Here is a 461,373-nt window from a genome sequence, read left to right as displayed (position 1 = left end):
GATTTCGCGCAACCGCTCTGCATATCCGTCCAGATCTGACGTGGTGAATCCGAACCCGTAGGCCGATTCCACCGGCTCGGCCATAATGTCTTCTCCAGCTTCGATGCGGTCATATACCTGCTCGATAGCGCGACGGCTCGAGTAGATCGGAATTCCGGTGGCGACTGTCTCCGCGGCGAGCTTTCCGGCTCGCGGGTCTTCCTGGACCCCGAGCTCGTCCGCCGACCCTCGACCTGGCCGCCATGGCGCACCCGCGCGAATCTCCTCCGCGAGCAATACGACCGTCAATTCCGTTCCGGCGAGTCCCGCGGCCGTTTCCAGATACTGCATAAAGGTGTCCGACACATCCCACCCGAGAGATCCCGGCGAGCACGCATCGGGCAGGAGAACGACGACGCACACACGATCCAAATTCTGGCTCGACAATAATGTTGCTACCTGGGCCGCGTACTCCCCTGCCTCCTCCGCGTCCCGTTCGAGGACCTCCGGCAACGGGATGGTCGAGTCGTCGAGCCTGTCCTCCAGGTAGTCGCGTGCCGCGTACGAGCACACCTCGTCGACATCCCGCGCCTCGGGTTCATGCTGGTGTAGATGCGCGCCGTAGAGCACGTCGAGAGGGATATCGATCCTCATGACCGGGGTCCCGTCGACACCGCCGCGGATACTGCCCACAATCACCACGCTGGGCGCCTCGGGCGTGAATTGTATGATCCCCGGAATCTCGGAAATGAGGTTCCCAGGCCTGGATATCGTCAGTGTCGGCCGCTCGAACCGGGGTCGCGCCTTACTCGTGTTCCGCTTCGCCGATTTCTTTCGCTTGTGCATGGTGAGTCGCATCCCTTTTCTCGTCTAGCCGGTGATTCCACAGTGTTCGCACCCTCTACGACGGCTTCGGCGGGCGGTCCGGCTCCCGAAGGCTGCGGGAAATGTTTCCGCGTGGAGGTGGAATTATTCCTCCAGCTGCGTCGTTGGACTAGGTAGTCCGCTTTAGTCGCGTCGGGGTTCTTAGCCCGTCGCCGCGGAACCGCAGAAATTAGACAGTTAGGACATCAGCCCATGAGCTCTTCGGAGAAGCTTTACGAACTGGTCTTCCCCACCCCGTCGCTGTCCGATGTGGCAGGTCGGGGCCCGATCCTCGTGCACGGTTTGGAAGGTTTTTCTGACGCCGGACGCGCCGTGCGCCAGGTGACGGACCATATTCGCGAACACAACCATTCGGAATTGATCGCGAAGTTCAATCCGGACGAGCTCGTGGACTACCGCTCCCGTCGGCCGGCGATGACCTACTCGTACGACCATTTCGTCGGGTACGACGAGCCGCAGCTCTCGCTACACGCGATTACCACGCCGGAAGATCACACCTTCCTACTGCTGTCCGGGTTCGAACCGGACATGAAGTGGGAGGCATTCGCCGCCGCGGTCACGCACCTGTCCGCCGAATTCGGTGTCAAGCTTGCGATCGGTCTCGGCTCGATGCCCCTTAATGTGCCGCATACCCGCCCGATCCGCTCGAGCGCACATTCCCGGGAGATCGAGCTTCTCGAGGGCTTCTCGACGTGGCCGGGCGAATTCAAGATCCCCGGCAGCGCGGACGCGCTGCTCGAGGTCAAGCTCGCCGAGCAAGGCTTTTCGACGATGGGCTTCACCGCGCACGTACCGCATTACCTCTCTCAGTCCGAATACCCGGCGGCGGCGATCCGCCTCGTAGAGGATGTCAACCGAATCTCCGGTCTCGACATCGCCGTCGGCGAACTGGAAACCGAGCAACGGAAGTTCGATGCGGCGCTCCAGGTCCAGGTTTCCGGGAACGCCGAGATCGGCCAAATGGTCGAGGGCCTTGAAAAGAACTACGACGAAATCCTGTCGGCACGCGAATCCCAGAACTCCCTCGCGCCGGCCGAGGGTCCGCTTCCGACCGGCGACGAGTTGGGCGCCGAGCTGGAGCAGTTCCTCATGCAACATGGCGACGAGGGCATCGACGGCGACGGACCGTTTGGCGGAACCGCCTCCGGTAACTAGTCCATCCGCCAGGACCCCACGCTCCAGGCGAGTCCACCGCGCTCCGCGCACGCTTCGGCGTCGCGGAGCGCTCTGCATTTCGGCTACACCGATAACGGATAGACTTGCCGCCGTGTCCCTGAGCGAATACCTGTCCGATCTCGACGATGTCCCCGAGTCCCTTTTCGACGAAGCCCTATTGGACACCTTCACCCGGTGGGTGTCCGACAGTGGTCTATCCCTCTACCCGCATCAGGAAGAGGCGGCCTTCGAGTTGGTCGCGGACAATCATGTGGTGCTGTCCACACCTACGGGTTCGGGTAAGTCATTAGTTGCCGTGGCCGCGCATTTCTTCGCGATGGCGCGGGGACAGAAGTCTTTCTATACCGCGCCGATCAAGGCGCTGGTGAGTGAGAAGTTCTTCGCCTTATGTGAGGTATTCGGCGCGGAAAATGTCGGAATGATGACCGGCGACGCCGCCGTCAACACCTCTGCCCCTATCGTCTGCGCGACAGCCGAGATCGTCGCGAATATCGCGCTACGGGAAGGCGAAGACAGCGACATCGGCCAGGTAGTAATGGACGAATTCCATTACTTCTCCGAGCCCGACCGCGGATGGGCCTGGCAGGTTCCTCTGCTCACACTCACCGAGTGCCAGTTCCTACTCATGTCTGCAACACTCGGCAACGTCGATTGGCTCGTCGAGGGCGTCGAGGCGAAGACGTCACGTGCGATGTCGGTGGTTGCGGGCGCGGAACGCCCCGTGCCGTTGTCCTTCGACTACGTGCTCACTCCTGTCCCGGACACGGTCGAACTGCTCCTGCGGGATGGCAAGGCGCCGATCTATATTGTCCACTTCACCCAGTTGTCGGCGATCGAGCAGGCGCAGGCGCTGATCACGAAGAACCTCGTGTCGAAGGAAACCAAGGAGAAGATCGCGGCGGAGATCAAGGGCTTCCGATTCTCGACGTCATTCGGCAAGACGCTGTCGAAGCTGCTGCGCTCTGGTGTCGGCGTCCATCACGCGGGAATGCTGCCGAAGTATCGGCGACTGGTGGAAAAGCTCGCACAGGATGGTCTGCTGCCGGTGATCTGCGGCACCGACACCCTCGGTGTGGGTATCAACGTGCCCATTCACACTGTTTTGTTCACGGCGCTGACGAAGTTCGACGGACAACGCCAGCGCGTCCTCAAGTCGCGAGAGTTCCATCAGATCGCCGGTCGCGCCGGTCGCGCCGGCTTCGACACGGAGGGATTGGTCGTCGTCCAGGCCCCGGAGCACGAGATCGAGAACGCGAAGGCCGCCGCCAAGGCCCAAAACAACCCGAAGAAAAAGAACAAGCAGCAGAAAAAGAAGCCGCCGGAAGGGTTCATCAACTGGAATACTGCGACGTTCGACAAGCTGGTTTCCGCGCCGCCCGAACAACTGATCAGCCGTTTTCAGATCAACAACTCGATCCTGCTCAACATCATCGCGGGTCCGGGAAGCTGCTACGACAAGACCAAGTCCCTCATCCTCGACTCCTACGAGACGCGTGCCGCCAAGCGCAAGCATGCGCTGAGGGCATTCTCGCTCTTCCGTAGCCTCGAGGCGGATGCGCTCGTCCGCCGCATCGACTCCCCGGACGATTCGGGACGCCACGTAGAGCTAGTTCCTCAATTGCAGGCCGATTTCGCGCTCAACCAACCGCTGGCGCCCTTCGCGGTGGCGGCAATGGTTATCCCGGATCCGGAGTCGGACACCTACGCCGTCGACGTCATTTCGATTATCGAGGCGGTGCTCGAAGATCCGCGTCCACTTCTCATCGGTCAGCAGAAAAAGCTTCGCGGCGACGCCATCGCCGATCTCAAGGCCGACGGCCTCGACTACCACGAACGTATGGCGATCGTCGATGAAATCTCGTGGCACAAGCCTCTGAACGAAGAACTAGAAGCTGCCTTCGAAGCTTATGCCGAGTCCCACCCCTGGGCCAGGGGCACCGACGTCTCGCCCAAAGCCGTCGTCCGCGACATGGTCGAAAAGGGGATGAACTTTTCCGACCTCGTCTCGACTTACGGCGCCGCACGCGCCGAAGGCGTCGTCCTGCGCTACCTCACCGACGCCTACCGGACTATGCGCCAAACGATTCCGACGGCCAAGCGCACCGAGGAACTCGACGACATCATCAACTGGCTCGGAGAACTCATCCGGCAGGTCGACTCGAGTCTGCTGGACGAGTGGGAGGAATTGTCCGATCCTGATGCCGCCGATCGTCCGATTGATCACGAAAGGGCCTTCGGTGAGGATTCCAGCCGCCCCCTCACTGGCAACACCAGGGCATTCACACGGATGGTGCGCAGCGCGATGTTCCGCCGGGTCGAGCTTCTCGCGCGCGACGACATCAAGCGGCTCGAGGAGCTCGACGAAAACGTGAACGAACGCCCCGACTGGGACCGCGAGATCGATCCCTATTGGGACGAATACGACCAGATCGGCATCGGCCCAGACGCGCGCGGACCTCACTTGTTCACCGTCCGCACGTCACGAGACGACGTCGACGCGGACACGTGGCACGTGCGTCAGGTCCTCGATGATCCCGAAGGTGACCACGGCTGGGCCATCGAAGGTGTTGTTGATCTCATTGACTCCGACGCGGAGGGTGAAGTGAGGTTCGCGTCGCTTAGGCTGGTGGAAGGCTAGTTTCTAGCCGCGCTTCATTCTCACGTCTGGTTAGGGGTGCCCTCTTCACATGGGTCCGATTACATTGTTCCGGCGCTTTGCGCTCGCCGAGGTCGTCACGTGGACGCTGCTCATCGCAGGCATGATCCTCAAGTACGGTTTCGACCAACCATGGGCAACGTCGATCGGAGGCGGCATCCACGGCTTCGTGTTCCTCTGCTACGTGGTGGTCATCGTGTTCCTCGCGATCGATCAGAAGTGGAAGCCCGTCCACACCCTCGCCGGTCTCGTTTCGGCAGTCATCCCGTACGCGACGATCCCCTTCGAGCGGTGGGCTCTCAAGCAGCCGATCGTCACGGATCCGTGGCGCCTCCGCGAAGGCGGCGATACCCCGAAGTCCCCTCTGGAGAAGCTCGCTGCGGCGGTCATCGCCCGCCCGCTGACCGCCGCAGGCATCGCCCTCGTGGTCGTCATCATCGTGTTCATCCTGCTTCTCTTCGTCGGCCCGCCTGTCGGATAGCGATCTCGTCAGGCCGGTCGACCGGCCACCCTTTCAGGTAACGGAGACTAACCGTCTTCGCCGTTTCGTCGCCGGGCTCGTCGTTTCGGGGCACAATCGGCCTCATGGCACATCAGGGTCACGTCCATCCCGAGCAGATCGATCCTGCGTCCGTTCCCGTCACGGACGCCGCGACGATTCTCCTGCTTCGCGACTCGGAGCACGGGGTCGAGGTGTTCTCCATCCGGCGGGCGGCGTCAATGGTCTTCGCCGGCGGGGTCATCGCCTTTCCAGGCGGCGGGGTCGATCCTTCCGACTACGACCGGCTCCCCACGGCGGGCCCCGATGGCAGCGAATGGTCGAGCAAACTCGGGATCGAACCTGCCCGCGCGCAGGCTATCGTTTCCGCCGCGGTGCGCGAGTGTTTCGAAGAGACGGGAATGCTCCTCACGTCCCCCGCTCATTCCATCTCGTATGACGGCGGACCTGAGCGTTCCCCATGGGCCCCGTGGCGTTCCCGCGTCGATTCACACGAGATTTCGATGGGCGAGATGCTGCGCGCGAACGCGCTCCTCGCCGACACCGGCCGGCTCGTCGAGCTGTCCCGCTGGATCACGCCCGTCGGTCCGCCGCGCCGCTACGACACGTTTTTCTTCGGCATCGAGTTGTCGGCAGGCGATCCGCACGAGCCCGATGGCCACTGCGGCGAGTTCGACGATTCCGGCTGGTCACGCCCCAAGGACATGCTTGATGCGTTCGCGCGGTCGGAGGTCCACCTCCTCCCGCCGACGCTTGCGCATTTCGAGGAACTGGCTGCGGCCAAATCCGTTCGGGGTTATCTCTCCCGGGTCGCGACCATGGCGCTGGTAAATAACGACTTGCCAGGCCAAATACCTCGGACGCCGGGCCATTCGTAGCATTGTGGATTGGAAGCCACTTCGGTGATGGACGTAGAATTCGTTCGGATAAAGTGTGTTGAGCCAAATAGATCGTGAAGATTAGGGGACTTGCGTGCGTTCAAAGACGTCGACCGTGATGAAGATGGGTGTTGTCGCCCTCATCGTCCCCTTGGCCTCCGCGTGCGGCGGAAACGACGAGGAGCGGCTCGCCGCCCCGCCGGATGCAGTGATGCCTCAGTCCGCGAATTTCGCGGAACCGCATTCCGTTCCCGTCGGCAATGGCAGCCTGTCCCTGTTCGTTCAGCCGCTCCGGCTCGAGACTAACTCGGGCGGCAGCGAGCCGCAGGAAGTGCTCATCGCGGACGTCGGTGCCTCGGCAGAGTTTGGCCAGCCGTACCTCGATCCCGAGCAGTTCCACGCTTACGCCTCGGACGGCATGGAGTTCGAGCGCCTGGAGGATCCGGAGTCCTTCCTCGGTAATCCGCTTGAGCGCACCGACATCACCGAGCCGGGCGAAACCGTTGAAGGTTCCGTCGGCTTCATCGTGCCGCCCGGTTCTCGCATCGGCCGGCTCGACTTCTCCACCCCTGAATCGACGCTGTCGTACACGGTCGTCCTCCAGCCCGTGAACCCAGCCTCCGCCACAGCGGAAGCCACCGACGATTCAGCGTCGGGATAACCGCGAGTCTCTTGGTGCCCGAATCGCCACGAGAGTCCCCACCGGAGGCAATTCCCCTCGCGGCACATCCGTGCCGAAATCTCTGCAACTGGCATCCGACCCGAGGAACGAACGCCGGACTTGACGTCTACGCCTGTAGAGGATGCGGTTCCCAGTGGACGGTCGCTGAGCCCTGGACCCCAATCAACGCGGACGGTCGTATCCATCGGGACATCCTCGCTGCCCGCAAGGACGGCCACTGATCACGGCTAGCTCCGTACACCCCTTCGGTCTAGCGAACCCAACTCATGCCAGGACTTGACCAGCCACATCTCCACAAGCTCCGGCGCCGTTCTCGCCTCTTTCGCCCAATCGTGAATCGTTTCCTGGAATACGCTGAAATTGCGTGTCGTCAATGACTCACTCGCATCGAACTCGTGCCAACCGCAGCGGATAAGCATGTTGATCGCCGCAGGCTCGACAGGCACGACGCGTGGAGCTCTCCGTGCGACGGACAGCGCAGCGAGAAAGTGCGTGGACACTACGGGCCCAAGTCCCGGGACATTCTGGCCATCCTCAAGCCGCCCGAGCCACGTATCCGGATGCTGAAGTACCGCGAACGCGAGGTCGCGGTCCTCGATAAAGCTGGCCGACGCCGCGAGCGCGGACGGAACCTCGGCGCACAACCCCTCGCCGCTGTGCTCGCTATACCGATGGAAAACTCTCCGATTCCGGCGATGCGGGTGCCCGCTGGACCACGCCGCACATAGGTAGAGAAGCGTGAGGAGATGGCCGGCGTCATTCGACCGTTCTGCGTTACGTGCCCGTTCCATTGTCGCGGGCCCTTGCGCCCAGACGAACGGGCTATCGTCGACGTCGCCGTTGAATCGGGCATGGGTAAATATGTCGAGCCGACTGATCTCTGCGATCCCGGTATCGATGATCTCGCCGTCTGGCCCCCTACCCAATAACGTAACCGGGACCCCATGTTCCCAGAGTTTTAGGTTCCACCAATCGAGGTCGACCGTTGCGGCGTCTTCGTAGAGCGCCATGGGTAGTGGCTGCCGTCGGCACCATTCGACCATGGCGTACGGAGCGGGAATGGGCTCGAACCTACGGTGCGAACCTGTGCTGTGGCTGCTAAGAAATATCATGGCCCAAGCATTGCCCACGGGTCTGACATTTTGATTCGTCGCCGACGCGAAGGGGGCAGCCGACCGTCATGGTCGACTGCCCCCTTTGCTATTAGCGGACCAGCGAACGAGCTACTCGGCGAATGCCTCGATCGGAGGGCACGAGCACGAGAGGTTACGGTCGCCGTAGGCGCCGTCGATACGACGGGTGGCCGGCCACACCTTCGCTCGCCACGAGTGGCCGAGCGGGTAAGCGGCCTGCTTGCGGGTGTAAGGGTGGTCCCACTCGTCCTCGGTGACACATGCCGCGGTGTGCGGGGCGCCTCGAAGCGGGCTGGTCTCGGCCGTCCACTCTCCGCTGGAGATCTTGTCGATCTCCCCGCGGATCGATGCCAACGCCTCGATGAAGGCATCGAGCTCGGCGAGGTTCTCCGACTCGGTCGGCTCGACCATGAGGGTGTTGGGTACCGGGAAGCTCATCGTCGGCGCGTGGAAACCGTAGTCGGCGAGGCGCTTGGCGACGTCGTCGATGCTCACGCCCGTCTCCTTGATAAGCGGACGGAAGTCGAGGATGCACTCATGCGCGACCCATCCATTCTTTCCCGTGTAGAGGACGGGGAAGAACTCGGAGATGCGGCGCGCGAGATAGTTCGCATTGGCGATCGCGGTGAGCGTCGCCTGGCGCAGCCCGTCGGCGCCCATCATCCGAATGTAGGCCCACGTGATCGGGAGGATCGACGCGGAACCGAACGGCGCCGAGGAGACCGGCGCGCGGTCTTCCATCCCTTCCTCGTATGGGTGCCCCGGCAGGAACGGGGCAAGGTGCTCGGCGACCGCCACCGGCCCCACACCCGGTCCTCCTCCGCCGTGTGGAATGCAGAACGTCTTGTGCAGGTTGAGATGGGAGACGTCCCCGCCGAATCGGCCGGGCCGCGCGATTCCGACAAGTGCGTTGAGGTTCGCGCCGTCGATGTAGACCTGGCCTCCGGCGTCATGGACGGTTGCGCAGATCTCGTCGATCGCGTGCTCGTACACGCCGTGTGTCGACGGGTAGGTGATCATGATGCCGGCGATCTCTCCGGCGTGCTTGTCGATCTTGGCGCGCAGATCGTCGATGTCGATATCACCGGAGTCGAGACTGCCCACGACGACGACCTTGAGCCCGGCAAGAGCCGCAGATGCGGCGTTGGTGCCGTGAGCCGACGACGGGATGAGCATGATGCGGCGTTCGACTTCCCCGCGAGAACGGTGGTACTCGCGGATGGCCAGCAGGCCCGCGTATTCGCCCTGGGAGCCGGCGTTGGGCTGCAGGCTGACGGCGGAGTAACCGGTGATGTCGACGAGCCACTGTTCGACGTCGGAAATGAGCTCGCGGATGCCGACCGTCTGCTCCTTCGGGGCGAACGGGTGCAGGCGGCCGAACTCGGGCCAGGTGATCGCCTCCATCTCCGTGGCTGCGTTGAGCTTCATCGTGCACGAGCCCAGCGGGATCATCGTGCGGTCGAGCGCCATGTCCTTGTCCGAGAGCGCGCGCAAGTAGCGCATCATCGCGGTCTCGGTGTGGTAGTCGGTGAACGCCGGGTGGTCCATGTACCCGGTGGTGCGATCGCCGTACTCGGGATCGACATCGACGGTCGGCGTTGCGGAAGCACCGAAGGCTTCTACAACGGTAGCGAGGTGGGCGTCCGTCGTCGTCTCGTCGGTAGAGAGGACCACCTCGTCCTGTCCACGCTGCCAGAGGTTGATGCCGCGCTCACGCGCAGCGTTGACTACGGCCTCGGCGCGGCCCGGGACGCGTGCGAGAACTGTGTCGAAGAAGTCGTCGTGGACGACTTCGACTCCCCCATCCTTGAGCGCAGCGGCCAGCGACGCCGCACGTGCGTGCACGTCGCGGGCGATCCCGCGGAGCCCCTCGGGGCCGTGGTACGAGGCGTACATCGCGGCCATCACCGCGAGGAGCACCTGCGCGGTGCAGATGTTCGACGTCGCCTTGTCACGGCGGATGTGCTGCTCGCGCGTCTGCAGCGCCAGGCGGTACCCTACATGCCCGTCTGCGTCGTTCGACACGCCCACGAGGCGGCCGGGCAGTTGACGGGCGTCCTTTTCGCGGCAGGACATGAAGCCGGCGTGCGGGCCGCCGAAGCCCATCGGCACACCGAAACGCTGAGCGGAACCGAAGCACACGTCGGCGCCGAGATCGCCGGCCGGTGTGAGGACCGATGCTGCGAGAAGGTCCACCCCGGCGGCGACGAGTACTTCGCGCTCGTGGCAGGAGTCGATGAGCTTTTTCACGGCTTCCGGCGGGGCGACGCGGCCTGACGCGCCTGGCGTCTGGATCATCGCGCCGAAGAAGTCGCCCTCGGGCAGACCGTCGTCGATGAGATTCGCTTCGACGACCTCGAAATCGAGCGCCTCGGCGCGCGTGCGGATGATCGCCGCGGTCTGGCCGAAGAGATCGGAGTCGATGGCGACCCGATTGGATTTATTCTTCCGATTGATCCGACCGATCATCGTCATCGCCTCGGCTGCCGCGGTGCCCTCGTCGAGCATCGAGGAACCAGCCATTTCGAGGCCGGTGAGTTCGGCGACCATGGTCTGGAAATTGATGAGCGCTTCGAGGCGCCCCTGCGAAATTTCGGGCTGGTACGGGGTATATCCCGTGTACCAGGCGGGATTCTCGAGCACGTTGCGCAGGATCACCGACGGGGTGATCGTGTCGTAGTAGCCCTGTCCGATCATCGACACGGCGACGGTGTTCTTGTCGGCGAGGGCACGCAATTCGGCGATGGCCTCCGACTCGGACACCGGCTCGGGGAGAGCATCGATGCCTGCCGCAAGGCCTTCGCTATCGACCTCGTCGACGATCACCGCGGGGAACGCAGAATCTGCGAGCTCGGTAAGCGACTCGACGCCGATGGTCTTGAGAATGCGATCCATCTCGCTCGCGTCAGGGCCGATGTGGCGACGAAGGAAATCGCTGGAGTGGCTGTTTGGCGTCGACGTCAAAGGAAGCTCCTCGGGGAGTGTCGGGGTGGGCGCAGGGTGCACCCATTGGGCCGAACCGCTCGGCGCGGCGGGCTACTACTGCGTGGTCGTGCCCCTCTCCCTCTGTCCCTACCGGTGCGGAACGCACCGGCGCCTGAGAGATTCACCGGCCTTGCGCGGCTTTCCCCGTTGGCGGGCGACCGGGGCCGCCACTCTCCAGAGACGCATGCGACGCCGTTTCGGTCCGTGGTGCCTGAGAGTTTCCCGGAGAGGAGTTGCTCCTTCGGCGCCTGATCGCGAGCAGGATCAGATCTCTCCCGAACGGCTATGCGTGCACATGAGCTTACGTTGGTGGACGTGGGGCGATCAAACACCACCGGCCTACCCCTCGGACCGGAAGATAATCAAAACGCCCGCCCCTTAGCGCGATGGCCGGTGGGACGGGCGTAATAGAGTCTCGTCGAGTTCGGATCTAACCCGTACGGCGCTGACGGGCGCGGCGGCGCGAGGCGAGCTCGTCCTCGACTGCCGGGCTTTCCTCTTCGAGATCTTCGATGCGAACGGCGGGCAGCTCGGCGATCGTCCCGGTCAGGTCACGCATCGCACCTGCGATTCCGATACCGAACACGCCCTGGCCACCGTTCAGAATGTCGATAACCTCGGACTGGTCGGTGCACTCGAAGATCGTCTTGCCATCGGAAACGAGCATGATATTCGATAGATCTTCGACGCCGCGAGAGCGGATCTGGTCCACGGCGCGGCGGATATTCTGGAGAGAGATGCCCGTATCCAGCAGGCCTTTCACGATCTTGAGGACCAAAAGGTCTTTGAAGGAATAAAGGCGCTGCGAACCAGAGCCGTGGGCGTTTCGGATGGACGGCTTGACCAGATCGGTGCGCGCCCAGTAGTCGAGCTGGCGGTAGGTGATCCCTGCAACTTGGAGCGCCGTGGGAACGCGATAGCCCATGGTCTCGTCCGGGATAACATCGTCGGGAAAGAGGCCCGGCTCGACATCATTGAGACTGCCCTGCACGGGGCCGGCAGCGTTCGTCGCAGGAGCAACGGTCTCGAGGCTCAGTTCGGTCTGGGTGTCTCCCCCATGGGCAGCCGTACCCCGAGTTTTATCGACCACGTCGCTCCCTTTCTGCCTGACTATCGTCTACCCGAGTCCCCACACGGGATTCGGTGCAATTTCAGAAATACATCTGTGAAATTTCACAGGCGTTGTTTGCATTCAATACGCTATGACCGTTTGCCTGGACAATCAATAGGACACGCGGAATCCCTAAACCTAAAGTTGAGGTTTAGACCGCTGCCCGAACAGCGCATTGGTAATGGTGTGACGATAGTGACTTAACATCTGCGCAGGTCGAAAGACATTCGGGGCTAGCCGATCCCAAACTCGACCGCTGCAGGGTTATTCATCCTTGAAGTCTTCCGGGGAGACATGGTCGAGAAACTCGCGGAAAGCCTCGACATCGACTTCTCCCTCGTCGTCGAGGTTGATCGCAACATCGTCCACGACCGCCGGGGCCGCGAAAATCGGGGCGTCCGCGCGCAGCGCGATCGCGATTGCGTCCGACGGCCGCGCCGACACCCGCGCGTTCGAACCTATGACCAGGTCGGAATAGAAGGTGCCGCGGTCGACGCTGGTAATCTCCACTCGCTCGAGGGTATGGCCTAGCGCGGTGATGAGCTCAAGATGTAGATCGTGCGACATAGGCCGCTCGGGAACGACTCCCTGCTGGTGCATCGAAATGGCCGCCGCTTCGGATGCGCCGATCCAAATGGGAAGGACGCGGTTCCCGGTAACTTCGCGAAGAATGAGAACGGGTGCGTAATCAGGTTCTTCGAATCGAACGCCTACGACTCGGAGTTCGATCTGTTCTTCGGCCACCGCTGCCCCCTAGTTCTCGGTCTTTTCAATCTCGTGGTGTGCGACAAGCTCAGCGATCGAGCTCGCGGCGCACCTTCACCGTCACCAATGTTGATTGGAGCGTCACCGACAACGCTGCAATCTCCCGTGCAAGCTCGGCGGCACGGTCCCGTGCATCCGGATCTTTTCTGCCGGCGACCGGGCCCGCAAGCGAAGCGATAACGTCGGCCTGGCGCGTGGCCGCAGTACGGAATGCGCGCAAGTGCCGCAATTCCACACCGTGCTCGCCAAGCTCTTTGGCGGTCTTGGCAATAATTACCGATTCGGCTTCGAAGTAACCGCCTCGACCCGGTTCGATCAACCCAGCGGAGTGAAGCTCCTTGACGAGTTCGACGGACACGTCTGCCTGGGTTGCCACCATTTCCGTAGACAGGCGTGTGGCCTGCGACGGGCGGAAGTCCTTCGGTTCCGCTCCGGGGAGTCCTTCCGGCCTACGGCCGAGCGGCATCGCCGCAGCGGTGCCATCGGCAACCCCCGCATCAAGCTCTTCAAGCTCAGCACGGATCACCTTGAGCGGTAGATACCGGTCGCGCTGAGCCGCAAGAATGAAGCGAAGCCGATCGATGTCGGTTTCGGCGAAACGCCGGTAGCCGCTCGCTGTTCGTTCCGGTGTGACCAGACCCTCGTTCTCCAGGAAGCGAACTTTGGAGATGGTTACGTCTGGAAACTCGGGACGCAAAAGGTCGATGACCTGACCAATCGACGATGTCGTGGGCCGGCCATCGACCTGCTTTCGCTGTGCCTGAGGGGTCACTGACCGCCGACGCCGGTGAGGAACACCAGACGGAACTTACCGATCTGGACTTCGTCCCCATTGGACAGCGTCGCACTGTCCACCGGTTCCCGATTGACGTAGGTGCCGTTCAACGAACCGACATCCACCACGGTGAACGACTGACCTTCCTGACGGAACTCCGCATGCCGGCGAGAAACCGTGACGTCATCGAGGAAGATGTCGCTATCCGGGTGACGCCCCGCCGAAGTGGTCTCCTGATCAAGGAGAAAGCGGGAGCCGGCATTAGGGCCACGCTTTACTACCAGCAGGGCCTGTCCCTCGGGCAAGCCCTCGACACCGGTCAGCGAAGCTTCCTGGCCCTGGCTGTCCGACTCGTTGAGCAGCTCGGCGCGAAACACCGAGGTGGTCTCGGCCGTCGCCTCGGGGAAGTTCTTGTTTTCACTCACTACCGTCTTCTCCCTAACTCGAAAGGTAGGACCATGTGGTCTCTACGGTTTTCGACTATCCCTTGTCATTCTATCCGTAAAAAGTATCCGTAGTATGCTCCCCGGCTTCACTGGGGCATCAAATTCTTTTCTCGGATGCTTTCCGATCGATGCGATTCGCGAACGAACCGATTGGGGCTGCGCCTCGCCGCCCCGGCGACCTCGAAGTTCGGTGCCTATTCGGCGGTGACCTTCTTGTAGGCCTCTGCGTCGAGAGTCTCCTCGAGTTGCGCCTGCAGATCCTCTTCGTCGGCGATCTCGAGGACGACGATCCAACCTTCACCGAACGCATCGTTGTTGATCAGTTCCGGGCTCGATTCGAGTTCACTATTGACCTCGACGACGTTCCCTGTGAGCGGGGCAAAAAGATCCGACACACTCTTCGGGGACTCGACCTCGCCGAACGGCTCGCCCGACTGGGTCTCGGACCCAACCTCTGGTAGCTGGACATAGACGATATCGCCGAGCTTTTCCTGGGCGTACTCCGTAATTCCCACGCGTACGCGAGTGGACGAGATCTGCTCGATCCACTCGTGCTCCTCGGTATAGCGGAGCTGGTCAGGAACGTTCTGGTCACTCATTGTGCACCTTTCGCGTCAATCTCTTCCGCCCGCCCCGCGCAGCGCGGGTTGAGGCATGCCCAAAAGCCTACACACCCCCACATCGGCCGTCGCACCGCATTCGCCAATCGACAACGGCGGGAGATTATTTCAGCTGCTCATCAACTATTTTAAGGGGTACGGCAGGTGTGAGTCTCGCGATCTGCACCGCTCGTCCCAGATACACCAATCCCGACCACAGATACAGGCCCACTCCCCAATAGAGTGCCGCCTCCCCCAACAGACGGAACGGATCGTCAAACCACACATTTGCCGCTGCGGCAAGCAGAAGTGGAAACGACCACATCAATGCGAAAGACGCCGCTTTCCCGAGATAGATCACCTCGGGCACGATCCCTCTACGTCGGTACACCACGAGGGAAACCACAAGCGTCGCATCCCGCACAAGCAATACGAATACCACCCACCACGGAACATGCCCCGCGAAGGCGAACACGAGCGGGACGACGGTAATGAGAATCCGGTCCGCGATCGGATCGAGTTTCGCGCCGAGCTTCGAGCGCATATCGAACAATCGCGCTATCTTGCCATCGAGCCAGTCGGACGCGCCGAGTACCGCGAGCAGGATCAGCGCCAGCCCCGGCCTGTCCCACACGGCGACGCTCACCGCGAACACGGGGATCAGGGCGATGCGACCCATCGAGATGATGTTCGGTGGCGTCCAGATGCGGTCGCTGACCTGCCCAGGCCCGTGGGGTGGCTCCTCCGATGCGCCGGGCACCCCCGGCGGTACCGCCGCCGACAGGTGGCCGCCCCGTGGTTCCGGGATGTCGACGCCGAGCACACGCCCCGATCCCGAGCGCCAATCCTTGAGTTCCAGACGTTCGCCTTGGGCGAACCGGTCTCGGCCCCGGGGCGCGGACGAGTCCCGCGGCGGCTGTGGTGGCGTCGACGTCATCGGTCTTTTCGGCCTACTTAGCGGAAGGTTCCCATGATGCCGGAGAAAACATTGCCGCCGGCGGCCATCGGATTGTCATGAACCATGTACGTCCACGTTGACGTCGGCCGGGCCTTGCCCTCGGCCTCGAGGTCGGCTCCTTCTGGAGTGAACTCGACGCCGGCGAGGGTGATCCTGGCTTCGTCGACTGCGCGGTTGGCGATGTGCTTGAAGCCCGCAATCGCGATGCGGTGGAATTCGTCGAGAGGATTCTGGCGGCCAAGCGCGCGAAGGTGGATCGACTCGCGTACGTCGTTCATCTCCTCGAGGTGCTGCGCCCACTCTTGGTCGAGGTGCCACAGCATGACCTCTCGGCAGCCCTGCACCGTGGCCTCGTGGCCGACCTTCGCCTCGAGTTCCGCCACGCGCTCGTTCTCGTGCTCGGACATCTCCTCATAAGGGCGCTCGGTGAGTAGGAGTTCCTGACGGCGGTCGGCGATGATGTTGCGCTGCTCGGCGAGCAGGCGGGAATAGCGCCACGTGTTCGCGTGGATTTCCAGCATCTGTCCGTCGGTGACTCGCTGCGCATGGTCAACGAGGTGCCGTGCCTTGTCGCCGCGCATCTCGCCGGTGAGCTTGTCGTGCGCCGTGGGAATCTTGTGCGGTTCGATGGCCGAGGTGACGACGTCGTCATCCATTGATGCAAAGAACAGGCTCTTGCCCGGATCGCCCTGGCGTCCGGCGCGCCCGCGCAGCTGGTTATCGAGCCGCTCGGTCTTGTGGCGCCCCGTACCGATGACGAATAGGCCGCCGAGTTCGGCGACCTCGTCATGGCGGGATTCGTCCGAGCCGCCGAGCTTGATGTCCGTGCCGCGACCGGCCATCTGCGTCGACACGGTCACGTGCCCGACGTTGCCGGCCTCGGCGATGATCTCGGCTTCTTCGGCGTCATTCTTGGCGTTGAGCACCGTGGCTTCGAGACCGTGCTCGGCCAGGGACGCAGCGAGTTGTTCGGATTCGGCGACGTCCTGCGTGCCGATGAGGATCGGCTGGCCGGTCTCGTGGATTTCGCGGATTTTTTGTACGACGGCGGCGTTCTTGTGCTCCACGTCGATGAAGACCTCGTCCGGCTCGTCGATACGGATGTTCGGTCGGTTCTGCTCGATGACCGACACGCCGAGCGAGTAGAACTCCTTGAGTTGGTTCCCTGCGGCGAGAGCGGTGCCCGTCATCCCCGACACCCGTGAATAGCGACCGATGAGAGCTTGGACAGTCATCGAGTCGAGGATCTTGCCCGCTTCGGAGATCGCGACGCCTTCCTTCACCTCGACCGCCGCCTGGAGGCCGTCCGGCCAGCGCTGCAGCTCGGCGACGCGCCCGCGAGAGGCGTTGATGAGCTGCACCCTTCCATCGCGCACGATGTAGTCGACGTCCTTGCGCAACAGGAAGTTCGCGTGCAGCGCGACGTTGACCTGAACCAGCGTAGAACCGACGTGTTCGGTCGAGTAGATGTCGTCGATGTGGAGCTCGTTCTCGATCGCCCGGGCTCCGTCCTCGGTGAGGAAAATGTTGCGCCGTTCGGAGTCGGTCTCGTAGTGGCGGCCCGCACGCAGCCGCCGCACAGCCGCGAAAACCTCAGTGGTGGGAGCCTCGGCGGAGGTCGAACCGGCGAGCACGAGCGGAACGAGGGCCTCGTCGACGAGCACCGAGTCGGCCTCGTCGACGATGACGATGTCGGTGACCGGGCGCAGCAGATTGTCAGGATGGGTGACCATCTGCTCGCGCAGGATGTCGAAGCCGATCTCGGATACGGAACCGTATGTGATGTCGCACGCGTACGCGGTCTTGCGCTCCTCGCGTGTCGAGGTCTCGGTGACATATCCGACGGACAGCCCGAGAGCCTCGAGCAGCGGGCCCATCCACTCGGCGTCGCGGCGCGCAAGGTAGTCGTTGACCGACATCAGGTGCACGTGGTGCCCCTGAAGCGCGTAGCCGGCAGCGGCGATGGCGCCGGAAAGAGTCTTGCCTTCGCCAGTGGCCATCTCCACGACATCGCCCGCGAACATGCGCAGCGCGCCTTGCAGCTGGACGTCGAATGGGCGCAAGCCGACAGAGCGCTCCGCAGCCTCCCTGGCCAGGGCCAGGAACTTGGCGGCATCCGGAGCGGGATCGCCGTGGAGGTCGAGCGCGTGCGCGGCGTCGGCGAACTCGCTCGTGTCCAGCCCAGCAGCCCAAGAGTCGAATTCCGCGGAGGCGTCGATGGCCCCCTTGGCCTTCTTCGTGTCTCGCTCCTGCGAGGCGCCGAGAAGCTTCCAGAAGCCGCTAGTCAATCCCACGTTAAATAACTCCCGCTGTTGTTCGCATGTACTTCCCGGCCAGTCTATGCACCCGCGGCCGGTTCGCGGCGCTACCGGGCGGCGCCGGAACCTTGTTCGCCGTGATCGGCGTTCGGATCGGACCCGCCTGGACCGCCAGGACGACGCATCGCCTCCCGCAGTCGGCGCATCGTGTCGATGGAGACCTGGCGCTGACCGGCCGATCCCAGCAGCGAGTCCGCCGCCGAGTCGATGCGGTGTCGCGTGGCCATTCCCGGTCCGAGCCCGCCGGGAGCCACCGATTCCCCTCCACGAGGCGGATTAGCCGGGAAGCCGGGGATCTGGGTCGAACGCGGGACCGCGGCTCGGCGCTGTTCGAGTTCTTCCGACGCCAGCTTCTCGGCGAGCTCGACGAGTTCGCGGAACGCTGCGACGCGATCGACGATCTCCTCCCACACCTCGTCGAACGACGGGCCAAGCCCCGTCTCGGAGGAAAAGCCGTTGCCGTCGCTGCGTGCGGCGGGTGGGAGGGCGTTCGCTGCCCGGCGCAGCTGGATCACATCGCCTGCGATCTCGGAGAGCTCCTGTTCGGAATTGAACTGCAACCGCAATTCGTCCGTCGACAACCCTCCATGGTGGTACGCCAGTAGCAGGCGGTCATAGAGCATTCCGGCCTCGAGCAGAATGGCGGTGAACATCTCCGGCAGCGCCACCGTGCGCACCTTGTCCCCGACGGTCTCTCCCCCATGTCCGCCCTGCCGAGCCTCGCGGCGCGATTGGCCTGCACCGGTTGCGGAACCGTACCGACCCGGAGGATTCGTACCTCCGACGTCATACCCGGATCCCGTCCCCGGGCGGCGCGCACCCGCGCCCGCGTCGGGCACCGAACCATCGGGGCGGCGTGGACCGGTCAAGATGTTGTCGATCTGGTCGAGCCCGACATCGCGGAGCCAATTGCGCGCGCCCTGGATCGTGTTGGGCAACGGCGGCGTGGCGCGGACGGTGGGCGTCAGCGTGAGCGCGTCGAAGAGCTCGCCGCGCTGGTCCGGGTCCAGGTAGATGCCCTGGCGGCGGGCAGTGCGGATATCGCGGCCGCGGCTGGCGAAATATCCACCCCCGGCGACGAACGTATTGCGCTGCGACTGTAACCGGCGACGGTATTCGGAGGCCACGGCGCGCGAAGTCCACCGCACCATCGCGGGCTGGGGCCGCTCAGCGGCGTCTATGGCCGCCTGTGTCTGCACGGCGAGCGTGCGAAGCTGGTGGTAGCCGCCGTTCCCGGGGAAGCCGAGACCGTTGCGAATGCGCTGCACGGCAATGCGGCCCACGGGCGGCGAGACCTGACCGCTGGCGATGAGTACCGCGGCGGGGTCGGAGAGCTCGCGCACGCCATCCAGCTCGCGCCCGGCGCACAAGGCCTCTACGTCCGCGACGACCCGGTCGCGCGACGAGCGCGTATTTCCGTTCTCGGCCGTGCCCTCTGGCTCTTTCGCCACCGCTCGCTCACCCTCTTCCGTCCGGCGGCTCGCTACGTACTAGCTGCCGCTCACCAGGTTACGTGCTGACTGGTGTCGTTCGCCGCGCCGCACGTTCGAGGTGCGCCTCCTTCTCGGTCCGCCACGCGCGGCGAGGGTCGCTGCGAAGAGCAGCCCATAGAACACGGCCATGCCGGCGCTCGTGGGCGCGTCGACGACATAGGCAATGCCGAACCCGGCGACGGCACCGACGCCGGCCACGGCGAGGGCGATCGCGATCATCGCCGGGAGCCGGTCGGCCACGAGTCGCGCTGTCGCGGCGGGCACAACGACGAGCGCGACCACGAGGATCGCGCCTGCGGCGTTGAATGCGCCGGTCACCGTCACGGCGACACAGAACATCAGCGCCAGCCCGACACGCTGGGGCGCGAGACCCGCCACGCGAGCGAACTCCGGGTCGAACGTGGCCGCGACCAGCCGCCTGTACATCACGCCTATGACAACGGAGTTGAGCGCGAGAAGGGCGAGCATCACATACAGGTACTTGGGCCCGATCTCCAGGCCCGCGACCTCGAGTTGTTCGAAGGCGACGAGGTTGAGGTCTCCGACGAGCACGGCGTGGGTGTCGAGATGAATATCACCGAACGAGGCCGAGACCATGAGCACGCCTGCGGAAAATAGCGCCGGGAAGACAAGGCCCTGCGGGGCGTCCCCGGTGATGAGTCCCGTGCGTGCGATCGCCTCGGTGCCGAGCACAACGAGGAGGCCGGCCAGCGCGGCACCGACCACAAGCGCCGGGGACTGCATGTCCCCTGTGAGGGCGAAACCGACGACTATGCCCGGCAAGATCGCGTGCGAGATCGCGTCGACGAGCATCGCCTGGCCTCGCACGACCACGAACACCCCGGGCAAAGCGCACGCCATTGCAGTGACGACGGCGAGCAGGAGCACCCCGATGGCGAAGCTCATTTCTCGCCTCCCTCTGCTCCCGCGAGCACTTCGGCGCGAAGCTGCCGGCGCAGCCGCGCCCGGCGGGTGGCGAGGGCGAAGATGCTGCGTCCCGGCGCAAACGCCACGGAGAACACGAACGCGACGAAGAGCACGATCACCACCACCGGGCCTGTCGGCAGACCGCCGAGGGCGATGGACAGGTATGCCCCCAAAGCGCTCGCGCCCGCCCCGACCGCTCCGGCGAGCGCGACCATCGGGCCGAGCCGGTGCGTCCATTGGCGCGCGATCGCCGGAGGGGTGACGACGAACGCCACCATCAGCACGAGGCCGACAGCCTTGACGCCGTTGACCGTCGCGATCGCGACCGCACCGAACATCGCGGCGTCGATGAGCCGCGGCGGGATCCCTGCGACCTCGGCGGCGACCGGGTCGAACGTGCGGAGGGCGAATTGCTTCCAAAGCCCGGTCATGACGGCGAGCGCCACCGCGCCCGTGGCCGCGCTCATCCACACGTCCCCCGATGTGAGCACGGAGGCGTTGCCGAACAGGTAGTCCTGCACCCCGCCCTTTCCCGCATAGTCTCCGTCGGAGATCACCCTCATCAGGAGCATGCCGAAGCCGAAGAATGTGACCAGGACGACGGCCATCGCGGTGTCGTGGCCTATCGGAGCCTTGGCGGCAACCGCATTCGACAGCAACGAGGCCGCTACACCCGTAACGATCGCTCCGATGAGCAGTCCCAGCATCGACCGGCCGTCGGAGCCGAATACGGCTGAGGCGATGAGGAATGCCGCGAGCACTCCCGGCAGGGCCGAATGGGACACGACGTCGGAGATGAGCGCCTGCTTGCGCAGGTAGGCGAAACAGCCCAGCGCACCGGCCGTCATACCGATGAATACCGTCCCCAGGAGAACGGTGCGGTAGGTGTGATCGGCGAGGAACTCGGTGGGCGCCAGCGCAAGGGCGGACGTGTCCATCAGGCGGCCCCGAAGAGCGCGCGTTCATCGAGGCTCATCTCGAAGGTCTCTCCGATTGCGTCGGTGGTATAGGTGCTCTCCACCGGTCCGCTCGCGACTACCTTGCGATTGAGAAGGGTGACCTGATCGCAGTATTCGCGCACCGAACCTAGATCGTGGTGGACGAACACGATGGTTTCGCCCTGAGAGCGCAGGTCTGCGAAAACACGAGCGATGGCTGCCTGGCTCTTGGCGTCGATCCCCTGGAAGGGCTCGTCGAGAATGTAAAGATCCGGGGAGGACACCAGTGCCCGGGCGAGGAATACGCGCTGGCGCTGGCCGCCGGAGAGCTGCCCGAATTGGCGTCCCGCGAAGTCGGACATTCCCACCATTGCCAACGCGTCCATCGTGCTCTTCTTTTGTTGAGCGCCGGGGCGACGCAGCCAGCCCAGCTGGGCGTACGTTCCCATCTGCACCACGTCGAAAACGCTCGCCGGGAAATCCCAATCGACTCCGGAAGATTGGGGCATGTATCCGACGCGCGAACGCACGCGCGCGAGTTTGTGGCCAAAGAACTCGGTGCGACCGGTCAGCGGAGGCTGGAGTCCTAGCATCGCCTTGAGGAGGGTCGACTTTCCGGCGCCATTGGGACCGACGACGCCCATGACGACCCCGGCGGGGACGTCGAAGGTTGCCCGCTGGAGCACGGCGGTGTCCTTGTAGGCCACCGACAGGTTCTCCACCCGGCATGCCAACGCTTGCTTTGCGGACATCTACTCCCCTGCCGTCTTCTCTTCGTGTGTGTGTCTCATCGCCTCGGCCATGGCTTCGACGTTGTGCCTGTACGCGCCGGTATAGGTACTCATCTCGGCCTCTGTCCCGAGCGAATCGGCATACAGTGCCTCGGGTGAGATCGACACGGTTCGGCCTCGCGCCAGCACTGCTTCGCGGAGGCTGGAGATCGCCTGCGGATTGGACTGGTTGTCGAGGAAGATCGTGCGAATGCGTTCGTCCACGATCATGTCGGCGAGACCGCTGAGTTGATTCGCGCTCACCTGCGCATCTGCGGCGATAAAATCCGTGGCGTGGACATCGATATCGAGGTCGCGTCCCAGATATCCGAACGCGTCATGGCCGGTGACGACCACCCGGTCCTCCACGGGAATCCCGGAAACATCGTCCTGTGCCTGTCGCTCGACATCATCGATCTGCCGAATGTATTCGCGAGCGTTGGACTCGTACTCTTCCGCCTTCTCCGGGCGCAGCTCGGCCAATCTATCGGCGATCGGCTCAATGGCCTGTCGCCACAGAGACGGACTGTTCCAGATGTGCGGATCGTAGGTGGCAGTGGCGTTGTCCCGGTCGACCCCGCCCGCCCCGGACGCGGGATCTACCGTGTTGGCGATGAGTTCGTCCCGCCCGATCGCATCGGCCACGGCCATCTGCTTATCGCCCAGGCCCTGGAGCTGGTCAATCATCTGGGCCTCGAGGTAGAGGCCGTTCCACAGCACAACATCCGAACCGAGCATCTCCTGGATTTGCTTGGTCGACGGCTGGTAGTGGTGCGGATCGCCACCAGGCCCGACGAGTGTCGTTACGTCCGCGTCCGGGGCTATGTTGCGAACCGCATCGGCGATGAATCCCGTGGTCGCAAAAACCTCGGGCCCTCCTGCGGAGCCGGATTCGTCCGCCCGGGCGAAGCCGAACACGCTGACGAGAACGGACAACACAAGAAGGCCCGCAAGAGTGATCTGCGCCGGACCAGGCGGTCTCCGCTCTCCACTCCTACTTGTGACCATGCCCGAAACTCTAACTTAGAGTCCTCAAACATTTCAATGTGCCCATCGGTGGGTTGATGTTTGAGTCAGATAAATGACGAAAGGACCCCATGTCGGGGCCCTTTTCGTCGTGCGTTGCTCTTATGTCATACGAGCCGCCGGGCGGCATCGATAAATCGTCGATACGTGTCCGGCAGTGCTCGTGGCAGCGAATCCAGCGAGAAGAAACGGACGTCGTCGTGCTCGTGGCTTGGCGTCGTCTCCGCTGCGTTATCGATGCGGCATCCGAAGCACACCAAGGTGATCTGCTTGTCCGGTATCGGCCAGAAAAGTTCGGCATCAACGATGGTCGGAGGTTCGGTCAATGAAACGCCGGTTTCCTCTCTCACCTCGCGCAGGACCACGTCTACCAAAGTGCGGTCCTGCGGAGAGGGTCTTCCGCCGGGCAGTTCCCACTCTCCACGCGGGTTGTGGCAAAGCAATACCTGTCCCCGGGCAAGGATGACCACCTTGGCCGAGCTAGGTGCCTCGTAATAGCCGGAGTCCGGATCGATCAAGGGATCAGAACCAATTCCTAAATGACGCCGAACGCCAGCATCGCCTCGGCGACCTGGGTAAATCCGCCGATATTGGCACCGACGACGTAATTACCCGGAGATCCGTACTGGTCTGCGGTCTTGATGCACCGCTTGTGGATGTCCCGCATGATCTGCTGAAGACGCTCTTCGGTGTACTCGAACGACCAGGAATCTCGCGAGGCGTTCTGCTGCATTTCCAGTGCCGAGGTGGCGACGCCACCGGCGTTTACCGCCTTGCCGGGGCCGTAAAGAAGGTCAGCGTCCTGGAAAATTTTGATGGCCTCCGGAGTGCTGGGCATGTTGGCACCCTCGGCAACGAGGGAACAGCCGTTCTTTACGAGTGAGACGGCCTGATCTTCATCGATCTCGTTCTGGGTTGCACATGGGAGCGCGATGTCGCACTCGACGTCCCAGATGGATCCGCCCGACACATAGGACGCAGACTTGTGCGTTTGCAAGTAGTCCTTGATGCGGTCGCGGCGGACCTCTTTGATCTCCTTGACCAGATCAAGGTCGAGCCCATTTTCGTCGACGACGTAACCAGCGGAGTCCGAGCATGCGATCACCGTGCCGCCGAGTTCGTGGACCTTGTCGATCGCATAAATTGCGACGTTTCCGGAGCCGGAAACCACGACCTTCTTGCCTTCAAAGCTCTGGTTCTTCGTCTTGAGCATTTCGTCGGCGAAGAACACCGTGCCGTAGCCGGTCGCCTCGGTGCGCACCAGCGAGCCGCCCCAACCTAGTCCTTTACCAGTGAGGACACCGGACTCGTAACGGTTGGTCAGGCGCTTGTACTGACCAAAGAGGAAGCCCACCTCGCGGAGGCCCACGCCGATATCGCCTGCGGGCACATCGGTGTATTCGCCGATGTGCCGGTGAAGCTCGGACATGAACGATTGGCAAAAGCGCATGATTTCGCCATCCGAGCGGCCGCGCGGGTTGAAGTCGGAGCCGCCCTTGCCGCCGCCGATCGGGAGACCCGTCAGAGCGTTCTTGAAAATCTGCTCGAAGCCGAGAAACTTGACGATTCCCAGGTACACGGACGGATGGAAGCGAAGCCCGCCCTTATACGGTCCGAGCGCCGAGTTGAATTCGACTCGGAAGCCGCGATTGACGCGGACATTGCCGTCGTCGTCGACCCACGGGACACGAAAGATGATCTGCCGCTCTGGTTCACACATTCGCTCGATGATCGATGCTTCGGTGTATTCGGGATGCTTGGCCACTACCGGCGCCAGAGATTCGAGAACTTCGCGAACGGCCTGATGGAACTCGCGCTCCCCCGGGTTGCGACGAACGACCTCGTCATAGACATCGATCAAATGCGAATCAACCTTGGACATGAACCCTCTTTCATCCTTCGGCAAGCAGCGGGCACGTTCGCCCAAACCGCCAATAGGCCATTTATGCCGCGGCACGCCTTCACGTACTTCTTCTGCGCCGCGCCCGCGGGAATCAGACTCCTATTTTAGTGTTCTACGTAACAGGACCAGAGAACATCTTATAGAACAAGCATCCTTTTTGATATGACCCCCGCAATTGTTCGAGGCGGATTGGGCGAGCCAGCCCCTATCGGCTAAGGTTGTCTCGTCGCCAACGCGATGGACGGGCTGTGGCGCAGCTTGGTAGCGCACTTGACTGGGGGTCAAGGGGTCGTGGGTTCGAATCCCGCCAGCCCGACAACGAAATCATCATGAATCGAACGGCTCCGGATTCTCCGGGGCCGTTTTTCTTGTCGTAACCAGTGCAAACCCGGGGCTAAGGGACAAAATGTGTGTCTGGCTCGGGCGTGTCGTTAGTGGATCCATCCTTTTTGGATGCCTTGGGAGTTGGACCATTCGATAGCGTTGTCGTAGAGGGCTGGTCGTCCGGTTTCGTGGTCGGCGAGGTTCTCGTTGTGGGTGAGGGCTTGTGCTTTGGCGAGTGCGTTCTTGCCCCACTGTTGGCCTCTGGCGATCTGTAGCGGGTCGTCAGGGGCTTCGGTTTTGAGATAGAGCCACCATTCGCACATCAGGCGTTGGTGTTCGGCGGCTTGTCCGCGGTGGGCGAAGGCGTGGACTTTGATCCCGGCATTGATGCCGCCCTCGAGAGTGTTCGTGGTTGCTGTGATGAGTTCGGGGGCTATCGCGCCCGGTGGCGGGTCGAGATAGCGAAATAACAGTTTGTGTCTGTGCAGGTAGAGCAGGCTGTTATACGCTTTCCGGGTTCGGTCGTGGGTGAAGGTCCACGCGCCGGTCTTACCTGGAGGTGGCGGGGTCTTTTCGTTGAGCCAGTGTTTGTAGATCCGTCCGAAGTCGTTGAGGTGGACGATCCATTCGGTGGCCTGTTCCACGGTCGTGATGCGGGTCAGTTGCAGGGCAAGTTGGTAGATCGCTCGACCGGCGTCGGTTCGTGGCCTGCTGGTGGTGTGGCGGCGGACGTTGCGTTGGGCATGGACCAGGCAGCGTTGCACGATCGTGCGAGGCCATTGCTTGGCGATCGCGGTGGCAGCGCCTTGGCCGCCGTCGATGACGACCATCAGTGGTGGGGCCATATGTTCGAGCAAGGTGCGGTAGGCCTGGATATTTTCACGGCGGGCCCAGTGCCAGGCCACAACGTGTGTGCGGGTCGCGGCCACCAGCAGGCACCCGGCTGCGGTATAGGTTCCGTCGATAAATAGCTGGTCATAGACGCGGAAACGGTCGGCGGGGACCGGGACTTGGACGTACCAGAACGTGTGGAAATAGCGATTGAGGGTGCGCCTGGAAATTCCGTGGTCGGCCGCAACCTGGTCGAGAGAGCCGGTTCCGGTGAGGTAATCGATGAACCAGCGGAAACGAGCATCGAGCCGCCGATCGGGGCGGTGTTTGGTCGAAGAGGATCCACACGATCGGCATCGCCATCTGGTCGTGCCGGCGCCTGTTGTGCCGTTGCGTTTCATCGTGTGACCACATATCGGGCATGCGGGGTGATTTTGGGCCATTACGCCAGCACACGCCCCGGCACTCATAACCGGCTGCAGATGTCACGTAAGGTCGCGAAATAATGATCAGCGGATTATAAATATCGAATCCGCGCAGCTCATCCCTCACAAATCACCGATCTCAGACACACTTTTTGTCCCTTAGCCCCAAACCCGCTGAACACCACCGTTTCTACGGGTTTGACCGCGCGGCAAATTTTGCACAGTCGAACCCGCAGGAATGTTTTTCGGCCTCTACCTGTTGTTCCCGGGTGGCAGGGACGGCCGCAAAGCAATACGGAACCAGTGTGTTCCGCGACGCCGGCAACGTCCCAGAGTAATCAGCGCGAGCTCGGCTCACGCCGTGTCTACGTGGAGCTAGGAGTACAACCGGAATGCCGAAAACACAGTCGCAAGGTGAAGTACGCGCGCCGCGCGGCCTGAGACGTCTACCTTCTTGGTCGAAGGGATTCGGGGCGCAGGTCATTGCAGGCCTGATCGTTGGACTCATCCTTGGATTCATCGCTCGCGCCCAGGGCTCAGAAGGTGCACTGGCGGGACTTCTCAGCGGAGTGGGCGATACATACGTTCAGCTGCTCAAGGTCATGATCCCGCCGCTTGTCATCGCGGCGGTGATTACCTCCGTGGCAAATCTTCGTCAGGTGACCAATGCCGCCAAGCTGGCGGTGAGCACGATCTTCTGGTTCATGATCACGGCCGCGGCGTCGGTGCTCATCGGCATCGGAGTCGGGCTACTGGTTCGTCCCGGAGAGGGTACGAGCGTTGCCGCTTCGAGTGCAGCCGAACCGGAAAGCACCGGTAGCTGGCTCGCCTTTATCCAGGGGATCGTTCCCGAGAACATTCTCGGCCTCGGGGCATCGACGAGCGACGGCGAGACCACTCTCGCGTTCAACGTGCTTCAGCTCCTCGTCATCGCCGGCGTCATCGGCGCCGCCGCCGTCAAGGTGGGGCCCGCCGCAGAGCCGTTCCTCAAGTTCACCGAGTCGTTCCTCAGTGTGGTGCAGAAGGTCCTCTGGTGGATCATCCGTTTGGCGCCCATCGGTACCGCTGCCCTTATCGGCCACGCCGTTTCCGACTACGGATGGGACGCTCTCGGGTCGCTCGGCAAGTTTGCAATCGCAATCTACATCGGACTCGCACTCGTCATCGGTGTGCTCTATCCGATCGTTCTCGCAGCACATCGCATCCCGGTTCTCGGGTTCTTCCGCCGGGTCTGGCCAGTAACGAGCCTCGGATTCGTCAGCCGCTCGTCCATGGGCGTGATGCCCTTGACCCAGCGGGTCTCCGAGCAATCGATGGGCGTGCCGCGGGAGTATGCCTCGTTCGCGATTCCCCTCGGCGCGACCACGAAGATGGACGGTTGCGCGGCAATCTATCCGGCGATCGCGGCGATCTTCGTCGCCCAGTTCTACGGCCTTCCCCTCGGCTTCACCGATTACGTCCTCATCATGATCGTCTCGGTTCTGGGCTCGGCGGCGACCGCAGGTACGACTGGCGCGACCGTGATGCTCACCCTCACGTTGTCGACCCTCGGCCTTCCGCTTTCGGGTGTCGGCCTGCTCCTTGCAGTGGAGCCGATCCTGGATATGGGACGCACCGCCGTCAACGTCACTGGACAGGCGCTGGTGGCGACGGTCGTGTCCAAGCGCGCCGGTATCTGGAACAGAACTGCGTGGGACAACGCCCAGTCGGGAATGCCGTCCGGCGACCTGACGGAAGCCGAGTCCACCGTCGACGAAGATGGCGACTCTGCTGACGGCGAAGTCCCCGCCAGCACCGAATCGTCAGTACGAAGCAAGGCAACGGTGACGACCTCCTAGCACGGTCCACGCTGTCACCCAATCACGAGAGAAGAGCTCCCGGGAGCGCGAAGGATGCACATCCATCGCCCACCCGGAAGCTCTTTGCCATTCCTACGACGGAGAGCGTCTACGCCGTTTCCTCCTTGCGTCTGACCATTTCGTCGATCCAGATTGGCGCGAAGGGTGAGGTGCAATTGGGTGGTGTCGGGTAGTCCTTGAGAACTTCCAACCGCTCCCCGATCTGCCGAGCGCGTTCTCGATGCTCCGGGCTCTCGATACCGATGTAGGCCAGGCACATGTTCATTGCCCACTGCAGACGTTCCGGCGCCTCACGCATCGAGGTCTCGATCTCATCGAGAAGCGCCGACAAGTCGAGCCCTTCAGACTTCTTGTTGACTCTGTCACTCGTCAGCGCCCAACCCGCGCTCGAAACGTTGCTGTCCTCGTCGGCGAGCCACCGAATGCGCAGCTCTTCGGCGCTCTTGTTCTTCTTCACGACATAGTTGACAAGCCAGTCCTGTTCTTTCGGCGACTGGGACTGGCGAAGCATCTTGTCGAGCGAATCGCCGTCGAATTTCCTCGGGCTACAAATGAGCAACGCAAGCAGCCTGGCATTCGGATTCTCGGTCGCCCACAACTCCACCGAAAGCTCGTGCTGAGTCTTTACTCGCTTCGCAACGGCGCGCAGCTTGGTCAGATTGATGCCGTGAGCGTCGCCGTGTTTCTCGTTGACGGCTCGGACTTTCGCGTCCTCGAGATCGGCGAGCTCTTTCACCAGATCGGTGGCGTTCGGTGTCGATGTCGTATCAGCGGCCATTTTGTCCTCCCTAGTTGATCGGTTCACGTCCCGGTGAGCAGGAGCAGTGTCACCGTCGCGGGTCCGTTGGCGAACAGGCTGTGCACCTTGCCGGAATCGATGTGTAGAGCCGAACCCGGTCGAAGCGTCACGTCTCCGGCTTCGGGATCCCCCTCGTTACCGATCCGCACATCGACCTCGCCGGTTTGCCCGAGGATCACGATCGGCCCGGGCGCCTTATGGGACGCCATGACATCGCCGGCCCTGAATGCGATGCGAATGATGCGGACGCCTTCGCGCACGTCCAGTAGCTTGACCTCCGGCACGCCCTTGCTCGTGGATCCACCTGGGTGAGCGCTCCCGAGCGAGTCGATAAGCGCCCATTCGGCAGCCCCTTCATTATCCGATGAAGCGTTCTGTTCCACCAGGTCCTCCCCTATCGCTGTGCCTCGAGCGGTGTTGTGTTGGCGACCCCTCGGGCACACCGTGCCCCGGCGATCACGGCTCCGTCCTCTCGGGGTGTGCGTAGATATTCATCGTTTCACCCCGTACGAAGCCGGCGAGCGTCATTCCCGATTCCCTGGCGAGGTCGACGGCCAGCGAGGAGGGAGCCGAAACCGCGGCCATCGCGGGAATCCCCGCCATCACCGCCTTCTGGACCAACTCGAAAGAGGCGCGCCCCGAAACCATCAGAATCGTTCCCCGTAGCGGGATGTGGCCATTTTCCAGTGCCCAGCCGACGAGTTTATCCACGGCATTGTGGCGGCCCACGTCCTCTCGCAGACACAGCAGCTCGCCGTCATGGGTGAATAGCCCCGCAGCGTGAAGGCCGCCGGTAGACGAGAAGATCTTCTGCGCCTCGCGCAGCTTGCCGGGCAGGCCGAGAATGGTGTCTGTGGAAATCCGCACGGGGTCGCCCTCAGGGGAATGCTGGGTGCGCGTGCGGATCGCGTCGAGCGAGGCTTTGCCGCACACCCCACACGACGAGGTCGTATAGAAGTTGCGCTCGACATCCGTAGAGGGTTCGGGCACGCCGGGCGCCAGGGCGATGTCCAGCACGTTGTAGGTGTTGCGGCCAGAGTCGTCGACACTATTGCAGTAGCGCGCAATCGCGATATCCTCGCGCCCCGCGACCACTCCCTCGGTGAGGAGAAACCCCTGGGCGAGCTCCACGTCCGACCCCGGAGTACGCATGGTGACCGCCAGCGGCGTGCCGTTGACACGAATCTCCATCGGCTCTTCGACCACGAGGGTATCGGGGCGCGAGTCGGCGGAATGCGCGCCCTCCGCCCGCTCGCCTCCGGACTCCCTCGTGCCTCCCTGCGCGGCGGGACCGATGCGTAGCACCCGCATTCGAGTTGTCGCTCTTCCCACTACGCCGTCCTTTCGGCCGCCTATTTGCCCGGAACCGCCGTCATGTACCCGCGTTGGTCGCGTTTAGACAGTTCAGGACGCTGTTCCTTAGTGATCCATCGTACGCATCGGCAGCGGCACTACCGCGGCTCGAGCACCCGTCGCGTGGACAATTTAGGTTAGGCTGTACTGTCTCTTCCGACGACGTTGCCCACGACCAGCCCCGAGGAGAACTCCGAGAATGACGTCGAGCGTCGAAGTACCTCATAGCAATCTGGAGCTCCCCAAGGAGTTTTACCCCCACGAATTCGCGGAAAAGTACCGCGCTGCAGGGTACTGGACGGACGCCACCTTCGCTGAGTTCATCCCGGACGCGGCGAAGCGCTTCGGCGACTCCGAGGCGGTTGTCGGCCGAGACCACCGTGGACAGGACGTGCGCTACACGTACGCGGAGCTTGACGTCGAGACCGCCGTACTCGCTTCGGGACTCGCCGCGCACGATATCCGCCGAGGAGATCGAGTTCTGGTGCAGCTTCCGAACATCACCGACTACGCAGTCGTGGTGTTCGCTCTGTTCCGCCTCGGTGCCATCCCGGTGTTCTGCCTGCCGGCGCACCGCGAATCCGAGATCGAGCACTTCATCGCCACCGCGAAGGCGAGCGCGTTCATCACTGTCGGGGAATTCGGCGGGTTCGACCACCGCGCGCTTGCGCGCAAGGTCCTCAGCGGCCTCGCAGAGCGCGGAGAGGCTCCGCGTCCGCTGGTTATCGTCGCGGACGAGGGCGCCGGCGAGTTCGTCTCGCTCGGCGCGGTGCGCGACTCCGCCGTCATGGGCGAAAAAGAGCAGGCCGAGCCCGACCCCGAGGGGCTGGCGTTCCTGCAGTTGTCGGGAGGCACGACCGGCACGCCGAAGTTGATTCCGCGCACCCATGCCGACTACCTGTATTCGATCCGCGAGCAGTCTGCGGTCGCCGGGTGTTCGGGCGAGACGCGGATGCTCGTGGTGTTGCCGGCGGCGCACAATTTCACGATGAGCTCACCGGGAATCATCGGCGTGCTCATGCACGGCGGCACCGTCGTCTTCTGCACCGATCCCACCCCGACAGCGGCGTTCTCCGCGATCGAGGCCGAACGGTGCACCATGGTCTCGCTCGTCCCGCCGTTGGCGCTGACCTGGCTCGCCACGCGAGGAATGATCGACAAGGATCTGTCGTCTCTGCAGGTGATGCAAGTCGGCGGCGCGAAATTCCCCGAGGTCGCTGCGCGCCGGATCGGCCCCGAGCTCGGCGCCACCGTTCAGCAGGTGTTCGGGATGGCCGAGGGGTTGTGCAACTTCACCCGCCTCGACGACCCCGAAGACCTACGCGCTAGCACCCAGGGCCATCCGGTCTCCCCGGGCGACGAGATCGAGATCAGGAATGACGCCGGAGAACTGGTCTCCCCCGGAGAACGTGGCAATCTCTGGACCCGCGGTCCATATACGATCCGCGGATACCTCGGCGGCGTGGATGCCGAATCGTTCGACGACCGTGGCTTTTACTGTTCCGGAGACATCGTGCGGCGCCGGAGTAACGGCTACCTGGTGGTGGAGGGGCGCGCGAAGGACCAGATCAACCGTGGTGGAGAGAAGATCTCGGCCGAGGAGATCGAGAATCATCTGCTCGCGCACCCCGATGTCGCCGACGTGGCGCTCGTGGCCGTACCGGACAAGTTCCTGGGTGAGCGTTCGTGCGCGTACGTGATCTCCCCCGCCCCGCCGAGCGCCGAGCAGCTCAAGTCGTTCGTGCGTGAACGCGGTGTCGCCGAGTACAAGGTTCCCGACCGCTTCGAGTTCGCCGACGCCTTCCCCCCTACAGGTGTAGGAAAGACCAGTCGGCGCGAACTTCGCCGCTACCTCGCCGACCTCCTCGACTAGTCCACTCTCCCCTGGAGACCAGCAAAGACCGACGAAAGGACCCCTGATGGCCCTGTCCGAACAACGGATCATCGACGATGTCGCCCAGATTCTCGAGGTCGACGCCGACACGATTTCCCGTGAGACCGCGCTCGCCGACGCGGGGCTGGATTCCCTACGGATGGTCATGCTCGTGGAGAACTGGCGCTCCGAGGGAAACGAGGTCGATTTCCAGGAGCTGATCTCGCTGCCCACCCTCGGACAATGGATCGATGCGCTTGGGGCTGCGTGATGCGAACGAACATACTTCCGGGCGGATTCATCGATGAGGTGGATCTCGACACCGCCTTGTCCGGAGCCTCGGCTAGCGATGTGGAGTCGTTCTGGTCCGATGTGGCCGAGCTTGGCACGCCGCTCGTCGAGAACGATTCGAAGCGCGTGACGTTCCTGTGGCGGCGTACACCCGGCGACGACGTCGGTTCGGTGTATCTATTCCTCAACCGGGTCACCGACAAGGACAATATCCCGCTCGGGATGATGAACCGTGTAGAGGGCACAGATATCTGGGTGCGCACCCTGGAGCTGACCTATACCACTCGCGCGACCTATTGCTTCCGTGAGCTGGCCCCGGGCCAGGTGCAAGAAGTCGGACCTCCGCGCCTCGAGCGAGGCGGCATGCAGTTCGATCCGCTCAACGGGCTACCACCAACCGCGCAGATCGAGGGCCGCTACGGCATGTCGGTGTTCCGCGGTGGACTCTGCCCCGCGCAACCAGAATGGGAATCCGCACCGGCACTGCGCCACCGGATTCGCGGCGAGGTCGTCGAGTCCACAGCCCCATTTCCCGGCGCCGACGGCTTCACCGATAAGCCGTGCCATCTCTATCTTCCCCCCGCTGCCGCCGGAACCGCAGAGATGCCGCTTCTCACGATGTTCGATGCGGAGAAATGGTTCGGCGGGCTGGGACTTCCCCGCGCCCTCGACTTCGCGATCGCCGAGGGGATTCTTCCGCCGTTAGCTGTTGTGTCCGTCGCGAACACCTCGATGCGCGACCGCATGGAATCGCTGGGCACCGGATTCGACTTCCTTCGCCACGTCGCCGAACACCTCGTGCCCTGGGCCGAAGAACAGGCCACCGAAAGAGACATTGCGCTCGCTCCGCGCGGATCTCGGGAACGACTTGTCGCCGGCGAGAGCCTTGGCGGGCTGTCCGCTCTGTGCGCAGTACTCGAGCACCCCGATGCGTGGGGCTCTGCGATCGCGCAATCGCCCTCGCTGTGGCGCACACCTCAGCGGAGCGGCTCGCCCCTGGATATGCACTCCCGCGGCGGCGGGGAATGGATCATCGAGCAGTTCACCACGCCACCGAGCGTGGACCCGGCCCCACGAGTCCGTCTGTCCGTCGGCACGAGGGAGGGGCCGAGCCTGCCGCGCGTGCACCAGCTCGCGCTGACGATGAAGGAGTCGGGCTGGGACGGCGAGATCCACGTCTACGACGGCGGGCACGACGATTCCTGTTGGCGCGGCGAACTCTTTGCTCACCTCGCAGAACTTCTAAGGAATTAGGATGCCCCTGCCTCTCGAGCTCACCCCAGGCCAGGCGTCGGTGTGGTTTGGCCAGGCGGCCCGGCCCGGTTCCGGCGCGTACCAGTGCGCCGAACTACTGACCTTCGACACGCCTCCGGACATCGAGCTTCTGTCGGAGACGATCTCGACGTGCCTTGGACAGATCGAGGTGCTGCAATCGGTATTCACCACCGACGACTCCGGGACACCGGTGATGGCGCCGCGTCCGCACACCTACGAGGTCGATGAGACGTGGGTGCCGGAGGACGCCGACGTCATCGAGTGGTGTACACGCCAGATTTCGGTGCGCTGTTCCGGCGATCTATCCGGGGACCTGCTGTCCGGCCACTCCATCGTCCATCTTCCCGGCAGGCAAGTAGGTTGGCTTGCGCGCTTCCACCACATCGTCGGCGACGGGCTGTCCATTTCCGCGATCATCCGGTGGATTGCCGCAACCTACACAGCTGTAGTACGCGAAGAGGAACGGCCGGAGCCTCCATTCCAGGTATCGGCAAACGTCCTCGGAGCCGCCCGCCGCCACCAGTCGACGACGGGAGAATCCGACGCGCCGACGATCGGAGAAGCGGACCGTCAGTACTGGAGCTCCCAAGATATTCCGTTGGATCTCAGCCCGCTGGGTACGGCTCGCGATAACTCCGACGAGCCCTCGGTACTCGCCGTGCACGCGCAGATCACCAAGGACACCCGCACGCGGCTACGCGCTGCGGCAAAGACCGCCGGTTCCAACGAGGCGGTTCTGCTCGCAGCCGCCACGGGGCACTATTTCGCGGCGCTCAGCGGCGCAGGCGCGAGCGAGGGCGCAGAACCGGTGTCACTCGGCTTGCCACTGATGAACCGCCCCCTCGGCCAGCGGAAGACCGCCATCGACCCGGCAGTCAACGTACTCCCGCTCCTCATCCCGCCGCGGCACACGGTCGCCGAATCGATCGCCGCCGTCGGAGAGACCTTCGACGGCGCACGCCGGCACGGCGCATACCGCGCCGAGGACCTACGCCGCGACATCGGGCTCACCGACCCCGATCGGCAGCTCACGGGCCCGAGCTTCAATATGCGCCCCTTCACCACACGCTTCACGTTCGGCGAATCGGTCGCCGAGCTCACGACGATTTCCATCGGGCCCGTGCACGACCTGGAGTTTATTTTCCAATCCGAGAATGACGGCGGAATGGACTTACACGTCCTGGCCGACACGGCCCTCCACGATCACCGCTCGGCCACGGCGCACACCGAACGCCTGGCCGGCTTCATCTCGCGAATGGCGACGGCATTCGAACGAGATCCGCACGCGAAGTGGTCGGAGGTGGATCTGCTTGGAGCCGACGAAAGGACCCAGGTACTCGAGCGGTTCAACGACACCGCGCATCCGCTCCGCGTACCTGCGGACTCGACCGCCAAGTCGCTCCTCGACGGCCGCCGCGACGTAGACCTCGGAACGCCGGCAAGGTCGGGCGCCCCCGCGCTGTGGCACGACGGGCGCGAGCTGACGTGGGGCGAATTGTGGTCGGAAGTCGACGCGTTCGCCGACAACCTGGGAGCTGTGGGCATCGGCGCAGGCGATGTCGTCGCGATACACCTGCGCCGCGGCCCTGCGCTATGCATCGCCATCGCGGCCACAGTCGCGGCCGGAGCGGCGTGGACGCCGCTGTCCCCGGATCTACCACCGAACCGATTGGACGGCATGATCGCCCGGGCGAAACCGCGGCTGCTCGTCACGGGGCCGGGCTCCGATATCGATTTCTCCTCGACGATACGAGTCGACGAAAGTTCTCTACATCCGTCGAGCACCGTGCGGACGGAGGGGATCGGCGCGTCCGACGTCGTACCTGTTGAGACTCCCCGGCCGGCAGACACGGCCTACATACTGTTTACGTCCGGCTCGACCGGCGAGCCCAAGGCGGTGGCGGTCCCCCATGAGGGAATCGTCAACCGGCTGGAGTGGATGTGCTCCTACTACTCGCTTGGCGAGGCGGACACGCTCATGCAGAAGACCGCGTGCTCGTTCGACGTGTCGGTGTGGGAATTCTTGCTGCCCTTCACGCACGGCTTGCGACTTGCGATCGCGGGCGACGGTGCCCACCTCGAGCCGGCGCGGATGGCCGAAGAACTGCGCGCATCGCGGACGACCTTCTGCCACTTCGTTCCCAGTGCGCTCAAGGTGTTTCTCGACGCCGGCCCGGGCGGACTGCCTGATCTTTCGCAGGTCGTCGTCTCCGGAGAGGCACTCGACGCCGGTATCGCAGAGGCATGCGTCAAGGGGCTCGACGTCGCACTGCACAATCTCTACGGTCCCACCGAGGCTTCGATCGATGTCACCGCATTCACCTACCGAGGCGAGGCGACTATCCCGATCGGCGCCCCCGTGTGGAATACCCGCTGCTACGTGCTCGATGACGAGTTGCGCCCGCTGCCCGTGGGCGCCCCGGGGCAACTCTTCCTCGCCGGGGTGCAGCTTGCCCGCGGATACCTGGGGCAGCCCGAGCTCACCGACGAGCGATTCATTCCGGATCCGTTCGCCGGCAAGACCTCCGGTGGAACGCACCGCATGTATGCGACCGGCGATATCGCATCGTGGCGGCCAGACGGTCAACTCCTGTACCACGGGCGAAACGATTCTCAGGTGAAGTTGCGCGGGCAGCGTCTCGAGCTCGGCGAGATCGAGGCCGTTATCGGCGAGCACGAAAAAGTGGGTGTGTGCGCAGTCGTCGCCCGCACGCTCGGGGGGCAGCTGACGCTCGTTGCATACTTCGTTCCAGCGGGATCGCCTTCGGACGCTCCTGCCGCCGGAGAGGTGAAGGCGTACGCCGCGTCGAAGCTGCCCGACTACATGGTTCCGCTCGTGGTGAGCCTCGACGAACTGCCCATGACGATCAATGGCAAGCTCGACCAGCGCGCGTTGCCCGCGCCTGCGGAGTTCGGAGACCACGTGGGCCCCGCGGATTCGCGCGAAGAGCTCATCGCGCGGCATTTCGCCGACGAACTCGGGCTCGACGACGTCTCCGTCACCGCCAACTTCTTCGACCTCGGCGGCAATTCGCTCGTCGCGGTTCGGCTCGCCACGGCGCTCAGCGAAGCACTCACCGAATCGGTGAGCATAGCCGACATCTTCGGGGCGAAAACGGTACGGCGGCTGGCCGACGTCATTTCCGGGGACGGAGAGGAATCGCAGGCCCTTTCGCCGTGGTTCCCGCTGCGACACCACGAACACGGCATACCGGTGCTGTGCTTCCACCCCGCCGGCGGACTCGGCTGGTCCTACGCCGGGGTCGTCTCTCACCTCGAACCGGGACGCGGCGTATACGCAGTGCAGTCGCCGGGCATTGCCCGTAGCGCCGACGCGGTGGCCTCGATCGCCGACGGAGCCCGCCGTGCGAGCGAGGATTTCTTCGCCCTGCTCGATTCGCTTCCTGCCGATTCGCGCCCGACGCAGGTCGACCTCGTCGGCTGGTCGGTCGGCGGGGTGCTCGCGCAGGAAACCGCCGTAGCGTTACGTGCCCGCGCGGTCGATATCCGTAAGCTCGTCCTGCTCGACGCATACCCGGCAGAACTCTGGAAGGACCTGCCGAACCCTACAGAAGTAGAGCAACTGGAGGGCATGCTCACCATGGCAGGGGTGGACCGAAGCGATGTCACCACGGGCGCCGATGGCGAGCTCACCCGGGACATCGTGCTCGACGCAATCCGGGCACGGGGCGGAGCATTCGGCTCACTCCCGGAATCGGCGCTCTCCGCCGTCATCGATATGGTCGGCCACAACGCCCGAATAATGAAGGATCACGACACCAGGCAGTATGACGGCGAAGTGCGCTTCTTCAAGGCTGGGCTCAACCCGGAGGCGATGAACGAGGCCACCTGGGAGCCGTTTGTATCCGACATGGACGTGACCGAACTGCCGGTGACCCACCCGGGGCTCGTCGCGCCGGCTTCTCTCGAACGGCTCGCGAAGGTCCTCGCGGAGTAAAAGTGGCCGGCCACCGTAGGGCGGCCGGCCACTTGGGAGACGTGCGCATCTACTTTCGCTGGCGGCGTTCCTTCACGCGCACATTGATACGCACGGGCGAACCGTCGAAGCCGAAGGTTTCGCGGAGCTTGCGCTCGAGGAATCGCCGGTAGCCCGCCTCGATAAAGCCCGAGGAGAACAGCACGAACGTCGGCGGACGCGTTGTCGCCTGCGTCGCAAATCGGATTCGAGGCAGCCGCCCGCCCCGCATTGGCGGAGGGGTCGCCGCGATAACGTCCTTGAGCCATGAATTGAGCACACCCGTCGGGATGCGCTTGTCCCACGAATCGAGCGAGGTCTCCATCGCGGGCACGAGCTTCTGCACCGCGCGCCCGGTCTGCGCCGAGATGTTCACGCGATGCGCCCACGTGAGGATCTTGCTCATCTCACGGTCGATTTCCTTGTCGAGCATGTAGCGGCGGTCCTCGTCGACGAGGTCCCACTTATTGAACGCGATGACCACGGCCCGGCCGGCGTCAGCGGCCATGGAGATCACTCGCAGGTCCTGCTCGGTCACAGGTTCGGAAGCGTCGAGCATGAGGATCACGATTTCGGCCGCCTCAATCGCGCCCTTGGTACGCAGCGAGGCGTAGTACTCGTGCCCGAAGGCCTGGTTGACCTTTCGCCGCAGGCCGGCGGTATCGACGAAACGCCACACCTTGCCGCCCAGCTCGACAAGCGAGTCGACCGGATCGACGGTCGTGCCGGCGACGTTGTCGACCACAGACCGCTCCTCCCCGACCAGCTTGTTGAGCAGACTCGATTTACCGACGTTGGGCTTTCCCACAAGCGCCACGCGGCGCGGCGTGCCCTCTGCGGTATCGGCGGCCTTGGCGCGGTCCGGAAGCGTCGCGACGATCTTGTCGAGCAGATCACCCGTGCCGCGGCCGTGCGCGGCGGATAGCGCAAACGGCTCGTCGAGGCCAAGGCCCCAGAACTCCGCGGCCTCGAGTTCGGCCTTCTCCGAGTCGACCTTGTTCACCGCGAGAATCACCGGCGTCGCCGAGCGGCGCAGGGTCTTGGCGACCGTCTCGTCGCCGGAAGTGATCCCGACGGTTCCGTCACCCACGAGGACGATGACGTCGGCGGTATTCATCGCGATCTCGGCCTGCTGTGCGATGGAACGGTGAAGCCCCTTCGCGTCCTGCTCCCAGCCGCCTGTGTCCTGCACCATGAATCGGCGCCCATTCCACAGCCCCTCGTAGGAGATGCGGTCACGGGTCACGCCCGGCACGTCCTCGACCACTGCTTCGCGGCGCCCGATAATGCGGTTCACCAGAGTCGACTTACCCACGTTCGGGCGTCCGACTATCGCGACGGTCGGCAGCACCTCGGCCTCGTCGAACTCGTCGCCGAGGTCGTCGGCATATTCGGCCGCGACGGCGTCCCAGTCGGTGTCATCGGCCCAATCGTCGCCGTCCTCGTAGACGACATCGTCGCCCGAGTTCGCAACCGGGAAAATGTCCTCGGCGGAGACGTCGCCGCCTTCGTTGTCACTCATAGTCACTTCCCTTGTGCCTTCTTTACCAGGTCCGCCAGACGCTCGAGTACGTCGTCAATGCTCAGCTCCGAGGTATCGACCACCACCGCGCCATCGGCGGCGCGCAGCGGCGATTCGGCGCGGCTGGAGTCTTTTTCGTCGCGCGCGACGACCGCCGCGAGGATTTCGTCGTAGTCCGCGGGCCGACCGGCGGCGGTGTCCTGTTCGGTCCGGCGCCGTGCGCGCACCTCGGGGCTCGCGGTGAGAAACACCTTGACCTCTGCGTCCGGCAACACGACGGTGCCGATATCGCGCCCCTCGAGCACGACCGAACGGTCCCCGCTCCACGCGAGCCTCTGCTGCAGCGCGACAAGGTTCTCTCGCACCTCGCGGATAGCTGACACCGCGGAAACCGACGCCGTAACCCGAGAGGTCCGGATATCTTCGGACACGTCGTTTCCGTCGAGTATGACGACGGACGTGCTCGGATCCGAGCCGATCTCCAGATCCAGGTCCTTGGTTGCAGCCACCACGGCTGCGGTGTTCTCCGGGTCTACGCCACTTTCGAGCACCTTGAGTGTCGCGGCACGGTACATCGCGCCGGTGTCGAGATAGGCAGCGCCGATGCGGCCGGCGAGCTTCCTGGCGAGCGTCGACTTACCGGTGCCCGCGGGGCCGTCGATGGCGACCCGTACGTTCTGTGACTGCGTCGGCATCAGAGGTCCACCGCCGTGTACAGATCGGAGATTTCGTTGCGATTGAGCTTGCGCAGGCTGCGCGGGCGTTGGTCGCCGAGATGGACACCACCGAGCTTCGTGCGGACGAGCGCCTCCACCGGGTGCCCAACCTCCGCAAGGAGTCGGCGGACGATGTGTTTCCGGCCCTCGTGGATCACAACCTTGACCAGCGAGTGGCCGTCGTGAATGTCGAGCACGGAGAACGAGTCCACCGATGCAGGGCCGTCGTCGAGTTCGACGCCTGCGCGCAGCTTCTTTCCCAACCCCTTGCTCACGACGCCGTTGACGTGTGCGATGTAGGTCTTGTGGATCTCGTACGAGGGGTGCATGAGTCGATGCGCCAGCTCGCCGTCATTGGTTACGAGGATGAGCCCCTCGGTCTCGGCGTCGAGGCGCCCGACGTGGAACAGCCGCTGGCCCGAATCGACTCGGGAGGCAACCAGATCGCCGATGCAGGGACGACCGAACTCGTCGCTCATCGTCGAGTGCATGCCTTTGGGCTTGTTCAGCGCGAGGTATACGAGCGTGTCGTCGAGCACGATGCGTGTGCCGTCGACCCGGATCACCGAGGAAAGCGGGTCGACCCGTACGCCCTGCTCGGTGATGATCTTGCCGTCGACCTCCACACGCCCCTGCGCGATGAGCTCTTCGGAAGCACGACGGGAGGCGACTCCGGCCTGTGCGAGTACTTTCTGGAGACGGACGGGCTCACGCGAAGGAGCCTGCTTCTGCTCCTGTGGTGAATCTTCCGGTGTGCCGTCTCGGCTAGCGGGATCTGTCATCGTCTGTATCAGTCCTGTATCTGGTCGGAATTACGCATCTTCCGAGTCTACGGTGCCGCGCTGCTTACGAGAAAGCGGAGAGCGTGGGTCTTCGTCCGGATCGTCCGACATTTCGTCGACGACATCGATATCCGGGAGCAGTGGGGCGATGTCGGGAAGCTCTTCGATGCCCGACAGGCCCATTCGATCAAGAAACAATTCGGTGGTGCGGTAGAGGAGCCCACCGGTGTCGGGGTCGTTGCCTGCCTCCACGATAAGCCCTCTGGCCGCGAGTGTGCGCACGACGCCGTCAACGTTGACCCCACGGACGGCGGACACCCGCGCCCGCGTGACGGGTTGGCGGTAGGCGATCACCGCGAGTGTTTCCAACGCGGCGCGCGATAGCTTCGAACGCGTGCCATCGAGGAGCAGCCGCTCGACGTACGGAGCGAATTCGCGGCGGGTGTACAGCCTCCATCCCTCGGCCGTCGAGCGTAGATCCATTCCGGAGCCGGCGTCGTCGAGCTCGCTCTGCCACTCCCGCAGTACCTCCGAGACCTCGGGGGCCGCGACGTTCGCCGCCTGTGCGAGTTGCGATTCGGTGGCCGGGATGTCGACGACGAGCAACAGCGCCTCGAGTACCGCGCGAAGGTCCGGACGCTGCTCCTCGATGTCGTCCGGTTCGTCGTTCAGTTCCATTCGTCGCTCCCTTTGATCACGTCTTCTGCATCTTCACCGGTCCAGGTCACGATGAGATCGTCGTCAGGATCGTCCTGAAACAGGGCCACCGCCCTGGCGCGGTACAGTTCGAGCAATCCGAGGAACCTCGCGACGATCTCGAGCGATTCCCCGCAGTCGGCGACGAGCTCGGCGAAACCGAACGGCTCGTTCTTCCCGCGCAACCGGAACATCGCCAGCATCTTCCCCGCCTGCTCAGGAACCGATACCGCAGGCGCGTGGATGTGTCCGATCCCCACCTCGTCGACAGGGCGAGGTCTCATGGCCACCGCCGCAAGCTCGGCGAATCCTTCCGGGGTGAGCCCGATCTCGACCTCCGGGAGCAACCCGATAAACCTTTCCTCCGGTCCGACTGCGCGCGGGTAGCCGAGCATGGCCGCGCGTTCGAGCTCGGTGAACATGTCCGCCACGCGCGCGAACGCACGAAACTGCAGCAACCGAGCGAACAGCAGGTCGCGCGCCTGCAACAAGGCAAGGTCTTCCGGGTCCTCGACCTCCCCGTGCGGGATCAACCGCGCGGCCTTGAGATCCAGCAACGTCGCCGCGACGACGAGGAATTCCGTGACCTGCTCGAGGCCTGCTTCCGCCCCGAGGTCGCGGGTATAAGCCACGAATTCGTCGGTGACCTCGTGCAACGCGACCTCTGTCACGTCGAGGCGCTTGGAGTCAATTAGTTGGAGGAGCAGATCGAAGGGGCCGGTGAAATTTCTTAGGTGGACGCTGAAGGCGCCGTCATCCGCGGCGACGGACTCGGCATTCCCGACGTGCCCGTCCTCTGAGCCTTCTTGCGGCGCGGAGCCCGCTTCGACGCCGATGCCCGCGTGTTCGGCGAGCGTCTCGGCCGCTTCGGCCGCGAGCTCGGCGGCCTCAGCGTCCCCGGGCGATGATTTCACGGGCGAGCGCGCGGTAGGCCTGGGCGCCGGCGGATTTCGGCGCCCACGAGGTGATCGGCTCCCCGGCGACGGTCGTCTCGGGGAAGCGCACGGTCCGGGTGATCACGGTATCGAAGACTCGGTCACCGAAGACCTCGACAACGCGGGAAAGAACATCGCGCGCGTGGATCGTGCGGCGGTCGAACATCGTGATCAGGATTCCGCCGAGGTGTAGTCGTGGATTGAGCCGGTCGCGGACCTTGTCGATCGTGTCGGTGAGCAAAGCGAGGCCGCGGAGCGCGAAGTATTCGCATTCCATCGGGATGACCACGTTGTCCGAGCAGGTCAGCGCGTTGACGGTGAGGAGCCCGAGCGATGGCTGGCAGTCGATGAGGATGAAGTCATAGCGATCGGCGATGGGATAGAGCGCGCGATTGAGCGCCTGCTCGCGTCCCACCTCGTTAACCAACTGGATCTCGGCCGCCGACAGGTCGATGTTCGCCGGAATCAGGTCGACACCGTCGACCCGAGTGCGCACGAGGACCTCGTCCGTAGCCACCGACGAATCGATGAGCAGGTTGTATACCGTGAGGTCGAGCTCGTGGTGCGGCACCCCGAGCCCGGCGGACAGCGCACCCTGCGGGTCCAGGTCGACCACGAGCACCCGGCGGCCGTATTCGGCGAGCGCCGCGGCGAGGTTGATCGTGCTGGTCGTCTTGCCGACGCCGCCCTTCTGGTTACAGACGGCCACCGTCACGGCAGGACCATGGGAGCTCAGCGGCTGCGGTTCGGGAATAGCCTCGAATCCGTCCCCGGCTGCATCGCTTTCGCTGCCGAGTAGCTCTGCTCGCGAAAACAGAGCCGGGTCCATTGGCCGTGCCTCGCTCGCCATTCGCCGCTCCTCCTTTGGCAGTTCCAGTGCCCCTGGCACATTCTCAACAACCCTACCGCCTGACTACTTCGCGCGCGGATGGGATTCGGCCCAGACTTCCCTCAGCGTCTCGATCGTGACCTTCGTATAGATCTGTGTCGTGGACACGGACGCATGTCCGAGCAGCTCCTGCACCACGCGGATATCTGCGCCGCCTTCGAGGAGGTGCGTTGCGAACGAGTGTCTCAGCGTATGAGGCGATACCTCGGTCTCGATACCGGCCCGCCGTGCCGAGTCACCGACCAACTGCCACAGCGTCTGCCGACTCACTCGGTCACCGCGCTTATTGAGGAAGAGCGCGGGTTTTCCCGCCGTGTTGAGCGCCGGACGGGCACGCACGAGATAGGCGCCGAGCGCCTCGCGAGCCGGACCGCCAACCGGAACGAAGCGCTCCTTCGACCCCTTGCCGGTCACCCTCATCGCTGCGAACTCGCCGGGCTCGGCACGCACCACCGCCCCCACGTCGTCGAGATCGAGATCGATAAGCTCGCTCGCCCGCAGCCCGCTCGAATACAGCAACTCGACCATCGCCCGGTTACGGATGCGCCCGGGGTCGGTATCGACCTCGGTGTCCCCGGCCGCCTCGATCAGCGCGAACACCTCGGCGACCGACAGCGCCTTCGGCAGCCTCTGCCCCGAACTCGGCAGCGCGACCGCGGCGGCGACGTTGTCCGTCACCGTCCCGTCTTTCGCCGCGAACTTGTGCAGGCCGCGCACCGCCGACATCGTCCGCGAGACCGAGCTCGCTGCCAACGGCTTGGTCCCCGCTTCCCTATCGCCTCGGCCAAGCCTTCCGCGAAATTCCTCGACATGACCGCTGTCGACCGACCGAAGCTCCTCGACCCCCACCGAGTCCAAGTACTCCTGGTATCGGGCGAGATCGCGACGATACGCGGCGAGAGTATGCGTAGCCGCACCTTTTTCAACGGCGAGGTGGTTCAAATAGTCGGCAATGACGTCGGAGGTGCTCATTCGCCCGGCCTCCCTCCCCCGCGAGCGGCGCAGGCCATATCAGGACATGCCGAGCCGGTGTGACGCCGCCAGCACTCCGGCCACGGCTATCGCGTTGACGATCTGCCCGGACAGCACCCGTTCTACAGCTGTCGAGAGAGCTACCCAGTCGATCTCGATCTCCGATTCCTCGTGCTCTCGAGTCTGTTTCGGAGTGTCTGAGAGATCGGTCGCAAGAAACACGTGCACGACTTCTGTAGAGAAGCCGGGGCTCGTCGCGAGGGTGACGAGACGATCAAGGCGCCCCGCCCGCAGGCTCGCCTCTTCCTCGAGCTCGCGCGAGGCTGTCTCTTGCGGAGCCTCACCGGCGACGTCACGAAGACCCGCAGGTACCTCCCACAGCCGCTCACCCATGGGGTGTCGATACTGGCGGATGAGGCACACCTCGCCCGCTGCGTTCACGGCGACGATGCCCACGCCGCCCATATGCTCGACAACCTCGCGTGTGGCGGTCTCGCCGCCGGGCATCACCACGGTATCCATGCGCACGGAAGCGACGACTCCGTCGTAGGCACGCTCGGAATCGGTAACCTCGTAGGTCCGATCATCAGAACCATCCATGGGCAGCGATCCCCTGCCTACTCCTCGGCGGAGTCGGCGGTTGCGTCCTCCGCCTCGGCCGTGGCGGGCTTCGCCTGTCCCGAGTTCTCGCGCCACGGCTCGACGGGAAGGGCGAGTTCGTTGCCATAGGACAGCGCTGCCTCGACGAACGCCGCGAACAACGGATGCGGACGCGTCGGACGCGACTTGTACTCGGGGTGGGCCTGGGTGGCTACGAGGAACGGGTGCTGCGAGCGTGGGTACTCGACGAACTCGACGAGGTTGCCATCAGGAGAGGTACCCGAGAACTCGAGACCGGACTTTGCGATCGTGTCGCGGTACGAGTTGTTCACCTCGTAGCGATGGCGATGGCGCTCGCTAACCTCGGTCGTCCCGTAGGCGTCCGCGACGATCGAGCCGCGAGAGAGCGAGGCCGGATAGGAGCCAAGGCGCATCGTTCCACCGAGGTCGGCGTCTCCCGACACGGCCTCGAGCTGGTCGGCCATCGTGGAGATCACGGCGTCGGTGGTATCCGGGTCGAACTCTGTAGACGAGGCGCCTTCGAGCCCCGCCGAACGCGCAGCTTCGATCACGACGCACTGAAGACCCAGGCAAAGCCCGAGGAGCGGCAGCTTGTGCCGGCGCGCATAGCGGATCGCGCCGACCTTGCCCTCGATGCCGCGGATACCGAAGCCGCCGGGCACACAGATGCCGTCGACCCCGTCGAGCGCCTCTCGGGCGCCCTCTTCGGTCTCACAGCGGTCGGACTCGACCCAGCGGATCTCGACCTTCGCCTGATTGGCGAATCCGCCCGCGCGCAAGGCCTCGGTAACCGATAGGTACGCGTCGGGAAGATCTATGTATTTGCCGACCAGCGCGATCGTCGCCTCTTCGCGCGGATTGTGCACGCGGTCGAGCAGCCCGCCCCACACGGTCCAGTCGACGTCGCGGAAAGGCAGGTTGAGCTTGCGCACGACGTGCGTGTCGAGGTGCTCGCGGAAGAGCACCTTCGGGATGTCGTAGATGCTCGGTGCGTCCGGAGTGGAGACGACGCCTTCGATGTCGACGTCGCACATCAGCGCGATCTTGTTCTTGACCCCGTCCGGGACGTCGCGGTCGCAGCGCAGGATCAGGCCGTCGGGAACGATACCGATCGAGCGCAGCGCCGACACCGAGTGTTGCGTCGGCTTGGTCTTGAGCTCGCCCGAGGGCGCCAGGAAAGGCACGAGCGAGACGTGCAGGAAGAAAATGTTCTCGCGTCCGACGTCATGACGCACCTGTCGCGCCGCCTCGAGGAAAGGCTGCGACTCGATATCGCCGACGGTGCCGCCGATCTCGGTGATCACCACGTCCGGGGTCTGCCCCTCGGAGTCGGGCTGGTTCATCGCGAGAATACGGCTCTTGATCTCGTCCGTGATGTGCGGAATGACCTGAACGGTGTCGCCGAGGTACTCGCCTCGGCGCTCCTTGGCGATCACCGAGGAGTAGACCTGCCCGGTGGTCACATTCGCACCACCGGTGAGGTTCCGGTCGAGAAAGCGTTCGTAGTGCCCGAGGTCGAGATCGGTTTCCGCGCCGTCCTCGGTGACGAACACCTCGCCGTGCTGGAACGGATTCATCGTGCCCGGATCGACGTTGAGGTACGGATCGAGCTTCTGCATCGTCACGCGCAGACCGCGCGCGGTAAGAAGCGCCCCGAGGCTCGAGGCTGTCAGGCCCTTGCCCAAGGAGGACGCAACGCCGCCTGTAACGAAAATGTGCTTGGCGCTCTGCCGGGATCCGGCGCGATTTACAGACAATGTGACTCCCCGTGTCTAGGCATTCAGGCGGCCGGCCGAGCCGGCGTCTTCGGACGTGCTTCCCACGGGGCTTCAGAATATCACGCGCCGCCCGCCGCTTCTCAAACGAAGCAACGGGCGGCGCGTCGGATTCATCTCTCGCCGTAGGGGCTCCGCTTCGCTCCACCCGACTCTACGGACTTACTGGAACAGCCCTTGTACCCACATCGCGAAGGTGTTCCACTGCTCCACCAACCAGGAAATGACGGCGGTGGTCTGATCCTGGTAGATCAGTGCCGCGGCCACTACCGCGAGGACGACGAGCACCAGCATGGCGAGCACGAGCGCGCCCCCACGGCTGCGGTACAGACTCGAGCATGCATGCGCGGGAACGAGCTTGTCGCGCACGACCATGTTCACCACCGAGGTCGACGGGGACATCCCGTTCTCGGCGTACTGCTCGGCGAGCCCATCGGTCTCTCCTGCCGTCACAATCATCGCGGCATCGCCGTGGTGCGCGAGGAGCACCGCGAGATCGCGCGCGGGAGCCGCCGCGGGGAAGGTCATCGCACCAACTTCGAGCGAGGTGATGCGCTCGATGCTCGGGCACTGTCCGTCGCGGTCGGCGGCAAGCACGATCTCACCGGCATCGCGAAGCACATTGTCGTTCATCACGCGCGCGTCTCCGACGACGATATCGGCGCGAATGCCGGCCTCACGGAGCACGTTGGCGCCGGCGTCGACACCGATCATGATCGGGCGGTACTCGCGGATGAATGGCTTGAGGTCCGAGAGTTCCTTCGCCGAGCCGGGGCCGTCGGAGACGATGACCACATGCTGATCGGCGAAATCGACGCGCAGCTGGGGCATGCCCTCGCCGTCCAGCAGCAGCGAGTGCTCGACGTGAAGGAACTCGACGGCGTCGGCGTAGTGCGACAGCGCCGAGTCCACGAGCGCCGTTTCGGCGTCGGCGTTGGAGTCCATGAGCGCCGAGGCGTCGGAATCGAGGCCGGCGGCGAGTTCGTGCTCGCCGAGCCACAACGAGCCCTCGTCGATCCGGACCTTGTCGCCGTCCCCCAGACGAACGATTTCATCCGCGTTCACGCCGGAAAGCACGGGCACGCCGGCGCTCGCGAGAATGCGGTATGCGGCGCGTGGGGTGCGCGCGGCGGACTTGGCGACGTTGACGACGTAGGCGGGCGAAGCGTCCACGATTGCCGTCGCGTCGTCTGCGGAGAGCTCGTCGAGTGAGACGAAAACGATGTCCTTTTCGGACATGCGCCGCGGCAGCACGTCACCCTTGCGGGGAACACGCGCGGTACCTGCGACACCGGTGAGTTCTGGATTACGGCGAGAGAGGAGCCCTGACATCTTCATGCCAATGACTATGCCTGAAGTAAAGGTTTACACTTACGCGACTCGCCGTGTCGCATGAGGTTGTACGCTACAAAAATTACACACGTGTCATTCGAGGCGTCGATGTGCGCCAGTGATGAGCGGTGATCATTGTGACTCAGGTGATTTACGCCCGGCAGGGCTCACCGGCTGTCCGCCTGCGCCTTGTCCAGCAGGTCCTTCGCATGTGCCAGGCCCGAATCCGAATCGTCCATCCCGGCGAGCATGCGCGCGAGCTCGCGTACGCGCTCTTCCCCCTCGACAGCCTCGACTCCGGAAATGATCGACGACGCTCCCGAGCTCTTTCGCACCACGAGGTGGGTATCGGCGAATGCCGCGACCTGCGCCAAGTGCGTGACGGCGAGGACTTGGTGATTCTCGGCGAGCATCGCGAGTCGCTTCCCGATCGACAGCGCGGCCTTGCCGCCGACGCCCGCGTCGACCTCGTCGAATACGAGCGTGCCGCCGGAGGTGTTGCCCGCGAGCACCACCTCGAGCGCGAGCATCACGCGCGAGAGCTCACCGCCGGAGGCGCCCTTTTCCAGTGGGACGGCACCCGCGGCGCCGGAGAGCAGCATCCGCACCGAATCCAGTCCCATCTCGGTCGGCACGACTCCGCCGATCTCGGGTCCCGAGCTGGCGGGTTCCACCCGGACCTCGAGCTTCGCCCCGCCCATCGACAGCTCGGCAAGCTCTCCGCTCACGGCTTTCGCCAGTTTCGTCGCGGCCTTCTTCCGGGCAGCGGTCAGCTCGCGCCCGGCGGCGACGATCTCTTCCCGCAGCCTCTTCACCTCGCCCTTGAGCGCATTCATCGCCTCGTCGGAGGTGTCGAGTCCGTCGAGCTTGCTCCGCACCGAGTCCGCCCACGCCAACACGCCGTCGATGTCCTCGCCGTACTTGCGCGTCAACCCCTTCAAGGCATGACGTCGGGCCAGCGCATTCTCGAGCGAGTCCGCGTCCACGTCGAGCTGCGACAGGAATCCGCCGAGCTCGTTACCCACGTCCGAAAGTGTCACTACGGCCTCGGCCATCTGCTCGGACAACGAGATCAACTCGGGGTCCTCTGTCGCCCGCAGCGCCATCGACAACTGGTCGAGCTGGGAACCAATGGCAGGGACCGACGCGGCCTCGTCGCCCTCAGTGAGAGCGGTGTGCGCACTTGACGCGGCGAGACGCAATTCCTCGGAGTCGGTGAGTCTTCGTATCTGCGTATCGAGGTCGGCGTCCTCGCCGGGCTGCGGGTCGAGGTCCTCGATCTCCCCGAGACCCATGCGCAACATGTCGGCTTCCTGCGCCATTTCGCGCGCCGAGGCGTTGCGGCGCGCGAGGTCCTTTTCGGCGGCCTTCCACTCGGCGTACACCGAGCGGTACTTCTTCAGCGCCTTCTCGGTCCCCGTCCCGCCGTAGGTGTCCACGGCGTCGCGTTGTTTCTCCGGCTGCAGCAGCCGCAGCTGGTCATTTTGGCCGTGGACGGCGAGCAGCGGGCTGCAAAATCGACCGAGAGTTCCCACCGGCACCGAGCGTCCGGCCAAATATCCGCGGGATCGCCCGTCCTGCGACACGCGGCGCGAGGCGATCACCGAGCCATCATCGTCGGTCTCGCCGTCGATTTCGTCGACAACGGCCGCGGCCGCCTCGCGGTCTCCTCCGGCGACGTCAGCAAGCACGAAACGTCCCTCGACGAACGCGCGATCTGCCCCCTTACGCACCCTGGAGGCGTCCGCGCGGGAACCTGTGAGCAGCCGCAACCCGGTGACCACCATCGTTTTTCCTGCGCCGGTTTCGCCGGTGAGTACCGAAAGCCCCGGAGAGAATTCGGCAACGGCGCGGTCGATGACGCCTAGTCCGCTGATCGAAAGTTCTGTGAGCACGCGTTCCAGACTATTAGAGTCCCGGGGGACGCGGGGTATCCGTCCGCCCGCGCCAGCCGGTCACGGGCAACTGGAACTTGCTCACCAAGCGGTCGGTGAAGGGTTCGTCGTCGAGCCGCACCCACTTGACGTCGCGGGACCCCGCCGCAACTTCCACTCTCGCCCCCTCGGGCACCGACAGCGAGCGGCGTCCGTCGAACGAGGCGAGGCAGCGCTGGGATTTCGTGCCAATCTCGACGGCCACGTGGCTCGACGGGGACACGACCAGCGGCCGGGCGAACAGGGCGTGGGCGTTGTTGGGCACGACCATCATCGCGTCGAGTTCCGGCCAGACGATCGGACCACCTGCACTGAATGCGTATGCGGTCGATCCCGTGGGCGTGGAGACCATCACCCCGTCGCAGCCGTAGTCACTCACAGGCCGCCCATCAACCTCCACGGTCGCCTCGAGCACGCCCTGACGCTCGATTTTCTCGATGCTCACCTCGTTGAGCGCCCAATTGGTGCCGATCAGATCCGCCCCGAGATAGACGGTCGCCTCGACCGTCATCCGGTTGACCACGTGGTAGTCACGATCGACGATCTGGCGCACGACCGCCGGCAGCGAAGCGACCTCGGATTCGGCAAGGAAACCGACATGGCCGAGGTTGACGCCGAGCACCGGCACATTTGCCGCCCGCGCGTATTCCGACGCGCGAAGAAACGTGCCGTCGCCGCCGAGCACGAGCACCAACTCGCACCCCTCGGCCGCCGCAAGCGTCGACCCGACGATCTCGATTTCGTGTCCGTCGAGAATCGCGGACCCCGCATCCCCCACCGACACTCCCGGCGCCGGGCGCTGGGTGATCTTCGCCCCGTGCAAAGCCAGCACCGTCGCCTCGACCATTCTCACGACGACGTTCTGCCGCACGCACTCTTCGACTACGTGGTTGACGGCGGCCGCGCTAGCTTCTCTTGTGATGTTCGCCTCCACCAGGATCCGGCGCTGTTCTGACGGCGAGCTGTCCGTTTCGCTGTGCGTCGTCACGGCGTTCGTTCCATTGTCGTGCTCATCGTGGCTAGGGTCCTTCCGTCACGGCGCGGGAAATCAGTTCCCTCGGAGTAGGCAGGGGCGAGGGCATTTCGTGGGGCGCCGGTACCACAGTAATTGTTTCGAGTTCGACCGGCCGATGGAGCCAGAGAAAGTACTCGACATTTCCACTTGGACCGGGAAGCGGGCTCGCGGTGCATCCCTTCACGACCAGCCCAAGGGCTTCGCTGTACCGGGCGACATGTTCCACGGCGGCGGCCCGAAGCTCGTCCGATCGGACGACGCCGCCGCTCCCCAGTCGGTCCTTGCCCACTTCGAACTGTGGCTTGATCATGGGCAGAATGTCACCGCCGGGCCGCGTGCAATCCGCCAGGGCCGCCATGACGAGCGTCAAAGAAATGAACGAAAGGTCGGAAACGACGAGATCGACGGGGCCTCCTATGAGCTCCGGGCTCAACGTGCGCACGTTGGTCTTGTCGAACACCTCGACCCGTGGGTCGTTTTGGATACGCCACACGAGTTGGCCGTATCCCACATCGGCGGCGACGACCTGTTTTGCGCCACGCTTGAGCAGAACGTCGGTGAACCCGCCCGTAGACGCCCCCGCATCCAGGCACCGCGCGCCTTCTATTGGTACGAGGTTTTCGCTCACGTTCTTGCCGAATTCGTCTAGGGCGCCGAAGAGCTTGTGCGCCCCTCGCGAAGCCCACTGTTGGGTATTCTCGCGAATCGCGATCGACGCGTCGGGCGCTACCTGGGTAGCCGGCTTTTCCGCCCGGACCCCGGCCACGACGACTGCGCCCTCGGCGATGAGTTGCCTTGCGCGCTCTCGGGAGTCGACGATCTTCCTCCGAACAAGTTCGGAGTCGAGCCTCATTCTGCTGGGACGAGCCACGTGTCCGCCCTACTTCCGTCCCGAGTCGAGTGAGGCGAGCGCGTCCGCGAGGGCATCGTGCGCGGCGTTCAGTGCGTCGAGCTGATCTGCGGTAACTTCCACGAGTTCCTCTTCGTGGGACTCACCACTGGAGTCGGCCACGTCGGCATCTTCACGCTCTGTGGAGGCAGGCGATTCCACCGTGACAAGTACCCCGTCTGTCACGGCTTGATCGAGGAGATTCTCGACATGCTCACGCAACCTGGCTAGATCGATTCCCGATCCCGGCATTGCGCCCGGGTCGGGGCGGTTGGCATCCGCTGAATCGGTTTCGGACTTCACGTATGAACATCTCCCTCGGTTGTGGAGAGCGGAAGGGACAGGGCCTCAAGCCCGGGCGCGACGAAGGTCGGCCGGGAACCGGCGTCCGCGCGATGCGCCTCGGCTTCGGTGGAGACACCGGTCAGCACCAACAGTGAGTCCATTTGCGCCGCGCACGCTCCCGCGATATCTGTATCGAGGCGATCTCCGATCACGAGTGGACGTTTCGACCCGATCGCGCTTGCGGCTCGACGCAGGATCTCGGCGCCGGGCTTCCCTGCGACCTCTGGTTGCTGCCCCGTGGTCACTTCCATCGCCTTGACGAAGGCGCCATTCCCGGGAAGAAGGCCCCGCTCCGTGGGCAACGTGGTGTCGGTGTTGGACGCTATCCACCTGGCTCCTGCTCGGATCGCGAGTGCCCCTTCGGCGAGTTCAGCCCATGTCAGCTCCTTGCTCAGACCCTGGAATACAACTTCAGGCTCCTCGTCGGCATTGGAGACAACTTCGAAGCCGGCCTCACGAACAAGCTCTGCGAACGCAGGCGCACCGACCACTAGGGCCTTCGTGCCCTCCGCCAAAGATTCTTCAGCAATTGCCACAGCCGCTTGGGAGCTCGTCATGACCTGATCGGTCGCGGCGGAAAACCCCAGCGAGCAAAGCAATTGGGCGACGTCAGCGGGCGCCTTGCTCGCGTTATTGGTCACGAACGACACCGGCAGGTCGAGAGAGGCGAGAGCTTCAGGCGCGCCAGGAACCGCACTCGCTCCGCGAATGAGCGTGCCGTCGAGGTCGAACAGTAAACCGTCGTAAGACGAGTGAAGTGGACCGGAATCTGCCGATACAATCGCCTCGTCGACTGCTCGAGCGGCGTTCTGCGGTTGGGCATTCACCTGCACATACTTCCTTTCCCGATACGGGGAACCCCTAGGCGAGTTTGTCGAGCCGGAATTGAGCGTCCGTAGCCTCTTCATCGGCTGCCAACGAGGATTCGAACCATGCGCGTGCTTCACCGGTTCGCTCCGCTGCAGCCAGGACGTCGGCGTAGGCATACGCCAAGCGTGCGGCTTGTTCTCCCTTCCCGTTCTTGGAGAGTCCGGCATCCTCGAGGGTCACGAGAGCAGCGTCGATCTGCTCGAGATCCAGCCTTGCACCGGCCTCCACGATCTTGAGCTCGACGAGGTCCGAACTATCAAGTTGCTGTGATTCTTCGCTGCGTGCAAGTTCGATTGCGCGTTCCGGACGTCCTAGACCTCGCTCGGCATCGGCCATAAGCGACAGGAGGCCGGGGCCTCCCTGGAGACGGCGTGCAGCTCTCAGCTCCGAAAGAGTCTCCGCCCATTCGCCGCAACTATAGGCAATGACGCCTAACATTTCGCGCACGACGCCGATGCGACCGGCACGTGCCTTGGCCGCACGTCCGTGTCGCAGTGCCAGTTGCGGGTTTTCTTCAAGTGCCCACATCGCGGCCACGAGGTGACGTGCTACGGCGTCCGCGTTCTCCTTGTTCAGCGTGCGTAGATCGCGGCGAATCTCGGGCTCAAGGTCCTGCGGGGTGATGTCCTCCGGAATCTCTGGAGCGTCGACGCGATTCTGAGAGGGAGCCCGATCCGACTCTGCCGGGCGCCGGTCCCTTGGTCCGCCCTGTCGACGATCATCTGGACGCCCGCGGCGTTCTCCTCGGCGATCATTGCGTCCGCCGGTGTATGCACCTTTGGCGCGGCCTTGCCGGCGCTCGGTCGTCCAATTCCGATCGGAAGCATGTCGGCGGGGACCATCGTCCGAAGACGTGGTGGATCGGTAGTTCCTGCCGCGACTTTCGCCAAAAGAAGAGTTGTTTCGATTACGGTCGCCCCGCCTGGGCACGTCGCTGTCGCTTCGTGGCGCTCGGTGCGAGCCTTCATTTCCGGAATTATTCACTCGGGCTTCTCTCCCTTTTTCGCGATACGTGCGCGCGCCGAACTACGACCCCTATGAAGTTCAAAGCGACGGCTTGAGTCTATCTCTTAGTAGTGGGAACGAGGCGCATGGCGCTATAAAAAAGCATGAAAAAACCTGGTTCCCGAACCGCATAATAAGCGGTCGGGAACCAGGTAATCAATTTTAGTTCGGCGGTGTCCTACTCTCCCACAACCTCTCGGTTGCAGTACCATGGGCGCTGGCAGGCTTAGCTTCCGGGTTCGGAATGGGACCGGGCGTTTCCCTGCCGCTATAGCCACCGAAACACGGTGAAACAGGCAGCCACACACGCAAACCATGTGTGGTGTGGTGTTTCAGATACTGCACAGTGGACGCGTGTATCAATTACAAGTTACTTGTGTGTGTAAGTCCTCGGCCGATTAGTACCAGTCACCTCCACACATTGCTGCGCTTCCAGTTCTGGCCTATCAACCCCATGGTCTGTGGGGGGCCTTAACCCGTAAAAGGGTGAGAAACCTCATCTTGGAACAGGCTTCCCGCTTAGATGCTTTCAGCGGTTATCCCTTCCGAACGTAGCTAACCAGCGATGCTCCTGGCGGAACAACTGGCACACCAGAGGTTCGTCCGTCCCGGTCCTCTCGTACTAGGGACAGCCTTCCTCAAGTTTCTTACGCGCGCGGCGGATAGAGACCGAACTGTCTCACGACGTTCTAAACCCAGCTCGCGTGCCGCTTTAATGGGCGAACAGCCCAACCCTTGGGACCTACTCCAGCCCCAGGATGCGACGAGCCGACATCGAGGTGCCAAACCATCCCGTCGATATGGACTCTTGGGGAAGATCAGCCTGTTATCCCCGGGGTACCTTTTATCCGTTGAGCGACACCGCTTCCACTTGCCGGTGCCGGATCACTAGTCCCGACTTTCGTCCCTGCTTGACATGTACGTCTCGCAGTCAAGCTCCCTTGTGCACTTGCACTCAACACCTGATTGCCATCCAGGCTGAGGGAACCTTTGGGCGCCTCCGTTACTCTTTGGGAGGCAACCGCCCCAGTTAAACTACCCACCAGGCACTGTCCCTAACCCAGATGATGGGCCGAGGTTAGACATCCAATACGATCAGAGTGGTATTTCAACAACGACTCCACACACGCTGGCGCGCATGTTTCACAGTCTCCCACCTATCCTACACAAACCGAACCGAACGCCAATACCAAGCTATAGTAAAGGTCCCGGGGTCTTTTCGTCCTGCCGCGCGTAACGAGCATCTTTACTCGTAGTGCAATTTCGCCGAGTCTGTGGTTGAGACAGCAGAGAAGTCGTTACGCCATTCGTGCAGGTCGGAACTTACCCGACAAGGAATTTCGCTACCTTAGGATGGTTATAGTTACCACCGCCGTTTACTGGGGCTTAAATTCTCAGCTTCGCAGGTTACCCCGCTAACCGGTCCTCTTAACCTTCCAGCACCGGGCAGGCGTCAGTCCGTATACATCGACTTACGTCTTCGCACGGACCTGTGTTTTTAGTAAACAGTCGCTTCTCTCTGGTCTCTGCGACCACCACCAGCTCACTGCGTAAAGCAGGTCACCAGCCGTGGTCCCCCTTCTTCCGAAGTTACGGGGGCATTTTGCCGAGTTCCTTAACCACAGTTCTCTCGATCGCCTTGGTATTCTCTACCTGACCACCTGTGTTGGTTTGGGGTACGGGCCATGTGTGAACTCACTAGAGGCTTTTCTCGGCAGCATAGGATCACTGACTTCCCCACAACGGGTACGCATCACGTCTCACACATCAAGGCAGCGGATTTACCTACTACCAGTGCTACACGCTTACACCAGCACAACCATCGGCTGGCACAGCTACCTTCCTGCGTCACCCCATCGCTTGGCTACTACCAGTTCAGGTCCCGCGCATCCAGTCCACGACACCCCGAAGGGTGTTCTAGAACATTCAGGGCGGTTAGTATCACTGATTCACCATGGGCGCGCACACACGGGTACGGGAATATCAACCCGTTGTCCATCGACTACGCCTGTCGGCCTCGCCTTAGGTCCCGACTCACCCTGGGCAGATTAGCTTGACCCAGGAACCCTTGGTCATTCGGCGGACGAGTTTCTCACTCGTCATTCGCTACTCATGCCTGCATTCTCACTCGTGTGGGCTCCACACCTAGATCACTCCGGCGCTTCTATGCCCACACGACGCTCCCCTACCCAGCCGAACCCCTGCCCGCAGGAGGGTATATGTTCGACTGCCGCGGCTTCGGCGGTGTACTTGAGCCCCGCTACATTGTCGGCGCAGGACCACTTGACCAGTGAGCTATTACGCACTCTTTCAAGGGTGGCTGCTTCTAAGCCAACCTCCTGGCTGTCTCAGCGATCCCACATCCTTTTCCACTTAGTACACGCTTAGGGGCCTTAGCCGGCGATCTGGGCTGTTTCCCTCTCGACTATGAAGCTTATCCCCCACAGTCTCACTGCCGCGCTCTCACATACATGGCATTCGGAGTTTGGCTGACGTCAGTAACCCGGTAGGGCCCATCGGCCATCCAGTAGCTCTACCTCCACGATGAAACACGCGACGCTGCACCTAAATGCATTTCGGGGAGAACCAGCTATCACGGAGTTTGATTGGCCTTTCACCCCTACCCACAACTCATCCCCTCAGTTTTCAACCTAAGTGGGTTCGCGCCTCCACGACGTCTTACCGTCGCTTCACACTGGCCATGGGTAGATCACTCCGCTTCGGGTCTAGAGCATGCCACTGGGTCGCCCTATTCAGACTCGCTTTCGCTACGGCTTCCCCACAACGGGTTAACCTCGCGACATACCACTAACTCGCAGGCTCATTCTTCAAAAGGCACGCCATCACCCCAAAAGGCTCTGACGGATTGTAAGCACACGGTTTCAGGTACTATTTCACTCCCCTCCCGGGGTACTTTTCACCTTTCCCTCACGGTACTTATCCGCTATCGGTCATCGAGAAGTATTTAGGCTTACCGGGTGGTCCCGGCAGATTCACAGCAGATTTCACGGGCCCGCTGCTACTCGGGTGACAAGATCGCGTCACAGCAATGTTTTCAGTTACGGGACTCTCACCCTCTACGGCCGGCCATTCCAAGCCATTCACCTAACGCGCACGCATCCACGCCAGCATCAACAGCTACTGGACACTCGCTCCCACAACACCGCACGCGCAACCCCTGTCAGGTATCACACGCGCACGGTTTAGCCTGATCCGCGTTCGCTCGCCGCTACTAACAGAATCACTATTGTTTTCTCTTCCTGCGGGTACTGAGATGTTTCACTTCCCCGCGTTCCCTCCACACGCCCTATATATTCAGGCGCGGGTAACACCACATCACTGGTGCTGGGTTTCCCCATTCGGACATCCTCGGATCACAGCTCGGTTGGCAACTCCCCGAGGCTTATCGCAGCCTCCAACGTCCTTCATCGGCTCTCGATGCCAAGGCATCCACCGTGTGCCCTTACACACTTACAAAACACACAATAAAGAAAGATACTCGCGTCCACTGTACAGTTCTCAAACACCACAACACCACCAACCAACACCCACGCCACCAGCGCAGGCTGAATCAATGATGCCAACGAGACAAACCACACAAACACCCACAAAAGGGCCATTCATGCAGGTGGTGTCTCAGACACCCAACAGCGCATCCATGCACACAACCGATCACTGTGTACGCGTTCCTCAACGCGACACACGAAACGAACCGTGTTACGTGATAAGTGTTCCACCCAAGGCCACCACAAAGGGCCACGCGATGAGCACGCGTGAAACCACCACCAACACCACACGGCGTCAGATGGTATGGCCAATAAATTCAAGAACGATCTTGAAAAAGATCTCCTTAGAAAGGAGGTGATCCAGCCGCACCTTCCGGTACGGCTACCTTGTTACGACTTCGTCCCAATCGCCGATCCCACCTTCGACGGCTCCCCCCACAAGGGTTAGGCCACCGGCTTCGGGTGTTACCGACTCTCATGACGTGACGGGCGGTGTGTACAAGGCCCGGGAACGTATTCACCGCAGCATTGCTGATCTGCGATTACTAGCGACTCCGACTTCATGGGGTCGAGTTGCAGACCCCAATCCGAACTGAGACCGGCTTTAAGAGATTCGCTCCACTTTACAGTATCGCAGCCCTCTGTACCGGCCATTGTAGCATGTGTGAAGCCCTGGACATAAGGGGCATGATGATTTGACGTCATCCCCACCTTCCTCCGAGTTGACCCCGGCAGTCTCTCACGAGTCCCCAACCGAATTGCTGGCAACATGAGACAAGGGTTGCGCTCGTTGCGGGACTTAACCCAACATCTCACGACACGAGCTGACGACAACCATGCACCACCTGTATACAAGCCACAAGGGAAACGACATCTCTGCCGTCGTCCTGTATATGTCAAGCCCAGGTAAGGTTCTTCGCGTTGCATCGAATTAATCCACATGCTCCGCCGCTTGTGCGGGCCCCCGTCAATTCCTTTGAGTTTTAGCCTTGCGGCCGTACTCCCCAGGCGGGGCGCTTAATGCGTTAGCTGCGGCACGGATCCCGTGGAAGGAAACCCACACCTAGCGCCCACCGTTTACGGCATGGACTACCAGGGTATCTAATCCTGTTCGCTACCCATGCTTTCGCTCCTCAGCGTCAGTTACTACCCAGAGACCCGCCTTCGCCACCGGTGTTCCTCCTGATATCTGCGCATTTCACCGCTACACCAGGAATTCCAGTCTCCCCTGTAGTACTCAAGTCTGCCCGTATCGCCTGCACGCCCACAGTTAAGCTGTAGGATTTCACAGACGACGCGACAAACCGCCTACGAGCTCTTTACGCCCAGTAATTCCGGACAACGCTCGCACCCTACGTATTACCGCGGCTGCTGGCACGTAGTTGGCCGGTGCTTCTTCTGCAGGTACCGTCACTTGCGCTTCGTCCCTGCCGAAAGAGGTTTACAATCCGAAGACCGTCATCCCTCACGCGGCGTCGCTGCATCAGGCTTGCGCCCATTGTGCAATATTCCCCACTGCTGCCTCCCGTAGGAGTCTGGGCCGTGTCTCAGTCCCAATGTGGCCGATCACCCTCTCAGGCCGGCTACCCGTCGTCGCCTTGGTAGGCCATTACCCCACCAACAAGCTGATAGGCCGCGGGCACATCCTGCACCGAAAAACTTTCCAACAACCACCATGCGGCAGAAGCTGAATATCCGGTATTAGACCCAGTTTCCCAGGCTTATCCCGAAGTGCAGGGCAGATTACCCACGTGTTACTCACCCGTTCGCCACTCGTGTACCCCGAAGGGCCTTACCGTTCGACTTGCATGTGTTAAGCACGCCGCCAGCGTTCGTCCTGAGCCAGGATCAAACTCTCCATAAAAGCTCTAAACCATATAGAAAGAGCAAACCCTAACCAAAAAACAAACCAAAACTGGCCTGTATAAAAAACGTCACCCCCCGCTAAACGAGGAAAAACAGGAGATGACAACCAAAAAAAAATTTGGCACTATCACTACATAGACACACTGTTGAGTTCTCAAACACCACCCAGAAACACAATCAACCAACAAAACCGCTGGCCAACCCGCATTCCCGGCCGCCGCAACCTCCCGGAAGCAACTCCCCCAGCCTAGCAAGCTCGTCGCGACGAACCAAATCGTCGTTGTGAACTGTTAGAATCAGGGTTTGGACTCCCCGAGCTGGGAACGCTTACTTTAATCGCGTTCCCTGTTCTGGTCAAGTCCGAACTTCGCGGTTGAGAAGAACCTTTCCCTTTCGGGTCGGCCCCGCTCGCTTGCGGCCTCAACTAAGTTACACACCTTTGAAGTAGGAACCAAATCGGCAGGTAAACACGATTTTCGTCAATTTTGATGCCTCTTGAAAGACCGAGCGGCGGCCGGTGTCCCGACCGCCGCTTATTCGCGCACTTGATTGTGGATACCTACGTGTCGCCGATCCGATGTACTCCGGCAAAGGTCTTCTTTCCTCGACGAAGTACGAGCCAGTTGCCATGCAGCCAGTCCGAATCGCTCGGAGTCCACTCGGAGTCCGCAATCTTCTGGTTGTTTACCGCGACGCCGTTCTCCCCGATCGACCGACGTGCCGCTCCCTTACTTTCGCAAAGTCCACTGGCTACCAACATTTCGGTGATGTTGCCTGGCGACGACGCCTTCACCTCGGCAACTTCGGTCTCTCGCAGAGCTGCTTCGAGGGTCGATTGGTCAAGTGTGCCGAGATCGCCCTTGCCAAATAGTGCCTTGGCAGCGCTCTCGACCTTCTCCACCGCAGAGTGCCCATGAACCAGCTCGGTCATTTCTTGTGCAAGTTTCCGCTGAGCGGCCCTCATGTGCGGCTTTTCCGCAGTAGCTGTTTCGAGTTCGGAGATCTCCTCACGCCCGAGGAAGGTGAACCACTTGAGGAATTTCACTACGTCGGCGTCAGCAGTATTGAGGAAGTACTGGTACCAGGTGTAGGCGCTGGTCTTGGCGGGATCGAGCCACAGGCTGCCTCCACCTGTGGATTTACCGAATTTCTTGCCGTCGGCGGTGGTGACCAGCGGAACCGTGAGGGCATGAACGGATTCGTTATCGACCCTGCGATTCAGATCGACGCCCGAAACGATATTCCCCCACTGGTCCGAACCGCCAATTTGTAACGTGACGTTATCGGACCGGCGCAACTGCAGGTAGTCGTTTGCTTGTAGAAGCATATAGCTGAACTCGGTGTACGAGATTCCGTCGCCGTCCAATCGGCGTTTGACGGTATCCCTACTGATCATCGTGTTCAACGAAAAGTGCTTGCCCAGGTTTCGAAGGAACTCGATTACCGTCAAGTGACCGGTCCACTGCATGTTGTTGACCATGATCGCCCCGGAACTCGGGTCGTCAAAGTCAACGAAACGCTCCAACTGGCCGCCGATTTTCTCCGACCAGTCGGCTACGGTGTCGGCCGAGTTCATGACTCGTTCGCCTACATCCCGCGGATCGCCGATCATTCCGGTAGCTCCACCGGCAAGAAGGTACGGCTTATGCCCCGCCAGTTGGAATCGCCGCAGGGTCAAAAGTGGAACCAAGTGGCCTGCGTGCAAGCTGTCCGCGGTCGGATCGAAGCCCGCGTAAAGCGAGATCGATCCCCTGTTCAAGTGTTCCGACAACGCATCCAGATCCGTGGACTGGGCAATAAGGCCACGCCATTGGAGGTCGTCAATTATGTCGAAATTCGTCATGTCTAAGAATTGGTCTCTCGTGATCCGCTAGTTGCTGCTATCGCCGATTTCGGCCGCCAAGGACTTTTGCTCGTCCGACGTGGCTTCTTGAGCTTCGTCTCGCAGAAGCACAGGAATCCCATCATCGATGCGATAGATCAGATGAAGCCTCGGATTGTATAGGCGGTCGCCCGAGACCGGGGACAACGGCCCACGGTCCACTGGGCACGCAAGTATCTCGAGCAGGCGGGGATCAAGCGAAGTCATAGCCTCAAGGTTACGTCGTCGGATTTCCATCCGCTTACAGCCTCGCTCGGATTGGCGGTTTTTCCTGTTCAAAGGCGGCAATTTCGCCCGGCGTTTCTCGGAAAGCACGAGGCCTCCCCCTGCAGCGAACGCGTGGGAAGGCCTCGTTGTGATTCCGATTCAGGTGGAGCGTCTCGCTAGGCCTGGATCCAGTCTTTCGCTGCGGAAAGATTCTCGGCGACGCGTTCACGCTGTTTTGCGACGGCAGCTGCCGCCGTCCCACCACGGGAGTTACGCGAGTCGATCGAGCCACGCACGGTGAGGACCTCCCGCACCGCCGGCGTCAATGACTGATCGGCCGACTGAAGCTCTTTGTCTGTCAGCTCGTCGAGACCGACACCTCGCTTCTCCGCCAGACGCACGCATTCCCCCGCGGCCTCATGGGCAACGCGGAACGGCACGCCCTGCCGAACCATCCATTCGGCAATGTCCGTGGCGAGCGTGTAGCCGGCCGGTGCCAGCTCTTCCATACGCTCCGGATGGAATGTCAACGTACCCACCAGCCCCGCGATCGCAGGTAGCAAAAGATCGAGCTGGGCGACCGAATCGAAAACCGGCTCCTTGTCTTCCTGCAGGTCACGGTTGTACGCGAGAGGTTGTGCCTTGAGTGTGGCGAGTAGGCCGGCAAGATTTCCGATGAGTCGACCGGTCTTGCCACGGGCGAGTTCGGCGACGTCCGGGTTCTTCTTCTGCGGCATGATCGACGAACCGGTCGACCATTCGTCCGCCAGCGTGACATATCCGAATTCTGGCGTACACCATGCGATGACCTCTTCGGAAAGCCGAGACAGGTCAACCGCAATCTGTGCGAACACGTAGGCCGCTTCGGACGCGAAATCGCGCGACGACGTGGCGTCGATCGAGTTGTCCGCAGCAGAATCGAAGCCGAGTTCCGCGGCTATGGCGTCCGGGTCGAGTCCAAGAGACGAACCAGCGAGCGCGCCGCCGCCGTACGGCGACACGGCGAGGCGGCGATCCATGTCGCGGATACGGTCGAGATCGCGCAGCAGCGGGTGCACGTGAGCCAACAGCTGGTGCGCGAGCAGCACGGGCTGAGCGGCCTGGAAGTGCGTCTTTCCCGGCATCACGGTGTCCGGGTGCGCATCCACCTGGGCGAGCAACGCTTCAACGACGTCAACAAGCCCGGCGGACACACGGCGAGCGGCGACGCGGACCCACATGCGGAATTGCGTGGCGACCTGATCGTTGCGACTGCGGCCGGCGCGCAGCCTCCCGCCGACCTCGGGGCCGACTCGGTCGATGAGGCCGCGTTCGAGCGCGCCGTGCACGTCTTCGTCGCTCTCGGCCGCGACGAATGCCCCCGACTCGACGTCGGCGGCGAGTCGGTCGAGTCCGGAGAGCATCGTCGTGAGATCGGCATCGCTGAGAAGCTCGGCGCGATTGAGCACGCGGGCATGCGCCTTGGACGCCGCGATATCGAACGGGGCAAGCACCCAGTCGAAATGCGTGGACTTACTCAGCGCAGCCATCGCATCTGCGGGGCCACCGGCGAAACGGCCGCCCCACAGCGCTCCGGTGTTGGTGCCGTGCCGACCCTCGCCCGTGGTGGGTTCGGCGTCGCTCATAGTCCGAGGTCCCGCTTCGACGCGATCTTCGAGGACAGGCCGTGGATCTGGACAAAGCCCTTGGCGTAGGACTGGTCGAACGAGTCGCCCTCGTCGTAGGTCGCGAGGTTGAAGTCGTATAGCGACTCGTCGGAACGACGGCCGTTCACGGTGATGTGTCCACCGTGCATGACCATGCGAACATCCCCGGACACCCGCTGCTGAGTCTCTTCGACGAATGCGTCCAATGCACGCTTGAGCGGCGAGAACCACAGGCCGTCGTAAACCAGCTCGGTCCACCGCTCTTCGATGCGGCGCTTGTAGCGGCCGACCTCCCGCTCAAGGGTGACGTGCTCGAGCTCCTGGTGCGCGGTGATGAGCGCCATCGCGCCCGGAGCCTCGTAGATTTCGCGGCTCTTGATGCCGACGAGGCGGTCCTCGACCACGTCGAGCCGGCCAACGCCCTGGGCACCCGCGCGGCGGTTGAGCTCCTCGATGGCCTCGAGCACGGTGACCTTGCGGCCGTCGATGGCGACCGGCTTGCCCTTCTCGAAGGAGATGGTCACCTCATCGGGAGCGGAGAAGTTGACGGTCGGATCCTCGGTGTAGTCGTAGACGTCCTTGGTCGGGGCGTTCCACAAGTCCTCGAGGAACCCGGTTTCGACTGCGCGGCCCCACACGTTCTGATCGATGGAGAACGGCGACTTCTTGGTCACCGTGATCGGGATGTTGTTCTCCTCGGCGAAGTCGATCGCCTTCTCGCGCGTCCACGCGTAGTCGCGAACCGGGGCGATGACGTCGAGGTCCGGCGCGAGGTTCATGAAACCGACCTCGAATCGGACCTGGTCATTGCCCTTACCCGTGCAGCCGTGCGCCACGGCCGTCCCACCGTGGGCCTTCGCGGCCTCGGTGAGGTGCTTGACAATAAGCGGGCGCGAGATCGCGGACACTAGCGGGTAGCGATCCATGTAGAGGCCGTTGGCCTGGATCGTCGGAAGGCAGTACTGCTCGGCGAACTCGTCGCGGGCATCGACGACGATGGACTCGACCGCTCCGCAATCGAGTGCGCGCTGGCGCACGATGTCCATATCCTCGCCGCCCTGGCCGAGATCGATCGCGACCGCGACGACCTCGGCCCCGGTCTCCTTGGCGATCCAGCTGATCGCCACCGAGGTGTCGAGTCCGCCCGAGTAGGCCAGAACCACGCGGTTTGCCATTGAATTAGCTCCTTTGCGAAAGATATCTGTGTATCTGTATCAGTTCGTTACTTCGATTATGACGGCACCAGGAAAACCCCGTGCCGTTCGGTCTACTGTGCCAGCTGCGCGAGCAGTTCGGCGAGGCGCTCGCCGGTAACGGGTTCGCGGGCGAGCACGAAGATCGTGTCGTCCCCGGCGACGCATCCCACGACATCAGGAAGATTGGCTCTGTCGATGGCGCTCGCGAGGAAGTTCGCGGCGCCCGGCGGCGTGCGGAGGACCGCGGTGTTGCCACTGAAGTCCATGCTGGTCATCAGCTCGCCGAGGAGCTTGCCCAGGCGGTCGGTGCCGCCGTGCACGCCGTGGATCGGTCGCCCGTCCTCGGGAAGTACGTAGCGCCCGACGCCGCCGTCCGCGGCGCGCATCTTGATCGCGCCGAGCTCGTCGAGATCCCTGCTGAGGGTCGCGATCGTGACGGCGATCCCCGAGCGCTCCAGCGCCTCGGAGAGCTGGCTCTGGCTACGCACGTCCTGTCCGTCGAGAATCTGCGCAATGACGGCATGGCGTGCCGCCTTCGACGCCGGCTTCACTCTCACGGTGCTGTCGTTCACGTCCGTCGCCTCCGCCATGCCTACGAGCGCTCGACCAGCCAGGCGAGCAGCGCCTTCTGCGCATGCAGGCGGTTCTCGGCCTCGTCGAAGACGCGAGAGGCTGCGCCCTCGATCACGTCATCGGTGATCTCGTTGCCGCGGTAGGCAGGGAGGCAGTGGAGAACGATGGCGCCCTCGGACGCGGCATCGACGACGCGCTGGTCGAGCTGGTAGTCGCGCAGGTCGGCGAGCCGCTGCTTACCGCTCTCCTCCTGCCCCATCGAGATCCACGTGTCGGTGATGAGCACGTCCGCTCCTTCCGCGGCGGCGAGCGGATCGGTGGTCACCGTCGCCGAGCCGCCGGTCTCTGCCGCGACTTCCTTGGCCCGTTCGACGATCTCTGCCTCGGGCTTGTACCCATCCGGCGCGGCGATGGTGATGTGCATGCCGGCGAGCGCGAATCCGATGAGATACGAGTTCGCCATGTTGTTGGCGCCGTCTCCCACGTACACGGCCTTGAGGTCCGCCGTCTTCCCGCCGAAGTTTTCGCGCACCGTGAGCAGGTCGGCGAGAATCTGGCACGGGTGGAAATCGTCGCTGAGCGCATTGACGACCGGCACGCTCGCGTGGGCCGCCATCTCTTCGAGCCCGGACTGCGCGTAGGTGCGCCACACGATCGCCGAGACGTAGCGGTTGAGTACGCGCGCGGTGTCCGCGAAGGTTTCGCCCTTGCCGAGCTGGGAGCTCTGCGAGTCGACGACGATCGGGTTACCGCCGAGCTCAGCGATGCCCGCGTCGAAGGAGAAGCGCGTGCGGGTCGAGGTCTTGTCGAAGATGACGGCGACGGAGCGCGGTCCGGCGAGCGGTTTGTGCCCGTAGCGGTCTGCCTTGAGGGTTGCCGCGAGATCGAGGATCTCGGCTTGTTCGGCCGCGGTGACGGAGTCGTCGCGGAGGAAGTGGCGTGGAGTCACTGTGGTGTCCTTTTGGGAAGTTATTCGCCGCTGGTCACGGCGTCGAGGATCGACGGAAGCGCTGCGGTGAACGACGCGAGCTGGTCCTCGGTGATGATCAGGGGCGGGGCGAGGCGGACGACGTCGGCACCGGCGGTACCGACGATGAATCCGTGTTCGCGGGCTGCGGTGACGACCTTCGCGGCGACCGGTTTCTCCAGCACGATTCCGAGGAGCAGCCCGCGGCCACGGACGCCGGCAACCAACGAATGGGAGAGCATCTCCACCTCCGCCGTCACAAGCTTGCCCAGTCGATAGGCGTGATGGGCCAGCCCCTCGGATTCGATGACGTCGAGCACCGCGAGTCCAGCGGCCGAGGCTATCGGGTTACCGCCGAAGGTGCTTCCGTGTTGGCCGGGCTGAAGCAGCTCGCCGGCGCGGCCGATGCCGAGGACTGCACCGATCGGCAGTCCCCCACCGAGCCCCTTGGCGACGGTAATGATGTCGGGCACGATGCCGGCTCCGCGCGAGGCGAACATCTTGCCCGTGCGGCCGATGCCCGTCTGCACCTCGTCGCAGACCAGCAGGATGCCGTACTCGTCGCACAGGCGCCGAACATCGAGAAGGTAGCCCTCGGGCGGATCGAAGACTCCGGCCTCGCCCTGGATGGGCTCGACGAAGATCGCGGCTACGTCGTTGGGATCGCCTGATTCAACGACCGCACGGAGAGCGGCGATGTCCCCATAGGGGAAGAATTCGGCGCCCGGCGGCAACGGCTCGAACGGCTCGCGCTTATCCGGCTGCCCCGTGATCGACAGCGCGCCCATCGTCCGCCCGTGAAACCCGCGCTCGGCGGCCAGCGTGCGGGAACGGCCCGTGAGGCGAGCGATCTTGAACGCCGCCTCGTTCGCCTCGGTGCCGGAGTTGCAGAACATCGTGCGCACCGGCTTGTCCGTGTCGACCGCTTTCGCGAGCCGCTCGGCGAGCTCCACAGTGCGCGGGTGAATGTAGATGTTCGACACATGCCCGAGGGTGGAGACCTGTTCGGTGACGGCCTCGACGAGTTTCGGGTGCGCATGCCCGAGCGCGTTGACCGCGATGCCCGAGAACAAGTCGATGAACTCGTGCCCCTCGCTGTCGGTGACGACGACCCCCTTGCCCGAAACAAGCTCGACCTCGGGAGTGCCGTAGTTGTTCATCAGGGCCGCGGCCCACCGCTCCTTGAGCGAGTTGTTCAGCGCGAAAACGCTCATGCCCTTTTCCTTACGTCGTGATCTCCATTGGTGACCATCGTCCCGATCCCGCCCTCGGTGAGCAGCTCCAGCAGAACCGAATGCGGAATTCGCCCGTCGATGACCTGCGCGGCTTCCACCCCGTTCTCGACCGCATGCAGGCAGGACTCCATTTTCGGGATCATGCCCGAGGCGAGGCTCGGAAGAAGCTCACGAAGACGCTCGGACCCGAGGTATGACACCAACGAGGACCTGTCCGGCCAATCCGCGTAGAGACCCTCGATGTCGGTGAGCATGACCAGACGCACCGCGCCGAGCGCAGTCGCGAGCGGGGCCGCGGCGGTGTCCGCATTGATGTTGTAGACCTGCCCACCGGGGCCCGGCGCGATCGTGGAGACGACTGGGATCCTGCCGGAGTCGATGATGTCCATCACCGCGCCCGGGTTGACCTCGACGACGTTGCCCACGAGCCCGATGTCGACCTGCTCCCCGTCGACCGTCGCGTAACGCTTCTCGGCGGTGAACAAGCCGGCGTCCTCACCGGAAATTCCGACCGCGTACGGCCCGTGGGCGTTGATGAGCCCGACCAATTCTCGCCCGACCTGGCCGAACAGCACCATCCGCACGACCTCCATCACCTCCGGGGTCGTGACACGGAACCCGCCGCGGAACTCGCCCTCCATGCCCAGGTTGCTGAGCATCGCGTTGATCTGGGGTCCGCCGCCGTGCACGACGACTGGCTTCATCCCACACGTGCGCAGGAAAACCATGTCCTCGGCGAATGCCGCCTTGAGGCGCGCATCGACCATCGCATTACCGCCATATTTGATGACGATGATCTTGTCGCCGAACTTCTTCAACCACGGCAGCGCCTCGACGAGCACGTTTGCCCGAACATAAGGCGAGAGCCCCTCCAACACCTCTGCGATGCCGTCGTCCGCGCCGGCCGCCGCGCTTCGTCCCGGCGCGGAGTCGAGGACGTTCTCCCCCGTCGGCTCGCCCATGGCCGTGTCCTTTCCCTCGGAAATCATCTGTCCTCTACTCCTGTTGTGCGCGGTCCGCGCCCGGGATGATTCGTAACGTCGCACCGCCGAGACTGGGAAGCTCCCACGGACCATCGCTTCGCGCGATACTCTCCGCAGCTTCGCCAGGGTCGGCCACGCCGCAGATCGCCACATCGATGGCACCGACCTCTGTGCCGCCTGATTCGCCGACGATCTTCGCCGCCGATTCGACGATCCGGTGGACCACATCGAACCCGCGTTCCGGGATCGACGGGCACCCCGCGGTGACGACAATGGCGCGCAGCGATCTCGAGTGCGCCTTCTGCCTGGTCCATGCAAGTTCCGCCGTTCGATCGGGACCGGCGACGTCAATCCGCGCGGTGGTGCCGGGCCGCAGCGAAAGCAGCCGCACATCTACCGATTCCAGTTCGGTCACGTCTTCGAGCCGAGGCATCATCCGAATCCGGGCCCTACGGCGCGAGACCGACGAGGGGAAGACCTGCGGTCTCCTCGAGCCCGAGCGCGATGTTCATCGACTGGATCGCCCCACCGGCCGTGCCCTTGGCGAGGTTGTCGATTGCCGAGGTGACGATCGCCGTTCCGGCTGTCGCGTCCACCTCCACGCCGATCTGCACGCAATTCGAACCGAGTACGTTCGCCGTCATGGGCTGCTGGCCGGCAGGCAGCACATGGACGAACGGCTCGGTGGCATACGCCTCCGCATAGGCGGCGCGAATTTCTTCGGCCGAATGGCTGGTGGGGATGACGGCGGTCGTGAGGATCCCCCGGGCCATCGGCGCCAGTACCGGGGTGAACGAGACCTTGAGCTGAGCGTCGGTGAGTCCACCGAGGTTCTGGGTGATCTCCGGGATGTGGCGGTGCACGGCGACGCCGTAGGCCTTCGCCGAACCATGGACCTCCGCGTGGAGCATGGGCACCTTGGCGGCCTTGCCCGCTCCCGAGCTTCCCGTGACGGACACGACCGTGATCTGCTCGCTGAACAAGCCGCGCGCGACACCCGGCATGAGCGCGAGGGTCGCGCCCGTCGGGAAGCAGCCGGGAACCGCGATCTTTTTCGTGTTCGCGAGAATCTCGCGCTGGCCGGGAAGTTCGGGGAGCCCGTACGGCCAGGTGCCCGCATGCTCGGTGCCGTAGTACTTCTCCCAGTCCGCGGCATCGGCGAGGCGATGGTCGGCGCCAAGGTCCACAACGAGTGTGTCCTCCGACAGCTGCGCTGCGATCTCGCCCGAATGACCGTGCGGGAGACCGAGGAAGACGACATCGTGCTTCGCGAGAATTTCCGGAGTGGTCTCCTCCAGCACGCGGTCCGCGAGCGGGATGAGGTGGGGATGCGAATCGCCGAGGCGCTGGCCGGCGTTGGAGTTCGCAGTGAGGGCGCCGATCTCTATGCTGCCGTCACGGACCCCCGGGTGGTCGAGAAGGAGACGAAGGAGCTCTCCCCCGGCGTAACCCGACGCTCCGGCAACTGCAAGTGAAATCGTCATGCGCCCACTGTGCAATATTTTACGTTGATTTGCAACTACTTACGCACCACGTGTGGCACGCTCCGCCGTCATGCGTGGAGGTACCAGTTGTGGTCGAGGGGTCCGCTCCCCTGGCCGACGTCGAGATCCAGCCCGCCGAGGAGCGCGCCGTCCATCCACGGCCGTACGCGCGCGTAGGCCTGCTGCCAGTCTTCGCTGATGACCCGCGCGGTGGCGAGGGCAGAGGACATCGAGCAACCCGTGCCATGGGTGTGGGGCGTCTCTACACGTGTAAAGGGAAGTTCGACGACGTCGAGCGCGCCCCCGCGGGTGTTGACGAGAATGTCGGCGTGGCTGGCGTCCTCGAGGTCGCCGGTCGTGGCGAGCACGGCGACGCCGAGCTCCTCGTGCGCCTTCGTCGCCTGACGGATGACGTCGTCGATCCCCGGCGCGGTGTCCTCCCCTACGAGGACGCCGAGTTCGGGGACGTTCGGGGTGACGATCGAGACACTCCGCGCAAGTTCGACGAGAGCAAGTGTCGCGTCGTCCGTGGACAGCTTCCCGCCGGTCGTAGCGACCATGACGGGGTCCATGACGACGATCGGCGGGCGCTCGGACTCGAGCCACGCAGACACGGTGCGCACCGTCTCGGCCTCGCCGAGCATGCCGATCTTCACCGCGTCGATGGCGACGTCCGCGGAGATCGACTCGAGCTGTGCGCGCAGCACCTCCACGGGCTGCGGGAACACACCCTGCACGCCGGTGGTGTTCTGGGCGGTGATCGAGGTGATCGCGCCCATGCCGTATCCGCCCATCGCGGAGATCGCCTTGAGGTCCGCGAACAGTCCCGCTCCGCCGGTGGGGTCGGTGCCCGCGATGGACAACACCCTAGGTACGGGCGCGGCGTCGGCGACTTCGGCGTTCGCGGGCTCAGCCACGAAGGACCGCCCCCAACGTGTCGCCCGCCGCGCGCACTGCCGAGTCGCGCATCTCGCTGGCTTCGTCCTCGGTGAGCGTGCGATCAGCGGCGCGGAAGCTCAGCGCGTACGCGAGGGACTTCTTTCCCTCTCCCACCTGCTCACCGGTGAAGACATCGAAAAGCTCGACACTCTCGCACAGCTCTCCCGCACCTACCGCGAGAGCGTCGCGCACGGCCGAGGACGGCACGTCCGCGTCGACGACGACGGCGACGTCCTGCAGCACCGCGGGGTACGCGGAGATCTCCGGCGCCGGGAGCACCTCACCCACGCCGAGCTCGGTGAGGTTGATCTCCATCGCGCTCGTGCGCTTCGGCAGCTCCAGGCGCTCGAGCACCGCCGGGTGCAGCTCGCCGGCGTGTCCGACGATGCGCTCGCCGCGCTCGTCCCGCACAATGATTTCCGCGCAGCGCCCAGGATGCCACGGCGCGTATTGCGCCGCGCGGATCTCGATGTCGACGCCGGCGCCCCGAGCAACCTCGCGCGCGGCCTCGACCGCGTCGAGGGCGTCCGCGTCGCGTCCCGCACCCCAGTGTCCGGCGGGTGCGCGCTCGCCGGAGTACAGAGTTGCCACGTGTAGCGGCTGGTACGGCAGCGAGCCGTTCAGTTCCTCGATCTCGGCGTTCGACGGCCGCTTGGTCACGTCGAATACCTCGATCCTGCGCGTATCGGAAGTGCGCCGGGTGACCTGCGAAATGGAGAACATCGACAGCGAGCGGCGACCGCGCGCGAGATTGCGGCGTGCGACGTCAACAAGGGGTGGCAGGAGGGTCGTCGCGAGATGTGCCTGCTCGGCATCGAGGGGGTTGAGCAGTTCCATGGTGTTGCGGCGCGGGTCGTCGGCGTCGAGGCCGAACGCGTCGAACACCGAGGGGTTGAGGAACGGGAACGCGATAACCTCGACGTGGCCCGTGTACGCGAGGGCATGCCCGATCGCGCGGCGGGAGCGCTGGGAGGCGGTGAGTCCGCGGCCCGACGGCGCCTGCGGCAGGATCGACGGGATCGATTCGAGCCCCTCGAGGCGCAGTACCTCCTCGACGAGGTCGGCGTTCATCCTCAGGTCGGTGCGCCAGGACGGCGGGGTCACCGAGAGCACTCCGTCGCCACCCGCAGCGACCTCACATCCGATCTGGCGCAGGCGCCGCTCGGACGTTCCGGCCGGATAGTCGACCCCGGCGACCTCGTCGGGGCGCACGGCCGGGAATTCGATCGTCGGCATCTCGGGGACGCCGCCGATGTCGGTGAGCGTCGGTTCGACGGTGCCGCCGGCGATCTCGGCGAGGAGCGTCGCCGCGCGGTCGAGCGCGGCGATGGTGATGCCGGGGTCGACCGACCGCTCGTAGCGCTTGCCCGCCTCGCTGGGCAGCTTGTGCCGGCGAATGGTGCGGAAGATGTGCAGCGGCTCCCACACCGCGGCTTCGAGCAGCACGTTCGTGGTGTCGTCGGACACCTCGGTGTCGGCTCCGCCCATGACGCCGGCGAGCGAGATCGGCCCGCGGGCGTCGCAGATCACGACGTCGCCGGAATCGAGCGTTCGGGTCTGATCGTCGAGGGTGACGAGCTTCTCGCCCGTACCGGCGAAGCGCACGTGCAGCCCGCCCTGCAGGGCGTCGGCGTCGAAGGCGTGCATCGGGTGGCCGAGCTCGAGCATCACGTAGTTCGTGACGTCGACGGCCGGCGAGATCGGGCGGATGCCCGAGGTGAGCAGCCGCTTGACCATCCACCACGGAGTGCGGGCGCGCGCGTCGATTCCGGTGACCTTGCGCGCGGCGAACCGCACCGTGTCGACGTCGTCGTCGATGCGGACGGGCCAGGCCTCCTCGGAGTCGCCGAGACCGAGCTCGCCGGCGGGCTCGGCGAAGTCGAGATCGAAGCCGCAGGCGAGTTCGCGTGCAAGGCCGCGCGCAGAGAAGCAGTAACCGCGGTCCGGGGTGATGTTGAGCTCGATGACGGTGTCGTCCAAACCGAGCATGTCCGCGGCGGACTCGCCCGGCTCGGCGGTCCCCTCGCGGAGGGTGATGATGCCGCTGTGGTCGTTGCCGATGCCGAGTTCCTTCGCCGAGGCGATCATCCCTGCACTCGGCTTCCCGTAGGTCACGCGCTCGCCGATCTCGAAGTTCCCGGGCAGCACGGTGCCCGGCAACGCGACCACCACGAGGTCGCCCTCGGCGAAATTGCGCGCGCCGCACACGATCTCCTGCGGCGCGTCGTTACCCACGTCGACGTGGCAGAAGCGGATCGGCTTCTTGAATCCCTCGAGCTCCTCGATCGACTGCACGCGCCCGATGACCAGTGGGCCGGTAATCTCCGGCAGCGCCTCGGGTTCGCCCTCGACCTCGAGCCCGACGGAGACGAATCCGGCGTCGAGCTCCGCTGGGCTCACTGACCAACCTTCGTTGGCTCGCTGCAGGATTTCCGTCAGCCAGGACTGTGCGATCTGCACGGTGGGTGCCCGCCTTTCGCTTCGGTGGGTGGATAGGAATCGGGTATGACGCCGGAGGCGCTAGGCGCGCACGCCGAACGGGAGCGAGAAGCGGACGTCGCCTTCGATAATGTCGCGCATGTCCGAAATGCCGTTGCGGAATTGCAGCGTGCGCTCGAGCCCCATGCCGAATGCAAAGCCCGAGTAGATCTCGGGGTCCACACCGCACGCGGTGAGCACGTTGGGGTTGACCATGCCGCAGCCACCCCATTCGACCCAGCCGGCGCCGCCCTTCTTGTTCGGGAACCAGACGTCGACCTCGGCGCTCGGTTCGGTGAATGGGAAGTAATTCGGTCGCATCCGGGTGCGCGAATCGGGGCCGAACATGGCGCGGGCTAGGTGGTCGAGCGTGCCGCGCAGGTGCGCAAGCGTCAGCCCCTTGTCGACCGCTAGTCCTTCGACCTGATTGAACACCGGGGTATGGGTCGAGTCGATCTCGTCGGTCCTGAACACCCGCCCAGGACAGGCGACGTAGATCGGCGGCTCATGATGGAGCATCGTGCGGATCTGCACCGGCGAGGTGTGGGTGCGAAGCACCTGACGGCTGTCCTCCGGTGCCACGTGGAAGGTGTCCTGCAATGTGCGGGCTGGGTGATCGGGAAGGAAGTTGAGCGCGTCGAAGTTGTAGTACTCGCTTTCGACTTCCGGCCCTTCCGCTATCTCCCATCCCATCGCGACGAATACGTCGGCCACCTGCTCGGAGATGATCGTCACCGGGTGCTGCGCGCCGCGCGGCGCACGCGCGGACGGCACCGTGAGGTCGAGGGTCTCGGCGACGAGTACGGCCGCGTCGCGTTCGGCAAGGAGGGTTTCGTTGCGCTCGTCGAATGCCTGCTGTGCGCGCCCGCGCGCGGCGTTAACGGCCTTTCCGGCGGCTGCCTTCTCTTCCTTCGGAAGGGAACCGAGCGACCGGCGGCTGAGAGCGATGGGGCTCTTGTCGCCGAGATGGGCGGACTTGGCTGCGGCGAGCTCTTCAAGGTCCCCGGCCGCCGCGAACGCCGCCGCCGCGGCCTCCGCGTGCGCGTTCAACGAGTCCTCGGACACCTCGATGTTCTCGGGCGCTCGATCACCTGCCACGGTCGTCCACTCCCTTTCGACGTTCCCCGCCCTCGCGCTTTTCGCCATGCGAAGACCCTAGATAGTGTCCCAGAGTAATGGATGAGGGGCAGCTATCCAGCAGGTGGATGTGCGATGGCGCTGGAGTGGAGGCAGATTGCCGCAGCGGTGGCGATGTTGAGGCTCTCGGCGCGGCCTCGCAACGGAATCCGCACCCGCGCATCCGCTGCGTCGCGCAACTCGGCAGCGACCCCGTGTGCCTCGTTGCCGAACACCCACGCGGTGGGCGCCGACAGCAACATCCGCCCCTCTTGCGAAGTGATGTCGATGTTCCCGTCGCCGGTGGCCACGAGCAGCGAGAGCCCGGCATCGGAGGCGCGCACTGCCACGTCGGCGACCTGGATGCCGCGCACGACGGGCATGTTGAACACGCTACCTGCCGAGGCGCGCACCGCCTTGGGGCCTTCCGGGTCCGCGGAGTCCGCGGTGAGCCACACCTGGTCGGCGCCCAGCGCGTCGGCGGCTCGGATCAGGGTTCCGACGTTGCCCGGTTCGGCCAGGGCCTGGCCGATCGCGACGATCCGAGGACGGGCGCCGGCGTCGATCTCCTCGGCGGGCACGGACGCGTCGTGCACGATGGACCGGCAGAGGGCGACGATCCCCGGTGGGGTCACGGTCGCCGACAGTCCCGACATCGCCCGCTCTGTGACGGCGGACAGCGTGATCCCTGCATGAGTGACCGCGCCGACGAGTGGGCCGTAGCGATCGAGCGCGTCCGGCGTCATAAATACTTCTCTTGTTACTCCTGCGCCGAGTGCAGCCTCGACGGAGTTGGCGCCCTCGGCGAGGAACGCTCCAGCCTTGCGGCGGGCGGCGGCGCGGTGGAGTTTGGATGCAGAAACGACCCGCGGAGTCCGTTCGGTGAACGGGTCCGCGGGTCGTCCGCTGGAGTTCGATGCCATGGGCATTCGACCTTCGTTACGCGTGTGGGCGCGTTACGCAGCCGGCGCGTTGACGTCGGAGGGAAGCGCCTTCTTGGCGGTCTCGACGAGCGCGGTGAACGCGGCCGGGTCCGACACGGCGATCTCGGCGAGGATCTTGCGGTCGACCTCGACACCGGCGGCCTTGAGGCCCTGGATGAAACGGTTGTAGGTCATGTCGTTGGAGCGCGCAGCGGCGTTGATGCGCTGGATCCACAGCTTGCGGAAGTCGCCCTTGCGCTGACGACGGTCGCGGTAGCTGTAGGTCATCGAGTGGAGCATCTGCTCCTTGGCCTTGCGGTACAGGCGCGAACGCTGACCGCGGTAGCCCTTGGTCGACTCGAGAACTGTACGACGCTTCTTCTGGGCGTTGACCGCCCGCTTTACACGTGCCACGGGTAATTCCTTTTCTTACGGGGCCGGCGCCTTTCGAGGCTGCACAGCCGGAATGTTCTTGAAGCGGCCGGTTCTTACTGGCCGAGAAGCTTGTTGATGCGAGGAGCGTCGGCGTCTGCGACTGCCGTGCGTCCGTCCAGGCGACGGGTGCGCTTGGTCGGCTTCTTCTCCATGATGTGGCGACGGTTGGCCTGCTGGCGGACGAGCTTGCCCTTACCGGTCTTACGGAAGCGCTTTGCGGTGCCCTTGTGGGTCTTCATCTTCGGCATTGGAAATCCTTTGACACTCTTGCTGGGCGCCCGCCACTGGTGCGGGCGCTTTCGGTTTGGGCGCGCTACTGCGCGTCGGACTCGGCCGTCTTGTTTCCGCTGTTGCCGCGGGACTTCGCGTCCTGCGCCTTCGCACGGGTCTTCTGACCGCGGTGCGGAGCGACGACCATGGTCATATTGCGACCGTCCTGCTTGGCGTTCGTCTCGACAAAGCCGTAATCGACGATGTCGTCGGCGAGACGCTGCAGAAGGCGGAATCCGAGCTCCGGACGCGACTGCTCGCGTCCGCGGAACATGATCGTGACCTTGACCTTCGAGCCCTTTTCGAGGAAACGGACGACGTTGCCCTTCTTGGTCTCGTAGTCGTGGTCGTCGATCTTCGGGCGAAGCTTCTGCTCCTTGACCACGGTTTGCTGCTGGTTCTTACGAGCCTCGCGCGCCTTCTGCGCTGCCTCGTACTGGAACTTGCCGTGGTCCATGATCTTGGCCACCGGGGGGCGTGCATTCGGTGCAACCTCGACTAGGTCGAGGTCAGCTTCGTAAGCCAGACGCAGGGCGTCTTCTACGCGAACAATTCCGACCTGTTCGCCTCCCGGACCCACAAGACGGACCTCGGGGACGCGGATTCGTTCGTTAATGCGGGCTTCGTTGCTGATGGGGCCTCCTCAGTAGTGCCAATTCACTGGTCGACGTAGCAAATGGCCCCGCACCCGCAGACGCTGCGCGGGGGATCCCGCACACACAAATGCGAAAGGCCCATCTGCGTAAAGATGGGCCTGCGTGCACCGCTGGACCACGCCCGATGGATTCGAGCGAGGTTGCGATGGACCACCAAGCTTCCGAGTGTACGGTGCCGGATGGTGGGAGCAGGCTCCACTTGCGTGAGTTGCACCCCAGGACAGGACGCACTCTTCTAGTCGTGGTGCAACACTAGCAAACGGTCAGCCTACAACCCAAACCGTTGCGCGCGTTGCCGCCTGCGTTTTCCCTGCGCGCCCGCGCGCGTGGCACAGTTGAGGCATGAGCGAAGGACGCGATCCCAATATCAATCTCGATGATCTGCTTGCGCACGGCGAGCACTCCGATGGCGAGCACGATGTCGACGTGTTCGAGCTTGCCGACGTTCCCGCGCAGGAGGTCATCCTCCGCTCGATCATGGTGCTCATGAGTGCAGCGGCGGAGAAGCTCGGCCTGTCTTCAGATGATCCCGCCTCAAGCCCCAACCTCGACCTAGACGAGGCTCGCCGGCTTATCGACGCTCTCGCCGGTCTCGTCGCCGGTTCGGCCGAGTACCTTGGCCCGCAGGCGAACAATATCCGCAATGGGCTCCAGGGCTTGCAGCACGCTTTCCGCGAATCCTCCGCGATCCCTGACGAGCCAGGACAGGGACCAGGCGAGAAGTTCACGGGCAAGGTGTACTAGACCCCGGCTATCGCGGCGCCCGGTCTTGGACCGGCGCCGCCGACTCCTCAGCGCAGTTTGCGCGCCTTCGAGCGCGCAGACTGGGCCTTTTTCTCCGTGGCAGGGGCCGCCTTCTTCGCCGCCGCCTTCTTCGCGGGCGTCTTGGCGACGGTAGTCTTTGCCGCCGACTTCTTCGCCGCCGACTTCCGCGCACCGGCCTTCTTCGCCGGAGCCGCCGCCCGTGAGGCATCCTCCTCGTAGACCTCGACCGGCACCGGGTGTGCTCCGGCGAAGATCTCCTTGAGGAACTGTCCGGTGTAACTCTCCGACACCTTCGCCAGCTGCTCGGGAGTTCCCTCGGCGACCAACGTTCCGCCACCGCTGCCGCCTTCGGGCCCCATGTCGATGACCCAGTCCGCGCACTTGATGACATCGAGGTTGTGTTCGATGACGAGGACGGTGTTGCCTTTGTCTACGAGCCCCTGCAGCACGCGCAGGAGTTTATTGATGTCCTCGAAATGGAGCCCCGTGGTCGGCTCGTCGAGGATATAGACGGTCTTACCCGTGGACCGCTTCTGTAATTCGGCTGCGAGCTTAACTCGCTGTGCCTCACCCCCGGATAGCGTTGTGGCAGGTTGCCCCAGACGAACGTAGCCAAGGCCGACCTCCGTCAACGTCTTGAGGTACCGGTGGATCGAGGTGATCGGCTCGAAGAAGTCCGCCGCCTCCTCGATCGGCATCTCGAGAACTTCGGAGATCGACTTCCCCTTGTAGTGGACCTCGAGGGTTTCCCGGTTATACCTGGCGCCGCCACACACCTCGCAGGGGACGTAGACGTCTGGCAGGAAGTTCATCTCGATCTTCAAGGTTCCGTCGCCATGGCATGCCTCGCAACGACCGCCCTTGACGTTGAACGAGAACCTGCCCGGCCCGTAGCCGCGCACCTTCGCCTCGTTGGTCGCCGCGAACAGGCCGCGAATCTTATCGAAGACACCTGTGTAGGTAGCCGGGTTGGACCGCGGCGAGCGTCCGATCGGCGACTGGTCAACCTGGACCAACTTGTCGAAATCGTCGACGCCGTCGATGCGGCGGTGACGCCCCGGCACCTGGCGCGCTCCGTTGAGCTGGTTACTCAGCGTGGTCGCGAGGATGTCGTTGACGAGAGAGGACTTCCCGGAGCCGGACACGCCTGTCACCGCGCAGAGCACGCCGCCCGGGAACCGCACATCGATATCGCGAAGGTTGTTTTCCCGCGCACCACGCACGTATAACGACCGCGGCTGGTTCGAGGCCCGACGGCGCTCAGGCAGCGGAATCGACTTGCGCCCGGCGACGTAATCGCCCGTGAGCGACTCGGAGTTCTTCATCAACTCCTTGTAGGTACCCGAATGCACGACCTTGCCGCCGTGCTCGCCCGCGAGCGGCCCGATGTCGACGATCCAGTCCGAGGCGCGGATCGTGTCCTCGTCGTGCTCGACGACGATGAGGGTATTGCCGAGGTTCCGCAGACGCTGGAGCGTATCGAGGAGCTTGCGGTTATCGCGCTGGTGGAGACCGATCGACGGCTCGTCGAGGACGTACAGCACGCCCGCGAGTCCGGAGCCGATCTGCGTCGCGAGACGAATGCGCTGCGCCTCACCGCCCGATAGAGACCCTGCGACACGGTCGAGCGAAAGATAATTGAGCCCGACGTCGAGAAGGAAGGTCAACCGCGCCTGGATCTCGCGGAGCACCTGCCCCGCGATCATCTCCTCACGCTTACCGAGCGTGAGCTTGTTGAGAAACGCCGAGCAGTCGGCGATGGACATCCGAGTCACGTCGGAGATCGATTTGTCTTCCCCCTCGGCGCCGGCGAGGGTGATCGCGAGGATCTCCGGTCGAAGCCGCGTACCGCCACAAGACGAGCACGGGATATTGCGCATATATCCCTCGTACCGCTCCTTCTGCGATTCGGAATCGGTCTGGGACAAACGGCGCTTGAGGAACGGCATGACGCCTTCGAACTTGGCGTCGTAGGAGCGCGAACGGCCGAAGCGGTTCTTGAAACTCACCCGCACCTTGATCGGCGCGCCGCCGAGAACGGCCTTGCGCACCTTTTCCGGCAGCTCGTTCCAGGGCGTGTCCATGGACACATCCATATGGTCCGCAAGTCCCTTCAGCAGATGCTGAAAATACGACTGGGACATCCCACCGGTCCATGGCGCGATCGCGCCGCCCGCGAGAGAACGCTCTGGGTCCGGCACGACCAGATCCGGATCGACCTCGAGCTGGGAGCCGAGCCCATCACACGTCGGGCACGCGCCATAGGGGCTATTGAAGGAGAAGGTGCGGGGCTCGATCTCGTCGATACCGATCGGATGACCATTCGGGCACGCCATGTTCTCGGAGAAGCTACGCACCCTGTTCGGATCATCATCCGGTAGGTCGACGAAGTCGGCGACGACGATGCCTTCTGCCAGGCGCAGCGCGGTCTCGATCGAGTCGGTGATGCGCTGCTTCGAAGAGGCCTTTACCGAGATCCGGTCGACGATGACGTCGATATCGTGCTTTTCCTGTTTCTTGAGCTTTGGCGGTTCGCTGAGCTGGATCCGCTCCCCGTCCACCATCGCGCGGGCGTAACCCTGGGAGGCGAGATCCTCAAAGAGATCGACGAACTCGCCCTTACGAGTACGAACGACGGGCGCGAGCACCTGGAACCGCGCGCCTTCCTCCATTTCGAGGATCTGGTCCACGATCTGCTGCGGCGTCTGCCGCGCGATGACTTCGCCGCACGTCGGGCAATGCGGAGTGCCGGCGCGGGCGTACAGGAGGCGGAGGTAGTCGTAGACCTCGGTAATCGTGCCAACAGTCGACCGCGGGTTTCGGTTGGTCGACTTCTGGTCGATGGACACCGCCGGCGAAAGCCCCTCGATGAAGTCCACGTCCGGCTTGTCCATCTGGCCGAGGAACATGCGGGCATACGCCGACAACGATTCGACGTAGCGGCGCTGCCCCTCGGCGAAGATCGTATCGAAGGCGAGGGAAGACTTTCCGGAACCGGACAGGCCCGTGAACACCACGAGAGAGTCCCTCGGGATGTCGATATCCACGCCCTTGAGGTTGTGCTCGCGGGCGCCGCGGACTACCAGCCGATCGATCAACTTCCACTCCTAAGTAATACGGCCCGCGGGAAACCTTCCCCGCGGTATGGGCGCCGATTTCACGCCGGTGCCCGCCGCAACTCGGCGAGCCCTCAAGGCACCCGTATGCAATTTACCCGCCGGGTCCGACAATTACGCGCGACGTCATACTCGGGGGTTTTTCCCTAGCGCCAGCGCGGTGAGCGCGGCGAGCTCCGAAACACGTTCTGGCGCTCTAATTCTCTATTCGGTGTCTGATGACAGCCGGGCCGGTATCTTGGTTGTATGAGCACCGACGACATCACCTTGCTCGACGAATACACCGGTCATCTCCCCGAGCGACTCACTGCGGCGCAGTTTTCCACCCCGAACGCGCTGGTGACAAAAATTTCGCTCGGCGACATGAACAATAACGCCTACCTCGTCGAGTGCAAGGACTCCGACAAGGTCCTCCTCATCGATGCGGCCAACGATCCCACCGAGCTCATCCGCTTCCTGCGTGGCTACAGGTCGATGCGCGGGCTGGTCGTGTTCACGACACACTCGCATGCCGATCACTGGCTGGCGCTGCGCGAGATCGTCACCGAATTCGACGCGAAGACGATGGCCCCCGCAGGCGACGCCGCGGACATCCACGTCCCCACCGACGAGGTGGTCCGCCACGGCGACTCCATCGCATGCGGGCGCATATCGCTTGAGGTGATCACCCTCCACGGGCACACCACCGAGGGCGCGGCGCTCGTTCTGGACGACGGCGGCGAGACCCACATCTTCACCGGCGATTCGCTTTTCCCGGGAGGTCCGGGCAAGACACCGACGCCCGAGGCATTCACCTCGCTCATGGACGACCTCGAATCGCGTATTTTCGCCAGGTATGACGACGGAGTCGCTTTCCACCCCGGCCATGGCGACGATTCCACGCTCGGGAACGAGCGGCCACACCTTGGCGAGTGGCGCGAACGCGGCTGGTAACTTTCGCTGGTGCCGTGATCGATGCGCCCGAAAAGGGCTCCGATCGCCCACCGATCCGCCCATGTCCAGCCGTTTCTGCACGACGTACGGTGGTACCACTACCGTGGAGTAAGTTCCCTACTATAGGAGATAACGAATGATTCGCTTTATCGCCCGACCGATGCTTGCTTCGGTATTCATCCTCGACGGCGTCTCCGTGCTGCGCAGCCCCGGCGAGCGTGCTGCGGCCACCGCGCCGGCCGTCAACCGCATCGCGAAGAACACCGAGAAGGCTGCGCCGTCCACCCCGGCCGGCGAGGCCGCAGCGGACAAGGCCGCCAAGGTCCAGTCGCAGGCCGACTCCACTTCGAAGAACGCCGTCCGTGCCCTCGCCGCGGTAAAGATCGGCGCGGGCGCGCTGTTCGCCATCGGCAAGGCGCCGCGCCTGTCGGCGACCGTGCTCGCGGCCGCGCACGCGCCGACGATGGTCGCGCGCTTCTCGGACACCCCCGGTGGAGCGCTGTCGGGCTCGGACACGAAGTTCGTCGGCCTCGCTACCGATGCCGCGCTCCTTGGTGGCCTCTTCCTCGCGGCCGAGGACACCCAGGGCAAGCCGGGTCTGCGCTGGCGCGCGCAGGCTGCTCGCGGAGAGGTTTCCGCGGCGCTGCCCGCCATCAAGGGCGAGGCTCGCTCGCTTCGCAGCGCGCTCGAGTCGACGGCCCAGTCCATCGGCTCGGATGCCCGTAGCTTCGCCGGCACAGTCGGCGACCAGTCGCACAATGCCTCGCAGGCGTTGTCGAACGTGACCGAGAACGTCGGCGAAAATCTTCCCGATAACGCAAAGGTGTGGAGCGAGAAGGCCACGACTGCGGCCACCTCCCTCGCGCATAAGGCGTCCGATGCCGGGCAGAACCTGTCCGAGCGCGTGCAGAACGCCGACACCGGCGCGCTCCTCGACAACGCCCGCACGCGCCTTTCCGAGGTGGATGTCAAGGGCCAGTCGGAGAAGCTGCGCGCGAACGCGACCCCGCTGCTCGATTCGGCACGCAGCTCTGCGCTCAACCTCCGCTCGGAGGCCGAGACCCGCGGCAAGGCGCTTCGTGAAGAAGCCGCCAAGCGCGCGAAGGAGGCCGAGAAGTCGGGCAAGAAGTACCGCAAGCAGGCTCAGAAGCGTGCGGACAAGGCGAAGAAGCGCGCCCAGAAGGCCGCAAAGAAGGCCGGTAAGTAAGGCCCGAGCGCACCAGCGCTTCCGACCGTCCCATCCGGCCCGCCGGGTGGGACGGTCTTTTTTCGTCGGTGTGAGAACGATCTCCCCGTTCCCTGGACAGGACCGGGAATGTTTCTTCGCCGCGACGAGTTGAATTACCGGAAGGGCCACGATGTCCGCTGTCGAAGCGCGCGAACACGTAGGCTGGATCGTCACGTCCACGTCGGATGTCGAGGAGGCGCAACACACTTTGACTCACCCGGACCTGCCCAGCGAGCAGAACTATATGGAGCGCCTCTACGACCGCCTGGAGGACCTCAAGTCGACGGCGAGGCGCCGTCTCGACGAGGCACATTCCGCCGGCGGCGGGACGCCTCAGGCCCGCTCGGAGCGAGAGTCCTACATTCGCCTCTATACCCAGGAGCTCGCGACTTACCGCGCCGCGAATATGGGTTTGTGCTTCGGTCGGCTCGACGCGACCGATGGATCGACGAACTATGTGGGCCGCGTCGGCCTCCGGGATGACGATGCAGAGCTCACCCCGCTCTTGCTCGATTGGCGCTCGGATCTCTCGCGTCCGTTCTACCTCGCGACGGCGGCCCGCCCGGAGGGCATCGAGCGGCGGCGTCATATCCGATCCCACGGCCGCAAAGTCGTCGAAATCAACGACGAATACCTCGATGCCGACCTGGCCGCGCGCTCCGGAGCGAAGGAGCTCGACACGGCGGACGTAGCAGGGGAAGGGGCGCTGCTCGAGGCGCTGGACAGGGCACGCACCGGCCACATGACGGACGTCGTCGCCACGATCCAGCGCGAACAGGACGAGATCATTCGCAACCAGCACCGTGGCGTCATCGTGGTGCAGGGCGGTCCCGGAACGGGCAAGACCGCCGTCGCGCTCCACCGCGCCGCGTACCTGCTCTACACGTTCCGCGAAAAGCTCGACCGCAGCGGCGTGCTCATACTGGGGCCGAACTCGACGTTCCTCGACTACATCGCACGTGTCCTGCCGTCCCTCGGTGAGTCCGGAGTGGTCCTCCGCACCATCGGTGACCTGTATCCGGGTATCGAGGCCGTCGGCTCCGAGCACGAACACGCAGAGGAGGTCAAGGGGTCCGAGGACATGGTCGAGATCCTCAAACGTGCCGTCAAAAACCGGCAGTCCTCCCCCAGCCAGCGAACCAAGATCTCGGTCGACGGAGTCTCCCTCGAAATCACTCCCGCGATGGTCCGCAAGGCCCGTGGACGTGCACGGATGTCGCGTAAGCCGCACAACAGGGCTCGTCCGGCGTTTGTCGACGTTCTACTCGATCAGCTCACCGACGTGTACGCGGACGTCGTTGGACGGCCCCTTCACGTGACGGCGGGCGACGCGGAATCCGTGGCCCGCGAGGCCGCGCTGTTTTCCGACCCGGACTTCGACGCGGCAGTCGATTCCGGGCTCGTCGACGTTGTCGCCGAGGGCGGACAGGTCGCCCGGATCGACGAGGGCGGGCCCGAGGCGCTTGAACGCAATCTCCTCACCGCCGATGATCTCGCGAACGTCCGCAACGAACTGGAAGATCACGACGAACTTGCCGAATTGATCGATCAGTGGTGGCCGATTCTCGCACCCGAGGACGTCCTGGCGGACCTACTGTCCTCCCGCGAGTCGATCGCCTCGGCGGCCTCGGATTACGTCGAGGAGGATCAGCAGGCGCTGTTCCGCGCCGACGGGCATTCTTTTACTCCTGCCGATGTTCCCCTCATCGACGAACTGGCGGAGATCCTCGGTGTCGATTCCGAGGCTGAACGCGAGGAAGAGGAACGGGCCTGGCAGGAACAGTTGCGGCAGGCCGAGGAAGCGCTGGAGATCCTCCAGGGCTCGGCGAACATGGAGTTCGAGGACACCGATTCGGAGATTCTCGCCGCGTACGACATCGTCGACGCCGAGGCGCTGGCGCGACGAAATCGTGCCGATTCGGACCTCACGGTGGCAGAGCGCGCCGCGGCGGATCGGACCTGGGCATTCGGTCACGTCATCGTCGACGAAGCCCAGGAGTTGTCCCCGATGGCGTGGCGCATGGTCATGCGTCGCTCGCCGAACAGGTGGATGACTCTCGTCGGCGATATCGCGCAGACGTCCAATCCCGCCGGCGTCGACACGTGGGGGCAGGCGCTGTCACCATATGTAGAGGATCGTTGGCAGCTGTGTGAGCTCACGGTGAATTACCGCACCCCGGCGACGATCACCGCCGTCGCGGACAATCTGCTTCGGTCGATTAACGAAACGATCTCCTCGCCGCGCCCGGTCCGCGAGGGTCGGTATCCGGTGGGCTGGCACGATGTCGAGCTTGAAGATTCGGACGCGGTCGATGCGACGTTGATGTCCATTCTTTCGTCCTTGGAGCAGGGCCGAAGCACTGCGATCGTCGCGACGGCACAGCGATGCGCCCAGCTCTCACGGCTACCCGAGTTGAATTCCATACTTTCTGCCTCTACAGAAGAAGCAGGGCTGATTCAGGTCGAAGATGTCCGCAGGGTCAAGGGCTTGGAGTTCGACCACGTCGTCGTGGTGGGTCCCGACGAGATCACCGGTGGATCGATCCAAGGCATGCAGGATTTGTACGTCGCTCTTACGCGTGCCACGCAACAGCTGCACATCGTCTTTGACGGCGTGGTCCCTGTAGAGCTTGCCGCGAATGGCTAGCGGGTTTCTGCTCTCTCGGCGGCGGCCGTCTTATAGGCTCCCTGGTGTGGAATCTGTATCGGCAACCTTCGGCCCAGGTCGACGGCTCACCTCGATCCGGGCGCTCGCGAGTTTTGCACTACTGGCCGTGGGCGTCGCACTGTCGGGTTGTGGGGGCGACGAGAGCGCCCCTGCTCCCCCGTCGATTTCCGCGTCCGCCTCCTCGGGAAGTGCCGCTTCGCCATCGACGGAACGCGAACGTACTTCTCATCGCGAGGGATTCGATGATGCACTCGCGCAGGCGGGCTTGGGAGATCTCCCGGCGCCCGTTTCAGATACATTGGCGACCTTGGCATCAAATGTCTGCGCCGCCGGCGGCGGCGAGTCTCAAAAGTCGGATCGTATCGAGGAAATTTTGCCTGTCGCAGAGTCCGTGGCGTCGCTGGTTCCAGACACCGATGCCAGGCAGGTCGCGGACACAGTCTATGACGCCGGGCTGGAAAACTTCTGTTGAAATTGCAGTTCCCGTCGCCGGATCGGCGCGGGGTCCGCCTAAAACGAAACTGCTCCGCTTGCGGTCCCCTATGTCGTGTGGACGATGAGCACGTCGCAGTCGGCACGACGGGCAGTGTCGCCGGGGACGGACCCCCATATGCGGCTGGCGAAGGAGTTCATCCCCCGGTTTCCGACAATGAGTAGGTCGATACCTTGCGTCTTTGTCAGCTTGATGAGCGAGTCGACCGGACCGCCCTCGATAGTCTTGGTGGTGACCCGGTCGGCTGGGACGCCGGCGGCGACAGCCCGCTCCCGAGCTGCGCGAACAATGTCAACAGCGGGATTATCACCTTGGATCTGGTAGGCATCAGAGCCGAGTTCGTCGGCCGCCGCAGCACTGGCACGGGATTCGAGCGGGGTGTATGCGCAACCGATGAGAAGTTCGGCGTTATGCGCCTCGGCGACTTCGGCGGCCTTTGTCACAGCCTTGAGCGATGTCTCCGATCCATCGGTCCCGACAAGCACCTTGGAGTACGTGGCCATGGACGAACCCTTTCTTTCGGTCAATTCGCACCCATTGTAATAGCTCTATGGGCTAAACAAGCACAACAATTCAGCCAATTCTAGGGCAGTAAGGTCGGCTGCGTCGCGAAATGGCGAGCTCGGCGATTATTCGAGGCCCGCGTCCTTCATTCCGCGAAGTTCCTTCTTCAAATCGGCAATTTCGTCGCGCAACCGACCCGCGAGTTCGAACTTCAGCTCGCCGGCAGCGGATTTCATCTGCGCCGTGAGCTCGCCGATGAGCTTTTCGAGGTCCTTGGCAGGCATATCCTTGGGACGCTCGAATTCACCGATCATCGTCGCGTCGCCCGACACGCTCTCGCCTGTCGAGTCCTGCGAATCCGCTTCCTCGTACACAAGGTCGAGAATGTCGTTGATGCTCTTTCGAAGCGGCTGAGGGTCCAGGCCATGCTCCTCGTTGTAAGCGACCTGTTTCTCTCTACGTCGTTCCGTCTCCTCGATCGCCGACTGCATCGAATCGGTGATCCGATCCGCGTACATGTGCACCTCGCCCGAGACGTTTCGCGCCGCGCGCCCGATGGTCTGGATCAACGATGTAGTCGAACGAAGGAATCCTTCCTTGTCCGCGTCGAGGATCGCCACCAGCGACACTTCGGGCAGGTCGAGTCCCTCACGAAGGAGGTTGATGCCGACGAGCACATCGAAGTCTCCGCGCCGAAGCTGGCGGAGAAGTTCGACGCGTTGCAGCGTGTCGACCTCGGAATGCAGATACCTCACACGGATATCGAGTTCGACGAGATAGTCGGTGAGGTCCTCAGCCATCTTTTTCGTCAGCGTGGTGACGAGTACGCGCTCATCCTTTTCCGCGCGTTCCCGGATCGACGTGATGAGGTCATCGATCTGCCCATGTGTGGGTTTGACCACTACCTTCGGATCCACGAGACCTGTCGGGCGGATGACCTGCTCGACGAATTCGCCTCCGGCCTCCGCCAATTCGAAGGTTCCCGGAGTCGCCGATAGATACACGGTCTGGCCGACCCTCTCGCGGAATTCCTCGAACGTCAATGGCCGGTTATCGAGGGCCGACGGTAGCCGGAAACCGAAATCGACGAGGTTTCTCTTGCGCGACATGTCCCCCTCGAACATCGCGCCGATCTGAGGCACGGTCACGTGCGACTCGTCGATGATGGTGAGAAAGTCCTCCGGGAAATAATCGAGCAGCGAGGCCGGCGCACTTCCCGCCGGGCGTCCGTCGATATGGCGGGAATAGTTCTCGATTCCCGAGCAGAACCCGACTTGCTGAATCATTTCCAAATCGTAGGTGGTCCTCATACGCAGGCGCTGCGCCTCGAGGAGCTTCCCCTGCTTCTCGAGTTCGGCCAGGCGCGTCTCCAGCTCCGCTTCGATGTTGGCAACAGCCTTAGCCATACGTTCGGGACCTGCGACATAGTGAGTAGCCGGGAAGATGCGTAGGTCTTCGACCGAGCGAATCGTATTACCCGTGAGCGGGTGGATGTAATGGAGCGAATCGATTTCATCACCGAAAAACTCGATTCGGATAGCGAGTTCCTCGTATGTCGGGATGATGTCCACGGTGTCGCCCTTCACTCGGAAAGTTCCACGAGTCATGGCCATGTCATTGCGGGAATACTGGACATCGACAAGAAGCCTCAGGAAGTCGTCCCGATCGATTTCCTGGCCGACATGGAGCGGCACCGATCGGTCAAGATACGACTGCGGGGTGCCGAGACCGTAGATACAGGACACGGAAGAAACGACGACGACGTCGCGCCGAGACAGCAGTGAGGACGTTGCCGCATGCCGCAGGCGTTCGACGTCGTCATTGATCGACGAGTCCTTTTCGATATAGGTATCGGTCTGCGCTATGTACGCCTCTGGCTGGTAGTAGTCGTAATACGATACGAAGTACTCGACCGCGTTGTGCGGGAGCATCTCACGAAGTTCGTTGGCCAATTGCGCCGCAAGAGTCTTGTTGGGCGCCATTACGAGCGTCGGGCGTTGCAGCTTTTCGATCAGCCAAGCCGAAGTGGCGGACTTACCGGTACCTGTCGCACCCAACAGGACGACATCGCGTTGCCCTTCCCGTACGCGCCTTTCCAGATCTGCGATCGCCGTAGGCTGATCGCCCGACGGCGAGTACGGACTCTCCACCTCGAACGGCGCACTCGACCTTTCGATCTCTCCGATCGGGCGGAACTCTGACTGCACCGTGTAGGGGTCATTGTCGTCGGGGATCTCCGTTGCAAACGCCATGCGTCCATCGTACGAGGTAAGGCCGACAGAAACGCCTGTGGCGCATGGGACTCGACTGTGATGAATCGCTTGGGGTAATCGCGATCCTTCTCCAATTCTTCACTTAGAAGGTGCTGAAATTCCGGGATTGGACAACTAAGCTTGCCGAATGAATACCCACGCCCAGACGCGCTAGGAATGCACATGCCGGCCATGCCCCGCCTCGTCCGGAGGGTCTCTTCCCTCGCCCTCGCCGCAGTCACCGCTACCGCCGCTGTGACCATCCTGAGCATCTCCACCGACTCTGTACCGAACGCACAGGCAGACCCCTGCCAGGGACTCGGAGACGGCAGCGTCGGAACGATGGGAACTCCGGGCGAGCTCGTCATGGGAGGCGTCTACCGGGCGGCGAGCCAGGCTGGCATCCTCAATAACGTGGCCGACGCCATCGTCGGTAACTCTATTCCGTGGTTCAACACCCTCGGTGGGCACATGCCCAAACTCACCGGTCGCACCGACTCCGTCGAGCTAGTCACGGGTAGGACGAGTCCGAATAAGACCGCCGACCGATTCGGCATCACGGGCACCGACCTCGGGATCATGTGGGATAACGGCAACGGCGAAGTTCTCATGGCCGTCGGCGACACCATGGGCAATTGCATCGGCGACTCGCAGTGGCGTTCAAATGTCCTCTTCCGTTCCAAGGACGGAATTCTTGAGGACGGGATGAACCTCGACAATGCACCGATGGAGTCGCCAGGCCTGGCGAAGTCCATCATCCCGCGCTCCGGCATCCCCGGCGCGGAACGCACGGTCATCCCCACCGCAGGCATCTCCGTGGCGGGTAAGCAGTACCTGCGCTATATGTCGGTGATCGACTGGGGCCAACCCGGGCACTGGGAGACCAACTACTCCTCGCTCGCGATTTCCGGCGACAATGGCGAAAACTGGAATCAGCTGCCCTGGACATGGCGGGTCACAGGACAGAACCGACTCCCTGTGGGACCTGCAAACTTCTTCCAGCATGACGTCGAGGTGCCGCAGCCCGGCCAGGACGCCCCGCGCAAGGAGCGCCGCAATGACCCGCCGCCGCGCATGGACAACGGCCAGATGAGTGCCTTCGTCAAGGACGGCGACTTCGCTTACGAGTTCCTCACGCCGTCGGGTCGTCAGGGCGATGCCCGCGTCGGCCGGGTGCGTATCCGCAACGAACAGGGCCAGGAGTACTGGCAGGACTTCGAGAACCCCACGAAGTACGAGTACTGGGATGCAGGCAAGCGCGAGTGGACCGGCGACTTCAACCGCGCGTCGCCGGTCATCCCGGCTCCCGTGTCGGAGCTGTCCGTCGCCTACAACGAGTACCTCGGCCGCTACATCGCGCTTTACACCAACGGCGACAACAACATCGTCATGCGGCAGGCGGACAGTCCAGTGGGCCCTTGGTCGGGTGAGGACATTCTCCTGTCGTCTAAGAGCCTTCCCTCGATCTACGGCGCCTACGTTCATCCGTGGTCGCTCAACGGCCGCGACATGTACTTCACCGTTTCGACGTGGGATGCGTACAACGTTTTCCTCATGAAGACGAATCTCGACTTCGTGCGCCGCGGCGAGATCACGCCCGAGAATCGCCCCGATCCGGCGACGACGGGTGAGGTGCAGGAGCTCGGGCGCACCCCGATCCCCGGGTTCTAGCGGAGGCGACGGGAAAGCCTATCGGACGTCCTGGTTCGCGCACGCCGCCGCGACCTGCTGTCCATCCGATTCGGACATCCTGATTCTCACCGCCAGTGGCCTGACGGGATCGACCCAGCGGAGCACGTACTCTCCGCCGTCATCGGCGACATACCCCGCCTCTATGAGGCGCGCCCGGATGGTCTCGGCATCATCGACGCCAGCGGGCTCGATGTCTATTTCAATGAGATCAACCGCTGGCCCATCTGTAGCCGTGGGACCAACGTGGGTGATGTTTTCGCTCACATCGCCGATCCGATGCTGCAGGCGGGCGATCTCACGGCGAGCCTCATCGGCCCATTCAGGTCGGTAGTCGACGACGGTCTCACCGGGCAACACCGGGTGGCGATGTTCCAGATTGTTGGCCATGACAACCAGACGCCGGTCCCAGACCTTTCGGACCTGTTCTAGGAGCGCCAACTCCGAGCCCGAATTGTCGAGCAAGATATCGGCCGATGCGTGCCGTTGCTCGTCCGTCGCCTGCTTGGCGATCCTCCCACGCGCATCGGCCTCGGTGAGCCCCCGGAGCTCGACGAGGCGCTGCAGCCTGAGCTCCTCGGGGGTGTCGACGACGAGGACGAGGTGGTAGCCGGGTTCCATGCCACCTTCGATGAGGAGCGGAACATCGTGGACAACGATGGCGTCCTGAGGCGCCTGGGCGAATCGCTCGACAGTACGCTCGCCGATGAGCGGGTGCGTAATCGAGTTGAGCGCCGCCGTGCGCTCCTGGCTGACGAAAGCGCGTTCGGCCAACGCGGCGCGATCCAGCGTGCCGTCGGCACCGATGATCTCCTCGCCGAATTCGGCGGCGAGCATGTCCAGGCCGGGAGTTCCCGGGGCGACGACCTCGCGCGCAATCTTGTCGGCGTCGATGATTTCGGCGCCGAGTCGAGCGAGTTCCGCGGACACGGTCGACTTGCCCGCGCCGATTCCGCCGGTCAATCCAAGTATCAACACGTGGTTCAGCTTAGAAGATCGAGGGTGTCAGCGGGAGGGGGCCATGCCATTTCGCCCGGACGCGTGCAAATACACCGATTCCCGGGTTCGGAGTGAACCCGGGAATCGATTGTCGCGCTAGCGCATGCCAACACATGCGGCGAAAGCGCTACTTAGTTGTTGCCACCCGCGAGCTTCTCGCGAAGAGCAGCGAGCTGCTCGTTCGCGAGGGTGCCACCGGCCTCGGCGGACTCGGCAGCCGGAGCAGCGGCCTGCTCGGAAGCGGCAGCGTCGGACGAGTAGTTCGACGGGGCAGCCTCGGCCTGCTCCGCAGCAGCGGCGCGGCCCTTCTCGATCTGCACGGTGTGCAGCTTGTGGCGACGCTCCGCCTCGGCGTAGCGCTGCTCCCACTCTTCACGCTGCTTCTCGAAGCCCTCGAGCCACTCGTTGGTCTCGGGATCGAAGCCCTCGGGGAAGATGTAATTGCCGGCCTCGTCGTAGCTGTCGGCCATACCGTACTTGGACGGATCGAACTCTTCGGTGTAGTCCTCGTCGGCCTGCTTGAGCGACAGCGAGATACGACGACGATCGAGATCGATATCGATGACCTTGACCATCGCATCGTCGCCAACGCCGACGACCTGATCCGGAACCTCAACGTGGCGCTCTGCGAGCTCGGAGATGTGGACGAGACCCTCGATGCCCTCTTCGACGCGAACGAACGCACCGAACGGAACGAGCTTGGTGACCTTGCCCGGCACGATCTGGCCGATTGCGTGGGTGCGGGCGAAGTGGCGCCACGGGTCTTCCTGCGTCGCCTTGAGGGACAGCGAGACGCGCTCGCGGTCCAGCTCGACGGAGAGAACCTCGACCGTGACTTCCTGTCCGACCTCGACGACCTCGGACGGGTGGTCGATGTGCTTCCAGGACAGCTCGGAGACGTGGACGAGTCCATCGACACCGCCGAGATCCACGAACGCACCGAAGTTGACGATCGAGGAGACGACGCCCTTGCGGACCTGTCCCTTCTGCAGCTGGTGAAGGAACTCGGAGCGGACCTCGGACTGCGTCTGCTCAAGCCATGCGCGGCGCGAGAGGACAACGTTGTTGCGGTGCTTGTCGAGCTCGATGATCTTCGCTTCGAGCTCGCGGCCGACGTACGGCTGCAGGTCGCGGACGCGACGCATCTCGACCAGCGAGGCCGGGAGGAAGCCACGAAGGCCGATGTCGAGGATGAGACCACCCTTGACGACCTCGATGACGGTGCCCTTGACCGGCTCGTCCTTTTCCTTGAGCTCCTCGATGGTGCCCCAGGCGCGCTCGTACTGAGCACGCTTCTTGGACAGCATCAGCCGCCCTTCCTTGTCCTCCTTGGTGATGACAAGGGCCTCGACCGAATCGCCGACCTCGACGACCTCGCTCGGGTCGACGTCGTGCTTGATCGAGAGTTCGCGCGAGAGGATCACGCCTTCGGTCTTGTAACCGATATCAAGAAGGACCTCGTCACGATCGACCTTGACGACCTCGCCCTCGACGATGTCTCCATCGTTGAAGTACTTGATCGTGGCGTCGATTGCGGCAAGGAAGTCCTCGTCAGAGCCGATGTCGTTGACGGCTACCTGAGGCGAGGTGTTGTTGGTGGTCATATGTTGAGTTGCTCCGAACAAATGGAAAAGGTCGTAGATGGACAGTTAAGCTCCTGACGAGCCACTTCAAGCCACTTAACAACGATGAAAAGCGTTCGGGAGCCGCTCGCCAGAACAGGCACACGCACCGGGCGCGCACACACGGTGGTAAATACTACGCTGATAGAACTGTCAGATCAAACGCTGGCAGGTTCACTTCGAAACCTGGTCCCATCAGTCACATCGCCGTTTATTCCGAGGGGTTTTAGTGCCGCTATATCAGCGTCCGGAGGCAGGAAACGCCGAGTCCGTGAGAAGTTCACGAACGTGGTGGGACGCGGAAGCGTCGGACTACCACCGCGAACACGGGGCGTTTCTCGGCGCGGATTCGCCCACGGGGGAATTCATTTGGTGTCCCGAGGGGATGCACGAGGGAGATTGGGCGCTTCTCGGCGATACCCGCGGCAAGCGCGTACTCGAAATCGGGTGCGGCTCCGCGCCATGCAGCCGGTGGCTCGCCCACCAGGGTGCGCACCCGGTCGCCCTTGACTTATCTCGCAGCATGCTCGATGTGGGAGTTGCCGCGATGGACGCCGGAGACGGACGAATCCCCCTGGTGCAGGCGGACGCCACCGACCTGCCGTTTTCGGACGGATCGTTCGACATCGCGTTTTCCGCCTTCGGCGCGTTTCCCTTTGTCGCCGATTCCGCCCTCGCCATGCGCGAGGCCCATCGGGTACTTGCGCCCGGGGGCCTGTTCGTCTTTTCCATCAACCATCCGATGCGCTGGATCTTCCGCGACGATCCCGGTCCGCGTGGGCTCGAAGCCGTGCTTCCCTACTTCGACCGGTCGCCGTATACGGAAACCGATGACGACGGCGAGCTGCGTTACGTGGAACACCACCGCACTCTCGGCGATCGAATCAGGGAACTTCTCGCGGCCGGATTCGTGCTCGACGATCTCATCGAGCCGGAATGGCCAGAATGGCTCACGCAAACGTGGGGGCAGTGGTCCCCGCTACGCGGGGAGATCTTCCCCGGCACCGCGATCTTCGTCTCCCACCGTCCGGATTAGGCAGGGCCCTCAACGGTCTGGGCGGTGCCACGCTACGGGTTCACTCCCGGCATACGCCGAGCCACGATTCGGGATCCGATAGCGTTCTGTCTCCGCTCTTGTGTGGGGTGCCCACGAAAATGCGATTGCCGACGGGCCGATCGAATTCGTCGACCGCGATCTCGGTCGGTGTGAATTCGCGGTTCCCCGACGCGTCGGCGAGCTCGACGCTTACCGTGATCTCGTCATCGGCGCCGATACCGGTGTCCCCGACATCCGTGGCCTGCCAGGGTGCGGGCGCGCGACCTCCGAGGACGAACGAAAACGGTTCTTCGCTGGGCTCGCTCGCCTTGAGCTTTCCTACCGTGTCGCCGCCCGCCTCCACCGACACCTCGATAATCGCCTCACCGCAGGGATTGACGAATACCTCGTAGTCGCCGCCCGCCTCGCGGAGCACGCCCGCCTCCCCGACATATTCGGGAGACCCGAGGCTGCAACTCGCCATCATCAGAGCCCCGCCGGCGCATGCGGCGGCGAACTTCGTGCGCCCGCAGATGCGACACACCCGCTCCCCCATGGTCGCCGACGTCATAGGAGCTTCGACAGAAACTCTTGCGTACGCTCCTCCTTCGGGTGCTCGAGCACCTGCGCAGGCGTGCCGATTTCGACGACGCGACCTCCGTCCATGAAGGCCACCTTGTCGGCAACCTCGCGAGCGAATCCCATCTCGTGGGTCACCACGCACATGGTCATCCCGTCATTCGCGAGGTCACGCATCACCTGCAGCACCTCCCCGACGAGTTCCGGGTCGAGCGCGGAGGTGGGCTCGTCGAACAGCATGAGCTTGGGGTCCATGGCGAGAGCGCGTGCGATGGCGACGCGCTGTTGCTGCCCGCCGGACAGTTGCGCCGGATAAGCCTCGGCCTTCGCCGAGAGCCCTACGGTCTCGAGAAGTTCGGCGGCGCGGGCGCGCGCAGCGCCGGCCGGCTGCTTCTTCACCTGCACCGGCGCCTCGAAGATGTTCTCGATCGCCGTGCGGTGCGGGAACAGGTTGAAGTGCTGAAACACCATCCCCACGTCCGCGCGCTGGCGGGCGGCTTGCTTGGGGCTGAGCTCGTATAGCCGTTCGCCCTTCTGCCGGTATCCGATCAGGTCGCCGTCGACGTACAAACGACCGGCATTGACCTTCTCCAGGTGGTTGATGCAGCGCAGAAAGGTGGACTTACCCGAACCCGAAGGGCCGATCAGGCACAGCACTTCTCCCTTCGCTACCTCCAACGAAATCCCCTTGAGCACGCGGAGGGAACCGAAGTTCTTGTGGATCTCCTCGGCGCGGATCATCGGCTCGGTTCCTGTGGTGTCGCTCATCGCGCGCCTCCCTGCGGCTCGTCGGTGATCTCGATGTTGCGCGGGGGCACGCCTTCGGCGTCGGCCAGCGCGCGCAGCTGCTTCGCCGTCAGCTTTCGGGTGGCTCCGCGGGAGTAGTAGCGCTCAAGGTAGTACTGCCCGACCATGAGGATCGAGGTGACCGCCAGATACCACGTCGCGGCGACGATGAGCAGCGGGATCGGCTGGTAGTTCGCCGCCGAGATATCGCGGGCGCGGCCGGTCAGTTCGAGGGTGAACGGGATCGCCGTGACGAGAGAGGTGGTCTTGAGCATCGAGATCACCTCGTTGCCGGTCGGCGGAATGATCACGCGCATCGCTTGCGGAAGCACGGTGCGGATCGTGGTCTGACGCCAAGACATGCCCAGCGCCGTGGACGCCTCGCGCTGCCCCTCGGGCACCGAGTCGATGCCTGCCCGGACGATCTCGGCCATGTACGCCGACTCGTTGAGCGCGAGGCCGATGATCGCGAGGATCAGCGCGTTCGTCCAGTTCTGCGTGACGAACTCGACGAACGTGGGTCCCCACGGAATACCCAAGTGGACGACGGGGTAGATCGAGCCGACCATGCCCCACAGGAACAGCTGGAGGTACACCGGGGTTCCGCGGAAGATCCACAGGTACACCCATGCGACGTACCGCATCACCGGGTTATCGGACATCCGCATCACCGCAAACGTGACGCCGAGGACGATGGCGATCGCCATGGATGTCACAGTGAGCAGCAACGTGTACCCCGCGGCCAGCACGATGCGCTTGTCGAAAAGGTACCTGGCGTAGGTGTCCCAGCGGTACGCGTCGTTTGTCACCGCGCCCCAGACGAAGAGCCCGGCGAGCACGAGAATCACCGCCGCGGCGGTCCAGCGCCACGGGTGGCGTAGCGGCACGGCGCGGATCAGCTCCGGCTCCGAGCGCCCCTCGCCAGGCGCGGCGGGCGGTGTGTTCTGTTCGCCCCGATTGTCAGTCACTTCCCCTGGACCCTTTCGTTTCGTTCATGACGGCGGACCTGCTGTGTTCGCTAATGGTGCTACCCCAGCGACGGTTCTTCGGTGAGCAGGCCTTCCTGCACTCCCCAACGTTCCGCGATCTTGCCAAGCACTCCGGAGTCGGCGAGGTGCTGCAGCGCCGCGACGACTGCCTCGCCGAGCGGGCTGTCCTTGGCCATCGCAATGCCGTAGGGCTCGGCGTCGACGAGTTCCCCGACGAGTTCGACCTGGCCCTCGGCCTTCTCCACGACGAACGCGGACACCGGCGAATCCGCGCTCATGGCGTCCACCTGGCCCAGTGCGACGGCGCTGCCGACCTGGTCTTGCTCGTCGTACTGAACCTTTTCGATCGCGGGCTTACCTTCGGCTTCGCATTTCTTGCTGCGTGCGGGGATGTCGTCGGTGTCCTGCACGGTCGTGCGCTGCACCGCTACCCGCAGTCCGCAGGCGTTGTCGGGGTCGACGTCTCGATCCACTCGGGCTGCCCATTGCGTACCACCCATGAAGTAACGGGCCATGTCGACGACCTCTTCGCGCTCGGCCGTCACTGTCATCGAGGAGATGCCCGCGTCGAAGGTTCCCGTCTCGATCGAGGGGATGATCTTCTCGAAATCGGCCTCACGGATGTCGGCGCGCAGCCCCATGGTCTCGGCGACGACGTCGATGATCTCTATGTCGAAACCGATGATCTCGCCGGCATCGTTCTTGAACTCGTTCGGCGCGTACGGCGTGTTTGTTCCCACGACCAATGCCCCGGAGTTCGCTATGCCTTCCGGGACCATCGCGGCGATCTCCGGCACCGCGTCCACGCTCAGCGGCGGTTCCTCCGGGATTCCGACCTCCTCGGAGTTCGTGCACCCGGCCGCTGCCAGCGCGATCGCCGTCAGCGCGGCGATCCCGGCACTCAAGCTGCGCCGCCGCCGGTGCGGGCGTGACGGGGATGTGCTCATGGGCTTCGGGAAACCTTTCGCCGGGCGGACGGGTGGCGCGCGACGAACCGTTCGCCCGTTCGGTCCCGGCGATTCCCGCGCGCTCTTTTCGATGTCTGGAAGATTAAGTCAAACTAAACCCGGTTTCAAAGCGGTAAACGTCGGTTTTCGCCAGATTCACGCCCGGCGCTATTTGCCGTCTCCACGAATTCCCTGTGCAGCGAGCCGCAGCGCCCTGCGCGCCTCGGGAGTCCACCATCCTGCGACGTAGACGTGGAACCCCTCGGCCGCCTCCTCCAGGTGTACGCTGCCTCCGGCGTCACGCACCTTTCCCACCAGATCTATGACGTCGGGCGCAAGTACATCCCTACCGCCCTGCACCACGGTCATCGGGGGAAGATCGGCGAGGTCGGCGTTGGCAGGGCTGATGAGCGGGTCCGACGGGTCCCGGTCCCCCGCCCACCAGAGGCCGGCGGCGGCGAGGAGGTCGCAGTTGAGCGAGACGTCACGTTTCTGTACCTCGCGCGCGGCGGGGTTTTCCATCGTCACGTCGACCCACGGGGAGAACAGCACTAGGTGATCGGCGTTCCTGCCGGCCCGGTCGCGGCAGCGCTGCGCCTCGGCCAGCGCGATGCCGCCACCCGCCGAATCGCCGGCGAAGACGACTCGCCGCGATCCGGCCGCGAGGAGAACATCGTCGGTGACGGCGTCGAGGGACGGGTACGCCTCGTCCGCGGTGTGCTCGGGTGCGAGCAGGTAGCTCGGCACGTGGACGGTAGCGCCCGTCGCGGCGATGAGAGATCTGATGACCCACCAGTGCGGAGTAATCATCCCCGCGTTGTATGCGCCTCCATGGAAGTAGAGGATTTCGATATCCGCGCCGCCGCGTTTCGGGGTGAGCGTATACACGTCGATCCCCGCTACCGAGTCGGTCTCCACCGTGCACCGGCGCCGCAGGGACAGCGGCACTGGCGCATCACTCTTGACGTGCGAGTCGTCGCCAGGGGCGTACTTGTTCGAATGGGCCAGGAGGGTGTTGGTCAGCGCCATCGCCACGGACATGCGACCAGCCTATGCGCGCTGCGCCGCTAGTGCGCCGCCGCGTCCCAATTGTCTCCGACGCCCACGGAGACCTCGAGCGGCACCGAAAGCTCGATGGCCTCATCCATCTCCGTGACGACGATGTCGCGGACGGTGTCGAGCTCCCCTGCGACGATTTCGACGACGAGCTCGTCGTGCACCTGCAGAAGCATGCGACTTTCCAACTTCTCCTCGCGCAGGCGCCGGTCCACGCGGAGCATTGCCTCCTTGATGATATCCGCGGCGGTGCCCTGGATCGGAGCGTTGAGCGCTGCCCTCTCGGCGTTCTCGCGCTGCATCCGGTTGTTGGCGTTGAGCTCGGGAAGGTAGCGGCGGCGGCCGAACATCGTCTCTGTGTAACCCACCTTGCGGGCCTCCTCGACAACCTCGCCGAGGAAGTCGCGGACCCCACCGAAGCGGGCAAAGTACGCCTCCATCTGCTCCTTGGCCTCGCCCTGCGAGATACCCAGTTGCGCGGCTAGGCCGTAGGCCGACAGCCCATAGGCAAGGCCGTAGGACATTGCCTTCGTGCGGCGGCGCAGCTCGGGGGTGACCTCGTCGAGCTCGACCCCGAAGGCACGCGAGCCGACGAAAGAGTGGAGGTCCTCGCCGGAGCGAAATGCCTCGATGAGCCCCTCGTCCGCCGACAGGTGGGCCATCACACGCATTTCGATCTGGCTGTAGTCCGCCGTCAACAGGCATTCGTAGCCGGAGCCCACGCGGAACGCGGATCGGATCTTGCGACCGGTCTCGTTGCGCACGGGAATGTTCTGGAGGTTCGGTTCGATGGAGGACAGACGTCCGGTCGCGGCGATCGTTTGACGAAAGGTCGTGTGGATACGACCGTCGTCGGCGATGGACTTGATCAGCCCTTCGACGGTCTGCTTCATTTTCGTCGCGTCGCGGTATTCGAGCAGCGAACCGAGGAACGGGTGTGGTGTTGTCGCCTGGAGCTCCTCGAGGGCCTTGGCGTCCGTGGTGTAGCCGGTCTTCGTGCGCTTGGTCTTGGGCAGGCCGAGGTCCTCGAACAACACCTTTTGCAGCTGTTTCGGCGAGCCGAGGTTTACGGAGGAATCGCCGATCGACTCCCACGCCATGTTCTGCGCGGCGCTCGCCCGGTCGACGAACTCCTCCTGGAGCGTTTCGAGCGCCTTGCGGTCGACGTCGATGCCCGCGCGCTCGGATTCGAACAGGACCCGCGCGAGAGGAAGTTCCATGTCGTTGAACAGCTTCACGCCATGCACGGTCTCCAGCTCGACCTCGAGGCGGTCTGTAAGTTCTATCAGCGCGAACGCGCTCTCCGCGTTGTATTGGCCCAACTCGCGGTCGGAATCGGAGTCGTCGAGCAGGGACAGCTGCGATTCTGGCTCTCCGCCCGGGTGTAGTTCGCGCTGGAGGTGGCGCAGCATCAGATCGGCCAACGCATAGGTGCGCTGGCCCGGGCGGACGAGGTACGCGGCCAGCGAGGCGTCGAACGCGACACCCTCGATGTCCCAGTCCCGGGAGGCGGCCTGGTGTCTCGCGGCCTTCGAATCGTGGAAGAGCTTGGCCGACTCCGCGTCGGCAAGCCAGGCGCCGATCGCCTCCTCGTCCTCAGGCGCGGCAGAGGCGAGATCGAGGTACCCGGCGGTGCCGTCCGGGGCTGCGATGGCGATGGAGGTCAGGTCCGGCTCGGCGGGCGAGGCATTGCCGACGAAATGCACGCCGACCCGCTCGGCACCGGCGACCGACGTCAACCATTCGGACATCCCGCCGGTAGGGATCATCGTCAGGTCCAGCTCGACCTGCCCGGCTTCGTCGAGTTGGTCTGCGGTGTCGCCGACGGTCCCGAACGCGGCGAAGAGGCGGTCGCGGAAGTCCTTGCCGAACTGCAGGGCGTCGAGTTCTTTCGTCACAGCCACCGCGTCGACCTCGTGTCGGCGCAGGTCATCAACACCGACGTCGAGCTCCACGTCGCGTTCGAGTTCGGTGAGCTTGCGGTTCATCTGTACTTGCGGGATCGCTTCACGCAGGTATTCTCCGCGCTTGCCCCCGAATTCGTCGGCGTGGGCGATGATCTCGTCGAGGCTGCCGTACTTCTGCAGCCAGTCCGCTGCGGTCTTCTCCCCGACCTTGTAGACCCCAGGCAGGTTGTCGGAATTATCGCCGCGGATCGCCGCGAGATCCGGGTAGGTCTCCGGGCGGACGCCGTACTTAGCTTCGACCTCGTCCGGGGTATAGCGGATCGGCGTGCCGGTTCCCTGCTTCGGATATAGAACGGTTACCTCGTCGGTGACGAGCTGGAGGGCGTCGCGGTCGCCGGTGCAGATGTAGGTGTGGAAGCCCTTGCCCTTCGCCTCCTCGGCCAGCGTGGCGATGAGGTCGTCGGCCTCGTAGCCCTCGCGGCTTGCCATAACGATCCCGCACGCGGAAAGAACTTTCTGGATGAGCTCCACCTGCCCCGCCCATTCGGGCGGGGTCGCCGCTCGCTGCGCCTTGTACTCGGGGAACTCGGCGGTGCGCCGTAGCGACTTACGCGACACGTCGAACGCCACCGCGAAATGCGTGGGATTCTCCTCCTGCACGATCTTCATCACCTGCGTGAAGAAGCCGTACACGGCGTTGGTGTGCTGCCCGGACGAGGTGGAGAAATTCGCCGTCGGAATCGCGTAAAACGCCCGAAAGGCCAGCGAATGCCCGTCCACCAGGAGAAGCGTGTTCTCGCCGTCGTCTACCGTCTGCGCGCCATTGCTCTCGTCACTCACGCGTCCCACTCTATGTGTTTTATTCCTGACGCCGGACGTGCGGTAGAATTCCCGAAGGCACTTTGCCCCCGGCGCCGTCTGGCGCCGCGCCCCAGTAGCCCAATTGGCAGAGGCAACGGATTCAAAACCCGTCCAGTGTGAGTTCGAGTCTCACCTGGGGCACGCCGATTCGATACAAATCGCAAAGGACCCAGTCGCACTATGTGGCTGGGTCCTTTGCTTTCGGCGAACATACGAGGGGAAGAACTGCCGCCGGGCTATGCGATCATCCCGCTTTGCGGGGAATCTCGATCTCGTCCTGGCCGAGGGGTTCGATGGTGCCGTCTTCGTAGAAGAGCGCCTGGGAGGTTTCGCCGTCGGGCAGGAATGCGGTGACCAGCTTGGGCCAGGCCTGCGAGAAGTCGCCCTCGATGGGGACGATGTCGGCGATGATGTCGTTGTCGTGCATGATGTTCCTCCTTGAATCCGAGACTCCTGGCCCACCCGGGCGCCCTGTGCGTCAGCGGTGTGGGGTGAATATTCACCTCGAATGGACAGAACAGTAATGACGCTTCCTGTGTGGCTCATGGGACGACACTGGCTTATACCTTGGCGTCGGGAAATAACTTCGCATCGCCCACGTGGCACCCGCGAAAGCCGCCATCGACCTGGCCCGCGGCACGTAGAATCCGACGCATGAAAACGATCTCGCACTCTGCCCGCGTAGGCGCTTCGGCCGAAACCGTATGGGGCGTCATCACAGATATCGATAACTGCGCGGAGATCTTCACCGAGGTCGTGGCCACTGAGACCCTCTCGGAGGGCCCTTACGACGTGGGTTTCCAATGGTCGGAAACGCGCATGGTGTTCGGCAAGCCGCTCACGTCGACGATGGAGGTCATCGAGTGCGAGCTTGAAGGCCGCACACGTATTCGCTTCGACACCGAGGGAATCACCAACTACATCACGATCTCGCTCGGCCCGATCGATGAGGACACCACGTCGGTGACCTACGAGCATTACTCCGAGGTCGGCGACGTTTCCGGGGTCAAAAGGCTTGCCCTCCAGGCAGCTCGCATGCTCAGCGGCACCCTCATGTCCAAGGCGATGAACAAGATGGTGGCCACAGATCTCGACGAAATCGCCACCGAAAGCCGCCGCCGCAGCGCCGCGGCGGCCTCTTAACCACCGGTAGCCGAAGGCCGAGCGGCACTCCTCAGTTCGCCGCCCAACGGGCGTAGAGCTGCGCGTAGCGGCCGCCCTTGGCGACGAGTTCGTCGTGGGTGCCGTCCTCTAAGATCGCCCCTTCTGCCATGAGCACGACTCGGTCCGCGGCGATGGCCTGATCGAGGCGGTGCGCCACGACGAGCGACGTGCGTCCCGAGGCCGCCCGGATAGCCGCCTGCTCGAGCGCGCGAGCGTGATCGCTGCCTGCTTCTGCAGTCGCCTCGTCCATGATGAGCGCCGGTGGATCCTGCAGGATGATGCGCGCCAGCGAGATCTGCTGGACGACCTCCGGGCCCAGCTCGTCTGCCCCGGCGCCGACGCGGGTGTCCAGACCGAGGGGAAGCCACCGGCCCCATTGCAGCCCGCCCTCTACGAGCCCCGTTTCCGCCAGCGCGGCCTTGAGTACGTCGTCCCCGGCATCTGGGGCTGCCATGTGCAGATCCTCGCGCAGGGTGCCTGCAAACAAGTGCACTTCCTGACTGATGAGGGTGACGTTGCGCGCGGTCCACACGTCGGCGACCTCGGCGGTATCCACATCGCCGATGCGGATCCGGCCACCGGAGGGCCGTTGCAGCCCGGCGATGACGGCGGCGAGCGTCGATTTTCCCGCCCCCGAAGCACCTACGAGTGCCGTAGTCGTACCCGCGGCGAGCGTCAACGAGACGCCCTCCAACACATTCGCGCCGTCGGGGTAGGCGAAATCGAGCCCGTCGATCCGGATCTCGGGAGCGGAGTCCAGGTCGTCCGGTTCGGGTAGATCAGCCGTCCCGTCAGCAAGGGTGGCGAGCGCGACAGCACGGCCCAGGCCGGTGGCCGCCTTCTGGATCTCGCCGGCAAACATCAGCACGTTGAAAATGTGGACTTCCATGCGAGAGACGAGGACCGCGGCGGCTGCGGCCGCGCCGAGGGAAAGCTCTCCGGCGTCATACAACATGGCCGACACGACAAATGTAGCGATGAGCAGAAGCCCGTAGCCGAAGGTGGCCTGGCCGATGAGCCTCGTGATGACCGGCGCACGGTCGGCGTTGGCCTGCACGGCGTTCCATGAGCCCTTCTGCATCCGGCCGAGCGCCCACCTATCCAGCCGCATCGCCCGCAGTGTCGGGATGCCGCGGATGGTGTCGAGGAGGAGGTTGTTTCGTCGCGCCTCGGCCGAGGAGACGATGTTCGAGTACTCACGCATCGCGATAAGTGTCGAGCGCAGGATGGGTACCGTGAGCGTCGCGAGGATCGCGAAGATGATGAGGTAACGCCAGTCGATAAGGGCGAGCGAGACCATCGTGAACGGGAACATGAGGATGGTGACGACGAGGCGCACGCCGATCCCGCCGATGATGCGGACGGTCTGGTCGATGTCTTTGGTCAGACGCGTGATGACGTTGCCGGTACCGAGGGTGAGCACGTCCGAGATCGGCGCGCGCAGCACCGCCGACAGCGCGCCCCGGCGCAGGTCCACCGACATCTGCCTCGTCTTGGACACGATGAGCCACATACCGAAAGCGCGTCCGGCCGCCTCCACCAGTTGTGTGACGGCGATGGCAGCGAGCAGCAGGGCGAACCCGCGCGTCCCGGAGTCGAGGACGGGCACCGATTCGCCCGAGACGATTCCCGCCGCGTAGCCGAACAGGTTCGCCGAGAACATCATCGCGATCAGCGTGATCGTGAAGATGACGGCGAACGCCACGACCCAGCGCGCGCGGGGCCGCGAGGGCAGCGTGCCCAGGTAGCGCACGGAGTCGCCGAAGGGCGCCGGGGCGAGCGCGTCGGCAACCCGGTCGTCCGTGATCGTCGCGGGGGCTGCCGTGGTAGGTGTGCTCATCGCAGCTCCTCGACTGAGTCGGCTACAGCGATCCAGGCGCGCGAGGAGGTGATGATGACCGTCGAGGTGCCCTTCCGGTATGAGGCCACGGCACGTGCGACGTCATCCGCGGTGACGGCGTCCAGGCCTGTCGTCGGATCGTCGAGCACGAGTGTTTCGGCGCCCGTCGCCAGCGCGCGTGCGAGCGCCACTCGCTGCCGCTGGCCGCCTGAGAGGTTGAGTCCGGCCTCGCCGATCTCCCCGTCAGGCAAGGGTCCGGTGTCGCCGCCGCCGAGTCGGCGCACGATGTCGCCGCACGCGGCCACATCGAGAACTTCGCGGACCCGCGCCTCGCCGGCCGTGCCCAACGGATCGACGTTGTCGGCGAGCGTGCCTTCGAAAATGTTGACCGCATGTGGGAGCACGAGAATATCGTCGTGGGTGCTCAGCCGCTGCGCCCTCCGCGCCGCCTCGTGCTGGCCAGCCGAGGTGTGCGGCGACCAGATCGTCAAGCCCCGCGCGGGGCGCTCTACCGCGTCGTCGGCGTCGGCGATGCGCGGGCGGAGCGCGCCGACGAGCGTGCGGATGCGACCTGCAGATGTGGATCCGCGCGCCCAGAACTCGGTGAGAAAACCGAGCGAGTGCCCAGTCACGGTGAGGACAGGCGGAGCAAGCAGGGTGACCGAGATGAGCTCGCCCTCCCCTATCTCGTCATTCCACGCGAGCATCGCCGCGTAGGCGACGACCCCGACGGTGAACACCACCGGAACGAGCTGGCGCACGAAGGTGAGCGTTGCGGTGATGCGGGCGTCGGTGAGCATGAAGCCCAGCGCGGTGTCGGTGGCCTCGCGGAACCTCGACTCGGTCGCCGCGACCGCGCCGAGGCCCTTGACCACGCGGGAGCCCTGCGCGTAATCGGTGGCCATCGATACGGTGTCGGATTCTGCTGCGCGGCGTTTGGCGGAGATCTTCTAGATCGGTCGCGCGGTTAACACCGAGGCCAGCGCCGTACAGATCCCCCCGAGCACGAGCAGCAGCGAAATCACCGGCGACGACGGGGCGAGGAGCACGACCGCGCCGATGAGCATCCCGACCATCATCACCGGGAAGTTGATGACCTGCTTGAGCTCGCCGACCTGGTTCGAATCCTCGTCGACCGTATTGAGCACGTGCCCCGGCGCCAGCCCCGACTCGCGGGAGCGCAGCAGACGATCCGTGAGCGACAAACGTAGAGCGTGCACCGTTCGAGCCTGCGCGACGTCGGTCATCGCATCGCCGGTGGCCTCCAGCACCCACCCCACGAACAGAAGCACGGCGATGACGGCGCACGGGATGAGTACCCGAGTGGCCGAGCCTTCCCCGAACGCGAACTCCACGCCGCGGCCGATGACGATGGAGCTCATCGCGCCGATGAAGGCGTTGACGGCGAGAGTGGACACGATGACGAGGACGGCGATCGGGTGGGACCAGAGAAGCGCCCATGCGGCGCGACCATTGCTCGTCCACCGCGCATCATCAACGAGACCCGGTTCCTGCGGCGCTACCTCCGGCACGAACCAGGTCCACGTCGGCATCCTGCGATAGTTTCGGGGCACGAATTGCAGACTACCAACGCATCCCGACAGAGAAAGAAGCGAATCAGCCCTGCTGACGTGTGATTTCTTCGACAAGCGACCGAGTCAGCGGAGCGGGCACCGACGCCGAATCTGCCGCCCGAAGTACCGCACCTCCGATAGCTTCGAGTTCGAGCGGGAGGCCGGCGCCGGCATCCTTGTGCATCGACGACGTCCCATTTTCCGGGAATGCGTCGTAGAGGCTCATTTGCTCATCCTCGTCGCTGTCGACTCCATACGCTGCGGCGACCGTATTCGCCTCTTCCAGAACTCCGAGAAGCTCGCTCCGGTGATCCGTTCTGATTTGCCCGATGGGTTTGTCGAAACGAGTGGTCAACAACGCGAATGGTGCGAGGAAAGACAGCTTCGACCACATCACCTGCGCCTCGTTGTCATGAACGGTTGCCGCGATTCCTGCCGACTGTAGGAGCTCGACGAGTTCCACACGCCGGGAGTCTCCGCCCGACTCGTCGGCGAGGTCGACGCGAACGAACGAACTCTTCTGCTCTATCTCTCCTGGGGCCACGCGGGTGGACTCGACCCTGATGACGCCCGCGAGCACTCTTGAGGAAGGGAACACGCGGCGGAGATCGGAGACGTGCTCGATGCCGTTCAGGAACGGAATCAACGTCGCGCCCTCGACCAGTTCCGGATCGATCCGCTCGACCGCCTTTTCCAACTGTGTGGCCTTGACCGTGACGAGAACGATGTCCGCCTTGACCGTGAGGGAATCTTGCGCGTCGACGGAGACCTCGAAGTCGCCAAACTGTTCGCTGGCGACACGAATGCCATCGCGACGCAGAATCTCTGCCGTGTCGGGCTTGGCGATAAAGACCACCTCGTGCCCGGCGCGAACAAGTAGTGCGCCGACGAGTCCGCCGATCCCGCCGGCTCCGAGTATCGCGATCGTCTTTTTCTCTACCGATTCCATAGCGTGATCCCCGCAGGCCGTCAGTTGATTGTCGTGGACAACGATCCTACGTAACCAGAGATTCAACCGGTCCCCGGCGTTCCCGTCGCGCTGTGTCACACTGTGGCCATGCCGGACAACGAAACGACCGTGCCCGAACCAGCACCGGAAGATGTGCGGGGCGAAGCCCTCAATCCCGTCAGTCGCAAGCTGGTTCCAGCCCGTTATATATCGGTGCTGCCCTTTACCGCGGCGGTCGCTATCGCCGGTGTCGTTCTGGCGCTTATCTTCCATCCCGCGTGGTGGGCTCTCGCCGCCGCCGGAATCGCGTTGACCACGTTCAGCCTGTGGATCGTGCCCGTACAGGTGAAACGCATCGGCTGGCTGGAAACCGACGACGAGCTGCTCATCTCCAAGGGCCGGCTGTGGCACCAGTTCACCGTGGTTCCCTACGGGCGAATCCAGTACGTCGACGTCACGGCGGGTCCGATCGCGCAGACCTTCGGGCTTCAAACGGTCACGCTCAACACCGCGTCGAGCACATCGGATTCGTCCATTCCGGGCTTGCCTGCCGACGAAGCGACCGCGCTGCGCCGACGCCTGGCGGACAAGGCGCGCGAGAGGATGAGCGGGCTGTGAGCGTGTTTTCCCGGGAAACGTCCGACGGTTGGCGGCGGGTCCACCCGGCTACGAACCTGCTCGAGATGTGGGCAGTGCTCGTCGCGGCGATCGTGGCGTTCGCGTTCAACGCCTTCTCCCGCGTCCGCGATGCGGCAGAATTTCTCTCCGATCATCTCGGCTGGCTGCCTGTGGCCATCGCGGTCGCGGGAATCCCGCTCATCATCGTGTTGCTATGGGCCGCGACGATTCCGTGGTGGCGCGCCAAGGGCTTCCGCCTCACAGAGGATCAAGTAGTCCTCCGCCACGGCCTCATCACTCGGACGACACGGTCCGCACACTTCGAACGCGTGCAAGCTGTCGATATCGTCGAACCGCTCATCGCCCGGATCTTCGGACTCGCGGCCGTACGTGTGGAGACGGCAGGCGGGTCCGATTCGGTTGTCGCCATCGAATTCCTTCGCCGTGCGGAAGCGGCAGGCCTGCGCGAGGAGATCCTCGGCACCGTTCGCAAAACCACTGGCACCTCCGAGGCGCCCGCACACAACCCGGCGCAAGTGCGCGCAGCGACAGGGGCAGCCGAGGCGACCGAGGCACCTTTCACTACAGGCGCGGAAGCCGACGCGGACGGCGGACGCCTGCTCGTACCGACGATTCCCATCACGCGGTCCATCGCGGGAGCGGCGCTCGATTGGTCGGCGCTGGCCGTGCTCGTCGTCGCCGTCGTCGCCGTGGTGTTCCCGCCGGCCATCACGGGCCTCATCCCGTTCTTCATCGGCGCCGCCCCGTGGCTCTACGGAGTCCTCAACAAGAGTTGGAGGTTCACCGCGACTCTCGAATCCGGCGAGCTCAATCTTCAGTACGGTCTCGCCGAGCGGCGCCGGCAGACCGTTCCGCTCGACCGGATCCACGCGGTGCAGGTCCACCAGCCTGCGCTGTGGCGGCTCACCGGTTGGTGGAAGGTGCTCGTCGATGTTGCCGGCTACCGCGAGGACAAGACCTCGGGCACCACGGTCGTCTTTCCCGTCGGCACACTCGCGGACGCCGTGCGCGTGTTCGAGGCCGTCGGCCCCCTCTCCATCGAAGAGATCGCCGAGTACGCCCGGCCCGAGGGCAGGACCCGCGCCGATTTCACCAGCCCCGAGAATGCGCTCCTGGTGTCGCCCTTCGATCTCCGACGTCAAGGTGTGACCTTGGTTGGTGACGGGCACTCCGTGCCGCACGCGGTCGTGACGCACGCCGGGCGCCTGGGGCGCCGGGTCTCGGCCATCGACCCCGCTCACATCCAGGAGCTCAGTCTCTCGCGGGGGCCTATCCAGCAGGGCCTGGCCATCGCGACTGTACGTATGGACCTTGTCCCTGGGCCGGTGTCCATGGCCGGGGAGGACCTCAGCGTCGCCGAGGCGGACCGCCTTCTCGCAATCCTGCGCCAGCGACGCCTACCCGAAGTGGTGAGCGCGCATAGCGCTGTGGGGCCGCAACCGAAGTAGCGGCCCCACACGAGCCCGAAAAGTAATGCCGTATGACGGCGGAGATTCTTAGTTCGACGAGACGCGGGCGCGAAGCGCCTCGATCTGCTCCTGCTGGATCTTCTTGAGTCCACCGGGCGCGAACGTGCGCTCGAAGAACCCACCGATGCCGGTCGCACCGTCCCACTGGGTATCGACGATCAGCGTGCACGAGCTCGCTCCCTGTGCGCGCACCGTGTACGTGGTGACCATTGTGGAGTTCTTGTCGGCCTCCGACAGAGTCCACTCGGTGTTCTTGTCGCCGGTCTCGGTGACCACGGCCTCGACATCGCGGGAACGCTTCTTCGTAGCCTGGAGATTCCATGCGGCGATCGTGCCCTGACCCATGCCACCGGCGACGACGCGGAAGGCCGAGTAGTTCTCCGGCTGGAGCTCCGGGCGGATCTGGTAGTTCGCAAGAGTATCGGCGACGACATTCGCCGGCGCGGCGATAGTGGCTTCGTTTCGAGCTTGGACCTTACCCACGTGCATTTCTCCTTCGCGTGGACTCGTGGCGCGTCATCTGCGCGCCCTGCGCCAGTCTAGGTGCTTTGATCTCGGGGAACTCCCCGCGGGTGATTTGAGAACGCGGAAATACCCCGAAGCGGCGCCGGGATCGGTTCCCTGAGAGGTGAACCGTACCGACGCCGCTTTCGATAAGAGGGGTGGTGGCGCAAGAACCTTGCTACTGCGCTGGGTCGTGCATGTGAAGTTGTGGTGCGCGGATCTCCCGCGCGGCGCTGTGGCCGTCTTTAGACGATGACGCCGTTCTGGGCGAGCCACGGCACCGGATCGATCCACTGGCCGGCAGCGTTCTGCACGCCGAAGTGAAGGTGCGGGCCCGTGGAGTAGCCGCGGTTACCGGTGGTGCCGATGACCTGTCCGGCATTCACACGCTGTCCGACGGACACGTAGTTCTCGTTATTGTGGCCGTACTCGAGGAGCTCGCCATCATCGGTGCGGATGCGAATCCACAGGCCGTAGCCCGAGGCCGGTCCTGCAGCCTCGACGGTGCCGGACTTGGCGGCGTACATCGGGGTGCCGACCGGGGCGCCGAAGTCGGTGCCGTTGTGGAATGTGCCCCAGCGGGGGCCGAAGCCGGAGGTGAGCGCACCGACGGTAGGTGCGTGAGCGCCACCGGGGATGATGTCGCTGAGCGAACCGAGATCGATACCGGCAACGTCGGCATACTGCTGGGCCGTCGCCTGGTCGATGTGGCCGGCGAAGTGGTCGTTGTAGACCTGCGTCGCCATATCCTGAACCTGCTCAGGGGAAGGCATCTCTGCAGACTGCGCCTGGGCCATGGGGCCGGACACGAGTGCTGCGCCGCCTGCAATTGCTGCACCGGCAAAGACCTTGGCGGTCGTACGTCCTGCGGCGGAGTTGCGAGCCTGTGCGTGGCGGACCGTGGTTCCGGCCGCCGACTGTGCGCCGAGACGCTCCTGGAGCTGTGCGACGGAGACCGCGTTCGGGTTGTGCTTCATGTGCGTCCTCTTATCGAAGGTCTAGCTGGTGTGCTTCTGTCTGTCTCGCTTTGATCACAAGACGGTGACAAAAACGAATGTATTGGGGCCGTTTGAACGACCTCAAGCAATGTAACAGAACGGTCTCACAAATGTCACGTCATCGGACAAACAAATTACGACGACGCAGGTCAGAGGACTAAACCTGCGTCGTCGCGTTTGTTATCTTTGCGAGATCAGTGGTCTTGTTCGCCGATCCGGTGCGCGAGGATGAAGTTGGTCGACCCTTCGACTCCGGGGACACTGCCAGCTACGAGGATCACGAGATCTCCGGCCTTGAACCGGGCGTGGGATTCGAGGATTCCGTCGGTGGTGGACAACACCTGGGCGGTGTCGCCGAACTCGTCGATGAGGAAGGTTTCCACTCCCCACGTGAGTGCGAGCTGACTGCGCACACGCTTGTTTCCGGTCACGGCGAAAAGCGGTAGCGGGCTATGTAGGCGCGAGAGCCGCCGCACTGTGTCCCCACTGGATGTGACGGCCACGAGCGCCTTTGCATCGAGCGACTCGCCGATCTCGCGCGCCGAATAGCTGATGACGCCGCGCTTGGTCCGTGGTTTGTGCCGCAGCTCCGGGACGTAGGTGGAATCCGCCTCGACCGCCTGGGCGATCGAGGACATGGTCCGCACGGACTCGTACGGGTATTTACCGATGGATGTCTCTCCGGAGAGCATGACGGCGTCGGCGCCGTCGAGCACGGCGTTGGCGACGTCGGACGCCTCGGCGCGGGTGGGCCTGGAATTCTCGATCATCGAGTCGAGCATCTGCGTTGCCACGATGACCGGCTTGGCGTTCTCCCGGGCAATCTGGACGGCACGCTTTTGCACCAGAGGGACATCTTGAAGAGGTAGTTCAACACCGAGGTCGCCGCGGGCGACCATGATGCCGTCGAAGGCCATGACGATCGCCTCGAGATTCTCTACGGCTTCGGGCTTCTCGAGCTTGGCGATGACGGGAAGGTAGACGTCTTCCTCGTCCATGATCTGGCGGACCAGGTCGGCGTCCGCCGGGGAACGGACAAAGGACAGCGCGATGAAGTCGACGCCGAGTTGCAAAGCGAAGCGCAGATCGGAGATGTCCTTCTCCGAAAGTGCGGGCACCGAGACATTCATCCCCGGTAGCGAGACGCCCTTGTTGTTGGACACTTCCCCGCCCTCGGTCACGAGGCAGCGCACGTCCTTGTCGCGCACCTCGATGACCTCGACCGCGACCTTGCCGTCGTCGATGAGCAGACGGTCGCCCGGGCGGGCATCGTCGGAAAGTTGCTTATAGGTTGTCGACACCCTGTCGTGGGTGCCCTCGACGTCCTCCACCGTGATGGTGACAAACTCCCCGGTCTCCCATTGCTCGCGGGTGTTGGCGAAGGTGCCAAGTCGAATCTTGGGCCCCTGGAGGTCTGCAAGAACTCCGACGGCGCGACCTGTGGCCTCGGAGGCCTCGCGCACCCAGTTGTAGTTCTTCTCGTGGTCTTCGTGGGCACCATGGCTGAAGTTGAGGCGTGCGACATCCATGCCGGTATCCACCAGCTTGCGCACACCTTCCTGGGAGGCCACGGCAGGCCCGAGCGTACATACGATTTTAGTCCGGCGTTTCACGCCACCATCGTAGTCCGAGCAGAGAGATCGCGCCGCCGGGAAAAGCCGCTAACCGCGACCCTCTCCCGGGCCCTCCGGCCGGTCCTTTCCGGCCGAATCCGACTCGTGTCCTGCGCTTCCGGCGGCTGCGGCAGGTTCGTGGTCGGGCTCCTCCGACGTCATATCCGACCGATTTTTCGGTAGTAATTCCTTCGGGTCCTCGCGGTGGCGCGGCTTCTTGAATGCAACGTATGCGAGAGCGGCGAGGAGAACCACGGCCGAGACGATCGTGTTGATGCGGAGTCCGAATACCATCGTGGCGTCATCGGTGCGCATGAGCTCGATACCGAAGCGGCCCAGACAGTAGAGCGCGACGTAGAGCGCGAACACGTGTCCGTGGCCGAGGCGGAACCTGCGATCGAGCGCGACCAGGACCACGGCGACGAGGACGCACCATAGCAATTCGTACAGGAACGTGGGATGGACGACGGTGAGCACTTCGCCGGTCGAGGTTCCCTGATATTGGCCGAAGGTGTCGGTCGCCTCGTTGTATCGGCGGTAGATCTCGAGCCCCCACGGCAGGTCGGTCTCGCCGCCGTAGAGCTCCTGGTTGAAATAGTTGCCGAGACGACCGATGCCCTGGGCGAGGATGATCGGCGGGGCGATCGAATCGGCGAAGGCACCTACCGAGCGGATTCCGAGAGAACGCAGTCCGATGAGTGCGCCGAGGGCGCCGAAGGCCACTGCACCCCAGATTCCGAGGCCGCCGTCCCAGATCTTCAACGCGTCGACTGGATTCTTGCCCTCGCCGAAGTAGCGCCAGCTGTCCGTGGCGACGTGGTAAATGCGGCCGCCGATGATGCCGAAGGGCACCGCCCAGATGGCCACGTCGAGCACGACGCCCGGCTCACCGCCGCGCGCCTTCCATCGACGCTCGCCCCAGATACAGGCAACGACGATTCCGGCGATGATGCATATGGCGTACATGCGCAACGGGAACGGGCCGAGGTCCCACTCCCCTTGCGGTGGGCTGGGTATATAGGCGAGTGCGGTGCTGTCCATGGGCGCTGGTGGCTACTTTCGTAGTTCGGGGGCGGGCTGGCGCGTAGTCCTGGTGCGCGCGGGCGGGGCCGGCCGCTATCGGCGGACCCCGTCCGCGAGGTCGGCGACGAGGGCGCGCACGGCGCTTTCGCCCTCGGCCGCGGCGGTGATGATTGCGGAGCCGACGATGACTCCGTCGGCATATGCGGCGATTTCCGCGGCCTGGTCTCCGCTACGCACGCCGAGCCCGACGCATACGGGCAGATCGCTGACCTCCCTGACGCGACGGGTGAGGTTCTTGGGCAGCTCCGACACCGCGTCACGAGCACCGGTGACGCCCATGACGGCCTGGGCATAAATGAAGCCCGAGGCCGCGTCGCAGGTCATCTTCAACCGCTCCGGGGTTGACGACGGCGCGACGAGGAACATCTGACCGAGGCCGTGTGCCTTCGCTGCGACGGTCCATTCCTCCGCCTCGTCCGGAATGAGGTCGGGGGTGATGATCCCTTGTCCCCCTGCGGCGGCGAGATCGGCGGCGAAAGCGTCGACTCCGTATTGCAGAATCGGATTCCAGTAGCTCATGACGACCGGAACACCGCCGGCTGTGGCGACCGCGCGAACGACCTCGAACACGTCTGAGACGCGAACCCCGGCGTGCAGCGCGGTGTCGGCGGCGGCCTGGATCGTCGGCCCGTCCATCATCGGATCCGAATAGGCGATTCCCACCTCGACGATGTCGCAGCCCGCCTCGACCATGGCGGTGACGTGCCGGGTGGATTCGGCCACAGTAGGGTATCCGGCCGGGAAGTAGCCGATGAGCGCGGCGCGCCCCTCGGACTTACAACGCGCAAAGGTGTCGGCAATGGTGCTCACTGGTTGTTTCCCTCCGGCGAATCTGCGTGTGCGGTATCGACGAGCCCTTCGCCCGGCTTGGCCTCGCCGGTCGAATCGGTGAGACCGAACCATTCGGCGGCGGTCGCCACATCCTTGTCCCCGCGGCCGGAGACGTTGACGAGGAGCACGCCGGCATCCTCGGCGCCGAGCGAGACGGCGCCGGCGAGTGCGTGCGCCGATTCGATCGCCGGGATGATCCCCTCGGTCCGGCACAGCAGGGCGAACGCGTCCATCGCCTCTGAGTCTGTCACCGCCCGATACTCGGCGCGGCCAATGTCTGCAAGATAGGCGTGCTCGGGCCCGACGCCCGGGTAGTCGAGGCCTGCCGATATCGAATGCGATTCGATGACCTGACCGTCGGAGTTCTGCATGAGGTGCGCGTACGAGCCCTGGAACACACCGGGCCGCCCGGCATTGATCGTCGCCGCGGTACGCGGGGTGTCGGCACCGTCGCCGCCGGCCTCACATCCGATCAGCCGCACGCCGTCGTCATCGATGAACGGATGGAACAGGCCGATCGCGTTGGAGCCGCCGCCGACACACGCCACGGCCGCGTCCGGGAGACGCCCCGCCATCTCGAGAATCTGGCTGCGCGCCTCGGCGCCGACAATGCGCTGGAAATCGCGGACCATCGCAGGGAACGGGTGCGGTCCCGCTGCCGTCCCGAATGCGTAGTAGGTGTCGTCGGCGCGGGACACCCAGTCGCGCATCGCTTCGTTGATCGCGTCCTTGAGAGTGCGCGAACCGATCTGCACCGCCTCGACCTCGGCGCCGAGCAGGCGCATCCGCGCAACATTGAGCGCCTGGCGTTCGACGTCGACGGCCCCCATGTAGATCTTGCACTCGATACCGAGCAGCGCGCAGGCCGTCGCAGTCGCGACGCCGTGCTGGCCGGCACCGGTCTCGGCGATCACGCGCTTCTTTCCCATGCGCTGCGCAAGGAGCGCCTGGCCGAGCACGTTGTTGATCTTGTGGCTTCCGGTGTGGTTGAGGTCCTCGCGCTTGAGGAACACTCGCGCGCCGATCTCCGCACCGAAACGCTTCGCCTCGTACAGCGGGGACGGGCGGCCAGCGTAATGCTTCTGCAGACGGTTGAGTTCGGCGAGGAATTCCTCGTCGCGGCGGGCCTTGTCGTAGGAATCGGTGACCTCGTCGATCACGGCCATCAGCGCCTCAGGCACGAACTGCCCGCCGAACGTCCCCCAGTGCCCGCGGGAATCGGGCTCGTGCGGGGTCGTCTGGTTTACCACGGCGCCCATGGTCGGAAACACGTCGCGGTCTTCGCGTGATCGAGGAGTCGGTGTAGTCACGTCTTCAAGTGTGCCCCACGTCCCATGCCCGGCGCCCGCCGGGCCACGGGCGGCGGGCCCAATCAGTGGTCGCCGTTGGGGCAGGAAGGATGCGTGCCTGCGGTCGCGAGCGACTGAACCGCGCCTTGGGGGTCTCCCGAGGTCACCAACGACTCGCCGACCAGCACGGCGTCGGCGCCGAGCCCGGCGTAGGTGAGCAGGTCCGCGCGTCCGCCGATCCCGGACTCGGCGATCTTCACCACGTCCGAGGGCAGCCCGGGGGCGATGCGCCCGAACGCGTTCGGGTCGACGTCGAGCGTCTTGAGGTTGCGGGCATTGATCCCGATAACGGAGGCGTGGGCCTGTATCGCGCGATCGGCCTCTTCCTCCGTGTGGACCTCCACCAGCGCCGTCATCCCGAGGGATTCGGTGCGATCGAGGAGCGACTCGAGCAATGGTTGTTCAAGCGCGGCGACGATGAGCAGAACGAGATCCGCGCCGTGCGCCCGTGCCTCGTGGATCTGGTACGGATTGACGATGAAGTCCTTGCGCAGCATCGGGATCGACACCGAACTGCGCACGGCGTCGAAGTCCTCCAGGCTGCCGCCGAAACGGCGCTGCTCGGTCAGGCACGAGATCACCCGCGCGCCGCCGGCCTCGTACATCGCGGCGAGGGCGGCCGGGTCGGGGATGTCGGCAAGCGCACCCTTGGACGGGCTCGCACGCTTGACCTCGGCGATAACACCGACACCCGGCTTCATCAGCGCGGCACGTGCATCGAGCGCTGGCGGGGCGGCCTTCGCGCGCTCCTTCATCTCCTGGTAGCTCACGACAGTTTCGCGCTGGGCCGCATCCTCACGCGCTCCTTCGCAGAGCGCTTCCAGAACCGAACTCATGAGCATTCCCTCCAGCGAGAGTGACGAAATTGAATGAGGGGCTCGCCGCTCTCGCCCAAACTGGCTACATCGCGTAGTCGTGGTGGTTGTTCAACATCCGACTTTTGCGAGCCGGATCGCTACCAGTCTAATTGGCGGCCTTCGCGTTCCCGAAGTCGCCCACGTCACACCGCCGAAAGCGGTCCGTTCACCGCGTGCCGTCGGTGCTCGCGGTGGGGTCATCGCCGGCGTCGAGACTGTCCCACAAGAGCCGGTCGGAGTCCTGCTCGGACAACTCCTCCGCAGACTCGCCGCTGTCGTTCTGGGCGGCCAGTTCCCCACCGGCCTCGGCCTCTTCGGCGTCCTCGCGGAGCTGGCCCGGTGTGCGGTACTTGTCCGCGCGCGGCGCGGCCGGGCGAGGCCGAATGACGGCGGACGCCGCACCTAACAGGGCCAGCAGCGCCCCACCGGCGGCGAGGGCGGGACCGGCCGCCTGCGTGGTGACGTCGGTGACCTCGGCCCATTCCGGGACCGTCCCGTCGTCGTCGGACACGCCGCTCGTGCGCGCCACCGCGTCGCTGTTGGTGAGTACCGAATGCACTCGGGATCCGTCCGGTGTCCCCGCGAGCGCCATCACCCCGGACAGCCCGCCGAGGATAGCGAGTACGAGCGCGACGGCGGCGACGATGCGCGCGGTGAGACCGCGTGTGAACATCAACACCGCTCCCGTCGCCACGAGTCCGAGAGCCACGGCCGTGCTCTCCGGGGACCATTTTGCGCCGGTGAGCGTCCGCTCCTGCACTCCGAACTGGTCGGCGGCCACCACGGCATCGATCCATGCGAGCCGCGTCGACCCCCACAGAGCCAGCGCGCCCAGCGCGATGAGGAGTAGGGACAGTGCCAAGGGCGAGCGTTTCATCTACCGGTCCTCGATCCGCGCGTCCCCGACGTGGCGCATCGTGTCGGCGGCCGCTACCGCGCGCAGCACGGCCTTGGCCTTGTTCTGTGTCTCGGTCTCCTCGGTTTCGGGGTCTGAGTCCGCGACGACCCCGGCTCCTGCCTGGACATAAGCGGTGCCGTCCTTGAGAAGCGCGGTGCGGATCGCGATGGCAAGGTCGCTGTTTCCGGCGAAGTCGAAGTAGCCGACGGTCCCGCCGTACACCCCTCGCCTGCTGATCTCGCGTTCTTCGATGATCTCCATCGCCCGCGGTTTCGGCGATCCGGACAATGTGCCCGCGGGGAACGTCGAGAGCACGGCGTCGAGCGCGGTCTTCCCTTCGGCGAGCTCGCTCGTCACGGTCGAGACTATGTGCATGATGTGGCTGTAGCGCTCGATGTGCAGCAGCGTCGGAACCGAGACCGAACCGGGTGTACTCACGCGGCCGAGATCGTTGCGGGCGAGGTCGACGAGCATGAGATGCTCGGCGTTCTCCTTTTCGTCGGCGGCGAGTTCGGATTCGAGCCGTACGTCCTCGGCCTCGTCGGCCCCTCGGGGGCGCGACCCGGCGATCGGATGCATCTCCGCGCGCCCCGCCTGCACCTTGACCAGTGCCTCGGGGCTCGATCCGACCACGGAGAACGCGGTCGACCCGAAGCCGTCCTCCCCCTCTCCGTCCGGGAAGTTCATCAGGTACATGTACGGGCTCGGGTTGATGTTGCGTAGCACCCGGTAGATGTCGCGGGCACTCGCACGCGTGTCGATCTCGAAACGCTGGCTCGGCACAACCTGGAACGCCTCGCCCGCTTTGATCTCCTCGACCACGTGCGAGACGGTGTCCATGTACTGCTGCTTGCTCTGTTGGCGCCGGATGTTCGGCTCAACGAAGTCGAACTCCGAAACCGAAGACGGCGTGGGCTCGGCGAGCTTCCGGGCGAGCGCGTTGACGCGCTGCACTGCATCGTCGTAGGCCTCGTCGACGTGCTCGTCGGTGCCGTTCCAGTTCACGGCGTTGGCGATGAGATAGATGCGTCCGGTGTGGTGGTCGAGCGCCGCGACCTCGGAGGCGAGCATCTGCATCATTTCCGGCAGTTTCAGATCGTCCACCGTGTGATTCCCGAGCCGCTCTATGCGCCGAACCACCTCGTAGGACATGTAGCCGACAAGTCCGCTGCTCAGCGGCGGGAGCCCCTCGATCGGTTCGGTCGAGAGCAATTCGAGCGTCTCGGCTAGCGCCTGCAGCGGGTCATTGTGTGTCGGTGCACCCTCGGGCACCTGCCCCAGCCAGTTCGCACGCCCTTCGGCGTCGACGGTGAGCGCGGCGCGACACCCGCACCCCACGAAGGACCACCTCGACCAGCTCCGCCCATTTTCTGCGGATTCGAGCAAGAACGTGCCCGGGCGGTCGCCGGCCAGCTTGTCGTACACCGACAGCGGGGTTTCCGCGTCGGCGAGAAGCGAGCGCACGACCGGCACGACCCTGTGCTTCGTCGCCAGTTCGCGGAACGTTCCGCGCCCTGTGACGTGCTCTCCGTGTGGAAGCGACATTGTGCTCCTTGTCGAGTGCGTGTGTGAGGTCCTCACGCCTTGGCGAGGGTGGTCTAGAAGGTCCGGCCGCCGACCGCCCATTGTGCGGGAGGAACCTCGGTGAGGATTGCGTGGACCTTGGCCGGGTCCTTACCCGTCACCTCGCTGTAGGCGTTGGTGACGGCGGCGAGGATCTCCTGCTTCTTCTCCACGCTATCGCCCGCGAATTGTTTGATCTCGATGAACGGCACGGTTAACGCTCCTCGTCGGATAGCAAAGTCTCTGTGTCGAAGCAGCTGAAGGTGCCGTTGTGGCAGGCCGCGCCGGTCTGGTCGACCCGCAGCAAGATGGTGTCGGCATCGCAGTCGAGCTCGACCGAGCGTACGTGTTGGGTGTGCCCGGAGGTTTCGCCCTTGACCCAGTATTCGCCGCGCGAGCGCGAGAAATAGGTGCCCTTGCGGGTGGCGATCGTGCGGGCGAGCGCGGTGTCGTCCATCCACGCCATCATCAGCACGCGTCCGGTATCGGCGTCCTGTGCGATTGCCGCGACGAGACCGTCCGCCGAGCGCTTGAGACGCCCGGACAGCTCGGGCGAGAGCTTTGGCGCGTCTCGGTCCGAGCTCAGGTAGGCGTTGTCGGATTCGTTCATCGGACGATGCACCCCTGTTCTTTCATACCGCTTTTGACGTCGGAGATCGTGAGTTCGCCAAAGTGGAACACGGATGCGGCGAGCACTGCATCGGCGCCCGCGGCAATCGCCTCCGGGAAGTCCGCGACCTTGCCGGCGCCGCCGGAGGCGATCACCGGGATCGTCACCGCTGTACGAACAGCGCGGAGCATGGCGATGTCGAAGCCTGCCTTTGTGCCGTCGGCGTCCATCGAGTTGAGCAGAATCTCCCCCACGCCGAGCTCTTCGCCTCGCTTGGCCCATTCGACCGCATCGATGCCCGTGCCGCGGCGCCCGCCGTGAGTGGTCACCTCCCAGCCGGACTCGGTCTGTTCGCCGTCATCGGGTACCGAGCGCGCGTCGACGGAGAGCACGATGCACTGTGCGCCGAAGCGGCGCGAGAGTTCGCGCAGTAGTTCGGGGCGCGCGATCGCGGCGGTGTTGACGCTCACCTTGTCGGCGCCCGCGCGAAGCAGTTCGTTGACATCGTCCTCGCTGCGGACCCCGCCGCCCACGGTCAGTGGGATGAAGATCTGGTCGGCGGTGCGTCGAACCACGTCGATCATCGTCGCACGGCCGGACGAGGAGGCGGTCACGTCGAGGAAGGTGAGCTCGTCGGCGCCCTGCGCGTCGTAGCTCGCGGCGAGTTCGACGGGGTCGCCCGCATCGCGGAGGTTATGGAAATTGACGCCCTTGACGACGCGGCCGGCATCGACATCGAGGCACGGGATGACCCGCGAGGCAACGCTCATTCTTTGTCCTCCCCTTCAGAAGGTGTGCGCTCCGTTTCAGGGAGCGGCTTCGCTCGTCCTTGGCCGGACTCGGTGATGTCCGCGGGTTCGCCGAGCTCGCGGACGAGGGCGAGCACCTCGCCGTGTGCGCGCGGGCTCGCAGCCAGCAGCGACGTGGAATTGATGTCCCATTCGGTGCCGGCGACGTCGGTGACGATCCCGCCGGCGGAGCGCACATGGCAGGCCCCGGCGGCGTTGTCCCACGCGTAGTGCCCGAATGTGACTGCCGCAGACAGCCTCGACGAGGCCACATAGGAAAGGTCCACGCCGGTCGAGCCGAATTTGCGCGTCCTGGCTGCGCGAATGCCGAGGTGCTCGACGACTTCCCTCCGGAATTGCGGGGTATAGATTCCACGATTGCCGGTGTTCATCGAGCCGACACCGACGGCGACATCGCGGATCGAGGAATCGACCATCGGCTCCAGCGCCCGGCCGTTGACGTGGAGAGGCCCTCCGGCGAGCGAGGTGAACCGCATTCCGAGCAGTGGCAGCCAGGTCAGCCCGATGACGGGCTGACCCTCGTGGATGAGCGCGGCGAGGATCGCGACGTCAGGGATGCCGAGCGAGTAGTTCGCGGTGCCGTCGACCGGGTCGAGAACCCATACGGTGCCGGTGTCGACGGCCGGTCCGCCGTACTCCTCCCCGTGCACCTCGATCCCCGTACCCCGTTGCAAGGCGTCGGTGATAGAACGCTCCAGGGACAGATCGACCTCTGTGGCGAAATCGTTGCGCGATTCCTTGAACCGCGCGGCCTGCGCGCCGACTCCGTTGATGAAGGGATCCCAGGACGCGTCGAGAGCGGCGGCGGCAACGGCCAACGCCTCTTCGGGGTCGACGGGTAGGTCCGTCGGCATCTGGTAGTCACTCATCTTGGGTTCCTCTATGTGCGTCCACGTCCGGGCCGGGATTCGCCCCCGCCCTCGCCGGAAGGGTTTATGCCTGGGCGCCGCCTCGGACGGACTACTTCCCGCTGACGGCGGACAGCGCCTCCGGCAAGGTGAACCGGCCCGCGTACAGCGCCTTACCGACGATGGCTCCCTCGACGCCCTTGGGTACGAGCGAGGCGATCGCTTCGAGATCGGCCACCGACGATACTCCTCCGGAGGCGACGATCGGCGCGTCCGTAGCCGCGCATACCTGCGCGAGCATGTCGAGATTCGGTCCATTCAACATGCCGTCCTTGGACACGTCGGTAACGACGTAGCGGGCGCATCCGTCGGAGTCGAGCCGCTCGAGAACCTCCCAGAGGTTGCCGCCGTCGCTGACCCATCCGCGTCCGCGCAGCCGCGGCTCCCCGTCGATGACCCGCACGTCGAGCCCCACGGCGATCTTGTCGCCGTGCCGGGCGATGGCCGAGGCGCACCACTGCGGGTTCTCCAGTGCCGCGGTACCGAGGTTGACCCGGGCACAACCTGTCGCGAGGGCCGCCTCGAGGGAGTCGTCATCGCGAATGCCGCCGGACATCTCGACCTTGACGTCGAGCTTTCCGACGACGTCCGCGAGAAGCTCACGGTTGGATCCGCGACCGAACGCCGCGTCGAGGTCGACGAGATGAACCCATTCGGCGCCGTCACTTTGCCATTGCATGGCGGCGTCGAGGGGATTTCCGTACGTGGTTTCGCTTCCGGCTTCGCCTTGGACGAGGCGCACGGCCTGTCCATCGGCGACATCAACGGCGGGCAATAGCTCTAAAGTCACACCACTAGGTTATGTGTGCCGGTGTGCCCGGGCCGAATCGCCTCCGGATTACTCGCGTTCTGCGTCGCTCTGCGCCGGCCCGAATTCGCGCTCGATGGCCTTGTTGGTCATGTATCGCGAAGACAGCGCCATCGCCCCGACTGTCGCGATGAGGCCGACGATGAGCACCCACGGCTTGGCGCCGACGGGTACGAGCGCCACCCCGACCACGGTGAGGAGCAGTACGGCAATCGCCGCGCTCACGACGACGAGCGCGAGGGCCGCGAAGCTGATCGGCACGCGTTTGCGGTTGTTCTCAGCCAAGGGTTGCCACCCAATTCTCGAGCAGGTGTGCGCCGGCGTCGCCTGATTTCTCAGGGTGGAACTGCGTGGCCCAGGCGGGCCCGTTCTCCACGGCCGAAACAAATGGCGTGCCGTGGGTGGTCCATGCAATCTTCGGCGGGCGCAGGTGGTCACTCGCCTCCAGCTCCCAGGTTCGGACGCCGTACGAGTGGACGAAGTAGAAGCGGGCGTCGGCGTCCAGGCCCGCGAACATCTCCGAGTCCTCGGGGATTTCGACGGTGTTCCATCCCATGTGGGGAAGGACGTCGGCCTCGAGGCGCTCGACGGTGCCCGGCCACTCGCCCGCCCCCGGGGTCGATGCCACCTCGGCACCATCGGCGTGCTCCCCATCGGCGAACTCGACGCCGCGGTCGAACATGACCTGCATCCCCACACAGATTCCCAGCGTGGGGCGCGAGCCGGCCAGGCGCGAGCCGATGATGCGCTGCCCCTTGACTGCTGTCAGCCCCTTCATGCACGCGGCAAAGGCGCCCACGCCGGGAACGACGAGACCGTCGGCGGACGTCGCGATCTTGGGGTCGGAGGTGACTGTGACCTCGGTGCCCACTCGCTCGAGCGCGCGTTGCGCCGATCGCAGGTTGCCCGAACCGTAGTCGAGGATCGCCACGTTTTTCTTCATGCCGCCAAGCCTAACCGTCCGTGCGCCGCGCGTTCGCGGCGACTCTGCGCCAGTAGATCGTCACCGCCGTGCCGTTGACGATGCAGATCCCCGCGGCGATGAAGAACATCGTCGGGTAGCCGGCGAACGCGAAGAGCCCGAGCACGATCGCTCCTAGGCCGGTGCCCGAGTCGAACGCGATGTTCCATCCCGCTGACGCCGTGCCGAGCTGCGACTTCGGCAGCCGCTGGAACGCCCCCATGAGCGATTCGTTCTGGATGGCGCCGAAACCGAAACCGAAGATGACGGCGGCGATGAGAAAAGTCCAGGTCGGCGCGTGTGCCAGCGCGAGGGCGCCGATACCGGCGACGCCGAGCGCCGCGGCCGCCATGCCGACGGGGATGTAGTCGCCAGGGCCGACCCTATCGGCCCTGGCCCCGGCCGCCGTACGACCGGCGACCACCATCGCGCCGACGAGCGCGAGGGCGAGTCCGGCGACCCCGGCGCCGCTTCCTGCGACGTCATCCAGCGTTGGTGGGAGGAAAGTGGAAATGACACCGAAGGCCATGGCCACCGAGATCATGATGATCATCGCCGGGGCCAACCGGCCGGCGAGCGCGAGACCGCGCACCTCGGCGGCGCGATCGGAACCGAGTGGTGCCGGGAAGATCCCCGGCACGCGCATGGCCGCGCCGATTCCGACAACGGCGAGCGCCGTCGCGGTGAGCGCCGGGACTTCGACGCCGAAATGTTCGTAGGTGTAGAGGCCGGTGGGCAGGAAGCCCGCCTCGGCGATGCCCACCGCCAGACCGATGAGAGACGTCGCGCGGCCGAGCTTGGAGGCAGGGGCCAGCTCGGCGACCAGCGCCGAACCGGCGACGGTGAGCAACCCGAACCCGGCGCCGCGGACGCCGGAGACGCCGAGAATCACCGGGGCGTTCGCGCCGAGGAGGTAGACCGCGGCGGGCCCGGAGAGCAGCACGGCACCGGCGCCGAGGACGAGTCGGTAGCCGAAGCGGCGCATGAATTTCGGTGTGAACACCTGCGTGAGCACGGTGACACCCATGAACACGCCGGTCGCCGCACCGGCGAGGACATCGCCGCCGCCGCTCCGCACGACATGAAGCGGGATCACGGGAAGGAGCAGCGCCCAGCCACCGAAGGCGAGGAGGACGAGAACGAACGCCGGGATCATTCCCGGCGTGGAGAGGATCTTCTCCTCGGCCGCGGGCTGCGGCGCCGGGTCGGAAACGTCCTGTGTTGCCAAGGTGTGTTCTGATCCCTTTCGCTGTCGGAGGTGTTAGAGCGTTCCCTTCGTCGAGGGGATTCCGCTTACTCTCGGATCGGGCTCGCATGCCGCGCGTAGCGCGCGTGCGACGGCCTTGTACTCGGCTTCGGTGATGTGGTGCGGGTCGCGCCCGTAGTGCACGATCACGTGCAGGGCGATGTGCGCATTGCTCGCGAAGCTTTCGAAAACGTGCTGGTTGAGCACCGTTCCATAGGGTGCGCTGCCTGCGCCGATCACCGAATAGGTAATCATATTTTCCGGTTCGCCGCGAAAAACGAAGTACGGGCGGCCGGAAACGTCGACGACGGCCTCGGCAAGCGTCTCGTCCATCGGGATCTTCGCCTCGGCGAAACGACGGATCCCAGCCTTGTCGCCGAGCGCCTTCCGCACGGCCTGGCCGAGCACGATGGCGGTGTCCTCGACAGTGTGATGGGCCTCGATGTCGATGTCGCCGGTGGCCTTGACGGTCAGGTCGAAGCAGCCGTGCTTACCGAAGGAGGTGAGCATGTGGTCGAAGAACGGCACGCCGGTGTCGATGTCCGTCGCGCCGGTGCCGTCGAGGTCGATCTCGACGGTGATCGACGATTCCGAGGTGGCGCGCTCGATACGCGCCCGGCGACCGGACTGCTGCTCGGGGCTTGCCATGACTGTTCTCCTTCAGTGGTGGCTGCGGTCGGTAGTTCTATTCTCTATCGTTTCAGTTCCTCGCCAGCGTAGCGCTTGCTGAGCTCCAAGAACCTGTCGTTCTCGTGGTCCAGGCCCACGCTCATTCGCAAGTGCCCGTCGATTCCGATGTCGCGGACCATCACCCCGTCGGCCATGTAGCGCTCGAACGCGCGGGTCGGGTCGGTGAACGGGCCGAACAAGAGGAAGTTGGATTCGCTCGGGAACACCGCGTAGCCGTATTCGGTAAGGGAGGCGGCGATGCGTTCGCGTTCGGCGGCGATGTGTTTGACCGCAGACAGCGTCTCGTCGGCGAACCGAAGCGCGGCGCCGGCGGCGGCCTGGGAAATCACCGACAGGTGGTACGGAAGGCGCACCAGCAGCGCGGCATCGACGAACGCCGGATCGGCGACGAAATAACCGAGACGCCCACCGGCGAAGGCGAACGCCTTGCTCATGGTGCGCGAGACGACCAGTTTCGTCGGGTATTCGGCGAGCAGCTCGGCGGCCGAGGGCTGCGAGGAGAACTCGGCGTAGGCCTCGTCGATGATGACGATGCCCGGAGCCTCGTCGAGAATCTCTCGCAGCTGCTCGGCCTGTACGACATGTCCGGTCGGGTTGTTCGGTGTGGTCACGAAGATGACGTCGGGCCTGTGGCGGGCTATCTCGGCGCGCGCGACCTCGGTGTCGATGCTCAGGTCCGCCGCGCGCTGGACCCCAATGAACTCGGTATCGGTCCCGCTGCACAGGATCGGGTGCATCGAATAGCTGGGGACGAACCCCATTGCCTTTCGCCCCGGCCCACCGAACGCCTGAAGAAGCTGCTGCAGCACCTCGTTCGACCCGTTGGCCGCCCACACCATGTCGGCACCGACCTGCACACCGGTCTGCTTGGAGAAGTACGCGGCGAGCGATTGGCGAAGCGCTGCGGCGTCGCGGTCCGGATAGCGGTTGAGGTCCGAGGCCGCCTTCGCCGCGGCCTCCGCGATCGCCTCGACCAGCGCGTCCGAAGGCGGGTACGGGTTCTCGTTGACGTTGAGCCGCGCGGGAGCACCCTCCTGGGGCGCGCCGTACGGGTTCTTGCCGCGCAGGTTGTCCCGCAGCGGGAGGTCTTCGAGCCGAGCCATCTAGCCCTCCTCCGCATCGAGGTCCTCGAAGCGCGCACGGATCGCCTCGCCGTGCGCGGGCAGCGCCTCGGCGTCGGCAAGCGCGATCACGGTTTCGGAGACGTCCTTGAGCGCGGCCTCGTCGTAGTCGATCATGTACACGTTGCGCAGGAACGTATACACCGAGAGCCCCGAGGAGTGCCGGGCACTCCCCGAGGTCGGCAGCACGTGGTTGGAGCCCGCGGCGTAGTCACCGAGGGGCACCGGGGAGAACGCGCCGACGAAGATCGCGCCCGCGTTGCGAACCCGGGCTGCGACGTCACGCGCGTTGCGGGTGTGCACTTCGAGGTGCTCGGCCGCGTAGGCATCGACGACGCGTAGGCCCGCGTCGAGGTCGTCGACGAGCACGATGCCCGACTGCTTGCCCTCGAGTGCCTCGGCGACGCGCTCGGTGTTGAGAGTGCGCGAGTACCGGGCAGCTATCTCGCGGTCGACGGCGTCGGCGAGCTCGGGCGAATCGGTGACGAGCACGGACGCCGCCATCGGATCGTGTTCGGCCTGGCTGATCAGGTCGTAGGCCACCTGGACCGGGTTCGCAGAATCGTCGGCGAGGACCGCGATCTCGGTGGGCCCGGCCTCCGAATCTATGCCGACTTCCGAACGCACGAGCCGCTTGGCTGCGGTAACGAACACGTTGCCCGGGCCGGTGATCATGTCCACCGGTTCGAGCGCTGCTCCCCCGTCGACGTCCTCGGGCGAGCCGTAGGCCATGAGCGCCACGGCCTGGGCACCGCCGACGGCCCACACCTCGTCCACGCCGAGCAGGGCGCACGCGGCGAGGATCGTCGGGTGTGGCCAGCCACCGAACTCGGGCTGCGGCGGGCTCGAGACGACCAGCGAGGACACGCCCGCCTCCTGGGCGGGCACCACGTTCATGAGCACCGACGACGGGTACACCGCGCGCCCGCCGGGAACGTAGAGACCGACGCGCTCCACGGGCACCCACCGCTCGGTCACGGTGCCACCCGGGGCGACCTCGGTGACCTTGCCCTGCGGGTGCTGCGCGGCGTGGCCGCGACGATTGCGTTCTATCGCCTCTGCCAGCGCTTCGGCAATCTTCGGGTCGAGGCCGGACAGAGCCTCATCTATGACGCCGGATGGTACGCGCACGCTGGTCGGCCGCACCTTGTCGAAGCGCTCACCTGCGTCCAGCGCAGCGCTCGCGCCGTCGCGGGCGACGGCGTCGACAACGGGTTGCACCGACGCGGCCGCCGAGGCGACGTCGACCTCTCCGCGCGGCAGCGTGCGCCGAAGTTCCGCGGTGCTCAGCGTCGTGCCGCGCAGGTCAAGATAATTGAGCACGAAAATCCTCTCCACCGGATGTCCAGGGTTCCGCAGGGTCGACCCAGCGGACGATATCTAGAAGTCTAGGCCGAGGTCGACGGCGCGCACCGAATGGGTGAGCGCGCCGACGGCGAGATAGTCGACCCCCGTGGAGGCATAGTCCCGCGCGGTGTCGAGACTGAGCCCGCCGGAGGATTCGAGAAGTGTCGCGGGGCGCCGGGAGTTGCGACGCTGGACCGCGATCTGTGTCTGCCATACCGGGAAATTGTCGAGCAGTACCAGGTCCACGCCCGCGTCGAGCATGTCGTCCAACTGCTCGAGTGAATCGACCTCCACCTCGCAAGGCAGTTGCGGGAACTGTGCGCGAACGGCGTCGAGCGCGGCCGAGATTCCGCCGGCCGCTGCCACATGGTTGTCCTTGATGAGCACGGCGTCGCCGAGCCCCATCCGATGATTTGCGCCGCCGCCCGCGCGTACCGCGTACTTCTGCAACTCCCGCAACCCGGGAAGCGTCTTGCGCGAGTCGCGGATGCGAACGTCGTAGCCTTCGACCTCGTCTACCCATCGCGCCGTCTCTGTCGCGATTCCGGTGAGGTGGCAGACGAGGTTGAGGAAGGTGCGTTCGGCGGTGAGGATCGAACGAGTGAGACCTTCCATGGTGGCGACGACCTGGCCAGGCCCGATCCGCTCCCCGTCGGCGACGTGCGCAGTGACGTTCGCGCTGCCCGGGTCGACCTCGTCGAGCACGGAGTGGACGGCATCGATCCCGGCCAGTACGCCGTATTCGCGGGCCACGAGCCGCGCAGAGGTACGCGAATCCGCGGGAACGGTCGCAATCGACGTGACGTCCGGTCCGCGTGCCAGGTCCTCGTCCAGGGCGACCCTCAGGGCGGCCCGGAGTGCGCTGCGCCCGGCGTCATCCACACCGGAGGTGAACGCCGCTGAGCGCTCGCCCACGAACGACCCGCCGCTTCCCTCTCGCGGGGCGATCATTCTCCCGACCCGGGGTTGCCGATGGCGATCATCCGCTCGACCGAGCCGCGGGCGGCCTCCGCCGTGACCGGGTCGACGTGGACGGCATCGGCGCCGTCGGTGAGGCAACGGAGCAACGCGGCCGGGGTGATCATCTTCATGTATGGGCACGAGGCATTTTCGTTGACGGCGAGGAAATCGATCTCCGGGGCGGCCTTGCGCAGCTGGTGGATCATCCCGATCTCGGTGGCCACGAGGACCTCGCTGGAGCCGGAGGCGCGGGCGGCGTCGACCATTCCACCGGTGGAAAGGATCTTGACCTTGTCCTCCTCGACCGCGCCTTCGCCGGCGAGATAGAGGGCGCTTGTCGCACAGCCGCATTCGGGGTGCACGAACAGTTCGGCGCCGGGGTGCGCTTCGGCCTGGTCGCTGAGCTGCTTGCCGTTGATGCCGGCGTGCACGTGGCACTCGCCGGCCCATACGTACATATTCTCGCGGCCGGTCTCGCGGCGCACGTGGGCACCGAGGAACTGGTCGGGCAGGAACAGCACCTCCCGATCGGGGTCGATGGAAGCGACGACGTCGACGGCATTGGACGAGGTGCAACAGACGTCGGTGAGCGCCTTCACGGCTGCAGTGGTGTTGACGTAGCTCACCACGACCGCGCCGGGGTGCTCGGAGCGCCAATCGCGCAGCTGCTCTTCGGTGATCGAATCGGCAAGCGAACAGCCGGCTTCGGCGTCGGGAATAAGTACGGTCTTGTCCGGCGACAGGATCTTCGCGGTTTCTGCCATGAAATGCACGCCACAGAACACGATCGTCTCGGTATCTGCGGAGGCCGCGATGCGAGAGAGCGCGAGCGAGTCGCCGACGTGGTGGGCGATGTCCTGGATCGGTCCCACCTGATAGTTGTGCGCCAGGATCGTGGCGTCCCGTTCCTCCGCCAAGCGGCGGATCTCCGCGGCCCAGTGCTCGTCCGGGGCGACCCCGTCCCAGCCGTGCGCGGTGCGGGTGACCTTTTCGCGCAGGTCGGAGCTCAAAATGGTGGTGGCAGGTGCGCTCGCGCTCGTCATGATCGTCAACGTTCCTTTGCATCGACGCGGCGGTTTGCCGCTCGAATCGTCAGCGTCGTACCGTCGCGGGCAGGCGCCTCGATACGACTGGAAGCCCTATTATCGCAGGTCTCTACCGAATGACATGTACGCGGCCACAAACCACACGGTGAGGGCGCCGCCCGCTGCCCAGGCGGCCATCGCGATGTTTTCTACGGCCTGCGTGCTCTGGCCTGCTGTCATGACCTGGCGCGCCAGTCGGGGGGCGAGTTCGATGATCGTGCCTTCCGCGGCATTCGTGTCGGCTGAGAACACCAGCCTGGCAAGCGCCAGGGACGCCGTAGAGGTCACTGCCCCGAGTGCGCCGATGCCGAGCCAGGCCCACAGTGCGGGCGGTAGTGCGCGAAGGCGTGAGTGCCTTCGCCACAACACCAGGGCGGCCGCTGCACCAGCGCCGAAGAGCATCGCCGACAGCATGATCGTGGCGGACACTTCCGCCCCGCTCGAGCCGTAAGTGGGCGAGCCGGTGCCATCGCCGAGTGCGACGACGCGCAGTCGCGGCGCGGCGATCGTCCACGCCGCGGCGACAACGACGAAGGGGAGGATCAGTAGCGGCACCGTGCGTCCGGCACGGGCGATCACGGATTTATTCATGTTCGGCAAAGGGGTCGCGGGCTGCTTCCCTCGCGGCATCGATTTCCGCGCTCTCGGCGCTACCGTGGCGCGAACATTTCGAGCGCCATCCGGTGTGCAGGACTTGGGTGATCATGCGACGCCCGCACAGCGGGCAGTATCGCGGCGCCTCCAAACCAAGCTCGGCAGCCCGGAACCGCCGAGGCGCCTCGCCTGCGGGTACGCCGGTAAAGGGATCGAAAGCGTAGTCAGCGCCGGCGAACAGCGCGTCGCGGAGCGCTGCTGCCCCGGACGCGCCGTGCACGGATTTTTCGGTCATGGTCACAGTGTGTCGTTGAGCGCCTTGATCGGCATAGACAGGTCCTCGAGCATGTCGAGGTCGCTCTCGACGGGACGGCCGAGCGTCGTGAGGTAGTTGCCGACGATAACGGCATTGATCCCGCCCATGATGCCCTGCTTGGCGCCGAGATCGCCGAGGGTGATCTCGCGTCCACCGGCGTAGCGCAGGATCGTCCGCGGGAGTGCCAGGCGGAACGCGCCGACCGACTTGAGCGCCTCGGTCGGTTCTAGCACCTCGAGATCGCCGAAAGGTGTGCCCGGGCGCGGATTGAGGAAGTTGAGCGGGACCTCGTCGGGTTCGAGCGAAGCGAGATCCGCTGCGAACTCGGCACGCTGTTCAAGTGTCTCGCCCATTCCGAGGATTCCACCGCAGCACACCTCCATTCCCGCGTCGCGAACCATGCGCAGGGTGTCCCATCGCTCTTCCCATGAGTGGGTGGTGACCACGTTCGGGAAGTGCGAACGCGCGGTTTCCAGGTTGTGGTTGTACCGGTGTACGCCCATTGCGGCGAGCTGATCGACCTGTTCCTGCGTGAGCATTCCCAGCGAGCATGCGATCTCGATATCGACCTCGGCACGAATGGCCTCGATGCCCGCCGCCACCTGGGACAGCAACCGCTTGTCCGGGCCACGAACGGCGGCGACGATGCAGAATTCGGTCGCCCCGGACTTGGCGGTCTGCTTAGCCGACTCGACAAGCGACGGGATATCGATCCACGCCGACCGCACCGGGGAGGTGAACAGCCCGGATTGTGAGCAGAAATGGCAGTCTTCGGGGCATCCGCCGGTCTTGAGGGAGATGATGCCCTCGACCTCGACCTCCGGGCCACACCACTGCATGCGCACATCATGCGCGAGCTGGAGCAGCTCCTCGAGACGCTCGTCGGGCAACTGCAGCACCTTCAGCGTCTGTTCGGCGTCAAGCCCCACGCCCTGCTCGAGCACCTGTTCCCGAGCGATTTCGAGGATGTCCCGCTCGTCGGCGTGCGCCGCCTGCTCGATCTGGTCCGAAGCGATAGTCACTCTCGCTTACCTGCTTCCCGTCGTTGTGCACATACAAAATCACCGCGCCGAAATTATGACGCGAATCTCATGTTAGCCCGAAGCTCTACCGCAGTAGGGTCAGAGCGCCTCCTTCGAGCCAGTTTCTCGCACCGGCCCGAAACTCCCCTGGTCCCAGGCGTCCCACTGCCGCGGGCAGCTTGCCGATAACCGGGACACCGGTGAGTCGCGGTAAGTCCTCGAGATTGCAGTTCTGGGCCAGGTCGGGCCGGTCCGGCCACATTCCGAGCACCGTTCCCGCAATCGCGATGCCCGAGCTCCGAAGCCTGTCGACCGTGAGCTCCGTATCCGAAAGCGTGCCCAGGCCTGCCCGGACGACCACGACGGCGGACACCTTGTGCCCCCGCGCCGAAAGCTCGACCGCGAGGTCGACGAGCGTGAGTTCCGGCCCGAGGCGCACGAGCACTCCCCCGGCCCCCTCGACGAGCGTCACATCGACGCCCGCCGCGAACCGTTCGATACGAGTCGCGAGTTCGCCGAGTACCGGCGGCGCCATGCCTGCGCGGCGCGCGGCGGTCTCCGGGGCCAGTGGCTCGGGATAGCGGAAGAATTCGGAGGTAGTCGATACCCCTGACAACTGCGCGGCATCGTCGACGTCTCCCGGCGCATCCGCGTCGAGCCCGGTCTGAACGGGCTTGCACAGTCCGACCCTCAATCCTTCGTCCCTGAGGCTGGAGGCGATCGCCGCCGTGACCATCGTCTTGCCGATATCGGTACCGGTTCCGGTGACCATGAGGATGCGCGACTCAGCCACGGCCTGCCTCGCTTCCCCGGTCCATTCCGGCGAGCACCTTGCGTAGCGTCTCGCACGCACGCTCGAGATCCCCCTTGGTGAGGTTCGCGCGTGCGGTCAATCGAAGCCGGGAGGTGCCCACCGGGACCGACGGTGGACGGAAACACCCGACGCTGACGCCGCGCGAACGCATTTCGTCTCGGGCTGCGACCGCCTTCGATGGGTCGCCGATGATCACCGACACCACGGCGGACTGCGGCTCCTCGGCTCCGGCGGCCTCGGCGAGTTCGCGGGCGTTGGCGAGTACGTCGTCCGCGAGCGTCGGTGTGGCGACGAGCTGCTCCAGCGCTGCGCCCGCCGCGCCTACCGCCGCCGGATTGAGGCCGGTGTCGAAGATGAACGTGCGCGCGGTATCGATGAGGTGATCGATGAGGCGACGTGAGCCGAGCACCACGCCGCCCTGAGAGCCCAGCGCCTTCGACAGTGTCGCGGTGACGATGAGATCTTCGCGACCGGCGAGCCCGAGCTCATCGACGTATCCACGGCCGCCACGGCCGCGAACACCGAGTCCGTGCGCCTCGTCGGCGAGCATCAACGCCCCGTTGTCACGGGCGGCCTCGTACATTTCGCGCAGCGGTGCCAGCTCGCCGTCGACTGAGTACACCGAGTCGGTAACCACCAGCGCGCGCTCCTCGGTTCTCTCGGCCAGCGCGATCCGCGCCTGCTCGACGTCTCCCCTTTCGATGACGACAACTCGTGCACGGGAGAGGCGGCATGCGTCGACGAGGGAAGCGTGGCTTCCGCCGTCAGACACGATGAGCGACCCCCGACCGGCGAGCGCGGTGACGACGCCGAGGTTGGCGGCATAGCCGGAGGAGAACACCAGCGCTGCCTCCTGCCCCATGAACTCCGCGAGTTTCGTCTCGAGGTCGATGTGAGCGGTAGTCGTTCCGGTGACGAGGCGAGAACCGGTCGATCCCGTGCCCCATTGTTCGATGGCGTCGATAGCGGCCGCCTTGACATCGGCGTGCGATCCGAGTCCGAGATAGTCGTTGGAGGCGAGGTCGAGAACGTCGCTGGACGGCGCACGCGGGTTGAGACGGCGACGCAGACCGGCGTCGATGCGGTGGCGCTCGTTGGCGTCGAGCCAGTCCGCGGCCGCTGCCCGCTCAAAATGCCCGTGTGGTGCCTTTTCGCTCACGCTGCGTTCCTCCTAGAATTTCGACTTACACCTTATGCTGACGCGCCCGGGCGCACGCGCCGCTTCGGCGAAGTCGGCTCGCTAGTTCTGCGTCGAGGCTCTGACGGCGTCGGCCACCGCCGAGCAGATCGCCGCGATGTCCTCGCTGGAGCTGATATATGGCGGCATCGTGTAGATGAGATTGCGGAAGGGTCGCAGCCACACGCCTGCGTCGACGAGCGCGTCGGTTGCCGCTTGCATCGCGACCGGCTCGTCCAGTTCGACGACGCCGATGGCTCCGAGCACGCGGACATCGTGCACGCCACGGGCGTTGCGTAGTGGCTCGAGTCCGTCGCGAAGTTCGCCTTCTATTCGGGGCACCTGAGAGCGCCAGGCGCCTTCGGCGAGGATATCGAGGGACGCACACGCCACGGCGCAGGCCAGCGGGTTGCCCATGAACGTCGGGCCGTGCGCGAGGCCGCCGGCCTCTCCCGCCGAGATGTCGGCGGCGATCTCGTCGGTCGTGATCGTCGCCGCCAAGGTCATGTACCCACCCGTGAGCGCCTTGCCCACGCACATGATGTCCGGACTCACGGCGGCCAGCTCGGCGGCCGTGGTGCCACCCACGCGACCGAAGGCGCTGGCGATCTCGTCGAAGATCAGCGCGATACCGGCTTTCCGGGTTTCTTCTCTGAGCACCCGGAGGTACCCGGAGTGGGGAAACCGCATGCCTCCGGCGCCCTGGACGAGTGGCTCGACGATGATTCCCGCGAGGTGCTCTGCCTGCTCCCGGATCGCCGAACGCAGGATGTCGGCATAGTCTTCGGACCATTGCGTCGGCGGCGCCGGGACGAACACCTGCCGCGGGAGCACGCCGGTCCACATCGCGTGCATTCCCCCGTCCGGGTCGCACACGCTCATCGGGTTGAGGGTGTCCCCGTGGTAACCGCCGCGCCATGTGAGAATGCGCGTGCGCTCGGGGTTGCCGTTGGCGCGTTGCCACTGGATCGCCATCTTCAGCGCTACCTCGACCGAGACCGAGCCGGAGTCCGCAAGAAATACCTTCTGCAGCGGTTCCGGGGTCATCTCCACCAGGCGACGGGTCAGCTCGACCGCCGGAGCGTGCGTGAGCCCGCCGAACATGACGTGGCTCATCGTGTCGACCTGCGCATGTAGCGCAGCGTCGAGGCGCGGATGCCGATAGCCGTGCACCGCGGCCCACCACGAGCTCATCCCGTCAATGACCTCACGGCCGTCGGCCAATCGCAGCACCACTCCCTCGGCTGACTGGACCACCAGCGGCCGCGTACTCGCTGGGAAAGCTCCGTACGGGTGCCAGACGTGCTCGGCATCGTAGGCGGATAAGTCCTCGGCCGACAGCGCGTCGGAGAAGCCCGTCGAATCCCGTTCCGCTAGAGTCCCCCGCGCGCTACTATTGCGCGCTGATCGTGTCTCGTGGACACTGTCGTCGCCGTGGTGTGCCGTCATGGCACGCACGCTACCGTGCCGGCTCAGTTCGGTTTTCGGCACACGGTCTTTATAAGATCGAGAAAGCAATTCACGGTGGGCCGCGCGCCCGCGCCCCGAAACCGGTGGAGGATCAAACAACCCGTGTCCGCGAAGACCGAGCAGGCCAACGAGGCTGAAACCACGCCCGTAAAGCCGCGCAAGCAGGTCATTTACCGTCCAGACCTGGACGGTCTCCGCGGTATCGCCATCGCTTTCGTGGTCTTCTTCCACGTGTGGATGGGCCGGGTCTCCGGCGGTGTCGATGTCTTTCTGGCGCTGTCGGGATTCTTCTTCCTCGGCTCGCTTGTGCGTGGTGCCACCACCCCCGGATCCAGCCTGTCCCCGATTCAGAATCTATGGCGACTCGTACGGCGCCTGTATCCGGTGCTCATCGTCGTGGTGGCCGCCACCGTCGGGTTGACGATGTGGCTGCGGCCTGAGGCCACGTGGACAGATGTCCTCACCCAGGCCCAGGCGACGCTGCTGTACTACCAGAACTGGGAGCTCGCGCTCACAAGCCAGGATTACGGGGCCGCCGACGCCTCGATCTCGCCGTTGCAGCACCTGTGGTCGATGTCGGTGCAAGGCCAGTTCTACCTCATCGCGCTCGCCCTGGTCCTCGGCGTCGCCGCCCTGTTCCGGCTCGTCGGTAAGACGCCGTCCAAGTGGCTGTACGCGGCGATCTTCACAGCCATCTGTCTGGCCTCGATCTGGCACGCGGACCGCGGTTTCGAGGCGAACCAGCCGTGGAACTACTACGACACGTGGGCGCGTCTGTGGGAGCTGTTCATCGGCGGCGTCCTCGCCATCGTGTTCGTGGGAATTGCCGTTCCGTGGGTGCTGCGCACGCTCGCCACCATCGCCGGCCTGACGATGATCGTCACCTGTGGCCTCCTCATCGACGGTGTCGAGCACTTCCCCGCCTGGTGGGCGTGGTACCCGGTGGGCGGCGCTCTGCTCATCGTCATTTTCGGGATGGTCCCCGCAGGCAAGAAGGTTCGCTGGTACACCGAACCGATTCCGTGGCTCTTGTCCACGTACCCGATGCGTCGGCTCGGCGATCTCGGCTACTCGCTCTACCTGATCCACTGGCCGCTTCTCATCTTCTACCTCGCACTCTCGGACAGCCCGAACGCTACTGCGGTGTCGGGCACCGTCATCGTTCTCGTCTCCCTCGCGCTGGCGTGGCTCGCCGAGCGCTACATCGAGCGCCCGCTGCGGATGAAGAGCCGCGTCAACCGCAAGAAGTCCTCTGCGGATGCCGCAGCCGCAGGATCGACGGCCGCCGCAGGAGCGGTGGCCGCGGCAGCGGGCAAAAATAAGGACAAGGATGCAAAAGGGGTGACGGCGGAGATCGACGCCCCCGACGACGAGGACTCTTCCGCCAAGGACTCCGACACCGAGGACTCTTCAGCCAAGGACTCCGACGCCGAAGACGAAGCTGACGAGGTCACCCACGAGTCGGTGGAATCCTCGAAGCTCACGCGCGCCGAGAAGAAAGCCGAGAAGAGGTCCGCGAAGAAAGCTGCGAAGCAGGAGAAGGCGGCCGCGGAAGACGCGGGGCCAAAGCGCACCACGAAGGAGAAGTTCGTCCTGGTGGGCGCGCTCTCCACCGTCATCCTGTGTGGTGCTTTCGTTGCCGGCATGCAGTCGTATTGGACCGCCACCGCAGAAGACCGCGCGTCGGTGCCCGAGGTCGACCCGCTGAGCGATGAGCAGTTCCCCGGCGCTCGGGCGTTCCTCGAGGACGTCGAGGCGCGGGGCGACGACTACCACCCGACGCCGCTGCAAGTCGGCAACGATCTACCTGCGTCGACGTGGGACGGGTGCATCTCCGATTTCAACACCGAGGACGTCGTGAGCTGTGTGTACGGCGATCCCGATGCAGATCGCACCATCGCGCTTGTCGGTGGCTCGCACTCCGAGCATTGGATTACGGCGTTCGACGAGATCGGGCGCGATCGAGGTTTCCGGGTCGTCACGATCCTCAAGATGGGCTGCCCGCTCACCCTCGACGGAACAATCGCCGACGACAACGAGGCGATGTACGCAGGTTGCGTCGAATGGACACGCGGAGCACTCGAGTCGATCGTGGGTCTCAACCCGGAGTTCGTCGCCACGACGGCGACGCGCCCCTCGGGACGCTCAATGCCGGACTTCACCCCGTACCAGTACATCGACCTGTGGAAGTTCTTCTCCGAGCACGGCATTCAGACCCTCGCGATCCGAGATACCCCTTGGATCGACCATGGAGAGGGGCCGCTTCGCGCCGGCGAGTGCCTGGGAGAGTCGGGATCGGACCCCGAGAGCTGCGGCATGCCCCGAGATGCGTCGCTGGCGCCAGATAATCCGGCAATCCTCGCCACCGCCGGCATGGAGGACGTACACCTACTCGACTTCACCGACGGGCTGTGCGGTCCGGTGTACTGCCCAGCGGCTATCGGCAATGTGATCGTCTACCACGACTCCCACCACATGTCCTCAACGTTCGTGCGCTCTCTGCGCAACGAGTTCGAGAGCCAGTTGTCCCAGGCGACCGGTTGGTGGTGAGTCGGCCGCGGGGCGCTCAGTCGCTTTGTCCACTGGCGACGCCGCGGACTCCAACGCGACAATCACCGGGTATCTCGGCGCGTCTCTTCCCGCCGATCACCCGGTGATCGTCCTCGTGCACAGCTGATTAGCGCACATCCCGTAGCTGGTTGGAGGCGAAGCCGGCAACTGCAAATGCCGCGATCCACGCGGCGAACACGGCGAGCGCGAGACCAACCGACTCCTGCCCTCCGAGATTCACATAGTTCTGTGTGAGAAGGGCCTTGCCTGCCGGCTCGAGTACCGAATATTGGGCCGAAGCGGCTTGAACGAGAGTCTCTCCGATGAGCAACCAGACCAACGGTAGCGCCACAGCGACGATCGAGTTCCGAACAAGTGCCCCGAATCCGACGCCGACCGCGGCCACGCTGACCCCCATCGCCAATGCCGCGAAAAGGGGTGCGAGGTTCTCTCCGGAAACGCTTCCACCGAAGGCCATGACCGCGACGACGATCAGGAACGCACCCACCGCAAAGGACACGGCGACGAAACCGACAAGCACCACGAACTTCGCACAGAGCGACTGCCAGCGGCCGGGCTGGGTGACAAACGACTGCGCCGTCATGTGGTTCTTGATGTCCGAGGTGGTTCTCGACGCTGTGAACGCGACTGCGATGGCGGCGAAAATGAGGAACCCGTCGAGGAGCATGTCCCAGGGCTGGGGTTCGCCGAGGCGAAACTGGTCGGCGTCGAGTAGTCCGAGCAGGACGATGGGACCGAAAAGGCTGCCGATCAGCAATACGAAGTAGACCGCCGTGCTGCGCAGAGTGGCTTGCTTGATGACTTCCGATCGTAGTGCGTTGAGCATTACAGGGCTCCTTCGTGGACGCGTGTGGACTCGGCGCTGCGGTATTCCTGGCTCGCTGCCGTCGCGGCGAGGAATCGCTGCTCGAGGTTCTGGGTTTCGGTCGACAGATGGGTGACGGCGATGTTTTCGCGCAAGCACGTGTGCGCGATTACTCGTCGAAGTTCACTTTCGTCGGATTCAGCCGGAACTTCCGCCCGAAGCAGATCGGCATTTCCCGTCACCTCTACACCCATGGAGTGCAACTTCTGCGCAACGACTGCATTGTTCTCACTGGCGACGACGATGCTGGCGCCACCGGAGAGAAACTCATCCAACCCGTATTCGCCGATCATCTCGCCTTTACCGATGACAACGAGGCGGTCGGCGGTTTGCTGCATTTCGCTGAGCAGATGAGACGAGACAAGAACGGCGCAGCCGTCATCGGCGAGGCGCCGAATCGTCTGCCGCATCCAGCTCACGCCCTCGGGGTCGAGACCGTTAACAGGCTCGTCGAGAATGAGATGACGTGGGTTCCCGAGCAGTGCAGCTGCGATCCCGAGACGTTGTTTCATACCGAGCGAGTATCCCTTTACCCGCTTTCCTGCCGCATCGGTGAGGCCGACGAGTTCGAGGCAGTCATCAACTCGACCGGCGGGAAGTCCAGCACCCGCCGCTAGTGCCCGCAAATGCCCTCGGCCGCTGCGCTCCGGGGTGAACCACGCGGCATCAAGGAGCGATCCCGCGACGGCGCTCTTGTCCGCGATGTCGGCAAACGGCGTCCCGTCGAAAAGCGCGCGCCCAGACGTCGGTTTGTCGAGACCCAGAATGCAGCGCATCGATGTCGACTTGCCCGAACCATTCGGGCCGAGGAATCCCGTCACCGTGGCGTCAGGAACGGTGAACGTCAGTTCGTTGATGGCCTTCTTGCTTCCATATGCCTTGCTGAGGCGTTCGACTGTGATCATGGCCTCTACCTTCGTCGAAGGAGACGCCTCACACATCAACCTGCGGGGCCATCTTCTCACTGAGAAAACCCCCTCCCCGAGGACTACTCAGCGGTCGGACTTCGAGCGCGTATGGCACCTGGGTACGAGTCGCCGCTACGAGAGCATGCCGTCGGAATCGACCACGCCGTGTCGGAAAGCCCACAACACGAGGTGCACTCGATCACGAGAGTCCGTCTTTGCCAGCACTCTTCCGACGTGGGTCTTCACGGTCGAGAGAGACAGGAAGAGTTCGTCGGCGATCTCGGTATTCGAGCGCCCCATGGCGATGAGCCGGAGGATTTCCACCTCGCGCGCGGTGAGAGGGTCGGGCAAGTTCGGCAAGCGCACTTCCACAGACTCCACTTCGTTTGTAGAGCCTGCCGCCTCGGGCGTCGAATCCCGCGGCTCTTCGTCGACGGCTCCCCTCTGCCCATCCCCGGGTATTCCTTCCCGGATCTGCCGGAGCAGACGAGCGGTGGCCTTCGGCGACACCACCGCAGCCGATTCACCGACTGTGCGCACCGCGTCGATGAGTTCCTCGGGGTCGGTGTCCTTGAGCAGGAAACCGCTCGCACCCGCCGCGATCGCACCGATAACGTATTCGTCGTTATCGAAGGTGGTGAGCACGACGATTCGCGCGGACACCCCTTCGTCGACGAGCGCCTTCGTTGCATCGATGCCGTTGAGCTCGGGCATCTGAATATCCATCAGGATGACGTCGCAGGGCGTTGATCGAGCGGCGTCCACGGCCTCGCGACCGTTTGCCGCCTGCCAACACACCTCGATGTCCTCTTGCGAGTCGAGAACCATTGCGAAGCCTGCGCGCACGAGAATCTGGTCGTCCGCGAGCCCGACGGTTATGGTCTCACCACTCATATCGCCAACCTCACCTTCACAGTGAATCCCCCTCGATATTCTTGCGATTCTCCCCAGCTTGCCGATCCTCCGAGCACGCGCGCGCGTTCGGCGATCCCGCTGAGTCCTCGGCCATCGCCGTCGATCTCGGCGCTATCGACGAGCCCATCCCCCGGCGCATTGTCGATCCTGATCTCCATCTCTCGCGCATGCCACTCGAAGACGACAAGCGCATCGGTTCGACCGGCGTGTTTGAGGATGTTGGTCAGACCTTCCTGCACGATTCGGTAGATCGCAAGACCTGCCGACTCTCCCACCGCTCGCGGCTCGCCCTGTTGGCGGAAGTCGACGCGCAGCCCGTCACGTTCGGCGCTCGCCACCAGCGATGGAATGCCTGTCAGACCCGGCGCTACGTCCAAAGCGCGCGAGTCGTCCTCGCGGAGGACGGACAAGAGCTGGCGCATCTGCACAAGTGCCTCCCGCCCGGTTCCGCCAATGGTCTCCAGCGCTGTGACCGCCTGCGCCGGGTCCTTGCGGGCCGCATACCGGCCGCCATCGGACTGCGCGATGATCGCCGTCAACGAGTGGGCGATGATGTCGTGCATCTCACGCGCGATACGCGTGCGCTCGGCCAGCGCGGCGAGCTCTGCCCTCGCAGCGAGCTCGGACACGTCCCGCACGCGTCGCCGCGTCCCGAGCCCGAGCTGCCAGCCGAGGGCGATGGACACCAGCGCGAGAGCCGACATGCCCGCCATCTGCGGCCAGGCGTCCAGCGTCTCCACCCCGTTCGGGTACCTCACGACGAACATCGCGATCGACGCGAGCGAACCGCCCGCGAGCAGTGCCAGCCAAATCCGAAAGCGGCGCTGGTAGGCGCTGATATACCACGCCTCGTAAACCACGATCCCATAGGCGAGAAGCATCGTCCCGGTACCCGAGATCCCGACGAGCACCAAACCCACCGCGGTGATCGGAATGCCACGTCGAGCGCTGTACCGCTGGACGATAAGGGCGACGAAAACGAGAACATACCCAATGTTTCGCAGGACGTCGCTCCATAGTGAGTCATCCGCGAAGTTCACGCCGAAATCCACACTTATCCCGGCACCGAACAAGATCAGCTGCACAACGAGTTGCACCCACGTACCGCGGTCTCGCCACGGCGGCGAGATACGCGCCTGCGGCCACGTCGTTATCGACAGCTCATTCCCGGTGGTCATCAGCTCAACTCTAGGCAAAGCGGCAAGGGAGCACATCGCACCTGGGTACCATCACCGGCGTATGACGTCGGAGTCCGGAAGGTTTACCGAAGAACGCATATGCGACGTACCTACGTATTTGCCCTGACCGCCGCGCTACTGTGCGCGGGGTGTTCTGGGGAGTCGGACGAGCAGCCAGCGCCGGATCCCATCGCCCCGCCGACGGCCCCGCTCCGGCAGCAGGACCAGGTCGAACAGGACATGCTCGCCATGCTGGAGGAGATCGAAGGGTCGATCTCGGACATCGCGCCCGGCATCGAATGGCAGGAACGCGACGACTACAACGACGGGATTTCGTGCAATCAGGAAAACAGCATGGACGACGTAGCTTTCCAAAGCCCTGCGCTCCGGACTTTGCACTTTCCGGATCACGACGAATGGCAACAGTGGATGGAGGCCGTCGGTTCAATTGCCGAGGGCTACGGTTACCGGGTTCCGGATGAGGTCCCGGATCGCGAGGACCAGAACCGCGTCGCCTACTACAACAATGCTGGCGATGCGCTACGCGTGTCCAGCAGTGTCCATAGCGGTTTCGTCGTCGATGTCCTCACCGAATGTATTCCCGGGGCTGGCGTCCAGTCCTAGTCCGCGCGTCCGCGAAGTCGGTCTATCTCCCGCCGGTCCTTCTTGGTCGGCCGGCCTGCGCCACGCTCGCGCGTCGGAATCGAGGCAAGCACTTCCTTCGGCGGCGGTGGCGGCGAATGGTCGAGATAACATTTGACCGCTTCGGGAGCCCCTACCCGTTTGGAGATGACCCGGACGATCTCAACAATCCGTACACGTCCGCCGGGCCCGGTGATGCGCACATGCATACCGGGCGTCACCTTATGTGACGGCGGTACCGATTCCCCATCGACCTTCACATGGCCGGCGCGGCACGCCGCAGCCGCTTTGGTTCGCGAGGGAAACAGCCTCACCGCCCATGTCCAGGCGTCGATCCGTCCGGACGGGGACTTTGCCGAACTCAGTTGCCTACTCCGTTTCCGGGATCGATCCCCTTGCGCACCTTGGACCAGTAATATGTGCCACCGCCAACTGCGACGACCAGACCCAAAATCAACCAAAACCAACTGGTCAATAGCAACGCGAGTGCGCCCCCAACCACGACACCACCACCGACGCACACGGCGGCCGATCGCGCATTCTTCCGAACTTCGTTCTTGCGGCGCTCGATTGGATTCTGGTTATAGGGCTGCATCGACATGGGGCCTAGGATACCGGCCGTTCCATACGCACCACCCCGTCCGGTTGCCACTCTGCGCCCCCGGATGTGAGTGCCGCCAAGAGCGCGCCTGCCGGACCGATTTCGTCGGTCGCTATCCGTATCGTCACCTTCGCGCCGTAGTCGACGTCCAGCACTTCGACGTCCATCGCCCTGATATCCGCTTCGAAACGCCCCGCGATTTCGTGTCCGACCTGCGCATTCCAGCACTGAGTCGTCACCACCTGCATGAGGCCATTTTCACGAGCCGCGTCGATTGCCTCTGAGACTGCGTTGCCGTAGGCGCGCACCAATCCCCCGGTGCCAAGTTTCGTTCCGCCGAACCAGCGCACCACCACGGCGACGACGTCGGACAGTCCCGCGCCCTGGAGTTGATCGAGCATCGGCGTGCCGGCAGTACCGGACGGTTCGCCGTCGTCGGAGGACCGAACGATCGGCGTTGTGTCGATCTGGTCGATCACGAAGGCGGAGCAATGATGCCGCGCATCCGGGTACGCCTTGCGTTGCGCGGCAACCACGGCCCTGGCAGCTTCTTCGTCGTCCACGCGCTCCAGCAGGCACACGAACTTGCTGCGCTTCTCCTCGTACTCGCCGAGCGCAGGTGCACCGCGCCGAAGCGTGAGCAAAGGGCCGGAATCTCGCTGTGCGTCCATCACAGGCAGTATCGTTCACGCTGCGCAGTTAACGATAATCGAGACGCGGACAGTCGCCGGTCCGTCTCGGTTCGGAGGAGCCTCCACATGCGTTCGTTGCTTGCGAGAACCTGGCTCTTCGTCGAAGGTTTAGGCTGACGTCAGCTACCGCTTATCGAGCCTGATTGCATTGCGCGCCAGAATCCGAACGGATCGAGGAAGGCCTGATTTATCAGTTCGGCGCTGGTCCACACGTATCCCGGAACGAGATCGGTTTCCGGATCGGATCCGAGCACGAGAACTGGACGCTCGGCCGATTGTCCGAAGTATCGATGGTCGCCTTCAAAGAGTTCCACGATCTTTACCTGGTACACGGCGAAAGAATCGTTCTTGTCTTGGACAACCGTATCCGTCCAGTTCAACGCTCCGGAGGCTGGCTTGGACTCGCCAAAGGGCTCTCCGTTTCTATAGAGCTGAACCCTCAGGTCCGATGGTAGGTTCCCTCCGGACACCGTCGACGATATCGACACCTTCTTGTTCGCGCCTTCCGCGGTTTCGACAACGTTGATTGACGGTGAGCGCTGCGCTTGAATCCAGATCTTTTCGACCACTTCTACAGTGCGGGCCGGGGACGTCCCGGATTCAATAACCTCATTCCCGGTAAAGGCGGCGGAAATCTGATGAACCGTGGAATTCTGCCCTGGATGAAGAGACGGCAAAGTGACCGAACGCGAAGCCACCCCTGAAGGATCGACGGCAGCACTCCCCAGGGACGTACCGTCTTGAGTCGTGAACTCGACCTGGGTTCCGGCGAATTGGCTCGGCGTCGCGTCTGGAGCTGTGACGCGCGCGGAAACAGTGAACGGCTTGGTCGATTCGACCTGTTCCGGGATCGACGTGATTTCCGTCGAAGAATTTGCCTTCCATGGCGCTCCACTGAGCACTTGAGTCTGCGCCAGTGACGAAGCGTTGGTGCTCGCTCCGCAGTAGACCAGCGTGGTTGTAACCGCGTATTGCTCCGCGAACGTCAAGGAGTTCCTCGAAGCAACGGTCTCGCTTCCACCCTGACCACTTCCTGGCAACCCATACGAGATTGATTGATCACCGCTTGCCGGCGCACGTAATCGCAGAGACACAGGCGGAAAGCGATAGGTTGTATTCGCATCTGCCACAAGACCCGCATTCCAGACACCGCTGCTGGTACTCGTTGACGTTGACCCGGAGTCGCCGGGACCGGCCGACTGGCCGCCCCACAGGCGAAGAAAGTTCCCAGACTGGCTCGCCTTTCGATTCGCGTCGACGCGTGTGAGAACTGGCGCCGGCGAAGACCGGAAGTTCTCGCCGACTCCGAGGACCTGCGCGCTGACAAGAGTTGCGTTCGTCGGCAACGCAATGTCGTAGCTTTGGCGACCCGCATTCGCGGCACCCGTTTTCAAACTCCCAGGAGTTATGACGACCTCAAATACCTCATTGGGCCTGACTTGTTCGGGACGCGACACCTCAATCGTCTCTGGCGACACCACCGAATACGGCCCTGCGCTGAGGAATGAAAACTTGTGGTGCACGCAAGAGCGTTGGATGGTTGTCGACGCCACCGTATTTTCGGAGGTTGGGCTCTCGGCGACGGACGGGGCCGCACCCACGACAGTTCCAGTAAGCACCGCAGCCGCGGTGGCGACACAAAGCGCAGACTTACTTCGTTTTAAGCTTGTCAATCTTGGTCCCTACTTTTTCATCCGAGAACAACGCACTTGAGCACCAAAAACTCAGTGCAGAAAATTTTCATGAGGGGTAGATCACAAATCAGCTTGGAAATTGAAAACTTCTCTTCTAAGCTTCTAAGACGTTAGCCCCTATGAGACACATCTCACAACTTCATCGCGTTCTTCGCCGTGAAGGAGGGCGCCAAATGGAACACTTTCAAGAAAGCCAGGGAGCATGCCGCATACCTTCGCCCTCAACGGCGAGCACAACAATCCTGTGGTCCGGTCGAGGGCAGGGTCGGGGATCCTAAAATCTGTATTGTGTGGCGCGATTTTCGTGTCTTCGCTGTACCCCGCGGTCTCGTCAGCACAAATCCCTGGCATAGACCCCTCGGCGGACACGGTCATCAGTGACGCACAAGACCTGGTGACGGTGCAGGTCAATTCTCCGAACCTCACGAGCGGCACCGTATCGGGGCAAATCATCAACAAGTCGGCGTCCACTATTACGTGCAATGGGTTCCCGACAACAAGCCAGGCGGACAGCGCCAACACCCGTACTCCTGGACTCGTCGCTACCCGGAGCCAAATCGTCGCCGACTCGCTCGACTACTACGCAAAATTTCCCTACAAGTCCGATCCCATGGTCGCCGTCGATGCGCCGGTGATCGGCATGATCAATGTGGACCTCGGCAGCGTGTCAGGTTTGGTGCCACCTTTTGCTGCAAATCTGATCTGGCCGGATGCGGGAGCACGCGCGAATATCGGCGCCGCCGTCACTGATGCACGGATCGCGGGCGAACTCGGCACCCAGTCGACCATCTCGATTCCGGCCAACAACGGCACGGTCGGCTACACCGTCCAGCTTGGACGTCCATCAAATGGAAATCGGTCGCAGTTCTCTGCCGGCGTCTTTCTCGCGTGCGAAATATCGGGGAAGAAACACGTGTTCGGCGGATTCGAGAATGGGCAACGTCCGGGACCGAGTGGGTCATTGGGAGAAATCTTTCCAACCGGCAGGTTTGGAAGCTAAACCGAGCACAACGTTCAAGGAGAACCTATTCATGACCTTTATTCAACGTTGTCGCCAGGTGGTTGCTTCAAGCCTCGCGACTGCCGGAATTTTCGCCGGCTCCCAATTCGCAATCGCCAGTGCATCACTTCCGGGAGCCGACTTTTCGGGGCGAGTCGTTATCACCGATTCGACATCGATGTCCGTTGCCGTCAACCCCCATCAACCCACAACGAACAACGTAACGGGACACATAACCAACAACACGACGACGCAATTCAATTGCGCTGTGCCGGGACTCGATAACAAAACATGGCCGGGGCAAGTCACCGAAGCACAGATCGTCAAGGACTCCATGGATTACTACTCGCGCAATATTTTCCAGGAGTCCGGATTCACCGCACCCGTCGTCGGAGCAATGGGCACGGGCAGTTTGTACAACATTCTTCCCTCGCAGAGTGCAGCAAACTCTCTCGGCAATGCCACCGGAACCCTTCAGCAAATTCGGACGGCTCAGAATGCCGCCAGAGTAGCCGGGCACACCGGGGATCCGAGAGTCGGCGGCAATACCACATTCAACGTGGGCCCTGGCGCTTCAGTGAACTGGACTGCCGCGTTGGGTGCACCGAGCTCAGGCTCCCGCACAGATTTCTACGCTGCAGCCATGTTCTTCTGCACGAGCGCAGGCCAATCATATGTGTTCGCAGGATACGAACCAGGCACCCCAAGCCTTGACGGGATCGGGAGATTGTCGTGGTCTTAGACAAATGGGAGCTCGCGTGGCCCCGGAACGAGGAAACCAATGAATAGAACGTATCGCGCGTCGGGTTTGGCTGTACTTGCGACGGTATCGTCTGTCGTATTCTCAGGTAGCGCAGCGGCACAAAACGTTATCCCCGGTGACAACAGCCCCGCGAGAACCGTCATCGTGGATCCGACAAAAGGCGCTGTAAACGTAAAGCCGTCCGGCGACAGTTCGGTGTCGTTCACCTTCCAGAATCTAACCGGCTCCCCAGTGCGCTGCCAGGACGAGACGAACACATACAGCTCTGTGGCCACGGAACCAGAGGTCGCGCAGAAGGTAGTGGCGTACTACAAGAACTTCGGGGTACTCGATAAGCCGGTGATTCCGCTAGCGGTGAGCTCAGTGAATATTCCGATTGATTTGTCTCCGGTCCTACTCCTCCTCCCCGGCGGCAGTCTCGCCCCTCTCTTCGGGAATAATCACGCCGCGCTCGCCGACATAAAGGCCGCCCAGGAGAACGCGGCCCAACGTGGGCATGTCGGCCAGATCACTCCGTTCAACATCGCCAATGGAGCAACGACGCCGACGTACACGATCCCGATCGCCCCACCATCCGCAGGCTCGCGAACGGACTGGAATGCAAGCGTCGTGATCACATGTAAGACAACGTCCGGACCCGAACAATGGTTTGCGTTTGTCGGATACGAAGACGGTGAGCCGATGGCACCTCCCGGCGGCGCACTCAACATCGGCTCGCTAGGTAGATACTGAGGTTGGAATCGCAGCGGGTCCGCATCCCTCCCCAAATCGATGCGGATCCGCTGCGATTTATCGCCGGGGCCTGCAGAATACGGCGTCGCGTCGGGCAGCGCTAGTGCAATGATTCACGGCCAGAATTAACTGATTTCCTGATAGGTGTTCACTTATTACTTCTGACGCAACGCGTGGAAACTCGATTTCACTGGCGTTCTTATCTGCACGGATGCACTTCCAGATGAGAAACTGAACAAAATAATTGTTTTTCCATGCATGTGTTTGCAATCACACTTTGTGGTGTGGCAAACTCTTCTCGTGGCCGCGAGACCACCGGCATTCGCCATCGATCCTCATGCCATCTCATTGCATTTGGATCCCTCTCATTCGAATCCTCATAGGGGAGAAATATGACCATTCGCAACATCGTTCGCGGAACTGCTGTCGCCGGCATTGTCGGCATCGCCTTCGCGATGGCACCTGCAGCCGCATCTGCTCAGGCCGGCGGCGGTTCGCTTGGCGCTTTCGAAACTCTTGGCCTCGGCTCCATCGCCGACGCTCTGAACGCCGATCAGGCGATCGGTTCGGTCACCGGCTCGATCGGTGAGAATGCCACGTTCGGCAGCATCACCACTGATTCGCTCATCGCGACCGGTGACGAGGTCGACTCAGGATCCGTCAATGGAACCGCAAACCTCCTCGGTAGCGTCGGCGGTTCCGTTGGAGAGGGCTCCGCTGCGCTGAACACGGACGACAACGACGATGCGAACCTCGGCACGGCGCTCGTCGGTTCGCTCGACGCAGGATCCGCCGGACTCGCCACGGGTTCGACTGCAGATAACCAGGAGACTGCCGCTGGCTCCCTCGGAACACTCTTCGGCATGCTCGGTGGCGGCGACGCCAACGAGAACGGAACCGGCGAAGGCTAAGAAGCTTCCTCGGTTGGACAAGAGCCGCTAAAGTTTAGCGACTCTGCGAGTAGGGCCTTTAGTCTCCTTGAGGAGACTAAAGGCCCTACTTTTGTATTGGCCTACGACACGGCCGTTGCAGGCGTTACAAGCCGACTACGTGAGATAGGTGTAAGCCGGTGTACCGGGCTCGATCAGCTCGCAATGAAGAGGCGAGGAATCCATCCGGCGCTTAAGTGCACCGAGGTCCTCTGCACGCCCGAGCTCGATCCCCACGAGCGCTGTACCTGTATCGCGGTTGTTTCGTTTGAGGTACTCGAATCGGGTGATGTCGTCTTCCGGCCCGAGAACTTCGTTGAGGAACCTGCGAAGTTGTCCGGGCTCCTGAGGGAAATTGACCAGGAAGTAATGCTTGAGCTCCTTGTGTACCAGGGAGCGCTCGATGACTTCGCTGTACCGAGAAACGTCGTTGTTTCCGCCCGACAAGATGCACACGACATTCGCGTCCGGTGCGATGCGTAGGTCCTTGACGATCGTCGTGCTCAGCGCGCCGGCGGGCTCTGCAATGATGCCTTCGGTTTGGTAGAGCTCGAGCATCTCGGTGCACACAGCACCCTCGTCGACCGTACGCACGTCGATGTTGCCGGCTAGCGCCTGGTAGCTGGCCCAAGGCGTATCGCCGATGCGTTTCACCGACGCCCCGTCGACGAACGTATCGACGTGCGTGAGAGTGACCTGGTGGCCTTCGTTGGATGCAGCAGTGAGCGATGCGGCCCCAGCGGGCTCGACCGCGACGATTTTGCACTCGGGCGCATTTTCGGACAGGTAGGACGCGATACCCGCGAGCAGACCGCCCCCGCCCACAGGAATCACCACGAGATCCGGGCTCAAGCCGAGCTGCTCGAGGATCTCCACTCCGATAGTGCCCTGTCCGGCGATTGTTTCCGGGTGATCGAACGGCGGAACCATCGCTGCGTCGTAATCGGCCGCATGCGCCAACGCGGCGTCCTGAGCGGCGTCGAAGTTCTCGCCGGTGACCATGAGGTCGACGAAATCGCCGCCGAAAGCCCGAATCCGGTCTCGCTTCTGTTTGGGCGTGTTCTCCGGGACGTAGATGCTGCCGTGGATCCCCAATTGGCGGCACGACCATGCCACGCCCTGCGCGTGGTTGCCGGCGCTCGCCGTCACGACGCCGGCGAGGCGCTGGTCCGAATCGAGGCTGGCCAGGAAGTTGAATGCGCCCCGGATCTTATACGAGCGCACCGACTGCAAATCTTCGCGCTTGAGCAGCACGTTAGCGCCGGTCACGTCGCTCAGCCGCTGGCTGTGCTCTAGCGGGGTTGCGCGAACTGCGCCGCTAATTCGCTGCGCGGCAAGCTCGATATCCCCTGCGGTGACAGGGGTCGTCCGAGTATTACCTGGCGCAAATTCGTTCGCAGACACGTCCCCCAGTATCCCACGGCCGGTTGGCCAGGGAGCAACTCGGTCGCTCAGAGGGCCAGGCAGGCCTCCCCGAGCAGAGCTTTCAGGTCGCCCTTGAGTGAGTTCGACGGATCGACACGCAAGTGCTCGGACAAACGCAGAATCGTGGAATCCGCCCCGTTGACCAGGCGCAGATGAACCACCGATTCACCCGGATGCTGCCCCAGTACCTGTTTGAGCGCGACCACGGTCTCGGCGTTGATCTGCCGCGTCGGCAGAGACATCGCAAATGGCGCTCCCCCGCCGGTAACAACCAGGTCAGGAGCTTCCAGCGTATCGCCGAAGACCGAAATCCTGTCGTCGCGAATGTTGATTCGCGCCTTGACGACGACGATGGCGTCCTCGGCGATGTCCATCGCTGCGAGCTGGTAGGACTTCGGGAAGAACAGCACCTCGACGGAGCCGTGGAAGTCCTCGATCGTCACGATCGCCCAGGACTCGCCGCGCTTGTTCACGCGGCGGTCCACGCCGGAGATGATTCCGCCGATAGTGATATTGGTGCGGTCGGGAAGCTCACCCTCGTGCACGGTGGAAATCGCGGTATCCGTCTTCGCGGCGAGCGCGTCCTCGAGTCCGTCGAGCGGATGTCCGGAGACGTAGAGTCCGAGCATCTCCTTTTCCAGGGACAGCTTCGACTTGATGTCCCACTCGACATCCGGGACGCGCGCGGAGAACACCGATTCGGACGAATCGTCGTCACCTCCCCCACCGAGGTCGGCGAACAGGTCGTACTGTCCGACGGCGGCGGCCTTCTTCGTCGAAATCACCGAATCCACGGCATCGGCGTGGATGAGATACAAACCCTTCCGAGGCAGGTCCATCGAATCGAAGGCGCCTGCCTTGATCAGGGATTCGGTGACCTTCTTCGTACATGCCGTCGCGTCGATCTTGTTGAGGTAATCGGAGAAGTCGCGGAACGCGCCCTTCTCCTCGCGCGCTGCCACCACCGCTTCGACGACGTGGGCGCCGACGTTGCGGACAGCCCCCATGCCGAAGCGGATGTCCTCGCCGACGGATGCGAAGTTCGTGACCGATTCGTTGACCGAAGGCGGAAGGACTCGGATCCCCATCTGCCGGCAATTGGACAAGTACAGGGCTGCCTTGTCCTTGTCGTCGCCGACAGAGGTGAGCAGCGCTGCCATGTACTCGGCAGGGAAATTCGCCTTGAGGTACGCCGTCCAGTAAGACACCAGCCCGTAGCCGGCGGCGTGGGACTTGTTGAACGCGTACGAGGCGAAGGGCTCGATCGTGTTCCACAGCGCCTTGACCGACTCCATGGAGTACCCGCGTTCGGTCATACCGCCGGAGAACTTCTCGAACTGCTCGGCGAGCACCTCGGCCTTCTTCTTACCCATGGCCTTACGGAACGCGTCCGCCTCACCGGCCGAGTATCCCGCAAGCTCACGGGAGATGGCCATGATCTGCTCCTGGTAGACGATGAGGCCGTGCGTCTCGCCAAGGATCTCCCGTAGCGGCTCCTCGAGCTCCGGGTGGATCGGGGTGAGCTCCTGCTTGCCGTTCTTACGGTCGGCGTAGTTCCAGTGCGTCCCCATGCCCATCGGTCCCGGGCGATAAAGAGCGAGAGCGGCGACGATGTCGTTGAAGCCTGTCGGCTTCATCCGCTTGAGCAGCTCGCGCATGCCGCCGGAGTCGAGCTGGAACACGCCGAGCGTGTCGCCCTTGGCGAGGAGGTCGTAGGCAGCCTGATCGTCCAGACCCAGGGTGTCGAGGTCGACCTCGATGTTCCGGTTGGTCTTAATGTTCTCCAGGCAGTCACCGATGACGGTGAGGTTGCGCAGACCCAGGAAGTCCATCTTGAGCAAGCCGATGGCCTCACACGACGGATAGTCCCAGCCCGTAATGAGGGCGCCATCCTGGGCGCGCTTCCACATCGGTATGCAGTCGAGCAGCGGCTCTGAGGACATGATCACCGCACAGGCGTGGACGCCGGCGTTACGGACCATGCCCTCGAGGCCCCGGGCCGTGTCATAAATCTGTTTGACGTCGGGGTCCGTCTCGATCAGCGAACGCACTTCCGACGCCTCGCCGTACCGCTCGTGTTGGGGATCCATGATGCCCGAGAGCGGAATGTCCTTCGCCATAATTGGCGGCGGGAGTGCCTTGGTGATTCGATCGGCGATCTGATAGCCGGGCTGGCCGAAGTTGACGCGGGCGGCGTCCTTGATCGCCGCCTTCGTCTTAATCGTGCCGAAGGTGATGACCTGGGCGATCTTGTCCGCGCCCCACTTGTCGGAGGCGTAGCGGATCATTTCGCCGCGGCGGCGGTCGTCGAAGTCGATATCGATATCGGGCGCGGACGGGCGCTCGGGATTGAGGAATCGCTCGAAGAGCAGACCATGCTCGAGCGGATCGATGTTCGTGATCTTCAATGCGTACGCGACGAGCGCGCCCGCGGCGGAACCACGGCCGGGCCCCACGTGGATACCGATGGACCGCGCATGTTCGATGAGGTCGCCGACGACGAGGAAGTAGCCGGGGTAACCCTTCTGCTTGATGACGTCGAGCTCGTAATCGGCACGCTCGATGTATTCGGGAGGTACGCCGTCAGGAAAACGCCATTCAAGCCCCTTGTGGACTTCGCGGGCCAGCCAGGTGTCCTCCGTCTCCCCCTGGGGCACGGGGAACTTCGGCATGCGGTCTTTTTCTTCCCACACTTCGTCGTAGGAGGTGACGCGCTCCGCAATGGCGAGGGTGTTGTCGCAGGCTCCCGGGACTTCCGCGTCCCACTGCTCGCGGATCTCTTCGGCGGACTTGAGGAAGTAGCCGTCGCCGCCGAACCGGAAGCGATTCTCATCCGACAGCGTCTTGCCCGTCTGAATGCACAACATTGCCTCGTGCGCGTGCGACTGGTCACGGGTGACGTAGTGGCAGTCGTTCGTGACGAGCGGCGGCATACCGAGATCGTTGCCGAGCTTGACCAGGTCCTGGCGTACCCGCTTCTCGAGGTCGAGCCCGTGGTCCATGAGCTCGAGGTAGAAGTTCTCTTTGCCGAAGATGGACTGCCACTTCTCGGCGGCCTCGTATGCCTTGTCGATGTGGCCGAGGCGCAGGCGCGTCTGAATCTCGCCCGACGGGCAGCCCGAGGTGGCGATGATGCCCTCGGCGTACTGCGCCAGGATTTCCTCGTCCATGCGCGGCCACTTGCCGAGCTGGCCCTCGTAGGAGGCGAGAGAGGAGAGCCGGAAGAGGTTGCGCAGGCCGGTGGCGTTCTCGGCCACGAGTGTCATGTGCGTGTAGGCACCGGAACCGGACACGTCGTCCGACTTCTGCCAGTCCTCGCCCCAACGCACGCGGGCTGTATTCGTGCGCGACTCGGGCGCGACGTAGGCCTCGATACCGATGATCGGCTTGATTCCGGTCTTCTTCGCCTCGCGATAGAAATCCGAGGCGCCGTACATGTTGCCGTGGTCGGTCATCCCCACCGCGGGCATCCCGAGGCGGGAGGCCTCGGCGAACAGGGGCTTGATCTGCGCCATCCCGTCCAACATCGAAAACTCGGTGTGGTTGTGCAGGTGCACGAATCCTTTACCCGACACGCCCGGCCTTTCCGCTCGCTTGCTGCTGCTCACCAGAACCCGAGGCCGGCACGCGCGGGGCGGCGGTCACGGGCGGGAGGTGAAGCCAGTCTAGGCGGGATCGGCGTCGCCCGCTAAGTGGCCTGCCGAGCCTTCCGGAGATTGGCCCGCGAGGCGCGTCCTGGCGCGCCGATCGGCCCGGAATTGGGCGCCCGAAAAGAGCAGGACCGCGACGAGGACCAGCGCGAACCCGGCCCATTGCGTGCCGTCGAGTCGTTCGCCGACGACCAGTAGCGCCCACAGCATCTGCAGCACGGGGGTGATGTATTGGAGCATGCCCAGCAGCGCGAGGGGGATGCGTTGCGCGGCGGTGGCGAACAGCAGGAGCGGAAGCACCGTGAGGGCACCTGACGCCATGAGCAACAGGGCATTGCCGACGCCCGCATTGCCGAACGCACCATGCCCGAGGGAATCGCTTCCGACCATGTGTAGCCAGACGAGGAAGCCGAGCGCGAAGGGTGCCGCGATGAGCACCTCCGCGCCGAGGGACACCGTGGGCGGCTCCTTGACCCGCTTCTTCGCGACGCCGTATCCACCGAAAGAAAGCGCCAGCGCGATCGACAGGTACGGGAAGTGCCCGTAGCCGAAGGTGAGGACGACGACCGCGACGGCTGCGATACCCACCGCCACCACTTGTAGTCGCAGCAGGCGTTCGTGGAAGAACAGCACGCCAAAAAGGACGCTGACGAGGGGGTTGATGAAATAGCCGAGCGCAGCCTCGGAGACGCGGTCGCTATTGACCGTGAAGACGTAGACACACCAGTTGAGCGAAACGAGCAGCGAGGCCAGGGCGAGCAGCATCCATGCCTTGCCGCCGAGAGAGAACACCCGGCGCAGCTGACCCATGAGCGCAAGAACCATCGCCATGAGGACCAGCGACCACACGATGCGGTGGGCGACGATTTCCGCAGCTCCTGCCGGCTCCAGCAACGGAAAGAAGGCAGGAAAGAACCCCCAGAGCGAGTAGCAACCGAGGGCAGCGAATGCGCCGATCCGCGAGGCCTTGGGCGCGTCGATGGGGGCGGGAGGTGTCACGCCTGCACATGCTACTCGCCGGGTCGGGCGGGCTCCGGCACGGCGGCGTCATCGGCAAGTGGCTCCACTACATCGGTATAGCCGGCCAGGAAGGGTCGCACGGCGAACCGACCCCACGCCGCATCGGGCGGCAACGCCTCCACCGAGCGCACCGCGGACGAACCGGGCGCGTCCGTAAGCGCGCGAAGCTGTGCGATGTCGGCGCGGACGATGACCCCGATGATTGCGCCGCCCCCGCGCTCGACGATGTCGGCGGTGAGCTCGATCTTCGCCCGTTCGCGCGCATCCGCCGGCCGCAGCGGCGCCTGCTCCCCCGTCGTTCCCGCTGTCGGGACTCCCTCGCCCGGATGGTCGAGGGCATAAATCCCATTTGTGACGGCGGACGTGGCCGCGCGCCCCAGCGGACCGGAGTGCCCATCGTCGGTCGATATGGGGGCCGCGACGGCTGCGGGGATCACCGGCATCGAGACACTCTCTACAGGCGTATTGATAAGGACCTGCGAAATCCGCTCGATTCCGGCGGCGTCGATGGCTGCGGCGGCCTCGCCGGCGGGACGTGCGCCGTCATAGGACACCAACGCCCAGCGCGGGGCACCCGGATCGCCGACGGGATCGTCGAGGGTCGAAGCCGCGAAGGAAAGGTAGTCATCGACCCTCTCGCCGTTCTCGGGGCCGAGCGCGTCGGACATGATCGGCGGGGTCGACCCACCCGGGCGCAGCGCCGCGGTGAGCATGGCGACGACGATGACTACGCCCGCGACAATGAACAGGAACCAGCCCACTGCGCGGACCGGCCGCGCCGCGACCGCGTCCACCTCAGGTCTCTCGGATGAGATCGACCGCGTGCTGCAGGTCCTCCGGGTACTCGGAGGTAAAACGCACGTAGGAGCCGCTGCCGGGGTGTTCGAAACCGAGGCCCACCGCGTGCAGCCACTGACGATCGAGCCCGAGACGCGCGGCGAGGGTCGGGTCCGCGCCGTAGGTCGGGTCGCCACAGCACGGGTGATGGAGGGCGGACAGGTGCACCCGGATCTGGTGGGTGCGCCCTGTTTCGAGATGCACCTCGAGGAGGGAGGCCTCGCGGTGTACCTCGAGGGTGTCGTAGTGGGTGATCGACGGTTTTCCGTCGGAGGTGACGGCGAAACGCCAGTCAGACGATCGATGGCGCCCGATAGGCGCATCGATCGTTCCCGACAGCGGATCGAGGTGCCCCTGCACGAGAGCGTGATACGTCTTGTCGACCGTGCGATCTCGGAACGCCTGTTTGAGGACCGTGTACGCGCGCTCGGACACGGCGACCGCCATGAGTCCGGAGGTGCCGACGTCGAGCCGATGCACGATCCCCTTGCGTTCCGGCGGGCCGGAGGTGGTGATCCGATACCCGGCAGCTGCAAGCCCGCCAATGACCGTCGGCCCCGTCCAGCCGACCGACGGGTGCGCGGCGACGCCAACCGGCTTGTCGACGACGACGAAATGCTCGTCCGCGTAGACGACCTTCATCCCCGGGACCGGCTCGGCCACCACTGTGGGTGGCTGCTTCGGCGCCGGCATCTCCACCTCGATCCACGATCCCGAGGTGAGCCTGTCGGATTTGCCGACCTCCGCGCCATCAAGGAGGACCTTGCCCGATGCGGCGAGCTCGGCGACGACGGTGCGGGACAGCCCGAGGAGGCGCGAAACGCCGGCGTCAACCCGCGCCCCGTCGAGCCCATCGGGGATGGGAAACGTCCTTGTCTCACCCATCGGCTCGACCTCCTTCGGCACGGTCGCTCTCCATGTCGCCGGGCGTGATCGCGTCGTCCTCCGGGACGAGCTCCGCTTGCTCCATCGGGTACGGGTCGCGCCCGAACAGCACCGCGAACGCGATGACCACGACTCCGATCGTGAGCGCGGCGTCGGCGATATTGAACACCGGGAACCAGCCGACGGCGACGTAGTCGATGACGTGGCCATGGAGGAACCCGGGCGCGCGGACGAGCCTGTCGACGAGGTTTCCGGCGGCGCCGCCTAGGATGAGGCCGAGCCCGAGCGCCCACCATGTCTCGGTGACGCGGCGCGAGTACCACAGCAAACCGAGCACCACGACCGTCGCGAGCACGGAGAACACCGGTGTCGCGTCGGTGCCCAACGAGAATGCCGCGCCGGAGTTGCGCACGAGCGCGAAACGAACGCTCTCGCCGATGATCGGCACCGGCCCGTCCTCGAGGGCGTCGACTGCCACGACCTTCGCGATCTGGTCCAACACGACGATCACGATGCCCAGAAGAACCAACATCGCGCCCGCCCGGCGCCACCGAAGTGGTGACTTCGTACTACTTCCCATGGCCTCCACTATTCCGTATTGCCATGGCTCAGGCGTGGAGCAGGGCACCGTGGGCGATACCCTGGCGTTTGTGATTGAGCGGAAATGGCATCGTCCACGGCACGTGGCAACGGTAGGTATGACGACGGTCGCGCTGAGCGCTCTCGTCCTCGGCGGCTGCGCCGGGCAGGACGCCGAGCCGGAAGGCGGCCCCCAGGAGGCGCCTGCGGATGTGGCGCTGGATGATCCCGTGACCACCGAACTCGACCCCGCCGCCGAGGTCGAACTGCTCGAGCCCGGCAGCGGCGAGCTGGAGGTTCGTACCTTCGCCCCCACCAACGACGTGCTCCCGCCGGTGACGATGGACTTCGATTCGACCAGCTCGGTAACCGCGGACGGAACGCCACAGGAACAGCACGAGCTCCCGCGGCGCACGGCCACGTTCGATCAGGGTGTCGAGTCGGACGTCAACGGCGCCCAGCGCGCGACGCTGACCTTTTCGTCCCTGGCGCCGTCGGCCGAGGAGACCGGGCTCGACGAGCTCCTCGCGAGCGCCGCCGGGTTCGAGGTGACGCTCGTGCGGGAGCCTGCCGGGCAGATCACCTCGTCCACGCTGGCGGCGCCGACAGAGGCTCGCGGCGTCGCGAGGCAGTCGGTGGAGCAGATGGCGGGGGCTCTCGCGGAGTCCGGCGTCATACTTCCCGACGAGCCGATAGGCGAGGGCGCGCGCTGGCGCGTGACGCGCCCCAACGACGACGCCGTCGCGCCGGAAATGGCGCTGACCTACACACTCCTCGAGATCGACGGGGATGACCTCACGGTCGCAGTCGACGGGACCGCCGCACAGAGTTCGGACACGCTCGAACTCCCGGCCGAGGACGGCGGCGAATCGGTGTCCCTCGACGTCGCGCAGTACTCCTCCACTGCTTCCGGGGAGCTGACATTCTCGCTGACCGGTGCCGCCCCGACCGATGGGGAGCTGAAATACGAAACCACCGCGCGCTATCGCGGGGATAGCGACGCGGTGACCGAGACCAGCGCCACGCGGGAGCTGGTGTTTCGTACCGGTTAGCCGGTGATTTATGCGGCCGGAGCGGGCTCCTCTGCGGGAGCCTCGGCCGGCATTTCGCCCTCGGCGGGTGCGGGCATCTCGGCGGGGGCTTCGCCCTCGGCCGGTGCCGGCGCGCCTTCGACAGGAGCCTCACCCTCGACCGGTGCCGGGGCCTCACCCTCAGCCGGAGCCGGCACGCCCTCGACCGGGGCGCCACCCGCGGAGTCACACGTCGGCGGGGCCTGGAGCCCGGCGTTGGTGATCAGCGCGCAGGCGAAGTTCTTGTCGAGCTGCCACTGACCATCCATCTGGACGAACTGCGCGTTGACGTTGATGTCCTGCTGTCCCTCCTGGATGATCACCGCATTACCGATCGCGGTGCCCGGGAAGTCGCCCTCGGCGACACCGTTGATCTGGATCTGCGCGTTGTTCTCCGTCTTCAGCCGCGCGATCTCGTCGAACAGCTCGGGGGCCTCGTCGCCACCCTGGACCAGGTTGACCTTCTCCTCGATCGGCAGCTCCGGGTCCGAAGCGCGGTTGAGGATGTCGGTGAGCTCCTCGGCAGTGGGGACCGCGGCAGCCTCGGCGGTCTGCTCCGCCGACGTTGTGGTCTCGGCCGAGTCGCGGCCGTCGCCCTCGTCGTCCCCACACGCCGACAAGCCGCCGAGCGCCAGTGCCATAGCTCCGATTGCGGTAGCGGTACGCGTAAACCTCATGTGCTTATTCGTCCTTTCGTCTGGCGGAACCTCCGCCGTTTCGGCCTGACCGGATAACGAGCGGCCGCGGCGGGATGTTCCAACACTACTCGTTGGAAGTCTCCCACGAGGTTCCGCGACACGTCACATCCTTTACACCACTTTAGTAACAGTAATTCACTACAGTAACAATATGTCCGATTCTCAGACCGCCAATTCCTCGCCCATGATCGTCGTGTTGACCACCGGCGGAACGATCGCCTCGAGCACCGATGCCGACGGAGTCGTGAGAAACGACACCGCCCTCGGCGCCCCGCAGTTACCCGAGCACCTTTCATCGCAGCTACCAGACGAATTACGCATCGAGGCCCGCGAGGTGCTCTCCAAGGACTCCTCACAGATGACCGACGACGACAGACTTCTCGTGTGTCGCGCGATCGCGGCCGCACTTGAGGACCCCCAGGTGACGGCGGTGGTCGTCACCCACGGAACGGACTCGCTCGCGGACATGGCCATGGCCGCAGATCTCTACCACCGTGACCCGCGCCCGGTCATCATCACCGGAGCCCAGCGTCCGGCGGACGATCCGGCCCCCGATGGGCCGGCGAACCTTTTCGACGCCTACCAGGTCGCTTTGTCGGAATCGGCGCGCGGAATCGGCGCACTCGTGGTCTTCGGGCGGGCAATCATGCAGGCGCGCGGGGTCGCCAAGTGGCACACGAGCGACGAACTCGGTTTCGCCCGGAACGCCCCCGAAGAAGGCGAGAGCGCCGCGAAGCGCCCGCTCACGCTAGCCCTTCCGGACGAGGGGACGACATGGCCACGCGTGGAGTGCGTATGGGCCGGCACAGGAGCGAGCGCGACCGCGCTATCGGCGCTGATCAACGACGGCATCTCGGCCTACGTCCTCGTCGCGATGGGAATGGGCAATCTCCCCTCGAAGGTTGCCGCTGTCGCCAAGGAACACGCCGAGATCCCCTGCGTGCTCACCTCAAGCGTCCCGCGAGGCGCGGTGCATCCCGTCTACGGAGGCCCCGGGGGCGGCGCCGAACTAGTGGACGCCGGAGCAATCGCCGGTGGGTGGCTCCGAGCGGGACAGGCACGGATAGCGCTCGCCGCGCTACTCGCCGACGACCCGGCCGCGACGCCCGCAACCCTGGCGCCGCGGTTCGCCGAGCTGATATAGGCGCCTTACTCTTCGATGGTCAACGCGGCCATCGGACATTTGGATACGGCCTTGCGCACGCGCGCCTGCCGCTCCTCGGGAACTTCCTCCACACGCAGCTGCACGAACTCGTCGTCATCTCCCAGTTCGAACACCTGTGGCGCGAGTCCAATGCATACCGCCTGACCCTCGCAACGATCCTCATCGACTCGAACCTTCATGACGCGCTCCCTTCTGTACGGACCCTCAACATTGGACATTGAAAGCCATATTGTCTAGACATCGTAACGCATATTGTCCAACGACTGTTGCCTACGACACAGATTGGGGTGCGACTATTCTTCGCCGTTCTCCCCGGACGGGTAGTCCCATGCCAGAGAATCGAGCGGGTCGGCCGGCTCGAGATCGGGGTCCTCGGCGCGCAGGCTCCGAGCCTTCCCCGGCCCGGTGGCCCGGGTCTCGAATCGGACGGAGACCCAGCCGTGCCCGGCGCCTTGAACCCATCCGTGGCCGAACTCCGGGTGGCGCACATCGTCGCCCGGTCGCCACCTGTCGCCCGCCCCCACGGGGGGATCGCCCTCCGCGGACTCCCCCGCGCCGGAGGCCCCCGAAGCGGCCGCCGCGTCCGGTGCTGCCGCGTCGCGGGGCGGGTCCATCGGTTCGGGGATGTCGGACGACTCGTCGTAACGGGCACCTCCGACGTCATGCCTTGGAAGTGCTATCGAGGCGGACTCGAACAGGCTGGGCTGGGCGACATCGGTGAGGCCGGAAAGCGAGACCCCGACGAGCCGCACGGCGCCGACCTCTCGTGGGTCGGGCGCCAACGCTCGTGCTACCGCGACGATGGTGTCGAGGTCCTCGGTCGCAGTGTTCATCGTCGACGAGCGGGAAATGTTCTGGAAGTCGGTGAGCTTGATCTTCACCGTGACCGTCCGCGCGAGCCGCCCGTCGCGCAGGAGTCGGCGATGCGCGGCTGCCGAGGCCTTGGCGATCGCCTCACCGATCTGCTCGGGCGCGCGCAGGTCTGTGGCTACGGTGAATTCGCTGGAGATCTGCTTGGCCACATCCGGTTCGTGCACGGGGCGCGGGTCCTTGCCGCGCGCCATCGCGAGCATTGCCCCGCCGAGCGCGTTGCCGAGCGCCCCGGTAGCGTCCGAGGCAGTCATCCGGGCGAGATCACCCACCGTCATGACGCCGTACAGCGATAATTTCTGGCCCGCGACGGGGCCTATCCCCCACAGGGAACGCACGGGAAGCGGGTAGATGATCTCCTCGTGCCTCGCCGCGGGCACGACGAACATCCCATCAGGCTTCGCCAGGTCGGACGCGATTTTGGCGTATTGTTTCCCCGCGCCCGCACCGACCGAGGCGGGCAGGCCGGTTTCCTCGCGCACCGCCTCGCGCAGGCGGGCGGCGAACTCGCGAACCTCGCCGACGGTGGCGCCGGCGAGCTCCGGGGGTTCGCCGTATCCCTCATCGATGGAGAGCTGCTCAAGCACTGGGAAAAATCGCCGGATAACTCCGAACACGCGCCGGCTGGCGGCCGAATAGATCTCGCGCCGCGGGGGAAGCACGACCGCCGATGCGCCGACGGCGCGGCGCGCCTGACCGATGGGCATGGCCGAGCGCGCGCCGAAACGCCGCGCCTCGTAGCTCGCTCCTGCCACTACCCCGCGGCCGCCGAGACCCCCGACGAGCACGGGTCGTCCGGCGAGCGTCGGGCGAGCGAGCTGTTCGCACGAGGCGAAGAACGCGTCCATATCCACGTGCAACACCCACCGTGCCTGACGCAGTTCGTCCGGCACGGTGGGTGGTGTGCGATCCATGGGCTTGCTAGGCCTTTCGCAGGCTCAGCCGAACACCCTCGGACAGGTCCGTGACCCCCTCGGCACCGCCTGGCAGCGAAGTGCCGACCTCGATCGAGGTAGCGAGAACCTCGCCCGCAATGAGGTCCGCGTGGGAGCGGGCCCACTCCAGGCAGTTCTCGGGCACTTCGAGAACGATCGCGATGCGGTCGGTGATCTCGAGCCCGGCGCCGCGGCGAGCTTCTTGGATCTCGCGGATCCGGTCGCGGGCCCAGCCCTCTGCCTCCTGGTCGGCGTCGACGCTGAGGTCCAGGGTGACGATGCCGCCGTCGGCGGTCAGCGGCTGAGTCGAATCCGGATCCTGGACCTGCATCCGCTGCTCGAACTCGCCAGGCAGGAGCTCGATGCCCCCGGCCCGGAGCTTCTCGCCGTCGAGCTCCCAGTCCCCCGACTTCAACGCCTTGATCGCCTGCTGTACCTGCTTGCCCAACCGCGGGCCCGCCACTCGGGCGTTGCACGTGAACTCGAAGCGGCCGTACGCGGCGACGTCGCCGGTGAGCTCGACCTCGCGCACGTTGATCTCGTCGGCGATGATCCCGGTGAAGGGCTCGAGTCGCTGCGCGCCCGGCATCGCGACCGTGAGCTTCTTCAGCGGCAGGCGCACGCGAAGGTGCTGTGCCTTGCGCACTGCGGACGCTGCCGAGACCACGCGGCGCACCGCGTCCATGGAGTCGACGAGCTCGTCGTCCGCGGGGAAGTCGGCGGCCTCCGGGAAGTCGGTGAGGTGCACCGACTCCTCGCCCGTCAGTCCCACCCAGATCGTCTCGGTGAGCATCGGCAGCAGCGGCGCGGACATTCGCATGAGCGTCTCGAGCACCGTGTACAGCGTGTCGAAGGCGTCGACAGAGTCCTGGCCGGACTCCTCGCCGGCCCAGAACCGTGCACGCGAACGCCGCACGTACCAGTTGGTGAGCGTCTCTGCGACGTCGCGGACGACCTCGCACGCCCCGGCGAGATCGGTGCGCTCGTACGCCGCGGAGATCTCCACGATCGCCCGGTTCATCGTCGACAAGATGTAGCGGTCGAGCACGTTCTGCGAATCCGTGCGCCACGTGGCCTTGCGCGAGGCGTAAAGCTGGAAGAACCCATAGGAATTCCACAGCGGCAGCATTGCCTGGCGGACCCCTTCGCGGATGCCCTGCTCGGTCACCGAGAGGTTTCCGCCACGCAGGATCGGAGAGGACAGCAGGAACCAGCGCATCGCGTCGGAGCCGTCTCGGTCGAACACCTCATTGACGTCGGGGTAGTTGCGCTTGGACTTGGACATTTTCTGCCCGTCGTCTCCGAGCACGATTCCGTGCGCGGCGACGGTCCGGAACGCCGGCCGGTCGAACAACGCGGTCGACAGCACGTGGAGGTTGTAGAACCAGCCACGCGTCTGACCGATGTACTCAACGATGAAATCGCCCGGATTGTGGGTATCGAACCAGTCCTTGTTCTCGAACGGGTAGTGAACCTGCGCAAACGGCATCGAACCCGACTCGAACCAGCAGTCGAGAACCTCGGGCACCCGGCGCATCATCGACTGCCCCGTCGGATCGTCCGGGTTCGGTCGCACGAGCTCGTCGATCGCGGGCCTGTGCAGATCGGCCGGGCGCGTACCGAAATCGCGTTCCAGCTCGTCGATCGAACCGTACACATCCGTGCGCGGGTACTCGGGGTTGTCCGAAACCCACACGGGGATCGGCGCACCCCAATAGCGATTGCGTGAGATATTCCAGTCGCGAGCGCCCTTGAGCCAGTTGCCGAATTGGCCGTCACGGATGTGCTCGGGCTCCCAGCGGATTTCCTGGTTGAGCTCGACCATGCGGTCACGGATCTTCGACACGTCGACGAACCAGGACGGCACCGCCATGTAGATCAGCGGCTGTCCCGAACGCCACGAGTGCGGGTAGGAGTGCTCGATCGTCTCGTGTCGGATGATCTTGCCCGCGGCACGCAGGTCACGCGAGATCTGCGGGTTCGCGTCGAAGATGAGCTGACCCTCGTACGGCGGCACCTCAGCTGTGAACTTCCCGTCGGGCCCCACCGGGATGACCAGTTCGATGCTGGCTGCCGAGCAGGTCTCCATGTCCTCTTCACCGAACGCCGGCGCCTGGTGCACGATGCCCGTACCGGATTCGGTGGTGACGTAATCGGCGAGAAGCACCCGGAAAGCGTTCTCGTGCCCGACGAAGAAGTCGAACGGCGGGTCGTATGTAAGCCCTTCGAGTTCGCTGCCCTTCAACGTCGCGAGAACCTCGGCGTCCGCGCCGAACTCCTTCTCGTACACGTTCACGCGCGCCTCTGCGAGGACGAACTTACGCCCTGCAAAGTCGCCCTCTGACGGGGCGAGAACGACGTAGTCGATGTCCGGGTGTACCGCGGCCGCGAGGTTGGATGGCAGCGTCCACGGCGTCGTCGTCCACACGAGTGCCTCGGCGCCGTCGAGCGCCGAGCCGAACTCCGCGCCGTGCAACGGGAGGGACACCGTCACCGCGGGGTCCTGGCGCATCTTGTAGGCGTCGTCGAGCCGGGATTCCTGGTTCGACAGCGGCGTCTGCTCGTACCACGAGTACGGCAGAACTCGGAAGCCCTGGTAGATCAGGCCTTTCCGATTGAGCTCGGCGAACGCCCACATGACCGATTCCATGAACGTGATGTCCAGGGTCTTGTAGTCGTTCTCGAAGTCGACCCAGCGGGCCTGCCGGGTGACGTAGTTTTCCCACTCGCCTGTGTACCGGAGGACCGAGGAACGGCAATAGTCGTTGAACTCCGCTATGCCCATGTCGGTGATCTGCGACTTGTCGGTGATCCCGAGCTGCCGCTCGGCCTCGAGCTCGGCGGGCAGGCCGTGGCAGTCCCAGCCGAACCGGCGATCTACGCGATATCCAGCCATCGTGCGGTAACGCGGGACGACATCCTTGACGTAGCCGGTGAGCAGGTGGCCATAGTGCGGGAGACCGTTGGCGAACGGAGGTCCGTCGTAGAAGACGTATTCCTCGGCGTCCTTACGGTTCTCCAGCGACTTCTGGAAGGTGTTCTCGGCGGCCCACTTTTCGAGGACGGTTCGCTCGACCGCGGGGAACGAGGGAGATTGAGCGCCGCTGCCGCCGGTCAGGTCGGCGAGCGGGTAGACGCTACCGGCGCCGGCCACGGATTCTTCAGACATATTCGGTACTCCTTGAAAACAATCGCCCCGTAGGGACTTCGACGTTGCTTTCGCGGGGACGAACACCTCCCGGTGCCGCGGTACCACCCCGCTTGGCCTTCTGCGCCCGGGAAATTCCCGGAGCGTCCGGCCCGCTCTGGCGAGCTATATCGGGCTCGTCCCGTCCGGTTCTACTGGGCACGACGCGCGTGCGGTTCTTCCGGATCGCTTCCCGGTGATGGCCGGATCGTCGCGAACACTTTCAATTCTCTTGCGAACTTGACGGTCTGCCGCCCAACAGCGCAAGCAACCGTGCATTCCGAGCTTACTACTGGCAACCCTTCGGAAGGAATTTGTATTCCCAGTACCGATGCCGCAGCACTACCGGTCGGGCCACGGCCTCACCGGTGCTCCCCCTCCATCTGGACCATGGCCGCCGTCGCCATTTCCGGGATGACGAGTATCGATATCGAGGCTTCGCCTCTTCAGGATCGTTCGCACCCAGTCGACGAAGAGGAGCACCACGCCGAGCACTCCGGCTATTATGCAGATCCACGCGAACGCGATCTGGCCCGTCGCCACAGCAATCACGAGCGCAGCGAATCCCGCCACGGTCAGCGCCAGCGCCGCGATCAACATGCGAAAACCCTTCCGATGACGTCGGAGTATCTGTCACGTCAAACCTACCGCAGACACCGAGGTGCGGAGCCCGTATTCGTCCCTGGCCTCGGCTTGCACACATCCGAAAAAGGCGAGAGCCCCCCGGCACGGAGCATGTGCTCCGTGCCGGGGGGGCTCTTTCGTGCCTAGGCCGCCTCGCGCCGGGGATTACTTGTCAGCGGAGTGGCTTCCACCCTGAGTTCCGGCGCCACCGTCCGTCTTGGTCGTGGTCGACGTCGACGTGGACGTGGACGTGGACGACGGCGTCGTCGAAGCAGCCGCACGGCCCGTGGCCGGGGCGTCTGCGGGCTCGGCCGAGCCGGTCTTGCCGAGCTCGGAGAGCTGGCTCTCCAGGTATGCCGTCAGGCGCGAACGGTATTGCTTCTCGAAGGTGCGGAGCTGATCGATCCGGCCCTCGAGGACACCGCGCTGCTGGTTGATCGTCGCCATGATCTCGGTGTGCTTGCGCTCGGCGTCGGCCTGCAGCGCATCGGCCTTGGATTGGGCGTCGCGGATCTGCGCCTCGGACTTGCCTTCTGCGTCCTTGACGATCGCCTCGGACTTGGCCTTGGCGTCGGAGAGCAGGCGGTCGGCCTCGGTCTTGGCGTCGCCGACGAGCTTGTCGGACTCCGAGCGGGCATCGCCCACGAGCTTGTCCGAATCGGTGCGCGCCTTGGTGACGAGCCCGTCCGACTCCTTCTTCGCCTCGCCGGTGAGGCGATCGGCCATCTCCTGCGCCATCGCGAGGACGCGAGCGGCACGGAGGTGGGTCTCCTGGTTGGCGAGTTCGCCTTCGCCCTCGCCGGCCTTGGCGGAGGCGAGGGACGGCGTTGCCCCAGCGGCGGCAGCAGCCGGCTTGGGCTCCGGCTTCGCGGCGGGAGCGGACTCCTGCGCTGCGGAGCCACCGCTCTTCTTCGCGGATTCGAGGTCGCTCGCGAGCTCGTCTGCGCGTGCACGCAGATCATCGTTCTCTTCTACGAGTCGGCCGAGCTCCTGCTCAACCAGATCGAGAAACTGATCGACCTCATCTTCGTTGTAACCGCGCTTCCCGATGGGAGGCTTGCTGAAGGCAACGTTGTGGACGTCAGCTGGAGTCAACGGCATGTGATTCCCCTTGCGCTTGTCGAGACAGCCCCGGCTCCGCCGGAGGGGGCTTTCCTTTCATGCCGCCCGAGCTTATAGAGCCGCTGCCCGGCTGCCCGGCACCTGAGAGGGACGGCTTCGCGTAAAACGAAGTCATCCGAGCCCTCTCCCGTTGCCGGAGCACCCAAGTCGCGTGGGCGGTAATTCCTTACACGTTCTTTTCTACCTTATCGGCGGCACAACTGATAACAATTCTTGACGCAAATATCGTTGCGTCACATGTTTTACCGGATTTTCTTCAACATTTTCGCGGCGCAGCGGCCAGATACCGCGCCGCGATCACATCACTGCCGGGAGGAGCCCCCGCAGAATGATCTGCTGCAAAACGATGATTCCGATGAACAGGACGATCACGGACAAGTCCAGTGCGACCGCGCCGAGGCGAACCGGAGGGATGAGCCTCCGGAGAGCCTTCACCGGCGGGTCGGTGATGGTGAACAGGATCTCGAAGATCACCGCCATCACCCCGCTGGGGCGCCAATCCCGCGAGAAGGACTGGATCATTTCGACGATGATGCGCGCGAGCAGCAGGAACCAGAAGATCTGGAGCACCCACCACAACAGCCAAAGTAGAGTTACCACAGTGCCCTAGTGTATCGATCCGTTGAGCAGTGCCGAGCAGTCGGTCGCCTGTCGGCCCCTAGCGACGAAACGCGCGGTTGGCTTCCTCACGGATCTCGGCCTCGGTCAGGTCGAGCCCTGCGGGCGCCATGAAGAACGTACGCTCGCGATCGGCTAGCTTGTGCATCTTGCCGTCGAGGGCGACGACGAGCCCGGCGGAGAAGTCCACCATGCGGCGGGCGTCCGCGTTGGACATCAGCGACAGGTCGAGAACGACCGGCTTGTCTTCGCGGAAGTGCACGCCGACGCTCTTGCCGTCGCCGTAGCCGCGGGGACGCTCGAGAACGGTCTCGGGCCGAACGACGAGCCCGTCGTCGTAGTCCTCGAACTCCTCGACCTCGGGCTTGAGCGCAACAGAGCCACGGACGGGGGCCATCGAGCGGGTGGTCGGCGCATCGAAGGCCGCCTCGTGCTGTGCGGCCGCGCGGTAGCGGCGGGGACGCTCGGCCATGACGTCGGCCTCTTCGCGCTCGAAACCGCCGGCGCGAATATCGTCTGCGTACTCGACGCCGTAGCGTTCGGCACGGTATCCGGAAGGGCGCGAGTGCGAGATTCCGCGCTCGTCCTCATGCAGTGCGTGGCGTGCGCCAGGGGCGTGGAATTCACCCGCCTCGTATTCGTCTTCGAAGTATTCCTCGCCCGCGGCAAGGGCGTCCGGGTTCATTCCGAAGAAGTCCTTGACCTTGTCAAGTGTGCTCATAGGAGTCCTCGATCGTCGTAGGGTTCTGGCTCGGAGTTGGCACGTGCACCGAGCACGAGACCCCTCCCCACATGTACTTACTGAGTCACAGTATTGGTCTCGGCCCCAAGATCGACGTTCCGACACGCACGCACGTTGAGCCCGCGGAAATTGCCGCTTCGAGGTCTCCGGACATGCCCGCGGAGAACTCCTTGGCCGCGGAGTGACACGTGCGCAGTTTCCCCCGAACCATGGCCGCATCCTCGAAATGGCGGGCGGGCTCGCCCTCGAGTGGTGGTACGACCATCAGGCCGCAGAGTTCCAGGCCCGGCAGTTCCGCAACCCGGTCGCAGATGCGGTGGAATTCGTCGCCGGAGACGCCGCCACGCCCCTCGTCTCCGTCGAGACTCAGTTGAACCAGGCAGCGAAGCGATTCGGCGCCGGATTCTTCGATCTCGCGGATGCGACCCCGGGAGAGCCCTTCGGCAACCTTGATCGAGTCGACCGAATGTACCTCGTCGGCCCACTTCGCGACCGCCCCGGTCTTCTTCGACTGGATATGCCCGATCATGTGCAGCCGCGGGCGCCCGGGGACGCCCTCTCCCGGAAGCAGCGCCTCTTCGGCACCGCCGCCGTCTGCGGCAAGTTCCTGCCATGCGAGCGCCTTCGACTGTGCTTCCTGTACCCGGTTCTCCCCCAGGTCCGGGGCGCCGATCTGCGCGAGGTGAACCTGGTCCGAGAAGGGATGGAACTTGGTGACGACGACCAGCCGCACCTCGTCCTGCCGCCCTGCGGACTCGCGGGCCTTGTCGATTTCGGCTCGCACGCCGTCATACCTCTCGCGGAGCTGAGCGCGGCGCGAACGTGCGGACGAGGCGGCGCCCGCCGCGGGGGAATCGGCCATGTGCTCAGCCCTGCCGGACGATGACGCTCGCGAGACGACCGGTGGTGCCCTCGCGGCGGTACGAGTACAACTCCGGGTCGGCGATGGTGCAGCGCGGGTCCGTGTCGACATCGGTGACGCCGAGGGAGGCGAGTTGACGGGTCAACCCCTTGCGCAGATCTACGCTCGGGGTGCCGCCCGTGGTGGTGCTACGGCTGCCCGGGAGAACCGACTCGGTGTCGGCGACCATCTGCTCGGGCAGTTCGTAGAAGTCCCCCGACGCCGCGGGGCCGAGGAGCACCGTGATGCGCTCCGGCTGGGCGCCGAGTGATTCCATCGCCGCGATGAGCGCGGGGACTATGCCATCGGAACTCCCCTTGCGACCGGCGTGCGCGGCGCCGATGACACCCGCGGTCTCATCCGCGGCGAGGACGGGGACGCAGTCCGCCGTCAATACCGAGAGCGCGAGGTTCGGCTGGTCGGTGACCACGGCATCGGTGCCGGGAATCGCACCGCCCGGCGCGGACTTGACGCGCACCACGCGCGTACCGTGCACCTGGTCCATCCACACGAAATCGCCCTCGTCGAGGCCCAGCTTCTCCGCCAGCCGGCGGCGGTTCGCTCGAACCGCCGCCGGCTCGTCCCCGACGTGCTCGCCGAGGTTGAACGAGTCGTATTTACCGGAGGACGCGCCACCCCGGCGCGTGGTGATGATTCTTCGTACCCGGGCGTTCATGCGTCCATCGTATCGAAGTCACGTGATCCGAAGACGCAAGAAGCAAAAGCGGGGTGGCGCGTCCGAATCGAACGCGCCACCCCGCTCTGCGGCACAGCACAAGACCACCGCGTCGACGCGGCGCGACTCGGCCTCGGGCGCTGCGCTCAGCTACCGAGACCGGGTGCGATTCAGTTCATCATGAACGGAGGGAGATCGATGTCGTCGTCATCGGTTCCGCTCCGCGACGGGCGCGGTTCGGGACGGTACTCGGGCCGCGGCTCCGGTTCGGGGCGACGGCTCTCGCCGAGCGCCGGCCCCGCACTCTGACGCTCCTCGCCCTCGGCGCGGTGCCGACCGGCGGGATCGGTGACGTGCTTGCGCGCGCCCCCCTCGAAACCCGCTGCGATGACGGTGACGCGGACCTCGTCGCCGAGTGCATCATCGATGACAGCACCGAAGATGATGTTCGCGTCCTCGTGCGCCTGCTCCTGGACGAGCTGAGCCGCCTCATTGGTCTCCATGAGCGACAGATCCGAGCCGCCGGCAACGGTGATGAGGACGCCCTTGGCGCCTTCCATCGTCGTCTCGAGCAGCGGGGAGTTGATCGCGTCGAGCGCGGCATTGCGGGCGCGCTGGTCGCCCGTGGCCGAACCGATGCCCATGAGCGCGCTGCCGGCGTTCGACATGACGCCCTTGATGTCGGCGAAGTCGGTGTTGATCGTGCCGGCCTCGGTGATGAGATTGGTGATGCCCTGGACACCATTGAGGAGAACCTCATCGGCGTTCTTGAACGCGTCGATCATCGACACCGAAGGATCCGACAGCTGCAGGAGACGGTCGTTCGGGATCACGATTAGCGTGTCGCACGCACCACGGAGCGCCTCGATGCCCTCTTCGGCCTGCTTGCTGCGGCGCTTGCCCTCGAAGGAGAACGGGCGGGTGACGACGCCGACGGTGAGCGCGCCTTGCTTGCGCGCGATCGAGGCGACCACGGGGGCGGCGCCGGTGCCGGTGCCGCCGCCCTCTCCGGCGGTGACGAACACCATGTCCGCGCCCTGGAGGACGTCGTCGATCTCGTCCTTGTGGTCCTCGGCGGCCTTTCGACCGATCTCCGGATCCGCGCCGGCGCCGAGACCGCGCGTGAGATCGCGGCCGACGTCGAGCTTGACGTCGGCGTCCGACAGCAGGAGAGCCTGCGCGTCGGTGTTGATCGCGATGAACTCGACGCCCTTGAGACCGTCTTCGATCATCCGGTTGACGGCATTGACGCCGCCGCCGCCGACACCGACGACCTTTATAACGGCGAGGTAGTTCTTGGGTTCAGTCATGTGGGGATGCGCCCTTCCCTCTTAAGTTGCGGGTGTGCATGTGTGCTGTGCGGTCCCTGTAGGCTCTACCCGATAAGCAGAAGTCTAAACCTCTACTAAAGGGTTAAACTTGCAGGTCAGCGCCTCAACCGACGGGCAGAACGTTATGAGACCCGAGGCCGATTTTCCATGAGGCGCGCCGGAATTTCGATGCCGTGTCGCAATGGGTTCGTGAGCACGCAGGCGCATACCCAGCGATTGTGACTCAGGTGGCGGAAGTGACCGAAAATACAGCTATTCGGAGGACACAGGCATTGCGGGGTTGGACACGTTCCACCGCGCACCCGGTCGATCCATTACCGCCGCGAACGAGGCGGCCTTCTCCGCAGATTTCTCCACCGAACCCCATTCGATGACCCGCCCGTCGGCGAGGGTGACCTCGTATCCCTGGGGCGAACGTGAGGACACCGACGTCGCGATCTGCTCCGCACCGGCGTTCGCCGTCGCCGAGCGCAGCGTCTCGGTGATCTCGACGATGTCCTGGACGGCCTGCGGCGCGAGCTCGAGGGAGACGTCGGAAAGCTCCGCACGAAGTAGCCCCTCGGGGACGTTCCCCGACTGGTCGTAGTCGACGCCCTCACGGTCGAAGATGTGCGGCGATCCGTCGATTTCGACAACGACGGCAGGTTCGCGCTCGATGATCTCGATGCGCAGCGTGGAGGGATAGTCGCGGACGACGCGCACCTCGGACACGTTCGGAATCACCGACACGCGTTGGGCCACGTTGCGGGAGTCCACCTGCAGGAGCGGGGTCCCGTTCGACACCGACGCCTGCTCGATGACCTCGGCCTGCTGCTCGTCGGGCACACCGGTGACCTCCACCGAGCGCACCGCGAGAACCGGGAGGAAGTACACGGCGAGATAACCGAGCACGGCGATGACGGCGACGATCGCCGCTGCCCCGGCGATCCGGTTGTTGCGGCGCTTCTTCCTCCGTACTTCGGCGCGCACCGCCGGGTCAGACAGTCGCACCCGCTGACTGGAGCTTCGCACCGCCGCCGCATCCGCCCGCGCCTGCGGGTCGTCCGGCAATGTGGGTTCGACGTCTCCGGGCCTACGGTCGCCTGCCGAGCCCCTACCGAGGTCACTCATCGCGCGGCCTTTCGGCGAGATCGGCCAGCAGGAGCGGGCCTACGGTCGTGATGTCACCGGCGCCGATCGTGAAACAGGTATCCCCCGAACGCAGGATCTCGAGCGCCTTCGCGCGAAGCTCATCGAGGTCGGCCGCGGTCGTCACCTCGACGCCCACGTGGCCGGCGACCAGCGCGGCGTCAACGCCCGGAACGGGCTGTTCGCGCGCGCCGTAGACCTCGTTGACTATTACGGAATCGGCAAGCGACAGCGCCTCGCCGAACTCGGCGGCGAACAACTTCGTCCGCGAGTACATGTGGGGCTGGAACAGCGCGACGAGCCGGCTGCGCTCCGGCCCCTCGGAATCGATGGCCCCGCGCGCCGCGGTGAGCACCGCGCGCACCTCGGTCGGGTGGTGGGCGTAGTCGTCGTAGACTCGGACTCCACCCGATTCGCCCTTGAATTCGAAACGACGGCCGACTCCCCCGAACCCGGCGAGCCCGGCCGCGAACGGCCCGGAGCGTGCGCCCACCTCGCGCGCCGACAGCAGCGCGGCGGTGGCGTTGAGCAGCATGTGCGTGCCCGCGATTCCCACGGACACGCGGTGCGCCCCGCCGTCCATATGCAGCGTGCCGCGGGTGGTGTTCCCGGCGATCTCGATCTCGGAGATCTCCGCCCCCACGCATTCCGCGAGATCGGCGGGCAGGGCGGACGCATCAGTCGTGTACCCGGAGACGCGGATCCCGGTAGCCTTCGCCCGGCGTGCGCGCTCGGCGGCTCCGACGTCATCCAGACATGCTACGAGGCACCCGCCGTCGGAGATTCGCGCGATAAAGGTGTCGAAGACGTCGAAATACTCGGCCTCGGAGGAGAAGTGGTCCATGTGATCGGGCTCGGCGTTGGTGAGGATGACGACGTCCGGCTGGTAGTCGACCAGAGAGCCGTCGGACTCGTCGGCCTCGGCGACGAAGATCGGGTCGGTGCCGCCGCGGGCGTTGGTGCCCAGTTCGAGCACCGTTCCACCGACGGCGAATGAAGGGTCGAGCCCAGCAGTGAGCATGCCGGACACGAGCATCGACGTGGTCGAGGTCTTGCCGTGGGTGCCGCAGACCATGATCGAGCGGCCCGAAGCGGCGAGTCGGCCGAGCACCTGCGAGCGTGTCAGAAGTTCGATGCCCCGCTCACGAGCGGCGGCGAGTTCCGGGTTATCTGCGGGAATCGCCTTCTTACTGATGACGACGGAGTCCGGCAGCGCCCCGGAGAGCCCGAGGTTCGCGGCGTCGTGGCCGATGGCGATATGGGCTCCCAGCTCGCGCAGTTCCGCTATCGTCGCGCCGTCACGCGCATCCGATCCGCTCACACGAACGCCTTGGCCGAGGAGGATGCGAGCGATGGCGCTCATGCCCGCGCCGCCGATGCCGATCAGGTGGACGGTGCGGAATTCGGGCTCGCTGCTGCTCATCTTCGGTGGTGCCTTCGGTGTCGAGTGGTGGACGGTTGTCTGTGGGCGCCGGCTAGTCGCGGGCATCCATGAGCGCCAGCGCTGTGCGGGCGACCTTGTCTGCGGCGCTCCGGGAATCCGAGCTCATCGCGGTCGCCGTCATCGCGCCGAGCGCGGTCTCGTCGGTAGCCAGCGGAATCACCGTATCGCGCAGGTAATCGGCGTCGAAGTCGGCATCGGCGACCTGGAGCGCGGCACCGGAGTCGACGAGGGACTTTGCATTGAGCGCTTGCTCACCGTTGCCGATGGGCAGCGGAACGAACACGGCCGGCAGCCCCGTGGCGCTGACCTCGGCGACCGTGATCGCGCCGGAACGGCAGACGACGAGGTCGGCGGCCGCGTAGGCGAAGTCCATCCGCTTGATGTACGGCACCTGCGCGTATCCCGCCGAGGTGTCGCCGGAAAGGTCCGCCAGTTCGAATTCCTTCCCCTCGCCCGTGGCGTGGATGACGCCGACCCCGGCGCGGCGAAGGTCGTCGGCGGCCCCCGCGAAGGCCGCGTTGAGTGTCGCCGCGCCCTGCGAACCGCCGAACACGAGTACCACCGGGCCCGACTCGCCCAGACCGAAGAAGCTCCGCGCGGCGGCGCGGAGGCCGGCGCGGTCGAGGCCCGTGATCGCATCGCGCACGGGATTGCCCACGACCTCGGCGCCGGTGAGTCCCGAGCCGGGTACCGCAGCCATCACCGCGTCGGCAACCCGCACGCCAAGCTTGTTTGCGAGCCCTGCGCTCGCGTTCGCCTCATGCACGACGATCGGGGGGCGTCGCCTGGTAAGCATCATCGCGAGATAGACCGGCACGCAGGCGTATCCGCCGAAACCGATGATCACTGAAGGCCTGGTCTTACGTAGGAGTGCGCGGGTCCCGGCGATCGCCTTGACAAGACGGTAAGGAAGCTTGAACAGGTCCATGTTGACCGTGCGCGGCAGCGGCACCGGGTCGACGAGCTCGAGGGTGAACCCGCGTTCGGGCACGATGCGGCTTTCCATCCCGCGCGGTGTGCCGACGGCGCGAACGTCGACGCTCGGTCGAAGCCGCCGCAACGCCTCACCCACCGCGAGGGCCGGTTCGATGTGCCCTGCGGTGCCTCCTCCGACGACCCATGCCGTCTCCGGTTTGTTCACCCGTTCCCCCTTGCCCGATATCCGCGCTGCCCGCCGCGCGGCGGCTGGTTGCCCTGTCGTTTGGGTTGCGCCTGTCTGGGCGCTGTGCTCGGCGCGCCGCCGTTGCGGGGCACGCTGCGCAGCTGGCCGCGCCGCTCGCCTGCCCTGGGCGCCTGCTGCGGCTGTTCTCTGCGCTGCGGCGCTCCGCGCATCGTTTCCTGACGCCGTTCGTGCTCCCGCGCAGGGCGAGAGGTGCGCCCCGTCATCGCGCGATTCATCTGTCCCTCACGAACGACCGGCACGGATTCGTAGCGTGCCCGCGGACTCTGCACCGGCTCGCCGTAACGCCGTCCCGAAGTGGACGACCGCCCCGGCTGCCCCGCTGGCTTCACCAGCGGTTCCGGAGTGTACGGCTGCGGCGCGGGAAGCGACCACCAGTGACGTTTGCCACCGACGCGGGACTGGTAATCGGAGATCGCCTCGGGCTCGTGGCGAGCACAGTTCGCCAGCAGGCCGAGCGACGCGAGCGTCACCACGGCCGACGAACCACCGTACGAGATGAGCGGGAGCTGGATACCCGTCACCGGCAGCAGGCCGACGACATAGCCGATATTGATGAATGCCTGCAGGGAGATCGTCGTGGCGACGGCACCGGCGACGAGTCGGCGGAACGGGTCGACCGATCGTGTCGCGATGCGCACGCCGACCATCGCCAGGCCGACGTAGAGGGCCACCACGAAGGTCGCACCGATCCAGCCCAGCTCCTCGCCGATGATCGCGAAGATGAAGTCGTTGGACGCCTCGGGCAGGTAATACCACTTCGCCGAGGACTGTCCCAGTCCCTGTCCGAAGATTCCGCCTTCCGCCAGCGACATCATCCCCTGATAGGTCTGATAGCCTGCGGCTCCGGTTTCTTCGAGGTTGCCCTTGAGGGTGTCGAAGTAAACCTGCACGCGAGACATCCGGTAAGCGAACATCGAGGCAAACACCACGAAGGCGATGGCGAGTAGCGACAGAAACGCCAGCAGCGGCTTCCATGGGAATCCCGCGAGGAAGATGAGCACGACGTAGGCGATGACGATCGCGGTAGCCATGCCCATATCCGGAGCGACGAGCACGAGTCCGCCGACGAGAATCGGCGCGATCGCGGCAGGCCAGAAGTAGTCGCGCAACGAAGCGGTGCGGATACGCGGCGCGAGCACACTCGCGACCCACAGGATCACGGCGAGTCGGCCGATCTCGGCCGGCTGGATCGCGAACCCGCCGAGCTGGATCCAGCCGCGCGAACCGTTGACCTCGCTACCGATGCCCGGGATGAGCACCGCCGCCAGCAAGACGAGCGCGACGATCAGGAAAGGCGTCACGAGCTTCTTCAGGGTGCTGAACCGGATCCTCAGCGCGCAGTAGAACGCCACGAGACCGACGGCGACAAGGATTCCCTGGCGGATCAGGTAGTAGTACGGGCTCGAGGTCTCTGCGAACGCCCGCACGCTCGATGAGGACTGCACCATGACCAGTCCGATGGCGACCAGGAGCATCGTGATGCCGAGGACGAGGTGGAAAGACGCCGTGGGGCCGCTGAAGCGGTTGACCAGCGCGCGCCAAGCGGCTTGTAGACCGCTTTCGGCGCCTGTGCCGTCGCCGCCCCGCGTGGGTTCGACCGCCGATTTCGTCATCGGTCTTCCTCGCCTTCAAGGGCCGCGACGGCAGCGACGAAGCTGTCCCCGCGATGCCCGTAATTGGTAAACATGTCCATCGACGCGGCGGCCGGCGCCAACAGCACTGTGTCGCCCGGCCGAGCGAGTTCGGCGGCGGTACGCACAGCGGAGTCCATCACGGACTGCGAGTCGCGCTCCGGTGCGGCTTCCGATGTGTCGTTATCGTCCCCCGAAGGGAGCTCAACTACGTGGACCTGCGGCGCGTGTCGGGACAACGCCGCCGCAATCTCAGCTCTGTCACGGCCGATGAGCACCACGCCGCGGAGTACGGGGGCGACCTCGGCGACGAGCTCGTCGACGCTGGCGCCCTTGAGCAGGCCGCCAGCGATCCACACGCGCATCCCCCCGGCGAGCAGCGAGGTGCGCGCGGCGTGGGGATTGGTGGCCTTCGAATCGTTGACGTAGGCGATCTCATCAATCGTGGCGACCTCCGCGGCGCGGTGCGCCGCCACCTCGAAGCCGTCCAGGGCGGCGGCGATGTCGCGGTGGGAGACGCCGACCGCTCGCGCCATGGCCGCCGCCGCGAGTGCGTCGGTCTGTCCGGCCGCGCCTGCGGGACGGACTCGGTCTGCCTCGTAGAAGGCCGAACCCTCGCCCGTGGGCCCGCCGACGTCGTCGGCGAATGCCCGATCGACGAGAGAGCCGTCGACGATTCCCAATTGCCCAGAGTTCGGCTTCGCGACCGTCACGGACACGCGTGTGGCCGCTGGGGCATCGGCGAGGAGGGCTGCGGCCGCCGCATCGTCGGCGCCCACGACCGCGACGTCCCCGGTGAGGACCTGCGCCTTGGCGGCCGTGTACGCGGCAAGGGAGCCGTGCCAGTCGAGGTGATCCTCGGCAATATTGAGCACCACGCCGACGTGGGGCCTGCATGACGGCGCCCAGTGCAGCTGAAAGGAACTGAGTTCGGCCGCCAGGTAGTCCACACGCGGATCGGCGAGGAGCGCATCGGGCACCGGAACCCCGATGTTCCCGCACGCCGACGCGGCCAGGCCGCCGCCGGTGAGCATGTCGGCGAGCATCGCCGTGGTCGTGGTCTTGCCGTTGGTTCCCGTCACAGCGAGCCAGGTGCGGGGCGCACCGAAGCAGCCTTCCTGGTCAGCAAGCCAGGATAGCTCGACGTCGCCCCACACTGGGATCCCTGCCGCAGCAGCAGCCAGAAGCAGCGGGGAATCCGGTCGCCATCCGGGAGAGGTGACGACGAGGTCTACCGCCCCCGAAGCGGCGACGAGCGTTTCGGCGGCGTCGACACTCACGGTCGTGATCAACTCGCGGGCGGAATCACCCTCGCTCAGGACGACGGTGTCGCGAAGCGCATCAAGCGCCTCGGGGCGCCCGTCGGCGACGGTGACCTGTCCGCCCAGCCGAAGGATGAGGCGGACGGCCCCGGGGCCGGAGACACCAGCGCCGGCGACGAGCACCTTTGATCCCAAAATCTCGGACGCGCGGTTGATAGCCATGTCTACTCCCCTGTCGGGCTCGGTACCTCGTGCTCTGCGCGTGCGTCCGACGTCATAGGTAAATCGGAGGGCACGCTCTACACGCCGATCCTACCGTTACCGATGGGACAGGTGTTACTGATGTGATTAACGAGTCGCCGGGTTCCGTGGAGGACTCGGCTACATTGCCGCGGCGGCCAACCACTCCCCGTAGAAGATCGCCAGCGCCATGCCGCACGAGATGATCGTGAGCAGCCAGAAACGGATCGTGACGGTGGTTTCCTTCCATCCGCCGAGCTCGAAGTGGTGGTGGATTGGGGTCATCCGGAACGGACGGCGCCCTGTGCTGCGGAACATGACCACCTGGATAACCACCGAAGCGATCTCCAGAACGAACAGTGAGCCCGCGACGATCATCAGTAGCTCGGTCTGCGAGACGACGGACACGCCGGCGATGATGCCGCCGAGGGTGAGCGAGCCCGTGTCGCCCATGAAGATCTTCGCCGGCGCCGCGTTCCACCACAGAAACCCGGCGCAGGCACCCATGGCAGCCGCGCAGATCACCGCGATGTCGAGCGGGTCGCGGACGGTGTAGCAGCCGAGGAGATTATCGGAGTCGCCACCGACGCAGGAATACCGGAATTGCCAGAACGAGATGATCGTGTACACGGCCATGACGAGGGCGACCGCGCCGCTGGCGAGTCCGTCGAGCCCGTCGGTGAAGTTCACCGCATTCGACCATGACCAGACGAGGATGAGGACGAAGATCACGAACACGAACGCGGGCATCGAGATCGAGATGAAGTCGCGCGTGAACGACAGGTTCGTCGATGCGGGCGTCAGGCCCTGGTCGTTGCGGAAGAACAGTACGAGAATGCCGAACAGGATCGCCGCGGTGACCTGGCCCAAGGTCTTTTGCAGCTTGTTCAGGCCGAGGTTATGACGCTTGACGACCTTGAGCCCGTCGTCGAAGAATCCGACGAGGCCGAGCGCGGTGGCCAGAAACATCACGAGCAGGCCGGACGCGGTGAACCCGCCCCCGCCGATGGTGAAGAGACCGGTGAGACCTGCGGCGATGTAGCCGGCCCAGATGCCGATAACGATGGCGATGCCGCCCATGGTGGGCGTGCCGCGCTTGGCCTGGTGGCTCTGCGGGCCTTCCTCACGAATTGTCTGGCCGTATCCGAACCTGCGAAAATACTGGATGAGCAGCGGGGTCAGGAAAACCGACACCACGAAGGCGACGATTCCCGCGACGATTATTTGCGTCATTAGTTGTCCTCCAGCAGGCTCTCGGCCACCGTCCATAGCCCGACGGCCTGTGAGGCCTTGACCAGAACGACGTCCCCGGGGGCGAGTCGATCGTTAAGAATAGCGAGCGCGTCCTCGGCGGACTCCACGTGCTCAGCTTCCGCGCCCCACGAGCCTTCCTGAATCGCGCCCTGGAACAGTGCGCGCTGAGGCCGGCCCAGTCCGACGACGATGAGATGCGAGATGTTGAGGCGCACGAGGTATCGCCCGACGAGATCGTGTTCGGTGATGGCTTCGTCGCCGAGTTCGCCCATCTCCCCAAGCACTGCCCAGGTGGGGCGCGGCGGGTTCGCAGTCCTAGCCATGACGGCGACAGAGCGCAGCGCGGCCTTCACCGAATCGGGATTGGCGTTATAGGAATCGTTGATGACCGTGACGCCGTCGGCGCGGGTTTGTACGTCCATCCGCCGGGACGAGCGCGCCGTCGCAACGCTCAGGGATTCCGCTACCTGCGCGAGCGACTGCCCACATTCGATCGCGACGGACGCCGCTACCAGGGCGTTGGATACCTGATGCTCGCCGTGCACCTTGAGCCGCACCTGCGCCGTCTCGCCCTCGAGATTGAGCACGAACGATGCACGCGCTTCGTCATCGATTTCCACGGCCGTGGCGTAAACGTCCGCCGCTGCGGAGAGCCCAACGGTACGCACTCGTGCCTGCGTGCGCGCGGCCATCGCCGCGACCTTGTCATCGTCAGCGTTGAGAATGGCCAGACCGGAAGCAGGCAACGCCTCCACCAGTTCGCCCTTGGTTTGTGCGATGACGTCGCGGGATCCGAATTCCCCCAGGTGGGCCGTGCCCACGTTGAGTACTGCGCCGATATCCAGCGGAGCGATCTCCGCGAGTGCCGCAATATTCCCCGGGGCGCGGGCGGACAACTCGAGCACGAGGAAATCGGTGGACTCGTCCGCACGAAGTGCCGTCCAGGGGTGGCCGATCTCGTTGTTGAACGAGCCGGGAGGAGCGACGACGGTGCCTGCAGGCTCAAGCACCGAGGCGATGAGGTCCTTGGTGGACGTCTTTCCCGCCGACCCGGTGAGCCCGACCACTCGTAGCCCGTGGTGTTCACGGAGTTGATGAACGTTCGCCCTGGCCAAAGCACCAAGCGCGGCCAGCACCGCGGCACCGGAACCATCAGTGTCCGCTGCGAGCGCCATAGCATTGGTTTCGCTCGGTGCAAGGCGTGGGACGACGATCGCCGGCGCGTCCACCTCGGAGGCGGTCAGCGCGGCGACGGCGCCCGCTTCGAGAGCAGCGGGGATGAAGTCGACTCCGTCGACGCGCTCACCGGGAAGAGCCAGAAACAGCCCCCCGGGCCGGACCTTTCGGGAGTCGAATTCGACGGTTCCGGAAATCACGGCGTCCGGATCGGCCGCGTCGGTGAGCCGTCCGCCCACGATCTGCGCCGCGTCCCGCAGCGTCATCTCTTTCACTTACTCTCTCCCTGGTCGCTGACTCCGTTGTCCGGGAGTTGCCACGTCTCGAACTGCGAGCGTTCGCTCAGCGATTCACGTGCCGATTCCCTATCGTCGAACGGGTAGACCTTACCTGCCACCTCTTGGCCGGTCTCGTGCCCCTTGCCGGCGATCACGATCGAGTCCCCCGGCAGCGCCCAGTCGATGGCATCTCGGATGGCCGCGGCTCTGTCCCCGATTTCCTTGATGACGACGGAGCTCCCCGCTGGCATGGAGGCGAGTTTGCGCTCGGCTCCTTCAACCACGGCGGCGCGGATCGCAGCCGGGTCCTCGGTGCGCGGGTTATCGTCGGTAACCACGACGTATTCGGCCTTACCTGCGGCCTCGGCGCCCATCAGTGGGCGTTTCGCGGTATCCCGGTCGCCCCCGGCACCGAGGACGACCGCGAGACGTCCGCCGGTCGATGCGCGGACACTGTCGAGTACGGCGCCGACCGCCGCCGGCTTGTGCGCATAGTCGACGAGGACGCGGAATGGCTGTCCGAGGTGGACTGGCTCCAGCCGGCCCGGAACGTGCGCGGAGGCCAGCCCTTCGGCCGCAGCGTCGAGGTCCAGTCCGAGCTGTTCACTGATCGCCAGCGCAACCAGTGCGTTGGCCACGTTGAAACGACCGGTCAAAGCGAGCTCCACAACGTACTCGCGGCCCTCTCGGAATGCCGAGAATCGTTGACCGCCTCCGTGGGTGGGCGTCGACCCCCCAGCCGTCCAGTCAGCGTCGGTCCCCGGCGTTGCGGACACGGTAACCGCGTCGGGCCGCAGACCCGCCATCCTCACCCCCCATTCGTCGTCGATGCAGACGACGGCCTTCTTTGCGGGAAGAACGCGAGAACCGTAGTCCACCGCAGTGGTGAGCAGCCGGGTTTTCGCGCCGAAATAATCGTCCATCGTGGGATGGAAGTCGAGGTGGTCCTGGGACAGGTTGAGGAATGCCCCCACCGCGAAACGCACGCCATCGACGCGTCCCAAGCGAAGTGCGTGACTGGATACCTCCGCCACGATCGCCTCGGCTCCGCGTTCGCGCATCGCCGACAGCAGATCCTGGAGCTCCGGGGCCTCGGGCGTGGTGAGGGCACTGGGCAGTGGCTCGCCGGCGACACGTGATCCGGTCGTCCCGATGAGGCCGGCGACTTTTCCTGCGGCGCGGAACGCTGCTTCCACGAAGTACGTGGTCGTAGTCTTTCCCGAGGTGCCGGTGATGCCGACGGTCGGTACGTGGCTCGAGGGGTTGTCGTAGACAGCTGACGACAGGGCGCCCAGCACTTCTCGCGGGGCTGGGTGGGTGATACACGGGAATTCGGTACCGACGTTCTCGGCGACGAATTTCGCACCCTCGGGGTCCGTGAAGACCGCAACCGCCCCGTTCTTGACGGCCTCGCCGGCAAATTGAGCGCCGTGCACCCTTGCACCCGCCAATGCGACGAACAGCGTTCCCTCGCGCGCGCTCTGGGCGCGGATCGTCGCCGACGTCACGATCGGATTTGCGGGCGCCTCGCCCCCGGCCGCACTCTGAACTTCGCAACCGATGACGGCGGCGAGCTCGCTGAGATCATGCACGCGTAGATCACGTCCCTTTCTCGAATTACCAGCCATCATGTTTACGCACCGTTTTTAGCGCTTCAACGGGCGATATTTCGAACCAAATCTCGTAAGAACATTACCGCCCGCCACCGCGATCCGGCGCACCGCACGTGGACATGACGTCCAGCCCCGTCGTGTTAACGGCCTGATGCATCGGCTCGGAGTCAGCCCTTTTCGAGTGTCAGCGGCCGCCCAGGGGCGGACGGGGCGATATTGTCGCGCGTCGCCAGCCACGCGGCGATGTCGTGGAACAGGGGTGCCGCGCTCTGACCGCCGTCGCCATGTACGCCGCGCACAGGGTTATCGAGCATGATTCCGACGACGTACTTCGGGGCGTCCGCAGGGAACACACCGGCAAAGGTGATCCAGTAGTTGGAGTTCGAATAACACGAGCATTCCGGGTCGATCTGCTGCGCCGTGCCGGTCTTGCCGGAGACCTGGTAACCCTCGACGCCAGCGGCCGTTCCGGTTCCTCCTTCGAGGGTGACGCCTCTGAACATGTCGAGCACCGTGTCGGCGGCGTCCTTGGAGACGACCTGCTCTCCCTGTGGGCGCTCGGTGTCGGTGACCGTCCCGTCGGGCTGTGTCACAGACGACACGACGCGCGGCGGAATCCGCTCGCCATGATTCGCCACAGTCTGGAACATTGAGGTCATCTGCAGCAGCGTCATCGACAAGCCCTGTCCGATCGGGAGGTTGGCGAACGTACCACCCAGCCAGTTCTCACGGTCGGGAACCATGCCCTCGGACTCGCCCTCGAGCTCGATGCCGGTCTTCTGTCCGAGGCCGAACTTTTTCAGGTACTCGGCATACGGGTCCTTGCCCACTCGATCGGCGAGCATCAGCGTTCCTACGTTGGAGGACTTACCGAAGATTCCCGTGGTGGTGTATTGCGCCGGCCCGTGTTCCCACGCGTCATTCACGGTGACGCCGGCCATCTCGATGCTCCCGGGTACGGTGTGCACCTCCTCCGGGTCGGTGACTCCCATGTCGATTGCCGCCGCTGCGGTAACAATCTTGTTCACCGAGCCCGGCTCGAACGGGGTCGTCACGGCGCGATTGCCGAGGTCCGCACCACGCTTGAGCTCGTCGCCGACACCGATCGCCGGGTTGAACGTATTGTCATTGGCCATCGCACGTACTTCGCCGGTCTCGGCGTCGAGAACGACGGCGGAAGCGCCGCCGGCCTGAGAATTGTCCTTGGCACTCTGTACGGCGCGCTGGACGTACCACTGCAGGTCGGAGTCGATTGTCAGCTCCACGTCGCCACCGTCTACGGCCTCTTCGGCCGTACGGATACTGCCCGGTATCACGGCGTTGTCCGGCGTGATGTCGAAAGTGCGGCGCCCGTCGATCCCGCCGAGCACGTCGTCATACTGTGCTTCAAGTCCCTGGAGCCCGGTGAGACGTCCGTTGTCCCCCGAACTCGTCGCGCCGATCATGTTCGCGGCGAGTGAACCGCCGGGGTATTCGCGGATATCGACTCGTTCGCTGCCGACCATCGGGAAATCCCGGGTGATCGCATTGGCCTCCGAGACGTCGATATTCCTCACAAGGTAGGTGAATCCATCGTCGCTCGTGAGCTTGTCCTTGATTTCCGCACGTTTGATCTTGTCCCCGAGCACCTCCGCGAACTTGTCGGAGATTTCGTCGACAAGCTGATTCCAATCGGGCTTCTCTGGGTCGGTCTGGTGACGCTCGTCAGCGTTGTCCCGCTCGACCGAGGGCTGGATGGACAGCGAGCGGGCCTCACGGGTAAAGGCGATGGGTTCGCCGCGGTAGTCGACGATTTCGCCTCGCGTCGCCGGCATAACCTGTTCGACCATGCGTTGATTCGCGGCTTGGGCCGCCAGTTCGCGCCCACCGATCGTCTGTACCCAGAGCAGTTTCGCCAATGCGACGACGAGCAGAAGCACGACGATAGCGCGGAGGAATTTGAATCGAGAGTCGGTCTGCGAGGTCGTGCGGATGGGCGTGCGGGCACCTGCGGAACGAGACGACGATTTTCTCGCACCCTGCGCCCCTGCGCGCTCGTGCGGGGGTCGTCCGTTCATGTGCTCTCCTCCCGCGATCGTGCCCGGCCTGAGCCGAAGTCCACCCCGGATATTCATCGCTTGTGCGATGGCTTTGCTTTCTCAACCCGGAAATTACCTGTTCCCGGTCCGAATCATTCGACCTACTGCGGCGCGTCCACAGGTCCTGGCGCAGCAGGGGGAACCTGCTCATCGCCGGCGGGGGCAGGTACTCCCGCAGGTGCCGGTGCGGGAGCCGGCTCCTCTGCGGCAGGAGCCGGAAGATCCGCCACTCGCCGTCCGGCACCGAGGTCCGGAACGTGCGCTTCTTCCTGCTGGTGGGGGACCCGGAGACCGCCTTGGTCGTCATTCGATTCGCGGCCGCGCTCGGGAGGCAAACCGAACCGATTCGAATCGTTCGAGGCCGCGCTACCGCGATCACCAGAGGCGCTCCGCTCCGGCTGCAGAGGCTCGATCGGCGCGCCTAGCGTGGCCTCCTCGGGCCCTTCGACACGTGTCGATCCGTCGTCGTTGCGGACGATCATCGGTGATTCGAGCACCGTCACCATCCCCTGCTCTCCAGCCTTCCGAGCAAGGGCCTCGGCACTGCGGTCGGATTCGATCTCCGTGAGCAGGGCATCGCGCTGTTCGCGAAGGACCGCAATGTTGTTCTGCTCGGAACGCAGAGCGTACGTGTCCTCGGTCGACTGAGCAGACAAGAAGAGCGTGAATCCGATTCCTGCGACGACCAGGACGAGTACCACCGCGACGAACGGGATACGCGAGACACCGCTGCGAAGCGCCGCCGCCCGGTCCGCGAACGTGAGTGACGCAGGTGCCGATTCCGGCAGGCGACGGCCGCGTACGCTCGGCGGCGCGGACTTGCGCGTCCGCGGCTTCGGCGTCGCTGGGGCGGCCACCCCCCGGGCACCCGGACGCTCGAGGGTCGCAGTCTGCGCCCCGGCCGACGTGCGCGCGCGAGATGGCGATCCCGTCGCGCCTCCCTGCCTGCGAGTCGTGCGATTGGCGGTGCGGTCAGAGCGGACACGTCCACGTGACGGAGTGCGAGAGCTCATCAGCGGTCCTTCCTGGGCAGCTTGCGTGGAGTGATTCGTTCGGCGCAGCGCACACGCACCGATGCCGATCGTGGGTTGCCTTCGATTTCGGCGTCGGAGGCCTTTTCGGCCCCGCGGGTCAGTAGTCGGTATTGCGCTTCATGTCCTGGCAGCTCGACGGGAAGATCCGCCGGCGTCGTGGATCGCGTTCGGGCCGTCAGCTCCTTTTTGACGATCTTGTCTTCGAGGGAGTGATAGGACATGAAGATCACGTTTCCGCCCTCACGGACGAGATCGAGGTAGAGGACGACGGCGCCGGATACGGCCTCGAGCTCGGCGTTGACCTCGATACGAAGAGCTTGGAACGTTCGCTTCGCGGGGTGCCCTCCGGTCCGCCGCGCGCCTGCAGGGATCGTGGCGTAGAGAAGCTCGACGAGCTCGGCGGAGTTCCTAAACCGTTCGGTATCCCGGCGCTTGACGATGGCGGACGCGATTTGCCGCGCGAAGCGTTCCTCGCCGTACTCGCGCAAGATTCGGGCTAGGTCTTTCGCCGAATACTCATTGAGTACGTCGGCGGCCGTCATCCCGGTGGTGGAGTCCATCCGCATGTCGAGTGGCGCGTCGACCGAGTAGGCGAACCCTCGCTCGGGAACATCTAGCTGCATCGACGAGACCCCGAAATCCAGGAGCGCACCATCGATACACGCTCCGGCGTCGTCAGCCGAGAAGTCAGGTATCGCCTCGGTGATCGCGTTGGCGTCGTCGAATCGAGCGTGCACCGGAGTGAAGCGAGCGGAATACGCCGTGAGCCTTCGTGCCGCCATGTCCAGAGCTTCGGTGTCCCGGTCCACTCCGATGATGTGGAGAGTCGGAAATCGAGCCAGAAGGTGGGCGGAGTGCCCTCCGAGGCCAAGTGTGCCGTCGACGATCACCGGAGTGCGTCCTTCGTTCACCGCGGCATCGATGGCGGGGGTGAACAAGTCGATCGTTCGCGCGAGCATCACCGGGATGTGCGTTGCCGATGGAGAGTCCACCACCCACCTCCTCCCGAGAGGCCATGCAAACCAATTGGCCTGCTGGTCGTACAGATCGCGATTTGAGTCCGCAGTATCTTGAGGTCCCCGCCCAGTGGGACCTGGCGTTGGGGAAGTACGCCAGGGCACCCTGGGCGAAGGCCGCAAGACACTCCGCGCCGGAATCGATCCCCGCGGGGCCGTTCCCTAGAACTCGATACCGAGCGACGCGCCTTCCATCTCCGAGAACGCCGGAAGATTTTCTTCGTTGTAGCGATCCCATGCAGTTGCGTCCCATACTTCGAGGCGCTCGCCCAACCCGTTGACCACGCAGTCCCTGTCGAGACCCGCGTACCCGCGTTGGCCGGATGGAATGGAAATTCGTCCCTGCTTATCGAGTTGTTGCACGTCCGCCCCGCTGACGAGGATTCGGTAGAAAGCCATGTGCCGCGCAGAGCGGTTGGCCGTCGGGCGAATCTTCTTCACCAGTGCGTTGAACTCGTCTTCCGGGAAGACCGACAGCGCGTTGGTGAACCAGTTGCACACCACCAGCCCGTCTTCGAGGGGTGCTCGAAACTTTGCCGGGATTGTCAGTCGTCCCTTGTCGTCGAGCCTGGGGCGGTACGTCCCGTACCCGACGAAAACGGGTTCCCGCTCATCCGTGGAGACAGGCGTGTCGGTGGAATCCACCAGCCACCTCCCGTTCCCCGCATCCCTGGCTTTGTCCTATCGACGGCCCTGGATTACATCTGAGCGACTTGCATCCCCCACTTTACCCCACCAAGCCCCACATACAAGGCCTCATCCCCACTTTGCCCCACGCACTTAAATAAGCGCAGTTCAAAGCGGCAATATTCATCGAAATTCGTGGCGACACGCACAGCGTCGCATTTGAGGAAAGTTCCTCGACTGTGGCTAAGCATAGCTAACGAGGCGAATGTGAAACAAGTGAATCATGATCGCAGCATCAGTGGAGCAAAGTGGGGAACTCGGGAGAAGCGTGGTGGAGGAATGTGGGGACATGCGGGTCGAGACGGGTGTGAGGCCATCTGGACACAAAAAATCCCTGCCACCGTGGAGGTGACAGGGATTGTGGTCGAAAGTGGGGAGCTAGCTTCTAGCGCCCTTCCTCGAAGCGCCGCCGGAAGCGCTCTTCCATCCGATCACTGAAGTTGCCGGAGGGCTTGCTTTTCGACGCCGGGCCATTCTGCCCTCGGGACCCCTTCTTTGGTGCCGCTTTGCCACGACCTGGCGACGAAGCGCCCTTCTTCTCGGTCGAACCGGAAGTCGATAGCAAGGCGCCTACGCCTGCGCCGAACATGATGACGAAGCCGAGGAGGCTGACGATGGGAAAGCCCGCCGGCTTGGGGCCGAAGGCGAGTCCGACGATGAGTAGCGCAAGCCCGACAAGCCCGACGAGCACAAACTTCCACAAGTTTGGGCTGATACCCGACGATGAGGAGCTTCGACGGACGTTGCTCGCAAACTTGGGATCGTCCGCGTAGAGTCCGCTTTCGATCTCGTCGAGCATCCGCTGCTCGTGCTCTGAAAGTGGCACGGATCCTCCCTTGGCTGGCGTATGTCGCGAGGCTCCCATGTGCACTGCACGCGGTCCCCGATTTTTCCTGGGCAGTGTGTACAACGCGCGACGCAAACTTTTCGTTCCCGCCGAATTCTGGCGCGCGTTTTTACTCCTCCATCATACGTCCATTTGCCCGGGCCGTTACCAATTGATCCTTCGGAATTTCCCGCGAACGGCTAGGCAGCAGCTTTTTCCTGAATCTGCTCTGCCTCGACCCTTTCGAAGAACTGCCCGACCGCCCACAGGAACTTCCTGGCGAATTCGCCATCGACTTTCCGCGGAAGTCCGGCATCGATCGCCGAAACGAGGCCGGAGTACCCGCGAAACGTACGTGCCCACTCGGCCATCGCTGGGCATTCTCGTTCGAGCCGGATCCAGACGTTATTCGGCCCCCTCCGTGGCGGAGCCCCTAGGAGCAACGCCCCTTTTTCTCGGGCGCTGCGGTATGACAGCGCGAGTTTTTCTTCCGGGCTGCTCGCCGAGACTGCCTGCTCCCGGAGAAGTTCGGCCCTTCGCGCACGGCTGATATGAGCAGAACGGCGCCGCGAGCTCTGCGCGGAGATGGTCGACGTTGCCTCTGCCCGATGAATGTTGGTGTACATAATGTTCTCCGTTTTCTTGTCGATTCAATTACGGATAGAACATATATTCGCCAACTGACATTCAGCGTTGACCAGCGTGGATACTTCCAGCCCCTCCGCAGGGTCGGCACATTGTGGTGTTATGGATGGGTGGAAATACGTATCGTCGCTCTCTCGCCGGCCGAGTTTAGGCTAAGGGTGCGCGAGGCGTTGGACGTATACGTCTCGGCCATGGGCTACTCCCCAAGATTGTCGTGGCAGCGCAGCCCCGTGTGGCACGAACACAGCCGATGGGCGGGCTTCTCTGCAGTCGCGGCGTTCGTCTCAAGGGAAGACGCCGCCGGACTCGCGGTGTCGGCGCCCGCGGACGGTGCGGCCGCGCGCGGGCGCGGGAGAAGGTGGTGGTTTCGCCGGGCGAATCACGAGCCGGCGTCCGAGCCGCAGGACCTCGACGTAAGGGTCGTCCCCGCGTCGGGAGACACGCGGGGCCTGGCGGGTCAAGAGCCTCCGTCGTCAGACGAGGTTCTGGTCGGTATTTGCTATGGCTATCGCACCAGCCAGGGGCAGTGGTGGTTCGACCGGGTGTCGGCGGGCGCGCGCTCTGCAGGAGTGTCGCTCCCGGAGATAATGGCCGAACTCACCGAGCTCCACGTTCTCCCTGCGCTTCACGGGCATCGTGTCGGCCGGGCACTGCTGCAGTCGTTTCTCGCCACGCGGACAGAGGGTTCGGTTCTCCTGTCCACTCCCGAGGTCGAGGGCGAGACGAATAACGCCTGGCGTCTCTACCGCCGCGCCGGGTTCACGGATGTGCTGCGCAATTTCCTCTTCGAAGGCGATCCCCGCCGGTTTGCCATCCTGCGGACCGATCTGCACCAGATGTCCGCCACTTCCACAGCAGATGGGTCGAGAACGGAATGACGGGCGCGCGAAACGGCACGAAGATCAGGTACGACGCCGTGGTCATCGGCTCAGGCCACAACGGGCTCATCGCAGCGGCGTACCTGGCGCGCGCGGGCAAGGCGGTGGCCGTGCTGGAACGCGACAGCGTCTTGGGTGGTGCGACGTCAACCGTAGAGCGCTACCCCGGACACCTCACCGACCGCGGTTCGTCGTCGCATCTGATGATTCGGCACACCGGGATAATCGAAGAGCTCGAGCTGGGCCGATTCGGACTCGAATACCTCGATTGCGATCCGTGGGCGTTCGCGCCCGCTCCGCCGGGTTCGGGCGAGCCTCCACTGGTGTTCTCCTCTGATCTCGATGCCACGTGCGCGTCGATCGCAGCCGCCTGTTCGGAACGCGACGCCGCCGCATATCGCGAATTCGTCGCGACATGGACCCCGCTCGCAGAGGGCATGATGGCGAGCTTCGGGTCGGCGCCGAACCCGCGTGGCCTCGGGAAGCTGGTCGGATCCTACGGAATGCGCCATCCCCTCGCGCTCTCCCATCAGTTTCTCTCTTCCGGCGATGCGCTCCTGGATTATTGGTTCGACTCCGAGCGCCTCAAGGCAGCTCTCGCGTGGTTCGGCGCGCAGTCGGGTCCGCCGATGTCGTCCCCGGCCACGGCGCCGATGATCGGCTTCGCCGCGCTCATGCATTCGATCCCTCCCGGTAGAGCCCGCGGCGGTTCGGGCGCGCTCGCCGAAGCTCTCATCGCGGCGATCAGGTACAACGGTGGCGAGGTCCTCGCCTCCCATGCCGTCACCGCACTGTCGCCCGATGACGGCGGAGCGTGGACGGTTCGCGCGGGCGACAGGGATTTCCGCGCTCGCTGCGTCATTTCCGCCGCGCATATCCTCTCGACTCTCGAGCTCGTCCGCCCGCTCGTTTCGTCCGCCGACTGGGCCCGGTGGCGGCGAGGAATCCGCACGGGTTTCGGCGTCGGGATGCCGGTGCGCGTGGGAACGGATCGACTTCCCACCTACGAGGGAGCGCGTGTCGAGGAAAGTTCGCGGGGACTACAGCTACTCGTTAACGACCGCAAGCTCCTCGACCGGCGGTATGGCGTCGCCTCGGCGGGCGCCCTCGACGCCGATCCTGCAGTGCTCGTCATGAGTTTTTCCTCTCTCGACCCGAGCCTGGCCCCGTCCGGGAAACACGAGTTGACTCTGTGGTCCCAGTGGCACCCACGGCACTTGGCGGATGGTCGAAGCTGGGACGAGGTCAAGAACGCCGAGGCCGACCGCATCATCGCCGCGGTGGATTCCTATTCGCCGGGGTTCGCGAACTCGGTCGAGCATCGATTCGCGCAGTCCCCGCTCGATCTCGAGCGCGAGCTCGGGCTGTGGGGCGGGAACGTGATGCACGTCGAGATGGCTCTCGACCAGATGCTCCCGTTTCGGCCCCACCCTGAACTTGCCCAGTACCGGATTCCCGGGATCGCGGGACTATTTCTTGCCGGCGCCTCACAACATCCGGGCGGTGGCGTCATCGGTACGAGTGGGCGGATCTCCGCCTCGCTCGCACGTTCATACCTCCGCAAAGCGGTGACGAGGAAGATGTTCTGAGATGGTTTTGGCGAGTCGCGACAAACAACTCGCGTCCTACCCAGGCACAATGGTGTTCTGTGATGACCGTTAATGCCCTGAACACCCGCAAGCCCGAAACGCCTTCGGGTGCGGCGTATCGACAGTCCGGCGGCCGCGGCCCGGCGTGGCTCCGACGCGGCACACTATTCTCGCTGGTCGTGGCGCTGGCGTTCACCCTTTCGGGATGCCTGCAGCTGGGAGCCGATCTCTCGGTAGGCAAGAACGATACTGTTTCCGGCCGCATCCTGTTGGCCGGAGATAACGCAGAAGAAGCCTCCGTACTCAACGGGCTCTCCGTCCCGACCGGCCTCGAGGAGAAGGTCCGCATCTCCAATTACGCGGCCAATAATTTCTCGGGCAAGGAGATCTACTTCACCGAACTCAGCTTCGCCGACGTCGACACCATGGTGATCGGACTACAGGTGGACAATTCCCGGCCGTATTCGATGAGTTTCCGCCGCTCCGGCGGAAAGGTCACGTTCGAGGGCAGCATCGATCTGACCGGCGTACCCCAGGAACAGACCGGAGGGATCCAGTCGCGAATCGACCTGAGCTTCCCCGCTCCCGTGGAGAACACCAACGGCACGATCGAAGACGATCCGAACCGCGTCTCGTGGTCTCCACAGGCGGGAACCGTGAGCACGCTGGAGGCCAGCACCAGCTACCCCGATCCAGCTACCCGCGGCTTCGCCGTATGGCTCATCGTCGGCATTGGTGCGGCCGTGCTGGTCTCGATCCTGGTGATCCTGCTCGCCAGGTCCTCGCGAGCGCGTACCGACGCGGGAATCCGCTCGCCGCTCTGACGGGCTGACGCCGCAGCGGGCTCGGCGGTCTCGCGTTCGGTCGGCGAGCCCGCCCCAGCGGCGCTCAAGCGAGGACGACTCCCCCGTGCGCCCCCACCTCTGGAGCCATTCCCAGATTGGCTAGCACCTCCTGCGTCGCGCGCGAGAAGTTGAGCGTGTTGAAGTGCAGGCACGGGGCGCCTTCACGAATGAGTCGCTCACACAGGTTCGTCGCGAACTCGATGCCGACCTCCCGCACCGCCGCCCGGTCTTCGGTCTCCCCGCTGCCCGCCGCTCGGGTAAGTCGACTCTCGAAGTCGGCCGGCAGCTTCGAGCCCGAAAGCTCGAGCATCCGGCGCACGGATCGTAGCGAGGTCACCGGCATGAGACCCGGAATAATCGGCTTGGCACCCTGCTCGGGGTCCGCGGCGACCACGCGATCGCGGAGCCGGAGGTAGTCGTCGACGTCGAAGAACATCTGTGTGATCGAATATTCAGCACCGCTGCGCAGCTTCGTCACGAGAACCTCGGTGTCGACATCGAGCGTGCTCGCCCGATAGTGCCCTTCCGGGAACGACGCGACGCCCACCTCGAAGGAGTCCTTCTCCCCGATGAGTCGGACCAGTTCGTCCGCATAGCGAAGCCCGCCCGGGTGCTGCGTCCACTCACCGAGCGGATCTCCCGGTGGATCCCCGCGCAGCGCGAGGATGTTGTGCACGCCCGCCTTCGCGTATTCGTCGACGAGCGCGTCGAGCTCGGAGACGGTGTGACCCACGGCCGTCAGATGCGCGATAGGCAAGAGGGCGGTGTTATTCGCGACGTCACGGGTGATGCGAAGTGTGCGGTCGCGGGTCGACCCGCCCGCTCCGTACGTCACCGACACGAACGCCGCGCCCAACTGCTCGAACACCGAGGCGGCGCGCCACAAACGCTCCTCTGCCGCCTCGTCACGCGGCGGGTAGAACTCGACCGAGAACGGGATCCGCGCAGTTGTGGACGCCGACATTCGCGCAATGACGCCATCGTGAGCAGTCGTGTGCGAATCGTGGGCGTTCCCGGCGGTCACTACGTCGAGCCTCCTGTGTCATGGAATGAAGTTCCAGGCCAGTCTAGGGAAGGGCTCCTCCCACCGGCCAGTTCACCCTTGGTTCCCTCCCCGGGCATGCCGGCGGCTCGCTCGCGATAAGGTGACAGAGGCACATGCCGATTCCCAGGGTTCGGCACGGCAGAAGACTATGGCCGACTGGCGGCCCTCGGCGAAAGGCTGCAGCAGCTGATGAAGGATGCGACAGGCACCGACGATTCGCGGACGTGCTCGGATCCGGCGTCCGCTATCCAGCGGGAGCTGGAGAGCTTCCTCTCTCGCCGCCGCGCCTCGCTCTCCGAGATCGATGGCCGCTGCAGCGACATCGCCGACCGCCTCGAGCGCTTCGTCCTCGGCGGCGGCAAGCGGATGCGGCCGCGTTTCGGCGTCGCCGCCTACTGCGCCTCCGCACCTTCGGGCGATCCGACCGCGTCCGCGGACATCGACACCGCGATCAAAGCGCTCGCGGCCCTGGAACTCATTCAGGCGTGTGCGCTGATCCACGACGACATAATCGACGCCTCCGCAACCCGTCGAGGTCTACCCACCGTCCACGTCGCACTCTCGTCCGAACACTCGGACGCCGAATGGAGCGGCAACAGCGACTCCTACGGACGCTCCCAGGCCATTCTGCTCGGGGACATCGCACTTGCCTGGGCGGACGAGATGTTATCCGAGGCCCTACTGGCGTGCCCGACCATGTCGATCGAGTTCTACCGCCGCGCGCACTCGGTGTGGGCGAACATGAAGACCGAGGTTCTCGGCGGCCAGATGCTCGACGTGCACGCCGAAGCCACCAACGCTTCCGATCTCGACACTCCCACCCGGGTCAACCGCTTCAAGACAGCCGCGTACACGATCGAGCGACCTGTCCATCTCGGGGCGGTCCTTGCGGGCGCACCGCCCGAAACCATCGAGGCATTGCGCACGTTCGGGGTATCCATGGGGATTGCCTACCAACTGGTCGACGACATGCTCGGGGTATTCGGTGACCCGGAGGTCACCGGGAAGCCTTCGGGGGACGATATCCGCGAGGGCAAGCGCACGCTTCTCATCAACTACGCGCTCAATCGGGCCTCGTCGGCGGACGCGGCGGAGCTCACCCGTGCGCTCGGCGCCGAGCTGGACGCGGAGCAGCTCGCACGTTCGCGGGACATTCTCACCGCCAGCGGAGCCGTGAACCACGTGCACGAAGAAATAGAACGTCTGACGTCGGAGGGCCTTTCCGCCCTCGACCACGCGACACTCGACCCCGCCGGCGAGGAGACGCTGCGCCGTCTGGCCGGACAGGCCGTCGACCGGGCGTTCTGAGGAACCCCGGATACCAGGACCGCGATGATCCCCCCTTCCTCCGGCACAAGCCACGGCGCTGCACACTCGGATTCTTGCGAGTCCGGGGCCCGCGCGGTTCGCATCCCCGGGAGCAAAGGAGTTCTCGCCCCGATCGTCTCCGGAGCTCTCGGCGCGTGCCTGATTTCGGTGGGCTCCTTCGGCGCGGGCGCTCAGGCGGGCGAGATCGGGCTCGCGAGTAATAGCGCCCTCGCATTTCTCGCCATCGGTTCGGGCGCGGTGGCCTCGATGGTTCTCGTGTGGTTCGGCGTCATCCTGAGTTGTGTCGCGTGGTTGGCGCTCGGGAAGACGATAGCCACGGGGGCCCGCATCCGGTGGTGGGTCGTCTTCGCCGCCTGGATGGCGCCGCTGGTGCCTGCATTGCCTGTGTTTTCCGGTGATGCGTGGACCTACCTCGCACAGGGCGAGATGCTTTCCGGCCCCGCGGATCCCTATGTCGATGGCACGGGTGCGGCCGGCGGCGCCATGTCGTCCAACGTCCACCCGGACTGGCGCTTCACTCCCACCCCATACGGCCCACTACATCTGTTGATCATGCAGGGGACGTCGGCGCTGTCCGGGCACTCGGCGTGGCCGGCGATCATCGGACTGCGAGTGGTGGTGCTCGCATTCCTCGCGCTCGCCGCCATTGCGCTGGTGCGTCTTACGCGCCACACCGGGGCATCGCGCGACCACGCGCTGTGGCTCGGCCTGGCCAATCCGCTGGTCGTGGTGCACCTGGTCGGCGGTCTCCACAACGATGCGATGATTCTCGCCTTCGTGGTCCTCGGGATGTGGCTCTCGGTGGCTGCCGCAGCGGCGACATCTCCTCGAATGCGTTGGGGCCTTCTGGCCGGCGCCGGGATTGCCATCGGGCTCGCCGGGACGATCAAGGTGACCTCGCTACTGCTTCTCCCCTTCCTCGCATGGATCGCCGGGAGAGCGTTCCTTCGCGCCTTCGCACGAGGTCTTTGGATGACGACATTCGCCGCAGCAACCGGGACGATTGTGACCGTGGTCAGCGGCGCCGGTATCGGCTGGATCGGCGCGTTATCGGTGTCCGATCGGGTGGTCTACTGGATTGCGCTACCGACGGCGAGCGCACATCTGGCCGACTGGATCGGGATGTCCAGCTTCGAGAACGCCCTTGCTGTCTCGCGCACGCTGTGCATGGTGGCGGGAGCGTTGATGCTCGCAGTGTGCTGGTGGTGGGCGCGCCCACGAGAGGATGAAAGGGACGACCCCGATGCCCTGCGATCGCGGGCCGGCGGAATTTTCGCGTGGCTCACCATCGCGTGGACGGCGTTTTTCGTGGTCAACGTCCTCTCGTGGCCGTGGTACTGGACGGTCGCCGTAGGCACGTTGGCGGCGATTCCTGCGTCTCACCGGTTCGCCCATCGGGCGCGTTACCTGGCGGTCGCCATCATCGTGTTCCAGTTACTCGCCACGGATCCGGGCGGCACGCCGACGCTGTATAACCCGGTCTTCGCAGTGGTGGCCGTGATCGCCGCCGTGGCCGCGGCCCTGTGGGAACACAAGGCAATCGCATTCGAACGGCCTCACTCGCCGGCCGGAGGGGCCTCGACGAACTAGAACGCCATTGCCTGCGCCCTGCGCATGACCTCCCGTGCGAGGTGCCCATGGAGCGCGTCCACCGGGCGGCCAGGGAGCGAATCGTCCTCGGTGTAGAGAAACGAAAGGATTTCGGAGTCGGTATAGCCGCCGTCACGCAAGACGGAGATCAGCCCCGGGACGTGTTTGCCGATGCCCTCATCGGACAACAACAGCGCCGGAACATAGACGATGCCGTCGCGGCGGATCGCCAGAAGGCGCCCCTCGCGCAGCAGGTCATGGACGCGCGTGACCACGATGCCGAGACGCTCGGCGACATCGGGAAGCGGGAGAATGTCCGCGTCGGAGGGAAGTACATCATCGGTGTAGGGAACTTTACTCACACCACACACGTTAATTGTTAGTCCGGCGAGCGTGCGCCGCCGCGTCCATTTTTGCTGGCATTATTATCGAAAGTCGGCGGCGCGGGGAACATCGCCCGTGCCGGGTGCATCGAAGATGCTCGAAGGGGTCCGCACGCGCTGCGGCCGCACCCCGTTGCATACGCAGGAGGCCTGCACACGCGCCAGGACGAAGAAGGGACGGTGAGTGGAACCGATGTCGCACGCACTCGGTCCGGGTGATCTCGTCGATCGCCGCTACCGCCTCGAAGCGCCGATCGCGGACGGAGGCATGTCGACCGTCTATCTCGCGACGGATACGCGCCTCGACCGCCACGTCGCGTTGAAACTTCTCTCCCCCACCCTCGCCGGTGATAATTCGTTCGTCAGCCGCCTCGAACTCGAGGCCAAGTCCGTCGCAAGGCTCTCCCATCCCGGTGTTGTGCAGGTCTTCGATCACGGGTTTGACGACGGACATGCCTTCCTCGTCATGGAGCTCGTTCCCGGCGGCACCTTGCGGGAAATCCTCGACGAACGCGGCCCCATGCCTGCCCACGTAGTCATGAGCGTCCTTCGTCCCATTCTCGGCGCGCTCGCCGAGGCGCACGGGAACGGGCTCATCCACCGCGACATCAAGCCAGAGAACATTCTGGTCTCGACGAATAATTCGGTTAAGCTCGCAGATTTCGGCCTGGTCCGTGCCGTCGCAGAATCCCGCTCCACCTCGCAGAACGTCGTGATGGGCACCGCCGCGTATCTCGCGCCCGAACAGATCGCCACCGGCGATACCGATCCCCGCTCGGACCTGTACTCGCTTGGCATCGTCGCGTTCGAACTGCTCACCGGCCGGGTGCCTTTCCAGGGCGATACGCCAGTGGCGACTGCTTACCAGCGTCTCGAGCGCCCCGTTCCTCCGCCGTCATCTCTGGTATCCGGCATTCCCGAGGACCTCGACGATCTCATCGTGCACGCGACCGAGCGGAACCCCGACGCCCGGATCTCCTCGGCGAAGGATTTCCTCCACCGCGTAGAAGAGGTGTCCTCGCGCAACCGCTTATTCCACGTGCCCGTGCCGGCGCCGAGCTCGTCGGCGTGGTCCCGCGCCCGAGAACGCGCTGCGCGGGAGGCCGCAGCGGGATCGGGCGGTGCCGGACCGAAGAGCGAGACCGTCTTCGATATCGCCTCGCGCGAAAGTAGTGGTGCCCCCGCGGCATTCGGCGCTGCGGCAGGCGCGGGAGCTGCCGCGGCCTCCGCCGCCGCGCCGACACACGTCATCGGCGATACGCCACAGGTCGACGAGACGACTCGTCTACAGCAGCAGGCACCGGGAGCTCCGCTCGGCGCGCCCCCCGGCGCCGAGCAGGGAACCCCGACGCGGATGCATCCTCGCCAGGCGCCGCCCGTTCCGTACGGAGAGCGTGCTGCGGCAACCTCGGTGTATCCGGGCGGGCCGGGACCTGGTCAAGGCGCGCCCCCGCGCGGCCACGCCGGGCAGACGCCGGCTCCGACGTCACGATCCCTGCCGGACGTCCCGACCGGATTGCAGTCAAAGCGCGGAGCAGGTTGCTTGTGGGCGATTGCGGTTCTCGTGCTCGTCGCGATTCTCGGCGTCGCAGGATGGTGGCTCGGTTCCGGTCGGCTTGTCGAGGTTCCCGACGTGTCCGGGATGAGTGTGCCCGAGGCATCGGCGGCGATCGCCGGTGTCGGCCTGACGTCGGCGGAGGAAGAACTTTACGACAACGAGGCGCCGGAAGGCGACCTCCTGGGCACAGAACCCACGGCCGGCGAGCGCGTGCAGCCCGGTGGCACCGTGAAGGTGCTGGTCTCAGCCGGACAACCTGTCGTTCCGGACATCAGCGCCGACCGTTCCAGGGAGGCCACCGAGGCCGCGATCAATGAGCGCTCGCTCGTTCCCGTCGTCGCCGAGAAGGCCAGGTTCTCCAACGACGTCCCGGAGGGCGCTGTGCTCGAGCTCAGCCCGGCGCCCGGAACTACGTTGGGGGTCGGTGACGAGGTCAAACTCGTGCTCAGTGGCGGGCCAGCTCCCGTCGACGTACCCGAACTCGTCGGTCTCGCGCTGAGCGATGCCCGGGAGGCGCTCGAGGCCGTGGGCCTGCGAGTGGGCAACGTCACCGAGGAGTTCGATGACTCGCAGCCCGGCGGTTCGGTCGTCTCCTCCGACCCGTCACCGGGTGAGGCGCTCCGCGCGAATTCCCCGGTCAGCCTCACCGTGTCTACTGCGGCGCGCGTGCCCGATATTCGCGGGATGGACATGGACGAGGCCCGTGCAGAGCTCGAAAAAGCCGGGTTGACCGTCGTCGAGGGACCGGCCGAAACCGATGAGGATGTCCTCGACGGCAAGGCGGTCCGCACCGAACCGTCCGCGGATGAGCTCGTCGATGCGAAGACCACCACGATCAGGCTCATTCCGTCGAATTCCGTGCGTGTGCCGATGGTGCTCGGTGATACCGTCGGCTCCGCGTCCGACAAGCTTCGCGAACGGGGCCTGCGTCCGAAGGTCGACTCCGGCCGCAACGGGGTCGTGTACGGACAGAATCCTCTTCCCGGACGCGTCGTCGGCCCAGACACCGAGGTACGACTCAGCGCCCTCGGCTGAACTCCCCGTGTGCAGGGAAGCCGAGCCGGAGGGCGCTGATCTGTGGGGCCGTCGCTAGTTTCGCAGCATTTCTGCGACGAGGTACGACAACTCGAGCGACTGCTGGGTGTTCAGCCTCGGGTCGCAAGCGGTCTCGTACCGTCCATACAGGTCGGAATCGGAGATGTCCTGTGCACCGCCGAGGCATTCGGTTACGTCCTCGCCGGTGAGCTCGATGTGAATGCCACCTGGGTGCGAACCGATCGCGTGGTGCACCTCGAAAAATCCCTGCACCTCGTCGATGATTCGGTCGAAGTGGCGGGTCTTGTAGCCGGTTGATGCCGTGTGCGTGTTCCCGTGCATCGGGTCACACTGCCAGATCACCTTCTGCCCCGTAGCCTCGACGGCCCGAACGATCGGCGGAAGCGCCTCGCGAACCTTGTCGTTGCCCATGCGGGATACCAACGTCAGTCGACCGGGAATCCCCTCGGGATTGAGCTTATTGACGTACTCGACTGCGAGTTCGGGGCTTGTGCTGGGACCGATCTTCAACCCGATCGGATTGTCGATGAGTGCGGCGAAATTCACGTGCGCATCGTCGATGCCGCGGGTCCGCTCGCCGATCCAGAGGAAGTGCGCGGACAGGTCATAGAATCCCGAGCTCTGCCCCTTCGCGGTGAGCCCCTGACCATCGTCTGCCAGGCGCAGCATGGACCGTTCGTAGTCGAGGACGAGAGCCTCGTGGCTGGAGAAGATCTCCGCGGTGTGCAGGTTCGAATCGGACACGCCGCAGGCATCCATGAAGCGCAGGCCGCGATCGACCTCCGAAGCCAGCGCCTCGTAACGCGCGCCGGCCGTCGATTGAGCGACGAACTCCATATTCCATTCGTGCACTCGGTGCAGGTCGGCCGTGCCGGAGCTCGTCAAGGCACGCACCAGGTTCATGGCGGCCGAGGCATTTGCGTAGGCGCGGACCAAACGAGAGGGGTCATGACGTCGGGCACCCTCATCCGCTGTGAGGGCATTGACCATGTCGCCGCGGTAGGACAGCAGCCCCTGGGCGTCCGTGTCCGAGGAGCGCGGCTTGGCGTATTGACCGGCGATGCGCGCGACCTTGACCACCGGCATCGAAGAGCCGTAGGTGAGCACGACGGCCATCTGGAGCAGCGTGCGCACGACGCCCTTGATATGCGGCTCGGTGTTGGACTCGAACGTCTCGGCGCAGTCCCCGCCTTGCAGCAGAAACGCGCGCCCTTCGGCTACCTCGGCGAGTTTGCCGCGGAGAGTATCCACTTCACTCGCCACGCATACCGGCGGGACGGACTCGAGAACCTTCCGCATCGCCGCAGCCTGACCCTCGTCCCAGGACGGCTGCTGCAGCGCAGGCCGGGACAAGGCGTCATCCAGGCGGGCGCGGAGATCCTGCGGGAGCGCCGGAAGTTCTGGAAGTTGATTGATATCTACATCGACAGACCAGTTCACCCCACCCACTCTAGGCGGTTTCTCGAACCGCGGTTAACCGATGTCCGTTCCCCGTGCTTCGAGCGCCTTCTCGATGACTTCGTACTTGGCGACGTTGTGCCGCGCGTCTTCCAGCGCAGAGTGGGCCTTCGAATTGTCGAGCGCGGGAAGCGGCGGCTTACCGGCGAACTCCCATAGCTGCTTGAGTTCGCGAGTGAATCTCGGCATGGCCTGCGGCAGCGCCGTCATATCTCCCCACAGCTGACATACCGCCACGTGATCGTAGGCTCCGACCCAGGCCCAAAGCTCGATGGCGGTTCCGCGCGCATTGGTCATGAGGAAGTCGTAGAGCTCGTCCCGAATCCGCTCGCGTCCCATCCACGCGCGGTCCGAGGGGTTCGGCAGCTTATTCAACACGTTCCGTTTGACCCACTCACCCGCCTTGGAGGGGTCGTGATCGGTGGACACGGCATAGAACTCGGCTCCGGGGACGCCATTGCGGGATTCGGCCACCACTCCGATGGACACTAGCTCGATGGTGTGGCCGTCTTCGATGAACTCGCAGTCGTAGAAATACCGCACTCGGTGCTGGTCCTCACTTCTCGTCTTTTGCGTTGTCGGAACGATTCTCACGCAGCGCGTCGAGTTTTTCCTTGACGTCGGCACCGTACACGTCGGGTACATACTCCTGCCCGGTGAGTTCCTGGATCCGGCGCATCACCTCGTCCGTGACCTCCCTCTCGGCCTCCCGTTCGCCGATGCGATCGAGCCATGGACTCACGTCGAGCGGTTCGCCGATGCGGATGCGAATCTTCGCGGGGCGTGGGACATGCGAGTCCGCGCCGAGAAACTTATCGGTTCCGATGAGGCCGACCGGAACGATGGGAATACCGGATTTGAGCGCGACACGCGCGATTCCGGTCTTCCCGCGATAAAGCTTTCCGTCCGGCGACCGGGTGCCTTCGGGAAACATGCCGAGGATCTGCCCCTCGGCGAGGACTCTCGCCCCGGTCTCCATCGCCGCAGTCGCCGCATCGGCATCCGTGCGGTCGATGGGAACCTGTCCCGTCTGGGCGAAGAAGAAGCGCTGGAACTTCCCCGTCAGACCCGACCCTGTGAAGTACTCACTCTTGGCGAGAAACGTGAGTCGGCGCGGCGAGCGGAGCGGAAGGAAGAGCCAGTCGGAGGCGGAGAGGTGATTGATCGCGAGCAGAGCCGCGCCCTCATTCGGGAAGTTCGAGGCGCCTTCGAACGTAGGACGGCCGGCCAGGAAGAACCATGGCCCCAGAACGATGTACTTCAACAGCCAATAAAGCATCCGTACGCCTCTCACCGAGTAAGTCCGGGCGGATGTTTCTCACACTATTCCTCCGGATTCCGAAACTGGTGGATTCGACTCGAATAGGGCGGCGCTTCGGGGAAGGCGGTGGACATGTCGGCTGCCCGGTGTCACGCTCGGGCGATCATCGACTCCGGCCACATGCTTGGATTGGCGACGAACAGGATCCTCAATCGCGCATCGTCGCCGCCCTGCTCGAAATCGACCTGATGAACCAGGCAGCGCGCAAGCACACTTCCGATCTCCACGTCTGCGCGAACCCCGGAGAAGAACATGCGGAGCAAACCGTCGATAACGACAGGTTCTCGGTCGGGTTCGGCGGGGACGGAAACGACGAGCTCGTAGGTCGGCAACCCTTCGACGGATTTCACTCTTCGCATCGGCTCGACAGGGTTCGCCTCTGCGGCTCGTGCTCCCAAAAGTGCCGCCATTGCGGTGGTCGTCCGGACGTCCTCGCCCGTTCCGGCGACGACGATGCGAATCGCGGGAAGATCGGCGGGAACCGATCCGCTGGAACCGGAAAGCCAAGCGGTGAGAACATCAAGAGTCGAGGCGATTTCGTGCGCATCAAGGACCGCCGGGTCGATGTGCTCGCCGGCGGCCAGCGCCGCGAATCTCGTGTTCCTCGGCCAGAACGACTCGATCAGGTCGGCGCTCTGTTGAGGAGCTTCGATGCGATGCAGAGCCGCAGTCGTGCCGTCCATTTCCCGTATGACGAGGTCCCAGGCTTTCGATTCGACTGCGCGCCTGAGGTACTCCCAACTCAGCGCCTCGGCAAGCGAGGAATTCCTATCGAGCAGGAGCAGTCGCGGTCCGACGGCGCCGACCGAACGGAGGCGATCTCCGTAGGCGGCGGCGAGCGTCTCGGCGTTGTCGTCCCGGATATCGAGTGCTTCTTGCCTGTCGCTTCCCAATATCCGGGTGAAGTAGTTCGGCGACGACGTGTAGAGCATGGCCGTTGCCTCCGGGCCCGCGTCACCGAGCAACTCCTCGATCGCCTTTACCCGCTCGTCTCGCCCCCCGCCGACGACGACCACGCACTGCGTTGAGTCCGCAGAATTCTTGTCGGTCAACGCGTCTCCACTCTGGCGGCCAAATCCTCCAGGGCCGCGTTGATGATGCGCTTTTCCGCGCGCTCCCGGAATCGCCCCAACATCTCGACGGTCAGTTCGACATCGATCGAATAGGTGACATCTGTCGTGCCGGGACGTTCTCCCGGCGCGAGGGAGTAGCTCCCATCCTGCCGGGTTTGGAGAATCGAGGGCTCGGAAAGGCTCCAACTCACCTCGGTCCCGTCCTCGGACCAGGAATAGTCGAGTTGATATTCGTCCTCGACGATGCCGGCGATGAGCACGAAGTCCACGCGAGCGGGCCGTCCGGCGTCATCGGTGGAGACTATCGAGGTCTTTCGAATTGCCGGCACCCAGTCTGGATAATTGTCGAAATCGGCGATGGTCGACATAACTGTTTCGAGGCCTGCGTTGATAGTCACCGTCTTTTGGGCGCTACCCCCTGAGCTCGAACCGGATCTCGACTGTGCCGATCGACCCTCCGGCAGCGGTACCTCAGACGTATTTTCGCCGCCCTGACCTTCTGCCGTCATGGTCGGTGCACCTTCCTGCTCGTCGCCGCAATGAACTCTTTTCCACGCTACTGGCTTTTCGTCGCGGGACACAGCTCACCGTCCACACTCGCAGCGAAAATCGTCCCGAGGAGCGTTCGTCGGGGCCCGTCGCGCGCATTAACGCCCCGAGTTAATCCCGCGTATTAAATTGCCGTGAGTAACGTCCGAAGCCGCGTTCCTTCTAATTGGCAGGGAAGTCACGTTAGGCCTCAGAGCAACGGGTAGACTGTAAAAAAGTTATGAGGGTCACAGTTCACGGCCTCCGGTCGAGGATCCGAATCGGCAACGGCGCCACCGGCGCCCCGTCGCCGTTCTGGGTTCGGATCGGAAAATGTTTACTATGCTTCGACTGTTCGCCGCCGAAAGGAATTACGAATGCGTGAATACAGCGTCCCCGGTGATATCAACGTCCCCGACGACTGGTCCTGCGTCCAGGTTGTCTACGACATCGCCGCCGAGGACCCCAACCACACGATGTTCCTTCGCGAGCAAGGCTCGTCGTGGGCCGAGGTAAAGGCCAGCGACTTCGTCTCCGAGGTTCGGGAGGTTGCGCGCGGCCTCGCCGCCAGCGGGATCGAGGTCGGAGATCGCGTCGCAATCCTTTCGTCCACTCGATACGAGTGGTGTGTCACCGACTTCGCCATTTGGGCGGTCGGAGCCAGCAGCGTCCCGATTTACGACTCCTCTTCGGCCAGCCAGATCGAGTGGATCCTGTCCGACTCGGGAGCCAAGATGGTCATCGCCGAGACCGCGGCGCATGCGGCCGAGGTCGAGGAGGCGAGCAAGAATGTCGAGCAGGACGTCGCCGTTCTCGTCATCGACGGAGACGAGAAGGCCCTCGATAAGCTCAAGTCGGCCGGAGCATCCGTGGAGGATGCAGAGCTGGACAAGCGCCGCGGAAGCGTCTCGTCCTCCGATATGGCCACCCTCATTTACACCTCGGGGACCACGGGCCGCCCGAAGGGCGTCGTCCTCACGCACGGAAACATTCAGGCCGAGGCCTTGGCCGTTTCCGAAACCTCGCTGAGCCAATACCTCACGCCCGGCAATGTCTCGCTGATGTTCCTTCCGCTCGCTCACGTGCTTGCGCGCGCGATCAATTACGCCGGCATCTACAAGAAGGTCACGCTCGCCCACACCGCGGATCTGGCAAACATCGTCGAGCGCTTCGGGCAGGTCCGCCCGCAGTACATTCTTTCCGTCCCGCGCGTGTTCGAGAAAGTCTTCAATTCGGCACGCCAGAAGGCGCACGACTCGAGCCCGGTCAAGGGCAAGATCTTCGAAGCGGCAGTCGACACGGCAGTCGCATACTCGGAGGCGGTGCGGTCGGGCGGAAAGCCCGGTGCCCTCCTCAAGGTCAAGCACACAGTCTTCGACAAGCTCGTCTACAGCAAGCTCAAGGAAGCCCTCGGCGGGCGTTGCCAGGTCGCCGTGTCCGGCGGCGCTCCCCTGAGCTCCCGTCTGGCACATTTCTTCGACGGCCTCGGCGTGACGATCTACGAGGGATACGGACTCACCGAGACCTGCGCCGCTCACTGTGTGAACACGCCGGAAGCGCTGAAGATCGGTACCGTCGGCCGCCCGCTCCCCGGCCACGCCGTGCGCATCGAACAAGACGGCGAGGTCATCGTGTCCGGGCCCGTCGTCACCAATGTCTACTGGAACAACGAGGATGCGACGAACAAGTCCTTCAAGGACGGCTGGTTCTTTACCGGCGATCTCGGTTCGATCGACGATGACGGCTTTTTGACCATTACCGGCCGCAAGAAGGAAATCATCGTCACTGCCGGCGGCAAGAACGTTTCCCCTGCCGGGCTCGAGGAAGGCCTCAAGCAGGACGCGATGGTTGCCGAGGCCGTTTGCGTCGGCGACGGTCGTCCGTTCATCGCAGTCCTGCTCACGTTGGATGAGGAGTCCTTCGAGCGCTGGAAGAAGGAGAACGGTAAAGAGGGCTCGATCGAGGAATTGGCCGACGACTCCGATCTTCGCGCGCACCTCGACAAGGCACTCGATCACGCCAATGCCACGGTCTCCCACACCGAGGCCATCAAGAAGTACAAGGTGTTGCCGAGCCAGTTCACCGAGGAGAGCGGTGAACTCACGCCCTCGCTCAAGGTCAAGCGCAACGTGGTCCACGAGAAGTTCGCAAATGAGATCGAGGCGATCTACGCCAAGAGATAGCACCGCGGCGTTCTCGCCCGTGACGACGTAGAGAAGGGTGGTTTTCGGCTCAGTCCGAAAACCACCCTTCTTGTCGTACGCACGCCCGGCGCACCGGCACGGCTAGCTGGGGTTCAGTCGTCCCACGGCAACAGGACCTCGCGCATCCGATTGCCGAGTTCGTCCCACGACCACCTGTCCAAGACCCACTCCCGCCCGGCACTCCCCATCGAACGAGCGCGCGCGTCGTCATCCAGAATCTCAATGAGTGCATCCGCAACCGGCAGCGCCTGCGAGCCATCGACAACCAGCCCGGTCTGACCGTCCAGAACCGTCTCGGGAGCGCCGCCAGAGCGCCCCGCCACCACGGGCACCCCGCACGCCGATGCCTCGAGGTACACGATGCCGAGGCCTTCGACGTCCAATCCCGCTCCCCTTGTCCTCGCGGGCATGGCGAACACATCTGCGGCCTGGTGCAGCTTCACGACGTCCTCGTCCGGGATGCGCCCTGTGAAAACGACGTGATCGGTGACGCCGTGCCGTTCGGCGAGCTTCTCCAACGTCGCACGGTACGGGCCCCCGCCGGCAAGTACGAGGACTGCGCCCGGGATTCGGGAACGGATCTTCGGCAGGGCCGCGATGAGCTTGTCCTGCCCCTTGCGCGGGACGAGCCGCGACAGACACAGGATCATCTTCGACTCGGAACCGATCGCGTACCTGGAGCGGGTGGCGTCAATCGCCGACTGATTCGTTTCGGGCGCGAAACGCTCGACGTCCACGCCACCTGGCTGGTGGATCAGACGCGCCCTCGGGCCGAAGGCCGCGGAGAACCGCTGTCTCGTGTACTCCGAGACGAATGTGACCGCGTCGGTGTGGTCGCCGATATAGCGAAGCGCGGCGCGAGACGGGGGCAGCATGGACCATCCGACTTCGTGCCCGTGGGTGCTTGCGACGATGTGTCGTACGCTCCCGCGGCGAAGCGCCCCGGACATCACGGCCAACGGGGCGGCCGCCCCGAACCACACGGTCTCGGCCTGCCATTCATCTATCAGGCGCTGCGCCTCGGCGATGACATTCGGTGTCGGGAGCAGCATCCCGGTGGGCATACGCCGGACCGTGTACGGGCGGGCGGCATCGTAGGCCGCGGACTCCTCCTCACCGAACGTAGACGTGAGAATGCAGACGTCTTCGGCGTCGAGATAGCGGAGATAGCTTTCGATATACGACTGGATACCGCCGGGCCGCGGCGGATAGTCGTTGGTGATCAGTAGGGTGCGGGCCACGGCCTCCAGCCTTTCACACATCGACGGCGCGCCGTCACTCGACATCAGTCCGAAATGCACAAACTCCGCAGGGGCGCCTTGTGCGCGCCGCTCTGCGGAGTGGGTGCGGGAATTGCTCGCTCGGTCGGTACTACCTCTTAGTAGTAACGAACGGCGTTGTTGAACGGCATCGAGTCGAGCGGTGCGTAGCCGACCGGAACGCCCTCGGTCGAGGCGTGGAGGATCTGGCCATCGCCGGCGTAGATGCCGACGTGGGTCGCTCCTCCGTAGAAGGAGACGATGTCGCCGGGCTGCAGGTCGCCCTTGGCGACCTGCGTTCCGCCCGAAGACTGGGCCTGGCTCGTGCGCGGGATGTTGATGCCGGCCTGGCTGTAAGCCCAGGAGGTGAGCCCGGAGCAGTCGAAGGAGTCGGGACCGGTGGCGCCCCACACGTACGGGGAGCCGACCTTCGTCTGCGCGGCTTCGAGGATCTGCTGGCCCTTCGAGGTCGGGGCTGCCTCAACGTACTGCTGCTCGGCCGGGGCGTCGGTAACTTCCGAGACCTTGACGATGTCCTCGAAGCCGGCAGGAACCTGCAGGTCAGCGGGAGCGTCGAACGTCACGGCGCTAGGCAGACCCTCAACCGGGTTGACGAGTTCTGCCTGGTACGGGGCGGCTGCTGCCACACCGGCGCCGGCGATTGCGGCTCCACCGGCAAGCAGGCCGGAGATGGCAATGCGACGAGTGTTCGACTTAGACGGTGCGGAATGAGCTCCCACGAAACGTTCTCCTTTAGGTCTTGCTCCACGCGGAGGTTCTCTTGTAGTTGGTCGTCCGTCTGATTCCCGATCAGACCGTTGACCCGAATAGAATCCGGTGGCTTCCCCGACCCCCGCTGTTGACGGGTGTTGATCCCGAGGTCTCAAAAAGATTACGAAATCGTGACAAACGTGTCCAACACCCGGCGGCCGCCTGGGCCCGAATCTGGTGATTTCCGTCGATTTCCAGTCCGTTACGCCCCTGCGATAACGAAACGATCACAATCCCGCCTCCTCTGGCATCACAGGCCATACCTGCATTTTCGACGGCCAACCCGCACGGGGGTCGTCAATGCGGAAGGAACGAAACTACCGTCGATATTTTCGTTTGTGAAGTGTGTCACAAGCAGGTATCGGGCGTGTCTTTCTCGTTACCGGACGTTGCCTTTCGTTATCCGATGACGGCGGACGTGGAGATGCCTCGCGACTCCAATGTCGGAGTCGGGTCTTATCGTTGGTTGCTATGAGTTACGCGAGACCGTTCGGCGCACACCGGCCGCACGACGGCGCCGGCGGTGTCGAAGTCGACGCGTTCGCGGGCAGTGGCCACCAGCAGCTGTTGTGGTCGGAAGAGCCACCGCTGTCCGAGACCACGTTCGTGATCGTCGACCTCGAGACCTCAGGCACTGCTCCGGGCAACGCCGCGATCACCGAGATCGGCGCGGTGAAGGTACGCGGAGGCGAGGTGCTCGGCGAGTTCGCGAGTTTCGTCCAAATCGACCGCCCCCTTCCGGCCGACATCGTCCGGCTCACCGGTATTACCGACGAGGATTTGCGCGATGCTCCGCCAATATCCGAGGTGTTCCCCGCGTTCCACGAGTTCGCGCGGGGCGCCGTTCTGGTCGCCCATAACGCCCGCTTCGACATGGGCTTCCTCAAGACCGCCTGCAGCGATCTCGGTTACGAGTGGGACTTTCCCACCCCGCTATGCACCCTTGTCCTATCCCGCAGGATTGTGCCCAAGTCCGATACCCGTTCGTACCGGCTGCATGATCTAGCCAGATTGTTCAACGCGAAGACCGCGCCGAACCACCGCGCGTTGTACGACGCGCGGGCCACGGTGGACGTGCTGCACGGACTCATCGAGCGCGTGGGCGACTGCGGCGTCGAGACACTCCCCGATCTTCGCCGATTCGACAACCGCCTGTCTCCCACCACGCGGCGAAAGGCGTCCCTGGCCGATGCCCTTCCCCAGTCCCCCGGTGTGTATATCTTCCGCGACGACACCGGCGTTCCCTTGTACGTCGGGTCGTCGATCAATATTCGCCAACGGGCGCGAAGTTATTTCTCCGGCGGCGACTCGCGCTCGCGGATGCGCACGATGGTGGGGTTGGCAGACTCGGTCGAAGCCGTCGAATGCGCACACGACCTCGAAGCATGGGTGCGAGAAGAGCAACTCATCGACTCTTTACAGCCTCCGTTCAACAGAAGGTCGCGGGCACCTCGCAGGGGGTGGTGGGTCGCCCCGGGCACTAAGGCGGGCGCCCTCAGAATCGAGCGGTTTCCGTTTGGCGAAGCGATCGGGCCGTTTCGCACGAAGAACGAGGCGCGCGATTGCGCCGAGATCTACGGGCTCGAGGATTGGGACGGACTTTGCGGTGGCACTCAACTCGGTGGGCTCGAGGACGCCATCGAATCCATCACGAACCTCGCGTCCGAGGGGAGGTTCGAAACAGCGGCGAGGCGACGCGACGAGCTGGCTCCGGCGGTCGCCGCACTCGCGGGCGTGCACTCTCTCGGACCGCTCGCCCGCTGTGAGGAGATCGTTCTGGCCCAACGCCTCGCGAAGACGTGGACATTCGCCGTCATACGTTATGGGCGTCTGGCCGCGGCAGGAACTCTTCCCCGAGGCGCCGACTGGTCCACTTACGTCGCCGGGCTTCGCGAATCGGCTACGCACATCTCCCCCGGCGATGGCCCGTTCGCGGGTGCGACGGTGCCCGGAGTCAGGCTCATCGCGAGGTGGATGGATACTCGACCGACGCGCATCGTCTCGATCACCGGGCAGTGGCGTGAGCCCGCTCGCGGTGCGCAACGGCTCCTCGAATGGGCGGAAACCGCCAAAGATGCTGCACGGCACGCACGCCGCTCGCTGCGATGAGGACCCGGTTCAACCAGAATTTTTGACCGTATATAACGGGGTCATTGAAGAGGCTAACCGCGAAGTCGCTCGCCGAACGCCACCCACTTGTCCAGCACGGTCTTGGCTGCACCGGAGTCGATGGACTCCGACGCAGCCGCGATGCCCTCCGTGAGAGCCTGCCCGAAGTCCACATCCAGTCCGGGATTGCGGTAGGCGACGATGGCGGCCGCAGAGTTGAGCAGAACCGCGTTGCGTACCGCGCCGGGCTCTCCATCGAGTAGGCGGCGGGCGACATCGGCGTTGACGTGAGCGTCCCCGCCTCGTAGCTCGTCGAGCGTGGACAGCTCCATCCCGAAGTCGTTCGGATGAATCTCGGTGACGCCGAGCTCGCCGCCGTGCACCCGCACCACCTTGGTCGTGCCTGTCGTGGTGACCTCATCGAGCCCGTCGGAACCGCGGACGACGAGAGCGTCCGTACCACGAAGCCGGAAGACGTTCGCCATCGTTTCGGTGAGGTTCTCGAAGGCGCAGCCAATCAGATTTCGGCCTGGGCGAACAGGATTGGTGAGTGGACCAAGGACGTTGAACACAGTCGGAACGCCAATTTCGCGGCGCGCCTGTCCCGCGTAGCTCAGCGCTGGATGGAATACGGGAGCGAAGCAGAAGGTGATGCCCAGATCATCGAGCGCACGCCCGACGTCACCCGGGCTGATATCGATCGAAACTCCGAGCGCCTCGAGAACATCGGCTCCACCGGACTTCGAACTCGCTGCCCTGTTCCCGTGTTTGGCAACCTTGATGCCCGCTCCGGCAACGACGAGCGAGGACATCGTCGAGATGTTGACTGTGCCCTGACGGTCACCTCCGGTGCCAACGATGTCCACGCAATCCGTACCGGTACTTGACGGAACGTCGACCGCGAACTCGACCATCACATCGGCGAGGCCCACGAGCTCTTCTGGCGAGACCCCCTTCGTCTGCATCGCCACGCCGAAAGCCGCAATCTGGGCGTTGGTCGCTGCCCCGCTCATGATCTCGCGCATTGCCCACGACGACCGCTCACGGCCGATATCGCCGTTCGACACGAGGAGACCGAGAACATCCCGCCACGCGTAAGACTCATTCGGCGAGTTCTGCGTCGCGGTTCCCATACATGCCTCCATCGAAGTCGTGAGTGCGGCCCATCCATCGGAACCCGAGTTCACGCCTGTTGCGCGCTCGAGTTTCCGGGCCAATGAACGTAATTCCTCGTCTACAGTCTTTCATGCCGGGCTCTCGCGACGAGCTCGGCTCGCACGTTCCTAAGAATCGAAAACGGTTCCTAAGACGGAACTGAGGAGTAGCCTGCGCCACAAACCTTAGCGTTAATACCCCCTTTTTGGATGGGCGAGCTGGGGAAAGCCGTGGGAATTCTAAGGAATCCGGGGGTCGATGCAACCCTTTCCGACCGGACACGTCATACTTTTATGTGTGACGAGCGCAGTTGGAAATTCAGAAGCGGCAATCGCTCAGCGAGTGCACTCGCTGAACAGGCCGAACTTGGTCAGCATGGGCACGATCGTGTGGTTGTCCCAGGAACTCATGTTCTTCGCGGGCCTGTTCGCCATGTACTTCGTGTCGAAGGCGAATTCGCACGGAGACTGGGCGAACCAGGCGGCACAGCTCAATGTGCCCTACGCCGTGACGATCACCGTGATCCTCGTAGCATCTTCGTTTACGTGCCAGATGGGCGTATTCGCAGCGGAGAAGGGCGACGTGTTCGGCCTCCGCCGCTGGTACTGGGTGTCGGCGATCATGGGCCTTATCTTCGTGGCAGGACAGGGGTACGAGTACTACCACCTGGCTCATGAGGGCGTGACGATCTCGGCCAGCGTCTATGGTTCGGCCTTCTTCATCACGACCGGATTCCACGGCCTGCACGTGATCGGCGGTGTCATCGCGTTCTTCGTGCTCATCGCACGAACACACATGGGCAAGTTCACCCCGGCACAGGCCACGGCGGCCATCGTTGTGTCGTATTACTGGCACTTCGTCGACGTCGTGTGGATTGCACTGTTCTCCACCATTTACTTCATCCAGTAACCGGCCTCCCTGCAGCTCCCCGCTGCGACTGACCCCAGGCCTTTTTCTCGTAAGGGATCACCGATGAAATCACCTCAGCTGCCCCAGGAGGACCAGTCCGGTAAGGACTCGCCGTCCAAGGCACGCCGCCGCACTCCGTTCCGACGCCGCAAGGCAACCGGCGCGCTCGTCATCGCCGCCGGTCTCCTCGGCGCCGGAGCATTCGCGGCAGCGGTCACCCCGGAGCCGCAGGTCGCCACTGCCCAGATGGATGACGCAGCACTCATCGCCGAGGGCAAGGCACTGTACGACGTTTCCTGCATCACCTGCCACGGCGCAAACCTTCAGGGTGTCGACGATCGTGGACCCTCGCTCGTCGGAGTCGGCTCGGGTTCGACCTATTTCCAGGTCCACTCGGGACGTATGCCCATGAAGGCGCAGGAGGCACAGGCCGAGCGAAAGCGTCCGCAGTTCAACGAGCAGCAGACCCTCGCCCTTGCTGCCTACGTCCAGACGCATGGCGGCGGACCGGAGATCGTCTTCGACGAAGACGGTCAGGTCGCCCAGGGGTCCCTGCGCGGGGCCAGCGGCGAGGCCACCGGCGACGACATCGCCCGCGGCGGGGAGCTCTTCCGCCTCAACTGCGCGTCGTGCCACAACTTCACCGGTCGTGGTGGCGCTTTGTCGGGTGGTAAATACGCTCCGATTCTCGACCCGGCGAACGAGCAGGAGCTTTATCAGGCCATGCTTAACGGTCCGCAGAACATGCCGAAGTTCTCGGATCGTCAGCTCACCCCGGAGGAGAAGAAGGACATCATCGCCTTCATCCGCTCCAGCGCCGAGACGCAGAGCCCCGGCGGTTACGCCCTGGGTGGTCTTGGCCCCGTCACCGAGGGTGCGGCCATGTGGTTTATCGGTATCGTCGCTCTCGTCGGAGCGACCCTGTGGATCGGAACGCGTTCATGAGCGAGTTTAAGAAGCCTTCTGCCGCGGAACTGGACCGGATGAGCGAAGATGAGCTTGTCGAGCTCGGAACGAAGCTCGACGGCGTGGAAATTGCTCACCGCGAGCCCCGCTGGCCCGAAGAGATCAAGACGCGCGCGGAAAAGCGTGCCGAGCGTAGCGTGACCTTCTGGTTTGCGCTCGCGGCGCTGCTCGCGCTTGCGTTTATCGTCATCTACATCGCGTGGCCGTGGCACTACAAGGGCTGGCAGGATGACGGCTACTGGTACTACAGCCTCTACACCCCGCTCTTGGGTGTCACCCTCGGCGGAGCGATTCTCGCAGTCGGTATTGGCGCAGTTCAGTTCACCAAGAAGTTCATTCCCGCCGAGGTCACGGTCCAGACCCGTCACGACGGACCGTCGGACGACGTCGACCGCAAGACCATCGTTGCGGAGCTGAACAACTCATGGAAGACCTCGACTCTCGGTCGTCGTAAGGCCATGATGGGGGCGCTCGGCGCCGGCGGTGCGCTCATCGGTATCGCCGCCATTATGCCGCTCGGCGGAATGATCAAGAACCCTTGGAAGCGTCACGAGATGACGATTCACGGCGACGGTACTCTCCACACGACCGGATGGACCCTTGCTTCCAGCGAGCGTCCCGACGGTCTTCCCGCCGAGAAGGTCTACCTCGGACGCGACACCGCTCGTACTTTTCCCGACGGGCACGTCCCCGAGGGGGTGGGTCGCCTCGAACGTCTCCGCATCGAGGATCTCGCCGCAGGCGGCCTCGAGTCGGTTTTCCCGCTCCCCGCCTCTGCACTTGGTGACTTCCATGCACACATGGAATCGATCCACGGCGCACGTAACTCGGTGATGCTCATCCGCCTCCGCCCGGAGGACACTGCACGTGTGATCAAGCGGCGCGGGCAGGAGGAGTTCAACTACGGTGACTTCTTCGCCTTCTCCAAGATCTGCACGCACGTCGCCTGCCCCACGTCGCTCTACGAACAGCAGACACACCGCATCCTGTGCCCCTGCCACCAGTCGCAGTTCAATCTGCTGGAATATGCAAAGCCTGTCTTCGGTCCGGCTGCGCGAGCTCTTCCGCAGCTGCCGATCTCGGTGGATTCCGAGGGTTACCTCGTTGCAAATGGCGACTTCATCGAGCCAGTCGGCCCGGCCTTTTGGGAGCGTAAGTCATGACCAACTCCGTACTCGGATCCAAGGTCGCCGAAGCCGGCGACAACATGGACAGCCGCTACACGATGGCAAGCGGCATGCGTCGACAGATCAACAAGGTCTTTCCCACGCACTGGTCTTTCCTGCTCGGCGAGATCGCTCTGTACAGCTTCATCATTCTGCTGATCTCGGGCGTCTACCTCACCTTGTTCTTCGACCCCTCCATGTCAAAGGTGATCTACCAGGGCGACTACGCGCCCCTAAACGGAATCGAGATGTCGCAGGCGTATGCCACTGCGCTCAACATCTCCTTCGAGGTCCGGGGCGGCCTGTTCGTCCGGCAGATCCACCACTGGGCCGCATTGCTCTTCGTGGCGTCGATGGTCGTCCACATGCTGCGCATCTTCTTCACCGGCGCCTTCCGTCGCCCGCGTGAAGCGAACTGGATCATCGGCTGCGTCATGCTCCTTCTCGGCATCGTCGAGGGCTTCCTGGGGTACGGACTCCCCGATGACCTGCTCTCGGGTACCGGTTTGCGCATTACCTCGGGCATCATTATCTCGCTGCCCGTGGTTGGTACGTGGCTCCACTGGATGATCTTCGGCGGCGACTTCCCCGGCGAAATCATGATCCCGCGTTTCTACATCCTTCACGTCCTTATCATTCCGGCTATTCTGCTCGCGCTGATCGCTGCGCACCTCGCGCTGGTCTGGTACCAGAAGCACACGCAGTTCCCCGGACCGGGACGCACCGAGAACAACGTTGTCGGTATTCGAATCATGCCTGTGTTCGCCGTGAAGTCGATCGGCTTCGGCGCCATCACCATCGGTGTGCTCTGCCTCTTCTCGGGATTGTTCACGATTAACGCGATCTGGAATCTGGGTCCATATAACCCATCTCAGATCTCCGCTGGTTCCCAGCCCGACTGGTACATGCTGTTCACCGAGGGCGGCGCGCGAGTCATGCCGGCCTGGGAACTGTTCATCGGCCCCTACACCGTCCCGGCAGTGTTCTGGGTGGCGATCATGCTCGGCGCAGTCGTCGGACTGATGTTCGCCTACCCGTTCCTCGAGGCGAAGTTCTCGGGCGACAACAAGCACCACAACCTGCTCCAGCGTCCTCGCGATACGCCGGTACGCACGGCGTCGGGAATGATGGCGATCTCGTTCTACGTGATCCTCGTGCTCATGGGTTCCAACGACCTCATCGCTTACCACTTCAACATCTCGCTGAACGCGACGACGTGGGCTGGTCGTATCGGTCTGATCATCGTTCCGCCGATCGTGTACTTCGCGACCTACCGCCTATGCTTGGGCCTCCAGCGCGCAGACCGCGAGGTGCTGGAGCACGGCATCGAGTCCGGCATCATCATGCGCCTACCCCATGGCGAGTTCGTCGAGGTGCACCAGCCGCTTGGTCCGGTCGACGAGCACGGCCATCCTGTTCCGCTCGAATACGCCGGCGCGAAGGTACCCAACCAGGTCAACCACCTCGGCCTCACGGGCAAGCCCCCGCACGGTGCGCTTACCGCCGATCCGGTCGAAGAGGCCACACTTCTCTCCGAGCGCGACGAGCACTCGGAGGAGGACGAGAAGGAGACCCTCAAGGCACTCGTGGAGCGCACCAAGCGCGGAAGCGACGAATCCCACTAGGGAAATCTTGCCCCACGACTACGTGGCCTCGATCGACTTCGATCGGGGCCACGTTTCGTATTTCGCCGGGATTTGCACCACTATTCGCGCCAGTCGCGCCGGCAGCTCTGTGAACACTGATCCGCGCGAGCCGTAGAATCGGCAAACAGTATGAACTGTTTCTCAGCGCAGATCCGTACCATCGCCGACGATGAATTCGAGGTGTTGGAATCGATCGAGAATGACGCCGATCGGGTGCTCATCGACATTCTTCAACCGACACGATGGAACCCCGCTCCCCCTGGCAACACGCGCCGCGGGCACGCAGGCACTGTGCTTGTCGCCGAGGAGCCCATCGAGTCCCGTTCACCTATCGCCGGCTTCATCGACGTGCGCTACGTGGACAGCGTCACCGCATACGTTGACGTCCTCGCCGTGCGCCGACAGTCGATGCGCCGCGGCATAGGGCGGAGCCTCCTGCAAGAGGCCACGGCGAGGGCAATGTATTCGGGTATGGAGCACCTGACACTTCGCACGTATCGCTCCATCGCCTTCAACGCGCCTTTCTACGCCTCAGAGGGGTTCTCTCCCTTTTCGCCGGCGGAGAACGCCACGTGGGCCGCAAAGGTCCTCGCTGCCGAACGGGCGGGCGGACTGCCTGTTCCGGAAGATCGTGTATTCATGCATCTCCCCCTGAGGTCTCCGCGGTATGGTGGCCCCACCTAATTTTGATCGGGCGGAGGAGACATGGAGTCGTTCTATCGACAAACGGCCGAAGGACTCTTCGACAGTGGCGTGTACACGGCCGGACCTTGGGGTCCGGAATCCCAGCACGCGGGACCACCGTCTGCACTACTCGCGCGAGAGTTCGCTGGTGTTGGGGACATAGGCGACAAACGCATTGCCTCCATTTCGGTCGACATCCTCTCCCCCATCCCTCTCCGCCCCCTCCATGTCAGTGTGAGCGTGGCCAAACCCGGGAGGCAAGTGGAGCTCCTCTCGGGAGAGATCCGCGCAGCCGACAAGATTGTCATGACGGCGCGCGCGTGGCGGGTGCGGCAAGCTCCGGACGATGTGCCCAGCATCGGGTCAACAGCACAACTCCCCGAGACCAGTAAGGCGGACGATTCGTATGGAATCGGTAACGCCGTGATGCCAGGGGCCTACACAGGTGGCTATCTGTCCGCAGTGCAGTGGCTACAAGCCCGTGGCGAGGATCTTCCGCAGGACGAGGCTCGTAGCGCGTGGATCCGGCCGCTTATCCCGCTGATCGAAGGCGAAGACCCCACGGGAACAGAACTCGCGATGCTCACCGCCGATTCGGGTAGCGGAGTCCATGTACCCGTCGACCCTTTCCATCACCCGGGAGTCAACTGCACGTTGCATGTGGCGCTCGTCCGCGAACCCGAGGGAGACCGTATCGGCCTGGAATCCCGGACGTCCGTGGAGCCCGGGGGCTGCGGGCTGACGTCTACTACCCTCTACGACCGGCGTGGCGTCGTGGGCATGGGGACGCAGAGCCTCCTCTTTCGTTAGGACGAGGACAAGAGGGAAGCGGCGCCGGGTTGGCTACGGCTTCTCCGACGTCATGGGTAAATAGCTACAGTGCCCGGCGAGAAGCTCGCCGGGCACTGTTTGTGGATGCGCCGATGAGGATGGCGCGAACAATTATCGAGGGCTGCGCTAGTGCGTCTCCGGGCCCCAGTAGTACTGGAACACGAGGCCGCAGACGGCGGCGACCAGCGCGACGGCACCGACCGCGACAATCCACCAGTTAGTAAACGCGAGACCAAGACCGACCGTGACCACCACGGCAGCGACGATGAAGGGCCAGATAGAGCCGGGCGAGAAGAAGCCGAGTTCACCGGCGCCATCCGAGACCTCAGCGTCCTCGTAATCCTCGGGGAGTGTGCTGATTCGCGCGTTGACGAAGTGCAGGTAGCCGGCAATGAGCAGGCACAGCAGAGTCGACAGCACGAGTGCGGTGCCGCCCGCCCACTCGATGTTGAGGCGGGACTGGTGGGTCAGATAGATGTACGCGACGGCCAGGATCCCCAGGAACAGGGTGAGGCCATCGAAGACGCGCATTGCTGCATGCATGTCAGATCCTTAACTCTTCTCGTGCCCTGCGTTAGTTCGCGGCCGCGTTGTTGTCGACGGTGTTGTCCTGCTCGCGGGTGTCCGCACGGCCGGTCCTGAACGGCTCGGTGGACGTCGCGTACGGGTCCTGCCCGATGTGCTCGAGCGCCTCGGCGTTCGTGGCCAGCGGGTTCTGCTCGCGGAAGTTGATGTACTCGGCGAAGTCTGCCTCCGACACCGCGCGAAGCTCGAAGTTCATCATCGCGTGGTACGTGCCACACATTTCCGCACAGCGGCCGACGAATGCGCCCTCGCGGTCGATCTGCTCGACCTGGAACTTGTTGAGCTGCTGGTTCTGGCCGGGAGCCGGCATGACGTCGAGCTTGTAGACGAACTCCGGAACCCAGAACGAGTGGATGACGTCTGCCGAGGAAAGACGGAACTCGATCCGAGTGTTCGTCGGAACCACGAGCACCGGGACCTCTTCGGACGTGCCGACGGTCTCCATGTGGTTGTAATCGAGATACGACTTGTCGTTCGGCAGGCGGCCGTGGATCGGGCCGGAAGCTGCGGGCCCCTCGAGTCCCTCGGCCTCCTGCTGTTCGGGGCTCAGCGTTCCGGCCGCCTCAGCCTCTGCTTGAGCCTCGTAGTCGGTGCCGTCCTCGATCGACGCGCCATCGACATCGACCTTGTTGTACCCGAACTTCCAGTTCCACTGGTAGGCGGTGACGTCGACGCGAACGCCGACCTCTTCCTCCGGTGCCAAGTCGAGAACCTTGTTCTGCGTGACAACGGTGCCGTAGAAGAGCACGGAGATGATGACGAACGGGAGGATCGTGTAGATCAACTCCAGCGGGACGTTGTACTGCGTCTGCCGCGGGAACTCGGTGTCGCCCTTCTTCTTCCGGTGGAAAATCATCGGATAGAACATGAGCGCCCAGACGATGACACCGACGACGAGCGACGCGATGACGGTCAGCGTCCAGAACTCGCGAATCGCGGTGCCCTCGGGCGTGATGCCGGTCGGGAACCCGAAGTTGATGGTCTGATTCCACCACTTGTTATCCGTATGCAAGCTGCAGCCGGAAAGAACGAGCCCAAGGATGCCCATTAAACCGGCAAAAGCACCCCTGTGCGCCCATCGGCGCTCGCCACGCTGATCCACCATCTAGCCTTCCTCTTTACGGCTCCGCTAGTGCACGCGACACCCATCGTCGCTACACCTAAGAAGAGTATCGGAACGCTCTTAGATTCCACGCCTTGGGGGGTGCGATTCTCATATTTCGACCCCCAATCAGTCGCGGTCTGCACTGCTCGGCCGGGCGCTACCCGCCGGGCGCACTCCGACTACGTAGGATACCGGAGTAAACACACGCGCCCGGGGCTGACGCTTAGAGCCTCCCAGGGCGCGGCCCTATCCCCAATTCGGCAAGGAATGCTCACTCTATGTGCGGACTGATCGGACTACTGAGCCACCGCGGCGAGGCCACGGCACACAACGATGCGGTGCTGGCGGCAATGGAATGCATGCACCACCGCGGCCCGGACGAGGTAGGCACGCAGGGAACCGACGACCTCGTCTTCGGTTTCAATCGCCTGTCGATCATTGACATCAGCCACTCGCACCAGCCGCTGCGCTGGGGTCCGCCCGAGGCGCCCGAGCGCTACACGCTCGTGTTCAATGGCGAGATCTACAACTACATCGAACTTCGCGAACAGCTGGTCGCCGAGTTCGGCGCCGAATTCGCCACCGAGGGAGACGGCGAACCGATCGTCGTCGGTTTTCACCACTGGGGACCGGAAGTCGTGAAGCACCTGCGGGGCATGTTCGGCATCGCCATCTGGGATACCGTCGAGCGGAGACTATTCGTGGCCCGTGATTTCTTCGGCATCAAGCCGATGTACGTCGCCGAGGGACCCGACGCCACGATCATCGGATCCGAAAAGAAGTCTGTGGCCGAACTCGCGGGGATCGCCGGCGTGGACCAGTCGATCGACACACGGGCGCTGCAGCACTACGTCACCCTGCAGTACGTCCCCGAGGACGAAACGCTCAACAAGGGCATCCGCCGCCTCGAGTCCGGCACGTACGCCTTCTTCCGCCCCGGAGAGAAGGGCGAGTTCGTCCGCTACTTCCACCCGAGTTTCGAGGTGTCGCCGCAGCTGGCGAACAACACCGGCGAGCCCGCGTACCGAAGGATCACGAACGCGCTGGAGGATTCGGTCGCCAAGCACATGCGCGCCGACGTGACCGTCGGATCCTTCCTCTCGGGCGGTATCGACTCCACCGTGATTGCCGCGCTCGCCCGTCGTCATAACGAGAAGCTGATGACCTTCACCACCGGCTTCGAGCGGCAGGGCTACTCGGAGATCGACGTCGCGGCGGAGTCCGCTGCGGCGATCGGCGTGGAGCACGTGGTCAAGGTCGTCTCCCCCGAGGAATTCGCGGCGGCTATCCCGGAAATCATCTGGTACCTCGACGAGCCCGTCGCCGATCCGGCGCTCGTACCGCTGTACTTCGTCGCTCGCGAAGCCCGCAAGCACGTCAAGGTAGTGCTCTCCGGAGAGGGCGCCGATGAACTTTTCGGCGGCTACACGATCTACAAGGAGCCACTCTCGCTCGCACCGTTCGAAAAGGTGCCGGGCTCGCTGCGGCCCTATCTCGGCAAATTGTCGGCGAAGCTACCCGAGGGGATGCGCGGCAAGTCGCTACTCCACCGCGGCTCCCAGCGCCTCGAGGACCGTTACTACGGCAATGCTCGCTCGTTCAGCGAGGCGCAGGTCGAGTCCGTGCTGCGCGACTACCGCCCCGAGTGGGGCCACCAGGACGTCACCGCGCCAATCTACCGCCTGTCCGAGGGCTGGGATCCGGTCGCGCGAATGCAGCACCTCGACCTGTTCACGTGGCTACGCGGCGACATTCTCGTCAAGGCCGACAAGATCACTATGGCGAACTCGCTCGAACTGCGAGTGCCGTTCCTCGACAAGGAGGTCTTCGATGTCGCGCGCACGCTGCCGCACACCGAGAAGATCTCGCACGGCACGACCAAATACGCACTGCGCCGCGCGATCGCCGACATCGTCCCTCCGCACGTTCTCGAGCGCCGCAAGCTCGGCTTCCCCGTGCCGACCCGGCACTGGCTCGCCGGGCCGGAGCTGCACGATTGGGCGCGCGGCATCATCGCCGAATCGCAGACCGATGAGCTCGTCGACAAACAGGCCGTACTCGCGATGCTCGACGAGCACCGCAAGGGCACGAGCGACCACAGCCGCCGCATCTGGACGATGCTGTGCTTTATGATCTGGCACGGCATCTTCGTCGAGAAGCGCATCAACCCGAACATCGAGCGCAAGGACTACCCCGTCCGCCTCTAACGCCGCCCCACCCAGTCGAAGAAAAAGGTCCCGCCTACCCATTTCGGGAGGCGGGACCTTTGCGCGTGTTCGCCGGTTATCGCCAATGACGGCGGAGGAACCGAGCCGACTATGCCGGCAACAGCTCGGCGAGTTCCTGTGCAGCGTCCTCGCCGAACGCCTCGCGAAGGCGCGCGGTGGCCTCATCGGCATCCATCGTCCACTCCTGTGGGCCAGTCGTCTCGATGACGTAGGTGGCGATCAGCGCGCCGAGCTGAGCCGCGCGCTCGACGCTGCGGCCATTACGCACGCCGGTGAGGAACCCGGCGCGGAAGGCATCTCCCAAGCCCGTGGGATCAACCACCGTGCGCGCAGGAACGACGCCGACGCTGACCTCGCCCTCGGCGGAAAAGACACTCGCGCCGTCCTTGCCCTTCGTCGTCACCCTGACGCCGACGCGGGAGTCGAGTTCCTCGGCGGTCCAGCCGGTGCGGTGCAGGATGAGGCCGAGCTCGTACTCGTTGGAGAACAGGTAGGCCGCCCCGTCGACGAGCGTGGTGATCTGCTCGGCGTCGAGCGATACGAGCTGCTGCGAGGGGTCCGCGGCGAATGGTACTCCGGCCGCGCGGCACTCTTCGGTGAGCGTGACCATCGCGCCCGGGTCGTTCGCGCCGATGAGCACGATGTCCGGGGTACCGATCTTGCCGGTGACGAAGCCGAGGTCGGCCTTCGACGCCTGCGCCATCGCGCCCGGGTAGAAGGAGGCGAGCTGCGCCTGCTCGGTGTCGGTGGTGCACACGAACCGTGCGGTGTGGAGAGAATCCTCGATGCGCACGAGAGTGGTGTCCACGCCGTGCTTTGTGAGCCACTGGTCGTACTCGTCGAAGTCCTGCCCGGCAGCACCCAGGAGGTAGGGATTCTGTCCCAGTACACCCATCGCGAAGGCAATATTGGCACCGACGCCACCACGGCGGACCTCCAGGTCGCTCACCAGGAAGCTCATGGAGATCTTGTCGAGTTGGTCGGGCAGGAACTGCTCGGAGAACTTGCCCGGGTAGGACATCAGGTGATCGGTGGCGATGGAGCCGGAAATAACGACAGACATGCCCTAGAGACTAGGACATGTCTGTCGCGGTACGGCGGGCAGGGCGCGTTGGGGCCGCTGCCGTGAACCGTGTTTTTAGTTGAACGAGTCGCCACAGGCACAGGAGCCGGTGGCGTTCGGGTTGTCGATGGTGAAGCCCTGCTTCTCGATCGTGTCGACGAAGTCGATCGACGCGCCGGAAAGGTACGGGACCGACTTGCGGTCTACGGCGAGCTTCACGCCGCTGAAGTCGCCGATCACGTCGCCGTCGAGCTGGCGATCGTCGAAGAAGAGCTGGTAGCGCAGTCCCGCACAGCCGCCTGGCTGGACGGCGATGCGCAGGGAGAGGTCGTCACGGCCTTCTTGGTCCAGCAGAGCCTTGGCCTTGGACGCAGCAGCGTCCGTCAGGACGACTCCGGTGGCAACTTCACTCGGTGCAGTCATATTTCTTCCGGCTCCTTCTTCGTAAAGGGTGGCGTCGCGGCCGGCGTCTGCGAGGCGCGTGGCGCGGACTTACTGTGCTGTGTTCCAACCCGAGAGGCTGGCCACTTATTCCCGTCCGCTCCGCGGCGGGGGGATTTTTCGGGGTGTCCGGTGTGATCTCCCTCGGATCTTCGCCGGGCTACCCGATGTATCCAAATGTACTACTCCCACACTAGGTCGCGTACCCGCCCGAAGCCACCCGCAGGGCCGCATTGGTGGGCGCGGGAGGAAATCATTTAGCCTGGTGGGGTGAAGTTTGGGTTTGGGTCAAAGTCAAAATCTGCCTCCGAGCAGTCCGAATCGAGCGACCTGGCGCTCGATCAGGACGCCGTCGAGGCCGAAAGTTCCGCCGAGGCCGCTGCGGAAAAGCGCCGCGGATCAGCGACGACACCGAAAAAGGGGCGACCGACTCCCACGCGCCGTGAAGCCGAGCGGGCCCGCGGACAGCGGACCGGTCCCGTCGCCGCTCCCCTCACCCGCAAAGAAGCCAAGGAGCGGCGCAAGAACGAGAAGAACTCCATGTCCAAGGAGGAGCGCAAGATCGCTCGGGCACGGGCGAACGCCGCACGTGAGGAGCGTCGCCAGGCGATGCTCGACGGCGACGACCGCTACGTCCTCGAGCGGGACCGCGGTCCCCAGCGCCGCTACGCGCGGGACTGGGTTGACACCCATCGGCGAATCTCGAACTACTTCATGCCGGTCGCGCTGCTGATCATCGTGTTCCAGTTCTTCCCGATTCCCGGATTGATCGGAATCTTCCAGATCGCGTTCCTTTTGGTGATCCTGATCGTCATCATCGACACGATCCTCGTTGGCCGGACGGTGAACCGGGCGGTTGCAGAACGATTCGGGGACGACGCGAAGACAGGCTTCGGGCTCGGTTTCTATGCGGCAATGAGGGCGATGCAGCCGAAGAGCCTGCGCACTCCGCGTCCGCGGGTCAAGCCCGGAGATGCGATTCCGGGAACGTAGCCATGCGCAGGAATGCGCCACTGGGCCCGCGGGCAATCGAGAGCCAAACCGAGCGATTGCTGCGCGCCGCGGTCGTGCCGACGTTCTCGCCGCTCTAGGCTGAAAGCTCTCACGTACATCGCCAAAGGAGGGGCACAATTGCGTTCGCTCATCATCGGTGGCAATCGTTCGGGCAAGTCGGCGCGCGCGGAGGCCCTGATAGCTGCCGCCGCGGGCTCGTCCGAGGTGCTCTACGTAGCGCCCGGACTGACCTCCGGCGACGATAACGATTTCGCCGAGCGCGTGGCCGCTCATCAGGCCCGGCGTCCGACGTCATGGCGCACGATCGAAACGCGCGACGTCTCCTCCGTCCTTCGCGATAACCCGGACGCGTTCGTGTTGATCGACGATCTGGCTGCCTGGCTCACCTCGACGCTGGACGCCAACCTCGGGTGGACCGGCGATAGACATGCAGCAGATACGGAAATCGATGACCTTTTCGCTGCGCTGTCGGAGTTCCGCGGTACCGCGGTGCTCGTGTCCGCCGAGGTCGGGCTCGGCGTGGTCGCCCCGACGACATCCGGACGCCAGTTCGCAGACATCCTCGGCGCGCTGAATTCTCGTCTTGCCGGCGAATGTGACTCCGCAGAATTCGTCGTTGCCGGGCATGCGATCGCGCTCGACGGGCGCACTCATCCCTCCCCCGCCGCCGCGGAACGAGACGACGCGGTCTCCCGGTTCGGCTCCGCCGACGCCCGGCACGCCGCCGTCGATCAAGAGGCCGTCCCGCAGCGCCCCCCTAGGCCTGACCTATCCGCCGGCCCCCTCGCGGGCACCGCCGGCACCGCGACAACAGTTGGCACCGTAGCCGCTGCGTCGACCTCGAGCTCGAACGAGGACGACAGCGCGCCCATCTCCCCTGACACTCAACCTTCGGACGAGAACTTCCCGGGCCTCGGGGATGCAGCACTGTATGACACCCCGGGCAGATTCGGCAAGGTCGCCCAACCCGACCGGAATGTCTCTGGCCAGGCGCTCGACCACCAGGCGAGGCTCACGAAGCCCGCCGGCTCGCTCGGACGACTCGAAGACCTCGCCGTCTGGTATTCGGCATGTCGCGGAGAGGTACCGCCACCGCCGCTCGCGAACACGTCCGTAGTCGTATTCGCCGGCGATCACGGTGTCGCCGCACACGGGGTGTCGGCCTTCCCTCCCGAGGTCACCACCCAGATGGTGGACAATATCCTTTCCGGAGGCGCCGGCGTCTCGGTGCTCGCGCGACAGTTCGGCGCGACGGTCAAGGTTGCGGATATGGCCGTCGACGGCCCGACACCCGAGCACACCCGCCGCCACAAGATCCGCCGCTCCAGCGGCTCGCTTGACCGCGAAGACGCGCTCACCCAGGAAGAGACGCTCGCCGCGATCGCCGCCGGACGGCGAATCGCCGACGAGGAAATCGATGCGGGCGCCGACCTGCTCATCGCCGGCGATCTCGGGATCGGCAACACCACGCCGGCGACCGTTCTCATCGGCACGATCACCGGACTGGAACCGGTGACGATTGTCGGACGCGGCACCGGGATCGATGACGCGGGGTGGATGCGCAAGGCCGCCGCGGTGCGCGACGGCATGTTCCGCAGCCGCAATGTTTCGCGCAAGCCGGTGGAACTGTTGCAGCGCGTCGGCGGCGCCGACCTCGCGGCGATGGCCGGTTTCCTCGCGCAGGCCGCACTGCGCAAGACCCCGTGCATTCTCGACGGCGTCGTGGTCACCTCAGCCGCCCTCGTCGCCGATCTGTTGGCACCGGGGGCCCGCGGCTGGTGGCAGGCCGGGCATCGTTCCCCGGAGCCCGCACACACCACGGGGCTGACCTACCTCGGGCTCGAGCCGATCATCGAGGGCAACCTCCGCCTCGGCGAGGGCTCCGGCGCTGTTACCGCGTTGCCCATCCTCCAGGGCGCCGTAGCGGTCATCCGCGAGATGGCCACCTTCGACGCCGCCGGCGTATCCGGCAAGTCCGAGACCAGTACCGACTAGCACCATGACCACCATGCGGGCGGCCGCGATGATCATCTCGTGGATGACCATCCTCCCACTGCGTGTCCGCGGCCCAGTCTCTCGAGAATCGGCCGGCCGCGCCATCAGCTGCCTCCCCGCCGCAGGCTCGGTCGTCGGTGTGTTCGCCGCCAGCCTCGCATTCCTCCTCGACCTCGCCGGTGCGACTCCCCTACTCTCGGCCGCGCTCGTCGTCGCCGGCCTCGCGATTCTCACCCGCGGCATGCATCTCGACGGCCTCGCCGACACGGTCGACGCCCTCGCCTCCTACAAGCCGGCAGCCGAGGCCCGCCAGATCATGCGCGAGGGTACGGTCGGGCCGCTCGGCGCCGGCGCGCTCGCGCTGGTCTCGCTCGTCGAGGTCGCCGCGTACGCACAGCTAATCGAGGCGGGCGCCTTTGCCGCGATCGCGGCCGTCGGCATCGTCTCTCGGTGCCTGCCCGTCTTTCTGTGCCGCCGCTCGATCCCCTCCGCCGAGCAGGGCGGCTTCGGCCCACTGGTCGCGTCTACACAAGGACCCGCGAGTATGACGGCGCAGGCGCTCATCACACTCGCCGCCGCGGCCCTCGCGGGCGAGAGCATCGCTTCCGCGTCCGGCCGCTCTATTTTTGTCGAACACGGGGCGCCCGCGGTGTCGCTGGGGATCTGCATGTGCGCCGTCATATGCGGGGTGGCGTGGTTGTTCACCAAGGTGCTCGGAAGGCATGCGGTGCGCCGGCTCGGCGGAATCTCTGGAGACATCCTGGGTACGGCGATCGCACTGGGGGCGGCGATAACGGCGAGCGGATTCGCCATCCTCGCAGGTTAGAGACTCGACAGCGACAAGATCTCCCGTTTCGCGGACACCCATTTTCAAACTAGCACAGTCGTGTTATTTTGAGTGCATGGTCAACAGGATCGACGAGAAACAACGGCGGCGCGAGCTCGCCGAAGCGGTATGGACGGTCATTCGGCGCGAGGGGTTCGATGCCGCCTCGGTTCGAGCCGTCGCAGCCGAAGCCGGGTTATCGGCAGGCTCTGTCCGGCACTTCTTCGGTTCCCAAAACGAGCTGCACATCTTCGCCATGGAGGAACTCTCCCGTGACATCGGGGCACGCATCACGCGGACATTCGAGGCGGCCCGCGGCGAAGTGGAACCGCCACGCGGAGCACGAGCACGCGAGGTGGCCGCCGAGACGTTGGCCATTCTGCTCCCCCACGACGATGAGACTCGCCTGCTGTACGCGGCGAACATGCAGTTCACGATCAAAGCGCTCGTGCAGCCAGCGTTGGCGCCGGTCGCGCGAGCAATACTCGGCGAGATCCGCGAGTTCGCCGGGATGATCATTTCCGATCTGGTCGATCTGGGCGCGGCCCGCCTGGATCTAGAAATCGACACCGCACGAAATCAGCTGTGCGCCATGCTCGACGGGTACGCGCTGGAAATGCTCGTCGACCCCGACGCGTTCGAGCCCGGAGAACCCGAACGAAATCTCCGAGCCTTTATCGACTCTTTGGATGGAGCACACTCATGATTGCAGCCATCGTCGGCGCGGAGATCGCCTTCTGGGTATTCGCGATCTGCGGCTTCTCGCTTCGCTACATCGCGCGGGCTAAGGGCCCGAGCGCCATAGTTCTCAAGCTCGTTCCGCTCGTGGACCTCGTCCTCGTATTGCTTGTGATTGTCGATCTCAGACTCGGCGGCCAACCCACTCGGGCGCATGCCTTCGCCGCCCTGTATCTGGGCATAACCCTCGCGTTCGGTACGCCGATCATCCGAAGAATGGATAGCTGGTTCCGCTATCGGTTCGACGGCGGGCCGAAACCGACGAAACCCGCAAAGGGCTCGCGCGCCGAGGTCCGCGCGTTGTGGGTCGAATGGTTACGGCTGCTGGCAGGCTTTCTCATCACGACCGGATGCATTCTCGCCATGCTCGTCTTCGAGGGCTGGTGGATACCCTCGTCCTTCGCCGAGGCGAGCGAGGACCCGTTCTGGAGCACAGTGCTGCTCATGGGGGTCGTCGCAGTCATCTGGTTTCTCGCCGGTCCCGCGTTCGCGGGCAAAGGAAGGTCGAACCACGAGAAAGAAGACGCATCGGCATAGCCCGAGAGGCGCCGGCGAAAGGAACGCGCCTCCCGCCGGCACGTCCTCAGCTGAGCTGGACCATCCAGCCGTTGTCGTCGGCGACGCTGCCGCGTTGGATTCCCGTGAGCTTTTCGCGTAGAGCGAGAGTCACCGGACCGGAGCCGCCGTCGGCGACGACGAAGTCCTCGCCCGAGCCCTTGAAGTGACCCACCGGGGTGATCACGGCCGCGGTGCCACAGGCGAACGCCTCTCTCAGCTCGCCGGACGCGATGCCCGCCTCGACGTCATCGATAGAGATGCGCCGCTCGGAGACCTTCATGCCCGACTGCTCGGCGAGCTGGATGAGGCTCGCGCGGGTCACTCCCGGGAGCAGAGAGCCGGAAAGCTCCGGGGTGACGAGCTCGGCGTCGTCGCCCTCGCCGTACACGAAGAACAGGTTCATCCCACCCATTTCCTCGATGTATTTGTGCTCGGCGGCGTCGAGCCAGACGACCTGGTCGCAGTCGTTCTCGATCGCCTCGGCCTGAGCCTTGAGCGAGGCTGCATAGTTGCCTGCGAACTTGGCCGCACCGGTGCCGCCGGGGGCTGCACGGACGTACTCGCGCGTAAGCCACACCGTGACCGGGGAGATGCCACCGGAGAAGTAGGCACCGGCGGGCGAAGCGAGCATGAGGAACAGATAGCGGTCCGCGGGCCTGACCCCGAGCCCGACCTCCGTCGAGATCATGAACGGACGGATGTAGAGGGAATCTTCCCCTCCCGCCTCGGGCGTCCACTGCCCGTCGACCGCGAGAAGCTGACGAAGGGATTCGAGGAAGACTTCTTCGTCGAGCTGGGGCATGGCCATGCGCTCGGCCGAGCGATTCATCCGCCGGGCGTTCTGCTCTGGCCGGAAGGCGCGCAGAGTGCCGTCGGACCAGAGGTAGATCTTCAGCCCCTCGAAGATCGCCTGACCGTAGTGGAACACCATGGCGGACGGATCGATCGTCAGCGATGCGTAGGGCTCGACCTTCGGGTTCTTCCATTCGCCGTCGGAGAACTCGATGGAGACCATGTGGTCGGAGAAGAATTGGCCGAATCCGGGATTGGACAGGATTTCGGCGCGGCGCTCGTCGCTCGCCGGCGAGGGATTTCGCGTGACCTCGAAGGAGGCAGCACTGATATTCATAAAAGACACCTACAAGTATGGGAAGTATGGACCGAGCGCACGGGCCGGGTGGTGCGTTGCCCCTAGTCTAAACCGGCCCACGCATGGCGCGGGTTGCGTTCGGTCCGAAGAATTTCACGCGTTGCCGAGCGGCGGTCGCGCGAGTTACCGCGTGTGGTTCGCCACCAGGCCGGGCAGGAGCAGCTCGCATTCGACCTGGCGGCCGCGTACGTCTACCGTCACCGTTTCGTTCTTCTTGACGCCGGACGCCACGTCCACGAAGCCGAGCGCGATACCCGTGCCCAGGGTCGGGGAGAACGTGCCGGAGGACGTGACCCCGATCTTGGTGCCATCGGAGTAGATGTCCTGCTCGGCGCGGAGAACGCCACGCCCGGTGACCTTAAGGGCGTACAGCCGGCGGCTCGGGCCGTTCTCCTTCTCGGCGCGCACGGCGTCGCGGCCCCAGAACTGCGGCTTGTCGAAACCGATCGCCCAGGATCCGCGCGCCTGCACGGGGTTGATGTCCATTGTGAGCTCGTGCCCGTGCAGCGGGTAGCCGGCCTCCAGACGCAGCGAATCGCGCGCGCCGAGCCCGGCCAGCGCGCCCTCGCGCTCTGTGACCTTCTCCTCCAGGGCGCGCCACAGCGTCGCGGCCTCGTCCCACAGGGGGAGCAACTCGAAGCCCTGCTCCCCGGTGTATCCGGTGCGGCATACGCGCACGGGGCTGCCCTCGAACTCGGAGTCGAGGAACTGCATGTAGTCGAGATCGGTCGGCAGGCCGAGCGACTCGAGCACCTCGGCCGACTTCGGCCCCTGCACGGCGAACACGGCGCGGGAACGGTGCTCGTCGGTGATCTTCAGCTCCGGCGCGCGCTCTGCGGCGGCGGCCTGCAGCCGACCGACGACCTCGGCGGTGTTCGCGGCGTTGGGGATGAGGAAGATCTCCTCATCCGAGACGCGGTACTGGATGAGGTCGTCGACGACCCCTCCGGACTCGTCGAGGCAGAAGGTGTACTGCGCCTGGCCGGACCCGATCTTGTCGAGGTCGTTTGCGAGGCAGGTGTTGACGAAGGCCGCCGCACCGGGACCGGAGATGAGCGCCTTGCCTAGGTGGGAGACGTCGAACAGGCCGACCGCGTTGCGGGTCGCGTTGTGCTCGGACACGGTACCGGCGTAGGACACCGGCATCGACCAGCCACCGAACGGGGCGAAGGTCGCGCCCGCGCGCTCGTGCTCCGCGTGCACCGGGCCGAGTGTGAGCTCGCCTGCCGAAGAATCTCCTGCCATGTCCGCGTCCTCTTCCCTGTCTCGTTCACCGTTCGTGTCACGCCGACTTGCGCGACCTCGCTGCCCCCAACGGTAGTCCACCGGCGTCGATAGACTCAGGAGCGAGTAGCGCGAGGCGTGCCCCGCGTGAACCCGCGATATTACCGAACCGACTCGGAGGTCTTTATGCCCAGCGCCAAATCCATTCTCGCGGCCTCGTCCGACGTTCCCACCCTCGCCTCGGCGAAGGAGATCGACCCGACGGCCGACGCACTCGTCGTAGGCCTCGTCGGCGGCGACGAGGTCGAGGTCGTCTCGTCGGTGCTGCCGTCGGCGGCGCTCGATGAGATCGCGGCGGCGGCCCGGGCACTCAAAGCTTCTGCGAAGGTCGGCAAGGTCACCGCGCTGTCGGTGCGCGCCGAAGGCGTTCCGCCGGTCGTGTTCGCCGCAGGCCTGGGGGATGCGATCTCCGACGTCACAAATGAGGACCTGCGCCAGGCCGCGGGAAGCGCCGCCCGCGCCGCCCGCGGACACGGCAACGTCGTGTTCGTCCTCGCCCCGGCGGGCGACGGCAAGGAGCGCATCCCGGAAGCCGCCGAGGTCGCGCTCGGTGCGGGGCTCGGCGGCTTCGGCGCGCTCAAGGTCTCCGGGAGCGGCGAGGAGAGCGATAACGCCACCGACAGCTTCGCCATACTGGGCGCGGCCGCCGAGGACATCGAGCGGGCGACCGCGATCGCCGAATCCGTCGCGGCCACCCGTGATTTCATCAACACTCCCCCGAACCTGCTCTATCCGGAGACCTTCGCCGCACGTGCAGCGGAGTTGGCAGAAGCAGTTGGTGTGACGGCGGAGATTCTCGACGACCAGGCCCTGCGCGATGGCGGGTTCGGCGGCATCGTCGGCGTCGGCCAGGGTTCGACCCGTCCGCCTCGCCTGCTTCGGCTGACCTACGCGCCGAAGTCCGAAGGGCCGACGGTCGCGCTCGTCGGGAAGGGCATCACCTTCGATACCGGCGGAATCTCGCTCAAGCCCGCAGCGGGCATGGAGCAGATGACGATGGACATGGGCGGCGCGGCCTCGGTCATCGGCACGGTGCTCGCTGCGGCGAGGCTGGGCGTCGGTGTCAACGTCACGGCCACCGTGCCCATGGCCGAGAACATGCCGGGCGGTAATTCCTACCGCCCCGGCGACGTACTCACGATGTACGGCGGCAGGACCGTGGAGATCACCAACACCGACGCAGAGGGACGGCTGATCCTCGCCGACGCGATCGTACGTGCCTGCGAGGACAACCCCGATTACCTCATCGACACCGCGACGCTCACCGGCGCGCAGATGGTGGCGCTCGGCATGCGCACTCCCGGTGTGATGGGCACAGCGGACTTCCGAGGCCGCGTGGCGGCGTTGTCGAAGGAGGTCGGCGAGAACGCCTGGGAAATGCCACTACCCGAGGAGCTGCGTGAGGGTCTCGACTCGAAGGTCGCGGACATGGTCAACAGCGCATCCTCGCGCTGGGGCGGCATGCTCGTCGCGGGATTGTTCCTGCGCGAGTTCGTCAGCGAGGACCTGCCGTGGGCGCACATCGACGTGGCCGGGCCGGCGTTCAACACCGGGGGCGCATGGGGCTACTACCCCACGGGTGCGACGGGCGTTCCGTTGCGCACGATGCTCGCCGTACTCGAGGACGTCGCCGCGAAGGGCTGATCGCCCCGCGCGTTCACCGCTCGTTTCGTTCCTGTTCCAGCCGCCGCATCTCCTCGCGCATGCGTTCGCGACGTTCGCGCTTCTGTTTCAGGCGCATCGCCTCGTCGCGCTCGCGCATGCGTCGCGGGTAGCCGGTCTCGTCGGCCGCGTACACCGCAAAGCCCAGTTCGCGACCGAGCCTGTCAGCGGCGTCCCAGCTGCCGATGGGTCGGCGCGTGTACTCGCCGAGGATGTCGACGAGCAGTAAGGACACCGGGTTGACGACGGTCGCCGGTTCCACATAGCCGTCGATGCCCGCGCGGGTCGCACACCACGTACGGAAGTGCTCGAGGTCCTCAGGCGAAATGGGACGTCCGCCGTCATACTTCGAGTTGCTTTTCCTGCGGCCGAAAAGCGCCATGCGCATCCCCTTGTGGTTCTTCGGTTCGTGACGGTCCGGTGTGCCCCAGAACGTAGGTACCGAATTTAACGTTCTCCCCTAGGGCAATTGTTCCCTCGCCGTGCATGGTCGGCGCATGCGGGTGGGTGCGCTGGTGCTTTCGAGGCGGAGATCGGCGGCGCGATGCGAATTCGCAAGGCACAATGAGCGGTAGGGAAACAACGCGCGTAAGGTCGAACACGCCCGCGTCGGGTGCATTGCCCGTAGGGTTGATTGCGGCTACTCATGCAGTCGTAGATCGAGGCCGCGACGAGTCGCCACCGCGCTTGTACCTGCCGAAAGAACGTTAAGACGAACGCCAATAGCCCCGGGGCCACAGCCACCGGGAGCAAGAGATTTCGAGGAGTCAACACATGGCCTTCTCCGTTGAGATGCCGGCACTGGGTGAATCGGTCACCGAGGGCACTATTACCCGCTGGCTCAAGCAAGAGGGAGACACGGTAGAGGTCGACGAGCCGTTGCTCGAAGTCTCGACGGACAAGGTTGACACCGAAATCCCGTCGCCGGCGGCCGGAACGCTTAGCAAGATCGTCGCGCAAGAAGACGACACCGTTGAGATCGGTGGCGAGCTCGCCCAGATCGACGACGGCAGCGCCGGCGGCGCAGAGGACGACGGCGACGGCGAGGCTGAAGACGAAGCCGACACCGCCGCGGAGGACGATGAGCCTGCAGCAGAAGAGTCGGACGCCGCGGACGACGAAGATGACGACGAAGAGGGCTCCGATGAGGGCGGCTCCGCCGAGGGCGAAGATGTGCTCATGCCCGAGCTCGGCGAGTCCGTGACAGAGGGCACGGTGACGACGTGGCTCAAGGCCGTCGGAGACACCGTCGAGGTGGACGAGCCACTCCTCGAGGTGTCGACGGACAAGGTCGACACCGAGATCCCGTCCCCCGTGGCCGGCACGCTGCTGGAGATCCTCGCCGATGAGGACGACACCGTCGATGTCGGCGGCAAGCTCGCCGTGATCGGTTCGGGAAGCGCCGGAGGCTCCAAGCCCAAGAAGGACAAGAAGGAGAAGAAGGACAAGAAGGAGAAGGCCGAAAAGGCCGAGGCGCCCAAGGCAGAACCCAAGGAAGAGAAGAAGCCAGAGCCGAAGGAAGAGCCGAAAGCTGCGGCAAAGGAAGAGCCGAAGGCCGAGGCTGCGGAGAAGCCGAAGGCCGCGGAGTCCGAGCCGTCCCGCCCGGCGGCTCCCGCCGAGGCGGCGGCCAGCGGAAGCTCGCCGTACGTGACGCCGCTCGTGCGCAAGATCGCCGAGGAAAAGGGCGTCGATCTCTCGCAGGTCGAGGGCACCGGCGTCGGCGGCCGGATCCGCAAGCAGGACGTGCTCGCGGCCGCCGAGGGCGGTTCGGCCTCCGGTTCGGGCAAGTCCGCCGAGAAGGCGGGCGGTCCGTCGACCAAGGGTGTGCGCCCGGAGCTCGCCGAGCTGCGCGGAACCACCAAGGAAGCCAACCGGATCCGTAAGATCACGGCGCTGCGTACCCGCGAGGCACTGCAGTCGACGGCACAGCTCACTCAGACCTTCGAGGTCGACATGACCCGCGTGGCGCAGCTGCGGGATCGAGTGAAGGCCGACTTCCAGGCCAAGCACGACACGAAGCTGACGTTCCTGCCGTTCTACGCGAAGGCCGCCGTCGAGGCGCTGATCTCACATCCGAACGTCAACGCGTCGTACAACGAGGACTCCAACGAGATCACCTACCACGAGCAGGTGCACCTCGGTATCGCCGTGGACACCGAGCAGGGCCTGCTCTCCCCGGTGATCAAGAACGCACAGGACATGTCGGTCGCCGATCTCGCGAAGGCGATCGTCGAGATCGCGGGCAAGGCCCGCAACCGCAAGCTCGGTCCGGACGACCTGTCGGGCGGTACCTTCACGATCACGAACATTGGCTCCGAAGGTGCCCTCTTCGACACCCCGATCCTCGTTCCGCCGCAGGCTGCGATGCTCGGCACGGGCGCCATCGTGCGTCGCCCAGTCGTCGAGACCGATGAGGATGGCGAATCGATCGCGATCCGGTCGATGGGCTACCTCCCGATGACCTACGACCACCGACTCGTCGACGGTGCAGATGCCGGCCGCTTCCTCACCACGATCAAGGATCGCCTGCAGACGGCCGCCTTCGAGGACGATCTCGGACTGTAGTCGAACGCGCGTCGGCCGCACGGGTCGATCAGTGACGGCGGGCTCCCTGCAGGAAGCCCGCCGTCGTCCATTTCGTACTTTCTCGACCGGTTCCGGTGGCCGCGGTGCCGAGAGTAATGTGGCGGGCATGAGCACCACGCCCCGCAGCATCCGCACACAAACCGAACCCGTAGAGGTCGTCGAACTCGGCACCGTGGACTACGAGCCGACGTGGGAGTTGCAGGGCACGACCGCCACGGAACGTGCAGAGGGCACGGCGGGCGATACGCTCTTCTTGCTCGAACACCCGGCGACCTTCACCGCCGGCAAGCGAACGCAGCCCGAGGACCTTCCCGGCGATCCCGACACGCCGGTCATCTACGTCGACCGCGGCGGAAGGATTACCTGGCACGGGCCTGGCCAGCTCGTGGGCTACCCGATCATCAAACTCGCCGATCCCATCGATGTCATGGACTACGTCCACCGCGTGGAGGCGGGAATCATCCACACGTGCGAACGTTTCGGCGTAAGCACTACGCGCGTAGAGGGGCGTTCGGGTGTGTGGTGCCTCGCGGACGGAGACCGGCCGGACAGGAAGATAGCGGCACTCGGCATCCGCATCCAACGTGGGGTGACGATGCACGGCTTCTCGCTCAATTGCAATAACTCGATGGCGGGTTTCGACTCCATCGTCCCGTGCGGGATCACCGACGCCGGAGTCACCACATTGTCCGTGGAAACCGGCAAGGAGATCACGGTCGACGACGTTCGCGCGCAGGCATGCGAGGACGTCCTCGCCGCGCTCGACGGGCGCATCGATCTGCGCCCCGACGCCCTCTCAGAGCCCACGCGACCCAGGGACGTAGCCCCGCAGATCGTCACCCAAGTCTAGAAGGCGGGCGCGGCATCGAGGTCGAGGCGCATGAATACGCTCAGGGAGTCGGGGCCATACTCGCCGTAGGGTCCGCAGCGGACGAAGCCGGCGGACGCGTAGAGCCTGCGGGCAGGGACGAAGAGATCGGCGACCCCGGTTTCGAGGAAGACTGTCCGTTCGTGGCCCTCTCGGGCTTTGTCGAGTACGAATTCCAGTAATTCACGCGCGAGACCGCGGCCTCGAAAAGCCGGGGCGATTCGCATGGTTTTCACCTCGACTTGCCGCGCGCCGATACGTCGAAGCGCAACAGTTCCCGCGAGAGAACCATCCATTCGCGCCTCCCAGAGGCGCACATCCGGGTCGAGAAAATCCTCGCGCCCAGCGCATGCTGGCTCGACCCGGGTACGGCCGGTGCCATTTCTGCCAGGTGCGCTGCGAGGAAGTCCTGCAGCTGCGCAGAGCCGAGATTCGCCTCCACCATCGTCAAAGAAGTCGTCATAGTCACGTATTGTCCCATGCACAATCGGATTGCCCGTTCGGACGTCCACCTGCGCTTATGGGGTTCGTCTCCCCCACTCGTAGGGCGCTTAGCCCATGGACATTTTCCGGCGTAGCATGGCCACCATGACTGTCGCACCCGAAGGCCGGAAGCTTCTTCGCATCGAGGCGAAGAACGCTGCTACTCCAATCGAGAACAAACCAGAATGGATCCGCACCAAAGCGGTGATGGGGCCCGAATATCGCGACATCAAGGGACTGGTCAAGGGCGGCGGCCTCCACACCGTGTGCGAGGAAGCGGGTTGCCCGAACATTTTCGAATGCTGGGAAGACCGCGAGGCCACGTTCCTCATCGGCGGCAGCGAGTGCACACGTCGCTGCGACTTCTGCCAGATCGCCACCGGCAAGCCCAGCCCCTTGGACCGCGACGAACCGCGCCGCGTCGCCGAGTCCGTGCGCGAGATGGATCTGCGCTACTCGACGATCACCGGGGTTGCTCGAGACGATCTCGACGATGGCGGCGCTTGGTTGTACGCCGAGACGGTGCGCAAGATCCACGAGCTCAACCCGAATACCGGTGTGGAGAACCTTATCCCGGACTTCAACGGAAAGCCCGATCTCCTCGCCGAGGTATTCGAGTCCCGTCCAGAGGTGCTCGCCCACAACGTGGAGACGGTTCCGCGCATCTTCAAGCGGATCCGCCCGGCGTTCCGCTACGAACGCTCGCTCGATGTGATCTCGCAGGCACGCGACTTCGGCCTCGTCACCAAGTCGAATCTCATCCTCGGTATGGGCGAGACGAACGAGGAAATCGTCGAGGCGCTCCACGATCTGCACGACGCAGGTTGCGACATCATCACGATCACCCAGTACCTGCGTCCCTCTTCCCTGCACCATCCGATCGAGCGGTGGGTCAAGCCGCAGGAGTTCGTCGACTTGTCGAACACCGCCTACGAGATCGGTTTCTCCGGCGTCATGGCGGGCCCTCTCGTGCGCTCGTCCTACCGCGCGGGCAAGCTGTACGCCCAGGCGATGAACGCTCACGGGCTCGACGTTCCGGAGAATCTCTCCCACCTCACCGCCGAGAAGTCGGCTGCGCAGGAGGCTAACTCGGTGCTCGATCGCCAACTACAGCGCGAAGCGGCCCGCGTCTAGCGTCTGGGATTTTCTGCCACTTCCCGTTGCCGGGGCTCGCATTTCATGCGGGCCCCAGCAACGCTCTTTTTCGCCCATGACGGCGGAGGAGCCGCGCCCGTCACGGCGGGTTTAATCTAACCTCGCGCTGGGCATTATCCTTGTACTCATGGCAGCCAGCGATAAACAGTCCAAAGAAGAAAAGAAGGCCGCGAAACAGGCCAAGCGCGCCAACGGCAAACAGCAGCGCGGGCAATTTTGGCAGGTCCTCAAGATGCTCGCGAAGGAAGACAAGCTCTTCGTTCCGGGCGTCATCGCCATCATCATCGGAACCGCCGTGGTCGCTTTCCTCATCGGCCTGCTGTGGGGCGGCCAGTGGTGGATGCTGTTCCTCGGAATCCTCGTTGGCATCCTGCTGGCGATGATGTTCTTCTCCCGCCGCATCCAGAAGCTCATGTACAGCCGGTATGAGGGGACTCCTGGCGCGGCTGCTTGGACGCTGGATCAGCTCCGTCGCGGCTGGCGTGTCACCCAGTCGGTGTCGATGAACACCCATTTCGATGCGGTCCACCGTGTCGTTGGTCGCCCGGGAATCGTCCTCGTCGGAGAGGGAGAGCCGCATAGAGTCAAGCCCCTCCTCAACCAGGAGAAGAAGAAGGTCGCGCGTATCGTCGGCGATACCCCGATCTACGAACTCATCGTCGTCGACGGCGCGGACGCGAAGGCAACACCGGAGCAGGTGGAACTGTCCAAGCTCAACCGCCGTCTCACCCGCTACCCGATGAACATCTCGCGGGACAAGATCGACGCGCTCGACACCCGTCTCAATTCGCTCAACGCGAAATCAGGGATGCAGGCGTCGATGCCGAAGGGCCCCATGCCGCAGGGCGCGAAGGTGCGCAGCGTCAATCGCACCGCACGTCGCAAGGGCGGCAAATAGCAGCCTGCCCCGCTGGCCTAGACGCGACCGCGTTACCGACTGCGAACGACCGCGGTTCCGGTAGCGCGGTCGTGCATTCCTCGCAGATCTTCGTCCTGGAACAAAGCCGGGAACACGCACACGGTCAGTAGCGTGCGGACACAGGAGCGCCACAATCCGACTGGCGAATCTGCATCTACACGCGCGACGGCGAGCCCTGTGGCTGCCATTCCGGGCGTCAGAGAGAACGCCCACACCGAGGCCACGGATATCAGGGCCCAGATGATCAGCGTCGTCGTCGATGCCCCGCCGAGGAACCATCGACCGTCGTAGCCGAGCATCGAGTACGTCGGAAGCATTACGATGAGCCAGTCGATGACCAGCGCGCCGACCCGACGGCCCAGAGTCGCGATCGATCCCGGCCCCTGCTCGGTCGCCCCGAGTTTTTCGCCCGCGAACTTGCTGTGAGAATCATCCAGAGCCGCCTGCGGCCCGGAAAGCCACGAACCCGTTACCTTTCGCATGCGCCCTACTCTAAGTGTTTGGGCACTTCCAACGTAATTTGCGCCCGCCAAATCCAGCGAAAACACCCGCAAAACTACTCTCCGGTTAACACCGACGAAACATGGCAGTGATGGCCGGGCAACACCGGTTCTCTATCCTTAATGGAGTACACAGCCGATGGCACCGGCCATCAGGCGTAGTTACGAAGGAGAACCGCATCGTGGGATTCAATAGCCCCGCAGAGGTAATCGAGTACGTCAAGAGCGAAGGTGTCGAGTTCGTCGACATCCGTTTCACCGACCTGCCGGGTGTGCAGCAGCACTTCTCGATCACGGCAGATCAATTCGACGAGGATGTTTTCGAAGAGGGACTGGCCTTCGACGGCTCGTCCATCCGCGGATTCCAATCCATCGACGAGTCGGACATGATCCTCCTCCCGGATCCGTCGACCGCTCAGATCGATCCCTTCCGCATCCACAAGACGCTCAACATCGTCTGCTCGGTCCACGACCCGTTCACTCGCGAAGCTTATTCCCGCGATCCGCGTAACGTCGCCGCCAAGGCAGAGGAATACCTCATCTCGACCGGCATCGCCGACACGGTGAACTTCGGCCCCGAGGCCGAGTTCTACATCTTCGATTCGGTCGCCTACGAGACCAACACGAACTCCGCGTTCTACGAACTCGAGTCGGTGTCGGGCTGGTGGAACCGCGGCAACCCGGTCAACCCGGACGGTTCGCCGAACCTTGGCTACAAGGTGCGTGAGAAGGGTGGCTACTTCCCCGTCGCGCCGTACGACCACTACCAGGACCTCCGCGATGAGATGTCCCTCAACCTCGCCGGGGCCGGCTTCGAGCTCGAGCGCGCCCACCACGAGGTCGGCACGGGTGGCCAGCAGGAGATCAACTACAAGTTCAATACGCTGACCAAGTCGGCTGACGAGCTGCAGCTGTTCAAGTACATCATCAAGAACACTGCATGGAAGGCCGGCAAGTCCGTGACCTTCATGCCGAAGCCTCTCTTCGGCGACAACGGTTCGGGCATGCACTGCCACCAGTCGCTGTGGAAGGACGGCAAGCCGCTGTTCCACGACGAGGCCGGCTACGCGGGCCTGTCGGATATCGCGCGCCACTACATCGGCGGCATCCTGCATCACGCCCCGTCGCTGCTCGCGTTCACGAACCCGACGATCAACTCGTACCACCGCCTGGTCAAGGGCTACGAGGCGCCGATCAACCTGGTGTACTCGCAGCGCAACCGCTCGGCCTGTGTGCGCATCCCCATCACGGGTAACAACCCGAAGGCCAAGCGAATCGAGTTCCGTTGCCCCGACCCGTCGGGTAACCCGTATCTGGCTTTCGCCGCCATGTTCATGGCCGGCATCGACGGCGTGCGCAACAAGATCGAGCCCGCCGAACCGGTCGACAAGGACCTCTACGAGCTTCCCCCGGAGGAGGCCGCAGACATCCCGCAGGCTCCGACCACGCTCGACGCCGTCATCGACCGTCTCGAGAGCGATCACGATTACCTCACCGAGGGCGGCGTGTTCACCGAGGATCTCATCGAGACCTGGATCAAGTACAAGCGCGAGAACGAGCTGGATCCGGTCCGTCTGCGTCCGCACCCCCACGAGTTCGAGCTCTACTACGACTGCTAATAAGCTCGTCACCAGCTCATAAGGTCGGGCCCCTACCGCAATCTTCGCGGTAGGGGCCCGGCTTTTTGATTTATGACGTCGGACGTGCCGGCCCGCCCGGGCCTGCCGCACGCCCCCGTGCTTATTCGCCGATCGAGCCGCCGTCGCTGCGCCAGGCCACGACCGTGGACGGGCGCGCGAGCGAGTCGCCGCCCTCGGGCCAATGCGAGGTGCCCGTCTCCACGGTGGCCTCGTCGTCCTCACCCGGGTGCTGGACGTTGACGATGACCCGGCTCTCGGTGACCACAGGCCCGCACGTTTCCGCACCGACAGGGACGGTGAGGAACTGCTTGGTCAGTCCGCGTGTGTCTCCCTCGAGGGACACGGCGAACAGTCCGTCGTTCGACTCCAGCGCGTTACCGTCGGTGGAGACCCAGAGGTTGCCGAAGCTGTCGAACGCGAGATTGTCCGGGCACGAAATCGGCGATACGGATGACTTGTCGAATCCGCCGAAGTAAGTCTCGGCGGATTCCGGGTCACCGCAGACGAGCAGGAGGTTCCAGGTGAACTCCTCCCCTGCGGTGTCGTCGTCCATTTCCAGCACGTAGCCGTTCTTGTTCTCCTTGACCGGCGCGTATTCCATCGCCGGCTCGTCGTCCTTGCCCGGGCGCCCGGCCCCGCGGTACTCGTTGTTCGTCAGCGCGGCGTATACCTTGCCGGTCTCGGGGTGCGCCTCGACGTCCTCGGGACGGTCCATCTTCGTCGCGCCGGCCTCGTCCGCAGCGAAGCGAGTGAACACAAGCACCTCTTCCCCGCTCATCCCGTCGACGTGGGATTCGACCGAGCCGTCGGCTTTGCATGTGGCGAGCTTGCTCCAGCGTCCGGTTCCGTCGAAGGCGCCGTCCTCGGGGAGCGTGTTCTCCTCGAAGTCGTCCGAGTTGCCCTCGAAAGTCGCGACATAGAGCACGCCCTCGTCGAGGGCCTTCATGTTCTCGCGGCGCGCGTCGGCGTCGTCACCCTCGACGACCTTCTTCGAGGAGACGAACTTGTAGATGTACTCGAAACGGGAATCATCGCCGGAGTACGCCACGATCGTCCCATCGTCCGCCACATGGATGGCGGCGGCCTCGTGCTTGAAACGACCGAGCGCAGTGTGCTTGACGGGAGTCGACTTCGGATCCCACGGATCGATCTCGACGACCCAGTTGAAGCGGTGTGCCTCGTTCGGCTCCTCGGAGATGTCGAAACGCTTGTCGAAGCGTTCCCACTTACGGGCGGTCTCGTCGTCCTCCATGCCATAGCGGGCGAAGCGCTCGCGGTCCTCGTCATCGGGCACGCGGTCGCCGCCTGCGAAGTACTGGTCGACGTTTTCCTCGCCCGAAAGGATCGTGCCCCAAGGGGTCACCGAGCCGGCGCAGTTGTTCAGCGTTCCGAGCACCTTGGTTCCCGACTCGTCCTCGCTGGTCTTGAGCAGATCCGAACCGGCGGCGGGGCCGGTGACCCGAAACTCCGTCGTCGCGGTGATGCGGCGGTTGTACTCGCCCATGACCGGCTTTAGGCGTCCGTCGGAATCGTTCCCCTCGACCTCGACGATCGACAGACCGTGGTTGGCCCATTCGATCTTCACGTGATCTTCGCTGGGGTTATCGGCATCGTATCCGGGGAACATCTGCTGCGGCGTGGTGTACTCATGGTTGCTCACGAGCAGGAAGCGCTTGTCCGACCCCTCGATGGGCAACAGCGCCGCGAAATCGCAATTGAACCCGAACTGTTTCTCGGCGTCCTCCGGAGTCTGCCCGTCGATGGTCCACTCCGGCGCACCGTCGACGACGGGATCACCCCAACGGATCACCACATCGTTCTCGTAGCCCTCCGGGGTGATCACCTTGTCCTCGGTATTCGGGGCGACCATGTCGAAGCGCAGACCGGCGGGAGGCTCGGGCGCGGACTCGGCTGCCGACGACGAAGATGCTCCCGCCGTCGATCCCGAATCGTCCTGTCCGCAGGCTGCGAGCATGCTCGTTCCGCCGACGACCACCGTCGCCGCGCCGACTCCCCGCAGCACCGTGCGCCGGTCGAATTCGCGCTGGATCACATCGCGAAAATAGGGATTGTCCGATGTATTGCGCACGGGTTTCGCGCACGCGTCGCCACATTTGTAGACGCACGTCCGGTGGGAGCGGCTCGAGCGAAAATCCATTTTCGCAAGGAGATTCTGTCCGATGGGGAGCATGAGGGGGCAGCCTCTTTCTCGTTCGGTCGATGTTCAGTTCCGACTCGCGAGAGTATGTAGCCACTGCGACACCTCAGTGGCGCGAGGGTTAACGTCCCTTGAACTCCGGCGGACTATCGAACGAGCGTCACCCCTTGTGCCCCAGATGGGCATGGATGATCGGCGCCGTCGCCGTCAACCATTCGGTATACGCACCGGGATCGTCGAACTCCGAGTCGATGACAAACAGTCCGCGCCCGGGCACCGTGGCGCCGAGTTCGGTGAGCACGGGCCGCAAGACCAGTTCGGGGGCCAGCGCGTGTGCCGGCCCGCCGCCGAGCATGAGCGGAACGGCCAGTCCGTTGAGACCGGTACCGCCGGGAAAGCGGTCGAGAAACAGTTTGAGCAGTCCGGTGTAGGCCCCCTTGTAGGTCGGGCTCGCGACAATCACGAGATCGGAGCGGCCGATTTCCTCCACGAGAGCCCCCACCGTCTCGCTGTGCCAATCCAGCAGATCCGCCCCCAGCGATGCCAGGTCAACGACGAGATCGGGCTCGCCCGCGAGCTCGGAGGCCAGGTGCCTCGCCGCCGCCAGGGTGCGACTGGCGGCCTTGGGGTTTCCGGCAACGACGGCAATTCCGGTCACAGTAGATCTCCTTGCTTCCGTCTTGTTGATGGATGGGGTGGTGTTCTAGCGCGCTGGAGCCAGATCGTGTGCCGGCTCGAGCCCGAGGTGCTCACGCAACGTCGCACCGCGATATTCGCGTCGGAAGAGATTCCGGCGTTGCAGCTCGGGTACTACGTGGTCGACGAAGTCGTCGAAAGTTCCTGGTGTTTGCGCGGCGGACAAGATGTAGCCGTCGGCCTCGCCGCTGTGGAATCCGTCCTCGATCTGGTCCGCGATGTCCGCTGCAGTACCGACGAACTGCGGTAGCAGCACGCCCTGGGCGTAGAGCTTCCCGATCTCCCGCAGGCTGAGGTCGTCCCGTTGGCTCAGTCCGCGCGCCACCTCGAACAGCCCACGGGTTCCCGAGACCTCGATATCTTCAATCGGTGCGTCCAGGTCGTACACGGAGAAGTCGTGGTCGGTGTGCACCGACAGCGTCAGCAGACCGGAGATGGGATCGGCGTTCTCGTTGTGGCGCGCCTGCTTCTCCTCGGCCTCGGCTCTAGATCGGCCGACGAACGGGATAAACGACGGGAGAACCTTCACCCCGTCGGGGTCCCTCCCGGCATCGCTGACCAAGGACTTCACGTCGCCGTAGTACGCCCTGCGCCCCTCGGCGGTCGGATCGATCTCGAAGATTGCATCGGCCCACCTGGACGCGAACTTCCTTCCGGTGGCCGAGGATCCCGCTTGGATCAGGACGGGTCGCCCCTGCGGGGAGCGCGGGGTGGGAAGTGGCCCGCGAGAACGGAAGTACTTGCCCTCGTGGAAGATCGCGTGCACCTTGTCCGGATCGGCGAAGACGCCGGAGCCCTTGTCCAGAACCAGCGCGTCAGGATCCCAACTCTCGACCAGCTGCACGAAGGCGGAGACGAACTCCTCCGCGCGTTCGTACCGCGAGTCGTGGTCGAGGGCGAGGTCCTGCCCGAAGTTCTGGGCCTCCGCCCGGCTCAGCGAGGTGACGATATTCCACCCAGCGCGCCCTGCGGACAGGTGGTCGAGGCTCGAGAACAGCCGGGCGAGGTCGAAGGGATGGAAGTACGTGGTGCTCTTGGTCAGCGCGATGCCGAGGCGCTCGGTCGCCCCCGCTATCGTCGCCGCGACGACGGAAGGTTCCAGCGTGGCGCTCGCTTGAGTACCTCTCCGAAGGGCTTCGCGTTCGTCGCCGCCATAGTTGGTGGGCACGGCCAGAAGATCCGCGAAGAAGACGAAGTCGAATTTCCCCCGTTCCAGGGTGCGCCCGATTCGTGTCCAATGCCTCGCGTCGAGAAATTCGAGATCGGACTCCGGGTCCCGCCACGCCGCGTGCGAATGCGCAACGTGCGAGGCGATCTGAAATCCACCGAGGTGTAATTCACGAGTCATGTTCTGGGTCCTCCTACCGCTGTACCGTCCGGCCAAAGCTACAAGCGCGCAGCACGGCCACCCCAGACTTCGACTCACGCTGGTTCCGCCGCTTTTGCGCGTATGACGGCGGAGCTCGGATCCCCCTTACCCCCTTATGCACCTTGTTGCACATAACTTCGTTGCATATGGATTCGGCGCGTCGTAATGTGCTGCCCATGGCGTTGGAACACGCGATTCTCGTGTCGCTCGCAGAGCGCGCCGGCACCGGCTACGAGCTGGGCCGGCAGTTCAGCACGTCGATAGGGCACTTCTGGTCCGCGACACATCAGCAGATCTACCGCACCCTCGGCCGCCTGGCCGAGGACGGCCTCGTTGACTGCGAGTCAGTCACCCAGGACGGACGGCCGGACAAGAAGGTGTACTCGCTCTCCGCCGCTGGGCAAGAGTTCCTGCGCGAGTGGGTCGTCACGCCCACGCCGATCCAGACCCTGCGAGACGATCTCGGGGTCAAGATCCGCGCGGCCGAACACGCCGACCTACCACGACTCATCGCCGAGATCGAACACCATCGCGAGCTCCACCGTTCCCGCCTCGAGCTGTTCCACACCTTCGCCGCGGAACAGTTCCCTCCCGAGACCACGCGCACCGGACGCAAGCTCCACCAATACCTCGTCCTGCGCGGCGGGATCGGCGTGGAGACGTTCTTCGTCGACTGGTGCACCGAGGTCATCGATGCGCTCGAAGGCGAACTCCTTGACCCGGCTCCCGCCGAGTAACCACCGCCCACCGACCGACCACACTCCTTCTCGACCTGCCCCCCCAGGAGAAATCTCATGTCGAACGCCCACTATCCCCACCTCTTCGAGCCGCTGCGGATCAACTCGATGACCCTGCCGAACCGCTCGGTCATGGGATCGATGCACACCGGATACGAAGATCACGTGTGGAATGCCGACAAGCTCGGCGACTTCTACGCCGAACGTGCGCGCGGGGGAATCGGCCTAATCGTCACCGGCGGCGTGGCGCCGAGCAGGACAGGACAGCTGCTGCCGTTCGGCGCCAAGATGACAGGCAAGCTCGACGTCATCCACCACCGCCGCGTGACGAAGAAGGTGCACGAGGCCGGAGGGCTGGTGTGCATGCAGATCCTGCACGCCGGCCGCTACGGTGTAACCCCGCTCAAGGTGGCTCCCGGGACCGAGCCGTCGCCGATCCACCCGTTCAAGCACCTGCGCATGTCCGAGCGGATGATCCGCCACGTCATCGCCTCGTACGGCAAGGCCGCCGAGCGCGCGCAGGAGGCGGGATACGACGCGATCGAGATCATGGGCGGCGAGGGCTACCTCATCAACCAGTTCCTCTGCCCGCACACCAACGATCGCACCGATAAGTGGGGCGGGTCGACGGAGAACCGGCAGCGTTTCCTCCTCGAAGTCATCGACTCCATCCGCGCCCGGGTGAGCTCCGACTACCCGGTGATTCTGCGCCAGTCGATCGCCGATTTCGTCGCCGGCGGGCAGACGTGGGACGAGATCACGCAGCTCGCGCGTGCCGCCGAGGCGCATGGCGTCGACGCGATCAACACCGATATCGGTTGGCACGAGGCGAAGGTCCCGACCATCGTCACGTCGGTGCCGCGCGCAGCGTTCGTCAAGTTCACCGAGCGCCTGCGCGAGGAGGTTTCGATCCCGCTCATCGCCTCCAACCGCATCAACACACCCGAAGTCGCCGAGGAGGTACTCGAGCGCGGGCAGGTCGACGCGGTGTCGATGGCGCGGCCACTGCTCGCCGATTCACAGTTCATGGCCAAGGCTGCCGAGGGGCGCGCGGACGAGATCAACACGTGCATCGGCTGCAACCAGGCGTGCCTCGACCACGCCTTCGTAGGCAAGAAGGTTTCGTGCCTGGTCAATCCCCGCGCGGGGCGCGAGACCAGCCTCGTGTTGTCCCCCACCCGGCATGCGAAGAAGGTCGCCGTCGTCGGCGCCGGACCCGCCGGGCTCTCGGCCGCGGTGTCCGCGGCGGAGAAGGGCCACCGCGTCTCGCTTTTCGAGGCGGACTCCTCGATCGGCGGCCAGTTCTCCATCGCCGCGCGTATCCCCGGAAAGGAAGAGTTCTCCGAGACCATCCGCTACTTCACCACCCAGCTCGACCGGCTCGGCGTGGACGTGCGACTAGGCACCAGAGTGACGGCGGACGAACTCATCTCCCAGGGCTACGACCATGTCGTAGTCGCGACGGGAGTCACCCCGCGCATGCCGAATATCGAGGGCATCGACCACCCGAAGGTCATGAGCTACGCCGAGTGCGTGCTCGGCGATCGCGAGCTCGGGAACACCGTCGCCGTCGTCGGTGCGGGCGGCATCGGCTTCGACGTCGCCGAGTTCCTCACCACCGACGTCTCCCCCACGCTCCACCTCAAGGAGTGGGAGCAGGAATGGGGCGTGGACGACGATCCGGAGGTCCCCGGATTCGTCACCACGCCGCGACCGGCCCCGGCCGCCCGGCAGGTGTACATGGTCCAGCGCAAGACCTCGCGCATGGGCAAAGGCCTCGGCAAGACGACCGGCTGGGTTCACCGCGCGAGCGTGAAGATGAAGGGCGTAGAACAGATCCTCGGCGCCACCTACGACAAGATCGACGACGCCGGGCTGCACCTGTCGTTCCGCGACTCCGACGGCAAGGTGACCGATACCCGCGTTCTCGATGTCGACACGGTCGTCATCTGCGCCGGGCAGGAGTCGGTTCGCGAGCTCGTCGACCCGCTGACCCGCGCCGGGGTGAACACCTCGATCATCGGCGGGGCCGACGTCGCCGCCGAGCTTGATGCCAAGCGCGCGATCAAGCAGGGCACGGAGCTGGCCGCGTCCCTCGACTGACTGACGCGGTCGGGGACAAAAGGTGGTAGACGTGGGCCATGAGCACTGCGGGTCGCCCCACCCCAGAGTCCCGTGTCCGCACGGTGGCTGGGGAAAACTTCTGGAACACCATGCCCCTCGGACCGGACGGAGTGCGTGTCGTCATGACCGACGGCCCGCACGGGGTGCGTCGGCAGGTCGGCGGCGGCGACGCTCTCGACCTGGATGACGCCTATCCGGCCACGTGCTTCCCCACGGCCTCGGCGCTCGCGTCGTCGTGGGACCGGGATCTGCTCGGTCGCGTCGGCGCAGCGCTCGGCGCCGAGGCTGCAGCGCTCGGCGTGCACGTTCTCCTCGGACCGGGGATGAACATCAAGCGCCACCCGCTGTGCGGCCGAAACTTCGAATACCTTTCCGAGGACCCGCTAGTTTCCGGGACCCTCGCCGCATCGCTCGTCCGCGGCATCCAATCGACCGGGATCGGCGCGACGCTCAAGCATTTCGCCGTCAACAACCAGGAATCGTTCCGATACTCGGTCGACGCCGTACTCGACGAGCGCACCCTCCGAGAACTCTATCTCCGCGGATTCGAGATCGCGGTGCGCGAGAGTGAGCCGTGGATGGTGATGTGCAGCTACAACTCCATCAACGGCACCACCGCCTCGTGTAACCGCACGCTCCTCACCACGATCCTGCGCGAGGAGTGGGGCTTCGACGGCGTGGTCGTGAGCGACTGGGCGGCCACCGGCCCCCGCGCAGAGGCGCTCAAGGCCGGCCTCGACCTCGAGATGCCCGGCTCCGAACTCAACACCGGCGAACTCCTCCGCGACTCCGAGCGCGACGCGGCAACCGCTTTCGCCCTCGACCGCTCCCTCGCGCGCCTCGAATCACTGGCCGCGAAAGTCTCTACATATGTCGAGCACACTGGGATCGACGCGGAAATCATCGCCGAACACGACGCGCTCGCCGCCGAGGCCGCCGCAGGCGGCGCCGTCCTCCTTGCCAACGACGGCATCCTCCCCATCGACGATTACGGCTCCCTCGGCGTCATCGGCGAGTTCGCCGAATCCCCGCGCTACCAGGGCGCGGGCAGCTCACGTATCAACTCCGCGCGGCTGACCTCGCTGCGCGATGCGCTCGGCGAACGCGATATCGCCCACCTCTTCGCCCCCGGGTATGACGCCGCACGTCCAGGTTCCCGCGACGAGCGCAAGCTCGCCGAAGCCGTCGCCGTGGCACGCGGCTGCGAAACGGTCGTCCTCGTGGCCGGGCTCCCCGCAGCCGCGGAAAGCGAAGGAGTCGACCGCACATCCTTCGCGCTGCCGCAGCAGCAGCTCGACCTCATCGAAGCCGTCACCTCGGTAAATTCCCGCACGATCGTGTTCCTGTGCAACGGCTCCCCGGTCGACCTCGAGTGGGTCTCGACGACGCCGCCGGCCGCGGTCGTCGAGGCGTATCTCGGCGGGCAGGCCAGCGGTCGCGCGATCGTAAACATCCTGTTCGGCGACGCCGAGCCGTCGGGGCGGCTCGCCGAGTTCGTTCCGGAACGCCTGAGTGATCTCCGCGCCGATCCGTGGTTCCCCGGGTCGATTCGCCAGGTGCAGCACCGAGAGGGGCTGTCGGTCGGCTACCGCCACCACGCCACGTCGGGCAAGGCGGCCGGGTTCCCGTTCGGCTTCGGCCTCGGATACGGCGCCGCCGAATGGTCCGATTTCTCCCTGTCCACGACGTCGGTCACGCCGGCAGACGAGCGGTGGGACACCGCGACCCCGTCGGTAAACGTGAAGATCTGCAATACCGGAAGCCGCCCGCGCCGTGAGTGCGTGCAGGTCTATCTCGCCGATGCGCGCGATATCGCAGCGCCTGCCCGGGTGCTCGCCGGCTTCGCCTCGGTCGACACCGCACCCGGCGAGGAGGTCACGGCCGAGGTGGCGATCATCGCCGACGCGTTCCACGTCTATAGCCCGCGGCAGGAACGTTGGGTGTGCCCGTCGGGCGAGGTCACGGTGCAGGTCGGCCGCGATAGCGCCGACATCGTATGGGAAGCCCGCGTTGACGTCGCCGGATCCGATTCCCCGGAGGGCGTGACCGACGAGCGCATCCTCGGCGTGGACGACGATGCCGATTTCTCGGCGCTGTTGGGCCGGCCGATTCCCACGCCGCGCCCCGCCCGTCCGTTCACCCGGGACAGCACGATCGCGGAGCTTCAGAGGTCCAAGCTGGCCGGGCTTGTGCTTCCGCGCCTGCTGAAGTTGGTCGCCTCCCGCGCGGGTTCGAAGGGCGAATCCAACCAGCTCCTCGAATCCGCCATGCGGGAGTTCCCTTTGCGTTCACTCGCCGCGGTCAGCGGCGGGAAGGTGGGCTGGAAGGCGGTCGATGCGGCGCTGGTGTTGCTCAACCGACTCCCGTAAGCGCGGTCCGGCGCGGTTCCGCGTCTAGAGCGCACCCTCGAGCCAGTCGCGCAGCACCTTGGCGTGGGTGCGTTCGGTGTCCTTCCCTGCGATGAGCAGAACGACATCGCCGTCGGACAGAGCCGAGCGCAGCGTCGACAACGCCTCGTCGAGATCGCCTTCGGCGAAGGAGTCGTCGAGTTCCTTCCGGTAAGCCTTCGAGAAGTTCGGCCAATCGAGGTCACCGGCGTGGAATCGCTTGCGCAGTTCGTTCGATGGCGTGAGCTCCTTCGGCCAGCCGTCGAGCTCGATCGAATCCTTGGCCACCCCTCGAGGCCACAGCCGGTCGACGAGGAAGCACTCGGCGCCATCCGGCACGCCTTCGCCTTTGCGGGCGTCGTAGACCCGGTCGATGAGAATGTCGCCACGTTTCGAGGATTTCTTTGCAGTGGACATGCGTATCTCCTATGTCAAGCGGCTTGCGAGGCGCAAGTCGTTGGGGTGGGGTTCAGTGGGATCGGGGTGTTGGTGAGGGTTTCGGCGTGGACTCGGGTGAGGGTGCGTCAGATGCGGCGAGCGATCTGGTTCTTAAGGCAGCGCAGGGCTTCCATGACGGTCTTGCCCTTTGCTCGGAGGCGTTCGTAGTACTCTTTGCCGGGTCCTTCGAGGCGGGTCTGGGTGATCGCTATGCGGTGGATCGCGCAGTTCAGCTGCCGGTTCCCGCCCCTGTTCAACCGGACTCTGCCTTCTGTCTTGCCCGACCAGACCGGGATCGGTGCGCAGCCGGCGAACATCGCGAACTTCGACTCCGTGGCGAATCGCTCGATCCCGGCGGTCTCGGCGATGATCTTCGCGGCCGACAGCTCCGCGCATCCGGGGATCTCCAGCAGTACCGGCTCCTGCTTTCGCACCATAGCCCGCAGGCGCGCATCGAGCTCGCCGATTAAGGAGCAGAGCCGTTCGAGGTCGGTCAGATTCATGCCCGCGATCTCCGCGACGATCCCCGCACCGGCCTCGATCACCTCCCGCACCCGCTCCTGGGCAGGACGATGGGTTAGTGCGCGTGGAGCGGGGTCGACCTCGGGATCGAGCTCGTGCAGGTGCCACCGTAGACGGTTGATCACCCGCGTCCGCTCTGCGACCAGATCCTCCCGACGGTCCAGCACGAGCTTGATCTCCCGCGCCTGCTCATCGGTGAACGCGGCTGGCAGATCCTCCTCCCTGGCCATCGCCCGCGCGACGGCGAGAGCGTCGATCGGGTCGGACTTCCCACGCGTGCGTGCTGTGGCGCGTTGTCGGGCCATCAGCTTCGCCGGCACCCTGACCACCGGCTCGCCGTGGGCGAGGAGATCACGCTCGAGGAGGCTGGTGAGGTGACGGCAGTCCTCCAGCCCCCACCGGCGGTCCTGTTCGATGAAACTCTTCCGGGCCCACCGGTAGGCCTTCTCATGACCGCTATGGGTCGCGCGGACAGTGATCTGCCCGATCTGCTTGCCCGCCGCGTCGACGGCGACGAAGGTGTGTGAATTCTTGTGGACGTCAGCGCCGATCAGGACCACCATGGTCTCTGCCTCCCTTGTATTCGAGTGGGGGTCGAACGGTCGGGCCGGTCGGCGGACAAAGCTCAGTGGGGCAGCTGCACGCTCCTATCAAGTCACGCCGGCCGGTCCATCCCACCCGGCGACGGCAATACGCATGCAAGCCAGCCCGAAGTCGAGCGGCAGCGAGTGTAAGAGCCAGTCACCGGATGGAAAGGATCCAACCACCGCGACATCCGCGGCACCACCAAGTCTCACACTGACCCGAGTGTATGCCCGTGCGCGGCGCCTCGACACCGACGTCAGAAGTGGGCGATTTCCGTTTCGCCGAGGAGGCTCGGGGCCTCCGACGTCACATGGGTCCAGAATTCCTCCACCGGAGGATTCGGGGCCGCACGGATATTGCGTACGACGCCGATTTCTCGGCGGATTCGGGTCTGCAGCGGGACGATGACCGTGCCTTCGGGCTTCATCGACGGGTATCCCAACGGCACCACGGCCAGGGCGAGACCGGCCGAGACCAGCCCGCCGGCTGTGGGTATTTCGCCCGCCTCGAATACGATGCGTGGCGTAAAGCCGCCCTCATCGCACAGCTCGTCGAAGACCTGACGCGTGCCATAGCCGGGCAGGAGCGTGGCGAAGGGTTCGTCGGCGACTTCGGCGAGGCGGATGCGTCGGCGCGTGGCGAGACGATGATCGCGGGGCACGGCGAGCCCCTGTCGTTCGCTGGCGAGGAGGACGAAGTCGAGGTCTGGGTCGGTGGGCCTTGGGGTGGCTATCGCGATGTCGCTGATCCCTGCCGCTACACGCTCGGACAGCTCGACCCCCGGCCCCTGATGCAGCACGAACTCGACGCCGGGCCGTCGGCTCAGATGGCCGCGAACGAGCCGCGGCATGAGCCAGGTACTCAGCGAATGGAGAAAATCGAAACGGATGGTGCCCCGGTCCGGGTCGCTTATCCGGCGGACGGCCTCGACACCTGCGACAAGCTCGGCATTTGCCTTGCTCAGATGCTCACGCAGTACTTCGCCACGGCTGTTGATGCGCAGCCCACCGGCGGCGCGGTCGAATAACGACGTGCCCACGTCGTACTCGAGACGCTGGAGCCGGCGCGAGAGCGTCGACTGCGGAACACCCAGGGCGTCCGCGGTCGCGCTCATCGAGCCGAGCTCGCACAGTGTGAGAAACCACTCGGGACTCCACCCTCGAACCGACATGCTGACCTCACCACCCTGCGCTCATGCACCTATTTCATACCATTATCCATTCACATGCATTAGACGCATATAGCACTGCAGTCCACAGTGGAGGCATGCCCACGAACTCCGAGACCACCGTCACGTCCGCATCACCTGACGTGGGACTGCGACCTGGCGGGCCCGAATACTCAAAGGCGATCATCGCGCTGATCGCCGCCGGCCTCGCCTCGTTCAACGCAATGTACGCGACGCAGGCGTTGCTGCCGGCGCTCACCGAACAGCTCCACGTCTCCCCCGCCTCGGCTTCGCTCACCGTCTCGGCGGTCACCGGAATGCTTGCCGTCGCGATCATCCCCGCGTCGATCCTGTCCGAGCGTTTCGGGCGCGGACGAGTGATGATCATCTCCGCCATCGTCGCGACGATTATCGGCGTCGCGCTTTCAGCGTCACCGACGATCGAGATCCTCGTTGCCGGACGCGCGCTCCAGGGCATCTTCGTCGCCGGGGTTCCCGCAGTGGCAATGGCGTGGCTCGCAGAGGAGATGTCCGCCGAGTCCCTCCCCGCAGCGATGGGCAAGTATGTCGCCGGCACCACTATCGGCGGCCTACTCGGCAGGCTCGTTCCAGCCGGGGTGCTCGAGCTCGGGAGTTGGCGCTGGGCCCTGCTCGCCACGGCACTTCTCGCTCTCGTATTCGCCGTAGTCTTCGCAGCGCTACTACCGAGCCAGCGCAACTTCGAGCCCAAGACCATCACCATTCGCAGCGAACTCACCGCACTCGCCGGACATTGGCGAGACCGGCAGATCGCCGGGCTTTACATTCTCGCGTTCCTTCTCATGGGAGTGTTCGTGTCCCTCTACAACTATCTAGGATTTCGGCTGCGTTCGGACTTCGGATTCTCCGAAGCCACGATCGGGCTAGTGTTCCTCATCTACCTCGTTGGCACATGGACATCCGCCCGCGCCGGAACGTTCGCCTCGCGGATCGGTCGCACCGCGGTTGTCGGCATCGGAATCGCGGCAGCCGGGGTAGGGCTCCTGCTCACGCTGTCGACTGTTCTGCCGCTCGTATTGCTGGGCATGGCAGTCATGACCGGTGGCTTCTTCGCCGCACACTCGACGGCGTCCGGCTGGGTCGGGGCGCTCGCACAATCCAATCGGGCCGAAGCCTCCTCGACGTACCTGTTCTGCTACTACCTCGGCTCCTCGGCGCTCGGATACCTGTCCGGCCTGGTGTTCCATCACACGAGCTGGGGAGGTCTGATCATCGCCCTCTTGGCATTGCTCGCCCTCGCAGGCGGCACACTGTACGGACTCGTCCGCGGTCGCCGCTAAGGGCCGCCCCTCTTCCGAAAGTTCTCACTCCCCGGCCCCGGCAACCGCAACGGGACCGGTGAGGTGCTAGCCTTCACCCTTACTGATAATCGTTTTCATTATCAGTTGGGAAGCGAGGTGACCGTATTCACCCGCGGGACGAAGGGATTTACGCACTGTGACCAGCCAACTCACCGCTCAACGCCGCAGGTTCGGGACGCTTGTAGGCGTCTCGATGACGGCCGCCGTGCTTGCGGCCGCCTGCTCGAACGAGTCCGGCGCACACCCTGAGGACGGCGCGGATGCGACCGCAGGGGCGGCGGCGACGTCCGACGTCATGGGAGACAACGACACGGACGGCGATAGCGACGCTCCCCAGGAGGCCGCCGGTCCGCAGGCCCGGCTCGTGGCCACCTATGACGGCGGGCTGATGACTCTCGATGCCGACACGCTTGAGGTGCTCGACACCACCGAAATGCCGGGCTTCCTGCGCGTGAACCCGGCCGGAGATGGGCGCAACGTCTTCGTGTCCACTCCGAAGGGGTTCCAGGTCTTCGATGCGGGTACGTGGTCCGAACCGCACGGCGATCACTCGCACTCGTACGTCCAGCCGCCGGGGCTCACCGACACCGTGTACGCCGGGGAAGAGCCCGGGCACGTCGTCGCGCACGAGAGAAAAACCGTCCTGTTTTCTGACGGCGATGGTCGGATCCAGACCGTGTCCACAGAGGATCTGCGCGACGGCGACCACCCGGAGGCCGAGATCGCCGAGGCGGACGAGCCGCATCACGGCGTTGCCGTGGCGCTGCCAGGCGGCAAGAAGCTCATGACGACCGGCGATGCAGATACGCGTAGCGGGGCGAAGGTCGTCGACGCCGACGGCACCGAGGTCGCGTCGACCGAGGAATGCCCCGGCGTGCACGGCGAGGCGCCCGCCGTCGACGGCCGGATAGCGTTGGGCTGCGAAGACGGGATCGTCGTCTGGGACGGTGAGCACTTCACGAAGATCGATTCTCCCGACGAGTACGGCCGGATCGGCAACCAGAAGGGCAGCGAGGACTCGGCCATCGTGCTTGGGGACTACAAGGTCGACCCAGACGCCGAGCTCGAGAGGCCCGAGCGGATCTCGCTCACCGATACCGAGGCCGACACCATGCGGCTGGTCGATCTCGGTACGTCCTACAGCTTCCGGTCCCTCGAGCGCGGCCCCGGCGGCGAGGTGCTCGTCCTCGGCACCGACGGCGCGCTCCACGTCATCGACCCGGACAGCGGCGAGGAGACGGACGCCATCGAGGTGGTCGACGAATGGAGCGAACCGACCGAGTGGCAGAACGCGCGCCCGACGGTGTTCACGCTGGGCGATTCGGTCTATGTCAGCGAGCCGGAGAAGAAGTCTCTGCACGTCGTCGACCTCACGTCCGGCGAGGTCACGAAGACGGTCGAGCTCCCGCACGCGCTCAACGAGCTGACCGGCGTGAGCGGCGACGTGAACTAGCTCGCAGAACGGGCGAGACGGCGGCGCGGACATGCGATACTTGCAGGTATGACTGATCCACACCACGGGGGCGGCTACTACAGCAACGGTTGGGATAACGCCGCACCGGAACCGCAGCGCCGGGGTTCTGCTACCCCGTGGATCATCGCCGCGCTCGTCGTGGCGCTCGTCGTGGCCGTCGGGGTCATCGCCGCGGTATGGCTTCTCGGTCGCGGCTCCGAGGAGCCCACACCGAACGCGGTCGACGATTTCACCGTGGCCACCACCACGGTGCCGAGTTCCGAGGACGGGCACGCGCAGCAATCGGACACCGCGTCGTCAACCGCCACGCAGCCGGCGGAGAGCTCCGCGTCGCCGAGTTCCTCGCAGTCCGCTCCGGCAACCACGTCGACCGCATCGGCCTCGATGCCCGCCGGCCTCAATCCGCGCGGCTGGGACGGCGGCGTCCAGTGCAACGCATCCGACGACTGGGTGTACGCGGGCAGCAACGGCGCCGATTATGCGCTGATCTGCGTGGCCACTCCCGGTGGCGGCCTGTACTACAAGGGGTTCTTCCGCGGCGGCGAGGCCGAGCACGACATCGCTTCCCAGTACGGCGTGGGCACGACGAACGCGCAGTACGAAACGCTCGCCTCGGGAGACACGAGCATCGTCATCGACGGCTCCCAGCTTTATGTCTACGGAGCCGGCGGCGAAATAATCGCCCAGACGACCTTCGGGCAGGTCTACGCTCAGTAGGTATGGGATCGATCCGTCTCTTCGCCGGCATCACTCCCCCGCAGCCCGTCCGGGACCACCTCGACTTCGCACTCGAGGATGTTCGGGCCCGCGCCGGGGAACAGTTGCGATGGACGCCGCGCGCGAACTGGCACATCACACTGTCGTTCTACGGAGAGCAACCGGCGAGTTCGACCGGGGAAATCAGCGACTACCTCCGCTCGGTGGCCGAGTCCACGTCGCCGATGTCCATACACCTCGCTGGCGCCGGATCATTCCATTCGACGCGCCTGTGGATCGGGGTGGGCGGGGAAACCGACCGCCTGCGCGGGCTCATGTCGGAATGTCTTCTCGACGCCGACCTGCCACGCCGCAACCGCGCGCACCTTTCGGTCGCAACGCTATCGGGCAGCCGCCGCCCGCAGCGTAGCCGCGGGAGACGCCCGTCGCCGGTGGTCGCCAACAGCACGCCGAGGCTGGACAACTTCGTTCACGCGCTGAGCGTGTACGCAGGCCCGGAGTTCGATGTCGACGCGATCGAGCTCTTCGAATCCCGACTCGGCGAAGGGCCGGGCGGGGCACCGGCCTACGACGTGCTCGCCCGGTTCCCCTTTCGGACTGCTTCGACCTAGCCCGTCAGCTTCGCGACATTGCCATCGCAGTACACCGGAACACCGCTGGCCAGGAAGAACGCGGCTTTCTCCGGATCGTATTGGCCGCGCTCGGCAACCCCATTGATCACGTCGCCCACCGGAGCATTCTGGTCGAGCTGACCGCACGCCTCGGTGATTACCTGCACCGGATCCACGCCCTCGGGCATGGCCGCGTCGAACTGCTGCGTCAACCCGATGAAGTTGTCGCGCTGTTGGTCGCCGACCTCCGGCCCGGGTGGCGGCGGAGCCTCGCCCTCGGGCGGAGGCGGCACCTCTCCCTCCGGTGGCGGCGCCTCCCCTTCGCTCGGCGCCGGCGCCGGAGCAGGTGCCGGCGCGGAGGTCGGTTGACTCGAGGTCGCCGAAGTCGTCGTCTGCTCCGTCGTCGACGAGGACGCGGGGTTTTCGAAGTCGTCGGCCACCTGCAGTTGAGAACAGCCCGCAAAGGTCAGTGCCGCGGTGCCGGCGAGACCGAGCGCGGCGACGCCGCGCCGCACACGGAAGGTCATCTTCGTTGTCGAACGCATAGCCAAATGATAGGCGAGAGAACGGCAAACAACCGTAGCGGCGCTGGGTAACGCCGATATTCGCCTAGCGCAGAAACTTCCGCATGTCCGAGAGCATGCCGATCACCTTGTCGACATCGGCCTCGCTGCGCAGCGAGCGGCGGAGAAAGTCCGCGACCGCGCGGGGTGGTTCGGAGCCGGCCCCGTCCCCGCCGATCGAATGCGCTCCTGCCCTGGAGGGTGCAGCGTCTGCGGCGCCTGCGGCGCGAGCAACGGATCCGGGCTTGCGGTCGGCGAGGTCGACCTCGAAACGGTCGCCCTCTGCATCGGAGCCGACGCAGAGGACCTTCTCCTCTGCCGGCACTCCGGCGGCTTTCGCTGCGGCGACGAAGTCGTAGAGCTCGCCGTAGGTGACGTCGGCGAGTTTGAGCGTGAGTTTCATCTCGAGCGGCATGGTTCCAGCCTATTCTGACGGACCCGCCGCGTCATCGGGGTTCTCCCCGAAATCCTCGCGCCCGGACAGACCGCGGAGCTATTCGCCCCAGAAGACCTTGTCGACCGCTTTGTGCCCGATGCGGGTGATGCGCATGTATTCGTTGATGAATTCCGGGGTGTCGAGCGCGGCTTCCTTGCCCGAACAGATCTGGGCGACGCCCGCGACGACCTTCCCGCTCGTGGGCAGCTCGTCGGTCGGTTTACCGCGCACGAGCACGAGCGCGTTGCGCACGCGCGCCGCCATCGTCCACGAGGCGCGCAGGTCCTCGGCATCGGACTCCGAGACGAGCTCGGCTGATGCCGCCGCGGCGAGCGCTTCGAGCGTCGAGGTCGTGTGCAGCCCCTCCACCCGCGACGCAGATTGCATGGTGAGTAGTTGGACCGTCCATTCGACGTCCGCGAGGCCGCCGCGGCCGAGTTTCGTGTGGGTCGACCGGTTCGCGCCTCGCGGCAGTCTCTCGGTGTCGACGCGCGCCTTCATACGCCGGATGGCGAGCACCGATTTCTCCGGCACCCCGTCCGCGGGGTAGCGGAACTCGTCGATCATGTGGAGATAGTCGATTGCCAGGTCCGTGTCCCCGGCGCACACCGAGGCTCGCAGCAGCGACTGCAGCTCCCAGACCTCGGCCCACTTTTCGTAGTACGCGCGATACGAGCCGAGTGTGCGCACGAGCGGTCCGCTGCGCCCCTCGGGGCGCAGGTCGGCGTCGACATCGAGCGGCGGGTCAGAGGACGGGGTGCCCAACAACTTGCGCATGTTTTCGCACACCGACGTCGCCCACTTGATGGCGACCTCGTCCTCGATCCCTTCCGCCGCGCGGCATACGAACAGCACGTCCGCGTCCGAGCCGTAGCTCTGTTCGTGCCCGCCGAGTCGTCCCATCGAGATCACAGCGACCGCGGCAGGCGCCTTCCCGTCTTCGGGCAGGGAGTTGGTGATGACGGCGGAGAGCGCGGCCTCGATGACGGAATTCCATAACGTGGTGAGTCGCTCGCCGACGTCCTCGACGTCGAGCATCCCGAGGATATCGGCGCAACCGATTCGTGCGAGCTCTGCGCGCCGTAGCGAGCGCGCGGTCGCGATGACCTTCTCGGGGGTGGAATGGCGCGCCGCGGAGGCGGTGAGCGCGCGTGCGAGGGTGTGCGCGTCCGAAGCCAGAAGCTTCGGCCCTTCGGCGCCGTCGGCGAGGTCGAGGATCACGTTGGGTGCGCGTTGCAGAAGCTCGCGCACGAATGCGGAGTTACCGAGAACGGTCATCAGGCGTTTGCCTGCGACGTGGTCGTCGCGGAGTAGACGCAGGTACCAGGACAGTTCCTGGTGTTCCTCACTGATCTTGCGGTACGCCAACAGCCCGGCGTCCGGATCTGCGGTCTCCGAAAGCCATTCCATCAACGTCGGCAGGATGAGCGACTGGATCCGGCCACGACGCTTCGAGCTACCGATGAGCGCGCGCAGGTGCCCCACGGCGTTGCGGGGCGAGCCGAACCCGAGCGCGGCGAGCTGACGTTCCATCGCCTCCGACGACAGCGACAGTGCCTCGGCATCGTAGGCCGCAATGGAATCGAGCAGCGGACGGTAGAAAAGTTTTTCGTGGAGGCGACGGACGCGCGACCTCAGCACTCGTAGCCGCTCGGCGAGCATCCCCGGGGCGTCGCGCATTCCCTCGGCGCGAATACCCGCTGCGCGGGCGAGCCAGCGGTACCCCTCCTCGTCGCCTGCCGCGGGCAGCAGGTGCGTGCGTTTGACCCGCTGGAGTTGCAGTCGGTGCTCGAGCAGGCGGAGGAACTCGTAGGCATCGATGAGTTTCCCGGTGTCCGCGCGTGCCACGTACCCACCGTCGACGAGACGCACGAGCGCCTCGACGGTATGTTGCACGCGCAACGTCTCGTCGCCGCGACCATGCACCATCTGCAGGAGCTGGACGGCGAATTCGACATCGCGAAGACCGCCGCGGCCGAGCTTGAGCTCGCGGTCGAGTAGCTCACCCGGCACGTTTTCCTCGACGCGCCGCCGCATGCGCTGCACGTCGTTGACGAAGTCCTCGCGTTCGGATGCGGTCCACACCATCGGACCGACCGCCTCGACGTAGGCGTTCGCGAGTTCCATGTCGCCCGTCATCGGCCGGGCCTTGAGGAGTGCCTGGAACTCCCAGGTCTTCGCCCAGCGTTTGTAGTAGGCGACGTGGGAGTCGAGGGTGCGAACGAGCTCGCCGCGCTTGCCCTCGGGCCGGAGGGCTGCGTCGACCTCGAAGAACGCCATCGACCCGATGCGCATCATTTCGCCGGCCACGCGAGCGGTCTTGGGGTCCGCGGGGTCGGAGACGAAGACGATGTCGACGTCGGAGATGTAGTTGAGCTCCCTGGCGCCGCATTTGCCCATCGCGATGACGCCGAGCCTGCTGGTGATCTCTTCGTCACCGAACACGTTGGCCACGCCGACTGCCAGCGCGGCGGTGAGGGCTGCATCGGCAAGGTCGGACAACGCGAGCACGACGTCGCCAAACGGCACAGGCGGTTCGGTCTGGACCACGGAACCGGCGAGATCGTGGGCGGCGATGACCATCAGCTGATCTCGGTAGGCGACGCGCAGCGGGTTGACGGCAGTCGCGCCATGCACGCCGGCCAGATAGGTTCCGGTCGTGGTCAGATCGTCGCTGGCAGTGTTGGGAACGGTCCCTGATTCCGCGGTCTCCGACGTCACACGTGCCGGCCTCGCCTCCACCGAGGACAACAGGCTCGCGAAGAAATCCTCCCGGACGGGGAATTCGTGCTGCAGGTGGGGCCATTTGTGCGGGTCGGCAACGAGGTGATCGCCAAGCGCAGTCGACGATCCGGTGAGCGAGAACAACCGTGCCCGCAGGGTCTCGTCGGCATGGAGGGCCGTGTCGAGGTCCTTCCACGAAGTACCGGTGGGCAGATCCGTGCGCTCGTCGAGGGATTCCCTGAGCCGGGAAATGGTCGTCAGCGCGAGGTCGGCGTCCGGGGCACGCGAGAGCGAGCGCAGCACCTCGATCGACTGCGCGGTGGTCCAACCGAGTCCGGCGAGTTTCGTGTCTGCGCCCTCGCCGACCAGGCCGAGCCGCCCCGGGCTCGGCACGACGGGGCGGTTGTTGTCGGCAGTGTGCGCGGGTGGGGTCACAGTGGCAGGTAGCTTCTCAGCTCGAACGGGGTGACGTGGGCGCGGTAGTCGTTCCACTCTCTACGTTTGTTGCGGAGAAAGAAGTCGTAGACGTGCTCGCCGAGCGCCTCTGCCACGAGCTCGGAGTTCTCCATCTCGTCGAGAGCCTGTTCCAGGCTGCCGGGCAGGTCCCTGTAGCCGAGCGCGCGGCGCTCCGAACGCGACATCGTCCACACGTCGTCCTCGGACTCGAGCGGCAGTTCATAGCCCTCCTCGACGCCCTTGAGTCCCGCGGCGAACATCACCGCGAATGCGAGATACGGGTTGCACGCCGAATCGGGGCTGCGCACCTCGATCCGGCGCGAGGACGCCTTGTCCGGGGTGTACATCGGAAGGCGAACGAGCGCCGAGCGGTTTGCACGGCCCCACGTCGCCGACGTGGGTGCCTCTCCCCCGCCGATGAGCCGCTTGTACGAGTTGACCCACTGGTTGGTGACCGCCGAGAACTCCGGCGCGTGCTGCAGAATCCCGGCGACGAACGACTTGCCGGTCGCAGACATCTGGTAGGGATCATCGGGGTCGTGGAAGGCGTTGTTGTCGCCCTCGAACAAAGACATATGCGTGTGCATCGCCGAGCCCGGGTGGTCCTTGAACGGCTTCGGCATGAAGGTCGCGCGCACGCCGTTCTGCATCGCCACCTCCTTGACGAGGTAGCGGAAGGTCATGATGTTGTCCGCCATCGACAGCGCATCGGCGTAGCGCAGGTCGATCTCCTGCTGCCCTGGCGCGCCCTCGTGATGGGAGAACTCCACGGAGATGCCCATCGCCTCGAGCGACTCGATGGCGTGGCGGCGGAAATGCGGGGCGTGCTCGTGCACGGCCTGGTCGAAGTAGCCGCCGTTGTCGGCGGGCTCGGGCTCGTGACCGTCGGTGTCGAGTGACCGGACGAGGAAGAACTCGATCTCGGGGTGCACGTAGCATGCGAAGCCGAGGTCGGCGGCCTTGCTCAGCTGTCGACGGAGAACCTGTCGCGGGTCGGCGAAGCTCGGAGAGCCGTCCGGGTTGGCGATATCGCAGAAGATGCGCGCGGAGTGCTGCCCGCCGTCGTCGTGCGCCCAGGGCAACACCTGGAATGTCGATGGATCCGGCCGTGCGACGGTGTCCGCCTCCGACACTCGAGAAAAGCCCTCGATCGAAGAGCCATCGAAGCCGATGCCCTCGTTGAACGCCCCCTCGAGTTCCGCCGGCGCCAGCGCGACGGACTTGAGCGTGCCCGTGATGTCGGTAAACCACAGCCGAACAAACCGAATATCGCGTTCTTCCAGCGTCCTGAGCACAAATTCCTGCTGACGGTTCATGTGTTCACCTTAAGCCTTCGGTGTTTCCTCTGTGTTAAATCGGTACCCGCCCACGCGACTTCGCGAGGGGCACATGGAGCGAGTCAAGGCCGGTTACGGTCCCGGCACGGCGGGTGGCAGGATGTGGGCAAGGCCTTTTCGGCCCGTTCATGACGGCGGGCTTGGGTGAATTTCGTGAAAAGGGAGCGTGCTTGTCACTATGTACGGCGATTCGGGCACTTCGGCCCAGGACGGCGAAAACCAGAGCGCACCAGGGCTGACGAAGGTCACACGGGTCCATCACGTGGCCCAGTGGAAGTCAGAGGGGCGCAAGTTCGCGATGCTCACGGCCTACGACTATTCGACGGCCAAGGTCTTCGAGCAGGCAGGCATCCCGATCCTGCTCGTCGGCGATTCCGCGGCGAACACGATGTACGGATACGACTCGACCGTGCCCGTCACGGTCGATGAGATGGCGCCGCTGGTCCGCGCGGTCACTCGTGGCGCCCCGAAGGCGCTCGTCGTCGCCGACCTCGTCTTCGGTTCCTACGAAGCTTCCCCGCAGCAGGCCGTCGAGGCCGCCGCGGATATGATGAAGCGCGGCAACTGCCACGCGGTCAAGCTCGAGGGCGGCGTCAATATCGCCGAACACATCCGAGCGATCACGAACGCCGGGATCCCGGTCATGGCGCATATCGGGTTCACCCCACAGTCGGTCAACGGTCTCGGTGGGTTCCGTGTGCAGGGCCGCGGCGAATCCGCCGAGAAGCTTCGGGCGGATGCTCGCGCCGTGCAGGAGGCCGGCGCGTTCTCGGTGGTCATGGAAATGGTGCCTTCCGACATCGCCGGCGAAATCACCCGCGAACTCGAGATCTCCACGATCGGGATCGGCGCCGGCAACGATTGCGACGGCCAGGTGCTCGTGTGGCAGGACTTCGCCGGGATGACGACGGGGCGTACGGCCAAGTTCGTCAAGCGGTACGCCGAGCTCGCCGACGAGTTGCGCGCGGCCGCGGTGCAATACGCAGCAGAGGTCGCCGATGGTTCCTTCCCCGACGAAGACCACAGCTTCTAGGAGAATTCGCGTGTCCGAATTGCGCACCCCGTACCCGGCTATCGAGCCCTACGACACCGGGATGTTGCGCGTCCCCGACGGCAACGAGCTCTACTACGAGCAGGTCGGAAATCCGGATGGCAAGCCCGTCGTGTTCATCCACGGCGGGCCCGGCGGCGGTTGTCAGCCCGAGCACCGCCGCATGTTCGATCCGAACGCCTACCGCATCGTGCTTTTCGACCAGCGCGGGTGCGGGCGGTCCACGCCGCATATCGCCGACGGCGCGGACCTGGAGCACAACACGACGTGGAACCTCGTGGACGATATCGAGGCGCTGCGCGGTCACCTAGGCATCGATGCGTGGCAGGTCTTCGGCGGGTCCTGGGGCTCAACGCTCGGCCTCGCCTATGCGCAAGCCCACCCCGAGCGGGTTACCGAGATCGTGCTGCGCGGCATCTTCCTGTGCCGCCCGCTCGAGATCGACTGGTTCTACCGTGGCGGTGCTGCGCATCTGTTCCCAGACGAGTGGGAGGGGTACCTCTCCGTGTTGGGCCCGGAGGCGCGCGGGGATGGCCTGCGCACATTCTCCGCGCCGGGGTTCGATCACGTCGCCCGATACCACGAGCTGTTGGCATCGGACGATCCCGCTGTGGCGCTCGAGGCCGCGCATGCGTGGACCACGTGGGAGAAGAACACCTCGCATCTGGTCAACAATCCCGACGATGGCGGTGACGCCGCGAGCGCGGATCCCGCCGAGGCCGACCGCTTCGCCCTGGCCTTCGCGCGGATCGAAAACCACTATTTCTTCCACGACGCGTTCCTCGCCGACCGGCCGCTGCTCGACGGGATGGACGCCATCGCCCACATCCCGGGCGTCATCGTGCACGGCCGTTACGACGTGGTGTGCCCGGTGACCAACGCGTTCGAACTGGCCGCCATGTGGCCCGCCGCCGAACTCCACATCTCCCCCGAGGCCGGCCACGCCATGGCCGAACCCATGACCACCCACCACTTGCTGACGGCGACGGACCGCTTCCGCCCGGACGCTTGACCCGGCGCGTCCCGCCGCGTCCTCCCGCCCGGGGTAAGGCGGGAATCCGGCCGCCTGAGCCGCGAGAAAAGCTGGTAATAGTGGGTTCATGACACCCGGCACGCACTGGGAAGTGGAGTCCACTTTCGATGTTTCGACCAGCGCCGACGTCCCCGACCTGACGCTCGGCGGGGACCTCGACGCGCGCACGGAGCAGGTCCACCACCTGTCCGCCACGTACTACGACGCGGAGGATCTGCGACTCACGAGAGCGAAGATCACCGTTCGCCGCCGCACCGGCGGCAAGGACGACGGATGGCACATCAAGCTCCCCGCCGTGGAGACCTCCGCAGGTTCCACAGGACGCACCGAATTGTCGTTCCCGCTCACCGATTCGACGGACGTGCCGGACGAGGTCCGCACCGCGGTATGGGGCTACGCCCGCCGCGATGAGCTGATCCCCATCGCGCGCATCGACAACGAGCGGCACGAGACCGTTCTCAAGCGCGGCGGCTCGCCGATGGTCGAGTTCTGCGATGACCACGTCCAAGGCACCCGGCTCGCGGACGGCGCGTCGATCTCGTGGCGCGAATGGGAACTCGAGCTCGTCGACTCCGAACGGGACGGCTCCGTCGACGTCCTGTCCCGGCTCTCGGCGGCGTGCCTCGGCGCCGGTGCGACCGCCTCGCCGCTCGCGTCGAAGCTCGCGAAAACCATCGGCCCCACAGATGACGCCGCGCCTCCGGCGTCATCGGCGGTGGCTTCCATGCTTCGTGCCGATGTCGAGAAATTGCTGTCCGGGGATGCCGGAGCGCGTCTCGGCCTGGAGGTCGGCATCCACGCGATGCGCACGTCCGCGCGCAATCTGCAGACGACGCTCAACGCGCACGCGAAGGAGCTGGCCGCGGCCCGCGAGGCGATCGACGACGAGCACTCCGACGGTCGTCCGGGTGCGCGGGAGGGCATCGATATCCCGGCGCTCGAACGCGAGCTCACAGAGCTCATCCGGATGCTTGGAAAATCGCGGGACGTGCAGGTCGTGCGCGCGCGGCTGCACGAGGTCGCCGAAGGCTACCCGCGTGATCTCGTCCCCGACTCGGTGCGCGAGCGGATCTTCTCCGAGCTCGACCACGAGGAGCAGCGCACCGCGAAGCGGGTGACGATGGGCCTCGAGAATCCGCGATACCTAGCGCTGCTCGACGCGCTCGACGAGGTGGTCGAGGCCGCAGGCGAGATGGAGGCGCCTACCGATGCCCAGCGCGTCCGTTCGGGCCGGACCAAGGAGATCGTTTCGTCCGGGAAGAAGGGGTTCGGCAAGGGTAGATCCGGGGCTCCGACGTCAGACCCCGTGGTCCAGGGCGCGCAGCGGCAGTTCAAGCGTTTCGACAAAGCGCGGGCCCGGGTCGAGGACGAGCTCGAATCGCTCAACCTGACTCTGGCGCAGCGCGAGGAGCTCACCCATACCCTGCGCAAGCGCAACAAGGCGCTGCGGCGCACGGCGGCGTCGATCAATTCGAAAGAGATGCCGCAGGTGGTCTCGCTCCGCTCGGCGAGCGAGCGGCTACACGACGTGCTCGGCGACGTACAGGACTCGGTGACGGCGCGGCAATGGATCCGGCGGATCTCGCGGCGCGCGGAGGCCGCGGGGGAACCGACCTTCGGGTTCGGGGTGCTGTTCGAGCACGAGCGATTCTCCTCCGAGCGCGCGCTTGAGGGTTTCGCCGACGAGGCGGCGACGGTGTCCGCGGCGTTCAAGGAAATGCAGGACTCGCAGCGCAAGCTTCGCGCGGCGAGGAATCAGAAGAAGCAGAAGCAGAAGCAGAAGAAAAAGTCGAAGGACAAGAAGTAGCCCGGCGGGGCGCTCCCGCCGGACAAGTCTCTAGTCCTCGTCTTCGTCCCACTTCTTGTTGCGTTCCTTGGCCGTTTCCAGCGCGTGGGCGGCGGCCTCGCGGCTCGAGTAAGGGCCCATGCGGTCGGTGTAGCCCTCCTGCTTGCCCTGGATAACCTCGCCGGTCTTGGTGTTGTAGTACCACTCGGTGTCGTTGCCGTTGTCTGCCATAAGATGTGGCTCCCTAATGTGCGCGTTCGGTCGGTGGCTGGTTCGGTCTCCCTGTCGAGGGTAGACGGATTGGCGAGCTCTAGGTGAAGAAGAAGCGGACGAGGTGGAAGAACACCGGCGCTGCGAAGACTAGCGAGTCGAGTCGGTCCATGATTCCACCGTGCCCGGGGATGATCGAACCGAAGTCCTTGACCCCGCGGTCGCGCTTGATCGAGGACATGACGAGCCCGCCGAAGAAGCCCATGAGACAACACGCGAACGAGATGGCCGCGGCCTGCCACGGCGCGAACGGGGTGATCCACCACAGCGCCGTGCCGAGGGCGGTGGCAGAGAGGACTCCACCGACGAAGCCCTCCCACGTCTTGTTCGGGCTCACCGCCGGCGCGATCGGGTGGCGGCCGAGGGTCTTGCCCCAGATGTATTGGAGCACGTCCGAGCCCTGGACGACGATAAACAGGAACAGCAGCAGCTGAGCCCCGGCCGCGCCGCCGGACCCCGCGGGCGCGTATTCGGCGAACTCGCGGCCGTGCTCCATAGCCGTGGGCAGGTTGATCACGGCGACGGTGTAGCTCACCGCGTAGACACACACCATGAGTGCCCACTGGGTGACGGCGGTGCGTCGCAGGAAGTTCTTCGTCTCGCCCGCGAGCGCGCTGCGCGTAGGCAGGAACAGGAACGCGTAGACCGGGATGAAGACGGCGAACATGCCGTACCAGTGCTGCCAGACGAAGAAATAGTGCAGCGGGGTGATGACGAAGAACACCCACACGAGCGTCTTGTGGTCTTTGCGATGCGTGGGCGAGATGGTGATGAATTCGCGCAGGCCGAGCCAGGACAACAGCAGGAACGCGAGCACGGCGACCGTCTCTCCCGCGAGCAGCGCGACGGCGATTCCGGTGATCATGAACCACCAGGCAGCGATGCGCTGGGTGAGGTTGGTGAGCAGGCCGGCGTTCTTCTCGCGGTCCAGCACGGCGTAGAGCACCGCCGTCACCGCCGAGGCGAGGACGAGGACGCCGTAGACCCCGCCGAGCAGGAGCCCGGTGCGCGCGTCGACGAGGCCGATCATCGCTTTTCCTCCTTCGGATCGGATGCGGAATCTTCGCCCGGTTCGGGCTCGTCATCCATGTCCGGGTCGAAGCTGCGCAGCGAGCGATTGATGATCGCCGTGGCGCGCCCGAGGAACTCCTCTTTCGACTCCTCCTCGCCCACCCCGATCGGCTCGTGGAAACGCACCGTGGACAGGTGTGGGACGGGGATCTTCACCCCCTTGGGCAAGATCCTGCCGAGGTTCGCCAGCGCGACGGGGATGACGGGGATCTCGGGGTTCTTGCGGGCCAGGTGATACAGGCCCGCCTGGAATCGCGCGAGCTTCTCGCCGGTGCCGCGGGTGCCCTCCGGAAAGATGATGAGCGAGTCTCCCGCCGAAAGCACCTCGTTCATCCCGTCGATCTGACTGGAGGAACGCCTCGCCCGGTCCGGGTGCTGGGGGGCTTCGCCCTCGCGAGCGCTCGAGCCGCCGCGTTCGACGAGGTAGGCGTTGAAGAACCCCTCGGCGGCTGCCCGTTTGAACCCGCTCGACCAGTAGTCGGCGGCCGCGACGGGGCGAACCCTGTTGCGCAGCCGGGGCGGCAGCGACGCCCACAGCGTGACGAAATCGAGGTGGCTCGAATGATTGGCGTAGAAGATGGCCTGGGTGGGCAGATCGACCGTCGAACCGTCGCGCACCTCGCCGTTCGCGGCGAACTCGGGTTTGGCCCCGGCGATCGCGGCCACTGCCGCGGCGACGACCGAGCGCGCGCCGGACATTGCGATTCCGGATGAACGCGAGTGTGCCCGGCTCATGCGGACTCCCCCTCCGCCGTCATACGTCGTGCCACGAGCCGCAGCCGGACGATAACCGTGGCCACCGAGCCGGCGACGACCACCACGAGGGCAACCGCGAACACCGTGCCCTCCTCGAACGGCAACGTCGGTTCGGCGAGCGAGACCAGCGCCGCGGCGACAATCACCCACATGCGCGCCGGCTTGGCCATCGGCCCGTGGAAGAAATTGCCGGTACCGTTCGCCGCGCCGAGGCTGCGCACGTACGCGGTGAGAACGGCGGCGATCGCCGCGGACCACCCGAGGACAACTCCTACATCCGTAGTGCCGACGATCCACGCCCCGGCTGTGGCGTAACCGGCCGCGGCGAAGACGAGCACGTCGGACAGCCTGTCGGGCACCTCGTTGTAGAGGTCTCCCACCGGCGAATGCATACCCTTCTCGACGGCCAGCATCCCGTCGAGCATGTTCGCCAGCAGGCGCAGCGGCAGCAGCACCGCGACGGCCACGAGAAGAACCGAGCGCACGGGAGTGCCCACGTGCGCGGACGCGACGAGCAGCGCGGCCCCGAACGCGGCGAAGACCACCGAAAGCACCGAGATCTGGTTGGGGGTGAGCCCGGCGCCGGCCATCGCGTCCGCCGCGCGCGCCGCCCAGCCCGTGCTGCGCTGCGGGATGTCTCGCCGCTGCGTACCGCGCGGGATCGCTCCCGCGCCCTCCACCGATTCCGGTCCCGACATGAGGGCCCCTTCCCCGTTGCGAATGCTGCTCACGGCCGCACTCGATGCATCACACTGTATAAAGTTCCGGTCCGCGTCGGGCGCTTCTCCGCGCGGCCACGATCTTCAGAGGGAACTTTTCGCCGAAATGTTCCCTCTCATTGGTCAGTGGGTAATGACGTCGGAGTCAGTCGAGTTCGGGAGGAAATGATCATGGGCGCACGAATGGATCATGCGGTGGCTGCCGGGTGGGGGTTCGCGGAGGCGACCGCGTTCTTTATCGTCCCGGACGTGTGGCTGAGCAAGGTCGCGTTGCGGCATCCGCGCAGGTCGATGGAGACGACGTTGTCCGCGCTCGGCGGCGCGCTCGTCGGCGGCGTGCTCACCTACCGCTGGGGTGCGAAGGTCCCGGCGGACGAGAGTTCCGCGATGTTGCAGCGCCTGCCCGCGATCAGCGAAACGATGATCGCCACGGCCGAACGCGACCTGGTCGCCAAGGGCGATCTCGCGGTGCTCGTCGGGCCGACCAAGGGCGTGCCCTACAAGATCTTCGCCCGCACCTCGGGGCTGCAGGGGCGGTCGCTCCCGGCGTTTCTGGCGTGGTCCGTGCCGGCGCGGATGACTCGGTTCGTCCTCGTCCCGGGCGCGAGCCACCTGGCGCACACGGCAGGTAAGAAGCTCTTCCCCGGCCAGATTTCCTGGCTGGCGCCGACGGTGTACTGGGCAGGCTGGACGGCGTTCTACGTGTGGTACTTCCGCACGGTCGGCCGCGATTAGCTCGCGGCGTCGGGAACGGATTCCGCGTGCTCGTCCGCTGTGTTTTCGGAGGGCTCCTCGGCCGAGAACTCCACCCGGCGTGTATCCCGATCGGCCACTGCGACGAACACAGTCGCCGTCATCCCCTCGGACACTGGCCCGGTGCACGGCGCGAACACGGGCGGCTGCGCGAGAAACACCTCCCCCGGGCGCTCCTTCGCCTCGGGCGTCTTCGGTTCCGTGCTCGAGCGCAGCACATACACCGCAAGCGGGGCGCCGACGAACTCCTCAAGCGCAACCGCCTCGGCAAGGTCGACGCAGGCGCGGTCCACCGATGACGCTGTGCGCGAAGAGCTGTTCATGACCTCCGGCAACGTCTCCATCGCGCCGCGGACCCACCCTGGAACCTCGGTGCCCGCCGTCAGCGCGAGGCAGATCTCGGTGGCGAAGCGGTCGACCAGCCGGCGCAGCGGCGCGGTGACGTGCGCGTACGGCCCGCCAATCCCGGCGTGGTCCCGCTCCTTGGGATTCTGCCCGTCGAACGCTGCGTAGTCGGCGCCTCTCAGCGCCGCGGTGGACGCGCGCATCATCGCCAGGCCACGCGAGTTGTTGACGTCGACGGAATCGAGGAACTCCCCGAGGGACTGCTCCTGCGGCCACTCGAGTTGCAGCGCCGCCGCGGTGCGCCGCAGATTCGTTAGCGTCTCCTCGTCCGCGGGCGGAAGGGTGCGCAGCACGCCGCACTTCCCGTCGAGCATGATCGCTGCCGCGCACCTGCCCACGAGCAGCGAGATCTGCGCATTCCACTCGTCGGCCTCGGTGCGCTGCTCGATACGCAGCTCCCAATGCCCGGCGCCGCCCTCGATGTCCTGGGCGGGAATCCGCAGGTTGACGGCGCCGGCGCGCACTCCCGCGGCCCGCAGCGCGCGCCCGGCGGCGGGCAGCTCGGCGATCGGTTCGGCGAGCGTGCCCTCGTCTGCGGCGGCCTGGACCTCGGCGTAGGTGAAACGCTCGCGTGAGCGCACCGTCGCCCGCTGCACGTCGGTCGACAGCACGCGCGCCTCCTCGTCGATCTCCACGCGCCACAGCACGGCCGCGCGGGCCTCGCCGGGCAGAAGCGAGCCCGCGGCCTCGCTGAGTTCGCGCGGGTGCAGTGGCACCGATCCGTCGGGCAGGTAGATGGTCTGCCCACGGCGCAGAGACTCGGCCTCCATCGCACCGCCGGGCGGCACCAGCGCCCCGACGTCAGCAATCGCGTAATAGACCACCCAGCCGCCGGATCGGGCTTCGATGCGCACCGCCTGGTCCAGGTCCATCGACCCCGGCGGGTCGATCGTCACGAGCGCGAGGTCGGAAAAGTCCGTCCGCTCGCCGGCGAAGAGATCCCGCGCGGCCACTGCCTCGGCCCGCACGTCTGAGGGGAACGCATCGTCCCCGGAGGGAGGCAGCTCGAACTCGGTCCTGATGGGAGCGAAATCCAGATCGCGGGAGGTCATCCACATGCCCGCAATGATAGGCGCGAAATGCCCGCGGCACGTGGGAAGAACGAGTCGGCCGATAAGCCGGATTTTGTGGCCCTCGCTCGCGCGAGGCGACGACCATCCATCTGGGCACACCGTCGCCGGGTACCTCGAGCAATCCACCCGCGCACTCGGGCGAGCAGCCCTCGACCATGCGCGCAGCCGCACCGTCTGGTGCGGCCTTCGATCTTGCTCCGGGCGGGGTTTACCGAGCCGCTGCGGTCACCCGCAGCGCTGGTGCGCTCTTACCGCACCGTTTCACCCTCACCGCCGTCCACGAGGGGCGGCGGCGGTCTATTTTCTGTGGCACTGTCCCGCGGGTCACCCCGGGTTGCCGTTAGCAACCGCCCTGCTCTTCGGAGTCCGGACTTTCCTCGACTCCGGCCTGCCGGCAGCTGCCGGCGGTTCCGAAAGTCGCGGCCGTCTGGCCGACTCGTTCCGTGCAGAATTCTAGAGGTTCCCCGCACCGAATTGCATAATGGCCGGGCCGATCGCTTACTCGATCCCCTCGAGGTGCGCGGTGGAATTGACCAGGTGCACGCTTGCCTGCCCGTCGCTGTAGCGCCGCAATTCGGATACCTGCGACAGATCCAGGTGTAGGCGATAGGCGAATTCGGGCCCGCCTGCGAGTGCCTGCTGGAGCACCAGCTTGATGGGCGTGACGTGGCTGACGACCACGAGTGTCCCGCCCTCTGCCTGCTTCGTCCACCTGTCGACCGTGGGCAGCACCCGCGCGGCGACCTCGTCGAAGGATTCCCCTCCGGGGGCCGCAAGCGCCGGACTACCGATCCAGGACCTGTGATGTTCAGGGTCTCTATCGGCCGCCTCGCCGAAGGTCAGCCCTTCCCATTCGCCGAAATCCGTCTCGATCAAGCCCTGATCGACCGACACTTCTACACCCGTAGAGTCAGCAAGCCGCGTGGCCGTGGCGAGACACCGAGAAAGCGGCGAGGAAACGATCGCCCGGATATCGCTTCCTCCGGCGTCATTTGTGGTCATTTTCTGGATGACGGCGGACGTCGCCTCCGCCTGGCGCTCGCCCAACTCGGTGAGTTCCGGGTCGCCGTGTCCGGAAAAACGCCGGTCGATCGACATCGGTGTCTGTCCGTGACGCACGAGCAGGATCCGGGTCATTGTCGCCGATCCAGCCACCCATCCGGCCGAATGCTTGACGCCCGAACGAGCCTCGGCGGCACCGGTACTCACTGTGCCCCCTTGGGGCGTACGAGGATCGCGCCGCATTCAGGGCAGTGGATGATGGTGCCCGCCGGGGTATCGTGAAACGCGGCGATGGTCGCGCGGTCGAGCTCCATCTGGCAGGCGCCGCAGCGGTGTGGATGAAGCTCGCCTGCCCCGGCGCCGCGCTCGGCTGCGATGCGTTCGTACTCGGCCATGAGTTCGCCGGAGACCTGCGCGGCCAGGGCTGCGCGGCGGCTCTGCGCGGATTCGAGGGATGCACCGACGTCGTGGATAGCGTGGAGCCGAGCTATCTCGGCAGTGGCGATCTTCGAATCGAGCTGATCGAGCATCGCCCCGTGATGCGCGACATCGGCCTCTCCCGCCTCGCGCGCGGTCTCGAGATCGCCCAGCTGGGCCTTCAATTCCTCGGTCAGCCTGGCCACGGCTCCCTTCTCGTGGGCGGCGTCGCGGCGCGCGCTCGCCGTCGGCAGTGAAGCCTCGTCGGTGGCCGCAGCCTCGGCTGCTCGCTTATCAAGGTCGGCGAGCTCGGAGAGCATCTTCTTGTGGGCGCGCTCGGCGTCCTCGAGGCGGATGCGAGCGCGGGCCGCTCCGCCCGCCGCGCTGCGCCGCTGTTCACGCAGCTCGTCGAGGCTCTCCTGCTCGGGAAGATGCTTGTCCTTGTGCCGCAGCCCCGCGATCCGCGCGTCGAGTTCGGCGATTTCGACGAGATGACGTTGTTCGTCTACCGGTGCTTGCATCTTGTCTCCTCGACATCGTTGACGTGCGAAAGCCCTGGGCCCCTTCGAATCGAGGTTACTTGGGGCTGGGCGCGTGAACGGTCCACGGGTCGGTTCGCCTGCCCAGGACCGTAGCCTCCACTCCGACGCGGTCGCGCAGCAGCTCTGCCGCCTGCGCGCACCACGGGAACTCGGCGGCCCAGTGGGGCACGTCGATCACCGCAGGCGGGCCGAGCCGAAGGTGCTCGTCGACCGGGTGATGACGCAGGTCGCCCGTGACGAACAGGTCCGCACCGGCCGCGCGGGCCGCGCCCAACATCGAATCGCCCGCGCCCGAGCACACCGCGACCCTGCGGACCAGCATGTCGGGATCGCCCGCGGCGCGCAGCCCGCCCACTGTCGCGGGCAGCCAGGCGGCGAAATCGCAGGTCAGGTCCGCGAGCGTGCGCGGTTCGGGGAGCTCGCACACCCTGCCGAGCCCCGCCGATGTCGTGTCCGCAGGGCCGACTGCGTGCGAGGAGAGGATGTCGTAGGCGGGAACCTCGTAGGGGTGCGCGGCGAACAGAGCGGCGCGCACCTTCTCGCGAATCGCCGCGGGCGCGATGAACTCGGCGTGGATCTCGGTAAGCTTCTCGGGCTCGCCGACCGCCCCGATCGTCGGGTTCGTGCCGTCGCCGGGGAGGAACTGCCCCCTGCCAGAGTGTGTGAACGCGCAACCGCTGTATCCGTCGAACTCACCCGCACCTGCGGCGAACACGCCGTCGAGCACGGTGTCGATGTCCTCGGGTGGGCACGTGAACATCCATTTGTCGACGGTGGATGGGACCTGGGGTTTGAGCGGCACGCCGGCGGGAAGGCCGAGCGTTTCGCACAGCGCGTCGTTGACGCCGGGCCGCGCCGAATCGGCGTTGGTGTGCGCTGCGAACAACGCGCAACCGGACGCGATGAGCTTGTGCAGCAGCCTTCCCTTCGGGGTGGTCGCGGCGACGGAGTTGACCCCGCGCATGAGCGGCGGGTGGTGGACGAGCAGCAACGAGGCGCCGGCGGCGATGGCGTCGTCGACGATCTCGTCGGTCGCGTCCACCGCGATGGCCACCGTGTCGACGTGGTCGGCCGGGTCGCCGGCGACGAGCCCGACGGCGTCCCAGGATTCGGCCAGCGCCGGCGGGTAGGCGTCCTCGAGCACCGCGATCACCTCGGCCAACGTCGGGGTGCCTGTCGCGTTCGCGCCTGTCGCCTCGTGTGCACCACTCATTCGCAGCTCTCCTTCACTCACCACTTCGTCGCTCACCGTGTCATCTCGCCTGGCTCACGTCGCCCTCGGCACCGCGCCAGGCCGCTATCAGCCGTTCTACCTGCTCCGGCGGGCGGACGGCCAGCCGGAAGTATCCGGGACCGACAGCGCCGCCCGGAGTTTCGCGCTGCGCGAGTCCGGGAAAGGATTCGCAGCGCCGCACGGCGATGCCGTGGGAGATGAGCGCCGAATGGAAGTCCGCCGTGCGGACGCCGTGCGGCGCCGTCACCAAGAAGAACGGCGCCTGCGGATCGGCGACGATCCCGATACCGGCGGCGGCCAACTCGCGAGCCATCTCGTCGCGCTCGGCGTGCATACGCGCCCGTTCGGCGGCCACCCAGTCCTCGCCCGCCTCGCTCGTGGCGACGCCGAGGGCACGCAATTGCGGCGTGCCGAGGTGCCAGTGCCCCTGGCGCGCGGCGAGCCGTTCGAGCAGGCGCGGATCGCCGACCGCGTAGCCGACGCGCAGGCCCGCGAGCGACCAGGTCTTGGTGAGCGAGCGCAGCACGACCACCCCGGGAACGCGCGCGCCGGCGAGCGAATAAGGCTCCCCGGCGGCGGTCATGTCCATGAAGGCCTCGTCGACGACGAGCGCCTCCGCGCCCGCGCCGAAGTCGAGAATCTCCGCGGGTGAATACAGGCGCGAGGTGGGGTTGCACGGGTTGCCGAGAACGAGCGCGGTGCCCGGTTCCAGCGCGGCCGACGGCGAAAGGTCGAACGGCGAATCGAGGGTGATCGAATGCACCGGGAGTCCGGCCTTGCGCCCCTGATGCAGCGGCTCGGTGAAACTCGGCATCACGCAGGTCAGCGACGCCATTCCGAGCGCGGGCAGCAGCGCGAACCCTTCGGCGCCGCCGGCGAGCAGGAGGACCTCCTCATCGGTGACGCCGTGGCGCCGCGCGATCTGTGCCCGCACCCGCTCGGCCTCGTCCGCGCTCGGATAGGCGGCGATGTCCTCTACCGCCCCGAGCAGCGCTTCGCGCATCAATGACGGCGGACGCGCCGCGCGCACATTGACGGCGAAATCCAGGCAACCGGGGAACAGTTCCCGGTCGCCGTGAAATTCGGGGGCCGACGGAGCGGGCGAGATATCTGCCACGATTTTCCAGCCTACTGTGCCTCGCCGCGGAGGCAGGGGACGTCGGTAAGCTGTGATTCGATGACCTCGAATCGTGCCGAAATGGAAGGTGCCGAAGGTATGTCCGATCCGTATCGCGTGGTGTTCGTGTGCACAGGGAATATCTGCCGCTCACCGATGGCGGAGGTGATGGCCCGAGCCGCCATCAACGATGCCGGACTCGGCGCGAATGTGTCGGTCGAAAGCGCCGGCACCGGCGGCTGGCACACCGGAGAAGGCATGGACCCTCGTGCCGCCGCCGAACTCGAAGGCCTCGGCCTGGATTCGACGCACGCCGCCCAGCAGGTCTCCGAGCGTCTGCTCGGCGCGGACCTGCTCGTGGCGCTCGACTCCGGCCATGCGCGCTCGCTGCGCCATTCCGGCGCCGACCCGGAGCGAATTCGGCTGCTACGCGAATTCGATCCGGACGCCCATGGTGTGGATGTCGCAGATCCCTACTACGGTTCGCCACGCGATTTCGCCACCGTCCGCCGTCAGATATCGGCTGCTCTTCCGGGGCTGGTAGACGCCATTCGCCAAGAGGTCTGACGGTTGCCTGACGTCGCCCTGGTCGACGCGGCGGCGCCGGCCGCACCAGAGCTCGCCGCGACTTCTTCGGCGCGGCGGGCACGGGTTACCGTAGAGGTGTGAACCTCAAGCGTGTCCTCACTCCCGGCTGGTTGCTCGGCATCATCGCCGTGATCGCTTTCGCCGTGGCGTGTTTCATGCTGTTGGCGCCGTGGCAGCTCGGCAAGAACGACAGCCTCAATGCGCGCAACGACCGTCTCGTCGAAGCGAGCGAGGCCGATCCCGTTCCCGTCGACGAGGCGCTAGATGCCGAGGACCCGGCGAGCTTCGAATGGCATTTCGTCTCCACCACGGGCCGATTCGACGATGATCCGCAGCACCAGATCCTCGTTCGCCTTCGCCCGGTCGACGGCAATCAGGTCTACCAGGTACTCAGCCCGTTCGAGACCAACGACGGTCGAACGCTGCTGCTCAATCGCGGGTGGGTCCCGGTAGGAGCGGCGGGCGCGATCGGCGACATCCCCCCTGTGCCCGGCGGCGAGGTGGAGATCACCGCGCGCTTCCGCCAGGCGGAGCCGCAGCCTGCCGAGCCCACCGAGATCCGCGGCGTCGACACGGTGAAGACCTTCAACGTCAACGAGATCTCCGCGCTTCCACAATTCGCCGATGTCGACCTCGCCCCGCAATACCTGCAGCTCAACGGCGGCCAGCCTGGCGCGCTCGGCGCCATCCCGACACCGGCCATCGAAAGCGGGCCGTATCTGTCCTACGGCCTCCAATGGATCGCGTTCGGCATTCTCGCACCGGCAGCGCTGATCTACTTCGTGGCGTCGGAGCTGCGCAATCGCCGCGGCCGCTCGCTGCTTCCGCGCCCCGACCGGGAGCGGCCCGCCGCGAATACCTCGCCCGCCGCCGCATCGACACCGGCCGACTCGGGCGGCGGCACGCCGGCACCCGGCGAGAACGCCACCTCCGAGCGGACGTCTCCGCAGGACGAGGGCGCGGTACTCGCGGACCGCTACGGAGGCGAACGAATTCGCGCAGAGCAGAGGCGAGCGCGCAGGAATCGCAGCCGAATCTAGTCCGGTTCGCTTCGGCGGGCCACGCCGGCAACCATGAGGCAGACACAAGCGACAACCACGGTGCCGTCCTGCACGCGGCGCTCGAGTGCGACGACCCGCGGGATGTCCGCCGCCCGCACGGGCGCCGCGCCCGCGTTGAGTAGCCCGCGGAATTCGACCCCGTACGCATACGGGGTGCGCCCACCGAGTTCGACTCCGAGCGCTCCCGCCGCTGTCGATTCGACAACCCCCGCGTTCGGACTGGGGTGCCCTCGCGCATCGCGCGCCCACGCACCGGCGGCCTCGAATATGCGCCCACCGACGGACGGCGCCATCGCGATCGTTGCGAGCCCCGCGAGCCGCGCCGGCACCCAGTTGAGCACGTCGTCGAGCCGGGCCGCGGCCCAGCCGAAGTTCTCGTAGCGCTCGCTGCGGTGTCCCACCATCGCGTCGAGCGTGTTCGCCGCACGGTAGGCGAGGATCCCAGGCGCCCCGGCCACGGCGCCCCACATCACGGGCGCAACGTGAGCGTCGGCAGTGTTCTCCGCGACGGACTCGACGGTCGCCCGCGCCAACTCCTGCGCATCGAGCAGGTACGGCTCCCTTCCGCAGAGCCACGGCAACCACTCGCGGGCGGTGTCGTCGTCCCCCGTCGCCAGCGCGTCGCCGATAGTCCCCGCGACGCGGAGCAGTGAGGTCCCACCCAGGCTCACCCACGTCGCGGCGGCGGTGACAAGGATGTCCGCCGCAATGCGAGCCACTGGATGACGTCGCAGCGCGCGATCGGCGAGTCGGCCGGAGGCGACAGCGAGCGACGCGGCCCCGCCGACCATCCCGGCGACAAAGACGATCCCGGCTGCACGCGAGCTCGTCGGCGCGGCGCCACGGCGATTGAGCGCGCGTTCGCCTCCCTGGGCCACGGCCCCGAATCCCGCTACCGGGTGCCAACGCTCGGGGTCCGCGAACATCCGGTCCGCGGCGAAGCCGAGGGAGAGGCCCGCCGCGCGGGTAAGGAGGTCCGACGTCATACAGCGAATCGTAGCGGGGAGCGTACGGGCGCCTATGTCCGCTGTGCCAGTCCCGGGTGGCCCGTGGGCAGCGCCATGTGGACGCGGAGGACGTCGTCGGCGAGGAGCGCGAAACCGACGAGGCGGCGAAACTCGGGAAGAGCCGGGTGCTTGTCGGCCTCCGCTGCGGATAGCTTGTGCCCGAAGTCCGCGGTGTCCGGATGCTCGGTAGCCGCGTCGACGAGCGTGCACACCGGATACCCCTCCCCCTCGACGTAACCGATTCTGCAGCCGAACGTCGTGCGATCGGCGGAGCCCTCGTCCCAGGACTCGGAGAAAATCGCATCGATCCACATCTCGGGCCACCCGGTGGCGGGCTCGGCGCACGGGTGCAAGGAGGCGAAGTACGCGGCGTGGGCAATCCCGTCGCCGAGGACGAACCGCGTGAGCATGGTCGTGAGCGAACCGCAGTCGACGCAGACGTCCTTCGAAATGCGGGTGGCGAACTCGTGATCGAGTGTGAGTTCGGGGTCGGAGGTTCCGAAGACATCGCTGTGGTCGGCGCTGTCCGTGGTTCGGGATGCCTCGCAGGTCGGGCCGAAGTGGAGCTGTGTCATGCACACGAGCATGGCACAGGGTGACCTAACTTGTCATGGGTTTAGGAAAGCAGAATTAGCGGACCCTAAATTAGGGCCGGGAAGAAAAACGCCCGCCCAGAAAACTGGACGGGCGTTCAAAAATGTGCGCGCAGAGGGATTTGAACCCCCGACCGCTGGTGTGTAAGACCAGTACTCTAACCGCTGAGTTATACGCGCCTATCCGCACCGATGGCGCGGCATGCAGGATGACGATACCGCATCGTGCGCGGTAGCCGTAAACGCGGCACCGCTAGCGCTTGGGAACGCTTCCCTTGCGCAGTGCGAGCCGAGCTCCTGCCCATTCGCCGAGGCCGCCGGTCTTCGTTTGCATCATGCCGGCGGTCTGGGCGGATTCGGCGATGACGGCGGGCTCCACGTGCCCATCGAGGCCGGTCTTCGGGGTGAATACCCACACGCAGCCAACATCGGACAGTGGGCCCATGACATCCATGAGGCGGTCGACAAGGTCTCCGTCGCCCTGTCGCCACCACAAAAGAACCACATCGACGACCTCGTCAGTGTCGTCTTCAAGCAAGACGGAGCCGATGAGATCCTCCACGGCTTCGCTCAATGCCGGGTCACAGTCTTCGTCCCAACCGACTTCCTGGACCAGCATTCCCTTCTTGAGTTCGAGATTCTGCACGTCGACCGCGGTGGCGTCTTGAGTGGTGCCTTCGGGGTCTGCCGAAGCGACCAAGTTTCTTTCCTCCTCATGTGAGTGCGTCCCAGCATTGCCGGGTTGCGCTGTTTCCTTCAACACTACTGTGTCAACTTATCGCCTCGGATAGCAATGTAGAAGGTACGTAGCCCAGATTTCCTGGATTTTCCCGACTCACATGGCGCCGGACCACCGCTCTTGACACGCGTCGTTGTGATCCGCGCTACCGTGGAACGTGAGCAAACTGTCACGTATTTGCTTCACCGTTCCGTACCGGATGTCGCCATCCCCGCGAGTTCGACGGCGCGGTGAGTTCCCCTGCAGGTATGCCACCTACTTATTTGCAGAGATCGGCGTCGAATACACCACTTCGATACCGGATGACCGCACCAAGGAGATTCAATGAGCCCGAATACCGGCGAGGACGCCGTCGTTTCCGGCGCGCACAGCGCCAATGTCCCCATCCTCCGCGAAGGCGTTGCCTCGTACCTCGCCGACTCGGACCCTGAGGAAACCCAGGAGTGGATGGACTCGCTCGATGGGCTCTTAGCCGAGGCGGGCCCCGAGCGCGCTCGCTACCTGATGCTTCGACTCCTAGAGCGAGCCTCGAAGCAACGCGTAGCCCTACCCGCATTGACGAGCTCGGACTACGTCAACACGATCCCGACATCGCAAGAGCCCGAGTTCCCCGGAGATGAGACGATCGAGCGCCGGTACCGCAAATGGGTGCGTTGGAACGCGGCGATCATGGTCCACCGTGCCCAGCGCCCCGGGATTGGGGTCGGCGGGCATATCTCCACCTATGCAGGCGCCGCGCCTCTCTACGAGGTGGGTTATAACTACTTCTTCCGCGGCAAGGACCATCCAGGCGGCGGGGACCAGGTCTTCTTCCAGGGACACGCCTCACCCGGCATGTACGCCAGGGCATTTCTCGAGGGTCGCCTTACCGAGGAACAGCTCGACGGTTTCCGCCAGGAGAAGTCCCAGGCCGGACACGCCCTCCCCTCATATCCCCACCCAAGGTGTCTCCCGGAATTCTGGGAGTACCCCACGGTCTCCATGGGCATCGGCCCGATGAACGCGATTTTCCAGGCACGATTCAACAAATACCTCGCCAATCGCGGCATCAAGGACACTTCCGACCAGCACGTGTGGGCGTTCCTCGGCGACGGGGAGATGGACGAGCCCGAATCGCGCGGCGCCCTCGCGATCGCAGCCAACGACGCGCTCGACAACCTCACGTTCGTCATCAACTGCAACCTGCAGCGGCTCGACGGCCCCGTGCGCGGTAATGGCCAGATCATTCAAGAACTCGAGTCCTACTTCCGCGGAGCCGGCTGGAACGTCATCAAGGTGATCTGGGGCCGCAACTGGGACACCCTGTTCGCGATGGACACCGAGAACGCCCTCGTGGACCTCATGAACAATGTCTCCGACGGCGACTACCAAACGATTCGCGCCAACGACGGCAAGTACCTTCGCGAGAACTTCTTCAATCGTGACCCGCGTACGGCGAAAATGGTCGAGGACTGGACGGACGACGAGCTCTGGGCACTCAAGCGCGGTGGCCACGACTATCGAAAGATCTACGCGGCATACAAGGCTGCACTGGAACACAAGGGCCAGCCGACCGTGATCCTCGCGCACACGATCAAGGGGTACGGCCTCGGAACCAATTTCGAGGGCCGCAACGCGACCCACCAGATGAAAAAGCTCACGCTCGATGACCTCAAGAATTTCCGCGACAAGCAGGAAATCCCGATAACCGACGAAGAGCTCGAGCGGGATCCATACCTGCCGCCCTACTACAAGCCCGAGCCTGATTCGACCGAAATAAAGTATCTGCTCGAACGCCGGAAGGAACTCGGTGGATTCGTACCCGAGCGCCGCCACACGTTTACCCCGCTCACCGTTCCCGGGATCGACAAACTCAAGAAGATGCGACAGGGTTCGGGTAACCAGGAAGTCGCCACAACGATGGCGTCCGTACGGATCCTCAAGGAGTTGATGCGCGATCCGGAACTGAAGAAGCGGTTCGTCCCGATCATTCCGGACGAGGCCAGGACGTTCGGAATGGACTCGTGGTTCCCGACGCTGAAGATCTACAACCCACACGGCCAGAACTACACCTCGGTCGACCATGACCTGATGCTTTCGTACAAGGAGTCCACTTCTGGACAAATCATGCATGAGGGCATTAACGAAGCGGGCTCAGTTTCCGAATTCACCGCTGCCGGTACCGCCTACGCCACTCATGGCGAACCGATGATTCCCGTGTACATCTTCTATTCGATGTTCGGATTCCAGCGCACAGGGGACTTTATTTGGGCGGCCTCCGACCAGCTCGCCCGCGGGTTCTTTCTCGGCGCGACGGCGGGCCGGACCACGCTCACCGGCGAAGGCCTCCAGCACATGGATGGCCATTCGCAGCTATTGGCGGCAACCAATCCCGCGATCGTTGCCTATGACCCCGCTTTCGGTTTCGAGCTTGCCCACATTTTCCATGCCGGAATCGAGCGCATGTATGGCCCAGGATCCGAGGTCGAACCGGAGCAGGGAGTCGAGCCGGTTCCTCACGACGAAGATCGCAATGTCTCCTACTACATCACTCTGTATAACGAGCCTGCCACGCAGCCGGCCGAACCCGAAGATCTCGATGTCGACGCACTTCTTCGCGGCCTCTACTTGTTCCGGAAGGCCGAGAACTCCGGCCTGGAAGCCGATATCCTCGCCTCCGGCGTCGGCATGTACGCCGCCATGCGAGCTCAGGAAATTCTCGCGGAGGATCACGGCGTAGCAGCAAATCTGTGGTCGGCGACCTCGTGGAACGAACTCGCGAAGAACGGCCTCGCCTGTGATCGATACGCCCTCCGGAACCCTGAGGGAGAAGCCCAGGTACCGTTTGTCACGTCCCAGCTGGAGGAAGGCGCGGGTCCGGTCATCGCGGTGAGCGACTTCCAGCGAGCGGTGCCCGAACAGATCCGTGGGTTCATCCCCAGGGCCTATTACACCCTCGGCACAGACGGATTCGGTTTCTCCGACACCCGTCCAGCTGCACGTCGCTTCTTCAACACCGACGCGGAATCCATCGTCATCGCCGTTCTTCGCGGGTTGTACAAGGAGGGCACAATCGGACATGATCAGCTCGTTCAGGCAACACGCGACCTCGAAATCGATAGCGTAGATGCCGCACCCGAGCAGACATCCGACCCTGGAGTGGCGTGATATTCGAGTTGGACTCGATCGACCCGGCCGACAACTCGGCCGCGAATGAGAACTCGGCCGCGCGCGCTAGCGGCTCATCGAAAACCGAGACGAAGTCCGTTCGTCGAAGGAAATCCGATGAGTCGCCGCGTACGCGGCCGATCTCCGACGCGCTTCTTCGGCGCTTCACACGATATTCCGGCCGCCTATCCACTGAAGCGGTGCACTGGCTCGAAACCCAGCTGACCTTCTTCCAAGTACTGCCGGCGGACCAGAAGGCACAGATTCATCTAATCATCCAGAGCGCAATCCGGGACTTCGCCGCCTGGACGAAGAATCCCGACGCGGAACTGTCCGATACGATCGCGGCCTTCAAGCTTCTGCCCGGCGAATCCGGCAGCTCCCTTTCGCTCCAGGAAACGGTCCAACTCGTTCGATCGACGCTCGACTACTTCGAGTTGGTCCTTCCCCGTGTTTCACATAACGAGGGACAAAGAAATGCCACGATCACGGCGCTGCTTCGATACGGTCGCGAACTCGGGTTCACCGCCGCCGCCGTATATGCAGCGGCAGCGGAGAACCGCGGCTCCTGGGACACACGCATGGAAGCCATGCTTGTCGATGCGATCATTCGCGGAGACGATATGGCTGACCTCAACTCTGGTTCGGCGGCCCTGAACTGGGATACGACCCAGCCGCTGACCGTCATTGTCGGGTTGCCGAAGGCCAACCTCGGCATCACCGCCGTCAACGACATCCACCTGGCCGCAACGGCCGACGACCGGCAAGCTCTTGCCGTGGTGCAGGGCGCCCGCTTCGTCGTGGTCTTGTCCGGGTCGCTTCCTGCGGCCACAATGATTCCGCAGCGCATTCTCGAGACCTTTGCCGATGGCCCGGTTGTCCTCGGCCCGACAGTAAACAATCTCTCTCAAGCCCCCCAGAGCGCGGCCGAAGCGATCAAGAGCTTCGAAGCGGTCGCCGCGTGGCCAAATGCTCCGCGCCCTGTTTCTGCCGTAGACCTATTGCCCGAAAGAATTCTGGCCGGAGACGAAACGGCAAGACGCACTCTTGTCGATACGGTAGTAGGTCCTCTTCGCGCGGCCGATGCGTCTGTCGAAGAGACGCTCCACGCATATATCGAGCATGGTGGCCAGGTTGAGGCATGCGCACGCGAGTTGTTCGTTCACCCCAACACAGTCCGCTATCGCCTTAGACGTGTTGCCCAAATCACACAGTACGACCCCCTCCGGCCCCGCGACTCCTTTGTCCTGCGGATTGCCCTGACTCTGGGGCGCCTGGCGCCCCACTCGTCACACTGATTTACATAAATCTCATTCTTGTAGTTCGTGTAACGAAAATTCTTTGATAACAGATAGGGCACGACATACCAGCAGTATTGTGGGATCCCTACAAATTTTGAGTGCGCATTCTGGTTAGCAAAACATCAGCATCGACTATGGATCGGGTGTTTGCTTTAACACGTGCTTTCATTCAACGCCCCCGGACAAGGCTCGCAGAAGCCTGGGATGCTCGCCGACTGGCTAGAGCGTCCCGGAGCTCGCGCCCGCCTTGAGCAATGGTCCGCCGCCAGCGGTCTCGACCTCGTCACGCTCGGTACAACCGCGTCGAAGGACGAGATCCGCGACACTGCCGTGACGCAGCCTCTCGTGGTTGCCGCAGCGCTTCTCGCGGCAGCGGAACTTCGAGATCGCGGCCTCTTGCCCGAAGCAGAAGTTTCGCCAGCAGACGATCGCCACCGCGACACCGTGGTCGCCGGACATTCCATTGGCGAACTCGCCGCTCTCGCAATGGCCGGCGTCATCTCCGATGACGACGCCGTGCTGCTTGCCGCCATCCGTGGTTCGGCGATGGCCAAGGCGTGCGCCGATCACGACACCTCGATGGTCGCCGTGCTCGGGGGCCGTGAGAACGAGGTGCGCACAGCAATTGCCGACGCAGGCCTCTACCCCGCGAACATCAATGCCTCCGGCCAGATCGTCGCCGCTGGCGACGCTGCGGCGTGCGCCGCACTGTCGGAGAATCCCCCAACGCGCGCGAAGGTAAGGCAGCTCGAGGTGGCAGGCGCTTTCCATACGCCGTTCATGCAATCCGCCGTCGAGGAGTTCGCAACGGCAGCAGCGGCAGTAACGGTGTCCGATCCGGAATGCACCCTGTTGTCCAACGTCGACGGACAGGCTGTGAGTTCCGGCCACGAGGCCCTCGACCGGGTCGTCTCGCAGGTGACCTCCCCCGTGCGATGGGACCTGTGCTCGCAAACGCAGACAGAGCTCGGCGTGTCGGCGTTCATCGAACTCCCTCCCTCCGGTGCACTCGCCGGCATCGCAAAACGCCAGATGCGCGGCGTCGACCGGCTCGCGATGCAGGGCCCGGACGACCTGGATTCCGCGAACAGTCTCGCGATGTCCGCGTCGGCTAGTCTGTACCACTGCGCTTGACGCACGGCGCTGTGGAGACTTCGCCCCAGCGCCATTCATACTTGAGCCCGCCCCATCGGGCGGTCCGAGACCAGCAAGATTAAAGCCCCCAAACGAAAGGTTTACCCATGGCACGCACCAAGGAAGAAATCATCTCCGGCCTCGCCGAGGTAGTCGAAGAGGTTACCGGGATCGAGCCCTCGGAAGTCACCGAGGAGAAGTCGTTCGTAGATGATCTCGATATCGATTCGCTGTCCATGGTGGAAATCGCCGTGCAGCTCGAAGACCGCTACGGCGTGGAGATTCCCGACGAGGATCTCGGTAAACTGCGTACGGTCGGCGACGCCGTCTCGTACGTCGAGAAGATCGAGGCCTAGCCTTCCTGCCCCGTCGGTCGGCAACCGCCGGCCGGCGTGCGGCATTAGCCGCACCGCGATACCATTGATACGCACTACCACTTCGTTCACAAATATCCGTGGGCCTCACCCCACGCTCCGTTGCCTCTAGGACCACCTGGCAGCCGGTGTGAGCGAATAGCGCCTTCCGCCCCTGCGTCCAGCGCAGCCGCATTCAGGTAGTCGGAGAGATCGCCCCTCACCGCGAACTCCTCGAACGCGTAACAGCATGTAGTCCGTCGTCCGATACGCCAGTGAGCGCAGCAAGCACGAACTTTCGGATCGTTACGACGGAACTGGCTGCTTCCACCCCAAGCGGCACTTTCCTCCGCATATTGATCGCGTCAAGCGCGAGGTCGAGCACGTGGCACAGCCACTCGACAAATGAAGAGCCTTTAAGGAAACGCCAGCTATGACTGCATTCGCTACACCTGACATCTCCACTATCGAAGACGTGGATCCGCGCAATCCGTACGTACGTCTCGCCACGCTTCTGGACGAGGGCACCTTGTCCCCACTTCAGGCAGCCGACGCCCCCGATACCTACGACCGCGCCGGTGTTGTCGCAGCACGCGGAACTATCAACGGTTCTCCCGTCGTCGCCTTCTGCACCGATGCCACGATAATGGGCGGGGCGATGGGCCACGTTGGCTGCGCACATATCGTTTCCGCGATCGACACCGCTTTGGAAGAAGGCGTGCCGTGCATCGGGCTGTGGCACTCCGGTGGCGCTCGGCTCGCCGAGGGCGTCGAGGCGCTACACGGTGTCGGGCTCGTGTTCCACGCAATGGTTCGCGCATCCGGGAAGATTCCGCAGATCTCCGTCGTACTGGGCGCAGCAGCCGGCGGAGCCGCGTACGGCCCCGCGCTCACGGACGTGGTCATCATGGCCCCCGAGGGCAAAGTGTTCGTCACCGGGCCCGATGTGGTGCGCCAGGTCACCGGCGAGCAGGTCACCCAGATCGAGCTCGGAGGACCGACCGCCCACCACCGCAAGTCGGGCGTGTGCCACATCGCCAGCGATTCGGAATCCGAGGCTTACGAGAGGGCGCGTGAGCTCTCGACGCTACTCAGCCAGCAGGGAGTCTTTGACTCGGAGGCTCTCCGTGACGAGCACGCTGACATCGGCGCTCTCTTCCCGGAGTCCCCGCGGCGGGCCTACGATGTCCATCCCATCGTTGATCACGTCGTCGATGCCCGCGAGGACGGATCCTCTAGTTTTGTTGAGCTGCAGAGCAAATGGGCTCCGTCGATCGTTGTCGGCTTTGGGCGCCTCGCAGGTCGAACCGTGGGACTCATCGCGAACAACCCTCTTCGCCTGGGCGGATGCCTCAACTCCGAATCTGCGGAGAAGGCGGCCCGTTTCGTGCGCATGGCCGACGCGTTCGGCATCCCGCTCGTCGTCCTTGTCGACGTACCGGGGTATCTCCCGGGCGTGGCCCAGGAGTGGGACGGAGTCGTACGCCGCGGCGCCAAGCTGCTTCACGCATTCTCGGAAGCGAAGGTCGCCAGGGTCACCCTCGTCACGCGCAAGATCTACGGCGGCGCTTATATCGCCATGAACTCGATGGCGCTCGGCGCGTCGGCAGTGTACGCATGGCCGAACGCTGAGGTAGCCGTCATGGGCGCCAAGGCCGCCGTAGGCGTCTTGCACAAGCGTGCGCTAGCAGCGGCGCCGGAGTCCGAGCGCGAGGCGCTCCACGAGCGATTGGCCGAGGAGCACGCCAAGATTTCCGGCGGCGTCGGCCGTGCGATGGATATCGGCGTCGTCGACGAGGTCATTCAGCCGGCCGAGACGCGCTATCGTATCGCGTCCACGCTGGCACTCGCACCGCACCAGCGCGGCGAACACAACAACATTCCGCTCTAGTCGTACAGGCTCGCGCACCTCGCGCCCATTTCCCCACTCCGGGGAAGTGGGCGCGAAGTCGTTCGCGGCGCTTTTCCATTCGTCTATCGGCTGGCAACCCGCCGTAAACTCACGTCTCCTACGGTGGCGGGCATCAATGGGCCGAATAGTCTTCGGGCTCCAATAACGTCGTCGAAAGAGAACGCAGTGCTTGCTCTGAGGACCGCCCGCGCAGCTGCGGTTAGTGTCACGCTGATGGCAGGGATCGTCCCTGCTGTTTCCGCGTCCCCTTCCCCGTCCCCGTCCCTCAACACGGCAAGCCATTCAGTGTCGTTATCGACAGTTTCCGCTAGCCTCGGTTCACTGGGCTCTGGAAGCAAGGACGAATCGATGAATCATCTGCCCGACGGTTTCGACCTCCAGGCCCATCGCGGTGGTATCGGGCTCCACGTCGAAAGTTCCCCGCATTCCTTCGGCGAGGCCCTGAAGCTAGGCGTCACAACACTCGAGCTCGACACGCAGATCACCAAAGACGGGCAGGTCGTAGTCACACACGACCGCAAGATCAATAAGGCCGTCTGCCAGGACACCGAGCCTCTCACCGACGGCGACCCCCAATTTCCCTACACCGAGCATTTCGTCAAGGACCTCACCCTCGCGCAGATTCGGACGCTCGACTGCGGCTCCTTGCGCAAGCCCGAATATCCGGACCAGCAGCTTCATCCCGGCACCCTGATGATGACGCTTGCAGAGGTATTCGATCTCGTGCGAGAAAGCGGAAACGGGGATGTGCGTTTCAATATCGAAACGAAAGTAGAGGCCGCGGCGCCGGAAGAGACCGCGCCCCGCGAGCAATTCGTGCGACGAGTCCATGAGGAGATCACCGCGTCAGGGTTCAGCGACCGAGTCGAGATTCAGAGCTTCGATTGGGGCGCGCTCCGGCTCATGAACGAGATCGACCCCTCGATCCCCCTCGTTGCGCTGACGAATGGGGACTTCCTCGAGGTCGGGAGGCCAGGAAGGTCTCCGTGGCTCGGTGGACTCGATGTCGACGATTTCGGCGGAGACGGCGTCGCCGCGGCGGCATCGCTAGCGGGCGTCAAAGCCTATTCCCCGGTGGATACCGCGCCGCAGACCTGCGATGTCTCAAAAACTGGGTGCGAACCTTATACAACGCCCGAGCTAGTCAGCCGGGCGCACGAGCTGGGTCTGAAGGTGATCCCGTGGACGGTCGACCACATCGCCACGATGGAGTACCTCCTCGACGCCGGTGTCGACGGGATCATCACGAATTATCCCGACGTACTTCGGCAATTGCTTGCCGACCGCGGCATCGCCGTAGCCGGAACCGAGTGAGCCCGGGAGTGTTGTTCGGGGTCACCGACGGCCGCGACGGGCGTTAGCCCACGCGCGAAAGCCAGGTCACTTCCGGGGTGTTGTCGAAACCGCGAAGCGGCTCCAGGGCGCTGTCCCAGGCGGTGCCCAGCTCTTCTTCCATGGCGGCGTGGAACGACTCGGCGCCCTGGCTCATCAGGTGGCGGAGGCGGTCCTCGCCGAGCACAACGTCGCCGGAGGCACCCGTCTGTCCTCGCCACATACCGAGGTCAGGAGTGTACGAAAATCGCTCACCGTCGACCATCTCCGAGGGATCCTCGGTGACCTCGAATGAGATGAGATCCCACTTCTCAAGGGCCTGCGCAAGACGGGCGCCGGTCCCCACCGGGCCGATCCAGTCGATGATCGCCTTCCGGGCACCGGAAAGCGCCGGCTGCTCGGCCCATTGGAGCTCGCCGGATCGTTCGAGAATGGTCCGCAAGGACCACTCCACATGCTGGCACAGAGCCACCGGCGTGGCATGGATGAAAACCACACCCGTCGTCGTGTCTCCGTAAATTTTTAGGTCTGTCATCGAACAACACTCCCGATTCGCTTGAGGAACGTCTTCCCCTACGCCTCAAGAACCAGGTGAGTTCTGATGTCTATATGTAAATTCTGTTGTCTCGTGTTACAGCTGAATCCCAGTGTGCCTCATGTGTCTAACGGCTACAAGGTACAGTTCGGCATTCTCAGTTAACGTACAGCCCTCGGCGCGTCCGGGCGTGGCACCGAGACGGCGTGTCGCCCACACGGATGTAGAGCTGGGAAGTTCAGGTATGACGTCGGACGCAGCAGCTATCCGGTCGCCGTGATCACGGCATCGGACAGATTCGTCCACAGCGGCTTGGCCCAATCCCCGAACGCGCGGTCGGTGAGGACGACGAGCGCCACTCCCCCGTCGCCAGCTTCGGGATCGACCCACAGCAGCGTTCCCGACTGGCCGAAGTGGCCGAAGGTGCGCGCGGAATTCTGCGTGCCGGTCCAGTGAGCGCTCTTGTCGCCTTTGATTTCCGGCCCCAGCCCCCATGGGCATGGCTTGAACATCCCATAGCCGGGCACGAGTCCGTTGATCTCCGGCCAGGCAACCTCGCACGCCTCTGTCCACGTCAGCGGCGAAAGCACCCGCGGCGAAAGCATTTCCGCGGCCAGCGCGCTCAGGTCGTCCACGTTCGATCGGGCGCCGTGCCCCGCCGAGCCGTCGAGTTCCGTCGACGTCATCCCCAACGCGCCGCACAACCCTTCGGCGAGATATGACGGGAAATCTATCCCCGTAGAGTCCGCGATGTGCCCCGCGAGGATCTCGTAGCCGGCGCTCGAATAGATGCGCTTGGTTCCCGGTTCGGCCTTGACCTCCGCGGAATCGAAGGCTACGCCCGAGGCATGGGCAAGTAGGTGCCGCACCGTCGACCCTCGCGGCCCTGCTGCCTCATCGAGTTCGATCGCGCCTTCCTCAATGGCCATGAGGGCGGCACCTGCCGTGAGAAGCTTGGTCACCGAGGCAAGTTCGAACGCCGCGCCGGTATCGCCGTAGGTTGCGAGGACCTTGGGAGCTTCGCCAGAGCCAAGAGGCGCGATCACCGCGGCGGCGGCATTGTCGACCGGCCATGCATCGATGTCGGCCAGGGCTTCGAGCACGCGCGTGCGCTGATTATCGTCGACCATGCCCCCACCTTATCCAGCATGGAAATCGGACCGTGCCGTTGCGCGTTCCGTGCTAGCTTGTGCCACAGATTGCAGCCACTTCGAAGTGAGGAAACCGTCCGATGGGTCTACGCGTCCACCACCTCAACTGTGGAACGATGAACACCTCGGTAGCCCGCATGGTGTGTCACGTGTTACTCATCGAGACCCCGGCTGGTCTCGTGCTCGTCGACTCGGGGATGAGCGGGGCGGACTTCGCCGAGCCTGCGGCCCGCCTCGGCCCCATGCGCCACGTGCTCGGTCTGGCCGCCGACCCGCAGGAGTTCGCGATCAACCAGGTGCGTGCGCTCGGTTTCGATCCGCGGGACGTGCGCCATATCGTGCTCACACACATGGATTTCGACCACGCTGGTGGGATCTCCGATTTCCCGGAAGCCCAGATCCACGTGACCAGCGCCGAGGCCCTCGGCGCGTTGCGCGGGCCGACCCGCCACGAGCGAATTCGCTACAACACCGCCCAGTTCTCCCACGACCCCAAGGTCGTCGAGCACAGCCCGTACGGCGAACGGTGGAACGACTTCGCGGCAGCGAAAGAGCTCACCGAGATCGATCCGGGCATTGTGCTGGTTACCATGCCCGGGCATTCGCGCGGGCATGCGTGCGTGGCGGTGGATGACGGCGGACGCTGGCTCTTGCACTGCGGAGATGCATTCGACCACCGCAATGAGATTCGAGGGCTCCGGCGCCGCGTGCCGTTCGGAATGAAGGCGCAGGCCTACCTCAACGCATTCGACCTGGGGATGTATCTCGACAACCAGGATCGACTACACGAATTGTGGAAGCAGCGTGACCCGAATCTGATGATCTTCAACGCGCACGACGCGACGCTGTTCGACGAGAGCAAAGCGGCACCGGTTTCCTAGAATCGCCGCGGCTGCCGGTACGATATATCGCGCTAGGGCCTATAGCTCAGTTGGTTAGAGCCGCGGACTCATAATCCGCTGGTCGCCGGTTCAAGTCCGGCTGGGCCCACCACGCACTCACCCATGCACCTGCGGTGATGCCGTTCCGCCCGTAGCGTGCCTACGGTGGCCGAATACCCGTGTTCGACCAGTAGTTAGGCCGGAACGTAAAGCGAGTGCGGCAGGATTGCGGACAATATCAGTCCCGAGATAGCCGCCGCGAATGCCGTAGATGCCGCGATGCCATCGAGGGGCCGCGTGCTGTGCGGTCGCTTCGGCACGCGACCTTTGGAGAGCCGCGAGTACTAGCGAGGCCGGACCGTAAGAATCTGCGAACTCGTCCCGACCGGACCGCGCATGTCGTGGAGCACGGTTTCGGTGAGCCCCACGCCCTCGCCGCCGAATGAGACCCGGGTGTCGTAGCCGACCCAATCCCCTTCGGGTTGCCGGAACAGGTGAGCGGTGAGATCGATGTTGGGGTAAAGCACCTCTTGCGGCTCCGCACGTACGGCGATCCCGTTGGCCAGATCGAGCATGCCGGCAAACGCGGCGAGTCCGCTCTGTTCCTCCCCTTCGACAAGCAGAGTGTCCGAGCGTGCCCACACCTGCGCACTTCCGGCTCCATGAAGGGCGCGACGCGCCTCGATGGAAGCGATGAATCCGCCGCCCCAGATCCCCGTCATGTCGAAACCATCCATCTCATCGACCGCGGGCATCGGATCAAAGGCCTGTCCCTTTACTCCAGCGGAGTCCTGCGGCTGCATGAGCCAGGCCCGCAAAGCCACGCCGTCGCGCCCGTCCTGCGAGGCGACGACCTCGACCAGCTCAATGGAACGGCCGGGTCGCAGCACGGTGGTGCGTAATTGAATGGGTTGCATCCGAAGCGTGCCGAGAATGTCATAGGACAGCCGCGCCACCACTAGCCCGTCATCGCGGCGGGCGTCACGATCTCTCTCGACGCGTTGTGCCAGGAGCCCGAGTAGAGGACACACGTGCTGTTCTTCCGGATTCCAGGCGCCGCCCACACGCTCGGTGGGCTCGTACACGTCGTCGTCAATCTGGGTGAAGTAGTGCATGAACATCTCCGAGCCTCGCCAAATCAGGATTTTAGTTAATCGCTAATAGCCGAGTTTAGGGCAACGAGGTCGCCTCCGGACAATATGGCCCAGATCACTTGGAGGTTCGCGTAGCTAGAGAGCAGTATGGAGACGACAAGGAGGTACGAGAAGTGACCGTGGTCAAGATCAATCGGCTCTCCGTTCCCGAGGGAGACTCCGCCGAGCTCGAGAAGCGATTCGCCCAACGCAAGCATTCCGTCGACGAGGCTCCGGGGTTCGAGGGATTCGAGCTGCTCCGCCCGACCGGTGAGACGAAGGACTACTTCGTCATCACCAAGTGGGCATCCGAAGAGGACTTTCAGGCCTGGGCCGGGCAGCGCACCCCGCGCGAACCCGGAACGACGGTGTCGAAGTCCGAGGGAATATTGGAGTTCGAAGTCGTCGAGCTTTCGGACTAGCCGGCGCTACCTGTCGCCCAGGAACTCGCGCGCCATGGTGACCGCCTGCCGCCCGGCACGGTTCGCACCGACTGTCGATGCGCTCGGGCCGTAGCCCACGAGATAGACGCGCGGCTCCCCCGCCACCATCGGCGGCTCCATCTCGATTCCGCCACCGGGCGCGCGGAGGTTCAGTCCGCGAAGATGACCGAGCTCCCAGCGAAAGCCGGTCGCCCAGATGATGGCGTCGACCGCCTCGAGGCTACCGTCGGGCATGCGGACACCGGTCGGTTCGATCGAGCTGAACATCGGCCTGCGTTCCAGAATCCCCGCGCGCTGTGCCCGTCGGAGTTCGGGCGTCCACCGGAGTTCGGTGGAGGAGACCACACTCTCCGGCCGCATCCCCATGCGTACCGTTTCTTCGACCCGGCTGATCACCATCCTGCCGATCTCCGGGGTGAACTCGCCTTCCCGGAATACCGGCTCACGCCGGGTGAACCACAGCGTCTCGCCGACTTCGGCGACCTCGAGAAGGAACGTGAGCGCCGAGATTCCGCCACCGACGATGGCGACGCGCTGCCCGGTAAAGGCCTCGGCCCGGTGGTAGTCGACGGTGTGGAGCTGCTCTCCGGCGAAAGTATCGGCCCCGGGCACCCACGGGACGAAGGGTTTGGTCCAGGTGCCCGTCGCGTTCATGATCACTCGCGCGCGCAGCGCACCACCATCGGTCGCCACACGCAGCCACGAACGCGGATCGTCCGGATCCTCGTAGTCCACCGAGTACACGCGTACCGGCCGCTCGATGCCGATGTCGTACTCGTTCTCGAAACGCGCGAAATAGTCAGGTAGGGCGACGTTGGAGCGCACGTCGCCGGGCACGTCCTCCTGCGGCATACCGGGCAGATCGAATATGCCGTTGACCCTCGACATCGTCAACGAGTCCCACCTGTGTTGCCACGCTCCACCCGGACCAGGATTCGCGTCGACCACGAGAAAGCTGCGCGCGGAGCGCGCGACGGCGCCGTCATCCAGCAGGTGCAGAGGGACGAAACCCGTGCGCCGGAGGTGATAGGACACCGACAACCCGGCTTGCCCCGCCCCGATCACCAACACATCGACCGAGCGCGTCACCTTCGGCCGCACCTGAACGAATGGCCGCGCCGTGCGGTGTTCACCGAAGTCGCGTTCACGTAGATTTGCCTGTGCACCACGAACCCGACTGTATATAAGTTCGCCGGACGATCCGCGAACGGACGAAAGGACGCGAGTGCGCACACCGATCCCCGACTACCTCGACGAGCTCATGCGCGACTGCGCGGGCACCCGCGGCGGGAATGTCGCCGACTATATCCCCGAGCTGTCGAAGGTCGATCCCTCGTTACTCTCCGTTGCCGTGTGCGCGACGAACGGCCATGTCTACAGTGTTGGCGATGACACGGCGAAGTTCACCATCCAATCGATGTCCAAGCCTTTCGTCTATGCCGCCGCGCTCGAGGAGCACGGGCTCAAGCGAGTCCTCGAGGTCGTCGATGTCGAGCCGTCGGGCGAGGCCTTCAACGAATTGTCGCTCGACGATGAGACCGGCCGCCCGCTCAATCCGATGATCAATGCCGGCGCGATCGCGGTGAATCAGCTGATCAACGGGGAAGAGTCCCCGGTCCCCGAGCGTGTGGACTACATCCTCGACTTCTTCTCCCGGTTCGCCGGGCGAGAGCTCACAATAAATCACACGGTGGCCGATTCCGAGCTCGAACACGTGGACCGAAATCTTTCGCTCGCCCATATGCTGCGCTCCTACGACGTCATCCAGGACGATGCGCAGGACGCGGTTCGCGGTTACGTCGAGCAGTGCTCGATCGAGGTGGATGTGCGGGACCTGGCGGTGATGGCCGCGACGCTCGCCAACGGTGGCGTTCAGCCGGTTACCGGAGAGCGGATCATCAGCGCCTCGGTGGCGCGGCAGGTCCAGGCCGTCATGGCGTCCGCAGGCATGTACGACGCGGCGGGACGCTGGATGACGACGGTGGGCATTCCCGCCAAGTCGGGCGTGTCCGGTGGCATGCTCGGAACCCTTCCGGGACAGCTCGGACTCGCGACTTTCTCGCCCCCTCTGGATGGCAAGGGCAATAGCGTCGCCGGGGCACGGATCTTCCGGCGGCTGTCCCAGGACATGGGTCTCCATCTCATGGCGACGGAACCCTATGGCGTGCAGACGGTGCGGTCGATCCGCGAGATCGATACCTTCACCGTCGTGAGAATCCAGGGACATATCAATTTCTCCGCGGCGGAACGTTTTCTCAGTCAGCTGACCTCACACGACATCGACACTCAGTGCGTGGCGATCGATCTGGCCCGGGTCAGCGGATTCAATTCCGTCGGGCGGCGGATCGTTCTCGAGGCGATGCGGCGTCTCGCCGGCGACGGCCGGGACGTGTTCGTGTACGACCCGGACGAGGTGCTCCCGGATCCGGATCTCGGCGACGGTACGTATCCCGAGCGGATGTCGGATGAGAAGATGCTCGAGCTGCAGGAGCTCCACGGCAATGAGTCCTGAGGCGCGATCGGCCGCTTCGCGCGGCGTCGCTGTGGAAAGATCGTTGCCGTGGTAATTCTGTCCATCGTGCTCGGCGTGATCTGCGTCGGCGCGCTCGTCGCGGTCGCCGTGCTCTGGGCGCGGCTGCGCCGCGCGCAGCTGTACATCATCCAGCTGGAGTCCGCGGCGATCGAGCGGCGGCACAGGAAGCGCGCCCCTACCGTCGTCCGGCGGGCTACGAAAGTCGTCAAGGCCGTCGCGGAGTCGACGCAGATCGTGCGCGACCACGGGGTCGGTGGCCTCATCGCCAGCTCTCTCGATGATTTCGACCGGTGGGTATTCGCCGAGCGCGAGGAGATCCGTGAGTTGACGGCGGCTGACGGCACGGTGACAATCATGTTCTCCGACATCGAGGGATCCACGTCGCTCAACGATGAGCTCGGCGACAAGGCCTGGATGAAGATCCTTTCCCGCCACGACGACATCGTCCGTGCCGCCATCGCTCGACATCACGGCCACGTCGTCAAGGACCAGGGCGACGGGTTCATGGTCGTGTTCACCGAGCCGGGCGACGCGTTGAGCGCCGCGATCCGGATGCACCGGAATCTGGCCGGAATGAGGGGCAAACTGATGTCGACGCCGATCGCTATCCGCATCGGCATGCATCGCGGCGCCGTCGTGGCGCGCGACGGTGATTTTTATGGTCTTAATGTCGCGATGGCCGCGCGCATCGCGGCCGAGGCACAAGGCAAGGAGACGCTCGTCTCGGAGGATGTTCGCGACGTGCTCGCCGAGCGCAGTGCGTTCGCCTTCACCGATCCGATCGAGGTGTCACTCAAGGGTGTCTCGCAGCCGCAACTGCTGTGGCGAGCATGGCCGTCGAAAGCCGTCGAAGGCCGGAACCGATCGAAGGATAACCTGCCCGAGGAGATCGAGCGGGCAGAACAATCCCACGAGTAGCCGAATGACGAATCGACCTCGGGGGCTAAGGGACAAAAAGTGTGTCTGAGATCGGTGATTTGTGAGGGATGAGCTGCGCGGATTCGATATTTATAATCCGCTGATCATTATTTCGCGACCTTACGTGACATCTGCAGCCGGTTATGAGTGCCGGGGCGTGTGCTGGCGTAATGGCCCAAAATCACCCCGCATGCCCGATATGTGGTCACACGATGAAACGCAACGGCACAACAGGCGCCGGCACGACCAGATGGCGATGCCGATCGTGTGGATCCTCTTCGACCAAACACCGCCCCGATCGGCGGCTCGATGCTCGTTTCCGCTGGTTCATCGATTACCTCACCGGAACCGGCTCTCTCGACCAGGTTGCGGCCGACCACGGAATTTCCAGGCGCACCCTCAATCGCTATTTCCACACGTTCTGGTACGTCCAAGTCCCGGTCCCCGCCGACCGTTTCCGCGTCTATGACCAGCTATTTATCGACGGAACCTATACCGCAGCCGGGTGCCTGCTGGTGGCCGCGACCCGCACACACGTTGTGGCCTGGCACTGGGCCCGCCGTGAAAATATCCAGGCCTACCGCACCTTGCTCGAACATATGGCCCCACCACTGATGGTCGTCATCGACGGCGGCCAAGGCGCTGCCACCGCGATCGCCAAGCAATGGCCTCGCACGATCGTGCAACGCTGCCTGGTCCATGCCCAACGCAACGTCCGCCGCCACACCACCAGCAGGCCACGAACCGACGCCGGTCGAGCGATCTACCAACTTGCCCTGCAACTGACCCGCATCACGACCGTGGAACAGGCCACCGAATGGATCGTCCACCTCAACGACTTCGGACGGATCTACAAACACTGGCTCAACGAAAAGACCCCGCCACCTCCAGGTAAGACCGGCGCGTGGACCTTCACCCACGACCGAACCCGGAAAGCGTATAACAGCCTGCTCTACCTGCACAGACACAAACTGTTATTTCGCTATCTCGACCCGCCACCGGGCGCGATAGCCCCCGAACTCATCACAGCAACCACGAACACTCTCGAGGGCGGCATCAATGCCGGGATCAAAGTCCACGCCTTCGCCCACCGCGGACAAGCCGCCGAACACCAACGCCTGATGTGCGAATGGTGGCTCTATCTCAAAACCGAAGCCCCTGACGACCCGCTACAGATCGCCAGAGGCCAACAGTGGGGCAAGAACGCACTCGCCAAAGCACAAGCCCTCACCCACAACGAGAACCTCGCCGACCACGAAACCGGACGACCAGCCCTCTACGACAACGCTATCGAATGGTCCAACTCCCAAGGCATCCAAAAAGGATGGATCCACTAACGACACGCCCGAGCCAGACACACATTTTGTCCCTTAGCCCGACCTCGGCAGCCCCGCGATAGGGGCGAAAAAACTAGAGCGGCTCCCGGAATTCCGGAAACCGCTCTGGTCGTGGGATCGTGCTCCCCCAACTGGACTCGAACCAGTAACCCTTCGATTAACAGTCGAATGCTCTGCCAATTGAGCTATGGGGGATTATCGCTTACGAGCCGACCCGTAGGGCACGCTCGCACCGAGCACAGACTTTACCTGGATCGAGCCATCGCAACCAAATCCGCAGTTCAGCGTAGTTATTCCTATGCCATGTCCTGTGTGGCGCCGCTTGCCCGCTCCAGCAGCCCACGACGGTAGGACTCGAGCGCGATGAGATCTCCGAACGCGGCCGCATACTCGTCGGGCTCGGTCTGTGGATTCATCCTCTGCACCGCACCCCGGAGGACGGCAATCTGCTGCGATACCCAGGTCTCCTGTACCCGTGCGATGACGCCCTCGACGAACATCGGAAGCCGGTCCTGCGAGGCCGGGATCTCTTCGGTCGCCAGCTCCCCGACGAGCGAACGCAGCCCCTGCGCCGCGGCCGACGGAGACATCGCACTGACGATCGCGTCGATCCATTCCACGCCGGCCTTCCCTTGGGCAGTGCCGCCGGCGTTCGCCATCGCCTCGGCCAGCGCCCGATACGCCGGGTGCCGAAAAGTTTCCGCGGGAAGCGAATCGAACAGCGGCCCGGCGAGCGCAGGTTCCTGCACGGCGGCCTTGAGAGCCTCGCGTTGCGGCCACAGGCTGGGGTCGCGTCGGTCCGGCAAAAGCATGCGGGGCGCGGGATTTTCCTCGGGAACGCTCCCTCCGCCATCATCCGAAACCGCGCGCATCCTGCGCTGAGGCCTCGCACCCTGGGCGGATTTGGGTTTGCGTGATTCCTCGCGCACGCGGCGCAGGACCTGGCCCGGATCGTCCCAACCCACCCAGCCGGCAAGCTGACGGGCGTAGTCATCCCGCAGCGCGGCGTCCTGGATCCGGCCGACGACCGGCACCGTCTCGCGCAGCGCATCGACGCGCCCCTCGGCGGTGTCGAGGTCGTGGTTTTCGAGCATGGTGCGGATCGCGAACTCGAACATAGGCACGCGCGAGGCGATGAGGTCGCGCAGCGCCGCATCGCCAGAATTCTGGCGAAGATCGTTCGGGTCCATACCTCCCGGAGCGATCGCGACGAAGGACTTTCCGGCGAACTGCTGGTCCCCGGCAAAAGCGCGCATCGCGGCCTTCTTGCCGGCCTCGTCACCGTCGAAGGTGTAAATGATCTGGCCGCGGAAGTGGCTATCGTCGAGCAGCAACCGCCGCAACAGAGTCATGTGTTCGGGCCCGAAGGCCGTACCGCACGTCGCTACAGCCGTCTTGATACCCGCGGCGTGCATCGCCATGACATCCGTATAGCCTTCGACGATGACCGCCTGGCGCTGCTTCGCGATCTCCTTTCGCGCGAGGTCGATACCGAAGAGGACCTGCGATTTCTTGTACACCAGTGAATCGCTGGTGTTCATGTACTTGCCCATTTGGTCGTCGTCGAACAGTTTGCGTGCGCCGAAGCCGACGACCTCGCCCGCACTATTTCGGATGGGCCACAGGATGCGCCTGTGGAACCAGTCGATGTAGGTTCCGCGCGAGGATTTCCGCGACAGTTTTGCCGCTTCGAGATCCTCGTGGCTGAAACCCTGACGGCGCAGGGCCTGGGTCATCGTGTCCCAGCCCGAGGGCGCGTAGCCACAGCCGAACGCCTCGGCTGCGGACCGGTCGAAGCCCTTTCGCGCGAGGAAGTCGCGTGCGACCTGGGCTTCTTCCGAACCGAGTTGCTCGGCGTAGAACTTCTGTGCCGCGGCGTTGGCGGCGATGATGCGGGCCCGTGCGCCGCGATCGGGCCCGGAGGAGCCGGAATCTGAGCCCTCATAGTTGATCTGGTAGCCGATCCGGTCGGCGAGCTGCTCGACTGCCTCGACGAAGGTGATGTGTTCCATCTTCATCAGGAACGAGTAGACGTCGCCGCCCTCGCCGGTGGAAAAGCAGTGGTAGTAGCCGTGTTGTGGGCGCACGTGGAACGACGGGGTCTTCTCGTCCTTGAACGGGGAGAGCCCCTTGAGGGAGTCCACTCCCCCGGGTTTGAGTGCGACATATTCGCCGACGACCTCTTCGATGCGTGCCCGCTCGCGGATCGCGGCTATGTCCTTGTCCGGAATCCGCCTAGCCACAACCACCAAGGGTAACGGTCTCGCTAGAGTTTTTGGTATGGCTACCTCCGTCGCTCGTCCCGGCTCCACGACATCTACCCCCGCGCTCCTGGCGCACAGCCATGTTCACGCGGTCGTCGTCCGGGGCATCGGCGTAGTCGCGATGGTCCTTTCTTGTCTTTTCTGGATGACGGCGCAGCTCGCAGCCCCCGCGAACGCCGAAGCGCCCATGCGAGTGGACGAGCAGATTTCCGACTCCGCAGGTGTCCTCGGCGCCGATACCGACCGTGTTCGTTCCGCCCTGGACCAATTACAGACGGACCGAGGCATCTCGCTGTGGGTTACGTACGTGAGTACCTTCGACGGGCTCGGCGCCGAGCAGTGGACGGAGCAGACCTACCAGCAGTCGGGCCTCGGAACGACCGACGCGCTGCTCGCCGTCGGGATCGAGGATGGTGAATACCGCCTCAAGTACGACGGGCCGAGCTACTCCGAGTCGGAGATCCAAGACGTAGCCACCGAGAGTGTCGTCCCCGCCCTCCGCGAGGACGACTGGGCCGGATCTGCGGTTGGCGCCGCCGACGGACTCCGCGGCGAGTCCTCCTCCGGTTCAGGCACGTCTTCGAGCGGGCTCGCCCTTTTCGGTTTCATCATCGTATTGATCGTGATTCTCCTGGTCGCCATTCCATGGTGGCTGTCTCGCCGCCGCAAGAAGCGCGAGGCGCAGCGAGCCGAACGGGCGATGTCGATCGACCCCGCGGATTCGCGCAGTCTCGCGCAGCTCGATAACTCGACCCTGGATGCTCGATCGCGTGCGGCTCTCGCCTCCGCGGACCAGTCGCTGCGTTCGTCCCGGGCGGCGCTCGAGGCGGCGCGAGACGAGTTCGGCGACATCCGCGCTCGCGAGTTCCAGTCGGCGATCGATCGCGCCGAGACACTGGTGAGTAACGGCCATCAGCTAGTCACTGAGCTCGACGACACCATTCCCGAAACTCCGGCCCAACAAAAGCAGATGCTCTTGCAGCTCGCCGAGGTCTCAGCGCAGGCTGAGGAGTCCCTCGATGAGCAGCGCGAGAGGTTCGACGAGATGCGCAGGATGTTGGTCAACGGCGATACCACCGTGGACACCCTGCGTCGGCGTACTGTCACCGCGCGCTCTCGCCTCGACTCGGCCCGCTCCACGCTTACGGCGCTCGGGCAGCGTTATCCCGCCGAGAAACTCGCCTCGATCGAGGACAACCCGGAGCTTGCGCAAGCACTGATCGAAAGCGCGGAGAGCGAGCTCGACCAGGCGCGGACCGCGCTGCAGGATCCGACGGGCAATCAGGGCGCGGCGGTCGACCAGATCATGCACGCGGCGGAGGCCGTGGAGAAGGCGGAGACGTTCCTCGACGCGGTGGAGAACGCCTCCACCGATATCGCCAGCGCCACCGCCGAACTTCCTGCCCTCATCGAGGAGGTGCGCGAGGAACTGGTCGAGGCGCGCACGCAGGTCGACGACGCCGCTCTGGATCCGCGTCTTGCGGCCGACCTTCGCAAGGCAATGACGCTCGCCCAGGACAAGCTCGACAACGCGACCGGTTCGGGCGCAGACGATCCGCTCGGAAGCTACCGCGAGCTGGCCGAAGCCGACGTCGCTCTCGACCAGGCGATGGCGGACGCGGGCCGCGAGATCGCCGATAACGACCGCATTCGCCGCGCCGTTGAGGCCTCGCTGTCTTCTGCGCGCAGCGCAGTCCGTGAGGCGCAGCAGTTCATTCACGCGCGCGAAGCCGTGGTCGGGCAAAGCGCCAGAAGCAAGCTGTCGAGCGCCGAACGCGCACTCAAGGACGCCGAGCAGGCAGAAGGGTACGTCGCCGCCGATGCGGCAACCGCCGCGAGCACGCTCGCCCGCCAAGCGCTGACGAGCGCCCAGCAGGACGTCCAGAACCGCGACTCGTTCGCCTCCCTCGGCGGAGGCTACGGGGGCGGTTTCCGCGGCGGGTACGGAGGCGGCATGGGGACCGGTGGCTTCGGCGGCTATCGGCGCCGCGGGTACGGACGCAGCCGGTCGGTAGGTGACGAGCTTGCCGGAGCGCTCGTGCGGGGTGTGCTCTTCGGCGTCGGATCCAGCTTCGGCTCCGGCGGAGGCCGCAGCCGCGGGTTCGGAGGAGGAGGCTTCGGCGGTGGCCGCGGCGGCTTTGGCGGCGGTGGCGGTGGCGGCGGGTCCGTGGGAGGGCGATTCTAGCCTCGCCGCACCGCTTCGCCCTGGGCGCGCCGAGCACGCACCTAGGAGCCGGGGACGACCAGGATTTTTCCGACCACTTCGCCGTCATCTAATGCTTTGATTGCTTGATCTGCCGAATCGAGCGGGACCTCGCGATCGATGTGCGGGGTGATCTCCCCGGACGCGACCAAGTCGAGGAGGGTCTTGGTGAGGCCTGGCCGCTTGGTTGCCAGGAGCGGACGGAGATGCTTCTTCGACCATGTGGACATGGCCTGAGAACCGATTGCCCGTCCCAGGGGCCCGACTACCGAGTTGCCGCCCATAGCGACCTCGACGACATCGCCACCGTCTCGGACGAGCCTGCGCAGTTCGCGCAGCGGCACCACGCCGCCGAGATCGACGATGACGTCGTAGTCGTCGGATGCCAACGACTCGGTGCTCGTCGCGGTCCGATCGTCGACGCGTTCGGCGCCGAGCGCGGCGACCGTCTCGATCGCTCTGGGGCTACACAGCGCGTGAACGTGCGCGCCGGCCCACGTCGCCAGGTTGACGGTAAAGGTGCCGACGCCGCCTCCGGCGCCGATGATGAGCACGCTCGCACCTCGATCGGTGTTGACCGATTCCAACGCCTGCCAAGCGGTGCCGCCAGCGAGCGGCAAGGTGGCGGCGATCTTATCGTCGACCCCGCTGGGAATCGTGCTCAGCTTTGACGAGTAGGCGACGACAAACTCGGCAAGGCCGCCACCGGGCAGCTCACCCACGACGCGGTCTCCCACCGAACGACCGAAGACACGTGGCCCCACCGCGACGATCGTCCCGGCGACGTCCTTGCCACGGATTTTCTCTTTCGGTCCGCGCATCCCGGAACCGAGCCGGACAAGCTTCGGATCCCCTCGCATGATGCGGATGTCGGCGCCGTTGAGCGATGTGGCGCCGATCTTGATAAGCACTTCTCCCTCGCCCGGCTGCGGAACCGGCACCTCGGCGCGCGTGAGAGATTCGGGACCACCGTAAGCGTTCTGGCGCCAGGCGGTCATGGTCTTTGGGATCGAGTTCGACATAGTGTCCTCCGAGAGTGCGAAGGCGTCCCACAGAGAAGGTACGGGACGAGACAGGGCAGACCGGAGGGTTACCGGAGACGACGCCCAATGAACGATGTGTTCGGCCCCGAATTCTAACTGGGAAAACGTCGCGCTGTCCACGCGAAAATAAGTTCGTACTTAACTGCTGGATACGAGCTCGATCACCGACTTCTTCGCCTCCTTGGCGGTGTCCGCGGCGAGCGCGAGGCGGGCGGCTTCGGCGCAGATTTGCGGCGAGACTGCCGCGAGTTGCGCCCCCACGAACGGCACCGCCGCTGCTGCCGCCGATAGCGATGACACTCCCATTCCGAGGAGTGCCACTGCGAGGAACGGATCCGCCGCGGCCTCCCCGCACACGCCCACGGGCACAGTGCGCGAGTGTTCGCGCTCGTACTCCTGCGCGCCCTCGGCTACGCGGGCGATGAGCCCGAGCACCGCGGGTTGCCACGGGTCGGTGAGCTCGGCCAGATGCGGGCTCATTCGGTCCGCGGCCATCGTGTACTGGGTCAGATCGTTCGTGCCGATGGAGACGAAGTCGACGATCGGCAGGAATTTGTCGATATTGATCGCAGCGGCGGGGATTTCAATCATGATCCCGGGGCTCAGGTTGCGCTCCCGGCAGCGGGCTGCGAAGTCCTTCGCCTCGGTCACCGTGGCGACCATCGGCGCCATCACCCAAGCCTGCCTGCCGCTCTCGAGTCGCTCGGCGGCCTTCGCCAAGCCATCGAGTTGACGATCGAGCAGGCCACGGTCCAACGAATCAATGCGCAGACCGCGCACCCCGAGTGCCGGGTTGTCCTCGTCCGGGAGTCCGGCAAACTTCACCGGTTTGTCCGATCCGGCGTCGAGGGTACGAGTGACGACCTTTGCGCCCGGGAACGCATCGAGCACTTCGCCGTACATCTCGGCCTGCTCGTCGACCGTGGGTTCGCTACTTCTGTCGAGAAATGCCAGTTCCGTGCGGAAGAGGCCGATCCCCTGCGCCGGCCCTTCCGCGGCGGCGCGCGCGGTGGCGCCGTCCTGCACGTTGGCAAGCAGGTCGACGGGCGTTCCATCGGCGAGTGCTGCGGGGCCGGTCCAGGCGGCTGCCTTCTCTCGCAGCACGGCGTCCGCTTCTGCTCTGGCAGTTGCCTCGTCCGGGTCGGCGCCGAGTTCGATGGTCCCGGCAGCACCGTCGACGAGCACGGTCGATCCCGGTTCTATTCCGCTGAGCCCGGACGCCGCGACAACACATGGAATGCCGAGCTGCCTGGCGATGATCGATGTGTGCGAGGTCGGCCCGCCGAATTCCGTGACGATGGCGCGCACGGATTCGGCGTCCAGACCCGCAGTATCGGCGGGAGCGAGATCCGCAGCGGCGAGCACGGAGGGTTCGGCGAACTCGGGAACCCCGGGTTCCGGCCGGCCCGTGAGCTCGGCCAGGATGCGGGCGCAGATGTCCTTGAGATCGGTGACGCGCTCGGCCTGCCGCCCGCCGAGCTTTTCGAACATTCCGACAAACTTGTTCGTCGCCAGCTGGGCAGCACCTTCGGCGCGAACCCCCTTGGCAACGTTCTTCCCGGCTTCCTTGATCCAGCCCTTGTCTCGGGCGAGCTGAGCATTGGCCGCAAGCACTTCGGACGCTGCGCCGGAAGCATGCTGGGCACGGGCGATGAGCCTGTCAGCGACGGCGTTCGCGGCGTCGGCGACCCGCTGCTTCTCGTATTCGATCTCCCTCTCGCCGGACAGCGACGGGTCGGACTCCGTGGATACCTCGATCGCAACATGGCTTGCCCAGACGACAGGGGCGTAGGCGATGCCCGCAACCACCCCAGTGCCGGAGAACGTCTTCTCCGGAATCGAACCCTCGCGCAGTGCCATCAAATCCTCCAGAACCACATGTGAGACGCCGCGGCCCTCGCCGCCCGTGTTGTGACCAGCTTAACAAAAAGGAATTGACAAACCCACACAAATGGGCGTTAATCAACAGTAGAACCCACCCAATCGGGCACGTATCCCTCATTCGAGTGTTGTCTACATCTCTTCTTGGTAGTTTTTCTCGACGGAGGGTCGCTCGACACATGAAGTCCATCGCCTCGGCGGTGGTCCCCCGCTCACCGAAAGGGTCGTACCGCATGTACTCGCGGCAGCGTCAGCAGCTCATCACCCAGCGCGTCGGCACGCAGGGATCCGTGAGCGTTGCCGATCTCGCGGAGCATTTCGATGTCAGCCCCGAAACCATTCGCCGGGACCTCGCGGCACTCGAAGGGGCGGGCCAACTCGAGCGCACCCACGGCGGCGCCGTCGCACCCTCGGGGCACGCAGAACGTAGCCTGGCCGCCCGTACCCAGGAGCATCGCTCCGCCAAGACTGCCATCGCTCGACTCGCCGCCGAATATCTGCCCTCATCCGGCGGGTCCATCATCATCGATGCCGGCTCGACCACGGCGCATCTGGTCGCCCGCATGCCAGTGTCCACACTCACAGGTCGTGGGGCGCTCAGCGTCTACACCGATTCCGCGCCGATCGCCGCCGAGCTCGCCAGCGCAAACACTTCCCAGCTCTATCTCTTCGGTGGGATGGTCCGCGGCATCACGGGCGCCCTCGTCGGTTCGAACACTGTCGACACGATCCGAAAGACACGTGTGGACGTCGCCTTCATCGGCACCAATGGGATCTCGGCCGAGCGCGGGCTGACCACGCCGGACCCTGCCGAGGCTGCGGTCAAGTCCGCCATGGTCGCTTCGGCCCGGAAAGTCGTTGTGCTCGCCGACGAGTCGAAGTACTCGGTCGATCACGTCGTCCAATTTGCCTCGCTGGGCAGCGTCGACGTGCTGGTCGGCAATGCGCCACCGCCGTCGTCACTCGCAAGCGCTTTGGACACTGCAGATGTAGAGGTGGTTTTCCCATGATCGTCACACTCACCATGAACCCGTCGGTAGATCGCACGGCCGACGTCGCAGGTCCGCTCGAACGCGGCGGCGTCAACAGACTCTCCGATATCACCGATGTCGCCGGGGGCAAGGGCATCAACGTCGCGCGGGTGCTGAGCGAAGCGGCGCCGAAGTATGCGCTGCCCGAAGTACTCGCCGTCGCCCCGTCGTCACACTCGGATCCCTTTGCCGCCATGCTCGGCGGCGCGCAGATCCCCCACGAGCTGGTCCCGGTGGCGGATCCGGTGCGGGTCAACCTCACCGTCACCGAGCCGGACGGAACGACCACCAAACTCAACGCGCCGGGCGCCGAGCTGGGCGACACCGCGCGTAATTCCCTCGTCGACACCGTCGTCACCGCGGCGCAGCGCTCCCCCTCGCCGTGGGCCGCGTTGTGCGGCTCCCTCCCCCGCGGATGCCCGCCGGATTTCTATCTGGAGGCCACCACCGCGCTACATGACGTCGGAGTGCCGGTCGCATTGGACACCTCGGATGCGCCGCTCGAGACTCTCGGCGCCGCGATGCGCGCCGGCTCGCGGGAGAGCAGCTTCCTCCCGGATCTGATCAAACCCAACGGTCTCGAACTCGGCCAACTGCTCGGCATCGATGGTTCGGTGCTCGAGTCGGGCTCAGAAGCCGGCGATTTCGGGCCGGTGGCGGATGCCGCGAGGGAACTCGTCGACGTCGGCGTCGGTGCGGTGCTGGTCACGCTCGGAGGGGCAGGCGCGCTACTCGCGACGCCCGACGGAGTGTGGTCGGCGAGCCCGCCGGATATCGCGGTGCGCTCCACCGTCGGCGCCGGAGACTCCTCGCTCGCGGGCTATCTCCTCGCAGCGCACCTGGAGCTCGACCCGCCGGAGCGTTTGCGCTGGTCCGTCGCCCATGGCTCCGTGGCCGCCTCGCTTCCCGGAACAGGACTGCCGCACGCCCTGGACATGGACCGGGCCCCGCACATCGACGTCATATCCCACTAACGCACGACCGACCGATAAGGACTCACGATGACTGACACACCACTCATCGAGACGGGCACAGTCCGCCTCGATGCGGATCTCGGAGACAACAAGGAGGGGGTCCTCCGAACGCTCGCCGGCGCCTTCGTCGACACCGGGCGCGCGAACGACCTCGACGGTGCCGTGGAGGCGCTGCTGGCGCGTGAGGAGAAGGCTGCCACGGGCATGAAGGGCGGTTTCGCGATCCCGCACTGCAAGTCCGCGGCCATCGACACCCCGAGCCTCGCTTTCGCGCGGCTGTCCAACCCGGTGGACTTCGGCGCTGCCGACGGCCCCGCCGATCTCGTGTTCATGCTCGGCGCGCCCGATGGCGAGGGCAAGGCGCACCTCAAGATGCTGTCCAAGCTTGCCCGCAGCCTCGTGCGCAAGGACTTCGTCGAGTCCCTCCGGCAGGTGGAAACCGATTCCGAGGCCGTGAAGATCATCCTTGACGCCGTCGAGGACAAGCCGAAGTCCGATGGAGGCTCGGGAAGCGAAGACACCGCGGCCGCAGGCGCGGCCGGAGCGGCAGGCGCAGCCACAGTGGGCGCTGGTGCGGCCGCAGCGGGAGCATCCGCATCCGCAGGCATCGACGATAGTGGCTCCGCGAAGGTTGACGACGCCGTGCGGATCGTCGCGGTGACGTCCTGCGCCACCGGCATCGCCCACACCTACATGGCGGCGGACGCGCTGACCCAGACGGCCAAGGACAAAGGCATCGACTTCGCGGTCGAGCCGCAGGGCTCCTCGGGAACGACGCCGTTGACCGCCGAGCAGATCGACAAGGCCGACGCGGTCATCTTCGCCACCGACGTCGGAGTGCGAGACAAGGGCCGGTTCGCCGGAAAGCCGGTCGTCGAAGGACCGGTCAAGCGCGGGATCGACGCCCCGGAGAAGATGCTCGACGATGCGGTGAAGGCCGCACGAGATCCGAACGCGACCCGGGTCAAGGCGGCCTCGGGATCGGGCGAGGAATCGGCGTCCGGCGGCGGCAAGGGCGAGCACTGGGCCCGCACCCTCCAGCGCGGTGTGATGAGCGGCGTCAGCTACATGATCCCGTTCGTCGCGGCCGGCGGCCTCCTCATGGCGCTCGGCTTTCTGTTCGGCGGCTACGACATGGCCGGCGTCTACCAGGACATCGTTACCACCTACTCGCTCACCGATCTCCCGCCCCAGCTCTTTACTGACGGCGAAGGGCTCGTCGCCGCCGGCGCGTCCGGCGCGGAGGCACTCGATCGCACCGGAATGATGCTGTACATGGGCGTGGTGTTCTTCGCCATCGGCCAGGCAGCAATGTCGTTCATGATTCCGGTGCTGTCCGGCTACATCGCGATGGGCATCGCCGACCGCCCCGGGCTCGCCCCCGGTTTCGTCGGCGGCGCGATATCGCTGACACTCGACGCCGGTTTCCTTGGCGCGCTCATCACCGGCATTCTCGCCGGCTTCCTCATGCGCTGGATGAGCTCGTGGAGTGTGCCGTCCTGGCTGCGCGGCCTTATGCCTGTCGTGCTGTTCCCGCTCCTCGGTTCGCTCATTATCGGGCTCGTGATGTTCCTTCTGCTCGGCCAGCCCATCGCTTGGCTGATGGAGACGCTCACCGACGGACTGTCGAGCATGTCCGGTTCCTCGGCGATTCTCCTCGGGCTCATCCTCGGCCTAATGATGTGCTTCGACCTGGGCGGCCCGGTGAACAAGGCGGCGTACGTCTTCGCCACCGCCGGGCTCGTCGTCGACGAACCTTCGACGCTGCGCATCATGGCCGCCGTCATGGCAGCAGGCATGGTCCCGCCGATCGCGTTGTCGATCGCCACGTTCGTGCGTAAGCATCTGTTCACCCCGGCGGAACGCGAGAACGGCCGCGCAGCGTGGTTGCTCGGCCTGTCGTTCATCTCCGAAGGCGCCATCCCTTTCGCGGCAGCCGATCCGCTCCGAGTCATCCCGTCGATGATGCTCGGCGGTGCCACGACGGGCGCGTTGAGTATGGCATTCTCCGTCGAGTCCTACGCCCCGCACGGCGGCATCTTCGTGATCTTCGCGATCCATCCGATCTGGGGTTACTTCGTATCCATCCTCGCCGGAGTCGTCGTGTCCACGATCGCCGTCGTCATCGCCAAGTCCATCGGTAATCGAGTCGAAACCGTGAGCAAGGCAGAGTCGGCGTCCCACGCCAGCGGAACCGTCGTCGCCTAAGCTGGCGCGCGGATCCGAAATACCTAAAGGAGAACCCCATGGCAAGCAAGACCGTCATCGTCGCCTCCGCGGAGGGGCTGCACGCCCGCCCCGCAGGGCTCATTGCCGAAGCGGCCGAGAAGTACGACACGGATATCGAGCTCAGCACCGCGGGAGAAGATCCCGTCGACGCCGCCTCGTCGATGATGATCATGGCGCTTGGCGCGGAGAAAGGCGTCGAAGTAACGGTGACCAGCGACGACGACGCCGCAGTCGAGGAAATCGCGAAGCTCCTCGAAACCGATCTCGACGCATAGAAGGCGCATACACAGACCGAAGGGCCGAGGCATGTGGCTACCAAGCCACTCCTCGGCCCTTCGTCGTTCTCAATCAGCAGACGTCGAGCGGGCTCGGGCCGGGCGCTCTCAGTTGTTATCAGGCAAACTAAATAATTCAGATACGGTGACGGAGAAACGAACAATGCGATGAGTGAGGCGGCACCGTGATGGACACAACGAGGACGCGCATCAACCGACACCGGTTCAAGGCAATGGGAGCAATCGCGTGCAGCGTCACGCTGCTGGCCGCATGCACGTCTGGTTCCGAACCGGAAACCGAGTCCTCGGCGTCGTCTGGCGATCCCTCGTCGGTGTCGACCCAACCGACGGTGTCCGAGAATGTCGAAGCCGACGCGGACATCGTCGCCGACAGGGACGAACCCGAGAAGACAAGGGTCCAGTACCCCACCGAGGGCGAAGGCGATCCGAACCAGAACTGGGGCGACCTCTACCTCCCCGCCGGCCAACACAAAGAGGATTCGATTCCTCTTGTCGTGCTGATCCACGGCGGCTCGTGGGCCTCGCAGCTCGGCGCCGAGGTGATGAATACCTACGCCGAGGACCTTGTCGATCGCGGAATGGCCGTGTACAACATCGAGTATCGCCGCGTAGATTCCGGTGGCGGTTGGCCGACCACATTTAGCGATGTCGCGAGCGCGCTCGATTACGTGGTCGATCTCAACGAAAAACACCCAGAGTTCACCATCGACGACGAGCTCGTCGTCGGCCACAGCGCGGGAGCACAATTGGCGATGTGGGCGGGGACTCGACATTCGTTGAGCCAAGACGAGGTGGGTAACGATCCGAAGTTCAGGCCCAAGCGGGTCGTGTCCCTCGCCGGGCCGCTGGACATGATCTACGCCGCTCAGCATGGCGATGACCGGATCGTCAAGGTTCTCGGCGGGACGCCCGAGGAGATCCCCGACCGCTACGAGTCGGTCGATCCGATCCAGAACATCGATCCCTCGATCCCCGTGGTGGCTATCCACGGCACGAACGACACCATGGTCTCGCCGGAGAACTCTATGCGCTACATCGACGCGGTTGAGGAGGCAGACGGCATCGGCGACCTGGTCATGGCCGACGGAGACGATCATGTCTCACTGGTCAGCGGCGATTCGCGTCACTACCAGAAGATTCTCGACATCATCACCGACGCTTCGGGAAAGACCATCGATGAGTTGGACGACCTCTACTCGAACTAGCGCGAGACAGGACGTGAACGCTAACCCCAGGCCGCGGAGACACCGGCGATCTGCCGGTCGATCCGCTCCAGCCTGGATTCGGTGTACAGCGCGATCTGGTCGACCACGACGCGTAGTCTTCCTTGCTCGGATTCTGCATGCTCCCAGGCGGGCACGAGCGCCGGATCAAGGCTTGCGGGTGCCGAACCCGAAAGATACTCGGCCACGCGGTGGATGCGATCGCGTTGGCGATCCTGACGCACACGATGCCCGGGGTCGAGCATCACGTACCGCACGGCCATCGTCTTGAGCAGCACGACCTCGGCGATGACATCCGCGGGAGCGATCAGGTCGGCGCTGTATCTGTGGTGGGAGTGCTCGCCGAATTCGGCGCGGGTGGCCTCGATCGCCGGCCCCACGAACCGCCCGACCATCCCCGAGGTGAACGCCTTCAGGGCCACAAGACCTTCGAAGGTCGGGGCATAGGGCTTCAGCTTGATGACGTCGGAGCTGCTCGCAAGCCGCGCCGCCGCGGCCTCCAGCGACGCGGCGTCCGCGTCCGAGAAGTGGGAGGCGCCGAGCGCGGCCAGCGCGGCCACCTCGTTGTCGTCGTCGAGGATGCTCATGTCCAGGCGCCCGGCAAGGATCGCATCCTCGACGTCGTGCACCGAGTAGGCGACGTCGTCCGAATAGTCCATGATCTGCGCTTCAAGGGATCGCCTCTCCCCCGGCGCGCCCTCCCGGATCCACGCGAGTATCTCGGCGTCCTCGGGGTAGGCGCCGTACTTGGAGGTGCCTTCCTTCGGCGTCCACGGGTACTTCGTGGCGGCGTCGAGAGCGGCCCGAGAGAGGTTGAGCCCGACGGAGCTCGAAGGATCGCCGCCCCGGGAGAGGACCTTGGGTTCGATGCGGGTGAGGATGCGCACCGTCTGCGCGTTGCCCTCGAATCCGCCGCAGCCCTCTGCCACCTCGGCGAGAGCGGTCTCCCCGTTGTGCCCGTACGGAGGGTGGCCGATGTCGTGGGACAGCCCGGCGAGGTCGCACAAGTCCATGTCGGCGCCAAGTCCGGAGCCGATGGAGCGGGCGATCTGCGCTACCTCGAGGGAATGGGTGAGCCGGGTGCGCGGTATGTCCCCGTCACCGGGGCCGACGACCTGGGTCTTGTCCGCGAGCCGGCGCAGCGCGGCCGAGTGGAGGACGCGGGCGCGGTCGCGTTCGAACTCGGTACGCCGCGTGGCGGGAGGCTCGGGCACCATGCGGGCATGGTCCGCCTCACTGTATTCGGCGCACTGGGGAATCGCGTCCGCACCGCTCACTGATCCACCGCCTGCTTTCTCACTCATCCTCCTCGCGCGCCGATCGCGCGAGTCCTGCTGGAAAGATTCTCCGCCGTCATACGAAAAACCCACACGAGGCGCGCGGATGCGTCCGCCCCGTGTGGGTCGTTCCTACCGTAAGTGCCGGCGCGTGTGGGGGCGCTAGCAGCCGATGAGGCGCTCGGCGAGGTACCGCTCGACCTGATCGATAGCAATGCGCTCCTGCGCCATGGTGTCGCGCTCGCGGATGGTGACGGCCTGGTCGTCGAGGGTGTCGAAGTCGACGGTGATGCAGAACGGCGTGCCGATCTCGTCCTGGCGACGGTAACGGCGGCCGATGGCCTGGGCATCGTCGAAATCGACGTTCCAGTTCTTGCGCAACTGGTTCGCGAGATCCCGCGCCTTCGGCGACAGGTTCTCGTGGCGAGAGAGCGGCAGCACCGCGGCCTTGACCGGCGCGAGGCGACGATCCAACTTCAGCACGGTGCGTTTGTCGACCCCGCCCTTGGAGTTCGGCGCCTCGTCCTCGGTGTAGGCGTCCATGAGGAACGCCATGAACGAGCGTGTGAGACCTGCCGCGGGCTCGATGACGTACGGGGTGTAGCGCTCGCCGGAGGCCTGGTCGAAGTACGACAGGTCCTCGCCCGACGCCTTCGAGTGCGTCGACAGGTCGTAGTCGGTGCGGTTGGCGACGCCCTCGAGCTCGCCCCACTTGGAGCCGGCGAAGTGGAAGGCATATTCCACGTCGACGGTGCGCTTGGAGTAGTGCGACAGCTTCTCCTGCGGGTGCTCGAACAACCGCAGGTTCTCCGGATCGATGCCCAGCTCGATGTACCAGTTAAGGCGCTGGTCGATCCAGTACTGGTGCCACTCCTCGTCCTCGCCGGGCTTGACGAAGAATTCCATCTCCATCTGCTCGAACTCACGGGTGCGGAAGATGAAGTTGCCTGGGGTGATCTCGTTGCGGAAGCTCTTGCCGATCTGGCCGATACCGAACGGCGGCTTACGGCGCGCGGTGGTGAGCACGTTGTGGAAGTTGACGAAGATGCCCTGCGCCGTCTCCGGGCGGAGGTAGTGCAGGCCCTCCTTGTCGTCCACGGGCCCGAGGTAGGTCTTCATCAACCCCGAGAACTCGCGCGGCTCGGTCCAGTTGCCGGGCTGCCCGGTATCGGGGTCCTTGATGTCCGCGAGGCCGTTCTCCGGCGGATGGCCGTGCTTCTCCTCGTAGGCCTCGAGTAGGTGGTCGGCGCGGAAACGCTTGTGCGTGTACAGGCTCTCCACGAGCGGGTCGGAGAACACCTCGACGTGCCCGGAAGCCTCCCAGACCTGGCGCGGCAGGATCACCGATGAATCGAGACCGACGACATCGTCGCGGCCCTGGACGATCGTCTTCCACCACTGGCGCTTGATGTTGTCCTTGAGCTCGACGCCCAGTGGCCCGTAATCCCATGCCGACCGCGTGCCGCCGTAGATCTCGCCGCAGGGGAAGACGAGTCCACGACGCTTACACAGGTTGACGATGGTATCGATCTTGGTTGCCACGTTGTTTTATCTCCATCTCGCTAGCGGGCCGGTAGAGTGCGCCATGGTCAGCGCAGTATCCGTGCGGGCGACGCATTAGCAGTTGTTCAGCGTCCAGCTTAACGACTCGTTCGCGGCCCCGCCGCAGGCCCCGCCTTCTCACGATCTTTGGAATAATCGCGGGGAACGACCCGCCGCAACACGTCCCGCGAAGTGCTCTCTCCACTCCCCGCGGAGAAAGGAGCCCGGCCCATGCCACGAGACGGCTCGTCAGACCCTGCCGACGCACCCAAGGTCGGCGTCCGTTCGACCCGCCAGCGCGAGGCGATCGTCGATCTCCTCGGCGAGCAGGACGTGTTCATCTCCGCGCAGGACGTGCATTCGAGGTTGCGCGATCTGGGCCAGCGCATCGGGCTTACCACCGTCTATCGCACCCTCCAGTCGCTGGTGGACGTCGGCGCCGTGGATACGCTGCGCAATGACGGCGGAGAGCAGCTCTTCCGCCGGTGTTCCGATCACCACCACCATCATCTGGTGTGTCGGCGCTGCGGGAAGACCGTCGAGATCCAGGCGGACACCGTAGAGCATTGGACCAGGTCGGTCGCCGCGGCGAACGGTTTCTCCGACGTCCAGCACACCATCGAGCTCGTCGGTCTGTGCGCCGAGTGCGCGGCGGAGACCCGGTAGCGAACGCGGACGCTACTTCACGCCGCCGAAGCGCCGGTCGCGACGGGCGTATTCGAGGCACGCCTCCCACAGGTCGAGGCGCGAAAAGTCGGGGAACAGGGTTTCCTGGAACACGAACTCCGCGTACGCCGATTGCCACAGTAGGAAGTTCGATGTGCGTAGTTCGCCCGAGGGACGCAGGAACATGTCGACGTCGGGCATGTCGGGTTCATCGAGGTAACCGGCGAACGATTTTTCGGTGATGTGGTCGGGGTCGATCTCCCCCGCCGCCGCGCGCCGCGCGATCTGCCTGGCCGCGTCGACGATCTCGGCGCGTCCGCCATAGTTCACGCACATCGCGAGCGTCATCACGGTGTTGTTCTTCGTCTGCTCTTCGGCGATCTCGAGTTCGGAGATCACCGACATCCACAGCTTCGGGCGCCGCCCGGCCCAGCGCACCCGCACGCCCATCTCGTGCAGCTCGTCGCGGCGACGGCGTAGCACGTCGCGGTTGAATCCCATCAGGAACCGCACCTCGTCGGGGCTGCGCTTCCAGTTCTCCGTGGAGAACGCGTACGCGCTCAGGTACGGGATGCCCATCTCTATGCAGCCCTGCACGACATCCATGAGCACGGCCTCGCCGCGCTTGTGTCCCTCGGTACGCGCGAGCCCGCGCTCCTGCGCCCACCGACCATTACCGTCCATCACCAGACCGACGTGCCGTGGCACGAACTGCTCGGGAATCGCCGGCGCCTGCGCCCCGGAAGCGTGGCGTGGCGGGGCTTTCGCGGTCTCCGGCGTCACACCAATTGAGCCGGCGGCGTTCGCCTTCGCGCGCCTAGGCAGAAGCGCCATGCGAGTGGTCCTTTCGGTTCGGGGTTCCGGTCGGGGCTTGCGTATGACGTCGGACGTCCCCTTCTCCGGCCAGCAGCGGCAGCGTGTGCAGCGAACGTTCTGTGTGCCATTGCACGTGCGCGACCACAAGTTGCGAGGCCTGCCGAAGAACCTGCTCCGGCGCCGCTTCGACGACGTCCCATCGGCCGCGCAGGAGCGCGTCGAGGACTTCCGGGGTTCCTTGCCGTGGTGTCAGCGCACCCGGCGGCCGGCAGTGCACGCAGACTGCGCCGCCGCTGGGTACGTGGTACGCGCGATGCGGGCCGACCACGCCGCACCGGGCGCAGGCGAGCAACACGGGTTCCCAGCCGGCGACCTGCAACGCCCTGAGCATGAACGACACGGCGACGAGCGAGGGATCACGGCGCGCCTCGGCGAGCGAGCGGAACGCGAGTACGAGCATGCGCAGGATGCGCGGCTCCCCGCCCGCGAGGTGCTCGGCGGCCTCCATCATGGCGCAGGCCGCTGTGTAGGCGCGCCAGTCGCCAGTGATCTGCGGGGCGTAGGTCTCGATGGTCTCGGCCTGTTGGATGATCGCGAGGCCGCCGCTACCGAAAGGCGTGCCCAATCCCACCATCCCGGGGGCGCCGCTTCCCATTGCGAGCGAACGCTTGCTCGGAACGAACTGCACCTCTACAAAAGTGAAGGGCTCGAGCCGGGATCCGAATTTGGAGCGGGTCCTGCGCACAGCCTTGCCGACGCCGCGCACGATGCCGTGTTCGTAGCACAGCATCGTGATGATCCGATCGGCCTCGCCGAGGTCATGTGTGCGCAGTACCAATGCGCGGTCCCTTACCGGGTGCACCCTTCACCTCCTATTCGGGTCGTCGCCCAGACGCTCCGACTACCCCGAGAACGTCGTCAGGGGCACAAGTTTATTCTCTCGTGCGCCGCTTCTGGGTAAGCGCTGTTAGAAGCCGAGTCGGCCGAGGTACCTCGGGTCGCGCTGCCAGTCCTTGAGCACCTTGACGTGCAAGTCGAGGAAGATCTTCTTACCGAGGAGCTCGGCGATCCCCTGCCTGGCCCGGGATCCGACATCGCGCATGCGCGAACCCTTCTTCCCGATCACGATCGCCTTCTGGCTCTCGCGCTCGACGATGAGCGAGGCGTGCACGTCGAGCAGGTCGTCCCGGCCCTCGCGCGGCAGGATCTCGTCGATGACGACGGCGATGGAGTGCGGCAGCTCGTCGCGTACACCTTCCAGCGCCGCTTCCCTGATGAGCTCGGCGATTCGCGTCTCGTCCGGCTCGTCGGTGATCGCGTCGTCGGGGTAGAACTGCGGCCCCTCGGGAAGTTGCGAGACGAGGACATCGCCCACGATATCGACCTGCTGCCCGGACGTCGCCGACACCGGAACGACCTCCGCCGCGGGGCCGAGGAGCTCGGACACGGCGAGCAGCTGCTCGGCGACGGCCTGCTGCGGCGCGGCATCGATCTTCGTGACGATCCCTACCATCGGCGTCTTGGGCGCAAGTTCGCGCACCCGTCCGAGAATCCACTTGTCCCCCGGACCGATTTTCTCGCCCGCAGGGAAGCACATGCCGATCACGTCGACGTCGGAATAGGTGTCCTCGACCAACGCATTGAGACGTTCGCCGAGAAGTGTGCGGGGCCGGTGTAGGCCCGGGGTGTCGACGATGATGATCTGACCATCGGAGCGGTGGACGATGCCCCGAATCGTGTGCCTTGTCGTCTGGGGGCGGTTCGAGGTGATCGCGATCTTCTCGCCGACCAGGGCGTTCGTCAGCGTCGATTTGCCAGTGTTCGGTCGTCCGACGAAGGACACGAATCCGGAGCGGTACGGGGCGGGCTCAGTCATGGGGATTCTCCTCATCGGTGGCGGGCTCGGGTTCGAGCTTGTACGCCCTCACTGTCGATACGCGGATCCGGCCGCGCCTGTCGGTTCCGCCCTCGGCGAGGAAGACCACGCCGGCGGCCTTCACCCGGGTGCCAGGCAGCGGCACTCGGCCGAGCTCGTAGGCGAGCAGGCCCGCAACGGTGTCGGCCTCCTCGGTGGTCTCCTCGTCGAACTCGACGTCGAACAGGTCGCTCACCTCGGCGAGCGACAGCCGCGAGGAGAGCCTGTAGCCGCCGTCTTCGAGCTCCTCGATCGGCGCGACCTCCGTGGCGTCGTGTTCGTCGACGATCTCGCCGACGATTTCCTCGAGTACGTCTTCGATCGACACCAACCCGGCGACGCCGCCGTACTCGTCGATGAGCACGGCGAGATGGTTGCGCTGGCGCTGCATCTCGGCGAGGAGATTATCGGCTCGTTTCGAGTCCGGCTCGAAGTACACCGGCTTCATCACGCTCGACACGAGAGTCTGCTCCGCGCTCGCATACGAATCGGAGCTTCCCGTCGCTGCAGCGACGAGGTCGCGGAGGTACGCCACGCCGACGACGTCGTCGACGGAGTCCCCGATCACCGGGATGCGCGAGTGCCCGGAGCGCACCGCCAGGCGCAGTACCTGCGCGATGGTCTTGTCGCTCTCGATCCACACGATTTCGGTGCGCGGGGTCATGATTTCGCGGGCGCTGGTCTGGTCCAGCTCGAACACCGACTGGATCATCCGCGATTCGTCCTCGGCGACGACGCCACGCTCTCGGGCGAGATCGACGATCTCGAGGAGCTCGATCTCCCCGGTGAACGGGCCGTTGCGGAAGCCCTTACCGGGCGTGAGCGCGTTACCGAGAACGATGAGGATGCGGACGATCGGCCGCAGGACGATACCGAGGATCTGCATCGGCAACGCCGTCGCCAGGGAGATGCTGTACGCATGCTGGCGGCCGAGGTTCCTCGGCCCGACCCCGGCGACGATGAAGGCGAGCGCACTCATCACGGCGACGCCGAGGATAATCCCCCAGATCGAATGGTCGACCAGGTCCTCGAAGAAGGTAACCACCTGCACTGCCGCCGCGACCAGGCAGATCGTGTAGAGCAACACGCACAAGTTGATGTATTGCGGCCGGGATTCGATGGCGCGTCTCAGCCTGCGTGCGCCCATCCGCCCTTCGCGTTCGAGCTCTTCCACTCGCGCCACCGACACCGTCGATAGCGCGGAGTCGATCGCCGAGAAGAGCCCGGCCAGTGGGATCAGCGCGAGGCCGACGAAGAAAGTCCAATCCAGGGATTCCACGTAGCAGTCTCGCCTAGCCCTGCGTGCCGGCGCCGGCGGTAGCCTCGCGCTCGTCGTACCACTCGGCCAGCAGCTCGGCCTGTAGCGCGAACATCTCGCGCTCTTCCTCCGGCTCGGCGTGGTCGTAGCCGAGCAGGTGCAGGCAACCGTGCACGGTGAGCAGCGCGAGCTCGTGCGCGAGCGGGTGCCCCGAGGATGCGGCCTGGTCCGCGGCGAATTCCGGGCACAACACCAGGTCGCCGAGCATCGCCGGTCCGGGCGCGGCCATGTCCGGGTGCCCACCCGGGGACAGTTCGTCCATCGGGAAGCTGAGCACGTCGGTGGGACCTGGCAGGTCCATCCACTGGACGTGCAGGTCGGACATCGTTTCGATATCAACCAGGGTGATCGCGAGCTCGGCCGCGGGATGGACGTCCATGCGCGAGATCACGAAGGATGCGACCGAGATGAGCATCTCGCCCTCGACGTCGATGCCCGATTCGTTGGCAACTTCAATGCTCAATTTCGGCCCTTTCCGTGTTGCCGTTGCCGTTCCCGTTCCGTCCGGGTTCCGGGTCCGCGTCCGGCGCGTCCTTGCCCCGGGTGACGTCGCTCGGCACGGTTCGCGCCGTCCTCGTCGTCCCCGCGCGCGGAACGCTTGTCGAATGCATCGTAAGCCTCGACGATCCTGCTCACGAGGGAATGACGGACGACGTCCTTCGACGTCAGTGTCGAGAAGTGGATGTCGTCCACGCCGTCTAGGATTCGCTGGACCACGCGCAGCCCGGATTTCTGTCCTCCGGGGAGATCGACCTGGGAGCCATCTCCCGTCACGACGATCTTTGAGCCGAATCCGAGACGGGTGAGAAACATCTTCATCTGTTCGGGCGTCGTGTTCTGCGCCTCGTCGAGGATGATGAACGCGTCGTTGAGGGTGCGGCCGCGCATATAGGCCAGCGGTGCCACCTCGATCACCCCCGCGGCCATGAGCTTGGGAATCGCCTCGGGGTCCATCATGTCGTGCAGCGCGTCGTACAACGGCCGCATATAGGGGTCGATCTTGTCGCTCAACGCACCGGGGAGAAAGCCCAGCCGCTCGCCGGCCTCAACCGCGGGCCGGGTGAGAATGATGCGGTCGATCTCCTTCGCGGAAAGGGCAGCGACCGCCTTGGCGATCGCGAGGTAGGTCTTGCCCGTACCCGCCGGTCCGAGGCCGAACACGATCGTGTGGCTATCGATGGCGTCGACGTATTCCTTCTGCCCGAGCGTCTTCGGTCGAATCGTCTTGCCGCGCCGACGCAGGATCTCTGCGCTCATCACATCGGCCGCGGCGGGGGCGGCGGTGTCCTTCGTCAGATCCACGGAGCGGAGCACGGAATCGGGAGTGATGGCCACGCCACGCTTGGCCTGGCGGCGCAGATCGTTGACGACGTCGGCCGCATGCGAGACGTCGTCTCGGGCGCCGGTGAGCGTCACCTGGCCACCGCGGACGTGCACGTCGGCATCGAGCGCATCCTCAAGCGCCCGAAGGTTCGCGTCAGCGGTGCCGAGCACCGCGAACGCCACATCGGGTTCCAGCATGATGCTGGCGCGTGCCTGCCCGCCGTCGTCGGCGGCGCTATCGTGCGGGGAAGTTACTGTAACCACTCCTTATCGGTCTTGCCGTTTCTGCGTCGATTCTAGCGCTTGCAGACGACATTCATCCCCGAGGCGAGGGCCACCGAGCGGTCAGCGCACCGATCGCGCCGAGCGCCACCGCCGCAGCGGTCGAGGTCCGAAGAACCTCGGGACCCAACAGAGCCGGAATGGCACCGGCTTCGCGCAGCGCCGCGATCTCTTGTTCGGCGACACCGCCCTCGGGGCCGACCACGAGGACGATCCGTTCGATGCCCTCACCCACCGTGGCCGTGACGAGTTCGGTGAAGGCCCGCGACTCCTCTTCATGCAAGACGATGACGGCGGACGACGCATTGGACCAGTCCGCGACCATCGCCGTGAGCGCCTTGGTGTCGACGAGCTCACCGATCGGCGGCTCGAAGGCGCGGCGCGCCTGCTTCGCCGCAGCACGCGCGGCGTTCTGCCATTTCTGGCGCCCCTTCTCGGCCTTGCCCTTTGCACCGGTCCACCGGGAGATACATCGATCCGCCTGCCACGGGACAATCTCGTCCGCGCCCGCCTCGGTGGCGAGATCCACGGCAAGTTCGGATCGCTCGGACTTGGGCAGAGCTTGCACGATCGTCACGGCCGGTACCGGCGGCGCATGCTCGGTGCGGCGGCGGACCACGACCTCGACCTCGCCTGCGCCAGCGGAGAGGACTTCGCACTCGGCGAGCACACCGGCGCCGTCGCCGACGAGGATTCCTTCGCCGGGCTTGAGCCGAAGTGCCGCCGCGCCGTGCTTGCCCTCGGGACCGGAGATCACCAATCGCCCGCCGTCATCCGGAATATCTTCGCTAAGCAGCAGCGATGCCGACATCAATTCCTCCGGGCCTGGCGTTGTCGCGGATGAGTACGGGAACGGCGGGGATCAGCGTCCGCTGAATGCCGAGCGCAGCTTCGAAAACAGCGAACCGGAGTGCGCGTTGTCCTTGTCGACGAGCTTCGGCCCTTCTTTCTCGAGCTCACGAAGCTTGCGCAGTGCGTCTTTCTGCTTGCTGTTCAGGTGTGTGGGAACAGCGATGTCGAGGTGGACAACCATGTCACCAGGAGCGCCGCCCCGCACATTGGGCATGCCCTTGCCGCGCAGGTTGACGACGTCGTTGGGTTGGGTTCCGGCCTCGATACGCACGGAGATGTCCTCACCGAGGATCGATTCGAGCTCGATCTCCGAACCGAGCGCAGCCTCCACCATCGGTACACGGACGCTGGCGTGGAGGTCGTCGCCCTCGCGGACGAAGACGGGGTGTTCTCGTTCGCGAATCTCGACGTAGAGATCGCCTGCCGGCCCTCCGCCGGGCCCGACCTCGCCTTGCCCGGACAGGCGGACGCGGTTGCCCGTCGTCACGCCGGCGGGGATCTTGGCGGTGACGTTCCGACGCTCGCGCACGCGTCCCTGGCCGCCGCACGATCCACAGGGGTTGGGGATGACCTCGCCGGTACCCTGGCAATTGCTGCAGGGACGGGAGGTCATCACGTTGCCGAGCATGGTGCGCTGTACGGACTGGACCTCCCCCGCGCCCTGACAGATCTGACAAGTCGTCGGCTTTGCCCCGTCGGCGGAACCCTTGCCGTGGCAGGTCTTACACAGCACCGCCGTGTCGATCTGAATCTCTTTCTGCGTGCCCGTGGCGGCCTCTTCGAGATCGAGCGTGACGCGGACGAGCGAGTCCGAACCGGGCTGCACGCGCGAACGCGGGCCACGGGAACCGCCGCCGCCCCCGCCCCCGAAGAAGGCGTCGAAAATGTCGCCCATTCCGCCGAAGCCGGCGCCTCCGAAGCCGCCGCCACCGGCCTCGCCGGGGCCGCCGAGCGGGTCACCGCCCATGTCTACGACCCGGCGCTTCTCCGGATCCGACAGCACCTCGTACGCCGCGCCGACCTCCGCGAACTTCTCCTGAGCCTCTTCGGACGAGTTGACGTCGGGGTGGTACTGGCGGGCCAGTTTCCTGTATGCCTTCTTGATTTCCGACTCCGACGCCGACTTGTCGACGCCGAGAATGCCGTAATAGTCCCGAGCCACTCGCTCTGTCCTCCTGCAGTTGAAAGGTCCGGAACAATACTAGTTTCGCGGCAGGAAATTCCTAATTCCCAGATCCTGCCGGCACGCGGTATCGCCCGGGTTCACCCTGGTCTGTGTCTAAATAAGTTTCGTCATCAACGTTCGGACAATATTTGTCCCACATACCTGGCAACAGCGGCAACCGAGGCCATTGTTCCCGGGTAGTCCATCCGCGTCGGCCCGAGGACCCCCATCCCCCCGAGCGCGGACCCTTCCGGACCGTACTGGCTCGCCACTACCGCCGTTCCGCGCAGGTCCTCGGCCTTGGTCTCCTCGCCGATCTGCACGGAGATACGCCCCGGCCCGGCCGCCAGATCCCGCGATGCGGCCAGGAGCTTGAGCAAGATGACCTGTTCTTCGAGCGCCTCGAGGACGCGCTGTAGCGAACCGTCGAAGCTGGCGGCATTGCGGGTGAGGTTCGCGGTCCCGCCGAGCATGAGCCGCGTCTCCGGTTGCTCGACGAGCGTCTCGATGAGCACCGACGAGGCCTGCACGGCCGCGGTGCGGATGTAATCCGGCGCGGCGGCGGCGGCCTCGGCGAGGTCACTGCTCGCATCGGCGAGGCGTTTGCCGGACACCGCCTGACCGAGCAGTGTGCGCAGCGCCGAGATGTCGTCCTCGGAGACCGGACGCCCCATGTCCACGACACGCTGTTCCACCCGCCCGGTGTCGGTGATCACCACGAGCAGAAGCCTGCTCGGCGTCAGATCGACAACCTCCAGATGGCGCACGGTCGCCTGCCCCAGAATCGGATACTGGATGACGGCGACCTGTTGCGTCAGCTGGGCGAGCAAGCGCACCGCGCGGCGCAGGACATCATCGAGATCTACGGCGTCCTCGAGGAAGCTCTGGATGGCGTGGGTCTCGGCACGGGAGAGCGGCTTGAGCTCATGAATTGCATCGACGAACTGCCGATACCCCTTCTCCGTGGGCACGCGACCGGAAGAGGTATGAGGTTGGGTGATGAATCCCTCGTCCTCGAGTGCCGCCATGTCGTTGCGGATAGTCGCACTGGAGACGCCGAGATTGTGGCGGTCGACGAGCGCCTTCGAGCCCACGGGTTCCTGCGAGGAGATGTAATCGGCCACGATAGCCCGCAGTACCTGTGCCCTGCGGTCCTCCGTTGCCGACATCGAAATCTCCTCCCCCTGATTCGTTCCGATTCGCGTTGCTGTCTATCTCTCCGCCTCAGTTTAGTCCGCCTACACCAAGACGCGAGGAGGCTTAGACTTTCGGGCATGAGCCAGCGAGTCGTCGTGTTTCCGCGCGGCATCAATGTCGGAGGCCACAACAAGGTTCCCATGCCGGCGTTGCGGGCGGATCTGGCGAATGCAGGCTTCTCCGACGTCATCACCATTTTGGCCAGTGGGAACATCGTCGTCACGGCGCCCTGCGCTTCCGTATCGGAGGCGGAGGACCGCGTGCGGGACGTGATCTTCCACTCCAGCGGAACCGAGGTGGAGTGCCTGTCGCGCTCGGCCGAACAGATGCGGGCAATCGCCGGGTACAACCCGTTGGGCGAGATTGCCGATGACGGCTCTCGCCATCTCGTCACATTCCTGTCGGCGCCGCTGCCTACCGAGCTCTCTGAGCACATCGCCGCAGGAGACTATTCGCCCAACGTGCATGCGCTAGCAGAACGTGAGATGTACTCGTGGGCCCCCGACGGGGTGAAGGCGCTGAAACCCACGGATAAAACGCTGATGTCGGCCGGTGGAATCGTCGCCACCACGCGCAACTGGAACACCGTAGAGAAGATCATCGCCGCGTTGTAGGTTGTAGCGCCGCGCAGATCTACGGGTCGGGGTGCGCCCGTCAGCCCCTACGCCTGGGCCGATCTTCCAAGGCGAACACGAGGAAAGTGCTCGTGGCCGTCGCGACCGTTTTACCGCGGGCGTCGACGACCTCGCCCTCGGCGAATGCCACTCGCCGACCGGGCTTGGTTACCCGAGCATTGCACAGGAGCGGGGCGTTCTCGGGAAACACCGCGCGGAGATAACTGACGTTGATGTCGATCGAGGTGAACCCGGTTCCCGCGGGGACGGTCGTGTGGACGGCCCCGCCGAGCGCGGAATCGAGCAATGTGCACATGAGCCCGCCGTGCACGGAGCCGATCCGGTTGAAATGCGACTCGTCCGGGCTGCACCGCACGGATACCTCGCCAGGGCCCGCGGAAACCACGTGAAGCGCTGCGTGTGAACTCATGGGCGATTCAGGTAGTTCTCCGGCGACGACTTTGCGCATGTAATCGAGACCGCTGAGTTCGTCGGTTCCAGGGCCCACGTCGCTCCCGTCGTCCCATCTCACGACCGTTTCGTGCTCTGCCATGCCCTCTCCTTCCGCTAGGCCCTGGCGGCGGCGAGCACTCCGCCCAGGACGCGTCGACTATTTATTATCGCGCCACGCGACGCGGGCCGTTCGGCAACGCCCTCCTCGCGGTTCGGCCTCAAGCGGACGGAGCGGGCACGTTCTGCAGCCTGACCTGGCCGCGCGCGATCGTCTTCCCGGACTCGGCCGCGGAGATGACAACGTCCCACAGCTGCTGCCCCTTGCCCTGGTGCAGCGCCGTGGCCTCTACGTGTGCAGAGCCGGCGGTGGCCGGGCGGATGAAGTCGGTTCCGTTGTGCAGCCCGACGGAGAATTCTCCCCGTTCTCGCACCGCGTAGCTGGCCCCGATGCTTGCGGCCGATTCGATGATCGTCGCGTAGACGCCGCCGTGCACGACTCCCCACGGGGTGTGGTGTTCGGGGCCGAGTTCGACGTGGCCACGCACGCTCGTCTCGGCCACCTCGTCGACGACGAAACCGGACGCGGCGACGAATCTGCTCGAGGCCTCGAGTGACACATCGGGCATGGGAGTGGGCGAAAGCGATTCAGAGTTCGACACGGGAGTTCCTTTTCGTCGAGGTGGCTTCAAACACGGCTGGCTAGTAATCTAGAAGCTAGACGAGGTTGCGGCCGACGTCAATCGCTTAGGAGAATTCTCGAATGGACTGGCTCGAACAATCGACGGAGAACTGCTCCGTCCAACGCACCCTCGATGTGATCGGCGATAAGTGGACCATCCAGGTCATCCGCGAGGCATTCCATGGCGTCCGGAAGTTCGACCAGATGCGCGACCACATCGGGGTGTCCGATTCGGTGCTCTCCTCGCGCCTTCGAAAGCTCGTCGACGAAGGAATCCTGGAGACCGCCGAATACCGGCAGGCCGGCTACCGCAGACGCAAGGAGTACCGACTCACCGCGAGCGGCCGAGACCTCTACACCGTCATCATCGCGTTGCTCAGCTGGGGCGATACCCACCGCCCCGACCCCGCCGGCCCGGCGATCGAGATCGCGCACGCCGACTGCGGTGCGCCCATCGACGTCGAGATCCGTTGTTCGAATGGACACCGCCTGTCGTCCCCGCGCGAGGCCGTCACGTCCACGGGGCCCGGAGCCAAGCCCGTCGCAGCACACAACGAATAACCCCTGCGTCAGAGGCCTCCCGCGTCAGAGCTCGATGATGTCGCGGACGATCCCGTCCGCCATGAGCCGCCCAGCGTCGGTGACCCGGTAGCGCATCTCGTCCCCGCCTTCGTCGACGACGGCGAGCCCCCGGTCGATCCACGGAGCGAGCCGCGCCCGCTCGTCGGCGGACAGCATGCGCGCGGGAACGCCCTCCGCGAGGCGCAGGCGCAGCATGACCTGCTCGATGTGGCGTCCGCCGTCATCCAGCGTCTCACCACCGGCGATCGGCAGAAGGCCCGGACCGCTGGCCGCGGCGTAGCGGGCCGGGTGCTTGATGTTCCACCACCGCTGCCCTGAAAGGTGCCCGTGTGCGCCGGGCCCGAAACCCCACCAGTCGCCATCACGCCAGTAGCCGAGGTTGTGGCGGCACTGTGCCGCCTCACCACGCGCCCAGTTCGATACCTCGTACCAGTCGAATCCGGCATCCGCCATCGTGGCGGCGACCATCTCGTAGCGGCGCGCGAACACGTCGTCGACAGGGGTCGCTATCTCGCCGCGCCGCACCTTTCTGGCCAGCGCGGTTCCGTCCTCGACGATGAGCGAGTACGCCGATACGTGGTCTATCCCGGTTCCCAGAGCGTCGTCGAGCGTCCTCGCCAAATCGGCGTCCGTCTCGCCGGGGGTCCCATAGATGACGTCGAGATTGACGTGCGCGAAGCCCGCATCCAAGGCCTCGCGCGCGGCGTCGAGCGCTCGCCCGGGCGTGTGGGCCCTGTCGAGAATCTGCAGCACCCGCGAGGACGTCGACTGCATTCCCAGGGAAATACGTGTGAACCCGCCACGAAGCAGCGCCTCGAAGAACGCCGGGGACACCGATTCGGGGTTGGATTCGGTGGTCACCTCCGCGTCCGCGGCGAGAACGAAATTCTCACGGATCTCGGCGAGAACGCCATTGAGCATCGCCGCGCCCACGAGACTCGGCGTTCCTCCGCCGAAAAAGATCGTCTGCACTGACGGCGGGCGTCCGAGCCGGGCCCCGAGCCGGTGTGCGGCCTCGCGGATCTCCGCGCGAATCGCTTCCGACCAGGATTCCGGCGACGCCGAAGACCCGAGCTCTCCGGCGGTATAGGTATTGAAATCGCAATAGCCGCAGCGCGTAGAACAGAACGGTACGTGCACGTAGACGCCGAACGGTTCGGCAATCGAATCCGGGATGTGCAGAGAGAAATCCGTCTCCGTGGAGTCCTGGGGTTCGGCGCCCGAACGCTGCGCTGTCGATTCCGTCACGCCTCGCAGTGTAGGCCAGATGTGTGGGCAGTCCCCTATCGTCTGGTGCGGAGTTTCTGCTTCGCAGCGTTCTCCGCGAGGTCGCCGAGCGCAGAGCCCATGTCCTTGACGCTTTCGTCGGGAGACTCTTCGGAGTAGTCGAGCTGGTCCAGTTCCTCCTCGGAGTCGATCTGCTCGGCCTCCTCCCCGTCGCCGTCATTGGCCTTCTCGTACCTGGCGGCGAGTTCTTCGTATTCCTGGAGAGCCTCTTCCATGAAGTCGATAAGCGGCCAGAGATCGGCTTCCATCTCCCGGCATCCGATGAATCCGGAGTAGAGGGTGCCGTCCATGGAGACGACGGTCAGGTTGAGCCCGGCACCGTGGAACACCGGCCCCATCGGATACATCGCGGTGATCTTTGCGCCGAGGAAGTACAGCGGAAAGTCCGGCCCCGGAACATTGGAGATGACGAGATTGTGTACCGTCGGGTGCTTCTCGGCGAGGCGGAGTTTCGAATAGGTTCGCACGGCCGCGCCGAATACCGACGGGGCCGCGAACTGGGCCCAGTCGGTGAGGAGATCGGCGTCGATCGTGTCGTTGTGCTTCTTGGCGACGTCGGTGGATTTCGCGATCACCCGCAGCCGCTTGATGGGGTCTTCCTGCGCCGTGGCCAAGGACATGAACATCCCGGACACATGGTTGGTACCGGGCCTGTTGGACATGCCGTGCACGGACATCGGCACCATGGCGACCAACGAATTACTGGGTAACTCGTCCTTGGAGATCAGATATTTGCGCATGGCGGAGGCGGCCAGGGTGAGCACGATGTCGTTCACCGTGCAGCCGAATGTCCGCTTCACCCTCTTGATTCGGTCGAGCTCGGTGGCACCGAATGCGATGGTGCGGTGGCCGGTGATCGTCTTATTGAACCGTGTGCGTGGAGCCGAGAACGGGGCGGGCATCGCCTCGCCTTTGCGCGCCCGCATGATCCACTTGGGCAGCAGCCCGACGGTGTGCGGGAGCAGGGACATGAATCGGAACGGCTTGGCCGCCGTCGACATGGCGCCACCTAGGAGCACCTCCACCGCGCCGTACCCGCCTGCGTTGACCTCGAGATTCTTCTCCTCCAGCAGGTCGCTTTCAGGAGTCAACGAACACAGCTGGGTGATGAAGTTGGCGCCGGAGACCCCGTCCACCGTCGAATGGTGCATCTTCACCAGCACACCGATCTCGCCGCCCTCGAGGCCTTCCATGATCCAGATTTCCCACAGCGGCGATTTCCGATCGAGCGCGATGCCGGCGAAGTGCGCGGCGAGTTCCCCGAGTTCTTTCTCCCCTCCGGGGCTGGGCACTGCGATTCTGTGCACGTGCTTGTCGATATCGAAATCCTTGGCCTCGACCCACACCGGATGGTCGAGGTTGAGGATCGAGTCCTGCAACTTTCGGCGAAGCGGCGGCATGTACTTGATTCGCCGATCGAGCTCTGTCTTGAATTTCTCGAAGTCGTACCCCCCGGGGACGCTCGACGGGTCCACCTTGATCAGTACGGTGACATGCAAAAGCTGCGAGGGGGTCTCGAAGTAGAGAAAGCTCGCGTCCAGTCCGCTGAGTCGCTGCATGCTGACAGTGTAAAGCAGAAGTTTTGTCGCTTAACGGCCTTTGCCGAATTGTCGTTCGCCGTTCTCGGTGGCCCGTGAAGATCGTCTCGAATGCACCCCTGGAGGGGGTCAGTCAGACCCCGCCGGAACGCAAGACGGCATCAGAAAATCTGGGTCAGCACCCACACGATAACTATCAACACGATGAGCCCGATGAGGGCCTGTTGCACGCGAGACTTCGGCATCTATTCCAATTCCTCCTCCGCGGCCTCGTCGCGGCCACGAATCACATCGACCAGACGCGGACTCACGAATGCGTCGGTGACGACGATGAGGACGCGGGCGATCACGAACGACAGCGGGACGAGCACCGCAACGAGGATCGCCACCTGCGGCGGGAAAGGCAACGTCGACAACCACAGTTCGACGCTGTCCCACACCTGCAGTGGCGATTCCATGCCCCTACCCTATCGGACGGCCGAGCTCTCCAATCCCCTGCGGCGCAGCAGCGGAGCAGGGTCGGGATCCGCGCCCCGAAAGGCACGGTAGGCCTCGTCGAAGTCGATGGCCCCGCCGCGCGAGAGCACCGCGGTGCGCAACTGCTCGCCGAGTTCGGCCCGCAATCCGCCGCCCGAACGGAACCAGTCCGCGGCGTCGGCGTCGAGCACTTCTGCCCAGAAGTACGAGTAGTACGCCGCCGAGTAACCGCCGGCGAAGATGTGCTGGAAGTAGCGGGAGCGGTACCTCGGTTCAATCCCCTCGACGTCGAGCCCCGCGGATGCGAGGACCTGTGATTCGAATACGTCGACGTCATCGGTAGCTCGTGCCTGTTCCAGCGAGAGTGAATGCCACGCCAGGTCGATGAGCGCGGCACCGAGATATTCGACGGTGGCCTGACCCTGCCCGAACTTCTCGGCCTCACGTAGCCGGGCGACGAGATCCTGAGGGATCGGCGAGCCGGAGCCGACGTGGTGGGCGAAACGAGAAAGCACCTCGGATTCGTCTGCCCACATCTCGTTGACTTGGGAAGGAAACTCGACGAAGTCACGCGGGACGTTGGTCCCCGAGAACGTCGGATAGCGTACCTGCGACAGGAGACCGTGGAGCGCGTGGCCGAACTCGTGGAACATCGTCGTCACCTCGTCGCGGGTAAGGAGGGTAGGCGCGTCCGCGGCGGGCTTGGCAAGGTTCATCACGTTGACGACGACGGGCTTGGTTCCCAGGGCGGTGGACTGATCGGTGAACGAGCTCATCCACGCCCCTCCTCGCTTGGTCGGGCGGGCGTAGTAGTCGAGCAGGATGAGCCCGGTCTCGGGGTCGTCGTCGGCAGGACGGCGAACCTCCCACACCTGCACGTCCGGCAGGTAGCCGGCGAGATCGGCTCGGTGGGTGAACTCGAGTCCGTATAGCGTGCTCGCGGCGTACATGACGCCATCGCGGAGCACGGTGTCTAGCTCGAAGTACGGGCGAACGGCCGCGTCCTCGACGGAGAACCGTTCGGCGCGCAGCCTCTCGGCGAAATGTGCCCAGTCCGCGGGGCTCAGCGGGGTTTCCTCGTCCCCTCCGAGCATGTCCTTTGCCTCGTGACGAGCGTTGGTGATGGCGGCGTCCGCGACGCTTTCGAGAAGTCCGCGGGCAGCTTCGGCCGTTTTTGCGGTTTCCTCTTCCAACACATAGTCGGCGTGGCAGGCGTAGCCGAGAAGCTCCGCGCGTTCGGCGCGCAGCGTTGCGATCTCCAGCACCAAGGGAGTGTTGTCGGCGCCGACGGTGCGGCCGCGCTGCAATGACGCAGCCATGAGTCGAGCTCGCAGACCAGCGTTGGTGAGCTGCGCCGACAAGGGCTGCACCGTGGGTAGCCCCAGCGGGATCAGCCAGCCGCTGCGGCCCGCCTCCTGGGCGTTGGCCGCGAGTGAGGACACCGTCGCCTCGTCGAGCCCTGCGAGCTCTGTTTCGTCCGTGACGTGGACCGCGAGATCCGCGGTCGGGCGCAGCACGTTCTCCCCGAAGGCGGTGGTGAGTTCTGCGAGACGCTCGTCGATCTCCGCGATGCGCCCGCGGGCCGAGCCATCGGCCGCAGCGCCGCGCCGGGTGAAGTCCCGCATCTGCTTCTCGACGAGCCGGCGGGTCTCGTCGTCGACCTCGACACTCCCTGCGTCGATCTGCTCGGCGACGGCGCGAACGCGGGCGAACAGCTCGGTGTCCAGCCAGATCGCTGCGAAGTGCTGTGCGAGAAGCGGCGACAGGCGGCGGTCGATGTCCTGACGTTCCACAGTCGCATCGGGACCGACGAGGTTGTAGAACGTCGAGAGCACTCGGTTCAGCGCTTGTCCGGAGAGCTCGAGGGCGACCGGGGTGTTGTCCACGGTCGGCGGATCCGGATTGGTGATGATGGCGGCGATCTCCGCGTTGTGGTCGTCCATCGCCGCACGGGCAGCCGGTTCCACATCGGCATCGGTGAACGCCGCGAAATCCGGTAATCCGTACGGGAGCGCGGAGGGCTCCAGGAGGGCTGCGGTGCCCGCCGTCATACGAGGATTGCGGTCCTGAGGTGCGTTCTGGCGATGTTCTTCCGGAGTGCTCACGCCGCCATCTTATGCCTCGCCCGCCACGGCTAGCGTCGGGCGGGGCGTGAGCCGGCCGGGCTACTTCTTCTTATCGCCCTTATCAGCGCTCGTGTCCGCCGACAGCGCGGCGACGAAGGCCTCCTGCGGGACGTCGACGCGGCCGATCGACTTCATCCGCTTCTTGCCCTCCTTCTGCTTCTCCAGCAGCTTGCGCTTACGCGAGATGTCGCCGCCGTAGCACTTGGACAGCACGTCCTTGCGGATCGCGCGGATGTTCTCGCGGGAGATGATTTTCGAGCCGATCGCCGCCTGGATGGGCACCTCGTACTGCTGGCGAGGGATGAGCTCCTTGAGCTTGACGGTCATCTTGTTGCCGTAGTGCTGGGCGTGGTCGCGGTGCACGATCGCGCTGAACGCGTCTACGGCCTCGCCCTGGAGCAGGATGTCCACCTTGACCAGATCCGAAATCTGCTCGCCCGCCTCCTCGTACTGCAGCGAGGCATAGCCGCGGGTGCGGGACTTGAGCGAGTCGAAGAAGTCGAAGATGATCTCGCCGAGCGGCATGATGTAGCGCAGCTCGACGCGGGTTTCCGACAGGTAATCCATGCCCTGCATGTCGCCACGCTTGGACTGGCACAGCTCCATCGTGGTGCCGACGAACTCGCTGGGCACAATGATCGTCGTCTTCACGATCGGCTCATACACCTCGCGGTTCTTGCCCTCTGGCCACACCGACGGGTTCGTGACGTTGTACTCTTCGCCGTCCTCCGCGATGACCCGGTAGACGACGTTCGGCGCGGTGGAGATGAGGTCGAGACCGAACTCGCGCTGCAGGCGGTCGCGGGTGATCTCCATGTGCAGCAGGCCGAGGAAGCCGCAGCGGAAACCGAAACCGAGGGCCACGGAGGTCTCCGGCTCGTAGGCCAACGCGGCATCGTTGAGTTGGAGCTTGTCGAGTGCGTCTCGCAGCACCGGGTAGTCCGAGCCGTCGATCGGGTACAGGCCGGAGAACACCATCGGGCTCGGTTCCTGGTACCCGGCCAGCGGATCCTCGGCTCCGCCGTTAGCCAGGGTGACCGTGTCACCAACCTTGGACTGGCGTACGTCCTTGACGCCGGTGATGAGGTAGCCGACCTCGCCGACGCCGAGTCCTTCGCAGGCCTCTGGCTCCGGGGAGATGATGCCGATCTCCTGGAGCTCGTAGTTCGCTCCCGTAGACATCATCGTCACCTTGGTGCGCGGGGTGAGCTTGCCGTCGAACACGCGAACGTAGGTGACGACGCCGCGGTAGGTGTCGTACACCGAGTCGAAGATGAGCGCGCGCGGCGGCGCATCGGCATCGCCGACCGGAGGCGGTACGACCTCGCACAGCTTGTCGAGCAGCTGGGACACGCCCTCTCCGGTCTTACCGGATACGCGCAGCACCTCTTCGGGTTCGCAGCCGATGATCTGGGCGATCTCGAGCGCGAAGCGATCTGGGTCCGCGGCGGGCAGGTCGATCTTGTTGAGGACTGGGATGATCTCCAGGTCCTTCTCCATCGCGAGGTAGAGGTTCGCGAGGGTCTGCGCCTCGATCCCTTGAGCCGCGTCGACGAGCAAGACCGCGCCCTCGCACGCTTCGAGTGCGCGGGAGACCTCGTAGGTGAAGTCGACGTGGCCCGGGGTATCGATCATGTGGAGGACGATCTCCTCGCCGGCGACCGCCCCGGTCTTCGGCACCCAGGGCAGGCGCACGTTCTGCGCCTTGATGGTGATGCCGCGCTCGCGCTCGATGTCCATGCGATCGAGGTACTGGGCACGCATGAGCCGCTCGTCGACGGCGCCGGTCAGTTGCAGCATGCGATCGGCCAGGGTCGACTTGCCGTGGTCAATGTGGGCGATGATCGAGAAGTTTCGAATATGCGCAGGCGAGGTGAAGGTGTCCTTGGCGAAATTCTTCGTCACTACTATTCGAAACTCCTCATCGGGCGCAGGCCCGAACGCTCGGCAGGTGCAAATATTCTGACCTCAGACGTTACCTGGCCGCTGCGGAGAATACCGAACGCGAGCCACCAGGTGCGGCCCGGGAAAACCCGGCATGTCCGCCGTCAGGAACAAGTTGTCCGCCGCGCAACCGTATGCTTCTAGCCATGGCTATCAATTGGAATCGTGTGGGCAGGACCGCGGTATCGATGGCACGGCGGTACGGGCCGCGCGTGGCGCGGGAGGTCCAGAAGCAGGCCAAGTCGCGCGGCATCGGCCCCGGCGCGGGGAGGCCGCAGGGCGGTGGCAACAGCGCTGGACGGGGCGCGGGCCGCCCCGCGGCGACTACCGACCACGACACCAGCGCGAAGGCGCGCACCATTGTGTACGCACCCGAACTCGACGGAAACGCTGATCCCGGCGAGGTCGTGTGGACTTGGGTCGAGTTCGAGGAGAACGACGGTCGCGGGAAGGATCGTCCCGTTCTGGTGGTCGGGCGTGACGGCGGAACGCTCCTCGGGTTGATGCTCTCGAGCCAGGACAAGCGCGCCGACGATCGGCATTGGGTCGGCATCGGGCGCGGCGCCTGGGATCACGGCGACAAGCCCAGCTGGCTTCGCCTGGACCGGGTGCTCGACGTGCCCGAGGACGGTATCCGCCGCGAGGGCGCAATCCTGCCGAAGGCCGATTTCGACAAGGTCGCGGACAGGCTGCGCGCCGAATACGGTTGGGCCTAGCCGCAGGCGGCGTCGGCGACGAAGTCCCGACCTGCGTCTCGCTTTGCTCTGGCCAGTCATTCGCTGCTATCCTTGCCAATCGGTGCTTCGCGTCAGGCGCGGGGCAAGCAAACTTTTGCTAAAACATGTCCATCACCGCGGAATGCGCGGCCGGTAACCGGCCGAATCGCCTCCGCAAGGAACGTCGCACACTGCGTCGTTCGCAAGGCAAACCGAAGGTTGTAGCGCGTGGCAAACATCAAGTCGCAGAAGAAGCGGATCCTCACCAACGAGCGGAACCGTCTTCGTAACCAGTCCGTACGTTCGTCCCTCCGCACCGCCATCCGTGGCGTGCGCGAGGCCGCCAACGCCGGCGACAAGGAGCGCGCAGGCGCCCTGCTCGTCGCCACGAACCGTCAGCTCGACAAGGCTGCATCGAAGGGCGTTATCCACAAGAACCAGGCCGCCAACAAGAAGTCGGCTCTGGCTCAGACGGTCGCCAAGATCTAATTGCGCGGCCCGGAACTATCCGGGTTCCGCACCGAGCGCCGCCCGTGTCCGCACAGTTTTGCGGAGACGGGCGGCGTTCGTCGTTCAACGACGTTCATCACCCCATGACGCCGGGCGCACCGCGCTCTCCCCGGCCCCGCAGAATTCACGTTTCTCGGCGATATCCCCGCGCGCTGAGGCCGAGCGTCGTCCGAAAGTCGGCCGCGAGGTGCGACTGATCCGCATAGCCGAGCTCGGCCGCCACCGCCGCGACCGTGAGCTCCGAGTCCTCTCGCAGACGCAGGGCCGCCTCCTGCAGTCGGTAGCGGCGGATGATGCGCAGCGGGGATACGCCCACGTATCGCCTCGCAAGACGTTGCAGTTCGCGGGTGGACACCCCGATCTTGTCCGCGAGCAGGCCGACCGAGGTGATCTCGGGGTCCCCGGCGGCCAGGTCCACCACCCGACCCGCGAGCGTGGCGCCGTGCGACACCTCTCCGCAGCGCATCGCCAATCGTTCGGACATCTTCTCTGCCGCCCCGTCGACGTCGTCTCGGTCCATGAGTTCGCGAATCTGTTCTCCGAGGTCGCCGAGATCGATGGGTATCTGCTGGTCGACGATCGCGTCCGGCCGAGCGCCAAGTGCGCAGAGACCGGCGGGCCGCAGCAGGACTCCGAATGCCCAGCCGTGCGCCGTCAGGACCTGATGTGAGATCCCAGTCGTGGGTCCGGACAGCGTGACCTTGTCTCGTTCCACGACGAGGTTCGACGCGGGAAACGGGAGGATGCGTTGCACCGACTTCTCCCCTTCCGCCAGTTCCCATTGGGAGATCCAGTACCAGCCCACGTAGCCCTCGAGGGCCTCCGGCGGCGTGCGACGGTGGAAGCGCGGGAGGTTGCGCGGGTAGAGGATGCCGCGCCGGTCTCCGATGTCGTTGCTCACGAGTGCGTCCTGTCTGGGCGGGCGATCTTGTCGCAAATCTACAAGTTCGCAGGCCGTGCCCGCTGCGAGACTGATCACATGAGCGAACACACACCGACGCGAGGCGTCACAGGACAACACACCGACAAGGGCATCCCGGCCGGCCGCACCAGCCTGACCCCATTCCTCACGGTGCGGGACGCGCGCGGCGCGCTCGCCTTCTATGAAAAGGCCTTCGGCGCGCGGGTCGCCGATGTCACCGAAATGGGCGGAGAAGTCGTGCACGCCGAGCTCGACTTCGGCAATGGGTGGCTTCAGCTCGGCACCGTCAATCCGGAATACGGGCTCGTGTCCGCACCGGAGGGCGACGATGACTGCTACTCCATGGGGTTCTACTGCGAAGACGCGGACGCGGTGGTCGCGGCCACGGTCAAAGAAGGCGCGACGATTCGCGAGGAGCTCATGAACTTCGTCTCCGGCGATCGGTTCGCATCGATTCGGGATCCGTTCGGTGTCCGATGGACCATCATGAGTCGCATTGAGGATCTTTCGGAAGAAGAAAGCACCCGCCGGGTCGCCGAGTGGGCCGCACAGCAATAGGCGTGCCCGGTGTGGCGAAGGCGTCCCCGTCTGAGGCAGCGCATGCTACCGGCGCGCCAGGCTGCTCACTTGCCGTACGGCGCGTTCGAGTGCGAATGCTGTGTCTCTGGTTCCGCCCTTGACCTCGCCGTTGAGCCGGGCGACGACTTGTAGCGCTTCGGCCAGGTTGTCGCCGTCCCAGTGCCGGCTCTGTGAGCGTTTGATCTTGTCGAACTTCCACGGCTGGAGCCCGAGGGCGTAGATCTCCTTGCCTTGAGCGTTTCGGTGCGAGAGCACGAGCGCGATCGACCACACGCCGTCGGCTAGCGCGTCAGCAAGCATGACGTGCGGGGTGCCGGCATGCATGGCCCATTCGAGCGCCTCGATCGCCTCGTCTATGCGTCCGGTGACGGCGTGATCGGAGACGTTGAACCCGGTTACCCCGACGACGCCGTGATAGTACCGGTGGACGGCGGCGACATCGATCTCCGCGCCCGTGTCCGTGACGAGCTGCGAGGCTGCAGCGGAAAGCTCACGCAGATCAGTACCTATCGCCTCGACCAGAGCCTCGCATACGTCGGTGGACACGCGCGCCGAGTTGCTGGCGAACTCGCTCTTGACGAATGCGAGGATGTCGCCCGGCCGTTTGATCGGGGCCGCGTCATGGACGACGGCCCCCTTCTTCTGGAGGTCGGCCGCCAGCGCTTTCGCGCGTCCCGCGCCCGAGTGTTTGACGATGAGCCAGACCCCGTCGGGAAGGTCCGAGGCAGCGTCGTTGATCAACGACGCGCCTTCCTTACCAAGTTCGCCTCCGCCCGAGATGATGACCGCACGCGGTTCACCGAAGAGCGAAGGCGCCAGAAGTTCCCCGATCTCCATGGGCGTGACCTCGCTGCTCGCGCGCGTCGTGACGACGAATTCGTCGGCCGTCGATGCCCCGACCTGCTTCCGCGCGGCCGCCACGACGTTTCCCGCGGCGCGGTCGGCGAGAAATTCGTCTGTCCCCAAGACCAGGTGCAACGGCGCGTTGGCGTCTCCAGGTTTCTTCGGCGGCATGACTACAACCTACCTTTCCCCTCCGACATCGTTACCGCGTCCCGAGGCATCCTCGCCGATCCCGGCGACCGTCGCGGTCCACCACAAGGACGGCACGCAAGTCCATGCGAGCACCCGCGCGACAGGTGGCGCGGCGGGCGCGATCGCGGCGGCCGCTGTGCCGGCGACGGTAACCCACGGGACCGCTGGTGCGACCGCGATGTTCTTGGCGATCGCCCACGGCGATACCGCCCGCCCCGTCGCCCCGAGAATAGGAGCCGTCGACAGATGCGCAACGACAGCGAGCGCAACCAGCGCGGAGAAGAAGGTCGTCGGACCCCTTCGCGAAATCGAATCGTTGCCGGACCGCCGCGGGTCGCACTGGGCAAGGCCGCGGCATCGGCGCCACCGGAATTGAATAATCGACCAAACGCTCCGAATCGCTCCGGCGAGCACTCGCTCACACGGACTCGCGGCAATGACGATTCCCGCAGTTGCGGCGACCGATAAGACGAAACCCAGAGTGCGCACGGTGGCCGGGCCGGCGACGGAGAACGCAAGCACGACGGCGGCGAGGAGGGAGAGCGATTGTCTACTTCGCCCCGTAGCCAGCGCGTACACGGAGATTGCGGCCATCGCGCCCGCCCGCATCACACTGGGTTCGGGTCCGACGACACACACGAACGCCGCAACCGCTCCAGCCCCCACGACGAGCCGAACAAGTCGGTGCGCTCCGGACCACGACATTAAAAATAGTGTCGCGCCCAAAACGTAGGCGATGTTCGCCCCGGACACCGCGGCCAAGTGAGACAAGCCGGAGGCGAGGAAGTTCTCGCCCAGTTCTTCGGGAACTCTCCGTTGATCTCCGAGCACCATCGACGGAAGTAGAGCATCCGTGGGCGCCGGGAGTCCTTCGGCGGCCGAGTGAAGATTTGTGCGCACGGACGAGGCCATCGCATAGAAACCGGTGGGCCCGCGAATCGTCTGCGGCGCGCTGATTGGAGTGAGAAGGATCTCCGGGTCGTGCCCCGAACTTGTCGTCATGACCGAGCGAATCCGCGAACCGGGTTCCACCCAGAGCCACTCGTCTCCGCTGGCGAACACCGTCGCAGCCGTGCGCATAGACCACGTTTGTTGTCCCATCCCCGCCTCGACGACGTTGGCGTTGATCACAACTGTTCCGCCGGAGGCCATTCGGGGTATGGCACGAACGTCGATCGTCACGGTCGCACGAACGGGCTCCGACCCGGCAAGAATATTTCGGTGATGAGCCATTGCGTGCAGACTCCCCAGACCACATACCACGGCCGCTGTCAGGCAACACACCGCAAGCATCAATAGTTGCTCGAATCGACCGTTCTGCTTGCTGGTCTTGTCTGTCGTGAGCGTCCCCGCCCCAATACCCGTCCAGCAGAACGCGACGACGGCGCTCATAACCGCCGCGCATAGAGTGCACACCGCGACAGCCGCCGACACGTTGGCATCGACGCTCCCGACCGCCAGCGTGGTACCGAACGCGACCGCGGCAGCTGGCACGAGCCGCATGTCCCAAGCGGGGTTCGCGCTTGGCGTCACACCACGACCTGATCGCGGAGACTTTCCAATTTTGCCGGACCGATCCCTTTGACCTCACCGAGCTGCTCTACGGACGAAAAAGGTCCTGAAGATTCTCGGTACTCGATGATCGCCGAGGCGGTGGCCGGCCCAACTCCGTTGAGGCCCTCGAGTTCGGCCGGGCCCGCCGAATTGAGGTTCACTTTCCCGTCCCCGCTCGGCGCTGCGGCAGCTGCTCCCCCGCCCACAGTGGCCGGATCTGCCGTCTCCTGCGCTCCGCCGGCGGCAAGCACGGCAGAACCCGGTGGCGGCGCCCCTTGCGGGGGCAGCGCCCCCACGACGACCTGTTCTCCATCCGCTACCGGCCTTGCAAGGTTGAGCGTCGTGGTGTCCGCGCCGTCGCGGCTCCCTCCCGCCGCGGCGATCGCGTCGGCCACGCGCGCACCCGGTCCAAGGGTTACCAGGCCCGGACTGTGCACCAAGCCCACGACGGACACGACCACCTCGCCGCCGGGTGCCGGCTTGTCGTCCGCTGCGACGCCGTTGAGATCTTCTTCCGACGAGTCGCTTAACGCGTCAACCTCGCCGAGTCCCGGGAGCTGCGGCGCGGACACCGTCTGCGGCTCAGAACGGAGCAACTGGGCAAGCGCGAACCCCGCACATACGAGCACCACAACCAAGAGCGCGGCTCCGCCGATTCGTCCAAGAGACCAAGCACCCAGACCCCCGCGAGGCCTCCACTCGCCCAGGTCCTGTGCCGCATCGAGATCAAGCTCGGGCCGCTCTTGATCGGGCTCCACAAGCTTTCGGCGAAGCGCAATTGATGCAGTGGGCTGGGACGACACCATCCCATGGGCACGTGCCTTGTGGAGGAGCGGAAGCTGCTCGCCCTCGACGGGATCGACGGGTTCGTCGTGAGGTACCAGAGCTCGTAGGCGCAGAGGGGCCGGGTTCATGTTTCGGACCCTACGAGTGGCCGAACCCCGACCTGCTCCCACTACGACATCGAAAGCACTTCTGTGGACGCCGGGACAGGCCCTGTGAAAATCGGACCGATAACTGACCGACCTGCTACTTCGCACTAACCGGGAAGCGTGAACTCCGAATATTCGAGCGGGCATACAGACACGGCGATGGCGTTGTCGCCGGCATGCCATGCAAGCACGGGTTCGATCTTTACGACGAGGATCCGCTCGGGGAAGGTGGTTTCTTTGCGGAACTCTTGCGCGAGATTCTCGGCGATCTCAATGTCGCCGCTGTAGTGGACAGTGACAAGGGCATCGCCGGTGAGTTCTTCCCTGGCCAGCAGCCGAAGTTTGTCGAGAGCTTTGGTCACCGTACGGGTTTTCGCCGCGAGTGTGAGGTTGCCGCCGCGGATCCGCAGGATCGGTTTTGACGACAGCACGCCACCGAAGAGCGCGAAGGCAGCGCCCACTCGGCCTCCGCGACGAAGCGAGTCCATCTTGTCGACCGACAACCATGTGGTCGATCTGCGCACGACCTTTTCCACCAGGCCTGACACGGCGACCAGCGATCCCCCATTCGCCGCGAGTTGCGCGCCTTGCGCAACCGCACCGCCAATTGTCATTCCCACGTTCTGCGAGTCGATGACGGCGACTCGACCGCCGAAACTCCCCGCGGCCTCGGCCGCCGATTCCCAGGTCCGCGAGAGCTTACTCGCGATGTGTACGGACACGATTCCCGTGGTGTCCTCGCGTTCGAGGAGCTCTCTATAGGTTTCCTCGAGCTCATGCGGTGCGAGCCCAGAGGTGGCTTCGACCTGCCCGTCGTCAACAGTCTGATGGAGGTCCAATACGGTCACGTCCATCGATTCGGCCCAGCTCTCGGGAAGCTGGGCCGCGGAGTCGGTAACGAGTCGTATGGTCATCGCGCCTCCAGGTGCGGCGCGACGTTCCACGAATCCAGCCGCCAGCGAATCGACTCGGCAGCCTCCGTCGACGGCGGCACGGCGGCGGGCGATTCGGAGACGCTGCCCGCGCCCCGGTCGTGGGCGGAAAGCTGCGCCCACGCCGTATTTCCCAAGCCGTTGAACAGCGGGAACGTCTCAACGCTCAGTTCCAGCAGAGCCGCTGCGAGGGCGGCGATCGCGCCGCCATGGGCGACCATGACGACGGGGTGCTTGTCCCCCCAGTCCTCCGAGCCGACGAGCTCGTCGACGACCGAACGCGTGCGCGCGGCGACCTCGAGCCGCGACTCGCCGCCTGGCGGCGCCCACTGCGGCGACGACCGCCACATCGCCCTGGCGCCGGGCCATTGCTCATCGACCTCGAGGTGGCTCATCCCCTGCCACTGCCCGAGATTGGTCTCGCGCAGGCGCGAGTCGGCATGCACGGCGAGCCCGGTGACCTCGCCGATCGCGTCAGCAGTCCTGCGTGCCCGCTGGAGGTCGGAGGAGTACAGAGCGCAAGGGTGACGGTGGGCAATCACCTCGGCAGCGAGGCGCGCCTGTTTATGCCCCTGTTCGGACAGGGTCGTGTCGAGTTGGCCCTGCATACGCATGGTCGCATTGTAGTGCGTTTGCCCATGGCGAAGCAGGATAAGCCGTCGGGTCACTGCCGCCCGCCGGCGTCACGGTTCGGTTCGACCGCCGGTAGTTCCGCATCCTGATCGGCGGAGATGCCGTCCCAGCTCGCCGGCCGGTCCGCGGAGGCGATGCCCTCGATATCGACGATCGGGCAGTCCTTCCACAGCCGGTCCAGCGCATAGTAGTCGCGCTCGTCGGCATGCTGGATGTGGATCACCACATCGCCGTAGTCCAGCAGGGACCAGCGTCCCTCCTTCGTGCCCTCACGTCGCACAGGCTTGTGCCCGGCATCGCGCAGCTCTTCTTCGATCTCGTCGACGATCGAGGTGACCTGTCGCTCGTTGTCCGCCGACGCGATGACGAAACAATCGGTGATCACGAGCTGATCCGAGACGTCGATCACCATGACGTCCGTGGCCAGCTTCTCATCGGCAGCTTTCGCGGCCTTCGTCGCCAGCGCGATTGCTTCTGCTGTGGCTGTCATCTAGTGGTCTCCTGTGCTGTTGTGCGGCGAGTTGGTCCGTGGTGTTTCTGTCTCATTATCCGATGACGTCGGAGGGGTGGCGGCAAACGAGCCGTCCGCTCTCGTCGTCTGATCCGCGCGATAGAGATTTCGTTTGGAGATGTATTGCACGACCCCGTCGGGAACGAGATACCAGACCGGCGCGTCGCCGGCCGCGCGCCGGCGACACTCCGTGGAGGAAATTGCAAGCGCAGGGATCTCTATGAGGTGAATACGTTCGGAATCGATGTTGGTCAGGTGTGTCGCACTGAGCTCGAATCCCGGACGCGACACCCCGACAAAGGTTGCCAGATCGAATAGTTCTTCCCAACCCCGCCACGTGAAGATCTTCTCGAGCGCATCTGCGCCTGTGATGAAGAACAGGTCCGCGTTCTGGTTCTGCCTGCCCAGATCGGTCAACGTATCGGTCGTGTACGTGGGTCCGTCTCGCTCGATATCGACGCGGGAAACCGAGAAGCGGGGGTTGGAGGCCGTGGCGATGACCGTCATGAGATAGCGGTCCTCCGCCGGGGATACCGAACGCTTCGACTTCTGCCACGGGGTCCCGGTCGGCACGAAGATCACCTCGTCCAACTCGAACCGGTGCGCGACCTCGCTCGCAGCGACCAAGTGGCCGTGGTGGATCGGGTCGAAGGTTCCGCCCATCACGCCGAGTCGTCGGCGACGAGGCGAAGTGAGGTCGTTGGAGGTCATTGGCGAGGGGTCCTTGGGGCGCAGGGTGTTATACCGGCAGAAGTTGCGAGACGACCGCGGCGAGCTGGGCGATGTTGCGGCATTCGTGCATCGGCACGAACTCGGAGTATTGCGGTGTCGCCGAGTCCGATGTGCCCCAGTATTCCTTGGGTTCGGGGTTGAGCCAGTGAACGTGCCGCGCGCGTTCGGTGATGAGCTCGAGGGAACCGAGCGCCGGGTCGCGGTAGTTGTTTCGCCCGTCGCCCAAGATAAGCACTGAGCCCGACGGGGACAACGTGTGCACGTAGTTCTCCGCGAACCCGCGGAAGGCGAAGCCGTAGTCGGAGTGTCCGTCGTAGGTGACGATCTCGGCCTCGCGCACCATGCGCGCCATCGATGCGGCCAGGTCATCGCCGGTCGAGAAGAAGTCGGTGACCTCGTCGACGGTATCGACGAACGCGAACACCCGCACGCGGGAGAATTGTTCGCGCAGGCTGTGCACCAGTTGCAGTGTGAAGTGGCTGAACCCCGACACCGAGCCCGACACGTCGCAAAGCACCACGAGTTCGGGCCTGGCCTTGCGCGGCTTGCGGAGCACCAGCTCCATCGGCACGCCGCCTGTGGACATCGATTGACGCATGGTCCGCCGCATGTCGATGTCGCCTCGGCGAATTCGCTTGCGCCTGGCGGCCAGGCGATGGCCCAGCTGTCTCGCCAGCGGCCCCACCTGGGTGCGTAGCTTCTGCAGGTCGGCGTCGTTGGCTCGAAGGAAGTCCACGTGGTCGGCCGAGGGCCCCACCGCGAAGTTAGCGACGCGATCGCGTCCGGAGTGCTCGGCCGTACGGCGGCGTACTTCGTCGGCGACCTGCTGGAAAAATCCCTTTACCCTCTGATTCGCGAGGTTCGCGGCCGCAGCTTTTTCCATGATCCGCCCGCTGCCGTCCGGGTCGTCCGGGTTCTCGCCGATCATCCCGTCGAGTATGCGCTGCATGATCGTCGACGCGTCGAGCTTGCCGAGCGTTTGATACGTCGAGAACGACGGGCCGCGCGTCGATTCGTATCGCCCCATCTGCTCCACCATGAGTTCGGCGAGCGCGCGGGCTTGGGCCATCGCCTCCGGGGTGTCCTGTTCGAGGAGGTCGACGATGAGATCCTCAAGTGCCCTTGGGTCGACCTTGCCGTTCTCGTCGAGGGGCAGCTCGATGGTGATCGCGTCGTCGGCCTCGGCGGAACCGCCGAAGCCCCGGGCGACGGGAAACCACAGATTGAACATCTGATCGAAGATGTCGCGTTGCGTCGGTCGGCGGATAAGTGTCGCGGCGAGCGCCTCCCGGAGAGCCTCACGATCGATGAGATCGAGGACCACGACCGCCTCGGCTGCGTCGACCGCTTCGGACGGGCCGACCGAAATGCCCTTTCCACGTAGAGCGTCGACGAAATCGACGAGATGCCCCGCGAGCCCACCGGGCACGGGACGCATCTCCCCGCGCGCTCCCCCTGATGTTCTGGTCGCTGCCATCGCTGCTCCTCGTGCTCCTACGCCCGCGGCGCCTAGTTGACCCGCAGTTCCGCTGCCGCGCGAATCTGATCGCTGTGGTGCTTGAGAACGACGCCCAGCGTCTGCGACACCGTCTCGTCATCCAGAGTGTCGAGGCCGAGGGAAACGAGCGTGCGCGCCCAGTCGATCGTCTCGGCGACCGACGGCACCTTCTTGAGCGCCATCGCACGCAACAACCCGACGGCCCGCACCACCTGTTCGGCAAGTCGGTCGTCGAGCTCGGGCACGCGGGCGGCGAGGATCTTGCGCTCACGCTCGGGCGTTGGGAAATCCAGGTGCAGGTAGAGGCAGCGGCGTTTGAGCGCCTCGGAAAGCTCGCGGGCCGCGTTCGAGGTCAATACCGTGAAGGGTCGCCGCGTCGCGTTGATCGTTCCCAGTTCGGGGATCGTCACCGCGAAATCGGAAAGAACCTCCAGCAGCAGCCCCTCGATCTCGACATCGGCCTTGTCCACCTCGTCGATGAGCAGCACCGTAGGGTCGTCGCGCCGGATCGCGGTGAGCAGCGGACGGGACAACAGGAATTCCTCGCTGAACACCGAGTCGCGTGTCGCGTCCCAGCCCTCACCCTGACCTGCCTGGATTCGCAGGATCTGCTTGGCGTGGTTCCATTCGTAAAGTGCACGGGCCTCGTCGACGCCCTCGTAGCACTGCAGTCGCACCAGCTCGGCCTCGTTCGCCGCGGCTACGGCTCGGGACAGCTCGGTCTTGCCGACACCGGCAGGGCCTTCGATGAGCAGCGGCTTACCCAGCTGATCGGCCAGGTATACCACCGTCGCGGTGGCGCGGTCGGCGAGATATCCGTGGGTTTCAAGCTTCTGGATGACGTCGTCGATGCTCGAGAACAGGGCGGCGTGTTCGCGGCGAGCGCGGTCCATAGGGTGTTTCTCCGTTCGAAAAATGGAATTCGCGGGCCGCTCAGGGACGCGCGTGTCCGCGGCCGGTGGCGATCCACTTGGTACTCGTGAGCTCTTGCAACCCCATGGGGCCGCGAGCGTGTAGCTTCTGCGTCGAGATGCCGATCTCGGCGCCGAAACCGAATTGCTCGCCGTCGGTCCACGCGGTCGAGGCGTTGATCATCACGGCAGCCGAGTCGACAAGCGCGGCAAAGTCCTGGGCGACGTTGACGTTCGTGGTCGAGATGGCTTCAGTGTGGCCGGTCGACCAACGGTCGATGTGCGCGACCGCCCCTTCCAGGCCATCGACGACTGCGAAGGCCAGGTCATTGGACAGGTACTCCTCGGCCCAATCCGCTTCGGTCGGCTCGATCATCCCGGGGCGGTCACCATGCAAGGTGATCCCTTTGGCTACGAGTCCCTCGGCCACCTTGTTGATGGCGTCCTCGCCGAGCCCGGAATCGAGCAGAACCGTCTCCGTGGAATTGCACACGCTGCAGCGACGAGTCTTGCCGTTGGCGACGAGCATGATCGCCTCGTCGATGTCGGCATCGCGATGAATGTAGTGATGGCAATTGCCCGTGCCCGTTTCGATGGCCGGGACCTTCGCGTTCTCGACGACAGCCTTGATCAGTCCGGCGCCGCCGCGCGGGATGACCACATCCACGAGGCCGCGAGCCTGGATCAAATGGGTCACCGATTCGCGTGATTCGCTGGGCAGGAGCTGAACGAGGTTGGCGTCGTAGCCGAATTCGCTGAGCACGCCGCGCAGCACCGCGACGAGCGCTTCATTGGAGTGGCGGGCCGAGCGCGAGCCCCGCAGAAGCGCCGCGTTTCCCGATTTGAAGGCGAGTCCGAAGGCGTCGACGGTGACGTTCGGGCGTCCCTCGTAGATCATTCCGACAACGCCCAGCGGGACTCGCACCTGCTCGAGCTTCATCCCATTGGGAAGCTTCGAGCCGCGAACGACCTGTCCCAGAGGGTCCGGCAATCCTGCGACCTGTCGCAACCCTCCGGCGATCCCGACGATGCGATCAGCGGTGAGCCGCAGCCGGTCGAGCATCGACTCTGGGGCGCCCTCGGAACGCTGCTCGTCGATATCGTCGGCGTTGGCCGCGAGAATGCCCGCCTCGGCCGCCTCGAGTGCATCCGCGGCCGCGTTGAGTACCGAGTTGCGTTCCTCGGTCGAGGCGAGGGTCAACGTCTTCCCAGCGGCTCGCGCGTTGCGGGCGGCGGCATGTACTACCTCCCGAAGATCCTCGACGGCTCCCGAATCGGGAGAACCCTGGTCCGAGTTCTTCGAAGTTCTGGCATCAGTCGCGGTCATGGTTGCCATCCTACGTTCCGCCCGCCGCGCGGCACTATTTCCGCGCTCCGTGCGCGCGCTGCGCGGTCAGTCGACGAAGTCCGCCATCGCGCGCCCGGCGCGAAGCCCGGAGAATATACAGCCACCCAGGAAAGTTCCCTCGAGTGAGTTGTAGCCATGCACTCCGCCGCCACCGAACCCGGCGGCCTCCCCCGCCGCGTACAGCCCGGGAATCGGGTCTCCCCCTTCAGCGAGGCAGCGCGAATCCAAATCGGTCTCGAGCCCACCGAGGGTCTTACGCGTCATCAGGTGGATCTTCACGGCGATGAGCGGTCCACCGTCGCCGGCCCACGAATGCGTGCCAGGGCCGCCTTCCTTGAGCATCTTGTGCGGCTTGGCGATACGCGCAAGTCGGTCGGTGAGCACGCGCCGGGAGTTGTGGATCGCCTGGACCTGGGCGTCCTTGGCGAACGGATTGTCCATCTGCCCATCCATGGCCACGACGAACTCGCGCACCTTCTCCACGTCGAGCTCGGGCTCGCCCGGTTCGAGTAGCTCGTTCATCCCTGTCACGAGGTCCTCGATCGTGTCCGCGGTGACCCAGTCCGCGCCATTGTCCTTGAAGGCACGCACCCCTTCGGGCATCCCCTCGATCATCCTTCCGACCATCTTGGACAGCTTCTTCGAGGTGATGTCCGGGTTCTGTTCGGATCCGGAAAGGACGAACTCCTTCGCCGCGATGGACTCGTCGAGCACGAACCACGAATAGTGGAAGCCGGAGTCGATGATCGCCTTCGTGGAGGCCATGGTGTGGAACCCGGGGAACAATGGAATCGGGATCCGGTCTCCATTGGCATCGAGCCACAGCGTGGACGGTCCGGGGATGATTCGGATGGCGTGTCGCGGCCAGATCGGCGCGAAGTTCCGGATCCCCTCGGTGTAGTGCCACATGCGGTCGCGGTTGATGGCATGTGCTCCCGCGTCCGAACGGGCGATGTCGATCATCCTGCCGGCGACGTGCTCGGGCACGCCGCAGATAAGGCGCTTCGGTGCCGGCCCCAGCCGCTCGGTCGGCCACAATTCGGCCACCTTGTCCGGATTGCCGCCGACACCGCCGGCGGACACGAGCACGGCCCTCGCGCGGAACTCGAAGGACCCGACCTCGGTGCGCGAGGAGGCGACCGAACGGTCGAGTTCGTCGCTGGGCTCCAGGATCGTCCCCGAAACACCGGCAACGGCGCCGTCATCCAGCAATATCTGATCGACTTTGTGCCGGAACCCGAACTTGACCAGCCCGCGAAGGGCCGCATCACGGATCGGCTCCTCGAAGACCCGCACGACATCGGTACCGGTCCCCTTGGACACGTGGAAACGGGGCACGGAGTTACCGTGCCCGGCGACGTCTCCGCCGCCCCGCTCGGCCCAGCCGACCGTCGGAACGAATCGCAGACCGAGCTTGTGGAGATAATCGCGCTTCTCGCCGGCGGCGAAGGCAACGTATTCACGAGCCCAGCGGCGCGGCCATTCGTCCTCGGGGCGGTCGAATGCGGCGGACCCCTGCCAATCGCGCCAGGCGAGATCGAAACTGTCCTTGATGCCGATTCGGCGCTGCTCCGGGGTATCGACCAGGAACAGTCCGCCTAGCGACCAGTACGCCTGCCCGCCGAGGCTGGCCTCGTTCTCCTGGTCGAGGACGAGAACCTTGCGGCCCGCCTGCGTCGCCTCATATGTTGCGACAAGACCTGCGAGTCCCGCTCCGACGACGATCACGTCGGGCACGAAATCGCTTGTCGGCGCGGGAAGTGGACCGGCATTGGCCGCCGTCGTCGAGGTGTCCTTTACGTAATCAGGATAGTTCGGCGAGCTGATGCGCTCATCGATGAACTCGTCGAAGATTCGTTTGTTCTCAGCTTGGCGCGGTGACTGTCGGTCTGCAGATTTTTCACTCATGGCTCTATTGTTCCGTGCTCGCCCCCGTTTTTTCAGCAAATCGTGCGTGGCCACCAGGTTCTGGCAACCTGGAAGCGCAATCGGAGCAGGTATCGACCAAAAAGGGGCACGAGGATGCGAACGCGGCCCGTGGCGTGGGCACCGGCGGAACCCACCGAGCCGGACGCCGATCTCGCCGAGCGCGCTGCCGGCCTCGCCGATCTGATGCGTGGGCGTCGCGCCGTGGTGCTCACGGGAGCCGGAGTGTCCACCGGCTCCGGGATCCCCGATTACCGCGGACCGCAGTCCCCGCAGCGCACGCCGATGACGTACGGGCAGTTCGTCTCCGACCCCGAGTTTCGGCAGCGCTACTGGGCGCGCAATCACGTCGGGTGGCGACACATGGAACGTGCCGAACCCAATCGCACCCACGAGATTCTCGCCGAATGGGAGCGCGCGGGGCGCGTCGTCGGGGTGATCACCCAGAACGTCGACATGCTGCACCTCAAGGCGGGCAGCAGAAACGTCATCGACTTGCACGGAAATTACGGTTCGGTCGCGTGCATCTCGTGCACCTACACCATCAATCGTTGGGCGTTCGACGACCGGTTGTCCGCACTCAATCCCAGATTTCGTGAGCGCGTGGCGTCCCGCGGCGCGATAGAGGTCGCCCCCGATGCCGACGCGCTCGTCGGCGACACTGCCGGCTTCGCGTTTCCGGACTGCCCGGCCTGCGGCGGGATCCTCAAGCCGGCCATCGTCTATTTCGGGGAGAACGTGCCGCGCCCCCGGGTGGCCGCCGCGCGTGCGCTTGTTGACGGCGCCGATCTCGTTCTCGCCGTCGGCACCTCGCTCACCGTGCAGTCCGGCTACCAATTCATCCGACAGGCGACAGGCTCGGGCCGGCCAGTGGCCGTCGTCAATCGGGGGACCACGCGCGCCCACGGCCTTGCGACGCTCACCATCGACGGCGACTGTAGCGAGGTTCTCGCGCTCGTCGACACCGCGTTGTAGCCGCGATTCGGTAACGACGCTCGTCGATTCTGAGATGATTAGTCCAGACAACTTTTACCGAGGGTAGTCCTCGCGTGCCGGGCAGACGCCGGCTCCCTCGACACCGGCGAACGGATCACGATATGGACATGCGGTGGATCGGCATCGTTCTGATGGGCGTGTTTACGCTCTTCTGGACATCGTGGGCATTCGGCGCGGGAGTCGGCGCCCTCACGGCCATCGGCGCGATCTTCTTTGCCGCCGGCGTCGCTCTACTACTCGCCGCGGTCGTACTCTTTCGGCGCGGTTTCGCCCCTCGCGGCCGGGGCTCAGGCAGCGAGTCGGACGTTCACACACCCTCCCAAGACGGCAGCCCACGCTTACGCCTGCTCAACTTTGCCCTGTTAGTCGAGTTCGTGGCGATCATCGTCGCGGTCCAGATCCTCCGCCACGTCGACGTCGACCTCATCCAACCGGTCATCGCGCTCATCGTCGGCGCCCACTTCGCGATCTTCTGGTTCAGCCCGGCAACCCGGAACGTACTGCATTTGTGGATGACGGCGGCGGGCGTCGCCATCGGCGTGGCAGCGATCGTCGCGGTCCTCCGCGATGCCTCCCCCGCCGTGGTTCACGGATGGGTCGGGCTGGCGATGTCGGCAATCACCCTCACCTACGGAGCTTCTTTCGTCGCGCTCCTGCGCTCCGCGCCCGACCTCCACCGCTCGCGGGTCGGGGCTGCGTCCGTCGATTCGGAAGCGTGACCGCACCAGCCAGGGCTAGATTGAGCTCGTGCGGATTGACGACAACGACATGGAAAAACTTGTAACCGGCCTGGCGTTCGCCGAAGGACTCAGATTCCTCGATGGTCGGCTCTGGTTTTCCGACATGTACGACCGCAAGGTCTATACGGTCGACGCATCGAACGGAAAAGTGATTCGCGCCGTCGAAACGAGCGACCGCCCATCCGGGATCGTGCTGGCCGGTGGCGGACGCGCGTTCGTCACCCAGCAAGAAACGCGTACCATCGTCGAGATCACACCGGATGGAACCGTGCTCCCGCACGCAGATCTCTCTGCGATAGCCGAGTGGCACGTCAATGACATGACGTCTGCACCTTCCGGCGGTTTTTATGTCGGCAATTACGGAGATGACTCCGTTCCACCCGATGCGCCGCATCCGGCGAAGCTGGCTCACGTCTCCGCCGATGGGAGCGTTCGAGCGGTTGCCGAAGATCTCCACTTTGCCAACGGGATGAGCATGACGGACGACGAGCGAACACTGCTCGTCGCCGAGACTCGTTCCACGCCGCCCCGAATCTCGGCCTTTGATATCGGCCCGGCTGGCGATTTGGGCAATCGGCGGATATTCGCCGAATTCGAGGGGGCCCGGATGCCCGACGGGATTGCGTTGCTCCCCGGCGGCGGACTGCTCGTCGCAATGCCTTTCGCCTCCGAGATCGTTCGCGTCTCGCCCCAGGGCGAGGTGACAAAGACGTGGACTACCTCCGATTTTGGAATGCCGTTTGCCGTAGCCTGCGATCCAGCGACACCGTGCGTTTTCGCCGCATGCTCGAGTTCCTGGGAAGAAGATGCATGCCTCGCAGCGCGGGATTCGACGATCGTGAAATTCCCGCTACGGTGACAGCCGCGAGATCAGCCTGAACTCCTCGCACACGATGAGTGTGTCGTCGTCTATACGGATCTGTGGTTCTCCCACGCTTGCACTGAATTCCGCAGAGCCCCAGAATTCCTCGTGCGCCGATCTCCACTCCGCTACCGTCGTGAATCCTTCTCCCTCGCCGACGGCATGCGCCAGGGCGATGTCTGCCAATCGGCAGGTGGATACCTCGACTGTTTCTGTGACGCACACTCCGACTCCCGCGGAGTCAACGACTACTTCCCGTCGCCCTGCTGAAGGCAGCGGTTCGCCATCGCGTGTCCACTCTTCGTAGAGCGAGCTTGTCGTCGTTTTCTCACCCGCGACAATGGCGGCGACGAGCCTGTCCCGGAGAGGGCCGGGAAGCCCGAACTCGACGACGGGGAGAGCGTCCATTGCTTAGATGACGACGAGGTCGTCCGCGTGCACCAGCGGACGCCCGATGCCGCCCTTTTCCGTCTCTGCGGCGCGGAGTTCGAGGAGGTCGCGAAGTTCGGCGGCATCGTATCCGGCGATTCCACGGGCCACGAGCACTCCGTCGCGGTCACGAAGCTCGATGACGTCGCCCTTGAAGAAGCCGCGCTGGACTCGCGATACCCCGGCGACGAGCAGCGAACGCCGAGGCCCCGTGGTAATCGCGGCAACTGCGCCGTCATCCAGCGAAACCGAGCCGTGCGCGTCGGCGACGTGCCGCACCCAGAAGCGACGTGCAGACATCCGTTCGGCGCGCGGCTCGAAGACGGTCCCACCGGTAAACCCGGGCGACACAGCCTGGTCGGCGAGTTCCGCGCTGGTGAGCACGACGGGAACCCCGGCGTCTGCGGCAAGCTTGGCCGCAGCGAGCTTCGAAGCCATGCCGCCCGTACCGAGCGCGCCACCGTCGCCGGCCTCTACATTTGTCAGCATATCGTGTTGTGCTACGTAGGAGATGCGTTCAGCGCCGGGCTGCGAGGGATTTCGGTCGTACATCGCATCGACGTCGGACAACAAAAGTAGAGCGTCCGCGGAAAGAAGGTGTGCTACGAGCGCGGCGAGTCGATCGTTGTCGCCGAAATGGAACTCGTAGGTGGCGATCGCGTCGTTTTCGTTGATGATCGGCACGATGCCGAGCGTGCGCATCTTGTCGAGCGTGCGTTGCGCGTTGCGCGCGGTGTCGCGGCGGCCGATGTCGGTCGCGGTCAGTAGAACGAGCCCGGTCTTGCGATCGTGGCGGCCGAATGCCTCTCCCCACGCGCCGGCGAGTTCGGCCTGGCCCACCGAGGCCACGGCCTGCTTCGAGGCGATGTCGCGGGGGCGCACGTTCATGCCCAACGGCGCCATGCCCGCCGCGACGGCGCCGGAGGACACCATGAAGACGTCCGAGCCGGCAGCCATCCGGGCCTCGGCTGCGTCGGCGAGGAATTCAAGGCGGTCACGGCGCACGCCGGGACCGACCGAAGTGATCGCGGACGAACCGATCTTGATGACTACGCGTTTTGCGGAGGCAATGCGATCACGAAGTTGCTTCTCCGCGGAGGCCGCATCGCTCATTCGAGCGTCTCTTCGTCGGGGTCGATGAGGCCGCGGCGGACCCCGCGCTGGAACTTGCGCTCGGCCGCACCGATGCGCTCGCTGGACTCCAGGCGCACGTCGGTGCCCCGACCGGTGCGACGCAGGTCCACGCCCGCCGGCGTCGACGGTTCCCATTCGAAGGTGACATCGCCGATCGTGACGTCGGACCCCTCGACCGCCCCGGCCTTGAGGAGGGCATCCTCCACTCCGAGTCGAGCGAGCCTGTCCCCGAGGTAGCCGACGGCCTCGTCGTTGTCGAAGTCCGTCTGGTTGATCCAGCGGCGCGGCTTATCACCCTTGACGATGAACGCTCCGGCATGATCGGGATCCTTGAGGATCTCGAACTCGGGCCCGCCCTGTGCCTTGGGCCGGATGATCGTGCGCGCCGGCTCGGGCGCGGGCTGGGTACGGCGGTACTCGTCGACCATCTTGAACAGGCCGAATCGAAGTTCGTCGAGCCCGAGATGGGCGACGGCGGACACGTCGTAGACAGGCCATCCGCGCTCTTCGAAGTGCGCTCGGACCATCTCCGCCATCTCCTTGCCCTCGGGGATGTCGGTCTTGTTGAGCACGACGATGCGGGGGCGGGCCGCGAGATCGCCGAGGCCGTTGTCTTCGGCGAGCACCGAGGTATAGGAGGCCAACTCGTTTTCCAGCGCCTCGACGTCACTGATCGGGTCCCGATCGGATTCCAATGCCGCACAGTCCACCACGTGAGCGAGGACTGCGCAGCGTTCGATGTGCCGCAGGAAGTCCAGGCCCAGGCCGCGTCCCTCCGACGCCCCGGGGATGAGGCCGGGCACGTCGGCGATAGTGAACGTGTCGTTTCCGGCGGTGACGACGCCGAGGTTCGGCACGAGAGTGGTGAAGGGGTAGTCGGCAATTTTGGGCTTGGCCGCACTGAGCACCGAGATGAGTGAGGATTTGCCCGCCGACGGGTAGCCGACGAGTCCGACGTCTGCGACGGACTTGAGTTCGAGCACCAGGTCGCGCTGCTCCCCGGGCTCGCCGAGCAGAGCGAAACCGGGAGCCTTACGAGCGCGGGAGACGAGCGAGGCGTTGCCCAGACCGCCTTTTCCGCCCTCGGCCGCGACGAAGCGGGTGCCGTTGCCGGTGAGGTCGACGAGCATCTCGCCGGAATCGTCGAACACGACGGTACCGTTGGGCACCTTGAGGATAAGGTCCTCGCCTTTGGCGCCACTGCGGTTGCTGCCCTCGCCCTGACCGCCGCGACCGGCCTTTGCGTGCGGACGGAAGTGGAAGTCGAGCAGGGTGTGGACCTGCGGGTCGACCTCGAGAATTACCGAACCGCCGGAGCCTCCGTTGCCCCCATCGGGGCCGCCGAGTGGCTTGAACTTCTCGCGGTGCACCGACGCGCAGCCGCGCCCGCCGTCGCCTGCAGCCAGATGCAGGACGACCCGGTCCACGAACCGTGACATAGTGGGTGCTCCTTCGAGTGCGGTGTCGGTTAACTGCTCGGGAGGGTCCCGGGCCCAAATACGCCGCAAGGGCGAACAGCGCCCGAGTGCGCCGCTCGCCCTTGCAGGCTCTCCCCTTTAGGGTAAGCGATTATGGCCCGAAGGCCTGCGAGGCTCTTAGGCCTCGGCCTCTGCCGCCACGATGTTGACGGTCTTACGGCCACGCTTGGTGCCGAACTGAACGGCGCCGGCCGACAGAGCGAATAGCGTGTCGTCGCCGCCACGGCCGACGTTGACGCCCGGGTGGAAGTGCGTGCCACGCTGGCGGACGAGGATCTCGCCGGCGTTGACTTCCTGGCCACCGAAGCGCTTGACGCCAAGACGCTGAGCGTTGGAGTCGCGACCGTTGCGCGAGCTGGATGCACCCTTCTTGTGTGCCATGTCTGCTTCTCCTTGCAGTGAGTGCGCCCGGGAACGAGAAGTTCCACGGTCCCCGGAAGGGGCCAGGCGCTTATAGGTGGGCGGCCTTACTTGATCGAGGTGATCTTGAGGACCGTGAGATTCTGACGGTGACCTTGGCGCTTATGGTAACCGGTCTTGTTCTTGAACTTGTGGATCCGGATCTTCGGTCCCTTGGTCTGCTCGACAATCTCACCGTTGACGGTGATCTTGTCGAGGGCGCCGGCGTCGGAGGTGACATTGGCGCCGTCGACGACGAGGACGGCCGGGAGTGCTACTGCGGCTCCGGCCTCGCCCTCGATCTTCTCGACCTTGACGAGGTCCCCTTCGGCAACCTTGTACTGCTTGCCGCCGGTCTTGACGATCGCGTACATCGGAGGGCTTCCCCTTGCTTCTCGGTGATAAATACTTGCATTCTTGCCAACGCTCGGCGCGACAGATGTTTCTCGGCATGTGCTCGGGCTTCCGCGCGTTATCCCCTCGGGGATTTCGGCAAATGCTCTCGGGCAGCATGCAGCGCGCCGCGTTAAGCGACTTGTTAAGGCTACTCGGCGCGCGCTTGCCAGGTCAAACTGGCCGCGAAGCCGCGAAATAACGCGACCGAATCGGTCCCTCGCAAAGTGATATTGCTCCGCACAAATACTTCTATACTGCAGATACCAGATGGAATATTAGCCACTCGACGCGCACGCACGCCAACCGACAAGAAGGCCCATGCTCCGATTCTTCGCCGCAGGCGCGACAAGTCTGACCCTCGCCGCGGTCGTCGTCGTGTGCCTCCTCCACGCCGATACGTGGGTGGTCTCGGATGCGAACGTCGCCTCGTCGCACCGCTTCTTCGGCTACCCGTTGCTCCTCGGCACGCTCGGCACGGTGTTCATCGCGGGCTGCGTCATCGCGCTCGTCGCGGCCTCCTCGTCCGAGGACTATCCGCCGTCGTTCTGGGGCTGCCTTGTGGCTATCCCCGTGCTTCTCGCGGGCGGTTTCGCCTTCTACACGCTCTACTCCCCGCCAGGCTTCTACGAGTCCAGGGGCGCGCTCGACGGCTACGTCGCGCATGTCGTCACCGAAGCCGAGGCCGCGGACGGCGTCTTCGACGAAAAGTTCGACCCCGAGCTCCGGCTGGGGAGCGTCGAGGTCAAACGTGTCGTGTATTCGGAGGACTGGGACGAGGTCGAGATCGTGTTCTTCGATACCGACTGCTTTATCGGCCCGTGCGGCTGGGTGTACCGTTCGGCGGGCGAACCCACCAGCGTCCGCGATGCCGGTCCGCTCGACACGGGCTGGTTCGACTTCGGTCGATAATCCAGCCCGCGCCGGCGGCCGGATGCTCAGGCGTCGCCGGTGGGGCGCTTCACCGTCCGCCGCGTCTGCCGCTTGCGCTTGTTGACGACGGCCAGCTCAGATGCCTCGGCGGCGACCTCGACCTCGTGTCCGCTCAATTCGGCGACGCTACCCACGCCCTCGGTTGTCGTGATCGGCGCCGACTCGGCGACGGTCTGCGCGGCCGGGGCTGCCTTCTCGGCTGCTCCCGCGGTCCGGGTGACCCGCCGACGGGAGCGACGCCTAGCCTCTCCCGCCTCCGCTTTGGACTCCTCGGCGGCGGCCACCGACGCCGGGCGAACCGGCTCGGGTGCGGGCGCGGGTTCCGCGGTGGCCACCTCTGCCACCGGTTCTGCCGTCGTCGAAGGGGTGTCTGCCGTCTCGGCGGTCGCATCGTTTGTCGCGACCTCGGCGGCACCGGCGGTCGCCGGGGCGTCCTTGCGCACGACGCGGCGCCTGGCGCGCTTGCGTGGCGCGGTCGCGAGCTCGTCGCCCGACGCCGGCACTTGCGCTGCAGCGTCCACGGCGCTGACGTCAACAGCACCCTGAACCGCCTCGGGCGCCGGTGCCACGGCCGGCTCGGAGGCAACGGCGTCGCCCACGTCCTGCGCCGGCGTGGAGATCGGCGCGTCCCCGCGCACGATCCTGCGGCGGGCACGCTTACGCGGCTGCGCGGCAAGATCTGCGGAGGTGACGTCGGGCACTGCGACCGGCGCGGCGGCCGGTTGCTCCTTGGCCGATGCGTTGTCCGTCTCGGTCGACTCCGCGCCCGTCACGGCCGCGGTGGTCGGTGACCCCGCGGTCCGGGTGCTGCGGCGCGAGCGGCGCCGCCCCGTGGATTCTCGGTTCTCGCCCGCCTGTCCTGCGGACGCCGATTCCGCGGCCGACGTTGCGGACACAGGATCTCCGGCGTCATTCGCGTGGGTGTTCTCGCTTCCCTTCGACGCGGACGCGGCCTGGGCTCCATGGCCGGACTCGTCCTCGCGCTTGGACATCGCGAGGATCATCGGATGGGCGGACGGCGCGGGGCCGTCGTGCTCATCGTCGTGTTTGCCGGACTTTCCGGAGCCGCCGTTCGAGCCGCCGCGGTTCTTGCCCGAGTGATCATGCGAGTCCCCGCCCTTGCCCTTGCGGCCGCGGCGGCGATCGTGCCCGTCGTCGCTGGTCGGAGAGGTGAGAACCGGGTCGTCGTGGAGGATGAGTCCGCGCCCGCCGCAATGGCTGCACGGCTCCGAGAACGCCTCGATGAGTCCGGTGCCGAGCCGCTTGCGGGTGAGCTGGACCAGGCCGAGAGAGGTGACCTCGGAGACCTGGTGACGGGTCCGATCCCTACCGAGAGCCTCGGTGAGGCGGCGCACGACGAGATCCTGGTTGGATTCGAGCACCATGTCGATGAAGTCGACGATGATCATGCCGCCAATATCGCGCAGGCGCATCTGCCGCACGATCTCCTCGGCCGCCTCGAGGTTATTGCGGGTGACCGTCTCCTCGAGGTTGCCACCCGAACCGGTGAACTTACCGGTGTTGACGTCGATGACCGTCATCGCCTCGGTGCGGTCGATGACGAGTGTGCCGCCCGAGGGCAGCCACACCGTGCGCTCGAGCGCCTTGTTGAGTTGCTCGTCGACCCGGTACACGCTGAACACGTCGATCTCGTCGTTCTCGTGGCGCTCGAGGCGATCGGCCATCTCCGGCGCAAGCTCGGAGACATAGTCGTTGACCGTGTTCCACGACTTCTCCCCCTGCACGACGAGCTTGGAGAAGTCCTCGTTGAACAGGTCACGCACGACCTTGACGAGGAGATCGGGCTCGGTATAGAGGTTCTTGATCGCCGCGCCCTTGCCCTTCTGGAAGCGCTCGGCATCGGCCGAGATCTTCTCCCACTTCTTCGACAGGCGCTCGACGTCGCGGCGGATGTCCTCCTCAGGCACGCCTTCTGCGGCGGTTCGGATGATGACCCCGTTACCGGACGGGACGACCTCCTTGAGGATCGATTTGAGACGCTTGCGCTCGGTGTCCGGAAGTTTGCGCGAGATTCCCGTCGAGTTGCCGCCGGGAACGAACACGAGGAAGCGGCCGGCAAGGGAAATCTGGGTCGACAGGCGTGCGCCCTTCTGCCCCACTGGGTCCTTGGTGACCTGCACGAGCACCGAATCGCCCGGTTTGAGCGCCTGCTCGATGCGGCGCGATTTACCGCCGAGGCCGGCGGCGTGCCAGTCGACCTCGCCGGCGTAGAGCACGCCGTTGCGGCCGCGGCCGACGTCGATGAAGGCGGCCTCCATCGAGGGCAGAACGTTCTGCACGCGGCCGAGGTAGACGTTGCCGACCATCGAGCGCTGCGCCTCGGTGGTGACGAAGTGCTCGACGAGCACCTTGTCCTCGAGGACGCCGACCTGCGTGAGCGTGCCCGAGCCGTCGTGGCGTTCGCGCTCGCGCACGACCATCACGCGTTCGACGGACTCGCGACGTGCGAGGAACTCCGCCTCGGACAGGATGTGCGAGCGACGGCGCCCGTCCCCGCCCGGACGGCGGCGACGGCGCTTGGCCTCCAGGCGCGTCGAGCCGGAGATTCCCTGGATCTCGTCGTCCGAGGTATCGCGGCCCGAGCGACGCTTCGCTGGGCGCTCGTGGACCTCGGTCTTGGTGTTGTCGTCTCCGTCGTTTCCGGAGTTCTGCGAGTTGTCGTCGGACGAGCTCTTGCGCCGGCGACGACGGCGACGCCTGCTCGACGAGCCTTCCGGACGGTTGCCGCCGTCGGAGTTCGAATCGTCGTTGGAATCGCCCGAGTCATCACTGCCGGAGCCGTCGGAGTTCTTCTGTTCGGCGCTGTCGTCGTCCTTGGACGAATCGTCGCCCGAGCCGCCCGTGTTGTTCTCGTCGTTCGCGGAGTCCTCACCGCGACCGCGGCCCCGGCCGCGGCGGCCACGCCGGCGCCGACGGCCGTTACCATCGCCGGAGTCACCCGAGTCGCTATCGGAGCCGTTCGACTGGGACTGGTCCCCGCCGGTCCCCTCGGCGTCGCCGGTGGCGGTGCTGTCGAAGGTGACGTTGTCGGCGACGGTGATGACGCTGAAGTCGTTCGACGAATCCTGCGATTCGCCGGGGGTGAGGAACAGAGGTGAGAAGCCGGGAACGGACTGGTTCCTGTTGCGTCCTCGGCCGCCGCGTCCACCGCGGCCCCGCTCCTCGGCGGCGGATACCTCGCCGGTGACGATCTCGTACCCCGAGTAGCCCTGGTCCTGTGTGCCCTTGTCCTGCGATCCCTTGTCCTCGGCGGGCTCCTCGGTCTTGCGTTTCGAGGACCGGCGCCCCCGGGATCGCGAAGGCTTCGATTCCTCCGGGGCCTGCTCGCCCACCGGCGCGGGCTCGGCCGAGGCGATCTCGACGGCCGAGGTATCAACCTCGGCCCGGCCTGAATCCTTGTCGCCCGATTCGTTCGTGCCCGCGTCCTTCGCGGGAGCGGCCTTTTTCCCTGCAGCCTTCTTTGCGGCCGACTTCTTGGCCGCGGCTTTCTTCGCCGGCGCCTTCTTCGGCTCGGCCTCATCGGCCGGCGCCTTTTTCGCGGCCGGCTTCCTCGCGGCCGACTTCTTTGCGGCCTTCGGCGCGTCCTCGCTCGCCGCGGCACCGGCCGCTGCGGAATCGGGAGCGGCGCCGTCAACCAGCGTAGAAAGCTGTTCGCGAGTGACGCCGCTCTGGGCGCTCTTCACGGTGATCCCCCTCGCCGCGAGGGCTCCGAGGAGTTCTTTACTTGTCAGGCCCAGGGCCTTCGCGGCGGCGTGGGCGCGTAGCTTCTCGGGAAGTGCGTCGATTTGCTCGCTCGTCGCGATCGTCGTTTCCGACACGCGTTTCTCCTTATAGCCCACCGAGGTGGGCATTTGTGTTGCGCCGGGCGCTACCGATTCGCGGGTTCTATCGCGTATCGGCGCCGCCACACGGCGTCCATTTGTCTATTTTCGATGCCCGCGGTGGCGAGCGATCCCGCGCGGGGCAGCGCAGCTGTCCATCAACGTGACTGGCGCTGCGCACCGTTCCGCGCAGAAAGTCTTGTCGTCGTCCACCTCAGTGGAGACGGTCCTATTCTCTCACACCGAGGACGGTCTTCCCATGCTGACGGCGGACTTCCCCTTCTCCATTCGGCCGGCACCCCGCCCCTCCTGCGGCAACGCGGCGCACAAATGAGAAAACCCGGTGGCCGCATCAGCGGCCGCCGGGAGTTCGCGGTATTCGAAAGTGTGCGTTTTACAGGTTCGGGAACCAGAGCGCGATCTCGCGCGCGGCGGACTCTTCGGAGTCCGAGCCGTGAACCAGGTTGAACTGGGTTTCGAGGCCGAAGTCGCCGCGGATGGTGCCCGGGGTGGCCTTCTCCACCGGGTCGGTGCCGCCGGCGAGCTGGCGCCATGCCTCGATGGCGCGCGGTCCCTCGAGCACACCGGCCACCACGGGGCCGGAGGTGATAAACGAGAGCAGGTCGCCGTAGAACGGGCGCTCTGCGTGCTCGGCGTAGTGCTGAGCGGCGGTCTCCTCGGGAACGTTGCGCAGGTCCATCGCGACGAGCTTGAGCCCCTTGCGCTCGATGCGGTCGACGATGGTGCCTACGAGTCCACGCTGGACGCCGTCGGGCTTGATCAGGAAGAAAGTACGCGAAGTCACAAACAACATCGTACAAGGACTTCGCCCCGCCGCATGCGCCGCGGGCCTATCGTTGGGCACAGAATCCCGGTACACTTTTTGTTGTCACGTCAACTATCAATCCATCCGCTTCTGCCCAATCGGAGGGAACCCATGAGCAACGTCGATACCCATCCGGACGAGGTCCGCTGCCATTCGGACGGCGAAACCTCGGACGACGCCGTCCGCGCCGAAGGCGCACCGGTGGAGATCATCACCGCACGCGAGGTGCCGCTCGGCGGCCCACGAGCGATGACGGTCCGCCGCACACTCCCCCAACGCAAACGCTCGCTCATCGGGGCATGGTGCTTCGTCGACCACTACGGACCCGACGACGTGGCGCGCTCGGGCGGCATGGACGTCGCCCCGCACCCGCACACCGGATTGCAGACGGTGAGCTGGCTCTTCGACGGAGAGATCCAGCACATCGATTCCGGCGGCAATCGTGGCATCGTCCGTCCCGGCGAGGTCAATCTCATGACGTCGGGCGCAGGAATCTGCCACAGCGAGACCTCGACCCCGTCCACGTCGACCCTGCACGGCGTTCAGCTCTGGGTCGCCCTCCCGGACTCCGCGCGCGACGCCGCGCCTCGTCACTTCGAGCACTTCGTGCCGGGCACCACCACATTTGACGGCGGAGAGGCGCTGGTATTCCTGGGCGAACTGCTCGGCAGCCAAAGCCCGGTCGAGACATTCACGCCGCTCCTTGGCGCTGAAATCCGCCTCGACGGACGCGCGGAGGTGACCATCGACGTCAATCCCGTGTTCGAGCACGGGCTCCTCGTCGACTCCGGGGACATCGAGCTCGAGGGCGTCGCCGTGCCCGTGGCGGCGGTCGGATACACGGGTATCGGAGCCCGCACGCTCACTCTGCGCAACAACGCGGATTCGCCCGCGCGGCTGATCTTCATCGGCGGCGAGCCGTTCGCCGAGGAGATCATCATGTGGTGGAACTTCGTGGGCAGGACCAGCGAGGAGATCGTCGAGTACCGCGAGCTGTGGCAGGCGCGGACCGATCGGTTCGGGGTGGTCGACGGCTACGTCGGCCACGGCGGTCCGGACGCCAACGCGCAGGGAATGGCCTGGCTTCCAGCGCCCGAACTGCCCAATACACACCTCAAACCGCGGAAGAACCCGTCGCCCCATGCGCGCGCCGAATCAGGCGGGGACGCCGCGACGAAGTCAACGAAGAAGGAGAACGAATGAATTCAGCCAAGCGCCCGTACCTCGACAAATCCCACTCGGAAACCTACAAAGCGATGGTCAAGGTCGCCGCGGAGAACCGCAAGGCGACGCAGGCCGCCGGCCTCGATGATGCGCTCATCGAGCTCCTCAACACCCGGGTGTCGCAGATCAACGGCTGCGCCCGGTGCCTGAGCACGCACGCGCCCGCCGCGCGCAAGGCCGGGGTCCCGGCGCGCAAGATCGACCTGCTGCCGGCGTGGCGCGAAATCGAGGATCTCTTCACGGACGTCGAACGAGCGGGCCTGCACCTGGCCGAGTCGCTCACGCTTCTCGGGGAGAGCTCCGACCGCGGCCGCGCGGCAGAGATCGCCGCGGACGTGCTGTCCACGGAGCAGATCTCCGCGATCGAGTGGTCGGTGATTCTCATCAATTCGTTCAACCGTCTCTCCATCGCGAGCGGGCACCCGCCGTCCGAGAAGAGCTACGCCGCCGAAGAGAAGGGCGCCTCGTAACGCTTCGACCTGCGCGGGCAACATAGCTCGCGGCGGGAGGTTACCTTCGAACCCATAGTTGCCGAGGAAAGGATACGACCATGGCCATCACCGATAAGACCGGCGCGGAAATCGCCATCGAGAACAACGCCCAGGGGAAAGCTTTCGAGATTCGTCTCGTCGCCGAGGACACGATCGCCGGCAAGGCCCACTACTTGGAAGCAGACGGCGAGCGGATCTTCTATCACACGGTCGTTGACGAGGCATTCGGCGGCCGAGGGCTCGGCACCGCCCTCGTCAACGAGTCACTCCAGGCCTCGCTGCGCGACAACGTCACCGTCGTTCCCGTGTGCCCGATGTTCAAGAGCTTCCTCGACAAGAACGGCGATGCCTACGCCGCCGAGGGCGGTAGCACTCGCGAAGCGACGCAGGCCGATATCGACGCGGTCCGTCGCGCATAGCCTCACGCAAAACGAAAGCCGGCGCACCGTTTCGGTGCGCCGGCTTTCGTTATTTCAGTCGTGTTGGCTGGCCAGGTATCCCCCGGCGATCCGTTGCCGCAGCTGGCTGCGCAAGAACAGCAGATAGAGCCAGACGAGGAGGAAGATCACCCCGACGATGGTCATCGTGTAGTGCACGAAGAACCCGATCACCACCGCCATGGCCAGGCCGAGGTTGAGCGGGATAGCCCACGGCTTCTTCTGCTGGGTGCAGGCGTAGATCATGCCACCGGCGACCACCAGGATATAGATGGCCTTCCACCACGCCATGTGCGCACCGCCATCGACGCGGGCGACGACGGTGAGTACGAGCAGCACGATGATCGCCTCGAGGACAAGCGTGCCCGAGCACACCCCGCGAAATCCCTTCCACGGGTCCGTTGTCGGTTCGTGCCCCGCCCCTCGTGGATTGACGTTGTTCGCCTTCGAGCTCATCGCGGTTCCTTCCCCATCGCCGCGCGTGCCGCCCCGGCGGTCACGACCGACCCGGTGACGATGATCCCCTCGCCGCCGGCCTCGTCCTCGTCCGTCGGGTTCGACATGCCGATCAGGTCGATAGCGAGGTCCACTGCCTCGGTGAGAGTATCTCCGCTGCTCACCCGATCCGGCCCGAAGATCTCCTCGGCGAGCAGAGCGAGCTCGTCCACCGGAATCGCCCGCGGCGAAGTGGTCTCGGTGACGACGATGTCAGATACGAGCGGCTCGATCTCGCGGAGGAAGCCGCGCGCATCCTTGCCCTGCAGCATCCCGACCACGGCGATGAGCCGCTGGAAGTCGAACTCCTCGCGCAGCGAGTTCGCGAGCGCCTTCCCGCCGTGCGCGTTGTGCGCGGCGTCGATAAAGATCGACGGGGACTGCGAGATCCGCTCCAGACGCCCCGGCGACTCTACGGCGGCGAAGCCGGCACGCACGCGCTCGATGTCGAGCTGACGCCCCGCGCCGGCGCCGAAGAACGCCTCGACTGCAGCGAGCGCAAGCGCGGCGTTATCCGCCTGGTGCTCGCCGAACAGCGGAAGAAAGATGTCTTCGTACTCGCCGCCGAGGCCGCGCAGCGAGACCATCTGCCCGCCGACGGCCACCGAGCGCGAGCTCACGTCGAATTCGCGCCCGGCGCGGGCCACTACCGCGCCTACCTCCTGCGCACGCGCGAGCAACACCGCCTCCGCCTCGGGATCCTGTTTCGCCAGCACGGCAACGGACTCGTTCGGGTTGAGCAGATCGGCGGTCACGTCGACCTGCGGGCCCTTGATGATCCCGGCCTTCTCCCCCGCGATCTCTTCCAGGGTGTCGCCGAGATAGTCGGTGTGGTCGATACCGATGGGTGTGACGACGGAGACCGCGGGCTGCACGAGGTTCGTCGCATCCCACGTGCCGCCCATTCCCGTCTCGACGACCGCCGCGTCGACGGGGGCGTCGGCGAATACGGAGAACGCCAGCGCGGTGAGGACCTCGAAGTAGCTCATCTTCGGGCCACCGCGTTCGAGCGACCACTGGTCGACCATCTCGACCATGGGCTCGATTTCGCGGTAGGCGGCAGCGAAGGTGCCCGGGCTGATGGGCTCTCCATCGACGGCGACCCGCTCGGTCACCGACTGCAGGTGCGGGCTGGTCGTGCGCCCGGTGCGCTGGTGGAGCGCACGCAGCAGCGAGTCGACCATGCGGGCCACGGAGGTCTTGCCATTCGTTCCGGCGATGTGGACGACCTGGTACGCCAGTTGCGGCCCGCCGAGAACGTCGAGGAGACGCTCGATTCGATCGAGCGAGGGGTCGAGCTTCGACTCGGGCCAGCGCGTGGCGAGTACCGCCTCGACGGCTTCGAGCGCCGCCGCGCCCGCGGCGCTGCCCGGGTCGCGGTCATCGATACCAAGAGCCACCGCTTCCGGTGACGGCGTGCCGCCGGGAATGCCGAGCGCCTCCTCGTCGGGGTCTATCCCCTCGCGGTATTTCTCGGCCTCTTGCAGCGCCTTTTCCTCGGCAAGGTCGTCGGCATAGAGGCCGTCACGCGCGGCCTCGTCGTCGAGGGGTCCGCCGAGAGGGACGAGGTTGGTCTCCGCCGAGCGCTCGTCGACCATGTCGGCGAGATCCTCATCAGTGAGGTCATCCCAGCCGACGTTGGGGTCGTGTGGCGGGAGCCAGCGGCGGCCACCGCCTGAATCCCCGCCGTAGCCGTATTCGTCGAAGCCCAGCTCGCCTGCGCCCGAATCGTCGTCTCCCGGGTCGCTACGGTCGGTGTCGTCGTCGCTCATGCCTGGGGCATACCTTCCAATCGCGCGGTGATGCGCTCGACCTCGGCGCGCGCGAATTCCTGGCGGCCACGGATCTTGTCCACCACATGCTCGGGGGCCTTGGCGAGGAAGGACTCGTTGCCGAGCTTCGCGCCGGTCGTCTCCAGCTCCTTGCGTGCGCCGGCGAGATCCTTCTCCAGCCGTTTGCGCTCCGCGGCGACGTCGATCGCGTCGGAGATGTCGATCTCCACCGTCACCGTACCCTTGGTGAGTCGCACCTCGATCGATGCCGTGGCTGCGAAAGCGTCGTCCGGCTCTGTGAGTCGGGCGAGGTTACGGACCTCCGCGAGCGTCGCGTCGGCGTCCACGTCCTCGAGGCCGAGGAACTTGGCCGGCGCCTTCTGTCCGGGCTTGAGCCCCTGATCGCTGCGGAAGCGGCGCACCTCGGTGATGAGTTTCTGGGTGTCCTCGATCCGGCGCACGGACTCCTCCGCGCCGGCGACCGGCTCGGAGTTCGGCCAGTCGGCGATGACGAGAGATTCCTCCCCCGTCAGCGTGGTCCACAGCACTTCGGTGACGAACGGGATGAAGGGGTGGAGAAGTCGCAGCACCGTGTCGAGCACGTGGCCGAGCACGACCTTCGTGTTCGCGGCGCGCTCATCGCCGAACTGGACCTTGGCGAGTTCGAGGTACCAGTCACACAGCTCGTCCCAGGTGAAGTGGTAGAGCGCATCGCAGGCCTTGGAGAACTCGTACGCATCCAGCGAGGCGTCCACGGCCACGCGAAGCTCGCCGAGGCGGTGGAGGATCCAGCGGTCGGCGTCACTGAGCGAGTCCAGACCGGGCAGGGTGCCGACCTTGGCCCCGTTCATCAGAGCGAACTTCGTCGCGTTGAACAGCTTGGTCGCAAAGTTGCGGGAGGCCTGGGCATGATCGTCGCCGACGGACAGGTCGCCGCCGGGTGCGGCACCGCGGGCGAGGGTAAAGCGCAGCGCGTCCGCGCCGTACTGGTCGACCCAGTCGAGCGGGTCGATGCCGTTGCCCTTGGACTTGCTCATCTTCTGGCCGTGCTCGTCGCGAACGAGCCCGTGGAGGAACACGTCGCGGAACGGCACGGGCCCGCCGACCGCCTTGTCCCCCGAGAGGCGCTGCCCGACGAACGTACCGAACATCATCATCCGCGCAACCCAGAAGAACAGGATGTCGTAGCCGGTCACCAACACCGACGTCGGATAGAAGGGCTCGAGGTCCGAGGTGGACTCGGGCCAGCCCATCGTCGAAAAAGGCCACAGTCCCGAGGAGAACCACGTGTCGAGCACGTCGGGGTCCTGCTCGTAGCCTTCGGGCGCGGTCTCGTCCGGCCCGACGCACACGACGTCGCCATCGGGGCCGTACCAGATCGGGATCCGGTGTCCCCACCACAGCTGACGCGAGATCGTCCAGTCGTGCATGTTGTCGACCCAGTCGAACCAGCGCGGCTCCTGCGAGGCCGGGTGGATCACGGTGTCGCCGTCGCGCACGGCGTCACCGGCCATCTTCGCCAGGTCCGCGACCTTGACCCACCACTGCATCGACAGGCGCGGTTCGATGGCCTCACCGGAACGCTCCGAATGCCCGACCGAGTGCACGTAGGGGCGCTTCTCGGCGATGATGCGGCCCTGCGTGGCGAGCTCGGCGTTGATCGCCGAACGCGCCTCGTACCGGTCGAGCCCGTCGAACTTGGTGCCCGTTCCCTCGATGCGCGCGGAGGCGTCCATGATCGTCGGCATCGGCAGGCTGTGGCGCTGGGCGACCTCGAAGTCGTTCGGGTCGTGTGCCGGGGTGATCTTCACCGCGCCCGAACCGAACTCGGGGTCGACGTATTCGTCGGCGACGACGACCACGGACCAGTCCTCGCGAATCGGGTGCGGCAGCGTCTGTCCGACGAGGTGGGCGTAGCGCTCATCCCCGGGCGCGACGGCGATGGCAGTATCGCCGAGCATCGTCTCCAAACGAGTCGTCGCGACGTCGATGTACGGGCCGGAACCGTCGACGGAGCCGTAGCGGAAGGTGACCAGCTCGCCGTCGACGTCGGAGTATTTGACCTCGATGTCCGAGATCGCGGTTCCGAGCACCGGCGACCAGTTGACCAGCCGCTCGGCACGGTAGATGAGACCCTGGTCGTAAAGTTCCTTGAAGATCGTCTGCACGGCGCGCGAGAGTCCCTCGTCGAGTGTGAACCGCTCGCGGGACCAGTCGACGCCGTCGCCGATGCGTCGCATTTGCGAACCGATGGTGCCGCCTGAGTTGGCCTTCCACTCCCACACCTTCTCGATAAAGGCCTCGCGACCGATCTCGTGCCGCGAGGTGCCCTCGGCGTTGAGCTTCTTCTCCACCAGCGTCTGGGTGGCGATACCGGCGTGGTCCATGCCCGGCAGCCACAGCACCTCGTAGCCCTGCATTCGTTTGCGGCGCGATAGCGCGTCCATGAGCGTGTGGTCGAGGGCGTGGCCCATGTGGAGCGAGCCCGTGACGTTCGGCGGTGGCAGGACGATCGAGTACGGAGGCTTATCGCTCGAGGCGTCCGCCTCGAAGTAGCCCGCCTCTACCCAGCGCGAGTAGATCGAGTCTTCGTGCTCCGCGGGGTTCCACGATTTGGGCAAGGACTGCGCTGGATTCGCTGCGTTCGGCTGCTCGGTAGTCACCTGGACCAGTCTAATAGCCATGTGCCCACCGCTCTAAGTCGCGTCGAGACGACAGGCAGGGACTACTTGATGTCGGAACCGTGCTTCGCGAGCGCGGTGACCTCGATATCCATAAAGGGAAACAGAGGCAGCGCGAAAAGTATCTCGTTGAGCTCGTCGGCGGACTCTACGTCGAAAATCGAGATGTTCGAGTACTTGCCCGCGATCCGCCAGATCTCGGGCCACTTGCCCTCACGCTGCAGCTGCTGCGAATAGGCCTTCTCGCGAGCGACGGTGTCCGCGCGCACCTGCGGGTCGAGGTCAGCGGGAATGTGGACGTCCATTCGGACGTGGAACAGTGCCATCGTTCGTTCCTTCTTTCGTGTCGGTCGTGGGTGTCGGAGTCCGATCTTTCTACCCGTGTATGACGCCGGAGATGCTTACTCGGCGCGGCGGAAGCGGCTCACGGCGTCGGGATCGAGGTCGACGCCGAGCCCCGGCCCCTCCGGGAGGTGCACGTGCCCGCCGTCATAGGTGAGCGGTTCGGTGAGCAGTTCGTGCGCGAGCAGCAGCGGCCCGAAAAGTTCGGAGCCGGAGGTGAATCCCGGGTCGGCGCAGGCGAGGTGGAGAGAGGCTGCGGTGCCGATCGGCCCCTCGAGTGAGGTTGCGGCGTGACAGGCGAGACCCGCGGCGCGCGCTACGGCGACGGTCTCCTTGCTGCGCAGCAGCCCGCCGAGCTTGGTCGTCTTGATGGCGAGCACCCCGGCGGCCTCGCGGCGCACGATCTCGAGGGCATCGTGCGGGGACTGCACGGATTCGTCGGCCATGATCGGCACGTTCGTGAGCCGGGCAAGCTCGGCGAGCACGCCGATCTGCTCGGTGGGCGTGGGCTGTTCGAACAGCTCGATGCCGGCCTCGGCCAGGGCGGGAAGGTAGCGCACCGCCGTCAGCCTGTCCCACCGCGCGTTGACATCGATGCGCAGGCCCGCCCGGTCGCCGATGCGCTCGCACAGCGCAATGATGCGGTCGGTGTCGGTGCGCGGGTCGCCGGAGCCCATCTTGAGCTTGAAGCTGCGGTGGCGGCCGGAATCGAGAATCTCCTCGATCTCGCCGATCATCTCGTCCAGCGGGGCGACGCCGAGGGCCCAAGTGCAGTCGATCGAGTCTCGGACCTTGCCGCCGAGCAGGGCGTTCACGGGCACGCCGAGGCTGCGCGCGTAGGCGTCGAACATCGCGATCTCGAGCCCCGCCTTGGCGAAGCGGCCGCGCGCGACGAACTTGTCGAAGCCCTCGACCAGCCGCGGGATCTCGTCGAGAGGTTGGCCGGTGACGACGGGCGCGAGGTACTTGTCGACCAGCGCCTTCATCGTCTCGACGGACTCCCCTCCCCACCAGGGCCCGCCGGGGGTGACGCCCTCGCCGTAGCCGGTGATCCCGTCCTCGGTGGTCACCTCGACCAGGAGGATGGGCTGCGCGGTGGCGGTGGTGGTGGCGAATTTATGGGGGCGGATGAGCGGCACGTCGAGGATCGTCGAGCGGACGTCGGCGATCTTCGGTGCGCCGCCGGTGGGCAGGGTGTCGGACACGGTGGCCTGGCCTTCTTTCGGAGCTACTGCAGCTGGGTGGGATGTGAGCTGTCGCCATACGCGCGAAGGGCCCGGCACCGCGGGACGGGCGGCGGTACCGGGCTCGGGGCGCGAACTAGGCGACGAAGCGCCCTTCGCTCTCTGGGTCGAGCACGAAGTCGTAGTTGACGACGTTGACGCCGTCGGCTCCGGGCTGTGGATCGAGGATGAGCTCGGGCTTGACGGCGCCGGCGACGTCATCGTCGACGTGCTCGCCGCCCTGGAAGTACAGCTGCGTGGTGATCAGGCGCTTGCCAGGTGCGGTGACCTTGAGGTGAAGGTGCGCCGGGCGCCAAGGGTGTCCGCCGTAGGAACGGATGAACGCGCCGGTGGGGCCGTCGTGCGGGATCTGGTACGGCGCGGGCTGCATCGTGTGGATCTTGAAGTGGCCGTCCGCGTCGGTGGAGAAGGTGCCGCGCAGGTTCCACTCGGGGATGCCGAGACCGTCGTCGAACTGCGAGTAGTAGCCAGCGGAGTCGGCGTGCCAGATCTCCACCGAGGCGTTCTCGATCGGAGATCCGTCGAGGTCGCGGACCTGGCCCTGGAAGATCATCGCTGTGCCGACCTCGTCGTCGCGCATGGGAAGCGCGGCGTCGGAGCCGAGGTTCGGGGCGTCCGGCACGTAGTACGGGCCCTCGATGGAGCCCTTGGTGCCGTCGAAAATCCGGCTGTTGGAGTCCTCGATGAAGTGCTCGAGGAACACGTCGAGCCACAGCGGCCACTCGCCACCCTCGCCGAGGGCGATGAGCCACTGCTTGAGCACGCGATACTCGTCGTAGGTGACCTCGTGCTCGTAGATGACCTCGCTGAGCTTACCGAGCACATCCTTGTAGATGGCCGCGGCGCGATCGGTCGAGGTGTCTGCGGTGACCTCGTTGGTGCGGAACTTGGCGGTGGCGGCGTTGCCTGAACCCGAGGCGGTGGGAACTGCGGTAGTCACGGTTACTCCTCACATGACGGTGGATGGTGTCGCAATTGGGAAACTGCGCTCCGTCGGCGACTGGTGACCCATCGGGCAGATGTGGAATGCGATCACTTATTTGTCGTCCAACTGACCTAACTGTGCGCTGCGCCACACGGTTCGTCAAACGCCTATTTATGCACTAAATATGATTTCAATGCAATATTCTACAACCTTAGCACCGCGAACATTCCCCTTTTGGCAGTTCCATGCGGTTACGTAATCCCAATGGTTCGGCAGGCGAACATATCACCCTAGGGAAAGGCTAGGCATTGTCCTAGTGTGGCGGCGATCACCGTGTGTGATCGTGGTGACACCACGCCGACAATCTGCCCGGTTGAACCACCCCGTCGGCGATCGGCCACGAAGGAAGGAAGCAACGCCGTGACGACCCGACTCGAGTCCCTTGAGGGCACCCTGTCCAACGCCATCCAGGACATCCCGGAAGAGGGCATCATCCGCGCGAACCGGACGATCTTCACCGATGAGGATCTGTTCGAGCTCGAGATGAAGTACATCTTCGAAGGCAACTGGGTGTACCTCGCCCACGAATCGCAGATTCCCGAGATCGGCGACTATTTCACCACCACCATCGGCCGCCAGCCCGTCGTCATCACCCGCGACAAGGAAGGCGAGCTCAACTGCCTCATCAATGCGTGTTCGCACCGCGGCGCGATGCTGTGCCGGCGCAAGACCGATAACCGCAAGACGCTCACGTGCCCGTTCCACGGCTGGACGTTCTCCAACAACGGCAAGCTGCTCAAGGTCAAGGATCCTCGCGGCGCCGGCTACCCGGAACAGTTCAACACCGAGGGCTCGCACGATCTGCGCAGGGTTGCCCGCTTCGAGAGCTACCGCGGCTTCCTCTTCGGCAGCCTCAACCCCGACGTCATCCCCCTTTCCGAGCACCTGGGCGACGCCACCAAGATCATCGATATGACCGTCGACCAGTCCCCCGAGGGCCTCGAGGTGATCCGCGGCGCGTCGACCTACACCTACGACGGCAACTGGAAGCTCCAGGCCGAGAACGGTGCCGACGGCTACCACGTCTCCGCCACCCATTGGAACTACGCGGCGACCACGGCCCGGCGCTCCTCGGGCGAATCGAAGAATGAGACCCGCGCGATGGACGCCGGCACGTGGGGCAAGCAGGGCGGCGGCTACTACAGCTTCCCGCACGGCCACCTCCTGCTGTGGATGTGGTGGGGCAACCCCGAAGACCGCCCGCTGTTCGAGAAGCGCGAGGAGCTCGCCGCAGAGCTCGGTGAGAAGAAGGCCGAGTTCATGGTCGGTGCTTCGCGGAACCTGTGTCTGTACCCGAACGGGTACATCATGGACCAGTTTTCCTCGCAGATCCGCCACTTCCGGCCGATCTCCGTCGACAAGACCGAGGTGACGATCTACTGCATCGCCCCCAAGGGCGAGAGCGACGAAGCCCGCGCGAACCGGATCCGACAGTACGAGGACTTCTTCAACGCCACCGGCATGGCCACCCCGGACGATCTCGAGGAGTTCCGGTCCTGCCAGAAGACCTACATGGCCACCAAGGCCCCGTGGAACGACATGACTCGCGGCTCGATGCACCAGATCGACGGGCCCGACGAAACGGCCAAGGGCATCGGCCTCGACAGCGTGTTGTCGTCCGGAGCCCGCACCGAGGACGAAGGGCTGTACCCGATTCAGCACGGCTACTGGCTCAACTCGATGAATACCGCGCTCGAGAGCGAGAAGGAGCTGGCGTCCAAATAAGGCCGAACCCGCCGCCCCGCTCGCCCAACGCCCACCCATTCACCCTCGCCGGCCGTGCACGCCGCGCGGCCGGCCCCCAGGAGAACTGCCATGACCACATCTCTTGCCACGCCCGGCACACCCCTGTCCACCACCGAGATCAATACGAACGTGTCCCGCGCGGACATCGAGGCCTTCCTCTACTTCGAGGCACGCCTGCTAGACGACCGTGACTTCGAACGCTGGATCGAGCTCTACCGCGAGGATGCCCCGTTCTGGATGCCCGCTTGGGATGACGACGGAGAACTCACTCGCGACCCGCAACGGGAGATTTCGCTGATCTACTACCCGGATCGCTCCGGCATCGAAGATCGTGTGTTTCGCATCCGCACCGATCGCTCGAGCGCGACCTCGCTCCCCGAGCCCCGCACCGGACACACGATCTCCAACGTCGAACTTCTCGAAGAGCGCGAGGGCGAGATCGACATTCGCTTCAACTGGGTCTCGCACTACTTCCGCTACAACACGACCGACTCGTACTTCGGAACGTCGTTCTACACCCTCGATGTGCGTGGGGACTCTCCGCTGATCGCGTCGAAGAAGGTCGTCCTCAAGAACGACTACATCCACCACATCGTCGACGTCTACATGGTCTAGGCAGCGCCTGGCTCCCGCCTCCACCAGACGACGACCCACTCTCAAAGGACCCGCGATATGTCACACCAAGTCGCATTGAGCTTCGAGGACGGGGTGACCCGCTTCATCACCGTCAACCCATTCGAAACCGTCGCCGACGCCTCTTACAAGGCGCGCATCAACATCCCGCTCGACTGCCGCGATGGCGCGTGTGGAACGTGCAAGTCGTTCTGCGAATCGGGCACGTTCGACCCGGGCGATTTCATCGACGACGCCATGACCGAGGACGAGCTCGAGCAGGGCTACTGCCTGCCGTGCCAGGCGCTGCCGGAATCGGACATGGTCATCAAGATCCCGACCACCTCCGATGTCGCGAAGACCGCCCCGTCGGCGACCACCGCGACCGTGACCGGCGTCGAGAAGGTCTCCGATTCCACCTTCGCGCTGCGGATGACCGTCGAGGACCGCGAGTCGCTCGCGTTCCTGCCCGGCCAGTACGTCAACGTCGCCGTCCCGGGAGCCGACGCCTCCCGCTCGTATTCGTTCTCGAATGGCACGAGCGAGGAGGAGTTGAGCTTCCTCATTCGCAATACACCCGGCGGCGTCATGACCACCTATCTCGACGAGCGGTGCGAGGTCGGCGACGAGCTCGAGCTGACCGGACCGATGGGCAGCTTCTTCCTCCGCGAAGCCGACCGGCCGCTACTGCTGCTCGCCGGCGGCACCGGACTCGCGCCGATCCTGTCGATGCTTCGCTCGCTGTGCGACGGGGACGAGCGCGAGGTGCACCTGATCTACGGCGTCTCGCGAGTCGACGATCTCGTCGGCCTCTCCGAGCTCGACGCGTTCAAGGCCGAGAACTCCCGCTTCACCTACGACACCGTCGTCTCCGATCCCGATTCCGGGCACGAACACATCGGTTACGTCACCTCGCTCATGGGCGCCGAGCAGCTCCGCGACGGCGAGATCGACGTATACCTGTGCGGGCCGCCGCCGATGGTCGATTCCGTGCGCGAACACCTCGATTCGGTCGGCACGACGCCGGTGAACTTCTACTACGAGAAATTCACCCCGGCCGCCGGTACCAGCACCGAGGAAACAGCGCAGGACACCGTCGCGGTCACCACGGTCGAGGACGATCGCGCGACTACCGTCGTCTCCGGGCCCGGCTTCGAGCGGGGCGAGCAGCACCTCTCGCTCGCGGCGAGCTCCGACGCCCAGTTCGATGCCCGCATGGCGTTGGAGTTCGGCGCGCTCGAGCTGGTCATCGGCCGGCTCAGCGAGCAGGAAATCAACGAGTTCCGCGCCCTCGCCGAGTCCGCGAACGCCTACATCGACGGCAACACCTTCGTCGACGCCGAGGCATTCACGAAGGCGAACAACGCCTTCCACGAGTACCTGTTCGTGTGCACCTCGAACGATTCGCTGCTGCATGCCTACCGTTCGCTGGAGGTCACCAAGTACATGAACACGGTGCTCCCGCCCGCGAATTGGGTATCCGAGCACATCGTTCCCGAGCACCTGCAGCTCGTGGATGCGCTCGACGCCAACGATCGGGACGCCGCGCGGTACATCGTGCGTCACCACACCGAACACGCCAAGGAGACGATGCACGCCGCCGTCATCCAGATGGAGGATGAAGAGTGAGCGCGCCGGTCTCCTCGGATGACCCGCTATCCCCTCCCCTCGTGAGCCCCGGCCGCTTTTGCGGCTCGCGGGTCGTCGTCACCGGCGCCGCCCAGGGCATCGGCATGGCCGTCGCCGCGCGCATCGCGATGGAGGGCGGGCACGTCATCGGCGTCGACCGCTCAACACTTGTAGAGGACGTGTGTGCGCAGATCTCTTCTTTGGCGCATGACGGCGGTCGTGCCGATCCCCTCACCGCGGACCTCGAAACCTGGGAGGGCGCGGAAGCGGTGGCCGATAGGTCCGGCACGGTCGACGTGCTCGTCAACAACGTCGGCGGAACGATCTGGGCGCGCCCGTATTCCGAGTACTCCCCCGAGCAGATCGAGGCCGAGATCCGCCGGTCTCTTTTCCCGACGCTGTGGATGTGCCGGGCTTTCCTGCCGGCGATGGTCGCCGCGGGCGCGGGGACGATCGTCAACGTCTCCTCGGTCGCCACGCGCGGGGTGAACCGCGTGCCGTACGCGGCGTCGAAGGGCGGAGTCAATGCCATCACCGCGGCGCTCGCGCTCGAGTCCGCTCCGCACGGGGTGCGCGTCGTGGCCACGGCGCCCGGCGGCACGCTCGCGCCCGAGCGGAAGATCGCGCGCGGAGGCGCTCCGGAATCGAAGGCCGAACGGCGCTGGTACCAGGAGATCGTCGACCAGACCGTCGACTCCTCCCTGCTCAAGCGGTATGGCACCCTGCACGAACAGGCCGCCCCGATCTGCTTCCTCGCGTCCAGCGAGGCGAGCTACATCGATGGATCTGTGCTTCCTGTCGGCGGAGGCGACCAGGGATAGCGACAATAGACGACATATCGCGCGCCGCCAGGCCAACACAGACGAGGTGGCCGGGCGCGCGTTCGCCGACACAGATTTCGTCAGGGAGCAGTCCATGGACATCGGGCGCCACGTCGCCGCCAATCCGGCCATCAACGCGATCGTCGAAGAACTCGACCGCGCGCAGACTCGCCGCTCGCGGGTCGTGCGGATCCTGGCGCCGGAGGGCGGCGGGAAGACGCGGCTACTCGAGGACGCGATGAGCGCGCTCGCCGGCCGTGCGATCTACGCGGTGCGCGCGCTGAGCTGGGAAACCGAGTCCCCCGGCTGGGTGGCGCAGCGGTTGATCGAGCGCCTGCCCGCGCCGGGTCGACACTCGGGCAAGAATGCGCGGGTCAGCGGTTTCGAGGCACAGAACCTCATCGCCGGCGCGATCGGCGCGAGCGAGCCCGGCACCCTCATCGTCATCGACGACGCCCACTTCGCCGACCCCTTCTCGCTCAAGACACTCGGCACCGCGCTGCAGCTCTCCCCACGCTCGAACGTGCTCGTCATCCTGCTCGTCGACGAATCGGTGGCGTCGCCGTCGGCGACGTTGACGCGCGAGCTGGCAGACACCGATATCGTTGTGCCCTATTTCCGCCTCGTCCAGGTGCGCTCCCTACTCGGGCAGCACACGGGCATCGATGCCCCGCAGGAGCTGGCGCGCTCGATCTTCGCCCTCACCGCAGGAGAACCGTCGACGACGATCGCGATGATCGAACACCTCGCCGCCACCGGTTGGACCTCTCTCGACCAGATCCCCGTTCCGCCGCACATCGCGGCGCCGACGAAGGCGACTCTCGACGGGCTCGATGACGAAAGCCGGGCGCTCGCCGAGCATGTCGCGGTGCTCGGAACGGCGACGTCATGGGACGAATTGGCGGCGTTCGCGGGGATCGACGACGCCGAGTCGCTGGCGGCGCGGCTCGACCCGTTGTGCGAGGCGAACCTTCTCACCGTCCACGCCGACCCCGGCGCGACGTGGGTGCGTTTCTCCGCGCCACTCGACCGGAATATCGTGCTCTCCTCGCTCCCTCCGACGAGGATTCGTGCGTTGCATCTCCGCGCGGCGGAGCTGTTCGCCGACTTGGACATCGACGCCTCACTCGCACATCGGGCGGCGCTGTCGACCGGGCAGGACCAGGAGCTCGCCGACCGCCACGCCTCCCGCGCCGCCGAGCTCGCCGACAACGGCGACTGGTACTCGGGCGCGCGCACCCTGCTCACCGCCGCGCGCCTGGATCCCACTCCCGAGAGCGCGACTCGGCGGCGCCGGCAGGGCGTCGACGGTCTCATCGAGGCCGGCCACATCGACGAGGCGACGTACATGTCCACGGCCATGCAGTCGGCGGCGCCCTCGCCCGAGCGCGACGCGGTGTTCGGGTACCTCGCGGTGATGCGCGGGAAGAAGTCCGAGTCGACGATGCTGCTCGAGCGGGCGCGCGCGTCTCTCGGCGATCGCGGGCACGCCGGGGTGACCTCGCTGGCCTCGAAGTCCGTCATGCACGCGCTGGCCTCCTGGAATCCCGCGGACATGCTGCACTGGTCGGACATCGCCGCGCTCGACAGCGCCGTGGACATCCCCTCGACGCAGGCCGCGCGGGCGATCGGCGGCCTGGCGACACTGATCTCCGCGTCCGATGATCCGACGTCTGCCGACGAAGACTCCAACGGTTTCGCGGTGCACAGCGGCTACGTCCAGCGGTTCGAGCTCGCGGCCGGCTGGGGCGCTTTCGCCGCCGACGAGCCGGCGAGGGCCCGGCGCCATTTCGAATCCGCGCTGGCGATCTCCCCGGAGAAGAGCTCCGAGCGCATCACCATCCAGGCCCAGGCCTGGCTCGCCTATACCCATTTCCTCCTCGGAACGTGGGACGAGGCGATTCGCATCATCGAGACCGCCGCGCGTCGGGTATCCGACCTCGGCCTGGAGCTTCTCGCGCCCCTCGTCCACGGCACCGGCGCGATGATCCGGTCGATGCGCGACGATCCGGTGGGCGCGTCCCGCCACATCGTGCACATCAACCCGCCCGTCGACTCCTATCCCCTACAGACGATCCCGTCGGCGATGGCGGCGATCCAGGTGGCGGCCTCGCGCGGCGACTACGCGGAGGTCCGACGCGCCGGAGCTCCCCTGGCGGCGCTCGGCCACGACGTCGACTTCGACCAGCCCGGCTACTGGCCGTGGTTCGAGCTGTACGCGCACGCGCTCGTCCTCGGCGGCCGAATCCGCGAAGCCGAGACACTTATCGATCCCATCTGGCGGCGTGCCGAGCCCGTGGGGCACGCGACAACGCTGGCTTCGATCGAATCCGTGCGCGCGCGTATCGCCGGCATCCGAGGCGACCACGAGGAGATGCAGGCGCTGCTCGACTCCTCCATCGAACGGGTGTCCCCGCTCGGGATCCCCTACCGGCTCGCACGACTCCACTTCGCCGCGGGCCAAACCCTGCGCCGCGCCGGAAGGCGCAAGGAGGCCGACCACTCTCTGGGCATGGCCCGCGACTTGTACGAGCAGTTCGGCGCGACCGTGTACGTCCGGCGCTGCGACCGAGAGCGAAAGGCCGGCGGCGTCAACGTCGCGCGCGGCCCGCGCCAGGACCTCACGCCCCAGGAGAAAGCCGTCGCCTCGCTCGTGGCGGCAGGTCACAGCAACGCCGAGGTCGCCGACGAGCTGTATCTGAGCATCAAGACCATCCAGTACCACCTGACCCGCATCTACGCGAAGCTCGGCATCCGTGGAAGGAGCGAGCTCGCGGCGATGTATGCCGCCGAGATCAGCGAATAGGACCCCGATGACCACCGCACTGCACCTGCCGGAAAAACCGCACCACACGCGCCCCCGCCCGCGCGACCTCGTTCGCGCGCTCGGCCCCCGGCAACTAGCGGACGGACTCATCGCGCTCCTCTTCTCCGCCACCGGCCCCGTCGCGCTCATCATGGCCGCCGGACACCAAGGCGGCATGAGCGGCGCCGAGATCTCGTCGTGGATCTTCGGAGTCTTCTTCTGCAATGGCATTCTCACGGTCCTCGCGAGTTGGATCTACCGCACCCCGCTCGCGTTCTTCTGGACCATCCCCGGCACCGTTATCGTCGGTAGCTCGCTCGGCCATCTCAGCCTGTCCGAGGTGGTCGGCGCCTACCTCATCACCGGCGTGCTCATCACCGTTCTCGGCATCTCCGGGCTCGCGAAATGGTTCATGGAGCTGCTGCCGCTGCCCATCGTCATGGCGATGGTCGCCGGGGTGTTCCTGAGCTTCGGCCTCGACCTTATCCACTCGCTGTGGGACGCTCCCCTGCTCACCGTTCCGATGGCAATCGCGTTCGCCGTGCTCGTCGCGCTCCCCCGGCTCGGTTCCAAGGTCCCGCCCGTTCTCGCCGCCATGGTGGTTGGCATCGTCGCCGTCACTGCTGCCGGGCAGTGGAACGCCGGGGACCCCACCCTCGGGGTTCTCGCGACCCCGATGCTCCACGCGCCGGAGTTCACCTTCCGCGCCGCGGCAGAGCTCGTGTTGCCGCTCGCCATCACCGTCATCGTCGTGCAAAACGGGCAGGGCGTCGCTGTGCTCCGCGGGACCGGACACCACCCACCAGTGACGGCGAGCGCCATTGCCTCCGGGGTGTGGTCCGTTATCGTCGCTCCTTTGGGGGCGGTGTCGAGCTGCCTCACCGGACCGACGAACGCGCTCATCGTGGCCGGTAAACCGGAGGATCGACACTGGGCCGCAGCCATCGTCACCGGGGCCGGGGCGATCGTCGTCGGCATCCTCGCGCCGGCCTTCGTCGGCGTGATCCTCCGGACGCCGGCCGAGTATCTCGCCGCCCTCGCCGGGCTCGCGATGCTCGTCCCGCTGTGCGGCGCGTTCGCGACGGCCTTTTCGAAGGTGGGCTGGTTCGGCCCGCTGGCGTGCTTCCTCGTGACGGTCGCCGATCAGTCGCTGTTCGGCATCGGTGCGCCGTTCTGGGGCGTGATCGTCGGCCTCGCCGTGTGGGCGCTCATCGACCGCAGGAACGACGACGACTGACGCTCGCCCGGAGTTGGCAGATGCTCGGCGTCGTCAGAGGAGTCCGAGCGAGGCGACCGCCTCGCGCTCGGAGATGAGTTCTGCGACCGAGGCGTCGATGCGGTGACGCTGCCACGGCGAGATCTCGAGATCGGAGACGACCTCGAGTTTCCCGCCCACCGACCGGACGGGCTGCCCGCAGACGAGCCCCTCGGGGATCCCGTAGTCGCCGCGGGAGACCATCGCCACGGTCGTCCAGCTCTCGTCATTTCCCTCCGGGCCGCCCTGCACCCAATCGCGCATGTGGTCGACGGCCGCCGATGCCGCCGACGCCGCCGACGAGGACCCGCGGACCTTGATGATTTCCCCGCCGCGGCCGGCCACTCGGGGGATGAAGTCGTCCTCGATCCAGCGCGTGTCGAGGTCGCCGGACACCGGCTTTCCGTCGACCGTCAGGTACGTCGTGTCCGGGAACTGGCTCAGCGAGTGGTTGCCCCACACGACCATGCCGCCGAGCGCGGTCGTGGGGACCGACAGCTTGTGCCCGAGCTGGCTAAGCGCACGGTTGTGGTCGAGACGCATAAGCGCGGTGAACCTGTCCGAGGGCACGTCCGGGGCGTGATTGGCGGCGATGAACGCGTTGGTGTTCGCCGGATTTCCGACGACCAGGACCCGGATGTCGTCCGCCGCGCCGGCGTTGATGGCCTGGCCCTGCGTGCGGAAGATGGCGCCGTTCGCGGTGAGGAGGTCGGCGCGTTCCATTCCGGCTCCCCGTGGCTTGGCGCCGACGAGGAACGCGGCATTGGCGCCGTCGAAAGCTTCGGTGGCGTCCGACGTCACCGACACAGACTCCAGCGCAGGGAACGCGGCGTCCTCCAGCTCCATGGCAACGCCCTCTGCGACACCGACTGCGGAGGGAATCTCTAGCAGCCGGAGCTCGATTGGCACGCGCGGGCCGAAGATCTCGCCCGCGGCGATCCGGAACAGCAGCGAATAGGCGATCTGGCCGGCGGCGCCGGTGACGGTGACGACGTGTGCGGTTTCTCGGGTCGGTTCGCTCATCTGGAGGATCCTCCATCTACTTGCGCTGACTTTTAGCGCCCCACTTCGTGGGTGAGGCTCCTACTGGCGAGAGTAGTCGCCCCGGTGGTGTTTGCGCAGGGATCGGATTCCCGCGCGGTACCAAGCATCCGGCGCGGACGCTCGGGGTAACTTGGGGTCCATGGCCAATGCGATGCTCGCTCTCGACTCGTTCCCCACCAAGTCCGTGCCCGACGGGATCCCGGATATCCCGATCGTGCTCCTCGGTTCGCTCGGATCGAAGCGCTCGATGTGGAGAGAACAGATCGACGCGCTCAACACCATCGGCCCGGCCTACGCGATCGATATCCGCGGGCACGGCGATTCGCAGGTGCTCGACGAGTCCACGACGATGGCGGACCTCGCCCAGGACGTGATCCGCTCTCTCAATATGAACGAGATCGCCTCCGCGCACATCGTCGGACTGTCCATCGGTGGCGCCATCGCCCAGGAGTTGGCGCTCAGTGCGCCCGAGCGCGTGGAGCGTCTCGTGCTGTCGTCGACGGCGCCGAAGTTCGGCGAAGCCGGTGCATGGCAGCAGCGGATCGACACCGCCCGTGAGTCAGGGCTGGACGAGCTCGTCGGTCCGGTGATGTCGAAGTGGTTCACCCCGGACTGGGCGGAGGCGCACCCCGACGTCATCGCGAACATCCATCGGAACTTCGTGGGTACCGACCCGGTCGGCTATGCGCGGTGCTGCGAGGCGCTCGCCGGGTTCGACACCCGCGAGCGCCTCGGGGAGATCGCCGCTCCGACGCTTGTCGTGTCCGCGACCGAGGATGGCTCCACGCCTCCGGAGGTCGTGCGCCAGCTCGCCGATGGCATCGACGGTGCGAAGTGGGTGAGCATTTCCGGCGGTGCGCACATGTGCAATCTGCAGTGCGCCGACGAGTACAACACAGCGGTCGTCGACTTCCTCAAGCCCTGACTCGTTCTGCGTAGCCGGGCGCTATCCGATGCGCTCGAACACAGCGGCCAGGCCCTGCCCGCCGCCGATGCACATCGTCTCCAGGCCCCAGCGTGCGTCGCGGCGCGTCATCTCCCCGCATAATGTGGCGAGGATGCGTGCGCCCGTCGCGCCGATCGGGTGGCCGAGCGAGATCCCGGACCCGTTGGGGTTGAGATGCTCCGACTCGGGGTCGAGCTTCCATTCGCGTAGGACCGCGAGTGCCTGCGCGGCGAAGGCCTCGTTGAGCTCGATGACGTCCATATCGTCCAGCGCGAGGCCGAGACGGCCGAGGACCTTCGCCGTAGCCGGGACCGGGCCGATGCCCATGGTCTCCGGGGCGACACCGGCCACGGACCACCCGGCGAGCCGGACCACCGGTTCGAGGCGAAGTTCCTTGGCTTTGTCCATCGTCGTGACGATGGCCATGGCGGCGCCGTCATTCTGTCCCGAGGCGTTGCCCGCGGTGACGGTGGAGTTCGGGTCGATCTTCGACCGGATCGCGCGCAGCTGCGACAGGGATTCGACGGTGGTGTCGGCGCGCGGGTGCTCGTCGGTGTCGACGGTGACCGGGTCGCCCTTGCGCTGAGGCACGTCGATAGGGACGATTTCGCGGGCGAACTTGCCCGACTCCTGCGCCGCGACCGCGCGCCGGTGCGACTGGGCGGCGAGCGCGTCCTGCTCGGCGCGGCCGATCGAATAATGTTCGCGGAGATTCTCGGCGGTCTCGATCATTCCGCCGGGTAACGGATGTTTCTTTCCGCCGGCGGTGAGGCGACCGCGGGCGAGGCGGTCGGCCAGCTGTACACCGTCGCCGCGGATGCCGTAGCGCGGGGACGGGTTCGTATAGAACTCGGCGTTGCTCATCGAATCCGCACCGCCCGCGACGATGAGGTCCGCCGCGCCGGAGGAGACGTGCGCCGCGGCCGTGAGAATCGCCTGGAGCCCGGAACCGCAGCGGCGGTCGAGCTGCATTCCCGGCACGTCGATGCCCAGTCCGGCGTCAAGCGCCGCGACGCGTCCGAGGGCGGGCGCCTCGCCGTTGGGGTACCCCTGCCCGAGGATGACGTCGTCGATGTGCTGCGGGTCGATGCCGGAGCGTTCTACGAGCGCGGTTAGCACGGTGGCGGCGAGCGACTCGACCGGCACGGTCTTGAGCGCGCCGCCGAAGCGGCCCACGGGGCTTCGCAGGGGCAGGCAGATGACGGCATCGGGCATGGTGAAAGGTCCTTTCGAGAGGTGCCGAGGGGAGGTGAGTTGCCGCGGGTTATCGGTTGACGGTCGCGAGGTCTTCGCTGATCGCCGAGGCCGCGGCAAGGAGCGCGGGAACGAAATCGTCATGCAACTGATCGAGCGTGTAGCGCATCGCGTGGGTGGAGACGTTGATCGCGGCGACTGTCGCGCCGGAGGCGTCCTTGATCGGCGCGGCGAGCGAGCGCAGCCCGGGTTCGAGTTCCTGGTCGGTCATCGACCAGCCGCGCTTACGGGCGGCTTCAATCTCGCTACGAAGCGTGGCCTCGTCGAATCCGGGCATGCCGGGTTCGACGCGTTCGGCAGCCTCGCGGAGGTAGCTGGCGAAGTCGACTTCGCTCAGGCTGGCGAGGAGCACCTTGCCCATGGAGGTCGCGTGCGCGGGAAATCGCGTGCCGATGGTGATGTCGACGGTCATGATCCGGCGGACCTGCACTCTGGCGACGTAGACGATGTCGGTGCCGTCGAGGATGGACACCGACGACGATTCCCCGAGCCGGGACCGCAGCTTTTCCAGGTGCGGCGCCGCGACCTCGGTGAGCGGCATCGAAGAAAGATAGCTGTACCCGAGTTCGAGCACCTTCGGCGTCAGCCAGAATTGTGACTCGTCCGAATCGACGTACCCGAGGTCGACGAGGGTGAGGAGGAACCGTCGCGCGGTCGCGCGGGACAGTCCGGTAGAGCGGGCCACCTGCGACAGGCTCTGCCGAGGATTCTCCGCGTCGAAGGTGCGGATGACGGCGAGCCCACGCGCGAGCGACTGGACGAACTCGGTGCCCGCAGCCTTACCGGCCGGCCGCGCCTGCGACGCCTTCACCACCGCGAACCCCCGACGTTGTCGAGCACGTGCTGCTGCAGGAGATCGGAGAGTTGCTCGGACTGCTCGAAGGTCGGCACGTGTGCAGCGGGGTCGAGAACGACGAGCCGCCCGTGGCCGATGCCGTCGAGGATTTCTTGCAGGCTTTCCGGCGGGGTGGCCGGGTCGTCCGCGCCCGCGATAGCCAAGACGGGAGCCTTGATCGAACCGAGTTCGGCGCGCACATCGTAGGTTGCCAGGGCCTCGCACGCAGAGGCGTATCCCTCGGCGGGAGTTGCGAGAACCATGCGCTCGAGCCGCGCCATCAGCTCCGGGGATGCCTCGGCCTTGCCAGGCGACACCCAGCGGGAGGCGACCGAGTTCGCCACGGCCTCCATCCCGTCCTTCCGGACGAGTGTGGCGCGGTCCAGCCACGGCTGCGGCTCGCCGAACTTGGCCGATGTGCAGATCAGTGCGAGCGAGTCGAGCCGCTCCGGGTACCGGATTCCCATCTCGAGAGCCACTGCCCCGCCAAGCGAGAGGCCGACCATATGCACTCTGTCGATCTCCAGGCTGTCGATGACGGACACAATATCCAAAGCCAACTCTTCAGCTGTAGAGGGGCCATCGATGACCTCCGAGCCCCCGTGCCCGCGCAGGTCGACCGCGAGCACCCGGAACGACTGCGCCAACGCGCGCACCTGCTCCGACCACATCGACCTATCCGAGCCCAGCGACCCGAGCAGAAGCACGGTGGAATCTCCCGCCGCCGAACGCTTTGTCGGCTCGTGAAGCTCATAGGACAAGCTCGCCAGCATCATGACGACACCTCCAGGTTCAATATACGAACGTATAGCCATTATTCAAACACATTTCCTCTCAAATTGTGACCGGGCTCCCACTCATGGGCACTCTTCGCTGGTATCGCGCTGAAACTCCGCCCAGTCTGTTCGTATCTTGAACACTTGTGTGCATTGCGAATTCGTCCTATGGTGTGTGACATGATCAACAAAGTCTTTTCGTCGGCGGCGGAAGCCGTCGCCGACATCCCCGATGGCTCTTCCCTCGCCGTGGGTGGTTTCGGCCTGGTCGGCATCCCCGCCGTCCTGATCGACGCGATCCTCGAGCAGGGAGCGTCAGATCTCAAGACCGTGAGCAACAACTGCGGGCTCGACGGCTTCGGCCTCGGAAAGCTGCTCGAGGCTCATCGCATTTCGCGGACAATCGCCAGTTACGTCGGTTCCAACAAGGAGTTCGCTCGGCAGTACCTGTCCGGCGAGCTGTCGGTCGAGCTCACGCCGCAGGGCACCCTCGCCGAGCGCATGCGTGCTGGCGGCGCGGGAATTCCGGCCTTTTACACCCCTGCCGGCGTCGGCACCCAGGTCGCCGAGGGCGGTCTACCCATCAGGTATGACGGCGACGGAGGCATCGCCGAGGCGTCCGTTCCCAAGGAAACCCGGGAGTTCGGCGGCGAGCTGTTCGTACTCGAAGAGGCGATACGTACCGACTACGCACTGGTGCACGCCTATAAGGGCGACCGGCTCGGCAATCTCTGCTTCCGCGGAACCGCACGGAACTTCAATCCCGATTGCGCCGGCGCAGGAAGGATCACCATCGCGCAGGTCGAGCACCTCGTCGAACCCGGCGAGATCGCGGCCGAGGACGTCCACGTGCCCGGCATCCGCGTGCAGCGCGTCGTGCCGGTCGGCAGGCAGGAGACGGGAATCGAGTTGAGGACGGTGCGCCAATGAGTTGGTCCCACGAGGAAATGGCGGCGCGGGTCGCCAAGGAATTCACCGACGGACAATACGTCAACCTCGGCATCGGGATGCCGACACTCATCCCCGGCTACATCGCCGAGGGAACCGAGGTCATCCTGCATTCCGAGAACGGCGTGCTCGGCGTCGGCCCCTACCCCACCGTTGACGAGCTCGATCCCGAGCTCATCAACGCCGGCAAGGAGACCATCACGGTCCTGCCCGGCGCGGCGTTCTTCGGTTCCTCGGATTCTTTCGCAATGATCCGCGGCGCCGCCGTCGACGTCGCCGTGCTCGGTGGAATGCAGGTGAGCCAGACCGGCGACCTGTCGAACTGGATGGTCCCGGGCGCGATGGTCAAGGGAATGGGCGGGGCGATGGACCTCGTCCACGGCGCCGGACGCGTCATCGTGATGATGGATCACGTCACCCGTAAGGGACAGCAGAAGATCCTTGAGCAGAACACGCTGCCCTTGACCGGCCGAGGCTGCGTCTCGCTCATCGTCACCGATCTCGCGGTACTTGGCGTCACCGATCGAGGTTTGGAGCTCGTCGAGCTCGCCCCCGGTGTCTCATTCGACGAGGTTCAGGAAGCGACCGGAGCGACTATCCACCAGCCGTAAACGGCGGTCTTCCGTATCCCACGGAAAATGTCGAAGGAGCCGGTGAGCGATTGATTCGCTCACCGGCTCCTTTCTCGTTCCACGTGTGTGGAGTGTCGACCCTGCGGGAGGGTTATGCCGACTTCTCTTCGCCGGATTCGTCCTTGTCGATCTGGCTCGCCGGGACGATGGTGGGGAGCATGTTCTCGCGAACGGTCTCTCCGGTCACCACAACCTTGCCGACGTCCTTGCGCGACGGGATGTCGTACATCACCGGCCCGAGAACCTCTTCCATGATGGCGCGCAGTCCACGTGCGCCGGTTCCGCGATGGAGGGCCTGGTCAGCGATTGCCTCGAGCGCGTCCTCTGTGAATTCGAGGTCGACCCCGTCCATCTCCATGAGCGAAGAGTACTGCTTGACCAACGCGTTCTTCGGCTCGGAAAGGATCGAGATCAGAGCCTTGCGGTCGAGTTGCTTGACCGATGCCACGATGGGAAGGCGTCCGATGAATTCGGGGATCAGACCGAACTTCACAAGGTCCTCCGGGAGGACATCGTCGAAGTTGTCTTCCTCGTTCGCCTTGACCGAAGCGACCTCGGCGCCGAAGCCGAGGCCCCGCTTGCCGGTGCGCTGCGCAACGATCTTCTCAAGACCCTGGAACGCGCCGGCAACGATGAACAGCACGTTCGAGGTGTCGATCTGGAGGAGCTCCTGGTGCGGGTGCTTACGGCCACCCTGCGGCGGAACGCTGGCCTGCGTGCCCTCGAGGATCTTGAGCAGCGCCTGCTGCACGCCCTCGCCCGATACGTCGCGGGTGATCGACGCGTTCTCCGACTTGCGAGAGATCTTGTCGACCTCGTCGATGTAGATGATCCCCTGCTCGGCCTTCTTGATGTCGTAGTCCGCGGCCTGGATCAGCTTGAGCAGAATGTTCTCGACATCTTCGCCGACGTAGCCCGCCTCGGTGAGCGCGGTGGCATCGGCGATGGCGAACGGAACATTGAGCATCTTCGCGAGGTTCTGCGCCAAGTAGGTCTTGCCACAACCGGTGGGTCCGAGCATCAAGATATTCGACTTGGACAGCTCGACGCCGAGGGCCTTGTCGGCTCCTCGCCGGGTGCGCTTGTAGTGGTTGTAGACGGCAACTGCGAGTGCACGCTTGGCGCTGTCCTGGCCGATGACGTACTCGTCGAGGAAGCTGTGAATCTCCATCGGCTTGGGCAGATCTTCGAGGTCCGGGTTCGAGGCGGCCTCGCCCAGTTCCTCTTCGATGATCTCGTTGCACAGCTCGACACACTCATCGCAAATGTACACACCAGGCCCGGCAATGAGCTTCTTGATTCCTTGTCGCTGGCTCTTCCCGCAGAAAGAACACTTGAGCAGGTCGTTAGTCTCTCCGACTCGTGCCATGAACTCTCTTGCCCTAACTTTCCGAACGCTCACCCAGGCTACGAGGTGTAAGCCCTGGTCATTCTTTTTAGACGGTACGCCGCCGCACAGCCAAAGGCTACTGGCCACGTCTGCATGAGAAATATTTGACCCGACGGCGCGCTTCCCATCTGGGCGGCGCGCCGCCGGGTCGGTGGATTGCCTCCGCCTCGCAGGCCGGAGACTTAATCCGACAGCCTCAGCTGCTGGCCTTGCGGTAGTCGAAGACCACGTCCACGAGGCCGTAGTCCTTCGCCTCGTCCGCCGTCATGTACTTGTCGCGGTCCGTGTCCTCGCGGACCCGCTCTGTCGTCTGGCCGGTGTGGTGAGAAAGGATCTCGTCGAGCTTATTGCGCTTACGCTCGATCTCCGCCGCCTCGATCTCGATGTCCGAGGCCATGCCGCGCGAGCCTCCCTGGACACGAGGCTGGTGGATGAGGATCGTCGAGTTCGGCAGCGCGGCGCGCTTACCCGGCGAGCCCGCAGCGAGCAGTACAGCAGCGGCGGAAGCTGCCATGCCGAGGCACACCGTGGTGATGTCCGGACGGACGTACTGCATCGTGTCGTAGATCGCGAGGCACGCAGTGAGCGAACCACCGGGCGAGTTGATGTACATCGTGATGTCCCGGTCGGGGTCCATCGCCTCGAGAACGAGCAGCTGGCTCATCACGTCGGACGCCGATGCGTCGTCTACCTGCGTGGCGAGGAAAATAATGCGCTCGTCGAAGAGCTTGGCGTACGGGTTCATGATCCGCTCGCCGTTGGCAGTCTTCTCCGAGAATTCCGGGAGCACGTAGCGCGAGCTCGGCGTGATGATGCTCGGACGCTCCTGACCGCTGAATGGGGTGTTCATTGATAACTCCGAATCAAAGTAAGTGTTCGAGAATGGATTCTGCGGGATCGCGCCGTCAGCGCTTCGGGGCGTGTTCGACGACGTGGTCGACGAATCCGTAGTCGAGCGCCTCGCTCGCGTTGAACCACTTGTCACGGTCGGAGTCTTCGAGGATCGTCTCTACCGACTGCCCCGTGTGCTTGGCATTGAGCTCGGTCAGTTCCTTCTTCGTCAGCGACAGCTGCTCGGCGAGGATCGCGATGTCGGAGGCGGTGCCGCCGATTCCGCCGGACGGCTGGTGCATCATCACCTTCGCGTGCGGCAGGGCGTAGCGCTTGCCCTTCGTACCGGCGGTGAGCAGGAACTGCCCCATCGAGGCGGCCATGCCCATCACGTACGTCGACACGTCGCACTGGATGAACTGCATGGTGTCGTAGATGGCCATGCCGGCCGTCACCGAGCCGCCGGGCGAGTTGATGTAAAGGGAGATATCGCGTTCGGGGTCCTCGGCGGCGAGGAGCAGCATCTGCGCGCACAGCCGATTGGCGATGTCGTCGTCGACCTGGGTGCCGAGAAAGATAATCCGCTCGCTGAGGAGACGCTCGTAGACGGAGTCGGACAAGTTGAGTCCGTTCGCCGGGGCGCTCGCCTGCGGCCTGATCAGTTCGCTAGTCACGTTGTACCTACCTATCGTTGTTGCGCCGCGCGCACTCCAGGTGCGCCGCGTCGTCGGTGATCTGCCTTCGACAGTAACCAAATTCGGCGCGGGGAAAGTCCCTCGCACGCCGGTGTTCGCTCTAAGCGTGCCTACCGATTCCATCTATGACGTCGGAGGTACGCGAAAGGCCCTGCGTTCCGGGTCATCCGGGATCGCAGGGCCGATCGGGCGGGCGCCGTCTCAGAGGGCGCCGAAAGCGGTGCTACTCGTCGTCGGTCGAAGCCTCGTCGGTCGAAGCCTCGTCGTTCGAAGCCTCGTCGGTCGAAGCGCCGTCCTCTTCGGAGTCGACCGCCGCACCGAAGTACTTCTCGGTGTCGATGTCATTGCCGGCGGTGTCGGTGACCTTCGCGGCGAGGATGATCTCGGCGAGGGCCTTCGAGCGGCGGACATCGGCGTAGATCGCGCCGACCTGGTTGTTCTGGGCGATCTGCTGCAGGAACTGGTTCGGGTCCATGCCGTTGCGCTGGGCCTGGAACATGATGTGCTGCATCAGCTCGTCCTGATTGACCTCGATCTCCGCGTCCTCGGCGGCCTTATCGAGCACGAGCTGAGTGCGCACGGAACGCTCCGCGCCTTCCTTGACCTCTTTGTCGAAGGTCTCGCGGTCGGTGCCCTGCGCCTCGAGAACGGAGTTGATCGTCTCGTCGTTGTGGGCGGCCTCGCCGAACAGCGAGTGCAGCTGCTGGTGCGCCTCGGAGTCGACGACGCCCTCCGGGGCCTCGAAGTCGACCTTCTCGAGAAGCGCCTCGAGAACCGCGTCGCGGACGGCCTCGGCCTGGGTGCCCTCGGCGCGCTCCGCGACCTGCTTCCCCAGGTCTTCCTTCAGCTCGTCGAGCGTGTCGAACTCGGAGGCCATCTGCGCGAAGTCGTCGTCGGCGGCGGGGAGCTCGCGCTCCTTCACCGAGTTCACCTTCACGGTGACCGTCGCATCCTCACCTGCGTGCTCGCCGGCGACGAGCTTGGTGGTGAAGTCCGCCGACTCACCGGCGGACAGTCCCTGGACGGCCTCCTCGAGACCGTCGAGGAGGGTGCCGCTGCCGACCTCGTAGGACAGGCCCTCGGTGGTGGCTTCCTCGACGGGCTTGCCATCGACAGTCGCGGCGAGATCGATGGACAGGAAGTCCCCCTTCGCGGCGGCACGCTCGACACCGCTGAGGGTGCCGAAGCGGGCGCGAAGGTTGTCGAGCTCGGCGTCGACGTCCTCATCGGAGGTGGCGAGCTCGGGAACCTCGACGGTGAGCGAGGAGGCTTCGGGAACGGTGAAGTCCGGGCGCACATCGACCTCGGCGACGAACTCGACGACGTCGCCGTCCTCGATCTTGGTCACCTCGATCTCGGGCTGCGCGAGCGGGTTGATGTCGTTCTCGCTGAGCGCCTCGGAGTAGCGGGCGGGGATCATGTCGTTAACGACCTGCTGCAGCACCGAACCGCGGCCGACGCGAGCCTCGATCAGCTTCGCCGGAGCCTTGCCCGGACGGAAACCGGGGACGTTCACCTGGCCGGCGAGTGCCTTATAAGCGGCGTCGAAATCCGATTCGAGCTCGGAGAACGGCACCTCGACGGTGATCTTTACTCGGCTCGGGGCCAACTGCTCAACGTTGCTCTTCACAGCGAATGTTCTCCTTAAAGTACGTAATTTTTCTCGTCATCACGCGCCCGTGGCGCGTCCTTGCTAAAAAGCGGCGCCTCTCGTTATTCGAGCGACGCCACAGCCGTCGGGATGACAGGATTCGAACCTGCGACCCTCCGCTCCCAAAGCGGATGCGCTACCAAGCTGCGCCACATCCCGGTCTCCCCCGAGTTCTCCGCCCTCGCTCCAACGTTCGGAGCGCACCGAAGTATTTCGAGGTGGGCACGCAAAACTCGCGTCGCGCGAACGCAACGTCCCCATGCTACGCGAGCATGTCCCCAACGAGTAAATGGGCCAGGAAGTTTGGAGCGAACCCCGGTGTTTGGGTACTGTGTACCGCAGCGGGATGGCCGTTGCTGGTTATCGCTTCGCTTTCGCCCGGAATCTACTTACGAGGATGACGGCGCCACGAAGCCCCTTTCCCGCTGGCGAGAAGCTTCGAGTTTCTTGCCTCTAGCAGCGGAGATGCGAGTGTAGCTTAATGGTAAAGCCCCTGCCTTCCAAGCAGGATACGCGGGTTCGATTCCCGTCACTCGCTCCAGTTGTTAAAGGCGCAGGATCTACAGGTCCTGCGCCTTTAATCATTTCCTCGCACCGCCGCACCACAACGGCCGGAACAGAAGAAGCCAGATAACCTCCCGGAGAATCTCGACCGGCTACCGTCAAAGCATGAGCATGACTCTTACTGCCGACACCATTCCTGCGCGCCGCGCCTACAAGCGTGGGATGTCATTCTCCGCGCTAGACACGGTCGAGAGGACCAGAAACGGCTCTGTGCACGCAGGAAATCGACACTCGCGACCGTGTGTGGCGTTGCGCTCGCGTTTTTCCGGCGGAGCGTCGACGCCGTGACCACCGAGTTCACCTACCCCGACGTCGGTGTTAGCGCCGCAGCGGACCTTCCCGGCGGCTACCACCACCTTGAGCGAGCTCGGACGATCGGCACCGGCCGCGAGGACTTCGTTCGGGCGTCCGATCGACTCGCGGGATGGGAGATGCACCGCCGCGCCGGGATCCGGGTGAGCCCGGATACCCCGCGCGCCGCCGAAGGGGTCGAGGTGCGGCTCTCGCTCGGTGCCGGACCATTGACGATCGGCGCGCCGTGTCGCGTGGTCTACGTGATCGACGACCAGCGCGAGAAGGGTTTCGCATACGGCACGCTTCCCGGCCATCCCGAATCCGGCGAGGAACGGTTCGCCGTCCTGTGGCGCGAGGACGACGTCGTCGAGATGAGTATTCGCGCGTTTTCGCGCCCGGCCACGTGGTGGGCGAGACTCGGCGGGCCGGTCGCGCGCCGGGTTCAGCTCGGCATTACCCAGCGGTACCTGCGAGCGATGGACCAGCGCCGCCAGGGCCGAGCGCGTCCCTAGAAGTGCGCGTGCATCCGCCACACGAGAAATTCGACCGGCTCCTCGCCTATCGCCTCGACCTGGAAGGCGGGCGCGTCGGTGAGTCGCAGCGCGTCACCGGGGTGAAGGTCGACGGGCGAATCGGCTTCGGCGGCGTCAATATGAACGCGCGCGGAGCCTCGGGCAAGGAACACATGGTGGAATGGCGCGACCTTGACGTCGAGCACCGCCCCCGGCCGGGGGCGCGCAATATCCAGCGCAGTCCAACGGTTGTGGAGGCCGATGCCGGGGTCCTCGCCGGGAAGGCCGGACAACGCGGTGACGAGTTCGCCGGAGGCCAGCTCGTCGTTGAGGTCGGTCTGCGCGTACTCGGGTTCGACCCCTGCGGTGTCCGGCGCGGCCCACATCTGTAGGACGTGGAGCTTGTTCGCGGGATCGGGATTGCGCTCGGTGTGGCGAATGCCCTTGCCTGCGGAGATGCGCTGAATCCAGCCCGCGGAAATCTCGCCGGTATGCCCCGCGGAATCGGCGTGCTCGACTCGGCCGTTGAGCACCCAGGTGACGATTTCGGCATCGGTGTGCGTGTGCGGGTCGACGCCCATGAGCGAGTCGATCTCGTCGTCGTTGTGCACCATGAGCGTGCCGTGAGCGCCGGCGGCGAGGTCGAAGTTTCCCGCGAACGCGAACGAGAATCGGCTGTGGATGCCGTCGATCCGCTGGAAGGTTCGGTCGTCTGCGCGTCGAACGTCGATTGTTGTCATGTCACTTAAAACCTGCGGGGTCGCGCGGATATTCCTCGGCGGCGGCGCGGGTTATCGCCGGGTTACACATTCCACGCCTCCCAGAGCTCGGCGTAGAGGCTGCCTGCGGCGACGAGTTCGTCGTGCGTGCCCTGCTCGACGATGCGGCCGTGCTCCATGACGAGGATGCGATCGGCGCGGTGGGCCTGATTGAGGCGGTGGGCGACGACAAGCCCTGCCCTGCCGTCGAGTACCTTCGCGGCGGCGGTCTCCAGCGCCCGCGCGCCAGACGAGCCGGCTTCGGCGGTGGCTTCGTCGAGGACCACGAGATCCGGATCGGCGAGCTGAACGCGAGCGAGCGCAAGAAGCTGGTCCTCCAATGGCGAAAGGCGATGCCCGCCATCTCCGATGTCGGTGTCGAGCCCCTCGGGAAGCGAGAATGCGAAGTCGGCGCCGACCGCGCGCAACGCGTCCTCTACCTCTACCGCGTCCGCTTCGGGCTTGGCGAGAGCGACGTTATCGCGCACGGTACCGACGAAGGTGTGCACCTCCTGGGACACCATGCACACGTGCGCGCGCAGCTCCGGCTCGGCGAAGTCGGATAGCTGCCTTTCGCCGAAGCGCGCTGAGCCGGTCGACGGAGTGAGAATGCCAGCAGCGATCTTGGCCATCGTCGTCTTGCCCGAGCCGGTCGTGCCGACGACGGCGATCACGGTGCCGGGCGGCACCTCGAGATCGACGCCGTGTAGCACAGGTTCGTGCGCGTCATCCTCGTCGCCGGCTGCGGGGTAGGTGAACTCGACCGAGGACAGTGCGATGCCGGAGTTTGGCCCCGAAGCCGCTTCCGATCCCCGCGCCGCACAAGCGGCCCCCGACGATTGCGCGGTTGCCACCGCAGCAGTCGACGCCTGGATTACCCCGACCATGCGCGTGAGCGACGCGCCGGCGGAGAGCATCTCATCGAATAGCCCGACGATGGCACCGATCGGATTGAACAAACGGTGGTAGACAAGCGCCGCGGTGGTCACGGCTCCGGCAGTGGTCTCGTCGAACCACACAAGCGCGAAGCCCGCGATGATGATGCACGACAGCACCACTGCCTCCGCGCGGTTGTTCCTGCTCATCGCGCTGGCGAGGAACCGAAACACGCCGATCGACAGGTCGCGCGCCTCGGTGGACGCGGAGTGGATGCGTTCGAGTTCGACCTGTTGCTTGCGGTACGCGCGGAGTGTGTCCCTCCCGGTCAGGCTTGACAGCAGCCGCCCGGCGCGGCGACCGAAGGCCGCGCGTTCGGCGCGGTACATCGGCTCGCCACGGGGCAGGTACCAGGCAATCGTCAGGTAGTACATGGGCACCGCGACGAGGCCGACGAGCCCGAGCCGCCAGTCGAGCGCGGTGAGCCCGATCGCAGAGATCACCACGACGAACACCGACTGAAGAAACAGCGGCAGAATCTGTTCGGTGGATTCGGAGATCTTGCGAGAATCGTCGGCAACGCGGGACACGAGATCGCCCGTCCCGGTCCGCTCGACGGTCCCCGAGTCCAGTTCGAGCGCGCGGCTCATCACGTCCTCGCGCAGGCGCGACACCGCGGGTTCGGTGACGCGCGCGAGCGCCGCCCTCCCGATCCACGTGCCCAGACCGAGGACGATGCCTGCGACCACGACGATCACTGCTCCCCGCCACACGGCCGCGGCGCTCGGATCGGCACGCAGTTCGTCCACGAGTCCGCCGATCACCCACGGCCCCGCGAGCCCGGCGACCGCTGTGATGATGCCCGCGAGCACCACCACCGTGATGGGCGCCGCCCGCCCGCGCAGCTGTCGGCCGAGGTAGCGGAAGGAGTCGCGGTAGCCCGCGATCGGAAGCTGCGTGGCCGGGGCGCTCATCGGCTCACCGTCTCTCGGTAAGCCTGCGAGGTCTCGGCGAGCTGGGCATGGTCGCCTGTGACGGCGGACGTCCCCTCTTCCACGAACACCACGGTCTCGGCAGCGGCGAGGAATGCGGGCGAGGAGGTGAGCACAAGCGTGCACCGCCCCCGCCGGAGCTCCGCTAGCGAATTGGCGATGGCGGCCTCGGTGACCGCGTCCACTGCGGTCGTCGGGTCATGGAGCACGAGAACATCGGGGTCGGCAGACAGCGCGCGGGCGAGCGCGACGCGTTGGCGCTGCCCGCCGGACAGGTTGGTGCCGAGGTCCTGGATCCGGTGATCCACTCCCCCTGGCAGTAATTCGACTATTTCGGCGACGCCCGAGGCGCGCAACACCCGCTCGTCGATCTCGATGTCCGCGGCGTGGTCGAGCGCGATGTTCGAGCGCAGGGTTCCGGAGAACAGGTCGACGCCGTGCGGGGCGACGACCATTTGGCGCGAACCCGACGCGGCGAGCGCGGCGACGAGGCGGGCGGCGTCGGACGGTTTCTGCGTGACCACCGCGGTGAGGGCGCCGGGGGCGGCATGGAATTCGAGGGGTCCGGCGTCATCCAGCGGTGGGAGCGTTACGCGAAGGCCCCTCATAGCCGATACTTCTACATCCATAGAGGCCGTCGAGGGTTCGTCGCCCGTCGCGCCGGAGGATGCGGTCTCGCCGAGGTAACCGGCGATGCGGGCGGCGGCGCCGCGCGAGCGAGAGAAGCGGCCGATGATCTGCGCGAGCGCCTGCATCGGCTCGGTGAAGAATGCGGCGACCCCGAGCACGGCGACGAAGGTACCGATCCCCATGTCGCCGCTGGTCACGCGCAGTCCTGCGGTGAGTATGACGGCGGCGAGCACGCCCATCATGGTGAGCGCGCCGATGCCTTCGAGCAGGCCCGATCGCGAGCCGGTGGCGATGCCCGCGGTGGCAGCGTCGCGCGAGAGGGTGCGGTAGCGGCCGAGGGCCCAGCGCTCGCCCCCGAGGGATTTGAGAACCCCGATGCCCTGCATGAGGTCCGAGGCGCTGCGCCCCGCCGCGCCGATAGCTTCCTGCTGTGCGGTCGAGCGCGCCGTGATCGCGCGGCTCGCCAGCGAGACGGCGACCAGTGAGAGCGGCACCCCGATCGCGACGACGAGCCCGGTGAGCGGATCGGCGACGAAGAGGTAGACCGCGGCGACGATTAGTCCGAGGAGCGCGGCGCTACCGCGGCCGACGTGGAAAAACACCTCCGCGGTGACGTCGGCGTCGGCGGACGCGAGGGACAGCACCTCCCCCGGCGCTCGTTCGTTGCGGGATTCGGTGGCGAGCGCGGCGTCGGCGACCTCGACGCGCATCGCGTGCGATTCCTGCTCGCGAACTTTCTGGAATGCCCGCGCGCCCAAGCGGTAGCCGTAGCTGAGGACCACGAAGAGCAGCGCGAGGCCAATGATCGACACGACGAGAGCGGTGAGATTCTTCGGGATCACTGCGTGGTCGATGATGAGGCCGATGGCGACGGGGACGAGGGTTTCGCAGACCTGCCACGTCGACATGAGAAGGATGCCGAGGGCAACCGTGCCGGGGTGCCTCCGCAGCGACCGCAGGAGCAAGGCGTCGCCTGTGGCTGGGGGATCGTTGTCGGTGGCGCGGCGTTCGCGAGCGGGGGCTGTCATCGTCGGCAAATATTACGGGCGTTCTGGGGAAAGCACCAGCAATGCGAGGCCATCGACGAGCTCAGACAGCGGAGGCTCAGCACCGGCACACGAAGAAGCCGCCGTCCTCGTAGTGGGAACGGCGGCGTCATCGGAAAAATAGCGTGCTACAGCGACTTCGGCTCGGCTGGGAGGTCCGGGGCTTCGTGGTTCGACTCGTACTCGGCGAGGATGTCGATGCGGCGCTGGTGGCGGGGCTCCTCCGACCAGGCCTGGCCGACGAAGGCGTCGGCGATCGCGAGGATCTCCTCTGGCGAGTGCATGCGGCCGCCGATGCCGACGAGCTGGGCATTGTTGTGCTCGCGTGCCAGCTTCGCCGTCTCCACTGACCAGGCCAGCGCGCAGCGGGCGCCGGGAACCTTGTTCGCGGCGATCTGCTCGCCGTTGCCGGAACCGCCGAGCACGAAGCCGAGGCTGCCCGGGTCGGCGACTACGCGCTCGGCCGCCGCGATGCAGAAGGCCGGGTAGTCGTCGACCGCGTCGTACTCGTGGGCACCGCAGTCGATGACCTCGTGGCCCGCGGCCACCAGGTGCTCGGCGATGGCGTTCTTGGCTTCGAATCCGGCGTGGTCTGCTCCGAGGTAAATGCGCATGTCACGAATTCTGCCATGACTCGTCCCCCTCGGATCGCTAACCCCGGCTACTTCCCTTCGACGGCCGCCGATAAGGGCCCCTCGATGTTGTCGAGAACGTAATCGAGACTGAGGACAGTCTGCCAACCAAATGCCTTTTCGAGTTCGTCCTCGAGGTACAGCGTGTTGCCGTTCTCCATCGCGGGAAGGTTCGCGAACGCCGGCTCATTCTCGACGGTCGCGCGGCCCTCGGGTGCGTAGGACAGCTGATCCCACACCACGACGTCGGCGTTGATCTTGCGGGCCTCTTCCTTGGAGAACTCGCCATAGAACTTATCGCCTGCGGCCGCGTCCGGCTCGGGCGTCGCAGCGAAACCGAGGGCAGTAAAGAACTGCTGCCGCGGGTCCTTGCTCGCAAATGCGGTCAGTCGTTCGCCGTCGTACGTTGCGATCGTCGCGGACTTGCCAGCCCATTCGGGATGCTTCTCCGCGAGGCCTGACATCTTGTCCTTCACGCCGTTGACAAGTTCATCGGCCTTGTCCGGCTGGCCTAGAGCCGCACCGATTTGCGCGGTCGTCACGTCCCACGGCTGCTGGTAGTCCTCAAATTCGCCTTGCTGGGCGATTACGGGCGCTATCTTCGACAGCTCGTCGTACGTTCCCTGGTCAATGCCCGAATAGGTCGCGATAATGAGGTCCGGTCGCATCGCCGCGACTTTTTCCGGCTCGATGTCCTCCGCGTCGTAGCTTTCTGGCTGCTCGCCGGTGATCTTGTCCGCCGCCCAGTCGCCGGCTGCTTGACCCTCCGGCGCCATCCCGTCCCAATAACGCACCGCCACCGGGGTCACACCCAGTGCGAGCACGGCATCCTGATCTGTGTATCCCAGCGTCACCACTCGGGCGGGCGCCTCCTCCACAGTGGTTTCGCCAAACTTGTGCTCGATAGTCGCGGGGAGAGCGCCTTCCTCGACAAGCTCTGCCGCCTGGTTCTCGGCCCCACCGTTATCAGCGCCGTTGCCGTCCGACTCGGATCCGCTGCATGCGGAGACGCCGCCGAGGATGACGAAGGTTGCGGCGGCTGCCGCAGCCAGTTTGGAAATACTCACGTGGTTCTCCTAAACGCTATGGCCCCTGGGGCCGATGAGGGTCCGTACGAAGCTGCGCGGACCACACTGACAAAACGCGATTAAGGATAGCCTATTCATACCTAGCTAGTCGTTTTCCACCTGTTCGCTTCCTTTGAAGTCTGCATGCACTTTTCTCTGACCGATGGGGACAACCAGCGGCCTATCCGAGACAGGGTCTGCGATCACTTTGCTGCGGAGACCGAAGACATCGCTCAAGAGTTCCTCGGTGATGACGTCGGACGGAGGCCCCTGTTCGACGATGGCACCCTCGCCCATCACGACGAGGTGATCGCAGTAGCGGCAGGCCAGCGAGAGGTCGTGGAGCACCATTATCACGGTGCGTCCGTGTTGAGTGTGCAGGTCATCAACGAGATCTAGCACCTCGAGACTGCGCGCAAGATCGAGATACGTCGTCGGCTCGTCGAGGAAGACGATATCGCTTCGTTGCGCCAGAACCATCGCGATCCACACGCGTTGCCGCTGCCCGCCGGAAAGCGATTCGATCGTCCTCTCGGAGAACTCGGTCATGCTCACGAGGCGGAGTGAATCGAGCACTACGTCCTTGTCCGAGGCTGACCATTGCCGAGCCCACGTCTGGTGAGGCTGGCGACCGAGTGCAACGAGATCAATCACCCGCGTCCCTGCCGGTGCGATCGGGTTCTGCGGCAGCATCGCCAGTTCGCGGGCCAGTTCGCGTCGCGAAATTTTCGCGACCTCACGTTCACCGATGCGAACGACGCCGTTCCTCACGGGCAGCAATCCGGACATTGCCTTGAGGAGTGTCGATTTCCCCGAACCATTCGGCCCGATGATGCCAGTGGTCATTCCGCGGGGAAATTCGACGTCCAAGCCTGTAATGACGGCCTTGTCTTTGTAACCCACGTGCAGGCCGGTCGCCGTCATCGCTGGTTCGTTGAGCTTCGTGGCCTTGGTCATACTGTCGACTTCCTGTTGGCCTGTACGAGACAGAAGATGAGAAATGGCGCGCCGAGCACCGCCGTCACGACCCCCACGGGGAAGCTGGTGTCAGAGAACAAGGCAGTTCCGGCGAGGTCGGCGACAAGCACGAGGGCTCCACCGCACAAGCCACTGGCCAGGAGCGGCGGATTAGGTTCGCCGGAAATAAGCCGCGCCAATTGAGGCGCGGCAAGGGCCACGAAGCCCACAGGGCCGGCCGCTGCGACGGCGCCGGCGGCCATGACGATGGCGGCGCACCATAATGCCGCTCGTACACGATCGGCCGGCACTCCCAAAGCTTTGGCAATGTCGTCACCGAACGACAGGGCGTGAAGCGATCGCGCCAAAGCCACGACGATGCCGACGCCAAGCGTGCTCGTGAGGGCAACGGGAATGACGTGGCTCCAGGTTCTTCCCGTCAACGAACCGGCAAGCCATGCACTCGCCTCAGCGGCCAAGTTGATATCGGCGCGAACTAGGAAATACGTAACGGCAGCTCCGGCTATCGCATTCATTCCGACACCGATGAGGACTAGGCGTAGCGGGTCCATTCCCCCACGCCACGCGAGGATCCACACAAGTCCGGAAGTCACGAGCCCGCCGGTGATAGCAGCGATCGGCACTCCGTAGATGTGCGCGGCAAAGGCAGGGAAAGTGACAATCGCGCCGACGGCGAAGGCACTGGCACCCATGGTGATGCCGATGATGTCGGGGCTGGCAAGTGCGTTGCGCGCAAGTGTCTGCGTCACCGCTCCGGCGGCCGCGAGTCCCACTCCGACCAAAATCCCGACCAATGCTCTCGGCATTCGCCATTCAAGGATGACTATCCTGTCGAAGTCGTTACCGCCGCCGAGCAGGCTCTGGATGACCTCTGCTGCGGGAATTGGATAGTCACCTTGGCCGACTTCCACCACGAGAGCAAGGAGTAGCACAACCAATAGGACGGCCCCGGTGGCAATCGAACGGTAGCGAAGGCGCATCCGCGGGGTGGGGAGGATGAACTCCCCAGGGCGCAAAATCGGCGTCTGGTGACGCCGGGTAGACGTCGCGGTCATACTTCGATCAGCCCCCGGCGACGCACGAGTGCAATGAACACCGGAGCGCCGATCGCTGCCAACACGATTCCCGCGTTGAGTTCCGCCGGTGCAATCACTCGTCGCCCGACGACGTCGGCGAGGAGCACGAATCCTGCCCCTGCGAGCGGCGCCGCCGGCAGGACCCAGCGATAGTCGGGACCCGTCAACGCGCGAATGGCGTGCGGTGCAAGCAACCCCAGGAACGCCAGCGGTCCGGCGACGCACGTGGCTCCGCCAGCCAGCAGGGTCACGGCAACCAGCCCCATCACTCGGCTCCTGGGTACGTTGATTCCCAACGATTGCGCGGTGTCCGGTCCTATCGCCAGGGCGTTGAGAGCTGGCGCGGAGGATAGCGCGATAACGGCGCCCGCGAACAGAATCGGTGCGACCACGGCCAATATCGAAGGTTCGACCGACGACAGGGCACCGCTATTCCAGAACCGCAGTTGGTTGAGTGATGCACGGTTGCGGAGGATCATTGCCGTGGTCAATGCTGTGAACAGTGCCGTCATCGCCGCCCCTGCAAGAATCAAGGTCGTCGACGCCGAAAGCCCTCCGGACAGTGCGGAGATCGAGAACACGATAACCGACGCGACGACCGCACCCACCAAGGCGGCGGCGACTTGAGCGTAAATGCTGGTGTTGCCGAAAGCGAAGACGACGAGAACGACGGCGAATGCCGCACCCGATGACACACCGAGAATGCTGGGGTCGGCCAACGCGTTTCTCGTGTGTCCCTGAATAGTCGCCCCGGCCAGCGCCATGGCCGCTCCCACGCAAATCCCGAGAATCGTGCGGGGCAGTCGTTGCCCCCACACGATCTCGCCAATTTCGGAGTGGCGAGCCGATGGGTCGGCGAGCACCGTGGCCACCTCCGCCACCGAGAGCGGCCGCGCGCCGACGAATATCGACAGGATTATCGCAGCTACCACCATCACACACAGGGCAGCAATCAGCGCCGATCTACGAATCACAAAGGGCAGTCTAACTTAACCTGCTACGTGCAATATCCTTTGGACTGCGGTCGGCTCCGGCTTGGGAGAGACTCGCATCGATCGAGGTGCTCTATGCGGGTTCCGACCTAGTCGAACTGCGGCGACTCCGTGCGCGAACGCTTGAGCTCAAAGAAGTACGGGTACTTCGCGGCCTGGATGACGCCGTCGAACAGGTCGAGCGCTTCCTGCCCGCGAGGAATCCGGGTGATCACGGGGCCGAAGAACGCCGAACCGCCGACGTGCAGAGTCGGCGTGCCGACCTCGTCGCCCACGGGATCCATGCCGCGGTGGTGGGACTCGCGCAGCTTCTCGTCGTAGTCCGTCGAGTTCGCGGCGTCGGCGAGTTCAGCAGGCAGGCCATTTTCCTCGAGCGACTCGGCGATCACGGCGGCCAGGTCTTCGCGGCGTCCGGCGTCATGAATCCGCTTTCCCAACGACGTGTAGAGCGGGCCGAGCACCTCCTCGCCGTGCGCCTCCGCGGCGGCGATGCACACGCGCACCGGGCCCCAGGCTTCGGCGAGCATCGCACGGTAGTCGTCGGGGATGTCCTTGTCCTCGTTGAGGACGGCGAGGCTCATCACGTGCCAGCCGACGGACACGTCCCGCTGGGACTGCACCTCGTGGATCCACCGGGAGGTGACCCACGCGAACGGGCAGAACGGATCGAAGTAGAAGTCGACGTGCTCGGTGGTGCTCAATTCAGGTCCCCTTTTCGCAGGATCATGTGCGGTCGTGTGCGCGGTTTCGCCCCACCAGCTTGCGCCCACTGTCGGCTATCTCGCCACCAGTGGCGGGATCGGGGTCCGCGCCAAGAGGGTAAAACTTGAAGGCAGGACACGAACCGACGAGTTCGCACACCACACGCCGCACGAACTTTTGGAGGCTTAGATGACATCCGTGAACCTCACCCGGGACGAAGCGCAAAAGCGTTCCGAGCAACTCGAGGTCGACCATTACGCCATCGACCTCGACCTGTCGGGCGTCCTGGACGCTCCGTCGGAGGGCCCGCACACCTTCGGTTCGAAGACCACCGTCAGGTTCCGGGCACTCGAGGATGAGGTCTCCACGTTTATCGACCTGCGGGCCGCGCACAATGTCTCCGCGACGCTCAACGGCGAGGACATCGATACCTCCGGCTACAGCTCCGATAGGGGCCTGCCCCTTACCGGGCTGCGCGGCGAATGCGAATTGGTCGTGACGGCGGACCTCGAATACACCACGACTGGCGAGGGACTCCACCGCATGGTGGACCCGGTGGATAACGAGGTGTACCTGTACACCCAGTTCGAATCGGCCGATGCCAAGCGCGTGTTCGCATGCTTCGACCAGCCCGATCTCAAGGCGACGTACTCGCTCGCCGTCACCGCACCCGCGCACTGGGAGGTTGTGTCCAACGGGGCAACGGACAACATCGCCGACGCCGCCGGCGACACCAAGATTCATACATTTGTAGAGACCGAGAAGATGTCCACGTATCTCGTGGCGCTTATCGCCGGCCCTTACCACCACGTCTCCGACGAGTTCGTCGACGGCGACGTGCGGATCCCGCTGCGCCTGCTGTGCCGCGGCTCGCTCGCCGAGCACCTCGATGCCGAGCGGCTGTTCACCGAAACGAAGCAGGGTTTCGCCTTCTACCACGAGGTTTTCGGCATCCCCTACCCCTTCGGTAAGTACGACCAGATCTTCGTTCCCGAGTACAACATGGGTGCGATGGAGAACGCCGGTGCGGTGACGTTCCTCGAGGACTACGTGTTCCGCTCCCGAGTGACCGGGTACCGGTACGAACGACGCAACGAGACGATTCTCCACGAGATGGCGCACATGTGGTTCGGCGATCTGGTGACGATGCGGTGGTGGGACGACCTGTGGCTCAACGAGTCCTTCGCCACGTACGCGTCCGTGCTCGCCCAGACCTCGGCCTCGGAGTACAAAGAGGCGTGGACGACCTTCGCGAACGTCGAGAAGTCGTGGGCGTACCGCCAGGACCAGCTTTCCTCCACCCACCCCGTCGCCGCGGACATGGTCGACCTGGAGGCCGTGGAGCGGAACTTCGACGGGATCACCTACGCCAAGGGCGCCTCGGTACTCAAGCAGCTGGTCGCCTACGTCGGCCTCGACCCGTTCCTCGCGGGGCTGCGCCAATACTTCAATGACCACGCGTGGGGCAATGCCACGTTTGCCGATCTCGTGTCCGCGCTGGAGGCCTCCAGCGGCCGCGACCTGTCGGACTGGTCGGACAAGTGGCTGCGCACGACCGGCCTAAATACCTTCCGCGCGGAAGTCACCCGCGGCGAGGACGACACGATCGCCGCGCTCGACCTCGTACAGGGCGGCGCGGCGCCCGGAGCCGGCGAGCTGCGCATGCACCGCATCGGCGTGGGCATCTACTCGCGCGACGACCAGGGCAAGCTGGTGCGTTCGGACTACGCCGAGCTCGACGTCACCGGCGAGCGCACCTCGGTCGACGAGCTCGTCGGCAAGCCCGCCGGAGACCTGATTCTCGTCAACGACAACGACCTCACCTACTGCTCGGCGAAGCTCGACGACGCCTCGCTCGAGGTGGTCCTCGCGGAGCTCGAGAACATCTCCGACTCGCTCGCTCGCACCCTCGCGTGGTCCGCGCTGTGGGAGATGACCCGCAACGCCGAACTCCCCGCGCGGCGCTTCATCGAGGTGGTCAGCCGCGCGATCGGCGCGGAAACCCACGTCGGCGTCGTGCAGAAGGTGCTCGGCCAGGCGCACGTGGCGCTGAGCCGCTACGCCGACCCGGATTGGGCCGCCGCCCACGGGTGGCCGCAGTTCTCCGAGGCCATGCTCGCGCATGCCCGCGCCGCCACCCCCGGTTCGGACTACCAGCTCGCGTTCTTCACCGCGCTCGCCGAGGCGCCGCTGCGCGCCGACGAGCGTGCGCTCATGCGGAACCTGCTCGTCGACGACCCGGCGTCGCAGGGACTGGAAGGTCTCGCGGTCGACACCGATCTGCGCTGGAGCATCCTCACCTCGCTGGTCGCCGGCGGGATGGCGGACGCTGACGATATCGACGCCGAGCTGGCCAGGGACAACACGGCCTCGGGTGCGCGGCGCGCGGCCACGGCGCGTGCGGCCCGCCCCGAGGCGGCGGCGAAGCTCGCGGTGCTCGACCTCATCACGCGCACGGGCGCGGAAGCTCCGAGCAACGCGGTCGTCCGCGCCTCCCTCGCGGGCCTGCCGTTTCCGGGCCACGAGCATCTCCTCGCCGAGGTCGAGCGCCGTTACCTGGAGACCATCGACGAGCTGTGGACGTCCCGCCCCGGCGAGATCGCTCTGACCACCTCCGAGATGCTGTTCCCCGCGTGGAGCATCGATCCCGACACGATCGTCCGCTTCGACGCCGTCGCCGCCGACGAGGCGCGGCCGAGCGCGCAGCGCCGCACGATCGCCGAGATGGTGGACGACCTGCGCCGCGCCCTGGCCGCGCGCGAGGCGGACCGGAAGGCCGGCTAGGCCTCGGCGGCTCGCGCCGGATCACTCAGGTATGACGTCGTACTCTGCGGTCGTGTGACCGCCTGGGTACGACGTCATACTTTTGAGGTCCAGGCGTGCCTCCGCGCGCGGGCCACATCGGGTCAAGGGCGCAGGGTCTCGCTAGGCGACGAGGTAGTCCTCCCAGTGGGGGCCGAACTCGCGCAGCGAGGACACGAGCCGCCAGTTCCTGCCCTGCGGGGCGACGAGCTTGTGCCGCAGCGACCAGCCGAGTTCGGCGAGCATCTTGTCGGCCTTCTTGCGGTTGCAGCGTTCGCAGCAGGCAACGCAGTTCTCCCACGAGTGCTCGCCCCCGCGGCTGCGCGGGACGACGTGGTCGATCGTGGTGGCGCGCACGCCGCAGTAGCCGCAGCGGTTGCCGTCGCGGTGCATGAGCGCGGCCCTGGTCATCGGGACCTTCGCGCGGTGAGGGATGTGGACGTATTCGCGGAGCCGGATCACCGATGGCACGCGCACTTCTCGGGTTTCCGAGCGCATCACGTGCAGCTCGGGGTTGTCGTGGACCACGTCGGCTTTGCCGCAGAGCAGCATGACCACCGCTCGCCTCGCGGTCAGCGCGGTGAGCGCCTCATATCCGGCGTTGAGCAGGAGCACGCGGGGGTGTGGGGCGCAGGGGATGTCCGGGCTGCGTGCTGCGGATCCCGCAGTCGCCTCCCGGCTAGGCCTTCGCTCTTTTATCGCGCTTTGCCCGTTGCTGCCCATCAATCGGCTCCTTCGCCTGAATGCTTCAAGCACACATGCGCGGGCGGCGGGTGTTGCCGCCGCCCGGCCCTAGTGGAAAGCACACCACACTTAGCTCGCGAGCGCATCAACTAATTTCGCGAGTCCAGGCGACAAGTGGGTAAATTTTCGGTGGATTTAGGCCCCCACGCCTGCGTTGGCACAATGGGAGGCATGAGCTTCTACGACGAGGTTGGCGGGCACGAGACGTTTCGCAAGATCGTCCACGAGTTCTATGCGGGCGTCGCGAAGGACGAGCGGCTGTACCCGATGTACCCGGCGGACGATATGGACGGCGCCGAGGAGCGCCTACGTATGTTCCTCGAACAGTACTTCGGCGGGCCGCACACCTATTCCGAGCAGCGCGGCCATCCTCGCCTGCGCATGCGGCACATGCCCTATGTCATCGACTCGACCGCCCGCGATGCCTGGCTAGAGAACATGGTCGCCGCCGTGGACTCGATCGACTCCGCCACGATGAGCGACGATCACCGCACCGCGATGCTCGACTACTTCCACCACGCCGCCGAATTCATGGTCAACGCGCCCGGCTGATCGCTCGCACGGCCGAGGGCACACTGGAAGCATGACGGGAACCGAGAACCGGACGCATCCGCCGCATCGCCCGTGGAACGACATGGTGCTCTACCAGGTCTACCCCCGGTCCTTTCAGGATTCGGACGGCGACGGCGTGGGCGACCTACCCGGTATCACCCGCCGAATCGACTACCTCCACGACCTCGGCGTCGACGGGGTGTGGCTCAACCCGATCATGGCGTCCCCCGGGCACGACCACGGCTACGACGTGTCCGACCCGCGCGCGATCAACCCGCTGTTCGGCAGCACCACCGACCTCGCCACACTCCTCGACGCGCTGCATTCGCGCGGCATGGTCCTCATCATGGACCTCGTCCCCAACCACTTCTCGGCCGAGCACCCCTGGTTCGCCGAGGCGCTCGCCGCTCCGCCTGGCTCGCCCGCCCGCGACCGCTTCATCTTTCGCCCCGGTTCGGGGGATGACGGCGCCGCTCCGCCGAATAACTGGCCGTCCGTGTTCGGCGGCTCGGCCTGGGACCGCGTGCCCGGCGATACTTCCGCTCCCTCCCAGTGGTACCTTCACCTGTTCGATTCGAGCCAGCCCGACGTCAACTGGGACAACCCCGACATTCGCGCCGACATGGATCGCACGCTGCGCCACTGGCTGGAGCTCGGGGTCGACGGCTTCCGCATCGACGTCGCCCACGGCATGGCCAAGCCACCGGGGCTGCCGGATATCTCGGATCCCGACGACCTCCCGCAGCTCGTCGTCTCGGACAACGAGCTGCGCTTCGACCAGCCCGGCGTGCACGAACTGCACCGCAGGATCCGATCGGTGGTCGATGAGTTCGACGACAAACGCACCTTCGCCGAGGCCTGGATCGGCCGGCCCGAGCGCCTCGCCCGCTACCTCGCGCCCGACGAGCTGCACCACGCCTTCGGGTTCGCGCTCACCGAGGCGGGCTTCGCGGCGGACGAGATCCGCGCGGGAATCGAGGACACTCTCGCCGCGTCCCGGCTCTCGGGGGCCGCGCCGACGTGGGCGCTGTCCAACCACGACGTCATCCGCGAGGTGACGCGCTACGGCGGGGGCGAGCTCGGCCTTGCGCGCGCCCGCGCGATGGCACTGGTCGTGCTCGCGCTGCCCGGAATTCCCTTCGTCTACGCCGGCGCCGAACTCGGCCTCGAGAACTCCGGCGACATCCCCGACGAGCGGCTCACCGACCCCAACTTCCTGCGCACCGGGGACCGCACGGCCGCGCGCGACGGCGAGCGCGTCCCTCTGCCGTGGTCCGGCACCGAGCCGCCGTACGGATTCTCTACAACGGTAAATACGTGGCTGCCGCAGCCTGAGGGCCTCGCCGAAATCACCGCCGAGCGACAGGCCCACGAGCCGGGTTCGATGCTCACGCTCTACCGCGAGGCGATCGCCCTGCGTAAGAGCTTCGCGGGCTACCGGGAACCGGATATCACCTGGCACGATGCGCCGAACGGCTGCCTGTCGTGGTCCTATGACGGCGGAGTTCACCTCCTCCTCAACGCCACCTCCACACCGGTCGATTTCGCACACCTCGCGCCGGCGGGCGCCCGCGAGGACGAGATCATTCTCGTCTCTACTTCACTAGAGGGAGGCGACGTTCCGGCGAATACAGCGGTGTGGCTGGATAGGCGCCCGCGCCGCGGAAACTAGCCGCGCTCAGCCGCGGCTGCGCAGGATCCGGAACGAGTCCGAATCCGACAACTCTCCCTCCAGGCGCGGAACGATATAGGAGTCGATGCTCGCGCCGGAGAGTTCGACGGCCACCCATCGACGGCCCATCCGTTGCGCGACGACCGGCGTGGTTCCCGAGCCCGCGAAGCAGTCGAGCACGAGGTCGCCGGGCTCGGTGGCCGCCTCGAGTACGCGCGCCAGCAGCGGTTCGGGCTTCGGCGTCGCAAAAATCTGCCGGCCGGGCAGCACCTTCTTGAGCTCGGCCTTCGCCGAATCCGAGGAGCCTATCTCGTGGGCCATCCAGATGCTGCGAAGCTTCTTCTTGCGCTCGTCGTGGAGCCGGTCGATCTGATACACGTCGAGCCGCTCCCCGCCGCGGCCGCGGACGATGCGCGCGGCGAGCTCATCGGAACGCTCGCGCACACGCGCCGCCGACCACCGCCACACCGCGTCCGTACCGTCGCCGAACACCGGAAACACCTCGCGCGCGCCGGCGAACTTTTCCGCCGACACCCGCCCGCTCTCCGCGTCCGCCCACAGCCCGTAATGCAGGGTCGGCACGGTGCCGGGATGGAACTTCTTGTTCGTGTTGCGCAGCGGCAGCAGCCGGAACGGTCCGCGCTCGTCGCTCTTCGGAAAGTCGGCCGGATTCACCGCCTGCGCGCTGCCCGGCTCGATCCGCACGTGCCGGATATCGCGGGCATACACGAGCAGGTGGTCGTGCGAGCCGGCGAAGAATTTCCCGAGCTGGCGCCCCTTCGGATTGTTCTCGATCACGATTGCGCTCACGCAATTCTCGCGCCCGAAAACCTCGTCGAGCAGCACTTTCGCGTACGCCATCTCGGAATCGTCGATGTGCAGCCACAGCGAGCCACTCTCGGCGAGGCTCTCGCGCAGCAGCTCGAGCCGCTCGCGCATCATCGCCAGCCACAGCCCGTGGTCGACCTTGTCGGCGTAGTCCGCGAACACGCTGCCGGTGTTGTACGGCGGGTCGATATACACCGCCTGAACCTGCCCGCGCAGCCCGCCCGATTCCGCGCCCGGCGCCGTCACTGCGCCGCCGAGCAGGCCGCGGAGCGCCGCGGCCGACTCGTCCCGGATTAGCACCCCGCAGTCCTTCCCGCGGCCCACGGTGGCGGCGTCGTACCCCGCACCATCGCCCATGACGTCGGAGGTAGCGCCTTCCCCGGCCCAGCACATCGCGCCGTCCGCGCTCACCTCGACACGGGACGCCGGGAATTGCAGGCGCGGGTTCGGCGCCTTCCTGGCGCTGCGGCGCGGCGACGTCATTCCATTCGGCCCGTCCGTCATCGCACCACGTTCAGCGGCAGGGATTCGGGGCGGTGGTAGACGCTGCCGAAGCGGCCGTCGAGGCGCACCCACGGCCCCCGGACGGACACGCGGACCTTCTCCCCCGCGGGCGCTGTGCCCGCGCGGGACGGCACGAATCCGAGCCCGGTGAGGGCGAAAACGGTGTGCATCTTCACCGCGGTCGCGGCCGCCTCGCCGGCGTCGCCTTCCCCGCCGTCATCGCCGCCTGTAGCGCCGCCGGCGGCATCGGGATTGATCGAGATCACATCCTGGTCGAGCAACGACGGCGCGACGCCGAGGGGCCCGGATTCGTCAGCGGCGACATCTCTGCCGCGCCGGGCGAGGTCGAGTATTTCCTGCGCGCCGACGAGTTCGATCTGCACGAACCCACCCGGCGGCGGCAGCATTCCCTGCCACGCGGACGGCATGAGGTATCCGAGGTCGATCCGCCCGTCGGTGTCCGGGTTGAGAGCTAGGGCGTGCGCGAGGACGATCTGATCGGGTGCGCTTGCGCTGCCGACGACGACGCGCGTGCCCAGCGGGCCGAACGGCGTGCGCGCCCAGAAGCGCAGCGCGCCACCGGTGTCGACGATGCGCACGGCCGCGGATTCGTCCATTTTGCGCACCCGGCCGAGGAAGTTCTCGACGTCGCGGCGATCGTTCGCGCCTGGAACCTCGATCCAGTTGGTCGGCGGGCCGAAGCTCGGAAGCGTCATCCCTCGTCCGCCTCCTGGTGCAGGAAGGTGCGCAGGTAGTCGCGGGCCGGCTTCGGCAGGCGCCGCGGGCGCTGGGTCTCCAAGTCGAAGGCGGCGATGGTGCACTGGCACGTCACCTCCGCCGGGCGATCCTGCGGGGTGTCGGCGTTGCGCAGTTCGTAGGAAGACCGGAAATACGCCGCACGCAGCTCGGTGACCCACATCCGTACCGTGACCGGCCCTGGCGCGTGCATCACCTGTCCGCGATACTGCACGGACATGTCGGTCATCACCGCGCCGTGGCCGAGCGACTCGGTGGGCAGGCCGGGCGTGAACAGCCACGGGATCCGAGCCTCTTCGAGCAGCGTGATGATCCGCGCGTGGTTGACATGGCGATTGAGGTCTTGATCCGACCAGCGAAGCGGCACCGTCGTTTCGAAAACCTCTGCGTCCATGCCTGCCTACGCTCCCGTCGCCGTCGGTGTCCGAGCCCGTCGCCCGGCACTGCCTCCAGCGTACCGCCGACGACTGGCGACTAGCGTGTGCGCCATTCGTAGCGGATCTGGGGTCGCCCGGTCGTTCCGTATTCGGTATGCCGGCGGACCGTGCCGTCGTCGGCGAGGCGCTCGAGATACCGCCACGCGGTCACGCGCGAGCTGCCGAGCAAACCAGCCACCTCACTCGCGGTGAGTCCGCTCTCCGAATCGCGCACCGTTCTGGCCACGGCGTCCTCGGTGCCGGGGGCGGCGCCCTTGTGCGTCGGCCGCTTGGTGTCGGCGGAGCGGAGCTCGGCCAGCGCGCGGTCGACGTCCCGCTGGCTCACCGCGTCGCCGGCCGGGTCCAGCGCGTCACGGTAGCGCTCGTACTGCCGGATCTTCTCGCTGAACGCGGAGAAATTGAACGGTTTGAGCAGATACAACAGCACCCCGTGGGACATCGCGCTGCGCACGGTCGCAAGATCGCGCTGCGCTGTGATCGCGATGATGTCCGGCACCGGCTGAACCCCGGACATCGCGGCGGCAAGGTCCACGCCCCGCGCATCGGGCAGCCCGAGGTCGAGCAGCACGAGATCCACGGGCGCACCCGATTCGGCGGCCCCGGCGAGCGCGCGCATGGCCTCCTGCCCGCCACGCGCGTGCGCGACGACCTCGAATCCGCCGAGCCGCGACAGGTATTCCCTGTGCGATTCGGCGATGAGCGGTTCGTCCTCGACGATCAGCACCCTCGTCGTCACGTTCGGTCTCCTTCCGCTCCCCCGCGTGCAGGTTCGGCCGGCCGCCCGGGGATCTGCGCCACCACGACCGAGCCGTAGGTGGCGTGCGCCGTCAATGTCCCGTTATGACGTCGGAGCACCTGCGCCACCAGTGCCAATCCGAGTCCGCGCCCGCGTTCGTCTCCCCCGGCCTTCGTGGAGAATCCGCGTTCCTGCGCGCGTGCAAGGAGTTCCGGGTCCATCCCGGGGCCGCTGTCGGCGATCTCGATGTGCACGCCTCCTGCCTCGCCGGTGATGGTGACCTCGACCCAGGGGTCGGCAGGATCGCATGCGTCGAGGGCATTATCGACGAGGTTGCCGACCACCGTCACCATCTCCTGCGCGGTGAGCAGGCCGGCGACGTCGTCGCCGAGCTCGGACTCGTCGGTGACGGTGAGCTCGATCCCGCGCTCGGCCGCCTGCGAGGTCTTGCCGAGCAGCATCGCCACGAGCGCGGGTTCGGCGATCGACTGGCTCATCCGGTCGATGAGCTGCTGAGACAGCGCGAGGTCGGTCGTCGCCAGCTGCGCGGCCTCCTCGCCCCGGCCCATCTCGATGAGCGCGACGATGGTGTGGAGCCTGTTCGCCGATTCGTGTGCCTGCGACCTGAGCGCCTCGGCGAAGTGGGTCATCGAATCGAGCTCCCCCGTCGCCTCCGACAGCTCGGTCTGGTCGCGCAGCGTGAGGACGGCGGCGTCCCGGTCGCCGTCGACGCGCACCTTATTGACCACGAGCACGCGGCCGCCACCGGCGTAGAGCATGTCTTCGAATCGCTCCTCGCCAAGGAATGATTCCGGTACGTCCGCGCCCGTGAAGCCCGCGGCATCGTTGCCCAGCAGCCGTTTGGCCTCATCGTTGACCAGTGCCGGATGTCCGTCGCGCACGACGATCACGCCCTCTTTGATGGAGTGGAGTACGGCGTCATGATGGTCGTACATGAGGCGCAGGTCGCCCGGCGCCAGCCCGCCGGTGGCCTGCAGGATCCGCCGCCGTACCCACCACAGCCCGACGCCGGCGGTGGCAAGTGCGCTCAGCGCGATGGCGAGAACGATCGGTAGCCTGCCGAGCCACTCGTTCATGAGGGTGTCCTCGGTGACCCCGACCGACACCATGCCGACGATCTCGCCGCGGCCATCACGCACAGGAACGATGGTGCGCACGGACGGGCCGAGAGTGCCGGTGTAGGTTTCGGTGTGAATGTGCCCCTCGAGCGCTTCTTTTGTAGAGCCGAGGTAGCGCAGTCCGATTTTCTCCGGGTAGGTGTGGGTGAATCGTTCGCCGTCGGGCGCCATGATCGTGATGAACGCGATCCCCGTGTCCGCGCGGATCGCCTCCGTCATCGGCTGCAGGATCTCTGTGGGATCGTCGGTCGCGAGGGCATCCGCCGTCGAGGGGGCTCGGGCGATGCCGATGGCCAGAGCCTTTTCCGTCTCGCGGGCGGTGCGGTCTCCCGTCAGGCGCGCGTCCCACAGCGCGAGCACGCTGCCGATGACGACGATGGCCGCGACCACGACAAGCACCAGCGCCACCACCTGGCTGGCGAGCGTGCGCGGCGCGATTCTGCTCATCTTCACCTCCCTGACGCATCGAATATTAACCCCCGGCGTTTGGCCGCCCGGACCAAAGGCTCGGCGAACTCGCGTGTGCCCCGCGTTGTGTTCGCTACGTGAACGAAATGAACTCAAGGGTGACCTAGGTCACTGGAGGCTCCACTATTTACTCGAAGGTCAGTTCCGTCAAGCCCGTAATCCCGGGGCGACACGAAAGGTTCGGCACAATGACATTCGGAAATCGGTCATCGAGTTCGGCGAGCGAGGCGTCCCCGCCCGCGCCGGCGAAGAAGGTAGACCGCACGCATTGGCTCTACATCGCGGTGATCATCGCCGTGTTCGCCGGCACAGCCGTCGGGCTCCTCGCACCCGAGGTCGGCAAGAGCCTCGGCATCCTGGGAACGCTATTTATCGGCCTCATCAAGATGATGATCGCGCCGGTCATTTTCTGCACCATCGTGCTGGGCATCGGTTCGGTGCGCAGCGCGTCGACGGTCGGAAGGGTGGGAGGCCTCGCCTTCGGTTACTTCATCGCCATGTCGACCCTCGCGCTCGGAATCGGGCTCCTCGTCGGCAACCTCATCCAGCCGGGAGAAGGACTCAACATCCAGTCCGGCTCCGGCAAGGGAGCCGAGCTCGCCGAGGAAGCCCACGAGGCCGGCGGCACCCTCGAATTCATTCAGTCGATCATCCCCGACTCGCTGTTTTCCGCGCTGACGAGCGGGAGCGTGCTCCAGGCATTGTTCGTCGCTCTGCTCGTCGGGTTCGCACTCCAGGGGCTCGGCAAGACGGGCGAGTCGATCGTCGAGGTGATCGGGCACCTGCAGAAGCTCGTATTCAAGGTCCTCGTGATGATCCTGTGGATCGCACCCATCGGCGCGTTCGGAGCGATCGCCAACGTCGTCGGCCAGACTGGCTGGGCCGCCGTGGGCCAGCTCATCGTGTTGATGCTCGCCTTCTACCTCACGTGCGTGATCTTCGTGTTCGGCATCCTCGGCACCCTCCTACGCTTCGCGACCGGCGTATCGATCTTCTCGCTCGTCAAGTACCTGGCCCGCGAGTACCTGCTCATCTTCGCCACCTCGTCGTCCGAGTCGGCGCTGCCCCGACTGATTGCAAAGATGGAGCACCTCGGTGTGGAGAAGACGACAGTAGGCGTGGTCGTCCCGACCGGATACTCGTTCAATCTCGACGGCACAGCGATCTACCTGACGATGGCGTCGATCTTTATCGCCGACGCCATGGGCGATCCGCTGGCGCTGACCGAGCAGCTCGGACTGCTGGCGTTCATGATCATCGCGTCGAAGGGCGCCGCAGGCGTGTCGGGCGCCGGTCTGGCAACTCTCGCCGGCGGCCTGCAGGCACACCGCCCCGAGATGCTGGACGGCGTGGGCATGATCGTCGGCATCGACCGGTTCATGTCCGAGGCCAGGGCGGTCACCAACTTCTCGGGCAATGCCGTCGCCACGATCCTCGTCGGTTCATGGACGGGAACCATCGACCGGGATCAGGTCACCGACGTGCTCTCCGGCAATAACCCCTTCGACGAAGCCCAGCTCATCGACGACGGCCACGGCGAAGACGGCGCACCTGCAGACGTTGCCCGCTCCACCGCCGCCCCGGAGCCGACGGCCGAGCTGGTTACGTCGGGCGCCCGGGTGCCAAACGCCACTGCGGCTCACTAGCGAAGGCCGCACGCTCTCAGCCAGATAGAGCAGTGCCCCGGTGGCCCATCGAGTTCGATGGGCCACCGGGGCATTTTTCGTGCTCTGGCGGGGCTTTTCTAGCCGCGCGTGAGGCGACGGTGGGTGACGCGGTGCGGGCGCGCCGCCTCCTGGCCGAGGCGCTCGACCTTGTTGGCCTCGTAGCCTTCGAAGTTGCCTTCGTACCAGTACCACTGGCCCTCTTCGACGTTGCCCTCCCACGCGAGAATGTGGGTACAGGTGCGGTCGAGGAACCAGCGGTCGTGGGAGATGACCACGGCGCAGCCCGGGAAGTCGGTGAGCGCGTTCTCCAGCGAGCCGAGGGTCTCGACGTCGAGGTCGTTAGTCGGCTCATCGAGGAGGATCAGGTTGCCGCCCTCCTTGAGCGTGAGCGCGAGGTTGAGGCGGTTACGCTCACCGCCGGAGAGGACGCCGGCCTTCTTCTGCTGGTCCGGGCCCTTGAAACCGAACGCGGAGACGTAGGCGCGAGACGGCATCTCGTTCTGGCCGACCTCGATGTAGTCGTTGCCCTCGGAGACGATCTCCCACACCGACTTCTCCGAGTCGATGTTCGCGCGGCCCTGGTCGACGTAGCTGAGCTTGACGGTGTCGCCGACCTTGACCGTGCCGGCGTCCGGCTCCTCGAGCCCGACGATGGTCTTGAACAGCGTGGTCTTACCGACACCGTTCGGGCCGATCACGCCGACGATGCCGTTGCGCGGCAGCGTGAACGACAGGTCCTTGATGAGCACGCGGCCGTCGAAGCCCTTCTCGAGCTTGTCGACCTCGACGACGACGTTGCCCAGGCGCGGCGGAGTCGGAATCTGGATTTCCTCGAAGTCCAGCTTCTTCATCTTCTCGGCCTCGGCAGCCATCTCCTCGTACTTCGCCAGACGCGCCTTCGACTTGGTCTGGCGAGCCTTCGCGCCCGAGCGCACCCACTCGAGCTCGTCCTTGAGGCGCTTCTGCAGCTTCTGGTCCTTCTTGCCCTGCACCTCGAGGCGCTCGGCCTTCTTCTCCAGGTACGTGGAGTAGTTGCCCTCGTACGGGTGCAGCTGGCCGCGGTCGACCTCACAGATCCACTGCGCGACGTGGTCGAGGAAGTAGCGGTCGTGTGTCACGGCCAGGACGGCGCCCGGGTAGCTCGCGAGGTGCTGCTCGAGCCACAGCACGGACTCGGCGTCCAGGTGGTTTGTGGGCTCGTCGAGGAGCAGCAGGTCCGGCTTCGACAGCAGCAGGCGACACAGCGCGACGCGGCGGCGCTCGCCACCGGACAGGTGCGTCACCGCCGAATCGCCCGGCGGGCAACGCAGCGCGTCCATCGCCTGCTCGATCTGGGAATCGATATCCCACGCGTCGACGGCGTCGAGCTCCTCCTGGAGCTTGCCCATCTCTTCCATGAGCTCGTCGGTGTAGTCGGTCGCCATTTCCTCGGCGACTTCGTTGTACCGGCGGAGCTTGGTCATCGTGTCGCCGAAGCCCTCTTCGACGTTTTCCTTGACCGTCTTGTCCTCGTCGAGCGGCGGCTCCTGCAGAAGGATCCCGACGGTGGCCTCCGGATCGAGGAAGGCCTCACCGTTCGACGGCTGGTCGATGCCGGCCATGATCTTGAGGATCGAGGACTTACCGGCGCCGTTCGGCCCGACCACACCAATCTTGGCCCCCGGGTAGAAGGCCATCGTCACATCGTCAAGGATCACCTTGTCGCCGTGCGCCTTGCGCACCTTCTTCATGGTGTAGATAAATTCAGCCATTGCACCCTCTACAAGCTGCGAGTTTCGGATTCACATGTCGTTTCGTAGGCGCACGATCAGGTGCGCAACTACGCCCATCGTACGTGCTTCCCAGAGAAACTCGTGGTGAGAGGTCGCCGGACCCGGCCGTAGGGCCCGGCGCCTCCACGCCTTCGCCTGCGAAGGCACGTCAGAAAGGCGTCTGTCCCGAGTCCATAGGGTCGCCGCCGGCGCTCGCCGTGGCGTACTGCGGCCGATCGGATGCGGCGGAGTCCGGCGCCTCTGCGGCGATCCCGGCAGGCGTGGAGGATGCGGGGTCCGACGTCATGCGTGACGCTGGCGCCTGCTCGGTGGTCGCGGAGGCGGAGTCTCCAGGGGAATCGACAGGCCCCTCGGTGGGGCGTTCCGTGGCGTTTTCGCCGGAATCGCCCTGCGCGGCATCGCTGCCCTCGGCGCGGGATCCGGTGTAGCTGCGGACCGTTTCCACCGACGAAAGGTCGACCGCGAGGTGCTGGGCGCGCAGCTCGGTGTAGCTGCGGCGCTGGCCCTCCTTTTCGTAATTGCGGCTGACGAGCGTTCCCATCGCGACGACCATCTGCCCGCGCAGGGCGACGGCGGCCGCGCGCCGGGCGAGGCCGTCCCAGCAGCTCACGGTCACGTAGAAGGTGTCCTTGTCGTTCCACGTGTTGGTGGCGGGATCGAACTGGCGCTCGTTGGCGGCGAGCCGAAAGTTGAGCACGGCGTCGCCGCCGGCGGTGTTGTTGATGGGATAGGCGGTGATGACGCGGCCGCGGACGGTGGCGTGGGTGCGGTTGACGATCATTTTCGTCGTTCCTTCTCGGTCGGGGCCCCTTCAGGGCGCGGGCACCGACCCGAGATCGGGCCGGTCCCTTCCGACTCTGGCAAGTCGGCCCGCGCGCCAAGGCCCTAAAGGTTGCAACGAAATCAACCGCTGTGGATTCCGAAATCGCCTGTGAAATACCCCGCTTTTCCCAGGGTGAGTACTATTTTCCGCTGCGCGTTCCCTCGTCCATCTGCCGCAGCATCTCGTTGTAGGCGCGCAGCTCGGCGTCGTCGTCGCGATCGGCCTTGCGCTCGGAGCGGCGGGCGTCGCGCGAATCCGCGCTGTACCACTGGAAGGCCAGCGCGATCATCACCACGAACAGCGGGATCTCGCCGAATCCCCAGGCGATGCCGCCGCCCTCCTTCTGGTCGGCGAGCAAGTCAGGCACCCACGGTAGTTCGAGGCCGCCGTACCAGTCGGGCGCGAGCACCTCGCCGTAGAGCATGAGCATGATCCCGAAGAACGCGTGGAACGGCAGCGAGCCGAGGAGCGTGAGCAGCTTGAACAACGGGGAGTAATTGTGCGGCGAGGTGTCCACGCCGATGATCGACCAGTAGAACAGATACCCCGAGATGAGGAAGTGCACGTTCATGAACACGTGGCCGAAGTGGTCCCCGGCGAGCGTGTCGTAGAAGCCGCCGAAGTACACGAGGTAGAAGCCGAGCACGAACTGGATCGACGCGACCACGGGATGGGTGAGGAACCACGAGATCGGGTTGTGGATGAGCTCGAGGATCCACTCGCGCGGGCCCGGCGGGTTGCCGCGGCCGGCCGGCCGAAGCGCGCGCAGCGCCAGGGTCAGCGGCCCGCCGAGCGCCCAGAACACCGGCACCATCATCGACAGCAGCATGTGCGCGACCATGTGCAGCGAGAACTGGCCCATCATGTACATGCCCAGGCCCGAGCTGGTGGTGAGGAACAGCAGCACCGAACCGGCCATCCAGAAGATCGTGCGCGAGACCGGCCACGAATCCCCGCGCCGACGCAGCACGATAAGCCCCCACGAGTACAGCGCGATCGCCACCAGCGAGACGGTCCCCAGGATCAGATCGAATCGCCAGTTGGTGATGAGCGTGATCAGCGTCGGATTGCCGGGGAGTTCGAAGCCGAGCAGCGCCTCCTGCACGGTGGGAATCGACGGCGGCGGGGGCGGCGGAGTCCGGCCGAGGGACACGGCCACGGCGAAGGTCGCGGCCATCACAGCCGTTTCCACGCCGGCGAAAGCCCAGATCCGGGCGCGGGAGATCGGCGCGTCCGACGTCATGGGCGATGACGCCGCGCTGCCTGGGCGCTCGGGCCCGAGCCAGAGTTTCGGCCACGCGCGCAGGCCGAGAAGGCGGCGGCGGAGGCCGATCGCGAGCACCGCTATAACCACGATGAGCACCGCCTTGGCGATGATCAGCCGGCCGTAGGTCGTGGAGAACAGGTCACCGGGCTGGATGCGCACCAGCGCGTTGATCACGCCGGAGGCCGCAACCACGAACAACGCGACCGTGGCAACCGCACTATGACGTCGGAGAGCGAGGCGCATCCGGCCGTCCCCGCGTAGTGCGTGCAGCACGATCGCGGCGAGCCCGCCCATCCAGAGGACCGCGCCGACCAGATGCAGGACCAGGGAGTTCGTCGCGATGTCGTGCGCACCCGAGGAGGCGGCGTGCCCAGTCGCCGCGATCGGCAGGAGCGCCGCCATCGACAGCGCGAGCCAGATGACCGACCAGCGCCACGTGAGGGTCAGCCGCTGGCCGATCGCCGCAACGATCGCGATGATCGCGGCCCAGCGCCACGACGACGCGACGTCCACTGAGGAAATCGCGAGCAGCCACTGGTCCGGAGACAGCGAATCGGTGAGCTTCTGCCCCGACACGTCGGACAAGGTGAGCGGGATGAGCATCGCGGCGCACACCGCCCACACGGCGTTGGCCATCGAGGCCCAGTGCTGCGAGCGGTACCCGGCGACGTCGAGCGTGCCGTCCTTCTGCGGTGGGGTGTAGAAGGCGCCATAGAACGACAGGCCCACGGCGAGGGCGCAGAAGATCTCCGCCACCGAGCGCACGATGGGCAGCCCGTACGAGGTGAGCGGGCCAGGATCGGGAATACCGAGCAGGTCGAGCGCCGCGCTGGTGGACAGGTCACTCAGAGGACCCGCGACGACAGCCGCGACGGCCACGAGGAGGGCGATATATCCGAGGAGGGGTGGGCCAGCGGGCCGCCGGGTCACGCCGACGCGAGATGTCATGGGTCCATAATATGGAGGTGGGCAAATCGGCCCTGTACGTTAAGATTCCCTCGGTGCCCTCCGGAAGCATCGCGCTTGCCGCCGGTACCCAGCCTCCGTAGCTCAGTGGATAGAGCAGTCGGTTTCTACCCGATTGGTCAGGGGTTCGAATCCTCTCGGGGGCACGCACTTTTTGCCGCAACGCTCGAAGGATCACTATGGCTCTGCCGATGCCCACCGCCCACAGCCGCGCCGTGGTGACCGGCGCGTCCTCCGGAATCGGAATGGCGTTCGCCCGCGAGCTCGCAACCCGCGGATACAACCTCGTCCTCGTCGCGCGCCGCGAGCAGATTCTCAATGAGCTCGCTGACGAGCTGCGCTCGCGCACCGGCGTAGAGGTGGACGTGCGCGCCTGCGACCTGTCCAAACCGGAAAAGCGCGCGCCGCTGCTCGCGGAGTTGGAGAAGACCGAGGTCTCGATCCTCTGCAATAACGCAGGCATCGCAACGTTCGGCCCGGTTTCGGAGCTCGACTTCGACTACGAGCGGGACCAGGTCCAGCTCAACGCGGTCGCCGCGCACGAACTGATCCTCGCAGTGCTGCCGGGGATGCTCGAGCGCCGCTCGGGCGGCATCCTCAACGTCGGCTCGGCCGCCGGCAACACCGCGATCCCCAACAACGCGACCTACGCCGCATCGAAGGCGTTCCTCAACACGTTCTCGGAGTCGCTGCGCGGGGAGGTCAAAAAGCAGGGTGTGAATGTGACGCTGCTCGCTCCAGGGCCGGTGCGCACCGAGGAGATCGCCGAGGCAGATAAGACGTTCGTCGACCGGATCGTGCCCGACAGCTTCTGGGTCGACACGACCTACACGGCGCGGCTGTCGATCGATGCGCTCGCCCGCAACAAGATGCGTGTCGTTCCGGGGCCGATCGGCCAGACGATGTCGCTGGCCACGAACTTCCTGCCGCGTCGATTCGTGTCGCCGCTCGCGGGCAAGGCCTACGCCAAGCTCGGCGAGGGTTCGGCGGATGCGGCCGACGTCTCGGGATCCAGGTCCGGTGACGCCGCAGGTTCCACCGGCGGCCAGGGCGCCGCAGCTACGACGCCCGACTCTTCCGCCTAATCTGCGCGTTCGGACGAACCGCCGCCCGTAAATGAGTGGAACCGCCGACCGGTAGCGCTCGACACCACCTGCAGCCCCGCAGACCCTGACAATGCGCATGGTCAGCGGTACTCCAAATGGTGCGGGCGCGCCAGACAGTTCCAGGCAGCGTCCGGAGCGCCGAATCAGCGGCGCCGGCGCCGTGTACCGAACAGGCTGCGGGTGATCTCGCGCCCTGCGGCACTCGCGGCGCTGCGCATAAAGCTGCGCGTGGCGGGATTCGACATCGCCCGCGACACGAACGACCCCTCCTCCTCGCGCTCGCCACCCTTCCGGCGCTCCCCACTGTCTTCGCGGGGAGCTTCGCTCGCCGGAGCCTGCTCAGCGGCGGGCGCATCCTGCGCTCCCCCGCCACCAGCGGCACCAGCCTCGCCGGAACCTGCCCCGGCCTTCTCCGCCTGCTCGGCCAACTTCTCGTAGGCGCTCAGTGGGTCGACGGTCTCGCCGTATTTGCCCCACGCCTCGCTTTCCTTCGCCGCAGCGGTGATCGCCTCGTTGCCGATCGTGTTCATCAGCGAGGTCGGCGGGTTCATCAGCGTCCACGCGACCGGCGTCGGCGCGCCACGCTCCGACAGCACCGTGACGATCGCCTCACCCGTCCCGGCACCGGTGATCGCCTCTTCCAGGTCGTACACCTCGGACTTCGGGTAGGTCTTCACGGTCTTGCTCAACGCCTTCTGGTCCTCGGGCGTGAACGCGCGCAACGCGTGCTGCACGCGCGCACCAAGCTGCGAGAGGATGTCGCCCGGGATGTCGGTGGGCAGCTGCGAGCAGAAGAACACGCCCACGCCCTTGGACCGAATAAGCTTCACCGTCTGCTCGACCTGGTCGAGGAACGCCTTCGACGCGTCCTCGAACAGCAGGTGCGCCTCGTCGAAGATAAACACGAGCTCCGGCTTGTCCGCGTCGCCCTTCTCGGGCAGATCCTGGAACAGCTCGGCGAGCACCCACATGAGGAACGTGGAGAACAGCACCGGCCGCGTGGCCTGGTCACCGAGCTCGACCAGCGAAATCGTGCCCTTCCCGTCGACGACCTTGCGCAGGTCGGCAGGGTCGAGCTCGGGGTCACCGAAGAACGTGTCGCCGCCGTTGTTCGACAGGTTCACCAGAGAACGCAGGATGACGCCGGCGGTCTGCGACGACACGCCGCCGATGCCCTTGAGGTCCTCTTTCCCCTCGTCGGACGTCAGGTGCTGAAGTACGGCCCGCAGGTCCTTGAGGTCATACAATTCCAGCCCTTGCTCGTCCGCCCAGTGGAAGACCAGCCCGAGCGTCGACTCTTGCGTCGAGTTGAGCCCGAGCACCTTCGACAACAGGATCGGCCCGAACGAGCTCACCCGCGCGCGCAACGGCACGCCGATGCCCTCGGTGCCCAGCGACAGGAATTCGACGGGGTGTCCGGCCGGCGCCCAGTCGGCGCCGGTCTGCTCGGCGCGGCCGCGCGCCTTATCGGAGTCCTCGCCCGGCTGCGCAAGCCCGGACAGGTCGCCCTTCATGTCCGCCATCACCACGGGCACGCCGTTCACGGACAACTGCTCGGCAATCAACTGAAGCGTCTTGGTCTTGCCCGTTCCGGTCGCTCCGGCGACAAGGCCGTGTCGGTTCATCATCGACAGCGGGATGGAAACCTGGGCCTCGGGATCGGCCTTCCCGTCTACCAACACGGACCCGAGTGAGATCCCGGCGCCCTCGCTGGCGTACCCCTGCGCAATCTTCTTCGCGGGGGCCAAATCGGTGTTGTTCTCGCTTGCGGATGCATCATTCGGCATGATTTAGATCATGCCAGAATCAACTCCACCCTTGTCCGGTACAAATGCAGGTTCGTCGGATCAGGCCGCACATTCGCCTGGTCAACCGGAGTCCGCCGAGCCGTCGATCAATCCGAAGCACGACCGCATCGTCTGGATCGACTGCGAGATGACCGGTCTCGACGGCGGCACGGAACCGGGCGCCGACCTGCTGGTAGAGATCGCGGCACTGGTCACCGACAGCGAGCTCAACGTTCTCGGCGACGGCGTCGATATCGTCATCGGCGCGCCCGATGAGGCCCTCGATTCCATGAATGATGTGGTGCAGGAAATGCACCGCTCCTCCGGCCTCACCGAGGAGATCCGGGCGTCGAAAGTCACGGTCGAAGAGGCCGAGAAGGCGGTCCTCGATTACGTCCGCCAGCACGTGTCCCAGCCCGGCACGGCACCCCTGGCGGGCAATTCGATCGCCACCGATCGCAAGTTCATCTCCCGCGATATGCCCGAACTCGATGAGTACCTCCACTACCGCATGATCGACGTGAGCTCGATCAAGGAGCTGTGCCGCCGCTGGTACCCGCGCATCTACTTCGGTCAGCCCGATAAGGGCATGGCGCACCGGGCGCTCGCCGACATCATCGAGTCCATCAAGGAGTTGCGCTACTACCGCGCCACGGCATTCGTTCCGCAGCCCGGCCCGACGTCCGAGGACGTCGCCGCGGCGGCAAAGAAAATCACCGAAGGATGACGTCGGGCGCCGCCCTGCCTCAAGCGGCCGCTCCCCCGCCTGCGCCGCAGCCTGCGCCCGTCCCCGCGGATTTCGCCCTGCCCACGGGTGGCATGTAGACTACTGAGCGCTGCAGTGATCGACGCATCTCGTCGATCGTCTGTCCAGTGTGGTGAGTGTAGTTCAGTTGGTAGAGCACCAGGTTGTGATCCTGGCTGTCGCGGGTTCGAGTCCCGTCACTCACCCCGATTGAGAAGAGCGGGTTACCGGCACAAGCGCCGGTGGCCCGCTCTTCACATTTCTGACCATGCGTCGAGGCAACCACTATCTACCTGTCCCAGAGGTTGCCAGGTCGGCGCTGGTCCTGCGATGCGGGGAGAGCGCGGGGCCGGGCGGAGAAGCGCGTCCGGCGTCATACTCGGTGGTACTACACGGTGCAGAATGTGGTGAGGAGCGACGGAGATGGCGCAGGCGGCAGCGAGTATCGACGAGTACCTGGCCGGGGTCGACTCGGCGTTTCGGGCGGAGCTGGAGCGAATTCGCGCGCTCGTGACCAGGCTGGTTCCGGAGGCCGAGGAAAAGATCAGCTACCGGATGCCGACGATGGAATATCGCGGGCGGGCGCTCGTGTACTTCACCGCGTCGAAAAGGCACATGAGCTTCTACCCGTCGTCGATGGCGCTCGACGAACTGGCCGAACGATTGACGGGGTACGAGCGCACGGCTCACGCGGTGAAGTCCACGCTCGATAACCCGCTCCCCGACGAGCTGATCGAGGACCTCGTGCGGGTACATGTGCGGGAGATCGACGCCGCGAAGGGTTAGGTGGCCGGTCGGCAGCGACCGCACGGCCGGCAGCGGGAGCCCGTGGCGATAGTGCGCACGGACGGACAAAGGCGCTCCCCCGCCCTGCGGAATCCTGGAGATAGCACCGGGAGCTCTGCCACGCATCGCGCGGGCGGACACGGATCAGAGGGAGCATCGCCATGAGACCGCTGCGATATTCGATCAACGTCACGCTCGACGGCTGCTGCCACCACGAGGCGGGGCTCGTCCCGGACGCCGAGTCCATGGAGTTCTGGACCGAGGCTATGCGCCGGTCGGACGCGCTCCTCTACGGGCGCGTCACCTACGAGATGATGGAAACGGCGTGGCGGCGCCCTTCTTCGGGCACGTGGCCCGAATGGATGCAGGACTGGGACGTTCCGTTCGCCGACACGATCGACCAGGCGAAGAAATACGTGGTGTCGACCACGCTCGGCAGCGTCGACTGGAATGCAGAGCTGCTCGGCGGCGACCTGAAGAGCTCGGTGGAGGCGCTCAAACGAGAACCCGGCGAGGGGCTGTTGGTCGGCGGCCTGGCGCTCCCCCTCGCGCTGGCCGACCTCGGTCTGATCGACGAATACGAATTCGTGGTCCAGCCGGTACTCGCAGGACACGGTCCGACGCTGTTGTCCGGGCTGCGCGAACGCATCCAGCTCGAGCAGGTGTCGCGGCGCGATTTCCGTTCCGGCGCGGTGGCGCTTCGCTTTCGCCCTGTGCCGGCAACGTCGCTGATGTAGCCGGATTTGCCCGTGCCGGCGACGGAACGGCCACGCCCAAGAAGCACGCGTTCACCGAGGAGTTCACATGCCCGCCACCTATACCTTCGACATCTTCTGCAGCCTCGACGGCTTCGGCTCCTTCGGACCCGACGGCGATTGGGGCGGCTACTGGGGCACACAGGGCCCGGAATTCCTCGCCCACCGTGCTGATCAATACGCAGCCGACATGCGATTCGTGCTCGGCGCGAACACCTTTCGGATGTTCCAGAACTTCCTCGGCGACCTCACCCGCGCAAGCGAGGCCGACGACCCCGTGAACACCCGCATGAAGTTCGCGCCCACCACCGTCGTCTCGAGCACTATCGACTCGGCGCCCGAGTGGCCCGACGTCCGATTCGAAAGCGGCGACGCCGTAGATATCGTCCGCCGGCTCAAGGCCGATTCCCCGGTCCCCCTGCGTTCGCATGGTTCCGTCTCACTCAACCGATCACTTATGACGGCGGGCCTCGTCGATTTCGTGCAGGTCACGATATTCCCCGTCCTTACCGGCGCGACGGGCACGGTACCGATATTCGCCGGAGCCTCGGATTTCGACCTCGACCTCGTGAGCAGCACGGTCTTCGACGGCAGGATCCAGGAGCTCGTCTACCGTCCGACGCTTCACGCGAAGGCGTAATCGCCCTGGTCTGGCCCGGCCGGCGCGAAAAGTCTATCCGTAGTACACGCAATCGGCGCTTTGGAAAGAGCCGGTCGCGGTATTCGAGTCGACCTCCTCGTCGTCGACGAAAATCTTGCACGTCACATCGCCCTCGTCGACCTGGAAAACAAGAAGCGACACAGCGGTCAAGCCGCCACTCGAGGTGAGTTCGGTCGACCAGGGAGACGGAACGTCCTCCTGCTGAACGTTTAAATCGGTGTCCACGTAAGTCACCGTAATTTCCGAGCCCGTCGACGAGGTGGCTTCGAGGCGGACGTTGGTTCCGCCCTCCGAGCCGCCCGGCGGCGGGGCGACGGCGGTCGATGAGGGCGCGGAGGGCGCGAAGGGCGCGGAGGGTTCGCTCGGCGCGAATGGCTCCGACGAGCGCGGGGAGCCGCCGGGATTCGGATCCGCGGTCGGCGCCGCCGAGGACGTCGTGGGGAGCGCAATGCCTCCGCCGTCATCCCCCGAATCGCGAAAAGCGAAGACGACGCCGACGGCCACGACAGCAAGTACGACGACGCCGATGATTGCGGCGATGATCAAGCCGGTATTCGTGCCCGCCGAGGTGCTTGCGCCGCCAGGCTGCTGGGGACCGCCGTAGTTGCCATATGGATTGGGTGCGCCGTAGGGCTGGCCGAATTGCTGCTGCCCGCCGTACTGCTGCTGCCAGCCGAATTGTTGGGGCTGCTGCGGAGGTTGCGGGCCGCCGTAGTGCTGCCCACCGTACGGATTGCCACCGTATTGGTTTCCGGCGTACGGGTTGCCGTGGTGGTCGCCGCCATAGGGATTGGCCGGAAACTGGCGCGTGGGATCGGGCCCGGCCACCCCGGAACGAGGATCGTATGGGTTGTGCGGTTGCCCCGGGCGTCCATCGTTTGGCGGTTGGTTCATGAATTCGCTCCGTCGACTTGTCCCCTGGCCCTCAGAATGCGCGCGGCATTCTGTCTGAACGATATTGACTTATGGCGCCGAGCGAGAGGGAAACGACAGAAACTGGTCGCAGATCACAACGCCAACGTCACGTTCACGCCTCGTCGAGGCGACCTAGCAGTCCAACGGCGGCGTTCATATAGTCGCTGATCCAGCGGTCGTGGATCCGCTTGATCGGGAGCGGCGAAAGGGTGAGGTGCCGCTCGCGCCCCACCCTGCGGCCGGCGACGAGTTCGGCCCGTTCGAGCACCTTGAGGTGTTGGAGCACGGTCGTCCGATCGATCTCGGGCAACTGCGCGCACAATGTCCCGGTCGTGATCGGGCCGGACCTGAGGGAATCGAGCATGCGCCTACGAATGGGGTTGGCGAGGGCTTTGAAGACGGCGTCATCGTCCTCGGTCTTGCTGCCCGTAATGCTCATGTTGTAATTTTACAACATGTCGAACGCCGAGCACGACGCCGCACTGACCGAACTCTCCTTCACCGTCTCCGGGTACATCTCCAAGCCCGCCGAGCAGACCTACGAAGCCGTCGCCGACCCCGAACAGCTCTCCCGCTACTTCACCACCGGCGGTGCCCAAGGCCGTCTCACCGAAGACGCGACCGTCACGTGGGATTTCGCAGACTTCCCCGGCGCCTTCCCCGTCCGCGTCGTCGAATCCACGCCGAGCGAGAAGATCGTCATCGAATGGGAGTCCGGCGAGTCGGCCGTCGAAAGCGCAGCTTCCACCCCAGGGCATACGCGCGTCGTGTTCGAGTTCGAGCCGATCGACGACAACACGCGCACGCTCGTCACCATCACCGAATCCTCCTGGACCGTTTCGCCCGACGGTTCACAGGCGGCGTTCGGCAATTGCATGGGCTGGACCGGCATGCTCGCTGCCCTCAAGGTGTGGATCGAGCACGGGATCAACCTCCGCGAGGGCTTCTACAAATAGCGCAATTCCGCCTGGGCTACAGGTGCGAATGGATCAAAACCGCACTTAGCTACCGTGATTTCGCGATCTGTTCATGCGGTGCTAATGTATTCAACGGTTCAAGCGAGGTCGCCGGATTCCACTTCGGAGGACATCGCGGAATCGTTCCGCGCCAATAGCTCAACTGGCAGAGCAGCTGACTCTTAATCAGCGGGTTCGGGGTTCGAGTCCCTGTTGGCGCACAACACAAAATCAAGGCCGGAAATCTCGACGCGAGATCTCCGGCCTTGATTATATTTCACGCGTTCCCGCCCCCACGAGGCGGGCGCGCGGTCGGCTATCCGTTCTCGGCGAGCAGGGCGTAGAGCTCGCGGCGGAGTTCGTCGATCTGCTCCTTCGCCTTCTCGATGAGCTCCTCGTCGCCGGTCGCCATGACCGCGCGCATCGCGAGCATCGCCTGGCGGACTGAGTCGGCCATCTCTCGGCCGGGCGCCGAGCCGCCGCCCTGCACATCCTCCGAAGCGTCCTCCGCCTCACCGAGGTCCCATGGGGCGCGCTTCTCCGCGAGCTTTTCCGCTTCTTCGCGGCCCGCGTCGGTCAGCGCGAAGTGCTTGGGGCCGGCCTCCGAGTCGGGCGCGATGAGCCCCTCGTCCTCGAGCTGGGACAGCGCCGGGTACACGGCACCGGAACTCGGCGACCACTCCCCACCGCTTCGTTCGGCAAGCTCGCGCATAACGCCGTACCCATTGAGCGGCCCTTCGGCGAGCAGCAGCAGGATCCCCACGCGGACATCACCGCGGCGAGCCCGCCGACGCCCGTCCCCGCGACCGCCGCGAGGCCCCCGCCCCGGACCGAAGCCCCGGCCGAAACCGCGCGGATCCCCGGGTGCGAACCCCTGGCCGCCGAATGCCTCGCCGACGAATTCGGCGAAAGCCTGAGCGATTTCCTGCTGAGCGCTGCCCACTGCGGCGTTCCAGCCGCCACGCCCCGGATCGAATCCCGGTCCGCGGCCGCCGCGAGGCCCGCCGTGCGGGCCACCTTGGGAACCACCTTGGGGACCACCATGCGGACCTTCGTGCGGGCCGCCGTGCCCGCGCCCGCGACCGCCATGGCCCTTGTGGCCTCCGGGCCCGCGGCGGAACTCGCCGCCGTGGCGACCGCGTCCTCCGCGCGCTCCGGGGCCACCTGTACCTCCCGGGAATCCGCCTCCGGCGAATCCTTCGTGTCCATCCTGATTCGGGTTCTCGAACCCATGCGTCGACATATCCATGGTCGCCGCCTCCTTCGTCTTACCGTTCGGCCGCGCTTGTCGCGTCCGTGATGACAAGAACTATTGCAGGCATGTCTCGATATGTCAACGCTATATCGTTATCTACTTTAAACAGAACCGAAGATGACGTCGGAGTTCCGGATATTTCCGCAGGTACGGCGTCATACGTGTGTGGTTTTTGCACGAGAGATCGAGCAGGCGCAAGGGTTCGCTATTGCGATAAAGACACAAAAGACCCCACGCCTTCGCATCTCTGCGAGACATGGGGTCCGAAGTTGAAGGGCGGCGGCCGTGGCCGCCCGAGGAGGCTAGAAGCCGCGCTTTTCCTTCATCGCGAGGTAGCGCTCGATCGCCTTGTTCTTCTTGCGCTTCGACGTCGTGCTGTACACCACACCGCCGACGACGAGCGCAACGACGCCGCCGATCGCGGCGAGAACGACCGGGTTCTTGAGGATCTCGGTCGCCTGGGCCTTGCCCTGATCGGCGAGGTTCTTGGGGCTAACCCGATCGGTGAGCTCGTCCAGGGTCTCGGCGAGGTTGTCGCGAGCCTTGGCGATGTCGCCTTCAATACTTTCGTAACTGCGTGCCACTGGTCCTCCGAATCGCACCCTGCGCACCTGTGACAAATGCATGACCACGCTGCGCGGCGCCAGGTGTTCTCTTTTCGAAACAACGATAGCCCACGAATGGCCGCACTCGCCGACCAAGCGCGCCATTCTGACGATCGTTAAGTAAAGTTGCTGTAAAACTTGAAGCCAACATCACCTTTCGCGCGGGCGCCGCATACCGCTTCCGCCCGCGGCGGCGGACCGACGACGCCGAACGAAAGGGCCGAAGGAGAGATTCGCAGCTATGGACGGACAGCGCCTCGAAGTAGGAGACAAGGCCCCCGATTTCTGCCTCCCCGACGCCGATGGCAACGAGGTGTGCCTAAAGGACCTGGGCCGTGTCCTGATTTACGTCTACCCCGCGGCGATGACCCCCGGGTGCACCACGGAGACGTGCGACTTCAATGCCGCCTCGGAAGATTTCGACACCGCAGGGATGAAAATCGTTGGCCTCTCCCCCGACAGCCCGGAGAAGCTCGCGAAGTTCCGCGATAAGTACGACATCTCCTTCCCGCTGCTGTCGGACCCGTCGAAGGAGACGCTGACCGCCTACGGCGCATTTGGCGAGAAGAAGAACTACGGCAAGGTCGTCCAGGGCGTGATCCGCTCGACTTTTGTCGTGGAGGCCGACGGCACGCTGTCCTTCGCGAGGTACAACGTGCGCGCCAAGGGGCACGTGAACATGGTCGCCGGGCTTCTCGACGTGGACCTGACCGAACAACCCGGCGCATAGCTCTGCCGGAGAACGCGAGGTTTTGAGACAGTGAGCGATTCCCCTTCCTCGACGACGCCGTCGAACGACACGGAAGGCGTCCCGGAGATTCTCGTGCCGCGCCGGCGCCCGATCCAGGAACGCAGCCGGCGCAAGTTCGAGGCTCTGCTCACCTCCGCGCGCGAGGTCCTGATCGAAGAGGGCATCGACTCGTTCACCTGCGAGGAGGTGGCTGCCCGCGCCGGTGTGCCCATCGGAACGCTCTACCAGTTCTTCGCCAATAAGTACGTGCTCGTGTGCGAGCTCGACAGGCAGGACGCCCGCGGCGTCGTTGCCGAGCTCACGGATTTCTACAGCCAGATCCCGACCCCCGGCTGGCCGGAGCTGCTCAACGAGTTCGTCGATCACCTCGCCGGGCTCTGGCAGTCCGATCCGTCGCGCCGGGCCGTGTGGTTGGCAACGCAAGCCACCCCTGCGACCCGCGCCACGGCCGCGGTCAACGAACGCGAACTCGCCGCGATGGTGGCGGCCGCGCTGTCCCCACTTACACCGAAGGCCGACCAGGACCATCGAGCGTTCATGGCAGAAGTGCTCGTCCACGTCGCCTATTCGTTGCTCAACTTCTCCGTGCAGCGCCCGAGCGATTCGACGGAGATCCATGAGGACACCGTGCGGGAGCTCAAACGAATGCTCGCGGCTTATCTGTGGCTCGCGGAAAAGGAAGTCCGAGAGGGCGAAGACGGCGGCCAGCAGACATCCGGTTAGCCCCGGTTCCCCGAATTCGGGGCGAAATCGGATGTGATTCACGCCACTTGGGTAAATACCTGGTGAACTTACTTAAGGGTGGTCTAAGGTAAGCGCGCATGGTCCGTGAGGACTTCACGCCAGCCCGCGGATCCCTGTCGGCTGGCCACCACCATTCCGACCACCACAGGAGAGTCCTATGACTTCCGCTGCATCAGGCTCCGTGGCATCCGAGGACGGCAAGTTCGCGCGGGAGAAATTCTCCTCACGCAACGTGTTCGTCTTCGCCGCCATCGGTTCGGCAGTCGGCCTCGGCAACATCTGGCGCTTCCCGTACGTCGCCTTCGAAAACGGCGGCGGCGCGTTCCTCGTGCCATACGTCGTCGCGTTGCTCACCGCCGGCATCCCGCTCCTCTTCTTCGACTACTCGATCGGCCACCGCTTCCGCGCGTCGGCGCCGCTCGCCTTCCGCAGGCTCAATCGCAAGCTCGAGCCGATCGGCTGGTTCCAGGTCCTCGTCTCGGTCATCATCGCCGTGTACTACGCGGCGATCATCGGTTGGGCGGCGTGGTACGCCTACTTCTCACTCGACCAGCGTTTCGGCAGCTCGCTCGAGGAAACGACCTCGTTCTTTACCGGGGACTTCCTGCAGATGTCCGAAGAGTCGTTCAGCTTCGACTTCGTCGGCAACATCACGATCATGATCGCCATCGTGTGGATCGGCACGATCGTCGTCCTCGCGCTCGGCGTCCAAAAGGGCATCGGCCGCCTCAACCAGTTCTTCATCCCGCTGCTCATCATCCTGTTCGTCATCATGGTGATCTTCGCGCTGGTACAGGATGGCGCAATGGACGGTCTCAACCAGTTCTTCACCCCGGACTGGAGTGTGCTGACCAACTACCAGGTATGGATCGCCGCGTACGGACAGATCTTCTTCTCGCTGTCCGTCGGCTTCGGCATCATGATCACCTACTCGTCGTATCTCAAGCGCAAGACGAACCTCACCAGCTCCGGCCTGGTCGTCGCGTTCTCCAACTCGGCGTTCGAGGTGCTCGCGGGCATCGGTGTCTTCGCGGGCATCGGCTTCCTCGTCCACGCAGGCGGTATGGCCTGGGATGACGTCCAGGGCGGCGTCGGTCTCGCATTCTTCACCTTCCCGGCGCTCATCGCCTCGATGCCGGCGGGAGAGGTCTTCGGTTTCCTCTTCTTCGCCTGCCTCGTGCTCGCCGGTTTCACCTCGATGATCTCCATCGTCGAGGTCGTCATCTCCGCCGTGCGCGATAAGCTGGACGTCAATCGCGTCAATGGCACCCTCATCGTCTGCGTGCCGCTGGCGATCATCTCGCTGCTACTCATGCCGACCGCTACCGGTTTGATGACGCTCGACACCCTCGATGCGTTCTCCAACCAGATCGGCATCGTCGCCTGTGCCCTCATCTCGATCCTCGCGGTCGCCCTCATGGGCAAGCTGCCGGGCCAGCGCGACCACCTCAACGCGGTCTCGTCGTGGCGCGTCGGCAACACGTGGTTCGTGTTCCTCGCCGCCACGGTCGTCGTCCTCGCGATCACCCTCTTCTTCACGGTCCGCGACTTCGTCGTCGACGGTTACGAGGAATACCCAGACGCGGTCGTCAACACCTGGGGCTGGGGCGCCATCGCGATGGTGCTCATTCTTGGCATCGCTCTCACCTTCACCCCGTGGAAGAAGGGCCTTGAGCTCACCGGGGTGCCCGGACTCGATCCGCAGCTCGAAAACAAGGACTCGGAGGCCACCAAATGACCGGCATCGCAGTGATCATGATGATCTTGTTCCTCCTCATCATCTGGGGCGGACTGGTTCTGAGCATCTACAACTTCGTCATCCACCCCGACGACCCGGAGGCCGAAGACTAGGCACCCGATGCCCGAAATCTCACCCCGGACCGGCGGCCCGCCTGCTCCCCTCGCGAGCAGGCGGGCCGCCGTCATTCGCTAGCGTTCCCTTCCGCAGTCCCCGCAGTCCGAGCGGCGGTTGCGGAACGCGCCCGCTTTCCCGATCGAGAGAATTGACCCAGCCGACCCGATCGACAGGATCGATCCGGTCGACCCGATGGACAAGATCGAGCCGCTAGATCCGATAGACAACAACGACCCCACGGAGCCCAGCGACAGGATCGACCCCAAAGACAGCACCGATCCGGCCGAAGCCACTGCCCCCACGGACCCGACCGACAGTGGCGACCACCGCGATAGCCTCGAGGTCTTCTGCACCCAAGCAGCAGCCTGGCCTGTGCCCGTGTTCGCGTCCTCCGCGCCGAAAGCATCGTCATATATGACGTCGGACGCCGGAAATTCCGGCCCGTCCCCTCCGCGGGTCCCAAGGAATTTGGCCTGGAAGTATTCGGCCGGGCCGTCCGGGAAGCGGAGCGGCGCCGCCTGCACGAAGCCAAAGCGCCGGTAGTACTCGGGGTCGCCGAGAAGGACCACCCCGGCCGCGCCTCGTTCACCGAGCTGCTCGAGCGCTGCCTCCATGAGCGCCGCGCCGATCCCCTGCCTCTGCTTGTCCGGCCGCACCGATAGCGGTCCGATCCCGAACCACTTGCCCTCTGCAACCGGGTCGAGCCGGACCGGGGACGCGGCGACGTGCCCTACGACCTCGCCGCCGAGTTCGGCAACAAGCGATACCGACAACGACCCCGCGTCCCTGAGTGCGGCGACGATGTCCTGCTCGGTGCCATCCGAATGCTCGGCGCCCGCGAATGCCTCGCGCGTTACCGCGTCGATCGCGCCCACGTCCGTGGGAGATTCGTTGCGGATTCGGATCTGGCTGACGTGGGCATCGACGTTCGACATGAGCGCGAGTCTACGGTCTTTTCCTATTCGATCTGGCCGCTCGACCCGATCGTTGCGACCACGTCGTCGATGGTGCCGTACGTCAGCGGCCTGGCGGTCTCGCCGTCAAGGTAGGCGCGAAGGCCGACGTCGAGGTGGTAGTTCCACGCGCGCGAACACATGTCGTAGCACTCGAGTGAGGGTGTCAGCCCCCGGTGCTCAAAAGTCACGGCCGTCCCGTTCCCAGCCGAGGTGAACGTGAATTCCACAACCGTGCCTACCCATTCGTCGGCCTCGTGCTCCTTCCCGCTTGCGAGAACGGTCCACGCACACCTTCTGCCGGGAGCGTATTCCGTTACCTCGAAGGCGTTGAAGTGCTGGCCGGGCACGTTCCACTCGAAACGATCTCCGAGAGCGTTGGAGGAACCGTGGATCATCTCGCCCCACCACAGGACGGGACGAGTTGCGACACGGAATACCTCGCCGATCGGCGCCGCAACGTCGAACGAGGTGACGTAGGACATCGTCGATGGGGTGGTCGAGCCTTCGGGATTTTCGTGTGTGGTCATGGGTAGATGATGTGCAGAGGCCCGCGGGAAGGGTTGTCCGTTCGTGCTCACCTCTCAACTGAGTACGCAGAACGCCGTCGCCGTGTCGCCCTCGTGGCTCAAGGAGAGGTTGATCTGCACCTCGCCGAGGCTCGCGCGGACCGCCTCGGCGATCCGTCCGCCGAGGCGAATCGCCGGTCTCCCCCACGCATCGGAGACGACGGAGATCTCCGGCCACCGCACGTCCTCGGGCGCGATCGGAGGTGATTGGCCGTAAAGAGCTTCCGACCAGGCCTTGATGAATGCTTCTTTCGCCGCCCAGCGTGCGCCGAGGTGCTGGGCGTCGTCGCCGCGTGCGCCGCGCCGCTCGGCGGCGTCACGTGCCTGCCTACGTTCGGTGGCAGAGAATACGTTCGCGAAGCGGGTGCCCGGTTCGGCTATAGACGCGGCGAAGGCGCCGAGGTCGACTACGTCAACCCCGACGCCCTTAACGCCAACACGCCCTTCCCGCGTGTTCACCAGGTCCTCACTCCTGGCCTACCGAGTGGCGACCTATGAGGCCACCCGATGCAGACAACACCCCGTCTGCATCAGCTCGGGAGTCTGGTGAAAGCAGCATGGCCGCTTCCAAGTCCTTGATTTCCGCGGCACTGCCCTCGCCGAGGCGGCGAGCGACCGGGCGCTCGTAGAGCGGAGCCCCGCCGTAGATTCCGCGCACCCGCGTCCACGCGCCCTCGCGCTCGCGCACGGCGGCGCGCTCTCGGGCGGCCTCGGCCGTCTCGCTGCCGCGCTGCACCTCGACCGCCCGGTAGTACGCCTCCGGGTGAGCGATGGCGATCAGTCCGGACACGTGCCCGAATCCGAGCGAGGTGAGCAGCGCGCCGCGCAGCGGCATCGACTCGCCGAGCCGCAGCGGCTGCCGCGGCCACACGAGATGCTCGGCGCCGGACATCGCGTCGTCGAGGCAGTCGAGTGAGCGGTTCGGGGGAAGCACGCCAGAGCGAAGCACCTGGCACAGCCCGATGAGCTGGAACGCGGCGGCGCCGCCCTTCGAATGCCCGGTCAGGGTCTTCTGCGAGACGACGAACAGCGGATTCCCCGCCGTTCGCCCGAGCGCCTCGGCGAGGCGCTCGTGCAGATCGGCTTCGTTGGGATCGTTGGCCTTGGTCGACGTGTCGTGCTTCGACACGAAGGCGAGGTCGTCCGCCGTCATACCGAGCTTTGCCAGGTTCCGTGCGAGCTGCGACCGCGAGCCGCCTCGGCCCGCGCCGAGCGCGCCGAGGCCCGGCGCCGGGATCGAGGTGTGCGCACCGTCCGCGTAGGAGGCGGCCCACGCGATGACACCGTGCACGGGTAGGCCGAGCTCGGCCGCGACATCGCCGCGGGCGAGCAGTATCGTGCCGCCGCCCTGGGATTCGACGAAGCCTCCGCGGCGCCGATCGCCGGCACGAGAGTAGTAGCGCTCGTCGATGCCCTTCGAGGCCATCTCCGCCGAATCCGCGGTCGCCGACATGTCGGCGAAGCCCTGGATTCCCTCGATCGACAGGTCGTCGAAGCCGCCGGCGACGACGAACTCCGCCTTGCCGCCGCGGATCTTGTCGAACCCCTCCTCGACGCTCACCGCGGCCGTGGCGCACGCCGCGACCGGGTGGACCATCGATCCGTATCCGCCGACGTAGGACTGCATGACATGCGCGGCCACGACGTTCGGCAGCGCCTCCTGCAGGATGTCGCCCTGGCGGGGACGCCCGAGGATCCCGTCGATGTAGAGACTGCGCATCGCGGACATGCCACCCATGCCGGTACCTTGCGTGTTCGCCACGTCCGCCGGGTGCACGTTCGCCAGCAACTCCGCCGGGGTGAAGCCCGAGGACAAGAACGCGTCCACGGTGGCCACGAGATTCCATGCGGCCACGCGGTCGATGGAGTCGACCATCTCGGCCGGTATCCCCCACGCAGCGGGGTCGAAACCGGTGGGGATCTGCCCGCCGACGACTCGCGTAAGCGTCGTGCGGCGAGGCACGCGGATCTCGGTGCCGGCCTTGCGCGTCACCGTCCACTCGCCTGCTTCGGCGTCGAACTCTACGGCTGTATTGTCCGGGTCGGCCTCGGCGTAGGCGCGTGCCTCGGCTTCGTCGGAGGCGACGAAGGACAGGTCCTCATCGAGGAACACCGAGGACAGCGCCGGCGAGGTACCCGAGAGCATTTCGCCGTCATCTGCGTAGCGGCGGATTCCGACGCGCGCCATGACCTCCTCGCGGAGCTGCTCCGCAATGTCGGACTCGGCGATCGGCTCAGAAGTTTCGGTGAGCATCCAGCCCGGCTTCGGTCCGTCCTCCCACTCGATGATTCCGGTCGACCAGGCCAGTTCGACGATCCCCGCGGCGGAAAGTTCGCCGGACACCTCGGCCTCGAAACGGGTGCGCGCCGAGCCGTACGGCCCGAGCTCGCCGGTGCCGACGACGACCACCATGTCCTCGAGGTCCGCCTCGACCGTGCCCCAGTCGGGGCGCGCATCGGGCAGAACCCGCGGCAGGTTGGGCAGGGCGGACAGCGTGCCCGCGGAGTCCGCGGAGTCCTCGGCCGCGGTTGGCGCGGTGCGTCCCTCGGCAAGGGCCGCCATATCGATATTCGCCTCCCCGAGTCCGCCGGTGAGGTCGAGTCGAAGCGGGGCGACCGCGGCCTGCTCGCGTGCGGCCGGCGTGCAGCCGGCCAGCAACTCGGCCGCCATCTCCTCGGTCGACCACGTGCGCACGCCGGCGGCCTCGACCTCGGCGACGAGCGGGTCGTTGTGTCCCATCAGACCGGTGCCGCGCACCCAGCCGATAAAGGCGTGCGCGAACGAGACCCGCGAAGACCACGCCTTCTCCGAACCCCACTTGGCGACGAGCGCGTCGAGCGCGGCCTTCGCCTCGCCGTAGGCGCCGTCCCCACCGAACAGCCCGCGGTTAGGCGAGCCCGGCAGCACGACGTGCATCGTGGCGTCGGTGTTCGTGTCGGCGCCGAGCTCTCCCAACCCGGTGACGAGCCGCTCCACGCCCCACAACAGCACGCGCATCTCGGTTTCGGCGCGCGGTCCGGCGTCGGCGGCGCTGCCCTGCACGCGCGGCGCGGCGAACGGGAGCAGCAGGGTCGGGGTAAGAGCCGGCTTGATCAGCTCGGTCGCGCCGCCCATCGTCACCGACTGCTCCTCGCCGATCCACCGGATCAGCGCGTCGACGTCGCCGAAAGAGGCGAGGTTCGCCGGCGCCACCCACAGTGCCGCTGCGCCGCGGGCGTGGTCCCGATACAGGTCCTTGTAGAACGCGAGTCGCTTATCGGACAGGTTGGAGGTGGTCGCCACCACGGTGGCGCCTCCTGCAAGCAAGTCGCCGATGACGGCGGAGGCGATCGATCCCGGCCCTGCTCCGGTGACCACGGCCACCTGGTCGGCGTACTTCCCGGCAGACGCATCTGCGGCGTATCCGGCGATCTCCTCGTACGCGCCAGCCAGGTCTTCGCGGCCTGCGGCCGCTGCCTGGTCGGACCACCACGTGGACTGGGAGGCCACGATGGTGCCGGCCCCTACGAAGGAGTCCGGGCACACGGCGAGTTCCCCGGCCCAGATGCGGGCGAGGTCCTCGCGGGCGGTCGCCCAGCGGTCGTCGAGGAGCACCGCACGGCGGGCATCGAATGCGGGTGCAATGGTACGGCGCCAGTCGCTGCCGAGTTCGGCGGTGACTAGCTCGGCGAGCTCCGCGTCAGCGTCCGCGGCCGAGCCCTCACCACCCGAGAGCAGGTCGACGGTCTGTGTATCGAGGTGTCCGAGCTTCGCGAGAAGCGTCCGTGCCGCGGCGACAAGCGCGCCGTCGCGTCCGGTGATCTGTTCGGTGAACTCGCCGAGCGCGGCAGCATCGATCGTCGCTGCGCCGCCGGTCTCGCTGGCCGGCATGGTGACGGATACACCGTTCTCGCTGCCGACCGCCGTCACGGCCGAATCGATGAGCGAATCGAGGCCAGCGGCGTCCGAGGCGGACGCGGCATCGAACAGGGCGAGGTCGCCGCCGCGGGTGGAGGCGCCTTCGCGGGTGCCGAGCGCGATCTGCGCGATGACGTGATCGGTCCAGCCCTCGCCGAGCTGCCACGTGTTCTTCACACGATCGGCGATGTAGCTCTGGCGCTTGCCGGAGCGTCCGAGCACGGGGCGCAGAGAGTCGCCGATCGCATCGGTGAGTACGGGACCGAAGGCCCGGTATGCACGCGCCATCCGCCCTACAGTGCTGGTCAGATCGGTGAACTCTGCTTCGGCTGCGCCATCGATCGCACCGAGGCCGAGCTCGGAGCCGAGGTCGACGAGGAGCTGGTTGCGTCGCGACGAGACGCCGTCGCACAGCGTCTCGATCGAGTCCGAACCGGTGATCTGGTCCGGGCGGATCTTGGTGCGCAGCGCGACGATGAGCTTCGTCGCCGCACCCGCGTCGAATGCGATGTCGTCGGGACGCGGCGCGTCTGCCGCCGCCTGCGGAGCTGCGGGCGTGGTCGTCGCGGGAGGAGCTTCGCTCGGCGCGGCGTCCGCCGCCGACTCCGCGTCGCCGGCGCCCTCTACTTCCGTATCACCGTCGTCTTCGTCGTCGATGCTCGGCGGCAGAGTGCCCCACAGCGTCGCGGCGTCCCGCTCGATGTTGAGCACCTGCGTGAGCGCCGAACCCTCGTGCTGCGGGAGCGCGAGCGTCTTCGCCGCGAGGTTCGCCAGCGTCGGTGCGGACGCGACACCCACCTCGAGGCACTGCTCGATGCCTAGCCCGCCGTTATCGGCAGCGTCGAACATCAGGTCCTGGGTCTCGATCCACCGGACGGGGCTCGCGAACTGCCAGGCCAGCAGCTCGATGAGCAGGAGCCGGCCGAGCGCGTTCGGCTGCGCGGCCCAGTCGTCCCAGCTGTCGAGAACGTTGTCGAGGGTTGCGGACTCGACGTAGTCGGCGATCTCCGCGACGAAATCTCGGTCCAGCGAGAACAGGCGCGGAACGAGGTTCGGAATGTAACGACCGACGAGTACATCGATGTCGATCTCGTGCGGGATCAGCGAGTCGAGAGTTGCTCGGAACTCGGGCACGCCGTCACGAAGGACCTGCGAGTGGAATGGCACATCGATGCCCGGAACCAGCACGAAGGCAGCCTTCCCGCCGTGCCGCTCTACGGCAGTAGTGACGGCGGACTCCAGAGCCTCACAGCCGGCCACGGTTCCGGCGATCGCGTACTGGGATCCGGCGAGGTTGTAGTTGACGATCTGGAGGAACTCCCCCGCCTCCTCGGAAACGCGGGCCACCCAGTCGGCGACGTCCGCGTCGGCGACGCCCATCTGCGAAGGACGGATTGCCGCGAGGCGGTAATTCGAGTTGCCCTCGGCGTCGCGAGGGACGAGCGTATGCATCGCAAGACCGCGCTTGAAGACGATTTCCAATAGCGATTCGAGGCTGAGGGTCCCGGAGATCGCGGCGAGCGCGGTGTATTCGCCGACGGAGTGCCCTGCGAAGTAGGAGCCATCGATAAACAGCCCGTCCTCGCGGAGCTCGGCGACCTGTGCGACAGCGAGGCACGCCATGGCGACCTGAGTGAACTGCGTCAGGTAGAGCACCCCGTCGGGGTGGCGATAAGTGGTGCCTCGAACAGTCACTTCGGTGGGGTTGTCGCGGACGACCGCGAGGATCGAAAAGCCCAGCGTGGCGCGCGTGTGCTCGTCTGCGCGGTCCCAGATTTCGCGTGCCGCACGGCTGCGGTTGCGGCCCTCCATGCCCATGCCTGCGGACTGGATGCCCTGCCCCGGGAACACGTAGGCGATGCGCGGCGGCGCGGTGATCGCGGTCGCCATCATCGCCGGCGAACCGTCGACGTTGCAGGTCACCTCGAGAACCTGACCGCCGAGATGCGGACCGCTCGCGACGCGTCCGGTCTGCTCGGCGCGGACGTTGATGGTCGCGCCCGGACGCACCGGCGCCAGCATGCGTGCAGTCCAGCCGACGATACGCGGAGACGGTGTCGTGCCATCGCTCGCCTGCACCGCCTGCTGCGCGGCCGCAGACAACCACATGCCATGCACGATGACGTCGCCCAGCCCTGCCAACTTGGCGGCCGTGGTCGAGACGTGGATCGGGTTGTGGTCGCCGGAGACGTGCGCGAACGCGGTCATCTCCAGAGGGGCCGTGAAGGTGACGTTGGCACGACGCTGGCGCGTTGTTTCCTCGACCTTCGCGCCCGTGGTGCCGTCGCCCGAGACGAGTGCCCCGCCGAAGCGATTGGGCTCTCCGGCCTCGGCCTGTCCGGTGCGGCCGCGGATCGCGAAGCGCTCGCGCAGCGTGGCCAGGCGGTCCCCGTCGTGTGCTGTCGCGATATCGACGGTGACCTCGATGACGCGGCCGAGCTCGGTGTCTCGCACGCCGCGCGCCTTGGCGTTGATGCGCAGCTCTGCGGACGTCTCCGGCAACGCGGCGTGGGTGACGATGCCGTGATCGAGGTGGACGAGGTCGAGGAGGCCCTCGACGATGTCGATGGCGCGGTCGGCCTGCGTCGGCGACTGTGCGCGGGTGGAGGCCGCTCCGATGACGGCGAAGATCGCGGGCCAGCAGGAACCGACGAGCACGTCGGGAACGCCCGCCGACGGCGCGAGCGGCGGTGCGATCCACGAACCGGTAACCCCTGTGTGGTCCGCGCGTCGGTTCGGCGAATACCAGGTGATGAGCTCGGCCTCGCCTGCTTCGACAGGCGGGAGCTCATCGACGCCGGCGGCGGTGCGCAGCAGCGTGCGCATGGACTGCGCCGCGGCGTCGGCGGAGATCGACGGCACCGCGCCGGAAGCGACGGCGGCCGGCAGTTCTATGGTGATCGAGAGGTCCGAGCGGCCGACGGGAACGGTGAGTACGACCTCGCGATCCCCCGGTCCTTCGCTGAGGATGGATCCGCTCTCGTGGTGGTGGGCGGCTCCGCCGTCATCCAGAAGCCACCTCGAAGGCTCGCCGAGACGGTGTACCGGGTTCGAGACGAGGCGCCCCGCCCAGAGCACGTCCGGGCTGGCGAGAGTCGCGGTAACGAGCGTGTCGGGGCCATCGGCGGTGTTGCGGCGACGGGCGGTGACCGGGTCGATGTCGGGCTGAGTGCCCGACAGGCGCTGCGCGGCAGCGGCCTCGAAGCGGTCGAGGAGTTCGCCGACGGGCTCGTCGGCTCGCTCGATACCCGCGACGGACACAGTGCCCGGGATGATGCACACCTCGTCGGCGGCATAGCGCGGGTCGTGGGCCTGCCACAGCGAGTCCGAGCGCCACCAGCGGCGCACGTCTGCGTCGATTGTGGGCACGAACGGGACGGGCTTGCCCGGGGCACGGAAGATCGCGAGGAACTCGGCGACGTCCGCAGGATGCAGCGTGGAGGAGACCGCGTCCGGGTAGCGGGCGGTGATCGCCGCGAGGACGGCGTCCGGGTTCTCGACGCTCGCCGGAGTCGGGAACTGCGTGGGGATGGTTCCGGTGTCGCGGGGGTCGAGGCGGGCCTCGGTGCGCTGGACGAGCTTGTGAAAGCGGTCGCGGAGGGTGACGTCGAGCCATGAGGTGTTCTGCGCCTTGGCGATGGCCTCGCCGAAGTCGCTGCCGGAGTCGAAAACGTTGACGCCGGCGGCCTGCTCGGCCTCGGCCGGAGTGCCGGCGCACACCGCGGCGAAGCGCGTGAGGACGTCGGCGTAGGTCATCTCGTCGAGGTCGCCGAAGTACGGCTTAGCAGTGGAATTGATCGCGGAGATGATCTCCTCGCGGCGCTTGGCGACGGCGTCGGCGTCGCCGGCGACCTCGTCGAGGAGACGCCCGGTGCGGGCGGCGGCGTTGTCTATCTCGTGGATGTCCGCGCCGAGCTGGCTGCGGCCCGAGGCCATTCCGCCCGAGGCCTGGCCTGCGCCGACCCAGCCGGTGACGCCCTCGGTGTCGACGAGCATCTGCTTGACCTGGGGGCTCGTGGTCGCCTCGAGGGTGGCCATCGCGGCGGTGCCGACGAGGACCGCGTCCACGGGCATCGCGGGGAAACCGTGGTCGAGCGACCACTGCCCGGTGAGATAGTCGGCCGCGCGTTCAGGCGTGCCGATCCCGCCGCCGACGGCGAGGACGATGTTCGGCCGGCCGCGGAGCTCGCCGTAGGTGGCGAGGAGGAGGTCGTCGAGGGCCTCCCACGAGTGGTGCCCGCCGGCGCAGCCGCCCTCGACCTGCACGATGATCGGGACGCGCGGCGTTTCTGTGGCTATGCGGACGACCTGCCGGATCTGTGCGACGGTGCCTGGTTTGAAGGACACGTGTCGGATGCCGGCCTCGCGGAGCTCGTCGACGAGCTCGACCGCATCATCAAGGTCGGGAATGCCGGCGGTGACGACGACGCCGTCGAACGGGATGCCGGCGGCGCGCGCCTTCTGCACGAGGCGCTTGCCGCCGACCTGCATGTTCCACAGGTAGGGATCGAGGAAGAGGGAGTTGAACTGGGCCGTGCGGCCCGGCTCGAGCAGCTCGGCCAGGCGCTTGGTGTTCGCGGAGAAAATGGCCTCGGTGACCTGCCCACCGCCGGCGAGCTCCGCCCAGTGGCCCGCGTTCGCCGCGGCGGCGACGATGGCCGGATCGACGGTCGTAGGAGTCATGCCTGCCAGCATGATGGGCGAGGTTCCGGTGAGACGGGTGAACGAGGTCTCTACGTGAGTAGTGCCATCAGGAAGACGGATCAGGCGCGGCTGGTGAGCGCTCCAGGGCAGCTCGACCGTCGGCGCGGCGCCCGGAGTGAAGAGGTTGCGTAGCCCGCCTGGGGTCGCCGCAGGCAGTGAGCCGACACCCTGACCGCGGAGCACGGTGAAGTTGAGCTTGTTGAGCGCCTGCCCCGGCCCCAGATCCAGCACCCAGCGGGCGCCCGCATGGACGGCGTCGCCGAGTTCCTCGACCCAGTCCACGGGGTCGGTGAGAATGGCGCGGGCGAGCGTCGTCGCACGGTCGACGCCGATGCCGCAGCGGCCGGCCCATTCGGAGACCTGGTCGACGGCGCCTGCGAGCACCGGGTGGTGGAAACCGACCTCGACATCGAGGTGATCGAAAACCGGCGCGAACGGGTCTCCGCCGGTGAGCTTCGCCTCGCGGCGGCCCCGCTCGGCACTTTCGCGCTCGGCGCAGTGCCGCTCGAAGCGGTCGAGGTCCTCGGTACGCCCGACGATCACGTGGCGGCGGATCGAGTTCCGGATGGTGAGCACGGGACGGTGGATCTCGGTATCGCGATCGGGGAAGAGCTCGGTGAGCATCTGCTCGAGCTCGGCCTTCTCCGCACCCGTGATGGTGCGCATCGGCGAGCGCTCTCCCGCTCGCGTGAGACCGACCCGGCGACCGACGAGCGTCGCGGCAGCTCCGATGAGCTGGGCAACGGCAAGCAGCTCGGCATCGGCACTGCCGAAGGTGTCGAGCGACTCGACAGCGAGGACACCCTGGGAGTGTCCGACCGCGGCGACCGGCGGGATCTCGTGGACTTCGAGACCTTCGGCAGCCAGTGCGCGGAGCGCACCAAGCTGGGTGAGGAACACTGCCGGCATAGACACCGCCGCCGCGCTCAGAGCCGAGGCGTCGGGAGTCCTGTCATGCTCGGGGTCCTCGTGATTCACGTTCGCCCAACCGATCGGGTCGAATCCCGCGGGGCGCGCGATCGACAGCGCATCGCGCACCGGCGTGAGCAGTACTTCCGCCTCGCCGACGATCGCCGCGAGCTCATCGGCAACGACCGAGCCGTCAACGAGGTCGCTCAGCGCCTCGCGCCAAGCGATTCCCTGCCCTCCGAAGGCCACGGCGTAGGGCGTCCCGCTCCCGAGCTCGTCCGCCAGCGCGGGGGTCGGCTCGGATAGGTTTTCGGGTTCGTCCCCGTCGAACCGGGAAGTGGCCTTGAGGTCGCGGTAATCGATAGTCACGAAAGCGGGCTCCTTGTTCTTGCGCCATTTGCGGGAATCACGCCCCGCGCCGAGGCGCTTGCGAACGTGGTTCTTGTGATCCGCGAGCCATCGTGCCATAGAAACGTGAGGGGTTCCTCATTATTTATTGGACGAACGTCCACAAGCTTGATTCGCGACGTGGCATTTTTACACCTGCACCCAAAGTGTCATACCTGAGGTTTTACTCAACTTTGCAGCTAGATCAACGGAGTCTGTTAAAGTTGTTTGTTACCTTATTGTTATCCACTGATTCGTCACACCGCGTGTCGAACCCACGCGCCGACACGACCGCATCGAGCCAAGCCTCAGTCCGCCCCACCCGGATAACCTGGTTTCCATGCGCGAGTTCTCCAAGACCGACAGCACGGCACCCGAAGGCTTTTTCGAAGCGGAGGCGGCAGGGCTTCGCTGGCTCGCCGAACCGAAGGCGATCCCCGTCGTCGAGGTCCGCGATGTCGACGCCGACGGACTCATACTCGAATACCTCCCCTCGGGGCGCCCTTCCACGGACGACGCCCGTCAGTTCGGGCGTGGCCTCGCAGCGCTCCACGACGCGGGCGCCCCCGCATTCGGCTTCTCGCCTTCGGCGAAGTCGTGGTTCGGCCCGCTCCACCGACCGAGCGAGGTGCCCACGACGCCCCGCGAGGAGTTCGGTGAATTCTGGTCCGCAGACCGACTCGGTCCGATGCTCGAACGCGCCGAGGCGAACATGACCGACGCACAGGTCGGCGTCGTTTCCGACGCGATCGACGTCATCGCGACCGGGGCGTTCGACGGGATCGCCGGGTGTGACCGCGAGAAGCCCTCGCGGGTCCACGGAGACCTCTGGTCGGGCAACGTCCTGTGGGCCACGAGTGATGGGAGCGCGGTGGGAACCCTTATCGACCCCTCTGCGCATGGCGGACATCGACTCGAGGACCTCGCGATGCTTTCGCTCTTCAGCGCTCCGCACCTCGGCGTCATATATGAGGGGTACTGCGAGGCACACCCACTGCCGGAAGGCTGGAAAAAAGACATACCCGCGCACGTACTGTTCGGACTTTTGGCGCACGTGTACCTGTTCGGCGGCAGTTACACACAGCCCGCCGAGAGCGCAGCGCTGCAGACGATCGAGCGGGCCAGGGAGCTCGGCGCCCTCTAGCCAAACGTGCGTGCTCGCTGAAACCTCGCCGAGTGGACACGCCTGCACCCTCACCAAGTGGACAGGTACCCACTGACCAAGGGTCGACACCTCCCTATCCCTCGGTTCAGTTTTGGGGAATTGCCCTTCTCACCGCCGTCACCCGGTGCCACATTGAGACCTGCATCACAATCGCGGCGGCACCGGATCGCTGGTTCCGCCTCTTTAGACCGACGGAGGTCACCATGCAGGTCGATCAGTTGCTCAAGCCGTTCCCGATCAAGGAATTCCACCCGTTCCCCCGCGCTCTCATGGGTCCGGGATCGGTGGAGATCGTCGGACCCGAAGCGCTCAAACTCGGGTTCAAGAAAGTCCTTCTCATGACCTCTGGCCTTCGCGGCACCGAGATCGTGTCCAACCTCAAGGCCTCGCTCGAATACCACGGGCTCGAGGTCGTGCTGTACGACAAGGTCGAGTCCAATCCCAAGGACTACAACGCGATGGACGGCGCAAAGCTCTTCATGGAAAACGACTGTGATTCGTTCATCTCGGTCGGCGGCGGCTCGTCTCACGACGCGTGTAAGGGCGCCCGCATCGCCGTCGCACACGACGGTCGCAACATCAACGAATTCGAGGGCTTCAACAAGTCCGAGAACCAAAAGAACCCGCCGCACATCGCTATCTCGACCACCGCCGGCACGGGCTCGGAGACCTCGTGGGCCTACGTCATTACGGACACGACCACCGATCCGTCCAAGCCGCACAAGTACGTGGCCTTCGATGACGCCGCCGTGGCGACGCTCGCGATCGACGATCCGACTCTCTACTTCGACTGCCCCACCCGCTTTACCGCGCAGTGCGGCTTCGACGTCCTCGCTCACGGCTCCGAGCCCTATGTCTCGCGACTGAACTTCGAGCCGTCCCTCGGTAATGCACTACGCTCGATCGAGCTCGTGGGCCAGAACCTGCGCAAGGCGACGTGGAACGGCGAGGATCTCGCCTCCCGCGAGGGCATGATGTATGCCCAATACATCGCCGCGCAGGCGTTCAACTCCGGTGGCCTCGGGATCATCCACTCGATCTCGCACGCAACCAGCGCGTTCTTCGACACCCACCACGGCCTCAACAACGCTATCGCCTTGCCGCGCGTGTGGGCGTTCAACCTCTCCACCGAATACGAGCGCTTCGCCAAGATCGCCGAGGCACTCGGCGTCGACACCTCGGGTATGACGACGCCGCGTGCCGCAGATGCGGCGGTCGAGGCCGCCATCCGACTGCTGCGCGACTGCGCCATTCCGGAGAAGATGACCGACATCACGGCCGATACCCACGAGAAGAATCGGCTCGGCCAGGGACCGACGGCGTTCTACGAGGGCCAGAAGAAGGTGCTCGGCGACGACCAGACGATCGACGACATCACCAACCACGTCCTCGGCGATGCCTGCACGGACGCCAACCCTCGCGAGTGCACGTTCGACTCGGTTCGCCCAGTGGTCGACCACTGCTACAACGGCGATCTCGACGACCTGATCAGCTGATCGATTGCTCTTGTCTCCGCGGCGCCGCCCGCACTGATTCGTGACGGGCGGCGCCGCCTCCGGCCCCGCGTTGTAAAGGAAATCATCATGAGCGAGCCTGCAATTTTCGCCGATGTCGACGACGTCTCCGCGCGCCTTCGCGAGGTCGGCTATCTCCCCGACGAGGCGATCGCGACCACGGTCTTCCTGGCGACACGCCTCGGCCGCCCGATCCTCCTCGAAGGGCCCGCGGGGGTGGGCAAGACCGATCTCGCGCGCAATCTGTCCAAGGCACTCGGGCGCGAGTTGATCCGACTGCAGTGCTATGAAAGCCAGGACGAATCCAAGGCCCTGTACGAGTGGGACTACGGAAAGCAGCTGCTCTACACCCAGATCCTGCGCGAGAAGATCTCCGAAGTCGTAGCCGACGCCGACGACTTGGCCTCCGCGGTCGATATCATCGCGGCCGGCGACGAGGTGTTCTTCTCCGATCGTTTCCTCTCTGAACGCCCTTTGTTGACGGCGATGCGCAGCGAGCGGCCGGTCGTCCTCCTCATCGACGAGGTCGACCGCTCCGACGAGAGCCTCGAGGCCGTACTGCTCGAAACCCTGGAAGAAAATCAGATCTCAATTCCCGAGATCGGGACGATCCGCGCGGCGCACCCACCACTTGTATTGTTGACGTCGAACAACACCCGAGACCTGTCGGCCGCGCTCAAGCGACGCTGTCTCCATCTCTTTCTCGACTACCCCGACGTCGAACGAGAACTGGAGATCGTCCAGGGCAAGGGAACGGGACTCGACGATGCGCTCGCACGCGAACTCGTCACGCTCGTTCAGGAACTCCGCGCTCTCGACCTGCGTAAGGCGCCGAGCATCGCCGAAACGGTCGACTGGGCACGCACCCTTTCGGTCCTTGGCGCCACCGAAATGGACCCCGCACTCCTGGAACGCACCGCGAGCACGGTGATGAAATACGAGCGCGACCTCGACCGCGCCATCGCCCATATCCGGCGACGTTCCGGAGAGCCGCTGCCACCGGAGCCGGGATCCCTTGCCACCAAGGAGACAGCGGCCCCCGAAACCGCCCACGGTCCGGCTTCGAATTCACCCACAGGGCCCGCCGCATCGACATCCCCGCGGCCACAACGCGATCCACAAAGCGACGAAGAAGCCGCCGAACGCAGGGCGCGCCGCGACTCCTTCGACACGAAGGGTCGGCACGGCGCGGCAGCATTCTTCGGTGCCCGCGGTACGTCGACGGACCAGCGGCGACCGGGCACGCGCCGCCGGCCGGTGTGAGGGCGAGACGATGGAACGGGAGATCCTCACCTTCATCGAGCATCTGCGGTCGCACGGCATTCGCGTGAGCACGGCGGAGACCCTCGATTCGATGCGCTGCGCGGCCGTGCCCGGGATTCTCGCGAACCGCGAACGCCTCCACGCCGCCCTCGGGGCAGCGATTGTCACCCGTCTGTCGCAGAAGCAGACCTTCGACGCCATCTTCGCGCTGTTCTTCGGCTTTGCACGGATATCCGCGTTTTCCTCGGAGGAGGCCACTGCGGGCGGATCGATCGACAGCGACTCGAACGACATACCGGGTCAGGAAGCCAGCACGGAGCCGGAACACTTCGACGGCACCGTCGACGAGGAGGCCACCGGCTCTCCCCCAACCGACGGCGACGACCTCACGAGCCTTTTCGACGAGGATTCCCTCCACGAAGGTGTCGGGCTCGACGATGACGACACCGCGGTGGGAAATATCTCCACCCCCGGAGATGAAATCGGCCTCAACGCCGACGCTTCCGGAACCGGTTCCGCCCCCCAAATCCAGCTCGACCTCACGCAGTCCGGCGGCGCCGAGATGCCCGGCGCCCTCACCCCGGCCACGGGCACGGCAATCGATCTCGAGCTCAGCAACGAAGAGGGGCGCACACTGCTGTCGTGGCTCGGCTCCTCCGCCTCCTTGGAGGAACCGTCCGACGAAGACATCACCGAGCTGCTCGAGACTCTTCCTTCATCGATTGCCGAACACGTACAGCATCTCGTCGACCTACACAGGGCCGAAACGGTGTCCGAGAACATTGCGCCCGGAGTCGTCGACGAGGTAGCCGAACGCGAGCGCGAGCTGCTCGAGGAATCGCTGCGGCGGCTCGCCAAGTCGCTGCGCGGCGGGCTCGCCCAGCGCCGGAAAGCGAGCCCCAACGGCCGCGTCCATCCGGCGCTCACCACGCGAAGAAGCCTCCGCTTCGACGGAATTCCGTTCCAACCGGTCACCGTCACTCGTCGCCACGATCGTTCGCGCGTCATCATCCTCGCCGACGTCTCTCTCTCGGTGCGCGCTACGGCCAGATTCACCCTGCACATGGTCCACAGCATGCACAAGGCATTCGGCAAGCCGCGTACCTTCGCTTTCGTCGATGAGCTCGTCGAGATCACCACGCTCTTCGAACGCCACCCGCTCGAACATGCTCTCGGGCTTGTGTTCGGCGGAGACGTGCTCGACACCGAACGTAACTCCGATTACGGCGCGGTCTGGCGGCAGCTACTCGCCGAGGGCGAGCACCTCAACCGGCGTACCTCCATCGTTATCCTCGGAGACGGTCGCAGCAACGGCAAGGACCCCGCAACAGACGCACTCACCGAGATCGCGCGCCGCGTCCGCCGCATCGTGTGGCTCACTCCGGAGCCGTCGTATTCCTGGGGTCTTGGCGCCTGCGACCTACCCGAATACGCCGAACTGTGCGAACGCGTTGAGGTCGTCCGAGATCTCACCGGCCTGGAGCGCACCGCAGAGAAGTTGGCGCTGCCGTGAGCCCCTCCGACCCGGGCGCGACCGCCACAGCGAGCGCCTTGTACCCACATCCCATCAACCCCTTCGCTCCCCGCGTGCGCGGACTCTACATCGACGACCTCGTCGTCGTGGGACACCGCGATGTGCACCGCCCAGACGCAGGCACCCGGCTCATCGCCCGAACCCCGAGCTTCGACGTGTGGCGCGACGACACAGTGCACATCGCACACCGCGTCGGTGACTCGAGCATCGACGACACGCTGACCGGGCGCATCGAGGCCGAACTCTTCGCCCCAGGCTGGCTCAGCGGCAACGACCTCTTCGAGCGCGTCTTCACCGGGCTCATCCTGTCTGCGCGTCAGGATCCGCTCGACGCGTGGGAGCTGTTCTACCGCAACACGAGAATGACGCTCGCCGCCATCATCGACGGACGTGGCGGCATGGAGGTGACCAAAGGTCTCGGCGCGTTTGCAGAGATCTATCACCATGTCGACCGGATCGTCCCGCCAACGGGGTCCGTGCTCGAGATCGGGAGCTGCTTCGGATTCTTGGCTCTACATTTGGCGAGTCGGCACCGAAGGCGCGTCACCGCCTCGGACGTCTCGACCTCATCGATGAGTCTCCTCGGCGCGCTGGCGCCGCGCCTGGGCATCTGCCTTTCGACGACGACGCTCGACGCCCGAACTCTCGCGTGCCCGGATGCCAGCTACGACACACTGGTCCTCGTCCACTTGCTAGAACATCTTGATGACGTCGAAGGCCGCAAAGCCCTGGACGAAGCGCGTCGCGTCGCGCGCAGGACGATCATCGTGGCCGTCCCCTACGAGGACGTCGCCACGGCGTCATACGGGCACGTTCGCACAGTGTGTCGAGACGACCTCGAGCAGTGGGCCGTCCAAGACCCGCGATGGCGCGGGCGGGTGGAGGATTTTCGCGGCGGATGGCTTGTTCTCGAACGAGTCGAGGAAACCGGCGTAATTCGCCACCGAAGTTGACGACCGATCGTTAGTACCCACAACTGTGATGCGGGTTACACTACGGGTATCGGCGTCGGGGTGGCTCCGGAGTCGTAACGATGGGGTGTGACGGTCTATTTTCCGTCTCGGAAGGTGAGAGATGAACGAAGGCACGCCCGAAGAAGCCGAGGGCATCTGGAGCGAGGACGCTGCACACCCCGTCAAGTTCCACGCGCCGGAGGTTGTTTTCGGCACCGATTCGCTGGCGGAGATAGGACTTGCGGCGGCACGACTGGGCGCACGAAGGCCCTTCGTCGTCAGCGATTCCGGGGTGTCCGCCGCCGGTTGGACCGAGGAAACTCTCGATTATCTGCGCCGCGAGGGATTACGGCCGCAGTTGTGGACCGACGTCACCCCGAACCCGAAGGACCACGAAATCCAGCGGGGTTACGAGGAGTACGTCGATTCCGGCGCCGATGTCATCATCGGTATCGGCGGCGGTTCGGTGATCGACGCGGCCAAAGGCGTGGCGATTCTCGCCGGCAATGGAGGAAAGATCCTCGACTTCGAGGGCGTCGACCAGATCTCCCATCCGATTCCGCCGATGATCATGGCACCGACGACCGCGGGCACCGGGGCGGACGTATCGCAGTTCTGCGTCGTCTCGGACACCGAACGCCACATCAAGGTAACGATTCTCGGTCGCGCCTTGGTCCCCGATATTTCCATCACCGACCCCCGCCTGCTTACGACGATGCCCGGCGGCCTCGCCGCCGCAACGGGCCTCGACGCGTTATCCCACGGGATCGAGGCGTTCGTCTCCCTGGCTCACAATCCGCTCTCGGACCTGCACGCGCTCAATTCCGTTCGCCTCGTCGACAGCCACCTCGTGCGCACGCTCGAAACGCCAGAGGACCTCACGTCCCGTCGCGCGATGGCACAGGCGAGCCTCGAGGCAGGCATGGCGTTCTCCAACGCGATTCTCGGTGCCACACACGCGATGAGCCATCAGGTCGGTGGTCTCATCGACGCCCCACATGGAGTAGTCAACGCGGTCCTGCTCTCCCACGTGGTCAGTTTCAATGCGCTCGGTTCGCCGGAACGCTACCGACCCCTGGCAGAGGTGTTCGGCCTATCGGAGTCGCGCGCACCCGTCGAACAGATGGCCCGTGCGCTGGCCGCCTACATTCGGGCTCTCGCGGACCGGGTCGGTGTGCCGAAGGGCCTCGCCGCGCTCGGAGTCACGGAGGCCGACATTCCGCTACTCACCAAGTCGACGCTCCATGATGCGTGCCTGACCACAAATCCCCGACTGGCCGACGAAAACGACGTACGCCGTCTGTTCGTCGCAGCGATGTAGCGGCGATGGCCCGGTCCCAGGTCGCAAACGATCTTGCCCGCCTCACCGGTGTGCGCTCCGGCAAGCGGTCCTACTACCGCGAATTCGTACGCTCGGACGAACGCATGCAGCGCACGGTGCGGGCGCTCGATTCCATTTCGCGGGCACTCGTCCGAACCAGCCACGGCCCGCGCGAGATCATGGAGGAAATCGCCCGCGCCGCCGGCGAGCAGCTCGTCGCCTCGTGGAGCATGCTCGGTCTCCGCGACGGCCGACTGCCGTGGGCCCAGCCGAGATTCGTCGTCGTCGACGAAGCGGGCAGGCCACGCGGGGAGGACGTACTTCCCGAGCACGTGGGTTCCGAGCTCTCCTCTCTTCGCGCGGGCGCCGAGCACCGGACGATGGAAGGCCACTGGGTACGCATCGCCCTGCGGATCGAGGGAGAGCAGATCGGCAGCCTCGTCGTATCTCACGGGCTCGACGGCAATCCCGAACCCGACGATTTGTCGTTGCTGCGCATCCTCGCCAATCAGGCGGCGGTCGCACTGCGCACCGCGGAGCTCTATCAATCGGGCGTCGATCTCCAGCGCCGCGCAGGAATTCTCTACGACGAGGTAGCGACCTACGCTAGCGACCTCGCGAGTAGCGCGACCCAGCTCCAGCTCACTCGAAAGCAGCTCGTCGCCGCCGATCAACGGGCGCTCATCGACTCCGAGCGCCATCGCATCGCGCGCGAGCTCCACGATTCGGTCAGCCAAATCGTGCTCAGCGCCGGGCTCGCGGTGGACCTCGCCCGCCTCGACTCAGCCGAGCTCGACTGCGACGCGGGGCACGTCACCTCCCGCCTGGACCAGGCAAAGGGGCTGACCCAGGACGCGCTCCACCAGCTCCGCACCGCGATATACGCGTTGCACCACACCGAGCGCGGCGAGGACCCGGCCACCCTGGCCGAGGTGCTCGAGGAAGTAGCGGCCGGCTACCGCTCCCAGCTCGATATCGCAGTCCGGGTCCAGGGGACCTACGAGGGCGCGGCGAGCGAGCTCGAGCACGAACTCGCCCGCATCGCCGGCGAGGCGCTGTTCAATGTCGCCACTCACGCCGAAGCCACGAAGGTAGAGGTTCGGGTGAGCTCTTCCGACAATGGCCTCATCCTTTCCGTTGCTGACGACGGTGTGGGTGACCCGCGAGCCCTGCGGCAGATTCTCCGTATCGAGCAAAGCTCCAACGGCACCGTCGGGCATCGGGGCCTGGCGAATATGGCGCACCGCGCCGAACAGATCGGGGCAACGTTCTCGCTACGCCGGTCCAATCTCGGCGGCCTGCAGGTGCGCGTCGCCGTCCCTCGCTCGAGCACCGAAAGGGAATCCTCATGAGCACCGATCTCATCACCGTCGTCCTGGTCGACGATCACGCGATCGTGCGACAGGGTCTTCGTGCGCTCCTCGAGCGGGAACGCGATATCGAGGTCGTCGGCGAAGCCTCGGACCCTCAATCCGCGATGCGCCTCGTACAAGCGCTGAGCCCGGACGTGGCGGTCCTCGACCTCAAACTCTCTGCGGGTTCCGATGCCGAAGGACTGGCGCTGTGCTCACAGATCGTGGCATCCCAGCCACAGGTCGCGGTGCTCATTCTCACGACCTTCCTCGACGATCAACTCATCCTCGATGCGATCAGCCGCGGAGCGAAGGGATACGTCGTCAAGGACGTCGACACCTCGTCGGTTGTCAGCGCGATCAGGGATCTCAAAAATGGGGGCAGCTTCTTCGACCCTCGCAGTTCGACGGCCATCGTCCGCGGATTGCACGGAACAGAAGAGACACGGGGGCACGAGCTCACCGGTCGCGAAAAAGAGGTGCTCCACCTGTTGGCGCTCGGCCGCTCCAACAAGCAGATCGGCGAGGAACTGTTCATCTCGGCCGCGACGGCAAAATTCCACGTCGGCAACATCATGCGCAAGCTGGGAAGCACGCGACGGGCCGAGGCCGTATATGCGGCAGGCAAGCTGGGCCTGGTCTAGGGCCCTCCGTCTGTGGCGGGGTACGTCACCTGACGCGTCTCGGGATCCACGACGGCCCCACGCGTGAGCTCGGCGTGCTCGATCACTCCAGGCCTCATGATATGGCGCACGTCGTCCCCGGCTGCGAGGAGATTGTCGGCGATCAGCCGCCTATGGCACCGCCACCACACCGCCTCTGAGCACATCACTGCAGGTACCGCGTCCTCGCCGAGCGCGCGCAGCCGGTCCAGGCCGGTGCGGAACTCCGACGTCATAGCCCAATCTGCGTAGTTGTGGAAGCTGCGGTTCCGCCAGAATCCGTTGACGTCGGAGGGCATGCTTCTATCGCGCCCACGCCGCCCGGTCAGTTCCTCGATCCTGGAGTAATCGGCGCCGGCAGCGTGCAGGGAAGACGACAGCGCATCTGCATTGAACTGCGGATAGCGATTCGACCCGGGCAGGCGCCGCACATCGACGACCACATCGACACCCGCCTCCCGCAGCAACGCGAGGAACTCGTCGATGGTCCGGGTCGAATGCCCGATCGTAAAGAATCGCATGTGCTCCCCCATAGACGTGAGAACGCACCGAGAATTGTGCGCCCGGGGAGACTTGAACTCCCACGTCCTAAGACACTGGAACCTAAATCCAGCGCGTCTGCCAATTCCGCCACGGGCGCGCGGCCGCCACACACGGCCGGGGCCGGATGCATCCCTTGGGTGTCCGACCGGAATTAGCATACTTGCCTGTAGGCGGTAACGTTAAACGTGTGTCGGATGTTCGCTCTCACCAGGAACCTCACTCCGCGGCACCGCATTCGGTAGCCGGTGGCGGGGTGCATCCGCTTTTGTTGGAGAAACCGCCGAAACCCAAGAAGGCGCCGAAGCACAATCGCAAGGCCCTCATCGCGCTCGTTGTTCTCGGCTCCATCGTCTGCCTCGCAATGGGCTACTGGCAGCTCAGCCGCTGGAGCTCCTCCCAGGGCACGTTCATGAATCTTGGCTACGCCCTCGAATGGCCGTTCTTCGCCGCGTTCCTCGTCTTCATCTACCGCCGTTTCGTGCGGCTGGAGGACGAGCGAGAGAATGAGGAACGAATGGGCCGGTCGATTCACGACAAGTACCGCACTTCGGCCGAATCCGGCCGCCGCGCGGACGGGGTGCAGACCGAGATCCCGTCGAGCTTCCTCCCCCAGCGCCCGAACCCGCGCGCCGAGGACATCGAGGACGAGGTCGACCCGGGCCTCGTGGAGTACAACCATTACCTGTCCTCGCTCGATTCCGAGCCCGGCGTCATCGCCCGAAAGGAACCCAGTTGACCACGCCCGAAAGCCCCACGCCCAGCGAAGAAAATGTGCTGGTCAAAGATCCGGCGCACCGTCTGCGCAAGCTCACCAACGCGCTGACTCGCTACCGCGTCCTCGCGTGGATCACAGGTGTGTGGCTGCTCATCCTCGTCGCCGAGATGGTGCTCAAGTACATCCTCAAGGTCGACATGCCCGGCTGGACCGACTTCATCCCGCCGGCGCACGGCTGGGTCTATTTCGTCTACCTGCTGTGCACACTGGATCTCGGCATCAAGATCCGCTGGGGCTGGGGCAAGATCATCATCACCTGCCTCGCGGGCACGATCCCGTTCCTGTCGTTCTACTTCGAGCACATCCGCGCGCGTGAGGCCAAGGCCGAGATCGCCGATGCCAAGCGCTCCATCGGAATGAAATAGCGCCCGACAACGCGCCCCACGCCCCAGGCAATTGCCGGGCCGCCGCCTCTCGCGGCGTGCCCGGCTTTTCGTCGTTTATGACGTCGGAGGCGCTAGAAATCCATCGCCGTCTCGTGGCTCGACTGCGTGCCGATTTTCTGCAGGTGCACGCGCCGGGCCAGACGGATTCCCGGTCGGATCATCATCTGCACACTGCCGATGAGGAACAACCAGGTGGCCGTGAACGTGGTCGAGTCGGAGAAGAACAGGATCGAGCCGATGATGAACCAGATGGCGATCACGATGTCGTTGCAGATGCTCGCGACCTCGTAGCGCTGCCGGACGACGAGCTCGTCGCGGCCGATCTTGATGTTCAGCGGGCGATCTTGTGATGGTGTTGTCATGCCCTCATGGTGGCAAAGCTAGAACAGGCCGACAATCAAACTGATCGTCGTGGCGACGATTCCCGTACCGAAGATGAACGACAGCAGCGAGTGCCCGAGAACGATCCTGCGGATCTCCGTCGACGTCACCGCCTCGTCCGAGGCGGCGTACGACATGCCGATGGTGAATGAAAGGTAGGCGAAGTCGAGGTACCGCGGCGGGTCCTCGGTGTTGAAGTAGATGCCCTCAGGCGGGTCGGAACCGTAGTGCGCGGCGGCGTAGCGCAGCGTGTAGATCGTTTGCAGCATCACCCACGAGGAGGCGACGGCGACGAGCGCGATCGCGGCGTAGACGAACTTCTGCCATCCCTCGGCACGCGAGGACTCGACGATGAGCAGGACGACGGCGGCGAGGGCGATGACGTTCGCCGAGAGCACGAGGATCTCGCGAACCGCGCGCGAGGGATCGTCGACGATGGCGTGGGCCTTGGTCTCGGCCGGACCCATCCCGCCGATGCGGAGCCACACGTTGGCGCTGAAGAACGCGGTTGCCACCGCCCAGCCCGCGGCCGGGGCGACGGCCCACGAGGTACCGAGTCCCACTGCGACCATGACGGCGGCGGCGACGATCACCGTTCCGGCGAATCTGATTCGGTCGCTGCGGATGCGTTCCCGGCGGATCTGCTCGGCCGGCGGGGCGTGGTAGTGCTCCTTCTCGGCGGGCGCGTGCCCGGCCGGGTGCTTGCCGGCACCGGCGAAACGGTCCTTGTTCTTGCGGAAGAACATAGCCATCGCTCGAAACCTTCCTTCCCGTTCCTCGGTGCCGCCTCGGCCCGCGCCCCGCCCGATCTATTCCGGCAGCGACTCTCCGGCGGCCAGCGCGCGCAGCGCCGGAACGAGGGCGCGGAGGGCGCGGCCACGGTGCGAGGCGGCGTCCTTTTCTTCGGGCGCGAGCTCGCCGGCCGAGCGCTCGGAACCCTCGGGCAAGAAGATCGGGTCGTAGCCGAATCCGCCGTCGCCGTGGCGCTCGCGGAGCACCGAACCCGGCCAGCGTCCCTCGGTGACGGTTTCGGCTGCGGGAGTGCCATCTCCGCCGTCAGGAACGACCAGCGCGCAGGCGGAAACGAACCCGGCTCCCCTGCGCTCGTCCGGAACGTCGCCGAGCTGCGCGAGGAGGAGATCGTTGTTTGCCTCGTCGTCGCCGTGCCGCCCCGACCAGCGCGCCGAGAGCACGCCGGGCATGCCGTTCAGCGCATCGACGGCGAGGCCCGAGTCGTCGGCGAGGCACGCGAGCCCGGTGGCCGCCGCGCCGGAACGCGCCTTGATGAGCGCGTTCTCGGCGAACGTCGCGCCGGTTTCGGGCTCCTCGGGATACTCGGGCACGGCGTCGAGGCCTACCGGTTCGATCCCCGAGACCCCGGCGGCGTCGAGGACGCGCTGGAGCTCGCGCAGCTTCTTCGCGTTGCGGCTGGCGACGAGGACCTTCACCGGGGCGGGAGCGGCGTCGCTCATCGCTGCACCGGGGACGGCAGCTCGCCCGGGTACGGGGCGTCGAGCGCGCGTTTCTGCTCGGCGATGAGTTCCTCGATGCCCTTCTGGCCGAGGTCGAGCATCGCACTCATCGCGTCGCGGTCGAAGGGCTCGCCCTCGGCGGTGCCCTGCACCTCGACGAGCTTGCCGCCGTCGAAGCCGACGATGTTGAGGTCGACCTCGGCGCGGGAGTCCTCCTCGTAGGGAAGGTCGAGGCGCACCTCGCCGTCGATGACGCCGACGCTGATCGCGGCGACATGACCGGTGAGCGGGTTACCGGAAACGCTGCCCGCGGACTGGAGCCACGTGACGGCGTCGGCGAGGGCGACGTAGGCGCCGGTGATCGCCGCCGTGCGGGTGCCGCCGTCGGCCTGGAGCACGTCGCAGTCGAGGGCGATGGTGTTTTCTCCCAGCGCGGACAGGTCGATGGCGGCGCGCAGCGAGCGGCCGACGAGGCGGGAGATCTCCTGCGTCCTGCCGGACACCTTCCCCTTGACCGATTCGCGGCGGGAGCGGTCATGCGTGGCGGCGGGAAGCATCGCGTACTCCGCCGTCAGCCAGCCCAGTCCCGAGCCCTTGCGCCAGCGCGGAACGCCCTGCTCGACGCTCGCGGTGCACATCACGCGGGTCTGGCCGAACTCGACCAGCACGCTGCCGGCCGGGTGGGAGGTGAATCCGCGGGTGATGGACACCGGGCGGAGTTGGTTTGCGGTTCTACCGTCTGCTCGTAAATTGCTCACGCGTCCACCCTAGCGATCGCCCTGCGCCGGTCGCTGGTGGTGGCGGCTAGTAGTCGAGCGCGAAGCTCAGGCCGGGCTTGGCGACGAGGATCTCGCCGTCGAACTCGCCGCGCGCCTCGGCCTCGACGGCGTCGGTATCGGTCCACGGCGGGATGTGGGTGAGCACGAGGAGGCTCACCCCGGCCTCGCGGGCGGTGCGCCCGGCTTCGAGACCGGACATGTGGATGCCTTCGGGATGCTCACCCCGGTGCTCCCACGACGCTTCGCACAGCAGCACATCCGAACCCGTGGCGAGGTCGATGAGGTCCTGGCAGAAGGCGGTGTCCCCCGAATATGTCAGAGATGCGCCGTATGGGGTGTCGAAGCGCAGCGCGTAGCTCAACGGCGGGTGGTTGACCTTGGTAGAGCGCACCGTGGCCGCGAGCACCCCCTCGTCGCCAAGCAGCTCCACGGGGGTTGCGGGGTCCCAGTCGTGCATCGCGAGGGTGTCCGAGACATCGTCGATCGACTCGGCGTCCTCCGCGGAAGCGCGCCCGATCCTCTTGTCCGCACCGGCGGGGGCGTACACGTCGGCGCGCTCGTCGTAGCTGTGCGGCCCGAAACGCCGCCACACCAGCAGCGCGGGCATGTCCAGGCAGTGATCGGCGTGCAGATGGCTGAGCATGACCGTCGCGCTGCCGGGGTCGATGTAGCGCTGCAGGCGGCCGAAACTGCCCGGGCCCAGGTCCATGACGATCGGCCGGTACCCGGGGATCTCCACCAGGTAGCACGACGCCGTGGACTGCGGCCCGGAGAGGGACCCGGAGCTGCCGATGACGGTCAGTTGCATAAAACCATCGTGCCAGATGTCACCCGGGGATCTTTGCAATACCGCCGCGCTCGGCTCAGTGGGACGCCTCCGCCGGGCCCCGTGAGCCCGTCCGCTACGCCCCGAGCTCCACGTGGTCGACCGAGCCGACGCCCGGCCCGAGGAAGCGCGTGGCCATGTGGGCAAATCGGTAGGGGTCCCCTGTGGCGAGAAACTCGCGCCGCACGTGCGCGTCGACGCCTGCGCCACCGGGCGGTTCTGGCGCGAGCTCATCGCGTTCGGTGAGAACGGCGAGCACGTCCTTCGCGGTTTCCTCGGCGCTCGACACAAGCGTCACGTCCGCGCCGACGGCGAGCTGCACCACCCCGGAAAGCAGCGGGTAGTGGGTGCAACCGAGCACGACGGTGTCGACCCCGGCGACCCGCAACGGCGACAAGTAGGCTTCGGCGAGGCCGAGGATCTGGCGTCCGGAGGTGATGCCGCGCTCGACGAAGTCGACGAAACGGGGGCATGCCGCAGCGGTCACCTCGACCCCCTCGGCCGTGAACGCTCGCTGGTACGCACCCGAGGCGACGGTGCCCTGCGTGCCGATCACCCCGATCTTGCCGGTCCTGCTCGCCGCTACAGCTCGCCGCACCGCCGGGCTGATCACCTCGAGCACCGGCACCTCGTAACGTTCGCGCAGCACGTCGAGGCTCGCCGCCGTCGCCGTATTGCACGCGACCACGAGCGCCTTGACCCCACGCTCCACGAGTGTGTCGGCGATCTGCACCGAATGCCGCCGCACCTCGGCCAGCGGCAGCGGGCCGTACGGCCCGTTCCCGGTGTCGCCGATGTAGACGAGCCCCTCTCCGGGCAGCTGGTCCATCACCGACCGGGCGACCGTCAGACCGCCCACTCCGGAGTCGAACATTCCGATCGGGCCCGCGCTCACCGCTTCGCCACCACCAGGTATGACGCCGGACGTCCCGCTCATGCGGACGTGACCGGCGCGCGCGGTCCTGTTTTCTTGCCCCGGCGGCCGAGAGTCGACGCGGCGACCACGCCCCCGATCGCCCCACCGAGGTGCCCCTGCCACGAGATGCCGTCGTTGCCGAAGGGCAGCATCCCGCCGAGCACACCGACGCCGTAGTAGATGGCAGCCACGATGCCGACGATGATGTGCAGCGGTGCGCGAGTGAACAGCCCTCGTACGATGACGAAGACGATGTAGGCGAACACCACTCCCGAGGCGCCGATGTGTACTCCGCCCCCGCCGATGAGCCAGGTGATCACCCCGGAGATCGCCCAACCAAAGGCGGTGACGAGTGCGAACGTGCGGATCCCGCTGAGCGCGATGATCGCGCCGACGACGAGCAGCGGGACCGTGTTGGCGATGAGATGGCCCCAGCCGGCGTGTAGCAACGGAGCGAAGAGGATGCCGGTGAGCCCATCGGTGTTGAGCGGCCTCACTCCTTCGGCGTCGAGCCGACCGCCGAGGATGGTGTCGATGCCTTCGAGGATCCACATCGCCGCGACCATGATGGCCAGCGCGATGTACGCGGTTGTGCGGGGGCCGCGCCCGGCCTTTCCGGCCTGGTTCTTGGCGGCCGGGGATCGGGTCGCACCGACGCTGGGATCGAAGGTCATGCCATCACCTGCAAAAGGTCGTCCTGCATCATCGCGCACCAGTAGTACGCCTGCCAGGAGGGGAACATCGGGCTATCCGGATCGGGCATCTCCTCGGGCACGCCGGTGCGATACCACCCCGGTTTCGGAGAACCGTTGGAACCGAAATCGGAGGACGCCGGAGGCTGCTCTGCGCGCATGATGAGTTCCCCGAGCACGAGCCGGACATCGTTGAGCGCCTGCAACCAGGCCTCGGCCTGCTGCTCGTTGAGCGAGATCGCCCCTCCCTTGGCGGGAATCGTGCGCATCACCATTTCCCCGGCAAAGAGCTTGGCCTCGATGATCTCCGGTTCGTGCAGCATGCGCATCGCGGCGTTCTCTCGTTCGGTCTCCGCCGGATCGTCCTGCGAAGCCGCGGAGTCGGACGACTCGGAGGCGGCAGCGGCGACGTCATCGGAAAAATCGATGTTGTCCGCGTCCTCGGGAAGGCTCTCGGCGTGGCCCGCGTAGCGTTCGGCGTCGGCGGCGCGGGCGCGCGGGGACCCGGACGGCGGGAAGAAGTCGGGAATGAGTCGGGCGAGTGGCGCGTAGTCCGGGGGTTCGGAGTTTCCGGATTTGATTCCGGTGAGTTCGGCGAGCTCGTCCTGGGAGCCGGAGCCGAGGCGATCGGACAGCAGCTTCATCACCCCGGAGACGACGTCGCGGACCAGGTCGGCCTCGGCCGGTTCGAGGCGCGCCTTGTACTTGACGCCACGAATCCCGGACTTGCGCGCGAAACGCGGCGCACGATCCATTCGACTACTCCCCCTTTTGCAAGGTCGCCCACAAACCGGCTTCCTGCAATTTGCGCACGGCGTTTTCCATTTCGTCGCGGCTACCCGACGCCACTGCCGCCTTGCCGTCGTTGTGCACCGCGAGCATCAAGGTGCGCGCCTTGCCCCGGTCGTACCCGAAGGTGCGCTGAAGGACAAAGGTCACGTAACTCATGAGATTGACCGGGTCGTCCCAGACGACACAGACCCACGGGTTATTCTCCTCGCCGACCAGCTCGGTCGTCTCCTCGACCATGGGCGCCGCCGCGGGGCCCGAGGCCAACCATGGCGAATGCGAGGTACGGCCCTCGCCCGCGACGCATCGCAGCGGGGACGGCTCCACTGATCCGGTGTTCGCGCGGTCCATGACCCCAGGATACTGACGCACGCTCGTTCGCGGTGGCCGCTTCCCCCGGGTACTCCCCGTATCGTGGGCGGGGTGAACAATTCGACTGCTCTGCTCACAGATCGCTATGAGCTGACGATGATCGAGGCGGCCCTCGCCGCCGGGACCGCCGACAGGCAATGCACCTTCGAGGTGTTTTCACGCCGCCTACCGCTGCGTCGTCGCTATGGTGTCGTCGCGGGGATCGGCCGGCTCGTCGAGCGCCTCGCCGATTTCCGTTTCGGCGACGCCGAGCTCGAGGTGTTCGGCGATTCGATGAGCGCCCAGGTGCGCAAGTGGATGCGCGACTATCGTTTCCGCGGGCGCATCGACGCCTACCGCGAGGGCGAGCTGTTCTTCCCCGCCTCCCCCGTGCTGCGCGTGCAGGGCACGTTCGCCGAATGCGTGGTGCTCGAGACCCTCATCCTGTCGATTCTCAATCACGATTGCGCGATCGCCTCGGCGGGCGCCCGGATGGCGTCGGTGGCCGACGGCCGGACGCTCATCGAGATGGGTTCGCGCCGCGCGCACGAGGAGGCCGCGGTCGCCGCGGCCCGGGCGGCGTATCTCGCGGGCTTCGATTCGACTTCGAACATCGAGGCCGAGCGGCGCTACGGCGTGCCGTCGGCGGGCACGAGCGCCCACGCGTTCACCCTCTTACACACGACGCAGGACGGGCCGGACGAGGCGGCGGCGTTCCGCGCCCAGGTCGACGCGCTCGGCACGGGAACCACGCTGTTGGTCGATACCTACGACATTACCCAGGGCGTGGAGACGGCCATTGAGGTCGCCGGCACCGAACTCGGCGCGGTGCGCATCGATTCCGGGGACCTGGGCATGCTTGCCCGTCAGGTGCGGCGGCAGCTCGACGATCTCGGCGCCACCCGCACCCGCATCGTCGTCTCCGGCGATCTCGACGAGTACGCGATCGCCGGGCTCCGCGCCGAACCCGTCGATGCCTACGGCGTCGGCACTCGCCTGGTCACGGGTTCTGGCGCGCCCACCGCGTCGATGGTGTACAAGCTGGTCGAGGTCGACGGGATCCCGGTGGCGAAGCGCTCGGCACACAAGGAGACTCTCCCCGGCGCGAAGGACGCGTACCGCACCTACCGTTCGACGGGCACCGCCCTCGAAGAGGTACTCGCCCCCGCGGGCGCCGACGTGTCCTCGCTGTCGGAGGGGTCGCGGGTTGCGGAGGTTCTGCCACTTCTCAATCCGCTTTTCGTCGACGGCGAGCCGGTGGGCGACATCCCCACTCTCTCCGAATCCCGCGCGCACCAGTCGGCAGCGCGGATCACGATGCCGTGGGAGGGCCTCTCACTCGCGGAGGGCGATCCGGCGCTGAACGTGCGCGTGCTTCCCCGTTAACTCGCGCGCTTCCGCGCTAGGCTCGCCGGTATGAACGAGGTTTCAGGCGCAGAAGATTCACGCACTCCGTCCGACGCTCTCCTGGTTGTCGACGTCCAGAACGATTTCTGCGAAGGCGGCGCGCTCGGGGTCGCGGGCGGCACGGGGGTCGCCGAAAATGTCGCCTCGCTGTTGTCCGGCGACCACGGCTATCGCTACGTTGTCGCCACTCGCGATATGCACATCGATCCCGGCGCGCACTTTTCCGAGACGCCGGACTTCGTAGATACGTGGCCCGTGCATTGCGTACAGGGCTCGCCGGGCGCCCGGCTCCGGGAGGAATTGCGAGACGCGCGATTCGATGCGGTCTTCGCCAAGGGCGCATACGAGGCCGCGTACTCGGGTTTCGAGGGGTCGGATTCGGCGGGTACGTCGCTCGCCGAGTGGCTACGCGGCCACGACGTCAGCAGCGTGGATATTGTGGGTATCGCCACGGACCACTGCGTGCGGGCTACCGCGGAAGACGCTCTCAAAGAAGGGTTTATGACGTCGGTGTTGGCGAATTTGACCGCGGCCGTCGACCCGAAGCGTGGCAAAGGTGCATTAAAAGAGCTCGCCGCGAAACGTGCCCTGATCCGCGGCGAGCTCGGTATCTAGAGCGCCCCTCTTACGGGGCGCCCTAGAGTCTGTGGGGGTTCGGCTTAGTTCGTCGAGTTGAACACCGATCCGAATTCGGCGAGACTCGCGGCGTTGAACATCGAGCCGCCGCCGTGTGTCGACTCGCCCGAAAGCGAACCGTCTGCAACCTGGCCGAGCGATCCGGCGTCGAGCGAACCTTCGCCGGCCTCGCTGCCGCCGTCGAGCGAGCCCTTGTCGAGCGAGCCTGCGCCGAGGTCTGCGAGCGAGCCGAGCTTGTCGGCAGAGCCGCCCTCGAGGAGCGATCCGGCGCCGTGCTGGGCGAGCGAGCCGAGCTTGTCGGCGGAGCCGCCCTCGAGCGAACCGGAGTCCAGCGAGCCCGTGTCGAGGGAACCTTCGCCTCCATGCTCGCTACCACCTTCGAGCGAGCCCTTGAGCGAGCCCGTGTCGAGGGAACCTTCGCCCCCGTGCTCGCTGCCACCTTCGCTGCCGCCCTTGAGCGAGTCAGAATCCAGCGAGCCCTTGTCGAAGGAACCTTCGCCGCCCTTGAGGGAGCCGGCAATCGGTGCGAGCGAACCGAGCGCGGCCAAAGAACCGGCGTCTCCACTCGAGTCGGATTCGAGGATCGAGCCGAGGTCACCGAGCGAACCCTTGCCCAGGGAACCCTCGCCGTCCTCGCTGCCACCCTTGAGCGAACCCTTATCCAGGGAACCTTCGCCACCCTTGAGCGAACCGGCGAGCGGTGCAAGCGAACCGAATGCTGCCAGCGAACCGGCCTCTCTAGCCGAATCCGATTCGAGGATCGAGCCGAGGTCACCGAGCGAACCCTTGCCCAGGGAACCCTCGCCGTCCTCGCTGCCACCCGTGAGCGAATCAGAATCCAGCGAGCCCTTGCCCAGGGAGTCGGAGTCCAGCGACCCCTCCCCCAGGGAACCTTCGCCCCCGTGCTCGCTGCCACCCTTGAGCGAACCCTTATCCAGGGAACCTTCGCCACCCTTGAGCGAACCGGCGAGCGGTGCAAGCGAACCGAATGCTGCCAGCGAACCGGCCTCTCTAGCCGAATCCGATTCGAGGATCGAGCCGAGGTCACCGAGCGAACCCTTGCCCAGGGAACCCTCGCCGTCCTCGCTGCCACCCGTGAGCGAATCAGAATCCAGCGAGCCCTTGCCCAGGGAGTCGGAGTCCAGCGACCCCTCCCCCAGGGAACCTTCGCCCCCGTGCTCGCTGCCACCCTTGAGCGAACCCTTATCCAGGGAACCTTCGCCACCCTTGAGCGAACCGGCGAGCGGTGCAAGCGAACCGAATGCTGCCAGCGAACCGGCCTCTCTAGCCGAATCCGATTCGAGGATCGAGCCGAGGTCACCGAGCGAACCCTTGCCCAGGGAACCCTCGCCGTCCTCGCTGCCACCCGTGAGCGAATCAGAATCCAGCGAGCCCTTGCCCAGGGAGTCGGAGTCCAGCGACCCCTCCCCCAGGGAACCTTCGCCCCCGTGCTCGCTGCCACCCTTGAGCGAACCCTTATCCAGGGAACCTTCGCCACCCTTGAGCGAACCGGCGAGCGGTGCAAGCGAACCGAATGCTGCCAGCGAACCGGCCTCTCTAGCCGAATCCGATTCGAGGATCGAGCCGAGGTCACCGAGCGAACCCTTGCCCAGGGAACCCTCGCCGTCCTCGCTGCCACCCGTG

General features: G+C 65.2%; 408 protein-coding genes, 11 tRNA genes, 3 rRNA genes, 1 other RNA gene and 2 riboswitches (2 of these 425 only partly in view). Of the genes, 140 read left to right on the top strand and 283 right to left on the bottom strand.

Annotation, left to right across the window (positions count from 1 at the left end; all coding sequences use genetic code 11):
• Nucleotides 1–825, bottom strand: the 5' portion of a protein-coding gene (locus tag BJL86_RS07640) for a DUF4192 domain-containing protein (RefSeq protein WP_197487514.1). Its footprint begins 441 nt before the window's first position; only the first 825 of its 1,266 coding nucleotides appear in the window; the start codon lies at nucleotides 823–825; the stop codon falls past the left edge of the window.
• A gap of 231 nt (nucleotides 826–1,056) precedes the next feature.
• Here BJL86_RS07640 and BJL86_RS07635 point away from each other — a divergent pair, with 231 nt between their 5' ends.
• The 5 genes from BJL86_RS07635 to BJL86_RS07615 all read left to right on the top strand — a co-directional run bounded on the left by BJL86_RS07635 (nucleotide 1,057) and on the right by BJL86_RS07615 (nucleotide 6,734).
• A complete protein-coding gene (locus tag BJL86_RS07635) occupies nucleotides 1,057–2,019 on the top strand; it encodes a proteasome assembly chaperone family protein (RefSeq protein WP_067471628.1) in 963 nt (320 codons plus the stop codon).
• A 112-nt stretch (nucleotides 2,020–2,131) separates the two neighbouring features.
• On the top strand, nucleotides 2,132–4,678 hold the full coding sequence (locus tag BJL86_RS07630; protein WP_067471630.1) for a DEAD/DEAH box helicase: 2,547 nt from the start codon (nucleotides 2,132–2,134) through the stop codon (nucleotides 4,676–4,678).
• A gap of 49 nt (nucleotides 4,679–4,727) precedes the next feature.
• On the top strand, nucleotides 4,728–5,177 hold the full coding sequence (locus BJL86_RS07625) for a DUF3817 domain-containing protein (RefSeq protein ID WP_067471632.1): 450 nt from the start codon (nucleotides 4,728–4,730) through the stop codon (nucleotides 5,175–5,177).
• Nucleotides 5,178–5,281: 104 nt separating this feature from the next.
• A complete protein-coding gene (locus tag BJL86_RS07620) occupies nucleotides 5,282–6,073 on the top strand; it encodes an NUDIX hydrolase (protein ID WP_067471635.1) in 792 nt (263 codons plus the stop codon).
• Between the two features lie 94 nt (nucleotides 6,074–6,167).
• Nucleotides 6,168–6,734 (top strand): DUF4352 domain-containing protein, encoded by a 567-nt coding sequence (locus BJL86_RS07615; RefSeq protein WP_075844901.1) that lies wholly within the window; start codon nucleotides 6,168–6,170, stop codon nucleotides 6,732–6,734.
• 248 nt (nucleotides 6,735–6,982) lie between these two features.
• Here BJL86_RS07615 and BJL86_RS07605 read toward each other — a convergent pair whose 3' ends face one another.
• The 16 genes from BJL86_RS07605 to gdhA form a co-directional block, all read right to left on the bottom strand.
• Nucleotides 6,983–7,765 (bottom strand): 8-oxoguanine DNA glycosylase OGG fold protein, encoded by a 783-nt coding sequence (locus BJL86_RS07605; protein ID WP_067471641.1) that lies wholly within the window; start codon nucleotides 7,763–7,765, stop codon nucleotides 6,983–6,985.
• 213 nt (nucleotides 7,766–7,978) lie between these two features.
• Nucleotides 7,979–10,852, bottom strand: coding sequence for an aminomethyl-transferring glycine dehydrogenase (gene gcvP / locus BJL86_RS07600; protein WP_075844900.1), 2,874 nt, complete (start codon nucleotides 10,850–10,852; stop codon nucleotides 7,979–7,981).
• Between the two features lie 92 nt (nucleotides 10,853–10,944).
• Nucleotides 10,945–11,061, bottom strand: a riboswitch (glycine riboswitch).
• Nucleotides 11,062–11,161: riboswitch (glycine riboswitch) on the bottom strand.
• Nucleotides 11,162–11,303: 142 nt separating this feature from the next.
• On the bottom strand, nucleotides 11,304–11,909 hold the full coding sequence (locus BJL86_RS07595) for a MerR family transcriptional regulator (RefSeq protein ID WP_067471687.1): 606 nt from the start codon (nucleotides 11,907–11,909) through the stop codon (nucleotides 11,304–11,306).
• A 339-nt stretch (nucleotides 11,910–12,248) separates the two neighbouring features.
• On the bottom strand, nucleotides 12,249–12,713 hold the full coding sequence (locus BJL86_RS07590) for a bifunctional nuclease family protein (protein WP_197487517.1): 465 nt from the start codon (nucleotides 12,711–12,713) through the stop codon (nucleotides 12,249–12,251).
• Nucleotides 12,714–12,777: 64 nt separating this feature from the next.
• Nucleotides 12,778–13,521: a transcriptional regulator FtsR gene (gene ftsR / locus BJL86_RS07585; RefSeq protein ID WP_067471647.1), complete on the bottom strand. Its 744-nt coding sequence runs from the start codon at nucleotides 13,519–13,521 to the stop codon at nucleotides 12,778–12,780.
• A complete protein-coding gene (gene garA, locus BJL86_RS07580) occupies nucleotides 13,518–13,949 on the bottom strand; it encodes a glycogen accumulation regulator GarA (RefSeq protein ID WP_067471650.1) in 432 nt (143 codons plus the stop codon). Before garA ends, ftsR begins: the two co-directional genes overlap by 4 nt.
• A 215-nt stretch (nucleotides 13,950–14,164) precedes the next feature.
• Nucleotides 14,165–14,569 carry a glycine cleavage system protein GcvH gene (gene gcvH / locus BJL86_RS07575; protein WP_067471653.1) on the bottom strand — a complete coding sequence of 135 codons (405 nt, stop codon included), beginning with the start codon at nucleotides 14,567–14,569 and terminating at the stop codon, nucleotides 14,165–14,167.
• Nucleotides 14,570–14,693: 124 nt separating this feature from the next.
• The gene (locus tag BJL86_RS07570; protein ID WP_231887107.1) at nucleotides 14,694–15,392 is read right to left on the bottom strand and encodes a CDP-alcohol phosphatidyltransferase family protein; all 699 of its coding nucleotides are present in this window, start codon (nucleotides 15,390–15,392) and stop codon (nucleotides 14,694–14,696) included.
• A gap of 131 nt (nucleotides 15,393–15,523) precedes the next feature.
• Nucleotides 15,524–17,821 carry an accessory Sec system translocase SecA2 gene (gene secA2 / locus BJL86_RS07565; protein WP_067471656.1) on the bottom strand — a complete coding sequence of 766 codons (2,298 nt, stop codon included), beginning with the start codon at nucleotides 17,819–17,821 and terminating at the stop codon, nucleotides 15,524–15,526.
• Nucleotides 17,822–17,892: 71 nt separating this feature from the next.
• Entirely contained in the window at nucleotides 17,893–19,296 is a 1,404-nt protein-coding gene (locus BJL86_RS07560; RefSeq protein WP_067471659.1) for a hypothetical protein, read from the bottom strand.
• A 39-nt stretch (nucleotides 19,297–19,335) separates the two neighbouring features.
• Entirely contained in the window at nucleotides 19,336–20,244 is a 909-nt protein-coding gene (locus BJL86_RS07555) for a metal ABC transporter permease (RefSeq protein ID WP_067471662.1), read from the bottom strand.
• Nucleotides 20,241–21,203 carry a metal ABC transporter permease gene (locus BJL86_RS07550; RefSeq protein ID WP_067471665.1) on the bottom strand — a complete coding sequence of 321 codons (963 nt, stop codon included), beginning with the start codon at nucleotides 21,201–21,203 and terminating at the stop codon, nucleotides 20,241–20,243. The genes BJL86_RS07555 and BJL86_RS07550 overlap by 4 nt, the downstream gene beginning before the upstream one ends.
• Complete coding sequence (locus BJL86_RS07545) at nucleotides 21,203–21,955, bottom strand: metal ABC transporter ATP-binding protein (RefSeq protein WP_067471669.1); 753 nt, start codon at nucleotides 21,953–21,955, stop codon at nucleotides 21,203–21,205. Before BJL86_RS07545 ends, BJL86_RS07550 begins: the two co-directional genes overlap by 1 nt.
• Nucleotides 21,956–22,981 carry a metal ABC transporter substrate-binding protein gene (locus BJL86_RS07540; RefSeq protein ID WP_067471672.1) on the bottom strand — a complete coding sequence of 342 codons (1,026 nt, stop codon included), beginning with the start codon at nucleotides 22,979–22,981 and terminating at the stop codon, nucleotides 21,956–21,958.
• A 125-nt stretch (nucleotides 22,982–23,106) separates the two neighbouring features.
• On the bottom strand, nucleotides 23,107–23,517 hold the full coding sequence (locus BJL86_RS07535) for an NUDIX domain-containing protein (RefSeq protein ID WP_197487516.1): 411 nt from the start codon (nucleotides 23,515–23,517) through the stop codon (nucleotides 23,107–23,109).
• 17 nt (nucleotides 23,518–23,534) lie between these two features.
• Nucleotides 23,535–24,881 (bottom strand): NADP-specific glutamate dehydrogenase, encoded by a 1,347-nt coding sequence (gene gdhA, locus BJL86_RS07530; protein ID WP_067471675.1) that lies wholly within the window; start codon nucleotides 24,879–24,881, stop codon nucleotides 23,535–23,537.
• A gap of 263 nt (nucleotides 24,882–25,144) precedes the next feature.
• On the opposite strand from gdhA, the gene BJL86_RS07525 reads away from it, so the two are divergent.
• Nucleotides 25,145–25,218 (top strand) — tRNA-Pro (locus BJL86_RS07525).
• A gap of 115 nt (nucleotides 25,219–25,333) precedes the next feature.
• Here the strand turns inward: BJL86_RS07525 and BJL86_RS07520 are convergent.
• The gene (locus BJL86_RS07520; RefSeq protein WP_067473417.1) at nucleotides 25,334–26,500 is read right to left on the bottom strand and encodes an IS1249 family transposase; all 1,167 of its coding nucleotides are present in this window, start codon (nucleotides 26,498–26,500) and stop codon (nucleotides 25,334–25,336) included.
• Nucleotides 26,501–26,874: 374 nt separating this feature from the next.
• On the opposite strand from BJL86_RS07520, the gene BJL86_RS07515 reads away from it, so the two are divergent.
• Nucleotides 26,875–28,320, top strand: coding sequence for a dicarboxylate/amino acid:cation symporter (locus BJL86_RS07515; protein ID WP_067476937.1), 1,446 nt, complete (start codon nucleotides 26,875–26,877; stop codon nucleotides 28,318–28,320).
• A 109-nt stretch (nucleotides 28,321–28,429) separates the two neighbouring features.
• Here BJL86_RS07515 and BJL86_RS07510 read toward each other — a convergent pair whose 3' ends face one another.
• From BJL86_RS07510 to fdhD, 3 genes are all read right to left on the bottom strand, one after another.
• Complete coding sequence (locus tag BJL86_RS07510) at nucleotides 28,430–29,119, bottom strand: DNA alkylation repair protein (protein ID WP_067476934.1); 690 nt, start codon at nucleotides 29,117–29,119, stop codon at nucleotides 28,430–28,432.
• A 23-nt stretch (nucleotides 29,120–29,142) separates the two neighbouring features.
• Nucleotides 29,143–29,523 carry a cupin domain-containing protein gene (locus tag BJL86_RS07505; RefSeq protein WP_067476930.1) on the bottom strand — a complete coding sequence of 127 codons (381 nt, stop codon included), beginning with the start codon at nucleotides 29,521–29,523 and terminating at the stop codon, nucleotides 29,143–29,145.
• A gap of 73 nt (nucleotides 29,524–29,596) precedes the next feature.
• The gene (gene fdhD, locus BJL86_RS07500; RefSeq protein ID WP_231887273.1) at nucleotides 29,597–30,472 is read right to left on the bottom strand and encodes a formate dehydrogenase accessory sulfurtransferase FdhD; all 876 of its coding nucleotides are present in this window, start codon (nucleotides 30,470–30,472) and stop codon (nucleotides 29,597–29,599) included.
• 220 nt (nucleotides 30,473–30,692) lie between these two features.
• On the opposite strand from fdhD, the gene BJL86_RS07495 reads away from it, so the two are divergent.
• Genes BJL86_RS07495 through BJL86_RS07480 form a run of 4 tightly spaced genes read left to right on the top strand, consistent with a single transcriptional unit; the run spans nucleotide 30,693 to nucleotide 37,890 of the window.
• The gene (locus BJL86_RS07495; protein WP_067476927.1) at nucleotides 30,693–32,366 is read left to right on the top strand and encodes a (2,3-dihydroxybenzoyl)adenylate synthase; all 1,674 of its coding nucleotides are present in this window, start codon (nucleotides 30,693–30,695) and stop codon (nucleotides 32,364–32,366) included.
• A 46-nt stretch (nucleotides 32,367–32,412) separates the two neighbouring features.
• Entirely contained in the window at nucleotides 32,413–32,637 is a 225-nt protein-coding gene (locus BJL86_RS07490; RefSeq protein WP_197487638.1) for a phosphopantetheine-binding protein, read from the top strand.
• Entirely contained in the window at nucleotides 32,637–33,911 is a 1,275-nt protein-coding gene (locus BJL86_RS07485; protein ID WP_067476924.1) for an alpha/beta hydrolase-fold protein, read from the top strand. Before BJL86_RS07490 ends, BJL86_RS07485 begins: the two co-directional genes overlap by 1 nt.
• A 1-nt stretch (nucleotide 33,912) precedes the next feature.
• Nucleotides 33,913–37,890 carry a non-ribosomal peptide synthetase gene (locus BJL86_RS07480; protein WP_067476921.1) on the top strand — a complete coding sequence of 1,326 codons (3,978 nt, stop codon included), beginning with the start codon at nucleotides 33,913–33,915 and terminating at the stop codon, nucleotides 37,888–37,890.
• A gap of 49 nt (nucleotides 37,891–37,939) precedes the next feature.
• Here BJL86_RS07480 and der read toward each other — a convergent pair whose 3' ends face one another.
• The 36 genes from der to infC form a co-directional block, all read right to left on the bottom strand.
• On the bottom strand, nucleotides 37,940–39,430 hold the full coding sequence (der, locus tag BJL86_RS07475; RefSeq protein WP_067476918.1) for a ribosome biogenesis GTPase Der: 1,491 nt from the start codon (nucleotides 39,428–39,430) through the stop codon (nucleotides 37,940–37,942).
• A 2-nt stretch (nucleotides 39,431–39,432) separates the two neighbouring features.
• Nucleotides 39,433–40,125 (bottom strand): (d)CMP kinase, encoded by a 693-nt coding sequence (gene cmk / locus BJL86_RS07470; protein ID WP_067476915.1) that lies wholly within the window; start codon nucleotides 40,123–40,125, stop codon nucleotides 39,433–39,435.
• Nucleotides 40,125–40,928, bottom strand: coding sequence for a pseudouridine synthase (locus tag BJL86_RS07465; protein ID WP_067476912.1), 804 nt, complete (start codon nucleotides 40,926–40,928; stop codon nucleotides 40,125–40,127). The genes cmk and BJL86_RS07465 overlap by 1 nt, the downstream gene beginning before the upstream one ends.
• Before the next feature lie 30 nt (nucleotides 40,929–40,958).
• A complete protein-coding gene (gene scpB, locus BJL86_RS07460; protein WP_067476909.1) occupies nucleotides 40,959–41,606 on the bottom strand; it encodes an SMC-Scp complex subunit ScpB in 648 nt (215 codons plus the stop codon).
• On the bottom strand, nucleotides 41,597–42,460 hold the full coding sequence (locus tag BJL86_RS07455; RefSeq protein ID WP_067476949.1) for a segregation and condensation protein A: 864 nt from the start codon (nucleotides 42,458–42,460) through the stop codon (nucleotides 41,597–41,599). The genes scpB and BJL86_RS07455 overlap by 10 nt, the downstream gene beginning before the upstream one ends.
• Nucleotides 42,461–42,512: 52 nt before the next feature.
• Nucleotides 42,513–43,388 (bottom strand): ParA family protein, encoded by an 876-nt coding sequence (locus BJL86_RS07450; protein ID WP_067476906.1) that lies wholly within the window; start codon nucleotides 43,386–43,388, stop codon nucleotides 42,513–42,515.
• An 84-nt stretch (nucleotides 43,389–43,472) separates the two neighbouring features.
• On the bottom strand, nucleotides 43,473–44,420 hold the full coding sequence (locus BJL86_RS07445; protein WP_067476903.1) for a site-specific tyrosine recombinase XerD: 948 nt from the start codon (nucleotides 44,418–44,420) through the stop codon (nucleotides 43,473–43,475).
• A gap of 39 nt (nucleotides 44,421–44,459) precedes the next feature.
• Nucleotides 44,460–45,020: an NUDIX domain-containing protein gene (locus tag BJL86_RS07440; protein ID WP_067476900.1), complete on the bottom strand. Its 561-nt coding sequence runs from the start codon at nucleotides 45,018–45,020 to the stop codon at nucleotides 44,460–44,462.
• A gap of 17 nt (nucleotides 45,021–45,037) precedes the next feature.
• Nucleotides 45,038–46,798 carry a CTP synthase gene (locus tag BJL86_RS07435; protein ID WP_067476897.1) on the bottom strand — a complete coding sequence of 587 codons (1,761 nt, stop codon included), beginning with the start codon at nucleotides 46,796–46,798 and terminating at the stop codon, nucleotides 45,038–45,040.
• Nucleotides 46,799–46,978: 180 nt separating this feature from the next.
• Complete coding sequence (gene steA / locus BJL86_RS07430; protein ID WP_067476894.1) at nucleotides 46,979–48,154, bottom strand: putative cytokinetic ring protein SteA; 1,176 nt, start codon at nucleotides 48,152–48,154, stop codon at nucleotides 46,979–46,981.
• A 161-nt stretch (nucleotides 48,155–48,315) separates the two neighbouring features.
• The gene (recN, locus tag BJL86_RS07425) at nucleotides 48,316–50,043 is read right to left on the bottom strand and encodes a DNA repair protein RecN (protein ID WP_067476891.1); all 1,728 of its coding nucleotides are present in this window, start codon (nucleotides 50,041–50,043) and stop codon (nucleotides 48,316–48,318) included.
• A gap of 13 nt (nucleotides 50,044–50,056) precedes the next feature.
• On the bottom strand, nucleotides 50,057–51,070 hold the full coding sequence (locus tag BJL86_RS07420; protein WP_082908656.1) for an NAD kinase: 1,014 nt from the start codon (nucleotides 51,068–51,070) through the stop codon (nucleotides 50,057–50,059).
• Between the two features lie 31 nt (nucleotides 51,071–51,101).
• Nucleotides 51,102–51,950, bottom strand: a complete 849-nt coding sequence (locus tag BJL86_RS07415; RefSeq protein WP_082908655.1) for a TlyA family RNA methyltransferase — start codon at nucleotides 51,948–51,950, stop codon at nucleotides 51,102–51,104.
• Nucleotides 51,951–51,977: 27 nt separating this feature from the next.
• Nucleotides 51,978–52,289 carry a hypothetical protein gene (locus BJL86_RS07410; RefSeq protein ID WP_067476885.1) on the bottom strand — a complete coding sequence of 104 codons (312 nt, stop codon included), beginning with the start codon at nucleotides 52,287–52,289 and terminating at the stop codon, nucleotides 51,978–51,980.
• Nucleotides 52,286–53,158 carry an HAD-IIA family hydrolase gene (locus BJL86_RS07405; protein WP_197487637.1) on the bottom strand — a complete coding sequence of 291 codons (873 nt, stop codon included), beginning with the start codon at nucleotides 53,156–53,158 and terminating at the stop codon, nucleotides 52,286–52,288. The genes BJL86_RS07410 and BJL86_RS07405 overlap by 4 nt, the downstream gene beginning before the upstream one ends.
• 34 nt (nucleotides 53,159–53,192) lie before the next feature.
• A complete protein-coding gene (locus tag BJL86_RS17390) occupies nucleotides 53,193–53,738 on the bottom strand; it encodes a tetratricopeptide repeat protein (protein WP_197487636.1) in 546 nt (181 codons plus the stop codon).
• 633 nt (nucleotides 53,739–54,371) lie between these two features.
• A 5S ribosomal RNA gene (gene rrf, locus BJL86_RS07395) occupies nucleotides 54,372–54,488 on the bottom strand.
• Nucleotides 54,489–54,584: 96 nt separating this feature from the next.
• Nucleotides 54,585–57,683 (bottom strand): 23S ribosomal RNA (locus BJL86_RS07390).
• 377 nt (nucleotides 57,684–58,060) lie between these two features.
• Nucleotides 58,061–59,576 (bottom strand): 16S ribosomal RNA (locus tag BJL86_RS07385).
• Together the 16S, 23S and 5S rRNA genes form the textbook arrangement of a ribosomal RNA operon.
• Nucleotides 59,577–60,137: 561 nt before the next feature.
• Complete coding sequence (gene tyrS, locus BJL86_RS07380; protein ID WP_067472921.1) at nucleotides 60,138–61,421, bottom strand: tyrosine--tRNA ligase; 1,284 nt, start codon at nucleotides 61,419–61,421, stop codon at nucleotides 60,138–60,140.
• Nucleotides 61,422–61,448: 27 nt separating this feature from the next.
• Nucleotides 61,449–61,667, bottom strand: a complete 219-nt coding sequence (locus BJL86_RS07375; RefSeq protein WP_067472923.1) for a Trm112 family protein — start codon at nucleotides 61,665–61,667, stop codon at nucleotides 61,449–61,451.
• Between the two features lie 176 nt (nucleotides 61,668–61,843).
• Nucleotides 61,844–63,292, bottom strand: a complete 1,449-nt coding sequence (gene argH / locus BJL86_RS07370) for an argininosuccinate lyase (RefSeq protein ID WP_067472926.1) — start codon at nucleotides 63,290–63,292, stop codon at nucleotides 61,844–61,846.
• Nucleotides 63,289–64,488, bottom strand: a complete 1,200-nt coding sequence (locus BJL86_RS07365) for an argininosuccinate synthase (protein ID WP_067472929.1) — start codon at nucleotides 64,486–64,488, stop codon at nucleotides 63,289–63,291. Before BJL86_RS07365 ends, argH begins: the two co-directional genes overlap by 4 nt.
• A 92-nt stretch (nucleotides 64,489–64,580) precedes the next feature.
• Complete coding sequence (locus BJL86_RS07360; RefSeq protein ID WP_067472931.1) at nucleotides 64,581–65,099, bottom strand: arginine repressor; 519 nt, start codon at nucleotides 65,097–65,099, stop codon at nucleotides 64,581–64,583.
• Nucleotides 65,100–65,101: 2 nt separating this feature from the next.
• A complete protein-coding gene (argF, locus tag BJL86_RS07355; RefSeq protein WP_067472934.1) occupies nucleotides 65,102–66,031 on the bottom strand; it encodes an ornithine carbamoyltransferase in 930 nt (309 codons plus the stop codon).
• A gap of 20 nt (nucleotides 66,032–66,051) precedes the next feature.
• Nucleotides 66,052–67,263 (bottom strand): acetylornithine transaminase, encoded by a 1,212-nt coding sequence (locus BJL86_RS07350; RefSeq protein ID WP_067472936.1) that lies wholly within the window; start codon nucleotides 67,261–67,263, stop codon nucleotides 66,052–66,054.
• A complete protein-coding gene (gene argB / locus BJL86_RS07345) occupies nucleotides 67,260–68,273 on the bottom strand; it encodes an acetylglutamate kinase (RefSeq protein ID WP_414836060.1) in 1,014 nt (337 codons plus the stop codon). The genes BJL86_RS07350 and argB overlap by 4 nt, the downstream gene beginning before the upstream one ends.
• A gap of 7 nt (nucleotides 68,274–68,280) precedes the next feature.
• Nucleotides 68,281–68,682: a hypothetical protein gene (locus BJL86_RS07340; protein ID WP_156515245.1), complete on the bottom strand. Its 402-nt coding sequence runs from the start codon at nucleotides 68,680–68,682 to the stop codon at nucleotides 68,281–68,283.
• Between the two features lie 34 nt (nucleotides 68,683–68,716).
• Nucleotides 68,717–69,751 carry an N-acetyl-gamma-glutamyl-phosphate reductase gene (gene argC, locus BJL86_RS07335; RefSeq protein ID WP_067472942.1) on the bottom strand — a complete coding sequence of 345 codons (1,035 nt, stop codon included), beginning with the start codon at nucleotides 69,749–69,751 and terminating at the stop codon, nucleotides 68,717–68,719.
• A gap of 68 nt (nucleotides 69,752–69,819) precedes the next feature.
• Nucleotides 69,820–70,668, bottom strand: a complete 849-nt coding sequence (gene thiD / locus BJL86_RS07330) for a bifunctional hydroxymethylpyrimidine kinase/phosphomethylpyrimidine kinase (RefSeq protein WP_067472945.1) — start codon at nucleotides 70,666–70,668, stop codon at nucleotides 69,820–69,822.
• On the bottom strand, nucleotides 70,661–73,150 hold the full coding sequence (pheT, locus tag BJL86_RS07325) for a phenylalanine--tRNA ligase subunit beta (protein ID WP_067472948.1): 2,490 nt from the start codon (nucleotides 73,148–73,150) through the stop codon (nucleotides 70,661–70,663). Before pheT ends, thiD begins: the two co-directional genes overlap by 8 nt.
• A 60-nt stretch (nucleotides 73,151–73,210) precedes the next feature.
• Nucleotides 73,211–74,266 carry a phenylalanine--tRNA ligase subunit alpha gene (pheS, locus tag BJL86_RS07320; protein WP_067472951.1) on the bottom strand — a complete coding sequence of 352 codons (1,056 nt, stop codon included), beginning with the start codon at nucleotides 74,264–74,266 and terminating at the stop codon, nucleotides 73,211–73,213.
• A 92-nt stretch (nucleotides 74,267–74,358) separates the two neighbouring features.
• Complete coding sequence (locus BJL86_RS07315) at nucleotides 74,359–75,207, bottom strand: TrmH family RNA methyltransferase (RefSeq protein ID WP_067472953.1); 849 nt, start codon at nucleotides 75,205–75,207, stop codon at nucleotides 74,359–74,361.
• A 33-nt stretch (nucleotides 75,208–75,240) separates the two neighbouring features.
• A complete protein-coding gene (rplT, locus tag BJL86_RS07310) occupies nucleotides 75,241–75,621 on the bottom strand; it encodes a 50S ribosomal protein L20 (RefSeq protein WP_067472956.1) in 381 nt (126 codons plus the stop codon).
• 74 nt (nucleotides 75,622–75,695) lie between these two features.
• Nucleotides 75,696–75,890 (bottom strand): 50S ribosomal protein L35, encoded by a 195-nt coding sequence (gene rpmI, locus BJL86_RS07305; RefSeq protein ID WP_067472959.1) that lies wholly within the window; start codon nucleotides 75,888–75,890, stop codon nucleotides 75,696–75,698.
• A 65-nt stretch (nucleotides 75,891–75,955) separates the two neighbouring features.
• Complete coding sequence (infC, locus tag BJL86_RS07300; protein WP_067472962.1) at nucleotides 75,956–76,546, bottom strand: translation initiation factor IF-3; 591 nt, start codon at nucleotides 76,544–76,546, stop codon at nucleotides 75,956–75,958.
• 364 nt (nucleotides 76,547–76,910) lie between these two features.
• Here infC and BJL86_RS07295 point away from each other — a divergent pair, with 364 nt between their 5' ends.
• Nucleotides 76,911–77,312 (top strand): DUF1844 domain-containing protein, encoded by a 402-nt coding sequence (locus tag BJL86_RS07295; protein ID WP_067472965.1) that lies wholly within the window; start codon nucleotides 76,911–76,913, stop codon nucleotides 77,310–77,312.
• A gap of 47 nt (nucleotides 77,313–77,359) precedes the next feature.
• On the opposite strand, the gene uvrA is transcribed toward BJL86_RS07295, so the two are convergent.
• The gene (gene uvrA, locus BJL86_RS07290; RefSeq protein ID WP_067472967.1) at nucleotides 77,360–80,431 is read right to left on the bottom strand and encodes an excinuclease ABC subunit UvrA; all 3,072 of its coding nucleotides are present in this window, start codon (nucleotides 80,429–80,431) and stop codon (nucleotides 77,360–77,362) included.
• Between the two features lie 264 nt (nucleotides 80,432–80,695).
• Here uvrA and BJL86_RS07285 point away from each other — a divergent pair, with 264 nt between their 5' ends.
• The 4 genes from BJL86_RS07285 (at nucleotide 80,696) to BJL86_RS17110 (ending at nucleotide 85,750) form a co-directional block, all read left to right on the top strand.
• Nucleotides 80,696–81,382, top strand: coding sequence for an MBL fold metallo-hydrolase (locus BJL86_RS07285; RefSeq protein ID WP_067472970.1), 687 nt, complete (start codon nucleotides 80,696–80,698; stop codon nucleotides 81,380–81,382).
• Nucleotides 81,383–81,518: 136 nt separating this feature from the next.
• On the top strand, nucleotides 81,519–82,589 hold the full coding sequence (locus BJL86_RS07280) for a DoxX family membrane protein (RefSeq protein ID WP_067472972.1): 1,071 nt from the start codon (nucleotides 81,519–81,521) through the stop codon (nucleotides 82,587–82,589).
• Between the two features lie 151 nt (nucleotides 82,590–82,740).
• On the top strand, nucleotides 82,741–85,257 hold the full coding sequence (locus tag BJL86_RS07275) for a HelD family protein (RefSeq protein ID WP_156515246.1): 2,517 nt from the start codon (nucleotides 82,741–82,743) through the stop codon (nucleotides 85,255–85,257).
• 328 nt (nucleotides 85,258–85,585) lie between these two features.
• Nucleotides 85,586–85,750, top strand: a complete 165-nt coding sequence (locus tag BJL86_RS17110) for a hypothetical protein (protein WP_156515247.1) — start codon at nucleotides 85,586–85,588, stop codon at nucleotides 85,748–85,750.
• A 68-nt stretch (nucleotides 85,751–85,818) separates the two neighbouring features.
• On the opposite strand, the gene BJL86_RS07270 is transcribed toward BJL86_RS17110, so the two are convergent.
• Both BJL86_RS07270 and uvrB read right to left on the bottom strand, forming a co-directional pair.
• Nucleotides 85,819–86,274: a universal stress protein gene (locus BJL86_RS07270; protein WP_067472975.1), complete on the bottom strand. Its 456-nt coding sequence runs from the start codon at nucleotides 86,272–86,274 to the stop codon at nucleotides 85,819–85,821.
• Between the two features lie 126 nt (nucleotides 86,275–86,400).
• A complete protein-coding gene (uvrB, locus tag BJL86_RS07265) occupies nucleotides 86,401–88,527 on the bottom strand; it encodes an excinuclease ABC subunit UvrB (RefSeq protein ID WP_067472977.1) in 2,127 nt (708 codons plus the stop codon).
• Between the two features lie 183 nt (nucleotides 88,528–88,710).
• Between uvrB and BJL86_RS07260 the strand changes: the two genes are divergently transcribed.
• Nucleotides 88,711–90,198 (top strand): DUF4185 domain-containing protein, encoded by a 1,488-nt coding sequence (locus BJL86_RS07260; RefSeq protein WP_231887158.1) that lies wholly within the window; start codon nucleotides 88,711–88,713, stop codon nucleotides 90,196–90,198.
• Nucleotides 90,199–90,216: 18 nt separating this feature from the next.
• On the opposite strand, the gene coaE is transcribed toward BJL86_RS07260, so the two are convergent.
• Together coaE and rpsA are read right to left on the bottom strand one after the other, a co-directional pair.
• Nucleotides 90,217–91,194: a dephospho-CoA kinase gene (gene coaE, locus BJL86_RS07255; RefSeq protein ID WP_075844898.1), complete on the bottom strand. Its 978-nt coding sequence runs from the start codon at nucleotides 91,192–91,194 to the stop codon at nucleotides 90,217–90,219.
• A 152-nt stretch (nucleotides 91,195–91,346) separates the two neighbouring features.
• A complete protein-coding gene (rpsA, locus tag BJL86_RS07250) occupies nucleotides 91,347–92,819 on the bottom strand; it encodes a 30S ribosomal protein S1 (RefSeq protein WP_075844897.1) in 1,473 nt (490 codons plus the stop codon).
• A gap of 247 nt (nucleotides 92,820–93,066) precedes the next feature.
• Here rpsA and BJL86_RS07245 point away from each other — a divergent pair, with 247 nt between their 5' ends.
• A complete protein-coding gene (locus BJL86_RS07245; protein ID WP_067472986.1) occupies nucleotides 93,067–93,873 on the top strand; it encodes a class I SAM-dependent methyltransferase in 807 nt (268 codons plus the stop codon).
• A gap of 40 nt (nucleotides 93,874–93,913) precedes the next feature.
• Here the strand turns inward: BJL86_RS07245 and BJL86_RS07240 are convergent, their stop codons facing one another.
• The 6 genes from BJL86_RS07240 to polA all read right to left on the bottom strand — a co-directional run bounded on the left by BJL86_RS07240 (nucleotide 93,914) and on the right by polA (nucleotide 100,986).
• A complete protein-coding gene (locus tag BJL86_RS07240; protein ID WP_067472989.1) occupies nucleotides 93,914–94,444 on the bottom strand; it encodes a hypothetical protein in 531 nt (176 codons plus the stop codon).
• Nucleotides 94,441–95,220: an amino acid ABC transporter ATP-binding protein gene (locus tag BJL86_RS07235; protein WP_067472992.1), complete on the bottom strand. Its 780-nt coding sequence runs from the start codon at nucleotides 95,218–95,220 to the stop codon at nucleotides 94,441–94,443. Before BJL86_RS07235 ends, BJL86_RS07240 begins: the two co-directional genes overlap by 4 nt.
• Nucleotides 95,217–96,206, bottom strand: a complete 990-nt coding sequence (locus BJL86_RS07230; protein WP_067472995.1) for an amino acid ABC transporter permease — start codon at nucleotides 96,204–96,206, stop codon at nucleotides 95,217–95,219. The genes BJL86_RS07235 and BJL86_RS07230 overlap by 4 nt, the downstream gene beginning before the upstream one ends.
• A gap of 59 nt (nucleotides 96,207–96,265) precedes the next feature.
• Entirely contained in the window at nucleotides 96,266–97,174 is a 909-nt protein-coding gene (locus tag BJL86_RS07225) for an ABC transporter substrate-binding protein (RefSeq protein ID WP_067472998.1), read from the bottom strand.
• Between the two features lie 168 nt (nucleotides 97,175–97,342).
• Nucleotides 97,343–98,215: an alpha/beta hydrolase fold domain-containing protein gene (locus BJL86_RS07220; protein WP_067473000.1), complete on the bottom strand. Its 873-nt coding sequence runs from the start codon at nucleotides 98,213–98,215 to the stop codon at nucleotides 97,343–97,345.
• Between the two features lie 26 nt (nucleotides 98,216–98,241).
• Complete coding sequence (gene polA / locus BJL86_RS07215; RefSeq protein ID WP_414836061.1) at nucleotides 98,242–100,986, bottom strand: DNA polymerase I; 2,745 nt, start codon at nucleotides 100,984–100,986, stop codon at nucleotides 98,242–98,244.
• A gap of 79 nt (nucleotides 100,987–101,065) precedes the next feature.
• Here polA and BJL86_RS07210 point away from each other — a divergent pair.
• Nucleotides 101,066–101,139: transfer RNA gene (locus BJL86_RS07210), tRNA-Leu, on the top strand.
• A gap of 103 nt (nucleotides 101,140–101,242) precedes the next feature.
• On the opposite strand, the gene BJL86_RS07205 is transcribed toward BJL86_RS07210, so the two are convergent.
• Nucleotides 101,243–101,425, bottom strand: a complete 183-nt coding sequence (locus BJL86_RS07205; protein WP_067473003.1) for a hypothetical protein — start codon at nucleotides 101,423–101,425, stop codon at nucleotides 101,243–101,245.
• A 227-nt stretch (nucleotides 101,426–101,652) separates the two neighbouring features.
• Here BJL86_RS07205 and BJL86_RS07200 point away from each other — a divergent pair, with 227 nt between their 5' ends.
• Nucleotides 101,653–102,141 carry an SRPBCC family protein gene (locus BJL86_RS07200; protein ID WP_067473006.1) on the top strand — a complete coding sequence of 163 codons (489 nt, stop codon included), beginning with the start codon at nucleotides 101,653–101,655 and terminating at the stop codon, nucleotides 102,139–102,141.
• Between the two features lie 31 nt (nucleotides 102,142–102,172).
• On the opposite strand, the gene BJL86_RS07195 is transcribed toward BJL86_RS07200, so the two are convergent.
• The 4 genes from BJL86_RS07195 to BJL86_RS07185 are packed head-to-tail and all read right to left on the bottom strand — an operon-like array spanning nucleotide 102,173 to nucleotide 106,525.
• Nucleotides 102,173–104,002, bottom strand: coding sequence for an ABC transporter ATP-binding protein (locus BJL86_RS07195; RefSeq protein WP_067473011.1), 1,830 nt, complete (start codon nucleotides 104,000–104,002; stop codon nucleotides 102,173–102,175).
• Nucleotides 103,999–104,907: an ATP-binding cassette domain-containing protein gene (locus BJL86_RS17570; RefSeq protein WP_231887159.1), complete on the bottom strand. Its 909-nt coding sequence runs from the start codon at nucleotides 104,905–104,907 to the stop codon at nucleotides 103,999–104,001. Before BJL86_RS17570 ends, BJL86_RS07195 begins: the two co-directional genes overlap by 4 nt.
• Before the next feature lie 45 nt (nucleotides 104,908–104,952).
• Nucleotides 104,953–105,576: an ABC transporter ATP-binding protein gene (locus BJL86_RS17565; RefSeq protein ID WP_231887160.1), complete on the bottom strand. Its 624-nt coding sequence runs from the start codon at nucleotides 105,574–105,576 to the stop codon at nucleotides 104,953–104,955.
• Nucleotides 105,577–105,619: 43 nt separating this feature from the next.
• On the bottom strand, nucleotides 105,620–106,525 hold the full coding sequence (locus tag BJL86_RS07185) for a ketopantoate reductase family protein (protein ID WP_067473014.1): 906 nt from the start codon (nucleotides 106,523–106,525) through the stop codon (nucleotides 105,620–105,622).
• A 108-nt stretch (nucleotides 106,526–106,633) separates the two neighbouring features.
• Between BJL86_RS07185 and BJL86_RS07180 the strand changes: the two genes are divergently transcribed.
• Both BJL86_RS07180 and BJL86_RS07175 read left to right on the top strand, forming a co-directional pair.
• The gene (locus BJL86_RS07180; RefSeq protein WP_067473016.1) at nucleotides 106,634–107,143 is read left to right on the top strand and encodes a PH domain-containing protein; all 510 of its coding nucleotides are present in this window, start codon (nucleotides 106,634–106,636) and stop codon (nucleotides 107,141–107,143) included.
• Nucleotides 107,140–108,612 (top strand): PH domain-containing protein, encoded by a 1,473-nt coding sequence (locus tag BJL86_RS07175; protein WP_082908403.1) that lies wholly within the window; start codon nucleotides 107,140–107,142, stop codon nucleotides 108,610–108,612. The genes BJL86_RS07180 and BJL86_RS07175 overlap by 4 nt, the downstream gene beginning before the upstream one ends.
• Before the next feature lie 48 nt (nucleotides 108,613–108,660).
• Here BJL86_RS07175 and BJL86_RS07170 read toward each other — a convergent pair whose 3' ends face one another.
• The 28 genes from BJL86_RS07170 to BJL86_RS07035 form a co-directional block, all read right to left on the bottom strand.
• Complete coding sequence (locus BJL86_RS07170) at nucleotides 108,661–109,116, bottom strand: SRPBCC family protein (protein ID WP_067473315.1); 456 nt, start codon at nucleotides 109,114–109,116, stop codon at nucleotides 108,661–108,663.
• Nucleotides 109,117–109,382: 266 nt separating this feature from the next.
• On the bottom strand, nucleotides 109,383–110,114 hold the full coding sequence (locus tag BJL86_RS07165) for a M23 family metallopeptidase (RefSeq protein ID WP_067473019.1): 732 nt from the start codon (nucleotides 110,112–110,114) through the stop codon (nucleotides 109,383–109,385).
• A gap of 215 nt (nucleotides 110,115–110,329) precedes the next feature.
• Nucleotides 110,330–111,748, bottom strand: a complete 1,419-nt coding sequence (gene pyk / locus BJL86_RS07160; RefSeq protein WP_067473022.1) for a pyruvate kinase — start codon at nucleotides 111,746–111,748, stop codon at nucleotides 110,330–110,332.
• Nucleotides 111,749–111,796: 48 nt separating this feature from the next.
• Nucleotides 111,797–112,789 (bottom strand): prolipoprotein diacylglyceryl transferase, encoded by a 993-nt coding sequence (gene lgt, locus BJL86_RS07155; RefSeq protein ID WP_067473025.1) that lies wholly within the window; start codon nucleotides 112,787–112,789, stop codon nucleotides 111,797–111,799.
• Nucleotides 112,790–112,864: 75 nt separating this feature from the next.
• On the bottom strand, nucleotides 112,865–113,641 hold the full coding sequence (gene trpA, locus BJL86_RS07150; protein WP_067473029.1) for a tryptophan synthase subunit alpha: 777 nt from the start codon (nucleotides 113,639–113,641) through the stop codon (nucleotides 112,865–112,867).
• A complete protein-coding gene (trpB, locus tag BJL86_RS07145) occupies nucleotides 113,638–114,921 on the bottom strand; it encodes a tryptophan synthase subunit beta (protein ID WP_067473032.1) in 1,284 nt (427 codons plus the stop codon). Before trpB ends, trpA begins: the two co-directional genes overlap by 4 nt.
• A gap of 113 nt (nucleotides 114,922–115,034) precedes the next feature.
• Nucleotides 115,035–115,853 (bottom strand): indole-3-glycerol phosphate synthase TrpC, encoded by an 819-nt coding sequence (trpC, locus tag BJL86_RS07140; protein WP_067473035.1) that lies wholly within the window; start codon nucleotides 115,851–115,853, stop codon nucleotides 115,035–115,037.
• 181 nt (nucleotides 115,854–116,034) lie between these two features.
• Nucleotides 116,035–116,745, bottom strand: a complete 711-nt coding sequence (locus tag BJL86_RS07135; RefSeq protein WP_067473038.1) for a Trp biosynthesis-associated membrane protein — start codon at nucleotides 116,743–116,745, stop codon at nucleotides 116,035–116,037.
• Entirely contained in the window at nucleotides 116,746–118,347 is a 1,602-nt protein-coding gene (locus BJL86_RS07130; protein ID WP_075844896.1) for an anthranilate synthase component I, read from the bottom strand.
• 17 nt (nucleotides 118,348–118,364) lie between these two features.
• Nucleotides 118,365–118,541: a tautomerase family protein gene (locus BJL86_RS07125; protein WP_075844895.1), complete on the bottom strand. Its 177-nt coding sequence runs from the start codon at nucleotides 118,539–118,541 to the stop codon at nucleotides 118,365–118,367.
• A gap of 2 nt (nucleotides 118,542–118,543) precedes the next feature.
• Entirely contained in the window at nucleotides 118,544–118,939 is a 396-nt protein-coding gene (hisI, locus tag BJL86_RS07120) for a phosphoribosyl-AMP cyclohydrolase (protein WP_067473043.1), read from the bottom strand.
• Nucleotides 118,936–119,709, bottom strand: a complete 774-nt coding sequence (gene hisF / locus BJL86_RS07115) for an imidazole glycerol phosphate synthase subunit HisF (protein ID WP_067473046.1) — start codon at nucleotides 119,707–119,709, stop codon at nucleotides 118,936–118,938. Before hisF ends, hisI begins: the two co-directional genes overlap by 4 nt.
• On the bottom strand, nucleotides 119,706–120,617 hold the full coding sequence (locus BJL86_RS07110) for an inositol monophosphatase family protein (protein WP_067473048.1): 912 nt from the start codon (nucleotides 120,615–120,617) through the stop codon (nucleotides 119,706–119,708). Before BJL86_RS07110 ends, hisF begins: the two co-directional genes overlap by 4 nt.
• A gap of 91 nt (nucleotides 120,618–120,708) precedes the next feature.
• The gene (gene priA / locus BJL86_RS07105; protein WP_067473050.1) at nucleotides 120,709–121,446 is read right to left on the bottom strand and encodes a bifunctional 1-(5-phosphoribosyl)-5-((5-phosphoribosylamino)methylideneamino)imidazole-4-carboxamide isomerase/phosphoribosylanthranilate isomerase PriA; all 738 of its coding nucleotides are present in this window, start codon (nucleotides 121,444–121,446) and stop codon (nucleotides 120,709–120,711) included.
• Nucleotides 121,447–121,494: 48 nt separating this feature from the next.
• The gene (locus tag BJL86_RS07100) at nucleotides 121,495–121,749 is read right to left on the bottom strand and encodes a hypothetical protein (RefSeq protein ID WP_231887161.1); all 255 of its coding nucleotides are present in this window, start codon (nucleotides 121,747–121,749) and stop codon (nucleotides 121,495–121,497) included.
• Nucleotides 121,742–122,407, bottom strand: a complete 666-nt coding sequence (gene hisH, locus BJL86_RS07095) for an imidazole glycerol phosphate synthase subunit HisH (protein WP_067473053.1) — start codon at nucleotides 122,405–122,407, stop codon at nucleotides 121,742–121,744. Before hisH ends, BJL86_RS07100 begins: the two co-directional genes overlap by 8 nt.
• Nucleotides 122,408–122,417: 10 nt before the next feature.
• Entirely contained in the window at nucleotides 122,418–123,653 is a 1,236-nt protein-coding gene (locus BJL86_RS07090; RefSeq protein WP_156515248.1) for an MFS transporter, read from the bottom strand.
• A gap of 33 nt (nucleotides 123,654–123,686) precedes the next feature.
• On the bottom strand, nucleotides 123,687–124,319 hold the full coding sequence (gene hisB / locus BJL86_RS07085; RefSeq protein ID WP_067473055.1) for an imidazoleglycerol-phosphate dehydratase HisB: 633 nt from the start codon (nucleotides 124,317–124,319) through the stop codon (nucleotides 123,687–123,689).
• Nucleotides 124,320–124,363: 44 nt separating this feature from the next.
• Nucleotides 124,364–125,464 carry a histidinol-phosphate transaminase gene (locus tag BJL86_RS07080; RefSeq protein ID WP_067473058.1) on the bottom strand — a complete coding sequence of 367 codons (1,101 nt, stop codon included), beginning with the start codon at nucleotides 125,462–125,464 and terminating at the stop codon, nucleotides 124,364–124,366.
• On the bottom strand, nucleotides 125,465–126,805 hold the full coding sequence (gene hisD, locus BJL86_RS07075) for a histidinol dehydrogenase (RefSeq protein ID WP_067473324.1): 1,341 nt from the start codon (nucleotides 126,803–126,805) through the stop codon (nucleotides 125,465–125,467).
• 57 nt (nucleotides 126,806–126,862) lie between these two features.
• Nucleotides 126,863–127,780: a carboxylating nicotinate-nucleotide diphosphorylase gene (gene nadC / locus BJL86_RS07070; RefSeq protein WP_082908406.1), complete on the bottom strand. Its 918-nt coding sequence runs from the start codon at nucleotides 127,778–127,780 to the stop codon at nucleotides 126,863–126,865.
• Nucleotides 127,777–128,832, bottom strand: coding sequence for a quinolinate synthase NadA (nadA, locus tag BJL86_RS07065; RefSeq protein WP_067473061.1), 1,056 nt, complete (start codon nucleotides 128,830–128,832; stop codon nucleotides 127,777–127,779). Before nadA ends, nadC begins: the two co-directional genes overlap by 4 nt.
• Nucleotides 128,833–128,931: 99 nt before the next feature.
• Nucleotides 128,932–129,465, bottom strand: coding sequence for a hypothetical protein (locus BJL86_RS07060; RefSeq protein ID WP_156515249.1), 534 nt, complete (start codon nucleotides 129,463–129,465; stop codon nucleotides 128,932–128,934).
• Complete coding sequence (gene bsaP / locus BJL86_RS07055; RefSeq protein WP_067473067.1) at nucleotides 129,458–129,763, bottom strand: biotin synthase auxiliary protein BsaP; 306 nt, start codon at nucleotides 129,761–129,763, stop codon at nucleotides 129,458–129,460. Before bsaP ends, BJL86_RS07060 begins: the two co-directional genes overlap by 8 nt.
• Nucleotides 129,764–129,765: 2 nt before the next feature.
• Nucleotides 129,766–130,806 carry a biotin synthase BioB gene (gene bioB, locus BJL86_RS07050; RefSeq protein ID WP_067473070.1) on the bottom strand — a complete coding sequence of 347 codons (1,041 nt, stop codon included), beginning with the start codon at nucleotides 130,804–130,806 and terminating at the stop codon, nucleotides 129,766–129,768.
• 85 nt (nucleotides 130,807–130,891) lie between these two features.
• Nucleotides 130,892–131,599, bottom strand: a complete 708-nt coding sequence (gene bioD / locus BJL86_RS07045) for a dethiobiotin synthase (protein WP_231887162.1) — start codon at nucleotides 131,597–131,599, stop codon at nucleotides 130,892–130,894.
• Nucleotides 131,592–132,779 (bottom strand): 8-amino-7-oxononanoate synthase, encoded by a 1,188-nt coding sequence (locus BJL86_RS07040; protein WP_067473073.1) that lies wholly within the window; start codon nucleotides 132,777–132,779, stop codon nucleotides 131,592–131,594. Before BJL86_RS07040 ends, bioD begins: the two co-directional genes overlap by 8 nt.
• A gap of 81 nt (nucleotides 132,780–132,860) precedes the next feature.
• A complete protein-coding gene (locus BJL86_RS07035) occupies nucleotides 132,861–134,138 on the bottom strand; it encodes an adenosylmethionine--8-amino-7-oxononanoate transaminase (protein WP_067473333.1) in 1,278 nt (425 codons plus the stop codon).
• 231 nt (nucleotides 134,139–134,369) lie between these two features.
• On the opposite strand from BJL86_RS07035, the gene BJL86_RS07030 reads away from it, so the two are divergent.
• On the top strand, nucleotides 134,370–136,817 hold the full coding sequence (locus tag BJL86_RS07030; RefSeq protein ID WP_067473076.1) for an acyltransferase family protein: 2,448 nt from the start codon (nucleotides 134,370–134,372) through the stop codon (nucleotides 136,815–136,817).
• 127 nt (nucleotides 136,818–136,944) lie between these two features.
• Here the strand turns inward: BJL86_RS07030 and BJL86_RS07025 are convergent, their stop codons facing one another.
• From BJL86_RS07025 to BJL86_RS07010, 4 genes are all read right to left on the bottom strand, one after another.
• Complete coding sequence (locus tag BJL86_RS07025) at nucleotides 136,945–137,664, bottom strand: ABC transporter permease (protein WP_067473078.1); 720 nt, start codon at nucleotides 137,662–137,664, stop codon at nucleotides 136,945–136,947.
• Entirely contained in the window at nucleotides 137,664–138,608 is a 945-nt protein-coding gene (locus BJL86_RS07020; RefSeq protein ID WP_067473081.1) for an ABC transporter ATP-binding protein, read from the bottom strand. The genes BJL86_RS07025 and BJL86_RS07020 overlap by 1 nt, the downstream gene beginning before the upstream one ends.
• A 135-nt stretch (nucleotides 138,609–138,743) precedes the next feature.
• Complete coding sequence (locus BJL86_RS07015) at nucleotides 138,744–139,505, bottom strand: response regulator (RefSeq protein WP_067473083.1); 762 nt, start codon at nucleotides 139,503–139,505, stop codon at nucleotides 138,744–138,746.
• Nucleotides 139,502–140,704, bottom strand: coding sequence for a sensor histidine kinase (locus BJL86_RS07010; RefSeq protein WP_156515250.1), 1,203 nt, complete (start codon nucleotides 140,702–140,704; stop codon nucleotides 139,502–139,504). Before BJL86_RS07010 ends, BJL86_RS07015 begins: the two co-directional genes overlap by 4 nt.
• A 99-nt stretch (nucleotides 140,705–140,803) precedes the next feature.
• Between BJL86_RS07010 and BJL86_RS07005 the strand changes: the two genes are divergently transcribed.
• Nucleotides 140,804–141,328, top strand: a complete 525-nt coding sequence (locus BJL86_RS07005; RefSeq protein WP_067473086.1) for an LppA family lipoprotein — start codon at nucleotides 140,804–140,806, stop codon at nucleotides 141,326–141,328.
• On the opposite strand, the gene BJL86_RS07000 is transcribed toward BJL86_RS07005, so the two are convergent.
• The 4 genes from BJL86_RS07000 to BJL86_RS06985 all read right to left on the bottom strand — a co-directional run bounded on the left by BJL86_RS07000 (nucleotide 141,325) and on the right by BJL86_RS06985 (nucleotide 143,628).
• Nucleotides 141,325–141,711 carry an RNA-binding S4 domain-containing protein gene (locus tag BJL86_RS07000; RefSeq protein ID WP_067473352.1) on the bottom strand — a complete coding sequence of 129 codons (387 nt, stop codon included), beginning with the start codon at nucleotides 141,709–141,711 and terminating at the stop codon, nucleotides 141,325–141,327. The genes BJL86_RS07005 and BJL86_RS07000 overlap by 4 nt on opposite strands.
• Nucleotides 141,708–141,947, bottom strand: a complete 240-nt coding sequence (locus tag BJL86_RS06995) for a hypothetical protein (RefSeq protein WP_067473089.1) — start codon at nucleotides 141,945–141,947, stop codon at nucleotides 141,708–141,710. The genes BJL86_RS07000 and BJL86_RS06995 overlap by 4 nt, the downstream gene beginning before the upstream one ends.
• Nucleotides 141,948–141,952: 5 nt before the next feature.
• Nucleotides 141,953–142,618, bottom strand: coding sequence for an IMPACT family protein (locus BJL86_RS06990; protein ID WP_082908409.1), 666 nt, complete (start codon nucleotides 142,616–142,618; stop codon nucleotides 141,953–141,955).
• Between the two features lie 140 nt (nucleotides 142,619–142,758).
• On the bottom strand, nucleotides 142,759–143,628 hold the full coding sequence (locus tag BJL86_RS06985) for an Ig-like domain repeat protein (RefSeq protein ID WP_067473092.1): 870 nt from the start codon (nucleotides 143,626–143,628) through the stop codon (nucleotides 142,759–142,761).
• Nucleotides 143,629–144,535: 907 nt separating this feature from the next.
• Here BJL86_RS06985 and BJL86_RS06980 point away from each other — a divergent pair.
• The 4 genes from BJL86_RS06980 (at nucleotide 144,536) to BJL86_RS06970 (ending at nucleotide 147,739) form a co-directional block, all read left to right on the top strand.
• Nucleotides 144,536–145,333, top strand: coding sequence for a hypothetical protein (locus tag BJL86_RS06980; RefSeq protein ID WP_156515251.1), 798 nt, complete (start codon nucleotides 144,536–144,538; stop codon nucleotides 145,331–145,333).
• 31 nt (nucleotides 145,334–145,364) lie between these two features.
• Nucleotides 145,365–146,075, top strand: coding sequence for a hypothetical protein (locus tag BJL86_RS17105; RefSeq protein WP_156515252.1), 711 nt, complete (start codon nucleotides 145,365–145,367; stop codon nucleotides 146,073–146,075).
• A 288-nt stretch (nucleotides 146,076–146,363) separates the two neighbouring features.
• On the top strand, nucleotides 146,364–146,828 hold the full coding sequence (locus BJL86_RS06975) for a hypothetical protein (RefSeq protein ID WP_067473098.1): 465 nt from the start codon (nucleotides 146,364–146,366) through the stop codon (nucleotides 146,826–146,828).
• Between the two features lie 392 nt (nucleotides 146,829–147,220).
• On the top strand, nucleotides 147,221–147,739 hold the full coding sequence (locus BJL86_RS06970) for a hypothetical protein (protein ID WP_067473101.1): 519 nt from the start codon (nucleotides 147,221–147,223) through the stop codon (nucleotides 147,737–147,739).
• A gap of 135 nt (nucleotides 147,740–147,874) precedes the next feature.
• On the opposite strand, the gene ilvA is transcribed toward BJL86_RS06970, so the two are convergent.
• The 6 genes from ilvA to lspA all read right to left on the bottom strand — a co-directional run bounded on the left by ilvA (nucleotide 147,875) and on the right by lspA (nucleotide 156,154).
• Complete coding sequence (ilvA, locus tag BJL86_RS06965) at nucleotides 147,875–149,161, bottom strand: threonine ammonia-lyase IlvA (RefSeq protein WP_067473104.1); 1,287 nt, start codon at nucleotides 149,159–149,161, stop codon at nucleotides 147,875–147,877.
• Nucleotides 149,162–149,208: 47 nt separating this feature from the next.
• Nucleotides 149,209–152,757 carry a DNA polymerase III subunit alpha gene (dnaE, locus tag BJL86_RS06960; RefSeq protein WP_075844892.1) on the bottom strand — a complete coding sequence of 1,183 codons (3,549 nt, stop codon included), beginning with the start codon at nucleotides 152,755–152,757 and terminating at the stop codon, nucleotides 149,209–149,211.
• A gap of 90 nt (nucleotides 152,758–152,847) precedes the next feature.
• Nucleotides 152,848–153,831, bottom strand: coding sequence for an EamA family transporter RarD (rarD, locus tag BJL86_RS06955; RefSeq protein ID WP_082908410.1), 984 nt, complete (start codon nucleotides 153,829–153,831; stop codon nucleotides 152,848–152,850).
• Nucleotides 153,832–153,842: 11 nt separating this feature from the next.
• Nucleotides 153,843–154,646 carry a hypothetical protein gene (locus tag BJL86_RS06950; protein WP_082908411.1) on the bottom strand — a complete coding sequence of 268 codons (804 nt, stop codon included), beginning with the start codon at nucleotides 154,644–154,646 and terminating at the stop codon, nucleotides 153,843–153,845.
• 1 nt (nucleotide 154,647) lies between these two features.
• Nucleotides 154,648–155,574 (bottom strand): RluA family pseudouridine synthase, encoded by a 927-nt coding sequence (locus BJL86_RS06945; protein WP_067473370.1) that lies wholly within the window; start codon nucleotides 155,572–155,574, stop codon nucleotides 154,648–154,650.
• Nucleotides 155,567–156,154, bottom strand: a complete 588-nt coding sequence (gene lspA / locus BJL86_RS06940; protein ID WP_082908412.1) for a signal peptidase II — start codon at nucleotides 156,152–156,154, stop codon at nucleotides 155,567–155,569. The genes BJL86_RS06945 and lspA overlap by 8 nt, the downstream gene beginning before the upstream one ends.
• Before the next feature lie 103 nt (nucleotides 156,155–156,257).
• On the opposite strand from lspA, the gene BJL86_RS06935 reads away from it, so the two are divergent.
• Nucleotides 156,258–157,205: a hypothetical protein gene (locus tag BJL86_RS06935; RefSeq protein ID WP_156515253.1), complete on the top strand. Its 948-nt coding sequence runs from the start codon at nucleotides 156,258–156,260 to the stop codon at nucleotides 157,203–157,205.
• 8 nt (nucleotides 157,206–157,213) lie between these two features.
• Here BJL86_RS06935 and BJL86_RS06930 read toward each other — a convergent pair whose 3' ends face one another.
• Nucleotides 157,214–157,900, bottom strand: a complete 687-nt coding sequence (locus tag BJL86_RS06930) for a WKL family lipoprotein (protein WP_067473113.1) — start codon at nucleotides 157,898–157,900, stop codon at nucleotides 157,214–157,216.
• 172 nt (nucleotides 157,901–158,072) lie between these two features.
• Between BJL86_RS06930 and BJL86_RS06925 the strand changes: the two genes are divergently transcribed.
• Nucleotides 158,073–159,065, top strand: coding sequence for an asparaginase (locus BJL86_RS06925; protein ID WP_067473116.1), 993 nt, complete (start codon nucleotides 158,073–158,075; stop codon nucleotides 159,063–159,065).
• 5 nt (nucleotides 159,066–159,070) lie between these two features.
• Here BJL86_RS06925 and BJL86_RS06920 read toward each other — a convergent pair whose 3' ends face one another.
• The 24 genes from BJL86_RS06920 to BJL86_RS06805 all read right to left on the bottom strand — a co-directional run bounded on the left by BJL86_RS06920 (nucleotide 159,071) and on the right by BJL86_RS06805 (nucleotide 187,568).
• The gene (locus BJL86_RS06920; protein ID WP_067473122.1) at nucleotides 159,071–159,265 is read right to left on the bottom strand and encodes a ferredoxin; all 195 of its coding nucleotides are present in this window, start codon (nucleotides 159,263–159,265) and stop codon (nucleotides 159,071–159,073) included.
• Between the two features lie 114 nt (nucleotides 159,266–159,379).
• Complete coding sequence (locus BJL86_RS06915; RefSeq protein WP_067473125.1) at nucleotides 159,380–160,870, bottom strand: DNA polymerase IV; 1,491 nt, start codon at nucleotides 160,868–160,870, stop codon at nucleotides 159,380–159,382.
• 7 nt (nucleotides 160,871–160,877) lie between these two features.
• A complete protein-coding gene (ileS, locus tag BJL86_RS06910) occupies nucleotides 160,878–164,060 on the bottom strand; it encodes an isoleucine--tRNA ligase (protein ID WP_067473128.1) in 3,183 nt (1,060 codons plus the stop codon).
• Between the two features lie 360 nt (nucleotides 164,061–164,420).
• Nucleotides 164,421–164,678 (bottom strand): hypothetical protein, encoded by a 258-nt coding sequence (locus BJL86_RS06905; RefSeq protein ID WP_067473131.1) that lies wholly within the window; start codon nucleotides 164,676–164,678, stop codon nucleotides 164,421–164,423.
• A 189-nt stretch (nucleotides 164,679–164,867) separates the two neighbouring features.
• Nucleotides 164,868–165,803, bottom strand: a complete 936-nt coding sequence (gene wag31, locus BJL86_RS06900) for a DivIVA-like cell division protein Wag31 (RefSeq protein ID WP_067473135.1) — start codon at nucleotides 165,801–165,803, stop codon at nucleotides 164,868–164,870.
• 318 nt (nucleotides 165,804–166,121) lie between these two features.
• Nucleotides 166,122–166,424, bottom strand: coding sequence for a YggT family protein (locus BJL86_RS06895; RefSeq protein WP_075844891.1), 303 nt, complete (start codon nucleotides 166,422–166,424; stop codon nucleotides 166,122–166,124).
• 58 nt (nucleotides 166,425–166,482) lie between these two features.
• Nucleotides 166,483–167,163: a cell division protein SepF gene (locus BJL86_RS06890; RefSeq protein ID WP_067473137.1), complete on the bottom strand. Its 681-nt coding sequence runs from the start codon at nucleotides 167,161–167,163 to the stop codon at nucleotides 166,483–166,485.
• 85 nt (nucleotides 167,164–167,248) lie between these two features.
• Complete coding sequence (locus BJL86_RS06885) at nucleotides 167,249–168,046, bottom strand: YggS family pyridoxal phosphate enzyme (protein ID WP_082908413.1); 798 nt, start codon at nucleotides 168,044–168,046, stop codon at nucleotides 167,249–167,251.
• A gap of 4 nt (nucleotides 168,047–168,050) precedes the next feature.
• Nucleotides 168,051–168,761, bottom strand: a complete 711-nt coding sequence (gene pgeF, locus BJL86_RS06880; protein WP_075844890.1) for a peptidoglycan editing factor PgeF — start codon at nucleotides 168,759–168,761, stop codon at nucleotides 168,051–168,053.
• 170 nt (nucleotides 168,762–168,931) lie between these two features.
• On the bottom strand, nucleotides 168,932–170,071 hold the full coding sequence (ftsZ, locus tag BJL86_RS06875) for a cell division protein FtsZ (RefSeq protein WP_067473140.1): 1,140 nt from the start codon (nucleotides 170,069–170,071) through the stop codon (nucleotides 168,932–168,934).
• A 273-nt stretch (nucleotides 170,072–170,344) separates the two neighbouring features.
• Nucleotides 170,345–171,202 (bottom strand): cell division protein FtsQ/DivIB, encoded by an 858-nt coding sequence (locus BJL86_RS06870; RefSeq protein ID WP_067473142.1) that lies wholly within the window; start codon nucleotides 171,200–171,202, stop codon nucleotides 170,345–170,347.
• Nucleotides 171,195–172,643, bottom strand: coding sequence for a UDP-N-acetylmuramate--L-alanine ligase (gene murC / locus BJL86_RS06865; protein ID WP_067473145.1), 1,449 nt, complete (start codon nucleotides 172,641–172,643; stop codon nucleotides 171,195–171,197). Before murC ends, BJL86_RS06870 begins: the two co-directional genes overlap by 8 nt.
• 52 nt (nucleotides 172,644–172,695) lie before the next feature.
• The gene (murG, locus tag BJL86_RS06860) at nucleotides 172,696–173,826 is read right to left on the bottom strand and encodes an undecaprenyldiphospho-muramoylpentapeptide beta-N-acetylglucosaminyltransferase (RefSeq protein WP_067473147.1); all 1,131 of its coding nucleotides are present in this window, start codon (nucleotides 173,824–173,826) and stop codon (nucleotides 172,696–172,698) included.
• Entirely contained in the window at nucleotides 173,802–175,460 is a 1,659-nt protein-coding gene (gene ftsW / locus BJL86_RS06855; protein ID WP_067473150.1) for a putative lipid II flippase FtsW, read from the bottom strand. Before ftsW ends, murG begins: the two co-directional genes overlap by 25 nt.
• Nucleotides 175,457–176,962 carry a UDP-N-acetylmuramoyl-L-alanine--D-glutamate ligase gene (murD, locus tag BJL86_RS06850; RefSeq protein WP_067473154.1) on the bottom strand — a complete coding sequence of 502 codons (1,506 nt, stop codon included), beginning with the start codon at nucleotides 176,960–176,962 and terminating at the stop codon, nucleotides 175,457–175,459. The genes ftsW and murD overlap by 4 nt, the downstream gene beginning before the upstream one ends.
• Before the next feature lie 159 nt (nucleotides 176,963–177,121).
• The gene (gene mraY / locus BJL86_RS06845; protein WP_067473157.1) at nucleotides 177,122–178,213 is read right to left on the bottom strand and encodes a phospho-N-acetylmuramoyl-pentapeptide-transferase; all 1,092 of its coding nucleotides are present in this window, start codon (nucleotides 178,211–178,213) and stop codon (nucleotides 177,122–177,124) included.
• Nucleotides 178,213–179,685 (bottom strand): UDP-N-acetylmuramoyl-tripeptide--D-alanyl-D-alanine ligase, encoded by a 1,473-nt coding sequence (locus tag BJL86_RS06840; protein ID WP_067473160.1) that lies wholly within the window; start codon nucleotides 179,683–179,685, stop codon nucleotides 178,213–178,215. The genes mraY and BJL86_RS06840 overlap by 1 nt, the downstream gene beginning before the upstream one ends.
• On the bottom strand, nucleotides 179,682–181,319 hold the full coding sequence (locus tag BJL86_RS06835) for a UDP-N-acetylmuramoyl-L-alanyl-D-glutamate--2,6-diaminopimelate ligase (RefSeq protein ID WP_082908415.1): 1,638 nt from the start codon (nucleotides 181,317–181,319) through the stop codon (nucleotides 179,682–179,684). Before BJL86_RS06835 ends, BJL86_RS06840 begins: the two co-directional genes overlap by 4 nt.
• Nucleotides 181,320–181,468: 149 nt before the next feature.
• Nucleotides 181,469–183,358, bottom strand: a complete 1,890-nt coding sequence (locus tag BJL86_RS06830; protein ID WP_082908416.1) for a peptidoglycan D,D-transpeptidase FtsI family protein — start codon at nucleotides 183,356–183,358, stop codon at nucleotides 181,469–181,471.
• Nucleotides 183,359–183,480: 122 nt separating this feature from the next.
• Nucleotides 183,481–184,392: a cell division protein FtsL gene (gene ftsL / locus BJL86_RS06825; protein ID WP_156515254.1), complete on the bottom strand. Its 912-nt coding sequence runs from the start codon at nucleotides 184,390–184,392 to the stop codon at nucleotides 183,481–183,483.
• Nucleotides 184,392–185,372: a 16S rRNA (cytosine(1402)-N(4))-methyltransferase RsmH gene (rsmH, locus tag BJL86_RS06820; protein WP_067473383.1), complete on the bottom strand. Its 981-nt coding sequence runs from the start codon at nucleotides 185,370–185,372 to the stop codon at nucleotides 184,392–184,394. Before rsmH ends, ftsL begins: the two co-directional genes overlap by 1 nt.
• Nucleotides 185,373–185,591: 219 nt before the next feature.
• Nucleotides 185,592–186,074: a division/cell wall cluster transcriptional repressor MraZ gene (locus BJL86_RS06815; RefSeq protein ID WP_067473166.1), complete on the bottom strand. Its 483-nt coding sequence runs from the start codon at nucleotides 186,072–186,074 to the stop codon at nucleotides 185,592–185,594.
• Between the two features lie 427 nt (nucleotides 186,075–186,501).
• Nucleotides 186,502–186,942, bottom strand: coding sequence for a DUF3040 domain-containing protein (locus tag BJL86_RS06810; protein ID WP_067473169.1), 441 nt, complete (start codon nucleotides 186,940–186,942; stop codon nucleotides 186,502–186,504).
• A 200-nt stretch (nucleotides 186,943–187,142) separates the two neighbouring features.
• Entirely contained in the window at nucleotides 187,143–187,568 is a 426-nt protein-coding gene (locus BJL86_RS06805; protein ID WP_197487551.1) for an SAV_6107 family HEPN domain-containing protein, read from the bottom strand.
• A gap of 189 nt (nucleotides 187,569–187,757) precedes the next feature.
• On the opposite strand from BJL86_RS06805, the gene BJL86_RS06800 reads away from it, so the two are divergent.
• The 3 genes from BJL86_RS06800 to BJL86_RS06790 all read left to right on the top strand — a co-directional run bounded on the left by BJL86_RS06800 (nucleotide 187,758) and on the right by BJL86_RS06790 (nucleotide 190,878).
• Nucleotides 187,758–188,465, top strand: a complete 708-nt coding sequence (locus tag BJL86_RS06800; RefSeq protein WP_231887166.1) for a GNAT family N-acetyltransferase — start codon at nucleotides 187,758–187,760, stop codon at nucleotides 188,463–188,465.
• Nucleotides 188,462–190,054: a phytoene desaturase family protein gene (locus BJL86_RS06795; RefSeq protein ID WP_067473176.1), complete on the top strand. Its 1,593-nt coding sequence runs from the start codon at nucleotides 188,462–188,464 to the stop codon at nucleotides 190,052–190,054. Before BJL86_RS06800 ends, BJL86_RS06795 begins: the two co-directional genes overlap by 4 nt.
• A gap of 62 nt (nucleotides 190,055–190,116) precedes the next feature.
• Nucleotides 190,117–190,878, top strand: a complete 762-nt coding sequence (locus tag BJL86_RS06790) for an LppM family (lipo)protein (RefSeq protein ID WP_082908417.1) — start codon at nucleotides 190,117–190,119, stop codon at nucleotides 190,876–190,878.
• A 64-nt stretch (nucleotides 190,879–190,942) separates the two neighbouring features.
• Here BJL86_RS06790 and metF read toward each other — a convergent pair whose 3' ends face one another.
• Nucleotides 190,943–191,863: a methylenetetrahydrofolate reductase [NAD(P)H] gene (gene metF, locus BJL86_RS06785; protein WP_082908430.1), complete on the bottom strand. Its 921-nt coding sequence runs from the start codon at nucleotides 191,861–191,863 to the stop codon at nucleotides 190,943–190,945.
• Between the two features lie 270 nt (nucleotides 191,864–192,133).
• Between metF and BJL86_RS06780 the strand changes: the two genes are divergently transcribed.
• Nucleotides 192,134–193,252: a polyprenyl synthetase family protein gene (locus BJL86_RS06780; protein WP_067473180.1), complete on the top strand. Its 1,119-nt coding sequence runs from the start codon at nucleotides 192,134–192,136 to the stop codon at nucleotides 193,250–193,252.
• Nucleotides 193,253–193,276: 24 nt separating this feature from the next.
• Nucleotides 193,277–194,863 carry a polyprenol phosphomannose-dependent alpha 1,6 mannosyltransferase MptB gene (gene mptB, locus BJL86_RS06775; RefSeq protein ID WP_067473182.1) on the top strand — a complete coding sequence of 529 codons (1,587 nt, stop codon included), beginning with the start codon at nucleotides 193,277–193,279 and terminating at the stop codon, nucleotides 194,861–194,863.
• Here mptB and BJL86_RS06770 read toward each other — a convergent pair.
• Nucleotides 194,860–195,225: an Rv2175c family DNA-binding protein gene (locus BJL86_RS06770; RefSeq protein WP_067473185.1), complete on the bottom strand. Its 366-nt coding sequence runs from the start codon at nucleotides 195,223–195,225 to the stop codon at nucleotides 194,860–194,862. The two genes, mptB and BJL86_RS06770, sit on opposite strands and share 4 nt — an antisense overlap.
• A 214-nt stretch (nucleotides 195,226–195,439) precedes the next feature.
• Here BJL86_RS06770 and BJL86_RS06765 point away from each other — a divergent pair, with 214 nt between their 5' ends.
• Nucleotides 195,440–197,839 (top strand): PASTA domain-containing protein, encoded by a 2,400-nt coding sequence (locus BJL86_RS06765; RefSeq protein ID WP_067473188.1) that lies wholly within the window; start codon nucleotides 195,440–195,442, stop codon nucleotides 197,837–197,839.
• Nucleotides 197,840–197,893: 54 nt separating this feature from the next.
• Here the strand turns inward: BJL86_RS06765 and BJL86_RS06760 are convergent, their stop codons facing one another.
• The 5 genes from BJL86_RS06760 to BJL86_RS06740 form a co-directional block, all read right to left on the bottom strand.
• Nucleotides 197,894–199,300, bottom strand: coding sequence for a class II 3-deoxy-7-phosphoheptulonate synthase (locus BJL86_RS06760; protein WP_067473191.1), 1,407 nt, complete (start codon nucleotides 199,298–199,300; stop codon nucleotides 197,894–197,896).
• Nucleotides 199,301–199,333: 33 nt separating this feature from the next.
• Nucleotides 199,334–199,861 (bottom strand): polyadenylate-specific 3'-exoribonuclease AS, encoded by a 528-nt coding sequence (locus BJL86_RS06755; RefSeq protein WP_067473195.1) that lies wholly within the window; start codon nucleotides 199,859–199,861, stop codon nucleotides 199,334–199,336.
• A 13-nt stretch (nucleotides 199,862–199,874) separates the two neighbouring features.
• On the bottom strand, nucleotides 199,875–200,597 hold the full coding sequence (locus tag BJL86_RS06750; protein WP_067473198.1) for a lysophospholipid acyltransferase family protein: 723 nt from the start codon (nucleotides 200,595–200,597) through the stop codon (nucleotides 199,875–199,877).
• Between the two features lie 131 nt (nucleotides 200,598–200,728).
• A complete protein-coding gene (locus BJL86_RS06745) occupies nucleotides 200,729–201,691 on the bottom strand; it encodes a hypothetical protein (RefSeq protein WP_067473201.1) in 963 nt (320 codons plus the stop codon).
• Nucleotides 201,688–202,293, bottom strand: coding sequence for an SRPBCC family protein (locus tag BJL86_RS06740; RefSeq protein WP_156896125.1), 606 nt, complete (start codon nucleotides 202,291–202,293; stop codon nucleotides 201,688–201,690). The genes BJL86_RS06745 and BJL86_RS06740 overlap by 4 nt, the downstream gene beginning before the upstream one ends.
• Before the next feature lie 324 nt (nucleotides 202,294–202,617).
• Here BJL86_RS06740 and BJL86_RS06735 point away from each other — a divergent pair, with 324 nt between their 5' ends.
• The gene (locus tag BJL86_RS06735) at nucleotides 202,618–204,423 is read left to right on the top strand and encodes an AMP-dependent synthetase/ligase (RefSeq protein WP_067473209.1); all 1,806 of its coding nucleotides are present in this window, start codon (nucleotides 202,618–202,620) and stop codon (nucleotides 204,421–204,423) included.
• A gap of 113 nt (nucleotides 204,424–204,536) precedes the next feature.
• Here the strand turns inward: BJL86_RS06735 and BJL86_RS06730 are convergent, their stop codons facing one another.
• Together BJL86_RS06730 and BJL86_RS06725 are read right to left on the bottom strand one after the other, a co-directional pair.
• Complete coding sequence (locus tag BJL86_RS06730; protein WP_067473391.1) at nucleotides 204,537–205,685, bottom strand: glycosyltransferase family 4 protein; 1,149 nt, start codon at nucleotides 205,683–205,685, stop codon at nucleotides 204,537–204,539.
• Nucleotides 205,686–205,822: 137 nt separating this feature from the next.
• The gene (locus BJL86_RS06725; protein ID WP_067473211.1) at nucleotides 205,823–206,443 is read right to left on the bottom strand and encodes a C40 family peptidase; all 621 of its coding nucleotides are present in this window, start codon (nucleotides 206,441–206,443) and stop codon (nucleotides 205,823–205,825) included.
• A 502-nt stretch (nucleotides 206,444–206,945) separates the two neighbouring features.
• On the opposite strand from BJL86_RS06725, the gene BJL86_RS06720 reads away from it, so the two are divergent.
• A complete protein-coding gene (locus tag BJL86_RS06720) occupies nucleotides 206,946–208,583 on the top strand; it encodes a DEDD exonuclease domain-containing protein (protein WP_082908419.1) in 1,638 nt (545 codons plus the stop codon).
• Nucleotides 208,584–208,636: 53 nt separating this feature from the next.
• On the opposite strand, the gene trpD is transcribed toward BJL86_RS06720, so the two are convergent.
• Nucleotides 208,637–209,716, bottom strand: coding sequence for an anthranilate phosphoribosyltransferase (gene trpD / locus BJL86_RS06715; RefSeq protein ID WP_156515256.1), 1,080 nt, complete (start codon nucleotides 209,714–209,716; stop codon nucleotides 208,637–208,639).
• Nucleotides 209,717–210,035: 319 nt separating this feature from the next.
• On the opposite strand from trpD, the gene ctaE reads away from it, so the two are divergent.
• The 6 genes from ctaE to BJL86_RS06685 all read left to right on the top strand — a co-directional run bounded on the left by ctaE (nucleotide 210,036) and on the right by BJL86_RS06685 (nucleotide 215,919).
• Nucleotides 210,036–210,647 carry an aa3-type cytochrome oxidase subunit III gene (ctaE, locus tag BJL86_RS06710; protein ID WP_067473397.1) on the top strand — a complete coding sequence of 204 codons (612 nt, stop codon included), beginning with the start codon at nucleotides 210,036–210,038 and terminating at the stop codon, nucleotides 210,645–210,647.
• 63 nt (nucleotides 210,648–210,710) lie between these two features.
• Nucleotides 210,711–211,592, top strand: a complete 882-nt coding sequence (qcrC, locus tag BJL86_RS06705; protein ID WP_067473214.1) for a cytochrome bc1 complex diheme cytochrome c subunit — start codon at nucleotides 210,711–210,713, stop codon at nucleotides 211,590–211,592.
• The gene (gene qcrA / locus BJL86_RS06700) at nucleotides 211,589–212,776 is read left to right on the top strand and encodes a cytochrome bc1 complex Rieske iron-sulfur subunit (protein ID WP_067473217.1); all 1,188 of its coding nucleotides are present in this window, start codon (nucleotides 211,589–211,591) and stop codon (nucleotides 212,774–212,776) included. The genes qcrC and qcrA overlap by 4 nt, the downstream gene beginning before the upstream one ends.
• Nucleotides 212,773–214,404, top strand: a complete 1,632-nt coding sequence (qcrB, locus tag BJL86_RS06695) for a cytochrome bc1 complex cytochrome b subunit (RefSeq protein WP_067473220.1) — start codon at nucleotides 212,773–212,775, stop codon at nucleotides 214,402–214,404. The genes qcrA and qcrB overlap by 4 nt, the downstream gene beginning before the upstream one ends.
• 150 nt (nucleotides 214,405–214,554) lie before the next feature.
• Nucleotides 214,555–215,109 carry a GNAT family N-acetyltransferase gene (locus tag BJL86_RS06690; protein ID WP_067473223.1) on the top strand — a complete coding sequence of 185 codons (555 nt, stop codon included), beginning with the start codon at nucleotides 214,555–214,557 and terminating at the stop codon, nucleotides 215,107–215,109.
• 21 nt (nucleotides 215,110–215,130) lie between these two features.
• Complete coding sequence (locus BJL86_RS06685; protein WP_067473226.1) at nucleotides 215,131–215,919, top strand: thioesterase family protein; 789 nt, start codon at nucleotides 215,131–215,133, stop codon at nucleotides 215,917–215,919.
• Between the two features lie 147 nt (nucleotides 215,920–216,066).
• On the opposite strand, the gene ctaF is transcribed toward BJL86_RS06685, so the two are convergent.
• Together ctaF and ctaC are read right to left on the bottom strand one after the other, a co-directional pair.
• Nucleotides 216,067–216,483, bottom strand: coding sequence for an aa3-type cytochrome oxidase subunit IV (ctaF, locus tag BJL86_RS06680; protein WP_067473229.1), 417 nt, complete (start codon nucleotides 216,481–216,483; stop codon nucleotides 216,067–216,069).
• 31 nt (nucleotides 216,484–216,514) lie between these two features.
• Nucleotides 216,515–217,630: an aa3-type cytochrome oxidase subunit II gene (ctaC, locus tag BJL86_RS06675; RefSeq protein WP_231887167.1), complete on the bottom strand. Its 1,116-nt coding sequence runs from the start codon at nucleotides 217,628–217,630 to the stop codon at nucleotides 216,515–216,517.
• Between the two features lie 278 nt (nucleotides 217,631–217,908).
• On the opposite strand from ctaC, the gene asnB reads away from it, so the two are divergent.
• Nucleotides 217,909–219,837, top strand: a complete 1,929-nt coding sequence (gene asnB / locus BJL86_RS06670; RefSeq protein WP_067473235.1) for an asparagine synthase (glutamine-hydrolyzing) — start codon at nucleotides 217,909–217,911, stop codon at nucleotides 219,835–219,837.
• Nucleotides 219,838–219,946: 109 nt separating this feature from the next.
• On the opposite strand, the gene BJL86_RS06665 is transcribed toward asnB, so the two are convergent.
• Entirely contained in the window at nucleotides 219,947–220,921 is a 975-nt protein-coding gene (locus BJL86_RS06665) for a carbohydrate kinase family protein (protein ID WP_067473239.1), read from the bottom strand.
• A 75-nt stretch (nucleotides 220,922–220,996) separates the two neighbouring features.
• Nucleotides 220,997–221,344 (bottom strand): HesB/IscA family protein, encoded by a 348-nt coding sequence (locus BJL86_RS06660; protein ID WP_067473242.1) that lies wholly within the window; start codon nucleotides 221,342–221,344, stop codon nucleotides 220,997–220,999.
• Between the two features lie 288 nt (nucleotides 221,345–221,632).
• Here BJL86_RS06660 and BJL86_RS06655 point away from each other — a divergent pair, with 288 nt between their 5' ends.
• The 5 genes from BJL86_RS06655 to BJL86_RS06635 all read left to right on the top strand — a co-directional run bounded on the left by BJL86_RS06655 (nucleotide 221,633) and on the right by BJL86_RS06635 (nucleotide 226,472).
• The gene (locus tag BJL86_RS06655; RefSeq protein ID WP_067473245.1) at nucleotides 221,633–222,355 is read left to right on the top strand and encodes a DUF3043 domain-containing protein; all 723 of its coding nucleotides are present in this window, start codon (nucleotides 221,633–221,635) and stop codon (nucleotides 222,353–222,355) included.
• Nucleotides 222,356–222,493: 138 nt separating this feature from the next.
• Nucleotides 222,494–224,371 carry a nicotinate-nucleotide--dimethylbenzimidazole phosphoribosyltransferase gene (gene cobT / locus BJL86_RS06650; RefSeq protein WP_067473248.1) on the top strand — a complete coding sequence of 626 codons (1,878 nt, stop codon included), beginning with the start codon at nucleotides 222,494–222,496 and terminating at the stop codon, nucleotides 224,369–224,371.
• Between the two features lie 4 nt (nucleotides 224,372–224,375).
• The gene (locus BJL86_RS06645) at nucleotides 224,376–225,197 is read left to right on the top strand and encodes an adenosylcobinamide-GDP ribazoletransferase (RefSeq protein WP_082908421.1); all 822 of its coding nucleotides are present in this window, start codon (nucleotides 224,376–224,378) and stop codon (nucleotides 225,195–225,197) included.
• 76 nt (nucleotides 225,198–225,273) lie between these two features.
• The gene (locus BJL86_RS06640; protein ID WP_067473251.1) at nucleotides 225,274–225,903 is read left to right on the top strand and encodes a TetR/AcrR family transcriptional regulator; all 630 of its coding nucleotides are present in this window, start codon (nucleotides 225,274–225,276) and stop codon (nucleotides 225,901–225,903) included.
• Nucleotides 225,900–226,472 (top strand): hypothetical protein, encoded by a 573-nt coding sequence (locus tag BJL86_RS06635; protein WP_067473254.1) that lies wholly within the window; start codon nucleotides 225,900–225,902, stop codon nucleotides 226,470–226,472. Before BJL86_RS06640 ends, BJL86_RS06635 begins: the two co-directional genes overlap by 4 nt.
• Before the next feature lie 46 nt (nucleotides 226,473–226,518).
• Here BJL86_RS06635 and BJL86_RS06630 read toward each other — a convergent pair whose 3' ends face one another.
• A complete protein-coding gene (locus tag BJL86_RS06630; RefSeq protein WP_067473257.1) occupies nucleotides 226,519–227,622 on the bottom strand; it encodes a branched-chain amino acid aminotransferase in 1,104 nt (367 codons plus the stop codon).
• Nucleotides 227,623–227,766: 144 nt separating this feature from the next.
• Complete coding sequence (gene gcvT / locus BJL86_RS06625; RefSeq protein ID WP_067473261.1) at nucleotides 227,767–228,888, bottom strand: glycine cleavage system aminomethyltransferase GcvT; 1,122 nt, start codon at nucleotides 228,886–228,888, stop codon at nucleotides 227,767–227,769.
• A 165-nt stretch (nucleotides 228,889–229,053) separates the two neighbouring features.
• On the opposite strand from gcvT, the gene BJL86_RS06620 reads away from it, so the two are divergent.
• A complete protein-coding gene (locus tag BJL86_RS06620; RefSeq protein ID WP_067473401.1) occupies nucleotides 229,054–230,571 on the top strand; it encodes a leucyl aminopeptidase in 1,518 nt (505 codons plus the stop codon).
• 13 nt (nucleotides 230,572–230,584) lie between these two features.
• On the opposite strand, the gene BJL86_RS06615 is transcribed toward BJL86_RS06620, so the two are convergent.
• Nucleotides 230,585–230,971 (bottom strand): hypothetical protein, encoded by a 387-nt coding sequence (locus BJL86_RS06615; protein ID WP_067473405.1) that lies wholly within the window; start codon nucleotides 230,969–230,971, stop codon nucleotides 230,585–230,587.
• Nucleotides 230,972–231,363: 392 nt separating this feature from the next.
• Here BJL86_RS06615 and sucB point away from each other — a divergent pair, with 392 nt between their 5' ends.
• Nucleotides 231,364–233,154 carry a 2-oxoglutarate dehydrogenase, E2 component, dihydrolipoamide succinyltransferase gene (gene sucB / locus BJL86_RS06610; RefSeq protein ID WP_067473264.1) on the top strand — a complete coding sequence of 597 codons (1,791 nt, stop codon included), beginning with the start codon at nucleotides 231,364–231,366 and terminating at the stop codon, nucleotides 233,152–233,154.
• A 127-nt stretch (nucleotides 233,155–233,281) separates the two neighbouring features.
• Nucleotides 233,282–234,025: a lipoyl(octanoyl) transferase LipB gene (lipB, locus tag BJL86_RS06605; protein WP_067473267.1), complete on the top strand. Its 744-nt coding sequence runs from the start codon at nucleotides 233,282–233,284 to the stop codon at nucleotides 234,023–234,025.
• Here lipB and BJL86_RS06600 read toward each other — a convergent pair.
• Nucleotides 234,022–234,339: a GNAT family N-acetyltransferase gene (locus tag BJL86_RS06600; RefSeq protein WP_082908422.1), complete on the bottom strand. Its 318-nt coding sequence runs from the start codon at nucleotides 234,337–234,339 to the stop codon at nucleotides 234,022–234,024. The genes lipB and BJL86_RS06600 overlap by 4 nt on opposite strands.
• Complete coding sequence (locus BJL86_RS17100) at nucleotides 234,276–234,506, bottom strand: hypothetical protein (RefSeq protein WP_156896124.1); 231 nt, start codon at nucleotides 234,504–234,506, stop codon at nucleotides 234,276–234,278. Before BJL86_RS17100 ends, BJL86_RS06600 begins: the two co-directional genes overlap by 64 nt.
• Before the next feature lie 125 nt (nucleotides 234,507–234,631).
• On the opposite strand from BJL86_RS17100, the gene lipA reads away from it, so the two are divergent.
• On the top strand, nucleotides 234,632–235,660 hold the full coding sequence (lipA, locus tag BJL86_RS06595) for a lipoyl synthase (protein WP_067473410.1): 1,029 nt from the start codon (nucleotides 234,632–234,634) through the stop codon (nucleotides 235,658–235,660).
• A gap of 148 nt (nucleotides 235,661–235,808) precedes the next feature.
• Entirely contained in the window at nucleotides 235,809–236,579 is a 771-nt protein-coding gene (locus BJL86_RS06590) for a DUF4191 domain-containing protein (RefSeq protein WP_067473270.1), read from the top strand.
• Nucleotides 236,580–236,611: 32 nt separating this feature from the next.
• On the opposite strand, the gene BJL86_RS06585 is transcribed toward BJL86_RS06590, so the two are convergent.
• On the bottom strand, nucleotides 236,612–237,082 hold the full coding sequence (locus tag BJL86_RS06585) for an RDD family protein (RefSeq protein WP_067473273.1): 471 nt from the start codon (nucleotides 237,080–237,082) through the stop codon (nucleotides 236,612–236,614).
• Nucleotides 237,083–237,282: 200 nt separating this feature from the next.
• On the opposite strand from BJL86_RS06585, the gene glnA (BJL86_RS06580) reads away from it, so the two are divergent.
• Complete coding sequence (gene glnA / locus BJL86_RS06580) at nucleotides 237,283–238,719, top strand: type I glutamate--ammonia ligase (RefSeq protein WP_067473276.1); 1,437 nt, start codon at nucleotides 237,283–237,285, stop codon at nucleotides 238,717–238,719.
• A 121-nt stretch (nucleotides 238,720–238,840) separates the two neighbouring features.
• Here the strand turns inward: glnA (BJL86_RS06580) and BJL86_RS06575 are convergent, their stop codons facing one another.
• From BJL86_RS06575 to BJL86_RS06565, 3 genes are all read right to left on the bottom strand, one after another.
• Nucleotides 238,841–240,931, bottom strand: a complete 2,091-nt coding sequence (locus tag BJL86_RS06575) for a PhoX family protein (RefSeq protein WP_067473278.1) — start codon at nucleotides 240,929–240,931, stop codon at nucleotides 238,841–238,843.
• Between the two features lie 127 nt (nucleotides 240,932–241,058).
• A complete protein-coding gene (locus tag BJL86_RS06570) occupies nucleotides 241,059–241,556 on the bottom strand; it encodes an NADPH-dependent FMN reductase (protein WP_082908424.1) in 498 nt (165 codons plus the stop codon).
• 45 nt (nucleotides 241,557–241,601) lie between these two features.
• Entirely contained in the window at nucleotides 241,602–242,942 is a 1,341-nt protein-coding gene (locus BJL86_RS06565) for an LLM class flavin-dependent oxidoreductase (RefSeq protein ID WP_067473281.1), read from the bottom strand.
• Nucleotides 242,943–243,139: 197 nt separating this feature from the next.
• Between BJL86_RS06565 and BJL86_RS06560 the strand changes: the two genes are divergently transcribed.
• The 3 genes from BJL86_RS06560 to BJL86_RS06550 are packed head-to-tail and all read left to right on the top strand — an operon-like array spanning nucleotide 243,140 to nucleotide 248,193.
• Nucleotides 243,140–243,700 carry a PadR family transcriptional regulator gene (locus tag BJL86_RS06560; RefSeq protein ID WP_067473284.1) on the top strand — a complete coding sequence of 187 codons (561 nt, stop codon included), beginning with the start codon at nucleotides 243,140–243,142 and terminating at the stop codon, nucleotides 243,698–243,700.
• A 57-nt stretch (nucleotides 243,701–243,757) separates the two neighbouring features.
• Nucleotides 243,758–245,803, top strand: a complete 2,046-nt coding sequence (locus tag BJL86_RS06555) for an NADPH-dependent 2,4-dienoyl-CoA reductase (protein WP_067473287.1) — start codon at nucleotides 243,758–243,760, stop codon at nucleotides 245,801–245,803.
• Between the two features lie 38 nt (nucleotides 245,804–245,841).
• Complete coding sequence (locus tag BJL86_RS06550; protein WP_067473298.1) at nucleotides 245,842–248,193, top strand: beta-glucosidase; 2,352 nt, start codon at nucleotides 245,842–245,844, stop codon at nucleotides 248,191–248,193.
• Nucleotides 248,194–248,217: 24 nt separating this feature from the next.
• On the opposite strand, the gene BJL86_RS06545 is transcribed toward BJL86_RS06550, so the two are convergent.
• From BJL86_RS06545 to BJL86_RS06535, 3 genes are all read right to left on the bottom strand, one after another.
• Nucleotides 248,218–248,628, bottom strand: a complete 411-nt coding sequence (locus BJL86_RS06545) for a DUF488 domain-containing protein (RefSeq protein ID WP_082908425.1) — start codon at nucleotides 248,626–248,628, stop codon at nucleotides 248,218–248,220.
• 107 nt (nucleotides 248,629–248,735) lie between these two features.
• Nucleotides 248,736–249,734 (bottom strand): IS110 family RNA-guided transposase, encoded by a 999-nt coding sequence (locus tag BJL86_RS06540; RefSeq protein ID WP_075844888.1) that lies wholly within the window; start codon nucleotides 249,732–249,734, stop codon nucleotides 248,736–248,738.
• Between the two features lie 278 nt (nucleotides 249,735–250,012).
• Nucleotides 250,013–250,927, bottom strand: a complete 915-nt coding sequence (locus BJL86_RS06535; RefSeq protein WP_067478492.1) for a LysR family transcriptional regulator — start codon at nucleotides 250,925–250,927, stop codon at nucleotides 250,013–250,015.
• 95 nt (nucleotides 250,928–251,022) lie between these two features.
• Here BJL86_RS06535 and BJL86_RS06530 point away from each other — a divergent pair, with 95 nt between their 5' ends.
• From BJL86_RS06530 to thpR, 4 genes are all read left to right on the top strand, one after another.
• Entirely contained in the window at nucleotides 251,023–252,243 is a 1,221-nt protein-coding gene (locus BJL86_RS06530) for an MFS transporter (protein WP_067478489.1), read from the top strand.
• Between the two features lie 214 nt (nucleotides 252,244–252,457).
• Nucleotides 252,458–253,717, top strand: coding sequence for a zinc metallochaperone AztD (gene aztD, locus BJL86_RS06525; RefSeq protein ID WP_067478486.1), 1,260 nt, complete (start codon nucleotides 252,458–252,460; stop codon nucleotides 253,715–253,717).
• A gap of 48 nt (nucleotides 253,718–253,765) precedes the next feature.
• Complete coding sequence (locus BJL86_RS06520) at nucleotides 253,766–254,455, top strand: hypothetical protein (protein ID WP_067478483.1); 690 nt, start codon at nucleotides 253,766–253,768, stop codon at nucleotides 254,453–254,455.
• Nucleotides 254,456–254,457: 2 nt separating this feature from the next.
• A complete protein-coding gene (gene thpR / locus BJL86_RS06515; RefSeq protein WP_197487670.1) occupies nucleotides 254,458–255,066 on the top strand; it encodes an RNA 2',3'-cyclic phosphodiesterase in 609 nt (202 codons plus the stop codon).
• Here the strand turns inward: thpR and BJL86_RS06510 are convergent.
• The 4 genes from BJL86_RS06510 to glnA (BJL86_RS06495) form a co-directional block, all read right to left on the bottom strand.
• Nucleotides 255,063–255,611 carry a DUF732 domain-containing protein gene (locus tag BJL86_RS06510; RefSeq protein ID WP_082908746.1) on the bottom strand — a complete coding sequence of 183 codons (549 nt, stop codon included), beginning with the start codon at nucleotides 255,609–255,611 and terminating at the stop codon, nucleotides 255,063–255,065. The two genes, thpR and BJL86_RS06510, sit on opposite strands and share 4 nt — an antisense overlap.
• Before the next feature lie 64 nt (nucleotides 255,612–255,675).
• Nucleotides 255,676–256,044, bottom strand: a complete 369-nt coding sequence (locus BJL86_RS06505; RefSeq protein WP_082908745.1) for a hypothetical protein — start codon at nucleotides 256,042–256,044, stop codon at nucleotides 255,676–255,678.
• 78 nt (nucleotides 256,045–256,122) lie between these two features.
• The gene (locus tag BJL86_RS06500; RefSeq protein WP_067478477.1) at nucleotides 256,123–259,224 is read right to left on the bottom strand and encodes a bifunctional [glutamine synthetase] adenylyltransferase/[glutamine synthetase]-adenylyl-L-tyrosine phosphorylase; all 3,102 of its coding nucleotides are present in this window, start codon (nucleotides 259,222–259,224) and stop codon (nucleotides 256,123–256,125) included.
• On the bottom strand, nucleotides 259,221–260,561 hold the full coding sequence (gene glnA / locus BJL86_RS06495; RefSeq protein WP_067478474.1) for a type I glutamate--ammonia ligase: 1,341 nt from the start codon (nucleotides 260,559–260,561) through the stop codon (nucleotides 259,221–259,223). Before glnA (BJL86_RS06495) ends, BJL86_RS06500 begins: the two co-directional genes overlap by 4 nt.
• A gap of 199 nt (nucleotides 260,562–260,760) precedes the next feature.
• Here glnA (BJL86_RS06495) and panB point away from each other — a divergent pair, with 199 nt between their 5' ends.
• The 3 genes from panB to BJL86_RS06480 all read left to right on the top strand — a co-directional run bounded on the left by panB (nucleotide 260,761) and on the right by BJL86_RS06480 (nucleotide 264,473).
• Nucleotides 260,761–261,615 carry a 3-methyl-2-oxobutanoate hydroxymethyltransferase gene (gene panB, locus BJL86_RS06490; protein WP_067478471.1) on the top strand — a complete coding sequence of 285 codons (855 nt, stop codon included), beginning with the start codon at nucleotides 260,761–260,763 and terminating at the stop codon, nucleotides 261,613–261,615.
• Between the two features lie 19 nt (nucleotides 261,616–261,634).
• Nucleotides 261,635–262,645 carry a prolyl aminopeptidase gene (gene pip / locus BJL86_RS06485; protein ID WP_067478495.1) on the top strand — a complete coding sequence of 337 codons (1,011 nt, stop codon included), beginning with the start codon at nucleotides 261,635–261,637 and terminating at the stop codon, nucleotides 262,643–262,645.
• 88 nt (nucleotides 262,646–262,733) lie between these two features.
• Nucleotides 262,734–264,473 carry a CYTH and CHAD domain-containing protein gene (locus BJL86_RS06480; protein WP_067478468.1) on the top strand — a complete coding sequence of 580 codons (1,740 nt, stop codon included), beginning with the start codon at nucleotides 262,734–262,736 and terminating at the stop codon, nucleotides 264,471–264,473.
• Nucleotides 264,474–264,503: 30 nt separating this feature from the next.
• Here BJL86_RS06480 and BJL86_RS06475 read toward each other — a convergent pair whose 3' ends face one another.
• The 4 genes from BJL86_RS06475 to BJL86_RS06460 form a co-directional block, all read right to left on the bottom strand.
• Entirely contained in the window at nucleotides 264,504–264,683 is a 180-nt protein-coding gene (locus BJL86_RS06475) for a hypothetical protein (RefSeq protein ID WP_067478466.1), read from the bottom strand.
• A gap of 79 nt (nucleotides 264,684–264,762) precedes the next feature.
• The gene (locus BJL86_RS06470) at nucleotides 264,763–265,752 is read right to left on the bottom strand and encodes a phosphatidate cytidylyltransferase (protein ID WP_067478463.1); all 990 of its coding nucleotides are present in this window, start codon (nucleotides 265,750–265,752) and stop codon (nucleotides 264,763–264,765) included.
• Nucleotides 265,749–266,528 (bottom strand): lysophospholipid acyltransferase family protein, encoded by a 780-nt coding sequence (locus BJL86_RS06465; RefSeq protein ID WP_075844887.1) that lies wholly within the window; start codon nucleotides 266,526–266,528, stop codon nucleotides 265,749–265,751. Before BJL86_RS06465 ends, BJL86_RS06470 begins: the two co-directional genes overlap by 4 nt.
• The gene (locus BJL86_RS06460) at nucleotides 266,525–267,247 is read right to left on the bottom strand and encodes a CDP-alcohol phosphatidyltransferase family protein (RefSeq protein ID WP_075844886.1); all 723 of its coding nucleotides are present in this window, start codon (nucleotides 267,245–267,247) and stop codon (nucleotides 266,525–266,527) included. The genes BJL86_RS06465 and BJL86_RS06460 overlap by 4 nt, the downstream gene beginning before the upstream one ends.
• A gap of 192 nt (nucleotides 267,248–267,439) precedes the next feature.
• On the opposite strand from BJL86_RS06460, the gene BJL86_RS06455 reads away from it, so the two are divergent.
• On the top strand, nucleotides 267,440–268,003 hold the full coding sequence (locus BJL86_RS06455; RefSeq protein ID WP_067478454.1) for a hypothetical protein: 564 nt from the start codon (nucleotides 267,440–267,442) through the stop codon (nucleotides 268,001–268,003).
• Here BJL86_RS06455 and BJL86_RS06450 read toward each other — a convergent pair.
• The 6 genes from BJL86_RS06450 to BJL86_RS06425 all read right to left on the bottom strand — a co-directional run bounded on the left by BJL86_RS06450 (nucleotide 268,000) and on the right by BJL86_RS06425 (nucleotide 273,811).
• The gene (locus tag BJL86_RS06450) at nucleotides 268,000–269,484 is read right to left on the bottom strand and encodes an RNB domain-containing ribonuclease (protein WP_075844885.1); all 1,485 of its coding nucleotides are present in this window, start codon (nucleotides 269,482–269,484) and stop codon (nucleotides 268,000–268,002) included. The genes BJL86_RS06455 and BJL86_RS06450 overlap by 4 nt on opposite strands.
• Nucleotides 269,485–269,524: 40 nt before the next feature.
• Nucleotides 269,525–269,938: RNase P RNA component class A (rnpB, locus tag BJL86_RS06445), an RNA gene on the bottom strand.
• 59 nt (nucleotides 269,939–269,997) lie between these two features.
• Complete coding sequence (locus tag BJL86_RS06440; protein ID WP_231887290.1) at nucleotides 269,998–270,708, bottom strand: histidine phosphatase family protein; 711 nt, start codon at nucleotides 270,706–270,708, stop codon at nucleotides 269,998–270,000.
• Nucleotides 270,705–271,439, bottom strand: a complete 735-nt coding sequence (locus BJL86_RS06435) for a zinc ribbon domain-containing protein (RefSeq protein ID WP_067477582.1) — start codon at nucleotides 271,437–271,439, stop codon at nucleotides 270,705–270,707. Before BJL86_RS06435 ends, BJL86_RS06440 begins: the two co-directional genes overlap by 4 nt.
• 55 nt (nucleotides 271,440–271,494) lie before the next feature.
• Nucleotides 271,495–272,673 carry a Nif3-like dinuclear metal center hexameric protein gene (locus BJL86_RS06430; RefSeq protein ID WP_067477585.1) on the bottom strand — a complete coding sequence of 393 codons (1,179 nt, stop codon included), beginning with the start codon at nucleotides 272,671–272,673 and terminating at the stop codon, nucleotides 271,495–271,497.
• Between the two features lie 40 nt (nucleotides 272,674–272,713).
• On the bottom strand, nucleotides 272,714–273,811 hold the full coding sequence (locus tag BJL86_RS06425) for an aminotransferase class I/II-fold pyridoxal phosphate-dependent enzyme (RefSeq protein WP_067477588.1): 1,098 nt from the start codon (nucleotides 273,809–273,811) through the stop codon (nucleotides 272,714–272,716).
• A gap of 60 nt (nucleotides 273,812–273,871) precedes the next feature.
• Between BJL86_RS06425 and BJL86_RS06420 the strand changes: the two genes are divergently transcribed.
• Together BJL86_RS06420 and BJL86_RS06415 are read left to right on the top strand one after the other, a co-directional pair.
• Nucleotides 273,872–274,378: a low molecular weight protein-tyrosine-phosphatase gene (locus BJL86_RS06420; RefSeq protein ID WP_269447033.1), complete on the top strand. Its 507-nt coding sequence runs from the start codon at nucleotides 273,872–273,874 to the stop codon at nucleotides 274,376–274,378.
• Nucleotides 274,379–274,476: 98 nt separating this feature from the next.
• A complete protein-coding gene (locus tag BJL86_RS06415) occupies nucleotides 274,477–275,439 on the top strand; it encodes an SURF1 family cytochrome oxidase biogenesis protein (RefSeq protein ID WP_075844884.1) in 963 nt (320 codons plus the stop codon).
• Here the strand turns inward: BJL86_RS06415 and BJL86_RS06410 are convergent.
• From BJL86_RS06410 to BJL86_RS06395, 4 genes are all read right to left on the bottom strand, one after another.
• Nucleotides 275,436–276,446 carry a cobalamin biosynthesis protein gene (locus tag BJL86_RS06410; protein ID WP_067477110.1) on the bottom strand — a complete coding sequence of 337 codons (1,011 nt, stop codon included), beginning with the start codon at nucleotides 276,444–276,446 and terminating at the stop codon, nucleotides 275,436–275,438. The genes BJL86_RS06415 and BJL86_RS06410 overlap by 4 nt on opposite strands.
• A 32-nt stretch (nucleotides 276,447–276,478) precedes the next feature.
• On the bottom strand, nucleotides 276,479–277,042 hold the full coding sequence (locus tag BJL86_RS06405; protein WP_156515412.1) for a hypothetical protein: 564 nt from the start codon (nucleotides 277,040–277,042) through the stop codon (nucleotides 276,479–276,481).
• A 125-nt stretch (nucleotides 277,043–277,167) separates the two neighbouring features.
• Nucleotides 277,168–277,240 (bottom strand) — tRNA-Val (locus tag BJL86_RS06400).
• A 73-nt stretch (nucleotides 277,241–277,313) separates the two neighbouring features.
• The gene (locus BJL86_RS06395) at nucleotides 277,314–277,760 is read right to left on the bottom strand and encodes a DUF3052 domain-containing protein (RefSeq protein WP_197487643.1); all 447 of its coding nucleotides are present in this window, start codon (nucleotides 277,758–277,760) and stop codon (nucleotides 277,314–277,316) included.
• A 363-nt stretch (nucleotides 277,761–278,123) separates the two neighbouring features.
• On the opposite strand from BJL86_RS06395, the gene aceE reads away from it, so the two are divergent.
• From aceE to BJL86_RS06365, 6 genes are all read left to right on the top strand, one after another.
• Entirely contained in the window at nucleotides 278,124–280,946 is a 2,823-nt protein-coding gene (aceE, locus tag BJL86_RS06390; RefSeq protein WP_067477116.1) for a pyruvate dehydrogenase (acetyl-transferring), homodimeric type, read from the top strand.
• A gap of 8 nt (nucleotides 280,947–280,954) precedes the next feature.
• A complete protein-coding gene (locus BJL86_RS06385) occupies nucleotides 280,955–282,244 on the top strand; it encodes a PucR family transcriptional regulator (protein ID WP_231887279.1) in 1,290 nt (429 codons plus the stop codon).
• A 162-nt stretch (nucleotides 282,245–282,406) separates the two neighbouring features.
• Nucleotides 282,407–283,381, top strand: a complete 975-nt coding sequence (locus tag BJL86_RS06380) for an ACP S-malonyltransferase (RefSeq protein ID WP_075844883.1) — start codon at nucleotides 282,407–282,409, stop codon at nucleotides 283,379–283,381.
• Between the two features lie 107 nt (nucleotides 283,382–283,488).
• Nucleotides 283,489–283,737, top strand: a complete 249-nt coding sequence (acpM, locus tag BJL86_RS06375) for a meromycolate extension acyl carrier protein AcpM (RefSeq protein ID WP_067477122.1) — start codon at nucleotides 283,489–283,491, stop codon at nucleotides 283,735–283,737.
• 430 nt (nucleotides 283,738–284,167) lie between these two features.
• Nucleotides 284,168–285,625, top strand: coding sequence for an acyl-CoA carboxylase subunit beta (locus BJL86_RS06370; RefSeq protein ID WP_067477125.1), 1,458 nt, complete (start codon nucleotides 284,168–284,170; stop codon nucleotides 285,623–285,625).
• Between the two features lie 369 nt (nucleotides 285,626–285,994).
• Nucleotides 285,995–286,960, top strand: a complete 966-nt coding sequence (locus BJL86_RS06365; protein ID WP_156515413.1) for a glycerophosphodiester phosphodiesterase family protein — start codon at nucleotides 285,995–285,997, stop codon at nucleotides 286,958–286,960.
• Between the two features lie 43 nt (nucleotides 286,961–287,003).
• Here the strand turns inward: BJL86_RS06365 and BJL86_RS06360 are convergent, their stop codons facing one another.
• Both BJL86_RS06360 and BJL86_RS06355 read right to left on the bottom strand, forming a co-directional pair.
• On the bottom strand, nucleotides 287,004–287,513 hold the full coding sequence (locus BJL86_RS06360; RefSeq protein ID WP_067477131.1) for a DUF3145 family protein: 510 nt from the start codon (nucleotides 287,511–287,513) through the stop codon (nucleotides 287,004–287,006).
• Between the two features lie 263 nt (nucleotides 287,514–287,776).
• Complete coding sequence (locus BJL86_RS06355) at nucleotides 287,777–288,643, bottom strand: serine hydrolase domain-containing protein (RefSeq protein WP_067477134.1); 867 nt, start codon at nucleotides 288,641–288,643, stop codon at nucleotides 287,777–287,779.
• Between the two features lie 137 nt (nucleotides 288,644–288,780).
• On the opposite strand from BJL86_RS06355, the gene BJL86_RS06350 reads away from it, so the two are divergent.
• Together BJL86_RS06350 and BJL86_RS06345 are read left to right on the top strand one after the other, a co-directional pair.
• Nucleotides 288,781–289,545, top strand: a complete 765-nt coding sequence (locus tag BJL86_RS06350) for an MBL fold metallo-hydrolase (RefSeq protein WP_232229015.1) — start codon at nucleotides 288,781–288,783, stop codon at nucleotides 289,543–289,545.
• A 35-nt stretch (nucleotides 289,546–289,580) separates the two neighbouring features.
• Nucleotides 289,581–289,657, top strand: a tRNA-Ile gene (locus BJL86_RS06345).
• Nucleotides 289,658–289,889: 232 nt separating this feature from the next.
• Here BJL86_RS06345 and BJL86_RS06340 read toward each other — a convergent pair.
• Nucleotides 289,890–290,660, bottom strand: coding sequence for a thioesterase family protein (locus BJL86_RS06340; protein WP_067477150.1), 771 nt, complete (start codon nucleotides 290,658–290,660; stop codon nucleotides 289,890–289,892).
• A 152-nt stretch (nucleotides 290,661–290,812) separates the two neighbouring features.
• On the opposite strand from BJL86_RS06340, the gene BJL86_RS06335 reads away from it, so the two are divergent.
• Entirely contained in the window at nucleotides 290,813–291,100 is a 288-nt protein-coding gene (locus BJL86_RS06335; RefSeq protein ID WP_067477140.1) for an antibiotic biosynthesis monooxygenase family protein, read from the top strand.
• A gap of 6 nt (nucleotides 291,101–291,106) precedes the next feature.
• Here BJL86_RS06335 and BJL86_RS06330 read toward each other — a convergent pair whose 3' ends face one another.
• Nucleotides 291,107–292,210: an NAD(P)-binding domain-containing protein gene (locus BJL86_RS06330; protein WP_197487644.1), complete on the bottom strand. Its 1,104-nt coding sequence runs from the start codon at nucleotides 292,208–292,210 to the stop codon at nucleotides 291,107–291,109.
• A 136-nt stretch (nucleotides 292,211–292,346) separates the two neighbouring features.
• Here BJL86_RS06330 and BJL86_RS06325 point away from each other — a divergent pair, with 136 nt between their 5' ends.
• The 3 genes from BJL86_RS06325 to BJL86_RS06315 all read left to right on the top strand — a co-directional run bounded on the left by BJL86_RS06325 (nucleotide 292,347) and on the right by BJL86_RS06315 (nucleotide 295,909).
• The gene (locus tag BJL86_RS06325) at nucleotides 292,347–293,633 is read left to right on the top strand and encodes a glutaminase (RefSeq protein ID WP_075844882.1); all 1,287 of its coding nucleotides are present in this window, start codon (nucleotides 292,347–292,349) and stop codon (nucleotides 293,631–293,633) included.
• A 48-nt stretch (nucleotides 293,634–293,681) separates the two neighbouring features.
• On the top strand, nucleotides 293,682–294,572 hold the full coding sequence (locus tag BJL86_RS06320; protein WP_067477145.1) for an adenylate/guanylate cyclase domain-containing protein: 891 nt from the start codon (nucleotides 293,682–293,684) through the stop codon (nucleotides 294,570–294,572).
• A gap of 170 nt (nucleotides 294,573–294,742) precedes the next feature.
• Nucleotides 294,743–295,909, top strand: coding sequence for an IS1249 family transposase (locus BJL86_RS06315; RefSeq protein WP_067473417.1), 1,167 nt, complete (start codon nucleotides 294,743–294,745; stop codon nucleotides 295,907–295,909).
• Between the two features lie 122 nt (nucleotides 295,910–296,031).
• Here BJL86_RS06315 and BJL86_RS06310 read toward each other — a convergent pair.
• Both BJL86_RS06310 and dnaG read right to left on the bottom strand, forming a co-directional pair.
• Nucleotides 296,032–296,104: transfer RNA gene (locus tag BJL86_RS06310), tRNA-Asn, on the bottom strand.
• 101 nt (nucleotides 296,105–296,205) lie between these two features.
• Nucleotides 296,206–298,152, bottom strand: coding sequence for a DNA primase (dnaG, locus tag BJL86_RS06305; protein WP_067471944.1), 1,947 nt, complete (start codon nucleotides 298,150–298,152; stop codon nucleotides 296,206–296,208).
• A gap of 37 nt (nucleotides 298,153–298,189) precedes the next feature.
• Here dnaG and BJL86_RS17095 point away from each other — a divergent pair, with 37 nt between their 5' ends.
• Nucleotides 298,190–300,358, top strand: coding sequence for a TPM domain-containing protein (locus BJL86_RS17095; protein WP_197487521.1), 2,169 nt, complete (start codon nucleotides 298,190–298,192; stop codon nucleotides 300,356–300,358).
• A gap of 41 nt (nucleotides 300,359–300,399) precedes the next feature.
• Here the strand turns inward: BJL86_RS17095 and BJL86_RS06295 are convergent, their stop codons facing one another.
• A complete protein-coding gene (locus tag BJL86_RS06295) occupies nucleotides 300,400–301,398 on the bottom strand; it encodes a quinone oxidoreductase family protein (RefSeq protein WP_082908334.1) in 999 nt (332 codons plus the stop codon).
• 159 nt (nucleotides 301,399–301,557) lie between these two features.
• A complete protein-coding gene (locus BJL86_RS06290) occupies nucleotides 301,558–303,279 on the bottom strand; it encodes a putative PEP-binding protein (protein WP_067471941.1) in 1,722 nt (573 codons plus the stop codon).
• A gap of 200 nt (nucleotides 303,280–303,479) precedes the next feature.
• On the opposite strand from BJL86_RS06290, the gene BJL86_RS06285 reads away from it, so the two are divergent.
• The 5 genes from BJL86_RS06285 to BJL86_RS06265 all read left to right on the top strand — a co-directional run bounded on the left by BJL86_RS06285 (nucleotide 303,480) and on the right by BJL86_RS06265 (nucleotide 309,035).
• Nucleotides 303,480–304,310 carry a DeoR/GlpR family DNA-binding transcription regulator gene (locus BJL86_RS06285; protein ID WP_231887117.1) on the top strand — a complete coding sequence of 277 codons (831 nt, stop codon included), beginning with the start codon at nucleotides 303,480–303,482 and terminating at the stop codon, nucleotides 304,308–304,310.
• Nucleotides 304,307–305,305 (top strand): 1-phosphofructokinase family hexose kinase, encoded by a 999-nt coding sequence (locus BJL86_RS06280; RefSeq protein ID WP_067471939.1) that lies wholly within the window; start codon nucleotides 304,307–304,309, stop codon nucleotides 305,303–305,305. The genes BJL86_RS06285 and BJL86_RS06280 overlap by 4 nt, the downstream gene beginning before the upstream one ends.
• A gap of 27 nt (nucleotides 305,306–305,332) precedes the next feature.
• The gene (locus BJL86_RS06275; RefSeq protein WP_067471936.1) at nucleotides 305,333–307,513 is read left to right on the top strand and encodes a PTS fructose transporter subunit IIABC; all 2,181 of its coding nucleotides are present in this window, start codon (nucleotides 305,333–305,335) and stop codon (nucleotides 307,511–307,513) included.
• Nucleotides 307,514–307,551: 38 nt separating this feature from the next.
• Nucleotides 307,552–307,809: an HPr family phosphocarrier protein gene (locus BJL86_RS06270; protein ID WP_067471932.1), complete on the top strand. Its 258-nt coding sequence runs from the start codon at nucleotides 307,552–307,554 to the stop codon at nucleotides 307,807–307,809.
• Nucleotides 307,810–307,997: 188 nt separating this feature from the next.
• A complete protein-coding gene (locus BJL86_RS06265) occupies nucleotides 307,998–309,035 on the top strand; it encodes an alpha/beta hydrolase family protein (protein ID WP_232229014.1) in 1,038 nt (345 codons plus the stop codon).
• A 20-nt stretch (nucleotides 309,036–309,055) separates the two neighbouring features.
• Here BJL86_RS06265 and BJL86_RS06260 read toward each other — a convergent pair whose 3' ends face one another.
• Nucleotides 309,056–310,357, bottom strand: a complete 1,302-nt coding sequence (locus BJL86_RS06260) for a deoxyguanosinetriphosphate triphosphohydrolase (RefSeq protein WP_075844881.1) — start codon at nucleotides 310,355–310,357, stop codon at nucleotides 309,056–309,058.
• Between the two features lie 135 nt (nucleotides 310,358–310,492).
• Nucleotides 310,493–311,872 (bottom strand): glycine--tRNA ligase, encoded by a 1,380-nt coding sequence (locus BJL86_RS06255; protein ID WP_067471928.1) that lies wholly within the window; start codon nucleotides 311,870–311,872, stop codon nucleotides 310,493–310,495.
• Between the two features lie 231 nt (nucleotides 311,873–312,103).
• Between BJL86_RS06255 and BJL86_RS06250 the strand changes: the two genes are divergently transcribed.
• Entirely contained in the window at nucleotides 312,104–312,538 is a 435-nt protein-coding gene (locus BJL86_RS06250) for a Fur family transcriptional regulator (protein WP_067471926.1), read from the top strand.
• Nucleotides 312,539–312,550: 12 nt separating this feature from the next.
• Here the strand turns inward: BJL86_RS06250 and BJL86_RS06245 are convergent, their stop codons facing one another.
• The 9 genes from BJL86_RS06245 to hrcA form a co-directional block, all read right to left on the bottom strand.
• A complete protein-coding gene (locus BJL86_RS06245) occupies nucleotides 312,551–313,372 on the bottom strand; it encodes an isoprenyl transferase (protein WP_067471922.1) in 822 nt (273 codons plus the stop codon).
• Nucleotides 313,356–314,216 (bottom strand): DNA repair protein RecO, encoded by an 861-nt coding sequence (recO, locus tag BJL86_RS06240; RefSeq protein ID WP_075844880.1) that lies wholly within the window; start codon nucleotides 314,214–314,216, stop codon nucleotides 313,356–313,358. Before recO ends, BJL86_RS06245 begins: the two co-directional genes overlap by 17 nt.
• 105 nt (nucleotides 314,217–314,321) lie before the next feature.
• Nucleotides 314,322–315,230, bottom strand: coding sequence for a GTPase Era (gene era / locus BJL86_RS06235; RefSeq protein ID WP_067471917.1), 909 nt, complete (start codon nucleotides 315,228–315,230; stop codon nucleotides 314,322–314,324).
• Entirely contained in the window at nucleotides 315,223–316,548 is a 1,326-nt protein-coding gene (locus BJL86_RS06230) for a hemolysin family protein (RefSeq protein ID WP_067471914.1), read from the bottom strand. Before BJL86_RS06230 ends, era begins: the two co-directional genes overlap by 8 nt.
• A 13-nt stretch (nucleotides 316,549–316,561) precedes the next feature.
• Entirely contained in the window at nucleotides 316,562–317,050 is a 489-nt protein-coding gene (gene ybeY / locus BJL86_RS06225) for an rRNA maturation RNase YbeY (protein WP_067471911.1), read from the bottom strand.
• The gene (locus BJL86_RS06220) at nucleotides 317,047–318,108 is read right to left on the bottom strand and encodes a PhoH family protein (RefSeq protein ID WP_082908337.1); all 1,062 of its coding nucleotides are present in this window, start codon (nucleotides 318,106–318,108) and stop codon (nucleotides 317,047–317,049) included. Before BJL86_RS06220 ends, ybeY begins: the two co-directional genes overlap by 4 nt.
• A gap of 118 nt (nucleotides 318,109–318,226) precedes the next feature.
• Nucleotides 318,227–319,003 carry a 16S rRNA (uracil(1498)-N(3))-methyltransferase gene (locus BJL86_RS06215; protein ID WP_067471908.1) on the bottom strand — a complete coding sequence of 259 codons (777 nt, stop codon included), beginning with the start codon at nucleotides 319,001–319,003 and terminating at the stop codon, nucleotides 318,227–318,229.
• A 51-nt stretch (nucleotides 319,004–319,054) separates the two neighbouring features.
• Nucleotides 319,055–320,206 (bottom strand): molecular chaperone DnaJ, encoded by a 1,152-nt coding sequence (gene dnaJ, locus BJL86_RS06210; protein WP_067471905.1) that lies wholly within the window; start codon nucleotides 320,204–320,206, stop codon nucleotides 319,055–319,057.
• A gap of 134 nt (nucleotides 320,207–320,340) precedes the next feature.
• Nucleotides 320,341–321,378: a heat-inducible transcriptional repressor HrcA gene (hrcA, locus tag BJL86_RS06205; protein ID WP_067471902.1), complete on the bottom strand. Its 1,038-nt coding sequence runs from the start codon at nucleotides 321,376–321,378 to the stop codon at nucleotides 320,341–320,343.
• Nucleotides 321,379–321,483: 105 nt separating this feature from the next.
• Between hrcA and BJL86_RS06200 the strand changes: the two genes are divergently transcribed.
• Nucleotides 321,484–322,020: a DUF1697 domain-containing protein gene (locus BJL86_RS06200; protein ID WP_067471899.1), complete on the top strand. Its 537-nt coding sequence runs from the start codon at nucleotides 321,484–321,486 to the stop codon at nucleotides 322,018–322,020.
• 40 nt (nucleotides 322,021–322,060) lie between these two features.
• Here BJL86_RS06200 and BJL86_RS06195 read toward each other — a convergent pair whose 3' ends face one another.
• Nucleotides 322,061–322,573, bottom strand: coding sequence for a PaaI family thioesterase (locus BJL86_RS06195; RefSeq protein ID WP_075844879.1), 513 nt, complete (start codon nucleotides 322,571–322,573; stop codon nucleotides 322,061–322,063).
• A 118-nt stretch (nucleotides 322,574–322,691) separates the two neighbouring features.
• A complete protein-coding gene (locus BJL86_RS06190) occupies nucleotides 322,692–323,099 on the bottom strand; it encodes a PaaI family thioesterase (RefSeq protein ID WP_067471955.1) in 408 nt (135 codons plus the stop codon).
• Nucleotides 323,100–323,233: 134 nt separating this feature from the next.
• Here BJL86_RS06190 and BJL86_RS06185 point away from each other — a divergent pair, with 134 nt between their 5' ends.
• Nucleotides 323,234–323,713, top strand: coding sequence for a winged helix-turn-helix transcriptional regulator (locus BJL86_RS06185; RefSeq protein ID WP_067471896.1), 480 nt, complete (start codon nucleotides 323,234–323,236; stop codon nucleotides 323,711–323,713).
• Nucleotides 323,714–323,737: 24 nt separating this feature from the next.
• On the opposite strand, the gene hemW is transcribed toward BJL86_RS06185, so the two are convergent.
• From hemW to lepA, 5 genes are all read right to left on the bottom strand, one after another.
• Nucleotides 323,738–324,916 (bottom strand): radical SAM family heme chaperone HemW, encoded by a 1,179-nt coding sequence (hemW, locus tag BJL86_RS06180; protein ID WP_067471953.1) that lies wholly within the window; start codon nucleotides 324,914–324,916, stop codon nucleotides 323,738–323,740.
• Between the two features lie 101 nt (nucleotides 324,917–325,017).
• Nucleotides 325,018–326,580, bottom strand: coding sequence for a WS/DGAT/MGAT family O-acyltransferase (locus tag BJL86_RS06175; protein WP_067471893.1), 1,563 nt, complete (start codon nucleotides 326,578–326,580; stop codon nucleotides 325,018–325,020).
• A gap of 224 nt (nucleotides 326,581–326,804) precedes the next feature.
• Nucleotides 326,805–327,017 carry a hypothetical protein gene (locus tag BJL86_RS06170; RefSeq protein ID WP_067471890.1) on the bottom strand — a complete coding sequence of 71 codons (213 nt, stop codon included), beginning with the start codon at nucleotides 327,015–327,017 and terminating at the stop codon, nucleotides 326,805–326,807.
• Between the two features lie 9 nt (nucleotides 327,018–327,026).
• Nucleotides 327,027–329,087: a M3 family metallopeptidase gene (locus tag BJL86_RS06165; RefSeq protein WP_067471887.1), complete on the bottom strand. Its 2,061-nt coding sequence runs from the start codon at nucleotides 329,085–329,087 to the stop codon at nucleotides 327,027–327,029.
• 114 nt (nucleotides 329,088–329,201) lie between these two features.
• A complete protein-coding gene (gene lepA / locus BJL86_RS06160; protein WP_414836056.1) occupies nucleotides 329,202–331,067 on the bottom strand; it encodes a translation elongation factor 4 in 1,866 nt (621 codons plus the stop codon).
• 185 nt (nucleotides 331,068–331,252) lie between these two features.
• Here lepA and BJL86_RS06155 point away from each other — a divergent pair, with 185 nt between their 5' ends.
• Both BJL86_RS06155 and rpsT read left to right on the top strand, forming a co-directional pair.
• Nucleotides 331,253–331,822: a type II toxin-antitoxin system PemK/MazF family toxin gene (locus BJL86_RS06155; RefSeq protein WP_156515205.1), complete on the top strand. Its 570-nt coding sequence runs from the start codon at nucleotides 331,253–331,255 to the stop codon at nucleotides 331,820–331,822.
• Between the two features lie 228 nt (nucleotides 331,823–332,050).
• A complete protein-coding gene (gene rpsT / locus BJL86_RS06150) occupies nucleotides 332,051–332,311 on the top strand; it encodes a 30S ribosomal protein S20 (RefSeq protein ID WP_067471878.1) in 261 nt (86 codons plus the stop codon).
• A 145-nt stretch (nucleotides 332,312–332,456) separates the two neighbouring features.
• On the opposite strand, the gene BJL86_RS06145 is transcribed toward rpsT, so the two are convergent.
• Nucleotides 332,457–333,233 (bottom strand): AraC family transcriptional regulator, encoded by a 777-nt coding sequence (locus BJL86_RS06145; RefSeq protein WP_067471875.1) that lies wholly within the window; start codon nucleotides 333,231–333,233, stop codon nucleotides 332,457–332,459.
• Nucleotides 333,234–333,311: 78 nt separating this feature from the next.
• On the opposite strand from BJL86_RS06145, the gene BJL86_RS06140 reads away from it, so the two are divergent.
• The gene (locus BJL86_RS06140) at nucleotides 333,312–333,812 is read left to right on the top strand and encodes a VOC family protein (protein ID WP_067471872.1); all 501 of its coding nucleotides are present in this window, start codon (nucleotides 333,312–333,314) and stop codon (nucleotides 333,810–333,812) included.
• 45 nt (nucleotides 333,813–333,857) lie between these two features.
• On the opposite strand, the gene holA is transcribed toward BJL86_RS06140, so the two are convergent.
• From holA to BJL86_RS06085, 11 genes are all read right to left on the bottom strand, one after another.
• Nucleotides 333,858–334,847: a DNA polymerase III subunit delta gene (holA, locus tag BJL86_RS06135; protein ID WP_067471869.1), complete on the bottom strand. Its 990-nt coding sequence runs from the start codon at nucleotides 334,845–334,847 to the stop codon at nucleotides 333,858–333,860.
• Between the two features lie 9 nt (nucleotides 334,848–334,856).
• Complete coding sequence (locus BJL86_RS06130) at nucleotides 334,857–336,371, bottom strand: ComEC/Rec2 family competence protein (protein WP_075844878.1); 1,515 nt, start codon at nucleotides 336,369–336,371, stop codon at nucleotides 334,857–334,859.
• Between the two features lie 26 nt (nucleotides 336,372–336,397).
• On the bottom strand, nucleotides 336,398–337,336 hold the full coding sequence (locus BJL86_RS06125; RefSeq protein WP_197487520.1) for a ComEA family DNA-binding protein: 939 nt from the start codon (nucleotides 337,334–337,336) through the stop codon (nucleotides 336,398–336,400).
• 125 nt (nucleotides 337,337–337,461) lie between these two features.
• On the bottom strand, nucleotides 337,462–338,268 hold the full coding sequence (locus tag BJL86_RS06120; protein WP_067471861.1) for a DegV family protein: 807 nt from the start codon (nucleotides 338,266–338,268) through the stop codon (nucleotides 337,462–337,464).
• Nucleotides 338,265–338,900 carry a histidine phosphatase family protein gene (locus tag BJL86_RS06115; protein ID WP_231887116.1) on the bottom strand — a complete coding sequence of 212 codons (636 nt, stop codon included), beginning with the start codon at nucleotides 338,898–338,900 and terminating at the stop codon, nucleotides 338,265–338,267. The genes BJL86_RS06120 and BJL86_RS06115 overlap by 4 nt, the downstream gene beginning before the upstream one ends.
• 50 nt (nucleotides 338,901–338,950) lie before the next feature.
• On the bottom strand, nucleotides 338,951–339,409 hold the full coding sequence (gene rsfS, locus BJL86_RS06110; protein ID WP_067471856.1) for a ribosome silencing factor: 459 nt from the start codon (nucleotides 339,407–339,409) through the stop codon (nucleotides 338,951–338,953).
• On the bottom strand, nucleotides 339,410–340,141 hold the full coding sequence (gene nadD / locus BJL86_RS06105; RefSeq protein ID WP_067471853.1) for a nicotinate-nucleotide adenylyltransferase: 732 nt from the start codon (nucleotides 340,139–340,141) through the stop codon (nucleotides 339,410–339,412).
• Nucleotides 340,142–340,169: 28 nt separating this feature from the next.
• Nucleotides 340,170–341,639 carry a vWA domain-containing protein gene (locus BJL86_RS06100; RefSeq protein ID WP_067471850.1) on the bottom strand — a complete coding sequence of 490 codons (1,470 nt, stop codon included), beginning with the start codon at nucleotides 341,637–341,639 and terminating at the stop codon, nucleotides 340,170–340,172.
• 32 nt (nucleotides 341,640–341,671) lie between these two features.
• Nucleotides 341,672–342,553, bottom strand: a complete 882-nt coding sequence (locus tag BJL86_RS06095; RefSeq protein ID WP_067471848.1) for an AAA family ATPase — start codon at nucleotides 342,551–342,553, stop codon at nucleotides 341,672–341,674.
• A 40-nt stretch (nucleotides 342,554–342,593) separates the two neighbouring features.
• Nucleotides 342,594–343,898, bottom strand: coding sequence for a glutamate-5-semialdehyde dehydrogenase (locus tag BJL86_RS06090; RefSeq protein WP_067471950.1), 1,305 nt, complete (start codon nucleotides 343,896–343,898; stop codon nucleotides 342,594–342,596).
• A 66-nt stretch (nucleotides 343,899–343,964) separates the two neighbouring features.
• Entirely contained in the window at nucleotides 343,965–345,827 is a 1,863-nt protein-coding gene (locus BJL86_RS06085) for an FAD-binding dehydrogenase (protein ID WP_082908333.1), read from the bottom strand.
• Nucleotides 345,828–345,941: 114 nt separating this feature from the next.
• On the opposite strand from BJL86_RS06085, the gene BJL86_RS06080 reads away from it, so the two are divergent.
• From BJL86_RS06080 to BJL86_RS06070, 3 genes are all read left to right on the top strand, one after another.
• On the top strand, nucleotides 345,942–346,820 hold the full coding sequence (locus BJL86_RS06080) for a Sir2 family NAD-dependent protein deacetylase (RefSeq protein ID WP_067471844.1): 879 nt from the start codon (nucleotides 345,942–345,944) through the stop codon (nucleotides 346,818–346,820).
• 128 nt (nucleotides 346,821–346,948) lie between these two features.
• Nucleotides 346,949–347,560: a hypothetical protein gene (locus BJL86_RS06075; protein ID WP_156515204.1), complete on the top strand. Its 612-nt coding sequence runs from the start codon at nucleotides 346,949–346,951 to the stop codon at nucleotides 347,558–347,560.
• 28 nt (nucleotides 347,561–347,588) lie between these two features.
• Nucleotides 347,589–348,440, top strand: coding sequence for an SMP-30/gluconolactonase/LRE family protein (locus tag BJL86_RS06070; protein WP_067471838.1), 852 nt, complete (start codon nucleotides 347,589–347,591; stop codon nucleotides 348,438–348,440).
• On the opposite strand, the gene BJL86_RS06065 is transcribed toward BJL86_RS06070, so the two are convergent.
• From BJL86_RS06065 to rplU, 5 genes are all read right to left on the bottom strand, one after another.
• The gene (locus BJL86_RS06065; protein ID WP_067471835.1) at nucleotides 348,432–348,851 is read right to left on the bottom strand and encodes an ASCH domain-containing protein; all 420 of its coding nucleotides are present in this window, start codon (nucleotides 348,849–348,851) and stop codon (nucleotides 348,432–348,434) included. The genes BJL86_RS06070 and BJL86_RS06065 overlap by 9 nt on opposite strands.
• A 3-nt stretch (nucleotides 348,852–348,854) precedes the next feature.
• The gene (gene proB / locus BJL86_RS06060; protein WP_067471832.1) at nucleotides 348,855–349,985 is read right to left on the bottom strand and encodes a glutamate 5-kinase; all 1,131 of its coding nucleotides are present in this window, start codon (nucleotides 349,983–349,985) and stop codon (nucleotides 348,855–348,857) included.
• Nucleotides 349,982–351,445, bottom strand: coding sequence for a GTPase ObgE (gene obgE / locus BJL86_RS06055; RefSeq protein ID WP_067471829.1), 1,464 nt, complete (start codon nucleotides 351,443–351,445; stop codon nucleotides 349,982–349,984). Before obgE ends, proB begins: the two co-directional genes overlap by 4 nt.
• Nucleotides 351,446–351,601: 156 nt before the next feature.
• Nucleotides 351,602–351,865 (bottom strand): 50S ribosomal protein L27, encoded by a 264-nt coding sequence (rpmA, locus tag BJL86_RS06050; protein WP_067471826.1) that lies wholly within the window; start codon nucleotides 351,863–351,865, stop codon nucleotides 351,602–351,604.
• Between the two features lie 86 nt (nucleotides 351,866–351,951).
• Entirely contained in the window at nucleotides 351,952–352,257 is a 306-nt protein-coding gene (rplU, locus tag BJL86_RS06045; protein ID WP_067471823.1) for a 50S ribosomal protein L21, read from the bottom strand.
• A gap of 340 nt (nucleotides 352,258–352,597) precedes the next feature.
• On the opposite strand from rplU, the gene BJL86_RS06040 reads away from it, so the two are divergent.
• Nucleotides 352,598–353,188 (top strand): hypothetical protein, encoded by a 591-nt coding sequence (locus BJL86_RS06040; protein ID WP_067471820.1) that lies wholly within the window; start codon nucleotides 352,598–352,600, stop codon nucleotides 353,186–353,188.
• Nucleotides 353,189–353,214: 26 nt separating this feature from the next.
• On the opposite strand, the gene BJL86_RS06035 is transcribed toward BJL86_RS06040, so the two are convergent.
• Together BJL86_RS06035 and ndk are read right to left on the bottom strand one after the other, a co-directional pair.
• A complete protein-coding gene (locus BJL86_RS06035) occupies nucleotides 353,215–357,048 on the bottom strand; it encodes an Rne/Rng family ribonuclease (protein WP_083657668.1) in 3,834 nt (1,277 codons plus the stop codon).
• Nucleotides 357,049–357,445: 397 nt separating this feature from the next.
• Nucleotides 357,446–357,856, bottom strand: coding sequence for a nucleoside-diphosphate kinase (gene ndk / locus BJL86_RS06030; protein ID WP_067471513.1), 411 nt, complete (start codon nucleotides 357,854–357,856; stop codon nucleotides 357,446–357,448).
• A 132-nt stretch (nucleotides 357,857–357,988) separates the two neighbouring features.
• Between ndk and BJL86_RS06025 the strand changes: the two genes are divergently transcribed.
• The 3 genes from BJL86_RS06025 (at nucleotide 357,989) to BJL86_RS06015 (ending at nucleotide 360,011) form a co-directional block, all read left to right on the top strand.
• Nucleotides 357,989–359,080: a pirin family protein gene (locus BJL86_RS06025; RefSeq protein WP_067471486.1), complete on the top strand. Its 1,092-nt coding sequence runs from the start codon at nucleotides 357,989–357,991 to the stop codon at nucleotides 359,078–359,080.
• Complete coding sequence (locus tag BJL86_RS06020) at nucleotides 359,077–359,571, top strand: carboxymuconolactone decarboxylase family protein (protein WP_067471483.1); 495 nt, start codon at nucleotides 359,077–359,079, stop codon at nucleotides 359,569–359,571. Before BJL86_RS06025 ends, BJL86_RS06020 begins: the two co-directional genes overlap by 4 nt.
• An 80-nt stretch (nucleotides 359,572–359,651) precedes the next feature.
• On the top strand, nucleotides 359,652–360,011 hold the full coding sequence (locus tag BJL86_RS06015; RefSeq protein WP_067471480.1) for a GNAT family N-acetyltransferase: 360 nt from the start codon (nucleotides 359,652–359,654) through the stop codon (nucleotides 360,009–360,011).
• A gap of 54 nt (nucleotides 360,012–360,065) precedes the next feature.
• Here the strand turns inward: BJL86_RS06015 and BJL86_RS06010 are convergent, their stop codons facing one another.
• The 6 genes from BJL86_RS06010 to catA form a co-directional block, all read right to left on the bottom strand.
• Nucleotides 360,066–360,485 (bottom strand): DUF4233 domain-containing protein, encoded by a 420-nt coding sequence (locus tag BJL86_RS06010; protein ID WP_067471477.1) that lies wholly within the window; start codon nucleotides 360,483–360,485, stop codon nucleotides 360,066–360,068.
• Entirely contained in the window at nucleotides 360,482–362,122 is a 1,641-nt protein-coding gene (locus BJL86_RS06005) for a bifunctional folylpolyglutamate synthase/dihydrofolate synthase (protein ID WP_156515188.1), read from the bottom strand. The genes BJL86_RS06010 and BJL86_RS06005 overlap by 4 nt, the downstream gene beginning before the upstream one ends.
• 170 nt (nucleotides 362,123–362,292) lie before the next feature.
• Nucleotides 362,293–364,959 (bottom strand): valine--tRNA ligase, encoded by a 2,667-nt coding sequence (locus BJL86_RS06000; RefSeq protein WP_067471474.1) that lies wholly within the window; start codon nucleotides 364,957–364,959, stop codon nucleotides 362,293–362,295.
• A gap of 62 nt (nucleotides 364,960–365,021) precedes the next feature.
• A complete protein-coding gene (catC, locus tag BJL86_RS05995) occupies nucleotides 365,022–365,303 on the bottom strand; it encodes a muconolactone Delta-isomerase (protein ID WP_067471472.1) in 282 nt (93 codons plus the stop codon).
• Between the two features lie 75 nt (nucleotides 365,304–365,378).
• Nucleotides 365,379–366,524, bottom strand: coding sequence for a muconate/chloromuconate family cycloisomerase (locus BJL86_RS05990; RefSeq protein WP_231887098.1), 1,146 nt, complete (start codon nucleotides 366,522–366,524; stop codon nucleotides 365,379–365,381).
• A 115-nt stretch (nucleotides 366,525–366,639) separates the two neighbouring features.
• Nucleotides 366,640–367,503 (bottom strand): catechol 1,2-dioxygenase, encoded by an 864-nt coding sequence (catA, locus tag BJL86_RS05985; protein ID WP_067471469.1) that lies wholly within the window; start codon nucleotides 367,501–367,503, stop codon nucleotides 366,640–366,642.
• A gap of 438 nt (nucleotides 367,504–367,941) precedes the next feature.
• Here catA and benA point away from each other — a divergent pair, with 438 nt between their 5' ends.
• The 6 genes from benA (at nucleotide 367,942) to BJL86_RS05955 (ending at nucleotide 376,399) form a co-directional block, all read left to right on the top strand.
• Nucleotides 367,942–369,273: a benzoate 1,2-dioxygenase large subunit gene (gene benA, locus BJL86_RS05980; RefSeq protein WP_231887101.1), complete on the top strand. Its 1,332-nt coding sequence runs from the start codon at nucleotides 367,942–367,944 to the stop codon at nucleotides 369,271–369,273.
• Nucleotides 369,274–369,363: 90 nt separating this feature from the next.
• Nucleotides 369,364–369,909, top strand: coding sequence for a benzoate 1,2-dioxygenase small subunit (gene benB, locus BJL86_RS05975; RefSeq protein WP_067471466.1), 546 nt, complete (start codon nucleotides 369,364–369,366; stop codon nucleotides 369,907–369,909).
• Between the two features lie 57 nt (nucleotides 369,910–369,966).
• The gene (gene benC / locus BJL86_RS05970; protein WP_067471464.1) at nucleotides 369,967–371,535 is read left to right on the top strand and encodes a benzoate 1,2-dioxygenase electron transfer component BenC; all 1,569 of its coding nucleotides are present in this window, start codon (nucleotides 369,967–369,969) and stop codon (nucleotides 371,533–371,535) included.
• Entirely contained in the window at nucleotides 371,532–372,356 is an 825-nt protein-coding gene (locus tag BJL86_RS05965) for a 1,6-dihydroxycyclohexa-2,4-diene-1-carboxylate dehydrogenase (RefSeq protein WP_067471461.1), read from the top strand. Before benC ends, BJL86_RS05965 begins: the two co-directional genes overlap by 4 nt.
• Nucleotides 372,316–375,162 (top strand): LuxR family transcriptional regulator, encoded by a 2,847-nt coding sequence (locus BJL86_RS05960; protein ID WP_067471458.1) that lies wholly within the window; start codon nucleotides 372,316–372,318, stop codon nucleotides 375,160–375,162. Before BJL86_RS05965 ends, BJL86_RS05960 begins: the two co-directional genes overlap by 41 nt.
• A gap of 7 nt (nucleotides 375,163–375,169) precedes the next feature.
• Nucleotides 375,170–376,399 (top strand): benzoate/H(+) symporter BenE family transporter, encoded by a 1,230-nt coding sequence (locus tag BJL86_RS05955; protein ID WP_067471455.1) that lies wholly within the window; start codon nucleotides 375,170–375,172, stop codon nucleotides 376,397–376,399.
• A gap of 33 nt (nucleotides 376,400–376,432) precedes the next feature.
• Here BJL86_RS05955 and BJL86_RS05950 read toward each other — a convergent pair whose 3' ends face one another.
• On the bottom strand, nucleotides 376,433–377,440 hold the full coding sequence (locus tag BJL86_RS05950; RefSeq protein WP_067471452.1) for a malate dehydrogenase: 1,008 nt from the start codon (nucleotides 377,438–377,440) through the stop codon (nucleotides 376,433–376,435).
• Nucleotides 377,441–377,600: 160 nt separating this feature from the next.
• On the opposite strand from BJL86_RS05950, the gene pcaD (BJL86_RS05945) reads away from it, so the two are divergent.
• On the top strand, nucleotides 377,601–378,386 hold the full coding sequence (gene pcaD / locus BJL86_RS05945) for a 3-oxoadipate enol-lactonase (RefSeq protein WP_082908313.1): 786 nt from the start codon (nucleotides 377,601–377,603) through the stop codon (nucleotides 378,384–378,386).
• Between the two features lie 21 nt (nucleotides 378,387–378,407).
• Here the strand turns inward: pcaD (BJL86_RS05945) and BJL86_RS05940 are convergent, their stop codons facing one another.
• From BJL86_RS05940 to pcaD (BJL86_RS05930), 3 genes are read right to left on the bottom strand one after another with little or no spacing between them, the layout of a single operon-like run.
• Nucleotides 378,408–379,622 carry an acetyl-CoA C-acetyltransferase gene (locus BJL86_RS05940; RefSeq protein WP_067471448.1) on the bottom strand — a complete coding sequence of 405 codons (1,215 nt, stop codon included), beginning with the start codon at nucleotides 379,620–379,622 and terminating at the stop codon, nucleotides 378,408–378,410.
• A 49-nt stretch (nucleotides 379,623–379,671) separates the two neighbouring features.
• Nucleotides 379,672–380,475 (bottom strand): IclR family transcriptional regulator domain-containing protein, encoded by an 804-nt coding sequence (locus tag BJL86_RS05935; protein WP_414836054.1) that lies wholly within the window; start codon nucleotides 380,473–380,475, stop codon nucleotides 379,672–379,674.
• Nucleotides 380,469–381,272, bottom strand: coding sequence for a 3-oxoadipate enol-lactonase (gene pcaD / locus BJL86_RS05930; protein ID WP_231887097.1), 804 nt, complete (start codon nucleotides 381,270–381,272; stop codon nucleotides 380,469–380,471). The genes BJL86_RS05935 and pcaD (BJL86_RS05930) overlap by 7 nt, the downstream gene beginning before the upstream one ends.
• Nucleotides 381,273–381,452: 180 nt before the next feature.
• Between pcaD (BJL86_RS05930) and BJL86_RS05925 the strand changes: the two genes are divergently transcribed.
• Both BJL86_RS05925 and BJL86_RS05920 read left to right on the top strand, forming a co-directional pair.
• Nucleotides 381,453–382,202 carry a CoA transferase subunit A gene (locus BJL86_RS05925; protein WP_082908315.1) on the top strand — a complete coding sequence of 250 codons (750 nt, stop codon included), beginning with the start codon at nucleotides 381,453–381,455 and terminating at the stop codon, nucleotides 382,200–382,202.
• Nucleotides 382,199–382,831: a 3-oxoacid CoA-transferase subunit B gene (locus tag BJL86_RS05920; RefSeq protein ID WP_067471445.1), complete on the top strand. Its 633-nt coding sequence runs from the start codon at nucleotides 382,199–382,201 to the stop codon at nucleotides 382,829–382,831. Before BJL86_RS05925 ends, BJL86_RS05920 begins: the two co-directional genes overlap by 4 nt.
• Before the next feature lie 112 nt (nucleotides 382,832–382,943).
• Here BJL86_RS05920 and clpX read toward each other — a convergent pair whose 3' ends face one another.
• From clpX to BJL86_RS05895, 5 genes are all read right to left on the bottom strand, one after another.
• Nucleotides 382,944–384,221 carry an ATP-dependent Clp protease ATP-binding subunit ClpX gene (gene clpX / locus BJL86_RS05915; RefSeq protein ID WP_067471442.1) on the bottom strand — a complete coding sequence of 426 codons (1,278 nt, stop codon included), beginning with the start codon at nucleotides 384,219–384,221 and terminating at the stop codon, nucleotides 382,944–382,946.
• Nucleotides 384,222–384,438: 217 nt separating this feature from the next.
• Nucleotides 384,439–385,092 carry an ATP-dependent Clp protease proteolytic subunit gene (locus BJL86_RS05910; protein ID WP_067471438.1) on the bottom strand — a complete coding sequence of 218 codons (654 nt, stop codon included), beginning with the start codon at nucleotides 385,090–385,092 and terminating at the stop codon, nucleotides 384,439–384,441.
• A gap of 55 nt (nucleotides 385,093–385,147) precedes the next feature.
• The gene (locus BJL86_RS05905; protein WP_067471435.1) at nucleotides 385,148–385,747 is read right to left on the bottom strand and encodes an ATP-dependent Clp protease proteolytic subunit; all 600 of its coding nucleotides are present in this window, start codon (nucleotides 385,745–385,747) and stop codon (nucleotides 385,148–385,150) included.
• Between the two features lie 244 nt (nucleotides 385,748–385,991).
• Nucleotides 385,992–387,398, bottom strand: a complete 1,407-nt coding sequence (tig, locus tag BJL86_RS05900) for a trigger factor (protein ID WP_067471432.1) — start codon at nucleotides 387,396–387,398, stop codon at nucleotides 385,992–385,994.
• Between the two features lie 106 nt (nucleotides 387,399–387,504).
• A tRNA-Pro gene (locus BJL86_RS05895) sits at nucleotides 387,505–387,578 on the bottom strand.
• A gap of 308 nt (nucleotides 387,579–387,886) precedes the next feature.
• Between BJL86_RS05895 and BJL86_RS05890 the strand changes: the two genes are divergently transcribed.
• Together BJL86_RS05890 and BJL86_RS05885 are read left to right on the top strand one after the other, a co-directional pair.
• Nucleotides 387,887–387,960, top strand: a tRNA-Gly gene (locus BJL86_RS05890).
• A 307-nt stretch (nucleotides 387,961–388,267) separates the two neighbouring features.
• Nucleotides 388,268–388,789 (top strand): DUF1990 family protein, encoded by a 522-nt coding sequence (locus tag BJL86_RS05885; RefSeq protein WP_067471492.1) that lies wholly within the window; start codon nucleotides 388,268–388,270, stop codon nucleotides 388,787–388,789.
• On the opposite strand, the gene BJL86_RS05880 is transcribed toward BJL86_RS05885, so the two are convergent.
• From BJL86_RS05880 to BJL86_RS05840, 9 genes are all read right to left on the bottom strand, one after another.
• A complete protein-coding gene (locus BJL86_RS05880) occupies nucleotides 388,786–389,529 on the bottom strand; it encodes a pirin family protein (protein ID WP_067471429.1) in 744 nt (247 codons plus the stop codon). The two genes, BJL86_RS05885 and BJL86_RS05880, sit on opposite strands and share 4 nt — an antisense overlap.
• A gap of 62 nt (nucleotides 389,530–389,591) precedes the next feature.
• Nucleotides 389,592–391,397: an ABC transporter ATP-binding protein gene (locus tag BJL86_RS05875; RefSeq protein ID WP_067471426.1), complete on the bottom strand. Its 1,806-nt coding sequence runs from the start codon at nucleotides 391,395–391,397 to the stop codon at nucleotides 389,592–389,594.
• Nucleotides 391,394–393,073 carry an ABC transporter ATP-binding protein gene (locus BJL86_RS05870; protein WP_082908311.1) on the bottom strand — a complete coding sequence of 560 codons (1,680 nt, stop codon included), beginning with the start codon at nucleotides 393,071–393,073 and terminating at the stop codon, nucleotides 391,394–391,396. The genes BJL86_RS05875 and BJL86_RS05870 overlap by 4 nt, the downstream gene beginning before the upstream one ends.
• A 146-nt stretch (nucleotides 393,074–393,219) precedes the next feature.
• On the bottom strand, nucleotides 393,220–393,705 hold the full coding sequence (locus BJL86_RS05865; protein WP_067471420.1) for a ribose-5-phosphate isomerase: 486 nt from the start codon (nucleotides 393,703–393,705) through the stop codon (nucleotides 393,220–393,222).
• A 47-nt stretch (nucleotides 393,706–393,752) separates the two neighbouring features.
• Nucleotides 393,753–394,790 carry an ABC transporter substrate-binding protein gene (locus tag BJL86_RS05860; protein WP_067471417.1) on the bottom strand — a complete coding sequence of 346 codons (1,038 nt, stop codon included), beginning with the start codon at nucleotides 394,788–394,790 and terminating at the stop codon, nucleotides 393,753–393,755.
• A 105-nt stretch (nucleotides 394,791–394,895) separates the two neighbouring features.
• Entirely contained in the window at nucleotides 394,896–395,747 is an 852-nt protein-coding gene (locus tag BJL86_RS05855) for an ABC transporter ATP-binding protein (RefSeq protein WP_067471414.1), read from the bottom strand.
• On the bottom strand, nucleotides 395,744–396,823 hold the full coding sequence (locus BJL86_RS05850) for a FecCD family ABC transporter permease (RefSeq protein WP_067471411.1): 1,080 nt from the start codon (nucleotides 396,821–396,823) through the stop codon (nucleotides 395,744–395,746). The genes BJL86_RS05855 and BJL86_RS05850 overlap by 4 nt, the downstream gene beginning before the upstream one ends.
• Nucleotides 396,820–397,818 (bottom strand): FecCD family ABC transporter permease, encoded by a 999-nt coding sequence (locus BJL86_RS05845; RefSeq protein ID WP_067471408.1) that lies wholly within the window; start codon nucleotides 397,816–397,818, stop codon nucleotides 396,820–396,822. The genes BJL86_RS05850 and BJL86_RS05845 overlap by 4 nt, the downstream gene beginning before the upstream one ends.
• A gap of 107 nt (nucleotides 397,819–397,925) precedes the next feature.
• Nucleotides 397,926–398,537: a mycothiol-dependent nitroreductase Rv2466c family protein gene (locus BJL86_RS05840; RefSeq protein ID WP_067471405.1), complete on the bottom strand. Its 612-nt coding sequence runs from the start codon at nucleotides 398,535–398,537 to the stop codon at nucleotides 397,926–397,928.
• A gap of 190 nt (nucleotides 398,538–398,727) precedes the next feature.
• On the opposite strand from BJL86_RS05840, the gene pepN reads away from it, so the two are divergent.
• Nucleotides 398,728–401,322 (top strand): aminopeptidase N, encoded by a 2,595-nt coding sequence (gene pepN / locus BJL86_RS05835; protein ID WP_075844873.1) that lies wholly within the window; start codon nucleotides 398,728–398,730, stop codon nucleotides 401,320–401,322.
• Nucleotides 401,323–401,463: 141 nt separating this feature from the next.
• Here the strand turns inward: pepN and BJL86_RS05830 are convergent, their stop codons facing one another.
• Nucleotides 401,464–402,063, bottom strand: coding sequence for an HNH endonuclease (locus tag BJL86_RS05830; RefSeq protein ID WP_067477306.1), 600 nt, complete (start codon nucleotides 402,061–402,063; stop codon nucleotides 401,464–401,466).
• A 183-nt stretch (nucleotides 402,064–402,246) separates the two neighbouring features.
• On the opposite strand from BJL86_RS05830, the gene BJL86_RS05825 reads away from it, so the two are divergent.
• Together BJL86_RS05825 and BJL86_RS05820 are read left to right on the top strand one after the other, a co-directional pair.
• Nucleotides 402,247–402,636 carry a globin gene (locus BJL86_RS05825; protein WP_067477303.1) on the top strand — a complete coding sequence of 130 codons (390 nt, stop codon included), beginning with the start codon at nucleotides 402,247–402,249 and terminating at the stop codon, nucleotides 402,634–402,636.
• Between the two features lie 31 nt (nucleotides 402,637–402,667).
• A complete protein-coding gene (locus BJL86_RS05820) occupies nucleotides 402,668–404,308 on the top strand; it encodes a glycoside hydrolase family 13 protein (protein WP_067477300.1) in 1,641 nt (546 codons plus the stop codon).
• 6 nt (nucleotides 404,309–404,314) lie between these two features.
• Here BJL86_RS05820 and BJL86_RS05815 read toward each other — a convergent pair whose 3' ends face one another.
• From BJL86_RS05815 to BJL86_RS05795, 5 genes are all read right to left on the bottom strand, one after another.
• A complete protein-coding gene (locus BJL86_RS05815; protein WP_082908683.1) occupies nucleotides 404,315–405,640 on the bottom strand; it encodes a site-specific DNA-methyltransferase in 1,326 nt (441 codons plus the stop codon).
• Nucleotides 405,637–406,356 carry a DUF8185 domain-containing protein gene (locus BJL86_RS05810; protein ID WP_067477294.1) on the bottom strand — a complete coding sequence of 240 codons (720 nt, stop codon included), beginning with the start codon at nucleotides 406,354–406,356 and terminating at the stop codon, nucleotides 405,637–405,639. The genes BJL86_RS05815 and BJL86_RS05810 overlap by 4 nt, the downstream gene beginning before the upstream one ends.
• Nucleotides 406,353–406,790, bottom strand: coding sequence for an acyl-CoA thioesterase (locus BJL86_RS05805; protein ID WP_067477291.1), 438 nt, complete (start codon nucleotides 406,788–406,790; stop codon nucleotides 406,353–406,355). Before BJL86_RS05805 ends, BJL86_RS05810 begins: the two co-directional genes overlap by 4 nt.
• Before the next feature lie 80 nt (nucleotides 406,791–406,870).
• The gene (locus BJL86_RS05800; RefSeq protein WP_067477288.1) at nucleotides 406,871–407,569 is read right to left on the bottom strand and encodes a response regulator; all 699 of its coding nucleotides are present in this window, start codon (nucleotides 407,567–407,569) and stop codon (nucleotides 406,871–406,873) included.
• Nucleotides 407,566–409,155 carry a sensor histidine kinase gene (locus BJL86_RS05795; protein ID WP_067477285.1) on the bottom strand — a complete coding sequence of 530 codons (1,590 nt, stop codon included), beginning with the start codon at nucleotides 409,153–409,155 and terminating at the stop codon, nucleotides 407,566–407,568. The genes BJL86_RS05800 and BJL86_RS05795 overlap by 4 nt, the downstream gene beginning before the upstream one ends.
• Nucleotides 409,156–409,364: 209 nt before the next feature.
• On the opposite strand from BJL86_RS05795, the gene BJL86_RS05790 reads away from it, so the two are divergent.
• Nucleotides 409,365–410,822, top strand: a complete 1,458-nt coding sequence (locus tag BJL86_RS05790; protein WP_082908682.1) for a cation:dicarboxylate symporter family transporter — start codon at nucleotides 409,365–409,367, stop codon at nucleotides 410,820–410,822.
• A gap of 98 nt (nucleotides 410,823–410,920) precedes the next feature.
• Here the strand turns inward: BJL86_RS05790 and ettA are convergent, their stop codons facing one another.
• The 3 genes from ettA to BJL86_RS05775 form a co-directional block, all read right to left on the bottom strand.
• Nucleotides 410,921–412,594, bottom strand: a complete 1,674-nt coding sequence (ettA, locus tag BJL86_RS05785; protein ID WP_067477282.1) for an energy-dependent translational throttle protein EttA — start codon at nucleotides 412,592–412,594, stop codon at nucleotides 410,921–410,923.
• Between the two features lie 169 nt (nucleotides 412,595–412,763).
• Entirely contained in the window at nucleotides 412,764–413,396 is a 633-nt protein-coding gene (locus tag BJL86_RS05780; RefSeq protein ID WP_067477278.1) for a single-stranded DNA-binding protein, read from the bottom strand.
• 181 nt (nucleotides 413,397–413,577) lie between these two features.
• Entirely contained in the window at nucleotides 413,578–415,653 is a 2,076-nt protein-coding gene (locus BJL86_RS05775; RefSeq protein WP_067477275.1) for a bifunctional copper resistance protein CopD/cytochrome c oxidase assembly protein, read from the bottom strand.
• Between the two features lie 91 nt (nucleotides 415,654–415,744).
• Between BJL86_RS05775 and BJL86_RS05770 the strand changes: the two genes are divergently transcribed.
• A tRNA-Arg gene (locus tag BJL86_RS05770) sits at nucleotides 415,745–415,817 on the top strand.
• 33 nt (nucleotides 415,818–415,850) lie between these two features.
• Nucleotides 415,851–416,756, top strand: coding sequence for a mycolate reductase (cmrA, locus tag BJL86_RS05765; protein WP_082908681.1), 906 nt, complete (start codon nucleotides 415,851–415,853; stop codon nucleotides 416,754–416,756).
• Nucleotides 416,757–416,920: 164 nt separating this feature from the next.
• Here cmrA and BJL86_RS05760 read toward each other — a convergent pair whose 3' ends face one another.
• Nucleotides 416,921–418,564, bottom strand: a complete 1,644-nt coding sequence (locus BJL86_RS05760) for a helicase HerA-like domain-containing protein (RefSeq protein WP_067477272.1) — start codon at nucleotides 418,562–418,564, stop codon at nucleotides 416,921–416,923.
• 10 nt (nucleotides 418,565–418,574) lie between these two features.
• Between BJL86_RS05760 and orn the strand changes: the two genes are divergently transcribed.
• The 5 genes from orn (at nucleotide 418,575) to BJL86_RS05735 (ending at nucleotide 421,490) form a co-directional block, all read left to right on the top strand.
• A complete protein-coding gene (gene orn, locus BJL86_RS05755) occupies nucleotides 418,575–419,291 on the top strand; it encodes an oligoribonuclease (protein ID WP_082908680.1) in 717 nt (238 codons plus the stop codon).
• Between the two features lie 151 nt (nucleotides 419,292–419,442).
• Nucleotides 419,443–419,515, top strand: a tRNA-His gene (locus BJL86_RS05750).
• A 217-nt stretch (nucleotides 419,516–419,732) separates the two neighbouring features.
• Complete coding sequence (locus BJL86_RS05745; RefSeq protein ID WP_067477269.1) at nucleotides 419,733–420,095, top strand: iron chaperone; 363 nt, start codon at nucleotides 419,733–419,735, stop codon at nucleotides 420,093–420,095.
• A gap of 161 nt (nucleotides 420,096–420,256) precedes the next feature.
• On the top strand, nucleotides 420,257–420,832 hold the full coding sequence (locus BJL86_RS05740; protein ID WP_067477266.1) for a dihydrofolate reductase family protein: 576 nt from the start codon (nucleotides 420,257–420,259) through the stop codon (nucleotides 420,830–420,832).
• Nucleotides 420,833–420,899: 67 nt separating this feature from the next.
• A complete protein-coding gene (locus BJL86_RS05735) occupies nucleotides 420,900–421,490 on the top strand; it encodes a dihydrofolate reductase family protein (protein WP_067477263.1) in 591 nt (196 codons plus the stop codon).
• 33 nt (nucleotides 421,491–421,523) lie between these two features.
• Here BJL86_RS05735 and BJL86_RS05730 read toward each other — a convergent pair whose 3' ends face one another.
• Nucleotides 421,524–422,405: an MmpS family transport accessory protein gene (locus BJL86_RS05730; RefSeq protein ID WP_156515420.1), complete on the bottom strand. Its 882-nt coding sequence runs from the start codon at nucleotides 422,403–422,405 to the stop codon at nucleotides 421,524–421,526.
• Between the two features lie 133 nt (nucleotides 422,406–422,538).
• Nucleotides 422,539–422,865 carry an ArsR/SmtB family transcription factor gene (locus tag BJL86_RS05725; protein ID WP_067477258.1) on the bottom strand — a complete coding sequence of 109 codons (327 nt, stop codon included), beginning with the start codon at nucleotides 422,863–422,865 and terminating at the stop codon, nucleotides 422,539–422,541.
• A gap of 16 nt (nucleotides 422,866–422,881) precedes the next feature.
• Between BJL86_RS05725 and BJL86_RS05720 the strand changes: the two genes are divergently transcribed.
• The gene (locus BJL86_RS05720) at nucleotides 422,882–423,382 is read left to right on the top strand and encodes an SRPBCC domain-containing protein (RefSeq protein WP_067477255.1); all 501 of its coding nucleotides are present in this window, start codon (nucleotides 422,882–422,884) and stop codon (nucleotides 423,380–423,382) included.
• A 148-nt stretch (nucleotides 423,383–423,530) separates the two neighbouring features.
• A tRNA-Lys gene (locus BJL86_RS05715) sits at nucleotides 423,531–423,603 on the top strand.
• 95 nt (nucleotides 423,604–423,698) lie between these two features.
• Here the strand turns inward: BJL86_RS05715 and BJL86_RS05710 are convergent.
• Both BJL86_RS05710 and BJL86_RS05705 read right to left on the bottom strand, forming a co-directional pair.
• Nucleotides 423,699–424,631: a PadR family transcriptional regulator gene (locus BJL86_RS05710; RefSeq protein ID WP_198034344.1), complete on the bottom strand. Its 933-nt coding sequence runs from the start codon at nucleotides 424,629–424,631 to the stop codon at nucleotides 423,699–423,701.
• Nucleotides 424,632–424,939: 308 nt separating this feature from the next.
• Entirely contained in the window at nucleotides 424,940–425,221 is a 282-nt protein-coding gene (locus BJL86_RS05705; RefSeq protein WP_067471696.1) for a DUF3618 domain-containing protein, read from the bottom strand.
• Between the two features lie 262 nt (nucleotides 425,222–425,483).
• Between BJL86_RS05705 and BJL86_RS05700 the strand changes: the two genes are divergently transcribed.
• From BJL86_RS05700 to BJL86_RS05685, 4 genes are all read left to right on the top strand, one after another.
• On the top strand, nucleotides 425,484–425,972 hold the full coding sequence (locus BJL86_RS05700; RefSeq protein ID WP_067471699.1) for a peroxiredoxin: 489 nt from the start codon (nucleotides 425,484–425,486) through the stop codon (nucleotides 425,970–425,972).
• A gap of 30 nt (nucleotides 425,973–426,002) precedes the next feature.
• Nucleotides 426,003–426,716 carry a TetR/AcrR family transcriptional regulator gene (locus BJL86_RS05695; RefSeq protein ID WP_067471702.1) on the top strand — a complete coding sequence of 238 codons (714 nt, stop codon included), beginning with the start codon at nucleotides 426,003–426,005 and terminating at the stop codon, nucleotides 426,714–426,716.
• 178 nt (nucleotides 426,717–426,894) lie between these two features.
• The gene (locus BJL86_RS05690) at nucleotides 426,895–428,475 is read left to right on the top strand and encodes a sodium-dependent transporter (RefSeq protein WP_067471705.1); all 1,581 of its coding nucleotides are present in this window, start codon (nucleotides 426,895–426,897) and stop codon (nucleotides 428,473–428,475) included.
• Nucleotides 428,472–428,588: a methionine/alanine import family NSS transporter small subunit gene (locus BJL86_RS05685; protein WP_075844872.1), complete on the top strand. Its 117-nt coding sequence runs from the start codon at nucleotides 428,472–428,474 to the stop codon at nucleotides 428,586–428,588. The genes BJL86_RS05690 and BJL86_RS05685 overlap by 4 nt, the downstream gene beginning before the upstream one ends.
• Nucleotides 428,589–428,666: 78 nt before the next feature.
• Here the strand turns inward: BJL86_RS05685 and BJL86_RS17560 are convergent, their stop codons facing one another.
• The 4 genes from BJL86_RS17560 to BJL86_RS05665 are packed head-to-tail and all read right to left on the bottom strand — an operon-like array spanning nucleotide 428,667 to nucleotide 439,994.
• The gene (locus tag BJL86_RS17560) at nucleotides 428,667–429,527 is read right to left on the bottom strand and encodes a GNAT family N-acetyltransferase (RefSeq protein ID WP_075844871.1); all 861 of its coding nucleotides are present in this window, start codon (nucleotides 429,525–429,527) and stop codon (nucleotides 428,667–428,669) included.
• A 23-nt stretch (nucleotides 429,528–429,550) separates the two neighbouring features.
• A complete protein-coding gene (locus BJL86_RS05675) occupies nucleotides 429,551–430,075 on the bottom strand; it encodes an SRPBCC family protein (RefSeq protein WP_075844870.1) in 525 nt (174 codons plus the stop codon).
• 54 nt (nucleotides 430,076–430,129) lie between these two features.
• On the bottom strand, nucleotides 430,130–430,573 hold the full coding sequence (acpS, locus tag BJL86_RS05670; RefSeq protein WP_067477107.1) for a holo-ACP synthase AcpS: 444 nt from the start codon (nucleotides 430,571–430,573) through the stop codon (nucleotides 430,130–430,132).
• A gap of 7 nt (nucleotides 430,574–430,580) precedes the next feature.
• On the bottom strand, nucleotides 430,581–439,994 hold the full coding sequence (locus BJL86_RS05665; protein ID WP_075845155.1) for a type I polyketide synthase: 9,414 nt from the start codon (nucleotides 439,992–439,994) through the stop codon (nucleotides 430,581–430,583).
• 358 nt (nucleotides 439,995–440,352) lie between these two features.
• On the opposite strand from BJL86_RS05665, the gene BJL86_RS05660 reads away from it, so the two are divergent.
• From BJL86_RS05660 to BJL86_RS05625, 8 genes are all read left to right on the top strand, one after another.
• Nucleotides 440,353–441,156: a fructosamine kinase family protein gene (locus BJL86_RS05660; RefSeq protein ID WP_067470657.1), complete on the top strand. Its 804-nt coding sequence runs from the start codon at nucleotides 440,353–440,355 to the stop codon at nucleotides 441,154–441,156.
• A gap of 224 nt (nucleotides 441,157–441,380) precedes the next feature.
• The gene (gene mdo / locus BJL86_RS05655; protein WP_067470659.1) at nucleotides 441,381–442,673 is read left to right on the top strand and encodes an NDMA-dependent methanol dehydrogenase; all 1,293 of its coding nucleotides are present in this window, start codon (nucleotides 441,381–441,383) and stop codon (nucleotides 442,671–442,673) included.
• Between the two features lie 87 nt (nucleotides 442,674–442,760).
• Nucleotides 442,761–443,954, top strand: coding sequence for an AAA family ATPase (locus BJL86_RS05650; RefSeq protein ID WP_067470661.1), 1,194 nt, complete (start codon nucleotides 442,761–442,763; stop codon nucleotides 443,952–443,954).
• A gap of 10 nt (nucleotides 443,955–443,964) precedes the next feature.
• Nucleotides 443,965–445,467 carry a VWA domain-containing protein gene (locus BJL86_RS05645; protein ID WP_067470689.1) on the top strand — a complete coding sequence of 501 codons (1,503 nt, stop codon included), beginning with the start codon at nucleotides 443,965–443,967 and terminating at the stop codon, nucleotides 445,465–445,467.
• Nucleotides 445,464–446,441, top strand: coding sequence for a mycofactocin oligosaccharide methyltransferase MftM (mftM, locus tag BJL86_RS05640; protein ID WP_082908242.1), 978 nt, complete (start codon nucleotides 445,464–445,466; stop codon nucleotides 446,439–446,441). The genes BJL86_RS05645 and mftM overlap by 4 nt, the downstream gene beginning before the upstream one ends.
• A 121-nt stretch (nucleotides 446,442–446,562) precedes the next feature.
• On the top strand, nucleotides 446,563–447,762 hold the full coding sequence (locus BJL86_RS05635) for an iron-containing alcohol dehydrogenase (protein WP_067470663.1): 1,200 nt from the start codon (nucleotides 446,563–446,565) through the stop codon (nucleotides 447,760–447,762).
• Nucleotides 447,763–447,767: 5 nt separating this feature from the next.
• A complete protein-coding gene (locus tag BJL86_RS05630) occupies nucleotides 447,768–449,114 on the top strand; it encodes a GAF domain-containing sensor histidine kinase (RefSeq protein ID WP_067470665.1) in 1,347 nt (448 codons plus the stop codon).
• Entirely contained in the window at nucleotides 449,111–449,758 is a 648-nt protein-coding gene (locus tag BJL86_RS05625; RefSeq protein WP_067470667.1) for a MadR family response regulator transcription factor, read from the top strand. Before BJL86_RS05630 ends, BJL86_RS05625 begins: the two co-directional genes overlap by 4 nt.
• Here the strand turns inward: BJL86_RS05625 and BJL86_RS05620 are convergent.
• Together BJL86_RS05620 and BJL86_RS05615 are read right to left on the bottom strand one after the other, a co-directional pair.
• Entirely contained in the window at nucleotides 449,755–450,297 is a 543-nt protein-coding gene (locus tag BJL86_RS05620; protein WP_231887068.1) for a DUF488 domain-containing protein, read from the bottom strand. The genes BJL86_RS05625 and BJL86_RS05620 overlap by 4 nt on opposite strands.
• Nucleotides 450,298–450,334: 37 nt before the next feature.
• Nucleotides 450,335–450,416 (bottom strand) — tRNA-Leu (locus BJL86_RS05615).
• Nucleotides 450,417–450,506: 90 nt separating this feature from the next.
• Here BJL86_RS05615 and BJL86_RS05610 point away from each other — a divergent pair.
• Together BJL86_RS05610 and BJL86_RS05605 are read left to right on the top strand one after the other, a co-directional pair.
• Nucleotides 450,507–451,055: a hypothetical protein gene (locus BJL86_RS05610; RefSeq protein WP_231887069.1), complete on the top strand. Its 549-nt coding sequence runs from the start codon at nucleotides 450,507–450,509 to the stop codon at nucleotides 451,053–451,055.
• Complete coding sequence (locus BJL86_RS05605; protein WP_414836046.1) at nucleotides 451,052–451,459, top strand: DUF3817 domain-containing protein; 408 nt, start codon at nucleotides 451,052–451,054, stop codon at nucleotides 451,457–451,459. Before BJL86_RS05610 ends, BJL86_RS05605 begins: the two co-directional genes overlap by 4 nt.
• A 92-nt stretch (nucleotides 451,460–451,551) precedes the next feature.
• Here the strand turns inward: BJL86_RS05605 and BJL86_RS05600 are convergent, their stop codons facing one another.
• The 9 genes from BJL86_RS05600 to clpS all read right to left on the bottom strand — a co-directional run bounded on the left by BJL86_RS05600 (nucleotide 451,552) and on the right by clpS (nucleotide 457,686).
• A complete protein-coding gene (locus BJL86_RS05600; RefSeq protein WP_067470671.1) occupies nucleotides 451,552–451,842 on the bottom strand; it encodes a YrhK family protein in 291 nt (96 codons plus the stop codon).
• An 18-nt stretch (nucleotides 451,843–451,860) separates the two neighbouring features.
• Nucleotides 451,861–452,613 (bottom strand): DUF1345 domain-containing protein, encoded by a 753-nt coding sequence (locus BJL86_RS05595; protein WP_082908243.1) that lies wholly within the window; start codon nucleotides 452,611–452,613, stop codon nucleotides 451,861–451,863.
• A 57-nt stretch (nucleotides 452,614–452,670) separates the two neighbouring features.
• On the bottom strand, nucleotides 452,671–453,333 hold the full coding sequence (locus BJL86_RS05590; RefSeq protein WP_067470673.1) for a non-canonical purine NTP pyrophosphatase: 663 nt from the start codon (nucleotides 453,331–453,333) through the stop codon (nucleotides 452,671–452,673).
• The gene (rph, locus tag BJL86_RS05585; protein ID WP_067470675.1) at nucleotides 453,330–454,091 is read right to left on the bottom strand and encodes a ribonuclease PH; all 762 of its coding nucleotides are present in this window, start codon (nucleotides 454,089–454,091) and stop codon (nucleotides 453,330–453,332) included. The genes BJL86_RS05590 and rph overlap by 4 nt, the downstream gene beginning before the upstream one ends.
• A gap of 46 nt (nucleotides 454,092–454,137) precedes the next feature.
• Complete coding sequence (locus tag BJL86_RS05580; RefSeq protein ID WP_067470677.1) at nucleotides 454,138–454,920, bottom strand: MBL fold metallo-hydrolase; 783 nt, start codon at nucleotides 454,918–454,920, stop codon at nucleotides 454,138–454,140.
• A gap of 94 nt (nucleotides 454,921–455,014) precedes the next feature.
• Nucleotides 455,015–455,875, bottom strand: coding sequence for a glutamate racemase (gene murI / locus BJL86_RS05575; protein WP_067470679.1), 861 nt, complete (start codon nucleotides 455,873–455,875; stop codon nucleotides 455,015–455,017).
• Complete coding sequence (locus BJL86_RS05570; RefSeq protein ID WP_067470681.1) at nucleotides 455,872–456,528, bottom strand: rhomboid family intramembrane serine protease; 657 nt, start codon at nucleotides 456,526–456,528, stop codon at nucleotides 455,872–455,874. The genes murI and BJL86_RS05570 overlap by 4 nt, the downstream gene beginning before the upstream one ends.
• Nucleotides 456,525–457,301 (bottom strand): DUF2017 domain-containing protein, encoded by a 777-nt coding sequence (locus BJL86_RS05565; RefSeq protein ID WP_067470683.1) that lies wholly within the window; start codon nucleotides 457,299–457,301, stop codon nucleotides 456,525–456,527. The genes BJL86_RS05570 and BJL86_RS05565 overlap by 4 nt, the downstream gene beginning before the upstream one ends.
• Before the next feature lie 4 nt (nucleotides 457,302–457,305).
• A complete protein-coding gene (gene clpS / locus BJL86_RS05560) occupies nucleotides 457,306–457,686 on the bottom strand; it encodes an ATP-dependent Clp protease adapter ClpS (protein ID WP_082908244.1) in 381 nt (126 codons plus the stop codon).
• 117 nt (nucleotides 457,687–457,803) lie between these two features.
• Here clpS and BJL86_RS05555 point away from each other — a divergent pair, with 117 nt between their 5' ends.
• Both BJL86_RS05555 and BJL86_RS05550 read left to right on the top strand, forming a co-directional pair.
• On the top strand, nucleotides 457,804–459,072 hold the full coding sequence (locus BJL86_RS05555; protein WP_231887070.1) for a nicotinate phosphoribosyltransferase: 1,269 nt from the start codon (nucleotides 457,804–457,806) through the stop codon (nucleotides 459,070–459,072).
• Nucleotides 459,073–459,102: 30 nt separating this feature from the next.
• Nucleotides 459,103–459,708 carry an isochorismatase family protein gene (locus BJL86_RS05550; RefSeq protein WP_067470687.1) on the top strand — a complete coding sequence of 202 codons (606 nt, stop codon included), beginning with the start codon at nucleotides 459,103–459,105 and terminating at the stop codon, nucleotides 459,706–459,708.
• A 44-nt stretch (nucleotides 459,709–459,752) separates the two neighbouring features.
• Here BJL86_RS05550 and BJL86_RS05545 read toward each other — a convergent pair whose 3' ends face one another.
• Nucleotides 459,753–461,373, bottom strand: partial view of a hypothetical protein gene (locus tag BJL86_RS05545; RefSeq protein WP_075844869.1) — the 3' portion only. The gene runs 590 nt beyond the window's last position; 1,621 of the gene's 2,211 nt are visible here — the last part of the coding sequence; the start codon falls outside the window, past its right edge — the gene reads right to left on this strand; its stop codon occupies nucleotides 459,753–459,755.

This window comes from Dietzia timorensis, from assembly GCF_001659785.1.
GTDB classification, from domain to species: domain Bacteria; phylum Actinomycetota; class Actinomycetes; order Mycobacteriales; family Mycobacteriaceae; genus Dietzia; species Dietzia timorensis.
Note: the sequence above shows the minus strand (reverse complement) of the source record. Positions and strands in the feature narration are given on the sequence as shown.

Excerpts from the sequence above, each read along its gene's own strand:
- BJL86_RS07635 (WP_067471628.1), top strand. The coding sequence starts at position 1,057 with ATGAGCTCTTCGGAGAAGCTTTACGAACTGGTCTTCCCCACCCCGTCG.
- BJL86_RS07625 (WP_067471632.1), top strand. The coding sequence starts at position 4,728 with ATGGGTCCGATTACATTGTTCCGGCGCTTTGCGCTCGCCGAGGTCGTC.
- BJL86_RS07620 (WP_067471635.1), top strand. The coding sequence starts at position 5,282 with ATGGCACATCAGGGTCACGTCCATCCCGAGCAGATCGATCCTGCGTCC.
- BJL86_RS07605 (WP_067471641.1), bottom strand. The coding sequence starts at position 7,765 with ATGGCGCTCTACGAAGACGCCGCAACGGTCGACCTCGATTGGTGGAAC.
- gcvH (WP_067471653.1), bottom strand. The coding sequence starts at position 14,569 with ATGAGTGACCAGAACGTTCCTGACCAGCTCCGCTATACCGAGGAGCAC.
- BJL86_RS07555 (WP_067471662.1), bottom strand. The coding sequence starts at position 20,244 with ATGAGCTTCGCCATCGGGGTGCTCCTGCTCGCCGTCGTCACTGCAATG.
- BJL86_RS07550 (WP_067471665.1), bottom strand. The coding sequence starts at position 21,203 with ATGGACACGTCCGCCCTTGCGCTGGCGCCCACCGAGTTCCTCGCCGAT.
- BJL86_RS07545 (WP_067471669.1), bottom strand. The coding sequence starts at position 21,955 with ATGTCCGCAAAGCAAGCGTTGGCATGCCGGGTGGAGAACCTGTCGGTG.
- BJL86_RS07540 (WP_067471672.1), bottom strand. The coding sequence starts at position 22,981 with ATGGTCACAAGTAGGAGTGGAGAGCGGAGACCGCCTGGTCCGGCGCAG.
- gdhA (WP_067471675.1), bottom strand. The coding sequence starts at position 24,881 with ATGTCCAAGGTTGATTCGCATTTGATCGATGTCTATGACGAGGTCGTT.
- BJL86_RS07520 (WP_067473417.1), bottom strand. The coding sequence starts at position 26,500 with ATGGCCCAAAATCACCCCGCATGCCCGATATGTGGTCACACGATGAAA.
- BJL86_RS07515 (WP_067476937.1), top strand. The coding sequence starts at position 26,875 with ATGCCGAAAACACAGTCGCAAGGTGAAGTACGCGCGCCGCGCGGCCTG.
- BJL86_RS07510 (WP_067476934.1), bottom strand. The coding sequence starts at position 29,119 with ATGGCCGCTGATACGACATCGACACCGAACGCCACCGATCTGGTGAAA.
- BJL86_RS07495 (WP_067476927.1), top strand. The coding sequence starts at position 30,693 with ATGACGTCGAGCGTCGAAGTACCTCATAGCAATCTGGAGCTCCCCAAG.
- BJL86_RS07490 (WP_197487638.1), top strand. The coding sequence starts at position 32,413 with ATGGCCCTGTCCGAACAACGGATCATCGACGATGTCGCCCAGATTCTC.
- BJL86_RS07485 (WP_067476924.1), top strand. The coding sequence starts at position 32,637 with ATGCGAACGAACATACTTCCGGGCGGATTCATCGATGAGGTGGATCTC.
- BJL86_RS07480 (WP_067476921.1), top strand. The coding sequence starts at position 33,913 with ATGCCCCTGCCTCTCGAGCTCACCCCAGGCCAGGCGTCGGTGTGGTTT.
- der (WP_067476918.1), bottom strand. The coding sequence starts at position 39,430 with ATGAGTGACAACGAAGGCGGCGACGTCTCCGCCGAGGACATTTTCCCG.
- cmk (WP_067476915.1), bottom strand. The coding sequence starts at position 40,125 with ATGCCGACGCAGTCACAGAACGTACGGGTCGCCATCGACGGCCCCGCG.
- BJL86_RS07465 (WP_067476912.1), bottom strand. The coding sequence starts at position 40,928 with ATGACAGATCCCGCTAGCCGAGACGGCACACCGGAAGATTCACCACAG.
- scpB (WP_067476909.1), bottom strand. The coding sequence starts at position 41,606 with ATGGAACTGAACGACGAACCGGACGACATCGAGGAGCAGCGTCCGGAC.
- BJL86_RS07450 (WP_067476906.1), bottom strand. The coding sequence starts at position 43,388 with ATGGACCCGGCTCTGTTTTCGCGAGCAGAGCTACTCGGCAGCGAAAGC.
- BJL86_RS07445 (WP_067476903.1), bottom strand. The coding sequence starts at position 44,420 with ATGAGCACCTCCGACGTCATTGCCGACTATTTGAACCACCTCGCCGTT.
- BJL86_RS07440 (WP_067476900.1), bottom strand. The coding sequence starts at position 45,020 with ATGGATGGTTCTGATGATCGGACCTACGAGGTTACCGATTCCGAGCGT.
- steA (WP_067476894.1), bottom strand. The coding sequence starts at position 48,154 with ATGAAGATGTCAGGGCTCCTCTCTCGCCGTAATCCAGAACTCACCGGT.
- BJL86_RS07415 (WP_082908655.1), bottom strand. The coding sequence starts at position 51,950 with ATGAGGCTCGACTCCGAACTTGTTCGGAGGAAGATCGTCGACTCCCGA.
- tyrS (WP_067472921.1), bottom strand. The coding sequence starts at position 61,421 with ATGACGAATTTCGACATAATTGACGACCTCCAATGGCGTGGCCTTATT.
- BJL86_RS07375 (WP_067472923.1), bottom strand. The coding sequence starts at position 61,667 with ATGACTTCGCTTGATCCCCGCCTGCTCGAGATACTTGCGTGCCCAGTG.
- argH (WP_067472926.1), bottom strand. The coding sequence starts at position 63,292 with ATGAGCGACGCCGAACCCACCACGGGCGAGGGTCGGCACGGCACCAAC.
- BJL86_RS07365 (WP_067472929.1), bottom strand. The coding sequence starts at position 64,488 with ATGGCAAACCGCGTGGTTCTGGCCTACTCGGGCGGACTCGACACCTCG.
- BJL86_RS07360 (WP_067472931.1), bottom strand. The coding sequence starts at position 65,099 with ATGGCGGAGGCGACGGACGTGAACGACAGCACCGTGAGAGTGAAGCCG.
- BJL86_RS07350 (WP_067472936.1), bottom strand. The coding sequence starts at position 67,263 with ATGAGCGTTTTCGCGCTGAACAACTCGCTCAAGGAGCGGTGGGCCGCG.
- argB (WP_414836060.1), bottom strand. The coding sequence starts at position 68,273 with ATGATTTCCGAGGGAAAGGACACGGCCATGGGCGAGCCGACGGGGGAG.
- argC (WP_067472942.1), bottom strand. The coding sequence starts at position 69,751 with ATGACGATTTCACTTGCAGTTGCCGGAGCGTCGGGTTACGCCGGGGGA.
- BJL86_RS07315 (WP_067472953.1), bottom strand. The coding sequence starts at position 75,207 with ATGGCATCGAACTCCAGCGGACGACCCGCGGACCCGTTCACCGAACGG.
- rpmI (WP_067472959.1), bottom strand. The coding sequence starts at position 75,890 with ATGCCGAAGATGAAGACCCACAAGGGCACCGCAAAGCGCTTCCGTAAG.
- BJL86_RS07295 (WP_067472965.1), top strand. The coding sequence starts at position 76,911 with ATGAGCGAAGGACGCGATCCCAATATCAATCTCGATGATCTGCTTGCG.
- BJL86_RS07285 (WP_067472970.1), top strand. The coding sequence starts at position 80,696 with ATGAGCACCGACGACATCACCTTGCTCGACGAATACACCGGTCATCTC.
- BJL86_RS07280 (WP_067472972.1), top strand. The coding sequence starts at position 81,519 with ATGATTCGCTTTATCGCCCGACCGATGCTTGCTTCGGTATTCATCCTC.
- BJL86_RS07275 (WP_156515246.1), top strand. The coding sequence starts at position 82,741 with ATGTCCGCTGTCGAAGCGCGCGAACACGTAGGCTGGATCGTCACGTCC.
- BJL86_RS07270 (WP_067472975.1), bottom strand. The coding sequence starts at position 86,274 with ATGGCCACGTACTCCAAGGTGCTTGTCGGGACCGATGGATCGGAGACA.
- uvrB (WP_067472977.1), bottom strand. The coding sequence starts at position 88,527 with ATGGCGTTTGCAACGGAGATCCCCGACGACAATGACCCCTACACGGTG.
- BJL86_RS07260 (WP_231887158.1), top strand. The coding sequence starts at position 88,711 with ATGCCGGCCATGCCCCGCCTCGTCCGGAGGGTCTCTTCCCTCGCCCTC.
- rpsA (WP_075844897.1), bottom strand. The coding sequence starts at position 92,819 with ATGACCACCAACAACACCTCGCCTCAGGTAGCCGTCAACGACATCGGC.
- BJL86_RS07240 (WP_067472989.1), bottom strand. The coding sequence starts at position 94,444 with ATGACGTCGGCGACCATGGGGGAGCGGGTGTGTCGCATCTGCGGGCGC.
- BJL86_RS07235 (WP_067472992.1), bottom strand. The coding sequence starts at position 95,220 with ATGAGCGACACCACAGGAACCGAGCCGATGATCCGCGCCGAGGAGATC.
- BJL86_RS07225 (WP_067472998.1), bottom strand. The coding sequence starts at position 97,174 with ATGAGCACATCCCCGTCACGCCCGCACCGGCGGCGGCGCAGCTTGAGT.
- BJL86_RS07220 (WP_067473000.1), bottom strand. The coding sequence starts at position 98,215 with ATGTCCGTGGCGATGGCGCTGACCAACACCCTCCTGGCCCATTCGAAC.
- BJL86_RS07205 (WP_067473003.1), bottom strand. The coding sequence starts at position 101,425 with ATGCACGACAACGACATCATCGCCGACATCGTCCCCATCGAGGGCGAC.
- BJL86_RS07200 (WP_067473006.1), top strand. The coding sequence starts at position 101,653 with ATGAAAACGATCTCGCACTCTGCCCGCGTAGGCGCTTCGGCCGAAACC.
- BJL86_RS07195 (WP_067473011.1), bottom strand. The coding sequence starts at position 104,002 with ATGAGCACACCTACCACGGCAGCCCCCGCGACGATCACGGACGACCGG.
- BJL86_RS17570 (WP_231887159.1), bottom strand. The coding sequence starts at position 104,907 with ATGGCCACCGATTACGCGCAGGGCTCCCGCGTGGTCAAGGGCCTCGGC.
- BJL86_RS07185 (WP_067473014.1), bottom strand. The coding sequence starts at position 106,525 with ATGGAATCGGTAGAGAAAAAGACGATCGCGATACTCGGAGCCGGCGGG.
- BJL86_RS07180 (WP_067473016.1), top strand. The coding sequence starts at position 106,634 with ATGCCGGACAACGAAACGACCGTGCCCGAACCAGCACCGGAAGATGTG.
- BJL86_RS07165 (WP_067473019.1), bottom strand. The coding sequence starts at position 110,114 with ATGAAGCACAACCCGAACGCGGTCTCCGTCGCACAGCTCCAGGAGCGT.
- lgt (WP_067473025.1), bottom strand. The coding sequence starts at position 112,789 with ATGGACAGCACCGCACTCGCCTATATACCCAGCCCACCGCAAGGGGAG.
- trpB (WP_067473032.1), bottom strand. The coding sequence starts at position 114,921 with ATGGGCGCCGTGGTAAACCAGACGACCCCGCACGAGCCCGATTCCCGC.
- trpC (WP_067473035.1), bottom strand. The coding sequence starts at position 115,853 with ATGCTCATGAGTTCGGTTCTGGAAGCGCTCTGCGAAGGAGCGCGTGAG.
- BJL86_RS07135 (WP_067473038.1), bottom strand. The coding sequence starts at position 116,745 with ATGAAACGCTCGCCCTTGGCACTGTCCCTACTCCTCATCGCGCTGGGC.
- hisI (WP_067473043.1), bottom strand. The coding sequence starts at position 118,939 with ATGAACGAATCCGACAACGCCTACCTGAGCTCGGACCGAGACGCGCCA.
- hisF (WP_067473046.1), bottom strand. The coding sequence starts at position 119,709 with ATGAGCGTTGCCTCGCGGGTCATCCCGTGCCTCGATGTCGATGCCGGC.
- BJL86_RS07110 (WP_067473048.1), bottom strand. The coding sequence starts at position 120,617 with ATGAGTGACTACCAGATGCCGACGGACCTACCCGTCGACCCCGAAGAG.
- hisH (WP_067473053.1), bottom strand. The coding sequence starts at position 122,407 with ATGAAGAAAAACGTGGCGATCCTCGACTACGGTTCGGGCAACCTGCGA.
- hisB (WP_067473055.1), bottom strand. The coding sequence starts at position 124,319 with ATGGCAAGCCCCGAGCAGCAGTCCGGTCGCCGGGCGCGTATCGAGCGC.
- BJL86_RS07080 (WP_067473058.1), bottom strand. The coding sequence starts at position 125,464 with ATGGCTCGGCTCGAAGACCTCCCGCTGCGGGACAACCTGCGCGGCAAG.
- nadC (WP_082908406.1), bottom strand. The coding sequence starts at position 127,780 with ATGATCGCCCCGCGAGAGGGAAGCGGCGGGTCGTTCGTGGGCGAGCGC.
- nadA (WP_067473061.1), bottom strand. The coding sequence starts at position 128,832 with ATGACGAGCGCGAGCGCACCTGCCACCACCATTTTGAGCTCCGACCTG.
- BJL86_RS07060 (WP_156515249.1), bottom strand. The coding sequence starts at position 129,465 with ATGAATAAATCCGTGATCGCCCGTGCCGGACGCACGGTGCCGCTACTG.
- bsaP (WP_067473067.1), bottom strand. The coding sequence starts at position 129,763 with ATGACCGAAAAATCCGTGCACGGCGCGTCCGGGGCAGCAGCGCTCCGC.
- BJL86_RS07025 (WP_067473078.1), bottom strand. The coding sequence starts at position 137,664 with ATGCTCAACGCACTACGATCGGAAGTCATCAAGCAAGCCACTCTGCGC.
- BJL86_RS07020 (WP_067473081.1), bottom strand. The coding sequence starts at position 138,608 with ATGATCACAGTCGAACGCCTCAGCAAGGCATATGGAAGCAAGAAGGCC.
- BJL86_RS07015 (WP_067473083.1), bottom strand. The coding sequence starts at position 139,505 with ATGAGTGGTGAGACCATAACCGTCGGGCTCGCGGACGACCAGATTCTC.
- BJL86_RS07010 (WP_156515250.1), bottom strand. The coding sequence starts at position 140,704 with ATGACCACCGGGAATGAGCTGTCGATAACGACGTGGCCGCAGGCGCGT.
- BJL86_RS07005 (WP_067473086.1), top strand. The coding sequence starts at position 140,804 with ATGCGACGTACCTACGTATTTGCCCTGACCGCCGCGCTACTGTGCGCG.
- BJL86_RS06995 (WP_067473089.1), bottom strand. The coding sequence starts at position 141,947 with ATGTCGATGCAGCCCTATAACCAGAATCCAATCGAGCGCCGCAAGAAC.
- BJL86_RS06990 (WP_082908409.1), bottom strand. The coding sequence starts at position 142,618 with ATGGACGCACAGCGAGATTCCGGCCCTTTGCTCACGCTTCGGCGCGGT.
- BJL86_RS06980 (WP_156515251.1), top strand. The coding sequence starts at position 144,536 with ATGCCGCATACCTTCGCCCTCAACGGCGAGCACAACAATCCTGTGGTC.
- BJL86_RS17105 (WP_156515252.1), top strand. The coding sequence starts at position 145,365 with ATGACCTTTATTCAACGTTGTCGCCAGGTGGTTGCTTCAAGCCTCGCG.
- BJL86_RS06970 (WP_067473101.1), top strand. The coding sequence starts at position 147,221 with ATGACCATTCGCAACATCGTTCGCGGAACTGCTGTCGCCGGCATTGTC.
- BJL86_RS06945 (WP_067473370.1), bottom strand. The coding sequence starts at position 155,574 with ATGGGTGAGACAAGGACGTTTCCCATCCCCGATGGGCTCGACGGGGCG.
- lspA (WP_082908412.1), bottom strand. The coding sequence starts at position 156,154 with ATGGGAAGTAGTACGAAGTCACCACTTCGGTGGCGCCGGGCGGGCGCG.
- BJL86_RS06930 (WP_067473113.1), bottom strand. The coding sequence starts at position 157,900 with ATGAGGTTTACGCGTACCGCTACCGCAATCGGAGCTATGGCACTGGCG.
- BJL86_RS06925 (WP_067473116.1), top strand. The coding sequence starts at position 158,073 with ATGTCCGATTCTCAGACCGCCAATTCCTCGCCCATGATCGTCGTGTTG.
- BJL86_RS06920 (WP_067473122.1), bottom strand. The coding sequence starts at position 159,265 with ATGAAGGTTCGAGTCGATGAGGATCGTTGCGAGGGTCAGGCGGTATGC.
- BJL86_RS06915 (WP_067473125.1), bottom strand. The coding sequence starts at position 160,870 with ATGGATCGCACACCACCCACCGTGCCGGACGAACTGCGTCAGGCACGG.
- ileS (WP_067473128.1), bottom strand. The coding sequence starts at position 164,060 with ATGTCTGAAGAATCCGTGGCCGGCGCCGGTAGCGTCTACCCGCTCGCC.
- BJL86_RS06905 (WP_067473131.1), bottom strand. The coding sequence starts at position 164,678 with ATGTTGATCGCGGCGCTGGCGCTGACCGTGGCGGGATTCGCTGCGCTC.
- wag31 (WP_067473135.1), bottom strand. The coding sequence starts at position 165,803 with ATGCCGTTGACTCCAGCTGACGTCCACAACGTTGCCTTCAGCAAGCCT.
- BJL86_RS06890 (WP_067473137.1), bottom strand. The coding sequence starts at position 167,163 with ATGAGCACACTTGACAAGGTCAAGGACTTCTTCGGAATGAACCCGGAC.
- BJL86_RS06885 (WP_082908413.1), bottom strand. The coding sequence starts at position 168,046 with ATGGCCGATTCCCCCGCGGCGGGCGCCGCCTCGTCCGCACGTTCGCGC.
- pgeF (WP_075844890.1), bottom strand. The coding sequence starts at position 168,761 with ATGAACGCCCGGGTACGAAGAATCATCACCACGCGCCGGGGTGGCGCG.
- ftsZ (WP_067473140.1), bottom strand. The coding sequence starts at position 170,071 with ATGACTGAACCCAAGAACTACCTCGCCGTTATAAAGGTCGTCGGTGTC.
- BJL86_RS06870 (WP_067473142.1), bottom strand. The coding sequence starts at position 171,202 with ATGAGTGACCTCGGTAGGGGCTCGGCAGGCGACCGTAGGCCCGGAGAC.
- murC (WP_067473145.1), bottom strand. The coding sequence starts at position 172,643 with ATGAGCAGCAGCGAGCCCGAATTCCGCACCGTCCACCTGATCGGCATC.
- ftsW (WP_067473150.1), bottom strand. The coding sequence starts at position 175,460 with ATGACGAAATCGGCGGTCGAACCCACGCGGGGCGGCGACGGCACAGGC.
- murD (WP_067473154.1), bottom strand. The coding sequence starts at position 176,962 with ATGGCTATCAACCGCGCGTCCGAGATTTTGGGATCAAAGGTGCTCGTC.
- mraY (WP_067473157.1), bottom strand. The coding sequence starts at position 178,213 with ATGACGCAAATAATCGTCGCGGGAATCGTCGCCTTCGTGGTGTCGGTT.
- BJL86_RS06835 (WP_082908415.1), bottom strand. The coding sequence starts at position 181,319 with ATGATGGCTGGTAATTCGAGAAAGGGACGTGATCTACGCGTGCATGAT.
- BJL86_RS06830 (WP_082908416.1), bottom strand. The coding sequence starts at position 183,358 with ATGAACGGACGACCCCCGCACGAGCGCGCAGGGGCGCAGGGTGCGAGA.
- ftsL (WP_156515254.1), bottom strand. The coding sequence starts at position 184,392 with ATGAGCTCTCGCACTCCGTCACGTGGACGTGTCCGCTCTGACCGCACC.
- rsmH (WP_067473383.1), bottom strand. The coding sequence starts at position 185,372 with ATGCTCGCGCGAACGATCGACTTGTTCACCCCCGCCATCGATGCCGCG.
- BJL86_RS06805 (WP_197487551.1), bottom strand. The coding sequence starts at position 187,568 with ATGTACACCAACATTCATCGGGCAGAGGCAACGTCGACCATCTCCGCG.
- BJL86_RS06795 (WP_067473176.1), top strand. The coding sequence starts at position 188,462 with ATGACGGGCGCGCGAAACGGCACGAAGATCAGGTACGACGCCGTGGTC.
- BJL86_RS06790 (WP_082908417.1), top strand. The coding sequence starts at position 190,117 with ATGACCGTTAATGCCCTGAACACCCGCAAGCCCGAAACGCCTTCGGGT.
- metF (WP_082908430.1), bottom strand. The coding sequence starts at position 191,863 with ATGTCGGCGTCCACAACTGCGCGGATCCCGTTCTCGGTCGAGTTCTAC.
- BJL86_RS06780 (WP_067473180.1), top strand. The coding sequence starts at position 192,134 with ATGAAGGATGCGACAGGCACCGACGATTCGCGGACGTGCTCGGATCCG.
- mptB (WP_067473182.1), top strand. The coding sequence starts at position 193,277 with ATGATCCCCCCTTCCTCCGGCACAAGCCACGGCGCTGCACACTCGGAT.
- BJL86_RS06765 (WP_067473188.1), top strand. The coding sequence starts at position 195,440 with ATGTCGCACGCACTCGGTCCGGGTGATCTCGTCGATCGCCGCTACCGC.
- BJL86_RS06750 (WP_067473198.1), bottom strand. The coding sequence starts at position 200,597 with ATGCTTTATTGGCTGTTGAAGTACATCGTTCTGGGGCCATGGTTCTTC.
- BJL86_RS06735 (WP_067473209.1), top strand. The coding sequence starts at position 202,618 with ATGCGTGAATACAGCGTCCCCGGTGATATCAACGTCCCCGACGACTGG.
- BJL86_RS06720 (WP_082908419.1), top strand. The coding sequence starts at position 206,946 with ATGAGTTACGCGAGACCGTTCGGCGCACACCGGCCGCACGACGGCGCC.
- trpD (WP_156515256.1), bottom strand. The coding sequence starts at position 209,716 with ATGGGAACCGCGACGCAGAACTCGCCGAATGAGTCTTACGCGTGGCGG.
- qcrC (WP_067473214.1), top strand. The coding sequence starts at position 210,711 with ATGAAATCACCTCAGCTGCCCCAGGAGGACCAGTCCGGTAAGGACTCG.
- qcrA (WP_067473217.1), top strand. The coding sequence starts at position 211,589 with ATGAGCGAGTTTAAGAAGCCTTCTGCCGCGGAACTGGACCGGATGAGC.
- qcrB (WP_067473220.1), top strand. The coding sequence starts at position 212,773 with ATGACCAACTCCGTACTCGGATCCAAGGTCGCCGAAGCCGGCGACAAC.
- BJL86_RS06690 (WP_067473223.1), top strand. The coding sequence starts at position 214,555 with ATGAACTGTTTCTCAGCGCAGATCCGTACCATCGCCGACGATGAATTC.
- BJL86_RS06685 (WP_067473226.1), top strand. The coding sequence starts at position 215,131 with ATGGAGTCGTTCTATCGACAAACGGCCGAAGGACTCTTCGACAGTGGC.
- ctaF (WP_067473229.1), bottom strand. The coding sequence starts at position 216,483 with ATGCATGCAGCAATGCGCGTCTTCGATGGCCTCACCCTGTTCCTGGGG.
- ctaC (WP_231887167.1), bottom strand. The coding sequence starts at position 217,630 with ATGGTGGATCAGCGTGGCGAGCGCCGATGGGCGCACAGGGGTGCTTTT.
- asnB (WP_067473235.1), top strand. The coding sequence starts at position 217,909 with ATGTGCGGACTGATCGGACTACTGAGCCACCGCGGCGAGGCCACGGCA.
- BJL86_RS06665 (WP_067473239.1), bottom strand. The coding sequence starts at position 220,921 with ATGTCTGTCGTTATTTCCGGCTCCATCGCCACCGATCACCTGATGTCC.
- BJL86_RS06660 (WP_067473242.1), bottom strand. The coding sequence starts at position 221,344 with ATGACTGCACCGAGTGAAGTTGCCACCGGAGTCGTCCTGACGGACGCT.
- BJL86_RS06645 (WP_082908421.1), top strand. The coding sequence starts at position 224,376 with ATGACCACCATGCGGGCGGCCGCGATGATCATCTCGTGGATGACCATC.
- BJL86_RS06640 (WP_067473251.1), top strand. The coding sequence starts at position 225,274 with ATGGTCAACAGGATCGACGAGAAACAACGGCGGCGCGAGCTCGCCGAA.
- BJL86_RS06635 (WP_067473254.1), top strand. The coding sequence starts at position 225,900 with ATGATTGCAGCCATCGTCGGCGCGGAGATCGCCTTCTGGGTATTCGCG.
- BJL86_RS06630 (WP_067473257.1), bottom strand. The coding sequence starts at position 227,622 with ATGAATATCAGTGCTGCCTCCTTCGAGGTCACGCGAAATCCCTCGCCG.
- gcvT (WP_067473261.1), bottom strand. The coding sequence starts at position 228,888 with ATGGCAGGAGATTCTTCGGCAGGCGAGCTCACACTCGGCCCGGTGCAC.
- BJL86_RS06620 (WP_067473401.1), top strand. The coding sequence starts at position 229,054 with ATGCCCAGCGCCAAATCCATTCTCGCGGCCTCGTCCGACGTTCCCACC.
- BJL86_RS06615 (WP_067473405.1), bottom strand. The coding sequence starts at position 230,971 with ATGGCGCTTTTCGGCCGCAGGAAAAGCAACTCGAAGTATGACGGCGGA.
- sucB (WP_067473264.1), top strand. The coding sequence starts at position 231,364 with ATGGCCTTCTCCGTTGAGATGCCGGCACTGGGTGAATCGGTCACCGAG.
- lipB (WP_067473267.1), top strand. The coding sequence starts at position 233,282 with ATGAGCACCACGCCCCGCAGCATCCGCACACAAACCGAACCCGTAGAG.
- BJL86_RS06600 (WP_082908422.1), bottom strand. The coding sequence starts at position 234,339 with ATGGATGGTTCTCTCGCGGGAACTGTTGCGCTTCGACGTATCGGCGCG.
- BJL86_RS17100 (WP_156896124.1), bottom strand. The coding sequence starts at position 234,506 with ATGACGACTTCTTTGACGATGGTGGAGGCGAATCTCGGCTCTGCGCAG.
- lipA (WP_067473410.1), top strand. The coding sequence starts at position 234,632 with ATGACTGTCGCACCCGAAGGCCGGAAGCTTCTTCGCATCGAGGCGAAG.
- BJL86_RS06590 (WP_067473270.1), top strand. The coding sequence starts at position 235,809 with ATGGCAGCCAGCGATAAACAGTCCAAAGAAGAAAAGAAGGCCGCGAAA.
- BJL86_RS06585 (WP_067473273.1), bottom strand. The coding sequence starts at position 237,082 with ATGCGAAAGGTAACGGGTTCGTGGCTTTCCGGGCCGCAGGCGGCTCTG.
- BJL86_RS06575 (WP_067473278.1), bottom strand. The coding sequence starts at position 240,931 with ATGCTCCCCATCGGACAGAATCTCCTTGCGAAAATGGATTTTCGCTCG.
- BJL86_RS06565 (WP_067473281.1), bottom strand. The coding sequence starts at position 242,942 with ATGACTCGTGAATTACACCTCGGTGGATTTCAGATCGCCTCGCACGTT.
- BJL86_RS06560 (WP_067473284.1), top strand. The coding sequence starts at position 243,140 with ATGGCGTTGGAACACGCGATTCTCGTGTCGCTCGCAGAGCGCGCCGGC.
- BJL86_RS06555 (WP_067473287.1), top strand. The coding sequence starts at position 243,758 with ATGTCGAACGCCCACTATCCCCACCTCTTCGAGCCGCTGCGGATCAAC.
- BJL86_RS06550 (WP_067473298.1), top strand. The coding sequence starts at position 245,842 with ATGAGCACTGCGGGTCGCCCCACCCCAGAGTCCCGTGTCCGCACGGTG.
- BJL86_RS06545 (WP_082908425.1), bottom strand. The coding sequence starts at position 248,628 with ATGTCCACTGCAAAGAAATCCTCGAAACGTGGCGACATTCTCATCGAC.
- BJL86_RS06540 (WP_075844888.1), bottom strand. The coding sequence starts at position 249,734 with ATGGTGGTCCTGATCGGCGCTGACGTCCACAAGAATTCACACACCTTC.
- BJL86_RS06535 (WP_067478492.1), bottom strand. The coding sequence starts at position 250,927 with ATGTCGGTTCGAGGGTGGAGTCCCGAGTGGTTTCTCACACTGTGCGAG.
- BJL86_RS06530 (WP_067478489.1), top strand. The coding sequence starts at position 251,023 with ATGCCCACGAACTCCGAGACCACCGTCACGTCCGCATCACCTGACGTG.
- aztD (WP_067478486.1), top strand. The coding sequence starts at position 252,458 with ATGACGGCCGCCGTGCTTGCGGCCGCCTGCTCGAACGAGTCCGGCGCA.
- BJL86_RS06520 (WP_067478483.1), top strand. The coding sequence starts at position 253,766 with ATGACTGATCCACACCACGGGGGCGGCTACTACAGCAACGGTTGGGAT.
- thpR (WP_197487670.1), top strand. The coding sequence starts at position 254,458 with ATGGGATCGATCCGTCTCTTCGCCGGCATCACTCCCCCGCAGCCCGTC.
- BJL86_RS06510 (WP_082908746.1), bottom strand. The coding sequence starts at position 255,611 with ATGCGTTCGACAACGAAGATGACCTTCCGTGTGCGGCGCGGCGTCGCC.
- BJL86_RS06505 (WP_082908745.1), bottom strand. The coding sequence starts at position 256,044 with ATGCCGCTCGAGATGAAACTCACGCTCAAACTCGCCGACGTCACCTAC.
- glnA (WP_067478474.1), bottom strand. The coding sequence starts at position 260,561 with ATGAACCGTCAGCAGGAATTTGTGCTCAGGACGCTGGAAGAACGCGAT.
- panB (WP_067478471.1), top strand. The coding sequence starts at position 260,761 with ATGTACGGCGATTCGGGCACTTCGGCCCAGGACGGCGAAAACCAGAGC.
- BJL86_RS06480 (WP_067478468.1), top strand. The coding sequence starts at position 262,734 with ATGACACCCGGCACGCACTGGGAAGTGGAGTCCACTTTCGATGTTTCG.
- BJL86_RS06475 (WP_067478466.1), bottom strand. The coding sequence starts at position 264,683 with ATGGCAGACAACGGCAACGACACCGAGTGGTACTACAACACCAAGACC.
- BJL86_RS06470 (WP_067478463.1), bottom strand. The coding sequence starts at position 265,752 with ATGATCGGCCTCGTCGACGCGCGCACCGGGCTCCTGCTCGGCGGGGTC.
- BJL86_RS06465 (WP_075844887.1), bottom strand. The coding sequence starts at position 266,528 with ATGAGCCGGGCACACTCGCGTTCATCCGGAATCGCAATGTCCGGCGCG.
- BJL86_RS06460 (WP_075844886.1), bottom strand. The coding sequence starts at position 267,247 with ATGTCGGGACCGGAATCGGTGGAGGGCGCGGGAGCGATCCCGCGCGGT.
- BJL86_RS06455 (WP_067478454.1), top strand. The coding sequence starts at position 267,440 with ATGGGCGCACGAATGGATCATGCGGTGGCTGCCGGGTGGGGGTTCGCG.
- BJL86_RS06450 (WP_075844885.1), bottom strand. The coding sequence starts at position 269,484 with ATGTGGATGACCTCCCGCGATCTGGATTTCGCTCCCATCAGGACCGAG.
- BJL86_RS06435 (WP_067477582.1), bottom strand. The coding sequence starts at position 271,439 with ATGCAAGCACCGGTAGACGAACAACGTCATCTCGTCGAAATCGCCGAA.
- BJL86_RS06430 (WP_067477585.1), bottom strand. The coding sequence starts at position 272,673 with ATGAGTGGTGCACACGAGGCGACAGGCGCGAACGCGACAGGCACCCCG.
- BJL86_RS06420 (WP_269447033.1), top strand. The coding sequence starts at position 273,872 with ATGACCTCGAATCGTGCCGAAATGGAAGGTGCCGAAGGTATGTCCGAT.
- BJL86_RS06410 (WP_067477110.1), bottom strand. The coding sequence starts at position 276,446 with ATGACGTCGGACCTCCTTACCCGCGCGGCGGGCCTCTCCCTCGGCTTC.
- BJL86_RS06405 (WP_156515412.1), bottom strand. The coding sequence starts at position 277,042 with ATGACACAGCTCCACTTCGGCCCGACCTGCGAGGCATCCCGAACCACG.
- aceE (WP_067477116.1), top strand. The coding sequence starts at position 278,124 with ATGAGCCCGAATACCGGCGAGGACGCCGTCGTTTCCGGCGCGCACAGC.
- acpM (WP_067477122.1), top strand. The coding sequence starts at position 283,489 with ATGGCACGCACCAAGGAAGAAATCATCTCCGGCCTCGCCGAGGTAGTC.
- BJL86_RS06370 (WP_067477125.1), top strand. The coding sequence starts at position 284,168 with ATGACTGCATTCGCTACACCTGACATCTCCACTATCGAAGACGTGGAT.
- BJL86_RS06365 (WP_156515413.1), top strand. The coding sequence starts at position 285,995 with ATGAATCATCTGCCCGACGGTTTCGACCTCCAGGCCCATCGCGGTGGT.
- BJL86_RS06360 (WP_067477131.1), bottom strand. The coding sequence starts at position 287,513 with ATGACAGACCTAAAAATTTACGGAGACACGACGACGGGTGTGGTTTTC.
- BJL86_RS06355 (WP_067477134.1), bottom strand. The coding sequence starts at position 288,643 with ATGGTCGACGATAATCAGCGCACGCGCGTGCTCGAAGCCCTGGCCGAC.
- BJL86_RS06350 (WP_232229015.1), top strand. The coding sequence starts at position 288,781 with ATGAACACCTCGGTAGCCCGCATGGTGTGTCACGTGTTACTCATCGAG.
- BJL86_RS06340 (WP_067477150.1), bottom strand. The coding sequence starts at position 290,660 with ATGCACTACTTCACCCAGATTGACGACGACGTGTACGAGCCCACCGAG.
- BJL86_RS06315 (WP_067473417.1), top strand. The coding sequence starts at position 294,743 with ATGGCCCAAAATCACCCCGCATGCCCGATATGTGGTCACACGATGAAA.
- BJL86_RS17095 (WP_197487521.1), top strand. The coding sequence starts at position 298,190 with ATGGCTACCTCCGTCGCTCGTCCCGGCTCCACGACATCTACCCCCGCG.
- BJL86_RS06295 (WP_082908334.1), bottom strand. The coding sequence starts at position 301,398 with ATGTCGAACTCGATCCCAAAGACCATGACCGCCTGGCGCCAGAACGCT.
- BJL86_RS06290 (WP_067471941.1), bottom strand. The coding sequence starts at position 303,279 with ATGGCACTGCGCGAGGGTTCGATTCCGGAGAAGACGTTCTCCGGCACT.
- BJL86_RS06285 (WP_231887117.1), top strand. The coding sequence starts at position 303,480 with ATGAAGTCCATCGCCTCGGCGGTGGTCCCCCGCTCACCGAAAGGGTCG.
- BJL86_RS06280 (WP_067471939.1), top strand. The coding sequence starts at position 304,307 with ATGATCGTCACACTCACCATGAACCCGTCGGTAGATCGCACGGCCGAC.
- BJL86_RS06275 (WP_067471936.1), top strand. The coding sequence starts at position 305,333 with ATGACTGACACACCACTCATCGAGACGGGCACAGTCCGCCTCGATGCG.
- BJL86_RS06270 (WP_067471932.1), top strand. The coding sequence starts at position 307,552 with ATGGCAAGCAAGACCGTCATCGTCGCCTCCGCGGAGGGGCTGCACGCC.
- BJL86_RS06265 (WP_232229014.1), top strand. The coding sequence starts at position 307,998 with ATGGACACAACGAGGACGCGCATCAACCGACACCGGTTCAAGGCAATG.
- BJL86_RS06260 (WP_075844881.1), bottom strand. The coding sequence starts at position 310,357 with ATGAGTGAGAAAGCAGGCGGTGGATCAGTGAGCGGTGCGGACGCGATT.
- BJL86_RS06250 (WP_067471926.1), top strand. The coding sequence starts at position 312,104 with ATGCCACGAGACGGCTCGTCAGACCCTGCCGACGCACCCAAGGTCGGC.
- BJL86_RS06245 (WP_067471922.1), bottom strand. The coding sequence starts at position 313,372 with ATGGCGCTTCTGCCTAGGCGCGCGAAGGCGAACGCCGCCGGCTCAATT.
- era (WP_067471917.1), bottom strand. The coding sequence starts at position 315,230 with ATGACTGAGCCCGCCCCGTACCGCTCCGGATTCGTGTCCTTCGTCGGA.
- BJL86_RS06220 (WP_082908337.1), bottom strand. The coding sequence starts at position 318,108 with ATGCTGGAACCCGATGTGGCGTTCGCGGTGCTCGGCACCGCTGACGCG.
- BJL86_RS06215 (WP_067471908.1), bottom strand. The coding sequence starts at position 319,003 with ATGTCGGCATCGCTGCTGCTTAGCGAAGATATTCCGGATGACGGCGGG.
- hrcA (WP_067471902.1), bottom strand. The coding sequence starts at position 321,378 with ATGTCGGCAACGGAGGACCGCAGGGCACAGGTACTGCGGGCTATCGTG.
- BJL86_RS06200 (WP_067471899.1), top strand. The coding sequence starts at position 321,484 with ATGAGCCAGCGAGTCGTCGTGTTTCCGCGCGGCATCAATGTCGGAGGC.
- BJL86_RS06195 (WP_075844879.1), bottom strand. The coding sequence starts at position 322,573 with ATGGCAGAGCACGAAACGGTCGTGAGATGGGACGACGGGAGCGACGTG.
- BJL86_RS06190 (WP_067471955.1), bottom strand. The coding sequence starts at position 323,099 with ATGCCCGATGTGTCACTCGAGGCCTCGAGCAGATTCGTCGCCGCGTCC.
- BJL86_RS06185 (WP_067471896.1), top strand. The coding sequence starts at position 323,234 with ATGGACTGGCTCGAACAATCGACGGAGAACTGCTCCGTCCAACGCACC.
- BJL86_RS06175 (WP_067471893.1), bottom strand. The coding sequence starts at position 326,580 with ATGCAGCGACTCAGCGGACTGGACGCGAGCTTTCTCTACTTCGAGACC.
- BJL86_RS06170 (WP_067471890.1), bottom strand. The coding sequence starts at position 327,017 with ATGGAATCGCCACTGCAGGTGTGGGACAGCGTCGAACTGTGGTTGTCG.
- BJL86_RS06165 (WP_067471887.1), bottom strand. The coding sequence starts at position 329,087 with ATGACGGCGGGCACCGCAGCCCTCCTGGAGCCCTCCGCGCTCCCGTAC.
- BJL86_RS06155 (WP_156515205.1), top strand. The coding sequence starts at position 331,253 with ATGGCTATCAATTGGAATCGTGTGGGCAGGACCGCGGTATCGATGGCA.
- BJL86_RS06140 (WP_067471872.1), top strand. The coding sequence starts at position 333,312 with ATGAGCGAACACACACCGACGCGAGGCGTCACAGGACAACACACCGAC.
- holA (WP_067471869.1), bottom strand. The coding sequence starts at position 334,847 with ATGCCGCCGAAGAAACCTGGAGACGCCAACGCGCCGTTGCACCTGGTC.
- BJL86_RS06130 (WP_075844878.1), bottom strand. The coding sequence starts at position 336,371 with ATGCGGCTCGTGCCAGCTGCCGCGGTCGCGTTCGGTACCACGCTGGCG.
- BJL86_RS06125 (WP_197487520.1), bottom strand. The coding sequence starts at position 337,336 with ATGAACCCGGCCCCTCTGCGCCTACGAGCTCTGGTACCTCACGACGAA.
- BJL86_RS06120 (WP_067471861.1), bottom strand. The coding sequence starts at position 338,268 with ATGACCATACGACTCGTTACCGACTCCGCGGCCCAGCTTCCCGAGAGC.
- BJL86_RS06115 (WP_231887116.1), bottom strand. The coding sequence starts at position 338,900 with ATGCGTATGCAGGGCCAACTCGACACGACCCTGTCCGAACAGGGGCAT.
- rsfS (WP_067471856.1), bottom strand. The coding sequence starts at position 339,409 with ATGACAGCCACAGCAGAAGCAATCGCGCTGGCGACGAAGGCCGCGAAA.
- nadD (WP_067471853.1), bottom strand. The coding sequence starts at position 340,141 with ATGACCTCCAACGACCTCACTTCGCCTCGTCGCCGACGACTCGGCGTG.
- BJL86_RS06100 (WP_067471850.1), bottom strand. The coding sequence starts at position 341,639 with ATGGCAGCGACCAGAACATCAGGGGGAGCGCGCGGGGAGATGCGTCCC.
- BJL86_RS06095 (WP_067471848.1), bottom strand. The coding sequence starts at position 342,553 with ATGGACCGCGCTCGCCGCGAACACGCCGCCCTGTTCTCGAGCATCGAC.
- BJL86_RS06090 (WP_067471950.1), bottom strand. The coding sequence starts at position 343,898 with ATGACCGCGACTGATGCCAGAACTTCGAAGAACTCGGACCAGGGTTCT.
- BJL86_RS06085 (WP_082908333.1), bottom strand. The coding sequence starts at position 345,827 with ATGAGTGAAAAATCTGCAGACCGACAGTCACCGCGCCAAGCTGAGAAC.
- BJL86_RS06080 (WP_067471844.1), top strand. The coding sequence starts at position 345,942 with ATGCGAACGCGGCCCGTGGCGTGGGCACCGGCGGAACCCACCGAGCCG.
- BJL86_RS06075 (WP_156515204.1), top strand. The coding sequence starts at position 346,949 with ATGCGGTGGATCGGCATCGTTCTGATGGGCGTGTTTACGCTCTTCTGG.
- BJL86_RS06065 (WP_067471835.1), bottom strand. The coding sequence starts at position 348,851 with ATGGACGCTCTCCCCGTCGTCGAGTTCGGGCTTCCCGGCCCTCTCCGG.
- proB (WP_067471832.1), bottom strand. The coding sequence starts at position 349,985 with ATGAGCGATGCGGCCTCCGCGGAGAAGCAACTTCGTGATCGCATTGCC.
- obgE (WP_067471829.1), bottom strand. The coding sequence starts at position 351,445 with ATGTCACGGTTCGTGGACCGGGTCGTCCTGCATCTGGCTGCAGGCGAC.
- rpmA (WP_067471826.1), bottom strand. The coding sequence starts at position 351,865 with ATGGCACACAAGAAGGGTGCATCCAGCTCGCGCAACGGTCGCGACTCC.
- rplU (WP_067471823.1), bottom strand. The coding sequence starts at position 352,257 with ATGTACGCGATCGTCAAGACCGGCGGCAAGCAGTACAAGGTTGCCGAA.
- BJL86_RS06040 (WP_067471820.1), top strand. The coding sequence starts at position 352,598 with ATGCTCCGATTCTTCGCCGCAGGCGCGACAAGTCTGACCCTCGCCGCG.
- BJL86_RS06025 (WP_067471486.1), top strand. The coding sequence starts at position 357,989 with ATGAGCAACGTCGATACCCATCCGGACGAGGTCCGCTGCCATTCGGAC.
- BJL86_RS06020 (WP_067471483.1), top strand. The coding sequence starts at position 359,077 with ATGAATTCAGCCAAGCGCCCGTACCTCGACAAATCCCACTCGGAAACC.
- BJL86_RS06015 (WP_067471480.1), top strand. The coding sequence starts at position 359,652 with ATGGCCATCACCGATAAGACCGGCGCGGAAATCGCCATCGAGAACAAC.
- BJL86_RS06010 (WP_067471477.1), bottom strand. The coding sequence starts at position 360,485 with ATGAGCTCGAAGGCGAACAACGTCAATCCACGAGGGGCGGGGCACGAA.
- BJL86_RS06005 (WP_156515188.1), bottom strand. The coding sequence starts at position 362,122 with ATGGTCGACGAGCGCTCGGCGGAGACCAACCTCGTCCCTCTCGGCGGA.
- catC (WP_067471472.1), bottom strand. The coding sequence starts at position 365,303 with ATGGCACTGTTCCACGTCCGAATGGACGTCCACATTCCCGCTGACCTC.
- benB (WP_067471466.1), top strand. The coding sequence starts at position 369,364 with ATGACCACATCTCTTGCCACGCCCGGCACACCCCTGTCCACCACCGAG.
- benC (WP_067471464.1), top strand. The coding sequence starts at position 369,967 with ATGTCACACCAAGTCGCATTGAGCTTCGAGGACGGGGTGACCCGCTTC.
- BJL86_RS05960 (WP_067471458.1), top strand. The coding sequence starts at position 372,316 with ATGGATCTGTGCTTCCTGTCGGCGGAGGCGACCAGGGATAGCGACAAT.
- BJL86_RS05955 (WP_067471455.1), top strand. The coding sequence starts at position 375,170 with ATGACCACCGCACTGCACCTGCCGGAAAAACCGCACCACACGCGCCCC.
- BJL86_RS05950 (WP_067471452.1), bottom strand. The coding sequence starts at position 377,440 with ATGAGCGAACCGACCCGAGAAACCGCACACGTCGTCACCGTCACCGGC.
- pcaD (WP_082908313.1), top strand. The coding sequence starts at position 377,601 with ATGGCCAATGCGATGCTCGCTCTCGACTCGTTCCCCACCAAGTCCGTG.
- BJL86_RS05940 (WP_067471448.1), bottom strand. The coding sequence starts at position 379,622 with ATGCCCGATGCCGTCATCTGCCTGCCCCTGCGAAGCCCCGTGGGCCGC.
- pcaD (WP_231887097.1), bottom strand. The coding sequence starts at position 381,272 with ATGATGCTGGCGAGCTTGTCCTATGAGCTTCACGAGCCGACAAAGCGT.
- BJL86_RS05925 (WP_082908315.1), top strand. The coding sequence starts at position 381,453 with ATGATCAACAAAGTCTTTTCGTCGGCGGCGGAAGCCGTCGCCGACATC.
- BJL86_RS05920 (WP_067471445.1), top strand. The coding sequence starts at position 382,199 with ATGAGTTGGTCCCACGAGGAAATGGCGGCGCGGGTCGCCAAGGAATTC.
- clpX (WP_067471442.1), bottom strand. The coding sequence starts at position 384,221 with ATGGCACGAGTCGGAGAGACTAACGACCTGCTCAAGTGTTCTTTCTGC.
- BJL86_RS05910 (WP_067471438.1), bottom strand. The coding sequence starts at position 385,092 with ATGAACACCCCATTCAGCGGTCAGGAGCGTCCGAGCATCATCACGCCG.
- BJL86_RS05880 (WP_067471429.1), bottom strand. The coding sequence starts at position 389,529 with ATGACAACAATCGACGTTCGACGCGCAGACGACCGAACCTTCCAGCGG.
- BJL86_RS05875 (WP_067471426.1), bottom strand. The coding sequence starts at position 391,397 with ATGAGCGCCCCGGCCACGCAGCTTCCGATCGCGGGCTACCGCGACTCC.
- BJL86_RS05870 (WP_082908311.1), bottom strand. The coding sequence starts at position 393,073 with ATGACAGCCCCCGCTCGCGAACGCCGCGCCACCGACAACGATCCCCCA.
- BJL86_RS05865 (WP_067471420.1), bottom strand. The coding sequence starts at position 393,705 with ATGCGCATTTACCTCGGAGCAGACCACGCCGGATTCGAAGCCAAGAAC.
- BJL86_RS05855 (WP_067471414.1), bottom strand. The coding sequence starts at position 395,747 with ATGACCAAGGCCACGAAGCTCAACGAACCAGCGATGACGGCGACCGGC.
- BJL86_RS05850 (WP_067471411.1), bottom strand. The coding sequence starts at position 396,823 with ATGACCGCGACGTCTACCCGGCGTCACCAGACGCCGATTTTGCGCCCT.
- pepN (WP_075844873.1), top strand. The coding sequence starts at position 398,728 with ATGACATCCGTGAACCTCACCCGGGACGAAGCGCAAAAGCGTTCCGAG.
- BJL86_RS05830 (WP_067477306.1), bottom strand. The coding sequence starts at position 402,063 with ATGGGCAGCAACGGGCAAAGCGCGATAAAAGAGCGAAGGCCTAGCCGG.
- BJL86_RS05825 (WP_067477303.1), top strand. The coding sequence starts at position 402,247 with ATGGGAGGCATGAGCTTCTACGACGAGGTTGGCGGGCACGAGACGTTT.
- BJL86_RS05820 (WP_067477300.1), top strand. The coding sequence starts at position 402,668 with ATGACGGGAACCGAGAACCGGACGCATCCGCCGCATCGCCCGTGGAAC.
- BJL86_RS05815 (WP_082908683.1), bottom strand. The coding sequence starts at position 405,640 with ATGACGGACGGGCCGAATGGAATGACGTCGCCGCGCCGCAGCGCCAGG.
- BJL86_RS05810 (WP_067477294.1), bottom strand. The coding sequence starts at position 406,356 with ATGACGCTTCCGAGCTTCGGCCCGCCGACCAACTGGATCGAGGTTCCA.
- BJL86_RS05805 (WP_067477291.1), bottom strand. The coding sequence starts at position 406,790 with ATGGACGCAGAGGTTTTCGAAACGACGGTGCCGCTTCGCTGGTCGGAT.
- BJL86_RS05795 (WP_067477285.1), bottom strand. The coding sequence starts at position 409,155 with ATGAGCAGAATCGCGCCGCGCACGCTCGCCAGCCAGGTGGTGGCGCTG.
- BJL86_RS05790 (WP_082908682.1), top strand. The coding sequence starts at position 409,365 with ATGACATTCGGAAATCGGTCATCGAGTTCGGCGAGCGAGGCGTCCCCG.
- ettA (WP_067477282.1), bottom strand. The coding sequence starts at position 412,594 with ATGGCTGAATTTATCTACACCATGAAGAAGGTGCGCAAGGCGCACGGC.
- BJL86_RS05780 (WP_067477278.1), bottom strand. The coding sequence starts at position 413,396 with ATGATCGTCAACCGCACCCACGCCACCGTCCGCGGCCGCGTCATCACC.
- BJL86_RS05775 (WP_067477275.1), bottom strand. The coding sequence starts at position 415,653 with ATGACATCTCGCGTCGGCGTGACCCGGCGGCCCGCTGGCCCACCCCTC.
- cmrA (WP_082908681.1), top strand. The coding sequence starts at position 415,851 with ATGGCTCTGCCGATGCCCACCGCCCACAGCCGCGCCGTGGTGACCGGC.
- BJL86_RS05760 (WP_067477272.1), bottom strand. The coding sequence starts at position 418,564 with ATGCCGAATGATGCATCCGCAAGCGAGAACAACACCGATTTGGCCCCC.
- orn (WP_082908680.1), top strand. The coding sequence starts at position 418,575 with ATGCCAGAATCAACTCCACCCTTGTCCGGTACAAATGCAGGTTCGTCG.
- BJL86_RS05745 (WP_067477269.1), top strand. The coding sequence starts at position 419,733 with ATGGCGCAGGCGGCAGCGAGTATCGACGAGTACCTGGCCGGGGTCGAC.
- BJL86_RS05740 (WP_067477266.1), top strand. The coding sequence starts at position 420,257 with ATGAGACCGCTGCGATATTCGATCAACGTCACGCTCGACGGCTGCTGC.
- BJL86_RS05735 (WP_067477263.1), top strand. The coding sequence starts at position 420,900 with ATGCCCGCCACCTATACCTTCGACATCTTCTGCAGCCTCGACGGCTTC.
- BJL86_RS05730 (WP_156515420.1), bottom strand. The coding sequence starts at position 422,405 with ATGAACCAACCGCCAAACGATGGACGCCCGGGGCAACCGCACAACCCA.
- BJL86_RS05725 (WP_067477258.1), bottom strand. The coding sequence starts at position 422,865 with ATGAGCATTACGGGCAGCAAGACCGAGGACGATGACGCCGTCTTCAAA.
- BJL86_RS05720 (WP_067477255.1), top strand. The coding sequence starts at position 422,882 with ATGTCGAACGCCGAGCACGACGCCGCACTGACCGAACTCTCCTTCACC.
- BJL86_RS05710 (WP_198034344.1), bottom strand. The coding sequence starts at position 424,631 with ATGGATATGTCGACGCATGGGTTCGAGAACCCGAATCAGGATGGACAC.
- BJL86_RS05700 (WP_067471699.1), top strand. The coding sequence starts at position 425,484 with ATGGACGGACAGCGCCTCGAAGTAGGAGACAAGGCCCCCGATTTCTGC.
- BJL86_RS05690 (WP_067471705.1), top strand. The coding sequence starts at position 426,895 with ATGACTTCCGCTGCATCAGGCTCCGTGGCATCCGAGGACGGCAAGTTC.
- BJL86_RS05685 (WP_075844872.1), top strand. The coding sequence starts at position 428,472 with ATGACCGGCATCGCAGTGATCATGATGATCTTGTTCCTCCTCATCATC.
- BJL86_RS17560 (WP_075844871.1), bottom strand. The coding sequence starts at position 429,527 with ATGTCGAACGTCGATGCCCACGTCAGCCAGATCCGAATCCGCAACGAA.
- BJL86_RS05675 (WP_075844870.1), bottom strand. The coding sequence starts at position 430,075 with ATGACCACACACGAAAATCCCGAAGGCTCGACCACCCCATCGACGATG.
- BJL86_RS05660 (WP_067470657.1), top strand. The coding sequence starts at position 440,353 with ATGCGCGAGTTCTCCAAGACCGACAGCACGGCACCCGAAGGCTTTTTC.
- mdo (WP_067470659.1), top strand. The coding sequence starts at position 441,381 with ATGCAGGTCGATCAGTTGCTCAAGCCGTTCCCGATCAAGGAATTCCAC.
- BJL86_RS05650 (WP_067470661.1), top strand. The coding sequence starts at position 442,761 with ATGAGCGAGCCTGCAATTTTCGCCGATGTCGACGACGTCTCCGCGCGC.
- BJL86_RS05645 (WP_067470689.1), top strand. The coding sequence starts at position 443,965 with ATGGAACGGGAGATCCTCACCTTCATCGAGCATCTGCGGTCGCACGGC.
- BJL86_RS05635 (WP_067470663.1), top strand. The coding sequence starts at position 446,563 with ATGAACGAAGGCACGCCCGAAGAAGCCGAGGGCATCTGGAGCGAGGAC.
- BJL86_RS05630 (WP_067470665.1), top strand. The coding sequence starts at position 447,768 with ATGGCCCGGTCCCAGGTCGCAAACGATCTTGCCCGCCTCACCGGTGTG.
- BJL86_RS05625 (WP_067470667.1), top strand. The coding sequence starts at position 449,111 with ATGAGCACCGATCTCATCACCGTCGTCCTGGTCGACGATCACGCGATC.
- BJL86_RS05620 (WP_231887068.1), bottom strand. The coding sequence starts at position 450,297 with ATGCGATTCTTTACGATCGGGCATTCGACCCGGACCATCGACGAGTTC.
- BJL86_RS05600 (WP_067470671.1), bottom strand. The coding sequence starts at position 451,842 with ATGACAACACCATCACAAGATCGCCCGCTGAACATCAAGATCGGCCGC.
- BJL86_RS05595 (WP_082908243.1), bottom strand. The coding sequence starts at position 452,613 with ATGGCTATGTTCTTCCGCAAGAACAAGGACCGTTTCGCCGGTGCCGGC.
- BJL86_RS05590 (WP_067470673.1), bottom strand. The coding sequence starts at position 453,333 with ATGAGCGACGCCGCTCCCGCCCCGGTGAAGGTCCTCGTCGCCAGCCGC.
- BJL86_RS05580 (WP_067470677.1), bottom strand. The coding sequence starts at position 454,920 with ATGCAACTGACCGTCATCGGCAGCTCCGGGTCCCTCTCCGGGCCGCAG.
- murI (WP_067470679.1), bottom strand. The coding sequence starts at position 455,875 with ATGAGCGGGACGTCCGGCGTCATACCTGGTGGTGGCGAAGCGGTGAGC.
- BJL86_RS05570 (WP_067470681.1), bottom strand. The coding sequence starts at position 456,528 with ATGACCTTCGATCCCAGCGTCGGTGCGACCCGATCCCCGGCCGCCAAG.
- BJL86_RS05565 (WP_067470683.1), bottom strand. The coding sequence starts at position 457,301 with ATGGATCGTGCGCCGCGTTTCGCGCGCAAGTCCGGGATTCGTGGCGTC.
- clpS (WP_082908244.1), bottom strand. The coding sequence starts at position 457,686 with ATGGACCGCGCGAACACCGGATCAGTGGAGCCGTCCCCGCTGCGATGC.
- BJL86_RS05555 (WP_231887070.1), top strand. The coding sequence starts at position 457,804 with ATGATCGAGGCGGCCCTCGCCGCCGGGACCGCCGACAGGCAATGCACC.
- BJL86_RS05550 (WP_067470687.1), top strand. The coding sequence starts at position 459,103 with ATGAACGAGGTTTCAGGCGCAGAAGATTCACGCACTCCGTCCGACGCT.